The organism is Pseudomonas bharatica CSV86 (genome assembly GCF_000319305.2).
In the GTDB taxonomy this organism is placed as follows: domain Bacteria; phylum Pseudomonadota; class Gammaproteobacteria; order Pseudomonadales; family Pseudomonadaceae; genus Aquipseudomonas; species Aquipseudomonas bharatica.
In genome coordinates this window covers 2,266,837-2,728,209 of sequence record NZ_AMWJ02000001.1, presented here as the reverse complement: position 1 = coordinate 2,728,209, position 461,373 = coordinate 2,266,837, and the positions used below count along the sequence as shown (strand labels likewise).

Annotated in this window: 370 protein-coding genes and 50 pseudogenes (2 of these 420 cut by a window edge); 234 read left to right on the top strand and 186 right to left on the bottom strand. The window is 63.5% G+C overall.

Going from position 1 to position 461,373, the window contains the following annotated elements; all coding sequences use genetic code 11:
* From CSV86_RS12200 to CSV86_RS12185, 4 genes are all read left to right on the top strand, one after another.
* Positions 1 to 920, top strand: partial view of an MdtB/MuxB family multidrug efflux RND transporter permease subunit gene (locus CSV86_RS12200; protein ID WP_009400328.1) — the 3' end only. 2,179 nt of this gene lie to the left of the window's left edge; 920 of the gene's 3,099 nt are visible here — the last part of the coding sequence; its start codon lies beyond the left edge, outside the window; it ends in the stop codon at positions 918 to 920.
* Between the two features lie 31 nt (positions 921 to 951).
* Positions 952 to 4,065: an efflux RND transporter permease subunit gene (locus CSV86_RS12195; RefSeq protein ID WP_009400325.1), complete on the top strand. Its 3,114-nt coding sequence runs from the start codon at positions 952 to 954 to the stop codon at positions 4,063 to 4,065.
* On the top strand, positions 4,062 to 5,546 hold the full coding sequence (locus tag CSV86_RS12190) for an efflux transporter outer membrane subunit (RefSeq protein WP_009400324.1): 1,485 nt from the start codon (positions 4,062 to 4,064) through the stop codon (positions 5,544 to 5,546). The genes CSV86_RS12195 and CSV86_RS12190 overlap by 4 nt, the downstream gene beginning before the upstream one ends.
* A gap of 224 nt (positions 5,547 to 5,770) precedes the next feature.
* Entirely contained in the window at positions 5,771 to 7,855 is a 2,085-nt protein-coding gene (locus CSV86_RS12185) for a putative bifunctional diguanylate cyclase/phosphodiesterase (protein ID WP_009400323.1), read from the top strand.
* Between the two features lie 16 nt (positions 7,856 to 7,871).
* Here CSV86_RS12185 and CSV86_RS12180 read toward each other — a convergent pair whose 3' ends face one another.
* The 4 genes from CSV86_RS12180 to CSV86_RS12165 form a co-directional block, all read right to left on the bottom strand.
* Positions 7,872 to 8,132, bottom strand: a complete 261-nt coding sequence (locus tag CSV86_RS12180) for a DUF1652 domain-containing protein (protein ID WP_009400322.1) — start codon at positions 8,130 to 8,132, stop codon at positions 7,872 to 7,874.
* 280 nt (positions 8,133 to 8,412) lie between these two features.
* Positions 8,413 to 9,060, bottom strand: a complete 648-nt coding sequence (locus tag CSV86_RS12175; protein WP_009400321.1) for a DUF1345 domain-containing protein — start codon at positions 9,058 to 9,060, stop codon at positions 8,413 to 8,415.
* Between the two features lie 116 nt (positions 9,061 to 9,176).
* Complete coding sequence (locus tag CSV86_RS12170) at positions 9,177 to 10,433, bottom strand: carbohydrate porin (RefSeq protein WP_009400320.1); 1,257 nt, start codon at positions 10,431 to 10,433, stop codon at positions 9,177 to 9,179.
* Positions 10,434 to 10,489: 56 nt separating this feature from the next.
* The gene (locus CSV86_RS12165; protein ID WP_009400319.1) at positions 10,490 to 12,907 is read right to left on the bottom strand and encodes a glucose/quinate/shikimate family membrane-bound PQQ-dependent dehydrogenase; all 2,418 of its coding nucleotides are present in this window, start codon (positions 12,905 to 12,907) and stop codon (positions 10,490 to 10,492) included.
* Between the two features lie 485 nt (positions 12,908 to 13,392).
* Here CSV86_RS12165 and CSV86_RS12160 point away from each other — a divergent pair, with 485 nt between their 5' ends.
* The 5 genes and pseudogenes from CSV86_RS12160 (at position 13,393) to CSV86_RS12140 (ending at position 18,162) form a co-directional block, all read left to right on the top strand.
* Complete coding sequence (locus CSV86_RS12160) at positions 13,393 to 14,061, top strand: GntR family transcriptional regulator (RefSeq protein WP_009400318.1); 669 nt, start codon at positions 13,393 to 13,395, stop codon at positions 14,059 to 14,061.
* A 71-nt stretch (positions 14,062 to 14,132) separates the two neighbouring features.
* Complete coding sequence (locus tag CSV86_RS12155) at positions 14,133 to 14,939, top strand: ABC transporter substrate-binding protein (RefSeq protein WP_009400317.1); 807 nt, start codon at positions 14,133 to 14,135, stop codon at positions 14,937 to 14,939.
* A gap of 12 nt (positions 14,940 to 14,951) precedes the next feature.
* Complete coding sequence (locus CSV86_RS12150; protein WP_009400316.1) at positions 14,952 to 15,728, top strand: amino acid ABC transporter permease; 777 nt, start codon at positions 14,952 to 14,954, stop codon at positions 15,726 to 15,728.
* Positions 15,729 to 15,731: 3 nt separating this feature from the next.
* Entirely contained in the window at positions 15,732 to 16,511 is a 780-nt protein-coding gene (locus CSV86_RS12145) for an amino acid ABC transporter ATP-binding protein (RefSeq protein WP_009400315.1), read from the top strand.
* Positions 16,512 to 16,553: 42 nt separating this feature from the next.
* Positions 16,554 to 18,162, top strand: a pseudogene (locus CSV86_RS12140) (gamma-glutamyltransferase family protein).
* An 89-nt stretch (positions 18,163 to 18,251) separates the two neighbouring features.
* Here the strand turns inward: CSV86_RS12140 and CSV86_RS12135 are convergent.
* The 3 genes and pseudogenes from CSV86_RS12135 to CSV86_RS12125 form a co-directional block, all read right to left on the bottom strand.
* On the bottom strand, positions 18,252 to 19,346 hold the full coding sequence (locus tag CSV86_RS12135; RefSeq protein WP_170394618.1) for a pentapeptide repeat-containing protein: 1,095 nt from the start codon (positions 19,344 to 19,346) through the stop codon (positions 18,252 to 18,254).
* Between the two features lie 45 nt (positions 19,347 to 19,391).
* A pseudogene (locus CSV86_RS12130) lies at positions 19,392 to 19,948 on the bottom strand (GNAT family N-acetyltransferase).
* A gap of 305 nt (positions 19,949 to 20,253) precedes the next feature.
* A complete protein-coding gene (locus CSV86_RS12125) occupies positions 20,254 to 20,559 on the bottom strand; it encodes a hypothetical protein (protein ID WP_009400311.1) in 306 nt (101 codons plus the stop codon).
* 416 nt (positions 20,560 to 20,975) lie between these two features.
* On the opposite strand from CSV86_RS12125, the gene CSV86_RS12120 reads away from it, so the two are divergent.
* Entirely contained in the window at positions 20,976 to 21,251 is a 276-nt protein-coding gene (locus CSV86_RS12120; protein ID WP_170394616.1) for a hypothetical protein, read from the top strand.
* On the opposite strand, the gene CSV86_RS12115 is transcribed toward CSV86_RS12120, so the two are convergent.
* Positions 21,244 to 21,444 (bottom strand): hypothetical protein, encoded by a 201-nt coding sequence (locus CSV86_RS12115; RefSeq protein ID WP_009400310.1) that lies wholly within the window; start codon positions 21,442 to 21,444, stop codon positions 21,244 to 21,246. The genes CSV86_RS12120 and CSV86_RS12115 overlap by 8 nt on opposite strands.
* Complete coding sequence (locus tag CSV86_RS12110) at positions 21,444 to 21,884, bottom strand: hypothetical protein (protein ID WP_009400309.1); 441 nt, start codon at positions 21,882 to 21,884, stop codon at positions 21,444 to 21,446. The genes CSV86_RS12115 and CSV86_RS12110 overlap by 1 nt, the downstream gene beginning before the upstream one ends.
* A gap of 125 nt (positions 21,885 to 22,009) precedes the next feature.
* Here CSV86_RS12110 and CSV86_RS12105 point away from each other — a divergent pair.
* From CSV86_RS12105 to CSV86_RS12085, 5 genes and pseudogenes are all read left to right on the top strand, one after another.
* Positions 22,010 to 22,648 (top strand): annotated as a pseudogene (locus CSV86_RS12105) (CobW family GTP-binding protein); the annotation flags it as partial.
* Positions 22,649 to 22,774: 126 nt separating this feature from the next.
* On the top strand, positions 22,775 to 23,668 hold the full coding sequence (locus tag CSV86_RS12100) for a LysR substrate-binding domain-containing protein (RefSeq protein ID WP_037060551.1): 894 nt from the start codon (positions 22,775 to 22,777) through the stop codon (positions 23,666 to 23,668).
* 100 nt (positions 23,669 to 23,768) lie between these two features.
* Positions 23,769 to 24,473, top strand: a complete 705-nt coding sequence (locus CSV86_RS12095) for an SDR family oxidoreductase (RefSeq protein WP_009400306.1) — start codon at positions 23,769 to 23,771, stop codon at positions 24,471 to 24,473.
* 177 nt (positions 24,474 to 24,650) lie between these two features.
* Complete coding sequence (locus CSV86_RS12090) at positions 24,651 to 24,983, top strand: hypothetical protein (RefSeq protein ID WP_009400305.1); 333 nt, start codon at positions 24,651 to 24,653, stop codon at positions 24,981 to 24,983.
* Positions 24,980 to 25,270, top strand: coding sequence for a hypothetical protein (locus CSV86_RS12085; RefSeq protein WP_009400304.1), 291 nt, complete (start codon positions 24,980 to 24,982; stop codon positions 25,268 to 25,270). The genes CSV86_RS12090 and CSV86_RS12085 overlap by 4 nt, the downstream gene beginning before the upstream one ends.
* Before the next feature lie 233 nt (positions 25,271 to 25,503).
* Here the strand turns inward: CSV86_RS12085 and cadR (CSV86_RS12080) are convergent.
* A pseudogene (gene cadR, locus CSV86_RS12080) lies at positions 25,504 to 25,912 on the bottom strand (Cd(II)/Pb(II)-responsive transcriptional regulator).
* A gap of 95 nt (positions 25,913 to 26,007) precedes the next feature.
* On the opposite strand from cadR (CSV86_RS12080), the gene CSV86_RS12075 reads away from it, so the two are divergent.
* Genes CSV86_RS12075 through CSV86_RS12065 form a run of 3 tightly spaced genes read left to right on the top strand, consistent with a single transcriptional unit; the run spans position 26,008 to position 28,731 of the window.
* Positions 26,008 to 26,904, top strand: coding sequence for a cation efflux transmembrane domain-containing protein (locus CSV86_RS12075; protein ID WP_004364974.1), 897 nt, complete (start codon positions 26,008 to 26,010; stop codon positions 26,902 to 26,904).
* Between the two features lie 3 nt (positions 26,905 to 26,907).
* A complete protein-coding gene (gene lspA / locus CSV86_RS12070; RefSeq protein ID WP_003821921.1) occupies positions 26,908 to 27,420 on the top strand; it encodes a signal peptidase II in 513 nt (170 codons plus the stop codon).
* Positions 27,421 to 27,441: 21 nt separating this feature from the next.
* Positions 27,442 to 28,731 carry an ISL3-like element ISPpu12 family transposase gene (locus CSV86_RS12065; protein WP_004574636.1) on the top strand — a complete coding sequence of 430 codons (1,290 nt, stop codon included), beginning with the start codon at positions 27,442 to 27,444 and terminating at the stop codon, positions 28,729 to 28,731.
* On the opposite strand, the gene CSV86_RS31390 is transcribed toward CSV86_RS12065, so the two are convergent.
* The gene (locus CSV86_RS31390) at positions 28,700 to 30,685 is read right to left on the bottom strand and encodes an HNH endonuclease family protein (RefSeq protein WP_205346239.1); all 1,986 of its coding nucleotides are present in this window, start codon (positions 30,683 to 30,685) and stop codon (positions 28,700 to 28,702) included. The genes CSV86_RS12065 and CSV86_RS31390 overlap by 32 nt on opposite strands.
* A 73-nt stretch (positions 30,686 to 30,758) precedes the next feature.
* Here CSV86_RS31390 and CSV86_RS12055 point away from each other — a divergent pair, with 73 nt between their 5' ends.
* The 3 genes and pseudogenes from CSV86_RS12055 (at position 30,759) to gudD (ending at position 33,968) form a co-directional block, all read left to right on the top strand.
* Complete coding sequence (locus CSV86_RS12055) at positions 30,759 to 31,385, top strand: peptidoglycan-binding domain-containing protein (protein ID WP_009400302.1); 627 nt, start codon at positions 30,759 to 30,761, stop codon at positions 31,383 to 31,385.
* A gap of 47 nt (positions 31,386 to 31,432) precedes the next feature.
* Positions 31,433 to 32,463, top strand: a pseudogene (locus CSV86_RS12050) (LacI family DNA-binding transcriptional regulator).
* 155 nt (positions 32,464 to 32,618) lie between these two features.
* Positions 32,619 to 33,968, top strand: a complete 1,350-nt coding sequence (gudD, locus tag CSV86_RS12045) for a glucarate dehydratase (protein ID WP_009400300.1) — start codon at positions 32,619 to 32,621, stop codon at positions 33,966 to 33,968.
* Between the two features lie 193 nt (positions 33,969 to 34,161).
* Here gudD and CSV86_RS31920 read toward each other — a convergent pair whose 3' ends face one another.
* Positions 34,162 to 34,299, bottom strand: coding sequence for a hypothetical protein (locus CSV86_RS31920; protein WP_009400299.1), 138 nt, complete (start codon positions 34,297 to 34,299; stop codon positions 34,162 to 34,164).
* Between the two features lie 9 nt (positions 34,300 to 34,308).
* A complete protein-coding gene (locus tag CSV86_RS31915) occupies positions 34,309 to 34,542 on the bottom strand; it encodes a hypothetical protein (protein WP_009400298.1) in 234 nt (77 codons plus the stop codon).
* Positions 34,543 to 34,772: 230 nt separating this feature from the next.
* On the opposite strand from CSV86_RS31915, the gene CSV86_RS12035 reads away from it, so the two are divergent.
* The 7 genes from CSV86_RS12035 to CSV86_RS12005 all read left to right on the top strand — a co-directional run bounded on the left by CSV86_RS12035 (position 34,773) and on the right by CSV86_RS12005 (position 42,085).
* Complete coding sequence (locus tag CSV86_RS12035; protein ID WP_009400297.1) at positions 34,773 to 36,779, top strand: hybrid sensor histidine kinase/response regulator; 2,007 nt, start codon at positions 34,773 to 34,775, stop codon at positions 36,777 to 36,779.
* A 112-nt stretch (positions 36,780 to 36,891) separates the two neighbouring features.
* Positions 36,892 to 37,917, top strand: coding sequence for a phosphate ABC transporter substrate-binding protein PstS (gene pstS / locus CSV86_RS12030; RefSeq protein WP_009400296.1), 1,026 nt, complete (start codon positions 36,892 to 36,894; stop codon positions 37,915 to 37,917).
* Between the two features lie 65 nt (positions 37,918 to 37,982).
* Entirely contained in the window at positions 37,983 to 38,948 is a 966-nt protein-coding gene (gene pstC, locus CSV86_RS12025) for a phosphate ABC transporter permease subunit PstC (protein WP_009400295.1), read from the top strand.
* Positions 38,948 to 39,841: a phosphate ABC transporter permease PstA gene (gene pstA, locus CSV86_RS12020; RefSeq protein WP_009400294.1), complete on the top strand. Its 894-nt coding sequence runs from the start codon at positions 38,948 to 38,950 to the stop codon at positions 39,839 to 39,841. Before pstC ends, pstA begins: the two co-directional genes overlap by 1 nt.
* A 75-nt stretch (positions 39,842 to 39,916) precedes the next feature.
* Positions 39,917 to 40,678: a phosphate ABC transporter ATP-binding protein PstB gene (pstB, locus tag CSV86_RS12015; RefSeq protein ID WP_051032704.1), complete on the top strand. Its 762-nt coding sequence runs from the start codon at positions 39,917 to 39,919 to the stop codon at positions 40,676 to 40,678.
* A 97-nt stretch (positions 40,679 to 40,775) separates the two neighbouring features.
* Positions 40,776 to 41,474, top strand: a complete 699-nt coding sequence (locus CSV86_RS12010; protein WP_009400292.1) for a hypothetical protein — start codon at positions 40,776 to 40,778, stop codon at positions 41,472 to 41,474.
* Positions 41,474 to 42,085 (top strand): hypothetical protein, encoded by a 612-nt coding sequence (locus CSV86_RS12005; protein ID WP_009400291.1) that lies wholly within the window; start codon positions 41,474 to 41,476, stop codon positions 42,083 to 42,085. Before CSV86_RS12010 ends, CSV86_RS12005 begins: the two co-directional genes overlap by 1 nt.
* 22 nt (positions 42,086 to 42,107) lie before the next feature.
* Here the strand turns inward: CSV86_RS12005 and CSV86_RS12000 are convergent, their stop codons facing one another.
* Genes CSV86_RS12000 through CSV86_RS11990 form a run of 3 tightly spaced genes read right to left on the bottom strand, consistent with a single transcriptional unit; the run spans position 42,108 to position 45,709 of the window.
* Entirely contained in the window at positions 42,108 to 43,412 is a 1,305-nt protein-coding gene (locus CSV86_RS12000) for an arsenic transporter (protein WP_170394615.1), read from the bottom strand.
* Between the two features lie 2 nt (positions 43,413 to 43,414).
* Positions 43,415 to 44,692, bottom strand: coding sequence for an ISL3 family transposase (locus tag CSV86_RS11995; protein WP_000610830.1), 1,278 nt, complete (start codon positions 44,690 to 44,692; stop codon positions 43,415 to 43,417).
* A gap of 12 nt (positions 44,693 to 44,704) precedes the next feature.
* Positions 44,705 to 45,709, bottom strand: coding sequence for a permease (locus CSV86_RS11990; protein ID WP_040363373.1), 1,005 nt, complete (start codon positions 45,707 to 45,709; stop codon positions 44,705 to 44,707).
* Positions 45,710 to 45,850: 141 nt separating this feature from the next.
* On the opposite strand from CSV86_RS11990, the gene CSV86_RS11985 reads away from it, so the two are divergent.
* The 5 genes from CSV86_RS11985 to CSV86_RS31910 all read left to right on the top strand — a co-directional run bounded on the left by CSV86_RS11985 (position 45,851) and on the right by CSV86_RS31910 (position 55,181).
* Entirely contained in the window at positions 45,851 to 46,165 is a 315-nt protein-coding gene (locus tag CSV86_RS11985; RefSeq protein ID WP_000349485.1) for an ArsR/SmtB family transcription factor, read from the top strand.
* Between the two features lie 277 nt (positions 46,166 to 46,442).
* Positions 46,443 to 47,795, top strand: coding sequence for an RHS repeat-associated core domain-containing protein (locus CSV86_RS11980; protein ID WP_170394612.1), 1,353 nt, complete (start codon positions 46,443 to 46,445; stop codon positions 47,793 to 47,795).
* 389 nt (positions 47,796 to 48,184) lie between these two features.
* A complete protein-coding gene (locus tag CSV86_RS11975) occupies positions 48,185 to 52,060 on the top strand; it encodes a hypothetical protein (protein WP_170394609.1) in 3,876 nt (1,291 codons plus the stop codon).
* On the top strand, positions 52,033 to 54,273 hold the full coding sequence (locus CSV86_RS11970) for a hypothetical protein (protein WP_170394606.1): 2,241 nt from the start codon (positions 52,033 to 52,035) through the stop codon (positions 54,271 to 54,273). Before CSV86_RS11975 ends, CSV86_RS11970 begins: the two co-directional genes overlap by 28 nt.
* Positions 54,165 to 55,181 (top strand): RHS repeat-associated core domain-containing protein, encoded by a 1,017-nt coding sequence (locus tag CSV86_RS31910; protein ID WP_311985828.1) that lies wholly within the window; start codon positions 54,165 to 54,167, stop codon positions 55,179 to 55,181. The genes CSV86_RS11970 and CSV86_RS31910 overlap by 109 nt, the downstream gene beginning before the upstream one ends.
* A gap of 50 nt (positions 55,182 to 55,231) precedes the next feature.
* Here the strand turns inward: CSV86_RS31910 and CSV86_RS11965 are convergent, their stop codons facing one another.
* On the bottom strand, positions 55,232 to 56,218 hold the full coding sequence (locus tag CSV86_RS11965) for a ribonuclease T2 family protein (protein ID WP_009407993.1): 987 nt from the start codon (positions 56,216 to 56,218) through the stop codon (positions 55,232 to 55,234).
* A 277-nt stretch (positions 56,219 to 56,495) separates the two neighbouring features.
* Between CSV86_RS11965 and CSV86_RS11960 the strand changes: the two genes are divergently transcribed.
* On the top strand, positions 56,496 to 58,436 hold the full coding sequence (locus tag CSV86_RS11960) for a M66 family metalloprotease (RefSeq protein ID WP_009407994.1): 1,941 nt from the start codon (positions 56,496 to 56,498) through the stop codon (positions 58,434 to 58,436).
* Positions 58,437 to 58,506: 70 nt separating this feature from the next.
* Positions 58,507 to 60,465: a M66 family metalloprotease gene (locus CSV86_RS11955; RefSeq protein WP_009407995.1), complete on the top strand. Its 1,959-nt coding sequence runs from the start codon at positions 58,507 to 58,509 to the stop codon at positions 60,463 to 60,465.
* Between the two features lie 98 nt (positions 60,466 to 60,563).
* Here the strand turns inward: CSV86_RS11955 and CSV86_RS11950 are convergent.
* Both CSV86_RS11950 and CSV86_RS11945 read right to left on the bottom strand, forming a co-directional pair.
* A pseudogene (locus CSV86_RS11950) lies at positions 60,564 to 61,714 on the bottom strand (acyl-CoA dehydrogenase family protein).
* Between the two features lie 16 nt (positions 61,715 to 61,730).
* A complete protein-coding gene (locus tag CSV86_RS11945; protein ID WP_009407997.1) occupies positions 61,731 to 62,816 on the bottom strand; it encodes an enoyl-CoA hydratase/isomerase family protein in 1,086 nt (361 codons plus the stop codon).
* Positions 62,817 to 63,156: 340 nt separating this feature from the next.
* Here CSV86_RS11945 and CSV86_RS11940 point away from each other — a divergent pair, with 340 nt between their 5' ends.
* From CSV86_RS11940 to nahK, 3 genes are all read left to right on the top strand, one after another.
* Complete coding sequence (locus CSV86_RS11940; RefSeq protein WP_009407998.1) at positions 63,157 to 64,338, top strand: porin; 1,182 nt, start codon at positions 63,157 to 63,159, stop codon at positions 64,336 to 64,338.
* Between the two features lie 294 nt (positions 64,339 to 64,632).
* Positions 64,633 to 65,796 (top strand): nitric oxide-sensing protein NosP, encoded by a 1,164-nt coding sequence (gene nosP, locus CSV86_RS11935; protein ID WP_009407999.1) that lies wholly within the window; start codon positions 64,633 to 64,635, stop codon positions 65,794 to 65,796.
* Complete coding sequence (nahK, locus tag CSV86_RS11930) at positions 65,726 to 68,365, top strand: hybrid sensor histidine kinase/response regulator NahK/ErcS' (RefSeq protein ID WP_051032753.1); 2,640 nt, start codon at positions 65,726 to 65,728, stop codon at positions 68,363 to 68,365. Before nosP ends, nahK begins: the two co-directional genes overlap by 71 nt.
* Here the strand turns inward: nahK and CSV86_RS11925 are convergent.
* Together CSV86_RS11925 and CSV86_RS11920 are read right to left on the bottom strand one after the other, a co-directional pair.
* Complete coding sequence (locus tag CSV86_RS11925) at positions 68,343 to 69,350, bottom strand: aldo/keto reductase (protein ID WP_009408001.1); 1,008 nt, start codon at positions 69,348 to 69,350, stop codon at positions 68,343 to 68,345. The two genes, nahK and CSV86_RS11925, sit on opposite strands and share 23 nt — an antisense overlap.
* 145 nt (positions 69,351 to 69,495) lie before the next feature.
* The gene (locus CSV86_RS11920) at positions 69,496 to 70,800 is read right to left on the bottom strand and encodes an MFS transporter (RefSeq protein ID WP_009408002.1); all 1,305 of its coding nucleotides are present in this window, start codon (positions 70,798 to 70,800) and stop codon (positions 69,496 to 69,498) included.
* Between the two features lie 161 nt (positions 70,801 to 70,961).
* Here CSV86_RS11920 and CSV86_RS11915 point away from each other — a divergent pair, with 161 nt between their 5' ends.
* Positions 70,962 to 72,059 (top strand): sugar diacid recognition domain-containing protein, encoded by a 1,098-nt coding sequence (locus CSV86_RS11915; protein ID WP_009408003.1) that lies wholly within the window; start codon positions 70,962 to 70,964, stop codon positions 72,057 to 72,059.
* A 159-nt stretch (positions 72,060 to 72,218) separates the two neighbouring features.
* A pseudogene (locus CSV86_RS11910) lies at positions 72,219 to 73,357 on the top strand (glycerate kinase).
* A gap of 101 nt (positions 73,358 to 73,458) precedes the next feature.
* Here the strand turns inward: CSV86_RS11910 and CSV86_RS11905 are convergent.
* The 6 genes from CSV86_RS11905 to CSV86_RS11880 form a co-directional block, all read right to left on the bottom strand.
* A complete protein-coding gene (locus CSV86_RS11905) occupies positions 73,459 to 74,406 on the bottom strand; it encodes a site-specific integrase (protein WP_009408005.1) in 948 nt (315 codons plus the stop codon).
* Entirely contained in the window at positions 74,403 to 75,884 is a 1,482-nt protein-coding gene (locus tag CSV86_RS11900) for an alpha/beta hydrolase family protein (protein WP_170394604.1), read from the bottom strand. Before CSV86_RS11900 ends, CSV86_RS11905 begins: the two co-directional genes overlap by 4 nt.
* Positions 75,885 to 76,079: 195 nt before the next feature.
* Positions 76,080 to 78,239 (bottom strand): TonB-dependent receptor, encoded by a 2,160-nt coding sequence (locus tag CSV86_RS11895; RefSeq protein WP_009408007.1) that lies wholly within the window; start codon positions 78,237 to 78,239, stop codon positions 76,080 to 76,082.
* A gap of 55 nt (positions 78,240 to 78,294) precedes the next feature.
* Positions 78,295 to 78,714 (bottom strand): DUF2946 family protein, encoded by a 420-nt coding sequence (locus tag CSV86_RS11890; RefSeq protein ID WP_009408008.1) that lies wholly within the window; start codon positions 78,712 to 78,714, stop codon positions 78,295 to 78,297.
* 139 nt (positions 78,715 to 78,853) lie between these two features.
* Positions 78,854 to 80,212: a sensor histidine kinase gene (locus tag CSV86_RS11885; RefSeq protein ID WP_009408070.1), complete on the bottom strand. Its 1,359-nt coding sequence runs from the start codon at positions 80,210 to 80,212 to the stop codon at positions 78,854 to 78,856.
* The gene (locus CSV86_RS11880) at positions 80,209 to 80,934 is read right to left on the bottom strand and encodes a response regulator (RefSeq protein WP_009408072.1); all 726 of its coding nucleotides are present in this window, start codon (positions 80,932 to 80,934) and stop codon (positions 80,209 to 80,211) included. Before CSV86_RS11880 ends, CSV86_RS11885 begins: the two co-directional genes overlap by 4 nt.
* A gap of 179 nt (positions 80,935 to 81,113) precedes the next feature.
* On the opposite strand from CSV86_RS11880, the gene CSV86_RS11875 reads away from it, so the two are divergent.
* From CSV86_RS11875 to CSV86_RS11815, 13 genes are all read left to right on the top strand, one after another.
* Entirely contained in the window at positions 81,114 to 83,450 is a 2,337-nt protein-coding gene (locus tag CSV86_RS11875; protein ID WP_009408073.1) for a TonB-dependent receptor, read from the top strand.
* Positions 83,450 to 84,130: a Fe2+-dependent dioxygenase gene (locus CSV86_RS11870; protein ID WP_009408075.1), complete on the top strand. Its 681-nt coding sequence runs from the start codon at positions 83,450 to 83,452 to the stop codon at positions 84,128 to 84,130. The genes CSV86_RS11875 and CSV86_RS11870 overlap by 1 nt, the downstream gene beginning before the upstream one ends.
* A 237-nt stretch (positions 84,131 to 84,367) precedes the next feature.
* Positions 84,368 to 85,453, top strand: coding sequence for an ABC transporter substrate-binding protein (locus CSV86_RS11865; protein WP_009408077.1), 1,086 nt, complete (start codon positions 84,368 to 84,370; stop codon positions 85,451 to 85,453).
* Positions 85,450 to 86,511 carry a FecCD family ABC transporter permease gene (locus tag CSV86_RS11860; protein WP_009408078.1) on the top strand — a complete coding sequence of 354 codons (1,062 nt, stop codon included), beginning with the start codon at positions 85,450 to 85,452 and terminating at the stop codon, positions 86,509 to 86,511. Before CSV86_RS11865 ends, CSV86_RS11860 begins: the two co-directional genes overlap by 4 nt.
* Positions 86,508 to 87,275 carry an ABC transporter ATP-binding protein gene (locus CSV86_RS11855; protein ID WP_009408079.1) on the top strand — a complete coding sequence of 256 codons (768 nt, stop codon included), beginning with the start codon at positions 86,508 to 86,510 and terminating at the stop codon, positions 87,273 to 87,275. The genes CSV86_RS11860 and CSV86_RS11855 overlap by 4 nt, the downstream gene beginning before the upstream one ends.
* Before the next feature lie 93 nt (positions 87,276 to 87,368).
* Positions 87,369 to 87,914, top strand: a complete 546-nt coding sequence (locus tag CSV86_RS31905) for a helix-turn-helix domain-containing protein (RefSeq protein WP_311985815.1) — start codon at positions 87,369 to 87,371, stop codon at positions 87,912 to 87,914.
* Positions 87,915 to 88,187: 273 nt separating this feature from the next.
* A complete protein-coding gene (locus CSV86_RS11845) occupies positions 88,188 to 88,844 on the top strand; it encodes a zinc-ribbon domain-containing protein (RefSeq protein WP_240160418.1) in 657 nt (218 codons plus the stop codon).
* Positions 88,845 to 88,873: 29 nt separating this feature from the next.
* Complete coding sequence (locus CSV86_RS11840; RefSeq protein ID WP_009408082.1) at positions 88,874 to 89,017, top strand: hypothetical protein; 144 nt, start codon at positions 88,874 to 88,876, stop codon at positions 89,015 to 89,017.
* 28 nt (positions 89,018 to 89,045) lie between these two features.
* Positions 89,046 to 90,275 carry a coiled-coil domain-containing protein gene (locus tag CSV86_RS11835; RefSeq protein WP_009408083.1) on the top strand — a complete coding sequence of 410 codons (1,230 nt, stop codon included), beginning with the start codon at positions 89,046 to 89,048 and terminating at the stop codon, positions 90,273 to 90,275.
* A gap of 53 nt (positions 90,276 to 90,328) precedes the next feature.
* On the top strand, positions 90,329 to 91,357 hold the full coding sequence (locus CSV86_RS11830; protein ID WP_009408084.1) for a radical SAM family protein: 1,029 nt from the start codon (positions 90,329 to 90,331) through the stop codon (positions 91,355 to 91,357).
* Positions 91,354 to 92,208 carry a histidinol-phosphatase gene (locus CSV86_RS11825; protein WP_009408085.1) on the top strand — a complete coding sequence of 285 codons (855 nt, stop codon included), beginning with the start codon at positions 91,354 to 91,356 and terminating at the stop codon, positions 92,206 to 92,208. Before CSV86_RS11830 ends, CSV86_RS11825 begins: the two co-directional genes overlap by 4 nt.
* A complete protein-coding gene (locus tag CSV86_RS11820; protein ID WP_009408087.1) occupies positions 92,205 to 93,320 on the top strand; it encodes a hypothetical protein in 1,116 nt (371 codons plus the stop codon). The genes CSV86_RS11825 and CSV86_RS11820 overlap by 4 nt, the downstream gene beginning before the upstream one ends.
* Positions 93,311 to 94,081 carry a glycosyltransferase gene (locus CSV86_RS11815; RefSeq protein WP_037062436.1) on the top strand — a complete coding sequence of 257 codons (771 nt, stop codon included), beginning with the start codon at positions 93,311 to 93,313 and terminating at the stop codon, positions 94,079 to 94,081. The genes CSV86_RS11820 and CSV86_RS11815 overlap by 10 nt, the downstream gene beginning before the upstream one ends.
* A gap of 148 nt (positions 94,082 to 94,229) precedes the next feature.
* Here the strand turns inward: CSV86_RS11815 and CSV86_RS11810 are convergent.
* The 9 genes and pseudogenes from CSV86_RS11810 to CSV86_RS11770 form a co-directional block, all read right to left on the bottom strand.
* Positions 94,230 to 95,054, bottom strand: a pseudogene (locus CSV86_RS11810) (glycosyltransferase family 9 protein); the annotation flags it as partial.
* Positions 95,055 to 95,189: 135 nt separating this feature from the next.
* Positions 95,190 to 96,638: an amidase gene (locus CSV86_RS11805; protein ID WP_009408089.1), complete on the bottom strand. Its 1,449-nt coding sequence runs from the start codon at positions 96,636 to 96,638 to the stop codon at positions 95,190 to 95,192.
* A 13-nt stretch (positions 96,639 to 96,651) separates the two neighbouring features.
* Positions 96,652 to 97,833: an MFS transporter gene (locus CSV86_RS11800; protein WP_009408090.1), complete on the bottom strand. Its 1,182-nt coding sequence runs from the start codon at positions 97,831 to 97,833 to the stop codon at positions 96,652 to 96,654.
* A gap of 10 nt (positions 97,834 to 97,843) precedes the next feature.
* Positions 97,844 to 98,752 (bottom strand): SphA family protein, encoded by a 909-nt coding sequence (locus CSV86_RS11795; RefSeq protein ID WP_009408091.1) that lies wholly within the window; start codon positions 98,750 to 98,752, stop codon positions 97,844 to 97,846.
* A 61-nt stretch (positions 98,753 to 98,813) separates the two neighbouring features.
* A complete protein-coding gene (locus CSV86_RS11790) occupies positions 98,814 to 99,770 on the bottom strand; it encodes a helix-turn-helix domain-containing protein (protein ID WP_009408092.1) in 957 nt (318 codons plus the stop codon).
* Between the two features lie 212 nt (positions 99,771 to 99,982).
* A complete protein-coding gene (locus CSV86_RS11785; protein ID WP_376699754.1) occupies positions 99,983 to 101,593 on the bottom strand; it encodes a methyl-accepting chemotaxis protein in 1,611 nt (536 codons plus the stop codon).
* 243 nt (positions 101,594 to 101,836) lie between these two features.
* Positions 101,837 to 103,132 carry an NAD(P)/FAD-dependent oxidoreductase gene (locus CSV86_RS11780; protein ID WP_009408094.1) on the bottom strand — a complete coding sequence of 432 codons (1,296 nt, stop codon included), beginning with the start codon at positions 103,130 to 103,132 and terminating at the stop codon, positions 101,837 to 101,839.
* A 22-nt stretch (positions 103,133 to 103,154) separates the two neighbouring features.
* Entirely contained in the window at positions 103,155 to 103,577 is a 423-nt protein-coding gene (locus CSV86_RS11775; RefSeq protein WP_009408095.1) for a RidA family protein, read from the bottom strand.
* A gap of 30 nt (positions 103,578 to 103,607) precedes the next feature.
* Positions 103,608 to 104,741 (bottom strand): ornithine cyclodeaminase family protein, encoded by a 1,134-nt coding sequence (locus CSV86_RS11770; protein WP_009408097.1) that lies wholly within the window; start codon positions 104,739 to 104,741, stop codon positions 103,608 to 103,610.
* Positions 104,742 to 105,027: 286 nt separating this feature from the next.
* Between CSV86_RS11770 and CSV86_RS11765 the strand changes: the two genes are divergently transcribed.
* Entirely contained in the window at positions 105,028 to 105,702 is a 675-nt protein-coding gene (locus tag CSV86_RS11765; RefSeq protein ID WP_009408099.1) for a helix-turn-helix domain-containing protein, read from the top strand.
* Here CSV86_RS11765 and CSV86_RS11760 read toward each other — a convergent pair.
* Positions 105,679 to 106,578 carry a sterol desaturase family protein gene (locus tag CSV86_RS11760; protein ID WP_009408101.1) on the bottom strand — a complete coding sequence of 300 codons (900 nt, stop codon included), beginning with the start codon at positions 106,576 to 106,578 and terminating at the stop codon, positions 105,679 to 105,681. The two genes, CSV86_RS11765 and CSV86_RS11760, sit on opposite strands and share 24 nt — an antisense overlap.
* A 264-nt stretch (positions 106,579 to 106,842) precedes the next feature.
* Here CSV86_RS11760 and CSV86_RS11755 point away from each other — a divergent pair, with 264 nt between their 5' ends.
* A complete protein-coding gene (locus tag CSV86_RS11755; RefSeq protein ID WP_009408103.1) occupies positions 106,843 to 107,811 on the top strand; it encodes a DNA-binding protein in 969 nt (322 codons plus the stop codon).
* A 3-nt stretch (positions 107,812 to 107,814) separates the two neighbouring features.
* On the opposite strand, the gene CSV86_RS11750 is transcribed toward CSV86_RS11755, so the two are convergent.
* The 3 genes and pseudogenes from CSV86_RS11750 to CSV86_RS11740 all read right to left on the bottom strand — a co-directional run bounded on the left by CSV86_RS11750 (position 107,815) and on the right by CSV86_RS11740 (position 109,888).
* Positions 107,815 to 108,318: a GNAT family N-acetyltransferase gene (locus tag CSV86_RS11750; protein ID WP_009408106.1), complete on the bottom strand. Its 504-nt coding sequence runs from the start codon at positions 108,316 to 108,318 to the stop codon at positions 107,815 to 107,817.
* Positions 108,318 to 108,965, bottom strand: coding sequence for a DNA oxidative demethylase AlkB (gene alkB / locus CSV86_RS11745; RefSeq protein ID WP_009408108.1), 648 nt, complete (start codon positions 108,963 to 108,965; stop codon positions 108,318 to 108,320). Before alkB ends, CSV86_RS11750 begins: the two co-directional genes overlap by 1 nt.
* 9 nt (positions 108,966 to 108,974) lie before the next feature.
* Positions 108,975 to 109,888 (bottom strand): annotated as a pseudogene (locus CSV86_RS11740) (LysR substrate-binding domain-containing protein).
* A gap of 110 nt (positions 109,889 to 109,998) precedes the next feature.
* Here CSV86_RS11740 and CSV86_RS11735 point away from each other — a divergent pair.
* A complete protein-coding gene (locus tag CSV86_RS11735; protein ID WP_009408112.1) occupies positions 109,999 to 110,607 on the top strand; it encodes a LysE family translocator in 609 nt (202 codons plus the stop codon).
* A gap of 2 nt (positions 110,608 to 110,609) precedes the next feature.
* Here CSV86_RS11735 and CSV86_RS11730 read toward each other — a convergent pair whose 3' ends face one another.
* Both CSV86_RS11730 and CSV86_RS11725 read right to left on the bottom strand, forming a co-directional pair.
* The gene (locus tag CSV86_RS11730) at positions 110,610 to 111,062 is read right to left on the bottom strand and encodes an SgcJ/EcaC family oxidoreductase (RefSeq protein WP_009408114.1); all 453 of its coding nucleotides are present in this window, start codon (positions 111,060 to 111,062) and stop codon (positions 110,610 to 110,612) included.
* Between the two features lie 106 nt (positions 111,063 to 111,168).
* Entirely contained in the window at positions 111,169 to 111,336 is a 168-nt protein-coding gene (locus CSV86_RS11725; RefSeq protein WP_009408116.1) for a DUF6026 family protein, read from the bottom strand.
* 153 nt (positions 111,337 to 111,489) lie between these two features.
* Here CSV86_RS11725 and gnd point away from each other — a divergent pair.
* The 3 genes and pseudogenes from gnd to CSV86_RS11710 all read left to right on the top strand — a co-directional run.
* Positions 111,490 to 112,503: pseudogene (gene gnd / locus CSV86_RS11720) on the top strand (phosphogluconate dehydrogenase (NAD(+)-dependent, decarboxylating)); the annotation flags it as partial.
* Entirely contained in the window at positions 112,500 to 114,002 is a 1,503-nt protein-coding gene (zwf, locus tag CSV86_RS11715) for a glucose-6-phosphate dehydrogenase (RefSeq protein WP_009408120.1), read from the top strand. The pseudogene gnd and the gene zwf, both read left to right, overlap by 4 nt.
* A gap of 586 nt (positions 114,003 to 114,588) precedes the next feature.
* The gene (locus CSV86_RS11710; protein ID WP_009408122.1) at positions 114,589 to 115,017 is read left to right on the top strand and encodes a MarR family winged helix-turn-helix transcriptional regulator; all 429 of its coding nucleotides are present in this window, start codon (positions 114,589 to 114,591) and stop codon (positions 115,015 to 115,017) included.
* On the opposite strand, the gene mobA is transcribed toward CSV86_RS11710, so the two are convergent.
* From mobA to CSV86_RS11685, 5 genes and pseudogenes are all read right to left on the bottom strand, one after another.
* Positions 115,003 to 115,593, bottom strand: coding sequence for a molybdenum cofactor guanylyltransferase MobA (gene mobA / locus CSV86_RS11705; RefSeq protein ID WP_009408124.1), 591 nt, complete (start codon positions 115,591 to 115,593; stop codon positions 115,003 to 115,005). The two genes, CSV86_RS11710 and mobA, sit on opposite strands and share 15 nt — an antisense overlap.
* A gap of 141 nt (positions 115,594 to 115,734) precedes the next feature.
* Positions 115,735 to 118,866, bottom strand: a complete 3,132-nt coding sequence (locus CSV86_RS11700; RefSeq protein ID WP_009408126.1) for a multidrug efflux RND transporter permease subunit — start codon at positions 118,864 to 118,866, stop codon at positions 115,735 to 115,737.
* A gap of 11 nt (positions 118,867 to 118,877) precedes the next feature.
* Positions 118,878 to 120,085: pseudogene (locus CSV86_RS11695) on the bottom strand (efflux RND transporter periplasmic adaptor subunit).
* A 27-nt stretch (positions 120,086 to 120,112) separates the two neighbouring features.
* A complete protein-coding gene (locus CSV86_RS11690) occupies positions 120,113 to 121,390 on the bottom strand; it encodes an ISL3 family transposase (RefSeq protein WP_000610830.1) in 1,278 nt (425 codons plus the stop codon).
* Between the two features lie 12 nt (positions 121,391 to 121,402).
* Positions 121,403 to 122,407 (bottom strand): permease, encoded by a 1,005-nt coding sequence (locus tag CSV86_RS11685; RefSeq protein WP_040363373.1) that lies wholly within the window; start codon positions 122,405 to 122,407, stop codon positions 121,403 to 121,405.
* Between the two features lie 141 nt (positions 122,408 to 122,548).
* On the opposite strand from CSV86_RS11685, the gene CSV86_RS11680 reads away from it, so the two are divergent.
* From CSV86_RS11680 to CSV86_RS11600, 18 genes and pseudogenes are all read left to right on the top strand, one after another.
* Positions 122,549 to 122,863: an ArsR/SmtB family transcription factor gene (locus tag CSV86_RS11680; protein WP_000349485.1), complete on the top strand. Its 315-nt coding sequence runs from the start codon at positions 122,549 to 122,551 to the stop codon at positions 122,861 to 122,863.
* Between the two features lie 344 nt (positions 122,864 to 123,207).
* Positions 123,208 to 123,909, top strand: coding sequence for a response regulator (locus CSV86_RS11675; protein ID WP_009402221.1), 702 nt, complete (start codon positions 123,208 to 123,210; stop codon positions 123,907 to 123,909).
* Positions 123,910 to 123,918: 9 nt separating this feature from the next.
* The gene (locus CSV86_RS11670; RefSeq protein ID WP_009402220.1) at positions 123,919 to 125,214 is read left to right on the top strand and encodes an ATP-binding protein; all 1,296 of its coding nucleotides are present in this window, start codon (positions 123,919 to 123,921) and stop codon (positions 125,212 to 125,214) included.
* Positions 125,215 to 125,369: 155 nt separating this feature from the next.
* On the top strand, positions 125,370 to 125,852 hold the full coding sequence (locus tag CSV86_RS11665) for a CS1 type fimbrial major subunit (protein ID WP_009402219.1): 483 nt from the start codon (positions 125,370 to 125,372) through the stop codon (positions 125,850 to 125,852).
* Between the two features lie 101 nt (positions 125,853 to 125,953).
* Complete coding sequence (locus CSV86_RS33015) at positions 125,954 to 126,367, top strand: hypothetical protein (protein WP_311985814.1); 414 nt, start codon at positions 125,954 to 125,956, stop codon at positions 126,365 to 126,367.
* Positions 126,295 to 128,499 (top strand): TcfC E-set like domain-containing protein, encoded by a 2,205-nt coding sequence (locus CSV86_RS11660; protein WP_311985813.1) that lies wholly within the window; start codon positions 126,295 to 126,297, stop codon positions 128,497 to 128,499. Before CSV86_RS33015 ends, CSV86_RS11660 begins: the two co-directional genes overlap by 73 nt.
* The gene (locus tag CSV86_RS11655; RefSeq protein ID WP_009402217.1) at positions 128,499 to 129,695 is read left to right on the top strand and encodes a hypothetical protein; all 1,197 of its coding nucleotides are present in this window, start codon (positions 128,499 to 128,501) and stop codon (positions 129,693 to 129,695) included. Before CSV86_RS11660 ends, CSV86_RS11655 begins: the two co-directional genes overlap by 1 nt.
* 19 nt (positions 129,696 to 129,714) lie before the next feature.
* Positions 129,715 to 130,446: a hypothetical protein gene (locus CSV86_RS11650; RefSeq protein ID WP_009402215.1), complete on the top strand. Its 732-nt coding sequence runs from the start codon at positions 129,715 to 129,717 to the stop codon at positions 130,444 to 130,446.
* 172 nt (positions 130,447 to 130,618) lie between these two features.
* Positions 130,619 to 131,245, top strand: coding sequence for a response regulator transcription factor (locus CSV86_RS11645; RefSeq protein WP_009402213.1), 627 nt, complete (start codon positions 130,619 to 130,621; stop codon positions 131,243 to 131,245).
* 40 nt (positions 131,246 to 131,285) lie between these two features.
* The gene (locus tag CSV86_RS11640) at positions 131,286 to 133,967 is read left to right on the top strand and encodes a transporter substrate-binding domain-containing protein (protein ID WP_170394601.1); all 2,682 of its coding nucleotides are present in this window, start codon (positions 131,286 to 131,288) and stop codon (positions 133,965 to 133,967) included.
* A gap of 38 nt (positions 133,968 to 134,005) precedes the next feature.
* On the top strand, positions 134,006 to 134,875 hold the full coding sequence (locus CSV86_RS11635) for a response regulator (RefSeq protein WP_170394598.1): 870 nt from the start codon (positions 134,006 to 134,008) through the stop codon (positions 134,873 to 134,875).
* A 126-nt stretch (positions 134,876 to 135,001) separates the two neighbouring features.
* Complete coding sequence (locus CSV86_RS11630) at positions 135,002 to 136,174, top strand: EAL domain-containing response regulator (RefSeq protein ID WP_051032715.1); 1,173 nt, start codon at positions 135,002 to 135,004, stop codon at positions 136,172 to 136,174.
* 116 nt (positions 136,175 to 136,290) lie between these two features.
* The gene (locus CSV86_RS11625; RefSeq protein WP_009402208.1) at positions 136,291 to 136,755 is read left to right on the top strand and encodes a YbjN domain-containing protein; all 465 of its coding nucleotides are present in this window, start codon (positions 136,291 to 136,293) and stop codon (positions 136,753 to 136,755) included.
* A pseudogene (locus CSV86_RS11620) lies at positions 136,752 to 137,692 on the top strand (peptidylprolyl isomerase). The gene CSV86_RS11625 and the pseudogene CSV86_RS11620 overlap by 4 nt, the downstream one beginning before the upstream one ends.
* A gap of 273 nt (positions 137,693 to 137,965) precedes the next feature.
* On the top strand, positions 137,966 to 138,637 hold the full coding sequence (locus tag CSV86_RS11615) for a helix-turn-helix transcriptional regulator (protein ID WP_009402205.1): 672 nt from the start codon (positions 137,966 to 137,968) through the stop codon (positions 138,635 to 138,637).
* Positions 138,638 to 138,645: 8 nt separating this feature from the next.
* Positions 138,646 to 139,443: a PhzF family protein gene (locus tag CSV86_RS11610; RefSeq protein ID WP_009402203.1), complete on the top strand. Its 798-nt coding sequence runs from the start codon at positions 138,646 to 138,648 to the stop codon at positions 139,441 to 139,443.
* Positions 139,440 to 140,360 (top strand): pyridoxal-phosphate dependent enzyme, encoded by a 921-nt coding sequence (locus tag CSV86_RS11605; RefSeq protein ID WP_009402201.1) that lies wholly within the window; start codon positions 139,440 to 139,442, stop codon positions 140,358 to 140,360. The genes CSV86_RS11610 and CSV86_RS11605 overlap by 4 nt, the downstream gene beginning before the upstream one ends.
* A 100-nt stretch (positions 140,361 to 140,460) precedes the next feature.
* Positions 140,461 to 141,365: pseudogene (locus CSV86_RS11600) on the top strand (SDR family oxidoreductase).
* 45 nt (positions 141,366 to 141,410) lie between these two features.
* Here the strand turns inward: CSV86_RS11600 and CSV86_RS31900 are convergent.
* The 3 genes from CSV86_RS31900 to CSV86_RS11590 form a co-directional block, all read right to left on the bottom strand.
* Entirely contained in the window at positions 141,411 to 141,557 is a 147-nt protein-coding gene (locus CSV86_RS31900; protein ID WP_240160416.1) for a hypothetical protein, read from the bottom strand.
* Complete coding sequence (locus CSV86_RS11595; RefSeq protein ID WP_240160415.1) at positions 141,554 to 142,528, bottom strand: aminotransferase class I/II-fold pyridoxal phosphate-dependent enzyme; 975 nt, start codon at positions 142,526 to 142,528, stop codon at positions 141,554 to 141,556. Before CSV86_RS11595 ends, CSV86_RS31900 begins: the two co-directional genes overlap by 4 nt.
* A 194-nt stretch (positions 142,529 to 142,722) precedes the next feature.
* On the bottom strand, positions 142,723 to 143,349 hold the full coding sequence (locus CSV86_RS11590; RefSeq protein WP_009402194.1) for a helix-turn-helix transcriptional regulator: 627 nt from the start codon (positions 143,347 to 143,349) through the stop codon (positions 142,723 to 142,725).
* Positions 143,350 to 143,497: 148 nt separating this feature from the next.
* Between CSV86_RS11590 and CSV86_RS11585 the strand changes: the two are divergent.
* Together CSV86_RS11585 and CSV86_RS11580 are read left to right on the top strand one after the other, a co-directional pair.
* Positions 143,498 to 144,001 (top strand): annotated as a pseudogene (locus tag CSV86_RS11585) (DUF4142 domain-containing protein); the annotation flags it as partial.
* A gap of 150 nt (positions 144,002 to 144,151) precedes the next feature.
* On the top strand, positions 144,152 to 144,319 hold the full coding sequence (locus tag CSV86_RS11580; RefSeq protein ID WP_009402190.1) for a hypothetical protein: 168 nt from the start codon (positions 144,152 to 144,154) through the stop codon (positions 144,317 to 144,319).
* A gap of 4 nt (positions 144,320 to 144,323) precedes the next feature.
* Here the strand turns inward: CSV86_RS11580 and CSV86_RS11575 are convergent.
* Positions 144,324 to 148,444, bottom strand: a pseudogene (locus CSV86_RS11575) (CheR family methyltransferase).
* Between the two features lie 112 nt (positions 148,445 to 148,556).
* On the bottom strand, positions 148,557 to 148,772 hold the full coding sequence (locus tag CSV86_RS11570; RefSeq protein WP_009402186.1) for a hypothetical protein: 216 nt from the start codon (positions 148,770 to 148,772) through the stop codon (positions 148,557 to 148,559).
* A 213-nt stretch (positions 148,773 to 148,985) separates the two neighbouring features.
* On the opposite strand from CSV86_RS11570, the gene hflK (CSV86_RS11565) reads away from it, so the two are divergent.
* From hflK (CSV86_RS11565) to CSV86_RS11550, 4 genes are read left to right on the top strand one after another with little or no spacing between them, the layout of a single operon-like run.
* A complete protein-coding gene (gene hflK, locus CSV86_RS11565) occupies positions 148,986 to 150,974 on the top strand; it encodes a protease modulator HflK (protein WP_009402184.1) in 1,989 nt (662 codons plus the stop codon).
* A complete protein-coding gene (gene hflC, locus CSV86_RS11560) occupies positions 150,971 to 151,969 on the top strand; it encodes a protease modulator HflC (RefSeq protein ID WP_009402182.1) in 999 nt (332 codons plus the stop codon). Before hflK (CSV86_RS11565) ends, hflC begins: the two co-directional genes overlap by 4 nt.
* Positions 151,966 to 152,994, top strand: a complete 1,029-nt coding sequence (gene hflK, locus CSV86_RS11555; protein ID WP_009402180.1) for a protease modulator HflK — start codon at positions 151,966 to 151,968, stop codon at positions 152,992 to 152,994. The genes hflC and hflK (CSV86_RS11555) overlap by 4 nt, the downstream gene beginning before the upstream one ends.
* Before the next feature lie 13 nt (positions 152,995 to 153,007).
* On the top strand, positions 153,008 to 154,957 hold the full coding sequence (locus tag CSV86_RS11550; protein WP_009402175.1) for a heavy metal translocating P-type ATPase: 1,950 nt from the start codon (positions 153,008 to 153,010) through the stop codon (positions 154,955 to 154,957).
* A 62-nt stretch (positions 154,958 to 155,019) separates the two neighbouring features.
* On the opposite strand, the gene CSV86_RS11545 is transcribed toward CSV86_RS11550, so the two are convergent.
* The gene (locus CSV86_RS11545) at positions 155,020 to 155,634 is read right to left on the bottom strand and encodes a class I SAM-dependent DNA methyltransferase (protein ID WP_009402173.1); all 615 of its coding nucleotides are present in this window, start codon (positions 155,632 to 155,634) and stop codon (positions 155,020 to 155,022) included.
* A gap of 207 nt (positions 155,635 to 155,841) precedes the next feature.
* Complete coding sequence (locus CSV86_RS11540; RefSeq protein ID WP_000349485.1) at positions 155,842 to 156,156, bottom strand: ArsR/SmtB family transcription factor; 315 nt, start codon at positions 156,154 to 156,156, stop codon at positions 155,842 to 155,844.
* Positions 156,157 to 156,297: 141 nt separating this feature from the next.
* Here CSV86_RS11540 and CSV86_RS11535 point away from each other — a divergent pair, with 141 nt between their 5' ends.
* The 3 genes from CSV86_RS11535 to CSV86_RS11525 all read left to right on the top strand — a co-directional run bounded on the left by CSV86_RS11535 (position 156,298) and on the right by CSV86_RS11525 (position 159,533).
* Positions 156,298 to 157,302, top strand: coding sequence for a permease (locus CSV86_RS11535; RefSeq protein WP_040363373.1), 1,005 nt, complete (start codon positions 156,298 to 156,300; stop codon positions 157,300 to 157,302).
* A 12-nt stretch (positions 157,303 to 157,314) separates the two neighbouring features.
* Entirely contained in the window at positions 157,315 to 158,592 is a 1,278-nt protein-coding gene (locus CSV86_RS11530; protein ID WP_000610830.1) for an ISL3 family transposase, read from the top strand.
* A 440-nt stretch (positions 158,593 to 159,032) separates the two neighbouring features.
* Positions 159,033 to 159,533 (top strand): hypothetical protein, encoded by a 501-nt coding sequence (locus CSV86_RS11525; protein WP_158487689.1) that lies wholly within the window; start codon positions 159,033 to 159,035, stop codon positions 159,531 to 159,533.
* Positions 159,534 to 159,626: 93 nt separating this feature from the next.
* On the opposite strand, the gene qatD is transcribed toward CSV86_RS11525, so the two are convergent.
* The 7 genes from qatD to CSV86_RS11495 all read right to left on the bottom strand — a co-directional run bounded on the left by qatD (position 159,627) and on the right by CSV86_RS11495 (position 166,712).
* On the bottom strand, positions 159,627 to 160,361 hold the full coding sequence (gene qatD / locus CSV86_RS11520; protein WP_009394398.1) for a Qat anti-phage system TatD family nuclease QatD: 735 nt from the start codon (positions 160,359 to 160,361) through the stop codon (positions 159,627 to 159,629).
* Positions 160,361 to 161,626, bottom strand: coding sequence for a Qat anti-phage system QueC-like protein QatC (gene qatC, locus CSV86_RS11515; protein WP_009394400.1), 1,266 nt, complete (start codon positions 161,624 to 161,626; stop codon positions 160,361 to 160,363). Before qatC ends, qatD begins: the two co-directional genes overlap by 1 nt.
* The gene (qatB, locus tag CSV86_RS11510; protein ID WP_170394593.1) at positions 161,623 to 162,462 is read right to left on the bottom strand and encodes a Qat anti-phage system associated protein QatB; all 840 of its coding nucleotides are present in this window, start codon (positions 162,460 to 162,462) and stop codon (positions 161,623 to 161,625) included. The genes qatC and qatB overlap by 4 nt, the downstream gene beginning before the upstream one ends.
* Entirely contained in the window at positions 162,462 to 164,411 is a 1,950-nt protein-coding gene (locus CSV86_RS11505; protein WP_009405398.1) for a KAP family P-loop NTPase fold protein, read from the bottom strand. Before CSV86_RS11505 ends, qatB begins: the two co-directional genes overlap by 1 nt.
* 647 nt (positions 164,412 to 165,058) lie before the next feature.
* Positions 165,059 to 165,577, bottom strand: a complete 519-nt coding sequence (locus CSV86_RS11500) for a hypothetical protein (RefSeq protein ID WP_158487738.1) — start codon at positions 165,575 to 165,577, stop codon at positions 165,059 to 165,061.
* A 227-nt stretch (positions 165,578 to 165,804) separates the two neighbouring features.
* On the bottom strand, positions 165,805 to 166,017 hold the full coding sequence (locus CSV86_RS32715; protein WP_283811582.1) for a LysR substrate-binding domain-containing protein: 213 nt from the start codon (positions 166,015 to 166,017) through the stop codon (positions 165,805 to 165,807).
* Entirely contained in the window at positions 166,014 to 166,712 is a 699-nt protein-coding gene (locus tag CSV86_RS11495) for a LysR substrate-binding domain-containing protein (RefSeq protein ID WP_283811564.1), read from the bottom strand. Before CSV86_RS11495 ends, CSV86_RS32715 begins: the two co-directional genes overlap by 4 nt.
* A gap of 163 nt (positions 166,713 to 166,875) precedes the next feature.
* Here CSV86_RS11495 and CSV86_RS11490 point away from each other — a divergent pair, with 163 nt between their 5' ends.
* On the top strand, positions 166,876 to 167,364 hold the full coding sequence (locus CSV86_RS11490) for a DoxX family protein (RefSeq protein ID WP_009405396.1): 489 nt from the start codon (positions 166,876 to 166,878) through the stop codon (positions 167,362 to 167,364).
* A 27-nt stretch (positions 167,365 to 167,391) separates the two neighbouring features.
* Here CSV86_RS11490 and CSV86_RS11485 read toward each other — a convergent pair whose 3' ends face one another.
* From CSV86_RS11485 to glnH, 5 genes are read right to left on the bottom strand one after another with little or no spacing between them, the layout of a single operon-like run.
* The gene (locus tag CSV86_RS11485) at positions 167,392 to 168,297 is read right to left on the bottom strand and encodes a MurR/RpiR family transcriptional regulator (RefSeq protein WP_009405395.1); all 906 of its coding nucleotides are present in this window, start codon (positions 168,295 to 168,297) and stop codon (positions 167,392 to 167,394) included.
* Positions 168,298 to 168,309: 12 nt separating this feature from the next.
* Entirely contained in the window at positions 168,310 to 169,350 is a 1,041-nt protein-coding gene (locus CSV86_RS11480) for an acyl-CoA--6-aminopenicillanic acid acyltransferase (RefSeq protein ID WP_009405394.1), read from the bottom strand.
* Positions 169,351 to 169,361: 11 nt separating this feature from the next.
* Positions 169,362 to 170,084: a glutamine ABC transporter ATP-binding protein GlnQ gene (gene glnQ, locus CSV86_RS11475; protein ID WP_009405393.1), complete on the bottom strand. Its 723-nt coding sequence runs from the start codon at positions 170,082 to 170,084 to the stop codon at positions 169,362 to 169,364.
* Entirely contained in the window at positions 170,081 to 170,737 is a 657-nt protein-coding gene (gene glnP, locus CSV86_RS11470) for a glutamine ABC transporter permease GlnP (protein ID WP_009405392.1), read from the bottom strand. The genes glnQ and glnP overlap by 4 nt, the downstream gene beginning before the upstream one ends.
* Positions 170,738 to 170,768: 31 nt before the next feature.
* A complete protein-coding gene (glnH, locus tag CSV86_RS11465; protein ID WP_037061913.1) occupies positions 170,769 to 171,512 on the bottom strand; it encodes a glutamine ABC transporter substrate-binding protein GlnH in 744 nt (247 codons plus the stop codon).
* Between the two features lie 224 nt (positions 171,513 to 171,736).
* Between glnH and CSV86_RS11460 the strand changes: the two genes are divergently transcribed.
* Together CSV86_RS11460 and CSV86_RS11455 are read left to right on the top strand one after the other, a co-directional pair.
* On the top strand, positions 171,737 to 173,065 hold the full coding sequence (locus CSV86_RS11460; RefSeq protein ID WP_009405390.1) for an aspartate aminotransferase family protein: 1,329 nt from the start codon (positions 171,737 to 171,739) through the stop codon (positions 173,063 to 173,065).
* Between the two features lie 10 nt (positions 173,066 to 173,075).
* Entirely contained in the window at positions 173,076 to 173,639 is a 564-nt protein-coding gene (locus tag CSV86_RS11455) for a carboxymuconolactone decarboxylase family protein (RefSeq protein ID WP_009405389.1), read from the top strand.
* Between the two features lie 93 nt (positions 173,640 to 173,732).
* Here the strand turns inward: CSV86_RS11455 and CSV86_RS11450 are convergent.
* Positions 173,733 to 174,553, bottom strand: a pseudogene (locus tag CSV86_RS11450) (NADPH-dependent oxidoreductase).
* Between the two features lie 750 nt (positions 174,554 to 175,303).
* Here CSV86_RS11450 and dapA point away from each other — a divergent pair.
* On the top strand, positions 175,304 to 176,167 hold the full coding sequence (gene dapA / locus CSV86_RS11445) for a 4-hydroxy-tetrahydrodipicolinate synthase (protein ID WP_009405385.1): 864 nt from the start codon (positions 175,304 to 175,306) through the stop codon (positions 176,165 to 176,167).
* Here dapA and CSV86_RS11440 read toward each other — a convergent pair.
* Complete coding sequence (locus CSV86_RS11440) at positions 176,164 to 176,808, bottom strand: dTMP kinase (RefSeq protein WP_051032732.1); 645 nt, start codon at positions 176,806 to 176,808, stop codon at positions 176,164 to 176,166. The two genes, dapA and CSV86_RS11440, sit on opposite strands and share 4 nt — an antisense overlap.
* Positions 176,809 to 176,949: 141 nt before the next feature.
* Here CSV86_RS11440 and CSV86_RS11435 point away from each other — a divergent pair, with 141 nt between their 5' ends.
* A complete protein-coding gene (locus CSV86_RS11435; RefSeq protein ID WP_009405383.1) occupies positions 176,950 to 178,152 on the top strand; it encodes a zinc-dependent alcohol dehydrogenase in 1,203 nt (400 codons plus the stop codon).
* 14 nt (positions 178,153 to 178,166) lie between these two features.
* Positions 178,167 to 178,449 (top strand): annotated as a pseudogene (locus tag CSV86_RS11430) (short chain dehydrogenase); the annotation flags it as partial.
* Positions 178,450 to 178,635: 186 nt separating this feature from the next.
* Here the strand turns inward: CSV86_RS11430 and CSV86_RS11425 are convergent.
* Positions 178,636 to 179,160: a hypothetical protein gene (locus CSV86_RS11425; protein ID WP_009405381.1), complete on the bottom strand. Its 525-nt coding sequence runs from the start codon at positions 179,158 to 179,160 to the stop codon at positions 178,636 to 178,638.
* 171 nt (positions 179,161 to 179,331) lie between these two features.
* Here CSV86_RS11425 and CSV86_RS11420 point away from each other — a divergent pair, with 171 nt between their 5' ends.
* Positions 179,332 to 180,189: an SDR family oxidoreductase gene (locus CSV86_RS11420; RefSeq protein ID WP_009405380.1), complete on the top strand. Its 858-nt coding sequence runs from the start codon at positions 179,332 to 179,334 to the stop codon at positions 180,187 to 180,189.
* Here CSV86_RS11420 and CSV86_RS11415 read toward each other — a convergent pair whose 3' ends face one another.
* Entirely contained in the window at positions 180,190 to 181,245 is a 1,056-nt protein-coding gene (locus CSV86_RS11415; RefSeq protein WP_037061907.1) for a M28 family peptidase, read from the bottom strand.
* A 197-nt stretch (positions 181,246 to 181,442) separates the two neighbouring features.
* Between CSV86_RS11415 and CSV86_RS11410 the strand changes: the two genes are divergently transcribed.
* Complete coding sequence (locus CSV86_RS11410) at positions 181,443 to 183,197, top strand: glycoside hydrolase family 15 protein (RefSeq protein ID WP_037061923.1); 1,755 nt, start codon at positions 181,443 to 181,445, stop codon at positions 183,195 to 183,197.
* 96 nt (positions 183,198 to 183,293) lie between these two features.
* Positions 183,294 to 183,758 carry a PA2171 family ribosome-binding persister protein gene (locus tag CSV86_RS11405; RefSeq protein WP_009405377.1) on the top strand — a complete coding sequence of 155 codons (465 nt, stop codon included), beginning with the start codon at positions 183,294 to 183,296 and terminating at the stop codon, positions 183,756 to 183,758.
* Between the two features lie 42 nt (positions 183,759 to 183,800).
* Here the strand turns inward: CSV86_RS11405 and CSV86_RS11400 are convergent, their stop codons facing one another.
* Entirely contained in the window at positions 183,801 to 184,907 is a 1,107-nt protein-coding gene (locus tag CSV86_RS11400) for a Gfo/Idh/MocA family protein (protein ID WP_009405376.1), read from the bottom strand.
* A gap of 134 nt (positions 184,908 to 185,041) precedes the next feature.
* On the opposite strand from CSV86_RS11400, the gene CSV86_RS11395 reads away from it, so the two are divergent.
* The 16 genes and pseudogenes from CSV86_RS11395 (at position 185,042) to CSV86_RS11320 (ending at position 204,954) form a co-directional block, all read left to right on the top strand.
* Complete coding sequence (locus CSV86_RS11395) at positions 185,042 to 185,314, top strand: hypothetical protein (protein WP_009405375.1); 273 nt, start codon at positions 185,042 to 185,044, stop codon at positions 185,312 to 185,314.
* A 186-nt stretch (positions 185,315 to 185,500) separates the two neighbouring features.
* A pseudogene (locus tag CSV86_RS11390) lies at positions 185,501 to 187,373 on the top strand (3-dehydroquinate synthase).
* On the top strand, positions 187,370 to 188,257 hold the full coding sequence (locus CSV86_RS11385; protein WP_009405372.1) for a UbiA family prenyltransferase: 888 nt from the start codon (positions 187,370 to 187,372) through the stop codon (positions 188,255 to 188,257). Before CSV86_RS11390 ends, CSV86_RS11385 begins: the two are co-directional and overlap by 4 nt.
* Positions 188,254 to 189,035, top strand: a pseudogene (locus tag CSV86_RS11380) (EboA domain-containing protein). Before CSV86_RS11385 ends, CSV86_RS11380 begins: the two are co-directional and overlap by 4 nt.
* A 13-nt stretch (positions 189,036 to 189,048) precedes the next feature.
* A pseudogene (locus CSV86_RS11375) lies at positions 189,049 to 189,932 on the top strand (TatD family hydrolase).
* Entirely contained in the window at positions 189,929 to 191,164 is a 1,236-nt protein-coding gene (eboE, locus tag CSV86_RS11370; RefSeq protein ID WP_009405368.1) for a metabolite traffic protein EboE, read from the top strand. The pseudogene CSV86_RS11375 and the gene eboE overlap by 4 nt, the downstream one beginning before the upstream one ends.
* Positions 191,151 to 192,587, top strand: coding sequence for an alkaline phosphatase family protein (locus CSV86_RS11365; RefSeq protein WP_009405367.1), 1,437 nt, complete (start codon positions 191,151 to 191,153; stop codon positions 192,585 to 192,587). Before eboE ends, CSV86_RS11365 begins: the two co-directional genes overlap by 14 nt.
* On the top strand, positions 192,566 to 193,720 hold the full coding sequence (locus tag CSV86_RS11360; RefSeq protein ID WP_009405366.1) for a hypothetical protein: 1,155 nt from the start codon (positions 192,566 to 192,568) through the stop codon (positions 193,718 to 193,720). The genes CSV86_RS11365 and CSV86_RS11360 overlap by 22 nt, the downstream gene beginning before the upstream one ends.
* A 10-nt stretch (positions 193,721 to 193,730) precedes the next feature.
* Positions 193,731 to 196,130 (top strand): hypothetical protein, encoded by a 2,400-nt coding sequence (locus tag CSV86_RS11355; RefSeq protein ID WP_009405365.1) that lies wholly within the window; start codon positions 193,731 to 193,733, stop codon positions 196,128 to 196,130.
* A 72-nt stretch (positions 196,131 to 196,202) separates the two neighbouring features.
* Positions 196,203 to 197,257 (top strand): annotated as a pseudogene (locus CSV86_RS11350) (hypothetical protein).
* 138 nt (positions 197,258 to 197,395) lie between these two features.
* Complete coding sequence (locus CSV86_RS11345; RefSeq protein ID WP_009405363.1) at positions 197,396 to 198,490, top strand: NAD(P)-dependent alcohol dehydrogenase; 1,095 nt, start codon at positions 197,396 to 197,398, stop codon at positions 198,488 to 198,490.
* A 284-nt stretch (positions 198,491 to 198,774) separates the two neighbouring features.
* Positions 198,775 to 200,001, top strand: coding sequence for a glycosyltransferase family protein (locus CSV86_RS11340; protein ID WP_240160414.1), 1,227 nt, complete (start codon positions 198,775 to 198,777; stop codon positions 199,999 to 200,001).
* A 30-nt stretch (positions 200,002 to 200,031) separates the two neighbouring features.
* Positions 200,032 to 200,781 (top strand): glycosyltransferase family 32 protein, encoded by a 750-nt coding sequence (locus CSV86_RS11335; RefSeq protein ID WP_009405361.1) that lies wholly within the window; start codon positions 200,032 to 200,034, stop codon positions 200,779 to 200,781.
* Positions 200,781 to 201,752, top strand: coding sequence for a polysaccharide pyruvyl transferase family protein (locus CSV86_RS11330; RefSeq protein WP_170394590.1), 972 nt, complete (start codon positions 200,781 to 200,783; stop codon positions 201,750 to 201,752). Before CSV86_RS11335 ends, CSV86_RS11330 begins: the two co-directional genes overlap by 1 nt.
* Before the next feature lie 94 nt (positions 201,753 to 201,846).
* Positions 201,847 to 203,598 carry a phosphoethanolamine transferase CptA gene (locus CSV86_RS11325; RefSeq protein ID WP_080604801.1) on the top strand — a complete coding sequence of 584 codons (1,752 nt, stop codon included), beginning with the start codon at positions 201,847 to 201,849 and terminating at the stop codon, positions 203,596 to 203,598.
* Between the two features lie 123 nt (positions 203,599 to 203,721).
* Positions 203,722 to 204,954, top strand: a complete 1,233-nt coding sequence (locus CSV86_RS11320; protein ID WP_009405358.1) for a hypothetical protein — start codon at positions 203,722 to 203,724, stop codon at positions 204,952 to 204,954.
* A 39-nt stretch (positions 204,955 to 204,993) separates the two neighbouring features.
* On the opposite strand, the gene CSV86_RS11315 is transcribed toward CSV86_RS11320, so the two are convergent.
* The gene (locus tag CSV86_RS11315) at positions 204,994 to 205,218 is read right to left on the bottom strand and encodes a hypothetical protein (protein WP_009405357.1); all 225 of its coding nucleotides are present in this window, start codon (positions 205,216 to 205,218) and stop codon (positions 204,994 to 204,996) included.
* Positions 205,219 to 205,455: 237 nt separating this feature from the next.
* Between CSV86_RS11315 and CSV86_RS11310 the strand changes: the two genes are divergently transcribed.
* Complete coding sequence (locus tag CSV86_RS11310) at positions 205,456 to 206,055, top strand: hypothetical protein (RefSeq protein WP_009405356.1); 600 nt, start codon at positions 205,456 to 205,458, stop codon at positions 206,053 to 206,055.
* Positions 206,056 to 206,083: 28 nt separating this feature from the next.
* On the opposite strand, the gene dksA is transcribed toward CSV86_RS11310, so the two are convergent.
* Positions 206,084 to 206,491 (bottom strand): RNA polymerase-binding protein DksA, encoded by a 408-nt coding sequence (gene dksA, locus CSV86_RS11305; protein ID WP_009405355.1) that lies wholly within the window; start codon positions 206,489 to 206,491, stop codon positions 206,084 to 206,086.
* Between the two features lie 2 nt (positions 206,492 to 206,493).
* A complete protein-coding gene (locus CSV86_RS11300; RefSeq protein ID WP_009405354.1) occupies positions 206,494 to 207,831 on the bottom strand; it encodes a dihydroorotase in 1,338 nt (445 codons plus the stop codon).
* A 172-nt stretch (positions 207,832 to 208,003) separates the two neighbouring features.
* Between CSV86_RS11300 and CSV86_RS11295 the strand changes: the two are divergent.
* Positions 208,004 to 208,792 (top strand): annotated as a pseudogene (locus CSV86_RS11295) (SbmA/BacA-like family transporter); the annotation flags it as partial.
* 44 nt (positions 208,793 to 208,836) lie between these two features.
* Here the strand turns inward: CSV86_RS11295 and cadR (CSV86_RS11290) are convergent.
* Positions 208,837 to 209,245, bottom strand: a pseudogene (gene cadR / locus CSV86_RS11290) (Cd(II)/Pb(II)-responsive transcriptional regulator).
* A 95-nt stretch (positions 209,246 to 209,340) separates the two neighbouring features.
* Between cadR (CSV86_RS11290) and CSV86_RS11285 the strand changes: the two are divergent.
* From CSV86_RS11285 to CSV86_RS11270, 4 genes and pseudogenes are all read left to right on the top strand, one after another.
* Entirely contained in the window at positions 209,341 to 210,237 is an 897-nt protein-coding gene (locus tag CSV86_RS11285; protein WP_004364974.1) for a cation efflux transmembrane domain-containing protein, read from the top strand.
* Between the two features lie 3 nt (positions 210,238 to 210,240).
* Entirely contained in the window at positions 210,241 to 210,753 is a 513-nt protein-coding gene (gene lspA, locus CSV86_RS11280) for a signal peptidase II (protein ID WP_003821921.1), read from the top strand.
* A 21-nt stretch (positions 210,754 to 210,774) separates the two neighbouring features.
* Entirely contained in the window at positions 210,775 to 212,064 is a 1,290-nt protein-coding gene (locus CSV86_RS11275; protein ID WP_004574636.1) for an ISL3-like element ISPpu12 family transposase, read from the top strand.
* 58 nt (positions 212,065 to 212,122) lie between these two features.
* Positions 212,123 to 213,178: pseudogene (locus CSV86_RS11270) on the top strand (ABC transporter ATP-binding protein/permease); the annotation flags it as partial.
* Between the two features lie 45 nt (positions 213,179 to 213,223).
* On the opposite strand, the gene CSV86_RS11265 reads toward CSV86_RS11270, so the two are convergent.
* A complete protein-coding gene (locus CSV86_RS11265) occupies positions 213,224 to 214,204 on the bottom strand; it encodes an alpha/beta hydrolase family protein (RefSeq protein WP_170394584.1) in 981 nt (326 codons plus the stop codon).
* A gap of 232 nt (positions 214,205 to 214,436) precedes the next feature.
* Positions 214,437 to 214,751 carry an ArsR/SmtB family transcription factor gene (locus CSV86_RS11260; RefSeq protein ID WP_000349485.1) on the bottom strand — a complete coding sequence of 105 codons (315 nt, stop codon included), beginning with the start codon at positions 214,749 to 214,751 and terminating at the stop codon, positions 214,437 to 214,439.
* Between the two features lie 141 nt (positions 214,752 to 214,892).
* Here CSV86_RS11260 and CSV86_RS11255 point away from each other — a divergent pair, with 141 nt between their 5' ends.
* From CSV86_RS11255 to CSV86_RS11225, 7 genes are all read left to right on the top strand, one after another.
* Complete coding sequence (locus CSV86_RS11255) at positions 214,893 to 215,897, top strand: permease (RefSeq protein WP_040363373.1); 1,005 nt, start codon at positions 214,893 to 214,895, stop codon at positions 215,895 to 215,897.
* A gap of 12 nt (positions 215,898 to 215,909) precedes the next feature.
* Positions 215,910 to 217,187 carry an ISL3 family transposase gene (locus tag CSV86_RS11250; RefSeq protein ID WP_000610830.1) on the top strand — a complete coding sequence of 426 codons (1,278 nt, stop codon included), beginning with the start codon at positions 215,910 to 215,912 and terminating at the stop codon, positions 217,185 to 217,187.
* A 359-nt stretch (positions 217,188 to 217,546) separates the two neighbouring features.
* Positions 217,547 to 218,683, top strand: a complete 1,137-nt coding sequence (gene cprA / locus CSV86_RS11245; protein ID WP_009398479.1) for a cationic peptide resistance protein CprA — start codon at positions 217,547 to 217,549, stop codon at positions 218,681 to 218,683.
* A gap of 93 nt (positions 218,684 to 218,776) precedes the next feature.
* On the top strand, positions 218,777 to 219,091 hold the full coding sequence (locus CSV86_RS11240; protein ID WP_037059993.1) for a DUF7693 family protein: 315 nt from the start codon (positions 218,777 to 218,779) through the stop codon (positions 219,089 to 219,091).
* Between the two features lie 151 nt (positions 219,092 to 219,242).
* Complete coding sequence (gene pmrG, locus CSV86_RS11235; RefSeq protein ID WP_037059992.1) at positions 219,243 to 219,932, top strand: lipopolysaccharide core heptose(II)-phosphate phosphatase PmrG; 690 nt, start codon at positions 219,243 to 219,245, stop codon at positions 219,930 to 219,932.
* A 2-nt stretch (positions 219,933 to 219,934) separates the two neighbouring features.
* Positions 219,935 to 220,861 carry a phosphatase PAP2 family protein gene (locus CSV86_RS11230; RefSeq protein ID WP_009398476.1) on the top strand — a complete coding sequence of 309 codons (927 nt, stop codon included), beginning with the start codon at positions 219,935 to 219,937 and terminating at the stop codon, positions 220,859 to 220,861.
* Complete coding sequence (locus CSV86_RS11225) at positions 220,776 to 221,495, top strand: TorF family putative porin (RefSeq protein ID WP_009398475.1); 720 nt, start codon at positions 220,776 to 220,778, stop codon at positions 221,493 to 221,495. Before CSV86_RS11230 ends, CSV86_RS11225 begins: the two co-directional genes overlap by 86 nt.
* A gap of 1 nt (position 221,496) precedes the next feature.
* On the opposite strand, the gene CSV86_RS11220 is transcribed toward CSV86_RS11225, so the two are convergent.
* Together CSV86_RS11220 and CSV86_RS11215 are read right to left on the bottom strand one after the other, a co-directional pair.
* Positions 221,497 to 222,837, bottom strand: coding sequence for a diguanylate cyclase (locus tag CSV86_RS11220; protein ID WP_009398474.1), 1,341 nt, complete (start codon positions 222,835 to 222,837; stop codon positions 221,497 to 221,499).
* 177 nt (positions 222,838 to 223,014) lie between these two features.
* Positions 223,015 to 224,079 (bottom strand): MBL fold metallo-hydrolase, encoded by a 1,065-nt coding sequence (locus CSV86_RS11215; protein WP_009398473.1) that lies wholly within the window; start codon positions 224,077 to 224,079, stop codon positions 223,015 to 223,017.
* Between the two features lie 296 nt (positions 224,080 to 224,375).
* Between CSV86_RS11215 and CSV86_RS11210 the strand changes: the two are divergent.
* A pseudogene (locus CSV86_RS11210) lies at positions 224,376 to 226,024 on the top strand (MFS transporter).
* A pseudogene (locus CSV86_RS11205) lies at positions 226,021 to 227,147 on the top strand (HlyD family secretion protein). Before CSV86_RS11210 ends, CSV86_RS11205 begins: the two co-directional pseudogenes overlap by 4 nt.
* 8 nt (positions 227,148 to 227,155) lie before the next feature.
* On the opposite strand, the gene CSV86_RS11200 reads toward CSV86_RS11205, so the two are convergent.
* The gene (locus CSV86_RS11200; RefSeq protein ID WP_009398466.1) at positions 227,156 to 228,082 is read right to left on the bottom strand and encodes a carbon-nitrogen hydrolase family protein; all 927 of its coding nucleotides are present in this window, start codon (positions 228,080 to 228,082) and stop codon (positions 227,156 to 227,158) included.
* A gap of 85 nt (positions 228,083 to 228,167) precedes the next feature.
* Here CSV86_RS11200 and CSV86_RS11195 point away from each other — a divergent pair, with 85 nt between their 5' ends.
* Positions 228,168 to 229,067: a LysR family transcriptional regulator gene (locus tag CSV86_RS11195; RefSeq protein WP_009398464.1), complete on the top strand. Its 900-nt coding sequence runs from the start codon at positions 228,168 to 228,170 to the stop codon at positions 229,065 to 229,067.
* A gap of 180 nt (positions 229,068 to 229,247) precedes the next feature.
* Here CSV86_RS11195 and CSV86_RS11190 read toward each other — a convergent pair.
* From CSV86_RS11190 to pedF, 3 genes and pseudogenes are all read right to left on the bottom strand, one after another.
* Positions 229,248 to 230,173 (bottom strand): annotated as a pseudogene (locus CSV86_RS11190) (quinoprotein relay system zinc metallohydrolase 1).
* A gap of 8 nt (positions 230,174 to 230,181) precedes the next feature.
* Complete coding sequence (locus tag CSV86_RS11185) at positions 230,182 to 230,937, bottom strand: quinoprotein dehydrogenase-associated SoxYZ-like carrier (protein WP_009398459.1); 756 nt, start codon at positions 230,935 to 230,937, stop codon at positions 230,182 to 230,184.
* Positions 230,938 to 230,941: 4 nt separating this feature from the next.
* Positions 230,942 to 231,379, bottom strand: a complete 438-nt coding sequence (gene pedF / locus CSV86_RS11180) for a cytochrome c-550 PedF (RefSeq protein ID WP_037059986.1) — start codon at positions 231,377 to 231,379, stop codon at positions 230,942 to 230,944.
* Between the two features lie 369 nt (positions 231,380 to 231,748).
* Between pedF and exaA the strand changes: the two genes are divergently transcribed.
* Both exaA and CSV86_RS11170 read left to right on the top strand, forming a co-directional pair.
* A complete protein-coding gene (exaA, locus tag CSV86_RS11175) occupies positions 231,749 to 233,536 on the top strand; it encodes a quinoprotein ethanol dehydrogenase (RefSeq protein WP_240160484.1) in 1,788 nt (595 codons plus the stop codon).
* 182 nt (positions 233,537 to 233,718) lie between these two features.
* Positions 233,719 to 234,372, top strand: a complete 654-nt coding sequence (locus tag CSV86_RS11170) for a pentapeptide repeat-containing protein (protein ID WP_009398450.1) — start codon at positions 233,719 to 233,721, stop codon at positions 234,370 to 234,372.
* A gap of 92 nt (positions 234,373 to 234,464) precedes the next feature.
* On the opposite strand, the gene CSV86_RS11165 is transcribed toward CSV86_RS11170, so the two are convergent.
* On the bottom strand, positions 234,465 to 235,097 hold the full coding sequence (locus CSV86_RS11165) for a response regulator (protein WP_009398448.1): 633 nt from the start codon (positions 235,095 to 235,097) through the stop codon (positions 234,465 to 234,467).
* Positions 235,098 to 235,266: 169 nt separating this feature from the next.
* Here CSV86_RS11165 and CSV86_RS11160 point away from each other — a divergent pair, with 169 nt between their 5' ends.
* The 3 genes from CSV86_RS11160 (at position 235,267) to CSV86_RS11150 (ending at position 238,131) form a co-directional block, all read left to right on the top strand.
* On the top strand, positions 235,267 to 235,815 hold the full coding sequence (locus CSV86_RS11160; protein WP_009398446.1) for a PQQ-dependent catabolism-associated CXXCW motif protein: 549 nt from the start codon (positions 235,267 to 235,269) through the stop codon (positions 235,813 to 235,815).
* A gap of 48 nt (positions 235,816 to 235,863) precedes the next feature.
* Entirely contained in the window at positions 235,864 to 236,529 is a 666-nt protein-coding gene (locus CSV86_RS11155) for a response regulator (protein ID WP_009398444.1), read from the top strand.
* A 537-nt stretch (positions 236,530 to 237,066) separates the two neighbouring features.
* Positions 237,067 to 238,131, top strand: coding sequence for a 3-deoxy-7-phosphoheptulonate synthase (locus CSV86_RS11150; protein WP_009398442.1), 1,065 nt, complete (start codon positions 237,067 to 237,069; stop codon positions 238,129 to 238,131).
* Positions 238,132 to 238,191: 60 nt separating this feature from the next.
* On the opposite strand, the gene CSV86_RS11145 is transcribed toward CSV86_RS11150, so the two are convergent.
* Together CSV86_RS11145 and CSV86_RS11140 are read right to left on the bottom strand one after the other, a co-directional pair.
* On the bottom strand, positions 238,192 to 238,785 hold the full coding sequence (locus CSV86_RS11145; RefSeq protein ID WP_009398436.1) for a 2-hydroxychromene-2-carboxylate isomerase: 594 nt from the start codon (positions 238,783 to 238,785) through the stop codon (positions 238,192 to 238,194).
* A 27-nt stretch (positions 238,786 to 238,812) separates the two neighbouring features.
* Positions 238,813 to 239,544, bottom strand: a complete 732-nt coding sequence (locus tag CSV86_RS11140; RefSeq protein WP_009398418.1) for an SDR family oxidoreductase — start codon at positions 239,542 to 239,544, stop codon at positions 238,813 to 238,815.
* 92 nt (positions 239,545 to 239,636) lie between these two features.
* On the opposite strand from CSV86_RS11140, the gene CSV86_RS11135 reads away from it, so the two are divergent.
* Positions 239,637 to 240,194, top strand: coding sequence for a TetR/AcrR family transcriptional regulator (locus tag CSV86_RS11135; RefSeq protein ID WP_009398416.1), 558 nt, complete (start codon positions 239,637 to 239,639; stop codon positions 240,192 to 240,194).
* A gap of 31 nt (positions 240,195 to 240,225) precedes the next feature.
* On the opposite strand, the gene CSV86_RS11130 is transcribed toward CSV86_RS11135, so the two are convergent.
* A complete protein-coding gene (locus CSV86_RS11130; protein WP_240160413.1) occupies positions 240,226 to 240,825 on the bottom strand; it encodes a LysE family translocator in 600 nt (199 codons plus the stop codon).
* A gap of 145 nt (positions 240,826 to 240,970) precedes the next feature.
* Here CSV86_RS11130 and CSV86_RS11125 point away from each other — a divergent pair, with 145 nt between their 5' ends.
* The 3 genes from CSV86_RS11125 to CSV86_RS11115 all read left to right on the top strand — a co-directional run bounded on the left by CSV86_RS11125 (position 240,971) and on the right by CSV86_RS11115 (position 245,687).
* Positions 240,971 to 241,540 (top strand): eCIS core domain-containing protein, encoded by a 570-nt coding sequence (locus CSV86_RS11125; RefSeq protein WP_009398412.1) that lies wholly within the window; start codon positions 240,971 to 240,973, stop codon positions 241,538 to 241,540.
* Positions 241,541 to 241,825: 285 nt separating this feature from the next.
* Positions 241,826 to 242,440, top strand: a complete 615-nt coding sequence (locus CSV86_RS11120; protein ID WP_009398407.1) for a response regulator transcription factor — start codon at positions 241,826 to 241,828, stop codon at positions 242,438 to 242,440.
* Between the two features lie 7 nt (positions 242,441 to 242,447).
* The gene (locus tag CSV86_RS11115; protein WP_009398406.1) at positions 242,448 to 245,687 is read left to right on the top strand and encodes a transporter substrate-binding domain-containing protein; all 3,240 of its coding nucleotides are present in this window, start codon (positions 242,448 to 242,450) and stop codon (positions 245,685 to 245,687) included.
* A gap of 30 nt (positions 245,688 to 245,717) precedes the next feature.
* Here the strand turns inward: CSV86_RS11115 and CSV86_RS11110 are convergent, their stop codons facing one another.
* Both CSV86_RS11110 and CSV86_RS11105 read right to left on the bottom strand, forming a co-directional pair.
* Positions 245,718 to 246,458 (bottom strand): PDC sensor domain-containing protein, encoded by a 741-nt coding sequence (locus CSV86_RS11110; protein WP_009398405.1) that lies wholly within the window; start codon positions 246,456 to 246,458, stop codon positions 245,718 to 245,720.
* Positions 246,459 to 246,512: 54 nt separating this feature from the next.
* Complete coding sequence (locus tag CSV86_RS11105) at positions 246,513 to 247,262, bottom strand: FadR/GntR family transcriptional regulator (protein WP_009398404.1); 750 nt, start codon at positions 247,260 to 247,262, stop codon at positions 246,513 to 246,515.
* A 228-nt stretch (positions 247,263 to 247,490) separates the two neighbouring features.
* Between CSV86_RS11105 and CSV86_RS11100 the strand changes: the two genes are divergently transcribed.
* The 5 genes from CSV86_RS11100 to CSV86_RS11080 all read left to right on the top strand — a co-directional run bounded on the left by CSV86_RS11100 (position 247,491) and on the right by CSV86_RS11080 (position 252,906).
* Positions 247,491 to 248,915, top strand: a complete 1,425-nt coding sequence (locus CSV86_RS11100) for a gamma-aminobutyraldehyde dehydrogenase (protein WP_009398403.1) — start codon at positions 247,491 to 247,493, stop codon at positions 248,913 to 248,915.
* Positions 248,916 to 248,994: 79 nt separating this feature from the next.
* Positions 248,995 to 249,600, top strand: a complete 606-nt coding sequence (locus tag CSV86_RS11095; RefSeq protein WP_009398401.1) for a dimethylamine monooxygenase subunit DmmA family protein — start codon at positions 248,995 to 248,997, stop codon at positions 249,598 to 249,600.
* Complete coding sequence (locus CSV86_RS11090) at positions 249,597 to 250,565, top strand: PDR/VanB family oxidoreductase (RefSeq protein ID WP_009398399.1); 969 nt, start codon at positions 249,597 to 249,599, stop codon at positions 250,563 to 250,565. The genes CSV86_RS11095 and CSV86_RS11090 overlap by 4 nt, the downstream gene beginning before the upstream one ends.
* Positions 250,566 to 250,580: 15 nt before the next feature.
* Positions 250,581 to 251,630, top strand: coding sequence for a heme-dependent oxidative N-demethylase family protein (locus tag CSV86_RS11085; protein ID WP_009398397.1), 1,050 nt, complete (start codon positions 250,581 to 250,583; stop codon positions 251,628 to 251,630).
* Between the two features lie 61 nt (positions 251,631 to 251,691).
* Entirely contained in the window at positions 251,692 to 252,906 is a 1,215-nt protein-coding gene (locus CSV86_RS11080; protein WP_240160412.1) for an MFS transporter, read from the top strand.
* A gap of 76 nt (positions 252,907 to 252,982) precedes the next feature.
* On the opposite strand, the pseudogene CSV86_RS33320 reads toward CSV86_RS11080, so the two are convergent.
* From CSV86_RS33320 to ilvA, 5 genes and pseudogenes are all read right to left on the bottom strand, one after another.
* A pseudogene (locus tag CSV86_RS33320) lies at positions 252,983 to 253,408 on the bottom strand (methyl-accepting chemotaxis protein); the annotation flags it as partial.
* Positions 253,409 to 253,519: 111 nt separating this feature from the next.
* Positions 253,520 to 254,302: pseudogene (locus CSV86_RS33315) on the bottom strand (PAS domain-containing protein); the annotation flags it as partial.
* Between the two features lie 92 nt (positions 254,303 to 254,394).
* Positions 254,395 to 255,414 carry an HTH-type transcriptional regulator GntR gene (gene gntR, locus CSV86_RS11070; protein WP_009398393.1) on the bottom strand — a complete coding sequence of 340 codons (1,020 nt, stop codon included), beginning with the start codon at positions 255,412 to 255,414 and terminating at the stop codon, positions 254,395 to 254,397.
* Positions 255,415 to 255,594: 180 nt separating this feature from the next.
* Complete coding sequence (yiaY, locus tag CSV86_RS11065; protein WP_009398390.1) at positions 255,595 to 256,743, bottom strand: L-threonine dehydrogenase; 1,149 nt, start codon at positions 256,741 to 256,743, stop codon at positions 255,595 to 255,597.
* A gap of 79 nt (positions 256,744 to 256,822) precedes the next feature.
* Positions 256,823 to 258,382 carry a threonine ammonia-lyase, biosynthetic gene (gene ilvA, locus CSV86_RS11060; RefSeq protein ID WP_009398389.1) on the bottom strand — a complete coding sequence of 520 codons (1,560 nt, stop codon included), beginning with the start codon at positions 258,380 to 258,382 and terminating at the stop codon, positions 256,823 to 256,825.
* A gap of 319 nt (positions 258,383 to 258,701) precedes the next feature.
* Between ilvA and wecB the strand changes: the two genes are divergently transcribed.
* From wecB to CSV86_RS11035, 5 genes and pseudogenes are all read left to right on the top strand, one after another.
* The gene (gene wecB, locus CSV86_RS11055) at positions 258,702 to 259,868 is read left to right on the top strand and encodes a non-hydrolyzing UDP-N-acetylglucosamine 2-epimerase (protein ID WP_009398388.1); all 1,167 of its coding nucleotides are present in this window, start codon (positions 258,702 to 258,704) and stop codon (positions 259,866 to 259,868) included.
* Positions 259,865 to 262,039, top strand: coding sequence for a cyclic di-3',5'-guanylate-activated glycosyltransferase NfrB (gene nfrB, locus CSV86_RS11050; RefSeq protein WP_009398387.1), 2,175 nt, complete (start codon positions 259,865 to 259,867; stop codon positions 262,037 to 262,039). The genes wecB and nfrB overlap by 4 nt, the downstream gene beginning before the upstream one ends.
* A pseudogene (locus CSV86_RS11045) lies at positions 262,036 to 265,172 on the top strand (NfrA family protein). The gene nfrB and the pseudogene CSV86_RS11045 overlap by 4 nt, the downstream one beginning before the upstream one ends.
* Positions 265,172 to 266,005: a DUF4434 domain-containing protein gene (locus CSV86_RS11040; RefSeq protein ID WP_009398385.1), complete on the top strand. Its 834-nt coding sequence runs from the start codon at positions 265,172 to 265,174 to the stop codon at positions 266,003 to 266,005. Before CSV86_RS11045 ends, CSV86_RS11040 begins: the two are co-directional and overlap by 1 nt.
* A gap of 125 nt (positions 266,006 to 266,130) precedes the next feature.
* Positions 266,131 to 267,222 carry a GGDEF domain-containing protein gene (locus tag CSV86_RS11035; protein WP_009398384.1) on the top strand — a complete coding sequence of 364 codons (1,092 nt, stop codon included), beginning with the start codon at positions 266,131 to 266,133 and terminating at the stop codon, positions 267,220 to 267,222.
* Positions 267,223 to 267,234: 12 nt separating this feature from the next.
* Here the strand turns inward: CSV86_RS11035 and paaX are convergent, their stop codons facing one another.
* Together paaX and paaY are read right to left on the bottom strand one after the other, a co-directional pair.
* Positions 267,235 to 268,158, bottom strand: a complete 924-nt coding sequence (gene paaX, locus CSV86_RS11030) for a phenylacetic acid degradation operon negative regulatory protein PaaX (protein ID WP_009398383.1) — start codon at positions 268,156 to 268,158, stop codon at positions 267,235 to 267,237.
* 76 nt (positions 268,159 to 268,234) lie between these two features.
* On the bottom strand, positions 268,235 to 268,834 hold the full coding sequence (paaY, locus tag CSV86_RS11025) for a phenylacetic acid degradation protein PaaY (RefSeq protein ID WP_009398382.1): 600 nt from the start codon (positions 268,832 to 268,834) through the stop codon (positions 268,235 to 268,237).
* A gap of 238 nt (positions 268,835 to 269,072) precedes the next feature.
* Here paaY and paaF point away from each other — a divergent pair, with 238 nt between their 5' ends.
* From paaF to paaK, 6 genes are all read left to right on the top strand, one after another.
* The gene (paaF, locus tag CSV86_RS11020; RefSeq protein WP_009398380.1) at positions 269,073 to 269,843 is read left to right on the top strand and encodes a 2,3-dehydroadipyl-CoA hydratase PaaF; all 771 of its coding nucleotides are present in this window, start codon (positions 269,073 to 269,075) and stop codon (positions 269,841 to 269,843) included.
* Between the two features lie 27 nt (positions 269,844 to 269,870).
* Positions 269,871 to 270,662: a 2-(1,2-epoxy-1,2-dihydrophenyl)acetyl-CoA isomerase PaaG gene (gene paaG, locus CSV86_RS11015; protein WP_009398378.1), complete on the top strand. Its 792-nt coding sequence runs from the start codon at positions 269,871 to 269,873 to the stop codon at positions 270,660 to 270,662.
* 4 nt (positions 270,663 to 270,666) lie between these two features.
* Entirely contained in the window at positions 270,667 to 272,184 is a 1,518-nt protein-coding gene (paaH, locus tag CSV86_RS11010; protein ID WP_009398377.1) for a 3-hydroxyacyl-CoA dehydrogenase PaaH, read from the top strand.
* On the top strand, positions 272,177 to 272,617 hold the full coding sequence (gene paaI / locus CSV86_RS11005) for a hydroxyphenylacetyl-CoA thioesterase PaaI (RefSeq protein ID WP_009398376.1): 441 nt from the start codon (positions 272,177 to 272,179) through the stop codon (positions 272,615 to 272,617). Before paaH ends, paaI begins: the two co-directional genes overlap by 8 nt.
* Positions 272,614 to 273,825 carry a 3-oxoadipyl-CoA thiolase gene (gene pcaF / locus CSV86_RS11000; RefSeq protein WP_009398375.1) on the top strand — a complete coding sequence of 404 codons (1,212 nt, stop codon included), beginning with the start codon at positions 272,614 to 272,616 and terminating at the stop codon, positions 273,823 to 273,825. Before paaI ends, pcaF begins: the two co-directional genes overlap by 4 nt.
* A gap of 73 nt (positions 273,826 to 273,898) precedes the next feature.
* On the top strand, positions 273,899 to 275,218 hold the full coding sequence (paaK, locus tag CSV86_RS10995; RefSeq protein ID WP_009398374.1) for a phenylacetate--CoA ligase PaaK: 1,320 nt from the start codon (positions 273,899 to 273,901) through the stop codon (positions 275,216 to 275,218).
* A gap of 101 nt (positions 275,219 to 275,319) precedes the next feature.
* Here the strand turns inward: paaK and CSV86_RS10990 are convergent, their stop codons facing one another.
* Positions 275,320 to 275,895 (bottom strand): TetR/AcrR family transcriptional regulator, encoded by a 576-nt coding sequence (locus tag CSV86_RS10990; RefSeq protein ID WP_009398373.1) that lies wholly within the window; start codon positions 275,893 to 275,895, stop codon positions 275,320 to 275,322.
* A gap of 3 nt (positions 275,896 to 275,898) precedes the next feature.
* A complete protein-coding gene (locus CSV86_RS10985; protein WP_009398371.1) occupies positions 275,899 to 276,474 on the bottom strand; it encodes an NAD(P)H-dependent oxidoreductase in 576 nt (191 codons plus the stop codon).
* 201 nt (positions 276,475 to 276,675) lie between these two features.
* On the opposite strand from CSV86_RS10985, the gene paaA reads away from it, so the two are divergent.
* From paaA to paaZ, 9 genes and pseudogenes are all read left to right on the top strand, one after another.
* Positions 276,676 to 277,665 carry a 1,2-phenylacetyl-CoA epoxidase subunit PaaA gene (gene paaA, locus CSV86_RS10980; RefSeq protein WP_009398369.1) on the top strand — a complete coding sequence of 330 codons (990 nt, stop codon included), beginning with the start codon at positions 276,676 to 276,678 and terminating at the stop codon, positions 277,663 to 277,665.
* A 23-nt stretch (positions 277,666 to 277,688) separates the two neighbouring features.
* Positions 277,689 to 277,970, top strand: a complete 282-nt coding sequence (gene paaB / locus CSV86_RS10975; RefSeq protein WP_009398366.1) for a 1,2-phenylacetyl-CoA epoxidase subunit PaaB — start codon at positions 277,689 to 277,691, stop codon at positions 277,968 to 277,970.
* An 11-nt stretch (positions 277,971 to 277,981) separates the two neighbouring features.
* Positions 277,982 to 278,737 (top strand): 1,2-phenylacetyl-CoA epoxidase subunit PaaC, encoded by a 756-nt coding sequence (gene paaC, locus CSV86_RS10970; protein ID WP_009398364.1) that lies wholly within the window; start codon positions 277,982 to 277,984, stop codon positions 278,735 to 278,737.
* Positions 278,724 to 279,257, top strand: coding sequence for a 1,2-phenylacetyl-CoA epoxidase subunit PaaD (gene paaD, locus CSV86_RS10965; protein ID WP_009398362.1), 534 nt, complete (start codon positions 278,724 to 278,726; stop codon positions 279,255 to 279,257). The genes paaC and paaD overlap by 14 nt, the downstream gene beginning before the upstream one ends.
* Before the next feature lie 20 nt (positions 279,258 to 279,277).
* The gene (gene paaE, locus CSV86_RS10960) at positions 279,278 to 280,354 is read left to right on the top strand and encodes a 1,2-phenylacetyl-CoA epoxidase subunit PaaE (protein ID WP_009398360.1); all 1,077 of its coding nucleotides are present in this window, start codon (positions 279,278 to 279,280) and stop codon (positions 280,352 to 280,354) included.
* Between the two features lie 154 nt (positions 280,355 to 280,508).
* A complete protein-coding gene (locus CSV86_RS10955; RefSeq protein WP_009398359.1) occupies positions 280,509 to 280,817 on the top strand; it encodes a DUF485 domain-containing protein in 309 nt (102 codons plus the stop codon).
* A pseudogene (locus CSV86_RS10950) lies at positions 280,808 to 282,376 on the top strand (cation acetate symporter); the annotation flags it as partial. The gene CSV86_RS10955 and the pseudogene CSV86_RS10950, both read left to right, overlap by 10 nt.
* Positions 282,377 to 282,407: 31 nt before the next feature.
* Complete coding sequence (locus tag CSV86_RS10945) at positions 282,408 to 283,634, top strand: OprD family porin (protein ID WP_009398357.1); 1,227 nt, start codon at positions 282,408 to 282,410, stop codon at positions 283,632 to 283,634.
* Between the two features lie 33 nt (positions 283,635 to 283,667).
* Positions 283,668 to 285,721, top strand: a pseudogene (gene paaZ / locus CSV86_RS10940) (phenylacetic acid degradation bifunctional protein PaaZ).
* A 78-nt stretch (positions 285,722 to 285,799) separates the two neighbouring features.
* Here paaZ and CSV86_RS10935 read toward each other — a convergent pair.
* Entirely contained in the window at positions 285,800 to 286,042 is a 243-nt protein-coding gene (locus CSV86_RS10935) for a hypothetical protein (protein WP_158487713.1), read from the bottom strand.
* Between the two features lie 322 nt (positions 286,043 to 286,364).
* On the opposite strand from CSV86_RS10935, the gene CSV86_RS10930 reads away from it, so the two are divergent.
* Positions 286,365 to 288,608 carry a TonB-dependent receptor gene (locus CSV86_RS10930; protein WP_009398354.1) on the top strand — a complete coding sequence of 748 codons (2,244 nt, stop codon included), beginning with the start codon at positions 286,365 to 286,367 and terminating at the stop codon, positions 288,606 to 288,608.
* A 64-nt stretch (positions 288,609 to 288,672) separates the two neighbouring features.
* A pseudogene (locus tag CSV86_RS10925) lies at positions 288,673 to 291,143 on the top strand (TonB-dependent receptor plug domain-containing protein).
* A gap of 147 nt (positions 291,144 to 291,290) precedes the next feature.
* On the opposite strand, the pseudogene nfuA reads toward CSV86_RS10925, so the two are convergent.
* Positions 291,291 to 291,874 (bottom strand): annotated as a pseudogene (gene nfuA, locus CSV86_RS10920) (Fe-S biogenesis protein NfuA).
* A 95-nt stretch (positions 291,875 to 291,969) separates the two neighbouring features.
* Entirely contained in the window at positions 291,970 to 294,270 is a 2,301-nt protein-coding gene (locus CSV86_RS10915; protein ID WP_009407014.1) for a fatty acid cis/trans isomerase, read from the bottom strand.
* A gap of 159 nt (positions 294,271 to 294,429) precedes the next feature.
* Between CSV86_RS10915 and metH the strand changes: the two genes are divergently transcribed.
* The 4 genes from metH (at position 294,430) to CSV86_RS10895 (ending at position 301,137) form a co-directional block, all read left to right on the top strand.
* Entirely contained in the window at positions 294,430 to 298,137 is a 3,708-nt protein-coding gene (metH, locus tag CSV86_RS10910) for a methionine synthase (RefSeq protein WP_009407012.1), read from the top strand.
* A gap of 178 nt (positions 298,138 to 298,315) precedes the next feature.
* Complete coding sequence (locus tag CSV86_RS10905) at positions 298,316 to 298,531, top strand: DUF2970 domain-containing protein (protein ID WP_009407010.1); 216 nt, start codon at positions 298,316 to 298,318, stop codon at positions 298,529 to 298,531.
* Positions 298,532 to 299,000: 469 nt separating this feature from the next.
* The gene (locus CSV86_RS10900) at positions 299,001 to 300,659 is read left to right on the top strand and encodes a nitrite/sulfite reductase (protein ID WP_009407006.1); all 1,659 of its coding nucleotides are present in this window, start codon (positions 299,001 to 299,003) and stop codon (positions 300,657 to 300,659) included.
* Positions 300,643 to 301,137, top strand: coding sequence for a DUF934 domain-containing protein (locus CSV86_RS10895; protein ID WP_009407004.1), 495 nt, complete (start codon positions 300,643 to 300,645; stop codon positions 301,135 to 301,137). The genes CSV86_RS10900 and CSV86_RS10895 overlap by 17 nt, the downstream gene beginning before the upstream one ends.
* A 165-nt stretch (positions 301,138 to 301,302) precedes the next feature.
* Here the strand turns inward: CSV86_RS10895 and sohB are convergent, their stop codons facing one another.
* On the bottom strand, positions 301,303 to 302,322 hold the full coding sequence (gene sohB / locus CSV86_RS10890; RefSeq protein WP_009407003.1) for a protease SohB: 1,020 nt from the start codon (positions 302,320 to 302,322) through the stop codon (positions 301,303 to 301,305).
* 197 nt (positions 302,323 to 302,519) lie between these two features.
* Here sohB and CSV86_RS10885 point away from each other — a divergent pair, with 197 nt between their 5' ends.
* The 5 genes from CSV86_RS10885 to CSV86_RS10865 all read left to right on the top strand — a co-directional run bounded on the left by CSV86_RS10885 (position 302,520) and on the right by CSV86_RS10865 (position 306,618).
* Positions 302,520 to 303,230: a histidine phosphatase family protein gene (locus CSV86_RS10885; RefSeq protein ID WP_009407001.1), complete on the top strand. Its 711-nt coding sequence runs from the start codon at positions 302,520 to 302,522 to the stop codon at positions 303,228 to 303,230.
* Positions 303,231 to 303,283: 53 nt separating this feature from the next.
* Positions 303,284 to 303,601: an SCP2 sterol-binding domain-containing protein gene (locus tag CSV86_RS10880; RefSeq protein ID WP_009406999.1), complete on the top strand. Its 318-nt coding sequence runs from the start codon at positions 303,284 to 303,286 to the stop codon at positions 303,599 to 303,601.
* A gap of 186 nt (positions 303,602 to 303,787) precedes the next feature.
* Complete coding sequence (locus tag CSV86_RS10875) at positions 303,788 to 304,855, top strand: phosphotransferase family protein (protein WP_009406997.1); 1,068 nt, start codon at positions 303,788 to 303,790, stop codon at positions 304,853 to 304,855.
* 23 nt (positions 304,856 to 304,878) lie between these two features.
* A complete protein-coding gene (locus CSV86_RS10870; protein ID WP_009406994.1) occupies positions 304,879 to 305,646 on the top strand; it encodes an SDR family oxidoreductase in 768 nt (255 codons plus the stop codon).
* 192 nt (positions 305,647 to 305,838) lie between these two features.
* A complete protein-coding gene (locus CSV86_RS10865; RefSeq protein ID WP_009406992.1) occupies positions 305,839 to 306,618 on the top strand; it encodes a TSUP family transporter in 780 nt (259 codons plus the stop codon).
* Here the strand turns inward: CSV86_RS10865 and nudC are convergent.
* Positions 306,586 to 307,416: an NAD(+) diphosphatase gene (gene nudC, locus CSV86_RS10860; RefSeq protein ID WP_009406990.1), complete on the bottom strand. Its 831-nt coding sequence runs from the start codon at positions 307,414 to 307,416 to the stop codon at positions 306,586 to 306,588. The genes CSV86_RS10865 and nudC overlap by 33 nt on opposite strands.
* 27 nt (positions 307,417 to 307,443) lie before the next feature.
* The gene (locus CSV86_RS10855) at positions 307,444 to 308,256 is read right to left on the bottom strand and encodes a crotonase/enoyl-CoA hydratase family protein (protein ID WP_009406988.1); all 813 of its coding nucleotides are present in this window, start codon (positions 308,254 to 308,256) and stop codon (positions 307,444 to 307,446) included.
* 151 nt (positions 308,257 to 308,407) lie between these two features.
* Here CSV86_RS10855 and nhaB point away from each other — a divergent pair, with 151 nt between their 5' ends.
* Positions 308,408 to 309,910 (top strand): sodium/proton antiporter NhaB, encoded by a 1,503-nt coding sequence (gene nhaB, locus CSV86_RS10850; RefSeq protein WP_009406986.1) that lies wholly within the window; start codon positions 308,408 to 308,410, stop codon positions 309,908 to 309,910.
* Between the two features lie 73 nt (positions 309,911 to 309,983).
* Here the strand turns inward: nhaB and CSV86_RS10845 are convergent, their stop codons facing one another.
* The 3 genes from CSV86_RS10845 to CSV86_RS10840 all read right to left on the bottom strand — a co-directional run bounded on the left by CSV86_RS10845 (position 309,984) and on the right by CSV86_RS10840 (position 313,640).
* Entirely contained in the window at positions 309,984 to 312,449 is a 2,466-nt protein-coding gene (locus CSV86_RS10845; RefSeq protein ID WP_009406984.1) for a UvrD-helicase domain-containing protein, read from the bottom strand.
* A gap of 121 nt (positions 312,450 to 312,570) precedes the next feature.
* On the bottom strand, positions 312,571 to 312,693 hold the full coding sequence (locus CSV86_RS31880; RefSeq protein ID WP_311985808.1) for a helix-turn-helix domain-containing protein: 123 nt from the start codon (positions 312,691 to 312,693) through the stop codon (positions 312,571 to 312,573).
* A 2-nt stretch (positions 312,694 to 312,695) separates the two neighbouring features.
* Positions 312,696 to 313,640, bottom strand: a complete 945-nt coding sequence (locus CSV86_RS10840) for a sigma-54 interaction domain-containing protein (RefSeq protein ID WP_240160411.1) — start codon at positions 313,638 to 313,640, stop codon at positions 312,696 to 312,698.
* 296 nt (positions 313,641 to 313,936) lie between these two features.
* Between CSV86_RS10840 and CSV86_RS31875 the strand changes: the two genes are divergently transcribed.
* Genes CSV86_RS31875 through CSV86_RS10830 form a run of 3 tightly spaced genes read left to right on the top strand, consistent with a single transcriptional unit; the run spans position 313,937 to position 317,778 of the window.
* Positions 313,937 to 314,818, top strand: coding sequence for a TonB-dependent receptor (locus tag CSV86_RS31875; protein WP_240160410.1), 882 nt, complete (start codon positions 313,937 to 313,939; stop codon positions 314,816 to 314,818).
* Positions 314,809 to 316,194, top strand: a complete 1,386-nt coding sequence (locus CSV86_RS31870; RefSeq protein WP_311985827.1) for a TonB-dependent receptor — start codon at positions 314,809 to 314,811, stop codon at positions 316,192 to 316,194. The genes CSV86_RS31875 and CSV86_RS31870 overlap by 10 nt, the downstream gene beginning before the upstream one ends.
* A gap of 9 nt (positions 316,195 to 316,203) precedes the next feature.
* Positions 316,204 to 317,778 carry an alkaline phosphatase D family protein gene (locus CSV86_RS10830; RefSeq protein ID WP_009406977.1) on the top strand — a complete coding sequence of 525 codons (1,575 nt, stop codon included), beginning with the start codon at positions 316,204 to 316,206 and terminating at the stop codon, positions 317,776 to 317,778.
* Positions 317,779 to 317,962: 184 nt separating this feature from the next.
* Here CSV86_RS10830 and CSV86_RS10825 read toward each other — a convergent pair whose 3' ends face one another.
* The 8 genes from CSV86_RS10825 to CSV86_RS10790 form a co-directional block, all read right to left on the bottom strand.
* Entirely contained in the window at positions 317,963 to 318,811 is an 849-nt protein-coding gene (locus CSV86_RS10825) for an alpha/beta fold hydrolase (protein WP_009406974.1), read from the bottom strand.
* Entirely contained in the window at positions 318,804 to 320,015 is a 1,212-nt protein-coding gene (locus CSV86_RS10820; RefSeq protein ID WP_009406972.1) for an LLM class flavin-dependent oxidoreductase, read from the bottom strand. The genes CSV86_RS10825 and CSV86_RS10820 overlap by 8 nt, the downstream gene beginning before the upstream one ends.
* Positions 320,009 to 321,628, bottom strand: a complete 1,620-nt coding sequence (locus tag CSV86_RS10815; RefSeq protein WP_009406971.1) for a dipeptide ABC transporter ATP-binding protein — start codon at positions 321,626 to 321,628, stop codon at positions 320,009 to 320,011. Before CSV86_RS10815 ends, CSV86_RS10820 begins: the two co-directional genes overlap by 7 nt.
* Positions 321,625 to 322,473, bottom strand: a complete 849-nt coding sequence (locus CSV86_RS10810; protein WP_009406969.1) for an ABC transporter permease — start codon at positions 322,471 to 322,473, stop codon at positions 321,625 to 321,627. The genes CSV86_RS10815 and CSV86_RS10810 overlap by 4 nt, the downstream gene beginning before the upstream one ends.
* Positions 322,470 to 323,462 (bottom strand): ABC transporter permease, encoded by a 993-nt coding sequence (locus CSV86_RS10805; protein WP_009406963.1) that lies wholly within the window; start codon positions 323,460 to 323,462, stop codon positions 322,470 to 322,472. Before CSV86_RS10805 ends, CSV86_RS10810 begins: the two co-directional genes overlap by 4 nt.
* The gene (locus tag CSV86_RS10800) at positions 323,459 to 324,988 is read right to left on the bottom strand and encodes an ABC transporter substrate-binding protein (protein WP_051032739.1); all 1,530 of its coding nucleotides are present in this window, start codon (positions 324,986 to 324,988) and stop codon (positions 323,459 to 323,461) included. The genes CSV86_RS10805 and CSV86_RS10800 overlap by 4 nt, the downstream gene beginning before the upstream one ends.
* Before the next feature lie 354 nt (positions 324,989 to 325,342).
* A complete protein-coding gene (locus CSV86_RS31860) occupies positions 325,343 to 326,479 on the bottom strand; it encodes a hypothetical protein (protein WP_170394578.1) in 1,137 nt (378 codons plus the stop codon).
* Positions 326,480 to 326,521: 42 nt separating this feature from the next.
* Entirely contained in the window at positions 326,522 to 327,676 is a 1,155-nt protein-coding gene (locus CSV86_RS10790) for a P1 family peptidase (RefSeq protein ID WP_170394575.1), read from the bottom strand.
* A gap of 348 nt (positions 327,677 to 328,024) precedes the next feature.
* Between CSV86_RS10790 and CSV86_RS10785 the strand changes: the two genes are divergently transcribed.
* From CSV86_RS10785 to CSV86_RS10755, 7 genes are all read left to right on the top strand, one after another.
* Positions 328,025 to 330,436 (top strand): TonB-dependent receptor plug domain-containing protein, encoded by a 2,412-nt coding sequence (locus tag CSV86_RS10785; protein ID WP_009406959.1) that lies wholly within the window; start codon positions 328,025 to 328,027, stop codon positions 330,434 to 330,436.
* A 62-nt stretch (positions 330,437 to 330,498) separates the two neighbouring features.
* On the top strand, positions 330,499 to 331,842 hold the full coding sequence (locus CSV86_RS10780) for an LLM class flavin-dependent oxidoreductase (protein ID WP_009406958.1): 1,344 nt from the start codon (positions 330,499 to 330,501) through the stop codon (positions 331,840 to 331,842).
* Positions 331,839 to 332,780, top strand: coding sequence for a 5'/3'-nucleotidase SurE (locus CSV86_RS10775; protein ID WP_009406957.1), 942 nt, complete (start codon positions 331,839 to 331,841; stop codon positions 332,778 to 332,780). Before CSV86_RS10780 ends, CSV86_RS10775 begins: the two co-directional genes overlap by 4 nt.
* The gene (locus CSV86_RS10770; protein WP_009406956.1) at positions 332,777 to 333,781 is read left to right on the top strand and encodes an LLM class flavin-dependent oxidoreductase; all 1,005 of its coding nucleotides are present in this window, start codon (positions 332,777 to 332,779) and stop codon (positions 333,779 to 333,781) included. The genes CSV86_RS10775 and CSV86_RS10770 overlap by 4 nt, the downstream gene beginning before the upstream one ends.
* Positions 333,778 to 334,809, top strand: coding sequence for an LLM class flavin-dependent oxidoreductase (locus CSV86_RS10765; protein ID WP_009406955.1), 1,032 nt, complete (start codon positions 333,778 to 333,780; stop codon positions 334,807 to 334,809). The genes CSV86_RS10770 and CSV86_RS10765 overlap by 4 nt, the downstream gene beginning before the upstream one ends.
* Positions 334,810 to 334,848: 39 nt before the next feature.
* Positions 334,849 to 335,820 (top strand): LLM class flavin-dependent oxidoreductase, encoded by a 972-nt coding sequence (locus CSV86_RS10760; RefSeq protein ID WP_009406954.1) that lies wholly within the window; start codon positions 334,849 to 334,851, stop codon positions 335,818 to 335,820.
* Positions 335,810 to 336,958, top strand: a complete 1,149-nt coding sequence (locus CSV86_RS10755) for an LLM class flavin-dependent oxidoreductase (RefSeq protein ID WP_009406953.1) — start codon at positions 335,810 to 335,812, stop codon at positions 336,956 to 336,958. Before CSV86_RS10760 ends, CSV86_RS10755 begins: the two co-directional genes overlap by 11 nt.
* 92 nt (positions 336,959 to 337,050) lie before the next feature.
* On the opposite strand, the gene pgm is transcribed toward CSV86_RS10755, so the two are convergent.
* From pgm to CSV86_RS10740, 3 genes and pseudogenes are all read right to left on the bottom strand, one after another.
* Positions 337,051 to 338,688 (bottom strand): phosphoglucomutase (alpha-D-glucose-1,6-bisphosphate-dependent), encoded by a 1,638-nt coding sequence (pgm, locus tag CSV86_RS10750; protein ID WP_009406952.1) that lies wholly within the window; start codon positions 338,686 to 338,688, stop codon positions 337,051 to 337,053.
* 94 nt (positions 338,689 to 338,782) lie between these two features.
* A pseudogene (locus CSV86_RS10745) lies at positions 338,783 to 341,040 on the bottom strand (ATP-dependent DNA helicase).
* Positions 341,037 to 342,683, bottom strand: coding sequence for a VRR-NUC domain-containing protein (locus tag CSV86_RS10740; protein ID WP_009406949.1), 1,647 nt, complete (start codon positions 342,681 to 342,683; stop codon positions 341,037 to 341,039). The pseudogene CSV86_RS10745 and the gene CSV86_RS10740 overlap by 4 nt, the downstream one beginning before the upstream one ends.
* A 280-nt stretch (positions 342,684 to 342,963) precedes the next feature.
* Between CSV86_RS10740 and CSV86_RS10735 the strand changes: the two genes are divergently transcribed.
* The 4 genes from CSV86_RS10735 to CSV86_RS10720 are packed head-to-tail and all read left to right on the top strand — an operon-like array spanning position 342,964 to position 346,495.
* Positions 342,964 to 343,962, top strand: a complete 999-nt coding sequence (locus CSV86_RS10735) for an NAD-dependent epimerase/dehydratase family protein (protein WP_009406947.1) — start codon at positions 342,964 to 342,966, stop codon at positions 343,960 to 343,962.
* A gap of 5 nt (positions 343,963 to 343,967) precedes the next feature.
* The gene (locus tag CSV86_RS10730) at positions 343,968 to 344,690 is read left to right on the top strand and encodes a glycosyltransferase family 2 protein (RefSeq protein ID WP_009406945.1); all 723 of its coding nucleotides are present in this window, start codon (positions 343,968 to 343,970) and stop codon (positions 344,688 to 344,690) included.
* Positions 344,687 to 344,959, top strand: coding sequence for a lipid-A-disaccharide synthase N-terminal domain-containing protein (locus CSV86_RS10725; RefSeq protein ID WP_009406942.1), 273 nt, complete (start codon positions 344,687 to 344,689; stop codon positions 344,957 to 344,959). The genes CSV86_RS10730 and CSV86_RS10725 overlap by 4 nt, the downstream gene beginning before the upstream one ends.
* Before the next feature lie 3 nt (positions 344,960 to 344,962).
* Positions 344,963 to 346,495, top strand: a complete 1,533-nt coding sequence (locus CSV86_RS10720; RefSeq protein ID WP_009406941.1) for an ArnT family glycosyltransferase — start codon at positions 344,963 to 344,965, stop codon at positions 346,493 to 346,495.
* Positions 346,496 to 346,510: 15 nt separating this feature from the next.
* On the opposite strand, the gene CSV86_RS10715 is transcribed toward CSV86_RS10720, so the two are convergent.
* The gene (locus CSV86_RS10715) at positions 346,511 to 347,893 is read right to left on the bottom strand and encodes a hypothetical protein (protein ID WP_009406940.1); all 1,383 of its coding nucleotides are present in this window, start codon (positions 347,891 to 347,893) and stop codon (positions 346,511 to 346,513) included.
* A gap of 498 nt (positions 347,894 to 348,391) precedes the next feature.
* Positions 348,392 to 349,414 carry a zinc-dependent alcohol dehydrogenase family protein gene (locus CSV86_RS10710; RefSeq protein ID WP_009406939.1) on the bottom strand — a complete coding sequence of 341 codons (1,023 nt, stop codon included), beginning with the start codon at positions 349,412 to 349,414 and terminating at the stop codon, positions 348,392 to 348,394.
* 218 nt (positions 349,415 to 349,632) lie between these two features.
* On the opposite strand from CSV86_RS10710, the pseudogene CSV86_RS10705 reads away from it, so the two are divergent.
* The 3 genes and pseudogenes from CSV86_RS10705 (at position 349,633) to CSV86_RS10695 (ending at position 351,484) form a co-directional block, all read left to right on the top strand.
* Positions 349,633 to 350,546 (top strand): annotated as a pseudogene (locus CSV86_RS10705) (LysR family transcriptional regulator).
* Between the two features lie 159 nt (positions 350,547 to 350,705).
* Positions 350,706 to 351,023, top strand: coding sequence for a type II toxin-antitoxin system PrlF family antitoxin (locus CSV86_RS10700; protein WP_009406937.1), 318 nt, complete (start codon positions 350,706 to 350,708; stop codon positions 351,021 to 351,023).
* Positions 351,023 to 351,484: a type II toxin-antitoxin system YhaV family toxin gene (locus tag CSV86_RS10695; protein WP_009406935.1), complete on the top strand. Its 462-nt coding sequence runs from the start codon at positions 351,023 to 351,025 to the stop codon at positions 351,482 to 351,484. Before CSV86_RS10700 ends, CSV86_RS10695 begins: the two co-directional genes overlap by 1 nt.
* Before the next feature lie 252 nt (positions 351,485 to 351,736).
* Here the strand turns inward: CSV86_RS10695 and choX are convergent, their stop codons facing one another.
* From choX to CSV86_RS10640, 11 genes and pseudogenes are all read right to left on the bottom strand, one after another.
* Complete coding sequence (choX, locus tag CSV86_RS10690; protein ID WP_009405332.1) at positions 351,737 to 352,684, bottom strand: choline ABC transporter substrate-binding protein; 948 nt, start codon at positions 352,682 to 352,684, stop codon at positions 351,737 to 351,739.
* A gap of 97 nt (positions 352,685 to 352,781) precedes the next feature.
* Positions 352,782 to 353,255, bottom strand: coding sequence for a thioesterase family protein (locus tag CSV86_RS10685; protein ID WP_009405331.1), 474 nt, complete (start codon positions 353,253 to 353,255; stop codon positions 352,782 to 352,784).
* Positions 353,256 to 353,287: 32 nt separating this feature from the next.
* Positions 353,288 to 354,241 carry a PDR/VanB family oxidoreductase gene (locus tag CSV86_RS10680; RefSeq protein WP_009405330.1) on the bottom strand — a complete coding sequence of 318 codons (954 nt, stop codon included), beginning with the start codon at positions 354,239 to 354,241 and terminating at the stop codon, positions 353,288 to 353,290.
* A 57-nt stretch (positions 354,242 to 354,298) separates the two neighbouring features.
* A complete protein-coding gene (locus CSV86_RS10675; RefSeq protein ID WP_009405329.1) occupies positions 354,299 to 355,231 on the bottom strand; it encodes a 3-hydroxyacyl-CoA dehydrogenase NAD-binding domain-containing protein in 933 nt (310 codons plus the stop codon).
* Positions 355,231 to 355,980, bottom strand: a complete 750-nt coding sequence (locus tag CSV86_RS10670) for an SDR family NAD(P)-dependent oxidoreductase (protein ID WP_037061859.1) — start codon at positions 355,978 to 355,980, stop codon at positions 355,231 to 355,233. Before CSV86_RS10670 ends, CSV86_RS10675 begins: the two co-directional genes overlap by 1 nt.
* Before the next feature lie 5 nt (positions 355,981 to 355,985).
* On the bottom strand, positions 355,986 to 357,407 hold the full coding sequence (locus tag CSV86_RS10665; protein ID WP_037061868.1) for an aminobutyraldehyde dehydrogenase: 1,422 nt from the start codon (positions 357,405 to 357,407) through the stop codon (positions 355,986 to 355,988).
* A 20-nt stretch (positions 357,408 to 357,427) separates the two neighbouring features.
* Positions 357,428 to 358,357 (bottom strand): 3,5-dioxohexanoate:acetyl-CoA acetone transferase, encoded by a 930-nt coding sequence (gene kce, locus CSV86_RS10660; protein WP_037061857.1) that lies wholly within the window; start codon positions 358,355 to 358,357, stop codon positions 357,428 to 357,430.
* 8 nt (positions 358,358 to 358,365) lie between these two features.
* Complete coding sequence (locus CSV86_RS10655) at positions 358,366 to 359,124, bottom strand: SDR family NAD(P)-dependent oxidoreductase (RefSeq protein WP_009405325.1); 759 nt, start codon at positions 359,122 to 359,124, stop codon at positions 358,366 to 358,368.
* Complete coding sequence (locus tag CSV86_RS10650; protein ID WP_009405324.1) at positions 359,121 to 360,263, bottom strand: aromatic ring-hydroxylating oxygenase subunit alpha; 1,143 nt, start codon at positions 360,261 to 360,263, stop codon at positions 359,121 to 359,123. The genes CSV86_RS10655 and CSV86_RS10650 overlap by 4 nt, the downstream gene beginning before the upstream one ends.
* A 160-nt stretch (positions 360,264 to 360,423) precedes the next feature.
* Positions 360,424 to 361,464, bottom strand: coding sequence for a GlxA family transcriptional regulator (locus tag CSV86_RS10645; protein ID WP_009405323.1), 1,041 nt, complete (start codon positions 361,462 to 361,464; stop codon positions 360,424 to 360,426).
* A 168-nt stretch (positions 361,465 to 361,632) separates the two neighbouring features.
* Positions 361,633 to 362,573 (bottom strand): annotated as a pseudogene (locus CSV86_RS10640) (GlxA family transcriptional regulator).
* 107 nt (positions 362,574 to 362,680) lie between these two features.
* Here CSV86_RS10640 and CSV86_RS10635 point away from each other — a divergent pair.
* Both CSV86_RS10635 and CSV86_RS10630 read left to right on the top strand, forming a co-directional pair.
* Positions 362,681 to 363,478 (top strand): SDR family NAD(P)-dependent oxidoreductase, encoded by a 798-nt coding sequence (locus CSV86_RS10635; RefSeq protein WP_009405320.1) that lies wholly within the window; start codon positions 362,681 to 362,683, stop codon positions 363,476 to 363,478.
* Between the two features lie 193 nt (positions 363,479 to 363,671).
* Positions 363,672 to 364,202 carry an AAA family ATPase gene (locus CSV86_RS10630; protein WP_009405317.1) on the top strand — a complete coding sequence of 177 codons (531 nt, stop codon included), beginning with the start codon at positions 363,672 to 363,674 and terminating at the stop codon, positions 364,200 to 364,202.
* 467 nt (positions 364,203 to 364,669) lie between these two features.
* Here the strand turns inward: CSV86_RS10630 and aroE are convergent, their stop codons facing one another.
* The 5 genes from aroE to CSV86_RS10605 are packed head-to-tail and all read right to left on the bottom strand — an operon-like array spanning position 364,670 to position 368,508.
* Entirely contained in the window at positions 364,670 to 365,488 is an 819-nt protein-coding gene (gene aroE, locus CSV86_RS10625) for a shikimate dehydrogenase (RefSeq protein WP_009398906.1), read from the bottom strand.
* On the bottom strand, positions 365,485 to 366,717 hold the full coding sequence (locus CSV86_RS10620; RefSeq protein WP_009398907.1) for a CaiB/BaiF CoA transferase family protein: 1,233 nt from the start codon (positions 366,715 to 366,717) through the stop codon (positions 365,485 to 365,487). The genes aroE and CSV86_RS10620 overlap by 4 nt, the downstream gene beginning before the upstream one ends.
* A complete protein-coding gene (locus CSV86_RS10615) occupies positions 366,714 to 367,169 on the bottom strand; it encodes a MaoC family dehydratase (protein WP_009398908.1) in 456 nt (151 codons plus the stop codon). Before CSV86_RS10615 ends, CSV86_RS10620 begins: the two co-directional genes overlap by 4 nt.
* A complete protein-coding gene (locus tag CSV86_RS10610; RefSeq protein WP_009398909.1) occupies positions 367,166 to 367,564 on the bottom strand; it encodes a VOC family protein in 399 nt (132 codons plus the stop codon). Before CSV86_RS10610 ends, CSV86_RS10615 begins: the two co-directional genes overlap by 4 nt.
* Positions 367,561 to 368,508: a ketopantoate reductase family protein gene (locus tag CSV86_RS10605; RefSeq protein ID WP_009398910.1), complete on the bottom strand. Its 948-nt coding sequence runs from the start codon at positions 368,506 to 368,508 to the stop codon at positions 367,561 to 367,563. The genes CSV86_RS10610 and CSV86_RS10605 overlap by 4 nt, the downstream gene beginning before the upstream one ends.
* A 93-nt stretch (positions 368,509 to 368,601) precedes the next feature.
* Between CSV86_RS10605 and CSV86_RS10600 the strand changes: the two genes are divergently transcribed.
* Complete coding sequence (locus CSV86_RS10600) at positions 368,602 to 369,504, top strand: LysR family transcriptional regulator (RefSeq protein ID WP_009398911.1); 903 nt, start codon at positions 368,602 to 368,604, stop codon at positions 369,502 to 369,504.
* Between the two features lie 68 nt (positions 369,505 to 369,572).
* Here CSV86_RS10600 and CSV86_RS10595 read toward each other — a convergent pair whose 3' ends face one another.
* Entirely contained in the window at positions 369,573 to 369,932 is a 360-nt protein-coding gene (locus CSV86_RS10595) for a cupin domain-containing protein (RefSeq protein WP_170394738.1), read from the bottom strand.
* A 3-nt stretch (positions 369,933 to 369,935) separates the two neighbouring features.
* Positions 369,936 to 370,535: pseudogene (locus CSV86_RS10590) on the bottom strand (GNAT family N-acetyltransferase); the annotation flags it as partial.
* Positions 370,536 to 370,735: 200 nt separating this feature from the next.
* Between CSV86_RS10590 and CSV86_RS10585 the strand changes: the two are divergent.
* Positions 370,736 to 371,866: a sensor histidine kinase gene (locus tag CSV86_RS10585; RefSeq protein WP_037060070.1), complete on the top strand. Its 1,131-nt coding sequence runs from the start codon at positions 370,736 to 370,738 to the stop codon at positions 371,864 to 371,866.
* A 68-nt stretch (positions 371,867 to 371,934) separates the two neighbouring features.
* On the opposite strand, the gene CSV86_RS10580 is transcribed toward CSV86_RS10585, so the two are convergent.
* The 3 genes from CSV86_RS10580 to CSV86_RS10570 all read right to left on the bottom strand — a co-directional run bounded on the left by CSV86_RS10580 (position 371,935) and on the right by CSV86_RS10570 (position 375,105).
* The gene (locus tag CSV86_RS10580) at positions 371,935 to 372,360 is read right to left on the bottom strand and encodes an anti-virulence regulator CigR family protein (protein ID WP_037060063.1); all 426 of its coding nucleotides are present in this window, start codon (positions 372,358 to 372,360) and stop codon (positions 371,935 to 371,937) included.
* Between the two features lie 68 nt (positions 372,361 to 372,428).
* Positions 372,429 to 373,592: an FAD-binding oxidoreductase gene (locus CSV86_RS10575; protein ID WP_170394572.1), complete on the bottom strand. Its 1,164-nt coding sequence runs from the start codon at positions 373,590 to 373,592 to the stop codon at positions 372,429 to 372,431.
* Positions 373,585 to 375,105, bottom strand: a complete 1,521-nt coding sequence (locus CSV86_RS10570; protein ID WP_009405288.1) for a phytoene desaturase family protein — start codon at positions 375,103 to 375,105, stop codon at positions 373,585 to 373,587. Before CSV86_RS10570 ends, CSV86_RS10575 begins: the two co-directional genes overlap by 8 nt.
* A 190-nt stretch (positions 375,106 to 375,295) precedes the next feature.
* Here CSV86_RS10570 and CSV86_RS10565 point away from each other — a divergent pair, with 190 nt between their 5' ends.
* The gene (locus CSV86_RS10565) at positions 375,296 to 375,925 is read left to right on the top strand and encodes a TetR/AcrR family transcriptional regulator (protein WP_009405290.1); all 630 of its coding nucleotides are present in this window, start codon (positions 375,296 to 375,298) and stop codon (positions 375,923 to 375,925) included.
* 38 nt (positions 375,926 to 375,963) lie between these two features.
* Here the strand turns inward: CSV86_RS10565 and CSV86_RS10560 are convergent.
* The 4 genes and pseudogenes from CSV86_RS10560 to CSV86_RS10545 all read right to left on the bottom strand — a co-directional run bounded on the left by CSV86_RS10560 (position 375,964) and on the right by CSV86_RS10545 (position 382,105).
* Positions 375,964 to 377,189, bottom strand: a pseudogene (locus tag CSV86_RS10560) (multidrug effflux MFS transporter).
* The gene (locus CSV86_RS10555) at positions 377,186 to 380,308 is read right to left on the bottom strand and encodes an efflux RND transporter permease subunit (RefSeq protein WP_009405294.1); all 3,123 of its coding nucleotides are present in this window, start codon (positions 380,306 to 380,308) and stop codon (positions 377,186 to 377,188) included. Before CSV86_RS10555 ends, CSV86_RS10560 begins: the two are co-directional and overlap by 4 nt.
* On the bottom strand, positions 380,305 to 381,411 hold the full coding sequence (locus CSV86_RS10550; RefSeq protein ID WP_009405296.1) for an efflux RND transporter periplasmic adaptor subunit: 1,107 nt from the start codon (positions 381,409 to 381,411) through the stop codon (positions 380,305 to 380,307). Before CSV86_RS10550 ends, CSV86_RS10555 begins: the two co-directional genes overlap by 4 nt.
* A 79-nt stretch (positions 381,412 to 381,490) precedes the next feature.
* Complete coding sequence (locus CSV86_RS10545) at positions 381,491 to 382,105, bottom strand: TetR/AcrR family transcriptional regulator (RefSeq protein WP_009405297.1); 615 nt, start codon at positions 382,103 to 382,105, stop codon at positions 381,491 to 381,493.
* 91 nt (positions 382,106 to 382,196) lie between these two features.
* On the opposite strand from CSV86_RS10545, the gene CSV86_RS10540 reads away from it, so the two are divergent.
* On the top strand, positions 382,197 to 383,675 hold the full coding sequence (locus CSV86_RS10540; RefSeq protein WP_170394569.1) for an efflux transporter outer membrane subunit: 1,479 nt from the start codon (positions 382,197 to 382,199) through the stop codon (positions 383,673 to 383,675).
* A 413-nt stretch (positions 383,676 to 384,088) separates the two neighbouring features.
* Here CSV86_RS10540 and CSV86_RS10535 read toward each other — a convergent pair.
* Together CSV86_RS10535 and cadR (CSV86_RS10530) are read right to left on the bottom strand one after the other, a co-directional pair.
* Positions 384,089 to 385,806, bottom strand: a pseudogene (locus CSV86_RS10535) (DUF1302 domain-containing protein).
* Positions 385,807 to 385,936: 130 nt separating this feature from the next.
* Positions 385,937 to 386,344 carry a Cd(II)/Pb(II)-responsive transcriptional regulator gene (cadR, locus tag CSV86_RS10530; protein ID WP_009403731.1) on the bottom strand — a complete coding sequence of 136 codons (408 nt, stop codon included), beginning with the start codon at positions 386,342 to 386,344 and terminating at the stop codon, positions 385,937 to 385,939.
* 95 nt (positions 386,345 to 386,439) lie between these two features.
* Here cadR (CSV86_RS10530) and CSV86_RS10525 point away from each other — a divergent pair, with 95 nt between their 5' ends.
* From CSV86_RS10525 to CSV86_RS10515, 3 genes are read left to right on the top strand one after another with little or no spacing between them, the layout of a single operon-like run.
* A complete protein-coding gene (locus tag CSV86_RS10525) occupies positions 386,440 to 387,336 on the top strand; it encodes a cation efflux transmembrane domain-containing protein (RefSeq protein ID WP_004364974.1) in 897 nt (298 codons plus the stop codon).
* Between the two features lie 3 nt (positions 387,337 to 387,339).
* Complete coding sequence (lspA, locus tag CSV86_RS10520; protein WP_003821921.1) at positions 387,340 to 387,852, top strand: signal peptidase II; 513 nt, start codon at positions 387,340 to 387,342, stop codon at positions 387,850 to 387,852.
* A 21-nt stretch (positions 387,853 to 387,873) separates the two neighbouring features.
* Complete coding sequence (locus tag CSV86_RS10515) at positions 387,874 to 389,163, top strand: ISL3-like element ISPpu12 family transposase (protein ID WP_004574636.1); 1,290 nt, start codon at positions 387,874 to 387,876, stop codon at positions 389,161 to 389,163.
* Positions 389,164 to 389,500: 337 nt separating this feature from the next.
* Here CSV86_RS10515 and CSV86_RS10510 read toward each other — a convergent pair whose 3' ends face one another.
* The 5 genes from CSV86_RS10510 to CSV86_RS10490 are packed head-to-tail and all read right to left on the bottom strand — an operon-like array spanning position 389,501 to position 395,372.
* Positions 389,501 to 390,685, bottom strand: coding sequence for an acetyl-CoA C-acyltransferase (locus CSV86_RS10510; protein ID WP_009402850.1), 1,185 nt, complete (start codon positions 390,683 to 390,685; stop codon positions 389,501 to 389,503).
* A 21-nt stretch (positions 390,686 to 390,706) separates the two neighbouring features.
* Positions 390,707 to 391,141 carry an acyl-CoA thioesterase gene (locus tag CSV86_RS10505; RefSeq protein WP_009402849.1) on the bottom strand — a complete coding sequence of 145 codons (435 nt, stop codon included), beginning with the start codon at positions 391,139 to 391,141 and terminating at the stop codon, positions 390,707 to 390,709.
* A gap of 2 nt (positions 391,142 to 391,143) precedes the next feature.
* Complete coding sequence (locus CSV86_RS10500) at positions 391,144 to 392,307, bottom strand: iron-containing alcohol dehydrogenase (RefSeq protein ID WP_009402847.1); 1,164 nt, start codon at positions 392,305 to 392,307, stop codon at positions 391,144 to 391,146.
* 42 nt (positions 392,308 to 392,349) lie between these two features.
* Positions 392,350 to 394,137: an acyl-CoA dehydrogenase C-terminal domain-containing protein gene (locus CSV86_RS10495; RefSeq protein ID WP_009402846.1), complete on the bottom strand. Its 1,788-nt coding sequence runs from the start codon at positions 394,135 to 394,137 to the stop codon at positions 392,350 to 392,352.
* Positions 394,134 to 395,372, bottom strand: a complete 1,239-nt coding sequence (locus CSV86_RS10490; RefSeq protein ID WP_009402845.1) for a 3-hydroxyacyl-CoA dehydrogenase — start codon at positions 395,370 to 395,372, stop codon at positions 394,134 to 394,136. Before CSV86_RS10490 ends, CSV86_RS10495 begins: the two co-directional genes overlap by 4 nt.
* Positions 395,373 to 395,473: 101 nt before the next feature.
* On the opposite strand from CSV86_RS10490, the gene CSV86_RS10485 reads away from it, so the two are divergent.
* Complete coding sequence (locus CSV86_RS10485) at positions 395,474 to 396,379, top strand: LysR family transcriptional regulator (protein ID WP_009402843.1); 906 nt, start codon at positions 395,474 to 395,476, stop codon at positions 396,377 to 396,379.
* Between the two features lie 101 nt (positions 396,380 to 396,480).
* Positions 396,481 to 398,438: pseudogene (locus tag CSV86_RS10480) on the top strand (alkyl/aryl-sulfatase).
* An 18-nt stretch (positions 398,439 to 398,456) separates the two neighbouring features.
* Here CSV86_RS10480 and CSV86_RS10475 read toward each other — a convergent pair.
* The 3 genes and pseudogenes from CSV86_RS10475 to CSV86_RS10465 all read right to left on the bottom strand — a co-directional run bounded on the left by CSV86_RS10475 (position 398,457) and on the right by CSV86_RS10465 (position 400,485).
* Entirely contained in the window at positions 398,457 to 398,756 is a 300-nt protein-coding gene (locus CSV86_RS10475; RefSeq protein ID WP_009402841.1) for a DUF202 domain-containing protein, read from the bottom strand.
* Positions 398,749 to 399,135, bottom strand: coding sequence for a YidH family protein (locus tag CSV86_RS10470; protein WP_009402840.1), 387 nt, complete (start codon positions 399,133 to 399,135; stop codon positions 398,749 to 398,751). Before CSV86_RS10470 ends, CSV86_RS10475 begins: the two co-directional genes overlap by 8 nt.
* Positions 399,136 to 399,148: 13 nt before the next feature.
* Positions 399,149 to 400,485: pseudogene (locus CSV86_RS10465) on the bottom strand (DUF1329 domain-containing protein).
* A gap of 149 nt (positions 400,486 to 400,634) precedes the next feature.
* On the opposite strand from CSV86_RS10465, the gene CSV86_RS10460 reads away from it, so the two are divergent.
* Positions 400,635 to 401,597, top strand: a complete 963-nt coding sequence (locus CSV86_RS10460; protein WP_009402838.1) for a LysR family transcriptional regulator — start codon at positions 400,635 to 400,637, stop codon at positions 401,595 to 401,597.
* Here CSV86_RS10460 and CSV86_RS10455 read toward each other — a convergent pair.
* From CSV86_RS10455 to CSV86_RS10445, 3 genes are all read right to left on the bottom strand, one after another.
* Complete coding sequence (locus CSV86_RS10455) at positions 401,582 to 402,892, bottom strand: MFS transporter (RefSeq protein WP_009402836.1); 1,311 nt, start codon at positions 402,890 to 402,892, stop codon at positions 401,582 to 401,584. The genes CSV86_RS10460 and CSV86_RS10455 overlap by 16 nt on opposite strands.
* A gap of 66 nt (positions 402,893 to 402,958) precedes the next feature.
* A complete protein-coding gene (locus CSV86_RS10450) occupies positions 402,959 to 404,122 on the bottom strand; it encodes an acyl-CoA dehydrogenase family protein (protein WP_009402834.1) in 1,164 nt (387 codons plus the stop codon).
* Between the two features lie 15 nt (positions 404,123 to 404,137).
* Entirely contained in the window at positions 404,138 to 405,703 is a 1,566-nt protein-coding gene (locus CSV86_RS10445; protein WP_037061256.1) for an AMP-binding protein, read from the bottom strand.
* A gap of 599 nt (positions 405,704 to 406,302) precedes the next feature.
* Here CSV86_RS10445 and CSV86_RS10440 point away from each other — a divergent pair.
* The 3 genes from CSV86_RS10440 (at position 406,303) to CSV86_RS10430 (ending at position 410,064) form a co-directional block, all read left to right on the top strand.
* The gene (locus CSV86_RS10440; protein ID WP_037061253.1) at positions 406,303 to 407,097 is read left to right on the top strand and encodes a substrate-binding domain-containing protein; all 795 of its coding nucleotides are present in this window, start codon (positions 406,303 to 406,305) and stop codon (positions 407,095 to 407,097) included.
* 163 nt (positions 407,098 to 407,260) lie between these two features.
* Positions 407,261 to 408,760 carry a sensor domain-containing diguanylate cyclase gene (locus CSV86_RS10435; protein WP_009402829.1) on the top strand — a complete coding sequence of 500 codons (1,500 nt, stop codon included), beginning with the start codon at positions 407,261 to 407,263 and terminating at the stop codon, positions 408,758 to 408,760.
* A 59-nt stretch (positions 408,761 to 408,819) separates the two neighbouring features.
* On the top strand, positions 408,820 to 410,064 hold the full coding sequence (locus CSV86_RS10430; protein WP_037061250.1) for an MFS transporter: 1,245 nt from the start codon (positions 408,820 to 408,822) through the stop codon (positions 410,062 to 410,064).
* Positions 410,065 to 410,171: 107 nt separating this feature from the next.
* On the opposite strand, the pseudogene cadR (CSV86_RS10425) reads toward CSV86_RS10430, so the two are convergent.
* Positions 410,172 to 410,580, bottom strand: a pseudogene (gene cadR, locus CSV86_RS10425) (Cd(II)/Pb(II)-responsive transcriptional regulator).
* Positions 410,581 to 410,675: 95 nt separating this feature from the next.
* On the opposite strand from cadR (CSV86_RS10425), the pseudogene CSV86_RS10420 reads away from it, so the two are divergent.
* The 8 genes and pseudogenes from CSV86_RS10420 to CSV86_RS10385 all read left to right on the top strand — a co-directional run bounded on the left by CSV86_RS10420 (position 410,676) and on the right by CSV86_RS10385 (position 417,940).
* Positions 410,676 to 411,571, top strand: a pseudogene (locus CSV86_RS10420) (cation efflux transmembrane domain-containing protein).
* A gap of 3 nt (positions 411,572 to 411,574) precedes the next feature.
* Positions 411,575 to 412,087 carry a signal peptidase II gene (gene lspA / locus CSV86_RS10415; protein WP_003821921.1) on the top strand — a complete coding sequence of 171 codons (513 nt, stop codon included), beginning with the start codon at positions 411,575 to 411,577 and terminating at the stop codon, positions 412,085 to 412,087.
* A gap of 21 nt (positions 412,088 to 412,108) precedes the next feature.
* Positions 412,109 to 413,398, top strand: a complete 1,290-nt coding sequence (locus tag CSV86_RS10410) for an ISL3-like element ISPpu12 family transposase (RefSeq protein WP_004574636.1) — start codon at positions 412,109 to 412,111, stop codon at positions 413,396 to 413,398.
* 56 nt (positions 413,399 to 413,454) lie between these two features.
* Positions 413,455 to 415,007: pseudogene (locus CSV86_RS10405) on the top strand (NADP-dependent glyceraldehyde-3-phosphate dehydrogenase); the annotation flags it as partial.
* 146 nt (positions 415,008 to 415,153) lie between these two features.
* On the top strand, positions 415,154 to 415,615 hold the full coding sequence (locus CSV86_RS10400) for a VOC family protein (protein ID WP_009397019.1): 462 nt from the start codon (positions 415,154 to 415,156) through the stop codon (positions 415,613 to 415,615).
* A gap of 182 nt (positions 415,616 to 415,797) precedes the next feature.
* A complete protein-coding gene (locus CSV86_RS10395) occupies positions 415,798 to 416,994 on the top strand; it encodes a DUF8534 domain-containing protein (RefSeq protein ID WP_009397018.1) in 1,197 nt (398 codons plus the stop codon).
* 104 nt (positions 416,995 to 417,098) lie between these two features.
* Positions 417,099 to 417,509: a hypothetical protein gene (locus tag CSV86_RS10390; protein ID WP_009397017.1), complete on the top strand. Its 411-nt coding sequence runs from the start codon at positions 417,099 to 417,101 to the stop codon at positions 417,507 to 417,509.
* A 143-nt stretch (positions 417,510 to 417,652) separates the two neighbouring features.
* Positions 417,653 to 417,940, top strand: a complete 288-nt coding sequence (locus CSV86_RS10385) for a hypothetical protein (protein ID WP_009397016.1) — start codon at positions 417,653 to 417,655, stop codon at positions 417,938 to 417,940.
* 3 nt (positions 417,941 to 417,943) lie between these two features.
* On the opposite strand, the gene CSV86_RS10380 is transcribed toward CSV86_RS10385, so the two are convergent.
* The 4 genes and pseudogenes from CSV86_RS10380 to CSV86_RS10365 all read right to left on the bottom strand — a co-directional run bounded on the left by CSV86_RS10380 (position 417,944) and on the right by CSV86_RS10365 (position 420,918).
* Entirely contained in the window at positions 417,944 to 418,204 is a 261-nt protein-coding gene (locus CSV86_RS10380) for a DUF1652 domain-containing protein (RefSeq protein ID WP_085982838.1), read from the bottom strand.
* 204 nt (positions 418,205 to 418,408) lie between these two features.
* Positions 418,409 to 419,277: pseudogene (locus CSV86_RS10375) on the bottom strand (pirin family protein).
* A 96-nt stretch (positions 419,278 to 419,373) separates the two neighbouring features.
* The gene (locus CSV86_RS10370) at positions 419,374 to 420,276 is read right to left on the bottom strand and encodes an alpha/beta fold hydrolase (protein ID WP_009397011.1); all 903 of its coding nucleotides are present in this window, start codon (positions 420,274 to 420,276) and stop codon (positions 419,374 to 419,376) included.
* An 18-nt stretch (positions 420,277 to 420,294) separates the two neighbouring features.
* On the bottom strand, positions 420,295 to 420,918 hold the full coding sequence (locus CSV86_RS10365; RefSeq protein WP_009397010.1) for a LysE family translocator: 624 nt from the start codon (positions 420,916 to 420,918) through the stop codon (positions 420,295 to 420,297).
* A gap of 192 nt (positions 420,919 to 421,110) precedes the next feature.
* Here CSV86_RS10365 and CSV86_RS10360 point away from each other — a divergent pair, with 192 nt between their 5' ends.
* From CSV86_RS10360 to CSV86_RS10350, 3 genes are read left to right on the top strand one after another with little or no spacing between them, the layout of a single operon-like run.
* The gene (locus CSV86_RS10360) at positions 421,111 to 421,590 is read left to right on the top strand and encodes a GNAT family N-acetyltransferase (protein ID WP_009397008.1); all 480 of its coding nucleotides are present in this window, start codon (positions 421,111 to 421,113) and stop codon (positions 421,588 to 421,590) included.
* 38 nt (positions 421,591 to 421,628) lie between these two features.
* Positions 421,629 to 423,356, top strand: a complete 1,728-nt coding sequence (locus tag CSV86_RS10355; protein WP_009397006.1) for a gluzincin family metallopeptidase — start codon at positions 421,629 to 421,631, stop codon at positions 423,354 to 423,356.
* A complete protein-coding gene (locus CSV86_RS10350; protein WP_009397004.1) occupies positions 423,353 to 424,633 on the top strand; it encodes an MBL fold metallo-hydrolase in 1,281 nt (426 codons plus the stop codon). The genes CSV86_RS10355 and CSV86_RS10350 overlap by 4 nt, the downstream gene beginning before the upstream one ends.
* A gap of 3 nt (positions 424,634 to 424,636) precedes the next feature.
* Here CSV86_RS10350 and CSV86_RS10345 read toward each other — a convergent pair whose 3' ends face one another.
* Positions 424,637 to 425,599: a bile acid:sodium symporter family protein gene (locus tag CSV86_RS10345; RefSeq protein ID WP_009397002.1), complete on the bottom strand. Its 963-nt coding sequence runs from the start codon at positions 425,597 to 425,599 to the stop codon at positions 424,637 to 424,639.
* 92 nt (positions 425,600 to 425,691) lie between these two features.
* On the opposite strand from CSV86_RS10345, the gene CSV86_RS10340 reads away from it, so the two are divergent.
* Together CSV86_RS10340 and CSV86_RS10335 are read left to right on the top strand one after the other, a co-directional pair.
* Positions 425,692 to 426,480, top strand: coding sequence for an AraC family transcriptional regulator (locus CSV86_RS10340; protein ID WP_009397000.1), 789 nt, complete (start codon positions 425,692 to 425,694; stop codon positions 426,478 to 426,480).
* A 62-nt stretch (positions 426,481 to 426,542) separates the two neighbouring features.
* On the top strand, positions 426,543 to 427,013 hold the full coding sequence (locus CSV86_RS10335; RefSeq protein ID WP_009396999.1) for a hypothetical protein: 471 nt from the start codon (positions 426,543 to 426,545) through the stop codon (positions 427,011 to 427,013).
* Positions 427,014 to 427,016: 3 nt separating this feature from the next.
* Here CSV86_RS10335 and CSV86_RS10330 read toward each other — a convergent pair whose 3' ends face one another.
* From CSV86_RS10330 to CSV86_RS10320, 3 genes are all read right to left on the bottom strand, one after another.
* Entirely contained in the window at positions 427,017 to 428,219 is a 1,203-nt protein-coding gene (locus tag CSV86_RS10330) for an MFS transporter (RefSeq protein WP_009396997.1), read from the bottom strand.
* A gap of 84 nt (positions 428,220 to 428,303) precedes the next feature.
* Positions 428,304 to 428,894, bottom strand: a complete 591-nt coding sequence (locus CSV86_RS10325; protein WP_170394560.1) for an SRPBCC family protein — start codon at positions 428,892 to 428,894, stop codon at positions 428,304 to 428,306.
* Complete coding sequence (locus CSV86_RS10320; protein WP_009396993.1) at positions 428,839 to 429,156, bottom strand: DUF2388 domain-containing protein; 318 nt, start codon at positions 429,154 to 429,156, stop codon at positions 428,839 to 428,841. The genes CSV86_RS10325 and CSV86_RS10320 overlap by 56 nt, the downstream gene beginning before the upstream one ends.
* A gap of 129 nt (positions 429,157 to 429,285) precedes the next feature.
* Here CSV86_RS10320 and ampC point away from each other — a divergent pair, with 129 nt between their 5' ends.
* The 10 genes from ampC to CSV86_RS10270 all read left to right on the top strand — a co-directional run bounded on the left by ampC (position 429,286) and on the right by CSV86_RS10270 (position 441,012).
* On the top strand, positions 429,286 to 430,422 hold the full coding sequence (ampC, locus tag CSV86_RS10315) for a class C beta-lactamase (RefSeq protein WP_009396991.1): 1,137 nt from the start codon (positions 429,286 to 429,288) through the stop codon (positions 430,420 to 430,422).
* 94 nt (positions 430,423 to 430,516) lie between these two features.
* Positions 430,517 to 430,798: a peptidylprolyl isomerase gene (locus CSV86_RS10310; protein ID WP_009396989.1), complete on the top strand. Its 282-nt coding sequence runs from the start codon at positions 430,517 to 430,519 to the stop codon at positions 430,796 to 430,798.
* 54 nt (positions 430,799 to 430,852) lie between these two features.
* Positions 430,853 to 432,652, top strand: coding sequence for an extracellular solute-binding protein (locus CSV86_RS10305; RefSeq protein WP_080604734.1), 1,800 nt, complete (start codon positions 430,853 to 430,855; stop codon positions 432,650 to 432,652).
* Complete coding sequence (locus CSV86_RS10300) at positions 432,649 to 433,701, top strand: microcin C ABC transporter permease YejB (RefSeq protein ID WP_009396987.1); 1,053 nt, start codon at positions 432,649 to 432,651, stop codon at positions 433,699 to 433,701. The genes CSV86_RS10305 and CSV86_RS10300 overlap by 4 nt, the downstream gene beginning before the upstream one ends.
* On the top strand, positions 433,701 to 434,723 hold the full coding sequence (locus CSV86_RS10295) for an ABC transporter permease (protein ID WP_009396986.1): 1,023 nt from the start codon (positions 433,701 to 433,703) through the stop codon (positions 434,721 to 434,723). Before CSV86_RS10300 ends, CSV86_RS10295 begins: the two co-directional genes overlap by 1 nt.
* Positions 434,724 to 434,743: 20 nt before the next feature.
* On the top strand, positions 434,744 to 436,138 hold the full coding sequence (locus CSV86_RS10290; protein ID WP_009396985.1) for a sigma-54 interaction domain-containing protein: 1,395 nt from the start codon (positions 434,744 to 434,746) through the stop codon (positions 436,136 to 436,138).
* 260 nt (positions 436,139 to 436,398) lie between these two features.
* Positions 436,399 to 437,790: a GntP family permease gene (locus tag CSV86_RS10285; RefSeq protein WP_009396984.1), complete on the top strand. Its 1,392-nt coding sequence runs from the start codon at positions 436,399 to 436,401 to the stop codon at positions 437,788 to 437,790.
* Between the two features lie 13 nt (positions 437,791 to 437,803).
* Positions 437,804 to 438,574 (top strand): 3-hydroxybutyrate dehydrogenase, encoded by a 771-nt coding sequence (gene hbdH / locus CSV86_RS10280; RefSeq protein WP_009396982.1) that lies wholly within the window; start codon positions 437,804 to 437,806, stop codon positions 438,572 to 438,574.
* 162 nt (positions 438,575 to 438,736) lie between these two features.
* Positions 438,737 to 440,698 carry an acetoacetate--CoA ligase gene (locus tag CSV86_RS10275; protein WP_009396981.1) on the top strand — a complete coding sequence of 654 codons (1,962 nt, stop codon included), beginning with the start codon at positions 438,737 to 438,739 and terminating at the stop codon, positions 440,696 to 440,698.
* Between the two features lie 38 nt (positions 440,699 to 440,736).
* Positions 440,737 to 441,012, top strand: a complete 276-nt coding sequence (locus tag CSV86_RS10270; RefSeq protein ID WP_009396980.1) for a peptidylprolyl isomerase — start codon at positions 440,737 to 440,739, stop codon at positions 441,010 to 441,012.
* A gap of 102 nt (positions 441,013 to 441,114) precedes the next feature.
* Here CSV86_RS10270 and CSV86_RS10265 read toward each other — a convergent pair whose 3' ends face one another.
* From CSV86_RS10265 to CSV86_RS10230, 8 genes and pseudogenes are all read right to left on the bottom strand, one after another.
* Positions 441,115 to 441,399: a DUF1652 domain-containing protein gene (locus CSV86_RS10265; protein WP_240160409.1), complete on the bottom strand. Its 285-nt coding sequence runs from the start codon at positions 441,397 to 441,399 to the stop codon at positions 441,115 to 441,117.
* Between the two features lie 285 nt (positions 441,400 to 441,684).
* Positions 441,685 to 442,310, bottom strand: a pseudogene (locus tag CSV86_RS10260) (LysE family translocator).
* A gap of 133 nt (positions 442,311 to 442,443) precedes the next feature.
* A pseudogene (locus CSV86_RS10255) lies at positions 442,444 to 444,866 on the bottom strand (TonB-dependent receptor).
* Positions 444,867 to 444,944: 78 nt separating this feature from the next.
* Positions 444,945 to 445,775: a FecR family protein gene (locus CSV86_RS10250; RefSeq protein WP_009396976.1), complete on the bottom strand. Its 831-nt coding sequence runs from the start codon at positions 445,773 to 445,775 to the stop codon at positions 444,945 to 444,947.
* The gene (locus CSV86_RS10245) at positions 445,772 to 446,278 is read right to left on the bottom strand and encodes an RNA polymerase sigma factor (RefSeq protein ID WP_009396974.1); all 507 of its coding nucleotides are present in this window, start codon (positions 446,276 to 446,278) and stop codon (positions 445,772 to 445,774) included. The genes CSV86_RS10250 and CSV86_RS10245 overlap by 4 nt, the downstream gene beginning before the upstream one ends.
* A 228-nt stretch (positions 446,279 to 446,506) precedes the next feature.
* Positions 446,507 to 447,435, bottom strand: a pseudogene (locus CSV86_RS10240) (LysR family transcriptional regulator).
* On the bottom strand, positions 447,432 to 448,406 hold the full coding sequence (locus CSV86_RS10235) for a quinone oxidoreductase family protein (protein ID WP_009396970.1): 975 nt from the start codon (positions 448,404 to 448,406) through the stop codon (positions 447,432 to 447,434). Before CSV86_RS10235 ends, CSV86_RS10240 begins: the two are co-directional and overlap by 4 nt.
* 140 nt (positions 448,407 to 448,546) lie before the next feature.
* Complete coding sequence (locus tag CSV86_RS10230) at positions 448,547 to 449,227, bottom strand: metallophosphoesterase (protein ID WP_009396968.1); 681 nt, start codon at positions 449,225 to 449,227, stop codon at positions 448,547 to 448,549.
* Between the two features lie 59 nt (positions 449,228 to 449,286).
* Between CSV86_RS10230 and CSV86_RS10225 the strand changes: the two genes are divergently transcribed.
* Positions 449,287 to 449,514 carry a hypothetical protein gene (locus CSV86_RS10225; protein WP_009396966.1) on the top strand — a complete coding sequence of 76 codons (228 nt, stop codon included), beginning with the start codon at positions 449,287 to 449,289 and terminating at the stop codon, positions 449,512 to 449,514.
* A 15-nt stretch (positions 449,515 to 449,529) separates the two neighbouring features.
* On the opposite strand, the gene CSV86_RS10220 is transcribed toward CSV86_RS10225, so the two are convergent.
* Complete coding sequence (locus CSV86_RS10220; protein ID WP_009396964.1) at positions 449,530 to 449,709, bottom strand: hypothetical protein; 180 nt, start codon at positions 449,707 to 449,709, stop codon at positions 449,530 to 449,532.
* Positions 449,710 to 449,741: 32 nt separating this feature from the next.
* A complete protein-coding gene (locus CSV86_RS10215; protein ID WP_009396962.1) occupies positions 449,742 to 450,218 on the bottom strand; it encodes a GNAT family N-acetyltransferase in 477 nt (158 codons plus the stop codon).
* 146 nt (positions 450,219 to 450,364) lie between these two features.
* Here CSV86_RS10215 and CSV86_RS10210 point away from each other — a divergent pair, with 146 nt between their 5' ends.
* The 3 genes from CSV86_RS10210 (at position 450,365) to CSV86_RS10200 (ending at position 452,570) form a co-directional block, all read left to right on the top strand.
* Positions 450,365 to 450,649: a DUF6555 family protein gene (locus CSV86_RS10210; RefSeq protein ID WP_009396960.1), complete on the top strand. Its 285-nt coding sequence runs from the start codon at positions 450,365 to 450,367 to the stop codon at positions 450,647 to 450,649.
* Positions 450,650 to 451,188: 539 nt separating this feature from the next.
* Positions 451,189 to 451,920, top strand: a complete 732-nt coding sequence (locus CSV86_RS10205) for a hypothetical protein (RefSeq protein ID WP_158487705.1) — start codon at positions 451,189 to 451,191, stop codon at positions 451,918 to 451,920.
* The gene (locus CSV86_RS10200; RefSeq protein ID WP_009396958.1) at positions 451,905 to 452,570 is read left to right on the top strand and encodes an SOS response-associated peptidase; all 666 of its coding nucleotides are present in this window, start codon (positions 451,905 to 451,907) and stop codon (positions 452,568 to 452,570) included. The genes CSV86_RS10205 and CSV86_RS10200 overlap by 16 nt, the downstream gene beginning before the upstream one ends.
* Here the strand turns inward: CSV86_RS10200 and CSV86_RS10195 are convergent.
* Positions 452,554 to 452,739, bottom strand: coding sequence for a hypothetical protein (locus CSV86_RS10195; RefSeq protein WP_009396957.1), 186 nt, complete (start codon positions 452,737 to 452,739; stop codon positions 452,554 to 452,556). The two genes, CSV86_RS10200 and CSV86_RS10195, sit on opposite strands and share 17 nt — an antisense overlap.
* A gap of 673 nt (positions 452,740 to 453,412) precedes the next feature.
* Between CSV86_RS10195 and CSV86_RS10190 the strand changes: the two genes are divergently transcribed.
* Positions 453,413 to 454,171, top strand: a complete 759-nt coding sequence (locus CSV86_RS10190) for a hypothetical protein (protein WP_170394557.1) — start codon at positions 453,413 to 453,415, stop codon at positions 454,169 to 454,171.
* The gene (locus tag CSV86_RS10185; RefSeq protein ID WP_009396954.1) at positions 454,164 to 454,877 is read left to right on the top strand and encodes a hypothetical protein; all 714 of its coding nucleotides are present in this window, start codon (positions 454,164 to 454,166) and stop codon (positions 454,875 to 454,877) included. Before CSV86_RS10190 ends, CSV86_RS10185 begins: the two co-directional genes overlap by 8 nt.
* 144 nt (positions 454,878 to 455,021) lie before the next feature.
* On the opposite strand, the gene CSV86_RS10180 is transcribed toward CSV86_RS10185, so the two are convergent.
* The 8 genes and pseudogenes from CSV86_RS10180 to CSV86_RS10145 all read right to left on the bottom strand — a co-directional run.
* Complete coding sequence (locus CSV86_RS10180) at positions 455,022 to 455,282, bottom strand: hypothetical protein (RefSeq protein ID WP_009396953.1); 261 nt, start codon at positions 455,280 to 455,282, stop codon at positions 455,022 to 455,024.
* The gene (locus CSV86_RS10175) at positions 455,279 to 455,641 is read right to left on the bottom strand and encodes a hypothetical protein (RefSeq protein WP_009396952.1); all 363 of its coding nucleotides are present in this window, start codon (positions 455,639 to 455,641) and stop codon (positions 455,279 to 455,281) included. The genes CSV86_RS10180 and CSV86_RS10175 overlap by 4 nt, the downstream gene beginning before the upstream one ends.
* A pseudogene (locus tag CSV86_RS33310) lies at positions 455,638 to 456,068 on the bottom strand (lysozyme). Before CSV86_RS33310 ends, CSV86_RS10175 begins: the two are co-directional and overlap by 4 nt.
* Before the next feature lie 57 nt (positions 456,069 to 456,125).
* A complete protein-coding gene (locus tag CSV86_RS32705; protein WP_283811562.1) occupies positions 456,126 to 456,722 on the bottom strand; it encodes a tail fiber assembly protein in 597 nt (198 codons plus the stop codon).
* Positions 456,722 to 457,495, bottom strand: coding sequence for a hypothetical protein (locus tag CSV86_RS10160; RefSeq protein WP_037059042.1), 774 nt, complete (start codon positions 457,493 to 457,495; stop codon positions 456,722 to 456,724). The genes CSV86_RS32705 and CSV86_RS10160 overlap by 1 nt, the downstream gene beginning before the upstream one ends.
* 9 nt (positions 457,496 to 457,504) lie before the next feature.
* Positions 457,505 to 458,356: a hypothetical protein gene (locus tag CSV86_RS10155; RefSeq protein WP_009395965.1), complete on the bottom strand. Its 852-nt coding sequence runs from the start codon at positions 458,354 to 458,356 to the stop codon at positions 457,505 to 457,507.
* Positions 458,356 to 458,661, bottom strand: coding sequence for a hypothetical protein (locus CSV86_RS10150; RefSeq protein WP_009395963.1), 306 nt, complete (start codon positions 458,659 to 458,661; stop codon positions 458,356 to 458,358). Before CSV86_RS10150 ends, CSV86_RS10155 begins: the two co-directional genes overlap by 1 nt.
* Positions 458,658 to 461,373, bottom strand: partial view of a TipJ family phage tail tip protein gene (locus CSV86_RS10145; RefSeq protein ID WP_009395961.1) — the 3' portion only. 1,130 nt of this gene lie beyond the right edge of the window; only the last 2,716 of its 3,846 coding nucleotides appear in the window; the start codon falls outside the window, past its right edge — the gene reads right to left on this strand; the stop codon is at positions 458,658 to 458,660. Before CSV86_RS10145 ends, CSV86_RS10150 begins: the two co-directional genes overlap by 4 nt.

Below are 461,373 nucleotides of genomic sequence, written 5' to 3'. Positions count from 1 at the left end.
CGGAAATCACCAACGCGCTGTACGACGCCTTCGGCCAGCGCCAGATCTCCACCATCTACACCCAGGCCAGCCAGTACCGCGTGGTGCTCCAGGCCGAAGCCGCGGCCACCCTCGGGCCGAAGGCGCTGGACGGCATCTATGTCAAGACCACCGCCGGCAGCCAGGTGCGCCTGTCGGCCCTGGCCCATGTCGAGGAACGCCAGGCGCAACTGGCGATTTCCCATATCGGCCAGTTCCCGGCGGTGACCCTGTCGTTCAACCTGGCCGAGGGCGTGTCCCTGGGCGAGGGCGTGCAACTGATCGAGCAGGTGCAGAAGGACATCGGCATGCCGCTGGGCGTGCAGACTCGCTTCGAGGGCGCGGCGCAAGCCTTCCAGGCCTCGCTGTCAAGCACATTGCTGCTGATCCTCGCTGCCGTGGTAACCATGTACATCGTGCTTGGCGTGCTCTACGAGAGCTACATCCATCCGGTCACCATCCTCTCGACCCTGCCTTCGGCGGCGGTGGGGGCCTTGCTCGCGCTGATCCTCAGCGGCAACGACCTGGGCATGATCGCCATCATCGGCATCATCCTGCTGATCGGCATCGTCAAGAAGAACGCGATCATGATGATCGACTTCGCCCTGGAGGCCGAGCGCAACCAGGGCATGGAGCCGCAGAAGGCCATCTACCAGGCGGCGCTGCTGCGCTTCCGGCCGATCCTGATGACCACCCTGGCGGCGCTGTTCGGTGCGGTGCCATTGATGCTCGCCAGCGGTTCCGGTGCCGAGCTGCGCCAGCCGCTGGGCCTGGTGATGGTGGGTGGCCTGGCCCTGAGCCAGGTCCTGACCCTGTTCACCACGCCGGTGATCTACCTGTACTTCGATCGCCTGTCGCGGCGCTTCAAGCCGCAGCCGGCGGCCAGCGGGGAGCAGGCATGAGCGCCATGGCCGTGATGAGCGGGAGCCTGTCGTGAACCTCTCCGCGCCTTTCATCCGTCGCCCGGTGGCGACCATGCTCCTGAGCCTGGCGATCATGCTCCTCGGTGCGGTGAGCTTCGGCCTGCTGCCGGTGGCGCCGTTGCCGAAGATGGACTTTCCGGTGATCGTGGTCTCGGCCAGCCTGCCGGGCGCCAGCCCCGAGGTGATGGCCGCTACCGTGGCCACGCCGCTGGAGCGCAAGCTGGGCACCATCGCCGGGGTCACCACCCTGACCAGCAGCTCCAGCCAGGGCTCGACCCGGGTCATTCTCGGCTTCGACCTGGACCGCGATATCGACGGCGCCGCGCGGGAAGTGCAGGCGGCCATCAATGCCGCGCGCAACCTGCTGCCCAGCGGCATGAAAAGCATGCCCACCTACAAGAAGATCAACCCGTCGCAAGCACCGATCATGGTGCTGTCGCTGACGTCCGACGTGCTGCAGAAGGGCCAGCTCTACGACCTGGCCTCGACCATCCTGTCGCAGAGCCTGTCGCAGGTGGCCGGGGTAGGGGAGGTGCAGATCGGCGGCAGCTCGCTGCCGGCAGTGCGCATCGAGCTGCAGCCGAAGATGCTTGCCCAGTACGGCCTGGCCCTGGAAGACGTGCGCGAGACCGTGGCCGCGGCCAACCAGCGCCGGCCCATGGGCTTTATCGAGGACGCCGGGCGCAATTGGCAGGTGCGGGCCAACGACCAGCTGGAAAAGGCCAAGGACTACGAACCGCTGGTGATCCGTTACCAGGACGGCTCGGTGCTGCGCCTGAGCGATGTGGCCAAGGTCAGCGACGGCGTGGAGAACCGCTACAACAGCGGCTTCTTCAACGACCAGGAAGCGGTGCTGCTGGTGATCAACCGGCAGACCAATGCCAACATCATCGAGACCGTGGCGCAGATCAAGGAGCAGTTGCCGGCCCTGCAATCGCTGCTGCCGTCCAGCGTTACCCTGAACATCGCCATGGACCGCTCGCCGGTGATCAAGGCGACCCTCAAGGAAGCCGAGCACACCCTGCTGATCGCCGTGGTCCTGGTGGTGCTGGTGGTGTATCTGTTCCTCGGCAATTTCCGCGCCTCGCTGATCCCGACCCTGGCGGTGCCGGTGTCGCTGGTGGGCACCTTCGCGGTCATGTACCTGTGCGGTTTTTCCTTGAACAACCTGTCGCTGATGGCGCTGATCCTTGCCACGGGCCTGGTGGTGGACGATGCCATCGTGGTCCTGGAGAACATTTCGCGGCATATCGAGGACGGCCAGCCGCCCCTGCGCGCGGCCTATCTCGGGACCAGCGAGGTAGGCTTCACCCTGCTGTCGATGAACGTCTCGCTGGTGGCGGTGTTCGTCTCCATCCTGTTCATGGGCGGCATCGTCAACGCGCTGTTCCGCGAGTTCTCCATCACCCTGGCGGCGGCGATCATCGTCTCCCTGGTGGTGTCCCTGACCCTGACCCCAATGCTCTGCTCGCGCTGGCTCAAGCCCCACGATCCGGCGGCGGGGCAGACCCGCCTGCAACGCTGGAGCGAGCGGGTCAACCAGCGCATGGTCGCCGGTTACGACCGCAGCCTCGGCTGGGCCCTGCGTCATCGGCGCTTGACCCTGCTCAGCCTGTTCGTCGCCATCGGGGTAAATATCGCCCTGTACGTGGTGGTGCCCAAGACCCTGATGCCCCAGCAGGACACCGGCCAGTTGATGGGTTTCGTGCGCGGTGACGACGGTCTGTCGTTCAGCGTGATGCAGCCGAAGATGGAGATCTACCGGCGTGCCTTGCTCGCCGATCCGGCGGTGCAGAGCGTGGCCGGTTTCATTGGCGGCAACAGCGGCACCAACAACGCCATGGTCCTGGTGCGCCTGAAGCCGATCAAGGAACGCAAGCTGTCGGCCCAGCAGGTGATCGAGCGCCTGCGCAAGGAAATGCCCCTGGTGCCCGGCGGACGCCTGTTCCTCCAGGCCGACCAGGACCTGCAACTGGGCGGGGGCGGTCGCGACCAGACCACCTCGCAGTACCTCTACACCCTGCAAAGCGGCGACCTGGGGGCATTGCGCAACTGGTACCCGAAGGTGGTCGCGGCCCTGCGTTCGCTGCCCGAACTGACCGCCATCGACGCCCGCGACGGCGGCGGCACCCAGCAGGTGACCCTGGTGGTCGACCGCGACCAGGCCAAGCGCCTGGGCATCGACATGAACATGGTCACCGCCGTGCTCAACAACGCCTACAGCCAGCGGCAGATCTCGACCATCTACGACAGCCTGAACCAGTACCAGGTGGTGATGGAGATCAATCCGAAGTACGCCCAGGACCCGAGCACCCTGGAGCAGGTCCAGGTGATCACTGCCGACGGCGCACGGGTGCCCTTGTCCACCTTCGCCCGTTACGAGAACACCCTGGCCGATGACCGGGTCAGCCACGAAGGGCAGTTCGCCGCAGAGGACATCTCCTTCGATATCGCCGAGGGCTACACCCCGGACGTAGCCCTGGCGGCGGTGGAGCGCGCGGTGGCCGCGGTCGGTTTGCCCGAAGACGTCATCGCCAAGCTCGGCGGCAATGCCAACGCCTTCGTCAAGACCCAGCAGGGCCAGCCGCTGATGATCCTCGGCGCACTGGTGCTGGTGTACCTGGTGCTGGGCATTCTCTATGAAAGCTACATTCACCCGTTGACCATCCTCTCGACCCTGCCGTCGGCGGGCGTCGGCGCCTTGCTGACCCTGTACGTCACCGGTGGCGAGTTCAGCCTGATCTCGTTGCTGGGGCTGTTCCTGCTGATTGGTGTAGTGAAGAAAAACGCCATCCTGATGATCGACCTGGCCTTGCAACTCGAGCGCCACGAGGGCCTGGACCCCGAACAATCGATTCGCCGCGCCTGCCTGCTGCGCCTGCGGCCGATCCTGATGACCACCCTGGCGGCGATCCTCGGTGCCCTGCCGTTGCTGCTGGGCAATGCCGAGGGTTCGGAAATGCGCCAGCCATTGGGCCTGACCATCATCGGCGGCCTGGTCTTCAGCCAGGTCCTCACGCTCTACACCACCCCGGTGGTCTACCTCTACCTGGACCGCGCCCGCCACCGCTTCAACCGCTGGCGCGGCGTGCGCACCGATGCCGCTTTGGAAACCCCGCTATGAGCCAACGCCTGCTTCTTTCCGATTCTTCGCTGATGCGCCTGCTCGGGGCCCGTGGCTCGCGCCTGCTGGCGGCCAGCCTGTGCGTGGCGATGCTCAGCGCCTGCACCCTGAGCCCGGATTACCATCGCCCGGCCATGCACACCGACGTGCCGTTCAAGCATGCCGAGGGCTGGACCCAGGCTACGCCGTCCGACACCCTGGCCCGTGGAGCCTGGTGGGAGCTGTATGGCGATGCGCAACTCAACGCGCTGGTCGCCGAACTCAATGCCAACAACCAGACCGTGCGCCAGTACGAGGCCCAGTACCGCCAGGCCCAGGCCCTGGTGCGCAGCTCGCGGGCCTCGCTGTTCCCCAGCCTCGATCTCAGCGCCGGCAAGACCCGTTCCAGCCAGGGCACCGGGAGTTCGAGCTCCAGCCTGAGCAACAACAGCAGCGGGATCCGCGACACCTACAGCGCGCAACTGGGGGTGAGCTGGGAAATCGACCTGTGGGGCAAGCTGCGCGAGGGGCTCAACGCCAACGAAGCCAGCGCGGAGGCAAGCTTTGCCGAGATGGCCTCGATCCGCCTGAGCCAGCAGTCGGAACTGGTGCAGAACTACCTGCAACTGCGGGTGATCGACCAGCAGAAGCGCCTGCTCGAAGCGACCCTGGCGGCGTACCAGCGTTCGCTGAAGATGACCCAGAACCAGTACCAGGCCGGGGTGTCCGGCAAGGACGCGGTCGCCCAGGCGCAAACCCAGCTCAAGACCACCGAGGCGGACCTGGTGGATCTGGTCTGGCAGCGTGCGCAGTACGAGAACGCCATCGCCGTGTTGCTGGGCAAGGTGCCGGCGGAGTTTTCCCTGGCCGCCACCGATACTATCCCGGCCCTGCCGCAGATTCCGCTGTCGCTGCCGTCGCAGTTGCTGGAGCGCCGTCCCGATATCGCCGCCGCCGAGCGCAACGTGATGGCCGCCAACGCCAATATCGGCGTGGCCCGGGCCGCTTATTTCCCGGACTTGAGCCTGAGCATGAACGGCGGCTACAGCAGTAGCACTTTCAGCAACTGGATCAGCCTGCCCAACCGCTTCTGGTCGGTAGGGCCGAGCCTGGCCATGACCCTGTTCGACGCCGGCAAGCGCTCGGCCGAGGTAGACCGTACCGAAGCGGTGTACGACCAGACCGTGGCGCAGTACCGCCAGACCGTGCTGGATGGTTTCCGCGAGGTGGAAAACTACCTGGTGCAGCTCAAGGTGTATGGCGATGAGGCGGTGGTGCGCCAGGAGGCGCTGGAATCGGCGCGCGAATCCCTGCGCCTGACCGAGAACCAGTACAAGGCCGGGCTGATCGGCTACCTGGACGTGGTGAATGTGCAGACCACGGCGCTGAGCAACGAGCGCAGCGTACTCAACCTGCTGCAGGGCCGGCTGGTGGCCAGTGTCCAGCTGATTGCCGCGCTGGGCGGTGGGTGGGATGGGCAGATGACCGCGGCGCAGGAATAAATCCCGGTTGTTCTTCCGGGCCTCATCGCTGGCAAGCCAGCTCCCACAGGTTCAGCGGTGCACACATTCCCTGTGGGAGCTGGCTTGCCAGCGATGAGGCCATCAGCCTCTCCATACATCAGTAGCCAGGTAAAACTCCGTGCGTTTCCCAAAAGCTTGAGTACAATCATCGGATTTTTGCGCTGGCACATTGCCCGCGCTTTTTTTCCGTCCTGGATTGCTCGATGCTGAACGGCAGTTATTCCCCCTCCCTGGTTGTCATTTCCCTGTGCGTGGCGATCCTGGCGTCCTATACCGCCCTGGATCTGACCGGACGCCTGGCTACCGCCAAGGGCCGTTCGGTTTACCTGTGGATGGCTGGTGGTGCCATGGCCATGGGGATGGGCGTCTGGTCGATGCACTTCATCGGCATGCTCGCCTTCAGCCTGCCGATCCAGCTGGGCTACGACGTCACCCTGACCTTGCTGTCGCTGGTCATCGCCGTCCTGTCCTCGGGCTTCGCCCTGTGGCTGGTCAGCCAGCGCAGCCTGCCGCTGCACATGCTTCTGCTGGGCGCCTTGATCATGGGCGCCGGTATCGCCTGCATGCACTACACCGGCATGGCGGCGATGCGCATGCAGCCGGGCATCCAGTACGACCCGCTGCTGTTCGGCCTGTCCCTGCTGATTGCGGTTGGCGCATCGATGGCGGCGCTGTGGATCGCCTTCCGCCTGCGCCGCAACACCCCGTACGTGCGTCAGGTACGTGGCGGCGCGGCGGTAGTGATGGGAATTGCCATCGTCGGCATGCACTACACCGGCATGGCCGCGGCCAATTTCCCCGAAGGCAGTTTCTGCGGCGCCTTCGAAACCGGCTTCAATGGCGACGGGCTGGACTACCTGGTGCTGATCACCACCCTTGCCGTGCTGTCGGTGGCGCTGCTCACCTCGGTGCTCGACGCGCGCCTGGAAGCCCGCACCGCGGAGCTTGCGCGCTCCCTGACCCTGGCCAACCAGGAACTGACCCAACTGGCCCTGCACGATACCCTCACCGGATTGCCCAACCGCACCTTGCTGGCCGACCGCATCGACCAGGCCATGAAGAAGGTCGTCGAGCATGGGGGCCAGTTCGCCCTGATGTTCATCGACCTGGACGGCTTCAAGCCGGTCAACGACGCCTTTGGCCATCACACCGGCGACCAGTTGCTCAAGGAAGTGGCCGTGCGCTTGCGTGGCCACCTGCACAGCCAGGACACCCTGGCGCGGATCGGCGGTGACGAGTTCGTCCTGCTGGTGGAACTGGACGACCCGGACGACGCCGTCAACGTGGCCGCCAAGCAGGTCAACCTGGTGTCCCGGGCGTTCCGCGTGGCCGAGCAGAACCTGCAGATCTCGGCGAGCATCGGCATCGTCCTGTATCCCGGCAACGGCGCCGACCAGCACGAATTGCTGCGCAACGCCGACGCGGCCATGTACCACGCCAAGAGCGCCGGGAAGAATGGCTACAGCTTCTTCGACGTGTCGATGAACAGCAACGCGCGCCTGCAACTGCAGTTGCTTCAGGACCTGCGCACGGCGGTGGAGGAAAAGCAGTTCCGCCTGTTCTACCAGCCCAAGTACGACGCCATCGGCCGCCACCCGGTCGGCGCCGAGGCCCTGGTGCGCTGGGAGCATCCGCTGCACGGCCTGCTGTTGCCGGACCGCTTCATCACCCTGGCGGAAAAGACCGGCCTGATCATTCCCATCGGCGAGTGGGTGCTGGAGGAAGCGTGCCGGCAGATGCGCGAGTGGATCGACCAGGGCTTCACCGACTGGCGCATCGCGGTCAACCTGTCGGCCATCCAGTTCTGCCACGCCGGGCTGGTGGACAGCGTTGCCGCTGCGCTGCAGCGCAATGAACTGGCGCCCAACAGCCTGACCCTGGAAATCACCGAAACCACCGCCATGCACGATGCCGATGCCAGCCTGCATGTGCTGCAACGCCTGTCGGACATGGGGGTGGATCTGTCCATCGACGACTTCGGCACCGGCTATTCGAGCCTGATGTACCTCAAGCGCCTGCCGGCCAACGAACTGAAGATCGACCGCGGCTTCGTCCGCGACCTGGAGCAGGACAGCGACGACGCGGCGATCGTTTCGGCGATCGTCGCCCTGGGCCAGGCACTGGGCCTGCGCATCGTTGCCGAAGGGGTGGAAACCGACCGCCAGCAGGATTTCCTCACCCGCCTGGGCTGCGATTCGCTGCAGGGTTACCTGCTCGGCCAGCCGATGCCGGCCGAGGCTTTTCTCAAGAACATAGAGAAGATGCGGGTGGCCCGGGCAGGGGCCTGAGGCCTGATGCGGGGAATCAGGCCGAGCGCTTGAGGGCGCAGGACGGCTGGAAGGCTTCCAGTTCGTCTTCCACCGCTTCGATGATCCGCTCGACATCGTGAGCGGCCATGACGGTGGAGCAGGGGATGCCGGCGATGGCCAGCAGGGTTTCACCGGTGGCCCGGTCGAACAACCGCGCGACCATGCTGCGCGGCGCATCCATGCTCGCTTCGAAGCCCAGCGGGTGAAAATGCCAGCGCATCATCTGGCACGCGCCGGGGAAGGTTAACTTGTTCATGCAGGCCTCCTTGTATCGCGCGACGATAACCCTGAATGAATTCGACCAAAGTTGTAGGCCTTTTCCGGCCAGAGGCTAACCATAGCAGTATTGCTTTGGGTGAAAAGCAATAATTCCCGATGCTTTTTACCGTTCCATGACGGTGGTCACATTCCCTGGTCGCCCCGGGGATTTGCGCAAACGTTTTTTTCGCCACTCGCGGCGCGGTTTGCCGGGTTGCGCGACGTAATGTCGACGCACAGTGGATCCATGTTTTCCGACCGGCGGCAAGCGCCGGGCTTCAGCTCAACAGGCCGGCGGCGATGTTCACGGTGAAACCGAGGATCGCCGTGTTGAACAGGAAGCCGATCAGCGAGTGCAGGAGCACCACCCGGCGCATGCGCTTGCCGCCAATGCCCACGTCGGAGGTCTGCACGGCCACGCTGATGGTGAACGAGAAGTAGTGGAAATCCCAGAAGTCGGGCCGCAGCTCGCCGTCGGGAAAGCGCAGCAGCGGCTCCTTGCCGGCGCCGGTATAGAACAGCCGCGCGTAATGCAGGCTGAAGATTGTACCGATCAACAGCCAGGAGCCGGCCACGGTCAAGCCGGTCCAGGCGTAGTGCAGCAGCCGCGCCTGGCCTTGCAGGTCCTTGCTGCCGGCCAGTTGCAGGGTTACCGCGGCCAAGCTGGCAACGGCGGCGATGCTGACCACGAAGAGCACCAGCGCGGCGTTCTCGTCCTCTTCCTCGGCGATGCGTCGGACCTTGTCGGCGCCGGCCTTGAAGGTCAGTTGCAGGATCAGGGCAAGGTAGATCCATACGGCGATGTTCCATCCGGCGAGGATGTGCTGGATCGTGTCGCCGGCAGGAAGGAGCAGGCCGCCGAGCACACCGAGGACGGCAGCGGCGGAAAGGCGCGGATGGGTTCGGGCCAGTTTGTGGATTGCCATGAGGGCTCGCGGGGCGTGGGCTTCAGGCAACTGTAGACGATCGGGCCGGGCAGGCGGCTCGGTGCGGCGAGGATGCTGCCGATGGCCTCATCGCGGGCCATCGGCAAGATCACGGGTTATAGGGCTGCCTTCACCTGCAAGCCCACCACCAGCGCGTTATCGATATCAGCGCCGGAGAACGCCCCCGGCTCCATGATGTATTGCACATCCGGGCGCAAGGTCAGCCAGGGCGTCGCCTGGTAGCCATAGCTCAGCTCGATCAGGCGCTCGGCATTGCCCAGGTTCGGGAAGTCTTCACCATTGGCCAGCGCATTCTGCTCCTGAACCTCGCGGCTGCGCGGGTTCGGCACGGCCCGGCCGAAGCCAAGCGCCAGGGTATCGTTCGGCCGGCTGGCGAACGGCTGCTTGAGCACCACGCCGGTGCTGTACCACTTGCTGAACGGCGACGCCGCCGAGCTGGCTGCGGCGGCCTGGCCGAACACATGCAGGGTCTGGCCCTTGAGGTCGGATGCCTGCCATACCGCCTGGTCCAGCAGCACGTAGTGCCCGCCACGCCCGGCGACTTCCTCGTTGCTGCCGATACGCTTGGCATCGGAGCTGTCGTAGTACCAGCCGACCTTGTACTCGCCCGGCAGGCCGTCGAGCTTCTTGTACACCAGCTCCACCGGCACCACGGTGCCGGTCTTGTGCTTGGGCGTGATGTTCCAGGCGCGGCTGGAGTTGCCGTTGCTTTCCGGGTCTACGGCAAAGGCCGCGACGCGCAGTTGCCAGGCCGGATCGAAGCTGTACTTCACCCGCACGCCAAGGCGCGCATTGGGGTAGTTGGTCCAGCCGCTGCCGCCGGACATGTTAAGCGGATGCCCGCAGAAGCCGGCGTTCATGAAGTTGCACAGGATGCCGCTGTCGAGCCCGCCGAGGTCATTGCCCATGGCCATGTAGCCGAGCTTGACGTCCAGGTCCGGGGTGAACAGGGTGCGTTCGTAGCTCAGTTCGGTCAGGCGGGTGTACAGGCCACCGTAGTTTTCCTGCAGCGGCAGGCGGTTGCCGACCAGGTCGCCGGAGCCGTCGTTGCCGCGGCGATCGTTGATGGTCAGTTGCACCACGCCGGCATTGTCGGCCTGGAGCAGCTTGTCCAGGTCGAAACGCACGCCGAGCTTGAGGTTCTGCGAGTAGCGCGCCGAACGCTTGAGGCCGCCGTGGGTGTTGTAGACGCTCTCGCCGCTGTAGTCGCCGGTAAAGCGGATGCCGTCGGCGTCCATCTGGCTGCGCAGGCCGCCCCAGTCGCCGGTCAGGGTCGAATCGGCGAAGGCGAACGAGGGCAGCAGGCAAGCGCCCAGCAGAGCGACGGGAAGGTAACGCGGGGAAGAAGACATATCGGTAGTTCCGGGATAACGCGAGCGCCCGCCGCGAGGGCGGGCGCTGGAGAGGGTCAAGGCAGGGCGTAGGCGATCACGTAGTCGCCGCGGTCGGTGGACTGGCGTGCGCCGCCAGCGGTGATGACCACGTACTGCTTGCCGGTTTTCGGCGACACATAGGTCATCGGGCCACCCTGGCTGCCGACGGGCAGGCGGGCTTTCCAGATTTCCTTGCCGTTGCCGCTATCGAAGGCGCGCAGGTAGAAGTCCTGGGTGCCGGCGATGAACACCAGGCCGCCCTGGGTCGACAGGGTGCCGCCAAGGGTCGGCAGGCCGATCGGCAGTGGCAGGTGCATGCGGATACCCAGCGGGCCAGTGTCCTCGACGGTGCCGACCGGTACTTGCCAGGCAACCTGGCGAGTCTTCATGTCGATGGCGGTCAGGGTGCCGTAGGGCGGGGCCTGGCACGGAATGCCGGCAACCGACAGGAAGCGGTTCTTGTTCACCGCATAGGGCGTGCCTTTCAGCGGTACCGCGCCCATGCCGGTGTTCAACGCTTCACCGCCGCCCGCCGCCTGGCCCTTGTTGGCCGACGGGATCATCTGGATCCACAGGCCCAGGCGCATGTCGTTGACGAAGATCAAGCCATTGACCGGGTCGGTCGACAGGCTGCCCCAGTTCATGCCGCCCAGCGAGCCCGGGAAGCTCAGCGACAGGTCGGTACCCGGCGCGGTGTACAGGCCGTCGTAGCGCATCTTCTTGAAGTCGATGCGGCACAGCAGTTGGTCATACGGGGTGGCGCCCCACATGTCCGACTCGGTCAGGGTCTGCGCGCCGATTTGCGGCATGCCCACGGAGCGCGGTTGGGTTTTCGAGTACTGCTCGCCAGGAATGTCGGCGGTTTTCACCGGGACTTCCTCGACCTTGGTCAGCGGCTGGCCAGTGGCGCGGTCGAGCACGTAGATCTGCCCGGCCTTGGTGCCGATGACCACGGCCGGAACCTGGCTGCCGTCGTCCTTGGTGAAGTCGATCAGGCTCGGCTGCATCGGCAGGTCGAAGTCCCAGAGGTCGTTGTGCACGGTCTGGTAGACCCACTTCTCGGCACCGGTGCTGGCGTCGAGGGCGACCACGGAGGCGCCGTACTTGTGGTTCAACTGGGTGCGTTCGGCACCATAGAGGTCGGTGGACGAGCTGCCCATCGGCAGGAACACGGTGTTCATCGCCGCGTCGTAGGACATCGGTGCCCAGCTGTTGGGCGTGCTGCGCACGTACGTCTTGCCGTCGGCCGGGGCCTGCTTGTCCTCCGGGTTGCCCGGGTCGAAGGCCCAGCGCATGGCGCCGGTGATCACGTCGAAGCCGCGGATCACGCCGCCGGGCATGTCGGTCTGCACGTTATCCGCGACACGTCCGCCGACCACCACGGTGGTCCCGGCCATCAGCGGTGCCGAGGACAGCTGGTAGTAGGAGTCCGGGACATCGCCCAGGCCGGCCTTCAGATCGACCTGGCCGTTGTTGCCGAAGCCTTCGCAGAAGGCGCCGGTATCGGCGTCCACCGCGATCAGGCGGCCGTCGATGGTGTTGGTCAGCAGGCGACGTTCGCAGGCGGCACCTGCCGGCACGCTGGCCGCGATCACCGGGATGCTGTTCGGCTGGGTCGGCTGCACGATCGGCTGGCTTGCATCGAAGTAGGCCAGGCCACGGCAACGCTGCCAGACCTTGGACTGGGCGTTGATATCGTTGCGCCACAGCTCCTTGCCGCTATCGGCATCGAGAGCGATCAGGTTGTTGTGCGGGGTGCAGATGAACACCTTGTTGCCGATCTGCAACGGGGTCAGTTGGTCCTCGGCACCATTGCCGTCGCTGATGGCGATATCGCCGGTGCGGTAGGTCCAGGCCACCTTGAGCTTGTCAATGTTGCCGCGGTTGATCTGGTCCAGCGCGGCGAAGCGGCTGCCACCCTCGGTGTTGCCATAGTGCGCCCAGTCCTTCTGCGCCTTGGCCGGATCCACCGGGGTCAGTGCCGGGCCATCGCCCTTGGCTGCTACGGTCGGGTGGGCAACGAACATGTTAGCCACGGCCCATACCACGCCAATGGCCAGTACGCCGGCGACAGCGTAGGCACCGCGACCGCCGCTCGAACCGCTGGCGCGCTTGAGCATCGGGTACACCAGCGCGACCACCAGGCCGATGACGCTGAACATGAACAGGCGGGAGAACATCGGCCAGAAGCTGCGGTCGGTATCGACCAGCGCCCAGATCGCCGTGGCCACCAGGAACGCGCCGAACAGCCAGGCACCGGCCGGCTTGCGCAGGGCAATGAGGATGCCGGCCACGGCCATGGCCGCACCGCCGATCAGGAAGTACCAACTGCCACCCAGGGTAGTCAGGCGAACACCGCCCGCCGCCAGGGCCAGGCCGAGCAGGGCGATGATCACGCCCAGCCCGATCAGGATGAATTTGCTTAGGCCGGAGGCCTGAGGTTGAGGGGTCATGCCGGGTATCTCGCTGTGTGAATGCGGTGGCGATTATACGCTTAGCTAGCTAATTAACCAGATAGTTCATTGGTCGAATGTGAAAAACCGGGTTGAATGCCGGGTATTGGCTGAGTTGAGCGTAGCCCTTGTGGGGCAGGTGTATCGGGTAGTCAGGCAAGGATTTTTGTTGTTTGCGGGGGCATCATCGCTGGCAAGCCAGCTCCCACAGGTTCAGCGGTGCACGCGATCCCTGTGGGAGCTGGCTTGCCAGCGATGGCCTCAAGGGCACCGCTGAAGTGAGTTTGTTACCGGGCTACCGGAATGCACGATTCCGGGGCACATACTGAGCTATTAGGTAGCACTGTTCCCCGACCCGCATGTCCCCTTGATGTCTGCCATCCCCATCCAAATCAACCCCTTACCCCTCATTCGAACAACCTGGCACACATCCTGCTTTTTCGTATCCATAGATAATTGGATACAAAAATACAAAGGTGAGCCCCATGCAATTCGCCCCTGCCTACGTTGACCGTCAGCCGCAGACCGCCGAGGAAGAGGCCTACAACTTCCTCCTCGAAGCCATCTGCTGCGGCCGCTACCGCAAGGGTCACCGCCTGATCGCCGAAGACATCGCCAGCGAGATCGGCATGAGCCGCATGCCGGTGCGCGAGGCCTTCCGCCGCCTTGACGCCCAGGGCCTGGTGACCCTGCGCCCCAACCGCGGCGCCGTGGTCAGCGGCCTGGATATCGAGGAACTGCACGAAGTCTTCGAAATGCGCAGCGCCCTTGAAGGCCTGGCCGTGCGCGTGGCCGTGGCCCATATCGGCGAACGCCAGTTGGCGGCCCTGGAGCGCATGCTCGACGAGATGGACGACTACCGCGACGAAAGCGCCCAGTGGGTCCGCCGGCACCGCGCCTTCCACGAGTACCTGTGCAGCTTCAGCGGCCGGCCGCGCCTGATGAAACAGATTTCCGCGCTGTACTCGCTGGTCGAGGCGCCCATGCGCCTGTGGCTGCAGCACGGCGAAAAGCCCCTCAGCGCCCGCGAGGAGCACGCGGTGATCCTCGATGCCATTCGCGCTGGCGATGCCGACAAGGCCGAAGCCGTGGTCCGCGAGCATATCGAGGGTACCGTTCCGGCGCTGATCCAGTTCCTGCAATCGGAAAAATAGAGGCGGGCCCGAACCCGTCCGTGTGTTGACTTTGAATCCTGCCGTTTTCCAACGAAGTGGAGTGTCTGGTCATGCATCTACGCCGCGCCTTGCTGGTGGCTGTTTCCCTCGGTCTGAGCACGCAATGGGCCGCCGCCGCGCCCCAGGTGCCGGAGCGCCTGAAGACGGTCGAAAAACTCACCTATTGCTCGGGGATGGATTCGCCGCCCCTGGTGTCCTTCGACGCCGCGCAAAAGCCCCGCGGGCTGACCGTCGACCTCGGCCTGGAAATCGCCAAGCGCCTCGGCAACAAGGACGTGCAATGGCGGGTGATTCCGTTCTCCGGTCTGGTCCCGGCGCTGCTGGCCGGGCAGTGCGACATGATCGTCGACCAACTGTTCGACAAGCCCGAACGGCGCCAGGTGATCGATATCGTCAACTACATGTATTCCAGCCAGGCGGTGGTGGTGCCCAAGGGCAATCCCAAGGGGCTGAAGACCCTCGACGACCTCTCCGGGCACAAGGTCGCCGTGCTCAACGGCTCCACCATCAAGACCCTGCTCGACGCCCATAACGACACCCTGGCCAAGGCCGGCAAGGCGCCGATGAAAGTGGTGGTGTACAACACCGATACCGACGCCTTCCAGGCCCTGCGCATCCGCCAGGTCGACGCCTACGGCACCACGGTGGAAACCGCCGGCTACTACGCCGCCATGGCCCCGGACCTGTTCGAAGAAGGCGTACCTGCGTTCAGCCGCATCCTTACCGGCCTGGGCATGCGCAAGGACGACCCGCAACTCACCGCAGCGGTACAGCAGATCATCGACGACATGCGCGCCGACGGCAGCTACGCGAAATTGCTGGGCGCCTGGCACGTCAGCAGCGACACACTCGACTGAGGAACAGCGGGCATGAACTTCAATTGGGATGTGTTCTGGCAATACCTGCTGCAGCCCAGTGGGGTGTACCTCACCGGGCTGTGGCTGACCTGCCTGATCGCCGTGCTGGCCATGGCCCTGGGTTGCGCCCTGGGGCTGGCCGCAGCGTTGATGCGCCTGTCGAGCAACCCGCTGCTGCAATGGCCGGTGCGCTTCTATGTGTGGCTGATGCGCGGTACGCCGCTGCTGGTGCAGATCGTCTTTCTCTACACCGCGCTGGCGGCGGGCGGGATCTTCCGCTTCGAGGACATCGCGCTGTTCGGCCTGGTCGTCCCCGGCAATATCCAGGCGGCGATCATCGCCCTGGGCCTCAACGAAGGCGCCTACATGGCCGAGATCATCCGCGCCGGCATCGGCGCCGTGGACAAGGGGCAATATGAAGCCGGGCGTTCCCTGGGCATGACCTTCGGCAAGCTGATGCGTCGCATCGTGCTGCCCCAGGCCTTCCGCGTGATCGTTCCGCCGATCGGCAACGAATTCAACGTGATGCTCAAGAACACCACCCTGGTCAGCGTGATCGGCGTGCAGGAGCTGCTGCTCAGCACGCAGATGGTCACCTCGGCGACCTTCCGCGTGTTCGAGCTGTACCTGGTGGTCGCCATCTACTTCCTGTTGCTCACCACCCTGTGGGGCTTCTTCCAGCGCTGGCTGGAAAACCGCTTCGGCCAGTCCGACCGGCCCAGCGCGCCGCCCCCGGCCGCCAGCCGCATGTTCGGCCGCGGCACCCTGAAACTGCTGAGAGGACGCTGAGCCATGGCGCAGAAAAGCGAAGAACTGGTGATCGAGGCGCTGGACATCCATAAGTCCTTCGGTGCCTTGCAGATCCTCAAGGGCGTATCCCTGCAAGTGAAGCGCGGCGAAGTGGTGGTGCTGATTGGCGCTTCGGGCTCGGGCAAGACCACCTTCATCCGCTGCATCAACCTGTTGGAAGACATCCAGGGCGGGCGCATCCGCGTCAACGGCCACGCCATGGGCTACCGCGAGCGCCCGGATGGCAGCCTTGTACGCGACTCCGAACGCAATATCGCCCGCCAGCGCCGGGATATTGGCATGGTCTTCCAGCGCTTCAACCTGTTCCCGCACATGACCGCGCTGGAAAACATCATCGAAGCGCCGGTGCAGGTGCTCGGTGTGTCCAAGGCCGAAGCGCTGGAACAGGCGAAGAAACTCCTCGCCCGGGTCGGCCTCGCGGACAAGGGCGGGCACTACCCGTCGATGCTCTCCGGCGGCCAGCAACAACGGGTCGCCATCGCCCGCGCCCTGGCCATGAAGCCGCAGGCCATGCTGTTCGACGAACCCACCAGCGCCCTCGATCCGGAGATCGTTGGCGAGGTGCTGCAAGTAATGAAGGAACTGGCCGAGGAGGGCATGACCATGGTGGTGGTCACCCATGAAATGGGCTTCGCCAAGGAGGTCGCCGACCGCGTGGTGGTGCTCGACCAGGGCGAACTGATCGAACAGGGCCCGCCGGAACAGATCTTCAACCACCCGAGCCACCCGCGTACCCGGGCCTTTCTCAGCCGTGTGCTCTGAGTCTGTGGCCCACCCGTTCCTGAATATGAAGAGAGCCAAGCCATGTTGAAACTGTCTGCCCACGAATATCCCTATCCGTCCCAGCGCCAGAGCGTATTCGCCCGGCGTGGGATGGTCGCCGCCTCCCAGCCGCTGGCCGCGCAGGCCGGGATCGAGATCATGCAAAAGGGTGGCAACGCCATCGATGCCGCCATTGCCACGGCGGCGGCGCTGACGGTGGTGGAGCCCACCGGGTGCGGCATTGGCGGGGATGCGTTCGCGCTGGTGTGGGTCAAGGGGCAATTGCATGGGCTCAATGGCAACGGGCAGGCGCCGGCGGCGTTGTCGGTGGAGGCGGTCAAGGCGGCCGGGCATTCGGCAATGCCGTTGTATGGCTGGACGCCAGTGACGGTACCCGGCTGTCCCTCGGCCTGGGCCGTACTGTCGGAACGCTTCGGACGGCTGCCCTTCGCCGACCTGCTGCAACCGGCGATCAGCCTGGCGCGGGAGGGCTTTCCGGTCTCGCCGGTGGTGGCGCATCAGTGGGCGATTGCATCGAAGGAGTTCTCGCCGCATCGGGATGGGGTGTTGCAGGCCTGGTTCGATACATTCCTGATTGACGGGCGGGCGCCCAGGGCGGGGGAGATGTTCACCAACCCGACGCAGGCCGAGACCTTGGAAGAGCTGGCCGCGACCCGGTGCGAGAGTTTCTACCGAGGTGCTATTGCCGAGCGGCTGGATGCGCACTCACGGGCTACTGGCGGGTACCTGCGGGCCCGTGATCTGGAAGGGTATCGGGCGCAATGGGTCGATCCGATCTCGATCAACTACCGCGGGGTGGACGTCTGGGAAATCCCGCCTAGCGGGCAAGGGCTGGTGGCCTTGATGGCACTGAAGATCCTGGAAGGCTTCGACTTCGACCACCGCGACAGCCAACTGACCTGGCACCGCCAGCTGGAAGCGATGAAGCTGGCCTACAGCGACGGGCTGCACTACATCACCGACCCGCAGCATATGCGGGTGGCGGTAGCGGACTTGCTCAGTGACCAATACGCGACGCGGCGCCGGGCGCAGATCGGCGAACAGGCGCAACCGCCGCTGCATGGCGACCCGCTGGCCAGCGGCACGGTGTACCTGGCCACGGCGGACGGCGAAGGAAACATGGTCTCGTTCATCCAGAGCAACTACCACGGCTTCGGCTCGGGGGTGGTGCTGCCGCACAGCGGCATCGCGCTGCAGAACCGGGGGCAGGAGTTCAGTCTGGATCCGTCGCATGCCAACTGTCTTCTTCCGGGAAGAAAACCTTCCACACGATCATTCCGGGGTTCCTGACCAAGAACGGGGAAGCGCTCGGACCGTTTGGCGTGATGGGTGGGTATATGCAGCCGCAAGGGCATGTGCAGATGGTGATGAATATGGTGGATTTCGGGCTGAATCCCCAGGCTGCGCTGGATGCGCCGAGGTGGCAGTGGTTGGGGGGATGAAGGTTGGGGTGGAGCAGGGGGCTTCTCGGGATTTGATCAACTCGCTGATCAGACGGGGGCATGAGGTGGTGGTGGTTAGTGATTCTACGGAGTATGGGCGGGGGCAGATTATTTTGCGGGATGGGGGGAGTGGGGTGTTGTGGGGTGGGGCGGAGCCAAGGGCGGATTCGGTGGTGGGGGGGTGGTGAGGGTGCAACGCTTCCTCCCAAAACTGCGCTCACAGGAGTAGCTGTGGAGGTTGCATGAACCTATAGCTACTCCTGTGGAAGCGTTTAGCTCAAATCCTGAGGCTTGAAATGCGCCACCATCGAGCCCACGGAGCGGGGGTGGCTGACCAGTCCTTGGGGGGGCCGTCAGAATAGAAAAGTTCGGAAAGCATAGTGATCAGTGAGCCAAGCAGGAAATAACCAAATAGAACCTGAGTGATGACGAGCAGTTGCGCGATCCAGTGATTCTGCGCACTCATATCTCCGAATCCCAAGGTCGTCATTGTAACGACCGAAAAATATAAGCTGTCCATCAGGCTGTGTGGCTCCATGCCTTTGATTAGATTGGGAAAAAGCATGTAGACATATGCAAAGGCCAGCGTTGATAACACGAAGGACGCCAGCACGCGACTGGGCGAAAATCCATAGTTTGATAGAGACCAAAAGAACTTTGTCAGCGTTCTTAGTAGTCGGCTTTTGCCCTCATACCAATCGCTCCAGTTATGGCGTCGGTTGCAGTAGCGTAATGTGTGACGAAGCCCTTGAGAATAGTTTGCGGACTCGAAACTGATAGTGCGGAAGTCGGTCTCTGTAGAAACGTTGTAATTTTCGAAAATGGTGGAACTGTTAAAGTGTGCTTGAGTTAGCTTTGCCCCGCATAGGCTGCTGTTTTTGAGAAATCCAGTAGGTAGTGGTGGGCTCCCGTCAAATCGTGTACCCCTGAGGTTGGCACGATACAAAATTGTCTCGTGCATGTTTACTGTTTGAATTATTGCGTCTTCAAGTGTGGATTGCTGCAGGTTGGCATGATTGAAGTCAGTCATCAGGATTTTTGCTCCATGAAATGAAACTTTAATCAATTCTGCACTTGTGAAGGACGATAGCTCAACTGTGGAGTGGGTGAAGTTCGCGCCATACATTCTGGCGTTTCTGAAGTTTGCCCCTTGAATGGAAGCTCCTTCGAAGTTGGCGTTGTGCAAGTCCATATAGTCCCCGTTGGGCGTATAGAAGCTTGCACCGATCAGCGTCCATGAAGAAAAGTCTCCGTTGCGGAGCCTGACGATGCTATTGGTGGTCTCAACAAATTCGTTCCAGCGTGTGAAGTCATTTTTCTCGGCGCAGCTCTTCAGTAGGCTGTAATGTTCTGGATTGGTTTCTATGGGCATGTATCACGCGTGCTCGGGGCTTAGGTTCGTTGATGTGAAATTTGATCATTCAAGTGTTCGAGGATGTAGGGCCCAGTCATCTCTGGTCATCTGCCATATTTCCTTAAGCGTCGAGCCAGATACAAATTGTCCTTCCTGGATCGCCACCAGTCGCATGCCTTCATGAAGCGAAACACGTCGTGAAGCATCATTCTCCACAGCCTTTGGCACCTGCATCACCGGTCTGCCCAAAGTTTCAAACCAATAAGCATTGATCACCTCACAAGCCTCCCGCATATACCCCTGACCCTGCCATCGCGGCGATAGCCAGAAGCCCCGGTTGTTTCCAGGCTCGTCGTAGAGGGAGATGCTGCCGATCTTCTGTTGTGGATCCGAAGCAAGGCAGATCATCCAGTGCCATTCACGCCCAGCGGCAATCGCGGGAAGGGCGATATCGCGCACGTAGGTCAGCGCGCCATCGTCGGGGTAGGGCCAAGGCACTCGGCTGTCGAGGTAACGGACGACCTCCCAATGGGGAACAGCTCCTGGATGGCAGGGGCGTCGCTCAGTTGGAGCGGGGTGAGCAGCAGGCGGGCTGTCTTGAGGACGGGAGTGCTTTCCATGACGCAGTTCCTTTGCGAGGGCATGACTGAAGCAGGCCGTAGTGTCGCAGTGCGGGAACCATGATGTCGAGAGGCCATATGCTTGTTAGTTTCGCCTCGGCGAAATTCATTCTTTCACCGGATCAGCAGCGACCAACCTGTATCTCTCCAGTAGGTACGGCGGGGAAGGAGGGTGGCAACTGCACGCGGGTTGACGGACCGGTCCACAGAGAAACCCCGGCGCGCCTTAAGGCGCCCTCACGCGCAGTTGCCATCGAGCATGGACTTGTAGGGCCGCATGGGCGGCCCGTCGAGCGATGAGTCTCTTAGCTTTCGACTTGCGGACCGGCCACTCCTTGGCGCAACGCCTCGGTCAGTGCCTGGCAGATTTCCAGCGATTGCCAGGTAGCCCATGCCTTGTCCGCCAATGGGCGGGAGAGCATTTCGCAGAGTTGGGCGTTGGATTCGAAAGCGGAGGTGATTGCAGCCGAGAGGTGGGCCAGGGCGTCTTCTATGTCAGCATCCGGGCATACGGCGAATATATGGGGATGGGCGCCGGCGCAGGTGCCGAAGTGGATGCTGGCGGTTTTGCGGCGAGGTGGGGCGGGTGGGTCTGGAACGATCTTTTTCATTGCGTAGTGTTCCTGAAGAGAAAGGGAACCGACACGCAATCGCTACCAAACGATTGGGTGGCGACCGTACGCAGGTTGGTAGACCGGACTTCAGGCTCCCCGGCGCGCCCGAAGGCGCCCAGCGTACAGCCGCCATAACAAAACCAGCCGGGTTGGGCCGACTGGGTTGATGGGACGTGCACGCCTGAAGTCAGAAGTCAGGCTACCAAACCTGAGCCGCCAAACAGCAGCGACCGGCGAAGACTAGGTAACCATTTCCAGATGTGCAACGGCTGAAGAGGCGGAAAAGTATGCTTGGGAAATTGCCTACATGAAAGCCGGAAGCGGGAGAGGTTTTGTAGGAAAGAATGGCAGTTTTAGCTGGATATTTGAGATAGGGCTGTGGGGTGTGTCTTCACGGATGGATGGAATCGGTCATGGATATTCAGCGGGGTGGCAGCTCGGCAGGCAATCCGAGCGAGGCGGAGCTGTTGCAGGCGGATGCTGATGGTTCTGTAGTGATTGTTGTGGTGGATTCACTGGCGCAATCGCTGGCAAGCCAGCTCCCACAGGTGGCGTGTTGTGCTTGGGATCGGTGGCTGGCAGAGGTCGCGGAACTGTTGGGGAATATGAGGTTGCAGGTGGGCTTAGACACAGGGGGGGCTTCGCGGGCAAGCCTCGCTCCTACCTTGATTTGCAGTGTGCTTATTTGAGGGTGAAGAGCTGGGAGATCAGTTGCAGGGCTTGCTGACCCTTGGCTTCGTACAGCTCGTGGAGAGGGCTCTGGTCTGTAAGCTTGTGCAGTCGGAAATGGTTGTAGAACGCCTGACCCAGCCGCTGCTGATCGAAGCTGTCCGAATGCCAGAGGCGCAGGAATTCCTCGTAGGCTGCTTGTTCGATTTCCATCAGTTCGGCTTTCTTCCCAGAATGATATTTCGGCAATCCAGTGTCAGTTCGTCCAGATGCGGTGCCAGTGCCTTCGCGCCGAGTAGGTCCAGCGCGTGGGCTGCTGCGTCCCGCAGTGGCTGCCATTCCTCATGGATGAACATGTGCTGGTTTCCACAGTGAAAGGCGGCTTCGGACAGGTCGTTGCTTAGCTGCCAGACCTTTTCCAGCGCCGCTCGCACGTCCATCGGCAGGGCCTTGCCTGCGACCTCCAGCACCTCATTGACCGGCAACATCTTCTCCGACCAGGTCTCACAGGCCGGGCAGGAGGGGATCGAGTAGCGTTGCACCTCTGCCGTGGCTGCCAGGAAGTCGAGCGCCGGGATGGCGAGGCACACGGCAAGTATCCGCTTGTATTCATCTTGCCCGTACCATTCCCAGAGTCTGTCGGGGAAGTCCATTGTCCACTCCGTTTGTGATGAGGCACTTCAATTGGAGGGGATTATCCGGGGCTTGTGATGTTCTGGCGAGGGGCTGGTTTCAGCTGTGTTGCTGAGGGCCTCATCGCTGGCAAGCCAGCTCCCACAGGGTCCTGCCGATGGTCGCCGGCAACGTAGCGCTGTCGAGCATTCTTGGCACCGGGCTGTTCGATCTGCCCAGCCTTGCTGCAGCGCCCGGCTGGATGAAACGGATGGACGCGCACGACACACCGGCTGCCGAGTCGGACACCTATGGCGTGGTGTCGTGGGTGTATCGCGAACGCGCCCCGTTCCATCCGCAACGCTTGCTCGCGTTTCTTGCCCGTCCCTGGCGCAACGGTCGGTTGCTGCGCAGCAAAGGCTATTTCTGGCTCGCCAGCCGCCACCGCGAAACCGCGTTGCTGGTGCACAGCGGCAAGCAATTCCAGTGGGATTACGTGGGGCATTGGTGGCGCTTCATCGACCCGTCGCAATGGCCGCAAGACCATTATCGCCTGCAGGGCATCACGGCCAAGTGGGACAGCATCGTCGGCGATTGCCGCCAGGAACTGGTGTTCATCGGCCAGGACCTGGACACCCAGGCGCTGCAACGCGAGCTCGACCACTGTCTGCTGAGCCCGGACGAAATCGCCAGCGGCCCGTCGGCCTGGCCAGCGTTGCCGGGGGCGGCCGACTTCGACAGCCAGGCCGTGTCGGCCCGGCAGGCGCAGGCCACCCAGCAAGCGGCGCAGATAATCGACAGCTGATCAGGCAGGACAGGGCATAGCGCAGGCGGGCGAGGGCTGAAGAGGTCGAGCGACTTTCTGCCGACCTTTACGCCAAGCTGCCCTGGTACCAGAATCTCCCTCCCAGCCAATAGAAATCCCATTGCCATGCCCCCAGGCTTTCCCGCCTTGCCGTCACTCAACGCCCTGCGCATGTTCGAAGTGGTGGCGCGGCATCTGAATTTCCGCCTTGCCGCCGAGGAACTGGGCCTGACCCAGGCCGCCGTGGCCCAGCAGATCCGTGGCCTGGAGGCGAGCCTCGGGGTTCGCCTGTTCGAGCGCCTGCCCAGGGGCCTTGGCCTGACCGACGCCGGTCGCGGCTACAGCGTCAGCATCCGCAGCGCCCTGGCGATGATCGACGAGGCGACCCGCCTGCTGCGTCCGCAGTCCGAACAATTGACCATCAGCGTGACCCCGTCGTTTGCCTCCCGCTGGTTGATGCCGCGCTTGGGCGATTTCGCCGAGCACTATCCGCAGATCGACCTGCGCTTGCTGGCCACCGATCGCCTGTCGCATTTCCACACCGAGGGCGTCGATATTGCCGTGCGCTACGGACAGCCGCCCTTCGGTGGCGGCCTGAACACCGAGTTGCTGATGGAGCAACGGGTAGTGGCCGTGGCGAGTCCAGCGTTACTGGCGCAGAAGGGCACCCCGCAGACCTTCGAGGCGCTGCAGGGCTTTGTCGCACTGCATGACGCCCACCATTACTGGCCGCTGTTCGTCGCCGCGCTGTTCCCCGGCCATCCTTCGCCGAGCGCCAGAAACCTGCGCTTCAACCAGACGTCCCTGGCCATCGAGGCGGCCATCGGCGGGCAGGGCATCGCGCTGGCCAGCCATGCCTTCGTCAAGGAGGATATCGCCGCTGGCCGCCTGGCCCAGGTGTTCACCCAGGAGCTGCGCCTGGACAAGGCGTTCTACCTGGTCTGGCCGCGCAAGGCCCGGCAGTCGCCGCTGTTGCAGGTGGTCAAGGAGTGGCTCAAGGAACAGGCAGCCGATAGCTGAGCTACTGGCTTGGCATGCTCTTCCTGTCTCCCTGGTCCTCGCATCGGCTGCTAGGGTGTAGGGACTCGAAACATCAAGAGTCCGAACCCCAGGAGGCAACATGGCAGTCGAAAAAACCGCGATCATCACCGCCGCCGGCAGCGGCATGGGCGCAGCCACGGCGCGGCGGCTGGCTGCCGACGGGTACAAGGTCGGGATCCTCTCGTCGTCCGGCAAGGGCGAGGCGCTGGCCCGGGAACTGGGCGGTGTCGGGGTGACCGGCAGCAACCAGTCGGTGGCAGACCTGCAACGCCTGGTGGATGCAGTGATGGAGAAATGGGGCCGGATCGATGTGCTGGTCAACAGCGCCGGCCATGGCCCGCGGGCGCCGATCCTCGAGATCAGCGACGAAGACTGGCACAAGGGCATGGACACCTACCTGCTCAACGTGATCCGCCCGACCCGGCTGGTAGCGCCGATCATGCAGCGCCAGCAGGGCGGGGTGGTGATCAACATTTCCACGGCCTGGGCGTTCGAACCGGTGGACCTGTTCCCGACCTCGGCGGTGTTTCGCGCCGGGCTCGCGGCCTTTACCAAGATCTTTGCCGATACCTATGCCGGCGATAACCTGCGCATGAACAACGTATTGCCCGGATGGATCGACAGCCTGCCGGCCACCGACCAGCGCCGCGACAGCGTGCCGCTCAAGCGCTATGGAACCAGCGAGGAGATCGCGGCGACCATTGCCTTCCTGGCCAGTGATGGCGCCGCTTACATCACCGGGCAGAATCTCAAGGTGGATGGTGGGGTGACCCGCAGTATCTGAGGGTGTTGCTGTTGGCCCTATCGCTGGCAAGCCAGCTCCCACAGGTTTGGCGACGCACGCGGTCCTTGTGGGAGCTGGCTTGCCAGCGATGAGGCCGCGCAGCCCGGTCATGATCAAGCGCTTTTGTGCCCGGGCGGCTAATCAAGTAGTTTGTTCCGGCGCTGAGGAGCCTTGCATATGCTGACCATTGCCGAACACCAGATGGCCTCGTTGCGTGCCGCCCTGGCCGAGGACTTTGCGCTGCGCCTGGAGCGGCATTTGCGCGACTGCGGCCACACCGGACCCGTGCGTGACGCGATCGCCTGCTCACGTAGCCTGGCCGCCGATTTCGGGCTGCAAGCCGAACGCGATGTGGCGCGGCTTGCGGAGTTGCTGCTGCAATACGCCGCCGGGGTTTCAGGCGACGTCTGTCTGCCTCCCCAGGCGCTGAGCATCCTCAGCCGGCATGGCGCCGACCCTGGTGCCAGGCTGGAGAGCCTGTCCCGCTGGATCGGGGAGGGCAGGGCATGACGCAATTCAGCGAGCACCCCTACGACCAGACTGTCATGCCCTGTACAAATAGCATTGAGACTGAAACGCCGCTGCACTGGATCGAGATCGAGTTGCTCGGCGAGGACGACGCGCCGATTCCCTGGGAGGAATACCTGATCGAGCTGCCCTCGGGGCGTCGCCTGCGCGGGTATCTGGATGAACAAGGCATCGGTCGCGCGGAACGCCTGACGGAGTCTGGAACCTGCCGTGTATGTTTTCCTCGCCTCGACCAGGATGCCTGGAGCGAGTTGTCCACCTCAGGTTAACCCTTTGGGGTAGGTCTTCTTCTTCGGATAGGCCTTTTTCCACCATGCCTTTACCGCGGCTTTGTCGAGAAACGCGGGTTTGTGCTTGGAGCCCTGGGCCTTCGCCAGGGCCGCGTAAGCTTTTTCCAGTTCCCGATCGGTATTTTGGGTAAGCGGATTAAATGGTTGATCTTACCTTTGCATGAGAGTGAGACAGACCGGCATCTCATCGGATTATCTGGTTGATGCTTCACCTACTGCTGGTGCATGTTTCCTTCGCTAATTCCCAGCAAGAACCCCACACGCCTCAACTTCCCGGTCATCGTTGCAACTCGCTCTCAGTGAAACGAGTTGTTTCTCAAGCGCTTGCAGAGCGGTTATCTGCGACCGCACATGAGAGATGTGATCATCGAGCAAGGCGTTGACGGCGGTACAAGGCTGATGAGGGTCGTCCTCATAGCTCTGTAGTTCGTGAATCTCAGCCAGTGACAGGCCCAGGATTCTGCAGCGACGGATGAAGGCCAGCCCCTCACCATGCTTCTCGGTATAGACACGGTAACCGTTGTCCTGCCGATCAGGCGGCGGCAACAAGCCCTGCTGTTCATAGAAGCGGATCGTCTGTGTTTCGACCCCTACCAACTGCGCCAACTGACCAATGCGCATCAGCCTCCTCCCCAACGGATTCTTTACTCTATTGACCTTATAGTAGCTTTATAGTTTTAAATGGTACCACAACATTGTTCAAGTGGAGTCGTATCATGAGCAAATCCTGTGGTGGCGCCTGTGGCGGTGATGCAACGTCCGCAGCGGATACCGATATACAGGCCTCCTCCGAGGCGCCAGGGAGATGGGTCAGTGTTTATGCCGTGCCGAAGATGGACTGTCCATCAGAAGAACGAATGATTCGCCTAGCCCTGAACGGCTTTGAGGAGATTCGGGCGCTGTCCTTCGACTTGTCGAACCGCCGGCTGAAGGTCGTGCATGACGGCGAGGTCGAGCCCGTCACCTCGAAACTGAAGACCTTGGGGCTAGGCGCCTCGCTTCAGGAAACCGTCGCTGCAAATCCGGAGACCATCAAGGCCGCCGAGTTTTCGGCAGCTTCTGCTAAGCAAGAATCCGGGACCCTGCGCTGGTTGCTCGGCATCAATGCACTTCTGTTCGTGGTGGAAATGACTGCCGGTCTGATCGCCCGGTCCACCGGCCTGATTGGAGAATCCCTGGACAATTTTGCCGATGCGGCGGTGTACGGGCTTGCCCTTTATGCGGTTGGACATAGCGTGAAAATGCAGGTACGTGCCGCGCATCTTGCTGGTGTACTGCAACTGATCTTGGCTGTGGGCGTGCTCGTAGAGGTGGTGAGACGCTTTGTATTCGGTAGTGAGCCTGAATCGCTGGTGATGATGGCTATCGCATTCGTCGCATTGATTGCCAATACCAGTTGTCTGCTGCTCATATCCAAACATCGGGAAGGCGGGGCGCACATGAAGGCAAGCTGGATATTCTCGGCCAACGACGTGGTGATCAACCTGGGGGTCATCACCGCCGGCGCCCTGGTCGCGTGGACCGGTTCCAATTATCCGGATCTGATTATCGGCACCATCGCGGGGGGCATTGTACTTAACGGTGCCAGACGCATTTTGGCGTTGAAGGGTTAAATAATGCTCATTATTGGCAAAAAGCTCTCGCCGTATGCCCTATTGTCCATATCGGGCCTGCTGGCAGCGTCTGATCAGGCTGTAAAGTGGCTGGTGCAGCAATCAATGGCCTATGGCGAGTATGTTTCGGTGACCCCGTTCTTTAACTGGGTGCACCTATGGAACACCGGTGCCGCATTCAGTCTTTTTGCGAATGGTGGAGGCTGGCAGCGCTACTTTTTTATCGGAATCGCGGTAGTGGTCTCGATTTTTCTGATCAAGCTGATCCTTGAAAATCGTCATAAAGGAGAAGCCATCGCTTACAGTCTTATCCTCGGTGGCGCCATGGGCAACCTGATTGACCGGGTCTTTCGCGGCTATGTTGTGGATTCCTTTGATTTCTATTGGCGAGACTGGCATTGGCCGGCCTTCAACCTGGCTGATATTGCAATTGTCCTCGGTGCCTTACTTTTCGTTTCCAGCAGCTTGTTGGGTAAAAAAGCAAACACCAATGCCGAGTCGGATGGATCTGACTGACACCTACGCCTATACAACACCATGACCGAACTTCCCGACAACATCCTTCACCTGCCGCAATACCAAGTACTGGGCTGCAAATCAACCGACGACGAAATGCACTTCCAGGTGGACGTGCCCGATCCCATCGCCTGCGAGGAATGCGGCGTGCAGGGTGAGTTCGTACGGTTCGGCAAGCGTGACGTTCCCTATCGTGATCTGCCCATCCACGGCAAGCGGGTCACTCTCTGGGTGGTCCGCCGCCGATACACCTGCCGGGCCTGCAAGACAACATTCAGGCCCCAGCTACCGGAGATGGTGGACGGATTCCGTATGACACTGCGGCTGCATGAGTACGTGGAGAAGGAATCCTTCAACCACCCCTACACCTTTGTGGCGGCACAGACCGGCCTGGACGAGAAGACGGTGCGCGACATCTTCAACGCCCGCGCCGAGTTCCTGGGGCGCTGGCACCGCTTCGAGACGCCCCGCATCCTGGGCATTGACGAGCTATACCTGAACAAGCGCTACCGCTGCATTCTGACCAACATTGAGGAGCGAACCCTGCTCGACCTGCTGGCCACCCGCCGCCAGGACGTGGTGACCAACTACCTGATGAAGCTGAAAGACCGGCAGAAGGTCGAGATCGTCAGCATGGACATGTGGAACCCCTACCGGGCAGCGGTCAAGGCTGTGCTGCCCCAGGCCCGTATCGTGGTCGATAAGTTCCATGTGGTGCGCATGGCCAACGATGCCCTAGAGAGAGTGCGCAAGGGCCTCAGAAAGGAGCTGAAACCGTCCCAGAGCCGGACTCTCAAGGGAGACCGGAAAATCCTGCTGAAACGCGCTCACGAAGTCTCAGACCGGGAGCGCCTCATCATGGAGACCTGGACAGGCGCGTTCCCGCAACTGCTGGCCGCCTACGAGCACAAGGAGCGCTTCTACGGCATCTGGGACGCCACCACACGGCTCCAGGCAGAAGCCGCCCTGGACGAGTGGATAGCCACCATCCCGAAGGGCCAAAAGGAAGTCTGGAGCGATCTGGTCAGGGCAGTGGGAAACTGGCGCGAAGAGACCATGACCTACTTCGAGACGGACATGCCCGTCACCAACGCTTACACGGAGTCCATCAACCGACTGGCCAAGGACAAGAACCGTGAAGGGCGCGGTTACTCCTTCGAGGTGATGCGGGCACGAATGCTCTACACCACGAAGCACAAGAAGAAGGCACCGACTGCGAAGGTCTCTCCTTTCTACAAGAAAACCATCGGTTACGGACTGCCGGACTTCGCAGAGGAACTCAACTACGGAGTCGATCTATCAACCATCTGAGGGTGGTATCAGATTGATGGGGTGAAGGTGCCCCATCAACCATTAAATCCGTATACCCGGTATTTTTCGCCTGCTTGTCCACATACGCCCAGTATCCCTTGGCATTGGTGCCGGCCCAGGCAGGGATATAGGACTTCTCCACGATATCCTCCGGCGTTGCGTGGTACGCCAGCAGGCGGCGCACTTCCTCGGCGAAGAGCAGCTCCGTTTCCTCATCGGGCTTGCTGGAATTCTTCAGAACGGTTGCGGACAGGATGTCCCCCTCAGGCACGGACAGGCCGAAACGGGAACGCAGCAGCGCGAGGCGTACGCCGAATCGCTGCAAGGCGCAAAAGTAGCCGCAATCGGCCGGAGTCAGTTTTTGGGTGGAGGGGTCCGGGTCGGAGGTATCCAGTGTGTTGTCGCTGTCATCGGACTGGTCCTCGTCGTCTTCCGTGTCAGGCTGCAAGGGCTGGATGGCGAGGCGGTAGTAACGTGCCAGCCATGGCTCGGAGGGGGCGCCCTGGGTGGTGAGGATATTGTGCGGAGTCGGACGCGCCAGCGGCAGTTCCACTCTCCAGGCCAACAGGGCATCCAGGGTCGCGGAGGCAAACTGGCCGGCCCTGGACACGGCATGGCCCAGCGCTGTCATTGCCGCGTCCAGTTCGTCCGGTGCATCGGACACCTGATCGACTGGATCCTTGGCGAAGCACTGGTTCAGCATCGCCTCTAGCTCGTGTTGAGTCAGCCCGTTGTTTTTCAGGAACAAAAACAGGGCACGGATCTTCATCAGGTGCTCGGCCCGGGCGCGGATCAGCTCGGTGCGGTTCAATCCGAGGTGGATGATGCAATAGACTGCACGGCTGGTCTGGCCGTCGGTCGCGAGCAATTGGTCTACGGGCGAGAGAACCAGGCTTTTCTGGCAACTCTCGACGTACTGGCGGGCGGCGAGAGCGTGCTGGTCCGATAACTTGAGACTCGAGGCCAGCACATTGGTCAGTATGACGAAGTGCTGCGAGTTCGGATCAACCTCGAACAACCAGGCAAGTACGAAGTATCTGGCCATGGCCTGTGGGCCGCGCTCGATGATGCCCTGGCCGGCCTGGGCATAATTCTGATAAGGCTGATCACGGATCGGATTGTCCCAGGTGAATTCGCCTTTGCGCTGCTCGGCGTAGGTCGCGCGCAGCGAAAGATCCTGCAGTAAATAGCGCGGGTCCTGCTTGTTCACGGCTACGCATACTTCCCGAGCGGCATTCCACAGGATGCTGCAGATTGCCTGGGCAGTGTCCTGCTGGGACTGCAATTGCGATTTGCTCAATTGGGCCAGTACCGGTACCGGCCGTGGTACCAGCGGATCGTTCTCGCCCTTGCGTCGTATGTATTCATCCCAGAGCTTGCTGGGTACCGCCTTGGCGGTGTAAGGGTCGAAACGCAGGACAAGGCGTGGATCCTCCGCGCCCGGGTCGACGAAGGCCGGCTGTTCCTGAGCCGGTTTGCCGTAGGTCGCCCGGGGTGATCCGGGCATCAGGTCGAACTTGTTCTTCTTGTACACCTCGTTGCAGATGCGGCACGCCGCGTAATAGTTGCCGGCGTTGTAGGCCAGCCAGAAATAGCCCGAGCGGACAATCCCGCGTGCGCCAAGCATGGCTGACTCCACGCCGCCGGTGGCAGGATCGTAGCCGGCCTTGGGGCGGAAGTGTTCGACGTCGGCCTGGCTGGTGGCAGCCATCTTGGCCTCGCAATACGCGCATTTTCCATGCTGCATCTCCACCAGCTTCTTGTTGATCTTGCTCCACAGCCCCTTGAATCTCGCACTTTCGAAGCCGGGAAGGTAAAGCGGGATATCGGTGTCGCTGTCCTTGACCGTGACGGTATTGCCGTCCTCCCATTCCTCGATCAAGGCATTGGTGGCTTTAGCGAAGCCCAAGGGTTTGATGTAGTCGTCCAGTCCAGCTGTACTGATCCGAATCATGATGGCCTTTTGAGCGCAGTTTGAGATTGATGCAGAATAGAGCAACCCGCCCCCGGATAGTCAAAGACCTCCCATGTGGATCACCATCGGCCTCAAGGACACCGCTGAAAGCCTGGGATTCGCCCATGGCCTGATATGGGAAACCGTCTGGGCGGCTCCCGAAAACGCCGATTTGCGCAACAGCAAGCGTGAAGGACTGGTGCTCCACCCGGGCGACCGCCTGTTCATTCCCGAGCGCCGCCAGCAGTGGAAGCCCGCCCCGCTGGATCAGCGCAGCACCTTTCGCCGCCGTGGCGTGCCATCGAAGATTCGTTTGAAACTGGAACTCAACGACCTTCCCGAACAGGGTGTGCCCTACGTCCTGGAAATCGACCAGCAACGCATCGAGTCCTGGGTCCCTGCCAATGGCATCATCGAGCACTGGGTACGCCCGGACCAGGATGACGCAGTGCTCTGGGTCGGCCAGGGCGCGACGCGCCGCCGGTTGTTGCTCAAGCTCCGCGAGTTGCGCCCGCTGGACACCCTGGAAGGCGTGCAGAACCGGCTTGCCAACCTGGGTTATCCGGTTAGCGGGAGTGGCGAGCTGGATGAGCCGACTCGCGACATGTTGCGCCTGTTCCAGCAGCGCAACGAACTGCCGGTGACCGGGGAGGTCGACGAAGCGACCCTGGCGCGGCTGAAGGCGCGGCACGGGCCTTGATTTGTTAATCTCCAGGCCGCCGAACCATCCGTGTTGGAAGATCATTCGTGGCAAGAAAATCCAGAAGAGAACTGGCCCTCACCGAACAAGGCGCGATCCCGGTCACAGTGATCGACGTGGCCCGGGTCGCGGGCGTGTCGCCAATCACTGTTTCGCGAGCCCTGCACCGCCCGAACGGGTCAGCGAAGCCACCCGCGAACGGGTGCTGGAAGTGGTCCGCGAGATGGGCTACGTGCCGAATCTGCTGGCCGGCAGCCTGGCCAGCAGCAAGAGCCGCCTGGTGGCGATCCTCCTGCCAACCCTGGCCAATTCGATCTTCGCCACCCTGGTCCAGTCCGTCATGGAGCGCCTGACCGAGGCGGGCTATCACTCGTTGCTCGGCCCGACCGGCTATTCACCGGAAAAGGAAGAGGCGCTGCTGGAGGCGATCCTTGGGCGTCGTCCGGATGCCATCGTACTGACCGGTACCCTGCACACCGACGGCAGCCGGGCGCGCCTGGCTTCGGCGGGGATCCCGGTGGTCGAGGCCTGGGATCTTGGCGAGCACGCCCTGGATATGCAGGTCGGTTTTTCTCATGAAGAGGTAGGACAACTGGTTGCCGAGCATTTCCATGGCAAGGGCTACCAGCGTTTCTCCGTGATCACGGTGGATGACCCCCGTGGCATCCGCCGCTGCGAAGGGCTGACCCGGCGTCTGGCGCAGCTCGGCATCGAGGATGTGCCGGTCGAAGTACTGCCGCTGCCCTCCACCTGGTCGGTCGGCAGGGAAGGGCTGCGTCGCCTGCTGCAGCGCGACCCACGCCCGCAACTGGTGTTCTGCAGCTCCGACAGCGTGGCCCTCGGCGCCCTTGCAGAGGCCACCGCACAAGGGCTGCGCGTTCCCGAGGAGATCGCCGTGCTCGGCTTCGGCGACACCGTCGACAGCCAGTATGCGCACCCGGCGTTGTCCACCATCAGTGTCAACTCCGCCGTCATGGGCCGCACGGTCGCCGAGGCGCTGTTGCGCCGTCTGGCCGGTGGCAAGGCAGTCGAACGGCACGATACAGGGTTCCATCTCATCGAACGCGCCAGCACCTGAACTCCCCCTTGCCCGACAAAAAGTCCTTGCGGCTACTTGAATGATAACGTTATCCACTCCATGATGATCGCCAGGTTGTACGATGACTTGCATCCTCGCTGGATCATCCGAGGCCCGTTCAATTCCGCCTAGAACAAAAGCACAAGGAAATCTCGATGAATGCATTGAACCATGCCACCCAAGCCACACCGCTGATCACCGAGTTGCAGGTGGTGCCGGTGGCCGGCCACGACAGCATGCTGCTCAACCTCAGCGGTGCCCATGGCCCGTACTTCACCCGCAATGTGCTGATTCTCAAGGACAATGCCGGGCGTACCGGTGTCGGCGAGGTGCCGGGTGGCGAAGCGATTCGCAAGACCCTCGAAGACGCTCGCGACCTGCTGGTCGGCCAGTCCATCGGCAACTACCAGGGCCTGCTGAACAAGGTGCGCCATGCCTTTGCCGATCGCGATTCAGGTGGGCGGGGTCTGCAGACCTTCGACCTGCGCATCACCGTGCACGCCGTTACCGCACTGGAGTCGGCCTTGCTCGACCTGCTTGGCCAGCACCTTGAAGTGCCGGTAGCGGCGTTGTTGGGGGAAGGGCAGCAGCGCGATGCCGTCGAGATGCTCGGCTACCTGTTCTATGTCGGCGACCGCCAGCGCACCGACCTGCCGTACCGCAGCGAAGACGATGCCGATGACGCCTGGTTCCGCGTGCGCAACGAAGAAGCCCTGACCCCGGAGCGGGTGGTACGCCTGGCCGAGGCCGCTTACCAGCGCTACGGCTTCAAGGACTTCAAGCTCAAGGGCGGCGTGCTGCGCGGCGGCGAGGAGATCGAAGCGGTAACGGCCCTGGCCGAGCGCTTTCCCGAGGCGCGCATCACCCTTGACCCGAATGGTGCCTGGTCGCTGAAGGAAGCCATCGCCCTGTGTCGCGACCAACATCATGTGCTGGCCTATGCCGAAGACCCTTGTGGTGCCGAGAATGGCTATAGCGGTCGCGAGGTGATGGCCGAGTTCCGCCGCGCCACGGGGCTGCGTACCGCCACCAACATGATCGCCACCGACTGGCGACAAATGGGCCATGCGATCCAGTTGCAGTCGGTGGACATCCCCCTGGCCGACCCGCATTTCTGGACCATGCAGGGTTCGGTGCGGGTGGCGCAGATGTGCAATGACTGGGGGCTGACCTGGGGCTCGCACTCCAACAACCACTTCGATATCTCGCTGGCGATGTTCACCCATGTCGCGGCGGCGGCGCCGGGCAACGTCACGGCCATCGACACCCATTGGATCTGGCAGGACGGCCAGCGCCTGACCCGCGAGCCGCTGAAGATCGAGGGTGGCCTGGTGCAGGTGCCGACGAAGCCGGGGCTGGGAGTCGAGCTGGATTGGGATGCCTTGATGCAGGCCCATGAGACCTATCGCAATATGGGCCTTGGCGCCCGGGATGACGCGGTGGCGATGCAGTACCTGGTGTCGGGATGGACCTTCGATAACAAGCGGCCTTGCCTGGTGCGCTGAGCACCTTCGAGCGCTTGACACCGACCCTGTGGGAGCTGGCTTGCCAGCGATTTGGCCCGACCTGGCAACCTCTTTGCCTTTGCCGGCCTCATCGCTGGCAAGCCAGCTCCCACAGGTGCTGCGCAATGCTCAGGATCTGCGCTGACCTTGTAGGAGCTGGCTTGCCTGCTCCACAGGGCACCTTTGGTGCCGCTCAGTCCGGCTCAGGATGTTCGCTGGACACCGAGTTATTGGCATCCACATCGGGCATCGCTTCCTCGAGCGATGTCTTTTCGGCCTCGGATTGCACATCCGGAGCCTGTTCCTCATCGGGTCGATTTTCGTCTGCCATGTGCACCTCTCATTCCTGATCGATCAGGCTGTCGGTCCTTGCCGTGCCATTGTCGCGCTCCAGTTGTGCATCCTGGTCCGAGCCGGGATTGCCAGGGGGCGGGTTCCAGTCTTCCGGGCGTTCGTCGTTTTCCTGCCTGGGCTCGGAGGGGCTTTGCTCGAGCCCGGAGCCATGCCCGTGGTTTTCCGGCGCTTCGTCGGGGCCCGGGTAAGGCGCATCCGGGCCGTTGTGGTCGATTGGCATGCGTGTTCTCCTGTTCCAGGCGCGGACATCGCGCCCCTACGGTTGGGAGGGCCGGGGGCGGGCGGAAGTGTCTGTGGTTCGACGAATGACATTCACCTGGCGCAGCGAAATTTCATGTCGTGGGGAATTTATCCTGGCGTACGACTGTCTTTCCCTGCGTAATGGCAATCGGATATCGTTTCCGTGCAAAGTTTCCGTGCAAAGTTCGACACGTCGCCGCGAGGTCAGGCATGAATTCAGAACCCACCGCGTCCGATGCCGGCGACGCCCGCGAGCGCCTGCAATTGGCCCTGGACGCCGGCGCCATCACCGGCATTTGGGTCTGGGACATCCCCAACAACAGCGTTACTGCCGACCAGCGCTTTTCCCGGGCGTTCGGCCTGCCCCTGGACAAATGCCGGGCCGGGATGCCGATCGAGGAAGCCTTTACCTCGATCCATCCGCAGGATGTCGAGCGGGTCGCCGCCGATATCCAGCGCACCATGCAACAGGGCGGGGCGTTCCGCTGCGAGTACCGGGTTCGCCAGGAAGACGGCTGCTACCGCTGGATCGAAGCCAGCGGGCACTGTGAGCTGGATAGCCAGGGCCAGGCCGTGCGCTTCCCCGGCGTGCTGATCGATATCGAGTCGCGGCGGGCGGCGGAAGCCGAGCGAGACCGGGTCTCGGCGCTGCTGCGCACCTTCGCCGCCGCGGTGCCCGGGGTCGTCTACGCCAAGGACCTGGACGGGCGGATGCTGGTCGCCAATCACGGCACCACCGAACTGATCGGCAAGCCTCCGTCGTTCTATATCGGCAAGACCGACCTGGAGTTCCTCGAAGACAAGGACCAGGCCCGGCAGGTCATGGAAACCGACCGGCGCATCATGCAGGGCGGCAAGGCCGAGCAGATCGAGGAACGTGTCGATATGGCCGACGGCACCGCCGCCATCTGGCTATCGATGAAGGCGCCATTGCGCGACGACACGGGGGCGGTGATCGGGCTGATCGGCTCTTCCATCGACGTCACGGCCAAGAAGGCTGCCGAACAGGCCCTGCTGGACCTCAACCGGACCCTGGAAACCCGGATCAGCGAAGCCGTCGCCGAAAACGAGGCGGCCCAGGCAGCCTTGCGCCAGGCGCAGAAGATGGAGGCCGTCGGCCAGCTCACCGGTGGCATCGCCCACGACTTCAATAACCTGCTGGCGGGCATCACCGGCAGCCTTGACCTGATCAAGCTGCGCCTGAACCAGGGGCGCACCGCCGACCTCGAGCGTTATGTCGCGGTGGCCCAGGGCGCGGCACAACGGGCGGCGGCCTTGACCCATCGCTTGCTGGCCTTTTCCCGGCAACAGACGCTGCAGCCGGTGCCGACCGATATCAACGCCCTGGTCAGCGGCATGGAGGAACTGATCCAGCGCACCGTCGGCCCGACCATCGAGGTCTCGGTGCAGCTCGAGTCGGTGCTCAAGACCTGCCTGGTCGATCCGGCCCAGGTCGAGAATGCCCTGCTGAACCTGTGCATCAATGCCCGCGATGCCTTGCGCGGAGGGGGCGACCTGCGCATCCGCACCTTCGACCAGCGCGGTGGCGAACAGGACCTGCCGCCTGGCGACTACCTGACCATCGCCGTCGAGGACAACGGTTGCGGGATGAGCCCGGAAGTCCTGGCCAAGGTCTTCGAACCCTTCTTTACCACCAAGTCGGTTGGTGCCGGCTCCGGGCTGGGGCTGCCGATGATCTATGGCTTCGCCCGGCAGTCCGGCGGTCAGGTGCGGATCGAGTCCGAGGAGGGCGGCGGAACGCGGGTGTTCCTGTCGTTGCCGGCCCGGGCGTTGCCGGTCGCCGCGCCGGCCATGGCCGGGGCCGGTGAAGAGATCCCCGGTGCAGCCCGCGGAGCCACGGTACTGGTGGTGGAAGATGAAGCCTCGGTGCGTGCCTTCGTCAGCGAAACCCTCGCCGGGCAGGGCTATGCGGTGATCGAGGCAGCGGACAGCAAGGCCGGGCTGCGCCTGCTGCGTTCGGATATCTGCATCGATGCGCTGGTGACCGACATCGGCCTGCCTGGCGGCATGGACGGGCATCGCATGGTAGTCGAGAGCCGCGCGGCCAGGCCCGGGCTGCCGGTGCTGTTCATGACCGGCTATGCCCGGCCGGAGGTGCTGGAGAACTCGCCACTGGAGCCGGCAGGGCTGGTACTGACCAAGCCGTTCGCGCTGGAGGCGTTGCTCCGGGGTGTCGAAGCGCTGCTCAAGCGCTGAGGGCCGTCAGCATTGATAGCTGATTGATATCGGTCGGTCGCCACCTAATATTCACATTACTGTCATAAAGTTTCGGCAAAGTGCCTCGGCCATCACACGGAGCACTTTCTAGATGAAACGCCTGATGAAGTCCGCTGCACTCGCCGTTTCGGTTTCCCTGTTCGCCACCACGGCTTTCGCCGAAAACATCCGCCTGACCGGTTCCGGTGCCAGTTTCCCTGCGCCGATCTACCTGACCTGGTTCAAGGATTTCAGCAAGAACACCGCTGGCGTAACGGTTGATTACCAATCCAAGGGCAGTGGTGCCGGTGTGCAGGATTTCCTGAACAAGACCGTCGATTTCGCCGCCAGTGACTCGGCCATGAAAGACGAGGAAATCGCCAAGGTCGGCGAGGGTGTGCAACTGCTGCCGATGACCGCCGGCGAAATCGTCCTGGCCTACAACCTGCCGGGCAACCCGAAGGGCCTGAAGCTGCCACGCGATGTGTATTCCGACATCTTCCTGGGCAAGATCACCCAGTGGAACGATCCAAAGATCGTCGCCGCCAACCCGGACCTGAAGTTGCCGGCCACCCCGATCACCGTGGTCGTGCGCGCTGACTCCAGCGGTACCACCGCCGTATTCACCAAGCACCTGTCGGCCATCAACCCTGCATTCAAGGAAGCGCTGGGCGAGGGCAACACGGTGAACTGGCCGGCGACCGACAAGTTCATCAAGTCGCCGAAGAACGACGGTATCACCGCCACCGTGCGCCAGACCCCGGGCGCCATCGGCTACATCGAGTACGGCTTCGCCAAGCTGGCCAAGGTCGATTTCGCCGCGCTGCAGAACAAGGCCGGCCAGTACGTGGTGCCTAACGCCGAAAGCGGTGCCGAAGCGCTGGCCGCAGTGAAAATGCCGGAAAACCTGGTGGCCTGGCTGCCGGATCCGGACGGTGCCAAGTCCTACCCGATCACGTCCTACACCTGGATGATCTTCCGCAAGGACAACGGTAACCCGGCCAAGGCCAAGGCCATGCGCGACATGATCGAGTACAGCCTCACCGAAGGCCAGAAAATCGCCGACTCCATGGGCTACATCCCGCTGCCGCCATCGGTTGTCGAGCAGGTACGCAAAGCGTCCGCCAACATCCAGTAAGACTGCCAGCACGCTCCCGGCGCCTGTTGCCCCGGGAGCGTTTGCCCTTGTACCGGAAGCAATCGATGAACACCCCATTTGACATACCGGATAACCCCGACTCCGCCTGCCGGCCACCCTCGGCGAAGGACTTCCTGGTCGATCGCATCTTCCGCGGCCTGGCCCGCATCGGTGTGGCGCTGATCCTGGCGCTGGTGCTCGCGCTGATCTTCGAGATCGGGCGCAAGGCCCTGCCAGGTATGGAGAAGCACGGCCTGGATGTGCTGTTCGGCACGGTCTGGGACGTCAACCAAGGCAAATACGGAATTCTGCCAGCCATTTGGGGCACGCTGTACAGCGCCTTCATCGCACTGCTCATCGCCGGTTTCTTCGGCGTCAGCATGGCGATCTTCCTGACCCAGGATTTCCTCCCGGCGAAACTCGCCGCCGTATTCCGCACCATCGTCGAACTGCTCGCCGCCATCCCCAGCGTGGTCTACGGCCTGTGGGGCATCTATGTAGTGATCCCGGCGATCCGCCCGCTGACCGCCTGGCTGAACAGCGAGCTGGGCTGGATTCCGTTCTTCGGTACCTCCCTGAGCGGCCCCGGCCTGCTGCCGGCGGCGCTGGTGCTGGCGATCATGATCCTGCCGACCGTTGCCGCTGTTTCCCAGGACGCCCTGGCCAGCGTGCCGATGAAAACCAAGCAGGCCGCCTATGGCCTGGGCACCACCCACTGGGAAGCGATCCTCAAGGTCATGGTTCCTTCTGCCGCCACCGGCATCTTCGGCTCCCTGGTGCTCGGCCTGGGCCGGGCACTGGGTGAAACCATGGCCCTGGCCATGCTGGTAGGCAATGCCAACACCCTCTCGGTGTCGCTGTTCGCCCCGGCCAACACCCTGGCCGCCTTGCTCGCCCTGAACTTCCCGGAGGCCGGCCCGAACGAGGTCGAGGTGCTGATGTATGCAGCACTGGTGCTGATGTTCATCACCCTGCTGGTGAACGTGCTTGGATCGCTGCTCATGCTCTACGCCCAGCGGGGGAACAAATAATGACCGACCTGTCGCAACCGGTAACCGCGCTGCCCAGCCTGCAGCGCCGCTTCGAAGGCCGTGCCCTGCGCAGCCTGGTCCTGACCAGCCTGGCGTGGATCATCGCGATCGTGGCCAGCGTGCCGCTGATTTCCGTGCTGTACATGCTGATCACCAAGGGCGGTGCGCGCCTGAGCCTGGAGGTCTTCACCGAACTGCCACCCACCGGCTTCGAAATGGGTGGGGGCTTCGGCAACGCCATGGCCGGCACCTTCGTCATGGTCGGCATCGCCGCGGCCATCGCCGTGCCGGTCGGCATCCTGGCGGCGGTGTTCCTCGCCGAACTGGGCCCTGACAGCAAGCTGGCCAACGCCGCGCGCTTCGCCGCGAAGATGCTCACCGGCCTGCCGTCGATCCTGGCGGGCGTATTCGCCTACGCCCTGGTGGTGATGACCACCGGCACCTATTCGGCACCGGCCGGTGGCGTGGCCCTGGCCGTGCTCATGCTGCCGATCGTCGTGCTGACCGCCGAGGAAGCCATGAAGATGGTGCCCAAGATCATGAAGGACGCCGCCTACGGCATGGGCTGCACCCGCGCCCAGGTGATCATGAAGATCATCCTGCCGACCGGCCTGCCGGCGATCCTCACCGGGGTGATGCTGGCCGTGGCCCGTGCCGCCGGCGAAACCGCTCCGCTGCTGTTCACCGCGCTGTTCAGCAACTACTGGATCTACCACGAAGGCAGCCTGGCGGTGATGAACCCCACGGCCTCGCTGGCGGTACTGATCTACAACTTCTCCGGCATGCCGTTCGACAACCAGCTCGAACTCGCATGGGCGGCCTCGCTGGTCCTGGTGATCATCGTGCTGCTGGTCAATATCGTCAGCCGTATCTTCGGCAAGCCCAAGTATTAAGAAAGGGAGCATCCGAACTTGAACGTATCCGCCGCGCAACAGGCCGCTCCCGTGGCCAGCCAGGCTCCAGTGGTCATGGACTGCAAGCTGGACAAGATCTTCTACGGCAACTTCATGGCGGTCCGCGACAGCCACGTGCCGATCGAAAAGAACAAGATCACCGGCTTCATCGGTCCTTCCGGTTGCGGCAAGAGTACCGTGCTGCGTAGCCTGAACCGCATGAACGACCTGGTGAAGGGCTTCCGCTTCGAAGGCCATGTGCACTTCCTTGGCCAGGACGTCTATGGCAAGGGCGTCGATCCGGTGGTGGTGCGCCGCTACATCGGCATGGTGTTCCAGCAGCCGAACCCGTTCTCCATGAGCATCTTCGACAACGTCGCCTTCGGCCTGCGCCTGAACCGCTACAAGGGCGATATCGGCGACCGCGTCAAGCACGCCCTGCAAGGCGCGGCGCTGTGGGATGAAGTCAAGGACAAGCTCAAGGTCAGCGGCCTGTCCCTCTCCGGCGGCCAGCAGCAGCGCCTGTGCATTGCCCGGGCCATCGCCACCGAGCCGGAAGTGCTGTTGCTCGATGAGCCCTGCTCGGCACTCGACCCGATCGCCACCCGCCGCGTCGAGGAACTGATGGTCGAACTGAAGAAGGACTACACCATCGCCCTGGTGACCCACAACATGCAGCAGGCGATTCGCGTGGCCGACACCACGGCGTTCTTCTCGGTGGACATTTCGCAAGGCAGCCGTACCGGTTACCTGGTGGAAATGGGCCCGACCACGCAGATCTTCCAGAACCCGCGCGAACAACTGACGGACGACTACATCAGCGGCAAGTTCAGCTGAGTCATACCGTCTCCAACAGGCGACCTGGCGTCGCAGACCCAAGGGCCTGCCGCGCCAGGTCGCCTAATCGTCTGTCCAGCCTTCAGCGGAAATGTCCATGGGTGTGACGCATCGTCTCAATCTTTCAGCGGTAGAACAGGCCTTGCGCGAAGTGCAGGGGCACTTCGCCGAGCTCAGCCGGCATTTCGTCGAGCCCCGCGACCCGTTCACCGACGAGGTCCTGGAAAATGTGCTTGAAGGCTATGCGCTGATTGATGACTATGTTGCCCGGGGCGTCGACCTGTTCGAGTTGCGTCAGCTCAACCTGATGCTCGAGATCAATGCCACCGTGTTGTGCGGCAGCGATCCTGTACGCCGTCGGGAGTTTGCCCAGCACCTCGCGGCCACCGAAGAGCACTTCTTCAACAACGTCGAAGGCGGCATCAAGGACCTCTACAACTGGTACTGTGCCTACCGCAGCGACTCGGTGTGGAAACGGGCGGCCGGGGTGTACGTACGGATCCTCAGCAAGCCGCAGCTGTTCATCGAGGGCAACAACCGCACCGGCTCGCTGATCGTCAGCTACCTGTTGATGCGCGCCGGGCTGCCGCCCTTCGTGTTGTCGCTGGATAACGCCGAGGGCTACTTCAACCCGTCCTCGGTCATCCGCAACTCTGCCAAGCATGGCGTCAAGGCGTTGTACGAGTTGCCCAAGATCAAGAAGAAGTACGCGGCTTTCCTGGAGTCCAGGGCGCCGGCCCCGGGGAAATTCTTTCTGAGTGCACCGCGCATGCCGATTTATCAGGAGAACCAATGATGGCCAGGTACCGAATGCTCGAACGAACGCAGGCCAGCGGAAGAAGGGCATGGCAGGCCATCGGCCATGCCCTGGACCGCCCGCGCATCCGCGTGTCGTTCGACATCGACGACACGCTGGCCTGCCTGCCGCATCACAGTCCTGCCGAAGACAGCCGACTGCCTGACTTCATCCACCGCTGGCTGGGCGAACCGCTGCGCAGCGGTACCCGCTCGTTGATCCGCGACCTGCGCCGCCAGGGTTGCAGCATCTGGATCTACACCTCTTCCGGGCGTACCCCTTCCTATATCCGTCGCTGGCTGATGCTGTATGGCATCCGCGTCGACGGCGTGGTCAACAGCGACCGGCATCACCATGTGGTGACTGCACGCGGCTTCGAGAAGATGCCGTCGAAATTCCCGCCGGCCTTCGATATCGACCTGCATGTGGACGACTCCGAAGGCGTGCGGATCGAAGGCGACGATCACGGTTTCCGTGTGGTGGTGGTCTGCCCGAAGGACAAGGCCTGGACGCAGAAGGTGCTGGAGGCGGCGGTCGAGGTGCAGGCGAAGCTTGTGCCACAGCGCGTGGCAAGGCCGGTGGTGGCTCGTGCAGAGGCCGTGACGTCCTGACGGGGCGCCTCCAGCATTGTATTCAGATCGACAACGCCAGCAACGCCGCCGCCAACGCCGGCGGCATCACCAGCATACCCAGGCACAGGAAGCGCCAGGCGCTGACATGTTCGCCCTCGCGGCGGATCGCCACCAGCCAAAGCAAGGTCGCCAACGAGCCGGTGATCGACAGGTTCGGCCCCAGGTCCACGCCGATCAACAGGGCGGCGGTGGTCTGTTGCGGCAGCGCGACCAACGAGCCCATGGAGCCGGCGATCAGTCCGGTCGGCAGGTTGTTCATCAGGTTGCTGGCGATGGCCACGCCCACGCCGCCCAGCCAGCTGGCCTGGGTTGGCGATTCCGCCGCCAGGCTGGCCAGGCCCTGGGCAAGGCGCGCGATCAGGCCGGTCTGGGCGACGGCTTCGACCAGTACGAACAAACCCGCCACCAGCGGCAGCACGCCCCATGCCACATGGCGCAGCACCGGCATCGGGCTGCGCCGTTGGCGCAGGTGGATCAGCACGGTGGTCGCCACGCCGGCGCAGAAGGTCGGCAGGCCCAGCGCCCGGTCCAGCGCTGAGGCGCCCAGCAGCAGGGCGGCGGTGAAGGCGATGCCCAGGGCACACAGGCGGGCACCGGCAGACAGCGGCTGGGACTCCACGCTCAGGGCCAGTGGTTGACGGATCTGCCGGCGCTGGGTCAGGCGCAATACCAGGTAGGTCAGGACGATCGCGGCCAGCGACGGCAGGCTGAATTGCCTCAGCCAGTCCAGCAGCGGCGGCATCTGGCTGCCGAAGACCACCAGGTTGGCCGGGTTGGAAATGGGCAGCACGAAACTGGCGGCATTGGCGATGAAGGCGCAGATGAACAGGTAGGGCAGGGGTTCGGCCCGGGCGGCCTTGCACGCGGCATAGACCGCCGGGGTCAGCACCACTGCGGTAGCGTCATTGGACAGGAACACGGTGACCAGCGTGCCCACCAGGAACACCAGGTCGAACAGCCGTTGTCCCGAACCCTTGGCGTGTTGCACGGCATAGCGGGCCAGCCAGTCGAACAGGCCCTCCTGGCGGGCCAGTTCGGCCAGCACCATCATGCCGATCAGGAACAGGTAAACGTCGCCGCCTTCGGCGACGGCCGCCAGGGCACGCTGCGGTGTGATCAGGCCCAGGCCGGCCAGCAGCAGCGCGCCGCCCATGGCCCAGACATATTCCGGGATCCGCCATGGACGCAGGATGACGCCGCAGGTGGCGAGGGCGGCTATCGCCCAGATGATCGAAGCATTTTCACTAAAGGGGTATACGGATTTAATGGTTGATGGGGCACCTTTACCCCACCAACCTGATACCATTATCAGATGGTTGATAGATCGACTCCGTAGTTGAGTTCCTCTGCGAAGTCCGGCAGTCCGTAACCGATGGTTTTCTTGTAGAAAGGAGAGACCTTCGCAGTCGGTGCCTTCTTCTTGTGCTTCGTGGTGTAGAGCATTCGTGCCCGCATCACCTCGAAGGAGTAACCGCGCCCTTCACGGTTCTTGTCCTTGGCCAGTCGGTTGATGGACTCCGTGTAAGCGTTGGTGACGGGCATGTCCGTCTCGAAGTAGGTCATGGTCTCTTCGCGCCAGTTTCCCACTGCCCTGACCAGATCGCTCCAGACTTCCTTTTGGCCCTTCGGGATGGTGGCTATCCACTCGTCCAGGGCGGCTTCTGCCTGGAGCCGTGTGGTGGCGTCCCAGATGCCGTAGAAGCGCTCCTTGTGCTCGTAGGCGGCCAGCAGTTGCGGGAACGCGCCTGTCCAGGTCTCCATGATGAGGCGCTCCCGGTCTGAGACTTCGTGAGCGCGTTTCAGCAGGATTTTCCGGTCTCCCTTGAGAGTCCGGCTCTGGGACGGTTTCAGCTCCTTTCTGAGGCCCTTGCGCACTCTCTCTAGGGCATCGTTGGCCATGCGCACCACATGGAACTTATCGACCACGATACGGGCCTGGGGCAGCACAGCCTTGACCGCTGCCCGGTAGGGGTTCCACATGTCCATGCTGACGATCTCGACCTTCTGCCGGTCTTTCAGCTTCATCAGGTAGTTGGTCACCACGTCCTGGCGGCGGGTGGCCAGCAGGTCGAGCAGGGTTCGCTCCTCAATGTTGGTCAGAATGCAGCGGTAGCGCTTGTTCAGGTATAGCTCGTCAATGCCCAGGATGCGGGGCGTCTCGAAGCGGTGCCAGCGCCCCAGGAACTCGGCGCGGGCGTTGAAGATGTCGCGCACCGTCTTCTCGTCCAGGCCGGTCTGTGCCGCCACAAAGGTGTAGGGGTGGTTGAAGGATTCCTTCTCCACGTACTCATGCAGCCGCAGTGTCATACGGAATCCGTCCACCATCTCCGGTAGCTGGGGCCTGAATGTTGTCTTGCAGGCCCGGCAGGTGTATCGGCGGCGGACCACCCAGAGAGTGACCCGCTTGCCGTGGATGGGCAGATCACGATAGGGAACGTCACGCTTGCCGAACCGCACGAACTCACCCTGCACGCCGCACCCCTCGCAGGCTACTGGTGTAGGTGCTTCAAGCCGAAAATGTATGTCTTCATTCTGCTCATCAGAATCCACCAACTGGTACCCAGGAAGGCTTAACGAATTAATCATCTCCCGCCTTGATCAGAAAAACAGGTAGGTGGCGTAACCGGCAATCATCGCCATAGCAAAAATGACTGCTAAAAACGCCGCTAAAAGCTTCAGCGTGAACAAAGAGCGCAACAGAATGAGCTCAGTCAGGCTGGCTCCGGCACTGCCGATGATCAACGCTAGCACCGTCCCGGCACCCACGCCTTTGGCCATCAGAGCCGCTGCCAGAGGTATGACGGCTTCAGCGCGAATATACAACGGCACGCCGATGACAGCGGCAACTGGAATGGCAAAGGGATTATCTGGGCCTGCATACTGCTCCAATAAGTCAGTGGGCATGAAACCATAGATCACGCTGCCAATCGCAATACCGATGAGCAGGTAAGGCAACACATCGATAAAGTCCGACCAAGCTTCCCGCCACACACCACTGTACTTCCCTTCTTTCTTAACCGTGACAGTGGGTTGACTGTCACAGCATTCGCTAGACGTAGAGACTGTTGTCTTCCTATCAGCCCCGCAAGAAGCCGTCTTCGGAGTGGTGTCGCAGCTGTTGGTGCCGCAACTCGATGCGGTCGATGTAGCACTGCACGGGCTTGCTGATGAACTACATCCACTGCTCTCTTGTGTCGCCGTCCGGCGCACATAACGCTCGAAGCCAAGCGTGTGAAGCAGCCATCCGGCACCTACCGCGACCACCAAAGCGGCGAGCACATAGATAGCAGTAAGTGTCCATCCAAACGTGGCAACCAGCAGGCCGACGACGATAGGATTCAGCAACGGAGATGAGAAAAGAAACACCATCATCGGCCCAAAACCGGCCCGTGCCCGAATCAACCCTTTCAACATGGGGATAGTCGAGCAACTACAGAAGGGCGTTATAGCTCCTAAACCAGCAGCAAGAAAATAGCCTCGCTTCCCACTGGAAGTCAGTAACGCTTCCACCTTGGATGGTGGGATGTGACGTTGAAGAACTCCGACCAGCAAGCTAATGCCAATGAATAAAACCGATAGCTCGATAGCGAGAAAGGCGAACATGCCTAGAGCGTCTTGGAGTTGAGATGACATTCAATATTACTCCTATATTTCTAGTATTGTCGAAATGATGTACGCAGCCTACTTGCGTTTATCCGACCTGTCAACTATAATTCTAGAAACATCGAATTATTGGGGCGTGCTATGGATCACGAAAAGGTTGCAGCCAGCTTAGCTGAGCTAGGGAATAGTCACCGACTGTCCGTGTTCCGCTTTCTGGTCAAAGCTGGCCATGATGGGGCTTCGGTCGGAGATATCCAGAAGGGGCTGGGTATTCCTGCTTCGACGCTATCACATCACCTTGCGCGCATGGCCAAGGTAGGGCTGATCCGGCAGGAGAAACATAGCCGCACGATTGTCTGTATACCCGAGTATGGGCACCTAGAGAATTTGATCGGTTTCTTACAAGAGGAATGTTGTGCAGGTGTCCGGATTGCGCATGAACCAGAACCGCTTTGACGCTTGCCCAGCTCTCGCTGTCCTCCCTAGTCAGCATCGCTATGAAGACTCAGGCGAAGGTGGAAACAGAAAATTGGCAGTAGAGTAGGCTGAAGAGGATCAATCAGATAATCCGCTGAGAAAGATTTTCTTCTTTACATCTTTGGCATTTTATCAACCAGAAATTCCGGATACCCCAAAAAAGGAACAATTGATAAACAACCGCCGCTTCTTTCTGAAGCTGCCTGATCCAGGCAACCATGGTCCCGGCTCGTGGGAGTATGACGATGCCGGCCGCATGACCATGAACTCAGAACATAGCTACAGCTATCATGACAACGGACAGATCGACACAATTTCGGAACACTTCACCTTCACCTATGACAAGGAAGGGCGGGTGCGTGGTGGCGTGTTAGACTCCTTCACCTACACCTACCATTACTGCGGCGACAGGGTATATGCCTTTGTCGTAAGCAACTCCGCCACAAACGCCAGCCCCAGGCAGCGTCGCCATGTCCTGCGCAATGAAAGCCCCTCTTGCCTGATGCAGGACAGCGACAGGGACGGGACAGCCAGCCGGTCCTTCGAATTGCGCGATGCCAGCGGCACGGTTTTCGCCAGTGTCGACCTGGCGACCAAGGCCATCACCTATTTCCGCTACGGCCCTTATGGCGAGCGTCACGAAGGTGAGCATGAAAACAACTGGCTTGGCTTCAAGGGAGAGCCATTCACCGTGCTTGGCCTGTACCACCTTGGCAATGGCTACCGCTTGTATGACCCCAAGCTCGGCCGTTTCCTGACCCGGGACAGCAAAGCCCCGTTCAGTATCGGTGGCGCCGCTGGCTACGTGTTCTGCAACGGCGATCCGGTGAACTACAAAGACCCTAGTGGGCACGAAGTGGTCGCCGAGTACTCCCGCTGGGGAACGGTGCCGGCAATCCAGAGCACAGCGTTCCGTATCGTGATCGGCGCTGTCGGCGTGCTGCTGGCGCCATTCACGGCGGGTACATCGATGCTGCTGGCGGTGGCCACCACGGCGCTGGCGGCGATTTCCTTCGCTTTCGACGTGGCCTCGATCATCGTTTCGCAAAGCGACCCGGAACTGGCCAAGACCCTGGAGGCCTGGGGCCAGGCCTTCGGCATCGCCGGGGCCGCCGCCGGCGTCGCCATGACCGTTCACGGCTGGAAGAGCATACCGCGCAACTGGTTCCGCCCGCGTGGCGGACCATCGTCACGGGTTCCGGTGAGACCGCTGGGTTCGGCGTCCCGCCAACTGAGCGCCGGAATGCAGCGCGATATCAAGATAGTGACCGAAATGATAGTGCAGGATCTCAAGGCAGCAGGCAAAACCCGTCTGCTCAATGCCGTTTACATGGATGCCGAGCCGAGCATGCTGGGTGCCGGCGTGGCTCCGGGTCTGAGTCTCAATACGCGCTTTCATAAGCGCGTGGGCAATGCTAGCAGGAACCTGTACAAGGGGACCGTCGGCAAGTTCGACGACGCGTTGCTCGATTTCCCGGGGCATATCCTGGACCTGTATACCGGCCCTAATGTGATCGTGCAGAAGTTCGTCCCGCCGATGGTCAGCGAAACCGAGATCAGGTCGCTGGTAGCGTTGCCGTTGCCGGGGCTGGAGGAGCTGTTCAAATAGTCGGTGTTCTTGCTGAAGGGGGCCGCTTTGCGGCCCTTGGCAGCGCGGGCGGGATATAACTCCTTCCTGCGCGTACCTGTGGGGGCACCGGGATTACGGTGGTGTAGCCACTCCAATAATCGCGGGTGAACCCGCTCCCACAAGGTCGTTGCAAATCTTGGAGTTATGTTCCGTTCCATAGGAGCAGGTCCGCGGCGCGCTTCATTACCGCGATAAGCCCTGCCCGCGACCATTACTGGATAACCACCCACCTGATATTTCTGTCAGTTGTGAGCCTGTCCGGCCCGCTCTAGCGTTAAGCGCATCTCTCCCTTTCTTGTGGTTTCCGCGTCGGCCCGACGCTGCATCCCGCAGCTGCCCTCCGATGCTTTTCCGAGGAGCATGCGCAAATGCCATCACGTAACTGGACCGACCTGGGCAAAGTGTATTCAGGCAGCGACCTCGCCGAGGGCGAGCGGGTCACGGTCAGTGTGTTCGACAGGACCCTGAAGACCCTGCTGGAACAGACCACCTTCGTGCCACTGCGCGGGCACACCGGTAAGTTGCTCTGGATGATGGACCTGTGCCGGCATGTCAACGGCAACCTGGCGTTGATCCGCGCGGGCATGGAAACCGCCACCTTCGACTGGAAGATCGACGACAGCGGCGATGGCAACAAATTCTGGGGTGTCACCTCCCGCGCCCTGAAGGTGGTGACCACGGTGGTCAGCAAGAACAACTGGAGCACCACCAAGCGCCTGGCCCTGCAGCCGACCTATGACCTCACTACCAGCTCCCGGGTACGGATGAACGTGCGCAACGGCGTCGGCGATCTTCTGGAAACGGTGATCTTCGCCCCGACCGCCGGCCGCCTGACCCCGGGTTTCTGGAGCAAGGATTTCGCTGCGCAGATCAATCGCACCAGCCTTTACGTACGAGCCGGCAAACAGGACGGTGAACTGATCACACCCATTGCCGACAAAACCCTGAACTGGATCTGGACCCCGGAGAGCTCCGACCTCAGCGTGACCTGGCTGGTCGATGAAGTGAAGGAAGCCTGCAAGATCCCGGCTGACCGCGATGCCGCCGAGGGCGAGGAGATCTCCTTGTTTGTCTTCGATGACAAGTCCGACAAGTTGCTCGATCGCATTACCCTGAAAGCCGCCAAGGCCAGGAACAGCCTGACCAAGGCCCAATGGCCGGCGGAGCTGGCCAAGCAGATCAATGCCTCGTCCGCTCACGCGACGGCGACCAGCACTGCCATCAACCAGAAGTTTGGCGAGCTACGGATGTTCACTACCGCGCTGCACGTGGATAACTGGGAGCAGGGCAGTACCATCGCCGCCACCGCCAACCTGACCGCGGCCGACCGGATCGTGGTCACCGTATCCACGGCAGGCAAGGGCAATTTCTGCGAGGTCGTGACCTTCACGCCGGATCCTGCGCGGCTCACGGCAGTGCAATGGGCCAAGGACCTGGCGAAACATATCAACGGCCACAGCCGATTCCTCAAGGCCGGGGTCAAGCATGCCACCAACAAGACCATCGACCCGACCGAGAATGCCAGCACCAACGTGATCTGGCTGCCCAAGGGCTCGAAGCTGAAGGTGGGCTGGGAAAAGACCCAGATGAAGGAGCTGGGTTATATCTCGTCGGAGCGTGACCAGGGCGTGACCGAGTCCTGCCGCGCCTATGTGATGGACGACACCACCGACGCCATCCTGCGCGAGTTCACCTTCACCCCCGGCAACAACCGCAATGGCAAGTGTTCGGTAGCGATCGACCTGGCCAGGCTGATCAACCAGAAGACCGAGCTGGTCATGGCGGGAGACCGGTCGAGCAACAAGGACGGTGCGCCGGTACCGGCGTCGAGTACCTATACGAACAAAATCTGGTCATGTGCGAACAATGTCCGTTGTTTCACCACCCTTGTCAGCCTGAAGAACTTCGACAAGGGGGCGTGCATTGGTAACCGGGCCCTGGTCGAGAACGAACAGGTGGTGCTGGTCGTCAAGGGTAAAAAAACCGGGCGAATCCTGGAATCCATGGCCTTTATCCCGGAAGACGGCCGGCTCAGCCACGCACTGTGGGCCAAGGACTTCGCCAGCAGGATCAATAAACGCAGCAGGTTCATCAGGGCCGGGCGGGAGAATGCCACGAAGGGTGAGATGGAGCCTTGGCACGAAAACAACGTGAACTTCTTCTGGGTGCCCAAGGCGTCCGGGTTGGAAGTGGAGATGCAGATCATCTCGGGGATTTCCTGGCCGTTGCCGGGGATGAGCAGTGAGACGAAGGAGTTGTTCGAACAGTGTATTGAGTCAAAAAAACATATAACCGTTGATACAAATACCGGCAACGGAACATTGATGATCCCTGTGGTTGATCTGTTTCCCGATGATGGTTTCAAGGATCCCCTGAAAGTCAGAATTTCCTATCAGGAGAACGTTGGTGTCTATGTAAAGCTGGGCGATTCGAGCAGCTACGTCCCGATCAAACGGTCGGTTGCGGATACTGAACTCTCCCTTGTCCTCAGGGATGGGCGAACTGTGCGTATCCGTTCGGGATCGATGTCGCTGAACGGCGGGGATTTCAGGATTGAGCCTGTGTTTACGGCGATGTCTCCAGGAACTTTATCAAATGTCCAAGGCATCTCCGGGTATGAAGTGACTTATAAGGATGGAAGTGCTGAAACATTCGAACTGGACAAGGAAGACGAAAAAACAATGAATGTCGACCTTGTAAGGTACAAGTTACCCTCCGGATTGAGCTTGGAGTTGGAATACTCCCTGGGGAAACTACTGAAGATAAAAAGAGGCGCGGAAACGGTCGTGCAGGTCAAGTGGTTTATCGCGCCTGGCTTGAAGACTGACGGCACTTATGCCGACATTCCCGAATCAATAATTGTATCCCCGGCAAACCCCGCTGAAAAAAGAACATTCACGTTCACAAAGAAGAAAACCAGCGATCTGGAGACAAAGCTGGAGGTAGATGGATATGGTGTTTCCGGAAAAACCCAATACACCGTAAAGCAGAATAGTGCGGGCAAGCTGGCTGGACTAAATATTGAGTACCGGCACCCCTTTGCCGGCGTGGATAGTTGTGAAAGGTGCTGTGAGTCCTTGAGTTATACCGGTGATAATAAAGTTCGTCGCCATACCATTTCGCCTGGCAGCGGAATGGATACATTGGTACACGATTACACCTACGGGAGTAATACCACAACGTTGGTGGGTTATTACCAGGCGGCCATACCCCGTACGGAATTCGTTCGTATCTTCAATTTCGTCAATGGGCTGTCGTCTATCGAGAATCACGGCACTGCAACGGCACCTGCTTGCAAGCAAAGCAGCCATCGGCTGGATGCCGCGACCAAGACCGTGATTTCGGAAACCAGTATCTGGGATGGAGAGGTCTCTGTCGACCAGCGCAGCCTGACGATTGATGCCGTTGGCAATCCCGTTCGTCGTGTCGATAACGGCGAAATAACAGACTTGACCTATTACAACAACTATCAGGAATTCAGGGTTACGGAAACCGAAACCAAAGTCCAGGACTGGAGCCTTTTCGGTTGTCTTTTCAAAGGGCTGGATTATGCAAACGTTGTTGGAGCCGTCTTCGCAGTAGGCGGCTCCGGCGGCATGACATGGGGTACGCGCATCGATACGACCGTCCACATGACGCCAGCCGTCAACAATTATGCGAAAAAGGCTTTCAGCCTGCCTGTGGATATAAGCCACTGTGGTAGTGACAAGCCATTTTCCAGCGAGGTTGAGTCGGAACTGGTCTCTCGTAAAGTAGGTGATAAAGAAGAACCGCAACGCCTGACCTTTTTTGGTTATGACAAGGTTGACGGTCGGGTCAGGGCCAAACATAAGTTGACCATACTCCAGCCCGATTGCAGCAGAGTCAATGTGGAGGCAGAGCAACTGGCCGTGGCCACCGAAGCAGCCAAGGCCTTCACCAAAAGCCTGGAGGACCAGATCAAGGCCGCGAGCGACAAGGAAAAACCGGCCTACCAGAAAACCCTCGACGATCTGACTGCCAGCCTCAAGGCGCAAAGCAAAGCCAACAACGAAGGCTTCAAGCTGAATTCGAAGAAAGGTGCCTCCATGGCCCTGGAAACCTTTGAGTATCACACCGAGAAAGACAAACCAGGCTATGGCATGGTCAGTTCGAGCTCGGTCGCGCAGATAGTTCTCTCCGCCGGAGTCTGGGGGTATACGAAGCATCACGGGTCACTACCAAATACACCTATAAAGTGGACACCGCCGATACCAACAAGCTGACCATCACCACCACCATTTCCCAGACCGGACAGTCGGACATCACCTCCAGCCAGACCCGCTCGCGCCTGAGCGGTCGCCTGCTGGAGAGCACGGACAGCGAAGGCTACAAGACCGTGCGAACCTACGACCCGCAAGGCAACCTGAAGAGCGAGACGCTGAGCAAGGGCGGCAGCGACCTGCGCAAGACTACCTGCACCCTGGCCAGCGGCCTGGTCTGGCAATACGAGATGGTCGAGGACGGAGCCACTACGCGCATCGACCGCGACATCCTCGGCCGCAGGAAGTCCCAGCATCTCAAGCCCAATGGCGCCACCAGCTTCCTGGAAACCCACAGCTGGACCTACGACACCCAAGGCCGGATCACCAGCACCGTGGAAACCGACTATGGCACCGGCAACGCCAGGATCAGCCAGCGAGAAAGCAAGCGCGTCTATGACGTCAGCGGCAAGATCACTACCACCAACCTCCTGAAGGACAAGGATGGCAAGGAACTGGGCAAGGTGATCCAGGAGCGGACCCCGGGCGTGCGTGGCGAACGTTTCACCCAGGGCAAGTTCAGCATCGACCGTCAGTTCAATGCCAACAAGAGCACCCTCACCGAGCTCTACAGCCAGTCCGGCAGCGAAGGCTGCAAGATCGAGAAAATCATGTCCGCCGACGGGCAGGTCAAGTCGGTCCGTTACCTCAAGGTCGAGAGCGGCAACAAGGAAACCGAACAGGACAAGATCGAGTACGGTTATGACAAGTACGGTCAGCTCATCAGTGTTACGCCGAAGATCGGTGGTGCCATCAGCTACAGATACGATTGCGCAGGGCGGCTGCTGAAGACCACCCGCGAAGGCATTGTCCTGGAAAACAGCTACGACCCTGCCACGCTGGCTCCGATCGCAGGGGAGGCGTATGTCAAGAACGGTGCGGCGAGTGCGGTCAAGCTGGGCAGGCAGAGCGTCGATATGCTCGGGCGTGCTTCCAGCCAGACGATCAATGACCACACCATCGAGTTCAGCTACAACGGCGCTTCGACCACCGCGACGCGCAAGATCGCAGTGACCGGCCCTACTGCTCTGAGCGACTACTCCGGTGATCCCGACAAGGCAAAGCGGATCCACTCGCAGAAACTGGGCACCGAGACGTCCACCCTGGAGTTCAGCACCGGCGGGCGGGTACTGAAATTCACTGACCTGACCGGCGCGGTGACGACCTACGAGTACGATTTCTTCGACCGCCTGACCAGGTCGAAGAGCGACCACTGCATCTGCACCTGGACCTATGCCGACAACGGACTGCTGACCAGCGAAACCATCACTGCCGTGAAGTCCGCCAACCTGGTGATGACAGTGGCCTACACCTATGACGGGCTAGGGCAGGAAACCAAGCGCACCTTTACCTGCCCAGGGGTCGATACCCTGACCCTGGACCGCACCTTGCTCGGGGACGGGCGCCTGAGCAAAAGCACGTTGAAATCGGCGAAGACCGATGCAAAACAGGTCGTCACGGTCACCGAGCAGGAGGTCAACAGCTACGAGTACGACAAGACCCTGCGCTTGACCAAGTGGATCGGCCCGTCCTCCAGGACCGATACCTGGACCTACGATGCACTGGGCAACGCACTCAGCCACGCCAACTCATCCAGCGGCAACAGTGACCTGTTCTATCTCGATGACTACAAGCCCGGTGTGCTGAACAATGTCGTCATCCAGAAGACCAGTCTCGCAGTGCCGGCCACGGCCCTCGGCACCGCGTTTACCCACGACAACACCGGGCGGCTGACTATCGAGGGCACCCGCAGGCTTGGCTACCACGGCAACGGCCAGGTCAACACCTATTCCACCGACGGCGACAAGACCAAGTACACCTTCAGCTATGACAAGGAGGGCCGGGTACGCGGCGGCAGTATCGGCAACAAGACGGACACCTACCACTATCGGGTGATTGCGTGTATGCGCTGGTGCAGACGGATAGCACGACAGGTGCCAGTTTCAAGAAGCGCTCGCTCATCGTACGTAACGAAAGCCGTGCCTGCCTGCTGCAGGACGCCATCACCGACAGCAGCGAAAGCCGTTCCTTCGAACTGCGCGATGCCAACGGTACGGTGTTCGCCAGCATCGATCTGGCGACCAAGGCCATTACCTATTTCCGCTACGAACCTTATGGCAAGCGTTATTCCGGCACGAAAGCGACCAACTGGCTGGGTTTCAAGGGCGAACCGTTGAACAGTCTGGGGCTATATCACCTGGGCAATGGCTATCGCCTGTACGACCCGGCCCTGTGCCGGTTCCTCTCTCGCGACAGCAACAGCCCGTTCGGTATCGGCGGTGCCGGAGGCTATGTGTTCGGCAATGCCGATCCGGTCAATAACGCAGACCCCAGTGGCCGGGCGGTGGTCGCCCAGTATTCGCGCTGGAGCAATGCGCCAGGCATCCAGAGCATGGCGTTCCGTATCGTGGCAGGTGCGGTGGGAGTGCTGCTGGCGCCATTCACTGCGGGCACCTCGATGCTACTGGCGGTCGCGACCACGGCCCTGGCTGCGATTTCCTTCGCCTTCGATGTGGCCTCGATCATCATTGCGGAAAGTGATCCCCAACTCTCCAGGACGCTGGAAGCCTGGGGACAGGCCTTCGGTATCGCCAGCGCGGCAGCCGGGATCTCCATGGGCCTCCACGGTATAAAGGGGCTTCCGCGCAACTGGTTCCGCGCTCGGGGCGGGTCGCTGTCCAAGGTTCCGGTGAAGTGGCCCACGGTGCCCAGTGAACTGCGGCTTGCCCAGCAGGCACGGGCCAAGGCCCTGACCCAGTTGATCCAGAACATGGACGAGGCGAAGGCTGCCGGTAAGTTCGATGCGTTCAAGGCAGCCTACCTGAACAACGGTACGGAGGCTGCGGGAGGATTGTTCTTGAGCGGTGGTTTCAAGCAACAGATCAGTTCCACCACCCGCAACCTGTACAAGGGCACGGTTCGCCAGTTCGATGACTCGTTGTTCGATTTGCTGGGATACACCCTGGATTTCTACACGGGCCCCAATGTGTTGGTTCAGAAGTTCATTCCACCGAAGGTCAGCGAAACGGAAATAAGGTCGTTGGTCGGCATGGACATGCCGGGGCGAGAGGACCTGTTCAAATAAGCGGATTGCCCGCCACGAAGGGGCCAAGTGCCCCTTTCGTCGGCACCTCATTACCCCGCCATCCCACTGGCCTCGATCCGGATCCGCTCGCCACGACACTCGCTGCGGTCGCTCCTGCGCTCGGCGAGGAAATCCTGGCCGAGCACGCCCTTCAAGCTGCGTTCGCCCTTGAAGTCCCTGGGCAGCGCGACCCGGACCTCTTTCAGGTAATCCCCTGTGCAGATCAGCTGGAAGTTGTTGGCGGCGGCCTTGTTGCCATGCTCGTCCGCCAGCTTTTCATAGAACTGCGTCCTCGACACCGAGCCGCCGGCATTTTCGCGGATGTAGGCGCCGGCGGGCGAGTCGTTGAAGGATTTCACCAGGTCCACCGCGAGCCTGAAGTATTGGTCATCGTCCATGGCGGTCTGGCAGACGCCGTGTTTCTTCCATTCGTGGTTGCCGAACCGGGTGTCGTAGTGGAAGTTGGGCATCCACGGCTTGATGTAGTCCACCGTAGCCTGGTCCAGTTCCAGCGCCGGGCCGGCGCAACTGCCGTAGTCGATGCCGCAGGCCTGCTTGTTCGGCCACAGGCCGTGCAGGGTGAAGTGATCGACCTTCAGCTCGCCTTTGCCCATGGCCTGGCATTCCGGCTTGCCCGGCCCGTTGCGGTCGTGCTCGCAGAACCCCGGCTGCCAGGTTAGCGCCAGCACGTGGCTGTCGTACTGGTCGGCAACGCTGCAGGCACGCGCGCCTGGCTGGGCAATTTGCAGCCCCTCGACCCGGCCGCACTCGGCGGCGACCCAGCGCAGGTCCTTCCTGCCGCCGCCGACATCGATCCGGACCCACTGGTAGGCTTCGCGGTTGACCTCGGCAATGGCGTACGAGCGTCCCGGTTGCACGGACACCCCTCCGGGATTGGTCTGGTTCTTGAAGGACTGGAAGGCTTCGCAGCGCTGGGTGACGGTGAAGCTGCCTGCACTGGCATCCACGGCCAGGGCCGGTTGGGTGGGGATGAGGGCGAGTGCGCTTGCAAAAGCGAGTACGGCCAGGCGAGCCATGGTGGAGTCCTTTGTCGGGGGCGTGAGGCCCGCAGTGTCGAGTGGCGTCCGGCGGGCTGGAACCGGGACGCCGTTCATGGCGGGGCCTTTGTTCATTGGCGCGGGATATTACCAGTCGGGCCGGCGTTGAACAGGCTGACCATGCGCAGGATCCCGGGCAAAGAAAGCAGGTATCTCGAGCCCGGGTACCTGATATTTCTGCCAGTTGTTGGCTTTTCCCACCGGTGTTCGAATGGGCCTCGTACAGCCATGTCTTTCCTCCACGAGGCCCGTCACCATGTCCAGCAGCCAATCCCCGTTGTTTTTCAACGACCGCGACCTGGGCAACGACCTGGTCGGCGAGCTCAAAGGCAGTGTCCTGTTCGCTCAGGTCTCGGTGCTGCCGTCGCGCAGCTCGCCGATTGCCGGCGATGTGCAGCCGCGCCTGACCGGCCTGCGCGATACCCTGGTGATGTTCAAACCCATCAGCGCCATTGTTGCTGCCGAGGGTATCCAGTTGAGTGTCGGTGATTTCACCCTGGCCATGGCGCCGCCGGAGCAATTGCCGCCGATCGCCGAGCGCGACAGCGATGCGGAATATGGCCGCATCGTCTACGGCGAGAACTTCTGGAGCGCGGTCCTGCCCTGGCAGCAGGTGGTAGCCGGCATGGACCTGGTGTTCAGGGCCGGGGCCAGCTCGGGGACCTTCGCCGACGCCGATGTCGGTGCGCCAGGCGAGATGCTGGTCAACACCATCGATATCGGCATGCTCACCCCGAACCGGCGCAAGTTTACCGACGAGTTCATCACCCAACTGCATCGCGAGTACTTCCAGACCCTTCCGTGCAGCCGCCTGATCGTCAACCAGTACGAGCCGATGCACTTCCAGTTCATCGAGATGGCCGACGGCACCTTGTACCTGGAGCGCTCGCAGGATGAAGGCACCTGGCACGCTGGTGACCTGCGCCAGCGCATCGGCAAGGAACTGGTGTGCCTGGGCATCAACAATGCCAGCCAGGGCATTCATTCCTCGCCCGGCAGCGGCGAGAGCGGCCTGAACAAGCACATGGTGATCGCCTTGGTGACGGCGCACACATCGGTCGGCAACTACCGCAACGGCGTGGTGATGCATGGCGGCTCGGGCGGCGGCGGGATGGTGACGCTGGGATACATCGCCAGCAACGAACTGAGCCATGAATTCGGCCATCACTATGGCCTGTCCCATCATCCCGGCGGCTTCGCCGGTTCGGTGCATCGCGCAGCCCGGGGCACCAACTCGGCCTGGGGCTGGGACAGCGACAAGAACGTGTTCGTGCCCAATTTCCTCAAGAGCCGCAGCGGTGAAGATACCTGCCAGAGTGGCACCTGCGAGCCGCCATTCCATGGCCATCCGTTCGGTCGCGATTCCATGTCCAGTGGCTATGCCCACTATCCCTCGGTCAATCGCTACACCCAGTTCACCCCCTGGAGCCTGAAGACCATCCAGAACTATCTGGAGAACAATGCAATCTTCAGTACCACTTCGACCACCGGCCATTTGAAATGGAACGAACAGCAAAAGGCCATGTTGCAGTGGGGCGAACTGCACCGCGCCGGGGTGGATGAACTGGACCTGGCCTCGATGACCGAGCTGCTCAAGCGGTTCAAACGGATCGAGGTAGACCTGGGCGAGGGGCACTGGGCCGCCGACATCCACCTGCCCGCGACGACCGACAGGCTGCGGGGCGTACGCATCCTGAGCACGGCGGCGGCCGACAGCGTGCTGCATGTCAATGGCACCCGCGTAACGGTGAAAAAGGGCGATTTCCTGAACTACGAAATGGACGGCACCTGGACCCGGGTCGAGGACTTCTCCGTGAACGTCGCCGGCCAGCCGGAGCAGGTGGGGGTTCCGGTCACCACTGTGCTCGGCTACTACGATCCGGAGCTGGGGCGCGCCGGCATTATCTACCCGGCGTTGCATTGTGCCTGGGGCATGACCTATCCCGGCGTTCCCGAGGAGATCTCCCTGAAGTTGCACGCCTATGCCATGGTGACCAATGCGCAAGACGAGCGGTTGTACTTCCCGTTGCGCAACAGCCGGGTCAATCCGGGCGAACTCAACCGCCTGCACCTGAACATTCCGCAGGCGTTCAAGGCCACCTACATCGCGGTCTACTGCGCCGACACCCAGAACGCCTCGCGGGGGATCGACCCGCCCGAGGGGATTGCGCGAGTGACGTTCACTGGCCGGGACTGATCCAGCCGGGAGGTTTTTTGACTGTGATTGACCACGTTCGACGTCCCATCCGCCCAGGAGGCGTATCAACATGTCTACCGTCAAGACCCCGCTGTATTTCAACCAGGCCGTAGCGCGAAACAACCTGACCGGAGGCAACCTCGAGGGGGCGGTGGTCTTCGCCCAGGCTTCGACGCTGCCCCAGCCCAACGAGCCGATTCCCGACGAATTCAAACCCCGGCTTGTGGCGAACCGCCATACCTTGGTGTTGTTCAAACCGACGAACCTCGATGGCCTCTATGTTGACCGCGTGCAAGTGTGGGTCGGTGATCAGGAACTCCAGATGGGGAAGCCCGAATATGTGCCACCCGTCACCGAGCGCTCCAGCGATGACGAGTATGCCAGGATCGTCTATAGCAGTTGGTACTGGTCCGTCTTCCTGCCTGATCGCTTCGTGATGCCGGGTCTAAGGCTCGATTTCAAGGCACTGGGACGTGAAGGCAGCTATTCCCCGGATGTCGGCGCCGCTGGCGAGCTGCTGCTCAACACCATCGATATCGGCATGGTCACTCCCAACCAACGCGTGTTCATCGATGATTTCACCGATGAGCTGCAACGCCAGTACTACCAGACCATTCCGTGCTCTCGCCTGATCGTCAACCAGTACGAGCCGGTGCACTGCGAGGTCATTGAAATGGCCGACGGCACCCACTACACCGACCACTCCGCGGAAAAGGGCGATGTGCATGGCGGTGATCTGCGCCAACGCATCGGCAAGGAGCTGATCTCCCTGGGAATCAATAACGCGGCCGTTGGCGTGCACAGCTCACCCGGCAGTGGCGAGGACGGGCTCAACCGACATTGGGTAGTGGCGCAGCTGACGGCGCACAGCTCGGTGGGCAACTACAGCAATGGCCGTGTAGTGCACGGTCTTTCCGGTGGAGGCAGCATCGTGACGCTGTATGGTTGCGATGGGAACGAGTTCAGCCATGAGCTAGGGCATAACTTCGGAATCAATCACTACCCCGGCGGCTTCGATGGGTCCATCCACCGCGCCGCCTTTTCACCGAATTCGACTTGGGGCTGGGACAGCGACAGGAACGTCTTCCTGCCCAATTTCGAAAAAGCCATAACCGGCGTGCCGACGTGCCAGAGTGGCCGATGTGAACAGCCCTTCCATGGCCATTCCTTCGGCAAGGACACCATGGCGGACGGTTACCCGCTGTACCCTGACACCAACCGCTACACCATGCTCACCCCGTACAGCATGAAGATCGCGCAGGGCTTCATCGAGGGCAAGGCGGTGTTCAGCAAGACATCCTCGACCGGCTATATGAAGTGGGATGAAGGCCGCAAAAACATGGTCGAGTGGGGCGAGTTGTATCGTGCCGCCCCCGAAGAGGCGGGTCAGGGCGGGCTTATGCCATTGCTGAGAAGTTTCCAGCGGGTGGAAGTGGATATTTTCGACGGGCATTGGGCTGCAGAGATCTTCCTGCCCATTCCGGAAACCGCCAATCGAGGGAAAGGCGTGCGCATCATTCACCAGGCAACCTACGAGACCACGCTTCATTTAAACGGCACCACCCTGCAACTGAAAAAGGGCGATGTGCTGAATTTCGTCTCGGATGGCAGGGCCTGGGAGCCGTATGACGACTTTCCCGAGCATGTCGCTGGCCACCCGCAGCAGATCGGTGTGCCAGCCACTACGCTGGTTGGCTTCTACGATCCCGACCTGCAGCGGGCCGGAATCGCTTACCCAGCCCTGCATTGCGCCTACGGGGTTGTTCATCCGGCTGCCAGCGCTGCGGAGGTTGACGCCGCTCGATGCTATGCGTGGATCAGTAATGCCAAGAACGAACGTTTGCACTTCGTTCTTTACGGCACTCGTTTGAACACTAATGAATTAAACCGCTTCCACTTCAACGTACCGCAGTCCTTCCAGGCGACCCATGTGCGGGTCATCTGCCACGGTACCCAGAACGTTTACGGTGTCATCGCCCCGCCAAAGGGAACCGCGCGGGTGACGTTCACTGGCCGCGATGCTGACTGAGCGGTGCACGACCAGGAAGGTGGGGTAGCTGGAGGCCTCATCGCTGGCAAGCCAGCTCCCACAGGGTTCGCAGCGACCTGAACCTGTGGGAGCCGCACTTACAACGGATAGTTCCTCAATTCCCGGGCAATCAACATGCGCTGGATCTCGCTGGAGCCCTCGTAGATCTGCGTGATCCGCGCATCCCGGTAATACTTCTCCACCGGGTAATCCTCCAGATACCCGTACCCGCCATGCACCTGGATCGCCATGGAGCACACCCGCTCGGCCATTTCCGAGGCGAACAGCTTGGCTTGCGAGGCTTCGCTCAGGCACGGTTTTCCGGCCGTGCGCAGGCGTGCGGCGTGGAGGATCAGCAGGCGTGCGGCATTGATCTGCACCTGCATGTCCGCCAGCAAGTTGGCGATGCTCTGGTGTTCGTTGATCGGCTTGCCGAACTGGATGCGCTCGCGGGAGTACACCAGCGCCGCTTCGAAGGCCGCGCGGGCGATGCCCAGGGCCTGGGCGGCGATACCGATGCGTCCGCCCTCGAGGTTGGACAGGGCGATGGCCAGGCCCTTGCCGCGCTCGCCCAGCAGGTTGGCCTCGGGGATCCGGCAGCCACTCAGGGTAACGGCACAGGTGTCGGACGCCTTGATGCCCATCTTGTGCTCGCTGCGATCGACCACGAAGCCGGGGTTATCAGTGGGTACCAGGAACGCCGACAGGCCTTTCTTGCCCAGTTCCGGATCGGTCACAGCGAAGACTATCGCCAGGCCGGCGCGGCGGGCGTTGCTGACGAACTGCTTGGCACCATTGATCACCCAGTGGCCGTCCTGCAGTTCGGCACGGGTGCGCAGGTTGTGCGCTTCGGAGCCGGCCTGCGGTTCGGTGAGGCAGAAGCAACCGATCACTTCGCCGCTGGCCAGGCGCGGCAGCCAGGCCTGTTGCTGTTCAGCGTTGCCGTAGGCCAGCAGCGGGCCACAGCCCACCGAGTTGTGAATGCTCATCATCGCCCGGTGGCACCGTCACCGGCGGCGATTTCTTCCACGGCCAGGGCATAGGCCACGTAGTCGGTGTAGCTGCCGCCCCATTCTTCCGGCGCGACCATGCCGAGCAGGCCGAGCTCGCCCATCTTGCGCACCACCTCGTTGTCGATCCAGCCGGCCTTTTCCCAGGCCTGGGCATGGGGCGCGATTTCGTTGCGGGCGAAGTCGCGGGCCATGTCGCGGATCATGGTCTGTTCTTCAGTCAGTTCCAGGTCTTGCATAGCGGTGCTCCGGCTCTCAAAGGCCTTCGAAGAATTGGTCGACGCGCTGGCGGTCCAGGCCGGCAATGGTCGGTGGGTTCCAGCGCGGCTGTTTGTCCTTGTCGATGAGCAGGGCGCGCACGCCCTCCATCAGGTCGCCATGCTCGAACCACTGCTGGTCCAGGTGCAGCTCCATCCTGAAGCAGTCCTCCAGCGACAGGCCGCGCCCGCGGCGCAGCAGCTCAAGGGTGACCGCCATGCCCAGCGGCGAGCGGCTTTCCATCAGGTCGGCGGTTTTCAGCGCCCATTCATGGCTGTCGGCGACGTTCACCGTGCGTAATTGCTCGAGAATGCCGGCGATGTCCGGCAGGGCGAAGAAGTGGTCGATAGCCGGGCGCAGCTCGGCCAGTGGCGGGTTGGCCAGGGTCTGGCTGCCGAGGCGGGCGAGGGCGCCTTGCAGGTCCTTCAGTGGGTATTCACCCCAGCTCAACCGATCGAGAGTCCGGTCCAGCTCGACCAGCCTGTCGCTCTCCAGGTACCAGTCGGCCATCCCGCAATACAGCGCGTCGGCGGCCTGGATCTGCACGCCGGTCACGCCCAGGTAGGTGCCCAGCTCACCCGGCACCCGCGAGAGGAAGTAGCTGCCGCCGACATCCGGGAAGTAACCGATGCCCACTTCCGGCATGGCCAGGCGGCTGCGCTCGGTGACCACGCGCAGTTCGGCGCCCTGGGCCAGGCCCATGCCGCCACCCAGGGTAAAACCGTCCATCAGGCAGACGATGGGCTTGCGGTAGTGATGAATGAACAGGTCGAGGTCGTACTCCTCGACGAAGAAATCATGGTGCAGGGTGGCACCGCTCTTGTAGCTGTCGTACAGCGAGCGGATATCGCCGCCGGCGCAGAAGCCCTTCGGGCCTTCGCCGCGCAAGACCACGGCATGGATATCGGCATCCGCCGCCCAGGCCTCCAGGTGCCGGCGCAGGTCGCGGACCATCTGCAGGGTAAGGGCGTTGAGGCCGGCGGGGCGGTTGAGGGTCAAGTGGCCGATATGGTTGCGGACTTCGGAAAGGACCTGAGCGGTTTGCGCTTGGGAATTGTCGGTAGTCGAAACTGGCGCAGTCATCGCTGTCTCCCTGCTTTGTTATTGATTTTCCACATGAATTATCGAGGCGTGGAATGTTGGCCAAGGATCGCCCGGATCGTAGCAGTGCAAATTTGCCAAGCTCAATCGACAAAACTGCAAGGCCAATCTGCAAATTTGCATGGGCAACCCCGACCTTGGGCCCCGCACTCGACACTTTAGCCTTGTGACCCGCCCGCACAGGGGCTTAGTTCCCTCGACCGCCCGGCCCATGGCCGCGGCCAAAGCACCGCGAATCCGCGTCCAAGGCAGCGTAGGGCAGGGCGCCGGGGCTTTCGATAATCGGCTCCGACAACCGTCCCCACCGTTCGCGGAGAGCGTCATGCACAACAATAAGAATGCCAATGCCCGTTTCCTGCCGCTGTTGGCCGGCCTCGCCAGTGTCGGGCTCGCCCCGCTGGCCCAGGCGGAAATCATGCTGTACGACAAGGATGAAACGACTTTCTCCACCGATGGCTACGTCAACGCCTTCTACGTCAACAGCGATATCGACCGCGCCGGCGAGCAGTACGACCGCCGTCAATCGCGGATCAAGATGGGCTTCCTGCCCAACACCCTCGGCTTCAACATGACCAAGCAGATGGGCGACCTCAAGCTCGGCGGCCGCGCCTCGTTCTGGGTCACCATCAACGATAGCGAGCAGAACGGCACCGACACCGCCATTGACGTGCGCCAGTTCTACGGCACCGTAGCCAACCCCGAGTGGGGCGAGGTGCTGATCGGCAAGGACTTCGGCCTGTTCGCCCGCTCCAACATCCTGCTCGACGAGCTGCTGGCCGGCTATGGGCAGGTCAGCGATACCCTGGGCCTGGTGGATGGCGGCGGGGTGTCGTTCGGCAACATCGGCAGCGGTTATCCGTACCCGTTCCCGTCGGCGCAGATCACCTACCGCACCCCGGTGATGGACGGCCTGCGCATCGCCGTAGGCGTCCTCGACCCGGTGGACACCAACGACGACAGCGCGGTGGGCAAGGCCTACCAGAAGAACCCGCGTACCGAGAGCGAGATCACCTACCAGTTCGACCTTGGCGGCGCGCAGATCTATAGCTGGATCAACGGCAGCTACCAGACCTCCGACAACACCGACCACAACGTCGACAGCGTCACCTCCAAGGGCTTGGGCTATGGCGTGCAGGCCAAGATGGGCGCCTTCTCCCTGACCGGCTCGGGTTTCACCGCCAAGGGCATCAACCCGTTCTTCACCAACAATGCTGGCGAAGCGACCCTGCGCGAGGTGGACAGCAAGGGCTACCTGGTGCAGGGCTCGTACAAGTTCGGCAAGAACCGCCTGGCGCTGTCGTATGGCAAGACCAAGGACGACGGCAACGGCGCGGTGAACACCGGCGCGGACTATGAAACCCGCGGCATCGCGTTGTTCCACGACATCAACGACAACCTCAAGCTGGTGGCCGAGTACAACCAGTTCGAGATCGACGGCCATCACGGCGACGCGCAGAACGAGGACACCGACACCCTGGCCCTGGGTGCCGTGCTCACCTGGTGAACCCCACCACTGCGGGACGGGGCCTTTCGGTCGGCAAGGCGCATCCTGCCGACTCAAGGGCCCTGCCTTGCGGTGGCCTTTCGGGCCCTATCGCTGGCAAGCCAGCTCCCACAGTGACCGCGTGCACCGCTGGACCTGTGGGAGCTGGCTTGCCAGCGATAGGGCCATCAGCAACACCACGAATCCCCGATCTACAACCAATGCCACCACCACCCACTACCCAAGTAGCATTCGAGCCCCTCCCGCCGCCCCCTAGAATTGCGCCATACATCCATTAAAACGCTGGAGGCTGCCATGCCGCAGTCCAACGCCGAAGGCGTTCTCAGTGCCGTGTCCCGCGCCGTGGTCGCCGAAGAGGCCGCCCAGGACCTCGCCCGGCAACTGATGCACCCGCACCTGGGCTTCGTGCTGTTCTTCTGCTCCGCCGAGTACGACCTTCCAGCCCTGGCCGAGGCCCTGCAGCAAAGCCTCGGCGGGATCCGCCTGGCCGGTTGCACCAGCGCCGGGGAAATCACCCCGGAAGGCTATGGTCGCGGGTGCATCACTGCCCTGGGTTTCGATCACCGGCATTTCTCCATCGCCGCCGAGCTGATCGCGCCGATCCACGATTTCACCCTGATCGACGCCCAGCGCTGCGTCGAGCGCCTGGTCAACGAATGCCGCGGCAACACCCTGGCGCCGATCAAGGGCCACAGCTTCGCCCTGACCCTGCTCGATGGCCTGTCGAGCCGCGAGGAAATGCTGCTTGCCGCCCTTAACGCGGCCCTTGGCGATATTCCCCATTTCGGCGGCTCGGCCGGCGACGACAACTACCTGGACCATACCCACGTCTACTACGACGGCGCCTTCCACAGCGGTGCGGCGGTGGTGCTGCTGGTCAACACCTGGCTGGACTTCGAGGTGTTCACCACCCATCACATCCAGCCCCGCGAGGAAAAGCTCGTGGTAACCCGCGCCGACCGCGCCCTGCGCCGGGTCTACGAACTCAATGCCGAGCCCGCCGCCCTGGCCTATGCACAGTTGCTCGGCGTGCCAGTGGCGCAGATCGACCAGCGCACCTTCGCTGCCCATCCGCTGGCGGTGCGCATCAACGAGCGCTACTACGTGCGGGCAATCCAGCAAGTCCACGACGACCTGAGCCTGAGTTTCTATTGCGCCGTGGAAAACGGCATCGTCCTTACCGCCATGCATCCAGGGCCGCTGGTGCCCAATTTGAACGCGGTGTTCGACGGCCTTTGCGAGCGGCTTGGCACGCTGGTCCTGACCATCGGCTGCGACTGTTTCCTGCGCCGCCTGGAACTGGAAGGCCAGGCGGAAAAGGCCCAGGTCGAAGCGATCCTGCGCCGGCATGCGGTGGTGGGGTTCAACACCTACGGGGAACAGTTCAATGGCATGCACATCAACCAGACCTTCACCGGCGTTGCCATCGGACGTTCCCGTGCCCGCCGATTCGACTGAAGCCCAGGCGCTGATCGCGCAACTACGCCATGAAAACCAAAAGCTCGGCCGGATCAACGCAGCGCTGATCGAGCGCCTGGAATCCGGTGCAGCGCGCCCTGACGATTCCTACGCGGCGTTCCAGCACTCGGTGGTACTGGCCGAGCAGGTGCGCGAGCGCACCGACGCGCTGAACCAGGCCATGGCCGAGTTGAAGGCGAGCAATCACCTGCTCAGCGACGCCCGCCACCGCGCGGAAACCGCTCATCAATACCTGGTGGATGCGATCGAGAGCATCTCGGATGCCTTCGTGCTGTTCGACGCCGACCTGCGCATCGTCTTGTTCAACCAGCGTTTCAAGGCGCTCTGGGCCAATAGCCGGATCCGTATCATCAGCGGCATGCACCTTTCGGAGGTGCGCCGGTTGATGCTGCGTACCGGCTTGTTTACCGAGGAGCCGCGCAGCATCAACGACGAAAACCTGCTTTACCGGTTGCGTGACGGCCGCTGGCTGCAGGTTTCCGAACGCCCGACCCAAGGCGGCGGGCGCGTGGTGTTGCTGACCGATATCACCGAGGTCAAGCACAGCGAAACCCAGCGCCGCGAGCAGGCCGTGGCGCAGAAGTCGCACTTGCTGCAACGTGCCGTGGACAACCTGTCCCAGGGCGTTGCCATGGTCAATGCCGATGGCGTGCTTGAGCTGTGGAACCGGCGTTTTCTCGAACTCAGCGGCCTGGCGCCGGTTGCCGCACACCGGCAGTTCGCCGATGTCATCGGCGATAGCGAGCTGGAACTGCTGACCCCCGCCAGCCGCGATGCCAACGGCCGGCCGCTGCGCGAGCTGGAGCAACGCCTGTATGACGGGCGCATGCTGGAGATCCGTACGCACCCGCTGCCCACTGGTGGCTTCGTCAATACCTTCACCGACATCACCGAGCGCTACCAGCATGCCGAAGCGCTGAGCGAGAGCGAGCGCTGGATACGCCTGATCACCGACCAGGTGCCGGCGCTGATCGCCTACCTGAACGCCGACCTGGTCTACGAGTTCACCAACAAGGTCTACGAACAATGGTATTGCTGGCCCCACGAGGCGATGCTCGGCCAGCGCCTGCGCGACGTGCACAGCGCCGAGCATTACCAGCGCCTGGAAAGCTATATCGCCCAGGCCCTGGCCGGCGAGGCCGTGACCTTCGAGTTCGCCGAAACCAATGCCCATGGCCAGGAACGCTACATGCTGCGCTCCTATGTGCCCAATCGCCTGCCCAGTGGCGAGGTGGTGGGGATCTTCGTGATGATCCGCGATATCACCGAGCGCCGGCGGACCGCCGAGGCGCTGCACCAGGCCTACCAGCACCTGGAGCTGCGGGTACGCGAGCGCACCGCCGAGCTGACCCAGCTCAACCAGCAGTTGCTGCGCGAGATCGAGGAGCGCCGCCGTGCCGAGTCGCGGCTGCGCGATGCCAAGCAGGAAGCCGAGCAGGCCAACCTGTCGAAAACCAAGTTCCTTGCCGCCGTCAGCCATGACCTGCTGCAGCCGCTGAACGCCGCACGCCTGTTCACCAGCGCCTTGCAGGAGCAGAGCGACAGCCCGGCGCTGGTGCGCAACGTCAGCAATGCGCTCGACGATGTAGAAAGCCTGCTCGGCACCCTGGTGGATATTTCCAAGCTGGACGCCGGGGTGATCAAGGCCGATATCGCCACCTTCGCCGTCTGCGACCTGCTCGACAACCTCGCTGCTGAATATTCCGCCACCGCCGCCAGCGAGGGCCTGCGCCTGGACTATGTGCCGACCCGCCTGCGGGTGCGCAGCGATATGCAACTGTTGGCGCGGATCCTGCGCAACCTGCTGAGCAATGCCATTCGCTACACGCCGAGCGGGCGCCTGCTGCTGGGCTGCCGGCGCCGGGCGGGGCGCCTGTGGATCGAAGTCTGGGACACCGGCATCGGCATCGCCCCGGACAAGCGCGAGGAAATCTTCCAGGAATTCAAGCGCGGCGACTCCCAGCGCCCCGATCAGGACCGGGGCCTGGGGCTGGGCCTGGCCATCGTCGAGAAGATCGCCGGGATTCTCGGCCATCGCATCCAGTTGCGCTCGACGCCGGGCAAGGGCTCGGTGTTCGCTATCGAGGTGCCGCTCAGCCGCCAGCCGCCCCAGGCCCTGGTCACGGTGCCGGAGCCGATGCCGTCGCTGGAGCGTCTGGAAGGGGCGCGGATCTGGGTGCTGGATAACGATGCGGCGATCTGCGCCGGCATGCGGACCTTGCTGGAGCAGTGGGGCTGCCGGGTCAATACCGCGCTGAACGAAGAGGAACTGGCCGGACAGTTGCCCGCGCAGGAAACCGGGTTGCTGATCGTCGACTATCACCTGGACAATGATCGCAATGGCCTGGATGCCGTGGCGGCGATCAACGCGCGGCGGGGCTCACCCCTGCCGGCACTGATGATCACCGCCAACTACAGCAACGAATTGAAGCAACAGGTGCGCGAGATGGGCCATACCCTGATGCACAAGCCGGTGCGGCCGATGAAGCTAAAGGCCGCCATCAGCCACCTGCTCGGTAACGAACTCAGCGTGCTGCACGCCCGCTGACGAAGTGGGCGACATCGTTGAAGCCCGGGGTCGAGGCATGGCCCGGGGTGACCAGGGAATCGATGAAGGCTTCGTCCTCGGCGCTGATCTTCACCTGCAACGCGCCGCCGTAGGTGTCCCACTGCGCCTCGGTGCGCGGGCCGACGATGGCCGAGCTGACCGACTGGTTGTTCAGCACCCAGGCGATGGCGAACTCGACCATGCCCACGCCCTTGGCTTCGGTATAGGCGTGGATCTTCTGGGCGATGGCCAGGGACTCGGCGCGCCATTCCACCTCGAGGATGCGCTTGTCCTGGCGCGCTGCGCGGCTGCCGGCCTCGGGTTCGACGTTGGGTGCGTACTTGCCGCTGAGTACCCCGCGGGCCAAGGGGCTGAAGGGCACCACGCCGAGGCCGTGGTACGCCGCAGCCGTCAATTGTTCCGGTTCGGCCTGGCGGTTGACGATGTTGTACAGCGGCTGGCTGACCACCGGCTTCGGCACGCCCAGGCGTTCGGCCAGGTTGCAGATTTCGGCGATGCGCCAGCCGCGGAAGTTGGACACGCCCCAATGACGGATCTTGCCTTGGCGCAGCAGCTCGCCGATGGCCGAGACCGTGACGTCCAGCGGGGTAGCGTGGTCTTCGCGGTGCAGGTAATAGATGTCGACGTAGTCAGTACCCAGGCGGGTCAGGCTGGCTTCGATGGCATTGAAGATGTGCTTGCGCGACAGACCACTGCGGTTCGGCACCCCGTCCGCCGGGCCGTAGCCGACCTTGGTCGCGAGGATCCAGTCATGACGGTGGGCGGCGATGCCTTCGCCGACGATCTCTTCCGAGCGCCCGCCGTTGTAGACGTCGGCGGTATCGATGAAGTTGATGCCCTGGTCCCAGGCCTTGTCGATGATGCGCAGCGATTCTTCGGTGCTGGTCTGCTCGCCGAACATCATGCTGCCCAGGGTCAGGGCGGAGACTTGCAGGCCGCTGCGGCCCAGTGGACGGTAGATCATGGTCGGAAATCCCTTCGCGTCAGGTGGAAGGGACTTTTGTACAGGTGGGAAAGGCTGACTGCAAATTTGTGGTGTCACCGCTGAACCCTGTGGGAGCTGGCTTGCCAGCGATGAGGCCCGCCCAGCCCCCAACAGGCTTGATGACTCAACGCTGCCGCGAAACCCGCAACGCCACCAGGCTACCAAACACGATCAACCCCGCCAGCGAATACAGCGCGGCATCGGTCGAGCCGGTCTGGTCCTTGATGAAGCCCACCAGGTAGGGGCTGAGGAAGCCGGCCATCTGCCCGACCGAGTTGATGATCGCCAGGCCAGCCACCGCGGTTCCGGCAGTCAGCAGCGCGGTCGGCATCGGCCAGAACATCGGCAGTCCGGTCAGTGCGCCCATGGTCGCGATGCTCAGGCCGAGAATGGCGATCACCGGGCTATGGGCGAAGTTCACCGCGATCAGCAGGCCGAGGGCGCCCATCAGCATCGGTACCACCAAGTGCCAGCGCCGTTCGTTGCGCAGGTCTGCCGAGCGGCCCACCAGCAGCATGAACACGCCCGCCAGCAGGTAAGGAATGGCGCTCAGCCAGCCGATCAGCAGGGCGTCGCTGAAACCGAGGTTCTTGATGATCGAGGGCAGCCAGAAGTTGATGGCGTAGACGCCGCTCTGGATGCAGAAATACACGAAACCGAAGGTCCAGATCAGCGGGTTGGTCAGCACCGAAAGCAAGCTGTCGCTGACGGTCTTCGGCTTGCCGGCGGCATCGGCGGCAAGGTCATCGGCCACCGCCTGGCGCTCGGCTGCGCTGAGCCAGCCGGCCTTGGCAAAGCTGTCGCTGAGCAGGAACACGGCCAGGCAGCCCAGCACCACCGTCGGCAAGCCCTGGATCAGGAACATCCACTGCCAGCCGGCCAGGCCGCCTTGCCCGGCCGCGAAGTGGTTGAGGATCCAGCCGGAGAAGGGCCCGCCAAGCAACCCCGACACCGGGATCGCCGACATGAACAGCGCCATGATCCGCCCGCGCCGCTGGCCGGGGAACCACTGCGAGAGATACAGCACGATTCCTGGGAAGAAGCCGGCCTCGGCGGCACCGGTGAACAGGCGCAGCACGTAGAACTGGGTCGGCGTGGTGACGAACAGCAGGCAGGTGGAGAGCGTGCCCCAGGTGATCATCATCAGCGCGATCCAGCGCCGCGGGCCGAATTTGTTCAGCGCCAGGTTGCTGGGCAGGCCGCAGAGCACGTAGCCGATGAAGAAGATGCCGGCGCCGAGGCCGTAGATGGTCTCGCTGAAGTTCAGCGCGTCGAGCATCTGCAGCTTGGCGAAGCCGACGTTGACCCGGTCGAGGTAGTTGAACAGGTAGCAGACGAAAATGAACGGGATCAACCGCAGGGTGATGCGCCGGTACAGCGCGTCGCGGTCGATGCCGTGGCCTTGGTCAGGGGCAGGGCTGGATGACATGATTCTCTCTCTGTTGTTATGGTTGTGCGGCATCCCGCGTCGAGGCGGGCGCTGGTGAAAAGTCTCGACGAGCGCGGGATGCCTGTCTTTGTGCTTTTGCACAGCATTCGCGGCGCCTGGCTGTGCCGCCGACCAACCTGTGGACCTGCAAGGAACCCCCAATGTTCGAACTGGACCATGACCTGGCGCAGGATATCGTCGACCGGGCGATGGCCATCCTTCCCTGGAATGTCAACGTCATGGACAGCCAGGGCTTGATTCTAGGCAGCGGCGAGGCCCAGCGCATCAATACCCGCCACGAAGGCGCGCAACTGGTGCTGGCCAACGAGCGCATCGTCGAGATCGACAGTGAGGCCGCCAAGTGCCTTAAGGGCGTGCAGCCCGGCGTCAACCTGCCGTTGATGCTCGATGGCCGGCTGATCGGCGTGCTCGGCATCACCGGGGAGCCTGCGCAACTGCGCACCTATGCCGAACTGGTACGGATGACCGCGGAAATGCTCCTGGCCCAGCGTCACCTCCAAGTGGAGCAGCAATGGCGGCGGCAGCGCTGCGACGATCTGCTGGCCCTGCTGCTGGGCGGCAGTGGCGATGCCCCGCGCCTGGTGGATGAAGCCCGGCAATTGGGCCTCAAGCCGCAACTGCCGCGGGTGCCGTGCCTGTTCGAGCTGGATGAAGGGCAGGGCGCGGAAGCCCTGGCGGTGTGGTTGATGCAGCGCTACCCGGACAGCTGGTGCGTCAGCCCGGCGCGTCATTCGCTGCTCTGGTGTCGTCCTGCCGGACTGGCGCTGGACGAAGCCAGGCTGCTGGAGCGCTTGCACGGCCAGGGCTGGCAGGTGCAGCGCCTGGCGCTGGGTGGGGTTGCGGACAGCGTGGAAAAACTGCGGCGGGGCTACCGTCGGGTGCGCGACGTGCTGGCCTACGGACGAGAGGTGCTGCCCGGTGAACGCTTGCTCAGCCTGAGCCGCTATCGCCTGCCGGCCCTGCTCTGGCGTCATCGCCAGGATGACGCCCTGGACGAGTTGCTCGAACCCTTGCAGCGCATTCGTGCCAAGGATGTCAGCGGGCAACTGCTGGCCACCCTGCGCGCCTGGTGCAGCCATGACGGACAGAGCCAGGCGTGTGCCGAGGCGCTGGGCATCCATCGCAACAGCCTGAGGTACCGGCTGGAACGGATCGGTGAGTTGAGCGGGGTGGATCCGTTGAGGCTGGAGGGGATGTTGAGTCTGTACCTGGGGTTGCAGTTGTTGCCTGCCGAATAGTTGTCGCTCTTCAGGGCCTCATCGCTGGCAAGCCAGCTCCCACAGGTCCCGCTGCATTGTCCAACTGACCAAACAACCCACACCCCGACTTGTGCAGGCGACAGAAGCGAGCCAGCCTGACAACTGGCAACATGCAGGCATCTGCAACAGGAGCCCCACATGAAGATCGTCATCGCCCCCGACTCGTTCAAGGACAGCCTCAGCGCCGAGGGGGTTGCCGCGGCCATTGCCCAGGGCATTGCCGGGGTATTGCCGCAGGCCGAGGTGGTCTGCTGCCCCATGGCCGACGGCGGTGAGGGCACCATGGAAGCCATCGTCGCGGCCTGCCACGGTGAGCAACGCCGTCTGAACGTGCGCGGTCCGCTGGGCCGGGAAGTCGCTGCCCACTGGGGCTGGCTCGCCGAGTCCCGTACCGCGATCATCGAGATGGCCCAGGCCAGCGGTCTGCAACTGCTCGAACCGAGCACGCGCGATGCCTGCCGCACGAGCACCTACGGCACCGGTCAATTGATCGGCGCAGCGCTGGACGCCGGTGCCGAGCGGATCATCCTGGCCATTGGCGGCAGCGCTACAAACGATGCTGGCAGCGGCATGCTACGTGCCCTTGGCTTGCGCACCTACGACGCCCAGGGTGCGGAACTGGAAGAAGGCGGCCTGGCGCTGTGCAATGTCGGCCGTATCGATGCCAGCCAGCTCGATCCGCGCCTGGCCGGGGTACGCCTGGAGGTCGCCGCCGATGTCGACAACCCGCTGTGCGGCAGCAACGGCGCCTCGGCGATCTTTGGCCCGCAAAAGGGCGCCAGCCCCGAGCAGGTGCAACTGCTGGACCACGCGCTGGGGCATTTCGCCGATCACTGCGCACAATTGCTGGGCCGTGATGTGCGTGACTTCCCGGGTGCGGTGCTGCAGGCGGCATGGGTTTCGCGGCCAAGGCGTTTTTCGATGCGCAGTTCCGTCCGGGAATCGAAGTAGTGGCCGAACTGGCCGGTCTGGAGGCGGCGGTGCAGGGCGCTGACCTGGTGATTACCGGCGAAGGCCGGTTCGATGCCCAGACCCTGCGCGGAAAGACGCCGTTCGGCGTCGCGCGGATCGCCAAGCGCCATGGTGTGCCGGTGGTGGTGCTGGCCGGAACGCTGGGTGAGGGTTACCAAGCGTTGTACGGCCATGGCATCGATGCCGCCTTCGCCATCGCCAACGGGCCGATGACCTTGCAGCAGGCGTGTGGCAATGCCGCGCAATTACTGGCGGAACGGGCCGGCGATATCGTGCGTTTGTGGCAGGTCGCTGGCCCCCGCTGAACCTGTGGGTGCCTTCATCGCCGGCAAGCCGGCTCCCACAGGGTTCGGCGGTGCACGCGGTCCCTGTGGGAGCTGGCTTGCCAGCGATGAGGCCGGCAGGCTCAATTGATCTGTTTTGGCTCAGAGGGTACCGGCAAGGCCAGCTCCCCGAACGAAGCGCTGGCATCCACATAGCGCAGCGCCGACTTCACATCCCGCCAGCCCACATGGCTCATCAGCGCCTTGGTATCCCAGCCGTTGCTGCTGGCCCAGGTGGCAAAGCCGCGTCGCAGCGAGTGGGCGCTGTAGGTTTCGGCCGGCAATCCGGCGCCGGCGAAGATCCGGCGCAGCAGGGCAATCAGGCTTCCGCTGTTCAGCGCCTCCTCACCAAGATTGCCCCAGCGGTCCAGCTTGCGGAACACCGGCCCACGGGCGATCCCGGCTACCGTGATCCACTCCAGATACGCCTGTACCGGGCATAGGCTCTTCAATGCCGGCATCCGATGGGTAACGCCGCGCCCCTGGCGATCGCCCTTGCTCTGTGGCAGGTACAGCTGCATGCCGCCACCGGCCAGGGCCTGGATATGCTCGACCCGCAGCCGCGCCAGCTCGTCGCCACGGAATCCGCGCCAGAAACCGATCAGCAGCAGCGCTGCATCACGCCGCGCGCGCAGCAGGTCGGGCAGGCAGTGCTCACGCTGGGCAAACAGCGCCTGCTGTTCAAGATGGCTGATGGTGCGCTGCAGATGCTCCAGGGTCAGTGCCGTGGCCTGGCGCTCCTGCACCGGGTGCATGGCACGTATACCCTTGAGCATCTGTCGTACCAGCGGCGCCTTGGTCGGGTCGGGAAAACCCTGGCTGACATGCCATTGCCCCAGCGCCGCCAGGCGTTGGCGCAGGGTGTTGAGCGAATGCTCCGCGGCGAAATCAGCCAGGTAGCGGGCGATGCTGTCTGCCGTGGCCGGCAGGAAGCCGCCCCAGGTCACCTCGAAATGCTCGACGGCGGCGCGGTAGCTGCGCCGCGTGTTGTCGCGCACGGCGGCCTGGAGGTAGTGGTCGATCTTGTTCATGGCGCCAGAGCGTACTCCTCCACGAGCCGCCATAACAGCCTGCCCATGGGCAAGCGGTAGATATCGCTGTGCGCGCCACCGCCGGAGCCGGGCGAGTTGAACTGGGTAATCCCGTTCGAGGCGTCGATATAGCTGACCTTGCCCTGGCTGACCGGCGTCGTGCTGCAGCGGTCGTCGCCGGCCTTGCAAAGGCTGAAGCCACCTCCGGGCGATGCCGAGGTATCGCTGGCGGTAAGGCAGTCGAAGGTCGCGGCCATCTGGGCATCGCGGCCGTCGCAGGCCAGGTGCCAGGACTTGATCGAGCCGGACGGGTCGTACCAGAACACCCGGCCTCCGGCAGCGCCGTCATATTGCGACGCGGTCAGGGCAATATGGGTCTTGCCGAGTTTTGCGAAGTCGCGGTACGGCGCGCCCTCGATACCTTTTCCCGGCATGAAGCGATTGATGCTGACGGCGCCTTGCAGACCGATCGCCAGGTCGACACGGCTTTTGGGGCCATCCGAACCCGGATCCAGTGCGGGCGAGCTGAACAAGGCCCGGGTCATGGCCCGGGCACCGAAGCTGTGGCCGATGGCGACGACCCGGGCCTGGCTCCCGGACGCGTCGAGGGCGTTGGGTACGGTCTGGTTGATCAACTTATTGAGCCAGGACAGCCCGATTTCGTCGGCGTCGTTCGCCTTGTTTCCGTAGCTGAAGAAATTGGTAAACGAATTGGTCCAGAACGAAGGCCAGGTCACCCCGATCACCAGTGGCCGGAAACGGCTCTTGGAAACTTTCTCGGGCTTCGGGCTGGTGGCCAGGTCGTTGATTTGCGCGCCGCGGGCTTCTTCGGCTGCGGCCATCAGGTTGCCGGTGATGTCGTTGATATTGCGGATCGCCTCATCCTGGGCAGTGTTCCAACCCATTACCACGATCAGTACGTGGGTATAACGGTCACCACGCAGATCCTGTATCAGGTTCAGTTGCAGGGCATCGAGGGCAGGCCTGCCGTATTCGTAGAGTTGATTGAGCCTGACCGGATGCTCCTCCAGATTCATTGATGTTTTACAGGCGTTCCAATCGCTGATTTTGCGCAAATCATGGTCGGTGCTCGTGCCGGCCAAGCGCCGTGCCGCGTAGGCGTTGTAGACGAAACAATGACTCTTGGCGAAGTAACTGACGCTGGTGTCCTGGTAAATATCGTTCTTCAGGATGTGTGACACGAACATGGCCTTCCAGTCCGAGCCCTGGAAACGTTCGATATGTTCGCGGGTAGTGTTGTAGCTGCCATCTTCGCCCTTGAAGTACGAGGCATTGGCATCGAGAAATGAAGCTCGTGGATTGAATTTTGGGCCCCCGATGATGGCCTGCGGACTTTTCTCCAGTGCCACCACATAGCCCGGGTAGTGCAACGCTGTTCCAGAAGGGAAATACAGCATGCTATGAAAATTCACCGCGTTCGGACTATCGACGGCCAGTTCTTCTTCATAGGGCGTCATGACCCGTTCCGTGGAAGTGCAGCCTATAAGGGCCGCACCCAGGGTGATCAAGGCCATCAGATGCTTTGCGTGCATGGTTCCTCCGTGAATCCGTAGGACGACTGAGTGATATCAAAATGACTGTAGCCAGCTTTTTCACCTTTGTCGGTCCTGACACATCCCCGGAAAACCGTCCCGCGTTCTGAATCCCTCTGCTCAGAACCGCCAGTCCACCGCCACCTCAAGACTTCTCGGCTCACCCAGGTAGTACTGGGTATTGCTCTGGTGGATAAACCGCGCGTACACCTGGTCGGTCAGGTTGCGCAGGCGTGCACTGACCTTGGTGTGCCGGTCCAGGTCGTGGCTCATGGACAACCCGTACAGGGTGTAGGACGGCACCCACATGCTGTTCGCCGTGTCGGCATACACTGACGCCACATAGCGCGCGTCGGCCCCTACCTGCCAGCCCGGGGCGAAATCCCAGGTCAGCCACAGGTTGGCGGTGCGCTCGGGGATGTTCACCGGCGTCTTGCCTTCCCGTGAATACACCACGCCAGCCACGCTCTCGTTGAACTCGTTGTACTCCGCCCGCACCCAGGCGAAGTTGCCCGCCGCCAGCAGTTGCGGGGTGATCTTGAACGAGGCCGCCAGTTCGACCCCGGTGGAGGTCTGTTGCCCGGCCTGCTCAGTGACGTTGGCCAGGGTCGAGGAGGGCACCGAGATATTCTTGCGCACGATGCGATACACCGCCGCCGTGGCGCTGCCGCGGCCGTCGAGGAAGTCGAACTTGCTGCCCGCCTCGATCTGCCGGCCGCTGCTCAGGTCCATATCACGGACCTGGGCGATGGAGGCGCTGGTCAGGGTGCCGCCCGGTGGTTCGGCCGAGGTGCTGAACTGGCTGTAAAGGCTGAGGCTTTCGCTCAGGTCATAGACCAGGCCGAGGCGGCCGGTCAGGGCATCCCAGCGCCGCTCCAGGCCAGTGCCGACGACATGGTCGCGCACTTCGAAGTCCAGGTGGTCGTAGCGCAGGGCGCTGACCAAGGCCAGGCGTTCGCTAAGGCGGGTACGGTTTTCGACGAAGGCCGAACGGGTGTCGGTCCAGGTGCTGCGGCCCTTGCGCCGGGGCGCAGCCATGCCGGGTATATCGAGGAAATGTCCGGGCTGGTAGTTGCCCGGCGTCACCGTGTCGAAGGTGCCACCGATGGACAGCGGGTAGTTGGTCTGCTGGTTGCGGTTGTAGTCCAGGCCGAAAGCCCAGTCGCTGGGCAAGCCGAATAGCTGGTCCTGACGGGTCAGTTCCAGGCGGTTGCCATTGACCTCCTGGTCGTGCCGCTGGCGATAGCCTCCGGAACGCAGCACCGCGCTGTTATCGGCGGTGTAGCGGTAGACCTCGAGGTTGCGGTAATCGCGCTGGCCGTTGTAGTGGTAGAAGGTGTTGCGCAGCCGGGTCGCGTCATCGAAGCGGTACTCGGTGATGGAACGCAGCCAGCGGGTACGCTGCTCGTAGCGGCCGTCCTCGACGTTGTAGTTGGCGAAGCGATCGTGCCGGTCGATATGCAGCTCGCCGCTCAGCGGGCGCAGCACCGGCGAGCCCCAGTAGGGGCTGTCTTCCTGTTCTTCCAGGTACTCGATGGCCAGGGTGTGGGACAGCCGCTCGTTGAAGTCGCTGAGCAGGGAGAAGGCCAGGTTGCCCGCGTTGTTTTCCTGGCGGTCGATGTAGCCGTTGCTGCCCGTGCGGCTGTAGTCGAGGCGGGCATAGTGGCGCGGGCCGTCGCCTTCGTTGAGCGCCTGGTTGATGCCAAAGGCGGTTTCTAGGGTGTCGTAGCGACCGTAGCTGATACGGCCTTCGACGCGGTCTTCGCTCCGGTCGGCCAGCCGGGTCACCATGTTCAGGCTGCCGCCCACCGCGCCGCTGCCGTTAAGGAAGGACGAAGGGCCGCCGAGCAGTTCGACGCGGTCATAGATCCACGCGCCTACGGGGCGTGCGGCGGCGCCATATTGCAGATTGATGCCGTTGAACAACTGGGCGATCTGCGCACCGTTGAGGCCGCGATAGGACACATAGCCGCCCCAGCCGGGCGGTGCCGAAGCATTTACCCCCGGCAGGGCATTGGCCGCGTCCTGGAAGGTGCGCGCCCCGATGCGCTCCATGGTGGCGCGATCGGCGACGGCGACCGAGGCAGGATTTTCCCGTGGCGTCAGGTTCAGGCGCGAACCGGCTTCAGCGGGCTTGTCGAGGTCGAGGCGGGTACCTTCGGCGGGCACCTCGCTCTCGGCGGAAATGGTGCTGGCGGGCAGGGTCAGGCTGGCGTCCTGGGCAAGGGCGCAGGTCGAGGCGCTGCCGATCAGCAGCGCCAGGGAGGTCAGGCGAAACATGCAAAAGCTTCCTGTACGGATTCGAGAGGCACGCGCCGTCCGGGCGCGGGCGATGTCAGATCACGGCAAGGAAAGCGGGGGAGGCGCGGGGGTTGAGTCTTGGCCATTGCTCCCGGGGCAAGGGCAACGGAGGGTTCTGGCCGAGCAGCAGGCTTTCAGGCCAGTAGCGCGGGAACAGATGCCTGAAATAGTCGCCCGGCAAGGCGGACTGGCCGGCATGGCCGCAGCAGCAATCACCGCTTTGCACTTTGCCGGACGATTGCTCGCCGAGGTCGGGCAATTGGGCCTTGAGCTCGGCCAGCAGGGAGTTGGGCAGGCTCTGCACGCCGTGGAGGGTGCAGAAGCTGCCGAGGATCAGCGACTCATCGATCGGGCTGGCACGGCGCAGGGCACGGTCGAGCGGCATGGCCAGCAGGTTGAACAGCACTGCGAAGCCTGCGAGCAGGAGGATGTGGATGCGCCAGCTGGAAAGCATGGGTGTGCCCGGGTGAGGAGGTGGGCATTAAGCCGGATCCTGCGGTGTTTTCCAAGGCCTCATCGCTGGCAAGCCAGCTCCCACTCAGGCGCACAGAGAACCTGTGGGAGCTGGCTTGCCAGCGATGAGGCCCGGAAAATCAGCGCGGCAATTCCAGTATTACCCAAAGCCCACCACCCTGCCGCTCCGCCATTTCCAGCGACCCGCCATGTCCACGGGCGATATTCGCCGCAATGCTCAACCCCAGTCCGTGACCGCCACTGCTGCGCGACGGATCCACCTGGTAGAAATGCTCGAACACCCGCCGGCGATGTTCCGCCCCGATCCCCGGCCCACGATCGCCGACCTTGATCAACAACCGCTGCGCCTCATCGACCACCTCGATATCCACCGGCCCCGGCGCATGCCTGCGGGCGTTGTCCAGCAGGTTCTGCAAACAGCGCCTCAGTCCTCCCGGGTGGGCCAGCAACGGCCGGGCGCTGCCATGAATTCGCAGTTCCCCGCCCAGATCCTCGAAATCCGCCTGCAACCCCTGCAATAACGCATCGATCGCCACCGGCTCCCGCGCAGGCTCCAGCTCGGCATTGCGCAGGAAATCGAGACTGGCCGTGACCATCTCCTGCATATGCCCCAGGTCATCGCGAAAACGCTGGCGCAGGTGCTCTTCCGGCAGCATCTCCGCCCGCAGGCGCATGCGGGTGATCGGCGTGCGCAGATCATGGGACACAGCGGCAAAGAACCGCGTGCGCTCGGCGATGCTGTCGATCAGCCGGCGCTGCATGGCATTGAAGGCCTGCGCCGCCTGCCGCACTTCCTGCGGTCCATCCAGGCTCAGCGGCGGGCGATGGATATCCCGCCCCAGTGCCTCGGCCGCAGCGGCCATCTGCTTGAGCGGACGCAGGGCCAGGCGCACGGCGAGCAGGGCCACCAGCACTACCGCGAGAACCCGCACCAGGTAGATGCGCAGGATGTAGTCGAACACCAGCGAACTGATCGAGCCGCTACTCCAGCCCTGGCTTTCCGTGGCCTGGAAATACAGGGTGCGGCCGTCCGGGATATGCATGGAGAAGCGCAGGCGCACCCGGGCCTGCTCGCCGTCGAACAGGGTCGATGGGCCTGCCGGGGTGTCATTGGCTGCCAGCAACTCCAGGCCCAGCACATGGATCGATGCCGGCTGGCCCAGGCGTTCGGCGACCAGCCGGCGCAGCAGGGTTTCATACAGGGGGTCGATATCGGCCTGGTCCGGTACTTCTTCCAGGCGCTGCCAGCGCGAAGATTCGAAACCGTCGAGTACCGCCTCCAGTTGCTGCGGATGCTGCCGCGCCACCTGCAACACATCGGCGATACGCCCGGCCGCAAGGCGCAGGGGGATTTCCAGGACCTGGGTCTGGCGCACCTCGTGCCAGATGCTGCTGGTCAGCAACTGCGAGACCAGCATGCCGCCCACCAGGATCAGCACCAGGCGACCTTGCAGCGAACGCGGCCATAACTGCCTCATTCGCTGACAACCTTGTCCACGCTCAGCATGTAGCCCTCGTTGCGTACCGTGCGGATCAGCGCGCCGCCCTGGCGGGCGTCGTCGTTGAAGTGCTGGCGCAGGCGGCTGATGCACACGTCGATGCTGCGGTCGTAGGGCGTGCGTTCGCGATCGAACACATGGTTGAGCAGGAAATCACGGCTCAGCGGTCGGTTCGGGTGCTGCAACAGCAGGCGCAACAGGCGGAAATCCGAGCTGCCAAGGCTGATCACCAGGCCCTGCGGCGAGCGCAACTGGCGGTTGCTGGTATCCAACTGCCAGCCGGCAAAGGCCAGGTAACGAACATCGTCCATCCGCGCCCGCTGCGGAAACGCATTGGTACGGCGCAACACCACCTTGATCCTGGCCAGTAGTTCACGGGGATCGAAAGGTTTGCCGAGGTAGTCGTCGGCGCCCATTTCCAGGCCCACGATGCGGTCCACCAGGGTGCCCCGGGCGGTGAGCATGATCACCGGTATGTTGCTGCGCACCCGCAGGTCGCGGCACAGGCTCAGGCCATCCTCGCCAGGAAGCATAAGGTCGAGCACCACCAGGTCGATCAACTGGTCATCGAGACGTCGGCGCATTTCCCGACCATCGGCCGCTATCGAAGTGCGAAACCCGGCTTCCTCCAGATAGGTGGAGAGCAACTGGCGGATCTCGGCGTCGTCATCGACGATCAGGATATGCTCGGGAACAGACATCGGAATGCTTCTCAAGTGGAATTGGCGGACTTTACACCGGGCGGACCAGGCAAATGTAATGGAATGTGTTGGAAGCGACGAAAAGGGTGAAGCATTACATTTGCGCAAGGAGTGCCGTCAGACGCATGGATAGAATCCGCCGATACAAATGCGACTGATTCAGTTTAAGGAAATCCCCGATGTCCTTCGCTCTCTCCCAGCGCTTGCCCGCTACCCTGGCGCCTGCTGTCGGCCTGGTGTTCAGCACCTGCCTGCCAGCGGCGCACGCCGATGACCTGGCACTCGAACTGCCGGCCACCAACGTCACCGGCAAGCAATCGGCCTACAAGGTCGATGAAGTCACCTCCAGCAAGATCACCACGCCGCTGCTGGATGCGCCACAAAGCATCACCGTGGTGCCCAAGGCTGTCCTGGAAGAGCAGAACGCCCAGAGCCTGCAGGATGTCCTGCGCAATGTGCCGGGCATCACCTTCATGTCCGGTGAGGGCAACCTTGGCTGGGGGGATCTGTTTTCCATCCGCGGTTTCGCCGCCGAGCAGAGCTTGACCGTCGACGGTGTGCGTGACGCCGGCATGTCCAGCCGCAACGACACCTTCAACCTGGAGCAGGCGGAAGTGTTCAAGGGCACCGGTTCCGTGGAGTCCGGCGTGTCGGCGGTGGGCGGCAGCGTCAATCTGGTGAGCAAGCGCGCCCACCTCGGTGATTCCGGCCAGCTCTCCGCTGGCATTGGCTCCGACGAGTACAAGCGCCTGACCGCCGACGTCAATCGGCAACTCAACGAGACCACGGCGGTGCGGGTCAACCTGATGAAGCACTACAACGGCGTGTCCGAACGCGACGAGGTGGACTACGACCGCTGGGGCTTCGCCACGTCCGTGGGCTTCGGCCTGGGTACCGACACCCGGGTCTGGCTGGATGCCTTCTACCAGAAGGACAAGAACACCCCGGACGGCGGCGTGCCGATCCAGCGCGGCACCGATGGCAAGCGCATGCCTGGCGTGTCCCGCGACGCCTGGTACGGCGATTCCGACCTATACACCCAGCGCACCGAAACCCGCTCCCTGACCGGCCTGGTCGAACACGACTTCAACGATGACGTGACCCTGCGCAACCAGTTGCGCTGGCAGCAGACCGACAACTGGGCGGTGCTGTCGCCGGCCCGCTTCGTCTCTGCCAATGCCGACGGCAGCCGCACCTGCACCGGCAGCCGTTGCGCCAGCCTTGGTTATGTCGGCCTCGGCCCGTTGAGCCCGGTCAATGGCATCAACGCCTACACCCAATACGCCAACAGCAACGGCACCGGCTACGGCATCCTGCGCGGCAGCGACTTCGGCCTGTCCAAGCGCTACGAGATCTTCGACAACCAGACCGACCTGCGTTTCAAGCTGGATACCGGCGGCATCCATCACGATGCGGTAACCGGCCTCGAGCTGTACCGCGAGTCCTACGGCGGCTTGCACAAGACCATGGAAGTGCCGGATGGCTCGATGTTCTTCGACCTGTCCGATCCAGCTCATCACTTTGCCTCGACCTACACCGACAAGGGTTATGGCGATCCGCGCAGCGTGGTGAAGAACGCCGCGATCTACGCATCCGACACCCTGACCCTGGATCCGCAATGGCAACTGCTGCTGGCCCTGCGTTACGACCGTTGGGAAGCCGAGAGTACTCGCGCCACCGGTAACAGCAGCAGCCGCGACGACGCCATCGGCGGGCGTGCCGGCGTGGTCTACAAGCCGCAGCCCAACGGCAGCCTCTATGTGTCCTACAGCGAGGCAGCGCAGCCTTCGGCGATTGGCGCTACCACCAACAACCAGATCTACGGCGCGGCCAGCGTCGAGGACTACAAGCCGGCCAGGTCCAGGACCTACGAGATCGGGACCAAGTGGGAGCTGTTCGATGACAGCCTGAACCTGACTGCCGCGATCTTCCGTACCGAGCTGGAAGACAGTTGGGAATACAGCGAAGGCGAAACCTCGCCAGTGCGGGCGCTGCCGGCCAAGCGCGTCGATGGCGTGGAGCTGGGTCTGCAAGGCGATATCACCGCGCGCTGGTCGGCCTACGCCGGCTTCTCGGCGCTGAAGAGCCGCCAGACCAAGGGTGCCAACAAGGGCGAGGAAGCCAAGAACGTTCCCGACCTGACCGCCAACCTGTGGACCAGCTACCAGCTCACCGACAGGCTCGGTGTCAGCTACGGCGCAGACTATGTGGGCCGGCGCCGCTACAGCGACAACAAGTATGTCGGTGGCCTGAACAACAACAGCAGCTACGCCAATGGCCCGTCCGGGGTGTACACCCTTTACACCCGGGACCACGAGAAGGCCCCGTCCTACTGGCTGCACAGTGTGGCCGCGCGCTACAAGGTGGACAGCCAGACCACGGTCAACCTCAACGTCAGTAACCTGTTCAACAAGTTCTACTACAGCCGCGTCGGCGCCTCGCTCGACGGCTTCCAGCTGTACGGCGTACCGGGTGCCGGCCGGACCCTGACCGCCAGCGTGGACTACAGCTTCTGATGCTGATCGAAATCGACCGGCTGTTCAGCGCCGCCGAGCTGGACGACCTGCGGCAACAACTGTTGGCGCAACCCTGGATCGACGGCAAGGCCACCGCTGGCGTGCAGTCGGCCCAGGCCAAGCGCAATCGCCAGCTCGACGAGGACAACCCGGTTGCCCGGCAACTGGGGGACCTGATCCTGCGGCGCCTCTCGGACAACCCGCTGTTCATGTCGGCGGCGTTGCCCAAGCGCATCTATCCGCCCTTGTTCAACCGTTATGGCGGCGGCGAAGGCTTCGGCTTCCACGTCGACAACGCCATTCGCGGCATCAAGGGCGTGCGCGAACGGGTGCGTACCGACCTCTCGGCGATCCTGTTCCTGGCCGAGCCGGACAGCTACGACGGCGGCGAGTTGGTGATCCGCGACACCTTTGGCGAGCGCAGCGTAAAGCTGCCGGCCGGGCACCTGGTGCTGTACCCGGGCAGCAGCCTGCACCGGGTCGAGCCGGTGACCCGTGGCGAGCGCATCGCTGCGTTCTTTTGGATCGAAAGCCTGGTGCGCGAGGACAGCCTGCGCAGCCTGCTACTGGACATGGACGTGGCGATCCAGCGCCTGAGCGGGCAGGGCGCCGACCAGGGCTCGCTGCTCGAATTGACCGGCGTCTACCACAACCTGCTGCGCCGCTGGGGCGATACCTGAAAGCGCCGCACCCGCCTGTAGGAGCTGGCTTGCTTGCGATGGAACGCGAAGCGGTCCCACAACCATCCAGCACGGATCGACGCCTTGTTCGATTACGGATTCGGCGCCTGCCAGACCGCAGTTATCCAGATATACGGCGTGGCAGGTTTTGGGACCGCTGACGCGCTCCATCGCAGGCAGCTCCTACAGGGGCGGCGTGAGCCTGGCGAATTTTGTTTTTAACTGAGGAGGCTTTACGTGATCCGACTTCTATCCTGCTTGCTCCTGCTTCTCGGCCTGTGCCAAAGCGCCAGCGCCGTCGAAGTCACCGACGTGCTCGGACGCAAGGTCCAGGTCGAGCATGCGCCGCAACGCATTGTCCTCGGCGAGGGCCGGCTGTTCTTCGCCCTGGCCTTGCTTGACCGCGATAACCCGTTCCAGCGCGTAGTCGGCTGGCAGAACGATATGCGCCTGCTCGACCCGCACACCTACGAGGTCTACGCCAAGCTGTACCCGCAGATCACCAAGCTGCCTTTGATTGGCCAGGCCTCTGAACAGAGCGTCAGCGCCGAGCAGATCCTGGCCCTGAAACCCGACCTGGCGATCTTCAGCATCGCCGGCGAAGGCCCGACCCAGCACAGCCCGGTGGCCGACCTGCTGGAAAAGGCCGGGATCCCGGTGCTGTTCATCGATTTCCGCGTGCACCCGATCCGCAATACCCGGGTCAGCCTGGAAGCGCTGGGTACCTTGCTCGGCCGCGAAGCCCAGGCCCGGCAATACCTGAGCCTTTATGATCGCCATCTGGCGAAGATCACCGAGCGCGTGGCGGCCTTCAATGACATGCAACGGCCCAGGGTCTTCCTGGAACTGCTGCCGGGTGTCTGGCAGGCACCGGGGCATACCACCGGCAAGAGTGGCCTGGGCAGCGTGGTCGAGGCCGTCGGCGGACATAACATTGGTGCCGCCGTGGTTCCCGGCGCGCTGGGGGATGTCAGCGTCGAGTACGTGCTCAAGGCCGACCCGGACGTGTATATCGCCACCGGCAACCGCGCCCCCGGCGTGCTGCTGGGCGCAGGTGTGAGCGAGCAGACCGCCCGCGACAGCCTTGCGAAGATCACCGCACGTCCCGAGTTCGCGCCGTTGCGCCCGATCCAGGCCGGCCAGGCCCATGGCCTGTGGCATGACTTCTATAACTCGCCGTTCAATATCCTCGCGGTGGAAGCCCTGGCACGCTGGATCCACCCGCAGCAGTTCGCCGACCTGGACCCCCGGGCGACCATGGCCGAAATCAATGGACTGCTGAAGGTCGGCCTGGATGGTCAGTACTGGATCGACGCCCAATGACCGCCATGGCACAGGCGGGGGTGGCCCTGGCCACCCAGCGCTACCGTCGTCTGCTGTGGCGGCGGGCCGGGTTGGTGATCGGTCTGGCCCTGTTGCTCGGCCTGTCGGTCCTTGGTGACCTGGCCAGCGGCGCCTCGGGCATGGGCCTGGGGCGCTTGCTCGAGGGGATCTTCACCCCGTCGATGCTCAGCGCCACCGACCGGGTGATCATCTGGAACGTACGCCTGCCATATTCGCTGATGGCAGTGCTGGTGGGCGCCGCGCTGGCCCTGGCCGGTGCCGAGATGCAGGCGATCCTCGATAATCCGCTGGCCAGTCCCTTTACCCTCGGGGTGTCTTCGTCCGCAGCGCTGGGCGCGTCGCTGGCGATCGCCTATCCGCTGGGTGTTGCCTGGATCGAGCCGAGCGTGCAGATCACGGTCATGGCCTTCGTCTTTGCCTGCCTTTCGGTGCTGCTGTTGCAGGCCATGGCCCGTTTGCGCGGGGCAGGGGTGGAGAGCCTGGTGCTGTTCGGTATTGCCCTGGTGTTCAGTTGCAATGCGCTGGTCTCGCTGCTGCAACTGCTGGCTACCGAGGACGTGCTGCAACAACTGGTGTTCTGGACCCTCGGCAGCCTGGCACGGGCCGATTGGCAAAAACTGGGCATCCTGGCCGTGGTACTGGCCGTGCTCCTGCCGTTTTCCCTGCGCGCCGCACCGGCCCTGACCCTGTTGCGCCTGGGCGAGGACCGGGCGCGCAGTTTCGGCGTCGATACCAGGCGTCTGCGTCTCGCCTCGCTGTTGCGTATCAGCCTGCTCTCGGCCACGGCCGTGGCCTTCGTCGGCACCATCGGTTTCATCGGTCTGGTCGGGCCCCACATCGCCCGCCTGCTGGTGGGTGAAGACCAGCGTTTCCTGCTGCCGGCCAGTGCCCTTGTCGGTGCCTTGCTGCTATCGCTGTCGTCCATTGCCAGCAAGCTGATCCTGCCCGGCGTCATCGTGCCGGTGGGCATTGTCACGGCATTGGTCGGCGTACCGGTATTCGTGGTGTTGGTGTTCCGTCGGGGGAGAAAACCGTGAGCTTGTCGATCGACACACTGTCCGTCGCCTATGGCGCCCGTTCGGTCATCCGCGACCTGAGCCTGCCGGACCTGCCCGCCGGCAGCCTGGTCGCGCTGATCGGGCCCAATGGCGCGGGGAAATCCACTTTGCTGCGGGCCCTCGCCGGACTGGAGCGGATGAAGGGGCGGGTCAGCCTGGAGGGCGAGGACGTCTCGCGACTGAGCTTCGCCGAGCGGTCCCGGCGCCTGGCCTACATGCCACAACAACTGCCGCCGGGGATCGCCCTGGGAGTGCTGGAGAGCATCGTCGCCGCATTGCGCGTCAGTGGCAGCGAGGACCTGCTCGGCACTGCCTACGAGGCGTTGCGGCGACTGGGCATCGAGCACCTGGCGGAGTATCCCCTGGACAGTCTTTCCGGCGGGCAGCGTCAGTTGGTCGCCCTGGCCCAATTGCTGGCGCGCAACCCTCGGGTATTGCTGCTGGACGAGCCGACCAGTGCATTGGACCTGCATTACCAATTGCGGGTGATGGATGCCGTGCGCGAGCGGGTCCTGGAGCGTCGGTTGCTGGCAGTGGCCGTACTGCACGACATCAACCTGGCAGCGAGTCATGCCGACTGGCTGGTGGTGCTGCATCAGGGACAGGTGGTCGCCTGTGGAACACCCCAGGAGATACTGGAGCCGGGAATACTGGCCCGTGTCTACGGGGTCGAGGCACGGGTCGAGCGCTGCTCCCGGAACAGGCTGCATGTGCTGGTGGATCGGGCTCTGGCCGTTGACTGAACTATAGGGTGGATCGTGCGAGCTCCAGTCAATTAATAGCATGGAGTGCATGCGATCCATTTTGTTTATCGAATAGGGCCGCTCGCGGTTAAAGTGCCACCATCTAATGGCGAGATGATGGCGATGAACACCGGCAACTCAAAACTCCCACCTGATTCCCTGGGCCAATACTTCGGTCGCAACCTGTCCGCCGTGCTCGCCGTGGCCGGCGCGCAGCGCGAGACCGAGCGTGACCCCGATGCTCCCGGTCCGTTTTCCTCGGTACAGATGCAACGCGATACCGGAATCGCCCGCAGCACGCTCCGCGCCCTGAAAACCCCTGCGGCCAACCCGGACCTCGATACCCTCGACCGGCTCGCCGAGGCCCTGGGCGTACCGCCGGCTTTTCTGCTGATGCGTCCCCAGGACTGGTCGCTTCTGGCCAATGCCGTGAGCAACAGCGAGTACTACCTGGCTGCGGCCCACAAGCTCGAGGAAGAAGAGCGTTTGCAGGCGAGCAATCCGGTGGTCAAGGTCCTGCGCGAGTGCAAGGTCCATCCTGACCAGCGCCCCTGGGCCTTGGCGCCTCACCGGAAGTTGCCCGTCTTTTGGCCCGCGACGAGTGGCGCCGACGCGCCAGCCACACGCTCGATGCCCTGATGCTGCGCGAAATATCGAATCCCGCTACACGCAAGGTCCTGGCCGCCATCGCCGGTGCGTTGGTCGGCCAGAACACTCCGCACGACCCTTCCTGCACCCCGCAATCCTGAGGAACCCGACAATGCCGATCATCCACGATCCCGATCTTGCCGATGTCTTGATGAGTGCCAGCAGCGACGATGTCGGCCTGCTGATCGATGTAATCACCGATAGCGGCAAGGGCCGGATTTCCCTGTCCTCGTCGGTGTGTCGACAACTGACCGCCGCCAAGGAATGCGGTGCCGACGAAACCGCTCGGGGATCCTGGCCGAGGAGCTTACCCGCTTTGGCGGCAACTCGCTGGTCAACCTGTTCCGCGGCGGCAGTGGCGTGGCCTACCGCGAACTGCTGTCCGACGTGGCCGGCCACGTGGGGGCCGAGGCCAAGGCGAAAACCTCCTGCGCGGAAATGGAGATGGCGGTCATTACCAAGGTTTTCGCACAGTCCCTGGAAAAAATGAGCGAGCAGGACCGCAGCACCCTGTTCGAGTCCCTCGGTGGCATGAGCTACCGCCCCGGCATGGGGCCAGCAGCCCTGGCAGCCGGACTCGCGTCGCTGGGCAGCTCGGGCGTGGCCTCCTACAACCTGGCGGCGGTGGTGGCCAGCGCGACCATGACCAGCCTCCTCGGACGCGGCGTGATGCTGGCCGGCTCCAGTACCCTGGGGCGCGGTCTGGCGGTACTGGCCGGCCCGCTCGGCTGGGCCATCACCGGCATCTGGACCGCCTTCGACCTGGCCAGCCCGGCCTACCGGGTCACCGTGCCCTGCGTGATCCAGATCGGCCATATGCGCCAGAAGATGATGCTCAAGTCCACCTGTCCCGGCTGCCACGCGGAGGTCGCGACCGATGCCAATTTCTGCGGCAAATGCGGTATGCGCCTGGGCGCCTGATACCGCGATCAACAGCAAGGAGCCTGACTATGAATCCGGTGATTTCCCCGCTTGAGTTTCTCCTGACCAATGTCATCTGCTTCGCCGCCGGCGCAGCGACGGTGGTCGCCCTGAACCTGGCGGCCAAGGCCGTGCATGCCTCGGGCAAGCGCGCCGCGCAGCCCGCGTCCTGAGCCAACGGATCGAACAGGAGTGACGATCATGTACAAAAACCATCATGCCCAGCGCCTGGCTTCCCTCAAGCGCGAGGCCGAGCAGAAAGCCTCGAATATCCAGCACCTGCAGGCCGAGATCGACTGGTTCGACAGCTTCGACCAGGAAACCAATCATTCCCGCCTGGCCAAGGTGCAGCGCGACGGACAGGTGCTGCGCGAGCAACTCGCCCAGGTCGAGGCCGGCCTGAGCGCCGCCCGCAGTGAGCTGACCCAGGCCCGCGGTACCGCAGAGGCGGGCTGGTCGCCGCTGCACTGGTTCTCCAGCGAGCGTAGCGTTGCCAAGCGCCAGGTCGACACGGTGGAGGTTCGCCTGCGCCAGCTGGAGCAGCGACGCAAAGGCCTGGCCAGCGGCCTGGACGACAGCGAGCGCCTGGAGCTGCGCTTGCTGGCCGATCTGCAGCGCTACCGTGCATTCGATTCGCTGCAGGCCAGATCCACGATCGTCCTGATGAGCGAGGAACTGCATCGCCTGCAGGGTGTTAGCGAAGAGGTCCGTCAGGCCAGCGAACGCTGGGAAGCGGCGGCGGGCGAAGTGTTCCGCTACTGGAAAACCGCCCATGACCAGTTGCAGGCCCTGGAAACCGATATCGTCGATGCCGAGTGCTATATCGATGCGCTGGCCAATGCGGCAACAGGGCGCGAGCGGGCCATTATTCATGCCCGCTGCGAGGAGCGCTTCGGCAATGGTCAGGGCAGCCCGGACCGGGTCCTCAGGGATCGCCAGGGCCAGCAGCGAAAGCTGTTGCGCGACGAAGAAAAGCTCAAGCGCCGCCTGCGCGATATCGTCCGTCTGCTGGACAACGAAATCCGCAACCTGGTGGTGGATGGCAACAACCTTTGCTACTTCAACGAAGAGGGCGGCAAGCAGCGTTTCATCGGGCTGGATGCGCTGCGCGCGCTGATTCCCCGACTGGCCTTGAACTACGGTGTCACCCTGGTGTTCGACCCGGGCATCCGTAGCCAGCTCGGCCTTACTGACAGCGCGTTGCAGTCGGCTTTTCCTCAGGCTCGGGTGCTGGTCATGCCACGCACGGTCGGTGCGGACCATCCGGTCCTGGCAGCGGCCGAGTTCGATGCCGAGACCTACGTCATCAGCAACGACCACTTCGGCGAGTTTCCCGACATGGCGGTCGTCCGCGAGCAGCGGGTGCTGCATGCACTGCTGCACCGTGACTCGGTGCAGGTCCCGCAGCTCCAGGTGCTGGTGCCTTGCTGAATTCCCTCATCATCCCGCCTGCGCCAGCCGCAGGCCCTAACGAGTCAGACAAGATGGATCTGCAAGGACACCTGCTGTACATCGATATCACCCAGATTTGCGGGATTGGCTGCGCTTTCTGCATGTATGCCGACAAGCACAGATCGGGCATGAGCATGGAGTTGTCGACCCTGGCCCGGAGCAACCTTGCGGCGTTGATCAATGCGCCCGAGGTCAAGCGCATCTCCATCAGCGGCGAGGGCGAGCCATTGAACAACGCCCGGGTCTTCCACGAGATCCTCGAACTTTCCGAGGGCGGCAAAGCCTTCGAATTCATCACCAGCGGCTTCTTCCCCCACGACAGGATGGCGGCGTTCTACGACACTACCAATCGCATCGTGGTCGGCAACGGCGACACTTGCAATATCCGCCTCAGCTCGGACAGCCACCACATCGCCCAGGTCAAATGGCGGGCCCATGGTTTCAGCCTCGATTACCTGCGCAAGCAGCAGCCGGCCGGACTGAGCTTTTCGTTCCGCTCGATCGACACCGATCGCCGCTTCACCCGCGACTTCCTGGTGGACGAGCTGGCCCGCTGGGGGCTCGAGGCAACCGTGGTTTCGCGCAACGAGCTGGAGGATGTGCTGCAGGTTGGCGAGCTGCGTTTCGGCATCGACTACAAGAACCTGGTCCATCCAGCGGCGGACACGCCGCCCGGTTACCTGGACCTGCACGGCTACATCGAGGCCATCGAGGCCAAGGTCAACAAGCGCTTCACCCTCGGCAGCCTCAATCCGCCGCCCCAGGCCAACGGCATGGACCTGACGGTGAAGCCCAACGGCGATGTGTACCTGTATGGCATCGAGCACCAGCGCCTGGGCAATATCCATTTCGACCGGATCCGCTGGGAGCACCTGGCCACCCATATCCGCGAAACGCCATTGGTCCGGGCGCTGTACAGCCAGCCGCTGAAGGAACTGCTGGCGCGGCTCGACGGTCTGGAACCGGTACACGCCATCCTGCGCAAGGCGAACAACCCGTACTGGCTGGTGAGGGAGCTGGCCCACTACGATGGCCTTCTGGAACGCATGGTGCCCGCATGATCGACTCCCATAGCCACACGTTCTACTCCAAGCACGCCGTGGGCACCGTGGATGAACTGGTGCGCGCCTCCATTGCTGCCGGGGTGAAGATCCTTACCATCACCGACCATGCGCCGTTCACGGTTGACCGCGACAACCGCTTGCTGGAGTCCGAACTGGACCGCTATTTCGCCGATATCGAGCGGGCGCGCCAGGCTTACCAGGGGCAGATCCGCATCCTGCGCGGCCTGGAGTTCGACCATATGCCGGGTGCGCAGGCCTATAACCGCGGCCTGCTGGATCGCTACGACCTGGACTTCGCCATCGGCTCGATCCACTACGTCGAGTTGCCCGGAGAGCCTTTGGCCAAGGTCTGGGAATTGCCACGGCTGGCCGGCAAGGCCTTTCTCGACCGCTATTTCGCGCACTTGCACGAGCTGCTGGAATGCGGGCTATTCGATGCCGTGGGGCATGCCGACACGCTTCTGCGTGCAGTGCCCGAGGACGAGGTGCAGCGCCGCATGGAGCCGTTGCTGCCGCTGTTCGCCAGGCATGGCGTGGCCTATGAGCTGAATGCCTCGGGCCTGCGCAAGTCCAGCCTGGCGCCGGGTTCGAGCACGGAGGTGCAGGGTGTGTGGAACTACCCGTCACGTGGGATCCTACCGCAACTGATTGCCAGCGGCGCAGCCTTCACCATTGGCTCCGATGCCCATGATCCGGCAGACGCCGGGGCTGGTATCCGCCCATTGCTGGATGAACTGCGGCCCCTGGGGCTGGAGCGCGTCTGTTATTTCGAAGGGCGGCGACGCATCGACCTGCCCCTGGATTTTTTCAACCCGGCGCCTGCCACCGGAACAAGGACTGTCCTGTGACTCATCCCGTAAACGACTGGAAAACCTTCGCAGCCGCGCCAGCCCGCGAAAAACTGGCGCGTTACGAAGAAGCCCTGGTCTGGCCCAGCCCGCATGATGTCAATGGCGGCTTGCGGGCCTTCGCCAGCGACTTGCTGGAGCAGGGCCTGATCGATATGGACGGCTATGTCGCGGTGTTCGGCGGCCATGCCCTGAACTACCTGGGTCCTGATAGCGCGGGTGGCTTCCGGCACATGGCCAGCGGCGAGGATGCGGCGCCGCTGGCGGCCATCTACAGCCGTGCCAAGTACGGCAGCCTGGCCGATATCCGCCACTTGGCCGACCTGCTGATCGACTACCTGACGCAGCAGCTTGACGACCCTGGCTCGCATTGGTCACGGCTGTTCCACCAGGCACGGGCCGAGGATGAAAACGTGGTGTTGATGACCACCGGCTGGCGCAATGTGCCGTCCACGGCCAACGTGCTCTACGACCTGGTGGTGGAGGAGATCAACCTGCAGTTGGCGCACCGGGACTTGCCCACCGTGATCAACGTCAAGTTGCCGCGCATCGCGCCGCCCTGCGAGAACTACGCGAGCCTGAGCACCGAGGAGCGCGAGCGGGTCAACCTGGTGCAGGACCATGTGATCCCGGCGGAGAATTTCTACCGCTGGAGCGGGGTGCATGTGATCTTCGGCGACGATGTACTGGTGACGGGCTCGACCGCCGACAAGGTCCTGCGCGAATCCCTGCTGGCCGGCGCCCGCTCTTTCCAGGCGCTGTACCCGGTGGCCATCGACCCGCGTGTCGCCCTGCGCGACGCCACCGTCGAGGAGCGCCTGAACATGCAGGTCATCAGCCGTTGCCTGGATGACAACCTGGCCCGCCTGCTGGGCAACCCGGACTACCAGCCGATCCTGCGCACCCTGCGCTTGCTGTTCTCGGCCAGCAACTACCCGCAGTTGCCGGCGTTCCTGCCAAGGGTGCCGGTTGGCGCCTGGCTGCGCCTGTACAAGTCCGCGCTGGGCAACGAGTTCCTGCGCCAGGCCGAGTGCCGGCCATCGTTGCTGTTGCTGCGGCACTATCTCACCGAAGCGGGCGCGTTGGACGCCAACGGCATGTCATGTCGTTGAACTACGTCAGCTATTGGGAAACAGCCGTCGGGCAGTGCATGCCGCCGTGGATCGCGCTGGCCCTGGTGTCCCTTCGACGCGCGTTGGGCGAGCGCTTCACCTTGCTGAACCCGGACAGCGTTCAGCAACGGGTCGACCCGGCGATCCTGTCTCGCACCTGGAGCTTCGAGCCGCTGGCCTTCAGCATGGACAAGGGCATCGAGGCCATCGTGGCGAAAAGCGACTTCATCCGCATGGCTTATGTGCATGAACACGGTGGTGTGTGGATCGATGCCGACAGCCTGCTGTTGCGCGATCCCACCCCGGTTTTGTTCCCTCGCGGCCTGGGCAGGCGCCTGCACTGGCACAGCGAATGCCTGTTCGCTGCGCGACCGGGCAATCCGCTGCTGGCCGAGGCGCTGGGTGCCGGGCTGGCGCGGCAGGTCCACGCCTGGGGCAATCCGGGCGGGATCAAGGACATCGTTGCCCGGCATCCGCAGGCGCTGGTGCCGATTCCTGCAAGCCTGTTCGATCCGGGATACCGGCCGCTGTACAACTTCGCCGGGTGCGAAGTAATGCGGCGCACGGACATCGCCGTGGAAGACTTCCTGCGCCGGGATGTGAGTGCGCTCAAGCTTTACAACACCTGGTTCAAGCGCACGGCGGTGAAGGAGCAGTCAGTGGAGGAGTTTCTCGATGGCGGGACCCTGCTGGCCCGGTTGTTCCTGCATATCGAGAAGGACCGTGGTTATTGGTTGGGAGAGAGCGAGGGGCTGGGGTAATGGTCACCTGGGGCATTATCGCAGCTAGGCTGCCGAGTACCTCGGCATCGCTGAACGCATTCATGTCCTTGCGTCCGCTACGCTGGTAATGTCCGGGGTCCTGGCGGCTGAAGACCACCCGGACCAAAGGCGACCCGGGTGGCAACCACGGATTGAAGGCATCTCCCGTCAACGGATAGATCGCCACCAGCGGCACCTGCAGGCCCACCGCAATGTGCACGATCGCAGTATCGACGCTCACGACTGCGAGCGCCTGCTGGATCGCGCCGGCGACAAGCTGCGGGGTATCGAGTTCGATCATTGCCCGTACCCTGCAGCACGCGACGGCATCAGCCAACCGCGCCGCCTCGGTACGGGTTTGCGGACTGCACAGGATGCCGATGGCAACGTCCGGCCAGGCGTCGGCCAGGGCTCGTGCCAGCGCCAGCGCCCTGTCGAAGCCGAGGCTCTTGTCTGCACGGCTGGCATAGGGATTGAACAACACCCGCACACTACCGTCATCAACCGGCCGCTTTGGCAGCGGCACGACGTAGCGCCGGTCGATCCCGCAAGCACCCAGGTCGGCCAGGACCCGGGCGAAACGCTCGGCTACCGGCAACTGCGCAGTGGCGCTACCCAGCTTGCGGTTGACGCAACGCAGCGGGTCATCCAGCGAGTAGACCCGGACCGGTTGCAGCAGGCGGATGAACAGCAGCTCCGCCGGCTGGATACGTTCGACCAGGTGCACAAGGGCATCCACGGGGCCGAGTTCCCGCGCCAGGGCCACAAGTCGCCTGAGCGAGGGCTTTGCCTCTATCGTGATGACTCGCTCGACGCCGAGATCGATGCGGTGCAGATCCACCAGTTCCGCCACCGTCAGCACCGTGACACGTGCCCCCAGCTTGCGTGCCTCGCGGAAGAAGAACGACGAGACGATGGCATCGCCCAGCTTGGCATCCCAGCGCGGAACCACGATGTGCAAGGGCTGGCGCATCTCGCGCCGGGGCAGGCTGCGGTCGGCGACAACGCGCAGCAGCCAGCGGGCAAGGTTCTTGCGGGTGCTTGAGGTGAAGTGCATGGATGCGGACTCAAGGAACAGGCCCGCGATGGTAGTGATTGCCCATCCTCGTTACCAGCCTGCAATCTCCCGGGCGTTGACCAGCGGTACCCTGTCACGCCACGGCTGTACACGCTCCAGCTGCGCCGCCAGCCCCAGCAATGTCCCTTCCTCGGCAAAGCGCCCGGCAAAATGCGCCCCGATCGGCAATCCTTCCGGCGTCCAGTACAGCGGCACCGACATCGCCGGCTGGCCGCTGGCATTGAACAGCGCGGTGAACGGCGAATAGCTGTGGAAGTCATCGATCAAGATGGCGAGATCGAGGCTGTCGTCGAAGCGGTCGAGACTGCCGATCAGCGGCGGCTCGCGGGTCAAGGTCGGCGTCAGGATCAGGTCGTAGTCCTGCAGAAAGCCGGCAAGCTGCCGCCCCAGCGCATGAATCCCTGCCACCGCCGCCGAATACTGCGCACCACTGATCCCGCCTTTTTCCCGCAGGATGATCCGCGTTCGCGGCTCCAGTTCTTCCAGCGCCACGGGCCGGCCGCGCAGCTCACCCAGCAGGTCGACATAGCTGCGGGTACTGGCCCCGATCACATCGAACACCTGGTCGAGAAACGCCAGGGGCTGCACCGGCAACTGCGCCGGTTCGACCCTATGGCCGAGTGATTCGCACAAGCGCGCGGCATGCCGTACCGCCGCCAGGGCTTGCGGGCTGCTGGTCCAGGGTGCCAGGTGCTCCACCAGGGCGATGCGCAACGGCCGCAGCGGCTGGTGCAGGGTGTCGACGAAGGGCATGTCCTGCCAGGGCGCGGCATAAGGCGCGCCGAGATCCGCGCCGGCGGTGATATCCAGCAAGGCGGCGCTGTCGCGCACCGACAGGGTGATCGCATGGGGTGTGCCCATCCCGGCCCAGCCTTCACCCACCAGCGGACCGCTGGGCATGCGCCCGCGACTGGGCTTGAGCCCGAACACGCCGCAGCAGGAGGCCGGCACGCGCAACGAGCCGCCGCCATCGTTGCCATGGGCGAAGGGCACCACCCGCGCCGCGACCAGCGCTGCCGCACCGCCACTGGAGCCGCCGGCGCTGCGCCGGGTATCCCACGGATTGCGGGTGGCGCCGAAACGGGTCGATTCGGTGGTGTAGGACGTGCCGAACTCTGGCGAGGTGCTGGTCCCGATAAACTGGCAACCGGCCTCGCGCAGGCGGCCGACCAGCGCATCGTCGAGACCCGGGCGCGCTTCGCCCAGCGCCAGGGAGCCGTTGCTCATCCGCGCCTCGCGCAGGGGCGAGAACAGGTCCTTGACCAGGGTCGGCACGCCAGAGAACGCTCCGTCCACGGGGGCTGCGCAGCGGGCGCTGTCATAGAGCCTTTCGGCGACAGCGTTGAGTTGCGGTTCGACCTGTTCGAGGCGGGCTATGGCAGCCTCCAGCAGTTCCTCGCGGCTGATCTCTCGATCATGGATCAGACCGGCCAGGCCGGTGGCGTCGTGTTGGTCCATCAGGGCTTGAATGTCGTGCATGGTGATGTCCGGATCATTGGGCAGTTGAGGAAGCGTCGGAGCGGGTCAGGGTTGCGCCAAGGCCCCAGGCCAGGGCGCCGGCAAGACTGGCGAAGGCCAGCCAGTGAAGGGCGCCGCGCAGATCGGCACCGAGGGCCATGACCAGCAGCGGACTGGCGAACTGGCCCAGATAAAGGCAGGCGGTGAAGCCGCCAAGGCCGCGGCCCCGGGCTCGGGCGCTGAGGGCGTTCATTACCGGCGCCATGGCATTGGGCACCAGCAGGCCAGCACCGACCCCGTGGATCAGCACGGCCCAGAGCACGTCGGCGTAACTGCGTGCAGCGCCCAGCCACCACAGGCCGGCGGCCAGCAGGACGAGTAGCAGGGCATTGCCGCCGCGAATGCCCAGGTAGCTGCGCACCAGCGGCCACAGCAGCGAACCGGCCAGGCTGGCCAGCAGCCCCAGCCCGGCAGCCAGGCCGATCAGGGTGCTGGAGTTGACGCCGATGCTCACCAGCAAGGCTGGTGCCTGCACCGGTACGATGAAGTTCAGCGCCATGCCGAAAAAGATCAGCAGGTAGCCCAGGGCTATGCTGGGGATGGCGCTGCGCGCCGGATCGTCCGGCCCGGCGTGCGCCTGTCGCTGCGGCTCCCACAACCAGCGCAGCATCGCCGGGACCAGCAGCAGCGGCAGCAGGTAGAGATAGAAGGGCGTGCGCCAGCCATGCTCGCCCGCCGCGCCGCCGATCACGAAGAACAGCGCGCCGACCAGGCCGATGCTGACCACCTGGTAGTTGATCACGCGCAGGCGCTGTTCACCCTTCCAGTAATCGGCGATCAAGGCGGCGCAGCAGGTCATGATCGCCGCCTCGGCACACCCGAACAGCAGGCGGCTGGCGACGATGGAAGGCAGGTCGTCAAGCAGCGCCGGCAAGACGCCGAACAATGCATAGAGCACGGTGGCGACGATCAACAGGGCTTTGCGCCCGACCCGGTCGGCAATCCAGCCGGCCAAAGGCGCGCACAGGGCGATGGCCAGCGCCGGGCCGGTGATTGCCAGCGGAACCAGGGCTTCGGCATGGGCCGTGACCGGCCCGAATTCGGCCGCCAGCCGTGGCAGGATCGGCGCGACCATCACCGCGCCCATGATCGTCAGGCTGCTGCCAAGTACCAGTACGGTGCCTTCGCGGCCCACCCGGGGGATGTGTGCATGCATGGTCGGATCCTCAGAAACTGTGGGCGAAGCGCAGGGCGACGGTGTACCCCTCGGCGCGGTTGACCGCGTCGAATTCCTTGTAGGCATGCAGCCAGACCGGCGGCATCCCCGGCTTGAACCACCCGATTGCCGGCCCCACGGCCAGCACCCGGGCGCGGTTGCCACCGGTGAGATTTGGCGCCTCGTCGTCGCTCAACTGGCGGTAGTAGTAGCCGCCGATGCCCAGGGTCCAGGGGCCGACGTGCTGACCGACAGCGAACTCATGACGGTACTCGACGCCGTTGCGGTAGTCGGTCGCGTGGTTGCGGGTGTTGATGTCCACCTCGAAGCTCGACGACAGCTCCAGGCCGGTCGGGCTGATCCAGGTGGCATTGAGGATCGGCGAGAAGGTCCAGTGGTTAAGGCCCGGGGAGACCAAGCGATCCTTGTCGTAGTCGCCCGTCGGCGCCTGGATCTGCAGTTGCGCGTTGATGCCCAGGTTCGGCGCCGGGGTCCATTGCAGGATCAGCGGAATCAACTGGGCGTCGGCCTGGCGGAATACCCGTGCGTCCCGGGACAAGGTGCCGAAAGGCGTCGGTACGTCCAGCGAGGCGCTCATGCTGAAGAACGGCATTACGGCGGCGAAGCCGTAGCGGGCGCCGAACAGTTCATGCTCGGTCATGCGTCCGTAGAAGGCCCCGATCGACAGCACGTCGATGGAGAAGTCCACGGGTGCCTTGTGGCCGTCGCCATCCTTCAGGCGATTGGCGGAGTAGAAGGCGGTACGCAGGCCGAAGGTGCCTGTCGGAGTGGGTGGTGGCGTGAAGCCGGCGCCGAAGTCGTAGACACCATTGGGTGTGGTGGGCGAACCGTTTTCCACGGCCATGGCGCTGCTGCTAAGGCACAGCGCGAGCAGCGCTGTGGTCGGTCTGGTGAACATGATGATCCCCGGTCGTTGGCGTTGTTGTGCCTCGATGCTGGGGCCGGGGACCGCTGGCGGGTTATCCGGAATCGGCACAACCGCGGTTGCGCCGGCGGGTTTCCGAAGGCAGCTCGCCGAACAACTGGCGATAGTCGCTGGCGAAGCGGCTCAGGTGCCAGAAACCCCAATGGGCAGCGACGTCCTGTACCGGTGCAGGGTGGTCTTCGAGCAGGGCGCGGTGCACGGCATTGAGGCGCAGGGTGCGCAGGTAGGCGAGGGGGTTGATGCCGAGGGTTTCCTGGAAGCAATACTGCAGCTTGCGCCGGCTGGCGCCGATACGGTTGCACAGTTCAACGATGGAGGGTGGATTGTCCGGCGTGGCCAGCAGCACCTCGCGGGCGCGGTCGACCATGCGCTTGCGGGCGCTCGGCGGCAGGGGCTGGACAGCGTCCTGGTCGACGAGGTCGAGCAGGTGCATCAGCACAGTATCGCGGATGCCGTCGCGGATGGCCTGGTGCCCCAGCAATGACGCCTGCAGGGCGTTTTCGGCGAACAGCCCTTGGAACAGCTCGATAAGGCCCGTCTGGCTGCCACCTTCCTGCAGGCGGTAGCAGCGTGGCAGGGCATCCAGGTCGAAGCCGTGCCGTTGCTGGTGCAGCGTCTGTTCAAGCAGCGTTTCGTCGATGCTGACGCTGAGCAGGTCGAGCCCGGCCGGGGCACGCAGTTCGGGCAGGTTCTGGCCGCGCGCCACCAGCAGGTTCTGGCCGCTGATGGCATGGCCGGCGCAGTGGAAATCTCCGGAGTGGGCATCGAGGGGCATGCTGAAACTGACCGCTCCGGGCCAGGTCGCGCCGTTCTTGACCATGGCCTGGTTGGCCCGGTCGCGGACCAGTTGCATACGGTCCAGGCGCAGCTCGCTCAGTTGGCCGGCGAAACGCCCGGGGGTGAGCTGGTCATAGCGCAACTGCCAACCGGCCAGACGCTTGGCGTGCTCCTCGATATCCAGGGTCTGGTGGTGCAGAACGCTGCTGGGCATTTCGGTAACCGTTTTGCGGGAAAGTGCTGATGAAGCAAGTTTTGCTCCGTCGCCGGTTACCGGAAGCAGGGTTTGCCGAAATCGGATAGTGAATGCACCGAGGAACCTTGTGGGAGCTGGCTTGCCAGCGATTTGGCCGGCATTGACCAGTATGTTGTCAGGTCTGGCCTCATCGCTGGCAAGCCAGCTCCCACAGGGTTGGACGTCAACCTTCAGACCTTGAACTGCGCCACCATCGCGTTCAGCTCCACCGCCAGGCGCGACAGGTCCTGTGCTGCGGCGCTGGTCTGGTTGGCCCCGGCCGAGGTTTGCATCGACAGGTCGCGGATATTGACCAGGTTGCGGTCCACTTCCCGGGCCACCTGGGCCTGTTCCTCGGACGCGCTGGCGATCACCAGGTTGCGCTGGTTGATCGAGGCGATGGCCTCGGCGATCAGTTCCAGCGCCTCGCCGGCGGCCTGGGCGATGTCCAGGGTGCCACTGGCTCGTCCCTGGCTGCTGCGCATGGCACCGACCGCACGCTCGGTGCCGCTTTGGATGTCGGCGATCATCTGTTCGATCTCGCCGGTGGACTCCTGGGTGCGGTGCGCCAGCGCCCGTACCTCGTCCGCGACCACGGCAAAGCCGCGGCCTGCTTCGCCGGCGCGGGCAGCCTCGATGGCGGCGTTGAGGGCGAGCAGATTGGTTTGCCCGGCAATGGAGCCGATCACATCCAGCACCCGGCTGATTTCATTGGCGCTGGCGGCCAGTTGTTCGATGTCGCCCGCCGTGCTGGTCACTTCGCCGACCAATGCGCGGATCGATTGCAAGGCCTGGTTGACCTGGTCACGCCCGTCGCGGGTGGTCTGGTCGGCGCCCTTGGACGCGTCGGCGGTGCTCACCGCATTGTTTGCCACTTCCTCCACGGCGGCGGTCATCTGGTTGACCGCAGTGGCGGCCTGTTCGATTTCCGCGCTCTGTTGATGCAGGCCACGGCTGGTGTCCTCGGTGACCGAATGCAGCTCTTCCGAGGCCGAAGCCAACTGGTCGGATGAGGCGCTGATGCGTGCCAGGGTCGAGCGCAGGCTGGTCTGCATACGGCCCAGGGCACCCAGAAGCAGCGCCGGCTCGTCTTTGCCCACGACCTGGATGTCCTTGGTCAGGTCGCCGGTCGCGACCCGTTCGGCCACGGCCACGGCGTCGGCCAGGGGCACGACGATGCTGCGCGTCAGCAAGGTGGCAATGGCCGCCAGCGCCAGCATGATCAGCACCAGGACCAGGGTGATCAGCAGGAAGGATTCCTCGGCCGCATCGGCGCTGCGTTGTGCTGCCTGATCGGCACCGTCGACGTTGTATTTGACCAGTTCGCGCAGGCTGCCCTGCATGGCGTCGGTGGCGTCGGCCAAGGGGCCGTTGATCAATTGCCGGGCATTGTCCATGCGGTTGTTGATCACCGCATCGGTCACGCTGGCCTGGATGCCGTTGTAGCGCTCGCGGGCGCTCATGAAGGTATCGAACAGCGTGCGATCCCTGGCTTCGAAAATGGTCTTTTCATAGTCGTCCAGCGGCTTTTGCAAGGCCTGGTTGAGCTGCTCGGCGCGCTGGAGGGTTGCCGCGCGGATCTCGGGCTGGTCTTCGAGCAGGCTGCGCATGGTGATGGCGCGGATACGGTTCAGGTCGGTGCCGACCTGGCCCATGGCGACCACCGAGGGCAGCCAGGTTTCGCGGATCTCCGAAGAGGCCTTGTCCATCTGCCGGGTCTCGTACAACGACACCAGGCCGAGGGCCAGAACCAACAGGCCGAGCAGGGTGAACATGCTGGCGGCCCGTTTGCCGATTTTCATTTGCCTGAACTGCATGGGTACTCCTTGGGAAAAAGCTGGCAGTCACCGGGCGACCGCCCGGTCACGCAGCGTCGGACCTTGTCGTGACGGACCGATGCGCTGGCGCCTTTCTTCGATGATGTCAGTTAGACATCGTTCCCCAAGGTTACCCCTTATTGATGAATGAATGTTTCAAATGAGTGATTCGATTCAGCCCCTTACGCCAGGGCCCTAGCGCTATTCCCTAGGGCACGGCGTGAACACTCAGGCCAGGCGCTCGAAGCGGTAGGGCGCCGGATCGATGATCGGGGTATTTCCGGACACCAGGTCGGCCGCGAGATGGCCCGCAGCGGGCGAAGTACCGAAACCATGACCTGAGAAACCGCTGGCCAGGGTCAGGCCGGGAATGGCCGTGACCGGGCTGATCACCGGATTCGAATCCGGGGTGACATCGATGGTGCCGGCCCAGCTCTGGGCGACCCGCGCCTGTTCGAACACCGGCCAGGCGGCGCGCAGGTTGCGCAGGGCATCGCCATTGAGCGTTTCGTTGGCCGCCGGATCCTGCACCCGGACCTTTTCGAAAGGACTGACCTCGCCAGCGTTCCAGCGTCGGGCCAGCTTCAGGTCATCGAGGAAGTACTTGCCCAGGGAAATCTTCAGGAAATCGCGCTGGGCCTTGAGCTGTGGCAGGTAGCGCCGGCCCAGCAGCAGGTGATCGAGGGTGAGGAAGGCGTCCAGCTTGCCGCGTTGGGTGATGATGAACCCGCCGTCCTTGTGCTTGCGGAAGGAGAAGTCCGGGGCGCCGACGGCGATCCCGGTGGGGCCTTCCATGGGTTCGGTACGCAGCACCGAGCAGGTCAACGGCAAGGTCGGCAGGTCTACGCCATGGTTGCCGAGAAAACGCCGCGACCATAGGCCACCGGCCAGCAATACCTGGTCGCAACGGATTTCGCCGCGCTCGGTCAGCACACCGCTGACCCTACCGGCCGAGGTGACCAGGCTGCGTACCGCACAGTGCTCGACGATGACCGTACCCTTGGCCATCGCCGCCCTGGCGATGGCGCTGGAGGCCAGGGTCGGTTCGGCGCGGGCGTCGGACGCGGTGAAGATCCCGCCGGCCCAGTTGCCCTTGCCGCCAGGCACCATCTCGGCGATTTCCCGACTGCCGAGCAGGCGGCTGTCGAGATCCAGGTGCGCGACGGTCTTCAGCCAATTGGCATGCATGGCCATCTGCGCCTCGTTGCGCGCGATGAACATGATGCCGGCCTGGCGGTAGCCGACGTCGGCACCGACCCGTTCCGGCATCCGTGCCCACAGGCGGTCTGCGGCCAGGGCCAGCGGGATGTCATCGGCATGGCGGCTGGTCTTGCGCACCCAGCCAAGGTTGCGCGACGACTGCTCGCCGGCGATCCGGCCTTTTTCCACGACCACAACCGGGATCCCGCGCTCGGCGAGGGTCAGGGCGGCGGTCAGGCCGATGATGCCGGCACCGATGATCACCACGCCGGTGGCGGCGGGCAGTTGCTGGCTGGTTTGTACGGGGTCGATGCTGGGCGACATGGGCGAGGCTCTATAAAGGACGTTACTGGCCGAGATTGATCTGCACGACTTCGGCTTGCGAGGCGCCGCGATAGGCGGTGACCTCCAGCTCCACCTTGTAGACCGTGGAGCCCAACGGTGGGCAGGTCGCGGTGCAGGCCGGATCGATACCGCGGAACCGGGTACCGATGTAGTCCATGACCCTGGGCACGTCGGCCGGGTCCTGGATGAACACGCGCGAGCAGACCACGTCGGCAAGGGTCGCATCGACTGCGGCCAGGGCCCGCTCGATGTTGTCGAAGACCTGTTCGGCCTGCTCGATCACGTCTTCCGCAATCAGCTTGGTGTCCGGGTTGCGCCCGGCGGTATTGGACACATGGATCCAGTTATCGACGGCAACCAGCCGCGAGTAGCTGGCCTTTTCCTCGAAGATGGAGCCGCTTTTGACTTTGATGATGCGGGTCATGGGGAAATCCTCGTTATCAGGGAAGGGGTATCAGCGCAGGACCGGTTCGTCCCACAGGTTGAGCTTCACGCCAATGCCAAGCTCCACGGCCTTGCGGTACACCACGGTGCCCCAGGCCAGGTCCTCGACCGGCATGCCGCCAACCGACATCAGGATGATTTCCTCGTCATTCAGGCGGCCCGGGGCGTCGCCGGCGACGATCTTTCCGATGTCTTCCACTTGCCCGGCCTGCAGCGAGCCCTCGGCGATCATGTCCATGAAGCGCACGCCCACCAGCGGCACATGGTTGTGTGCAGGCTTGGGCAGTTCCTCGAACCAGGCCTCGTACAGGCCGGTGTTGTCCACCACCTTGCGGATGTCGTCCTGCTCCATGCCGGCATCGATGCTGCACGGCGCCGGCATCGCCAGGAAGGCGCCGGGCTTGACCCACTCGCGGCGGACCAGCGGGTAGGTGCTCGGGTCGCCGACTTCGCCGGTGCTGCAGTAGGTGACCAGGTCGGAATCGCGCACCACCTCTTCCAGGCTGTCGACGATGCGAATGGTGGTGATCTGCGGGTAGGTCTGCTCGACCCAGGTGATGAAGCTGTCAAGGCTGCGCTGGCCGCGGCCCTTGATCTTGATGGTGTCCACCTGCGGGCAGGCGGCCATGAACGCGGCGACGGTGGTCTTGCCCATCACGCCGGGGCCGAGCAGGCCGATGACCCTGGAATCCTTGCGCGCCAGGTGGCGTGCGCCGACGCCCGGGATCGCCCCGGTGCGGTAGGCCGAGAGCAGGTTGGCCGACATGTAGGCCAGCGGCGCGCCGCTGTCGGCATCGTTGAGGGTGAACATCAGGATCGAACGGGGCAGGCCCTTTTCGCGGTTGGCGATGTTCGAGCCATACCATTTGCAGCCGGAGGTGCGGAAGTTGCCGCCGAGGTAGGCGGGCATGGCCATCATGCGCCGGTCGGCGGTGGGCTTGGGCATGTCCGGGAAGGGCGAATGCTCCGGGAAGGTGATCATCGCCCCGTGGGAATCGTTGTTCGGCCCGGCCATACGGTAATCGCCCCGATACAGCAGCCCGAACATTTCCTCCATGGTGTCGACGCAGGCCGGCATATCGGTAACGCCGGCGCGGATCATGTCCTGCTCGGAAAGGTAGATGAAGTCGATTTTCGTAGTCATGGCACGATCTCGTGTACGGCGGGTGTTGTTCTGGTTGTCGGCGAGGACAGGTGAAGGGCTCTGCGCCGCCGGTAGGGCGTGCGGAGCAATGGAGGGAAGTGTTGCTAACGATCGGTAGGCAAGTCTTGAGCCTGCGTGTCAGCGGGCTTGACTGTGCGTGACATGGGGGAGGTGTGGCGGCGCAGCTCAGTACACTGTGGGAGCTGGCTTGCCAGCGATGAGGTCCTGAAAGCCAATGCACGATCTCCAGTGCTACTCTGCCCACCAAGCCACCCATGGAGCCCCCATGCCCAAACCCTGGCAAGGCCAGCTCTGGCTGGCCACCGACTACTGCCTGATCGCCGGCAGCGCAGGCGAGACCGGCGTCCATGCCCACTACCCGCACCAACTGCTGATCGCCCGCAGCTGCGAAGTCGAGGCCCTGATTGACGGTGTCCCTGCGCGCGGCCCGGTGCTGTCCATCACCTCGGGCCAGCCCCATGCAATCATTGCGACCGGCCAGCCCACCCTGACCCTCTACGCCGAGCCACTGGCCTTCGACCTGCCCGAATTGCGTCAGCTCTGTAGGCAAACCGGGCCGGACGCCGAACGTTTGATCGCAGCACTAGCCACCTTGCCACGCCGCCCCTTGCAGCCGCGCCTGGCCAAGGCCCTGCTGCGCATTCGCCAACTTGATGCCGATGCGTTGCCAGCCGCCGAGATCGCCCGGGAAGCGGCGCTGTCCCTCAGCCAGCTGGAACGCCTGTTCACCGGCGAACTGGGTTTGTCGGTACGTCGCCTGGTGCTCTGGCAACGCCTGCGCTTCGCCCTGCAACTCGCGCTGTCGGGCTACAGCCTGACCGATGCCGGGGCTACCGCCGGTTTCGCCGACTCCGCCCATCTTTCCCGCAGCATTCGCCAGCACTTCGGTATCCGCGCTGATCGCAACCTGCGTCACTTAACGCTCCGCGTAATCGGCTAGCGCATCGCGCAGGCCCGCCGGCAACACGGCCGGCGGATGGCTGGCCTGGGTAGCGCTGAACGGCTGACGCAACTGTGCAGCGTAGCCCGACGGGTAATCCGGCTGATCTCCGATGCCCAGGTCGTCGTCCGCCAGCTCATAGTCCGGCAGGTAGAGTGCCGTCCCCAGCAGCCGATCCCAGAACGCAAAGAACAGGGCGAAATTCACATCGCCATGATGGCCGTATTTCAGATGATGCAGGCGATGCAGCGGCGCCCAGGCGAATACATGACGCAACACGCCCAGGCGCATGTCCACGTTGCTGTGCTGCAACAGCAACTGGATGGCAATGCTGAACGCCAGCAGTGCCGTGACGTCCTGGGGCATGCCGCAGAGCAGCAGGGGCAGGGTGCCGCCCAGGGCCTCCAGCAACTGGTGCAGCGGATGTTTCATCAAGCCATTGAAGCCGTACATGCGGGCGACGCTGTGATGCACTGCATGCAGCCGCCATAACAGCGCCGAACGATGGCTGGCGTAATGGACCAGGGTGATGCCGAGATCGGCAATCGGGATCGCCAGCAGCAATTGCAGGCCCAGCGGCCAATGCGTGGGCCAGATGCCGAGATCGGGGAGCCAGGGAGCGATCAGCGGAATCGCCGCGATGCTGAGGACATTCAAGGATTCATTGACGCTGGCATGGAGCACGTCGCGCAGGCGGTCGCCATGGTCGCGGTTCCATCGGTCGCGGTAAGGCCAGCGCCATTCGCAGAAGGCGCTGATGCCGATCGCCACCAGCAGCAGCGGTAGCAGCCAGACGAAGCCGCCGCTCATGGTGACGATGATCACGGCGACGCAGATAAACACGAAGAAAAACAGCGGGGCGTAGATAAAGCGCATTTCGCGGCTCCAGAGCAGTGGGAGCCGCGAGTGTTGTGCAGCGATGAGCGTGGACGCTTGTAAAAACAGCGCATCTCGCCGGACGGCCTGCAGGACACGCAGGTACACCCTTTGCGCGCTTCGGCACGACCAAAAACACCCTGACATCTGATAAGTCGTGATTATTTGATCTTTAATTTGAAAAATTCACAATTTACAAATTGACTAAATTAGTATGTAAGTACACCATACGTACCACATTATGAAATCGCAGGAAAATGCAATATGGCGCGTGGTGGTATCAACAAGGCGGTAGTGCACAAGGCTCGCCAGGCGATCCTTGCCCGGGGAGAGCACCCGAGCATCGATGCGGTGCGCATTGAACTGGGAAATACCGGTTCGAAAACCACCATTCATCGGTACCTGAAGGAACTGGACATCCAGAAGCCGCCCGCCACCACCAGCGTGCCGGACCTGAGCGAGTCCATCAGCGGGCTGGTGCGCCAACTGGCCGAGCAACTCAAAGAAGAAAGCGATGCGAAGATCGATGAGGCGCAGAAATCTTTCGATGTAGAAACCACAGCGCTCAAGGCGCAGTTGCAGGAAAGCCAGCAGGCACTGGCTGCGGCGCAGCAGCAGTTGCAGATCCAGGGCGCGGCGCTGGCGGCCGAGTCCGCCGAACTGGCGACCACGCGCAGCACCTTGCAGAGCGAGCACACGCGCAATGCCACGCTGAGCCAGGCGGTGGGCGAGTTGAACGTGCGCCTGGCCGACAAGGACGAGCAGATCGCTTCGCTGGAAGACAAGCATCAGCATGCGCGTGATGCCCTTGAACATTACCGCAGCGCCAGTCGCGAACAACGCGAGCAGGATCAGCGCCGCCACGAAGCCCAGGTGCAGCAGTTGCAGGTCGAGCTGCGCCAGTTGCAGCAGACCCTGATCGTCAAGCAGGACGAAACCACCCGGCTCAATCGTGACAACGAACGCTTGCTGGTGGAGGCGCGCCATATCCAGCGCGAAATCCAGCAGCTCAAGGACCAGTGTGAACAGCAGGTGCTCGAAACCCGCACCCTGAGCGCCAACCTGGCCCAGTCCCAGGGCGCCCGGGACGAGTTGCAGCGGCAGATGCAGGATCAGGCGGTGCAACTGGTACAGGTCGACGCCGAACGGCTGCAATTGGCCAGCCAGGTGAAGGACCTGCAAGCCGGCATCGAAGCACTGCGTGCGACGCAGCAGCAATCTACCCAGGCGTAACGGCTACAGGCGCTTGACCATGGCGCAACGCCCCGGCAGCCCGAGCGCGCGCTCATGCTGCAACTGCCGGCGAAGAAAGTCGCTCGCTTGATGCTCATCCATGCACTCGAAGCCCAACCGGGCATAGAACGGTGCATTCCAAGGCACGTCGGCAAAGGTGGTCAGGGTCAAGGCCCTGAAGCCTGCGGCGGCGGCCTTGTCCTGGACGTGCATGATCAGCTCACGCCCCAAGCCTCGTCCCTGGCTACTTCGGGCAACCGACAGTTCCTCGATATGAAGCGCGTGCCCCTGCGCGCTCGCACACAGGAAGCCCTCGGGGCGATCCTCATCATCCACCGCCACCCAGTGCAGGCCATTGGCGATAAAGGCCAGGTGCTGCTCGACGCCAAGGACCTCATGCCTGGCCAGCCAGGCGAGGTGGGTGATCGCAGCGAACGACTGTGCCGCCGAGCGTTCTATGGCGGGAAGCACCACGGCATCGTCGGGACGGGCAGGGCGAATGGTCATCAACCGGCCTTGCGCAGGGTGAAGTTGATCCGGCGCGCCCCCAGCACCGGGTGAGAGCCGTCCTTGAGCGGCAGGATTCCATGGAAGCGCAAGCGGTCTTCACCGCCCCAGACCAGCACATCGCCGTGTTGCAGGCCGACTTTCTGGGTGCGGTCGGCCCGTTCATGGCCGCCGAGGAGAAAGGTAGCGGGCAGGCCGAGGGATACCGAAACGATTGGCTGGCTGAAGTCACGTTCGTTGCGGTCCTGGTGCAGGGTCAGGCGATTGCCTGGCAGGTAGCTGTTGATCAGGCAGGCGTCCGGGATGAAATCGGCAAAGCCGGCTGCCTGCGCAGCGGCCTGGGCCAGGTCGCTGAATACGGGTGGCAACGCTGGCCACGGCTGGCCGCTGAGCGGGTCTACGGGGCTGTAGCGGTAGCCCCGCTGATCGCTGATCCAGCCCAGTTCGCCGCAGTTGGTTACGCGCACGGCGATGGTCCGGCCGCCCGGCGTGATCATGTTGCGAAATGGGGCGGCAAGGACGATCTGGCGCAAGGCAGGCAGCAGGAGCTCGACCCGGTCAAGGGCGAAACCCGGCAACAGGGCGACCTGCTGGCCGAGCCATTGCGGTGCGCTTGCTGGCGCTGCGGTGAAGAGATCGATTTGCATGAGGGCATGTTACCCGGGTTCTTGTACCGATGCCGACTCCGGGCGGTGTTCCAGCAGAAAGTCCCCCAGCCTCTGCACTGCGGGCTCCCAGGCGCTGCCTTGCGGCCACACCAGGTAATAGCCGTCCCCGGTTGCCACCGCCTGCTTGAACGGCAGCGCCAGGCGCCCGTCGCGTACATGCCGGCCAACCAGCGCCAGGTCCCCGATCGATACGCCGTGCCCGGCCATCGCCGCCCCCATGCCCTGGTCCAGGGTATCGAAGCAGATACCGCGGTCCAACTGCACCTGCGCACCCAGGCCGGCTCCCTGCAGCCAGCGTTGCCAGTCACGTCGATCTGCCGAGGGATGCACCAGCGGCGACTCTCCAAGATGCGCGGCGTCCCACGCCCGCCCCCCAGTAGAGTGGGTGAACAGATGGGAATCAACCACTCCTCGAACAGCAAGCGGCATTTCACCCGTTCGCCGAAATGACCGTCTCCCAGCAATACCGCGCAATCGTAGGGCTCGCCGGAAAAGTCCACGCTGTCCTGATCCATCCACACACTGGCGAGCTGCACACTGATCGGCTCCGGCTCCTGGCGAAAAAGCGCCAGGCAGTCCAGCAACCAGTGCATGGTCAGTGTCGAGGGAGCTTTGAGGCGCAGTTGCCGGGCGCCGTCGCGAAACGGCTGGCAGGCTTGCTCGATCAGGCCGAAACCGGCATTGAGCTGCCTTGCCAGGCTTTGCCCGACATCGGTCAGGCGCAAGCGTGGCCCTTGGCGTTCGAACAGACGACAGCCGAGATGGCTTTCCAGGCTGCGGATATGCCGGCTGATCGCGCTCTGGGTCAGGGCCAGTTCGTCGGCGGCACGGGTAAAGGAGCAGGAGCGTGCCGCGACTTCGAAGGCGCGCAGGGCGTAGAGGGGAGGCAGGCGATCGGCCACTGAACAGAGTCCATCATGAGCTGGAGTCATAGTAGGCCTGCGCATTTTGCGTTTTTCAAGGGACCTTCGACTAACCAGAATGCACGCGACCAAAGGATCCGGGATATGAGATGAACACCACCTTGCTGATTGCTTATCTGGGCACCATTGTCCTGTTGATCGCGACACCCGGGCCGGTCGTGCTGCTGGTCGTGGATGCGGCCAGTCGTAGCGGGACCGCCAGTGCAATTCGTACGGCGCTCGGCGCCAATGCGGCGTCGCTGGTGCTGGTGGCGGCGGCGGCGGGCGTACTGGCGGGGGCCCTGGCGTTGAGCCCGCAGTTGTTGCAGTGGGGCGCCCTGGCGGGATGCCTGTTCATCGGCTGGCTGGGCTTCAGTGGTCTGCGCGATTGCGGGGCGGGGGAGTCAAGCCCTGCCCGGAAGGCCAATGGATGGTGCCAGGGGTTTCTGATCGGGATCTCCAACCCCAAGGACATCCTGTTCTTCGTTGCCCTGTTTCCCCAGTTCATTCCGGTGACCGGGTCCTTCGGCACCAGCATCGGCCTCCTGGCCTTGCTGTGGCTGCTTGTCGACCTGGGGATACTGGCCCTGTACATCGGCCTGATGCGTCACGCCCTGGCGCAACGCTACAGGGCGTGGGTTTCGCGCGTGTCAGCGTGGATGCTGTTGTTGCTGGCGACAGCAGGTGCGGCGTACTGGGGCCGCGTGCTGCTGGCCTGATTTCAACTGGCTGGCAGGGCCGAGGAGTGGTGGGCGCTGATCAGCCAGCGCTCACCGGTCCAGGTGTAGGCGAAGGAATAGCGCGCAGCGACCTGGGCACCGGTGCGGGCAAAGTCGAAAGTGTAGAGGCCACTGAGCAAGGCGCTGTCGCAAGCGATCCGGACATGCCGAGTATCGAGTCGGCCCTTGGGCTGGTCATTGAGAAAGTGCTCGAAGTAATCGATGCGCGCCGCACTATCGAGGCGCGGCACCGCCGATACGGTGGGCAACAGCACGGCATCGGGCGCATAGAGCGCATCGACCTGGCGTGGGTCGCCACTTTGCAGGCTGTCGTTCCATTGGTTGAACAGGGCCAGGATCTCGGCCTCGCTGGTACTCGCGCACATCGGAGCATCGGCGTGAACCTGGGTGGCGAACAAGGCGAGAAGGGGAAGGGCAAGTACGGCGCGTTTCATCGAGGGGCCTCGGCATGTGGCTGACACCCTGTGTGTCAGCACCGGCGCGCAGTCTGGCGGCGCACCGGGCCCCTGGAAATCGGAAAAATGTTTGGAATATTTGCGCCTAGCGCGTGGCCGCGGCGCTGTGGGTGTTGGCCTGTTGTAACAGAAGATTCAGTTGCGCGACCTGTTCCTGGAGGGCGTCGCGCTCCTGCTTCAGGCGCTGCAGTTCGTCACGGCGGATCGAGACGTAGAGCGTCTGGGGCGGGGCTGCCGAGATCAGGGTTTGCATAGGGCACCTCACTAATGGCTTGTCACACAACTGAAGCGTAGACGCTTGACGGGGCGGGATTCTGAATTCTTTTTTCCGCCAAGGGAACTTTTTTATTGGCCGCTGTCTCGCCGTTCGTCGTGAAACCATCGCCGCCCATGCTGGACTAACCTTGAGGACTTCTGCCTCGGACTGGAGCATCGGCACATGCAACTGGGAATCGTGGGACTGGGCCGCATGGGCGGCAACATTGCAAGGCGGCTGATGCGCAACGGTCACCAGGTGGTGGTGAACGACCGCAACCCGACGGCGATCGACGCGCTGGCGGTCGAGGGCGCACAGGGCGCGAATGATCTTCCAGCCCTGGTCGGCCATCTGGCCAGGCCCAGGGCGATCTGGGTAATGCTGCCCGCCGGCGAGCCGACCGAGCAGACCCTGGCGCAACTGGCCGACCTGCTGGACGCCGGCGATGTGCTGATCGATGGTGGCAACAGCTTCTACAAGGACGATATACGCCGCGCCAGCGAGCTGAAAAAACGTCATCTGCACTACATCGACGTGGGCACCTCGGGTGGCGTGTGGGGCCTGGAGCGCGGCTATTGCATGATGATCGGCGGCGAGCAGGCAGTGGTCGAACGCCTCGATCCGCTGTTCGCCAGCCTGGCCCCGGGAATCGGCAGCATTCCTCGCACCCGCGGTCGCAGCGGCGAACCGGGGCGCGCCGAGCAGGGCTATATCCATGCCGGCCCGGCCGGTTCCGGGCACTTCGTCAAGATGATCCACAATGGCATCGAGTACGGCTTGATGCAGGCCTACGCCGAAGGTTTCGACATCCTGCGGAGCAAGGCCAGCGAGGAATTACCGCCAGACCAGCGCTACGAGCTGGACCTGGCGCAGATCGCCGAAGTCTGGCGGCGTGGCAGCGTGGTCACCTCATGGCTGCTGGACCTGACCGCCGACGCATTGGCGGCCGACCCGCACCTGGAGCATTACAGCGGCGCCGTGGCCGACAGTGGCGAGGGCCGCTGGACCATCGATGCAGCCGTCGAACAGGCGGTGCCGGTGCCGGTGCTGAGCAGTGCACTGTTTGCCCGTTTCCGCTCGCGCCAGCAGCAAGGTACCTATGGCGACAAGCTGTTGTCGGCCATGCGCTTCGGTTTCGGCGGCCATGTCGAGCGTCCTGAATGAACCAGTACAACGTCGAAACCGCGCCACCCTGCACCCTGTTCCTGTTCGGCGCCAGCGGCGACCTGGTCAAGCGCCTGTTGATGCCGGCCTTGTACAACCTGAGTCGCGACGGCCTGCTGGACAACAACCTGCGCATCGTCGGGGTCGATCACAACCCGGCCAGCGCCAGCGAATTCGTCCAGCGCCTGGAGGGCTTCATGCGCGAGCGCGACAAGGGCTCCGGCGAAGGCGCGCAATGCTTCGACCCGAAGCGCTGGGCGCGCCTGGCCAAGCGCATCGACTACCTGACCGGAGATTTTCTCGAGGCGGCCACCTACCAGGCCATCGGCAAGCAGATCGGCAAGTCGCGCAACGGCAATGCGATCTTCTACCTGGCCACGGCGCCGCGGTTTTTCACCGATGTGGTTCAACGTCTCGGCGACGCCGGCTTGCTCAGCGAAACCGAGGGTTTTCGCCGAGTGGTGATCGAAAAGCCGTTCGGCTCCGACCTCGCCAGCGCCGAGATGCTCAACGCCAGCCTGCTGCGCGTGATGAGCGAAAAGCAGATCTACCGGATCGATCACTACCTGGGCAAGGAGACGGTGCAGAACATCCTGGTCAGCCGTTTTTCCAACGGTCTGTTCGAGGCATTCTGGAACAACCATTACATCGATCACGTGCAGATCACTGCGGCGGAAACCGTCGGTGTCGAAGAACGCGGCGCCTTCTACGACCACACCGGAGCCTTGCGCGACATGGTGCCCAATCACCTGTTCCAGTTGCTGGCGATGGTGGCCATGGAGCCGCCGGCCGCCTTCGGCGCCGATGCGGTGCGCAGCGAAAAGGCCAAGGTCATTGGCGCAATTCGTCCCTGGTCCAAAGCCATGGCCTTGAAGAACTCGGTACGCGGTCAATACACCGAGGGCAAGCAAGGGCGCAGGAAGCTCAAGGGATATAGACAGGAGCCGCGGGTCGCGACGGACAGCCAGACCGAAACCTACGTGGCGCTGAAAGTGATGATCGACAACTGGCGCTGGGTAGGCGTGCCGTTCTACTTGCGTACCGGCAAGCGCATGAGCGTTCGCGACACCGAGATCGCCATCTGTTTCAAGCCGGCACCGTACGCGCAATTTCGCGACAGCGATGCCGAACGGCCCAAGCCCAACTACCTGAAAATCCAGATCCAGCCCAACGAAGGCATGTGGTTCGACCTGCAAGCCAAGCGTCCTGGGCCTGCCCTGGAAATGGAAACCATCGCCCTGGGTTTCGCCTACAAGGACTTCTTCAGGATGCAGCCGGCCACCGGTTACGAAACCCTGATCTACGACTGCCTGACCGGCGACCAGACCCTGTTCCAGCGTGCCGACAATATCGAGAACGGCTGGCGCGCGGTGCAACCCTTCCTCGACGCCTGGAAAGACGCTGGCGAGGTGCACAGTTACGCTGCCGGAGAAGATGGCCCGGCGGCAGCGGACGATCTGCTAGCCAAGGACAAGCGCAGTTGGCATAGCCTGGGCTGAACGCACCGAGTCATTCCCTATGACCCCGAAAGCCCGTCCCAGACGGGCTTTCGCCGTTTCTTGACGTCATTTATTCGCCGCAATGGCAACTGGCTATATTCGTTCGGATGGGGCAATCTTGGGAAAAATCGGATCCAGTTCACATTTCAAGACATTTCCGACCAACTGCGTCTTTACTTTTTACACAAACCAATGAGGCGACCCATGAAGGGTGTTTCGGTAATGGACTCGTTGCGCATTAATCTGGCCCGCGAAGTCACTGACAAGGCCCCGGGCCGCCTGCCATTGTCCGCGCCATCGAAGGACAGCATCGCGCGGCATCGTATGCACCCCCGCATCCCGGGTCGCATCGCCACCGGACATCAAGGATGAACAGCCCGTACCCCCACTTCCCGACCACGACCCTGCACCGCCTGTTTCCGGGCGAGTGCCGCGCCTGCCCGAGGCTGGCGCGCGGGAAGCGGGCAACACTCACCACAACCATGCCCGGCACGGGTCGCAGGCCAGTGGATCTGGTTCTGCTGCGGAACCGGGCACGCTACGAGCAAGCCGCGGTGGCTGCATGAACACCGCACGAGAGACGCCTATGGAAGAACCTACCTTCGATTTCGACAGAATGCTGTGCTTCACCCTGTACTCCACGGCCAATGCCATGGTTCGCGATTATGGCGAGCCGCTGCGCCGACATGGCGTGACCTACCCGCAATTGCTGGTGCTGATCGGGCTGTGGGGCGAGGACGACATGTCCATCAGTTCCCTGAGTGCCGTGACCCTGTTCGACCTTGGTACCCTGACGCCGATCATTCGTCGCTTGAGCGACGCCGGCTTCATCACGGTCTACCTGGACCCCGGCGACCGCCGTCGACGCAAGGTACTGCTGACCGAAAAGGGCAGGGCGCTCAAGCTAGAAGCCGCGCAACTGCTCGATTGCATGAACGGCAAGCTTGGCCTGGAGCCCGGCAACATGCAGCAGATGCTCGACACCTGCCGACAGATCCGCTCACGATTGCGCTGAAGCGGCGTCGTCCAGGCAATCCGGCGTATTGAAGTTGGCCAGTCGGGGATCGTCCCCGGCACAGTCCAGGGCCAGCAAAGGCCCGCCGCGCAACACCCACGACAGACTGCGTTCGCCACTTTCCCAGGCGGTTGAAAGTGTGGGTGCGAGTGCGCGCGGGAGCAGGCTGAACATGGGTTGCCAATGGCCGTCCTGGCGGACCATTACCGGCGTATGCGCATCGGTTGCCAGCTTCAGCAGCGACTCCAGCAAGGGCCGATCGACCTTCGGTGCATCACAGGCCAGCACCAGCAACCAGTCATGCCGTGCCACCGCGAGGCCAGCCAGGACACCGGCGAAGGGGCCGGGGAAATCGCCTTCGGCATCCTGCACCAGGGTATCGGCGTAGGGGCGGTAGCGGTCGAGATTGCGGTTGCAGGAGATGATCAGGTCGTCGGTCAGCGGGCGCAGGGTGCGATGCAGATGGGCGACCATCGGCTCGCCGCGCCACTCCAGCAACCCCTTGTCCCGCCCGCCCATGCGCTGGCCGCGGCCGCCGGCGAGGATGAGGATGGAGCAGGGAGGGACGAGGGTCATGAGCGGGATTTCCGGCTGGACGAGGGTGGCACCATCCCATGGGCGGCAGGCAGGTTTCAACTGTGTTGTTCTTGAGGGCCTAATCGCTGGCAAGCCAGCTCCCACAGGGTACGCGGCGCCTGTGGGAGCTGGCCAACATCTTCAACAGTTCACTTCGCCCGCAGGCCCCTCAGTCCCGGCTTTCTTCTTCTGATACCCCGTCACCCGCATCACCACGACGAAGAACACCGGCACGAACACCACCGCCAGGGTCGCGCTGAGCATGCCGCCGACCACCCCGGTGCCGATCGCCTGCTGGCTGGCCGAACTGGCTCCGGTCGCGAGGGCCAGCGGCACCACCCCGAGGATGAACGCCAGCGAGGTCATCACGATCGGTCGCAGGCGCAGGCGTGCCGCCTGGACCGTCGCGTCCACCAGGTCATGCCCTTCATCCACCAGGCTCTTGGCGAATTCGATGATCAGGATGGCGTTCTTCGCCGACAGACCGATCAGGGTGATCAGGCCGACCTTGAAAAACACGTCGTTGGGCAAGCCGCGCAGGGTCACGGCCAGCACCGCGCCGAGGATTCCCAGCGGTACCACCAGCAGCACCGAGGTCGGGATCGACCAGCTTTCATAGAGGGCTGCCAGGCAGAGGAACACCACCAGCAGCGACAGGGCCATCAACAATGGCGCCTGGCTACCCGACAAGCGTTCCTGCAAGGACAATCCGGTCCACTCCAGGCCGAAGCCCAGCGGCAGCCCACCCACCAGTCCCTCGATCTCGGCCATGGCCTGGCCCGAACTGTAGCCCGGTGCCGGTTCGCCACTCACGGCAATCGCCGGATAGCCGTTGTAGCGGGTCAGTTGCACCGGCCCGGATACCCAGCTTGCCTTGGCGAAGGCTGCCAGCGGGACCATCTTGCCGTTGCTGTTGCGTACATGGATCTGCAGCAGGTCCTCGACCTGGCTGCGGCTGTCGCCCTCGGCTTGCACCACCACGCGCTGCATGCGGCCCTGGTTGGGGAAGTCGTTGACGTAGCTGGAACCCACCGCAGTGTTCAGCACCGTGCCGATATCGGCGAAGGACACACCCAGCGCATTGGCCTGCTTGCGGTCGATCTCCAGCTGTACCTGCGGGCTTTCCGCGAGGGCGCTCTCGCGCACGTTGACCAACACCGGGCTTTTTTCCGCAGCGGCCAGCAACTGGTCGCGCGCCGCCATCAGCCGGGCATAGCCCAGGCCACCGCGGTCCTGCAGGCGAAATTCGAAACCGGTCGAGGTGCCCAGGCCATCCACCGGCGGCGGCAGCACCGAGTAGGCGATGGCATTCTTGAACTGGCTGAAGGCCATGGTGGCGCGCTCGGCGATGGCCGCTGCAGCGTCACCGGCTGCCCGTTCCGACCAGTCTTTCAACGTGGTGAACACCAGCGCCGCATTCTGCCCGTTGCCGGAAAAGCTGAAACCGAGAATCACCGTGGTATCGCCCACTCCGGGTTCGGCAGCGTTGTGCTCCTCGATCTGCGCGGCCACCTGCTCGGTCCGCTCGCGGCTGGCGCCCGGCGGCAACTGCACGTCGGTGATGGTGTAGCCCTGGTCCTCGGTCGGCAGGAACGATGACGGCAACTGCCCGAAGCTGAACACCAGCGCGGCGAACAGCAGGGCGTAGACCAGCAGGTAGCGGCCGCTACGGGCGATGGCCTGCACCACCCAGCGCTGGTATCCGTCGCTCATGGCTTCGAAACGCCGGTTGAACCAGCCATACAGGCCGCGGCGCGCATGCTGTTCGCCCTTGGCCACTGGCTTTAACAAGGTGGCGCAGAGGGCCGGGGTAAGGCTCAGGGCGAGGAAGGCCGAGAACAGGATCGACACCGCCATGGACATGGAGAACTGCTGGTAGATCACGCCCACCGAGCCGCTCATGAAGGCCATTGGCAGGAACACAGCCACCAGCACCACGGTAATGCCGATGATGGCACCGCTGATCTGGCCCATCGCCTTGCGCGTTGCCTCCTTCGGCGGCAGGCCTTCCTCCATCATGATCCGCTCGACGTTTTCCACCACCACGATGGCATCGTCCACCAGGATGCCGATGGCCAGGACCATGCCGAACAGGGTCAGCACGTTGATCGAGAACCCCAGGACCAGCATGGCCGCGAAGGTGCCCATCAATGCCACCGGCACCACCAGGGTCGGGATCAGCGTGTAGCGGATGTTCTGCAGGAACAGCAGCATCACCAGGAACACCAGGACCATGGCTTCACCCAGGGTATGGATCACCTGGGTAATGGAGACCTTGACGAAGGGCGAGGTGTCGTAGGGTATGTCGTATTTCGCACCTGGCGGGAAGTAGCGCGACAGCTCGTCCATCTTCTCGCGCACCAGGGTCGCGGTCTGCATGGCGTTGGCCCCAGGCGCCAATTGCACGCTGAACGCAGTGGCCGCCTTGCCGTTGAGGCGGGTGCCGAACTGGTATTCCTGGGCACCGATCTCGACCCGGGCGACATCGCCGACGGTCACGCTGGAGCCGTCCGGATTGGCGCGCAGGACGATGGCGGCGAACTCCTCGGGGCTCGACAACTGCCCCTTGACCAGCACGTTGGCGGTGATTTCCTGGCCTGGCCGGCCGGGCAGGTCGCCGATGCTGCCCGGCGCCACCTGGGCGTTCTGCGCGGCAACCGCAGCGTTGACGTCCTCGGGCGTAAGATTGAAGGCGATCAGCTTGCGCGGGTCGATCCAGATGCGCATGGCCCGCTCGGAGCCATACAGCTGCGCCTTGCCCACACCGGGCAGGCGGCGGATCTCGTTCATCACGTTGCGCGCGAGAAAGTCGCTCAGGGCCGTCTCGTCGAGCCGCGCATCCTCTGAACTGAGGGTCACCAGCAGGAGAAAACCGGTGGACACCTTTTCCACCTGCAGGCCTTGTTGGGTCACGGCCCGGGGCAGGCGCGACTCGACGATCTTCAGGCGGTTCTGTACGTCCACCTGGGCCAGTTCCGGGTTGGTCCCGGGCTCGAAAGTGGCGGTGATGGTAGCGCTGCCCAGGCTGCTCTGGGACTGGAAATACAGCAGATGATCGGCGCCGTTGAGCTCCTGCTCGATCAGGCTGACCACGCTGTCGTCCATGGTTTGTGCCGATGCGCCGGGATACACCGCATAGATCTCCACCTGCGGCGGCGCGACGTTGGGGTACTGGGCCACCGGCAGCTTGGGCAGGGCCAGGGCGCCGGCGAGAAGGATGAACAGGGCGACCACCCAGGCGAATACCGGGCGTTCGATGAAAAACCGTGGCATGGATCAGGCCCTCACTGGCCGGAATTCTGGACGATGGGCTGGTGGACGGAAGCGGCAGGGTGACCTGCACCTGGTCACCGGCCTTGACGTGCTGCAGGCCTTCGGTGACCACCCGTTCGCCCGGGCTCAGGCCGTCACTGACAATCCAGCGATTGTTCTGCGCAGCCCCCAGGACCACCGCACGCTCGACGATGCGCTGTTCGTCGTCGACCACCAGCACCCGTGGCTGGCCGGCGCTGTCGCGCAGGATCGCCTGTTGTGGCACGCTGATGCCCTGGGGCTGCACGGCCTGCTCGACGCGCACGCGGACAAAGCTGCCCGGCAGCAGGTCGAGATAGGGGTTGGGGAATTCACTGCGCAGCGTGATCTGCCCGGTCCCCGGGTCCACGGCGATATCCGAGAACAGCAGCTTGCCGGGCAGCGGGTAGGGCGTGCCATCGTCCTGGATCAGGGTGACCTTGGCCTCCTCCTGGCCGACCTGCTGCAATTGGCCGGCCCGCAGCGAGCGGCGCAGGGCATTGATTTCGCGGGTCGACTGGGTGACGTCGGCATGGATCGGGTCGAGTTGCTGGATGGTCGCCAGCGCGGTGCTTTCGTTCTGGCCCACTAGCGCGCCCTCGGTTACCAGCGCGCGCCCAATGCGCCCGGAAATCGGCGCGGTGACCGTTGCATAACCGAGGTTCAGCCTGGCCCGTTCCACCGCCGCCCTGGCCGCGGCCACGTCGGCCTCCGCCTGCATCGCCGCAGCGCGGGCGTTGTCGCGGTCCTGGCGGCTGATCGCGTCGATTGCGATCAGCTCCGCGTAGCGCTGGTCCTGCAACCTGGCCTGGTAGCGATTGGCCTCGGCCCTGGCGAGGGTCGCGCGGGCACTGTCGTAGTCGGCCTGGAAGGGGGCCGGGTCGATACGGAACAGCACATCGCCCTGCTTCACATCGCTGCCCTCGCGGTATTCACGCTTGAGCACCACACCGGCCACCCGTGCCCGCACTTCGGCAATGCGTGGCGCCTGGATACGACCGGACAGTTCGCTGCTGATGGCCAGCGCCTGGACCTGCACGGTTTCCACCGAAACGTTGGGGGCGGGCATCTGCGCATCCTCGGCGGCCTTTTCGGCGCCACAGGCAGCAAGCAGGAGAACGGCACCAGCCAGGGGGAGAAGGCGCAGACGGGCGGGGCTTGAAGGAAACAGGGTATACGGATTTAATGGTTGATGGGGCACCTTTACCCCACCAACCTGATACCATTATCAGATGGTTGATAGATCGACTCCGTAGTTGAGTTCCTCTGCGAAGTCCGGCAGTCCGTAACCGATGGTTTTCTTGTAGAAAGGAGAGACCTTCGCAGTCGGTGCCTTCTTCTTGTGCTTCGTGGTGTAGAGCATTCGTGCCCGCATCACCTCGAAGGAGTAACCGCGCCCTTCACGGTTCTTGTCCTTGGCCAGTCGGTTGATGGACTCCGTGTAAGCGTTGGTGACGGGCATGTCCGTCTCGAAGTAGGTCATGGTCTCTTCGCGCCAGTTTCCCACTGCCCTGACCAGATCGCTCCAGACTTCCTTTTGGCCCTTCGGGATGGTGGCTATCCACTCGTCCAGGGCGGCTTCTGCCTGGAGCCGTGTGGTGGCGTCCCAGATGCCGTAGAAGCGCTCCTTGTGCTCGTAGGCGGCCAGCAGTTGCGGGAACGCGCCTGTCCAGGTCTCCATGATGAGGCGCTCCCGGTCTGAGACTTCGTGAGCGCGTTTCAGCAGGATTTTCCGGTCTCCCTTGAGAGTCCGGCTCTGGGACGGTTTCAGCTCCTTTCTGAGGCCCTTGCGCACTCTCTCTAGGGCATCGTTGGCCATGCGCACCACATGGAACTTATCGACCACGATACGGGCCTGGGGCAGCACAGCCTTGACCGCTGCCCGGTAGGGGTTCCACATGTCCATGCTGACGATCTCGACCTTCTGCCGGTCTTTCAGCTTCATCAGGTAGTTGGTCACCACGTCCTGGCGGCGGGTGGCCAGCAGGTCGAGCAGGGTTCGCTCCTCAATGTTGGTCAGAATGCAGCGGTAGCGCTTGTTCAGGTATAGCTCGTCAATGCCCAGGATGCGGGGCGTCTCGAAGCGGTGCCAGCGCCCCAGGAACTCGGCGCGGGCGTTGAAGATGTCGCGCACCGTCTTCTCGTCCAGGCCGGTCTGTGCCGCCACAAAGGTGTAGGGGTGGTTGAAGGATTCCTTCTCCACGTACTCATGCAGCCGCAGTGTCATACGGAATCCGTCCACCATCTCCGGTAGCTGGGGCCTGAATGTTGTCTTGCAGGCCCGGCAGGTGTATCGGCGGCGGACCACCCAGAGAGTGACCCGCTTGCCGTGGATGGGCAGATCACGATAGGGAACGTCACGCTTGCCGAACCGCACGAACTCACCCTGCACGCCGCACCCCTCGCAGGCTACTGGTGTAGGTGCTTCAAGCCGAAAATGTATGTCTTCATTCTGCTCATCAGAATCCACCAACTGGTACCCAGGAAGGCTTAACGAATTAATCATCTCCCGCCTTGATCAGAAAAACAGGTAGGTGGCGTAACCGGCAATCATCGCCATAGCAAAAATGACTGCTAAAAACGCCGCTAAAAGCTTCAGCGTGAACAAAGAGCGCAACAGAATGAGCTCAGTCAGGCTGGCTCCGGCACTGCCGATGATCAACGCTAGCACCGTCCCGGCACCCACGCCTTTGGCCATCAGAGCCGCTGCCAGAGGTATGACGGCTTCAGCGCGAATATACAACGGCACGCCGATGACAGCGGCAACTGGAATGGCAAAGGGATTATCTGGGCCTGCATACTGCTCCAATAAGTCAGTGGGCATGAAACCATAGATCACGCTGCCAATCGCAATACCGATGAGCAGGTAAGGCAACACATCGATAAAGTCCGACCAAGCTTCCCGCCACACACCACTGTACTTCCCTTCTTTCTTAACCGTGACAGTGGGTTGACTGTCACAGCATTCGCTAGACGTAGAGACTGTTGTCTTCCTATCAGCCCCGCAAGAAGCCGTCTTCGGAGTGGTGTCGCAGCTGTTGGTGCCGCAACTCGATGCGGTCGATGTAGCACTGCACGGGCTTGCTGATGAACTACATCCACTGCTCTCTTGTGTCGCCGTCCGGCGCACATAACGCTCGAAGCCAAGCGTGTGAAGCAGCCATCCGGCACCTACCGCGACCACCAAAGCGGCGAGCACATAGATAGCAGTAAGTGTCCATCCAAACGTGGCAACCAGCAGGCCGACGACGATAGGATTCAGCAACGGAGATGAGAAAAGAAACACCATCATCGGCCCAAAACCGGCCCGTGCCCGAATCAACCCTTTCAACATGGGGATAGTCGAGCAACTACAGAAGGGCGTTATAGCTCCTAAACCAGCAGCAAGAAAATAGCCTCGCTTCCCACTGGAAGTCAGTAACGCTTCCACCTTGGATGGTGGGATGTGACGTTGAAGAACTCCGACCAGCAAGCTAATGCCAATGAATAAAACCGATAGCTCGATAGCGAGAAAGGCGAACATGCCTAGAGCGTCTTGGAGTTGAGATGACATTCAATATTACTCCTATATTTCTAGTATTGTCGAAATGATGTACGCAGCCTACTTGCGTTTATCCGACCTGTCAACTATAATTCTAGAAACATCGAATTATTGGGGCGTGCTATGGATCACGAAAAGGTTGCAGCCAGCTTAGCTGAGCTAGGGAATAGTCACCGACTGTCCGTGTTCCGCTTTCTGGTCAAAGCTGGCCATGATGGGGCTTCGGTCGGAGATATCCAGAAGGGGCTGGGTATTCCTGCTTCGACGCTATCACATCACCTTGCGCGCATGGCCAAGGTAGGGCTGATCCGGCAGGAGAAACATAGCCGCACGATTGTCTGTATACCCGAGTATGGGCACCTAGAGAATTTGATCGGTTTCTTACAAGAGGAATGTTGTGCAGGTGTCCGGATTGCGCATGAACCAGAACCGCTTTGACGCTTGCCCAGCTCTCGCTGTCCTCCCTAGTCAGCATCGCTATGAAGACTCAGGCGAAGGTGGAAACAGAAAATTGGCAGTAGAGTAGGCTGAAGAGGATCAATCAGATAATCCGCTGAGAAAGATTTTCTTCTTTACATCTTTGGCATTTTATCAACCAGAAATTCCGGATACCCAGGAAACATAGGGATCTTCCATAAATGACCGTCGCATGGTACGCAGGCACGCGGCCCCGGGCTGTGAAGCTCTGTAGAACGTCTGTTAAAAAGTGTGAAGAAATAACTTCTTACCTTTGCCGCTTCTATATCCTGCCGACTTTCCACGCCCACCGAACAAGCCGAACCATGCCCACTATCCTACTGGTCGAAGACGACTGCGCCCTGTCCGAACTGATCGCCAGCTACCTGCAACGCAATGCGTTCACCGTGAGCGTCATCGCCCGCGGTGACCTGGTGCTGGAGCAGGTGCGCCGGGACAAGCCCGACCTGGTGATTCTCGACCTGATGCTCCCGGGCCTCGATGGCCTGCAGGTGTGCAGGCTGTTGCGCGGCGAGTCGCAGACCTTGCCGATCCTCATGCTGACCGCCCGCGACGACAGCCACGACCAGGTCCTGGGCCTGGAGATGGGCGCCGACGATTATGTGACCAAGCCCTGCGAACCGCGGGTGCTATTGGCCCGGGTGCGTACCCTGCTGCGCCGCAGCAGCATTGCCGAGCCTCATCTGGAAAGCGATCGCATCCTGGTCGGCGCCTTGTGCATCGACCTGGCCGAACGCACCGTGACCTGGCGCGGCCTGCCGGTGGAGCTGTCCAGTGGCGAGTTCAACCTGCTGGTGGTGCTGGCCCGCAATGCCGGAACGGTACTCAGCCGCGACCACATCCTCCAGCACCTGCGAGGGATCGAGTTCAACGGTACCGACCGTTCGGTGGACGTGGCGATCTCCAAGCTGCGGCGCAAGTTCGATGACAACGCCGGCGAAGCGCGCAAGATCAAGACGGTGTGGGGCAAGGGGTACCTGTTCAGCCGTGTGGAATGGGAAGTCTGAGGCCCGGCCATGTTCAAGATCCTGATTCGCCTGTACCTGTTGACCATCGTTGCCTACGCCGGCGGCATTTTCCTGATCCCCGACGCCATCCTGCACCTGTTCAACGAGCGTTACGTCGCCTACAACCTCGACCAGGCCCGGGGCGTGCAGAGCCTGATCGTCAAGCAGTTTCGCCAGGTCCCGGAAAACCAATGGCCCCGGGTGGCGCAAGCGCTGGCGGCGGATTTCGCACCGCTGGCGATCGAACTGCGCACACGCGAACAAATGGGCCTGAGCGAGGCGGAACGCGAGCGTCTCGATGCCGGCGACAACGTAGTGCGCCTGGGCGACTGGGGCTACTACGAGACCGCCATCGCCCCACTTGGCGGCGAATGGCTGGTGGCCCTGCGCAATCCGCCGGACCCGTTGGACATCAACCTGCTGTCCTGGGGCATCACCGTGCTGATCGGCGCCGCGCTGCTTGGCTGCCTGCTGCTTTGGCTATGGCCGCACTGGCGCGACCTGCAGCGGCTCAAGGCCACGGCGCAGTTGCTTGGCCAGGGCCAGCTCTCCGAACGTACGCTGATTTCGCCGCGCTCGAATATCGGCGCGTTGGCCGCAGTGTTCGACACCATGGCCCATGATCTTGAGCAATTGCTCACCCAGCAGCGCGAGCTGCTCAACGCAGTGTCCCACGAGCTGCGCACGCCGCTGACCCGCCTGGATTTCGGCCTGGTGCTGCTATACGACGAACTGCCGGCGGCCAGCCGCAAGCGCCTCATGCAACTGGTCGGGCACGTCCGCGAACTCGATGAACTGGTGCTCGAACTGCTGTCCTATAGCCGCCTGCAAACGCCCGGGCAGAGCGTCGAGCGGGTGGAAGTGTCGCTGCTTGAGTTCGTCGACAGCGTGCTCGGCAGCTTTGCCGAAGAGTTGGACAGCCGGGATATCTGCTGGGAAGTACGCGGCGGCGACCAGCGTTTCGCCCTCGACCCGCGGATGACCGCACGGGCGGTGCAAAACCTGATCCGCAATGCCATGCGCTACTGCCACCGGCGCCTGTTGCTGGATCTGGGCCTGGACGGGCAGGGTAACTGCCTGATCAGCGTTGAAGATGACGGCATCGGCATTCCCGAGCAGGAGCGAGAGCGAATCTTCCAGCCGTTCTATCGCCTGGACCGTAGCCGGGACCGGGCCACTGGCGGCTTTGGCCTGGGCCTGGCGATCAGCAGGCGGGTGATCGAGAGCCAGGGCGGACTGTTGACTGTAGGGCAGTCGGCACTGGGCGGGGCGCGGTTTAGCATCTTCCTGCCAACCCGGGGGTAGTCCCTCATCGCCGTCCAACGGAGGACGGTGGGAAATTTCCTGCTCTCGCTGGGATACGTCTGATGTAAGCCATTTCCCTGGTGGCAAATAATTCGCCCCGTCCGGCGCTCTCGCCGGGCGATCGGAAAATTTGCCACCCAACAAGGAAATTGGTCATGAAATACAGCGTTCTCGCACTCCCACTGGCATTGATGATGGCGGCTGGTACCGCCGTGGCCGCCGACCCGATCGAGAAACAGGTCACCGTGACCGCGAGCATCCCGACCGAAAGCTTCTACGTCGAGCCGGTAGGCGGCAACTGGATGAACGAGCCGCAGGACATGGCCTGGAACTCCTTCCAGCAAACCCTGCAACCGATTCGCAAGCAGCTCCAGGTACGCAGCACCACCGGACCGATCTCGGCCTACCTGACCAACCCGGCGACCATCACCAGCGGCGCCGACACCATCGGCCTGGACGTCAGTGTCGCCGGCAAGTCCCTGACCCTCACCTCCGCCGAGGTGATCAGCGAGGAACTGGCCGCTCCCGGCGCCATCGTCGGCTTCGAGGTGGCTGCCAAGGCCGCAGGTACCGGAGGCTACGTCCCGGGCAACTACCTGGGCGTGGTGAACATGATGTTCGAGACCACTGCCGAGTAAACCCGGGCCAGTCCCTCCCTTTCCGATCGTCCCCGGTCCGGCGCTCCCCATGTCGGGCCGGGGTGATCGGTCATGCTTTCATCCGCGACGAGCAATCACACATGTCTCTTGCGACATCCATACGAATGGCGGTGGGCTGCTGCGTGGCCGCCGTCTGGCTGACCGACGTCAGCGCCAGGGAAGAGACGGGGAATACCAGTCAGCTTGGCATCCTGCGACAGGCCGAAGGATTGCCGAAGGAATTCGACGAACACTTTTTCGATGTACCCCTTGCCGTGCGCATCGACCTTGACGGTCGCCTGCTCGGCGAAGCCATGGTGGTACTGAGCCGTGACGAACGGGTTCAACTGCTGGAATTCACCGAAACCCACGAAAGCCGCGAACCGGAAACCGTGCGCCAGCGCTGGGGTGAGGTACTGCAGGCCGGGCAGGCGTTGGGCAATTGCATCAAGGCCTGCCCCAGGACCTGGTGGCAGTGCACTACAGCCTGGTCAATTCGCAGCTGTCGATCCTGACCCGCAATGCCGAACGCGACCAGCAGGCGGCGTGGCACGCCTTGCCCGAACAAGGCAGCCAGGGCGTGATCATGCGCAACCAGCTCAACCTCAGCCGCGACGGCCAGGAAACCGTCGGCCGCTACGCCCTGCGCGGGCAGGGTAGCGTCGGCAACTGGACCACCGTGGCCGAGGCCCAGGTCGACCGCAGCAACGAAGACCGGCCGCAAACCCGGCACCGGGTCGACGAACTGTTCGCCGAACGCGTGCACCAGGACAACTTCTTCCGGCTGGGCTATTTCACCCCCGGCGCCCAGGCCATGAGTCGCCAACCGCGCTTGCTCGGCAACAGTCCGGACACCACTCTGGGCCTGATGTACGGCAGCAGCGACAGCCTGGCGATCGACAACGGCAAGGCCAGCGCCACGCCCATCTATGTCACCCCCAACCGTCCCGGCATCGTCGAGATCTACCGCAATGGCCAGTTGATCAACAGCCAGCCGGTGCAGCCCGGGTTGCAGGCCATCGATACGCGCGTGCTGCCGGGGGGCATCTACGAGGTAGAAGTGCGCCTGGTCGAGGATGGTCAGGTCACTTCGCGCAACGAGGAATTCATCTACAAGCCCAATAACTGGAGCAACAACGCCTCGCCCTGGCGCTACAACCTGTACTTGGGCAAGCAGAGCGAACTGCTCAGCAACTGGGACGACGAGGACTACGGCGGCCTGGCCGCCGGTGTCATCACCAACTACCTGCTGCACCCGCGCCTGGTGGCCGGGGCCTCGGCCCAGCGCATCGATGGACAGATGCAGTACGGCACCTCGCTGGACTGGGATGCGCTTGACCGCCTCAAGGTGTTCGGCAATGTGTTCCATACCGAACAGCGCGGCAATGGCTATGACCTGCAAGGTGTGTGGCACCACGCGTCGGGCAGTGTGGTCCTCAGCCACAACCGCTCCTGGATCGAATACCCGCGACAGCGCCGCCTGGATGGCTATGAGAACAGCGAGGAGTATTGGCGCGACCCCGACCAGTCCGGCAGTCGCGAGATGCGCCAGTCATCCCTGTCGGTAAGCCAGCGCGTTACCCGCCAGAGTACGGCGACCGTGCGCCTGAGCCACAGCGACGGAGGCTACGGCAACAGCGGCGTGGCCCTTGACCTGGGCTGGTCGCATCATGGCCAGGTGATGGGCTCGGATGCCAACTGGCGGGTGGCGCTGTTCGACCGCCCGGGCAACTCCAGCAGCGGCAACCAACGCAACCGTGGCGTCAATTTCAGCCTGAGCATGAGCCTGGGCGGCCCCGGCCGGCGCATTTCCGGCAGTGTCGGCACCCGCACTTCGCGCGATGGCGGGCGTGACCTGAACACGTCGCTGACCTACCAGCAGGACATCGAAGGCAGCACCCTGCGCAGCGTCGGCGGGACCCTCAACGGCGACCGCTACGGTGTCGGTCTGGCTGCCAACGCGCAGTTCGAGAATCGCGCGCTGCATGGCGACGCCTATGTGCAGAACTCCTCCTACAACAACCAGGTGAGCGGCGGGCTCAACCTGGAAAGCACCCTGGCCATCGGTGGCGGCAAGGCGGCGCTGAGCGGCCAGTACCTGCCTTACGAAGCGGGGCTGATCGTCGACGTGGAATCGGACTATCCGGAGCTGAAGTTGCGGGTCGACGACATGGACGGCCACACCAGCCTTCTGAGGCCGGGGCGCAACGTCGTTCCGGTGAGTGCCTACAAGTCCGGGAGCGTGCAACTGGACTTCGAGGGTGAAGGCGCACCGACGGCGGTGATCCAGCCGTCATCGCTGAGCTATCACCTCAACCGTGGCGGTGTCGACTACCGCACGCTGCGGGTAATGCGCACGGTGACCGTGCTGGGGCGGCTGCTCGACCACCATGGCCAGCCGCTGCGCGGTGCCATGGTCATCAACCATGCCAGCCGCAGTGTCAGCGAAGCCGACGGCTTCTTCGCCGTCGAAATGAGCGAATCGACGCCGACCCTGGAGGTCCGCCAGGGCGGCCAGCGTCTGTGCCTGCTGCGCCTCGACACCGGTGCCCAGCGCCAGGACGACGTCGTGCTGGCCGGCGACCAGGTCTGCTCGCCCGACAGCCTCGCTGCCCGTGACCCACGCGCCCAGGGAGGTGACGCCTGATGCCTTGCAACCAATCCACCATGACCCGAAACCTGTTGATCAGCCTCGCTCTGCTGGTGCTGCTGCTCGCATTGCCCGCACCGGCCACGGCCGAGGAAGTGACCATCACGGCCGAGTACCGCGGTGGCGGCAACGAGTTCATCAATACAACGCCACAGGCCGCGTTCTGCGGGCGCTGGCCGCATTACTGCAATGGCGTGGAAACCGTTGGGATCCCGCTCACCTATGACAAGAAGACCACTCACAGTGCACCGGACCATCGCGACCTGTTCTACATCAAGGTTCCCGGGCGCCGCACGGTGACGGTGACCCATGAGCTGACGGGGGAGGCGTACCAGTTGACGTTCGAAATCTTCGCCATCAGCCAGTACGTTGCAACGACCAGCAACAGCCCGGTGTACACGCTTTATGTACGGGGCGGCTGCAACTACCTGTACACCTTGGGGACGGGAGCCTGGGCATCTTACCTGTGGAGTGTGAAAAACCCCGGGAATCCGGACTATTGCTATCCCGTCGGTAGCCCCGGAAACCCTGGTATGGAGCGGAACGTGGCGGTCCGGGACTTCGGCGTGGCCTATCGCCTGGTGACCCCGTCGCCACTGCGCATGAAACAGGGCATGTACCGCGGCCAGGTCACCTACCAGGTGGGCCCGGGCGCCGATTTCGACTTCGGCAACGACGTCAGCAACCTCAATAGCAATACCCTGACCATCAACTTCGAACTGGACGTGGTCCACGCCTTCGTCATCGATTTCCCGGCCGGTTCCGAGCGGGTGGTGCTGGAGCCACCCGGCGGCTGGACCCAGTGGCTGAACAACAAACGCCTGCCCGAGCGCCTGTACCGCGACCTGCCGCTGCGCATCTGGTCGTCGGGGCCGTTCACCGTGCACACCCGCTGCGAGTACCCGTTGGGCGGCCAGTGCGCCATCCGCAACGACGCCAACGACCACCAGGTGCCGGTGCAGGTCGCGCTGACCCTGCCCAGCGTCATCCTGCATAACGGCCAGCCGGTCAATCGCCTGCCGTTGCCGGTAGGGGAGGCCACGGCAATCCAGATGGACGCCACGCAACCGGCAATCAACCGCGGTGGCAGCCTGCATTTCCAGGTGGACAAGAGCGCGGTCAGCGAGATGACCCGCTATCCCGGCGCCCGCTACGAGGGCGATGTCACGGTGGTGTTCGATGCCGATTTCTAGGTTTTGCTCAGGAGCGCTCATGAAAAACCTGCTGTTCACTCTGGCCCTGGCCTTGCTGGCGGGCACGGTACAGGCCGGCCCGCAGATCAATGTCGGCGGTCTCTACGACTACCTCGACGGTGGTACCAGCACCTTGCTCAAGCGCGTGCGCAACCTGGGCGACACCACCGCCTTCGTCAAGGTCAGCGTGGTCGAGGTCATCCATGACGGGCAGGGGCCCGCCCGGGAAATCTCCCATGAACACCTGCCCGTGGCCGAGCGCCCATTGATCGCCAGCCCGGCCCGGCTGATCGTTCCGGCCGGAGGCATGCAGGCCGTGCGCCTGCTCTACCGCGGCGCACGCGAGCAGGAGCGCTACTTCCGCCTGCGCTTCGTACCGGTGCTGCCCGAGCACGGCGATGGCTTCGCCATCAGCGATGAAGAGGCCGAGCGCTACGAGCAGGAACTCAAGGCCGGGGTCAACATCCTGGCCGGCTACGGGTCGCTGCTGTTCATCCGTCCCCAGCAAACCCGCTACGACACGGATATCGCCGAGCTGGACTCGCAGTTCCGGGTCAGCAACCAGGGCAACGCCACCGTGGTGCTCGATCACTTCAATGACTGCGATCGCAGCGGCAAGCAATGTGCCGTAGCCACCAAGCACCATATCCGGCCCGGCGTATCCCGGCTGTTCGCGCGGGCGCCGGGCCGGGTGTACCGCTTCGAATTGATCGAGGGAGGAGAGCGGCGACGCATCGAAATCAAGGGTTGAGGCGCGCTATCGGAAATTTCCCGCAATCAGCTGGGAATTGTCCGATGCACATGTACCTGTCCGGCAACCGATACTGCGCGCCACAGAGTGGTGGCACTTTGACGCTATTGCGACTTGTTGCCATTCAGTATTACCCGCCGACAGGTACGTCACGCCAGAAAGTGAGGGATTCATGTACAGAGCCATGATCGTGGACGATCACCCGTTCATTCGCGCCAGCGTCAGGATGCTGCTGCGCCAGGAGAACATCACCATCGTTGCCGAGGCCGATAACGGCGTCGATGCCTTGCGCATGATCCGTGAGCACGAACCGGATATCGCCATTCTCGATATTTCCATTCCACGCATGGACGGGCTGGAAATCATCACCCGGGTCAAGGCGGCGAACATGTCCATGAAGATGCTGGTATTGACCTCCCAGGTTCCCGGTTACTTCTCCCTGCGCTGCATGCGCCTGGGGGCCTCGGGCTTCGTCTCGAAGAATGACGACCTGACCGAGTTGCGCAAGGCGGTGATGGCGGTGATGTCCGGCTACACCTACTTTCCCGAGGTATCCCTGAGCTCGGTTAACCGCTACGACTGCCAGGCCACCGAGTCGCAACGCATCGAACGCCTGACCGATCGCGAGTTGCTGATTCTCCAGCAACTGGCCCGTGGCCTGAGCAACAAGGCGATCGGTGAAGCCATGCTGCTCAGCAACAAGACGATCAGCACCTACAAGACCCGCCTGCTGGAGAAGCTGCGGGTCGATTCCCAGGTCGACCTGGCCGATCTGGCCAGGCGTCATGACCTTATCTGACGGGTGCAGGCCGATAAAACGCATCCTCAGGTGGCTGCTCGTGCTCGGTCCCTGCCTGTGGCTTGGCGCAGCCCTGGCCTGGGGTGAAACGCCGAGCCTGCTGGCCCGCTCCAGCCTCGGTGACGGCCTGCACTTGCAGCTAGAGGAAGATGATCGACAGTGGCTATGGGCACGACGCACCCTGTGGCTGGGCGTCAGCCGTCCGGACTGGGTGCCGTTCGATATCACCACCACCGGACGCGATTACGAGGGCCTGACCGCCGACTATGCCGGCCTGCTGGGAGAACTGCTCGGCGTGGAGATACGTGTACGCCGCTATGCCAGCCGAAGCGCCGCCCTGGATGCGCTAAACCGCGGCGAAATCGACCTGCTCGGCACCGCCAATGCCGACGAGGCAGCGCGCAGCGGTCTGTTGCTGTCACGCCCTTATGCGGAGAACCGGCCCATGCTGGCCAGTCGCAGCGATAGCGACGCTGCCCCGGACCTGCGCAAACCCGGCGTGCGCCTGGCCCTGCGCGAAGGCTATCTGTCCGAGGCGCATGTGCGCGAGCTGTTCCCCCAGGCGTTGCCAACCTTCTACCCATCGATGCTCAACGCCCTGGGCGCCGTGGCCTTCGGTCAGGCCGACGTGTTTCTGGGCGACGCCCTGGGCACCCGCTACCTGCTGCACAAGAGCTACCTGAACCAGTTGCAGCTTACGCCGGCCGACCCCTTTCAGGATGGCCATTACGGTTTTGCCCTGAACCCCGCGAACCGGCGCCTGAAGGATCTGGTCAACCAGGCGCTGGCCCAGATTCCCGAACTGACCCGCCTGGACATCCTGCAACGCTGGAACGCCGGCACCAGCGAGTTCATCGAGCGCGAGCAACTGGACCTGACCCTCGCCGAGCAGGACTGGCTGCGCCGCAATCCGCGGGTCAGGGTGGCCATCGACGACCAGTTCCTGCCAATCAGCTACCGCGACGACAACGGTACGTTTCGCGGTATCACGGCCGACCTGCTGGACCTCATCGCCCAGCGCAGCGGACTGGCCTTCGATATCGTCGATAACGGTGGTTTCTATGACATGGCCCGGCGCCTGGAGGCGAACGAGATCGATCTGCTGGCGGCGCTGCCATTCAGCCAGCGCCGCCAGCAGCAGGTGGGTTTCACCCGCTCCTGGCTGAGCAACAGCCTGGTCCTGGTAACCCGTGACGGAACCCGCCTGGACAGCCTCGACCAATTGGAGGGCAAACGCCTGGCCCTGGTCGAGGGTAGCGTGCTGGAGGACTACCTGCGCGAGCAGCACCCGGGTATTCGCCCGCTGTGGAACGACGGCCCGCTGCAGGCCCTGGAGCGGGTCGCCAGCGGTGAAGCCCATGGGGCGGTAGTGAGCCTGATAGGCGCGCGCTACAGCATCGCGCGCTTTTACCGCGGACAGTTGCAGATCAGTGCCGCGCTGCCGGTGCCGGCGTTGCATTTCGCCTTCGCCGGCCGGCGCGATGCCCACCAGCTGCTGTCGATCCTGAACAAGGCACTGCTGAGCATCAGCCCACAGGAAATGGACGAGCTGACCAATCGCTGGCGCAACGAGGTGATCGTCGCCGACACCTATTGGCGCAAGTACCGCGGCATGATCCTGCAGACGTTCCTGATGGCCGCGGCCCTGTTGTTTCTCGCGGTGTACTGGATCCGCGGCCTGCGCCGCCAGGTGCGCAGGCGCCAGGCGGCGGAGAAGGCGCTGAACGAGCAGGTGGAATTCATGCGGGTCATGATCGACGGCACGCCCAACCCGATCTACGTGCGCGACCGCAAGGGCCATCTGATCACCTGCAACGTCAGCTACCTCGACGCCCTTGGCGTTTCCTTCGAGGCGGTAATCGATCAGGCACTGCCGGAATGGCTGATCGGCGCTGCCCAGGCCAGGCATTGTCGCGAGGCCTACCGTCAGGTCATTGCCCTCGGCGAGGCGGTGGTCGAGGATCGCGAGCTGGTGCTGGGCGGCCGGCGCATCACCATCTACCACTGGATGCTGCCGTATCGCGGCAGCGACGGCGAGGTCAACGGATTGATCGGTGGCTGGATCGATATCTCCGAGCGCCAGCAACTTTACGATGCACTGCAAGTGGCCAAGGACGAGGCGGAGGCGGCCAACCGGGCCAAGACCAACTTCCTGGCGACCATGAGCCACGAAATCCGCAATCCGCTCAATGCCTTGCTGGGCATGCTGGAGCTGGCGCTGCGCAAGTCCGACGAGGGCGTTCTCGACCGCCTGGCCCTGGAGGTCGCTTCCGGCGCGGCACGTGGGTTGCGTGACCTGGTCGGTGACATTCTCGACATCACGCGGATCGAGTCGGGCCATCTGACCCTGTCACCGCAGCAGGTCGACCTGTATCGCGAAGTGGAAAGCACGGTACGCCTGTTCGAGGGCCAGGCCCGGCAAAAACGCCTGCAATTGAAGCTGGACATGGACGGCCAGGGGCCGGTGCAGGTATTGCTCGATCCGCTGCGTTTCAAGCAGATACTCTCAAACCTGATCAGCAATGCGATCAAGTTCACCGACGAGGGCCAGGTCTGCGTAAGCCTGGCCCTGGACATCGGCGGCGAACGGGTTGGCCTGCACCTTTCGGTGGAAGATACCGGGGTCGGCATTCCGGCCGACGAACTGGAGCAACTGGGGCGTCCGTTCCGCCAGGCCAGCAACAACCAGCAGGGCGCGCGCAGCGGATCGGGCTGGGCCTGAGCATCAGCCATGCGCTGTGCGCCATGATGGGCGGCGAGATGCAGCTGTGCAGCACCCTTGGCGTCGGCACGCAGGCGCGCTTGCATCTCGACCTGCCGCGCCTGAAGCCTTGCCCGGCGGTGCTGGCCAGCCTGCCGCAGCCCGAGGCCGGGGAAATGGCCGCGCTGGATATTCTGGTGGTGGACGACTACCCACCCAACCGCCTGTTGCTGCAACAGCAATTGAGCTACCTCGGTCACCGCGTGGCCACCGCAGCCGACGGCCACGAAGGCTTGCGCACCTGGTTGCGCCAGCACTTCGATGTGCTGATCACCGACTGCAACATGCCTGGCATGAACGGCTACGCCCTGGTCAGGGCGATTCGCCAGGACCAGCGGCGCAAGGCCAGGCCGGCCGCGCTGCTGCTGGGCTGTACCGCCAACGCACAGGCGGAGGAACGTCTGCGCTGCCGGCAGGCGGGGATGGACGATTGCCTGTTCAAACCACTCGATCTCACGGAACTGGCCGCCAGGCTGGCACCTTGTGCCAGGGGCCGGCGGACCGTCGAACCCGGTGCCGAAGGCGGACTGGGAGCAGGCCACGACCTGTCGGGCCTGCGCCAGCTTACGGGCGGTGACGACCAGGCGATCAGGGACCTGCTGCGCGATCTGCTGGTCAGCAACCGTGACGACCTTGCCCGCCTGGTCCAGCTGCACCCTGACGACCTCGGCGGGCTGGCCGACCTGGTGCACCGGGTCAAGGGCGGCGCACGGATCATCAAGGCCCGCCGTCTGCTGCGCGCCTGCGAGAACATCGAGCAGGCGGTCAACGGCCAGCGCCCGGTCCAGCCCATCGATCCGTTGGTGGACGACCTGCGCCTGGCCATGACCAGCCTTGGCCAGCGCCTGGAACAGGTGTGCCAGGCGTAAGCGCACGCAGGAAATTTCCGGCTGCTGCCGGGAAGCCGCCTGATTCAAACGCAGCGAAGCGGTAGCACCATGAGGCCTGGGACCTTTGTGAGGAAAGTGGATGTGCCTGCCAAGTCATTGAGTGTCTTGATTCTAGAAAACCAGTCGTTCCAACGCGCCATTGCAGTGAAGATCCTTGGCCAGCTGGGGTGCCGGGAGATCTTCGAAGCCTGCGGCGGTGGCGAGGCCCTGGCCTTGCTCGAGCGCATCGGACGGGTCGACCTGGTGGTCTGCGATGTGCGCATGGAGGGCATGGACGGCCTCGAATTCATCCATCGCGCAGCGCAGGCGGCGCTGATCGGCGGGGTGATCGTCAGCAGCGGCCTGCACCCGGAAGTACGTCGGGCCATGGCACAACTGGTCAACGGCCTGGGCCTGGCCTTTCTTGGCGATGTCGGCAAGCCGCTGCAACTGGGCAGCATGCGCCAGGCCCTGGACCTCGGCCGCCAGCCCGTCGTGCTTTCCCTGCCTGCGCCGCAGCGGGCAGCGCGCATCAGCGAGGCGGATATTCGCCGCGGCCTGTCGTACAACGAGTTCGTCGCCTGCTACCTGCCGCGCTGTGATCTGGGCAACGGCGAGATTCGCGGCGTCGACGTGATTGCCCAGTGGCAGCACCCGAACCTCGGCACACTGGCGCAAAACCGCTTCCTGCCGATGGTCGAGCACTGCGGCCTGCTCGACGACCTGCTGGTGGTGTTGCTTGAACAAGGCCTGGAACTGCAACGGGCCTTGATGTCGCGCGGCCAGGTACTGCGCATGTGCTTCGCCCTGCACCTGAAGCAACTGGGCAATCGCAGCCTGACCCGCAGGATCAAGTCGCTGATGCAGTTCCAGCGCTCGATGGGGCAGGGTATCGGTTTCGAACTGGTGTTCGATGGCCCGGCGGAGCCCTCGATGATTCACGTCGAAGGCCTGGTTCGCTTGCGCCTGCTCGGTTGCGCACTGGTGCTGGGCGAGTTCGGTACCCGCGCCGGCTCGCTGCAGCGCCTGTGCCAATTGCCGTTCAACGAGATCAGGACCTCAGCCTGGTTCATGCACGAATTGGAAAACCACCCGCGCCATCGTGCTGTCCTCAGGGCCTCTTTGAATATGGCCGGCAGGCTGGGCCTGGGAATCACCGTGACCGGCGTGGAGAGCGCCGAACAGCATCTGCTACTGATGGAAATGGGCTGCCTTCAGGGCCAGGGGCGCTATTTCGCGCCGTTGCTGACCGAGGACGGATTGCTCAGGCGCTTGGGCGATGGCCCACGAAATGGATGAACGGCAGCCTGGATCGGCGCAGGGAAGGTTTGCGTACGCGCTATACCGACTACTATCAATGTGCTACAAATTTTGCCTTGCAGTTCAAACCATTAACCGCACAAGGAAGTTGATTCATGACTGAAACCACCCTGATCCAGTTCGTAACCGCCGATTCCCTGACCACCTTGCTGCAGGACGCGGGGTGCCGGGTCAATCGCATCGAACAGAACCAGGTCGTGCAGTTGCAGACCGCAAGCCAGGGCATCGGTTACTCGGTGCGCTTCGGCAACCAGGGCAAGGAAACGGGCGAGTTCCTCGACTTCACCTTCAGCTGCGCCTTGCGCGTACAAGGCGAACTGCCGGAAAACCTGGCCAACCAATGGAACTATTCCCGTCGCTTCTCGCGCCTGTCGGTCCAGGGTGAGTTCCTGGTCCTGGAGCAGGACGTGGTGGTCGCCGACGGCGTGAGTGCGCAGCATCTGGCGGGCTCGTTGCTGCTGTGGGACCGCGTACTGCAGGAGTTCGTCACCTACCTGCGTGACTTCAGCCGCAACGCTGCTGCCACCCAGGCCGCCGCCGAAACGGCCAGCGCGTCGTGAGCCGCAAGCTCTGGGCCGGAGTCGGGGCCCTGGCCGTCCTGGCACTGGCAGTGGGGCTGGCGCTGCGCCCGGTACCGACCCGGTCGCGGCCAGTCGCGCGGTACCTGAAGCAGGGCAGGGCGGCACCGAGCTGGCCAGTCTAGGTGAACAGAAGATCGACGCCGAGGAGCTCAAGGCATTGTTCGCACAATTGCCGGTACAAGCGCGTCAGCAACTGAGCAACGACCGGCCGGCCCTGGAAACCTGGATTCGCGCCCGGCTCGCGGAAAAGGCCCTGTACCAGCAGGCCGAAGCCAAAGGCTGGTCCAAGCGTCCGGAAGTGCAAGCCCAGACCCGCGCCGCGACCGAGCAGATCGTGCTGCGTAGCTACCTCAACAGCGTGACCGCGGTGCCACAGGACTATCCCAGCGACGAGGAGCTGAAACAGGCCTACGAAAACGGCAAGGCGGGCTTCCAGGTGCCGGCGCTGTACCGCGTCAGCCAGATCTTCCTTGCCGTGCCGGATGAAAACGCCCTGGAATCGGTGCGCAAGCAGGCCCTGTCCCTGGCCAAGCGGGCCCAGGCCGGCGATGCCGACTTCGCCGAACTGGCGCGGTCCTACTCGCAGGACGCCGGTAGCAACACCCGCGGTGGTGATACCGGCCTGCAACCTTTGAACCAGTTGTTGCCGGAAGTGCGCGGCACGGTGGCGAAAATGAAGGTGGGCAGTGTCAGCGAGCCGCTGCAAAGCTCGTTGGGCCTGCATATCATCAAGCTCACCGAGCAAATGCCGGCGCGTACCGCCACCTTCGACGAGATGCGCGCGCAACTGCGCGATGCCCTGCGTGCCCAGCGCCAGGAGCAGGCGGCAAAGGACTACGTCGCAGGCATGTTCAACACTGCGTCGCTGACCATCGACGGCAAGGTGCTGAACCAGGTGGTCGAGGCAGAGAAGTAGGCCTCACAGTCCCCCACAGGGGGCGGTAGTGCATGCGCAGCAGGCGTTGCCGGCGATGACGGCCGCCAACGCCTGTTTTTGTATTCGAGGGCCTCATCGCTGGCAAGCCAGCTCCCACAGGTCCAGCAGCGCACGCAAGACCCTGTGGGAGCTGGCTTGCCAGCGATGAGGCCGGTCCAGGCAAAACAAATGCAGATGAAAAACTGGCCTTTTGTTGAAATATCAACTCCGTGTTGATATTTTCCCTGTCCGCCTGCAACGGACACCTTCCTCATGCCCTCAGAACGCCAACTGGTCCTCAACGTCCTCCATGCCACGGTGCGCATGCTTGGCACCGTACTGGGCCGTAACACCGAGGTGGTCCTGCACGACCTGACGCGCCCTGAACACTCGGTGCTGGCCATCGTCAATGGTCATCTCAGCGGCCGTCAGGTGGGCAGTCCGATCCTGGCCGGACCTCGCCATGACCGCGGTTTCGACGCCGTGCTCCACGCCGCCCTGGAAAAGGGCAGCCAGGCCCCGGTGGTGATCGGCAATTACCCGACCCTGGGCCACGACGGCAAAGCCTTTCGCAGCGCCACCGTGGTTTTCCGTGATGCTGCCGGCGAGCCCTTCGCCAGCCTGTGCGTCAACACCGATCTGAGCGGCATCGCCGCTGCTCAGGCCTGCCTGGAGCAATTGCTGGCTACCGCCGAGGAACCTGCCCAGCCCCCAGCACAAACCCCTGACCTGGAACAGCTGATGACCCGCATCATCGACGGCGCCCTGCAGGACGCCCGCGCCCGCGGCGTACGTTTTGGAAAGGCGCAGAAGCTCGAAGCGGTGCGCCAGATGCACGACGGCGGCCTGTTCATCGTCAAGGGTGCGGTGGAGAAGGCCGCCGCAGCCCTCGGGGTGAGCCGCTATACGGTCTACAACTATCTCGAAGAAATCCGCAACGGATGAGGAATCCCATGCAACTTCCGATCTATCAGGTCGATGCCTTCAGCGACGGCATCTTTGGCGGCAACCCGGCAGCGGTGTGCCCGCTCCAGCACTGGCTGGACGACGCGACCCTGCAGCGCATCGCCGAGGAAAACAACCTCTCGGAGACCGCCTACCTCGTCGCCGAGGGCGAGGGCTACCGGCTGCGATGGTTCACCCCGGGTACGGAAGTGGACCTGTGCGGCCATGCCACGCTGGCCTCGGCCTGGGTGCTCTTCAACGAACTCGGCGCCACCGAGCAGACCCTGCGCTTCTTCACGCGCAGCGGCGAATTGCGCGTCAGCCGTGACGGCGAGCGCCTGGCGCTGGACTTCCCGCTCAAGCATCCGCAACCGGCGCCACTGCCGGAGGGGCTGGCCGAGGCCCTGGGCTGCGAGATTCTGGAACTGCACCGCAGCGACGACTACATCGCCGTGGTGGCCAGCGCCGAGGTGGTCGAAGGACTGCAACCGGACTTCGCGGCGCTGAGCCGTCATGACGTACGGGGTGTAGCCGTGACCGCGCCGGGGGTGGGCGAATTCGATTTCGTCTCGCGCTGGTTCGGGCCGCAGGTCGGGGTCAACGAAGACCCGGTAACCGGCTCGGCCCATACCTCGCTGGCGACCTACTGGTCGCAGCGCCTGGGCAAGACCCGCCTGAACGCCCGCCAGGGCGGGGCACGCCAGGGGCAGTTGCACTGCGAGTTGCCGGGCAACGGTCGGATCATCATCAGTGGACGGGGCGCGCTGTACATGCGCGGCACCTTGTACCTGGGAGCGACCGAATGAGCTTGCATATCGATACGCCGTTGCTGGAATCGCGGTCATTGAGCCTGGCGAACGGGCAGCAGATCTGGTTGAAAATGGACGCCTTGCAGCCTTGCGGGTCGTTCAAGCTGCGCGGCATCGGCCTGGCCTGCGAGCATTTTGCCCGCCAGGGCAAGCGCCGCTTCGTCTCCTCATCGGGCGGCAATGCCGGGATCGCCGTGGCCTACGCCGGGCGCTGCCTGGGTTTGCCGGTCACCGTGGTCGTACCGCAAACCACCACCGAACGTGCGCGCCGGTTGATCCGCCAGGAAAACGCCGAGGTGATCGTCCACGGCAAGCTGTGGCAGGAGGCCAATGAACTGGCCCTGTCGCTGGTGGGCGCCGATGATGCCTTCATCCATCCGTTCGACGACCCGCTGCTCTGGCAGGGGCATGCCAGCCTGGTGGATGAAGTGGCGAAGGCCGGGGTGAAGCCCGATGCCGTGGTCGTGGCGGTCGGCGGCGGCGGCCTGCTGTCGGGCGTCGGTGAAGGATTGCGGCGCAATGGCTGGTCCGATGTGCCGGTTTTCGCGGTGGAAACCCGCGGCGCTGCATCCCTTGCTGCGGCCATGGACAAGGGCGAACTGGTCAGCATCGACTGCGTCACGTCCGTAGCCACCAGCCTTGGTGCCAAGCGGGTGTGCGACGAGGCGTTCCGGATCAGCCAGCAGATGAACGTGATCAGCCACGTGGTCAGCGACGTTCAGGCGCTGGATGCCTGCGAGCGCTTCCTCTCCGATCATCGCGTGCTGGTCGAACCGGCCTGTGGCGCCGCCCTGGCCCTGGCCTATGCCCCAAGCGAAGCGCTACGCCGGTATCGGCGCGTGCTGGTGGTGGTCTGCGGCGGCGTCACGGCATCCATCGAGCAGATCCGCGAATGGCGCAAAACCGCGGACTGACCGCCTGTCGGTACTGATCCCGGCCCGGACAAACCTTCCCCGGCCGCATTCGCTCTCACCTCCACGAGCCTGACGTTTTCCGTTCCGTGGAGGTGTTCCGATGTCGACGAAAAAACACGATCAGTTCAGCATGCAAAACCCGCTGACCCAATACCCGCAGCCGCCGTTTCCGGCCCAGGGGCAGCCGGCGCCGGGGCTGGATGCGAAGATGAATCCCGAACCGGACCACGGCGAGGCGACCTACAAGGGCTTCGGCCGCCTGGCCGGGCGCAGGGCGCTGATCACCGGTGCCGACTCGGGCATCGGGCGCGCGGTGGCCATTGCCTTTGCCCGCGAGGGTGCGGATATCGCGCTCAATTACCTGCCGGTCGAACAGGCCGACGCGAGGGAAGTGGTCAAGCTGATCGAAGCGGAAGGCCGTCGCGCCGTCGCCATTCCCGGCGACCTCAAGGACGAGCAGTTCTGCAAGAGCCTGGTGGACCAGGCCCATGAGCAACTGGGCGGCCTGGACATCCTGGTCAACGTGGCAGGCAAGCAGGTGGCGCGCAAGGACGTAGGGCAGGTCAGCAGCGAGCAGTTCGACGCGACCATGAAGACCAATGTCTACGCACTGTTCTGGCTTTGCCAGGCGGCCGTGCCCTTGATGCCGGCGGGGGCGACCATCATCAACACTGCGTCGATCCAGTCCTACCAGCCTTCGGCGACGCTGCTGGACTACGCGACGACCAAGGCGGCCATCGTCGCCTTCACCAAGGCCCTGGCCAAGCAGGTGGTCGAGCGCGGTATCCGGGTCAATGCGGTAGCGCCTGGGCCGATCTGGACGGTGCTGCAGCCCAGCGGCGGCCAGCCTGCGGAAAAGATCCCGCATTTCGGCGAGCAGGTGCCGATGAAACGGCCCGGCCAGCCGGCCGAATGCGCCCCCTTGTACGTGCTGCTGGCGTCGCAGGAGTCGAGCTATATCACCGGGGAGGTGTTCGGGTGACCGGGGGCAATCCGTTGCCGTGAGGCGGACGGTTCCAGGGCCGCCTGGCGGTCCTGGAACCCGATGGCTCAGATTTCCCGGAGGAACTCCGATACCAGCGCCAGCCCTTGCTCCATCACCTGTCGATCATTGGCAAAGCCAATGCGCACATACCCCTCGATATCCAGGGCACTGCCCGGTGTGAACATCACCCCCTTGGTCTCCAGCAGCTTCACGCAGAACGCTCGTGACGGCATGTCCACGTCGATCTTGAGCAGGGCAGTGGTGCCGGCACTGGGCTTGACCCAGGACACCCGCGGCTCTTTCTCCACCCAGGCTTCCAGCAGCGCCAGGTTCTCCCGGGTAATGGCGTGGGCGCGATCGAGAATGTGCCGGCGGTTTTTCCAGGGCGATGCAGGCGAAGTGATCGTCGAGCATGCCGACGCTGATCGTGTTGTAGTCGCGATGGATCGACACGGCATGGATCAGCGCCTGCGGCGCGACGATCCAGCCCAGGCGCAGCCCCGCCAGGGAGTAGGTCTTGGACATGCTCGGTACTGATGCCTTTCTCGTACAGGTCGGCGATCGATACGGTGAAACCAGCGCCATGCTGATCGGTACCGCGATAGACCTCGTCGCACAGGAGCCAGGCGTCCACCGAGCGGGCGATCTCGACGACCTCTTCGAGCAGCGCCCGGCCCATCAGCGAACCGGTCGGGTTGTTCGGATTGTTCAGGGCGATGACCTTGGTATTGGCCCTGACCATACCGCGCAACTCGTCGGGATCCGGAAGGAAAGCGTTTTCTTCGCGCAGGCGCAGGATCGACACCTCGGCACCGTAGCTCTGCGGAATCGAATAGTGCTGCTGGTAGGTGGGTGCGACCGACACCACATGGTCGCCAGGCTCCACCAGGGTTTCATAGACCAGTGCGTTGGCGCCGATGGCGCCGTGGGTGACGATCACGTTGTGCCGTTGCTGATTGTCGTAGAGCGAAGCGATCAGGTCGCGCAGGCGCTCCGAGCCTTCGATGGCGCCGTAGGTCATTTTCATCGGCAGCAATTCGCCGAGGATGGTCCCGGTCTTGCCGCCGAACTCCAGCAACTGGCCGATGGTTATGGAGTCGACGCAGGTCTCCGCCAGGTTGTAGCGGCACTGGGTCTCATAGGCGTTCATCCAGATCTCGACGCCAAATTCCTTGATCTTCATAAGGTTGTCTCGCTTTCTTGAAGCAGATTGGTAGGACCCGGGCAAAGCTATTTATAGCCTTAAAGTCTACCGTAGACAGCAAGTCTCTTCGAAAGAACAACGCGTATCCTGTGGGAGCGGGTTCACCCGCGATTGCGATCGTGAATTCACCACAGCAATCGCGGGTGAACCCGCTCCCACAGGGCCCCTGCAAATCAACGAGTTATAGGAACCTGCTCACGCAGAAGCTTGACCCATTTGAACACCGTCGCCCGACCCAGGCCCAGAACGCTGGCCACGTAGTCGGCAGCGCTGCGCCCCTCGAAAGCCCCTTCGGCATATAGGGCTTCGACCAGCGCGCGCTTGTCCTTCATCCCCAGGAGGCTCAGCGATAGCTGGCGCTCGGCGAGCCAGGCGTGGAGAAAGGTGTTGATGCGCTCCTGCCAGTCGTCGCGGAACAGCGCTTCCGGCTGGGGCAGCAGGCGACTGACCTGGAAAAAGGCGTTCAGCGCCTCGCGGGCCTGGTCCAGCACCGAGAAATTCAGGTTGATGCACAACAAGGCCTCGGCCTTGCCCGCCTCATCGCGCAGCACACTGGTGATGGAGCGGATTTTCTGGCCGTTCCAGTTGAGCTTTTCATAGGGGCCGAGACTGGACGCCTGGTCAAAGTCACCGGGCAGTTCGTCCAGCGCCGAATCGTCGCCAAGCTGGCGCTTGGAGAAGTTGTTGGCGATATGCACCACCGTCTGGCTGGCCAGGTCGTGAACGATCACCTCTGCGTGGGGGAACAGCAGGGTGGCGATGCAGTCGGCGATGGTCTTGTAGTTGTCCAGTTTCTTCATGGGGGGACGGTGGCGTGTGCAAAAAGGGCAACCATCATAGCCCCCGGGCAAAAAAGATGAACCTCGGGCCAAGCCTTCGGCTCAGAACAGTTAGCGACACCTAAACAGGTTGCAACACCAGAACCGGAACTGAAGCGAGGATTCAACGATGAATACACTGTTGCGTAGCGCGGGCTTTGCCCTGGCCTTCACCCTGGCGGGCGCGGTGCATGCCGCCCAGGATGCCGATGACTTCGTCGAGGACGCCTCGGCCAAGGGCGTCGCCGAGGTGGAAGCGGCCAAGCTGGCCCAGGAAAAAGGCACCGCAGCGGATGTGAAGTCCTTTGCGGCGATGATGCTTAAGGACCACGGCGCGGCCAACGAGAAGCTGAAATCCCTGGCAGCGAGCAAGAAGCTTGAAGTGTCGAGCGACGCTGACCTGATCGACAAGGCCAAGGCCATGATCCTGGAACTGCGCGGCGCCAAGTCGTTCGACCAGGCCTATGCCAACAACCAGGTCAACGCCCATGAAGCGACCATCAAGCTGTTCGATGACTACGCGAAGGATGGCAAGGACGCGGAACTGAAGGCATTCGCCGCCGAGACCCTGCCAACCCTGAAAGCCCACCTGGAAAAAGCCCGCCAGCTGGCCGCCGCCCATGGCGGCAGCTCGGTAGGCTCGGGGGCGACCACCCGCGATGCGACCGATCCGGTGGTGCCTGGCCCAGGCGGCGTTCCGACCACCCCTAAAGACCACTCGGAAACGACCAAGCCTTAAGCTACCAAGGGCCGCTTTGCGGCCCTTTTTTTCAGGAGAACCCGCATGCCCGATCACGACATGCCACCCGGCCAGTTGGAACCGTCGAGACCGCAGGTCGAGATTCCCGACGAGCACGACAAGGCACCGGATCCGGACGCCGACCCCTCGCTTGGCGACGAGCAGGACGAACCCAGGGGCGTGCCGGCCAGTGACCCCGAGTCCGGAGCCTAGCGCCCTAGCGCCCCAGCACCGCCCGCACCGTCTCCTGCAACACCTCGAACGCCACCGGCTTGTCGACGTGGGCATTGAACCCTGCCGTCAGCGCCTCGGCCTTGTCCTGGCTGGCGCCGAAGCCGGTCAGCGCAACCACAGGCAGCGCGTTGAAGCGTGAGTCGGCGCGTATCCGGCCTATCAGCTCCAGCCCGTTCATCACCGGCATGCCGAGGTCGGACAACACCAAGTCGAAGACGCTATCGCCGTCCAGCCGCTCCAGCGCCTCGAGCCCGTTGCTTGCCAGGGTCACCTCGGCGCCTTCCAGCTCCATCAGCGCCTTCATGATTTCGAGGATGTCCTCGGAGTCATCGACGATCAGTACCTTGAGCCCGCTGAAATCGCCCGGTGTCAGGTCGAGCTCGCCGACCATTGGCTGTTCGTCGCGGCTGTAGTGCGGCAGCCAGACGCTGAAGGTCGCACCCAGTCCCAGCCCGGCAGACCTGGCCTCGACCCGGCCGTGATGAGCCTCCACCAGCTCGCGCACCAGCGCCAGGCCGATGCCCAGGCCGCCACGGTTCTGCCCGTGGCGGTGCTCCGGCACCTGGCCGAAGAGGTCGAAGATCAGCGGCAACGATTCGGCGGCGATACCCTGGCCGGTGTCCTGCACGTCGAATCGCACATGGCTGCCTTCATCTACCAGGCGCAGGCAGATGCGACCGCCGGCATCGGTGAATTTCAGGGCGTTGTTCAGCAGGTTCCAGATGATCTGTTCGATACGCACCGGGTCGGCGTCGATCACCAGGGTTCCTGGGCATCTTCGGGCAATTGCAGTTCGATAAGGATACGTTCCTCGGCCGCGTCGTCCTTGGCCACCGCGGCGATATCGCTGAGCAATTGCTGGAGCAGCACCGGCCCGCGGTTGAGCTTGAGCTTGCCGGTATTGATCCGGGACAGGTCGAGCAGGTCATCGATGATCCGCGCCTGGCTGCGTACCGCGCCCAGGATGGTATCCAGTGCCCGCCCGGCCACGGCATTGCCGCGCACCAGGGGCAGGCGGGTCATCAGTTCGCCGTTGAGCTGGATCAGGTTGAGCGGGTGCTTGAGCTCATGGGACATGACCGCGAAAAACTCGTCCTTGAGCTTGCTGGTGTTACGGCTCTGCTGCAGTTGCCAGACCTGCTCGGACTCCTGGCGCTTCTTGTCGGTGACATCCCGACCGATCTTGGCGAAGCCGTGCTGGCCGTTGTGCAGGGCGGTGGTCACGCCGCTGCAGAAGAAGCGACTGCCGTCCTTGCGCTGCAACCAGCGCTCGTCGTCGGCACGGCCATCCCTGCGGGCCAGGCGCAGTTCTTCCTGGAGCACGCCGTTTTCCCGGTCTTCGGGCAGGAAGATCAATTCGGCGCTGCGGCCCAGTACGTCTTCCTCGCTGTAGCCGAAGGTGCGTTCGGCGCCGCGGTTCCAGGTGGTGATCAGGCCCTGGGCATCCATGGTCAGGATGATGAAGTCCTGGGTGCTTTCGGCCGCCAGTCGCAGGCGCTCCTCGCCTTCGCGCACGCGCTCCTCCGCCTGGCGCCGCTCGGTGATATCGATGAAGGTCAGTACGGCGCCGTCGATCAGGTCCTCGGTGGTGCGGTAGGGCAGCAGCCGGGCGATATACCAGCGACCATCGGTGCTTGGCACCTCGCATTCGATGATGCGCAGCGACTCGAAGGCGGCCACCGCGTCATCGGCCATGCCCGGGTAGTCGAGGCGATGGGTGATGTCGAGCAGCGAGCGGCCGGTGTCCGAGGGAATGATGCTGAAGATCTCGGTGGCCCGCGGCGTGTAGGACTTGATGCGCATGCGCCGATCGACGAACACCGTGGCGATATCGGTGGAGGCGATCAGGTTCTGCAGGTCGTCGTTGATCTTGCCGGTTTCCTCGACCTTGCTCTTGAGTTCCTGGTTGACCGTGATCAGCTCTTCGTTGATCGACTGCAGCTCTTCCTTGCTGGTTTCCAGCTCCTCGGTGGTGGAGCGCAGTTCCTCGTTGATGGCCTGGAGTTCTTCATTGGAAGCCTTCAGCTCTTCGGTGGAGGTCTCGGATTGCTCCACGGTGGCCTGCAATTGCTCCTTGGTCCGGTGCAGTTCGCCTTCAAGCTGGGAGAGCACGCTGTCCTTGCCGTCGTCGCGGATACTCTTGACTTCGGCACTCATGGTTTCCTCGACCTCGTCGAACAATACCAGGACGAAGTCGGCATCCAGGTCGCGGAATGGCCGGGCCACCATGTTCACGTAGTAACTGCGCCCCTCGCGCTCGAGCTGTACGCGCCGCGCCTCGATACTCTTGCCGGTCTGGAAGGCCTGGAACAGCGCAGTACGCAACTCCAGGCGCAGTTCAGGCAGCACCTGCACCAGAAGATTGTGCGACGGCTCGCCGCCGACATAGCGCAGGAAGCGCCCGGCGCGATCGGACATGTGCACGATGTCCGAGTCCTGGTTGACCACCACGCTGGGCGGGCCGTACTGCTCCAGCACCCGCTGGTGGACCTCGGCGAAGGACACCTTGCGCCGCTCCAGGTTGCGCTCGACATTGGGCAAGGAAAACCCGGTGAAGGCGTTGAGGGGCAGGGCAGGGGTCGGCCTCCCCAGGCTGGAACTGGCCTTGGCCCGGTAGATCCGGTTCTTCTTGTCCACGGGGGTGAACAGATCGAGGCAGACGTCTGCCGATTCCGAACTGCCGAGGAACAGGTAGCCACCCGGGGCCAGGGCGAAGTGGAACATCTGCAGTATGTCCGCCTGGACCTGCCGGTCGAGGTAGATGAGCAGGTTGCGGCAACTGATCAGGTGCAGCTTGGAGAAAGGTGGGTCGCGCAGCAGGTTGTGCAGGGCGAACAGCACGCGCTCGCGGATTTCCTTCTTGACCCTGAAGTGGGTCTGCTCCTTGGCGAAATGCTGGCGCAGGCGTGCCGGCGGTATATCGGTGACCACCGCCTCGGGATAGACCCCGGCCCGGCCGACGCCGATGGCATGTTCATCGATATCGGTGGCGAACACCTGGAACTTGTGGCTGGCATGGCTGAAGTCGAGATGATCGGCCAGCAGCATGGCGATCGAGTAGGCCTCCTCGCCGGAAGAACAGCCTGCCGACCAGGCCCGCACCGTGGGGTCGGTTTCGCCGGTGAGCTCGAACAGGCGCGGAATGATTTCACGCTCCAGCGCTTCGAAAGCCTCGCGGTCGCGGAAGAAGTTGGTCACGCCGATCAGCATGTCGTCGAGCAGGGCGCGGGCTTCCTCGGTATTGACGTTGAGGAAGTCGCGATAGGCCGGCAGGTCGCTCAGGCGGTTGACCTGCATGCGCCGCTCGATCCGGCGCAGTACGGTGGCCCGCTTGTAATGCTTGAAGTCATGGCCGGTGCGGGCGCGCAGGATGATGATGATGTCGCGCAGGGCGGCATCGGCGGCGCGCTCGTCCTCGGCGGTTTCGGGATTGTGCAGCGGCGCCTCGATCTCTTCGCCCAGCGGCAACTCGATGCTGCGCATGTTTTCCCACAGTTCCACCAGCTTTTGCGGCATGTCCACCACCGGCAGGACGAAGTCCACCTGGCCAGTGGCGATGGCGTTGTGCGGCATGCTTTCGTATTCGGCATCGTCCAGGGACTGGGCCAGGGTCACCCCACCCTGTTCCTTGACCCTCACCAGCCCGGCGCTGCCGTCGTTGCCGGCACCGGACAGGACGATGCCGATGCTGCGATGACGATGGGCGTCGGCCATGGTGCGGAAGAACACATCGATGGCGATATGTCGCGGCTGGCCACTGGGCCGCTCGGTAACGCGCAGGTAGCCGTCGAGCATTTCCAGCTGCATGGCAGGGGAGATCAGGTAGACGTGGTTGGGCTCGATCGGGGTGGGCTTGGTCACCTGCTGCACGGGCATGCGCGTGACCTTCTGCAGGATGCGGTCGGCGCTGCTCTCGTGTTCAGCCGAAAGGTGCATCACCACCACGAAGGCCATGCCGCTTTCATTGGGCATTTCTTCGAAGAAATGCAGCAGCGCGGCCAGCCCGCCTGCGGAAGCCCCCAGGCCAACGATGGGGAATGGCAGGAAACTGGGCAGGGAAGTGTAGGGCGTCTCGGCCTGTAGCGTCTCGTCGGGTTTGTTCATTCCTAATGCTCTGCTGACGCGTGATGACCTGCCATTGAAGGATTGGACAGCCACGGTGCTGCCGTCCTGGCGCAAGCGCCGAACTTTACCGCATAAAACCTGCGCGCAGGGCTCAAGTGCGGGGTGTTTCGCCAAGCTGCGCACGCACCTGTTCGAGATCGTTCTCGATCGTGCTCAGTTGCATGTCCACTTGTTCTGCTGCCCTGGCCATATAACTGACCTGGGCTTGCAGGCGCTTGAGGCCTTCAAGGTGGGCAGCGATTGCGTCGCCCAATCGTGCGCCTTGCAGTAATTGCCTTGTCCGTAGGGGTTCGTTGGGCAAACTCATCGGAGATTTCCTTGGCAGATTTAGGTTCGGTTTATTTTTTGACCCTTGGCATGGGCGGATGGTTGCTTGCCGTTTGCAATCTCTGAACTGAAGATGAAACTTGAATCATTTAGTTACATTAACACGACTTTTTCACAAGCTCCGCTATAACATAACCCGCACACCCAACCCCAAGAACCGGTCGATAAGCCTTCCCGGAGTTCCCGTATTCACATGAGCGCCAAACCAGCCAGCACGGACGGGCAGTTCGAGGAAACACCGCGCTTTCAACAAGCTTCCTTGCATACGCTTCGCCTGGCCCGCCTGATCCAGGGCTCGACATTGACTGCGGCGCTGCTGTGGCTCGGCGCACTGTTTATAGGCGTGTTCGATCCGGCAAGCCAATGGGTAGTGGTACTGGCCATGAATGCGGCGGCCCTGGTGCTGTTGGCAGCAGCAGGACGTTCAGCCTGGGCCGTGGCCAGATGGCGCGCCGAAGCCATCGGTCACCAGGCCGTGCGCCTGGCCCTGTGGAGCGCTTCGGACAATCCCGACGATCCGCCCCTCAGTGCACTGGAACGTGGCCTGTTGCGCATTGGCCTTGCAGGTCGGCGCCAGTTGCAGCGCCTGGGCAGCGAAGCGCTGTGGCTTGCAGGCTTGGCGGTACTGGCGCTGGTAATGGTCGCCAGCGCCTGGCGCCTCGACCTGCCGGCACCGGCAGCGGCGGGGCAACTGCACTGGCTCGCGGGCGGTGTGCTGGCCCTGGCGGCGTTTGCCTTGGTGGTGGCGGAGCGTCATCTGGCCAGCGAGAACCCGGTCGTGTGGCCGGAAGCCGCGGACCTGGCAGCACAGATCCGCTGGTTGGTGGCCGTGCAGGTGCTATCGATCGCCTGCCTGCTGTTTACAGGCGGCGAGCGGCTGTGGCCGGTACGCCTGGCGGTGCTGACCGGCCTGTTGCCGGCCACCCTGGCCATGGAACTGATCCTGCGCGCGCTGTTTTCCGTGTTCAGCCCCAGGCGCGCCGGGCAGGAACCACGCCTGCTGGCCCGCAGCCTGGTCTGCGGCCTGTTGCAATGGCCGCCACGCCCGCTGGCGTTCCTGCGTCATGAGCTGCACCAGCGTTTCGGCATCGACCTGCGTCAGGTCTGGGCCTTCGACTTCATGCGCCGTGCCGCGTTGCCGGTGCTGGCCCTGGTTGCCATGGTGGGCTGGCTGTTGACCGGAGTGACGCAGATCGCGATGGACAATCGCGGCATCTACGAGCGCTTCGGCAACCCGGTCGAGGTGTGGCAACCCGGGCTGCACCTCGGATTGCCCTGGCCGCTGGGCAGGGTCCTGGTGGTCGACAATGGCCAAGTCCACGAACTGGCGACCAGCGGCGACGCTGCCCTGGCCGACCCGCTGGCCGATGCGGAAGGCCCGGCGCCCGCCGCGGCGAACCGCCTGTGGGATGCCAGCCATATCAGCGAAAATGCCCAGGTCATCGCGGGCGACGGGGGCGGCCGGCAGAACTTCCAGATCGTCAATATGGACGTGCGCTTCATCTATCGCATCGGCCTGGACGACCGCGCCGCACTGGCCGCGACCTATCACAGCACCGACGTCGCCATGCTCCTGCGCACCATCGCCAACCGTGTGCTGGTTCGCGATTTTGCCAGCCGGAGCCTCGATGGCGTGCTCGGCGCCGAGCGGCAAGCGCTTGGCCAGGACATAGGCGCGGCCGTCCAGGCGGATCTGGATCGCCTGGACAGCGGCGTGCAGGTCCTCGTCACCTCGGTGGAGGCGATCCATCCGCCGGCAGGCGCGGCCAATGCCTACCACGGCGTCCAGGCCGCACAGATCACCGCGCAGGCCCTGATCGCCCGTGACCGTGGCAAAGCCGCCGAACAAAACAGCCAGGCATGGACCAAGGCTACCGGCCTTGACCACCAGGCCATCTCCAGCGCCCATGAAACCGAAGCCAGGGCGCGAATCGCCGAGCTGCGCTTCAGCGCCGAACGCAGCGCCTGGCAGCAGGCGGGACAGGCCTTTGTCCTCGAACAGTACCTGGACCATCTGGCCAAGGGCCTGGGCAAGGCCAGCAGCCTGATCATCGACCACCGCCTCGGAGCTGCGCAGGCCCCGACCCTGGACCTGCGCAGCTATGCATTCCCCCTGGACCCCGCTGCGGGCCCGGGCACAGGCAAACCCGCAACCCGACCTGACCAGGAGCGTGCCCATTGAGTCACGATCATGCCGATCACTCCCATGCTCATGGCTGCCGCCAGGATCATGCCCATGACCACGAGCATGAACAAGCCGCCACCGGGCCGACCTGGCGCCGCCTGCTGGTGGCAGCGGCGCTGGCCCTGGTCATGCTCGCCGCCGCTTGCCTGGTGCAGGTACGCACCGGCGAGGCCACGGTAGTGACTCGTTTCGGCAACCCCGCACGCGTTCTGCTCGAGCCCGGCCTGGCCTGGCGCTGGCCGCTGCCGTTGGAGAACACCGTGCCGGTGGACCTGCGCCTGCGTACCACCTCAAGCGGCTTGCAGGACGTCGGCACCCGGGACGGCCTGCGCATCATTGTCCAGGCCTATATCGCCTGGCAGGTGGAGGCCACGCCGCAAAGCATCAAGCGCTTCATGCGTGCGGTGCAGAACCAGCCCGACGAAGCCGCGCGGCAGATCCGCACCCTGGTCGGCTCGGCCCTGGAAACCAGCGCCAGCGGCTTCGAACTGGCCGACCTGGTCAACGTCGATGCGAGCAAGGTGCGCCTCGACGCCTTCGAGCATCGCCTGGGCGAACAGATCACTGGCCAGTTGCGCGAAACCTATGGGGTCAAGGTGGTGCAGGTGGGCATCGAGCGCCTGACCCTGCCCAAGGTCACGCTGGAAGCGACGGTTGACCGGATGCGTGCCGAGCGCGAAACCATCGCCACCGAACGCACCGCCGTAGGCAAGCGCAAGGCCGCCGAGATCCGCTCCGCCGCTGAACGCGATGCGCGCATCATCGAAGCTGACGCCAGCGTCAAGGCTGCGGACATCCAGGCCCGCGCCCAGGTCCAGGCCGCACAGGTCTATGGCAAGGCCTACGCCGGTGCGCCCGAGCTGTACAACCTGCTGCGCTCGCTGGATACCCTGGACAACCTGGTCAATCCGGGCACGCGCGTGGTCCTGCGCACCGACGCCGCGCCGTTCCGCGTGCTGGTGGACGGCCCGCCAACAGGGGCGAAGCCATGAGCAAGCGAGGGCAGGGCAGCGCCGCGCCCTGGCTGCAGGCTGGACGCATCGGTTTCGTCGCGGTGTACGGGGTCACCTTGCTGGCGGCGCTGGGCTGGCTGTTTGGCAATGTCCGCGAGATCGGCCCGGAAAGCCGTGCGGTGGTCCTGCGTCTGGGCGCCGAGCAACGCATCCAGAATGCCGGGCTGCTGCTAGCCTGGCCGCGGCCGTTCGAGCAGGTACTGATGCTGCCATCGGCTGGACGCGTCACCGAGCGCCGAGTCGAATTGCTGCTGCGCTCGGAAGCGGCGGTCAAGGCCGATCACGATGTGAAACTGGCCGGCGATGCCACGGCCGGCTCCGGCTATCTGCTGACCGGTGACGCCGGCATCGTGCAACTGGATGTGCGGGTGTTCTATCAGGTCAACGAACCCTATGCCTTTACCCGGCAGGGCACTCATGTCGAGACGGCCCTTGATCGCCTGGTGGAGCGCAACGCCGTGCAGATCTGCGCCTCGCGAGACATGGACACCATCCTGGTCGCCCGCCCCGAACTGGTCGGCACCGACAGCCAGCTTGCCGAACGCCGCGAGCGCTTGCGTGGCGACCTGCAGCACGGCATCAACCGCAGCCTGGCGGCGCTCAAGGCCGCCGGCACCGACCTGGGCATCGAGGTGGTCCGGGTCGATGTGCAATCGGCCTTGCCCCAGCCAGCCGTCAATGCCTTCAACTCGGTACTGACGGCCAGCCAGTTGGCCGAGCAGGAAGTGGCCGGCGCCCGCACCGACGCCGCCCGGCGCCTGCAGGAGGCCACGCAGAACGCCGACCGCACCGTGCAGGTGGCCGAAGCCGAAGCGCGGGAACGCCTGTCCCGCGCACAGGCCGGCACTGCGACCATCGTCGGCCTCGGTCAGCAGGACGACCCGGGCCTGATGCTGCGCCTCTATCGCGAGCGGGTTCCGGCGATCCTCTCCCGAGCAGGCTCGGTGACCCTGGTCGATCCGCAGGATAGCGGTCGCCTGATCCTCGACGGTCCCAAACCTTGATCAAAGGACTCCAATGAGCGCCCATCACCACCATCACGGCCACGACCATCACCACCATGGCCATCTGCATCTGGGCACCGGCCTGCTGTCCGGGGACGAGCGCCGCCAGGCCGCGCGGCAACTGAGCCTGGCTATGATCGCCCTGGGCCTGCTTGGCCTGGGCCTGCTCTGGCGCTGGCTGGCTCCGGGGCAGGACAGCGTGGCCGATGTATTGCTCGGCATAGCCTCGCTGCTGGTGGCGGTGCCGGTGTTGCGCTCGGCCTGGCATAGCCTGCTGCACCCGAGCCTGCACGGGATCACCGACCAACTGATCGCCCTGGCCATGCTCGGCGCCTGGGCCACCGGTGACCTGGCCACTGCGGCGCTGTTGCCGATCATCATGATCCTCGGCCACGTGCTCGAAGAGCGCAGCATGCTGGGCTCGCAGGAGGCCATCGAAGCCCTGGGGCGCCTGACACGCAGCCAGGCGCGCCTGCTCGATGCCAGTGGCCAGGTGCGCGAAGTCGACAACGCCAGCCTGGTACCGGGAGACTTGGTGGAAGTACGCGCCGGTGACCGGGTGCCTGCCGACGGTCAGGTACTGGAAGGCCAGGCCAGCCTCGATAACTCGCCGATCACCGGTGAGGCACTGCCCCAGGAAGTCGGGCCAGGAACGGACATCCACGGTGGCGCGATCAACCTCGACGGGTTCCTCAAAGTGCGCATCAGCCGGGTCGGCAGCGACTCGACCCTAGGCAAGGTGATCGCCCTGATGCAGCGCGCCGAGCAGGCCAAGCCGCCGATCACCCGGTTGCTTGAGCGATATGCCGGTCGCTACCTGCTCCTGGTATTGCTGATCGCCGCGGCTACCTGGTTTATCACCAGCGATGCCCAGGCCATGCTGGCGGTGCTGGTAGCGGCCTGTCCCTGCGCGCTGGTGCTGTCGGCTCCGGCCACGGCGATTGCCGGCATCGCCGTGGCGGCACGGCACGGCATCCTGATTCGCGGCTCGGCGTTCCTCGAAGAACTGGCGGACCTTTCGTCCCTGGTGATCGACAAGACCGGCACCCTGACCCATGGCTCGCTGCACCTGCAGCGGATCATCCCGGCGGGCAGCGAATACCCGGACAGTGAAATCATCGAACTGGCCGCCGGCCTCGGGGCAGCGAGCAGTCATCCGGTGAGCCGCGCATTGGCGCGCCTGGTGCCTCACCAGCAATTGCCAACCCTGAGCGACGTGCATGAACGCCAAGGCTTCGGCGTGGTCGCCGGGACGAAGCGGGGAGAGGCCGCACTGGGTCGCCCTGAACTGTTTGCGCAAATGGGCATAGCCATCCCGCCAATTCCCGAACACGACGGCCCGATCGCCGGCCTCGCCCTGGAGCGCCGCTTCATCGCCTGGCTGCTGCTCTCCGACAGGCTGCGACAGGAGGCCCCGCAAGCACTGGCGCAACTGCGTGAGCTGGGCCTGCACCGGCAACTGCTGCTGACCGGCGACCGGCAAAGCGTTGCCGAAGCGGTTGCGCAGCAGGCCGGTATCACCCAGGTAGTCGCCCAGGCGCTGCCCGAGGACAAGCTGCATCACGTCAACCGCGAATTGCAGGCCGGCTTCCGGCCCATGGTGGTGGGTGATGGCATCAACGACTCGCTGGCACTGAAGGCTGGTGCAGTGGGCGTGGCAATGGGGGCGGGCGGGGCGGATATTGCCCTGGCAGCGGCGGACATAGTGCTGATCAACGGCGATCTGCGCCGGCTGGGCACCTGCGTGCGCTTGAGCAGGGAATACCGGCGCACATTGCAGTGGAACGTGGTGATCGGACTTGGCTGGACCCTGGCGATAGTGGTGGCTGCAGCCTTCGGGCTGCTCGGCGCAGCAGGCGCGATGATCGCGGCGTTGCTGCACAACCTGAGTACCTTGCTGGTGCTGGGGAATGCCGGGCGGTTGTTGCGGTATGACGAAACAGGCGGGGAAGGCGGCGCTTGATAGCCTGCCAATTTATAACTCAATTAAATATTCATTTAGTTTAGTTATAAACAAAATGAATATCAGGTCAAAAGGGCACGAACCAGCCAGACGGTCAGGCCGCCGCTTTCCGGATCCTCTGCAACATGATCCAGCTCCACGAAACCATGGGTTTTCAACAATGCCCGGTACTCCTGCGGATCAAGGCTGGCGTGATACAGCGTCTCGCCCTCGAGTTCGCCAAGGGCCTCGCCATGGCTGGGGCCACTGGTGAACATCAGCAATGCACCGGGCGCCGCGTGGCGTTTGAACACCTCAAACATCCGGCGCTGATCCTCGTGCGCCAGATGAAAAAAGCTGTTCCAGGCCAGGATGCCGGCAAACTGGCGATTCAAAGCCACGCTGCGCATATCCGCGTGAATCCATCGATGCCCGGCAAAACGCTCGCTGCACAAGGCGATCATTTGCCTCGAAGAATCCACGCCGGTCAACCCATGGCCGGCTTCGATCAGAAAGCGCGCCACGGGCTGGCCGGAACCGCAGCCAAGGTCGAGGATGGCCGAGCACGGAGGCAGCAGTGAATGAAAACGTTCGATCCATTTGCGTTCGATCAATCGATCGCCACGCAGGCGACTCCAGGTTCGGGCATGGCGCTCGTAAAGATCGATGACGCGCTCGGCGGATGGGTGGTGCGGCATGGATGACGTTCTGCATCGATTTAGGGTTTTGGGGTATCCGGAATTTCTGGTTGATAAAATGCCAAAGATGTAAAGAAGAAAATCTTTCTCAGCGGATTATCTGATTGATCCTCTTCAGCCTACTCTACTGCCAATTTTCTGTTTCCACCTTCGCCTGAGTCTTCATAGCGATGCTGACTAGGGAGGACAGCGAGAGCTGGGCAAGCGTCAAAGCGGTTCTGGTTCATGCGCAATCCGGACACCTGCACAACATTCCTCTTGTAAGAAACCGATCAAATTCTCTAGGTGCCCATACTCGGGTATACAGACAATCGTGCGGCTATGTTTCTCCTGCCGGATCAGCCCTACCTTGGCCATGCGCGCAAGGTGATGTGATAGCGTCGAAGCAGGAATACCCAGCCCCTTCTGGATATCTCCGACCGAAGCCCCATCATGGCCAGCTTTGACCAGAAAGCGGAACACGGACAGTCGGTGACTATTCCCTAGCTCAGCTAAGCTGGCTGCAACCTTTTCGTGATCCATAGCACGCCCCAATAATTCGATGTTTCTAGAATTATAGTTGACAGGTCGGATAAACGCAAGTAGGCTGCGTACATCATTTCGACAATACTAGAAATATAGGAGTAATATTGAATGTCATCTCAACTCCAAGACGCTCTAGGCATGTTCGCCTTTCTCGCTATCGAGCTATCGGTTTTATTCATTGGCATTAGCTTGCTGGTCGGAGTTCTTCAACGTCACATCCCACCATCCAAGGTGGAAGCGTTACTGACTTCCAGTGGGAAGCGAGGCTATTTTCTTGCTGCTGGTTTAGGAGCTATAACGCCCTTCTGTAGTTGCTCGACTATCCCCATGTTGAAAGGGTTGATTCGGGCACGGGCCGGTTTTGGGCCGATGATGGTGTTTCTTTTCTCATCTCCGTTGCTGAATCCTATCGTCGTCGGCCTGCTGGTTGCCACGTTTGGATGGACACTTACTGCTATCTATGTGCTCGCCGCTTTGGTGGTCGCGGTAGGTGCCGGATGGCTGCTTCACACGCTTGGCTTCGAGCGTTATGTGCGCCGGACGGCGACACAAGAGAGCAGTGGATGTAGTTCATCAGCAAGCCCGTGCAGTGCTACATCGACCGCATCGAGTTGCGGCACCAACAGCTGCGACACCACTCCGAAGACGGCTTCTTGCGGGGCTGATAGGAAGACAACAGTCTCTACGTCTAGCGAATGCTGTGACAGTCAACCCACTGTCACGGTTAAGAAAGAAGGGAAGTACAGTGGTGTGTGGCGGGAAGCTTGGTCGGACTTTATCGATGTGTTGCCTTACCTGCTCATCGGTATTGCGATTGGCAGCGTGATCTATGGTTTCATGCCCACTGACTTATTGGAGCAGTATGCAGGCCCAGATAATCCCTTTGCCATTCCAGTTGCCGCTGTCATCGGCGTGCCGTTGTATATTCGCGCTGAAGCCGTCATACCTCTGGCAGCGGCTCTGATGGCCAAAGGCGTGGGTGCCGGGACGGTGCTAGCGTTGATCATCGGCAGTGCCGGAGCCAGCCTGACTGAGCTCATTCTGTTGCGCTCTTTGTTCACGCTGAAGCTTTTAGCGGCGTTTTTAGCAGTCATTTTTGCTATGGCGATGATTGCCGGTTACGCCACCTACCTGTTTTTCTGATCAAGGCGGGAGATGATTAATTCGTTAAGCCTTCCTGGGTACCAGTTGGTGGATTCTGATGAGCAGAATGAAGACATACATTTTCGGCTTGAAGCACCTACACCAGTAGCCTGCGAGGGGTGCGGCGTGCAGGGTGAGTTCGTGCGGTTCGGCAAGCGTGACGTTCCCTATCGTGATCTGCCCATCCACGGCAAGCGGGTCACTCTCTGGGTGGTCCGCCGCCGATACACCTGCCGGGCCTGCAAGACAACATTCAGGCCCCAGCTACCGGAGATGGTGGACGGATTCCGTATGACACTGCGGCTGCATGAGTACGTGGAGAAGGAATCCTTCAACCACCCCTACACCTTTGTGGCGGCACAGACCGGCCTGGACGAGAAGACGGTGCGCGACATCTTCAACGCCCGCGCCGAGTTCCTGGGGCGCTGGCACCGCTTCGAGACGCCCCGCATCCTGGGCATTGACGAGCTATACCTGAACAAGCGCTACCGCTGCATTCTGACCAACATTGAGGAGCGAACCCTGCTCGACCTGCTGGCCACCCGCCGCCAGGACGTGGTGACCAACTACCTGATGAAGCTGAAAGACCGGCAGAAGGTCGAGATCGTCAGCATGGACATGTGGAACCCCTACCGGGCAGCGGTCAAGGCTGTGCTGCCCCAGGCCCGTATCGTGGTCGATAAGTTCCATGTGGTGCGCATGGCCAACGATGCCCTAGAGAGAGTGCGCAAGGGCCTCAGAAAGGAGCTGAAACCGTCCCAGAGCCGGACTCTCAAGGGAGACCGGAAAATCCTGCTGAAACGCGCTCACGAAGTCTCAGACCGGGAGCGCCTCATCATGGAGACCTGGACAGGCGCGTTCCCGCAACTGCTGGCCGCCTACGAGCACAAGGAGCGCTTCTACGGCATCTGGGACGCCACCACACGGCTCCAGGCAGAAGCCGCCCTGGACGAGTGGATAGCCACCATCCCGAAGGGCCAAAAGGAAGTCTGGAGCGATCTGGTCAGGGCAGTGGGAAACTGGCGCGAAGAGACCATGACCTACTTCGAGACGGACATGCCCGTCACCAACGCTTACACGGAGTCCATCAACCGACTGGCCAAGGACAAGAACCGTGAAGGGCGCGGTTACTCCTTCGAGGTGATGCGGGCACGAATGCTCTACACCACGAAGCACAAGAAGAAGGCACCGACTGCGAAGGTCTCTCCTTTCTACAAGAAAACCATCGGTTACGGACTGCCGGACTTCGCAGAGGAACTCAACTACGGAGTCGATCTATCAACCATCTGATAATGGTATCAGGTTGGTGGGGTAAAGGTGCCCCATCAACCATTAAATCCGTATACCCGGGTTTTGGAATGTAGTGCAGGTGTGGGCTGATTGGAAAGCATATAGATTCGCATAATGTATATTATGTTAAATTAACTGCCATGCAATGAATGCTCATCAGAGCCTTAAGTAGTTCTCCCAAGTAAAAATTCCAAATTTCGTGCCCTACAGATTCCAAATGGAAAACGGTACTCCAATTGGAACCTCTACCCACGCGAACGATGACGTCACAGCCTAGTCTCGCTTGCCGAGACTCTGAGCCGGCCCGCCCAGCCTGAGGAATGACTCGCTGCTTCGGATCTACAGGCCACCACCACGCGGAGAAAAATTCTTTGCCTTCTACGATTCAGTCTCGCTCATGCTCCTCTACGACAGGTCGCCTATTTCTTTGCCGGTTATCTGTGACCGCTCAAGAAGCCAGTCGCCGTGTCTATCGCCTTTGTGCTTACGGATGGCTACGCCTCTTCGCTAATGCTCAGCCCATTCATCAGCTGCTATTTGCGCTGGTGGACAGGAAAGACCCTAATGATCTGGCCACCGGCTCTGACGACACTTTCCGGCACACCATTTCTTCAGTGTTTACACTGTGCGCCTCGCTACTCGATGAGCACACCCCCGATCTCTATCCCGTAGAGTGGCAAATGATCGCTGACGCTCAGATGCCTTCACATGGAAGATATCGGTTGCCGAGCTCTCTTCCAGAAATGAAAAGCAAAATTATCGTAGGGGTCGAGGATCTCACTGGACGCGACGGCGACATCAATAGTGTGCTGTTGGCAAACAAGCTGGCGGGGTTCTCCTCCGCGCAGCTTTGCGCGATAGCGTTTCATGTGCAGCTTTATCATGTTGCTCGTAAACGCGGTAGTGAATTTCAATTCCCAACTATCCGATTCAAGGGTTAGGTATTTTAGTAATCTCGCGCCCAAAATTATTAACTGGAAAAGTTCTCGGCGTAATAGTCAAATGGAATCAGTGTAGGCCGCTTCGTATCGGCTTTAGGCTCGCATGAGCTCAAGGAGCCGTCGGGAGTTCGACTCCAGGATATGCATGGCCTCAGTGCGCGTAACGTCCCATGCGTCCCCTAACAACTGAGCAGTTTGGTCTGCACTCCATGGCATGACACTGGCGCCGTTTACCTGCGCAAATGGGCCGTCGCTTTCTGGAACGACCCGATCATGCGGAAGCTTCTTGGCCAAGGCCTGGCCCGCTGCCGAGTTGAAGGCAGCTGGGCCAATACTGAACCAGCAGCCTTGTGCTACCGCAGCCTTGAGCTCCGAGGCGGATCCTGTAAACCAGTGCAGTACTGCCGTGCCGTAGCCAGGGTGATCGTTCAGTACTGCCAGTACATCCTTTACGGCCTGGCGCGAGTGGATGCTCAACACGCGACCACCTAAGGCCGCGCACTGCGTCACGACGGCAGCGAACACTTTGCGCTGTACTTCGTAGCTGGCCATGAAGCGCTTGGAACCATCCAGGCCGACCTCGCCAACTGCCCTCACCTGCTTGATCTGCTCGAGCAGCATGTCTAGCTCAGCGTGGCGGGCGCCGACAATCTCCGGATGCAATCCGGGGGTGATCAGCACCTTGTCGCTGCCACCCAGCACTTTACTCGTGGCGGTAAATGCACGTGGACTGGTGGTGACAAGCCACGTGAACTCGTTCTTGCCCAGTACCTGCGCATAAACGTCGCGGGCATTTGGATAGAGGTCGAGGTGGCAGTGAAAATCCATCAAAGTACGCCGTCTCCAATTAACAATGCTTCAAGCTCTTGAATACCATTCGAAAGCACTGAGCGATACTGCGCACGCTCACCTACAGGGGCAAACGCGAGCGAAGCGCCCAGGAATCTGTCGATTCCCTTCGACCTTGTAGTCAAAATGGCCAATGCAACTGCCATTGGATCATCAGGGCCGCTGGACTTGTCGCTTCCCACCAGGCTTCTGTAGACATAATCGGTGGTGTCATTCCCTCCCCTCCAAGCCGTGAATGCAGCGCGACGAATCATGCAGGGCACACAGCGCCCGCAGTGCCTGCGATTGTAGGTTCGGAAGCGCCCACAACTGGTCGTTTGCCAAGCTAGCTGCTGTAGACGCACCGGGTCACGGCAGTCATTCATCATCTCTCCCTTGGTCTTGAACCGGTAGGGTAATTCCAGTTGTACGTGTATGCCGACACCGTCCAGCACCTGTTGCAGCTTGCTGATGAACAAGGGGTGCGTCGTACGGGTGCTCAAGCTCGATACACGCCCGGGAACAAGCGGCGGATTCACGCAGATGAACCCGTTCTCAGGAATGAACAAGGTGGGCCGAGGATCTGCCAATTGCGATGCCGCCAGTACGGCAAACGCATAGAACGCCAACGACCGGGCGCGCGTCGAAGGCTCTTTGGGGCCCTTGAAGCTGATGCCGTGGCTCCACTGATAGTGAGCCCCGTCGCCTCCCATTAGTTGGGCGTAGTCGCGCTGGCGCTGCGAGTCCTCGTGAGCCAGCTGCGAGACAAACAGAGGGCGACGCCCTTGTGCGACCAGGTCGAGCCCTCCGATCAAGCTGTCCAGGCCTCCCGATAGCAACGACACGCAGTCCTGAGGCTTGGCAACGAAGTTCCCCTCAGGTGGTGGCATGCCCGCGCCGGTGAAGATCAGCGTCCAGTAATCCCCGGTCAGCACCTTGAGCAGCTGTTCCAGCTCGGCTTTGTAGGGTTCCCATCGCAGTGGTTCATGAAGGCCGACACTGAGCTCAATCGTCCGCGTCCAGCCATCTGCGCTGGTCTTGCGCATGCCGCACAGATCAGTTGCACACACCGCAAGGCAGAACTGAACGAAGTCCCAAGTCGCTGGGCTAGGTCGGAAACCCTTGTGTTTGAGGGCGCCATGCCAGCCCTTAGCAATGGTGCCAACGCCTTCACGCCTGGCGGACTTGAAGTACGAAAAGGCACGTTCACCCGGTTGGAGGTTTACGGGTATCTGGTCTGCGCGGGCACAAATTACTTTGATCATTCTGCAAAGACCTCCAGGGCGCTCTGGAGAACGGTTTGCGCCAGCGTCTGGCAATCCAATTGCTGTCCTGCTAGTCCTTCCATGATCCGTTCTACCTCACCATGCACCCATTCCTGAACATCGTTCCGAAGCTCTTGCACCTGAACCGGCGAATACTTCAGTTTTTCGTACGTCTGGCCCAACTGCTCATCGAGCCGGTTGCAGACGGCGTTACCGATCGTGAAGCCGATGACCGAGTTGATTTGCTCATCGGTCAGGGTGAAGACGTCGACATCTGGATCTTTCTGGTACAACAGGGCCATCGCGTCCGACCCAGCGTTGCGCAGCGACTCATCATCAATGCTCCCGGAGTCAGGCATGACTTCCTTGATGAGCTCAAGTACCAAGTCTTCAGCCGAGAGATTCTGCCCGCGTACCCGCTGCAGCCAGTCAATGGCTTGCTGTGTACTGCCATCCCGAACCGCGCCGAGGAACTCGCCCAAGCGGCCAGCCCCCTGTGCGGCCCCGCGCATTGTCCGCGCCGCTCGAGCCGAACCGCCCATCCCCTTGTTGATCATGCTGCTGGCGGCGCCACGGAGTGCATCCCTACCGCCACCAGCGAGGTACTTGCCAAGCTTGGCCCGAGCCGGCATGAACCGACGATCGGGAGCTACATCGCATTCCTGGCCAGTCTCGGCATTACCGTCTTGTCCATCAGGCGTACCGTCGGTGCCATCGGCATCGGTTGCACCGTCACCAGTGCCTGCTCCCGCTGCGCCGCCCTCCCCTTGATCCAGCCATTCTGGATCGAAGGGTGAGCCTGCTTTACCACCACTGCTCGAGGTTGAGGTGCCCATCAGCTAGCTTTCCTTAGCGCCAGTTCAATTGCTTTCTTGGTGTTGTTCGCGATATCCGAGTTGTCCTTCCAGGACTTGAGAACCTCTGTTGCCCAAGGTTGGTTGGCAAGCGGCGGAATAATCCCCGGCCCCACCAACATCGCTGGCGCTTGGGCGAGTAAAACAGCGGCGCGCTTACCCAAGGATGGATGCACCTTGCAGGGTTCAATCAGCATCACTGTCTCGGTCTTGCCTTTCCAGGTGCGAGAGGTGGCGGTGCCCTGCCACGCCTTGACCATTGCGAGCTCAGCCTGGTTGGAATCCAAGGCACGGATGGCCTTGGTCAGAGGATCGTTACCGCCCGAGGCTTTTTTCAGCATGTCCCGAAGCTGTCGCGAGGCAGGTGTCATGCTGTCATCGCCGAAGTCTCGGGTTGCTGAGTCGCGACTGAGATGAAGCAATGGGCGCAAGTCTCTGTCTCCCAACGCCGGGGCTAACTGCAGCCACTCCCTGACAAAAAAATCATCCGGGAAGTTTTCGGGCAGTTCTCCATCGATGGCAGCAAGTGATTCAGCTTCCAGGAGAATGGCGACTTCGCCGTCTTTGTCCGAAGTCACCAGGGAGGACAGCGTTTTGGCAAGGTCTTCATTGCAGCGCTCAAGCAGATGCCACTTGGCCAACGCGGGGACATCCAACGTGATCCCTTGGGGTGCTGCCAGTGACTGACGCAGGAACACCGTGTTCAGAAAGCGTTTCATCAGTCGAGGATTGGCGCTGATGGCGGTGGAATTGAACATCAGCGGCGCCAGCCCTTCGGCAAGCTGCATGAGCTCCTGAAGCTTGAGATCACCATCGACAAGCTCGAACAAGAACTCGGTGGTGATCGTCTCCCCCTGCCAGCTTTGACTCAGCCTTTTGGGAATGAGCTGTTTGGCATCCTCAAACTTGGCGTGCGCAAACGTGCCTGCCCTGGCCTCGCGCTCAAGTAGGAGCAACACCAGGTAGGCTTTGGCTTCGTTCACGCCCAGACGAGGGACGTGCAGGGGTACCTGAATGAGCTTGTCAAAGTAGTTGGTCGCGATATCGTCATTGATATCGGTTCCCTCGAAGTGCTTCTTGACTGCCCCGCGAATGAAGTCGTTGTCGGCAGCGATCACGAATGCCGTACGCTTGAGGAACAGCAAAAGCCGGATCGACTCCAGGGTGGAGATGGCCGTTTCAGGCAGGCATCTGTCCAGGTCATCGACGAACACCACCAAGGTCACTCCAAGCTCACCGAGCAGTTGCTCCAGCGAATCGCGAAACGCCTGAATCTCGTTCGGAAGAGACATGGGATTGGCCGGATTCAAGATGCCGAGTGATTTGAGACCAAAGTAATCTGCAGTTCCTTCGTCATCGCCACTCTCACCGTTAGCATCCTTTGCGCCAGCGGTCTCGTCATCTCCAGCGTTCGCTGTTGCGGATTTGAAAAAGCCCATGGCCTTCACAACCGCCTTACCCACTGAGCCTATGGGCAACCCGGTTTTGATCGTCAGCGCGGCCTCAGAGCTGACCTGTACCAGCTTGAGCAAATTGATCCTGCGCATCAGGTCGACAGCTTTGCTCCACAGGGTCTGATCACCTTTGGCTAGCTTGAGTACTTCATCGCCGACGATTTGCAGCAAGGCGCTGCGAGCGCTCTCAAAATCTTGGTAAAGCCAAGGGTTGAACGTGATAACAACGTAGCGGGTGTTCGGAGGGGTATCAACAGCTCCCGCTTGGCCAGCACTAGTGTGAGTTGGGCTAGCGTCAGGCAGGTCGGCCAAGCGTGAGGCGATCATCTTGACTAGAGAGGATTTGCCAGCCCCCCAGCCGCCTGACACACCAATCGAGATGGGCTCGCCCGCACTCTGTTTCAAAAGACTCGCGCACGCATCTGCGACCACCCCAAAATTCAGGTAGTCCGTCGTGGTTTCGTTATCGTGCCACATGAGCTAAATCCATTTTTCCGAGGCGATCGAACCGTCGACTACGCGGATCCATTGCGATGAGAGGCAAGTCTGGGATTGTAGGCAAGGCGATAGCGATATGCCATCCTCCTGAAGCGTCCAGCAAGGTCTTGCAACTGGGTTGAGGGTGGTTGAGCCAATTTCTCCCAGCGATCGATAACGCGAAACACCGGATCGTGGGTCGAGCCATTGCTGGTACGCCTCGACTGGACAGAAGCGTTTCAACGCCGGCATCGTCAGGGCCCCACGATTCGCCCGATCATTCTTGCTGCTGGACAAAACACCTCCAAACCTTCCTCAGGCCTGAGCTCCACGACTCTCCAGCATTCATTGCTATTTATAGCCCAGTGACGTGCTGGTGAAATGCAAGCTTGCTGATCGCTGGCCCAACACCTTGGCGTCAATTGCCGTCATTCGACGAACCTGCATCTAGTATCTCTCTTAGTGCGCCACCCGGTACATCCCATGCGCTAGTCAGAGCTCTACCACCCAGGCAAATATGAGGTGGCATTCGCACATATCGACAATGTCATTGAGTTGCGATGGGAGTCAGATGAGATCCCGACTTGGGCTGTAAGGTCAGCTTCTATCAGCCTCACAGGCGACAAGATCAAATCAGTGAACACCATTTACCTGATCAAGAAAAAAACCGGCTTGTATTTAGGGCCATATATGAATGCGCTCTTATTGATCTCTCTGTATATGCGTACGGTTTCACCCAAACGATCTAACGAAAAAAACGGTGCCCTTGATAAACGTATCAATATATCCTGCTCTGACAACAAAGCCCCTGAAACATCATCACAATCAACTCTATTTAGATACTCACCCAGGGAGCCATGCGCTATATCCAGCCAAGATATTTTCGGGCAGGCAGACAGGCCCCATATTGTCCTTACCATCGGACAGCCAGCGATTGTAATTACCCCGACACCCCTCATAAATGCTTCAAAGTCATGAAGCTCTTGACTTATCGTTACATAAATCCCCGAGTGATCATGATTTGTTATTTTTGGGCGGCGAGGGAAAAGCGCCAATACGCGAAAGCTAGCATTTTGATGCTCATATGATTTCTTACTAAACTCCCTCATCATTGCAGGGAAAATTGGTGTCACATCTTGGTAGTCCTGTTTCAAGATGGTGAGCATTCGAGGAACCAAGCAGTACTCGACACTATGCTCGCTCATTAAGCTTGTAGCTAAGCTCTTTCTTCTATTGCTCACATTACCTCCAGATAGATAGTCAGCTACGCAGTGGAATTCCTCACCAGAAGACTGGTTAAATAGTGGTGACTTTGTCCCTCTAGACCAAACGGCTCAACAACTTCTCGTGGCCCACCCTCTCCCACTCATCTATAAGCAATCGACCCGCCCCCTCAACCCAGCGGCCCAAAACGCTCGACATAGAGCGCCGACACCCACTCCACAAACACCTTCACCCGCGGCGACAACTGTCGGTGATAGGGATAAAGCACCGAAACGGGCAGCCCAGGGCTTGGCCAGTCCGCCAATACTTTCACCAGTTGTCCGGAGGCCAGGTATTCCTCGACGCGGAAGCGCGACACTTGAATCAGCCCGCAGCCATTCAGGGCGCAGGTGCGGTAGAGCTCCGCGTCGTTGACGGAGATCCAGCCCCCGGTTGGTAGTCCTGCACCTGTCCGTCAACCAGGAAACTGAACGGATAGCGGATGTCGTGGTTGCTGGCGAAAAAACCTACCGCCTGATGTTCCGTGATCGCTTCAGGAGAAACAGGTATGCCATGGCGCTCCAGATAGGACGGGCTGGCGCAGACAACCTCCGGCATCAAGGCCAGGCGCTTGACCACCAGCGAGGAGTCGCGCGGATTACCGGCACGTACCACGCAGTCGATCCCTTCACTCACCAGGTCTACCAGTCGATCCCCGCAGCTGATCGCCAGCTTGATCTGCGGGTAACGCCGGTGGAAATCCTGGATATGCGGCAGGATGATCTGCGACGCATGGGCGCCGTGCAGGTCCAGACGCAGCATCCCTCGCGGGTTGGCCGCCGATGTGCTGAGCGCAGATTCAGCGTCTTCCAGATCGCCCAGGATGCGCTTGCACCGGTCGTAGAAGGCCTGGCCGTCGAGTGTGGGGCGAACTTGCCGGGTGGTGCGTTCGAGCAGCCGGGCATCCAGGCGCGCTTCCAGTTCCTTGATCGCCAGGGTTGCCGTGGCGCGGGGTATGTTCAGGGCGTTGGCGGCTCGGGTGAAACTGCCCTGTTCGATGATGCGGATGAACAGGTGCAAGGTGTCCAGCTTGTCCATGGCAGTGTCAATTGTTTTGAATGACTGAACAGTCTTACCAGATTGACAGGATTTATCCAGCCCAGACGACCAAACAGAATGGCTTCCCCGGCACTTCAGGCCATCTGGCCAGCGGGACCACCCAATCACCCCAGCTAAGACCACTCGCCAAGGAACCGCCCCCATGAACCCCTTCGTCCGCAACGTCGATGCCTCGCCCAAATTGCTGTTACCCGCTCTGGCCGGGTTCTATCAGCGTGGCGAACCACTGGCCTATGCGTCGCTTCGCGCCTGCCTGGGCATTGTCATGCTGAGCCATGGTTTACCCAAGCTGCTGCGCACGTCCCATGGTTCCATGGCCGACCCCATGGCCGCCTCCATCCGGCTGATCGAGACGGTGCTGCACCTGCCGTTTCCTGAGGTCTTCGCCCTGTTGGTAGCGCTGCTCGAAGGCGTCGGTGGTGTACTGCTGGCCCTGGGCCTCGGCACCCGCGCACTGGCGGCGGCCATGGCGGTTCAAATGGCCGCCATCGCCTACATTCTCGGCCCCAACTGGCCCTGGATCGATCGTGGCATCGAGTATCCGGTCTTGATGCTGGTTCTCTTCCTCTACATCGTCTTTCGCGGCGGCGGTCGTTATTCCCTGGACCGCCTCTTCGAACGTGAACGCTGAGGAGGACGCACTACTACGCCTCAAGCTCTACAGCGAAGCATTCAACTCGGAGATCAGCTCTTCACGATACTTGAGCGCTGCGACCGCGGCCTCGCCCAGGGAGCCGGCGACCGCACTGAGCAGTCCCTGCGCCAGGAGCATGAACGCGCACATGCTGTTGCTGTAGAACAGGCTGTGGTTGGGGACGTAGAAGCTGTGCAGCGCGGTCTTGGCCAAGGGCGAACTGGCGGAGTCCGTCAAGGCCACCACCTTTATCCCGTGCCGTGTGGCCACCTCGGCGGTCGCCAGCACGCTCGGGGTGTACGGGAAGCAGCTGGCGACGACCAGCATGTCGCCGGCATCCAGCTGGGCAAGCGCATCGGCAACGCCTTGTCGACTGGAGTCCAGTGCGCTGACATCAGGCCGAAGCATCCCAAGCCCGTAGGACATGAACAGCGCCAGCGAGTTGAATTGCCTCATGCCATGGATGCGCACGCGCCTGGCGCTGCAAAGCAGGCCCACGACCTCGTCGAACGCGGCCGGGTCGATCTGCTCGACCATACTGGCGATGTTGGCGCTTTCCTGGCGGCCCAGTCGCGCCAGCTGGCTAATCGCCCCAGCGCCTTCGGTATTGACCACCAGGCGTGACGCCTGGTCGCTGTAGAAGCTCTTGCCCTCTGTCAGCTCCCGGCGGAAGACGTCCTGCAGTTTGCTGAACCCCGAATACCCAAGACGCCTGGCGAGCCTGGATAGCGTCGAGGCGTTGACGCCGAACTGCGCGGCCAGCTCCGTGATAGAAGACACCGCCGCGTGTTGCGGCGATTCGATCATCTGGGTCAGCACCCGCGTCGAGCTGCCGCCTAGAGCGATATCCACTTCCTGCCTATCGATGGCAGCCAGCAGCTGCTTCAGCTCAGCCACTGTTTCTGGGAGGGATTCATTGAACTGCGTCATCGGCGCTATCCGCTATTGGACTAACACAACGTCGCCTTGGGCGTCAGGGTGATCTGTCGCTCGGCGCGCATAAACCCGCCATTCTACAGCGCTGGACGTCAGCGTGAAGATCGCCGTGGCCAGGGTGTTTTCGTCATCGGGATCATCTTGCGCACAGCGGTAGACTGGCAACGTTGTGCCCTCCTCCTCGTCGCGCAGGATCCGCAGGGCGAGCGTCGGATCGAGCTTGGGCCTGGAGCCGGCCAGCAGGTGATCGACGCGCAGCTGGCGCGCTCCGGAACTACCGGTCACGATCTGCTTGAAATCGGCAAACGACGAATCAACCAGATGGTTCGAGTGCCCAGCCGCTGCTCCGACCTCACGAACGGCAACGCCATCCGAGGTGGCTTCGACGCTGACGACACGAGCGCTGCCCGCCTGCCCGAAGGCGTGGTGGAACGCCCCGGCGCGAGGCGTTTGGGACACCGCCGCGATTGCCTCATCCAGCGTTCGGGCATCCAGCGATGCGCGGCCCAGAATCATCCGCGGCACGCCGGCCGGGATTTCCGTTGGACGGATGTTATTGACCGTTGCAACGACGCCGAACTCGTTGACCGCAAAGGTATGGCCCGGGATCGAGCCGGGATAGACGAAGCTGACGAAGGCCGCACCTTCCTCCGGCCTGGCGTGGACAATCGCGCAATCGCCGCGCAATTGCGGCAACCCGTCTTCGTTGTGGGCGATCAGCGTCCCCTGCTCTGCCTGACCGAACACCGTGGTGCAGCCATCCACACTGCCCAGCCCTGGAAAATCACCCCGGCAGTTCCACATGAAGACTTCGTCGACGGGCAACTCGAGCCCGGCGGCGAGGCCTTCGATCTCCTGCCAGTAACGTGGATACCGTTCACGCACCAGCGTTTTCATTTGCTGCGCCTTGGCCGTGTCGGCCAGTGATGCGAGGTGCTGCCAGAGCGGCAATGTGCGCAGTTTTTCGTGTACCGATCGACGACCGAATTCGCCCAGGCGCCGTCCTGTTTCGAACGCGTTTGCGGCGATGTGAAGTTGAGCGAGCATCGCGTTGCCCCTTATGAAACGTGCTGGAGAAATTCGCGCAAGCGCGGGCTGGGTGGATTGGCGATCAGCTCTTGTGGCTTGCCATCTTCGGCGATGCGCCCCTTGTCGATGAAGATCAGGCGGCTGGCGACCTTGCGTGCGAAGTCCACTTCGTGGGTGACGATGACCATGGTCATGCCCTCCTCCGCCAGCGCCTTCATCACGGTCAGCACTTCATGACGCAGTTCCGGATCCAGCGCAGAAGTAGGTTCGTCGAACAGCATCATCTTGGGCTTGACCGCCAGCGCCCGGGCGATGGCGACCCGTTGTTGCTGGCCACCGGACAGTTGCGACGGATAATGCTCGGCGCGTTCGGCCAGGCCGACCTTGGCCAGCAGTTCACGACCGAGTGCATGGGCTTCGGCCTTGCTTGCCCCGCGCACCCGGATCGGCCCGAAGGCCACGTTTTCCAGGGCCGTCATCTGCGGGAACAGATGAAACTGCTGGAACACCATGCCGGCTTCCTGGCGAATGAGGCGCTCGTCGACCTTGGGGTCATTGACCTTCAAGCCGTCGACGATCAGCTCGCCTTCGGTGACTTCTTCCAGCTTGTTGATGCAGCGCAGCAAGGTGGATTTGCCGGAGCCCGAGGGCCCGATGATGACCACGACCTCACCGGCGGCAATGCTCAGGTCGATGTTGTGCAGCACCTGGGTGCTGCCGAAGTGCTTGGAAACGTTCTTGAATTCGATCACAGGATTTTCAACCTCGCTTCCATACGGCGCAGGATGTAGCTGAGCACCAGGGTAATGATCAGGTAGATCACGGCCACGGCAGACCAGACCTCCATCGCACGGAAATTGCCGGCGATCACTTCCTGGCCCTGGCGGGTCAGTTCGGCCACGCCGATGACGATGAACAACGACGTATCCTTGATACTGACGATCCACTGGTTGCCCAGCGCCGGAATCATCCGGCGAAACGCCAGGGGCGTGATCACATAGCGCAGGGTGTCGCGGCGCGAGAGTCCCAGCGCCAGCCCGGCTTCACGGAAGCCGTTGTTGATCGACAGTACGGCTCCCCGGGTGATCTCGCCGATGTAGGCGCCCGAGTTGATCATGATGGTGAACACGGCGGCCCCGAACGGATCGATGCGCACCGGAATCATCAGGGGCAAGGCGAAGTAGATGAACATCACCTGCACCATGATGGGCGTGCCACGAATCAGCTCGATGAATACCAGCGCTACCCGGCTGCTGAAGAAACCGCCGTAAGCGCGGGCAAAGCCCGCGATCACGCCGATGATTGCGCCGCCGATCAGGCCCAGGATCGAGATCCAGAGCGTGAGTTTGGCGCCGTCCAGCAGAACCGGGAGCGCATCCCAGATAGCGCTCCATTGAAATTGCATAACGGTGAACTCTTAGAAAACTGGGGAGGGTTTACTGTGGCTGAGTGCCAAACCACTTCTCATAGATCTTGGCGTAGGTGCCATCCTCCCGAAGCTTCTTCAGGGCCGCGTTGACCGGCTCACGCAATTCGCTGCCTTTGGGGAAGCCGATACCGTATTGCTGGGCCATCATCTGTGCGCCCACGGCCTTGACCTGGCCTTCGCCGGCGGTCTTGATGTAATACAGCACGTTCGGCGTGTCGTGCATGGCGGCATCGACGCGCCCGGTGCGCAGCTCCAGGTAGGCGTTATCGATGTTGGGGAACTGGCGCAGATCCTTGGCCTTGAGGTTTGCCTTGGCATAGTCGGCTGCCGACGTGCCGCTTTTCACCGCCAGGCTTTTACCGGCAATGTCTGCCTCACCCTTGATGCTGTCGTTGTCGCTCTTGACCATCAGCAGGAAGCCGCTGTCGTAGTAGCCGTCGGAGAAATCGATGGCCTGCTTGCGCTCTTCCTTGATCGTGATACCCGCTAGCGCCGCGTCCACGTTATGGGTTTGCAGCGCAGGAATGATGCCGTTGAAGTCCATCGGCTTGAGCTTGTAGGTCACCCCCAGCTCCTTGGCGATTGCCGCCCACAGATCGATATCGAAGCCCACATACTCATTGCCCTGCTTGAACTCGAAAGGCACGAACGCCGTGTCTGTTGCGATCAGCAGCTCTTTTCCGGCGGCCATGGAAGTGCCTGAAATGGCAAGAGCAACAGCTGCAAGCGATACCTTAAGAAATTTTTTCATCGTCTTTCCTCTTTAGGGGTGAGGCTCGGTTGCCGTTGTCGGCCCGAGGGAAAGCGGCAGTAGCAAGATTTGGGGCAGGCCCCTGATTGTTATTGGCGGCAGTTCCATGCCGGTTGTGCGCGCCAAACCGCGCGGTGCGAGCGGCGCTTCCGATGGCGTGATGCAAATATCCGTTGCTTATTATTTATATGCAAGTAATATTTGCACAAACCCCGGAGGTGATCATGAGCCACGTGTTGCATCGAAGCTTCAACCATACCTACCCCACAGCCGTAGCAGGCGACGGGCCCTATCTGATCGACAGCACCGGGAAAAGCTATCTGGATGCCAGTGGCGGCGCAGCGGTGTCCTGCCTTGGCCACAGCGACCCCGAGGTCATCGAGGCGGTACGTCGGCAGGTTGGCCAACTGGCCTACGCCCACAGCTCCTTCTTCACCACCGAGGTCATGGAAGAGCTGGCGGATTTTCTCGTCGCCCGCGCCCCGAAAGGCCTGGAGTCGGTCTATTTCGTGTCGGGCGGTTCGGAAGCGGTGGAAACTGCGCTCAAGTTGGCCAGGCAGTACTTCGTTGAAATTGGCCAGCCCGGTCGCAAGCATGTCATTGCGCGCCGCCAGAGCTACCACGGCAACACGCTGGGCGCCCTGGCGGCGGGTGGTAACGAATGGCGACGCCGGCAGTTCGAGCCACTGCTGATCGACGTCAGCCACGTCAGCCCGAGCTATGCCTACCGTGACCAGGCCTCCGGCGAGACCGTCGAGCAGTATGTCCAGCGACTGGGCGAGGAGCTGGAAGCGGAAATCCACCGCCTGGGCCCGGAAAACGTCATGGCGTTCATCGCCGAGCCTGTGGTCGGCGCGACCCTGGGTGCCGTTCCGGCTGCAGCGGGCTATTTCAAACGGGTCCGTGACATCTGCGATCGCCACGGCGTGCTGCTGATTCTCGACGAAGTCATGTGTGGCATGGGCCGCACCGGCTCGCTGTTCGCGGCCGAACAGGAAGGCATCACGGCCGACCTGATCACCATCGCCAAAGGGCTGGGCGCCGGCTACCAGCCGATTGGTGCCACCCTGGTCAGCGCGAAGATCCGTGACGCTATCGCCAACGGTTCAGGCTTCTTCCAGCACGGCCACACCTACATAGGCCACGCCACCGCCTGTGCCGCTGCCCTGGCGGTGCAGAAAACCATCGAGAAACGCGGGCTTCTGAACCAGGTCGTCACGCTGGGGGACACCCTGCAAGCCCGCCTGGCCGAGCGCTTCAGCGAGCATCCTCATGTGGGTGACGTGCGAGGACGCGGGCTATTTCGCGGTATTGAACTGGTCAATGAGCGCACCACGAAAACGCCTTTCGATCCCTCGATCAAACTGCATGCGCGGGTAAAGAAAGCCGCCATGGCACAGGGCCTGATGTGCTACCCCATGGGCGGAACCATAGATGGACAACGAGGGGATCACATTCTGCTGGCACCGCCCTACATCATCGATTCACGTCATATCGACGAAATCGTGGATAAGCTCGCACTGGCTATAGACAGCGCAATCGCAGGAGTTTGAGAAAGCGCTTATGAACATTCAATCCCGATTGACCTCACTCCATGAAGACGAGATGAGCCCGGATCAGCGCAAGGTGCTAAGTGAGATCCTCCAGGGGCCACGGGGAAACCTGGATGGTCCCTTCCTCGCCTGGATCCATAGCCCAGCACTGGCTGATCATGCACAACGCCTTGGGGCCTTCTGCAGGTACCACACCCGGCTGGACCTGCGTTTGAGCGAGCTGGCGATTCTGCTCACCGCAGCGTGGTGGCAGTCCCAGGCCGAGTGGCAGATTCATGAGCCCATTGCGCGCGGCAGCGGGCTGAGCGACGACGTCATCGATGCCCTGCGAGCACAGCGTACGCCGGCTTTCGTCCAGAAAGACGAGGCCATCGTCTACCACCTGGGCGAAGAGCTCTACCGTACGCGTCGCGTCAGTGATGAACGCTACCAGGAAGCGGTGAATGCGTTCGGCGAGCCCGCGGTAGTCGAGCTGGTGGCGATTTTCGGGTACTACGCCCTGGTGGCCATGACCCTTAACGTGTTCGCCGTGCGGCGCCCTACGACCGCACCTTTGCCGTTCCCCGAACCCTGAGGGTGATGACCGTTTTCAGATATGCCTCCGACGCGGTTGCCCGGCAAATACCATGAAAGCCGGGCAGCCGCCGATAATCCCAACACGTTCTCGCTAGCGCAGCCCGAACCCCATCCGCGCCAGCTCACCCAGAAGCGCTTCACGCCCGTGCAGGCTCGAAACATTGCGCAGCCTGCTGACCACCTGCTCCGACCAGCCCGACGCCTTCATGCCCTCGCGTTGATAGAAGGCCCCAGGCGCGCATCGTATTCCGAGAGCACCTGTTCCTCGCCGGCGGTCGTATAGGTTTCGTGATGCAGCACCGCCTGCTGTGGCAAGCGCGGCTTTACCTTGGCCGGGCGCTCAGTGGAGGGATAGCCCACGCAAAGGCCGAACACCGGATAAACCTGGGCAGGCAGCCCCAGCTCCCTGGCGACGCCTTCGATGTCATTGCGGATGCCGCCGATATAGACGCTTCCGAGCCCAAGCGACTCCAGGGCCACGACGGCGTTCTGCGCAGCCAGCGCTGCGTCGATGGTGCCCAACAGCAGGCTTTCCAGGTACGGCAATGCCTCCAGTTCTACCCCTTGCTGGTCCGCGATACGCGATACACGGGACAGGTCTGCAAGCCAGACCAGGAACAGCGGCGCCTGGTGAATATAGGCCTGGTTGCCGGCGAGTTCTGACAGACGCTTTTTGCGGCCGGCATCCTGCACCGCCACAACGCTCCAGACCTGGAGGTTGGATGACGTGGAGGCGGACTGCGCCGCGGCGACCAATGTCTCGATGGTGCCTTCAGGCAGAGGTTGATCAGTGAAGGAGCGGACACTGCGGTGATCAAGCAACTGGTCGAGGGTTTCGTTCCAGGCATCGAGCGGGGCGATGTCGTGCGCGCCGTAGCGTGCTGCGAGCTTTGACTGGGCGTTGGTTGTCATGGGAATCCTCCGAAATGATAGGAGGCTATCAAATATTTGCGCGCAGGACACGGGCTGGGCTGGAATGTTTCATCTGAGGACGTGATCAGGAGCGTGGCTTGCCTGCGATGGACCGCGTTATGGCCACTGAGCGCATGCCGGGAGATCTTCAGCGTTCTCCAGACCGAGCGCCGCCCGCGCGGCGCATCGCTGGCAAGCCAGCTCCCACATTTGTTGCAACGCACCATGGCCTGTGAGATCTCCGTTGCCAGCCTTTGGATGTTCGGCGATGTACCGCGTGGATGCAGTTGGGCTCGGCGCGGTATCGCGTCGTACGAACAAGGCGGTCAACCATGGCCTGACAGACATAGGCACGTTGCAACAAGTGTGGGAGCTGCGGTTCGGCGGTCCGACTTGCCAGCGATGCGCCGCGCGGGCGGCGCTCGATCTCAAGGGCGCTGAACATCTCCCGGCATGCGCCTGCGCTCGGGTGTTGACTAAGCGCCCGGACCTTGCGCATCATCCGGATACATTTCCTTAAGCACAAAACCACCATGATCTTGAGCAACGACTACATGCCAACTGCCCCGGGCCTTCACGCCCCGGCCAGCGCATGCCTGTCCGTTGCCAAGAAATCCAAGAAACAGCCGCTCATTTGACCGGGGCGCTGTCCCGTCAGATGAGCTGACAGGACAGATAGCGCAAGGTCTCCCCCGCTTGATTCCCCTTCTCTCCTCTGGCGCCCAGTTCGGTCTACCCGAGGAGTAATGCATGTCTGATTTGCGCGGTATCTGGGTTGCACTGGCCACACCCTTTCGTTCCGGCGAGGTCGATTTCGAGGCGCTTCAAGGCCTGGCGAAGAAGCTGCTCGCCGAAGGCACACGGGGCCTGGTGGTGTGCGGCACCACTGGCGAAGCCGCCGCCCTGGACAAGGGCGAACAGCTTGCGGTGCTGGATGCAGTGCTGCAGGTCGCCCAGCCGCATCAGGTGATCATGGGCCTGTCGGGCTACAACCTGCAGGAGGTCCTGGCCTTCCAGCAGAAAATCCAGCAGCGCGAGATCGCCGGGCTGCTGGTCCCGGCGCCGTGCTATATCCGGCCGTCGCAGCAGGGTATCGAGTCGTTCTTCCAGACCGTGGCCGATGCCGCGTCCGTTGCCCTGGTGGTCTATGACATTCCCTACCGTACCGGCGTGCGCATCGAGCGGGAGACGCTGCGCCGGATCGTGCGTCACCCGAATATCGTGGCGGTGAAGGATTGTGGTGGCGACATCGAAACCACCCTGGCCCTGATCAGCGATGGCCATGCCCAGGTGCTGGCCGGCGAAGACCTGCAGATCTTCACCCATCTCGCCTTGGGCGGTGCCGGCGCCATCTCCGCTTCGGCGCATGTCCGGGCAGACCTCTACGTGCAGATGATGCGGCATATGGACGAAGGTGATATCAGCGCGGCCCGGGCAGTGTTCTATCGCCTGTTGCCGTGGATCCAGACCGCCTTCTGCGAAGCCAATCCCGCCGTGGTCAAGGCTGCGCTCAGCGTGCAGGGTCTGATCGCCAACGAGCTGCGCGAACCCATGCAGCCCAGCGGTGCCCAAACCCTCGGACGCCTGCAAACGGTGCTTGCGGCGCTGCTCTAATCAGGGTGGTCTTGCAGCCTTGGCGGTGGTGCTATCCGGCGTATCGCAGCCACCACCGCCAGGGTCGCTTCCTCCACCGTCCCTTCGTTGCGGCACAGGAACCACCCCTGCTGCAGCGCCGCCTGCTCGAAGGCCCGGGTAGCGGCGACATGCTCCTCCAACCTGAGGATGACGGTGCTCCCCAGCCCTCGTGTGCGTGACGCCGCCCTTGCCCAGGACACCTGCGGATCGGTCAGCACGCCCACCGCCAGGTCCGGCACCTGTACGCCGCGCTCCAGGTTGATCCGCAACACCTCGGCAAACGGCACCCTGCGCCGGAATGCCGCCTCGGACGGGTACCAGCGGTCCATCAGGATGATGCTGCCTGCGGGTTGCCCGGGCAGGACCTGCCGGGAAATCCAGGCACGGCTGTCTGCAAGGCGTTCGCATACCTCCAGCTCCAGGTCCGCGTCGGGGTGCCGGGCGAGCCGATTGACCAGCGCCATGGTTTCGGCCCGGTGGGGATCGTTGTTTCGCTCGCTAAGGCGGATCACCTTTCGGCCGTCGCACCTCAGCACCCGGGTGACGGCTTCCAGTAGCGTGGTCTTGCCAGTTCCCTTGGGGCCATCCAGGGACACCAGCATTGGACGAATAAAGGACATGCTGAATCTCGCAGCGTACAGACGCTGGATTCTACAGGCAGCGGCCCGCTGCGGCGCACCTCCGATCAATCCGTGTGAACTTTGCCCCGCCTGCCGGCTTCCCCTGAATAGACCGTACCACCACCAAGGGAGTGACAGCGCATGAGAGCATTGACCTATCACGGCGCCAACGACGTCAGAGTGGATACCGTGCCGGACCCGCAACTACACGAGCCCGACGACATTATCCTGCGGGTTACCGCCACCGCCATCTGCGGCTCGGACCTGCACCTTTACCACGGCAAAATCCCCGAAACCGAGCATGGCGACATCTTCGGCCATGAGTTCATGGGCATCGTCGAGGACACCGGCAGCGCGGTGACCAACCTGCAGGTCGGCGACCGGGTGGTGATCCCGTTCGTGATCGCCTGCGGCAGTTGCTTCTTCTGCAACCAGGACCTGTTCGCGGCCTGCGAGACCACGAACACCGGGCGTGGCGCCATCATCAACAAGAAAGCCATTCCACCAGGGGCAGCGCTGTTCGGCTACAGCCACCTGTATGGCGGGGTTCCAGGCGGGCAGGCCGATTACGTGCGGGTGCCCAAGGCCAACGTCGGGCCGTTCAAGGTGCCGACCAGCCTGGCCGACGACAAGGTCCTGTTCCTCTCCGATATCCTGCCCACCGCGTGGCAGGCCGTGATCAACGGCGGGGTCGGCCAGGGTTCGTCGGTGGCCATCTATGGTGCAGGCCCGGTTGGCCTGCTCAGCGCAGCCTGCGCACGCATGCTCGGCGCCCAGACCATTTTCATCGTCGACGACAACGACTATCGCCTGGCCTACGCCCGTGAAGCCTACGGGGCGATCCCGATCAACTTCGAGCAGGACGACGACCCGGCCGACAGCATCATTCGCCAGACCCCGGGCATGCGCGGGGTGGACGCGGTGATCGATGCGGTCGGTTTCGAAGCCAAGGGCAGCACCACCGAAACGGTGCTCACCGCGCTGAAGATCGAAACCAGCAGCGGCAAGGCGCTGCGCCAGTGCATCGCTGCGGTGCGCCGCGGCGGCGTGGTCAGCGTGCCCGGGGTCTACTCGGGCTTTATCCACGGCTTCATGTTCGGTGACGCGTTCGACAAGGGCCTGACCTTCAAGATGGGCCAGACCCACGTGCAAAAGTACCTGCCGGAGCTGCTCGAACATATCGAGGCCGGGCGGCTGCAACCGGAAATGATCGTCACCCACCGCCTGGCCCTGGAAGAAGCGGCGCTGGGCTACAAGATGTTCGACCAGAAGGAGGATGACTGCCGCAAGGTCATCCTGGTGCCGGGTGCGGCGGCCGGAACCCTGGGCACGGATTACGTATGAAGGAGAACGCAACCATGATCGATCCAGCAACAGGCATGAAGGCCGGCGAGCGCTACCAGGTGGAAAGCATCGAGCGCGCCCACCAGTTCCCGGGGTTTTTCCTCGATGGCAAGTACTACCTCGGCCCTGAACTGCACACGGCAGTGGGCTGGCTGGAGGGCACCCGCTTCATCTACGACAGCCTCGATCCCGAGGGTGAGCCGGTGTTTCCGGACCGGGTCGCCGGGGAGATCCGCGACCTTGCCCTGACCCTGGTAGACGGTGCCGTGCTGCCGGTGACGCTGGTGGAGGCTTCGGCCTTCGTCGAACCGGAGGACGGCTGGGAGCCCGTCGAACAGGCTTCACCGAAGTTGCACAAGGCGCCGGGCCTGCTGCTGGCCGGGGCGATGGTGCTGCTGGGCGGCTTTGCCCTGGCAACGCTGAGGCGTCGCAGGTACTGAAGCCGCATCGATCGATACGGGGCCGGCAAGGCCCCGTATTCCTTCAGGCCATCTGGATATACACCGAGTAGCTGCCCAGCACGATCCAGAACACCAGGAAGATCCACGGCGTGCGCAGGGAAAACAGCAGCGACTTGCGATGCCCGACCCGCGAGGTTTCCGCCTCGCTGAACAGCGGCGACTCGTCATAGGCCAGGCCCATCATCGGCTCGCTGCGCAGCAGATGACTTTGCTTGAGCTGCCAATGCTCGATGATCTTGAACGCCGCATGGATGCCCGGCCAGGCATTGAGCGAACTCAACACCCCGAGCAATGCCAGGAACGGCGCGACCATGAGCGTGAAGCTCGGGCCCCAGCCGGGATTCAGGTTGCCCATGCACGACACGAAGGCGATCACCAGGAACGACTGTGCGGTGAGGTAGGCGTCGGTGCGGTTGGCCAGGATGCTGGTTTCGTACTGAATCTCGCGGCGGTAGAAATCCAGGCGTTCCTTGGGCGAACCGAACATCCTGGCATTGCGTTCGTTGATCTCGTGTTCGGGGGTGGACGGGGTGATGATGCGCGGCACTCGATGCTCCCGGTTGCGTTTGAACGTCTGCGGTAGAACCAGGCACGGCATAAAGATTCAGTGGAATCGCGGCACAGGACCGCTCGTCGCACCGACCCGGGATCCACCTCAACCCTGCACGGCCCTGTCTTTCGAATTCATATCAGCCTCATCGAACGAAGGAGAATCGCCATGCACGACTACCCTACCCCGCCTTTCCCCACCCAACCCCAGGACGTCCCCGGCTCGCAGCGCAAGATGGAGCCATACCCCGACTGCGGCGAACAAAGCTATACCGGCAGCGGTCGCCTGCAGGACAAGATCGCCCTGATCACCGGCGGCGACAGCGGCATTGGCCGCGCCGTGGCGATCGCTTACGCACGCGAAGGTGCGGATGTGGCCATCGCCTATCTTGATGAGCATGAAGACGCCCAGGAAACCGCACGCTGGGTAGAGGCTGCCGGGCGCCAGTGCCTGTTGCTGCCTGGCGACCTGGCGAGCAAGGCGCACTGCCAGGATATCGTCGAGAAGACCGTGGGCCGGTTCGGCCGCATCGACATCCTGGTCAACAATGCTGCGTTCCAGATGACCCGGGAAAGCCTGGACGACATCGACGACGAGGAATGGGTGCGCACCTTCGATGTGAACATCACCGCCATGTTCCGCATCTGCAAGGCCGCGTTGCCGTCCATGCCTGCCGGCAGCTCGATCATCAATACCAGCTCGGTCAATTCCGACGACCCGACCCCGACCCTGCTGGCCTACGCCACCACCAAGGGCGCCATCGCCAACTTCACCGCAGGCCTTGCGCAGTTGCTCGGCAGCAAGGGCATCCGCGTCAACAGCGTCGCGCCGGGCCCGATCTGGACGCCGCTGATCCCGGCCACCATGCCTGAAGACGCGGTGAAGAACTTCGGCTCGCAAACACCGCTTGGCCGTCCGGGCCAGCCCGTCGAGGTGGCGCCGATCTATGTGCTGCTCGGCTCGGACGAAGGCAGCTATATCTCGGGCTCGCGCTATGCGGTGACGGGCGGCAAGCCGATTCTCTGATCAACCGGCCTGCGGCCGGATCAGGTATTCCACCAGACTGGCCGCACAGGCTGTTATGCCGTCCATCACGACCATCTCGAAACCGTGGGTATTTTCCGTAGGAATGGCGATGCAGCCCGCGCGGGCATCAATGCCGCTGCTCAGCACCGCGCTGGCATCCGAGGCAAAATCCACCAGTAGCGCCGCCTGTGGGTCATACCCTGCCCGCGCGCAGGCCGCGAGCAAGCCCTGCACGACGCTGCGGCTGTAATAGCCCTTTTGGTCACCCGTATTAATGATCGGGTCGGCGCACAGGCGCGTGCCGTACTCGTCGAGTACAGGCCCGACCTCGACGGCGAGGGTAGTGTTGCCCGGCAGCCATGAAGCGGCGTACATGGCACCGGCATTGGATTCCTCCTCCATCGTGGTCAACACGAACCAGACATCCTGCTGCAGTTGCTCGCGCCGCTCGACCAGGCGCCTGGCGCATTCGATGACCGCGACCAACGGCGCGCGGTCATCGAGAAAGTGCGCTGCAATACAGTCCCCTACGCGGAAAGGCTTGCGCCAGTGCTGGCTGAAAACCACACGGGTGCCAGGGCGAACCCCGGCGCTCTCGAGTTGCGCCCTGGTCTGGCGGGTGACGACATGCACATCCTTCCACTGCACCGCACCCTCGAGCACGTCACGCCCGTTGGCGCTGTTTCCGCTGTTATGCATGGACCCGTAGGACAGCACTCCGGGACACACCAGGCGGTCGCCAAGGATATCCACCGGGCAGACCCCGAAGCTGATCGGCTGCGCGCCGCCCAGCGCCAGCACTTGCAGGGTGCCGTCGGGCATGACGTTCTTGACGATCATGGCGATCTCGTCCAGATGCGCCATGACCCTGATCGATGAGGCAGGGTCGGCGTCGCCCCCGGCACGGATCACTGCGACCAGGTTGCCGGCCTCGTCGAGGCGGGTTTCATCGCAAAGCGGCTCCAGCATCCGCTGACAGATCGCGCGCACCTCGTCCTCCTGGCCACCCGGCCCACGAGCGGCCAGCAGTTCTTCCAATAGCGTTGCGATATCCACCCTTGCAGCTCCCTTGTGCGTCGATGCTGCGGTTGACCGCCGCGCCCGGCAGCGCGTTCAGCCTGATTCCGGACGAACTCCCGGCTTCGCCGGCCTGTCCCAGAAACAGACCCCACCGTTCAAGAGGCCGCACCGTGACCATAGACTCGACCCCTGACACCCAACACGGCGAACCTCGACGCGACCAGGGCGGCTGGCTGCTGCTGGAGGAATATGCATCGCTGGGCGATGGCCGCTCGGTGGCGCTGATCGGACTGGATGGTTCCATCGACTGGTGGTGCGTGCCGCACATGGACTCGCCGCCCTTGTTCGACCGCCTGCTGTCGCCCAGGACTGGCGGCTATTTCGCAATCACCCCCTGCGAGGCCTTTCGCACCGAGCGGCGCTACCTGCCCGACAGCAACGTGCTGGAAACCCTGTTCATCACCGCCAGCGGCCGCGCGCGCCTGGTCGAATCCTTGAACAGCGGCCCGGCCGGGCGCCTGCCCTGGGCCGAACTGGCGCGGCGCATCGAAGGCCTGGAAGGCAGCCTCGAGTTCGATGTCGCCATCGATTTCGGCACCCAGGCCGACACCGTCAGCCCCTACCTGGCGTCGAACGATAATGGCTGCGTGTTCTATGCCGGCGACATTCTCGGGCTGTTCCTGCATGACGAGCGGCTGGCCATCCAGCGCAAGGACGATCTCGGCGTCAGGGCCCGCGCCCGGGTCTCGAAGGGCGAGAAAACCGTGCTCGCGCTGATCGCCGGGCACAACGAGCCGTTGGTGGTACCGGCATTGGAATTGATCGACCAGCGTATCGACGGCTCCGACCGCGAATGGCGGCAATGGGCAACGACCCTGCACTACGACGGACCGTACAGGTCCACGGTGGTACGCAATGCCCTGGCGTTGAAACTGCTGCTGTCCTCGCCCAGCGGTTCGATCATGGCGGCGGCGACCACCTCGTTGCCCGAGCGCATCGGTGGCCTGAAGAACTACGACTACCGCTTCGCCTGGATCAGGGACGCCAGCTACACCATCGAGGCCTTCATCGGCATCGGCGCGCAACCGGAGGCCAAGGCGGCCTTCACCTGGTTGTTGCGCCGCCTCGGCGAGCACGGGCCGCGGGTGTTCTACACACTCGATGGTGCCTTGGGCGAGTGCGTGCGGCCCGTTGACCTGCCCGGCTACAAGAACTCCCCGCCAGTGGTCGGCAACGACGCGCGCGACCAGCTCCAGCACGGGGTATACGGCGATATCTTCGAGACCGCGCGCTGCTTCATCGATAGCGGCAACATCCTCGACACCTCCAGCGCCACGATCCTCTCGCGCCTGGCCGACCAATGCGCGGACCGCTGGCGTCAGCCGGACGCCGGGATCTGGGAGCTGCAGCAAAGCCGCCACTACACCACCTCGAAGATCAGTTGCTGGCAGGCCCTGAGCCGGGCCATCGAACTGGCTGATGGCGGGCACCTGCCGACCACCTGCCGCGAACGCTGGCAGCGCGAACGCGAGCGGGTCCGGGAGTGGATCGAGAAGCACTGCTGGAGCGAGGCGCGCCAGGCGTATCTGTTCTACCCGGACAGTGATCGTCTGGATGCATCCGTGGCCCTGGCCGTGCGCTTCGGCTACCCGTCGGTCGAGCGCTTGCGCAGCACCCTGGACGCGGTCCATGAAGAGCTCGGCGCCGGGGCTTTCCACTATCGCTACAGCCAGGCCGCGCAGGAGGAAGGGTGCTTCCTGGCCTGCACCTTCTGGCTGATCGAGGCCTGGGCCCTGCTCGGCCAGGACGAGCGCGCCCGGGCTGCCTACGGCGACGCGCTGGCTGGCCTTGCCCACGGCGTGGGCATCTACTCGGAAATGATCGATCCCGTGCAAGGCCATTTCCTCGGCAACCTGCCCCAGGGCCTGACCCACCTGGCCGCCTTGCGCGCCGCCTTGGCCATCGGCGGCCAGGGGCCGCAACGTTGATCGTGCCGGCCATCATCGGCATTGAACCCTTTCGCTTGAACCCGGCTCCATCCCTGTGCAAGACCGTGTTTATCCAGCCCATGAAGAGGTGAATCCATGAACGCTATCGAGCTGCTGACCAAGGACCATGAACTGGTGAAAAAACTGCTGGAGGAGCTGTCCTCCACTACCGAGCGCGCCGTCAAGAAACGCGCCGAGCTGCTGCACCGCATCGAGCAGGAACTGCAGATCCACACCCAGCTGGAGGAAGAAATCCTCTATCCGGCCATCAAGCAGGCCGGCGGCAAGGAAGAGGCGAAGATGTACTACGAAGCCAAGGAAGAACACCGTACCGTCGATTCCCTGGTGATTCCCGACCTGCTGGAAACCGAGCCGGGAACGGTGGAGTTCGCCGGGCGGGTCAAGGTGATGAAGGAGTTGCTCGAGCACCATATCGAGGAAGAGGAAAGCGAGCTGTTCCCGACCGCGAAGAAGTTGCTGGGCAAGGCGAAGCTCGATGAACTGGGCCAGGCCATGGAGATGCAAAAGAAGCTGCTCAAGGGCGAACAGCGCGCGGCCTGATGCAACCGGCCTGCGCGCCCGCAAGGCGCGCAGGCTTAGTTCTTACTGCGTAGGCGATTCGGTATCGATGAAGGGCGGAACCTGCGCCAGCGGGAATTCCCGACGCTGCTCACGCTGCGCAGTGCGCCTCGACTCCAGCGGTTCCAGGCGCTGCGGCTGCCCGCTTTGCAATGCCCTCTCGATCGCCATCACCACCCGCACGTCCCGCCATCCTTCCTCGCCATCGGGCTCCGGCTGCCGGTCCTGCAGGATGCAATCGGAGAAATACGCGGTTTCGCCGGCGAATTGATCGACCACCGGGTGCACCTGCTCTCGGGTCTCGCCATCCACGGTGGCACGGTAACTGATCGCTACACCCTCCCCATAACCGAAGCAAGGCGACCCTTCGATCTCACCCTTGGTGCCGAGCAACTGGAAACGCTCGCTGTCGGGCAGACAGTAACTCAGGGTGAACTGCGCCAGGCGCTCCCCCGGAAACCGCAGGCTGACCGTGACCGTATCCCAGGTGTCCACGGCGCTGCCGGGTGAATGGACACCAATGGCCGACACTTCGATCGGCTCGGCGTTGAACAACTGGCGAACCATGTTCAACGGATAGGGGCCCATGTCCGGCACCGGGCCGGCGCCGAAGCCGCTGTGCGCCCGGTGATTGGTGGGCTTGACCGTCTGGGTGAAGGTCGAGGTGAACAGTCGCGGGTCGCCGAAATCACCGGCGCGGACCCGACCGATGATGTCCAGGGTGCCCGGCTCGCAATGCAAGCGATAGGCAATCATCAACTTCGCCCCGGAGCGTTTGGCGGCGGCGATCATCGCCTGGCAGTCCTCTTCGCTGGTAGCCATCGGCTTTTCCAGCAGTACGTGGATCCCCGCCTCCAGGGCCGGTACCACGAATTCGCGATGGCGGAAGTTCGGGGTGGCGATGTACAGCGCATCGACCTCGCCTGAGGCCAGCAACGCGGCGTAGTCCTCGTAGGCGTACGCCTTGAGGCCGTATCGGTCGGCCAGCTTCGTGGCCTTCTGTGGATCGCCGGTCACCAGCGCAGTCATTACCGAGTTGTCGGTCTGCCCGACGCCGGGCATGAACGCACCCTGGGAAATCGAGCCGCCCGCCACCACGCCATATCGAATCTTGCCTTCTGCATTGGGCATGTTGCCCTCCTTGTAGTCTTTGACACGCAGAAGTGTTGGCAAGGCGCCGCCCAGAGCGGTTCCATAAATTTGCTTGAACCGCGCTCCGGGCCATTCAGTCACACATCGAAAGGTACCGCAGAGGGGTTTATCTGATGGAACACTGGATCGGATTGCTGGACTGGCCGGCCATGGCACTGACCGTACTGGCTGCCTGGTGCATCGGCTCGCGCCGCCCGGGACGCCGCAAGATCGGCTTTTGCTGCTTTATCGCCAGCAACCTGCTGTGGGCCATATGGGGCTGGCAGGCACAGGCCTGGGCGTTGATTGCGCTACAGGTGTGCCTGTGCGCCATGAACCTGCGCGGCTGGAAGAAAAACACCCTTATGGATGCCGAGGCAACCATTGGGAAAGCCACCGACACCTAAGTCGGCAATTCGTTCAGCCGGCGCCTTGCAAAAGCGCGGCGACCGTCTAAGTTTGTGACAACCGTCAAATTAGCCATCAAAACAACATCACCCGCCCCCGGAGACCTTTTTTCTTCCGAGCACTGACGCTCAGCCTCAAAACACTGAAACGGACATCAGTTACAACACTATCAAGAGGGATGCTTGATGAAGCGCGCTCCTTGGCGTCGTGCACCCGCAAAACGGGTGTATGCCGACCCCTTCTGGGTCTCGGTGATTTGCTTTTCGGGGCTGGTGATCGCCAGCTTCCTGTCGTTCGAACAGCAGATCCTGGATTTCCTCACCCACCTCGAGACGTACCTCCCCGAGACGCCCGCGCAAAAAGCCAACCTGGCCCTGCTGCTGGTCGCCCTGCTGGCGCTCGACGTGGTGCTGCCGGTGCCGTCGAGCGTGGTGGCGTTGCTGGCCGTGGCCGCACTGGGCGGAGCCGGCGGTTACCTGGTGATTTTCCTCGGTCTGTGTCTCGGCGCCTGGCTGGGGTATGCGCTCGGCGCCGGGTATTTCCGCATGCTCGCTGGTCGCCTGGGGCTGCATCGTCGTCAGCCGGGGCAGCTTGGCCGCACGCTCGGCACCCTGTCGTTGATCTGCCTGCGCGGCGTCCCCGTCCTGGCGAAACCTCGGTAGTGGCTGCCGGCATGCAGCGCTACCCGCTGCGCCGCTTCGTCCTGGTCACCACCCTGGCCAATGCCGGCCTGGCCCTGGGGTACAGCGCTGTGGGCAGCTTCCTGGCAGAGCAAAATGCGTTGCTGGTCACCCTGTGCGCAGGCATGGTCCTGCCCGGGCTGTTCATGGCCGGTCATGGCCTGGCAAAGAAACTGCGCGGGCAAGCCCAAGGGCACGCGCTGCGCGGGCGCTTCACCGTCAGCTACGACTACCCGGTGCTGTTCACCGATCACCTGTTCGCCCCGGGCAATGACTGCCTGCGCCAGCAGCTGACCGCCGGGCAGCATGGCCGGGTGACCGTGCTGATCTTTGCCGACCAACGACTGCTGCAATGCAACCCGCAGCTTGCGGGGCAGGTCTCGAGCTGGTTCAGCGCCCGCAGCGCCGATCTGCACCTGAAGGCCGCGCCGATCAGCGTGGCCGCCGGGGAGCTGAGCAAGACCGACGAGGTATTGCAACAGCTGTACGCCGACATGCTGCACCACGGCCTGGACCGCCATTGCTATGTGCTCGCCATGGGCGGTGGCGCCCTGCTGGATTCGGTGGGTTATGCCTGTGCGACCTTCCACCGCGGCGTTCGCCTGATCCGCATCCCGACCACGGTACTGGCGCAGAACGACGCCGGTATCGGGGTAAAGAACGGCATCAATGCCTTCGGCCAGAAAAACCTGCTGGGCGCCTTCTACCCGGCCAATGCGGTGATCAACGACTTCCAGTTGCTCACCAGCCTCGGCCGCCGCGACCAGCTCGCCGGCCTGGCCGAAGCGGTAAAGGTGGCGTTGATCAAGGACGGGACGTTTTTCCAGTGGATGGAGCAACAGGTAGACGAGCTCGCCCGCTTCGAGCCTGCCGCCAGCCGCCACGCCATTCGCCGCTGCGCCGAACTGCACCTGGCGCATATCACTGGCGCCGGCGATCCCTTCGAACGTGGCAATGGCCGCCCGCTCGACTACGGCCACTGGGCCGCGCACAAACTGGAAAAACTCGGCCAGCACCGCCTGCGCCATGGCGAAGCGGTAGCCGTGGGCATGGCCCTCGATGCGCTGTACGCCAATGCCCTTGGCCTGCTCGGCGATGCCGATAGCGAACGGATCATCAACCTGTTGCAACGGCTGGGTTTCGACCTGTGCCCGCCGGAGCTGGGCTTGAAGGATGCGCAGGGGCGCTCCCTGGTGCTGCTGGGGCTGGAAGAGTTCCGCCAGCATCTGGGGGGCGCCTGTCGATCCCCATGCTCGACCGCATCGGTGGCTGCATCGACCTGCATGAAATCGACGACCGCATCATGGAGCAGGCCTTGCTTCGGCTATCCGCCCTTGGTGCATCGCCCTTCCACCTGCACGAGGGCTATGCGCGATGAGCCAGGCACCGAACCTCAAGGCCTGGATGACCCTCGGCAGGGTCTCCAACCTGCCCACGGTGTGGACCAATTGCCTGGCCGCTGCGCTCCTGGCCAGCAGCGCCGGCGCCCTGGCGCCGCCATCGGCGCTGGTGTGGATCCTGCTACTGGTGACCCTGTCGCTGTTGTACCTGGCCGGCATGCTATTGAACGACCTGCTGGATGCCGATTGGGATCGACAGCACAACAACCCGCGGCCGATCACCCTTGGCCTGGTCAGCCGCCAGCAGGTGCGTGTTGCCTCGTGGCTGCTGCTGGCCCTGGCCGGCACCTCGGCACTGGGCCTGAGCCGGTTGATCGAACAGCCTGGCTGGTTGCTGGGCAGCGTCACCCTGCTGGTCGGCTGCATCCTCGGCTACAACCTATTGCACAAGAAATATGTGCATAGCGTCTGGCTGATGGGTGCCTGCCGCTCGGCACTGTACCTGTGCGCCGCAGCCAGCCTGGCGGTACCGCCCGAGCCTATCTGGCTCTGCGCGATCCTGCTTGGCGTCTACATCAGCGGACTCACCTACCTGGCCAGCCAGGAGCACCGCAACCGCTTGGTCAGCCGCCTGCCCCTGTTGCTGATGCTCAGCCCGCTGGCCCTGGCAGTGTATGCCGAAACCCTGTGGTTCTGGCCCGTGTTGCTGCTCTGGCTCGGCTGGCTGGGCCGGCATTACTGGCTGCACCTGGCCAACCCTCGGCACCTCAAGATCCGCGCCTTCATCGGCGCTGGCCTGGCAGCGCTGCCGCTGTTCGATGCGCTGGTGATGGCGGTGGCCAACCAGCCCGTGGGCAGCCTGCTATGCGTGCTGGTGTTCTTCCTGCTTCCTCGCCTGCAACGCTGGATCAAACCGACATGAGCATGGACGTGACCCTGCGCGACACCGGCCTGGCCGAATGGAACCAGGCCCTGACAGCGCTGCTCGACAGCAGTGAGCAGCAGTGGTGGCTGCAAGCGCGCAACCGCCTCGGGCAAACCGCGGACGCCAATGGTGCGGCGATGCTGAGCAGCCAGTGCAAGCGGCATCTGCGCCCCCAGGCAGTGCCCGGCGTCGAGGGCCGGGACTCGATCGAGCTGGCTCGTGCGCTGCTGCTGGCCCAGGTCAGCGGGGCCCATCCCGAGCACGCCCGGCCAGCCTTGCTGCAGCAGTTGTTCCTGTGGGGCGACGACGAGGAAAAGATCGCCCTGCTCAAGGCCCTGGACTGGCTTGATAGCCAGGGCGCCTGCGTGGACCTGGCCCTGCTGGCCGGACGCACCAGCAATTCGCGGGTATTCGCGGCTCTCGCCCTCGACAACCCCTACCCGTCCCGCCATTACCCGAGCGCGCGTTCCAGCAGTTGCTGCTCAAGGCCCTGGGCATGGGACTCGACGCTGGCCGGGTGATCGGCATCGAGCAACGCCGCAACGCCGAACTCAACCAGCTCGCCCTCGACCTGATGGACGAGCAACTGGCCGCCAACCGTGCCGTGCCGGCCAGCCTGCCGCGGCTGATTGCCTTCCAATTGCTTGAACCGGCCCAGCGCCAGCGCCTGGCGGACCTGCACCGGCAAGGCCGCTTGCCGGCGGAGTGGCAGGCGCACTGCGCCGGCCCTGAACAGCATTCACGCCATCGAACACCCGATCATTCCCCGCAGTAGATGAGGATTCAGCATGCCCAAGTATTTCGATCCACACATCCACATGGTCAGCCGTACCACCGACGACTACCAGAACATGGCGGCCGCCGGCATCACCGGAGTGATCGAGCCGGCCTTCTGGCAGGGCCAGGCCCGGACCAGCGTCGGAAGCTTCGCCGACTACTTCGATACCCTGGTGGGCTGGGAGCGCTTCCGCGCCAGCATGTTCGGCATCCACCACTTCTGCACCATCGGCATCAACCCCAAGGAAGCCAACAACCTGCAGCTGGCCCAGGAGGTGGTGAACATCCTGCCGCGCTACCTGGTGAAGGACGGCGTAGTGGCGGTTGGCGAGATCGGCTACGACGACATCACCCCGAGGAAGACCGTTTCCTCGCCCTCCAGCTGGACCTGGCCAGGCAGTTCAAGCTGCCGGTGCTGGTGCATACCCCGCACCGCGACAAGATCGGCGGCACCAAGCGCACCCTGGCGGTGATCCGCGAAGTGGGCATCCCGGAGCACCTGGTGGTGATCGACCACCTCAACGAACTGACCCTGCCCCTGGTGCTGGACAGCGACTGCTGGCGTGGCCATTCGGTCTACCCCAACACCAAGATGTCCGAACAGCGCATGGTCGCGCTGCTCCAGCAATACGGGACCGACAAGATGATCGTCAACAGCGCCGCCGACTGGGGCGTGAGCGATCCGCTAAAGGTGCCGAAAACCGGCCAGGCCATGCGCGAAGCGGGCTTCAGCGAGGCCCAGGTGGAACAGGTGCTGTTCCATAACCCGGTGGATTTCTTCGCCCAGAGCGGCCAGCTGGACAAGACGCTGGTCAGCACGCCGCTGCCCATCGACCAGCGCAAGACCTGGCAGGACAACTCCGCCCTGCGCGGCCAGGACCCGGTGGTCAAATGAGCGCCGCCACGGGCTGGACGCCCAGCCAGGTCGGCTATTGCAGCAACGTGCACGCGACCAGGGACCTGGCCGGGCTGCGCGCTTCCATCGACCGGCACTTCCAGGCGGTACGCCGCCTGCGCGGACTGGGCCATCAGGACAGCGGCCTGTGGATCTGCGCCCACGCCGCCGACCAGTTGCAGGAACTGGCGGCACGCCGCCAGTTCCTCGACCTGCTGGAGGAAACGGGCCTGCGCCTGACCTCGCTCAATGGCTTTCCCTACGGTGAATTCCATGAAGGCGCGGTAAAGGCCGCCGTCTACCTTCCCGACTGGTCCATGCCCGAGCGCCTCACCTACAGCCTGGACCTGGCGCGCATCCTGGTGCACGCCCTGCCGGCCGGGTGTACCGAGGGGGTGATTTCCACCGTTCCCCTGGGCTACGCCGCCGGCTGGAGCCCGGCGTTGCAGCAACGGGCCGAAAACCAGCTGCGCCAGCTCACCGCCGCCCTGGCCCGCTTGCATGGGGAAACGGGCAAAAAGGTGGTGTTCTGCCTGGAAATGGAACCTGACTGCGTGCTGGAGAACACTGACCAGGCCATCGCATTCTTCCGCCACTTGCAGTCCAGCGACCCGCACCATGGCTATCTGGCGCTGTGCTTCGACGTCTGTCACCAGGCAGTGATGTACGAAGACTGCTACCGCTCGTTGCAACGGCTGCAAGCGGCCGGTGTGCCGATCGGCAAGATCCAGCTGTCCAGCGCGATGATCTGCCGCCTGCCGGGCCAGGACGCCCCGCGCTTCAGGCAGGTGCTCGACGTCCTTGCCGGGTTTTCCGAGGCCACCTACCTGCATCAGGTCAAGGCCCGCGGCCACGACGGCCGGCTGGTGGCCTGGACGGACCTGCCCGCCGCGCTAGACGAGTGCGCCAGCCACCCAGGGCGCTATCGGGAATTGCGCATTCACTTTCACGTCCCGCTGTTCAGCGAGCAGTTGCTGCTGCCCGAGCTTCGCGGCAGCCAGCACGCTCTGGGGCAGACCTTCGACTACCTGGCGGCCCACCCCGGCCTGCGTCCGGTACTCGAAGTGGAAACCTACAGCTGGGGTGTCCTGCCCGCACAACTGCGGCCCACGGACGAACAGGCCCAACTGCGCGGTATCGGCGCCGAGCTGGACTGGGTTCAAGCCCAACTGCACCAGCGCCGCCTGCTGCAACAACCGCTGCATGAAGGACTTGCCGATGCCTGCCCGTAAACCCCTGCTACTGATCAATGTGGTCGGTCTGACGCCCTCGCTGCTAGGGGCCAACACGCCGCATATCAACGCCCTGCTGAAAACCGCACGGATGGCCAGCCTGCAACCCTCGTTCCCGGCGGTGACCTCCACCGTGCAGGCCTCGATCCTGACCGGCGCAGCGCCGTCACAGCACGGCATCGTCGGCAACGGCTGGTATTTTCGCGAGCAGGCCGAGGTGCGCTTCTGGCTGCAGCCCAATGCGCTGATCCAGGGCGAGAAAGTCTGGGAAACCCTCAGGCGCGAGCTGCCCGGGTTCCGCTGCAGCCAGTTGTTCTGGTGGTACAACATGTACGCCGATGTCGATGCCTCGATCACTCCGCGTCCGCACTACCCGGCCGACGGGCGCAAGATCTTCGGCCTGTACTCGTCGCCGGCGGGGCTGCACGAACGCATCGAAGCGCAGATCGGCGAGTTCCCTTTCCCCGGTTTCTGGGGCCCGGCCGCGGGCATTGCATCGAGTCGCTGGATCGTCGATTGCGCCCTGCTGGAGTTCCAGCTCAACCGGCCCGACCTGCAACTGATCTACCTGCCACACCTCGACTACAGCCTGCAGAAACTCGGCCCCGAGCACCCGTCGATCGGCGCCGAAGTGCGGGCCATTGATCATGAAGTCGGGCGCTTGCTGGAATTCGCCCGCGACCAGGGCGCGGCGGTGATGCTGTTGTCCGAGTACGGCATCGAAGCGGTCGAGCGGTCGGTATCGATCAACCGCGTACTGCGCGAGGAAGGCCTGCTGCAGGTGCGCCAGTCGCTGACCTGGGAATTGCTTGATCCGGGCGCCAGCGCCGCCTTTGCCGTGGCCGATCACCAGATCGCCCATGTGTATGTCAGGCGGGCTGCGGACATTGCCCGGGTCAAGGCCCGGCTGGAGCGCCAACCCGGCATCGAGCAGGTGCTGGACAAACATGAGCAGCGCACCTGGCAACTGGATCACCCGCGCAGCGGCGAATTGGTGGCCATCGCGGCGCCGGGGTTCTGGTTCGATTACTACTACTGGTTCGACGACGCCCGGGCGCCGGACTTCGCCCGCACCGTGGATATCCACCGCAAGCCCGGCTACGACCCGGTGGAGCTATTCGTCGACCCGGCAATCCGCTTCCCCGGATTGAAAGTGGCGCGCCGCCTGCTGCAGAAAAAGCTCGGCTTTCGCTACTACATGGACCTGATCCCGCTGGACACCGGACTGGTCCGCGGCAGTCATGGCCGTCCACCTGCCAGCGAGCAGGCCGGGCCGCTGCTCATCACCGATTGCGACGTGCCATTGCCGCGGAGTATGGCGGCAACGGCGGTCAAACCTCTGCTCCTTCGGCATTTCCTGGGGCAGAACCTTAACGACCTGGCCAATGCCAAGGAGCACATATGCGGCGAGCCATTTCACTAACCGTTCTCAGTACACTGGCCGGACTGGCCCAGGCTGATAACACCAACCCCTTCGATTGCAGCAATTTCCTCACCTTCAACGGCAATCAGGCCCAGGCCCTGGCACAGCTCAATGCGAGCAAGGAAACCCTCAGCTGGAACTGGTTCAATTGCCTGAACCAGCCTGCCGCCAATGGCCTGGACCGGGTCTGGGAAACCCTCAAGCCGTCGGACCAGGTGTACCTGGCCAATGGCGCCAATCCTGGTGCCTACACGCTTGCGCCGCCGCCCCAGGCAGTGACGCAAGCGGCCGCCGGGATCCCGGGGATGAACACCCAGCGAGCCTTCCACAACCTCAATGCCATCCTTCAGGTCGATGGCCTGCCCCTGGAAATGGATGGCAAGACCGTGCCGGCGGCGCAACGCGGCAAACCGGTGCGCTTCCAGTTGCTGATGAGCGAATCCACCTTCGACTACATCGTGCAGAAAGGCGTCTACAACACCAACGGCCAGAGTGCCCTGACCGCCAACCTGGACTTCCCGGCCACGTCCTGGGAGGCAAAAGCGGGCTGGTTATGGATCGGCACCGATACCACCTACCAGAAGCAGCTGGAGGACGATGGCTACTACATCGCCCAGGCCTATTACCAGAACGACGACGGCAGCTACACGGTCGGCTATGCCGCGCTCAGCGCCCTGCACGTGATCAACAAGCTGGTTCCCCAGTGGGTCTGGACCACCTTCGAGAACGTCAACAACAGCAAATACACGGTCACCAATGCCATTCCGCCGAAGCCGATGACCAACAGCACCGGGCCGACCGCCGAGGCAGTGCCTGTCAACGCTCAATTCCAGCAGTGGTACGGCAACCTGTCGCGCTACGAACTGATCGGCACCCAGATCGATAGCAACCCGAAACTGCTGGCCAACTCGCAGTTGGAATCGGCGTTCCAGAGCCAGTCCTCGTGCTCCGCCTGCCACGGCACGGCGGCCTATTCCAAGGACGACGGCTACTTCAACTTCACGCTCAGCGGCCAGGATGGCAAGGACGGCATCGTCTACCCCACGGCGCCTTTGCCGGAGACGGCGTTCAAGGGCTACAACAAACTCGATTACGTCTGGTCGCTCAAGCGCGCCCAGTGGCAGCGTCCTTAAGGAGCACGACATGAGCGTATTGAACTTCCCCCGCATCTACTTCAAGGGCCACATGTTCTGGAGCCCACCCACGGGCAATAACAACGACGTGCTGCCGCTGTACGACGCCGTGAACATGAAGATGAACTGGGACTTCCTCAGCCAGTACCAGATCACCCCGGAAAACGCCGCAGAGAAGCTGATTCCCTGGATGATCCAGTATCAGCAGTTGTCCAGCGCACCGAAGGCGGTCATCCAGGCGCCGCCGAATGCCGGTGGGGACGGAATCGTGCCCGCCGAGTGGAACTTCTTCGGCGACAACGCCTGCGGCACGGTGTCGTACAAGGACACCGTCTCCACCATCATCGGTGGCGAAGGCCCCGGCGGCGGCTATATCGACAACGACCCGCTGATAAACCAGCCCTACAACCTGTACGGCAACCCATTCGGCAGCGACACCCCGACACCAGCCCGCTTCGTCGATGTCAGCCCCTGGCAGAACACCTTCACCGCGCTGTACTTCGACCGCCTGGAACTGGGCAACGCTGCCTGCGGCCTGACCGCCACCCGGCAGTACCGCATGCTCGATCGCTTCCTCAATTTCAACTGGGCCGCCTTCAAAGGGTTGCTCACGGTTACCGCCACCTGGCAAACCTGCTTCCCGAAAGCCAACCTGCAATGGCGGCTCGGCGACTCGGTACTGCTGAAGAACCTCCATGACCAGTTGGACCAGCCAGGCGTGCAAGGCCTTATGTTCCGCTTCTGCAGCTACCTGACCGCTTACGACTACAACGGCGTGTTCAACGACCAGCCACCGGTGAGCGCGTCAAAAGACCCGGCGAAGCTGCAACGGATGTACCAGGCGGCGCTCGACAACCCCATCGATATTTTCTTCAACCCGGCCTATGGCTGCACTTCGGGGGTGCTGGGGCTGTGGCACGACGGCGAGTACCCCACGGCTCCCGACGGCCAGCGCCTGGTGGCGAAGACCGCGGTGGCGGTTCCGTCCTCCTACAACCAGAAGCCCAAGGCGGTAGAGCTGGGCGTGATCTCGGCGCTGGTCCATGACAACCTGCTGTCGCTGGACCTGATGAACAGCTTCCCGTTCATCCAGGGCCCCGCCAAGCCGGGCATCGACCCGCTGATTCCGCAACCGCTGAAACTGAACCTGGGCGCGTTCGATATCGGTACCACCCAGGGCGACACCTTCGTTCCGCTCGTGCCGCCGCTTTCGTTCGACTACACGAAGTATCAACAGGACGCGTTCGATCACCAGTCCGGCCTGCTCGACCTGCCCCTCACGCCAGCCCAGGTGACCCAGCTGACCGGGGACAATCCGCTGGCACTGCGCAAACAGGGCGACCAGTTGCCGACGTCGGTCCAGCAGCCCTGGACCGCCGAAGTGATCGAAAGCGGCAGTTTCCTTGACGTCGGCCAGACCAAGGAGCTGAAGATCATGGTGCAGAAGAACGGCAAGCCCGCAGCGAACCTCGACCTGCTGGTGGCGCAATACAACAACCTCTACCTGCTGGGGACCTCCAGCTACTACCTGGGTACCCGCAACAATCCGAATTTCGTCCTGTTCTACGACCATACGGACGACGGCTCGCAAGAGCAGAACAAGGAGAACCTTCCGCAGTTCACCGACTCGGCCGAGGTCACCACCCAGGCAACCGAAGGCGCGGGGCGCAGGCTGGTGGCATTCGTCACCGAAGAGCCGGACACGCCTGGGACGCCCGTCTTCTATCAGGACTATCGCAAGACCTGTGTCGGGGTAAACGTGGGCGCCTGCCTGCGCTTCGAGAACCGCGAGCCATCGGCGATCCGCTATCTCAAGCCCGAAGCCGGGCTCAAGCCCGACAGCCAACTGGTGGAGTACGACTACAAGCGCATCACCACCGATGCCAACGGCATCGCCACCGTGACCGTCACCGGGGTGAACCCGGGGTTCCCCACCTTGCGTTTCTACCCCGACGAGGACGGCACGGCCGACATCCTCTTCAGCTTCGACTACCTGAGCGCCTATGTGGACTTCCTCGCGCCGATACGGGTCCTGCCCAGCGAGGACGACCTCAAGCAGCGCTTCGTCGACAAGTGGAACGAGGTCTACCAGCAACAGGATGCGGCCCAGGTGATCTGGGACAGCTTTATCTACCCGGAGATCTTCCAGATCTACTACTACCTGTACCCGATCATGAACAAATACATGCCGCTCAATAACCTGAAGCGGATCGAGGGCGCGATTGGCCAGCTGATACGCCTGATCAGCAAGCCGTACCAGGAAGAAAGCACCCTGGCCATGCCCATCACCCGCGACATGCCGCAAGGCCGCCGCTCGGTGCTGGAGCTCTGGGCGCAGAAGCTGGTGCAGCGCAACTACCCGCCGGTCAAGCTGAGCATGGCCGACTACGACACACTCAACGTCAACTGACAGGCTGCGCCGGGTGACAGTGGTGTCGCCCGGCGTTTTCCTCGATGAGGCTCCGCATTGCAGGGATGACCCATGCCATTGCCCATTCATATAGCGCAACACCTGCGCGAAACCCTTCGCCCGTCCACCCTTGTCGCCAGCGGCCTGCTTAACCCCCGCGGCGTCCATCTCGCCGAAGATGGCAGCCTGCTGCTTATCGAAGCCGGCAGCGGCCAGCCGGGCGACCCCTTCACCGGGCGGATCAGCCGCCTGCCAGCCGAGGCCGGCAAACCAGGCGCCTGGCTGCCGCCCCGGCCCCTGGCCGAGGGCTTCCGCGCCATGAACATGCAGGCGCGCATGCTGCGCGACGAAATCATGGGGCTGTCCGATATCGCCTGCGGCGAGGGCCGCTGCCTGGTCAGCCAGACCGACTACGTGGCCGGTTCCAGATTGCTCGACCTGCAGTACAGCCCCCGGAGCCGGTGTGTCACAGCCAGGGCAACCTCAATGCCCTGTGCTACCACCCGACCCTGCGCAGTTGGCTGGCGGTCAAGCCCGATACCAACGAGCTGGTGGCGTTCCGGCCGGGAGAGCAAGAGCAGGTGCTGGTGCATCTTCCGGACCTTGCCCAGGGCCAGGAAGCCGTGCCGGTCACCCTGGTTCGCGAGCCGGCGACCGACGCCGTGCTGATCAGCCTGTTCTCCGGTGAGCTGCATTCCACCCCCGAACGCAAGGGCGTGGACTTCGCCGACAGGGCCGGCCAGGTGATCCGGGTATGGCCGGACAGCGGCAGGATCGAGGTGCTGATCGACGGCCTGCAACTGCCCACCGGGCTGGCCCTGGACCCGCAAGGCAACGTGCTGGTGCTGGAACTCTGCGAGAGCCTGCAGCAACCCCTGACCGCCGCCTGGAACGGCGAGCCGCTGCATGGCGGCTTTACCCGGTTCAGCGGGCGGCTGCTGCACTGCGACCTGGGCAGCGGTGAGGTCAGCGTGCTGGCCCGCGGCCTGGATACGCCGTCCAACCTGTGCCTGGTGCCGGGCGGGGTGGTCATCAGCGAAGGCATGGGCCTGCAGGACCGGCCATTGCCTACGCCCGACGGCGCCGTGGTCGCGCTGGAAGGCCGCTTGCGCCTGGTACAGCTCTGAACCAGGCGGATCCTGTGGCAGCCGCCAAGGAACGCCGATTCCTTGACCTGCCACAACCCTTCGGCAGATAGGCCACGCCCGGCCTTGCCATCTGCGCTGTCCTGGACTTTTCTCAATCCCTCAACCAGGAGGTGACCCATGGCAACCATGAAAGCAGCCGTTTTCGTAGAGCCCGGCCGGATCGAGCTGACGGACAAACCCATACCGCAGGTCGGCCCTACCGATGCGCTGATCCGCATCACCACCACGACCATCTGCGGCACCGACGTGCATATCCTCAAGGGCGAATACCCCATTGCCCGCGGCCTGACCGTGGGTCATGAACCGGTCGGGGTGATCGAGAAACTGGGCAGCGCGGTCAAGGGTTACCAGGAGGGCCAGCGGGTGATCGCCGGGGCGATCTGTCCGAACTTCAACTCCTACGCCGCCCAGGATGGCGTGGCCTCCCAGGACGGCAGCTACCTGCAGGAGTCCGGGCGCTGCGAATGCCATGGCTACAAGGCCACCGCCGGCTGGCGCTTCGGCAACCTTATCGACGGCACCCAGGCCGAGTATGTGTTGGTGCCGGACGCCGAGGGCAACCTGGCGCCCATCCCCGACGGGCTGAGCGACGAACAGGTGCTGATGTGCCCGGACATCATGTCCACCGGCTTCAAGGGCGCGGAGAATGCCAACATCCGCATCGGCGATACCGTGGTGATCTTCGCCCAAGGCCCCATCGGCCTGTGTGCCACCGCCGGCGCACGCCTGCTCGGGGCCTCGACCATCATCGCGGTGGACGGCAACGACCACCGCCTGGGCATTTCCCGCAACATGGGCGCCGATATCACCCTGAACTTCAACCAGTGCGATGTGATCGACGAGGTGATGAAGCTGACCCGCGGCCGTGGCGCCGACTCGTCCATCGAGTGCCTGGGCCTGCCGGGCACCTTCGAACAGGCCATGAAGGTGCTCAAGCCCGGCGGTACGCTGTCCAGCCTGGGCGTGTATTCCAGCGACGTGAAGATTCCCCTGGGCGCGTTCGCCGCCGGCCTGGGGGATCATCGCATCAACACCGCGCTCTGCCCGGGCGGCAAGGAGCGCATGCGTCGGCTGATGAGCGTGATCGCCTCCAATCGCGCGGATTTCGGGGCACTGGTCACCCATCACTACGCACTGGGCGATATTGTCGAAGCCTACGACCTGTTCGCCCATCAGCGCGATGGCGTACTGAAGGTCGCCATCAAGCCCTGAGAGACATGCTCGGGATCTCTACCCGAGCATTCCCTTGCCCATCAGCAGCCCGGGCGCCGGTGCCCCCTCCACCTGGCGCTCGACCACAGCCACAGCCCCCTTGTGCCCGGATGCCGCCCAGCCCCGGCCTTCGCCTCCCTGCTCGCGCGTCTTTACCTAATCCTTACCCAAGCCTGACAAAGCCAGCGCCCGGGTACTGATAATCTTTCCCAACTAATTGCTTAGCCAAGCATCTAATTTCCATCACACTCTTCCTGCCGATGACCACCGAAGACCAAGACTTCTTGAACTCCCGAACCCGCCAACTCGATGCCTATCGCTGGGCCTTGCTGCGGGAAAAGCACGGCCTGCTCGGCTCGCTGCTGCGTACCCTGCGCGACACCGCGGCGGACCTGGCCCTGGGCATTGGCGCCCGGGCCCTGGCCGGCGAGGCGAGTACCGAGGGCGCCGAACGCATTCTGGTCTTGCACGGGTCACCCAAGCTGCTGGCGCAACGGCGCAAGAACGGTTTGATCAAAGCCTTGCGCCAGCGCGGCCACGAGGTCGTCGAGGATGCCATCGAGCCGCTGGGCACTGCCGTGCGGCACAAACGCCTGTACCGCCCGGCCTTGCGCGTGCCCCTGCGCTACTACGCCCATGCTGCCTATGCCGAATGGCTGGCACGCCATCACAACCCGGGGCTGGTCCTCAACGAACGCCACGGCAGCCTGGTGATTCCGTTCCTGCGCCTGTCGCTGAACCATCAGGGCCGCCACCTGGCCCAGTTGTCCCATGCCACTTCGGTCGATCATTCCCGACGGCTGAGCATGACCGACTACGACTACTACCTGCTGTTCGGCCAGAGCTCGCTGCAAGCCCTGCAACGCCGCAACCTGCGCTTTGGCAGCACCCGGGCGATCCTCACCGGGTCGTACCTGATCGATCAGCGATACGACATGCCGGCGCCCCGCAGCGAGCTGCGAGTACTGGTCCTGGGCGTCGGTCCGGACAAGGAAGCACGCCCCGGCTACGAGCGCACCTACGAACTGATTTGCCAGTGGGCAGCCCGTCATCCTCAAGTCCCGGTGACTTTCAAGGCGCACCCGCGCAGCCGCATGACGTTCTGGAAAGCCGCCGCCGCCCGTGTTGACAATATCCACCTGGCTGCGCCCCATACCTCCCTGGCCGAAGCGCTGGAACAAAGTTCGGTGGTACTCAACATCATGTCCAATGCCGCCCTGGAGGCTTGCCTGGCCAATCGTGCGGTGGTCTATGTCAATGCCAGCGGAGATGCCGATGTGCTTGAACAGGCGCGCTTTTTCGGCAACTGCGTGACTGATCTGGAAAGCCTGGAGGAACGCCTGGACTGGCTGTCCGCTCACTACCAGCAGGCCCTGAGCGGCGCCCGGGCCTTCGCCGAGTATCACCTGGCCCATGGTCTCCAGGGGCAGAACAAGACAGCCGAAGTGATCGACTGCCTGATCCAGCGGCAAACGCTGCCCGGCACTGAATTGAACGAAACCTTCGGCTGAACCGTCACCTCGCCACCTTTGCGGAACCCCATGATCGCCAAGAAAATTCACTACTGCTGGTTCGGCGGCAAGCCGCTGCCATTGCTGGCCCGCCGCTGCCTGGCGTCCTGGGCCCGGCATCTGCCGGACTACGAAATCATTCGCTGGGACGAGTCGAATGTCGATGTGCATGCCCACAGGTTCACAGCGGCGGCCCATAACGCCGGACGCTATGCCTTCGTCGCCGACTACGTACGCATGCAGGTGCTGGCCCGGGAAGGCGGTATCTACCTGGACACCGATGTCGAGGTGCTGACGCCCTTCGCACCGATGCTCGACAACCAGTTCTTCATTGGCCTGGAATGGGACGCACGCTTCGGCACCGCGGTGATCGGCGCCGTACCTGGGCACTGGCTGCCCAAGGCCATGCTGGCCTGGTATGACCGGGTGCGCTTCGACACGGCACGCTTGGCAGAGCTGGTAAATGTAAATGAAGTCAGCCGCCTGCTGGTGCTCAAGGGCTTTTCAGCCAGCTATCAGGAACAGGTGATCGGCTGGGATCGGGTGTACCCGGTCGGCGTGTTCGCCGATCCCCATCGACAGGCAGCCGACGGTGTCAGGCCGACGACACGGCACCTGTATGCCGGCAGTTGGCGCAATCGCCAGCATAAAGGCCTGCTGAGCCGCACCTGGCGCAACCTGCGCAAAATGCCGCACAACCTCGGCCACGCTACGCAACTCTGTCGTTACCTGGCTGCAACCTGGGTCAGGCAGGCACTGAAGGACAAGGGGAACAACTGATGAAGACGGTGTTTGCAAGCGGCAGCGATAACGTCGGCGATGAGCTCAACGAATGGATCTGGCCAGCGCTGCTCGGCGATATCCAGCGCGAAGGGGTGGCCCTGCTGGGTATCGGCACCCTGCTGAACGAGGCGTTCTGCCGTCGTCTCGACTCGGCCGAACGCATCCTGGTGCTTGGCAGCGGCGCAGGCTATGGCAAGCCGCCGACGCTCGACCGACGCTGGCGCTTCCATGCCGTCCGTGGCTTGCGCACGGCCCGCGCCCTGGGCCTGGACGACGATCGCGCGGTAGCCGACCCGGCCTACCTGCTGGCCAGCCTCGACTGGCGCAGCGCTCGCGCTCACGGCGACGTGGTAGTGGTCCCGCACCATCGCTCCCTGCGCTACCTGGACTGGCAACGGGTGTGTGCCGCTGCCGGAGTGCGCTTCGTCTCCCCCTTGCTGCCCGCTGCGCAATTCATGCAGGCCATCGCCGGCGCCCGGCTGGTCCTGAGCGAAGCCATGCACGGCGCGATCCTTGCCGATGTGGCGCGTGTCCCCTGGCAAGGCTTCGGCTTCGGCGGCCAGTTCAACCAGGACAAGTGGCTGGACTGGGCGCAGATGTTGGACCTGGACCTGTGCATCCGCCATTTGCCCGGTTTCTATGATCCGGCCCGCTTCAGCCAAGACCGCCCGCTGCGCTATCACCTCGGCAAAGTGTTCAAGTCCAGCATGAGCCGGGCCGGCCTTGGTCGAGAGAAATGGCAGCGCATGACCCTGCCCTCGTTCCAGCCCGCCCGGGCCGAGACCGCACTGGCCCGGCAGCTGGGCGAACTTGCCGGACTGCCGGGCACACTCAGCAGCACCGCCCGTCTGCATGGCCGCGTGGAACAGTTGTACCAGCGCGTCGACGAACTGCGCGCAGAGTTGCAGGCCCCCCGGCCAAGCGCCTGCAAGGCGATGGCCTGGCATTTCTCGCCACGACCTGAATGAAAAATCCACCTTGTTGACGGAATTTTCACTGTCGTCCGCATAGCGTGAGCCACCCGCTCATTCCGGCGACAGCCAAAGGTTCAACGAGGTACCCGTGTCCGCTACTCCTGCCCCTGCTTCCAAAGCGCCACTGAAATGGTCCGGCCTGCTCTGGCCCTTGCTGTTTTTCTGGTATTTCTCGGGAGTCACCCAGGCCTTGCTGTTTGCCAGCGGCACCACCGGTTTCGCCGGTTTGCGCGATGCCTTCTTCCTCAGCAGCCTGTGGCTGGTACCGCTGCTGCTGGCGCCGCGCCTGGCCCGCGGCACCAGCGCGGTGATCGGCGTGGTGCTGTGGGCCGCGTCGCTGGTCGGGCTGACCTACTACGGGATCTACCGCCAGGAATTCTCGCAGAGCGTGATCTTCGTCATGTTCGAATCGAACACGGCGGAGGCCGGCGAATACTTCAGCCAGTACTTCACCATCTGGCTGGCGTTCGCCCTGCTGCTCTATACTCTGGTGGCGGTATGGCTGTGGAAACGCATCCGTCCGTTCAGCCTGCCGCTCGGCAGCCGGCTGCCGCTGGTCGTGCTGTTGCTGGCGGGCAACCTGGTCTACCCGTTCTACAAGCAGATGGTCACCCAGCAGCGCAACTTCGCCGATGCCCTGGAGAAGGTCGAGCAGCGCATGGAGCCGGCCGTGCCCTGGCAATTGCTGGTCGGCTACCGGCAGTACCGCCAGCAGCTGGACAACATGCAGGCGCTGCTGGAACAGAACGCCGCGTTGCCGCCGGTACAGGGGCTGCTGGACAGCAGTGGCGATAAACCCCGCACCCTGGTGCTGGTGCTCGGCGAGTCCACCACTCGCCAGCATATGCACCTGTATGGCTACAACCGCGACACCACGCCGAACCTGGACGCCCTGGCGGCCAGCGACAAGGGCCTGACGGTGTTCCGCAACGTGGTGTCGCCGCGGCCCTACACCATCGAGGTGATGCAGCAGATCCTGACCTTCGGCGACGAGCAGAACCCGGATCGCTTCCTTACCGACCCCTCGTTGATCAACCTGATGAAACAGGCGGGCTACAAGACCTTCTGGATCACCAACCAGCAGACCATGAGCAAGCGCAACACCATGCTCACCACCTTCTCCCAGCAGACCGACGAGCCGGTGTACCTGAACAACCAGCGCAACCAGAACGCCGCGCAGTACGACGATGTGGTCTTCGCCCCGTTCGAAAAGGCTCTGCAGGACCCGGCGCCGAACAAGTTCATCATCGTCCACCTGCTGGGCACCCATATGGATTACGAGTACCGCTATCCGCCCGAGTACCGCAAGTTCAACGATCGCCAGGGCGTGCCGGCCCAGTTGTCCAGCAGCCAGGTGGACACCTACAACGAGTATGACAATGCGGTGCTGTACAACGACTTCGTGGTGTCCGACCTGATCAAGCGCTACTCGGCCAGCACGCCCAACGGTTTCCTGCTGTACCTCTCCGACCATGGCGAGGATGTCTACAGCTCGGGCGACCATGACCGGCTCGGGCGCAACGAAGCGGCCCCGACCAGGCCGATGTACACCATTCCGTTCATCCTCTGGACCTCGCCAAGCTGGCAGGCAGCCCATCCCCGCGATCTCCAGGCAATGGCCAACAACGCCTACAGCAGCTCACACCTGATCCACACCCTGTCGGACCTGGCCGGACTGAGCTACGACCGCTTCGAACCGGCCAAGAGCGTGGTCAGCACGCAGTTCGTCAGGGCGCCGCGCTGGATTGGCGACCCCTATCACAAGGGTGGTCTGCACGAGTTCGATCTCTTGCCGACGGACGGGATGGGCGAGGTCCAGGAAACTGCTGGCAATCCCTGAGGCGATAAAGCTTCGCGCACAAGCCAGTTTTGCCCACCGCCCCTACACAGGCTTCACGTATTCGAGTAATAGTATCTAGCCATACCCCGGCCCCCGCTGCTCAACCACGGAAGACCAGAGCCCATGCCTATCGATTCGGACTACGCCCATCGGGTGATCGCCGCCTATGCCGCCAGCCCGGCAAGGATGGGCGCGTTTCCACTGCCGGACCTCGACACCGTGTATGCCGCAGAGACGCTCAAGGATCACCTGGTCGGCAGCCCTTACAGCCATGCCGTGGAAGTCGCCCGGATCAATAACGGGATCCGCGACCTGTATGTGTTCGCCAACTCCGGTGCGCCCGGGGTGCTGAACGTCGATGTGGAAGGCGCCACCAGCCAGTTGCGCCGGGTACTCGGGCCCTTGGCATCCTTTGCCCAGATCCGCCGTGACTACTCCTTCTACGAACCCCAGCATCGCGATGTCGCGGCCCTGCTGGGCACGGTCCGCGCCGGCTTCAATACCCAGGTACACCCCGCCTTGCTCGTGCGCCTGGCCGATGTACAAGGGGCTATCGCCAATTTCACGACACTGGTCAACGAACTGGGCCATGGCCCCGGAGCGCTGCCCCCGCGGCCGGACCCGACTGTCCCGGGACTGAATCCGCGGGCCCAGGCCTCGATCCAGGCATCCCAGGACCGCATCGTCAACCGCGGGCTGGCATCCACGGGAAACAACGGCGATATCCTGCGTGCACAATTTCTCGACCACGCACAAATCGCCAGCCTCGCGGCACGGGCCGCCACTGCACGAAGCAGCGGCCAGGCCACAGGGGCGCAAAAGGACTGCTTGAAGGTAATGTTGGCCGCGGCCTTGGCCCTGCGCCTGCGCTTGATCGAACCGGGTGACGTCGCCGCCGTGTCCCAGGCCTTCGATAACTTCATCCCGACCCTGAGAAGGCTGCCGATGTATCCCTTCCTGGGGCGGATCGCCGACCTGGTTGCGGCCCTGATCGTGCCTGCCACGCCCTTGCCGGCCGCCGCACTGGACCATGCAGCGTTCCAGGCCACTGCCGCCGAGGTCCTGCGGGTTGCAGGTCAATCGCGCTTCTGTGCCGAGCCACGGGTGTTCAGCGCGGTCGGCAGCCAGGCGGAGTTCAACGGCTCGCTGGTCAGCCAGATCTGCTTCTGGTATGGCGGGGCGGGCAATGTGGCGAATCCGGTGGAATATCAGGTCATCGGCCCGCAAGCCACGCCAGCCAACGCCGCCGCATCCGGCAGCTACATGTGGGCCTGCTCGTCCTGCTGCAACCGTTCGGCGCAGATGGTCGGGCCGCTGCAGCGGCTGGCGATGCCGCGACGAGCGCGGGAGGTCTGAGGCCGACGCCATGGAGTACAACTGTACTCCAGGGCGATTTCACGACCGTCCGCGCTTCTCGACTTCGGTCAGTCGATCCTCGATTTCCCGCGCCTCATCCTGCTTTTCCTTGATTGAAACCGGGGTAATGATTTTGTCCACCGCTTCGGTACGCGGGTCCGGCTGCTGCAGCACCGGGCCAGGCGACGTTGCACCTTTTTGTGCGTTTTCCGAAGACAGCGGTTGCGGGGTTTTGTCGGACTGCCTGGAATCGTCGTGGGTCATGACCATCTCCTGATCAACGGGGTGTGTTTCAGAAGAGTCGCCCGTGAGCGAAAAAGTTTGATTGCATGACCGCCGGGGCGTTGAACGAAGACCCTCGACCGATAGCCCCCGTGACCTGGCGCGAGTGCAAAGGGCCGGAAAACCGGCCCTTTGTTTGATATCGGTGGTTGAGGAGATTGCTATCTATTTGCCATCATTCAACGATCCATCACTTCATGCTTTCCAGCGGATTTCAGGATGAATCGATCGCTTCGCTACACCCTCATTGCTAGCACCACTCTGATGCTGAATGCATGCGCCGGTATCGCTCATGACACGCCCGAAGCCCGGCAGCAGATCCAGCAGGATCTTAAATTGCAGAACATCGTAGCAACTTCCATCATGAGCTATTGCCAGATCCCACTGGGCGGCGAAGCCTGGTGCAGGGCAACACCAGGAATTGGGGTGATAACAGCAGATCGCCTGATCATGGTCGATTACGTCAACGGCCATTACCGGCAGGATGACGTACTGACCTCGAAGGACATCCGCTGCATCGCGGAAAGCGACGGCCATCGATTCCAGGCTTTTACCACGAACAGATCCGTCACGGTGTTTCCCTATAAGGAAGGCACGGATGCAAACTCCGTGTTCAGAGAGCAAGCAATCGCACTGCTGCTTGCCGATGGGCAACCCTACCTTACCGGCACCGCCGGGCATTTCGTGCGCGAGACCGATCGGGAGAGAACCAACGTCACCAGTGTGAATTACAACGGCACGACTATGTACCTTCCCTACTCAACGAAGATCATGGAGATCTACAGCCCCTGCTTACCTGAAAGCAATCGAGCCGATTAATCTGGCGACGCGCGTGAGGGTGCTGGATTCACCGCACCTTCTGCGTATGCCGCTCCTTCATCTCCTGCCGTTCCTTGGCCTCCACCGACAACGACGCCGTCGGGCGCAGCAGCAGGCGTTTCAAGCCGATCGGCTCACCTGTTTCCGCGCACCAGCCATATTCGCCACGAGCCAGGCGCTCCAGCGCTTCGTCGATCTTGTCCAGCAGCTTCTTTTCCCGTTCCAGCACCCGCAACTGCCAGTGCCGGGCTTCCTCGGTGCTGCCGATATCGGCCGGGTCGGAGTTGATTTCGTGGTTCTTCAGGGATTCGAACTGCTCGGAGATCCGCTCCTGCAAGCCCTGCCGTTCGTTGAGCAGCAGAGTGTGGAAGTACGCCAACTGGCTGGCGTTCATATAGGCCTCTTCAGGCTGTTGCAGCAGTTCTTCTTCGGTCATGTTCATTTCCTGAAACTCAGCGGTAGTCCTTGGCAGCCCTCGACCAGCCGCCCCTGGTGCCAGGCCAGTTGCCCGGAAACCAGGGTGGTGCTGATGCGATGGCGGAATACGTGGTTCTGGAACGGTGTCCATTGGCAGTGGGACAGCAGCGGATCGAGCAATACCGGCCTGGCGTGCGCCAGCGCCTCTACCAGCACCAGGTCGGCCCAGTAACCCTCGCGGACATAGCCGCGGTCCTGGATGCCGAACAACCCGGCCACCGCATGGCTGGTCTTCTGCACCAGCCGGGTCAGCGGCAATATGCCGTCGGCGACCAGTTCCAGCAGCGCCGGCAAGGCGTGCTGGACCAGAGGCAGGCCGGAAGGTGCCTGGGCATAGGGGCGGGATTTTTCTTCGAGGGTGTGCGGCGCATGGTCGGTGCCGATAACGTCGAGGCGATCGCACAACAGCGCCTGGCGCAGGGCATCACGGTCGGTGCGGGCCTTGATCGCCGGGTTGCATTTGATCAGGTTGCCGAGGCTTGCGTAGTCACGCTCGTCGAACAGCAGATGGTGCGCGCAGACCTCGGCGGTGATGCGCTTGCCCGCCAGCGGACCGGGCTCGAACAGCGCCAGTTCGCGCGCGGAGGTAAGGTGCAGGACGTGCAGACGAGTGTCGAAACGCCTGGCCAGTTCCACCGCCAGCGACGAGGAGCGGTAGCAGGCTTCGGCGTCACGGATCACCGGGTGAAACTGTGGGCCGATGGCTTCGCCGTGCAATTCGCGCAACCTGGCCTCGTTGGCAAGAATCGATGGGGTGTGTTCGCAATGGGCCAGGAGAATGGTGGGTACGCAGCCGAATAGACGCTCGAGCACGTTCGGATCATCCACCAGCATGTCGCCGGTGGACGCCCCCATGAACACCTTGACCCCGGCCACCTCGCGCGGATCGAGGGCGGCGACCACATCGAGGTTGTCCTTGCTGACGCCGAAGTGGAAGGCAAAATTGGCCACCGAACTGCGCGCCGCACGCCGTTTCTTGTCCGCCAGGGCGTCCAGGGACAACGTCGCCGGATGGGTATTGGGCATATCCATGAAGCTGGTGATGCCCCCGGCCACCGCCGCCCGCGACTCGCTGTGAATACTGCCCTTGTGCGGCGCGCCGGGTTCACGGAAATGCACCTGGTCATCGATCATCCCGGGCAACAGCCATTGGCCCCGGGCATCGATTTCCACTGCGGCGCACTGCTGGTCGATGATTCCGGCGATCCTTTCGATACGGCCATGGGCGACCAGGATGTCGGCGCAGAATGTGCTGCCTTCGTTCACGACGTTGGCATTGCGGATCAGGATTCGGCTCATGATGCAGGTCGGGCCTCGGCGAAAACGTTACGTTATAACACTACATATCATGCAACGTCGAGGCGCGCCGGCAAACCACAAAGCCGCCGGAAAAAACCATTAAAGATTCCTTCACCCAGACGGCCGCATTCCTCATCTACGCTCACCTCATTTCTCGCCCGGAAATCCGCCCATGGATATGGACTGGCATCAAGCCCTGCAAGAGAGCCTGCGCTGGCTCGCCCTCACCTCCCTGATCACCCTGCTCAGCCTGGCCATCTGCGCGCGGCTGGCCGTGCGCTTTACCCGCTGGGGCCAGCAGTTCTGGCAGATCGCCGGCCCCTGGCTGAGCCCGAAGCACAGTTGGCGACCGTTGCTCGCGTTTGCCCTGCTGCTGTTGCTGACCCTGTTCGCGGTTCGCCTGAATGTGCTGTTTTCCTTCTGGTACAACGGTTTCTACAGTGCCCTCCAGGGCCTGGACCAGGCGGCGTTCTGGTACCTGCTCGGGGTGTTTGCGGTGCTGGCGACCATCCATGTACTGCGCGCCCTGTTCACCTACTACGTGACCCAGGCCTTCAGCATCCGCTGGCGCACCTGGCTGACCGAACGCTTGACCAGCGATTGGATGGCCGACGATGCCTATTACCGCGGACAGTTCCTGGAAAACCCGGTCGACAACCCGGACCAGCGTATCGAACTGGACGTGAATGCCTTCGTCACCGGCTCCGTGACCCTGTGCCTTGGCGCAGTCAGTGCGCTGGTGTCGCTGGTGGCCTTCACCGCGATTCTCTGGGGGCTGTCGGCCCCACTGACGGTGGCCGGGGTGGAGATTCCCAGGGCCATGGTCTTCGCCGTATACATCTACGTGCTGATCGCCACCTGGATCGCCTTCCGGCTGGGCAAGCCGCTGATCCGCCTGAACTTCCTCAACGAAAAACTGGGTAAGCGGATTAAATGGTTGATCTTACCTTTGCATGAGAGTGAGACAGACCGGCATCTCATCGGATTATCTGGTTGATGCTTCACCTACTGCTGGTGCATGTTTCCTTCGCTAATTCCCAGCAAGAACCCCACACGCCTCAACTTCCCGGTCATCGTTGCAACTCGCTCTCAGTGAAACGAGTTGTTTCTCAAGCGCTTGCAGAGCGGTTATCTGCGACCGCACATGAGAGATGTGATCATCGAGCAAGGCGTTGACGGCGGTACAAGGCTGATGAGGGTCGTCCTCATAGCTCTGTAGTTCGTGAATCTCAGCCAGTGACAGGCCCAGGATTCTGCAGCGACGGATGAAGGCCAGCCCCTCACCATGCTTCTCGGTATAGACACGGTAACCGTTGTCCTGCCGATCAGGCGGCGGCAACAAGCCCTGCTGTTCATAGAAGCGGATCGTCTGTGTTTCGACCCCTACCAACTGCGCCAACTGACCAATGCGCATCAGCCTCCTCCCCAACGGATTCTTTACTCTATTGACCTTATAGTAGCTTTATAGTTTTAAATGGTACCACAACATTGTTCAAGTGGAGTCGTATCATGAGCAAATCCTGTGGTGGCGCCTGTGGCGGTGATGCAACGTCCGCAGCGGATACCGATATACAGGCCTCCTCCGAGGCGCCAGGGAGATGGGTCAGTGTTTATGCCGTGCCGAAGATGGACTGTCCATCAGAAGAACGAATGATTCGCCTAGCCCTGAACGGCTTTGAGGAGATTCGGGCGCTGTCCTTCGACTTGTCGAACCGCCGGCTGAAGGTCGTGCATGACGGCGAGGTCGAGCCCGTCACCTCGAAACTGAAGACCTTGGGGCTAGGCGCCTCGCTTCAGGAAACCGTCGCTGCAAATCCGGAGACCATCAAGGCCGCCGAGTTTTCGGCAGCTTCTGCTAAGCAAGAATCCGGGACCCTGCGCTGGTTGCTCGGCATCAATGCACTTCTGTTCGTGGTGGAAATGACTGCCGGTCTGATCGCCCGGTCCACCGGCCTGATTGGAGAATCCCTGGACAATTTTGCCGATGCGGCGGTGTACGGGCTTGCCCTTTATGCGGTTGGACATAGCGTGAAAATGCAGGTACGTGCCGCGCATCTTGCTGGTGTACTGCAACTGATCTTGGCTGTGGGCGTGCTCGTAGAGGTGGTGAGACGCTTTGTATTCGGTAGTGAGCCTGAATCGCTGGTGATGATGGCTATCGCATTCGTCGCATTGATTGCCAATACCAGTTGTCTGCTGCTCATATCCAAACATCGGGAAGGCGGGGCGCACATGAAGGCAAGCTGGATATTCTCGGCCAACGACGTGGTGATCAACCTGGGGGTCATCACCGCCGGCGCCCTGGTCGCGTGGACCGGTTCCAATTATCCGGATCTGATTATCGGCACCATCGCGGGGGGCATTGTACTTAACGGTGCCAGACGCATTTTGGCGTTGAAGGGTTAAATAATGCTCATTATTGGCAAAAAGCTCTCGCCGTATGCCCTATTGTCCATATCGGGCCTGCTGGCAGCGTCTGATCAGGCTGTAAAGTGGCTGGTGCAGCAATCAATGGCCTATGGCGAGTATGTTTCGGTGACCCCGTTCTTTAACTGGGTGCACCTATGGAACACCGGTGCCGCATTCAGTCTTTTTGCGAATGGTGGAGGCTGGCAGCGCTACTTTTTTATCGGAATCGCGGTAGTGGTCTCGATTTTTCTGATCAAGCTGATCCTTGAAAATCGTCATAAAGGAGAAGCCATCGCTTACAGTCTTATCCTCGGTGGCGCCATGGGCAACCTGATTGACCGGGTCTTTCGCGGCTATGTTGTGGATTCCTTTGATTTCTATTGGCGAGACTGGCATTGGCCGGCCTTCAACCTGGCTGATATTGCAATTGTCCTCGGTGCCTTACTTTTCGTTTCCAGCAGCTTGTTGGGTAAAAAAGCAAACACCAATGCCGAGTCGGATGGATCTGACTGACACCTACGCCTATACAACACCATGACCGAACTTCCCGACAACATCCTTCACCTGCCGCAATACCAAGTACTGGGCTGCAAATCAACCGACGACGAAATGCACTTCCAGGTGGACGTGCCCGATCCCATCGCCTGCGAGGAATGCGGCGTGCAGGGTGAGTTCGTACGGTTCGGCAAGCGTGACGTTCCCTATCGTGATCTGCCCATCCACGGCAAGCGGGTCACTCTCTGGGTGGTCCGCCGCCGATACACCTGCCGGGCCTGCAAGACAACATTCAGGCCCCAGCTACCGGAGATGGTGGACGGATTCCGTATGACACTGCGGCTGCATGAGTACGTGGAGAAGGAATCCTTCAACCACCCCTACACCTTTGTGGCGGCACAGACCGGCCTGGACGAGAAGACGGTGCGCGACATCTTCAACGCCCGCGCCGAGTTCCTGGGGCGCTGGCACCGCTTCGAGACGCCCCGCATCCTGGGCATTGACGAGCTATACCTGAACAAGCGCTACCGCTGCATTCTGACCAACATTGAGGAGCGAACCCTGCTCGACCTGCTGGCCACCCGCCGCCAGGACGTGGTGACCAACTACCTGATGAAGCTGAAAGACCGGCAGAAGGTCGAGATCGTCAGCATGGACATGTGGAACCCCTACCGGGCAGCGGTCAAGGCTGTGCTGCCCCAGGCCCGTATCGTGGTCGATAAGTTCCATGTGGTGCGCATGGCCAACGATGCCCTAGAGAGAGTGCGCAAGGGCCTCAGAAAGGAGCTGAAACCGTCCCAGAGCCGGACTCTCAAGGGAGACCGGAAAATCCTGCTGAAACGCGCTCACGAAGTCTCAGACCGGGAGCGCCTCATCATGGAGACCTGGACAGGCGCGTTCCCGCAACTGCTGGCCGCCTACGAGCACAAGGAGCGCTTCTACGGCATCTGGGACGCCACCACACGGCTCCAGGCAGAAGCCGCCCTGGACGAGTGGATAGCCACCATCCCGAAGGGCCAAAAGGAAGTCTGGAGCGATCTGGTCAGGGCAGTGGGAAACTGGCGCGAAGAGACCATGACCTACTTCGAGACGGACATGCCCGTCACCAACGCTTACACGGAGTCCATCAACCGACTGGCCAAGGACAAGAACCGTGAAGGGCGCGGTTACTCCTTCGAGGTGATGCGGGCACGAATGCTCTACACCACGAAGCACAAGAAGAAGGCACCGACTGCGAAGGTCTCTCCTTTCTACAAGAAAACCATCGGTTACGGACTGCCGGACTTCGCAGAGGAACTCAACTACGGAGTCGATCTATCAACCATCTGAGGGTGGTATCAGATTGATGGGGTGAAGGTGCCCCATCAACCATTAAATCCGTATACCCGAAAAACTCACCGCGAACTTCCGCTATGCGCTGATGCGCCTGCGTGAGTACGCGGAGAACGTGGCCTTTTACCAGGGCTGGCGAATCGAACGGGACACCTTGCTCGGGCGTTTCTCGGCCTTGATCCTCAACGTCTGGGCGCTGGTGTACCGGAGCCTGAAATTCGACGGTTTCAACCTGGCAGTGAGCCAGGTCGCGGTGGTATTTCCCTTCATTCTCCAGGCGCCACGCTTCTTCAGCGGTGCGATCAAGCTGGGGGATGTGATGCAGACCTCCCAGGCCTTCGGCCAGGTGCAGGATTCGCTGTCGTTCTTCCGTTCTTCCTACGACACCTTCGCCCAGTACCGCGCGACCCTCGATCGCCTGACCGGCTTCATGGATGCCAACCAGCAGGCCCGGGAATTGCCGCGGGTCGAGCGCATCGCGGATGCGCAGGTGCTGGATATCCGTGGCATGCAAGTGTCACGACCGGATGGACAGACGTTGCTGGGCGATTTCAACCTGAGCCTGACGCCCGGACAATCGCTGCTGATCAAGGGGCCGTCGGGTTGCGGCAAGACCACCCTGCTGCGCGCCATTGCCGGACTGTGGCCCTATGCCGAGGGCGAGGTACGTTGCCCGGGTGGCGAGTCGGCGCTGTTCCTGTCGCAGCGGCCATACCTGCCGCTGGGGATGCTGCGCACGGCGGTGGCCTATCCGGCGCCGGGCCTGCCGGGCGATGACGAGCGTCTGGTCCAGGCCCTGCGCGAGGTCAATCTCGGGCACCTGACGGACAAGCTGGACGTCAGCAGTGACTGGGGGCGGATCCTGTCGATCGGCGAGCAACAGCGCCTGGCCTTTGCCCGGGTACTGGTGAACCAACCGAAGATCGTGTTCCTCGACGAGTCCACCTCGGCGATGGACGAGGGGCTGGAACATGGGCTGTACGAACTGATGCGCGAGCGGATGAAGGACAGCATCCTGGTCAGCGTGGGGCACCGGGCGACCTTGGCGGTGTTCCATAGCCATCATCTGCTGCTGGACGGGAAAGGTGGGTGGAACCTTGTTGAACGCTAAGGAGTACATTCGTACTCCACGGCGCGCGCCCGAGCATTCGCCAGGTCAATCGAACAACAGGGAGCGCCCCTCGGCCGACGGCAGGACACACTCGACCCGGTGTCCACAACCCGGCACTACCAGCATCCGGCGCTGGACCTTCAGCACTGCCTGCTCGTAGGCCAGAAAACCCAGGCCCCGTTGCAACCTGAAGGGCCCCTGGAGCATCGCAGCACAGGATTTGTCCAGCACCGGATAGAACGCGCCCTGCCCCGCGCTATTGTCCAGGCCGCCTTCCAGGTAATCCACCCGCGCTGCGGCATAGCGCATCCTGGCCTGCCCGGCATCGGCGGGCAGCCAGGCGGGCAAGGCATCGGTACCATATTTCCAGGCGTTGTAGCCGTCACACGCCTGCGCCGGCAGTTCCATGACAAACCCGCTGCCCTGCGCCACTGGCCGCACCGGATCGAAGTACAGCCAGCTCCCCGGGTCGGCGATCACGTAGCGCAATCCGACCCCGACCGGGGGCTCGGCAGCAAAGGCGACACTGTGCTGCAGCATCTGTGCCCCGGCGGAGAACCCGGCCAGGGTGACGCTGCGCAAGCCGGGATATTGCCGGACCAACTCGACGACCAAGGCATCCAGCGCAGCGAAGGCGCTGATCGGATGCGTTCCCAGCGATGGCTCTCCGGCCAGCCAACTGCCACAGGTCCAGCGTGCATCGCCGGGCTGCGCCGACGGCTCGCCCGGCGAGCTGCAATGGCGCGCATCCTCCACCTGGTACAAGGGCGCTACCACCAGGGTGTCCGCCAGCCGCCCGGCCATCCGTGCCGCCTGCAGTCCGGCGGCGAAACTGCGGCTGGCGTCCCGCGGATGCCCATGGATCACCACCAGCGCCGCCTGGACACTGCGCTCACCGACGGGTCGCGAAGCATAGTAATGCAGCGCCCCTGCCTCATCGGGCAGGTCGAATCTGCGCAGGTCAGCGGCGCCCGCCACATGGGCAACTGTCAACAGGACAGCGAACAGGTAAACACAACGCTTCATGCGGAATCTCTTATTGTCATTCAGTGACGATCTGCAACATGAGATTAATTTAATAAGGGTATCCGGAATTTCTGGTTGATAAAATGCCAAAGATGTAAAGAAGAAAATCTTTCTCAGCGGATTATCTGATTGATCCTCTTCAGCCTACTCTACTGCCAATTTTCTGTTTCCACCTTCGCCTGAGTCTTCATAGCGATGCTGACTAGGGAGGACAGCGAGAGCTGGGCAAGCGTCAAAGCGGTTCTGGTTCATGCGCAATCCGGACACCTGCACAACATTCCTCTTGTAAGAAACCGATCAAATTCTCTAGGTGCCCATACTCGGGTATACAGACAATCGTGCGGCTATGTTTCTCCTGCCGGATCAGCCCTACCTTGGCCATGCGCGCAAGGTGATGTGATAGCGTCGAAGCAGGAATACCCAGCCCCTTCTGGATATCTCCGACCGAAGCCCCATCATGGCCAGCTTTGACCAGAAAGCGGAACACGGACAGTCGGTGACTATTCCCTAGCTCAGCTAAGCTGGCTGCAACCTTTTCGTGATCCATAGCACGCCCCAATAATTCGATGTTTCTAGAATTATAGTTGACAGGTCGGATAAACGCAAGTAGGCTGCGTACATCATTTCGACAATACTAGAAATATAGGAGTAATATTGAATGTCATCTCAACTCCAAGACGCTCTAGGCATGTTCGCCTTTCTCGCTATCGAGCTATCGGTTTTATTCATTGGCATTAGCTTGCTGGTCGGAGTTCTTCAACGTCACATCCCACCATCCAAGGTGGAAGCGTTACTGACTTCCAGTGGGAAGCGAGGCTATTTTCTTGCTGCTGGTTTAGGAGCTATAACGCCCTTCTGTAGTTGCTCGACTATCCCCATGTTGAAAGGGTTGATTCGGGCACGGGCCGGTTTTGGGCCGATGATGGTGTTTCTTTTCTCATCTCCGTTGCTGAATCCTATCGTCGTCGGCCTGCTGGTTGCCACGTTTGGATGGACACTTACTGCTATCTATGTGCTCGCCGCTTTGGTGGTCGCGGTAGGTGCCGGATGGCTGCTTCACACGCTTGGCTTCGAGCGTTATGTGCGCCGGACGGCGACACAAGAGAGCAGTGGATGTAGTTCATCAGCAAGCCCGTGCAGTGCTACATCGACCGCATCGAGTTGCGGCACCAACAGCTGCGACACCACTCCGAAGACGGCTTCTTGCGGGGCTGATAGGAAGACAACAGTCTCTACGTCTAGCGAATGCTGTGACAGTCAACCCACTGTCACGGTTAAGAAAGAAGGGAAGTACAGTGGTGTGTGGCGGGAAGCTTGGTCGGACTTTATCGATGTGTTGCCTTACCTGCTCATCGGTATTGCGATTGGCAGCGTGATCTATGGTTTCATGCCCACTGACTTATTGGAGCAGTATGCAGGCCCAGATAATCCCTTTGCCATTCCAGTTGCCGCTGTCATCGGCGTGCCGTTGTATATTCGCGCTGAAGCCGTCATACCTCTGGCAGCGGCTCTGATGGCCAAAGGCGTGGGTGCCGGGACGGTGCTAGCGTTGATCATCGGCAGTGCCGGAGCCAGCCTGACTGAGCTCATTCTGTTGCGCTCTTTGTTCACGCTGAAGCTTTTAGCGGCGTTTTTAGCAGTCATTTTTGCTATGGCGATGATTGCCGGTTACGCCACCTACCTGTTTTTCTGATCAAGGCGGGAGATGATTAATTCGTTAAGCCTTCCTGGGTACCAGTTGGTGGATTCTGATGAGCAGAATGAAGACATACATTTTCGGCTTGAAGCACCTACACCAGTAGCCTGCGAGGGGTGCGGCGTGCAGGGTGAGTTCGTGCGGTTCGGCAAGCGTGACGTTCCCTATCGTGATCTGCCCATCCACGGCAAGCGGGTCACTCTCTGGGTGGTCCGCCGCCGATACACCTGCCGGGCCTGCAAGACAACATTCAGGCCCCAGCTACCGGAGATGGTGGACGGATTCCGTATGACACTGCGGCTGCATGAGTACGTGGAGAAGGAATCCTTCAACCACCCCTACACCTTTGTGGCGGCACAGACCGGCCTGGACGAGAAGACGGTGCGCGACATCTTCAACGCCCGCGCCGAGTTCCTGGGGCGCTGGCACCGCTTCGAGACGCCCCGCATCCTGGGCATTGACGAGCTATACCTGAACAAGCGCTACCGCTGCATTCTGACCAACATTGAGGAGCGAACCCTGCTCGACCTGCTGGCCACCCGCCGCCAGGACGTGGTGACCAACTACCTGATGAAGCTGAAAGACCGGCAGAAGGTCGAGATCGTCAGCATGGACATGTGGAACCCCTACCGGGCAGCGGTCAAGGCTGTGCTGCCCCAGGCCCGTATCGTGGTCGATAAGTTCCATGTGGTGCGCATGGCCAACGATGCCCTAGAGAGAGTGCGCAAGGGCCTCAGAAAGGAGCTGAAACCGTCCCAGAGCCGGACTCTCAAGGGAGACCGGAAAATCCTGCTGAAACGCGCTCACGAAGTCTCAGACCGGGAGCGCCTCATCATGGAGACCTGGACAGGCGCGTTCCCGCAACTGCTGGCCGCCTACGAGCACAAGGAGCGCTTCTACGGCATCTGGGACGCCACCACACGGCTCCAGGCAGAAGCCGCCCTGGACGAGTGGATAGCCACCATCCCGAAGGGCCAAAAGGAAGTCTGGAGCGATCTGGTCAGGGCAGTGGGAAACTGGCGCGAAGAGACCATGACCTACTTCGAGACGGACATGCCCGTCACCAACGCTTACACGGAGTCCATCAACCGACTGGCCAAGGACAAGAACCGTGAAGGGCGCGGTTACTCCTTCGAGGTGATGCGGGCACGAATGCTCTACACCACGAAGCACAAGAAGAAGGCACCGACTGCGAAGGTCTCTCCTTTCTACAAGAAAACCATCGGTTACGGACTGCCGGACTTCGCAGAGGAACTCAACTACGGAGTCGATCTATCAACCATCTGATAATGGTATCAGGTTGGTGGGGTAAAGGTGCCCCATCAACCATTAAATCCGTATACCCTTTAATAATTCCCGCCGCGTACAACTTTGCCCTGGCCTGATTAACTTTATTTCACTCGCTTTGCCCTTCTGTTTAATTGCCAACTTCGATGTCCCCGGAGATCATGGCACAGCCTTGCCATCGAGCTGCAAGGCCTATACCGCAAGGCATACAGCCCGAGTCCGCGCGCATGAGATCCGCGCGGACAGCGACCGCGTGCCGCCTGAAAATGTATAGACACCGACAACCCAGGTTAATCCAGAAGTTCCGGCATGAGGCCTTGAAACATGGGTAACCCACTCTTTGCAGGACACCTGAGACCATGCAAGCCGCTCCTATCGCTATCGAAGAACGCATTCTCCTGACCGGCGCCACCGGTTTTCTCGGCGGTGCGGTGACCGCGCAATTGCTCGCCGAAGGCCATGGCGCCAACCTGTCGTTCCTGGTGCGTGCCGACACCCGCGACCAAGGCCTTGAACGCCTGCGCGACAATCTGCGCCAGCATGGTGTAGGCGAATGTGCCCTGCAGTTCCTGCACGCCGAGCAGATCATCTGCGGCGACTTTCTCGACACTGCCTGGCTGCCCCGGGAAACCCCGCGTCTGATGCAGATCGAGCGGGTCATCAACTGCGCTGCCGTGGCCTCCTTCTCGAAGAACCCGAGCATCTGGCCGGTCAATGTCGAGGGCACCTTCGCCTTTGCCGAAGTGATGAGCCGCTCCAAGCGCCTCAAGCGCTTCCTGCATGTCGGTACCGCCATGTGCTGCGGCCCGCAGCAGGCTTCGCCCATCAGCGAATCGTGGAGTTTTCCCGACGGTGCCGAGCAATTGGTGGACTACACCGCCTCCAAGGCCGAGATCGAAAGGCGCATGAGCGTGGAGCTGCCAGGCCTGCCATTGGTAGTGGCACGGCCATCCATCGTGGTTGGCCACCGCACCCTCGGCTGCCAGGCATCGGGCAGTATCTTCTGGGTGTTCCGCATGGGCTTCGCCCTCGAGAGCTTTACCTGCGGGCTGGATGAGCAGATCGACGTGATTCCGGTGGACTACTGTGCCGAAGCCCTGATCGGCCTGGCCCTGAAGCCGCAACTGCGGCATAACCTCTACCACGTTTCCGCCGGTCATCATGCTGCCTGCAGCTTCGCCGAGATCGACGAAGCCTTTGCCTCGGCCAATGGCGCCAGCCCCGTGGGCGCGCGCTATCGCAAGATCGGCGTGGACGACCTCAAGGAACTGGCCGGCGACTTCGCAGCCCGCATCGGTCCGGCCAACCCGCGCCTGGTCCTGCGCGCGCTGCGCCTGTACAGCGGCTTCGCCGACCTCAACTACCTGTTCGACAACAGCCGCCTGCTCGAAGAAGGCATTGCCCTGCCCCCGCGGTTCATCGACTACCTGGATGTCTGCGTGCGCTCCTCCAGCGGGGTCAGCATTGCCACGCAGATGCAGTGGGATTTCAAATAGTTAGCCTTTCGGCTGATTCGTGCGGCTGGCGGATGAATTCCGCCGGCCGCTGCTGTACCCTCACCCGCGAATTCCGCCAGATACCCGCCAATCTTGAATACCCCAGCACTGACACCCCGTGAGGCCTACCAGATTCTCCGCGACATCGCCCAGGGCATCCGCCCCATGCGGCGAATCGGCGAACAGGGCTGGAGCGAAGTCCGCAATGGACTGCTGACGGTCGAAGTGGATGGCTGGGTCTTCACCCTTTACAACGATGGCGATGCCCTGGGGCATTGCGAGCGCTGCTACAACCCTGAAGGCGCCGCCTATATCTTCGATGCCGGACATCCCTACGGGACCAACCCCGTGGAGTTCATGAGCCAGTGGGAACGGCAGCGGGTCGAGGGGATGCTGCAGGTTCTGTAGGGCGCTGCCGCCACATATCACCGGCTCCTGCAGCACAGGCAATCGAAAACCTTTGGTTACAACTCTTTTTTGACATCTCCTTCACCCGCCCCGAACACGCCGTTGCCTAAATTGCCGTCATTCCCGTAGTGCTTGTCCCGGAGTGACAGTCATGCTGCAAGGCGTTTTCGATAATCCCGCTTTTCCTTCCCGTCCCAAGCGACGTCTCCCGATTTCGAAAAAACTGCTGGTCCCGGGCCTGTGCGCCCTTCTGCTTCTGGCCGCGTCAGCCACGTGGCTTTTCTCGAGGACACATGTCATGAGCCTGGGTAGTGAGCAGCAGATGCTCGATAGCGGGGTTTATGCCGAATGGGCCAAGGGCAAGGTGATCGTGCTGATCCGTCATGCCGAACGCTGCGACCGTTCCGACAACCCCTGCCTGAGCGACCCCACCGGCATCACCGTAGAAGGCAGCCAGGCGGCGATCGAAGTGGGCAACGGCTTGCAACGCCTTGGCCTGGGCGACGCCGAAGTGCTGAGCAGCCCCGAGTACCGCACCCGGCAGACGGCTCACTTCATCTTCGGCAAGGAGGTCGCCAGCCGTGACTGGATCGGTGAATGCGATCGCGATTTCACCCATGCGGCCCTGCAAAGCAAACGGCCCGGCGTGAACCTGGTGCTGGTCACCCACAGTGGCTGCATCGACCACGTCGAGCGCCAGCTCAAGGTGCCCGGTGGCGAGCGCTCCAGCGAATACGCCAGCGCCCTGTTCGTGTCGATGAACAATGACGGCAAGGCGCGGATCCTCGGCCAGATGAATGCCAACGAATGGCGCAAAGTCGTCGCCAGCGCGGGGAAATAAGCATGCGGACTGCTTCGCGAAAGGATTTCTACCTGGTCAACCTGGGCGTGCCGCTGCTGCTGGCGGCCGCGACCTTCCTGCTGTTCGACCTGACCCGCCTGGACCGCCTGATCAACGACCTGTTCTATGACCCGGCCACCCAACAGTACATCCTGCAGCACAGCCAACTGTTCGAGAAGCTCACGCACAAGTGGCCGCGGATCCTTCCGGACTGGACCGGCGAGGCGGCTATCGTCGGCACCTTGCTGTCTTTCTCATGGCCCCTGCTGGCCAGGCATCAACGCGCAGTCAGTCTGCTGGACAAAGCGCGGATCGCTCCACTGCTGCGGTTTACCGCGCAGTATCGGCGCGACCTGCTGTACGTGGTTACGGCCTTCGCCCTGAGCACCACGCTCATCCATTACCTGAAAAGCCATACGGGCGTGTATTGCCCGGTGGAAACCACCCTGTATGGCGGCGATCAACCGCACCTGGAGTGGTTCAGCAACTTCTCGTTATTCGACAAGGCCGGCCCCGGCCGCTGCTGGCCGGGCGGCCATGCCTCAAGCGGCTTCACGCTGCTGGCGCTGTACTTCGTCGCCCTGCGCCATCGCTGGCCCCATGCGCGCAAGCTGTTGGTGGCGATCCTGCTGATCGGCACGCTCTACGGCACCACCCGGGTACTGCAGGGCTGGCACTATATGTCGCATACCTTCTGGGCGGGGATCGTGGTCTGGCTGGCGAGCTGGGCGAGCGCACTGCTGTTCTACGGGAGGCTGGCATTGCAAGGCCAGCAGGGTTTAAACCCGCGCCCGCTGGCGGTAAGCTCTGGGGCTCTAGTACAAGCTTTCCAGGGCAGTGACCATGACCAGGCCGCTTTTACTCCTACTGGCCGCCACGGCCTTCAGCCAGATCGCACAGGCCCAGCAGATCCAGCGCCAGCTGGGTGATTTCGACTTTCGCCTGGGAACCACCAGTTCCCGCAGCATGGCCCAGGGGCTGATATCGCCCGGTCCCCTGGGCGCCTTCCATGGCGGACTGGACGTCAGCCACGCCAGCGGCTGGTACTTCGGCCAGTACGCGCCGAGCATGGGCCTGTCGGAAAACACCACCTTGCGCCTGGACAGCTACCTGGGCACCCGGCAGCGCTTCAACGACAGCCTTGGCTACGAGGTGGGGCTGATCCACTACAGCCTGCCCAACGTCTCCGGCAACGACAGCTACGCGCTGTATGGCGGCCTGTCGATCTTCGGCAGTCGCCTCGGTGGCGCGCTGCGCAACAACCCCGACAACCGCACCGGCACCCTGTTCGCCGATCTCGGCAGGGTGCCGCTGCTGGATGCCGGAATCACCCTCAAGCTCGCCCATCATCAGTTGGGCACACCCTTCACCATCGGCGATGGCAGCCAGGTGCAGAGTTTCAGCGACTGGTCGCTGCAGCTTTCAAGGCCCTGGCTGGGCATGGACCTTGACCTGATCTACAGCAATTCGGACCTCAGCGGTGGTGGCTGCGAGGCCTACTCGGGCATCAACACCTATTGCGACAGCACGATCACCTTCAAGGCACAGCGCAGTTTCTTCTGAATCAGCCGTCCAGGGTGTCGTAGGACACCACCCGGTCCCGCCCGCCCTGCTTGGCCTGGTACATGGCCTGGTCGGCCTGGCGCAACAGATGCTGGTAATCCGGGTGCCCACTGTAGGTCGCCACGCCAATGCTCACGGTGAGCCGGTGCTTGCGGCCCTCGGTCAGGTTGAAGGTTTCCGCGCCGATCTTGTGCCGCAGCTTTTCCGCGACCTTCAGCGCGTTGGCGTTGTTGATGTCGACCAGGATCATCAGGAATTCCTCGCCGCCCATGCGGAACACGTAGTCCCCGGCGCGGCTGTGGCTGCTGAGGATCTCCGCGGCCTGCTGCAGGACCAGGTCGCCGGCGTCGTGGCCGAAGCGGTCGTTGATCGACTTGAAGTGATCGATATCCACCGACAGCACCGAAAAACGCTGGCCGGTCTTTTGCGCGATGGCGATTTCGTTGCCGATCACCACCGGGAGGAACTTGCGGTTGAGCATGCGGGTGAGCACGTCGCGGCCACTTTCCAGCTCGTTGGCACTGTTGAACAGGCTATCGAGGTTGAACATCAGGCTCTTGGTCCGGTCACGGATCTCCCGCAGCAGGCTCATGCGCGCTGCTTCGTCGCCCGCAGCGGCAAGGAAGCGCGGGAGCAGCTCGTCGTCCACATGACGGATGATCGCCAGGATCTGCTCGCTTTCCCGGGTGTTCTGGAACGCATAGGCGCCCTTGTGGCGGAACCACAGACCGAAATCCGCAGCGGCCAGGCGCGGCAGGTTGGCCCCGCTGGCCCCCATCGCCAGGTCGAACATCAGGCTGTTTTCCCAGTCGAGCAAGGCGCCGCGCTGGCGCTCGCGCTCGGTGGTGATGTTCTGCAATACCGAGAACAGCCGGTAGCCTTCCTCGTTGCGCGAGTTGCGGTCATGGGAGCGGCTGTAGGCGTGGCTCATGATTTCCATGGCCAGGTCCATGGTCTCGCTGGCCAGGCGCAGGATTTGCGCATGCTCCTGCGCGGCCCAGCCTTGCTCGGCAATCAGTTGGTACAGCTGCTTTTTCAGATAGCGCGCACCGCCAAGCACCAGGTGCAGCGGCACGTCGATTCGTGCATGCACCTCGCCCACCTGCTTCTGCAGGGCCACCAGCGGCAGGAAGTCATCACCGGCGCGGGCCGAATAGACCTTCACCAACCAGGCCTGCATCGAGCTGCCCAGGCGGCTCTTGACGTCTTCATGGGAGAGGATCAGCGAGGCGTTGGGATCGGCCAGCATCTGTTCGTAGAAACGTGCGGCGAGGGTGGCCTTGTGGGTCTCGACCAGCCCTTTCAAGGCGTGTGTCAGCGCGTCGGGGAACTGCGCGACCATGGAATGCCATTCCCTGGCTTGTACTTCTGGAGAAACGCTTGGCATGTCTGGCCTATTTTCAGTTCAGCAGAAAGCGTGACGCCCCTTCGGACCTGAAGGGGCGTTCAATCGCTGGCGGGCGTCATGTGCTCGCCAGGCGCGCATTCTATTGCACGTTGAACGTGAAAGTCTTGGCAGTCAGCGCTCCCCGTGCAGGCAGCAACGCCGCGGGCCCGCCCCGGCTTCGGCGCGTTTTTCCTCGGCAACCGCTTCGCGCCACCAGCGCTTGCCGGCCTGCGGCGCGCGAAGGTCGAAGCGCTCGCCCATGCCCGGCGTCGCAACGCTGACGCCCTGCTGCGCCGCGTGCTCCAGCACGGTTTCGAAAGGCTCGTACCAGGCGTGCATGGCGAGGTCGAAGGTGCCGTTATGGATCGGCAGCAGCCAGCGACCGCCCAGGTCGACATGGGCCTGTACCGTCTGCCGAGGGTGCATGTGCACGTAGGGCCAATGTTCGTTCCAAGCGCCGGTTTCCATCAGGGTCAGGTCGAACGGGCCGAAACGTCGGCCGATCTCGCTGAAGCCGTCGAAGTAGCCAGTGTCGCCGCTGAAAAACAGCTTGAACCCGGGCGCTTCGATCACCCAGGAACACCACAGGGTGCGGTTGCCATCACGCAGGCCGCGACCGGAAAAATGCTGCGCCGGCGTGGCGGTCAGGCGCAGGCCGCCGGCGTCGATACCTTGCCACCAGTCGAACTGGCGCACCTTGTGCGCCGACACGCCCCAGGCCAGCAGACGGTCGCCAACGCCCAACGGCGTGACGAACACCTCCACCTTGGGTGCAAGGACCTTGATGGTGGCGCGGTCGAGATGGTCGTAGTGATCGTGGGAGAGGATCACCCCACGGATCGGCGGCAGCTCGGCGAGGCTGATCGGCGGTTCGTGAAAGCGCTTGGGTCCGGCGAAGGCGAACGGCGAAGCCCGCCGGGAAAACACCGGATCGGTCAGCCACCAGTTGCCTTCGAGCCTGAACAGCAGGGTCGAATGCCCCAAGCGGTACAGGCTGCCGTCGGCGGCCTGTTCCAGGTCCTGCCGGGTCAGGCGCTGCACGGGCAATGCCACCCGCGGCACGGTGAAGCGCGGTTTGTTGAACAGCAGGTTCCACAGCACCCTGGCGTCCGGCGCCGGCGCGTCGGCCGGTCGTGGCGTCAGGTTGTGAAAGCGTCCCTGCCGGGCCTGGGGCGAATGGGCATGCTCGGGTTTCAAGGGCGGAATCCTCCGGGGGCGAGGTTTCCAATCTACTCGGGATGCCCGGGGATTCAAGTGAAGGAAGATTAACCGGCGGGGATCGGGCAATGAGCCTGGAGGAATATGCAAGCAGGAAGCTCCGTGGGGACTCGCAGGCCCTCATCGCCGGCAACGCCGGCTCCCACAGGGATGGCGAACACCGCAGAACCTTGTGGGAGCCGGCGTTGCCGGCGATGAGGCCAGTAGGGTCCCTGATGATTCTCTTCCCATTGCACCTCGCGTAAAGTTGTCCTAAATGCTCATGGCCCTGCTTAATGGACAAATACGCCCCCGCCAGTGGCTCCCCCACGAAAAACCCGCATTGCCCGGCTCGCCGTCGACGCCGTTGCATGCCCCGGCCAAGCGCATGGCCTTTGCTGCGGTGGGCCTGCTGGTGGCGATCACCGGCGGCCTGGGCAACGCACTGGTCACCGCCAACCTGCCGTTTCTCCAGGGCGCATTGGGCGCGACCAGTGCCGAGATGGCCTGGCTGCCCGCTGCGTTCGTGATGACCAACGTGTCGATGAACCTGCTGCTGGTCAAGTTCCGCCAGGAATTCGGCTTGCGCGCCTTTACCGAAGTGTTCCTGGTGCTCTATGCCCTGGTCACCTTCGCCCATCTGTTCGTCAACGACCTCAACTCGGCCATCGCCGTGCGCGCCGCCCATGGCATGGTCGGCGCGGCCCTCAGCTCGCTGGGCCTGTACTACATGATCCAGGCGTTCCCGGCGCAGTGGCGCCTGAAGGCCATGGTGCTCGGGCTGGGCGCCTCGCAACTGGCCGTACCGCTGGCCCGGGTGTTTTCCGAAGACCTGCTGCAGATCGCCGAATGGCGCGGCCTGTACCTGTTCGAACTGGGGCTGGCCCTGGCCGCACTGGGTTGCGTGCTGATGCTCAAGCTCCCTCCCGGCGACCGCTTCAAGACCTTCGAGCCCCTGGACTTCCTGACCTTTTCGCTGATGGCCAGCGGCACCGCGCTGCTCTGCGCAGTACTCTCCCTCGGCCGCATCGACTGGTGGCTGGACGCGCCCTGGATCGGCGTGGCCCTGGCCGCGTCCATCGCCCTGGTGTGCAGCGGCCTCGCCATCGAGCACAACCGCAGCAACCCGCTGCTGATGACCCGCTGGCTGGGCAGCGGCGCCATCGTGCGCCTGGCCCTGTGCGTGGTGCTGATCCGCATGGTGACCTCGGAGCAGTCCACCGGGGCGGTGGGCTTCCTGCAAGCGCTGAACATGGGCAGCGAGCAGATGCGCCAGTTGTACTGGATCATGCTGCTCGGCGCGGCGACGGGGCTGGCCACCAGCGCCTTGACCATCACCCCGCAGCACCTGGTGCTACCACTGTTCGTCTCCCTTGCGGCGATGGCAACCGGTGCCTTCATGGACAGCTCGTCGAGCAACCTGACCCGCCCGGCACAGATGTACTTCAGCCAGTTCCTGCTGGCCTTCGGCAGCACCTTCTTCCTCGGCCCGAGCATGGCCCTGGGCATCGGCCATGTACGCGCCAACCCGCGCAACCTGGTGAGCTTTTCGGTGATGTTCGGTATCTGCAACAACCTCGGCGGCCTGCTCGGCTCGGCGCTGCTCGGTACCTTCCAGACGGTGCGGGAGAAATTCCACTCCAGTCACCTGGTGGAAAACCTCGGTTACCTGGAACCCCTGGTCAACGCCAGGATCCAGAGTGGTGGCGCCGGCTATGCGGGCGTGATTGCCGATCCGGCCCTGCGCAACGAGGCCGGCGTGCGCCTGCTGGCCAGCGCCGCAACCCGCGAGGCCAATATCCTGGCCTATAACGATGTATTCATGCTGATCGGCACGATCGCCGTGCTGACCATGATCTGGATCTTCATCCGCAGCCTGCGCTTGCGCTATCTCGCGCGCCAGGCAGCGGTCCCCACCCCCTCAAGCGACGCACCGAGCCGATGACCCAGGAAACGCCCTCGACCACCACCACCGCCATCGCCGAAACCCCGGAAGGCCTCGCTCCGCCCAGCGAACCGGGCAGCCCGCAGCGCTCGCGCAGGGTACGCCTGCTCTCGACCTTGAGTTTCGCCGCCGTGGCCATCGTCGGGATTCTCGTCGTGCTGTATGCCTGGCGCCTGCCGCCCTTCGGCAGCACCATCGAGAGCACGGAAAACGCCCTGGTGAGAGGCCAGGTGACCATCATCGGTCCACAACTGGCGGGTTACGTCGTCGAAGTACCGGTGCACGACTTCCAGTTCGTCAAGGCTGGCGAGCTGCTGGTACGTCTCGACGACCGCATCTACACCCAGCGCCTGGCCCAGGCCAGGGCCCAGTTGCAACAGCAGCAGGCGGCGCTGGCCAACAACCTGCAGCAACGCAACAGCGCCGAAGCGGTGATCGCCCAGCGCCAGGCGGCCATCGACGACGCTGCGGCCCAGGCCGCACGCAACCAGGCCGACCTGCGCCGCAACGAAGAACTGGCCCGCGACGGCTCGGTGTCGCGCCGCGAGCTGGACCTCAGCCGCGCCAGCCATGCCGCCGCCGTCGCCAGCCTGGCCCAGGCCCGGGCCGCCCTGGAAATCGCCCGCCAGGACCGCGAGACGGTGATCGTCAACCGCGCAGCCCTGGAAGCAGCCGTGGCAAACGCCAAGGCTGCGCTGGAACTGGCGCGCATCGATCTGGACAACACCCGGGTCACCGCGCCCCGCGACGGCCAGCTCGGGCAGATCGGCACCCGCCTCGGCGCCTACGTCAACTCCGGCGCACAGTTGATAGCGCTGGTGCCAGAGGTCAAATGGGTCATCGCCAACCTCAAGGAAACCCAGATGGCCAACGTGCGCATCGGCCAGCCGGCAAGCTTCACCGTCGATGCCCTGAACCACCTCAAGCTGCACGGCCATGTGCAGCAGATCGCCCCGGCCACCGGCTCGGAATTCGCCCTGCTGCAGGCCGATAATGCGACCGGCAACTTCGTCAAGATCGCCCAGCGTATTCCGGTGCGGATCACCGTGGATGAGGATCAGCCGGAAGCACAACATCTGCGTCGGGGATGTCGGTGGTGGTCAGTATCGATACGCGGCAATGAGCCAGGCGTCACTGGCGCCGGAACTCCACCGTGGTCTTGACCCGCTCATCCACCACCAGCGAAAACACATCCGGCCGCGAGTAATGCCCGACCACATCGAAGTCATAACGTGCCCGCACCAGCTCCTCCAGGTCGATCCGTGCGGTCAACAGTCCTTCCTCGTCACGTAGCGGCCCTGCCAGCACGTCGCCCAGCGGCCCGACGATCACGCTGTTGCCCTGGATCAACGGGCGATCACCGTCCCAATGCGGCACCTCGATACCCAAAGTATTCGGCGACGGCTGGACCTGGCAGGCACTGACCACGAACAGGCGACCCTCGTGGGCAATGTGACGCATCGACGCCTGCCAGACATCGCGCTCATCCACGGTCGGTGCGCACCAGACCTGCACGCCCTTGGCGTACATCGCCGTGCGCAGCAGCGGCATATGGTTTTCCCAGCAGATCGCCGCGCCAACCTTGCCCACCGGCGTATCCAGCACCGGCAGGGTCGAACCGTCGCCCTGGCCCCAGATCAGGCGTTCGGTACCGGTCGGCATCAGTTTGCGATGCTTGCTGACCAGTCCGCCCTCCGGAGAGAAGAACAGCGCAGTGCAGAACAGCGTGTTGCCGGATCGCTCGATCACACCGATCACCAGGTGTGCACCGGTGCGCTGGGCCAGGCCGGCCAGCTCGTCGGTTTCGGCGCCGGGGACGTCGATGGCGTTTTCGTAGTAGCGCTGGAAAGCCTCGCGACCTTCGGGCAGGCGATAGCCCAGGTAGGTGCCGAAGATCTCGCCTTTCGGATAGCCGCCCAGCAGCGCCTCCGGCATGACCACGAGGCCGGCACCGGACGCCTTGATGCGCTCCTCGTAGGCCAGGATCGCCTCCAGGGTGGCGGTCTTGCCCTCGGGGCGCGAGCCGATCTGCAAAGCGGCAACGATGGAAGTTGGCATGGGTCTGTCTCGCTTGTGGTGGGTAGATTGAGGCATAGTCGCCAGCACCTCGTTATCAATCAATTCAGTACACACGCCATCTGATATGAACCAAATCAATATCTGCTCGCTGGACCTCAACCTGCTGAAAGTCTTCGAAGCCCTGTACGAGGAAGGCGGCGCAGGCCGCGCATCTATTCGCCTGGGCATCACCCAGTCGGCCGTGAGTGCCGCCCTCGCCCGCTTGCGCCTGGTGTATGGCGATCACCTGTTCGAGCGCACCGGACGCGGGTTGCGGCCCACTGCGAAAAGCGAGGAACTGCGTCCGATCATCGGCGCAGCGCTGGAGAAATGCCGGCAGAGCCTGTTGCTGGTCAGCGGTGCCGGGGCCGCCTTCCATGGCCGTACCGTGGCCCTGGGGCTATCGGACGACCATGAACTGGCCATCGGCCGGGCGCTGATCGACCTGGCGAAGCAGCGGGCGCCTGGCTTGCGCCTGCTGTTCAAGCAAACCCACAGCATGCTCGCCGCGGATGCGTTGATGGGGCGGCAGATCGACCTGGCGCTGACCGCCGGGGCCATCGCTTCACGGGTGCTGGGACGGCAGGTGCTGGGCAGCGGTGGCTACAGCTGCCTCAGTGCACTGCCGGGTGAGCTGGGGCTGGAGGACTTTCTTCGGCGCGGGCATGTGCTGGTGTCGTCCGGCGGCTATGTCGGGGTGGTGGACGAGGCGCTGGCGGCACTTGGGCAGAACCGGCGAGTCGAGGCGTCGACCACGCATTTCGCGGCATTGCCGGCCTTGTTGCACGACAGCGATTGCATTGCCACGCTGCCGACCCACGCGGCGCAGGCCCTTGCGCGGTTGTCCGGGTTGATCTGCCTGCCCTGCCCGATCGATTTGCCGCGTTACTCCGTGGAACTGGGCTGGCGGGCGGACAGTGCGCGGGATCCGGTGATCCAGGTGGTCATGGAGATGATCAGCGCGGTGGTCGAACGGTTGGAATGATCCAGATTTTCCTTTGCCCTCCTGGGCCTCATCGCTGGCAAGCCAGCACCCACAGGTATCGCATGCACCGCTGAACCTGTGATTTGCCTGTTTCATTTCCCACAGGTATGGAGCAAATCCCGGGAGCGCCGCGGACACTGTGGGAGCTGGCTTGCCAGCGATGAGGCCGGTAAGAACAGCCTACTGCTCGACCCTGGCCATGGCCGCCTGCTCATAGCGCGGATACAGATGGCTCACGCTTCGGATCAACTCATACTTGCTCATTTTCACCGCCGCGAACCGTTCGGGAATCGGCGTGGCGATCACCTCGTTCATCTCCAGGCCGTTGGCCGCACTGTCGCGCAGCAGGTCGTCCAGCCAACCGAGGTAATCCATCATCTGCTCGAACGGCCGGCGATCCTGGCTGACCGGGCCATGTCCCGGTACCAGCAGCGTCCAGGGCAGCCCCTGCAACTGCTGGAGATCCTCCATCCACTGCAGCAGCCCCGGGCTGTGCGGCGTGGTCAGCGCACGCTGGTAGAACACAAGATCGCCGGTAAACAGTACCCCGGTCTTCTCATCCAGCACCGCCAGATCGGCACCGCTATGGCCGGTAAATGCCAGCAAGCGCAGTGGGTGGGAACCAAAGCGTTTTACCCCCGGCTCCAGCGTCTGTTCCGGCACCCGCACCTGGGTCCCGCGCATCCAGTCGCCGACCATGCGGTACATGTTCTCCGTAAGGCCGTCGCCCTCCTTCGCCAACTGCGCGTTGGTGCCCGGCAGGGCGGCGATGGGCGCATCGGCGAAGGCCTGGTTGCCCAGGGCGTGGTCAGGGTGGTGATGGGTGATCAGCACCTGCACCACCGGCTTGTCGGTGACCTTGCCGATGGCCGAGCGCAGGGCCTGGCCGTAGCGCAGCGAAGGGCCGCTGTCGATCACCACCACCCGGCCTCGCTGACGATGAACCCGGTATTGACGATATTGCCGCCATTGTCGCGGGAAAAATTCTCGGTGCTGCCCTCCAGCACCCAGGTGTCGTCAGCGATCCGACGCGGTTCGAGACGGTAATCCAGGTCGGCCAGGCTCGGCAGGCTGACAAGGCTCAACAGGCACAGCAAGGCTCGCATCCAGGACCTCATTCGATGGCGGCGTCGAAGGCATTGCCGTTGTTGTCGCGCAGGCTCAGGCGTACCGGGCCCGGGCGGCGCAGGTCGAACGACAGGCTGGGGTTTTCGCTCACGGCCGGCCACAGCTCGAGGGTCGCCAGGGACCGGCCAGCGGCATCGAACAGTTCGGCGTGCTCGATGAAGAATTCCGGGATCCCGGCCATCAGGCCGTTATCCATGGGGTGCGCAACCGACAGGCGCAGGCGGCTGAAGTCTTCGCGCGGATAGCGCCCACCGAGCACCTGGCCGAGCCGTTCTTCCCAGCCCGGCTGGCTGCGTACGACGCTGGGCGCGGTGCAGCCGCCACCGGCAGCGTCGATCAGGGTCGAGCCGACGTGCCAGACGCCATCCTCGGTCTGCACGGCGGCACGCAGCGGCGTGGCCTGCTCGATGCGGATCCGCACCGCCAGCCAGGGCAGCACGTCCGGGCCCGGAGCAAAATCGACGATCCTGGGCAGCGGGTTAAGCTCGGCCCAGACCAGCATGCGCCTGACCCGGCCTGGCACGTCCCGGGCATCCACTTGCAGCGGTACCTGCCGGGCGTCCTCGGCGAACGGCGGTGCGACGACCTTGACCCGCTGATCGAAGCGGTAGGGCTCGTCGCCAATCCATTGCTTGCGGTAGAACTCCCACATCACCGAGGGCACCGGGTCGGGCCCCGGATCCAGGGCATGGGCCGGGGCACCCAGGCATAACGCCAGCAGCAGCAACGGCACCCGGGTCATGGCATCACTCCGTGACGTGCACGCTGTCCAGGTAGGTGCGGACTGCCCAGAGCGCTTCCTGGCTCAGGTAGTCGGCCATCTTCGGCATGTAGACGCGGCCGTCGCGTACCGAACCGTTGCGCACCCGCTCGACGAACCACTCGTCCCCGGCGGCGCCTTCGTCGAGCATGCGCAGGTCGGGGGCGATGCCGCCGGACTTGGCTTCCAGGCCGTGGCAGGCCGCACAGTTCTGGTTGTAGGCCGAGGCACCGATGGCGACCGCCTCGTCATGCTGCGGGCTGTTACGGTAAGGGTTCTCGGTACGCCACTCTTCGCCGAGCTTTTCCAGGTTGCCGGTATTGACCGCCGTCGGCACTACGTTGCCGTGGGCCATGACCGCCCCTGCACTCACCAGGCCGGCCAGGAACATGGCACTCAGGCAGGCGTTCTTAACTGTTGTCATTGTTTTGCCCTCGACTACTTCAGGTTGCACGATTTGCACGCGAAAACCTCTCTGGCGAAAGGTTCTGCCAGCCATCTTAGGAAGCGTCCGCAGGCGTCCCCATGCTGCTTTGGTGGTCGCGTTCTAGTCCGTTGGTAGTAGGGCTTGTGGGGCAATGCCAAGTCATGTCCGGACCGGGAAGTTTTCCCGGCAAGGGCGGGAGTTTTTCCGTATCCGGGGTGGCCCTGGCGTTCCAGTCTATGCAGGCCAAAACCTCCATTGGGAAACACCAAGATGACAATAAGATCGTTACCCGCCGCACACTCTCGCCTCTCGCTGGCCCCCTTGTCCCTCGCTGTGCAGGCCGTGCTGCTGGTCGGCACCCTGGCCATGGCGCCTGCCCATGCCAAGCCGGTGACCTGGGAAGACATCGCCGACGACCACAAGACCACCAACAACGTGCTGCAATACGGCATGGGCACCAACGCCCAGCGCTGGAGCCCGCTGGCAGCGGTCAACGACAAGAACGTGTTCAAGCTGACCCCGGCCTGGTCGTTCTCCTTCGGCGACGAGAAGCAGCGTGGACAGGAGTCGCAAGCGATCGTCAACGACGGCGTGGTCTACGTCACCGGATCCTACTCGCGGGTGTTCGCCCTCGACGCCAAGACCGGCAAGCGCCTGTGGACCTACAACCACCGCCTGCCGGACAACATTCGCCCGTGCTGCGACGTGGTCAACCGCGGTGCGGCGATCTTCGGCGACAAGATCTTCTTCGGCACCCTCGACGCCCGGGTCATCGCCCTGAACAAGGACACCGGCAAGGTGGTGTGGAACAAGAAGTTCGGCGATCACTCCGCCGGCTACACCATGACCGGCGCCCCGACCCTGATCAAGGACCAGAAGACCGGCAAGGTGCTGCTGATCCACGGCAGCTCCGGCGACGAATTCGGCGTGGTCGGCCAGCTCTACGCCCGCGACCCGGAAACGGGCGAAGAGGTGTGGATGCGTCCGTTCGTGGAAGGCCACATGGGCCGCCTGAACGGCAAGGACAGCACGCCGACCGGCGACGTCAAGGCGCCGTCCTGGCCGGATGATCCAACCACCGAGACCGGCAAGGTCGAAGCCTGGAGCCACGGCGGCGGCGCCCCATGGCAAAGCGCGAGCTTCGATGCCGAAACCAACACCATCATCGTCGGTGCCGGTAACCCGGGCCCATGGAACACCTGGGCGCGCACCTCGAAAGACGGCAACCCGCACGACTACGACAGCCTCTACACATCCGGCCAGGTCGGCGTCGATCCGAGCACCGGCGAGGTCAAGTGGTTCTACCAGCACACCCCGAACGATGCCTGGGACTTCTCCGGCAACAACGAACTGGTGCTGTTCGACTACAAGGACAAGGACGGCAAGCAGTACAAGGCCACCGCCCACGCCGACCGCAACGGTTTCTTCTATGTGGTGGACCGCACCAACGGCAAGCTGAAGAACGCCTTCCCGTTCGCCGACAACATCACCTGGGCCAGCCATATCGACCTCAAGACCGGGCGTCCGGTGGAGAACGAAGGCCAGCGTCCGCCCAAGCCTGCACCGGGCGAAACCAAGGGCAAGCCGGTGGAAGTCTCGCCGCCGTTCCTGGGTGGCAAGAACTGGAACCCGATGGCCTACAGCCAGGACACCGGCCTGTTCTACGTGCCGTCCAACCAGTGGAAAGAGGAATACTGGACCGAGGAAGTCAACTACAAGAAAGGCTCCGCCTACCTGGGCATGGGCTTCCGCATCAAACGCATGTACGAAGACCACGTAGGCTCGCTGCGGGCCATGGACCCGACCACCGGCAAGATGGTCTGGGAACACAAGGAGCGCCTGCCGCTGTGGGCCGGTGTGCTGGCGACCAAGGGCAACCTGGTGTTCACCGGTACCGGTGACGGCTACTTCAAAGCCTTCAACGCCAAGACCGGCGAGGAACTGTGGAAATTCCAGACCGGCAGCGGCATCGTCTCCCCGCCCATCACCTGGGAACAGGATGGCGAGCAGTACATCGGCGTAACCGTCGGCTACGGCGGCGCGGTGCCCCTGTGGGGCGGCGACATGGCCGAGCTGACCAAGCCGGTGGCACAGGGCGGTTCGTTCTGGGTATTCAAGATCCCAAGCTGGGATACCAAGACTGCGCAGCGTTGATCTGAGCCGGACAGCGGAGGCCCGATAGCCCCGCTGTCATCTTGAAGGCGACCTCGTCCCCTGTGGGAGCGGGTTCACCCGCGATGACGCCAGTGAATTCACCATCGCAATCGCGGCGGTTCGGCGGTCCGATGAACCCGCTCCCACAGGGTACGCGTTACCGTTTCCCGAAGGAGCTATCCATGAAATACCTCCCGCTACTCCTGACCCTCGCCATTACCCCAGCCTTTGCCGTGATCGCCGATGATGGCGACGACCAGCCGCTGGTGATCAATGGCTGCGTGATCCAGCCGGAAAGCCAGTGCCCGAATGCCGATCTCGCCGGTGCCGACCTGAACAACCAGGACATGAGCAAGATGAACCTGGCCGGCGCCAACCTGAAGGGCGCCGACCTGCGCCATGCCAGGCTCGACCTGGCCAATCTGGAAAAGGCCCAGTTGCAGGGCGCCAACCTCAACCGTGCCAGCCTGCAGCAGGCCAACCTGCGTATCGCTGACCTCACCGGCGCCAGCCTGATCGCCACCCAGGCCTGGGGCCTGTTCGCCCAAGGGGCCAAATTCAATGACGCCAACCTGAGCGGCGCCTACCTGGAGTTCGCTCGTCTTTCCGGGGCAAAGCTGCACAACAGCAATCTGCAGGCCGCCGACCTGGAAATGACCTGGCTGAGCCGCGCCGACCTGCTCGGGGCGAACCTGTCCGACGCCAACCTGCAGGAGGCCAAGTTCGGTGAAAGCAATCTGGAAAAGGCCGACCTGCGGGGCACCCGCAAGCATTATGCGAACTTCCAGGATGCCAACATGGAAGGTTGCGAAGGCTGTCCCAAGACCTGGGATTGATGGTGTTTTCACTGGCCTGATCGCTGGCAAGCCAGCTCCCACAGGGATCAGTAACCTGTGGGAGCTGGCTTGCCAGCGATCAGGCCCTCAAGTCAGGCCGCGATCCTGAGCAACCCCGTCTCGATCGCCAGGTGCACCAGCTCCGCATGCGAACTCACCTGCAACTTGCTCTTCAACAGCGTCAGGTAGTTCGACACGGTCTTTGCGCTCAGGCACAGGTGCTCGGCAATCATCCGCATCGACGTGCCCTTGGCCAGCATCAGGAATATCTCGGTTTCGCGCTGGGTCAGGCCGCTCAGGCGGGCGTCCTTTTGCTCGACCCGGTGCGGCTGGGTCGCCAGCTGGGTTGCCAGGGCCTGCTCGATATAGGCATGCCCGGCCAGCACCCGGCGTACGGCTTCGAGCAGGGTTGCCGCCGGCACCGACTTGGACAGGAAGCCACAGGCCCCGGCATCCAGCGCCTGGCGCACCAGACCAAGCTCGGTATGTTCGCTGAAAAACAGCACGCGCAGTTGCGGCAGCCTTTGGCGCAAGCGCCGGGTGGTCTCCAGCCCGCTGATACCGGGTAGATCGAAATCCATCAGGACCAGGCCCGGCACCTGCTCCTGCACACGCAACAAGGCTTCTTCACCGGAGGCGGCCTCGCGCACCGGCAGTTCTTCGGCAAGCACGGCACTCAGGCCCAAGCGCAGCATCGGATGGTCGTCGACCAGCAGGATGTCCATCGGCGTGTTCTCTGTTGTTATCGCTATGTTATCGCCACGGTCCCATGCTAGAGCCCTGCCCAAGCCCTTCGCCTACTACTTTGGTAGCGCTTTTGCTGTCGATGGTCGCATTCACAAAGCCTCGGCACTGACCTGTAATACCGGCATAACAAAAACGAGACTGACGACCATGCCGCCCCGTGTCCTGTCCGCCCTGTCCTGCCTGGCCTTGTCCTGCCTTTTCGCCAGCACTGCCCTGGCCGATGGCGCGCTGTTCTCCGCCGACGGCTACCGCAGCGGTCTTTATCGCAGCCCGACGCCCGCCACCGCCGAATCCGCCATCACCGTCGACACCGCCCGGGTCCAGACACTGCTGGAGCAACAACCGCCAGCCCTGCTGATCGACGTGTACAAGCGCCCGTTCCTCAACGGCCAATTCATCGCCAGCGAAGCCCATGCCAACCTGCCCGGCAGCCACTGGCTGGCCAATACCGGCGACGGCGAGCTGGATGCCCAATGGAGCCGGTACTTCAGCCGCCACCTCGAGCGCTTGAGCAATGGTGATCGCCAGCGCGCCATCGTCTTCTACTGCCGCTCGGACTGCTGGCTGAGCTGGAATGCGGTCAAGCGCGCCGCCGCGCTGGGCTACTCGCGGTTGTACTGGTACCGTGATGGCCTCGATGCCTGGGAAAACGCCGGCCTGCCCGTGGTCAGCGCCACGCCCGAAGCGTTTCCCTGAATCACGTTTTCCTTGCGGTCGAAACCAAAACAATAAGGTGCAAACGCCATGTACAAGATTCTGATCGCCGACGACCATCCGCTGTTTCGCGAGGCCATTCATAACGTCATCAGCGATGGCTTCCCCGGCAGCGAGGTAATGGAAACCGCCGACCTGGACAGCGCCCTGGCGCTAACCGGCGAGCACGACGATCTCGACCTCATCCTGCTCGACCTGAACATGCCCGGCATGCACGGTCTGGGCGGGCTGATCAACCTGCGCAACGAGGCGCCGACCATTCCGGTGGTGATCGTCTCTGCCGAACAGGACAAGCAGATCGTCCTGCAGGCCATCACCTATGGCGCAGTGGGCTTTATCACCAAGTCCTCGCCACGTTCGCAGATGACCGAGGCCATCGAGCAGATCCTCAACGGCAACGTGTACCTGCCGCCGGACATCATTCGCACCCAGAAAAGCGGCAGCCGCCGCAGCCAGAGCGAATCCCAGGGTTTCGCTCCGGAACTGCTCCAGGCCCTGACCCGCAAGCAACTGCTGGTGCTGGAACGCATGACCAAGGGCGAATCGAACAAGCAGATCGCCTACAACCTGGATATCGCCGAAACCACGGTCAAGGCCCACGTTTCCGCGATCCTGCGCAAGCTCAACGTACACAACCGGGTGCAAGCGATCCTCAGCGCGGGGGATATCGACTTCACGGCTTACCTGCGTCGCTGAACGAATTAATCGTTACGATCGGAATTAATCATTGATACACGCGGTTGCGCTGAAGTAAGCTCGGTCGCATTCAACTGGAGCAGCACATGAACCACGCCACCCACATCCACGCACAACACACCGGTCGCCCAGCGCGTTCCGTTGCGTCCGTGGCTGCCTGTGGCTCCATTGCTCCAACCGCGTTTTATTTCGGGTATTGGTTTAGCCACAGGCGCCGCTGATACCCACACCGGCGCCCACGAACAGGGCCGCCGAACACGAGAACTCTCGAACCCCCGGACGGCCCAGCCCTCCGGGGGTTTTGTTTTTCGGCCCGTCAACACCAGACACCACTGAGGAATCGACACATGAACTACACCACCTGCTACCGCTACCAAAGCTCTGCCTGGCGATTTAGCCACTGCCGTTCGGGCCAGCCAGCCGCCTCCGACCGGTCCGTTTCGGGTGGCATCAACACACATACACGTATCTGTCGAACACAACGATAGGGCCGAAGGCGCGGGACCGAACCCGCCTTCCGCCCAGGGAATACCGAACATGCAAGCGACTACCCAGGCACTGCCACTGAACACCCCCGCCGCAGCCAACACCTCCGTGAGCCTGCGTCTGCCCAGCCCCGTGCAACTCAAGCAACAGCTGCCGCTGTCCGCCGCCCTTGCGGCCCAGGTCCAGCAGCACCGCCACGCAGTCAAACAGATACTCGACGGCCATGACCCGCGCCTGCTCGTGGTGCTCGGCCCCTGTTCCCTGCACGATCCCCGCTCCGCCCTCGAATACGCCGACCGCCTGGCTGCGCTGGCCCGCCAGCTGGATGACAAACTGCTCCTGGTGATGCGTGCCTACGTGGAAAAACCCCGCACCACCGTGGGCTGGAAAGGCCTGGCCTACGACCCGCAGCTGGACGGCAGCGACGATATGCACGGCGGCCTGCGCCTGTCCCGCGAATTGATGCTGGGCATGCTCGAGCGCGGGCTGCCAGTGGCCACCGAACTGTTGCAACCGATGGCCGCCGGCTACTTCGACGATGTGCTGAGCTGGGCCGCGATCGGCGCCCGCACCACCGAATCGCAGATCCACCGCGAGATGGTCAGCGGCCTTGGCCTGCCGGTGGGCTTCAAGAACGGCACCGACGGCGGTGTCGGCATCGCCTGCGACGCCATCCGCAGCGCGGCCCACCCGCACCGTCATTTCGGCCTGGACGCCCAGGGCCACCCGGCCATCGTCGAAACCCTAGGCAACCCGGATACCCACCTGGTCCTGCGCGGCGGGCACAAGGGGCCCAACCATGATGCTGCGAGTGTCGCCATGGCGCGCCAGGGGCTGGCCAAGGCCGGAGTCGAAGCCCGGATCATGGTCGATTGCAGCCATGCCAACAGCGGCAAGGATCCCCTCAGGCAACCGGCGGTGCTGCGCGATGTGATCGACCAGCGTGTCGCGGGTGATCGCTCGCTGGTCGGGGTGATGATCGAAAGCCATCTGTTCGAGGGCTGCCAGGCACTGGGCAAGGCGCCGCTGAAGTACGGCGTGTCGATTACCGATGGCTGCCTGGGTTGGGACGCCACCGAGGCAATGTTGCGCGAGGCGGCTGCCCGTTTGTCGTAGGTTCCTGAAGATTGGCTTGCCAGCGATACCCACGCCATCGCTGGCAAGCGCGCGGAAAACTTACGCTTTCAACGCCTCCACCACGAACTCCAGCCGATCCTGGCCAAAGAACAGCTCCTCCCCTACAAAGCAGCTCGGCGCGCCGAACACCCCGCGACCCACGGCCTCTTCAGTAACGGCCTTCAACGCCGCCTTGACCTCGGGATCGCTTGTCAGCGCCTCGAACCCGGACGACTCGAAACCCGCTTCTTCCAGCACCTGCGTGATCACGGCCGGATCCCCAAGGTTGCGCCCGTCGGCCCACATTGCCCGATACATCGCGGCCAGCCATTGCTCGAAACGCTGCGGCTGACGCAACTGTATGCCAACCGCCGCACGCATCAGGCCCAGGGTGTTGATCGGGAAGTGCTCGTTGAACTTCAACGGCACACCGTAGCGCCGGGCATACCGATGCAGGTCCTTGAAAAAATAACGCCCCTTGGCCGGGATCGTCGCCGGCGAACTGTTGCCGGTGGCCTGGAACACGCCACCCAGCAACATCGGCCGCAACACCAGTTGCGCCCCGTGCTCGGCGCAGATCCCTGGCAGTTGGGTCCAGGCCAGGTAACTGGCCGGGCTGCCCAGATCGAAAAAGAATTCGACGGTCTTGTTCATGCTTCGGATCCTTGTCAAAGGTGGCGATTACCAGCGTTCCATCCACGGACGCAGGTCGAGTTCGAAGGTCCAGGCATCCCGTGGCTGGGCATGCAGGTGCCAGTAGTTGTCGGCGATATGCCCGGGGTCCAGGATGCCGTCCTGGTCCTTCAGCGCGTAGCGCTCGGGGAAGCTGTCGCGGATGAAGGCAGTGTCGATGGCACCGTCTACCACCACATGAGCGACATGGATGTTCCGCGGCCCCAGTTCCCGCGCCATGCTCTGGGCCAGGGCGCGAATGCCGTGCTTGGCTCCGGCGAAAGCGGCGAAGCCGGCAGCGCCGCGCAATCCCGCCGTGGCACCGGTGAACAGGATGGTGCCACGCTCGCGCACCACCATGCGGCGCGCCACCGCCTGGGCCGTGAGGAAGCCGGCGAAGCAGGCCATTTCCCAGATCTTGAAGTACTTGCGCGGCGTCTCTTCAAGAATGCTGCAAGGCACGTTGGCGCCGATGTTGAAGACGAAAGCCTCGATCGGGCCGATGCTGCTTTCGATCTGCTCGACCAGCGCGGCCACCTCTTCTTCCTTGCGGGCATCGGAGCCGAACCCGTGGGCCTGGCCACCCTCGGCACGGATTTCGTCCAGCAAGGGTTGCAGCTTGTCAGCGCTGCGCCGAGTCACACAGGCGATATAGCCTTCCCGGGCAAAGCGCCTGGCAATCGCGCCACCGGTGGCGTCGCCGGCACCGATCACCAGTACGACCTTGTTGTTGTCCTTCATGAGCTTTGCCTCATTGATGAATGATCGTTTAGTAAACGAACGCTATGCTATGATCCGGACTTTCGTCAAGCCACCAATTCGAGGATGCCCAGGTGCGCTATTCCACCGAACACAAGGAACAGACCCGGCAGAAGCTGGTGCAGAGCAGCGGCGCCATCGCCAAGCAAGGCGGCTTCGCCACTACTGGCGTGGCCGGGCTGATGAAGGCCATCGGCCTGACCGGTGGAGCGTTCTACAACCACTTTCCTTCGAAGGACGACCTGTTCAGCGAAATCGTGCGCCAGGAGCTATCCGGCAGCAGGATCAACCTGCGTGCACAAGGCGGCGAGTTGACGCCGGACCTGCTCAAGCGCTGCCTCGACCAATACCTGAGCATGGCCCATGTGCACAATCCGCAAAGCGGCTGCCCGATCCCGACCCTGGGCGCAGAGATCGCCCGCGCCGATAGCGCGGTGCGTGAAGAGGCGGAACACTGGCTGGTCACACTGCACCAGGCCTGGGCCGTGACCTTGAACGACGAAGCGCTGGCCTGGGCCATGCTCAGTCAATGCGTAGGAGCGCTGGTGATAGCGCGGATGCTGGCGGGGGAACAGACCCAGCGGGCCGTGTTGACGGCCAGCCGGGACTTCCTGCAGGCGGCGATGGAATAGATTTAATGCAGATCGTTGCGCCGGTACAGGCTCAAACCCACGGCCAGCACCGCCAGCATCCCGGCACACCCCGGTTGATCCATTGCATGACCCGCGCCGAGAAAGCCCGTACCGCATGCCGGCCGCCCAGGGCGTAGACCACCATCATCAGGCAATCGAGGGATGCGGTGATCACCGCCAGGACCAGGTACTGCTGCAGCACCGGCTGCTCCGGACGGATGAATTGCGGCAGGAACGCGGAAAAGAACAGCAGGCCCTTGGGATTGGACAGGCCGACGATCAGCGCACGGACGAAGGTCGACCGGCCACTGACCGCCGCCGCCCCGCCACTGACCCCGAGCGCCCGCACCGGCGCCCGCCAGAGCACCACCGCCAGGTACAGCAGGTACGCCGCGCCTACCCACTTGACCAGGCTGAACAACTGTTCCGACGCCTGCAACAAGGCGCCAAGGCCACACCCCACGGCGGCGATCAGGATCAGGTCGGAGAGCATCGCCCCGGCCATGCCGAAGCCGGCCACGCGCATGCCATGGCTGGCGCCGTTGTTCAAGGCCAGGAGCATGGCCGGGCCGGGCGTGATCATCACCGCGCTGGCGGCGATGACGTAAAGCAGAAGGGTCGAGGCGTCCATGATGGCTCCTGGCAGGTCGAAGGGCGCAGGATGCCTGCCTCGCCGCGCGCCCTCAAGCCCTCGAGGATTTTTTCCGCACGGCTCAACCAACGTGGCGAATCCCGGTCAAACTGCTCACCCCGAGCGTAACGGCAGGAGTCCTGTCTTGAAGTTTCCGCTGCACCGTCCACTGCTGTTGTGTCTTGCCCTCGGCGCAGTCGCCCCGGCCCCCGCCGCCACGGCCCCGCAGGGCACGACCGACGACCTGTTCAGCCTGTTCGATAATGTCGCGCGCATGGCCTCCTCGGGCCTGGCCAACTGGCTCAGGTTGTCGCGCGAGACGGCGGTGGCGGCCGGGGTCGAACCCATTCCGCTGGACATCCGCGCGCAACTCGAACCCTGGTATGACTTCCAGGTGCTCGACGCGGTGCGCTATCAGGTCGGCAATCCCGAACAACTGGACGCCGCCAGCGCCTTTCTGCAGAACCCGGATGTCGCCGCCGTCACCCTGGTGGACGTGATCGTCTTTCGCAACGCCGCGGACGCCCGCGACAACGTTGCCCTCTGGGCCCACGAACTCAAGCATGTGCAGCAATACCAGCAATGGGGCGTGGATGATTTCGCCGCGCGTTACACCCGTGACTACGAAGCCGTGGAAGCACCGGCCTACAAGATCCAGGCCGAAGTGAGCAACACCCTGCGCCTGATGCCCGGTAGCCGGCTGGCCGGGCATTGACGGGGCGTTTTCCTACGCTGGATGTGGCACGTCCTTCAGCCTGATTGCCCTGCACAGTCAGGCAAAATCCTATGCCTCGCCCTACGTGGGCCGTTTCCTACTGAAGGACCCTTCGCGCTTTTTGTAGGAATTTTCATCTAGGCAGGCTGAATTCTTCCACGCTTCTATACTCCTCGTACTCATCGAACCTGATTCGACGTATCGTGAGCGGCCCGCCTGAACCGGCGGTTTCCCTCCTGAGTGACTCGGGAAAAAACCATTCCTGATGCAGGAGTTTCCTACACGATGCACAAGATCCTGATCGTCGACGATCATCCCACCATCCGTTTTGCCGCCCGCCTGTTGCTGGAGCGCGAAGGCTACGAAGTGATCGGCGAAGCCCACGACGGGGTCAGTGCGGTCAGCCTGAGCCAGGAACTTGCCCCCGACGTCGTCGTGCTCGACCTCGGCCTGCCCCGCCTGGACGGCCTCAGCGTACTGGAACGCCTGCGCGCCCTGGATCCGGCGCCGCGGATCATGGTCTTCACCGGTCGGCCGCCGCGGCTGTTCGCCAAACGCTGCATCGAAGCCGGCGCCTCGGCGTTCGTGCGCAAGGACGAAGACCTGTCCATCCTCCTCGGCGCGCTCAAGGCCGTGCTCAGCGGTTATTCCTATCTGCCGGATGCGCTGAGCCTGGGCCCACGCTCGCAAACCGAGGACGACCGCCTGGACCGCCTCTCCAACCGCGAATTCGAAGTGATGCGGCAACTGGCCAAGGGCGCGACCAACAACGAGATCGCCGCCGCCATGATCCTGAGCTCGAAGACCATCAGCACCTACAAGACCCGCATCATGGACAAGCTCCAGGTGCGTTCCCTGGCCGAGCTGCTCGACCTGGCGAACCGCCGCGGGATGATCTGAACGACCGATGAACATCCTGCCACTGCTGGTCCTGACCCTGGGCCTGGTGCTGCCGCCGCCGCTGCTGGCGCAGGAGGCAGTGCCGCGGGACCTGCTCGGACGCTCCCTGAGCAGCAGTGCCCCGCCAACGCTCGGCGTTGCCGAGCGGCAATGGCTGGAGCAGAGGAAGCGGTTACGCCTTGGTACCTCGGCACCGGACTATCCGCCCTTCGATATCAATGTCAGCCAGCACGACTACGAAGGCCTGACCGCCGACTACGCCGGCCTGCTCGGCGAGCAGTTGAAGGTTGACGTCGAGGTCCTGCACTACCCCAGCCGCAGTGCCGCGATCCGCGCCCTGGAGCGCGGCGAGATCGACCTGCTCGGCAGCGCCAACGGCTTCGAGGAAGCCAACAGCGAACTGCTGCTCAGCCAGCCCTACGCCGACGACCAGGCCATCGTCGCCACGCCGCTGGGCAAGCCGCGCAACCCCGCCGACAAGCTGGCCGGCGCGCGCCTGGCAATGGTCGATCATTACCTGCCGGTAGAGCGCATCCGCCAGGTCTATCCCGATGCCAGGCTGCAACTCTACGCCTCGAGCATGGCGGCATTGGCTGCCCTGACCCAGGGCGATGCCGACGCCTTCATCGGCGACGCCATCAGTTCCGACTACCTGATCGGCAACCACTATCGCGACAGCGTGCAGATCGCCTGGTACGTCAAGCCCCTGCGCTCGTCGTTCAGGTTTGCCCTGGAACACGACAACGTTACCCTGCTGCGGCTCATCAACCAGGCCCTGGCCAGTCTGTCGGAGAGCGACCGGATCAACGTCGCGCGGCGCTGGAGCAGCGGCCTCAACAGCCCGCTGCTCAACCGCGGGGTGCTGCAACTGCAGCCTGGGGAACAGGACTGGATCCGCCGGCATCCGGACCTCAAGGTGGTGATCAACAAGTACTTCGCGCCCTTGACCTTCCTCGACGACAAGCAGCAGTTCCGCGGGATCACCGCCGATCTCCTGGAGCAGATCAGCCTGCGCACCGGGCTGCGCTTCCACACCATCGAGGCCGCCAGCGTGGCGCAGATGATCCAGTTGGTGGAGAGCGGCCAGGCCGACCTGATCGGCGCCCTGCCCTATGGCGGCGAGCGTGCCCGCGGCCTGCAGTTCACCCGGCCGTACCTGACCACGCCGCGGGTCCTGGTGACCTCCATCCGCGCCGATGCCCCGAACACCGCCGAGGCATTGCAGGGCAAGCGCCTGGCGCTGATCCGCGGCACGCCGTTCGCCGAAACCCTGCGCCGCGAGCATCCCGCCATCGAACTGGTCGAAGTCGACGACCCGCTGACCCTGATGGAATACGTGGCCCAGGGTCGCGCTGACGCGGCCATCAGCTCGCAGATCAACGCCGCCTATTTCATCAGCCGCCTGTTCAAGGATCGCCTGCGCATTGCCGCACTGCTGGACGACAGCCCGGCCACCGCGGCCTTCGCCACCGCCCGGGGCGACAATGAACTGCATGCCATCCTGGAAAAGACCCTGCTGAGCATCGAGCCGGACGAAATGACCCTGCTCGCCAACCGCTGGCGCACCAATGCGCTGGTCAGCGACAACCCTTGGCGCAATTATCGCGGGCTGGTCCTGCAGATTCTCCTGGCGGCCAGCCTGGCGATCGCCGCCGTGGTCCTGTGGAACCGCTACCTGCGGCGCCTGGTCGCCCAGCGCACTGCTGCCGAAGAAGCCTTGCAGCGCCAGTTGAAGATCAGCGAGGGCTTGCTTGTCGAACTGCGCCAGGCCAAGGAGCAGGCCGACAGCGCCAACCATGCCAAGAGCACCTTCCTCGCCACCATGAGCCATGAAATCCGCACGCCGATGAATGCGGTGATCGGCCTGCTCGAGCTGGCCCTGAAGGACGCCGGGCAAGGGCGCATCGACCAGCCGTCGCTGCAGGTGGCCTTCGATTCGGCCAGTGCCCTGCTGGAGCTTATCGGCGATGTGCTGGATATCGCCCGCATCGAATCCGGGCACATGACCCTCGCCCCGGAGCCGACCGACCTGTGCGCACTGGTTCGTGCCACCGCGCGGGTGTTCGAGAGCAGTGCCCGGCTCAAGGGCCTGGAGCTGCGCCTCGACCTGCCGCCGGCAACGCGGCCGCTGGCGGTGGATCCGCTGCGCCTGCGCCAGGTCCTGGCGAACCTGCTGAGCAATGCGCTGAAGTTCACCGAACGCGGCGAAGTGCGCGTCGGCCTGGAGCTGGAGCCGCAGGCAAATGAAGCACGGGTCCGCCTGGTCGTGGAAGACAGCGGCATCGGCATCAGCGCGGCGGACCAGGCCCGTCTGTTCAGCCCTTTCGTCCAGGCGGGCGGGCAGCCTGCGGGCCAGGGCAGCGGCCTGGGCCTGGTGATCAGCCGTACCCTGTGCGAATTGATGGGCGGCGCCCTGCGCCTTTCCAGCGAGCCGGGGCACGGGACCCGGGCCGAGGTCTCGCTGCTGCTGCCGTGGGCCAGTGAGCGGGCAGTCGCGGCGCCGAAGACCACGCAAAGCCCGGCCAGCACCCTGTCGCTGAATATCCTGGTAGTGGATGACTACCCGGCCAACCTGATGCTGCTGGGCAAGCAACTGGACGTGCTCGGCCACCGGGTCAGCCAGGCGGACAACGGCGCCCAGGCCTTGCAGATGTGGCGGGAAGGCAACTTCGACGTACTGATTACCGACTGCAACATGCCGGGGATGGATGGACATCAACTGGCCCGCGCGGTGCGGACAGAAGAAAGCCCGGGGCAGCGCTGCCTGATCCTGGGCCTGACGGCAAATGCCCAGGCCGAAGAGCGGGACCGCTGCCTGGCTTCGGGGATGGATGATTGCCTGTTCAAGCCGATCGGGCTGGGCGCGTTGCGCAGCCATCTGAGTGGCCTGGAGTCGGCGACGGCCGAGGATGACAGCGGCTTCGACCTGGACGAACTGCGACATCTGACCCAGAACGACCCACAGATGATCCGCCGGCTGGTGGAACAGCTGGCGAAAAGCACCGAGCAGGATCTGGCTTCGCTGCGGGCCTTGGGGCCGCAGGCTCCGCTTGCCCAGGTGAAGGCCCTGGCGCACCGGATTCGCGGCGGCATGAAAATGCTCAAGGCACGAGGGCTGGTGGAGCGCTGCGATGCACTGGAGCGCGGATGTGCCGAGGAAGTCGACGACGCGCGCCTGCAGGACTTGAAGCAAGCCCTGGAAGGGAGCCTGGAGCGGTTGCTGACACGGCTCGAACGAAACACCTGACGCTGCGCCCCATCGCTACACTGGAAGAATTCAGCGCAACCCGGGCAAGCGCACCAGCGACCAGCCAGTCTCCGATTCCGACAAGGTCAGGCGGATCTGCCCCAGTTGCATGTCGTTGAGCAGAGTCGATACCAGGTCCCCGACCATCCAGTTCGCTGTATTCGAGGCGATCACCCGCCCCTCGGCGGATATCAGTACCGCCTCGTGATCCAGGCGCATAAGGCTTTTCACCAGGAGCCGCTCGACGTTATGCAGCGAAAGGTCGAGCCCCGCCACGCCAATGAAGCGACCCTCGACATAAATCGGCATGGTGAAGGTCAGTACGTACATGTTGGTGCCGTAGAGGTCCACGTAGGGCCCTTCCACCACGCTGCGCCCGGTGTCGCGCGGCTTGCTGTACCACGGCATGGCGTTGTAGTCGTAGTAATTCTCGCGGCGGCGGTCGAAGTTGGGACGCAATGGCAGGGTCTTGCCACCATCGGCCAGGTACCACCACTCCAGGTGCATCTCGCGGTCGGCCAGGCCATTGGGGGCCACGATCACGCCACCGCCACAGCCAAAGGCCCCGGTGGCGAACAATTGCTTGTCGATGGCCGGGCGCAGTGACGCCAGGTCCCGCGCCACGGGCTGGCGACCTTCGGCCAGGACCCGCTGCCACAGGGTACGGGTTTCTTCCGCCAGTTCGCGCACCTGGCCGAAAATGGTGCCCAGGGTACTGTCCAGCTGCTGGGCGCAGGCCGAGAAGGACGCGTTATCGCTCGGGGCAAACATGGCATTACCTCACACAGGGTCCGGCAGTTCTGGTCATGGGGTGGGAAGAAGGAGTCAGTCCGGATCAGCCGCCAACAGTTCCAGGCGCAGGCTTATCAAACGCTTGATGCCCCGGGTGACGTGGGCTTCGGCCAGGGCACCGGCCAGCACCGGGTCACCCGCGACCAAGGCCTGGAGAATCGCCTGGTGCTCCTGTTCCACCAGGGTGATATCGCCGCCGCCAGCCGCCTCCATCCACAACAGTTCGCCGATTTCCGACTGCAGGCGCATTTCCGCGTGGGTCAAGCGCAGCGATTGGGCAGCCGCCGCTACCTCGATATGAAAGCGTGCGTCGGCACGGTGCCGAGCCAGACGCGAGCCGGCCTGGCGCAGGGTTTCTATATGCTGGCCGATGCGCGCCTGCTGCTCTGGCGAACTGCGCCTTGCCGCCAGGCGCGCGGCAGTGCCGGAGATCGCCGTCTGCTCGTCGCCGAGGTCGCGCAGGTCGGGCCCGCTCATTTCACGCAGCCTTTGCAGAAGCAGCGCCTCGGGCAGTTCCACCGGGGCGCAGACGAAGCTGCCGCCATTGCGACCACGACGGGTTTCGATCAGGCCACGCTGGCGCAGCACCACCAGAGCCTCGCGCAGGGTCACCGTGGCCACGCCCAGCTGCAGGGCCAGTTCCGACTCGCTGGGCAATTGCTGGCCCTCGGCGAACAGGCCAAGTTCGATGGCCTCGACCAGACGCCGCGCCACTTCATCGGTGCGCCCCTCCTGGCGCAGACGGATGAACGCGGTGTTGCGGGCACTATTCAGGGCAGTCATTGCCTCTCCCTTTTCGAGCACCACGAAGGCACCCGGTTAAAAATTCGGTTTCGCATCTTATAGCGAAGCACAGCTCAGGTGTTAGCGCCTTATTTCCTTGTGGCAAAGCAAAAAAGCACGGCGAGGCTAGGCAGCAAATTTAAGATATGGTTTTATATGTTTAAGCCTTGCACAGGCCACTGTCCCTGTGCGCCTGTATTCACCAATAACTCCAAACAGGAATACGCAATGCAGACCCGACTCCTGATCAACGGCCAACTGGTCGATGGCCAAGGTGATCCCTACGCCGTGTACAACCCGTCCGAAGGTGCCGTGCTGGCGAACATTCCAGAGGCCAGCAGCACCCAGGTGGACGCCGCCGTGCAAGCCGCCGATCAGGCGTTCGACGGTTGGGCGCAGACCCCGCCGAAAGACCGCGCCCACCTCCTCCTCAAGCTGGCGGACCTGATCGAGGCCAATGCCGAACACCTGGCCCGGCTGGAGTCGCTGAACTGTGGCAAACCCTACCAGGCTGCGCTGAACGACGAGATCCCGGCCATCGCCGACGTGTTCCGCTATTTCGCCGGCGCCAGCCGTTGCCTGTCGGGCTCGGCCGGTGGCGAGTACCTGCCGGGTCATACCTCGATGATCCGCCGCGATCCGCTGGGCGTCATCGCTTCCATCGCACCGTGGAACTACCCGCTGATGATGGTCGCCTGGAAGCTGGCACCCGCCCTCGCCGCCGGCAATACCGTGGTGCTCAAGCCTTCCGAGCAGACCCCGCTGACCGCCCTGGCCCTGGCCGAGCTGATCGCCGGGCTGTTCCCGGCCGGCGTGGTCAATATTCTTTTCGGTCGCGGCCCTAGCGTAGGCGAACCGCTGGTCAATCATTCCAAGGTGCGCATGGTGTCCCTCACCGGCTCGGTCGCCACCGGAGCGCGGATCATCGCCAGCACCGCCGGCAGCGTCAAACGTACCCATATGGAACTGGGCGGCAAGGCCCCGGTGCTGATCTTCGACGACGCCGATATCGATGCGGCGGTCGAGGGCATCCGCGCCTTCGCGTTCTACAACGCCGGCCAGGACTGCACCGCAGCCTGCCGCCTGTATGTACAGCGCGGCGTCTACGAGCGCTTCGTCAACCAGCTGGGCGAGGCCGTCGCCAGCCTGCGCATGGGCCTGCAGGACGATCCGGAAACCGAACTCGGCCCACTTATCACCCGTGATCACCTGCAGCGCGTAGAGGGCTTCGTCACGCGGGCCAAGGCCCAGCCGCATATCCGCGTAATCACCGGTGGCAACCGGGTCGATGGCCCGGGCTACTTCTTCGAACCGACCGTGCTGGCAGATGCCCGGCAGGACGACGAGATCGTCCAGCGCGAGGTGTTCGGCCCGGTCGTCAGCATTACCCCGTTCGACGACGAAGCACAGGCCCTGGCCTGGGCCAACGACTCCGACTACGGCCTGGCCTCGTCGGTGTGGACCCGGGACATCGGTCGGGCTACCCGCCTTTCGGCGCGCCTGCAATATGGCTGCACCTGGATCAACACCCATTTCATGCTGGTCAGCGAAATGCCCCATGGCGGCATGAAGCAGTCCGGCTATGGCAAGGACATGTCCATGTATGGCCTGGAGGACTACACCTGCGTGCGCCACGTCATGTTCAAGCACTGATTACCGATGAAAACGCCGATTGTGGCGGCCGAAACAAAACATATAAAACCATAGGCAATATGGCATACGAGGACTCTCCATGCTAATCACCGGCATCAAAAGCCGTCCGGTCTACGACCGGCTGCACCCCATGGCAGGAGGCCTGCGTCATCTGATTGCGGGCCAGGGCAGCGGCGGCGCGGCCATGCTGCGCCTGATCGGCGACATGTCCAACGAACAGCGCGGCAACAGCACCCTGCTCTATTCCGTCGAATCCTTCTCCGGCCATAACCATCTGCAGGCCTTGCAGCAGGCCGAGGTCGCCGGGCTGGAGGTGTTCGCCAGCAACCAGGAACTGATCGATGCCCTGCGCGAGCGGCTCGGCGATGCACGCATGGGCACGCGCCTGTACCTCAGCGGCTCAGAAAGCTTCATCGGCACGGCCATGCAGGCGGCCAACGCCGTGGACCTTAATCGCGACGAAGTGCTGCGCGAACACAGCGGCACCCTGGTCCGCCGGGTCTGGTGCGCGCATTGCGACACCTACACCGAGAACGTCACCCAGCGCGTCTTCGTCTGCCCGGGCTGCCAGTTGCACCTGGTGGTGCGCGATCACTATTCCCGTCGTCTGGCCGCCTTCCAGGGCATCAAGGCCGACGGCGAAGTCCCGGGCGAATTGCCCGCCGCCGAGGAGCTCGATACATGAACACCCATAACGGCACCCTGAGCGTGCGCGTCGCCCGCATCGAGGCGATGACCCCGGAAATCACCCGCTTCACCCTGGTCGACCCGGATGGCAAGCACCTACCGGCCTTCTCCGGCGGCAGCCATGTGGTGGTGATCCTCGAGGACGGCGACAAGACCCACCGCAACGCCTACTCGTTGATGAGCTCGCCCTACGACTCCAGCGCCTACCAGATTGCCGTACGCCGCGTCGCCGATGGCCGTGGTGGCTCGCGCTACCTGCACGAGCGGGTCGCTGAAGGCGATCTGCTGCAGATCCTGCAACCGGCCAACCTGTTCCCACTGGCCAAGCACGGCCGCCAGCACCTGTTCATCGCAGGCGGCGTAGGCATCACCCCGGTCTACTCGCAACTGGAAGAGCTGGAATTGAAAAAGGCCAGCTTCGAATTGCACCTGGCCGTGCGCGGCCCCGGGCACATCGCCCTTGGGCGCGAGTTGCAGGAGCGCTACGGCGCCCGCGTGCACCTCTATGTACAGGGCGAGGATGAACGCATGGACATCTCGCGCATTCTCTTTGGCCGTCCCCTTGGCAGCCATGTGTACGTGTGCGGCCCGGACAGCATGATCGACGACACCATCGAAGGTGCCCGCGCCCTTGGCTGGACCGACAGCCATATCCACTACGAGCGCTTCGTCGAGCAAGGCTCCAGTGGCCGGCCGTTCAGCGTCACCCTGGCGCGCCAGGGCGTGACCCTCGAGGTGCCGGCCGAACAATCGCTGCTCGAAGCGGCCGAGCAGGCCGGCTACAAGGTGCCCTACCTGTGCCGCGGCGGCGCCTGTGGCTACTGCGAAACCGAAGTGCTGGAAGTGGACGGTGAACTGGACCACCGCGATGACTGGCTCAGCGAGGAAGACAAGCTGGGCAAGCGCAAATTCATGCCATGCGTATCCCGCGCCAATTGCACACGCCTGGTCGTGGACCTCTGAGACAGGACAACAACAATGACCGTATTCAAGCCGATCGAAAGCTACGCCGACCTCGACGCCAAGGGCTTCACCTACCGCAATAGCCGCGAAGCGGTGCTGCGCCTGCCCTTCCCCTATCCGGAAGACCAGTACATGTACTCGATGAACGTCGAGCCCCATGTACCCTTCGGCGAAGGCGCGCTGCGCGCCCAATTCGATATCGACGAACACTACATCTCCGAGTGCCATCACCGCGCGCAGATCCTTGAAAGCCAGCCGGGTGTGCACTACGCCGCCCTGCCGCACATGATGGAAGCCCAGTGGGACCTGCTCGAACTGCTGATGGAATCGTATTCCCGCGATTATCCAGAGCATTTCAGCCTGGAAAAGAAAGGCAGCCAGTGGCGCTGGATCAACCGCCCGCTGGGCCTGGACGACAGCTTCACCTTCGGCGATGCCAGCACCCTGCCAATGGAGCCGATGGAATACATCACCCGCCAGGCACAGGGCGAGTTCATTCTTCTCGAAGAGCGCGACGACACCCTGGTGATGGGCGCCGGCATGGCCACCCAGCGCGCCGACTACTCGCTGCGCTTCAACCTCGGCATGAGCTTCATGGAGTTCCATGGCCCGGTGCCGAAGCTGCATGAAATGGGCATCCTCCAGCGTGCGCTGAAATTCCTCCTGCGCCTGCGTCCGGGGCACCCGGTGCGGCGCACCAACTGGTCCATCACGGTCAACCCGCGCCTGGAAACCTCTGCCGAAACCCTGCCCGACTGGGCACCGGACCGCACCACGGTGACTGCACAAAACGCCGGCGAGCTGGTCAACCTTCGCATCGAACTGCAACCGCTGCACCGTTTGCCGCGCAGCAACGCCGTGCTGTTCCCGGTACGCACCTACCTGGTCAGCCTGCAACAGCTGGCCGACTTCGCCCCGCAATGGGCCAAGCGCATGCACCGGGTAATCCGCGACCTGGACCAGGAACTGGTGGACTACAAGGGCTTTACCCGCTACCGGGATGCCATGGTGACCTGGCTGTCGCAATACGATGACGGCACGCCAGTCGACGAAAGTCAGCAATGAAAAAAACCCAAGCGCGCCGATAATGGCGCGCTTTTTTGCGTGCAAATCCGGGAAAACCACAATGAAAACAATACGCAACTTCCTGCCCGAGAGCTGGAGCCTGGTGTTCTCCGCCGCCGCGTCGGCCTACGGTGTCGGCCTGCTCGGCCTGTGGGCCCTGCCGTTCCTGATCAGCGCGATCATCCACGACCTGCAACTCAACGAGGCCCAGGCGGGGCTGCTGATGTCGGCGGAGTTCGGCTTCACCATGCTGGCCTCCTTGCTGGTAGCACCGTTCATGGGCCGCGCCCCCCGGCGTACCCTGGCGATCGCCGGCACCCTGCTGGCAATCGTGGCCAACCTGGTCAGCGCCCATATTGTCGACCTCTACACCCTGGCAGCGGTGCGCTGCGTTGCCGGAGTCGGCGCCGGCCTGGCCCTGGCCTGCGGCAACGCGGCGGTATCCAGCGCGAAACAGCCGGATCGCATCGCCGGGCACATGAACGTGTTGTCGGTGCTGCTGATGATCGTGGTGATGCTCGGCTACGCCAAGGTCATGGCGGCGTTCGGCCTGCCCGGGCTGTACTACGCGATGGCCGCGACCATGGCGGTGATGCTGCTGGCGATCCCGTTCATGGCGCAGCGTGCAACCCTGGCCGAAACCGTGGTGGTCAGCCGCGCAGGCAAGGGCAACGTGCTGCTCAGCCTGCCGGCGGTGTGCATGATGCTGGCGATGTTCGTATTCCAGGCACGGGACACCATGGGCTGGGCGTTCGTCGAGCGCATCGGCACCATGGTCGGCTACAGCGGTGACGAACTGGGCGTGCTGCTTTCGGTGCAATCGGTGGTCGGCCTGGTCGGCCCCCTGCTGGCCGCGATGATCGGCAAGCGCTTCGGCATGAGCACGCCGGTGATCCTCGCCGTGTTGCTGACGGGTGCGACCAGCCTCAGCTACGTTCTGGGCGAGCATTCGAAAACGATGTATACCACCGGTGTCATGACCATCTGCATCACCTACTTCTATGCCCTGAGCTACCTCACCGGGCTGGCGGCGGAGCTGGATCGCGAAGGCCGGGTAGTGGCGGCGGCGGGAAGCTTCCTGAGCCTGGGCCTGGCGGTAGGGCCGGCGATTTCCGGCGGGTTGATTTCACTGGGGGCTTTACCCTGGCGGCCTGGGGATCGCCGTGACGGTGGTGCTGACCCTGGCACTGGTCAGCGTACCCCTGGCGCGGATTCGCAAGGAGCATGTGGTGGCGCAACTGGCGGCTGCGGTCTGAAAAACCTGTTGTGGGGCTGAGGGCCCCATCGCTGGCAAGCCAGCTCCCACAGCCCCCCCTGTGGGAGCTGGCTTGCCAGCGATGAGGCCCTGGAGCCTAGTGCAGTTGCAGCGTCGAATTGATCTGGCTGATGGCATCCACCACATGCCGCGACCCTTGCTGGATCTCCAGGATCACCTCGCCTGCTTCATTCGCAAGGTCCACCCCCTGCCCCGTTCGACTCAGGCTGGACTGCATGCTTGCCACTGCCTTGAGCGACAGGTCGTGGTTCTGCCGCACCACCTCGACGATCTCTACCGTGGCCTTGCTGGTGCGCGCCGCAAGGTTGCGCACTTCCTCGGCCACCACGGCAAACCCGCGTCCGTGTTCGCCGGCCCGCGCCGCTTCGATGGCCGCGTTCAGCGCCAGCAGGTTGGTCTGGTCGGCGATCCCGCGGATGGTAAGAACGATCTGCCCGATCAGTTCCGACTGGCGGTTCACCGCATCGATGCTGCGCGCTGCTTCATTGAGGTCATGGGAAATCTCCTCGATCACATGCACGGTCTGCTGCACAACCTCCGATCCCTTGCGCGCGCAGGCGTCGTTCTGCACCGAGGTTGCGTGGGCCGCCTCCGCAGCCGATTGCTGGGTGCAGACCTGATGGGTGATATCGCTGGCGAACTTGACCACCTTGTACAACCGCCCCTTGGTATCGAAGATCGGGTTGTACGAAGCTTCCAGGTAGACCATCTGCCCCAGCTTGTTGACCCGCTCGAAGCGATGCGAGTGGTACTCGCCACGATTGAGCGAAGCCCAGAAGGCCTTGTACTGGGCCGACTCGCTTTCGCTTTTGTGGCAGAACAGGCTGTGGTGCTGGCCAACGATCTCGTCGAGACGGTAGTGCATGGTGCGCAGGAAGTTGTCGTTGGCCGTGATCACCCGGCCTTCCGGGGTGAACTCGATCACCGCCATCGAGCGGCCAATGGCCTCAAGCAGGCAGTCCGCCTCGTGCTCGTGCACCACACGCTCGGTAATATCACTGGCCACCTTGATGATGCTGGTGACCACGCCGTTGCTGCCGAACACCGGCATATAGCTTGCCTCCAGCCATAGCTCCTGGCGCTTGCGATCGAGCCGCAGGAAAGTACCGCTACGTGCCTGGCCCTGGGCCAGGTCGCGCCACAGCTGGCGGTACTCTTCGGTCTTGGTGTAGGCCTCCTCGCAGAAGATCCGGTGATGCTGGCCGCAGATTTCCTCGAGGCTGTAACCCATGGCGTTGCAAAAATGCTCGTTTGCGTCGAGTACTACTCCATCGGGGCTGAACTCGATCATGGCCATGGAACGGCTGATCGCTGCCAGTTTTGCGTTGGCTTCGGCCAACGCCCGATTACACCGCTCGATTTCTGCCAGATCCGATTTGCGATGGGAGTCGAACATGTCACGCACACTCCATTGGCGGAATTGTGCTCAGCATAGATGGGCGAGAGCGCCCTGCAAGCGCTTGGCCATCACCATCTATCGGCTGTTTTTCAGCTGCTTTCGCGGATCATCAAGGCAAAACCCAGGTCCTGAACCGGATTTTTCCCGGTCTTGCCGTCGAGCAGATCGAGCAAGGCCTGGGCCGCGTGCCGGCCGACAGCGGCCAGCGGCGTGCGGATCGACGTCAGGCGCGGGACCATATGGGCCGAGGCCGGCAGGTCGTTGAACCCGACCATCGCCACCTGTTCCGGGACGCGGATGCCCTGGCGCTGGGCCTGGAAGATCGCACCGTGGGCGAGGTCGTCGTTGCAGAAGAAGATCCCGTCGATATCGCCATGGCGGGCCAGCAACTGGCCGAACAGCTCGCCGCCCAGGCCGATGGACGATGGCTGCGGGACCAGGAGTTCCAGTGCCGGGTCGTACAGCCCGGCTTCGCCCAGGGCCTGGCGGAAGCCTTCGGCGCGTTGCAGGACCCGGGCATCCAGTTGCGCAGCGATAAAACCGAGACGGCGGCGCCCGCGTTCGAGCAGGTGACGCGCGACGGCGCGCCCGGCTTCATGCTGGGAAAAGCCTACCGAGACCACATCCTCTTCGTCCCCCAGTTCCATCATGTGCACGCAAGGTACGCGGCTGGCGGCGAGCATGCGCCGCGCCGCCTCGCTACGCTCGAAGCCGGTCAACAGCAGGCCGCGGGGTTGGTGGGCAAGGTAGTTGCGCAGCAGGTTCTCCTCCACGGCGGCGTCGTAGTGGAAGTTGCCGATCATCACTTCCAGCCCGCGTGGGCGCAGGACATCGTGGATAGCGTCGAGGGTCTCGACGAACAACTGGTTGGACAACGACGGGATCAGCACCGCCACCGACTGGCTCTGCGCCGAGGCCAGGGCGCGGGCGGCAGGGTTGGCGACATAGCCGAGCTGGGCAGCGGCGGCGCGGACCTTCTCCACCAGCTCCGGCGCTACCGTGGCCACCCCGCGCAGGGCCCGGGACACGGTGATCGGCGACACCCCGCAAAGCCGGGCGACTTCGGCCAGGGTGGGACGACCTGTGGTGCGGGAGGTGCTGCGGGACATGACGGCTCGGCGAAATAGCGGGGAAAGCCGGCAAGGTTAGTGGTGCAGCCTGTGGCTGGCAAGGCAATGTACCTGGGGTGTTGCTGAGGGCCTCATCGCTGGCAAGCCAGCTCCCACGCTGAACCCTGTGGGAGCTGGCTTGCCAGCGATGAGGCCCTGAAGGTCAGAGCCGGTCCAGGATCAGAACGCCGCCTTGAATACCGCCTCGATCTCCGCCTGGCTCGCCGGCCGCGGATTGGTCAGGCCGCAGGCATCCTTCAAGGCATTGCCGGCCAGGATCGGCACATCCTCGACCTTGGCCCCGAGTACCGCCAGTCCCGGCGGAATATCGATGTCCCGGCTCAGTTGCTCGATCGCCTCGATGGCTGCCGCCGCGCCCTGCTCCGCATTCAGTTCAGCGACCTCCACGCCCAGCGCCGCGGCCACGTCCCGCAAGCGCGCCGCCGAAACCTTGGCATTGAAGCGCTGCACATGGGGCAGCAACACCGCATTGCACACGCCATGGGGCAAGTCGTAGAAGCCGCCCAACTGGTGCGCCATGGCGTGCACATAGCCGAGCGAGGCATTGTTGAAGGCCATGCCCGCAAGAAACTGGGCGTAGGCCATGGCTTCCCGTGCCAGCAGGTCCTGGCCGTTGGCCACCGCCTGGCGCAGGTTGCCGCTGATCAGCTCGATGGCTTTCAACGCGCAGGCATCGGTGATGGGCGTGGCGGCGGTCGAGACATAGGCTTCCACTGCGTGGGTCAGGGCGTCCATGCCCGTCGCGGCCGTCAGGGCCTTGGGCATGGCGACCATCAACGCCGGGTCATTGACCGAGAGGATCGGCGTGACATTGCGGTCGACGATGGCCATTTTCACGTGCCGCGCTTCGTCCGTGATGATGCAGAAGCGGGTCATCTCGCTGGCCGTCCCGGCCGTGGTGTTGATCGCCACCAACGGCAGTTGCGGTTTGGTCGAGCGATCGACGCCCTCGTAGTCGGCGATCCTGCCGCCATTGGTGGCGCACAGGGCGATGCCCTTGGCGCAATCATGGGGCGAACCACCGCCCAGGGAGATGACGAAATCGCATTTTTCCCGTTGCAGCAGTGCCAGGCCCTGCTCCACGTTGGCGATGCTCGGGTTGGGCTTGGCGTCGTCGAACACCCGCGAATCGATATCGCGCACCGCCAGTTGCTCGGCGATCCGCTGCGCGACACCGGCCTTGGCCAGGCCGCCGTCAGTCACGATCAGCGCCTTGCGAAAGCCGTAGCCGACGATTGCCGTCATGGCCTCGTCAAGGCAGCCGATGCCCATGATATTCACGGCCGGAATGAAAAACGTGCTGCTCATGGCTAATCCCTCAGTGGCTCTATCTCGATGCTTTCAGCATCCTCCTGGAATAAGCGGCAGGTGTTGATCCAGGACAACCTCAGCCAAGGAACAGGCGATAAGCCGGATTATCGGTCTCGTCCCAGTAGCGATAACCCATGGCATCGAGCAGGCCCGGCAGGTCGGCACGCTCGTCAGCCGGCACTTCGAGGGCGGCGAACACCCGGGCATCGGCGGCGCCATGGTTGCGGTAGTGGAACAGGCTGATGTTCCAGCGCTTGCCAAGGCTCTCCAGGAAGCCCAGCAGCGCCCCCGGCCGTTCGGGGAACTCGAAGCGCAGCACGCGCTCTTCGGCGCCCGGCCCGGCATGGCCGCCGACGGTATGGCGAATATGCAGCTTGGCCAGTTCGTTGTCGGTCAGGTCGAGCACCTCGTAACCCTGCTCGCGCAGGCTGGCAACCAAGGCCTCGCGCGGGTCGGTCAGCGGGTGGGTCTGGACCCCGACAAACAGCCGCGCCTCCTTGCCCGGGTGATAGCGGTAGTTGAACTCGGTGATCTGGCGCCGCCCCAGGGCCTGGCAGAAGGCGCGGAAGCTGCCCGGGCGCTCGGGGATGGTCACCGCGATCACCGCCTCGCGCTGCTCGCCCAGTTCGGCGCGCTCGGCGACATGGCGCAGGCGGTCGAAATTGACATTGGCACCGGAATCGATCGCCACCAGGGTCTGGCCCTGCACCCCCCGGGCGGCCACGTACTTCTTGATCCCGGCCACGGCGAGCGCTCCCGACGGCTCGGTGATGGAGCGGGTGTCGTCGTAGATATCCTTGATCGCTGCACAGAGTTCGTCACTGCTGACGGTGATCACCTCGTCCACGTAATGCCGGCAGATATCGAAACAGTGGGCGCCGATCTGCGCCACCGCCACGCCATCGGCGAAGGTCCCGACCTGGGCCAGCACCACTCGCTCGCCGGCCGCCAGGGCGGCTTGCAGACAATTGGAATCCTGCGGTTCGACACCGATCACCTTGACCTCGGGGCGCAGGTATTTGACGTAGGCGGCGATCCCCGAGATCAGCCCGCCGCCGCCCACCGGTACGAAGATGGCATCCAGCGCGCCGGGTTGCTGGCGAAGGATCTCCATGGCGACGGTGCCCTGCCCGGCGATCACATCCTGATCGTCGAAGGGCGGGACGAAGGTCGCGCCATCGCGCTGGGCCAGGTGCAAGGCATGGGCCAGCGCGCGCGGAAAGGCATCGCCATGCAGCACCACATGGCCGCCACGGGAACGCACGCCTTCGACCTTCAGCGCTGGGGTGGTCTCGGGCATGACGATGGTCGCCACGATACCCAGCTCGCGGGCGGCCAGGGCCACGCCTTGGGCATGGTTGCCGGCGGACGCGGTGATCACGCCGCGGGCTCGCTGCTCGGGGGTCAGGCGGCTGAGACGGGTGTAGGCACCGCGGATCTTGAAGGAAAAGGTCGGCTGCAGGTCCTCGCGCTTGAGCAGGACCTGGTTGTCCAGGTGCGCGGACAGGGCCCGGGCCGGCTGCAACGGGGTTTCGATGGCCAGGTCGTACACCGGGGCGGACAGGATGCGACGCACATAGTCCGACAGCAGGTTCGGTGCGCCGAGGCTAGGGGGGCTTACGGTGAGACTGGTCATCGATGACTCCTGGTCTTTTGCAAGGGCCCGGGAGTCGAGAAAGAAAAAACCCGCCTCCAGGGCGGGTTAGGTGCAGCTGCCAGCTAGCCCGCCAATCGGATAATGGCGGTAATAATGCTGTGGGCTGGCAGGTGCTGGAATGTGTTCATGCCAGCGAAGCTAGCGAAAGCGTCCTGCCAAGTCAACGACTGATTCGAAAGATTGCCAACGGCCCGCAATATCCCTCTTGCCGAATTGGACAACCCACAAGTCCCCTGCTTGTATCAAATCATGCACCCATGCACGCCCGTATGACTCGAAACCTCAGAGGGACCGGACCATGAGCGAAGGAAAGCCGTACAAAGTCATGATGGTGTTCGGCACCCGCCCGGAAGCGATCAAGATGGCGCCGCTGGCCGGGGTCCTGCGTGAGTGGCCGGATATCGACCTGAGCATCTGCTCCACCGGCCAGCACCGCGAAATGCTCCAGCAGGTGCTCAACGACTTCGGCCTGCACGTCGACGAAGACCTGCAGGTGATGACCCAGAACCAGACCCTGAACAGCCTGTCCCAGCAGCTGCTGGCGCATATCGATGCCGCCTACGAGCGGATCCGGCCGCGCATCGTGCTGGTCCACGGCGACACCACCACCAGCTTCATTGCCGCCTTGGCCGCCTTCAACCGGCAGATCCCCATTGCCCATGTCGAGGCCGGCCTGCGCACCGGCAACCTGCGCCAGCCCTGGCCGGAGGAGGCCAACCGGCGCCTTACCGGGGTGATCGCCGACCTGCACTTCCCGCCCACCAAGGACGCGCGTGACAACCTGCTGCGCGAGGGCGTGCCCCTTGAACATCTTGAAGTTACCGGCAACACCGTGATCGACGCCCTGCTGTGGATGCGCGATCACCTCAAGCACAGCCAATGGCACCCGGCCCCGGACTCGCCGCTGAGCAAGCTGCGCGACGACCAGCGCCTGGTCCTGATCACCGGCCACCGCCGGGAAAACTTCGGCCCCGGCTTCGAGCGCATCTGCCTGGCCCTGGCCGAGCTTGCCCTGCGTTATCCGGACGTGCAGTTCGTCTACCCGGTGCACCTCAACCCGCAGGTCCAGAAGGCGGTGTACTCGGTGCTGTCGAACCAGCCGAATATCCACCTCGTCGCCCCACAGGACTACCAGCACTTCGTCTGGCTGATGGACCGCGCCTACCTGATCCTCACCGACTCCGGCGGCGTCCAGGAGGAGGCCCCGGCGCTGGGCAAGCCGGTGCTGGTGCTGCGCAAGGTCACCGAGCGCCCGGCCGTGCTCGAAGCGGGCACGGTGATCCTGGTCGGCACCCAGACCGAACGCATCGTCAAGGAAACCCGGCAATTGCTCGATGACCCGGACACCTACCAACGCATGAGCAAAGTGTTCTTCCCCGTTGGCGACGGCCGTGCCAGCGAGCGCATCGCCGAACGACTGAGCCGCTGGCTCGAGGAAAACGCCAACGGGCGCGACGACTCGTGAGCCTGTTCTGGGTCGATGTCCTCACCTATGTCCTCTACGGCCTGAAATGGCTGGCGATCATCCTCGCCACGCTGATGTTCATCCTCGGCCTGGATGACCTGTTCATCGATATCGTCTATTGGGTACGCAAGCTGGTGCGCAGCTTCAGGGTCTACGGCAAGCACGAGCATGCCGACGAGAAGCGCCTGTTCGAGGTGCAGGAAAAACCCCTGGCGATCATGGTTCCGGCCTGGAACGAGGTTGGCGTGGTCGGCGAAATGGCCCGCCTGGCGGCCTCGACCCTGGACTACGAGAACTACCAGATCTTCGTCGGCACCTACCCCAACGACCCGCAGACCCAGGCCGACGTCGATGCCGTGTGCCTGCACTACCCCAACGTGCACAAAGTGGTCTGCGCTCGCCCCGGCCCGACCAGCAAGGCCGACTGCCTGAACAACGTGATCGACGCCATCCTGCGCTTCGAACGGGATGCGCGCATCGAATTCGCCGGTTTCATCCTGCATGACGCCGAAGACGTGATCTCACCCATGGAACTGCGCCTGTTCAACTACCTGTTGCCGGCCAAGGACATGATCCAGATCCCGGTCTATCCCTTCGCCCCGGAGTGGCGCGGCTTCACCGCCGGGCACTATGTCGACGAGTTCGCCGAGAACCACGGCAAGGATGTGATCGTGCGCGAGGCCCTGACCGGCCAGGTGCCCAGCGCCGGAGTCGGCACCTGCTTCAGCCGCCGCGCCATCGGCGCACTGCTCGAAGACGGCGATGGCATCGCCTTTGACGTGCAGAGCCTCACCGAGGACTACGACATCGGCTTCCGCCTCAAGCAGAAAGGCATGAAGTGCATTTTCGCCCGCTATTCCATCAGCGATCCGGAACTGGCCCTGGAGCGGGTCTGGGCGCCCGGCATGAGCAAGGCGTTCGCCCAGGTGATCTGCGTGCGCGAGCACTTCCCGCGGGACTGGCAACATGCGATCCGGCAAAAATCGCGCTGGATCGTCGGCATCGTCTTCCAGGGCACCAGCAACCTCGGCTGGAGCCGCAAGGGCGCGCTCAACTACTTCCTCTGGCGCGACCGCCGTGGCCTGTTCGCCTACCTGCTGAGTTTCCTGGTCAACCTGCTGCTCCTGGTGCTGCTGAGCATGTGGCTGACCACCTGGTTCTTCCCCGAAGCCTGGCGCTTTCCGTCGATCCTCGAAGGCAGCGAGTTGCTGACCACCCTGCTCTGGCTCAACGGTTTCCTCCTGCTCAACCGCCTGTTCCAGCGCGGCTGGTTCGTCACCCGCTATTACGGCATCTTCGAGGGCCTGCTGTCGGCACCACGGATGATGTGGAGCAACTTCGTGAATTTCTTCGCCAATATCCGCGCCCTGCGCCAAGTCCTGGAGATGGGCGACTCGCGGCGGGTGGCCTGGGACAAGACCACCCATGAATTCCCTGCCCTCGCGGCGCCCGCGCGTACTCCGCTGGGCCGGCGCCTGATCGACAAAGGGCTGATCACCGAGGACCAACTGCAAGCTGCGATCACTACCCCGGAGCGTCGCCGCCTTGGCCGCGAACTGCTGGTGCGTGGGCTGATCAGCAGCGAACAGCTGGTGGAAACCCTGGCCGAACAGCTGGACCTGCCCTGGGCCCCGCTGGACCCGTTCAATATCGATCCGCACCTGATCGCCCAACTGCCGCGCAAGATCGCCATGCACTACGGCGTGCTGCCCGTCGAGGAACACGGCCATACCCTGGTCCTGGCCAGTGAAAGCCCGGTCAGCCAGGTATCCCTGGGCGCCATCGCCCGCCACCTGAAGCGCCCGGTGAGCTGCCGCCTGGCGCCTCAGGGACGGGTCACCCTGGGCCTGCGCTATCACTACCCCAGCCCCTGGCAGAAGGAGGAAACCCGGCAGATGCTCCAGGTCCTGGAACGGCACAAGGACGATGCCGCGCTGATCGAACGGGTCAGCCGCCACCAGGTGCTGCTCGGCACGCTCCTGCAAACCCGCGGCATGGTGCCGACCACCCTGTTCAACCAGGTGATGATCGACTTCGACCCGGAGCAAGTGAGCCTGGGCGACTACCTGATCGAACGGGGCATCATCACCGAACAGGTGCTCAAGGAAGCCCTGGCCGAACAGGCGACGGAGCAGCAAGCGGCGTACAGCATCGTCCGGGAGGTGGCATGAAGCAGCCCGTGCCCTTGCTCCTGACCTGCCTGCTGGCTTGCAGCGCCAGCGTCGCCGCACCGATGAGCGATTTCGAGCGTTTCCGCAGCTTCCCCTACATGGACCGCAGCTACCGCGAAGCGAAGAACCAGAACTGGGCGGAGGTGGAGCGCCTTACCCACTACCTACTGGACAAGGTGCCGAACAACGACGAGGCACGCAGCCTGCTGATCCAGGCCCTGGCCCACCAGAAACGCTATGACGAGGCCGAGCGGATGGCCGCCGCCCAAGGCAAGGACAGCCAGCAGTTGCTGGAGCTGCGCCTGATCCGGATCGAGGAAAACCCGCCCGAAGCCTCGGTGGTCGAAGGCTGGATGAACGACAGCCAGATCAGCCCGCGCATCCGCCTGCGCCAGGCCTACAGCCTGAGCCTGGGCAGGCACTACGGCCCGCAGAAGGCCCTCGACTGGCTGAACCAGCTGCGCCCGGCCGGCGACGACAATATCCTGCGCCAGTCCCGGGCCAACTGGGCCGAGCAGGTCGGCGACTGGAACGAGACCGTAGAGCAACTGGCGCCGTTGGCAGCGAAGGGGCAACTGCAGGCCGATGACTGGCAGCGCCTGGCCAACGCCTACGTGCAGCGTCTCGACGAAGCGCCCTTGCAGCAGTTGCTGGACAAGGCGCCCTCGGCGGAGGCCGCGCACAGGACCCGCCTGGCCATGGTCGATCGCGCCTTCGCCGAGGGCCATGAACAACAGGCCCGGCGCTGGTTGCAAACGCTGCCGCAGGCCGACCGCGAGCGGCCGCAATACCGCCAGCAACTGCTGGAGTTGGCCCGACAAAGCGAAGATGGCGCGCTAGTCCGGGAGCTTAGCAACGACCTCGACAAGCCCTGCCTGGAAACTGCCGAATGGCTGTCGCGCAACGATCCGCCGCACGCCCTCGATCAGTTGCGCCAATGCCGCGCCGAGGATGACCCGAAGACCTGGCTGATCCTAGCCCAGCGCCTGCATGCCGATGATCTGTTGCAAAGCCGGCGCCTGCCCCAGCCGTGGGACAGCCAGCGCCAGCAACGCCTGCTGGAAGTCTGGCGCGAGCAAGGCAAGACCCGGCAGATCATGGAGTGGCTGGCCGCCCAGCCACAGACCCCGGCGATTCTCCAGCAACGCGCGCAACTGCTGGAAGGCAGCGGCAAGGGCCGTGATGCCAGCGCCGCATGGGAAAGCCTCTATCGCCAGACCGGCAGTCTCGACGCGCTGAACCAGGCCACCTTTCTGATGCTGAATGCCGGGCGCAAGCATGAAGCCCTGTCGCTGCTGGAACAGGCGTGGGACCGCCACCAGGGACGCCTGTCCGCCCCGCTGCTGCAACGTCTGGCCGGGCTCTACAGCCAGGCCGATGTACCGCTGGACAGCCGTCGTGCCGTCGCCCTGATCCCACGGGTCGATGCCGCCAGCCGTGGCCTGGTGCTGGCTCGCCTTGCCGAGAGCGGCCAGTGCGGCGCGGTGCGCGCGGCCATTCCTGCCGACCCCAAGGAACCGGGCCAACTGCGGGCGCTGGGGCGTTGCGCCATGCCTGACCATCCTGGCGAAGCGGTGGTCTACTACCAGGCCGCCGAGCGCCTGGGCGATCGCAGCAGCCGCCTGCCCCTGGCCTATGCCCTCGAAGCAGGCGGTGATGCAGCCGGCGCCCAGCGCATCTTCGACAGCCTGGTGCCTGCCGAATGGACCGACAACGCTCGCCTGACCGCCGCGCAAAGCGCCCTGAACGCCGGCAATCCCGAACGGGCCGAACAGCACTGGCGCCGTGCCGCGCACCCCGCCGCCGATGACTGGGCCCTGGGGGCGACCATTGCTGAACGCCGCGGCGACCTGCCCCTGTCCCTGGAGCGGCGCCGCCAGGCCCTGCAGCACCAGCCCCGTGCCGAGCACTACTACGACGCCTCGATCACCGCGCAGAAAGTCGGCGATATGGCCCAGAGCAGCGCCTGGCTGGCCGAAGCCGTGCGCCTGGCCCGGACCAGCCGCGCTACCGCGCCGACTACGGCATGCGCCTGGCCGGCAGCGACGACAAGGCCGTGCGCCGTCAGTCCATTCCCTACCTGGAACAGGCCACCCGCAGCTTCCCCGAGGACTACCGTATCGGCGAAACCCTGGCCTGGCGCTACGACGAGGTGGAAAACAGCGCCGCCGCACGCCAGGAACTGCGCCGGGTGCTGGATGTGGAACAGGACCTGGTCGACGGCGACGACGAATATGGCAGCCTGGAAGCACGCAAATTCCGTCAGCGCCGCGCCCACGAAACCCTGTCGCGGCGCGACACCGTGACCTTGGCCAGCACCTGGTCGCCGGCCGGCGCCTCGACCAACGACAACTTCCGTGCAAGCGACAATCCCCAGCGCCGCGCGCAATCGCAGAACGTACAAGTAGCCATGTGGGATCACGCCCTGGGCGACGAACCGAGCCGCAACGGCAGCACCCTTTCGGTCTATGGCCGGGTCCTGTTCGGCGGCAGCGGGCGCAGTGACTACGCTCAGAGCATGGGTACCGGCGTCGGCCTGCGCTGGAAGCCGCTGGGCGATGCCAACCTCAACCTGTACAGCGAGCTGTACCACCAGCGCGAGATCGACGACAGCCACTACGACGGCCTCAGCCTCGGCCAACTGTTCAGCCCGGCGAAGGTCGGGCGCAACTGGCGCGACCTGCGCAGCCATGCCTCGAGCAGCAACGACCTGCTGCTGCGCGCCACCGCCTCGTTCTTCGACCAAGGCGACTACCGCGCCGACTGGCGGGTCGACGAGGATGACTGGAACGAACGCTTCCTGTACCTCGATGCCGCCTGGTGGACCCGGGCCGGCGATCACCAGTGGCTATCGCGCTACCAACAGGGCCACACCTGGAAACTCGACACCCGTTCGCCGCAAACCCTCATGCCCTACGGCTTCCTCGAATTCGGCAGCCAGGACCCGGACAACGACTGGCGCCAGGACCTGCGCGCCGGTATCGGTCTGCGCTGGCAATGGTGGTTCGATGACGACAGATACAACGCCTACCGCGGCTCGCTGAAGGTACGCACCGAGTACCAGCAGGGCCTGGGCGGCAATCTGTACGAACGCGCCAATGGCGTGCTGCTTGGCGTGGAGCTGACCTTCTGATGCGCCGGATCCTGTTCTTCCTGCTGCTGGTCTGCCTGCCGGTCGCTGCCGACCAGCGGGTGATCTATCAACCCCAGAGCCGCGACGCCGTGCTCAGTGCCGGGCAATGGCGCCAGCTATGGCACGACACCGTGGGCAATGGCGGCAAGACCCTGATCGTGCAATGGACCCGCTATGGCGACGAACGCTTCGGGGGTGCCGAGGGCTGGCTTGCGGCGAGCTTGAAGGAGGCGCACGCCCAGGGGCTGGAACTGGTGGTCGGGTTGTATCTGGACAGCGCTTATTACACCCGGATCAACGAACTGGATGCCGGCGGCCTGGCGGCCTACTGGAAGTCGCAACTGGGTGACTCCCTCGCCCAGCAGCGTGAGGTGCGCCGGTGGGGCCTGTCGGTGGCCGGCTGGTACCTGCCGATGGAACTGGATGACCTGCATTTCCAGGCCGCCGATCGGCGGGAGGCGCTCTTCGTTCAGTTGCAGGCCTTCAACCGCAAGCTCGATGCCCCGCTGCACCTCAGCGCATTCACTACCGGCAAGCTGGCGCCCGGGGTGCAGGCCGAATGGTTCGCACGCTTGACGGGGCTGAACCTGAAGCTTTGGTGGCAGGACGGCAACGGCACCCGACGCCTGCCGCCGCTGGTACGGGACAGCTATGCCAGGGCGCTGCCCTGCACGGTAGGGATCATTCGCGAAGCGTTTCGCCAGGTCAGTGCCGAGGGGCAGCCGTTTCGTGCAGTGCCGCAGCAGCCGGCGCTGCAGGACGGCTGTCATGAGCAGGCGGTGTTTGCCTTGAATTACCGGTCGTGGGCGAAGGTATTGCCGAGTGCACGTTGATTTCCTTGTTGTTTTTCAGGGCCCTATCGCTGGCAAGCCAGCTCCCACAGGTATCCAACCGCAGAACCTGTGGGAGCTGGCTTGCCAGCGATGAGGCCCTGAAGACCGCCACAAAAAGCCAAACCATGTACAAAACCATAGAAAACCAGGTCCGCCATCGCTCCGCATCACCCTCGGTACGCGCCGAATTCCGCCAGCACGACTTCGAGCGCCTGCGGCATTTCTGCATCCTGGTGTTCTGCCTGAGCATCGGCATCTGGATCCTCTTTGACCTGCTGGTGAGCTTTATCGGCCACCAGGGTTTTTCGTGGCGCTCGATGGTGCTGATCTGCGCCATGGCCGTCCTCGCGGTGATCCTGCTGTTCGTGCGCCAGGCCGAGCATTTCAACTGGCTCAACCTGTTCTTCGTCAGCCTCATGGCCTTCGCCGTACGCATGGTGGTCGACGGCACGCCCGAAGCCCACCAGCCCGCCTGGCTGATCATGGCGGCTTCGAGCATCCTCTACTCGACGTCCGTGCTGCCGGTACGGCGTTGGTCGTTCTTTTGCTCGGCATTGATCACCTGGCTGCTGCTCAATCCGTTCCAGGCCGAAGGCAACGAGGTTTTCGACCTGCATGGCCTGATGATCATCAGCTACGCCGCCTTCATCACCGGCCTGACCTTCTACAGCTACATCGTCCAGCGCCAGGCCAAATTGCAGAACTTCCACATGTCGCGCCTGCTGCTGGACCAGGCCTATATCGATGTACTCACCGAAATCCCCAACCGCCGCTCGTTCGTGGCCCAGGCCGAGCGGCATATGCACGACGACAATCCGGGTGCGGGGCGCTATCTGGCGATGATCGACGTGGACAACTTCAAGAAGGTCAACGACCAGTTCGGCCACGACAGCGGCGATGTGGTACTCAAGCGCATCGCCGGCATCATCAGGGCGAGCATGGGCGAGTTCGTTTATGCGCGCCTGGGTGGCGAGGAGTTCGTGGTCTACCTGTGGGGTCTGGACCAGACCGCCACCGAGGCGCGGTTGGCGGCGCTGTGCTCATTGGTCCGGGAAACGCCAGGGGAACATCCGGTGACAGTGAGCATCGGCCTGACCCGCATGGACGCCGGGGACAGCCTGGGCCAAGCCTTGGGGCGGGCGGACGCAGCGCTGTATGAAGCCAAGCGGACAGGGAAGGATCGGTATGTGCTTTGGAGGCCGGCACAATCCCTGTAGCGTCGTGGCAACTTAGCCAAGACCACCAAAGCGCTTGTAGAACCCCTCGCTGACCGCAGGCAACGGCCCGTCCGCCGTCTCCATCGCCGCCTCCAGCCACTGTTCCGCCGGACCCTGGATCAACCGATAGAGGTTGCGGCACAGCTGGCGTGCCGCGCGGCCCTCCCAGTCACCCGGCAACAACTCGTCCGGCAATTGCGGGTCGCGCAGGAGCAGCTTGCGGTATTCGTGGATCAGCAGCACCCGGGCCAGGAAACAGGCCTTGGGATCAAGGCTGTCCTGGTCCTTCAGCACCTGCCACAACGGCCGGAACAGCTGGATGAACTCGCTGTAGTGACTGGCCAGTTCGTCGATCTTCCAGCTTTCCCGTACCTGTGCACGCAAGGCCTTGGACGCCAGCACATCCTGGGCGGTGGTTTCGAAGAGAATGGTTTCTTCCTGGGCGCCGAGGTCCTGCAGGGTGGCGTTGATATCGGCACGGTCGCAGCGCGGGCAGCCGAGCACGCCCGGGGAGATGGCACCGAAACCCTGCCATTCGAGTTCCTCGCGAACCTGCTTGCGCTTGTCCTGGGGCAACTGGGTCAGTACCGCCAGGCACCAGGAGCCGTCCCAGGCCGGGGGATTGGCGGCATAGACGCGCTTGAAGGCTTTCTCGAAACGCCGCCGGCCGGTGCCGGTGAGGCTGTAGTAGCTACGCCGGCCGACCTTTTCCGCGGTCAGCCAGTTTTCCTTGGTCAGGCGGAAGATCGAGGTGCGTATCAGGCGTTCGTTGATGCCCATGGGCTCCAGCAACTGGATCAGGCTGCCGAGCCACACCGTACCGCCCCGCGGTTCGATGGCGTCGCCGTAAAGGGTGATGATCAGGGAACTGGCGCGAATCGGGGTTTGTTGCTGGAAACGCTCGATAAGGTGGTCCAGGGGTGTGAGCGACGACATAGGCGATCCGCTTGAAAAAGAAAGGAATATACCCCCGCGCCCTCGGCATGACCATGCTCCGGGCGCGCGGATACGCTCAAGCACCGCCGGGCAGTTTCGGCCGCACCGCGTCGTCACGATAGCGTCCGCGCCCGGCCTCGACCTCGGTCAGCGGCGCGCATTCGTGCAGGGTTTCCAGGCAGCGCCGGGTCAGTTGCTGGTAGGCACGGGTACCGGTCTGCTTCCAGGCCACCTCCTCATCACTGAGGCGACGGGTGACCTTGGCCGGCGAGCCGAGCACCAGGGACTGCTCTTCGCACTGGAAGCCCGCCTTGACCAGGGCACCGGCCGATACGATACAGCGCGGCGCGATTCGCGCATTGTCGAGAATCACCGCGTTCATGCCGATCAACGCATCTTCTCCGACCACGCAGCCATGCAGCACCGCGCCGTGGCCGACATGGCCGTTGCGCTCGACCACCGTGTCGCTGGCGGGGAAGCCGTGCATCACACAGGTGTCCTGCAGGTTGGCGCCCTCCTCCAGGACGATCCGTCCAAAGTCACCGCGCAAGGCCGCCAAGGGCCCGACATAGCACTGCGGGCCAATGATCACATCGCCAATCAGCACTGCCGAGGGATGCACATAAGCCGTGGGGTGAACCACCGGGGTCAGGCCATCGATACTGTAACAAGCCATGAGAAATCTCCTCGAAAACGATACGCATCAGGCACGCTTGGAGAAACCCTTGTTAGCAGTTTCACCCAGCAATAACGGTGCACCATCAAAAAAGCAGCCAATTATTAGACACGTATTTTATTATTGATGTTGTTTTTCTGTATCGCATTATGCCTATACTCTGGCGAAAGGGCCAAGCAGCCCGTCCAATAAAAAACGCCGGCCCCGAGGCCAGGCGAGCCTTGCGAGGAACGACGTCATGCCGCACACCCTTGAGGTGCAGGCGCATCAGGCGGTAACCCTGATCACCCTGCATCGTCCGCAAGCACTGAACGCCCTGACCACCGAACTACTGGGTGAGCTGGCGGCAGAACTGCAGCGTTGCGCCGAGGACCCAGCCGTGCGCGCCGTGGTCATCACCGGCAGCCGCAAGGCCTTCGCCGCAGGCGCCGACCTCAACGAAATGGCCGAGCGCGACCTGGTCGGCATGCTCGACGACCCGCGCCAGCAGCACTGGCAGCAGATCACCCGCTTCGCCAAACCACTGATCGCCGCCGTCAACGGCTACGCCCTCGGCGGCGGCTGCGAGCTGGCCATGCACGCCGACATCCTTATCGCCGGCAGCGACGCCCGCTTCGGCCAGCCGGAGATCAACCTGGGGATCATGCCCGGCGCCGGCGGCACCCAGCGCCTGCTGCACGCGGTGGGCAAGTCGCTGGCGATGCAGATGGTCCTCACCGGTGAGGCCATCAGCGCCCGGCGCGCCCTCGAGGCCGGCCTCGTCAGCGAAATCACCCAACCGGAACTGACCGTCGAACGCGCCCTGCAGATTGCCCGGCACATCGCCGACAAGGCACCCCTGGCGGTACGCCTGGCCAAGGAAGCCGTGCTCAAGGCCCAGGACCTCGACCTGGCCAGCGGCCTGCGCTTCGAACGTCACGCTTTCACCCTGCTGGCCGGCACCGCCGACCGCAACGAAGGCATCCGTGCCTTCCAGGAAAAACGCCGCGCCGACTTCCACGGCCGCTAAGCCCCTTTCGCCACCGAGGACAGCCTCATGAGCTTCCAGCACATCCTGTTTTCCATCGAGGCCGGGGTCGCCACCCTGTGCCTCAACCGTCCGGAGCAACTGAACAGCTTCAACACCCTGATGCACCAGGAAGTGCGCGAGGCGCTGAAGGTCGTGCAGAGCGATGCCGGGGTTCGGGTACTCCTGCTGACCGGTGAAGGCCGTGGCTTCTGTGCCGGCCAGGACCTGAGCGAGCGCAATGTTGCCCCCGGCGCCGAGGCGCCCGACCTGGGCCTGTCCATCGAGCGTTTCTACAATCCGCTGATCCGCACCCTGCGCGAGCTGCCGATCCCGGTGATCTGCGCGGTCAACGGCGTGGCGGCCGGAGCCGGGGCGAATATCCCGCTGGCCTGCGACCTGGTCATCGCCGCGCGTTCGGCCAGCTTTATCCAGGCCTTTTGCAAGATCGGCCTGATCCCGGATTCCGCCGGCACCTGGGCCTTGCCGCGGCTGGTCGGCATGGCCCGGGCCAAGGCCCTGACCTTGCTGGGCGAACGCTTGTCGGCCGAGCAGGCGCTGGAATGGGGCCTTATCTACAAGGTGGTGGACGACACCGACCTTCGCGATCAGGCCATCGCCCTCGCCCGCCAGCTGGCGACCCAGCCCACCTATGGCCTGGGCCTGATCAAGCGCAGCCTGCACGCCAGCCTGGACAACAGCTTCGAGGAGCAACTGATGCTGGAGCGCGACCTGCAGCGCCTGGCCGGGCGCAGCGAGGACTATCGCGAAGGCGTGGCCGCCTTCGTGGAAAAACGCACGCCGGCGTTCAAGGGGTATTGAGGCGATGAGTGCACTGAACAAGAACAGCGTCGTGGCGGTGATCGGCGCCGGGGCCATGGGCGCGGGGATCGCTCAGGTTGCCGCGAGTGCCGGGCACCGGGTCTGGCTGCATGACAATCGCCCGGGTGCTGCCGCCCAGGCCATCGAAGGCATCGGCAAACAACTGGACAAACGCGTCGCCAACGGCAAGCTGAGCGTGGAGGCCCGGGATGCCTGCCTGGCCGCCCTTTATCCGGCCGACAGCCTGGAGCAACTGGCGGACGCCGGACTGGTGATCGAGGCCATCGTCGAGAACCTGGAGATCAAGCAAGCGCTGCTGGCCCGGCTGGAAGCGCTGTGCACTGCGGACTGCATCCTTGCCAGCAACACCTCGTCGATCTCCATCACCCGCCTCGGCGCCGGCATGCAGCGGCCGCAGCGGCTGGTGGGCATGCACTTTTTCAACCCGGCACCGGTGATGCAACTGGTGGAAGTGATCCAGGGGCTCGCCAGCGATGCCGATGTCGTCGCCACTGTGTTCGCCACTGCCCAGGCCTGGGGCAAGAAGCCGGTGCTGGCGCGCTCGACCCCTGGTTTTATCGTCAATCGCGTGGCCCGGCCTTTCTATGCCGAGAGCCTTCGCCTGCTGCAGGAGGGCGTTGCCGACTGCGCCAGCCTCGACGCCGTGCTGCGCGAGGCGGGTGGCTTCGCCATGGGCGCCTTCGAGCTGACCGACCTGATCGGGCACGACGTCAACTATGCGGTGACCAACTCGGTGTTCGATGCCTATTACCAGGACATGCGCTTCCAGCCTTCGCTCATCCAGAAGGAACTGGTGGACGCCGGGCATTTCGGGCGCAAGAGCGGACGTGGTTTCTATGATTACCGCGAAGGTGCGCGGCGACCGCAGCCGGCCAGCCTGAACAGTACGGCCGCCGTGCCGGAGGTGATCGTCGAAGGTGATGCGGGTCTATTGCAGCCATTGCTGGAGCGCCTGGCCGAACACCAGGTGAAGATCCACCGGCGCGCCGGGCGTGGCCTGCTGCGCATTGGTGACGCCATGGTCGCCTTGAGCGACGGTCGCCTCGCCAGCCAGCGCAGTATCGACGAAGGCCTGGAGCAACTGGTGCTGCTGGACCTGGCGCTGGATTACCGCAGTTGTACCCGTCTCGCGCTCGGTTGCTCGGCAGATACCTCGCGCGAAGCGCTGGACCAGGTGGTGGCGCTTCTGCAAAAAGCCGGCATCGCCGCCACCCCGCTGCGAGACAGCCCGGCCCTGTGCGTACTGCGCACCGTCGCCATGCTCGCCAACGAAGCCGCCGACGCCCTGCTGCAAGGCGTGGCCTCGGCGGCGGATATCGACCTGGCGATGCGCGCCGGGGTCAATTACCCGCAGGGGCCGCTGGCCTGGGCCGACCAGCTGGGGGCCGCCACCCTGGTCCGGGTCCTTGACCATCTGCAGGCCGCCTATGGCGAAGAACGCTACCGCCCCTCCCTGCAACTGCGTCGGCAACTGGCCGAAGGAGTGCCCTTTCATGAATGACCGTCTGGATCTGGCCAGCCGCTGCGCCCAGGCCCTGTATGACCGCGATGCCGCCAGCCAGGGCCTGGGCATGCGCCTGCTGGCCAGCGGGCCGGGCAGCGCCACCCTGGGCATGAGCGTGCGCGCCGACATGCTCCAGGGCCATGGCACCTGTCATGGCGGCTTCCTGTTCGCCCTGGCCGACTCGGCCTTCGCCTTTGCCTGCAACAGCCACAACGACGCCACCGTGGCCCAGGGTTGCAGTATCGACTACGTCGCCCCGGCCGTTGCCGGCGACACCCTGACCGCCACCTGCACCGAACTGAGCCGGGGCAAGCGCACCGGGGTCTACGACGTGCGCATCGAAAACCAGCACGGCAAGCTGATCGCCGTGTTTCGTGGCAAGTCCTACCAGATACGCGGCACCGTGCTGCCAGAGGAAACCCTGAAATGAACGACGCCCTGATCATCGATGCCGTACGTACGCCTATCGGCCGTTATGCCGGCGCCCTGAGCACCGTGCGTGCCGACGACCTCGGCGCCATTCCCCTGCGCGCCCTGATGGAACGCCATCCCCAGGTGGATTGGAGCCAGGTCGATGAAGTGTTCTATGGCTGCGCCAACCAGGCGGGCGAGGACAACCGCAATGTGGCGCGCATGGCCTCACTGCTGGCCGGGCTGCCGGTCAGCGTGCCCGGTGTCACGCTCAACCGCCTCTGCGCGTCCGGGCTGGAAGCGGTCGGCGCGGCAGCGCGGGCGATCCGTTGTGGCGAAGCCGGGCTGGTGCTGGCCGGCGGCGTCGAATCGATGTCCCGCGCGCCGCTGGTGATGGGCAAGGCCGACACCGCCTTTTCCCGCCAGGCCGAGCTGTTCGACACCACCATCGGCTGGCGCTTCGTCAACCCGCTGATGCAACGCCAGTACGGCATCGACAGCATGCCGGAGACCGCCGAGAACGTTGCCGAGCAGTTCGCTATCAGTCGCGCCGACCAGGACGCCTTCGCCCTGCGCAGCCAGCAGCGCGCCGCGGCGGCCCAGGCCAGCGGGCGCCTGGCCGAGGAAATCGTTGCGGTGCGGATTGCCCAGCGCAAGGGGCCGGACAAGCTGGTCGAGCACGACGAGCATCCGCGCGGCGACACCACGCTGGAGCAACTGCAGCGCTTGGCCGCGCCGTTCCGCGAAGGCGGCAGCATCACCGCCGGGAATGCCTCGGGGGTCAACGACGGTGCCTGCGCCCTGCTCCTCGCCAGTCCTGAAATCGCCAGGCGTTATGGCCTTACGGCCCGCGGCCGGGTGATCGGCATGGCCAGTGCCGGGGTCGAGCCGCGGATCATGGGCATCGGCCCGGTGCCGGCGACGCGCAAGGTACTGGAACTCACCGGCCTGGCCCTGGCCGACATGGACGTGATCGAACTCAACGAAGCCTTCGCCGCCCAGGGCCTGGCCGTGCTGCGGGAGCTGGGGGTGGCCGACGATGATCCGCGGGTCAACCCCAATGGCGGCGCCATCGCCCTCGGTCACCCGCTGGGCATGAGCGGCGCGCGCCTGGTCACCACGGCGCTGCACGAGCTGGAGCGGCGCCAGGGGCGTTATGCCCTGTGCACCCTGTGCATCGGCGTTGGCCAGGGCCTGGCGCTGATCATCGAACGACTCGACCACTGAATACAGAACGCTCACCGGCGCCGGGTTATGCTGGGCGCCATGCACTCACAAGAACAACATGCAGAGTGAACCCATGAACATGCAGCTTGCCCCCGCCTCCGTGCTCGACCCGATGGAAACCGCCAGCATCGACCAACTCCGTGCCCACCAGCTGGAGCGTTTGCGCTGGAGCCTGGACCACGCCTACCAGAACGTGCCGATGTACCGCCAGCGCTTCGACGAGCTGGGCGTGCATCCGTCCGACCTGAAGGATTTCGCCGACCTGGCCAGGTTCCCCTTCACGGTGAAGAACGACCTGCGCGACAACTACCCCTTCGGCATGTTCGCCGTGCCCCAGCACGACATCGTCCGCCTGCATGCCTCCAGCGGCACCACCGGCAAGCCGACGGTGGTCGGCTACACACAGAAGGACATCGACACCTGGGCCGACCTGGTAGCGCGCTCGATCCGCGCCGCCGGCGGGCGCAAGGGTGACAAGGTGCATGTGTCCTATGGCTACGGTCTGTTCACCGGCGGCCTGGGCGCGCACTACGGCGCCGAGCGCCTGGGCTGCACGGTGATTCCGATGTCCGGCGGCCAGACCGAGAAGCAGGTGCAACTGATCCGCGACTTCCAGCCGGACATCATCATGGTCACGCCGTCGTACATGCTCAACCTGGCCGACGAGATCGAACGCCAGGGCATCGACCCGCACACGTTGGCCCTGCGCCTGGGCATCTTCGGCGCCGAACCGTGGACCCCGGAGCTGCGCGCCTCGATCGAAGCGCGCCTGGGCATCAGCGCCCTGGATATCTACGGGCTTTCGGAAATCATGGGGCCGGGCGTGGCCATGGAATGCGCGGAAAGCCGCGACGGGCCGACAGTCTGGGAGGATCATTTCTACCCGGAAATCATCGACCCGGTGACCGGCGAGGTGCTGCCCGACGGGCAACTGGGCGAACTGGTATTCACCACCCTGAGCAAGGAAGCGCTGCCGATGGTGCGCTACCGCACCCGCGACCTCACCCGCCTGCTGCCGGGCACCGCACGGCCGATGCGGCGTATCGACAAGATCACCGGGCGCAGCGACGACATGCTGATCATTCGCGGGGTCAACGTGTTCCCGACCCAGGTCGAGGAGCAGGTGCTCAAGGTCAAGCAACTGGCCGAATGCTACGAGATCCACCTGTACCGTACCGGCAACCTGGACAGCATCGACATCCATGTCGAACTGCGTGGCGAGCACCAGCAACTGGGCGAGGCGCAGCAGAAGGCGGTGTGTTCGGAGCTGAGCCGGCATATCAAGACCCACATCGGCATCAGCTCGCGGATCGTGTTGCAGCCGGCTTACTCGATCAAAAGGTCGGAGGGCAAGGCTTGTCATGTGTATGACAAGCGCAAGCAGGCTGTTTGAAGACTGGGCCCGATCTTTCGGGCCTCATCGCTGGCAAGCCAGCTCCCACAACCTGTGGGAGCTGGCTTGCCAGCGATTGGACCTCATTGGCGATAAAATTTTCAGCTCCTGTTGACCAAGCTGACAATCACCTCGAACAACTCCCCCCGCGCCTGCTCATGCCCGATCTCCCCGGCCACCGCCGCCCCGGACAGGGCGTCGGCAGCCCCGAGCATGCCCCATAACCCTGCGCTCGACAGCGCCCCGGCAAAGGGCCCGAGCACCGTGCGGCATTTGCCCAGGAAGTCTTGCTGGCATTCGCGCTTCAAGCGCGCCAATTCCGGCGAGCCCTCCAGCGCCGCCAGCACCCCGGGGATTTCCCGGCCTTCGGCCAGCACGCAGTCGACATAACTGTCGGCAATCGCTCGCGCCTTGCCTTCCAGCGTGGCCTCGCCGGCTGCCATGGCCGCGTCGATCAGCAGGTTCTGGCGTGTCTCGAAATCCCGGTACAGCGCCGTCAGCAGCCCTTCCCGGGTGCCGAAGTGGTCATACACCGTCGGCTTGGTGATCCCCGCCGCTTCCGCCAGGCGTCCCAGGCTCAGGGCGTCGCTGCCCTCTTCGGCAATCACCTGCCGGGCCACCTCCAGCAACTGTTCCAGACGCTGCTCGCGGGTCAGCCGCTTGCGGGTATCGCTCATGCCTCAGGTCCTCTTGTCGAACAACTCGCGACCCAGGCGCCGTGCGGTGTCGAAATGCCCCTGGGGGAAATCTTCATCGGCCTGGGTCAAAAGCACCGAGGATGCCACCCGCGCACCGCAATAGCCAAAGATCCCGTGTTCGATCTGGGTATGCATGGCCACCGAATAGCCGTGCTTGTCGTAGGTCTGCGGTCCGGCGCCGGCGATCGCCACAAGGTGGACCGGCAGGCGCTGCAGCAGCCCCTGCTCGGCCTGGTCATAGGCCCAGCCGCCACTGAACACCCGGTCGATCCAGCCCTTGAGCAGCCCCGGGAACGACCACCAATACACCGGGAACACCAGCACCAGCGCATCAGCGCGGTCGATACGTGCCTGCTCGGCAAGCACATCCGCCGGAACCGGAGACTGATTGCGGAACAGCGCCAGGTCGTGCGCATTGAAGCGCGGATCGAACCCTTCGGCATGCAGGTCGGCGATCTCGAAGCCGTGGGGCGCGGGGATATTTGCCGCCAGCTCGGCGGCGACGCGATGGGTCAGGGACTGCGTGTCCGGATGGGCAACCACGATGAGGGCATGCATGGAACGTACTCCTGCGAGGGCTGAATTGATGTACCAAAGGTATATACGATTGGTACATATGGCAACCCCCAACCCGCCATTGCGCAATGCGATACAAAAACAAGTTACGACACGAGTTTTTGTGTTTGATATTTGGTTTTGTATCACTTATAACTGTGCTCACGCCCAAAGCCCCCCACGACAAAAAGGCGGGAGACACACATGTACGCACAATTGGTCGAAACCGGCGTCAAGCGCCTGAAGACCCTCGACGAGATGTCCGAACAGGAGCGCGCCTTCCAGGAGCGCATCGATGCCGAGATCAAGATCGAGGCGAAGAACTGGATGCCGGACGCCTACCGGCAAACGCTGATCCGGCAGATTTCCCAACACGCCCACTCCGAGATCGTCGGCATGCTGCCGGAGGGCAACTGGGTCACTCGCGCTCCATCGCTCAAGCGCAAGCTGCAGTTGATGGCGAAGATCCAGGACGAAGCCGGCCACGGCCTGTACCTGTACAGCGCCATGGAAACCCTCGGCGCCGATCGTGATACGGAAATTGAAAGGCTGCATAGCGGAAAGGCAAAATATTCCAGCATTTTCAACTACCCGACCCTGAGCTGGGCCGACATCGGTGCGGTAGGCTGGCTGGTGGATGGCGCGGCGATCGTCAATCAGGTGGTGCTCCAGCGCACCAGCTACGGCCCCTATTCCCGGGCGATGATCCGCATCTGCAAGGAAGAGAGCTTCCACCAGCGCCAGGGCTACGAAATCCTCCTGACCATGATGCGCGAGGGCAACCAGGCCCAGAAGGACATGGTCCAGGACGCGATCAACCGCCTGTGGTGGCCGTCGCTGATGATGTTCGGCCCGAGCGACGAGCACTCGCCCAACAGCGCCCAGTCCATGGCATGGAAGATCAAGCGCCAGAGCAATGATGAGCTGCGCCAGCGCTTCATCGACCAGACCGTGCCGCAACTGGAATTGCTCGGCTGCACGGCGCCAGATCCCGAGCTGAAGTGGAACGCCGAGCGCGGTCATTACGACTTCGGCCAGATCCAGTGGGACGAATTCTACGAAGTGCTCAAGGGCAACGGCCCGTGCAACCAGGAGCGGGTCGCCACCCGCCGCCAGGCCATCGAGGACGGTGCCTGGGTACGGGCTGCCGCTGTCGCCCACGCCAAGAAAAAAGCCAATAAAAACGCCGCCTGAGCGCCGCCCGAGGAGAAATCGCCATGTCCGAATGGACCCTGTTCGAAGTGTTCGTGCGCAGCAAGCACGGCCTCAACCACAAGCATGTCGGTAGCGTCCATGCCGCCGATGCCGCCATGGCCATCGAGAATGCCCGCGAGCTGTACACCCGCCGCAACGAGGGGGTAAGCCTGTGGGTGGTGCCCTCGGCGCTGATCACGGCCTCGTCGCCCGACGAGAAGGATCCGCTGTTCGCCCCTGCCGAAGACAAGATCTACCGCCACGCCAGCTTCTACGAGCTGCCGCCTGAAGTGGGGCATATGTAATGACGGCGCCCATGACAGACGATCTGATCCAGTATTTGCTGCGCCTGGGCGACAGCGCCATGGTCCAGGCCCAGCGCCTGTGCCAGTGGTGCGGCCGCGCCCCGGCGCTGGAAGAAGAGCTGGCGCTGATGAACGTCGGCCTCGACCTGGTCGGCCAGGCGCGCAACTGGCTGGAATATGCCGCCGAGCTGAGCGCTGACGGCCGCGATGCCGACCACCTGGTGTTCCGTCGCGACGAGCGCGCCTATCGCAACCTGCTGCTGGTGGAGCAACCCAACGGCGACTATGCGCTGACCATCCTCAAGCAATTCTTCTACGACGCCTGGCATTTCGCCGTGCTGCAAGGCCTGGCCCATTCCAGCGACGAGCGTATCCAGGCCATCGCCAGCAAGGCGTTGAAGGAAGTCACCTATCACCTGCGCCGCTCCGGCGAGTGGGTCGAGCGCCTGGGCGACGGCACCGAGGAGAGCCGCCAGCGCATGCTCGCCGCCCTGCCCCAGGTCTGGCGCTATACCGTCGAGCTGGTGGAGGCCGATGCGCTGGAGCAGCGCCTGTTCCACAGCGGTGTGATCGGCAACCCGGAGCAGGTCGCGCTGGACTGGCAGACGCAGGTCGAAGCCATCTTCGAGCGCGCCACCCTACCGGTGCCGCCAGCGGCCAGTCACTTCTACCTCAGCGGTCGCCAGGGCGTACACAGCGAGCACCTGGGCCTGCTGCTGGCGGAAATGCAATTCCTGCCGCGAGCCTACCCCGATGCGACCTGGTGAGCTGATCGCCAGCGACCGCGGCGCCCGCGCCTCGCGGCCCGATGACCTGCACCAGGCCTGGACGGTGCTGGAGCAGGTCATGGACCCGGAAGTGCCGGTGGTCAGCGTGGTCGACCTGGGCATCGTGCGCGCTCTGGACTGGGCCAACGGCCACCTGCAGGTGACCGTGACCCCGACCTATTCCGGCTGCCCGGCCACCGAGGTGATCGAGCAGGACATCCGCGCCGCGCTGGAACAGGCCGGCTTCGCCGAGCCCGCGCTGAAGCGTCAGCTCAGCCCGGCCTGGACCACCGACTGGATCAGCGCCAGCGGCCGTGAACGCCTGCGCGCCTATGGCATCGCCGCGCCACTGGGCAGTTCGAACAAACGCAGCCTGCTCGGCGAACCGCAGGTGATCGCCTGCCCGCAGTGCGGCAGCAGCCACACCGAGGTACTCAGCGAGTTCGGCTCCACCGCGTGCAAGGCCCTGTACCGCTGCTGCGACTGCCGCGAGCCCTTCGATTATTTCAAGTGCATTTGAGCGCTTGCTGGAGATTCCCCATGAACCAGTTCCACAGCCTGACCGTCAAGCAAGTGCGCAGCGAAACACGCGACGCCGTGTCGATCCTGTTCGATGTACCGCGTGAACTGGGCGAGACCTTCCGGTTCACCCAGGGCCAGTACCTGGTGCTGCGCACCCGCCTGGATGATGAAGAAGTGCGCCGCTCCTACTCGATCTGTACCGGCGTCAACGACGGTGAACTGCGGGTGGCGGTGAAAAAGGTGGTCGGCGGGCGTTTTTCCGCCTTCGCCAACGAGGTGCTGGCGGCCGGTGACGTGATCGACGTGATGCCGCCGTCCGGCAGCTTCCACACCGCGCTGGATCCGGCGCGCCACGCTCACTACCTGGCGGTGGCGGCCGGCAGCGGCATCACCCCGATCCTGTCCATCGTCAAGACCACCCTTGAAGCCGAACCGAACAGCCACTTCACCCTGCTCTACGGCAACCGCGCCAGTGGTTCGGCGCTGTTCCGCGAGCAGCTGGAAGACCTGAAGAACCGCTACCTGCAACGCCTCAACCTGATCTTCGTGTTCAGCCGCGAGCAGCAGGACATCGACCTTTATAACGGCCGCATCGACGCCGACAAATGCGCGCAACTGTTCGGCCGCTGGCTCGACGTGCCGCAACTGGAAGCGGCGTTCGTTTGCGGCCCGCAGGCAATGACCGAGACCGTGCGCGACGCCCTGAAGGCGCGAGGCATGGCCGCGGACAGGATTCACTTCGAGCTGTTCGCCGCAGCCGGCAGCGACGAGCGGCGCCAGGCCCGGGAAGCGGCGCGGCAGGTGGATTCGGCGATGAGCCAGGTCACCGTGATCAGCGACGGCCGTGCGCTGTCCTTCGAGCTGCCGCGCAATAGCCAAAGCGTGCTGGATGCCGGCAATGCCATTGGCGCCGAACTGCCCTACTCGTGCAAGGCCGGGGTCTGCTCGACCTGTAAGTGCAAGGTGATCGAGGGCCAGGTGGAGATGGACAGCAACCATGCCCTGGAAGACTACGAGGTGGCGGCCGGGTATGTGCTGTCGTGCCAGAGCTATCCGCTGAGTGAGCGGGTGGTGCTGGATTTCGATCAGCTTTAAAGGTTTTCGCCTGTACCGGCCTCATCGCTGGCAAGCCAGCTCCCACAGGGATCCCTGTGGGAGCTGGCTTGCCAGCGATGAGGCCCGAAAGAACAAAGCAATACCCCAAGCGTGAACGACACAACAACTACAACAAGATCAAGAGAGCGCACCCATGACCCCCAGTGATATCGAATCCATCAGCAACCACCCCGATTTCCGGCAACTGGTGCGGCGCAAGCGCCGCCTCAACGGCAGCCTCACCGCCGCCATGCTGGTGATCTACTACGGCTTCGTCCTGCTCGTGGCCTTTTCCCCCAGCACCCTCGGCCAGTCCCTCAGCGGCGGGGTGACGAGCGTCGGCATGCTGGTGGGCGTGCTGATCGTGCTGCTGTCCTTCGCCCTCACCGGTATCTACGTGTACCGCGCCAACAATGTCCTCGATCCGCTCAACGACAAGGTCAAGCAGGAGTGCGCGCAATGAACTGGACCGCCATCGGCATGTTCCTGCTGTTCGTCGTCTTCACCCTCGGGGTAACCCGCTGGGCCGCCCTGCGCACCCGTTCGGCCAGCGATTTCTATACCGCCGGCGGCGGCCTGAGCGGGATGCAGAACGGCCTGGCAATCGCCGGCGACATGATCAGCGCCGCGTCCTTCCTCGGTATCTCGGCGATGATGTTCCTCAACGGCTACGACGGCCTGCTCTACGCCCTGGGCGTGCTGGCCGGCTGGCCGATCATCCTGTTCCTGATCGCCGAGCGCCTGCGCAACCTGGGCAAGTACACCTTCGCCGACGTGGTCTCCTACCGCCTGGCACAGACCCCGGTACGCCTGACCTCGGCCTTCGGTACCCTGACCGTGGCGCTACTGTACCTGGTGGCGCAGATGGTCGGCGCCGGCAAGCTGATCGAGCTGCTGTTCGGCATCAGCTACCTGTACGCGGTGATCCTGGTCGGCGTGCTGATGGTGTTCTACGTCACCTTCGGCGGCATGCTCGCTACCACATGGGTGCAGATCATCAAGGCCGTCATGCTGCTTTCCGGCACCACCTTCATGGCCTTCATGGTGCTCAAGCACTTCGGTTTCAGCACCGAGGCGATGTTCGCCAGCGCCGCGGCGGTACATGCCAAGGGCACGGCGATCATGGCCCCGGGCGGGCTGCTGTCGAACCCGGTGGATGCGATTTCCCTCGGCCTCGGCATGATGTTCGGCACCGCCGGCCTGCCGCATATCCTGATGCGCTTCTTCACGGTCAGCGATGCCAAGGAAGCTCGTAAATCGGTGTTCTATGCCACCGGCTTCATCGGCTACTTCTACCTGCTGCTGATCGTCATCGGCTTCGGCGCCATCGTCATGGTCGGCACTGAACCTGCCTACCGTGACGCCAGCGGCGCGATCATCGGCGGCGGCAACATGATCGCCGTGCACCTGGCCCAGGCCGTGGGCGGCAACCTGTTCCTCGGCTTCATCTCGGCCGTGGCCTTCGCCACCATCCTTGCGGTAGTCGCCGGCCTGGCGCTGTCCGGCGCCTCGGCGGTGTCCCATGACCTCTACGCCTGCGTGGTCCGCAAGGGCAAGGCGAGCGAACAGGATGAGATCCGCGTCTCCCGCGTCGCCACCCTGGTGATCGGCGTGCTGGCGATCATCCTCGGCCTGATGTTCGAGTCGCAGAACATCGCGTTCCTGTCCGGGCTGGTGCTGGCCATCGCGGCCTCGGTCAATTTCCCGGTGCTGTTCCTGTCCATGTTCTGGAAGGGCCTGACCACCCGCGGCGCCGTGGCCGGCAGCCTGGCCGGCCTGGTTTCGGCGGTGATCCTGCTGGTGCTGAGCCCTGTGGTGTGGGTCAACGTACTGCATCACGACAAGGCGCTGTTCCCCTACTCCAACCCGGCGCTGTTCTCCATGAGCGCGGCCTTCCTTGCCGCCTGGGCCTTCTCGGTGTCCGACCGCTCGGCCCGGGCCAGCGAGGAACGCGGCCGCTATCTGGCCCAGTTCATCCGCTCCATGACCGGTATCGGCGCCGCCAGCGCCAGCAAACACTAATCACGCAAACGACGACTCGGGAATAACAACAATGAACCCCATTCGCCTTCTGGCCGGATTCACCCTGCCCCTCGCCTGTACTCCGGCCCTGGCCGGCTTCATCGAGGACAGCCACGCGAAGATCGAACTGCGCAACCACTACATAAACCGCGACTTCCGCCAGGACAACGCGCCGCAGTCCAAGGCTGAGGAATGGGCGCAGGGCTTTACCGCCAAACTGGAGTCCGGCTTTACCGATGGCACCCTTGGTTTCGGTGTGGATGCCATGGGCCAACTGGGCATCAAGCTGGACTCCAGCCGCGACCGCCGTGGCACCGGCCTGCTGCCCTATGGCCGCGACAGCCTGGAACCGGTGGACGACTACAGCGAGCTGGGCGTGACCGCCAAGGTGCGCCTGTCGAAAAGCGTGCTGCGCCTGGGCACCCTGCAACCGCTGTTGCCGGTGGTCACCTACAACGACACCCGCCTGCTGGCCTCGACCTTCAAGGGCGGCCTGCTGACCAGCCAGGACATCGACGGCCTGACCCTCAATGGCGGACGCCTGACCAAGGCCAACCTGCGCGATTCCTCGAGCAACGACGATATCGGCTACGGCGCAGCCAGCAGCGATCACTTCGATTTCGGTGGCGGCAGCTACGCCTTCAGCCCGCAGCTGGCGGTGAGTTACTACTACGCCAAGCTCGAAGACATCTATCGCCAGCAGTATGTCGGCCTGGTCCATACCCTGCCGCTGGCCGAGGGCATGAGCCTGCGCAGTGACCTGCGCTGGTTCGACAGCCGCGGCGACGGCGCCGAACGCGCCGGACGCATCGATAACCGCAACTTCAACGGCATGTTCACCCTGGCGGTCGGCGCGCACAAATTCAGCGGCACCTTCCAGCAGATGTCCGGCGACAGTGCCTTCCCCTTCCTCAACGGCGGCGACCCGTACACCGTCAACCTGGTCACCTACAACACCTTCACCCGCGCCGGGCTGGACTCCTGGCAGGCGCGCTACGACTACGACTTCGCCGCCCTGGGCATTCCCGGCCTGAGCTTCATGACCCGCTATACCGACGGCCGCCACGCCAAGGCGGCGGGTATCGACAACGGCCGCGAGCGCGAACGCGACACCGATATCGCCTACGTGATCCAGAGCGGCCCGCTGAAAAACGTCAGCCTGCGTTGGCGCAACGTCACCTTCCGTTCCGGCAACGGCCTGACCAATGCCCTGGACGAAAACCGCCTGATCGTCGGCTACACCCTGGCGCTGTGGTAACAGCGCTTCCTGAAAGAATTGGAGGACACACCGATGTCTGCTGCCCCTACCTTGCAAAGCTTCATCGCCGGTCGCTGGATCGGCCAGCACGGCGCCCAGCCCCTGCGCAGCGCCATCGACGGCCACGTGCTGGGCTACAGCCATGAAGAACGCCCGGACTTCGCCGAGGCCCTCGCCTGGGGGCGCCAGCAGGGCCGCAACGGCCTGATGGCCCTGGATTTCCAGCAGCGTGCGGCGCGGCTCAAGGCCCTGGCGCTGTACCTGGCCGAGCGCAAGGAGCAGCTCTACGCCCTGTCACACCACAGCGGCGCGACCCGTGCCGACAGTTGGATCGATATCGAGGGCGGCAATGCCACACTGTTCTCCTATGCCGGCATCGGTGCCCGCGAGTTGCCGTCGGGCAACCTGGTCCATGAAGGGCCGGCGATCCCGCTGGGCAAGCAGGGCCGGTTCGCCGGCAGTCACATCCTGGTGCCACGGGCCGGGGTCGCGGTGCATATCAATGCCTTCAACTTCCCGATCTGGGGGATGCTGGAAAAATTTGCCCCGACCTTCCTGGCCGGCATGCCCTGCATCGTCAAGCCCGCCACAGCCACCAGCTACCTGACCGAAGCCGTGGTGCGCCTGATCGATGAGTCCGGCCTGCTCCCGGCCGGCGCCCTGCAACTGGTGATCGGCAGCACCGGCGACCTGCTGGAGCGCCTGGACGGCCAGGACCTGGTGACCTTCACCGGCTCGGCGGACACTGCGGCGAAACTGCGGGTCACACCCAACCTGATCCGCAACTCGGTGCCCTTCACCGCCGAGGCCGACTCACTGAACTGCTCGATCCTCGGCCCGGACGTGAGCCCGGACAGCGAAGAGTTCGAGCTGTATATCAAGGAAGTCGCCCGGGAAATGACCACCAAGGCCGGGCAGAAATGCACGGCGATTCGCCGGGCCATCGTGCCGGCGAAGCATCTGGACGCGGTGGCGACCCGCCTGCGGGATCGCCTGGGCAAGGTGGTGGTGGGCGATCCTTCGGTGGAAGGCGTGCGCATGGGGCCCTGGCGTCCCATGCGCAGCAGGCGGATGTCGGCGAGCGGGTCGAACAATTGCTGCAAAGCTGCGACCTGCTGTTCGGTGCCCGTGATGGTTTCGAGCCGCGTGGCGAAGGCGTCGCCAACGGCGCCTTCTTCGCCCCCACCCTGCTGCTGGCGCGGGACGCCCATGCCGAGGGCGGCGCCCACGATATCGAAGCGTTCGGGCCGGTCAGCACCCTGATGACCTATGAAGACCTGGATGAAGCGCTGGACCTGGCTGCCCGCGGCAAAGGCAGCCTGGTGGCGAGCCTGGTCACCGCTGACCGCGCAGTGGCGGCCAGGGCCGTGCCGGTGGCGGCGGCCTGGCATGGCCGCCTGCTGGTGCTGGATGCCGAAGCCGCTGCCGAATCCACCGGCCATGGTTCTCCGCTGCCGCAGCTCAAGCACGGCGGTCCGGGTCGGGCTGGGGGTGGCGAGGAACTGGGCGGGCTGCGCGCCGTGAAGCACTACCTGCAACGGGCCGCGGTACAGGGCTCGCCGAGCATGCTGATGGCGGTGACCGGCGAGTACGTGCGTGGCGCCGAGGTGATCGAAACCGAAGTACATCCGTTCCGCCGCTATTTCGAGGACCTGCGCATCGGCGAGTCGTTGCTGACCCATCGGCGGACGGTGACCGAGGCAGACCTGGTGAACTTCGGCTGTCTTTCGGGGGATCACTTCTACATGCATTTCGACGAGATCGCCGCACGGGAATCGCAGTTCGGCAAGCGTATCGCCCACGGCTACTTCGTGCTGTCGGCGGCGGCCGGCTTGTTCGTCAGCCCGGCTCCCGGGCCGGTCCTGGCCAACTATGGACTGGATAACCTGCGCTTCATCAATCCGGTGGGCATCGGCGACACGATCCAGGCCAGGCTCACCTGCAAGCGCAAGATCGACCAGGGCAAGAAGAGCCCGCAGGGTATCCCGCAAGGGGTGGTGGCGTGGGACGTGGAGGTGACCAACCAGCTTGGGGAGCTGGTGGCGAGTTATGACATCCTGACCCTGGTGGTGAAGCGGGAGGGATAGACTGTGGATGCGGCGCGGTATCGACAAGGTCCGCGTCGCGTTTCGAGGCGCACCGGTAGGTTGGCACGACCAGCGTTTTCAATGCGCCAGCAGGCGCAGCCCATACAGATAGCTCCAGATAATCAACGGAAGTGCCAGCACGCGGCTCCAGAACCAGGGTGAATCCGGTTGCGTATCGCCGCTCCAGAACAGCACCACCAGAGCGAAACCCGTGGCCAGGCATAGCAGTACAACCAATGGCCAGCGAACCCTGCCCAGGAAATCCGGGGAGCCGCACCCGGACGCGCCATGTGCACCATGGCTACCGTCGATTTTTCTCATACCCTCGCCCCGAGAAATATTCCAGGCACGCACAGTAAAACATCTGACTTATCAATTTCGAGCCTCAAACAAGCGAAGGGAAGTTTCCAGGAAAGCTTGAGAAACTTCCGAGCCAGGTGGTTATCCAGCGAGCCGTTGGAAGTGCGCCATGGGCCAGGTTCGCAACCATTGCTGCTGTAGCAACATAGATTCACCAGTGCCCTGCTGCCTGCCTAGCAGCGACGCCGCAAAAATCCTGATTTATCCAATTGAATCAACGAGTTGAAAACATGGCATAAACCCTGCTCTACCCCTGCATCTGCAACGCTCGGGGAGAAGCAGCATGTTCCAGATCAATCCCATCACCAAGGGAATCAGCCTTAGCCTTCTGTTGGCGGGCCAATACCCGTTGGCCTATGCCGACGATGAAACCAGCACCACGCCGGCGCTGAAAACCGTAACCGTCACCGCACAGCACCGGGAAGAAACCCTGCAAGAGGTTCCGGTGGCGGTCTCGGCGGTCCAGGGCACCAGCCTGGCGGCCGACGGCGTGCGCGCCATGGGCGATATCACCACGTTCGTACCCAACGCTTCGGCGAAGAATCCGGACGGCGACGGGCGCCCACGCTGGTACATCCGTGGCCTGGGCACCGGTGATACCGGTGCGGCCACGGTCTACCCGGTGGGCATCTATGCCGACGACGTGTACCTCAATGCCCCGGTGGCCGGCGGCGGGCCGCTGTTCGACCTGGAACGCATCGAGATCCTGCGTGGCCCGCAAGGCACCCTGTACGGCAAGAACACCACCGCCGGCGCGGTCAATGTGATTTCCAAGAAGCCGACCTTCGATACCGACGGCTACGGCACCATCGGCTTCGGCAGCAAGAACGAACGAATCCTCAACGGCGCCATCGGCGGTTCGCTGGTGGACGACCGCCTGGCCGGCCGGGTCTCGCTGTATTCCGAGGAGCGCGACGGTTTCACCCATAACCTGACCAACGACCAGACCTACGGTGACGTCAACAAGAAAGCCGTGCGCGTGCAGTTCCTGGCCAAGGTCAACGAGGACCTCGAAGCCCTGCTGAAGATTCATGGCCGCGAATTCAAGGGCGACGGCAGCAGCGGCTCGCTGCCCCTGGGGCGCTACTACAATGTCGGCTACCAGCGCCCTCATGGGCGCAAGATCGAGCTCAACACCAACGAAGACTACAAGCTCGACCACAGCGGCACGTCGCTGACCCTGAACTGGAACCTCGGCGATTACAACCTGACCTCGATCACCGCCTACGACCATATCCGCAACCAGTCGCTGACCGACGCCGACTACACCCCCTACGAGGTCAACGGTGCCACCGACAGCGATGCGACCTACGACCAGTACTCCCAGGAGTTCCGCCTCGCCTCTTCGCCGCAGGAAACCCTGCGCTGGATGCTCGGTACCCACTACTTCCACGAGACCCTCGACAACAGCGCGGTGCGCAGCATCATTCCGGGCCCGACACCGAACGGCACCGGCTCCAACCAGACCGGCGGCACCGTGGATTACCGCAACCTCGACTACACCCACCGCACCGACAGCTATGCGCTGTTCGGCAACCTGGCCTATGACTTCACAGACAATCTGACCGTCACCGGCGGCCTGCGCTGGACCACCGAGAAAAAGGACATCGATCTCGACCTGACCCAGCTGACCCGGGCTACCGCCACTGGTCCGCTGATCCCGTTGACCGCCGCCGGCAGCAACGGCAATCGCGAGGAAAGCAAGCGCTGGGACGCCTGGACCTACGACCTGACCCCGGAATACCGGATCAACGACAACCTGCGGGTGTTCTTCCGCTACGCCCACGGCTTCCGCTCGGGTGGCTTCAACACCGGCCTCTCAACCAGCCTGGCGCAGTTGACCACGGTCGATCCGGAAGAACTGGATGCCTATGAACTGGGCTTGAAGTCGGAGTGGTTCGACCATCGCCTGACGGTCAACGCCAACGTCTTCTATTACGACTACCAGGACATCCAGGTGAACCTGCTGACGGTCAACAGCGGCATCCTGACCACCGCACTCACCAACGGCGCCAAGGGCAAGGTCAAAGGCGCCGAACTGGAGATCGAGGGCCAGCCCACCGACCGCCTGCATCTGCGCGGCGCGCTGTCGTTCCTGGATACCGAGTACACCGACTTCAAGAACACCAACCCCAATACCGGCGCGGTCACCGGCGACTACAGCGGCAACAGCTTCGTGCGGTCGCCGCGCTACGTGGTGTCCCTCGGGGCCGACTACACCCTGCCGCTGGACATTCCCGGCAGGCTGGTAGCCGGGGGCGATGTCAGCTTCCGTGACAAGGAATACTTCCTCGCCGACCGCCAGAGCAGTGCCGACGCGCCGCTCAACCAGCCCCACTACACCCTGGCCAACAGTCGCCTGACCTGGTTCAGCGCGGACGAGAAGCTCAGCGTCACCGGCTTCGTCAACAACCTCACCGACCGCCGTTACCAGGTCCATGGCCGACCCAACGGTACTGCCGGGCAATACGTGATCACCTACGGCGACCCGCGCACCGTCGGCCTGAGCGTTACCAGCCGTTTCTGACCCTTCGCTGACCGGCGATCCCGGGAGGGTCGCCGGCCCCCTTGCGTGCAACAGGAGTAGTCCCATGTTCCGTCTCGACCCCTTGGCCGGCGCCATCGCGCTGGTCATCGGCAGCCTTGCCGTGCCCATCGTCCAGGCCCAGGAGCCCGCCAGTGGCAGCGCCGCCAAAGACGACAAACTCGATACCGTGGTAGTGGTCGGCACCCGCCGCAGCGACGTCACCGCCCTCGAAAGCGCGGCACCGGTCGATGTGCTCAGCGCCGAAAAACTCGAAGAAACCGGGGCCAAGGACCTGTCCGGCGCCCTGACCGCGCTGTCGCCCTCCTTCAGCTTCCCGCAATCGCCACAGGGCGCTTTCGCCGGGTCCATCGCCCAAGGCGCTTCGCTGCGCGGCCTGGCCTCGGACCAGGTGCTGGTACTGGTCAACGGCAAGCGCCGCCACAGCAGCGCCAACGTTACCCGCCAGAGCCTGGCCAACGGCCGTGGCGCCGCGGCGGTGGACCTGAGCCTGATACCGCTGAGCGCGGTGTCGCGGGTCGAGATCCTGCGTGACGGCGCCGCCGCCCAGTACGGCTCCGATGCCATCGCCGGGGTGATCAACATCGTGCTCAAGGAAAACGACGATGGCGGCAACATCGGCTACCGCTTCGGCGGCTACGACAAGGGTGACGGCCTGCAGCGCAAGCTCAGTGGCTGGAAAGGCTTCGCCCTGCCCAACGATGGTTTCCTCACCCTGTCGTTCGATGCCGGCAACCAGGACCCGGCCAGCGATACCCGTCCGGACAACCGCATCTTCTATCCCGGCGACACCAGCGTTAATACGCCCCGCGAGCAGAACAACCGCTACCGCACCTGGAACTGGGGCTCGGGCGGGGTCAGCGACCAGTACAACCTCGTCGCCAACAGCGAGATCGGCGTTGGTGACGGCCTGACCGCCTATGGCTTCGCCACGTACTCGCACAAGAACACCGATGCCGAAGGCTTCTTCGACCCGCCCACCACCCTGCGCAGCAACTACGGCAGTGTCGCGCTGTCGCGCTACCCGGACGGGCGCCTGCCGATCACCCGCTATGCCCTGGAGGACTACGCGGTCACCGGCGGCCTGCGCTACGAGGACGACCTGCTGGGCAAGTTCGACCTGGCGGCCAACTACGGCAACGACACGCTCAAGTCCACCGATCGCGACGCGATCAACCCTAGCTGGGGCGCCAACAGCCCGTACAACATCTACACCGGGGAGCGCGAGAACAAGCAGACCAACCTGACCCTCGACTGGGTCCGCGACTTCCCCACCGATCTGCTGGCCAAGCCGCTGACCGTGTCCGCGGGCCTGGCCTGGCGCAAGGAAAACTACACCCTGAGCGCCGGCGAGGCGGCGGGCTGGCAGAACGGCGCGCTGTTCAACACCCTGGATCCGGTCACCGGGCGGCGGATTCCCGGCTACTACTCGGGGATCACCAACGTCGACGCCGCCTCGCTGGAGCGCAAGGTATTCGGCGCCTACCTCGACCTCGAAGGGCAGATCACCGACAAGTTCCAGGCCGGCCTGGCGGTGCGCTCGGAGCACTATTCGGACTTTGGCGACACCACCAACGGCAAGCTTTCCCTGCGCTACGACTTCACCCCGCAGATCGCCGCACGCGGCAGTATCAGCAGCGGTTATCGCGCACCGTCGCTGGTGCAGAGCGGTTTATCGTCGTTCAGCGTACAGGTGGTGGAGCAGCCGCCGGGCAGCGGCAACTGGGTCGAGGTGCAACAGCGCACCCTGCGCGCCGACAGCCCGGAAGCGGCATTGCTCGGTGGCCGGGCGCTGAAGCCGGAGGAGTCGACCAACTACTCCCTGGGCCTGGTCTGGCGGCCATTGAGCAATGCTTCGCTGAGCATCGACGCCTACCGTATCGATATCGACAACCGCATCACCCTCTCCGACCAGTTGCCGGCCAGCGTGGTCGGGCCGATCTTCGCCGGTACGCCCTACGCCAACATCCAGAGCGCGGCGTTCTACACCAACATCGCCGACACCCGCACCGACGGCGTCGAGCTAAGCGGCCAATACCAACTGGACCTGGCAGCCTATGGCCGGCTCGACCTGAACGCCGGCTTCGCCAAGACCCGCACGCGGATCACCGACCTGCGTGATGTCGGCGGCATCAGCGGTGAGCAGATCGTCGGACGGGCCACCCAAGGGCTGATCGAGCACGGCACGCCGGACAACAAGCTGACCTTCAGCGCCAACTGGCTGTACGAAAACTGGGGCTGACCGTCACCCAGCGGCGTTATGGCGAATGGAAAAGCCTGAACGCCAGCAACCCGGCGCTGGACCAGACCTTCAGCCCGCAATGGGTGACGGATCTGGACCTGAGCTATCGCTTCGACCTGGGCCTGAAAGTCTCGGTAGGTGCGATCAACCTGTTCGACAGCCATCCGGAGAAATTGAAAGGTGCGCAGTTGTACGGGGTGCCGAAGTATTCGATCACCTCGCCTGAGGGAGCGCAGGGGGCGTTCTACTACACCAGTGTGAGTTATGACTTTTAAACGGGCCCAATAGCAAAAACGACGCGGACCCTGTGGGAGCTGGCTTGCCAGCGATGAGGCCAGACCTGACAACATGGTTGTCAATGCCGGCCTCATCGCTGGCAAGCCAGCTCCCACAGAGTCCGCGTCGTTTTCTCGCCTGCCTGCTTAGTAGTAGGCGTTTTCTTTCTGCGAGTGGTCAGTCACGTCGCGTACGCCCTTCAACTCCGGAATGCGTTCGAGCAAGGTGCGCTCGATGCCGTCCTTGAGGGTCACGTCGGCCTGGCCGCAGCCCTGGCAGCCGCCGCCGAACTGCAGCACGGCGATCCCATCCTCGACCACCTCGATCAGGCTGACCTGGCCGCCGTGGCTGGCCAGCCCCGGGTTGATCTCGGTTTGCAGGTAGTAGTTGATGCGCTCGTTGATCGGACTGTCGTCGTTGACCATCGGCACCTTGGCATTCGGGGCCTTGATGGTCAGCTGGCCGCCCATGCGGTCGGTGGCGTAGTCGACGACGGCATCATCGAGAAAAGGCTCGCTGACCGCGTCGATGTAGGCGGTAAAGCTCTTCAGGCCCAGCGCGGTATCTTCCGGCTTTTCTTCGCCTGGCTTGCAATAGGCAATGCAGGTTTCGGCATATTGGGTGCCGGGTTGGGTAATGAAGATGCGGATACCGATCCCGGGGTGTTCTGCTTGGACAGCAGATCGGCCAGGTAATCGTGCGCGGCGTCGGTAATGGTTATGGCGCTCATGGAATTTCCTCACAGACTTGTCGGCAGTTTACGCCATGCGCGGCGACGAACAAAGTCCTAGCAATTAAGTCGGGATAAAAGAAGCCGTTAAGCATCTAGAGGTTCTCGTAGCGGTTCATGTCCAGCACCCCCGCCTCCACCGGCTCGGTTTCCTTGATATAGCTGTTCAGGTCATGGAAGTACTGCCAGAACTGCGGATGGCTGCGGCGCACGCCCCAGCGCATGACGATACGCTCGAAGCGGTCGTGGTCATCGCGTGCAGCCTCCATGTCCTCGACGAACTCGGGCACGTCGCTGGCCGGGATGTTGAACATGAAGTTGGGGTAGCTGCTCATCACTCCCGGGTACAGGGTCAGGGTGTCCAGCCCCGGCTGGTAGCGGTAGGCCTCGCCCAGCATGAAGGCGACGTTACTGTGCGCCCGGTTGCGCAGCATGCTGTAGACCTGGCGATTGCCGCCCTGGCCTTCGATCCTGAGCATGGTCGCCTCGGGCAATTGCTCGATGACCTTGAGTCCGGCCGCAGGCCGTGAAGCCAGGCGGCTCAGCGATTGCTCGACATCACGGAACTCCTCGCTCATCTGCGGACGCGAACAATAAGCGCCAGTGCAGCGGTTGATCGGGTCGGGCGCGGCATTCAGGCTGCCGCTGCGCTCGATCAGCTTGAGGCCGAAATCCCGCACCGGGTGATGCGGATCGAGTTTCAGGGCGCTTGGGGTATCGGTGTCGATGTCCTCGTAGTCCATCCACATCTTCACCTTGCCGCTGTTCTGGTACCAACTGCCGAGGATGTCGCCACGCTTGCCGGCCGGCATCAGGCGCAGGAAGTTGACCTCGGCACCATTGCGGATCAGGTCGAAGTACAGGCGGGTCTGGGCCTGGTGCGAAACGTTGCCATAGACGTCGAAGTTGACCGCCAGCTGGTAATAGGTGCGCTCCAGCAACGGGTAGTCGAACAGCCACATGGTCAGCGGCACGTCGCCGATCAGGCCCTTGGTCACCGAGGCGCTGTCGAAGTGGCGGAAGATGCTCAGCAGCGCGTTGTCGTTGCCGGCCCACAGGGTCGACCAACTCGGCGGCGGCATCTCGGCATAGGTATCCCGGCGCAGGCTTTCGTAGTCGTTGCGCTTGTCGCGATAGGCATGCCACAGGCTCAGGATGCTGCCGACATCGTCGATCTGCCCGGGCATGGCCAGCAGCGGCGTGGCTTCAGCGCGATACTTGGCGTCGGTGATATAGCGGTCGTGGGCCGGTTCCTGGAACAGCGCCCAGAAGTTGTCACGGATCACGTCGGTAGCAATCTGGCCCCGGCACACCGGGCCGCGGATGAAGGTGCGGACGAAATACTCGGCGTTATCCAGCATGAACTGGTAACGCGCCACCGCCGGGATCGCCTCGAAGGTCTCGAACGGGTTGGAACGATGCCGCGGGCCGTAGCCGGGCAGCGAGTCGGTGTGCCAGTTGCCGCTGTAGAACAGCTGCTTGACCCGCTTGAGCTTGTTGGGGCCCATCGGGTACGTGATGTGGGTCTTGTGCACGATCACGCCCTGCACCGGCAGCAGGCGGTAATAGAAGTCGGTGCCCGGCGGGTCGTTGGGGCGCCGGGTGACGATCAAGTCGATGGGCTGCCCGCTCGGCGTGCGCGAACGCACCCATTGGAAGAAGTGCCCCGGCTCGCCGCCGACGAAGTGCACATGAGCGAGGAACAGGTGCTCGTAGAGCCAGCGTCCTACCAGCGCTTCGCTGGCACCAGGGCGGTTCAGCAACTCTTCCCATTCCTGGATCTGCGCCGCTTCGCTTGCGCTGGGGCGGATCGCTGCGCTTTCCACCGGCGCGCCTTGGGCCAGCCAGCGTTGCAGGGTGTTGTACTGGGCATCGCTGAGGCCGGTCACCGCCAGCGGCATGCCTTCCCGGGGATGGGCCTTGGCATAGGCATCGAACTCACCGGGCAGCGGGCACATGTTCTCCCGGTTCAGGCCCAGGACGATGTTGTCGGGGATCTTCTCGTTGGGCACCAGCGGCTTGGCATGCCCCAGCTCCAGCATGCGCGCCATCAGCGCCGCCTGGTCCTGCTGGCGATCGATCACCGAGTTGAAGCCCAGGTGCCGCCAGCCCTGGTCGGTCTGGGCATCGAAGAATAGCCGGGTCGGGGTCACCGCCTGGCTGCGGTCGCCCTGGTAGACGGGGATTTTCGAGGCGCCGCGGCTGGCCCCCTCGGCGCTGCCGAGGTTGAGCTGGCAGGCGGCGTCGTTACAGGCGTGGCAGGCGACGCATTTCTCGGTGAAGATCGGCTGGATATCCCGGGTATAGGAGATCGCTGCAGTGTTCTGGGGTCCCTGCCCCAACGCCGCGCCACTGATGAGCAGTGCGAAGGCGGCGGCAATCAAGCGATGCACCATGTGCGGTATGTCCTGGATTGAAAAGGCTTTTCACGATTCTACCGGTGGGCCGCGGCGCCAACATGAATGAAATTCATGCAAATGTGCCACGCGTCAAAAAAGCGCGCAGCTTTGTTATCATCCCGCAACTTTCGTCCTTGTCCGACCCAGGTAGTTCCAATGTCCGACCGCAGCGCTCGTTTCCAAGCACTTCAGCAAGCACTCAAGGAGCGCATCCTCATTCTAGATGGCGGCATGGGTACTATGATCCAAAGCTACCGTCTTGAGGAAGGCGACTATCGTGGCACGCGCTTCGCCGACTGGCCGAGCGACGTCAAGGGCAACAACGACCTGCTGCTGCTCAGCCGCCCGGACGTGATTGCCGCCATCGAAAAGGCCTACCTGGACGCCGGCGCCGATATCCTCGAAACCAACACCTTCAACGCCACCCGCATCTCCCAGGCCGACTACGACATGCAGGAGCTGGTGTACGAGCTCAACGTCGAAGGCGCACGCATTGCCCGCCAGGTGGCCGATGCCAAGACCCTGGAAACCCCGGACAAGCCGCGCTTCGTGGCCGGCGTGCTGGGCCCGACCAGCCGCACCTGCTCGATCTCCCCGGACGTCAACGACCCGGGCTACCGCAACGTCACCTTCGACGAACTGGTGGAAAACTACATCGAGGCGACCCGCGGCCTGATCGAAGGCGGCGCCGACCTGATCCTGATCGAAACCATCTTCGACACCCTCAACGCCAAGGCGGCGATTTTCGCGGTACAGCAGGTGTTCGAGGACGACGGCGTCGAACTGCCGATCATGATCTCCGGGACCATCACCGACGCCTCCGGCCGCACCCTGTCGGGACAGACCACCGAGGCCTTCTGGAACTCGGTACGGCATGCCAACCCGATCTCCGTCGGCCTGAACTGCGCCCTGGGCGCCAAGGACCTGCGTCCGTACCTGGAAGAACTGTCGAACAAGGCCGGCACCCATGTGTCGGCCCACCCCAACGCCGGCCTGCCCAACGCCTTCGGTGAATACGACGAGACCCCGGCGGAGATGGCCGTGGTGGTCGAGGAATTCGCCGCCAGCGGCTTCCTCAACATCATCGGCGGCTGCTGCGGCACCACCCCGGGGCATATCCAGGCAATCGCCGAGGCAGTGGCCAAGTACAAGCCACGGGCCATTCCGGATATCCCGAAAGCCTGCCGCCTGTCCGGCCTCGAGCCGTTCACCATCGACCGCCAATCGTTGTTCGTCAACGTCGGCGAGCGTACCAACATCACCGGCTCGGCCAGGTTCGCCCGGCTGATCCGCGAGGAAAACTACACCGAGGCCCTGGAAGTCGCCCTGCAGCAGGTCGAGGCCGGTGCCCAGGTGATCGACATCAACATGGACGAAGGGATGCTCGATTCCCAGGCAGCCATGGTCCGTTTCCTCAACCTGATCGCCGGCGAGCCCGACATTTCCCGGGTGCCGATCATGATCGACTCCTCAAAATGGGAAGTGATCGAGGCCGGCCTGAAGTGCATCCAGGGCAAGGGCATCGTCAACTCGATCTCGATGAAGGAAGGCGTCGAAGCCTTCAAGCATCACGCCCGGCTGTGCAAGCGCTACGGCGCCGCCGTGGTGGTGATGGCCTTCGACGAGGTCGGCCAGGCCGACACCGCCGCGCGCAAGAAGGAAATCTGCCAGCGCAGCTACGACATCCTGGTCAATGAAGTGGGCTTCCCGCCGGAAGACATCATTTTCGACCCGAACATCTTCGCCGTCGCCACCGGCATCGAAGAACACAACAACTATGCCGTGGACTTCATCGAAGCCTGCGCTTATATCCGCGACCACCTGCCGTACGCGCTGTCCTCGGGCGGGGTGTCCAACGTGTCGTTCTCGTTCCGCGGCAACAACCCGGTGCGCGAGGCGATCCACTCGGTGTTCCTGTATCACGCCATCCAGAACGGCCTGACCATGGGTATTGTCAACGCCGGCCAGCTGGAGATCTATGACGAGATCCCGGCGGCGCTGCGCGAGAAGGTCGAGGACGTGGTGCTCAACCGCACTCCGGAAGGTACCGACGCCCTCCTCGCCATCGCCGACGACTACAAGGGTGGCGGTGCTGCCAAGGAAGTGGAGAACGAAGAGTGGCGCTCGCTGCCGGTGGAAAAACGCCTGGAGCACGCGCTGGTCAAGGGCATCACCGCCTATATCGTCGAAGACACCGAGCTGTGCCGCCAGCAGTGCGCGCGGCCGATCGAGGTCATCGAAGGCCCGCTGATGAGCGGCATGAACGTGGTCGGCGACCTGTTCGGCGCGGGCAAGATGTTCCTCCCGCAAGTGGTCAAATCGGCTCGAGTGATGAAGCAGGCGGTGGCCCACCTGATTCCTTTCATCGAGGAAGAAAAAGGCGACAAGCCGGAAGCCAAGGGCAAGATCCTCATGGCCACGGTCAAGGGCGACGTGCACGACATCGGCAAGAACATCGTCGGCGTGGTCCTGGGCTGCAACGGCTATGACATCGTCGACCTCGGCGTGATGGTGCCGGCGGAGAAGATCCTCCAGGTCGCGCGCGAAGAAAAATGCGACATCATCGGCCTATCCGGGCTGATCACCCCGTCGCTGGACGAGATGGTCCATGTCGCCCGCGAAATGCAGCGCCAGGACTTCCACCTGCCGCTGATGATCGGTGGCGCCACGACCTCCAAGGCGCACACAGCGGTGAAGATCGAGCCGCGCTACAGCAACGACGCGGTGGTCTACGTGACCGACGCCTCGCGGGCGGTGGGCGTGGCCACGCAGTTGCTGTCCAAGGAGCTGAAACCGGGCTTCGTCGAGAAGACCCGTGCCGACTACGTCGAGGTGCGCGAGCGCACCGCCAACCGCAGCGCCCGCACCGAGCGCCTGAGCTACGCCCAGGCCATCGCCGCCAAGCCGAAATACGACTGGGCCAACTACCAGGCTGCGGTGCCAAGCTTCACCGGCGTCAAGGTGCTGGAAAACATCGACCTGAAGGTGCTGGCCGAGTACATCGACTGGACGCCGTTCTTCATTTCCTGGGACCTGGCCGGCAAGTTCCCGCGCATCCTCACCGACGAAGTCGTGGGTGAAGCGGCGACCGCGCTGTACAAGGACGCCCGGGAAATGCTCGCCAGGCTGATCGACGAGAAGCTGATCAGCGCCCGTGCGGTGTTCGGCTTCTGGCCTGCCAACCAGGTGGACGACGACGATATCGAGGTCTACGGCGAGGACGGCCAGCCCCTGGCGCGCCTGCATCACCTGCGCCAGCAGACCATCAAGCCGGACGACAAGCCGAACCTCTCCCTGGCCGACTTCGTCGCACCGAAGGACAGCGGTGTCACCGACTATGTCGGCGGCTTCATCACCACCGCCGGCATCGGCGCCGAGGAGGTGGCCAAGGCTTACCAGGACAAGGGCGACGACTACAGCTCGATCATGGTCAAGGCGCTCGCCGACCGCCTGGCCGAAGCCTGCGCCGAATGGCTGCACGAGCGGGTGCGCAAGGACTATTGGGGCTACGCCAGGGACGAGCAGCTCGACAACGAGGCGCTGATCAAGGAGCAGTACGCTGGCATCCGCCCTGCCCCGGGTTATCCGGCGTGCCCGGACCACACCGAGAAGGCCACCCTGTTCCGTCTGCTCGATGGCACCGAGATCGGCCAGACCGGCCCGAGCGGCGTGTTCCTGACCGAACACTTCGCCATGTTCCCGGCGGCAGCGGTCAGTGGCTGGTACTTCGCCCATCCGCAGGCGCAGTACTTTGCCGTGGGCAAGGTGGAAAAGGACCAGATCGAGCGCTACAGCGCGCGCAAGCAGCAGGATGTGGCGGTGAGCGAGCGCTGGCTGGCGCCTAACCTCGGGTACGAGAGCTGAGATCTGCCTGGCGGCTGATGGCCTCATCGCTGGCAAGCCAGCTCCCACAGGGTCACTGCATATCTTGAGTCATGTGCAATACCTGTGGGAGCTGGCTTGCCAGCGATGAGGCCAGTGCAGGCAACCTCATATCCACCGGCTAGACTCTGGGACACAACCACACCGGAGAGCCCAGCCCATGGAAGATCCTCAAGGCAAGCCCCCAACCTTCTGGCAGCTCCTGCACAGCGTCCTCGCCGCCGCCTTCGGCGTGCAGTCCGGCAAGAACCGCGCCCGCGACTTCACCCACGGCAAGCCTGTGCATTTCATTGCCATGGGCACCGCGTTCACCCTGGTGTTCATCCTGATCCTCTACGGCCTGGTGCAACTGGCCATGCACCTCACCGCGCGCTGAAAACAAAACCGCCCGCGGGGTCCATGCCGCGGGCGGTTTCGTTGATTGCTGATCACGGTATTTTCAGCCAATGCGCTCCGTCACTGATGGCTGACCCAGTACACGGCTGTCACGACCACGAGCACGATCAGGCACAGGATTGCCCACGCGTCGACACTGCTGTCGGTCTTGCCGGTTTTGGTCGGGTTTCCCATTGCATCGCCTCTTTTTGTAGTGGTTATGGGAATGCACACCCCCAGCAGTTAAGCCCAGCAATCCCCATTGCTCAAGCAGGGACTTTTACCACTCGGCGGAGAGTGGAATGGCGCTACAAACGCTAGCCAGTCTCACTTAGTCCAAATCGTTCTTTTCATATGCAAAAACATCACTTTTTCACATAAATACAACCTGCTATCGTTCCCCGGCTCCGCATCCGGAGTGCGCGGCCGTGCGCGCGATTAGCTGCAAGCAGCTTGAGAACAGGACCCCTATGTACGTATACGACGAGTACGATCAGCGGATCATCGAGGACCGCGTCAAGCAGTTCCGGGATCAGACGCGCCGCTACCTGGCCGGCGAGCTGAGCGAAGAAGAATTCCGCCCTCTGCGCCTGCAGAACGGCCTCTACATCCAACGTTTTGCCCCGATGCTGCGTGTCGCCGTGCCGTATGGCCAGCTGACCTCGCGCCAGACCCGCATGCTGGCGAAGATCGCGCGCGACTACGACAAGGGCTATGCGCACATCAGCACCCGGCAGAACGTGCAATACAACTGGCCAGCCCTGGAAGATGTCCCGGACATCCTCGCCGAGCTGGCCACCGTGCAGATGCACGCGATCCAGACCAGCGGCAACTGCCTGCGCAACGTCACCACCGACCAGTTCGCCGGCGTTGCCGCCGATGAGCTGATCGATCCGCGCCCGTGGTGCGAGATCGTCCGCCAGTGGACCACCTTCCACCCCGAATTCGCCTACCTGCCGCGCAAGTTCAAGATCGCCATCAATGGCTCGAAGAGCGACCGTGCAGCCATTGAAGTGCACGATATCGGCCTGGAGCCGGTGCACAACGCTGCCGGCGAGCTGGGCTTCCGCGTGCTGGTCGGTGGCGGCCTGGGCCGTACCCCGGTGGTCGGTGCCTTCATCAACGAGTTCCTGCCATGGCGGGACCTGCTCAGCTACCTGGACGCCATCCTGCGCGTGTACAACCGTTACGGCCGCCGTGACAACAAGTACAAGGCGCGGATCAAGATCCTGGTCAAGGCCCTGACCCCGGAAGTCTTCGCCGAGAAGGTCGAGGCCGAGATGGTCCACCTGCGCGGCGGCCAGACCACCCTGACCGAGGCCGAAGTGCAGCGCGTCGCCAAGCACTTCGTCGACCCGGACTACAAGGCCCTGGACAACCTCGATGCGCAACTGGCCGAACTCGACCAGCAGCATCCGGGCTTCGCCCGCTGGCGCGCCCGCAACACCCTGGCGCACAAGAAGCCGGGCTACGTTGCCGTGACCCTGTCGCTCAAGCCGACCGGCGTCGCCCCCGGCGACCTGACCGACAAGCAACTGGACAAGGTCGCCGACCTCGCCGAGCGCTACAGCTTCGGCCAGTTGCGCACCTCCCACGAGCAGAACATCATCCTCGCCGACGTCGAGCAGAGCCAGTTGCATGCGCTCTGGCTGGAACTGCGCGAGCATGGCTTCGCCACCCCGAACATCGGCCTGCTGACCGACATCATCTGCTGCCCTGGCGGTGATTTCTGCTCCCTGGCCAACGCCAAGTCGATCCCGATCGCCGAATCCATCCAGCGCCGCTTCGACGACCTGGACTACCTGTTCGACATCGGCGAACTGGACCTGAACATCTCGGGCTGCATGAACGCCTGCGGCCACCACCACGTCGGCCATATCGGCATTCTCGGCGTGGACAAGAAAGGTGAAGAGTTCTACCAGGTGTCCCTGGGTGGCAGCGCCAGCCGCGACGCCAGCCTCGGCAAGATCCTCGGCCCGTCCTTCGCCCAGGACGACATGCCGGACGTGATCGAGAAGCTGATCTCGGTGTACGTGGAAAAACGTACCGAAGACGAGCGTTTCATCGACACCTACCAGCGTATCGGCATCGACCCCTTCAAGGAGCGCGTCTATGCAGCGAATCATTAAGAACAACCAGATCGTCGACGAAACCTGGCACCTGCTGCCCAAGGACGTCACCCTGGACGAACTGACCAACTGCGACGACTACATCGTGCCACTGCAACTCTGGCGCGAACACGCCCATGCCCTGAAAGCCCGTGACGGCGGCCTGGGCGTGTGGCTGGACAGCGACGAAGAAGCCGAGGAAATCGGCGAAGACGTCGGTCACTTCCAGGTCATCGCCCTGAACTTCCCGGCCTTCACCGACGGGCGCAGCTACTCCAACGCGCGCCTGCTGCGTGATCGCTACAAGTTCACCGGTGAGCTGCGCGCCATTGGCGACGTCCTGCGTGACCAGCTGTTCTACATGGCCCGTTGCGGTTTCGATGCCTTCGCCATCCGCCCCGACAAGAACCCGGAAGACGCGCTGCAAAGCCTGAAGGACTTCTCGGTGACCTACCAGGCGGCTACCGATGAGCCGCTGCCGTTGTTCCGTCGGCGTTGATCGATCGACCGCTGAAATGAAAAAGCCCCGTCAGTCTGACGGGGCTTTTTCGTTCTTGAGGGCCCTATCGCTGGCAAGCCAGCTCCCACAGGGACCGCGTGCACCGCCGGACCTGTGGGAGCTCGCTTGTCGGACCGCCGCACCGCAGCGATGAAGCCCGAAAGGTCACCGCCAGCGACTGATCCGGCTCCAGATCCCCAGCACGGTACTCTCCACCGCCCCGCTGGCCGCCAGCCCCACCCGCTCCTGCAGGCTCTTGCGCTCGGCGAAATGCAGGTGGTACAGGTTCGACTCCCGGGCCCGTTCGCTCAGGTATTCATCGCTGGTCTTCAGTTCATCCACCAGCTGCTTGTTCAGCGCCGCCACACCCAGCCAGACCTCACCCGTGGCCACTTCATCGATATGCAACTGCGGCCGGTAGCGCGAAACGAAGTCCTTGAACAGTTGGTGAGTGACGTCCAGGTCTTCCTGGAATTTCTCCCGGCCCTTCTCGGTGTTTTCGCCAAACACGGTCAGGGTGCGCTTGTACTCGCCTGCGGTCAGCACCTCGAAGTCGATATCGTGCTTTTTCAGCAGTCGGTTGACGTTGGGCAACTGCGCCACCACGCCGATCGAACCAAGAATGGCAAAGGGCGCGCTGACGATGCGCTCGCCAATGCAGGCCATCATGTAACCACCGCTGGCCGCGACCTTGTCGATGCACACGGTCAGCGGTATGCCGGCCTGGCGGATACGCGCCAGTTGCGAAGCGGCCAGGCCATAGCTGTGGACCATGCCGCCGCCGCTTTCCAGACGCAGGACCACCTCGTCCCGCGACGTGGCCAGGCTCAGCAAGGCGGTGATTTCATTCCGCAGGCTCTCGGTGGCCGATGCCTTGATATCGCCGTCGAAGTCCAGCACGAAGACCCGGGTTTTTTCCTCCGCCGGCGCCTTCTTCAGTTTTTTCTGCTCCTTGGCCTGCTGCTTGCGCAAGGCCTTGAGCTGGTGCTTTTCCAGCAGCCCGGACTCCAGGCGCTCGCGCAGGTCCTTGTAGAACTCATTGAGCCGGGTGACCTGCAATTGCCCGCCGGCCTTGCGTCGGCCCTTGCCGCGCATGCCGGCGATAGCCGACAGCACGACCAGCAGGGCGATGACCAGGGTTGCGGTCTTGGCGAGAAAGCTTGCGTACTCTGCAAGAAACTCCACGATTTCTCCTTGTTGAACTGCGCACCGGGGCGCGAAAAACGATAGTGAAGCATACCGGCGTCAATCTGCCGTCGCTAGCGTAGGAAATGTCTGGCACCACAGTTCAAACGCCCTTTTCAAACGCTTGTATGTTTTTTCGTTGACACCGCAGGAATGGCAACCTAACCTCGCCAGATCCAACTTCCCGGGCAGACGACGTGGGCAGCATCTACCTGATACGACATGGCCAGGCCTCCTTCGGTTGCGACGACTACGACGTTCTTTCGTCGGTCGGCATGCGCCAGAGCGAAGCCCTCGGCGCCCACCTGGTCCAGCTCGGGCTCAAGCTCGACCGCTGCATCGCCGGCGACCTGCGCCGCCAGCAGGACACTGCGCTGCTTGCGCTCGGTGCCATGCAGGCGAGCGGTGTGAAGGTTCCCGACGTGGAAACCGACGCCGCCTTCAACGAATTCGATGCCGACGCGGTTATCCGCGCCCTGCTTCCCGCGCTGCTTCCCGAAGAACCCGAAGCCCTGAACGTGTTGCGCAATGCCCGCGAGCATCGTGCCGAATTCCAGCGCCTGTTCGCCCTGATCGTGCAGCGCTGGCATGGCGGCCAGCACGACCGCGACGGGATCGAGAGCTGGGCGGCCTTCGTGCAACGCACGGGCGAAGGCCTGCAGCGCGTCCTGGAACAGGCCGCCGGCGGCGACAACATCGCCATCTTCACCTCGGGCGGAACCATCGCCGCCCTGCTCCACCGCATCACCGGCATCAGTGCCAGCCAGGCCTTCGAGCTGAACTGGCAGATCATCAACACTTCGCTCAGCCAGCTGAAATTCCGCGGCAGCGAGGTGACCCTGGCCTCCTTCAACAGCCAAGCCCATGTACGGCTGCTGAGGGTGCCGGAACTCGTCACCTGGCGATGAATCCGGCGCATAACGACCCTGCGTAACCGAAACCACTCAATAAGGAAAACACCATGAGCGAAGTCGCCAAAGCCGTTGAAGCCATGAAAGCCAAGTTCAACCCAAGCGCCGCCGCCGGCCTGGACCTGATCTTCGGTTTCAACATCACCGACGAAAACAAGCACTACGCGCTGATCGTCAAGGACGGCACCTGCGACCTGCAGGAAGGTGAAAACGCCGACGCCAACTGCACCCTGGTCATGGACAGCGAAACCCTGAAGGGCATCGTCAGCGGCGAGACCGACGGCATGCAGGCCTTCATGGGCGGCAAGCTGCGCGTCGAAGGCGACATGATGCTGTCGATGAAGCTCAGCGAGCTTTTCCCGGCGTAACGACCACGCCCGTGACGAAGAAACCGAAGCCCTCCAGCGCTTCGGTTTTTTTTCGCCCGCAGCAGGCATCAGGAGCGTTGATCGACCGGCAACACCCGCGCCAATAAGGCATGGCAGCGCTTGGCAGGTCCGCACGCGATCATTAGATTAGCCAATGTTCCATGGCTACCAAAATAAGGAAAAGGCATGTCGCTCACCGATCAGTCCACCCAGGTCCGCCCCGGCGAGGAACTCGATTCCGCCCTGATCGACCCGTACCTCAAGGCGCATATCGCCGGCCTCGAAGGCACGCCGCTGATCAGCCAGTTCCCTGGCGGCGCCTCGAACCTGACCTACCTGGTCAGCTACCCGCAGCGCGAGTTCGTCCTGCGCCGCCCACCTTTCGGCAGCAAGGCCAAGTCCGCCCATGACATGGGCCGCGAGTTCCGTATCCTCAACCAGCTCAACGCCGGCTTTCCCTACTGCCCCAAGGCCTACGTGCACTGCACCGACGAGTCGCTGATCGGTGGCGAGTTCTACGTGATGGAGCGGGTCAAGGGCATCATCCTGCGCTCCGACCTGCCGCCGGAACTAGGCTTCGACGCCGCCCGCACCGAAGCGCTGTGCAAGAGTTTCATCGACCGCCTGGTGGAACTGCACCAGGTCGATTACCACGCCGTGGGCCTGGCCGACCTGGGCAAGCCGGATGGCTACGTACAACGGCAGATCGAAGGCTGGGCCGGGCGCTACGAGAAAGCCCTGACCCCGGACGCCCCGCGCTGGGAAGCGGTGATCGCCTGGCTGCGCGAGAAAATGCCGGCGGACCACCCGCGCCCGGGCATCATCCATAACGACTACCGCTTCGACAATGTGATCCTCGACGCCGACAACCCGATGCGCATCATCGGCGTGCTGGACTGGGAAATGACCACCCTCGGCGACCCGCTGATGGACCTGGGCAACACCCTGGCCTACTGGATCGAAGCCGCCGACCCGGCGCCGGTGCAACTGATGCGCCGCCAGCCTTCCAATGCCCCGGGCATGCTGACCCGTCGCCAGTTCGTCGATTACTACGCCGAGCGTGCCGGAATCGAAATCGCCAACTTCGACTTCTACTACACCTACGGCCTGTTCCGCCTGGCGGGGATCGTCCAGCAGATCTACTACCGTTTCTTCCACGGCCAGACCCAGGACAAGCGTTTCGCCCAGTTCATCCATATGAACAAGCTGCTGGAGCAGATGAGCCTCAAGGTCATCGACGCCTCCAGTCTCTGAACGACTACAACAAGGAACCTGCCATGTCCAAGACCCACCTGTTCGACCTCGACGGCAAGATCGCCTTCGTTTCCGGGGCCAGCCGCGGTATCGGCGAAGCCATCGCCCACCTGCTGGCCCAGCAGGGTGCCCATGTGATCGTCTCCAGTCGCAAGCTCGATGGCTGCCAGCAAGTGGCCGACAGCATCGTCGCGGCCGGCGGCAAGGCCACTGCGATTGCCTGCCACATTGGTGAAATGGAGCAGATCAGCGCAGTGTTCGCGCAAATCCGCGAAACGTTCGGGCGCCTGGACATCCTGGTCAACAACGCCGCGACCAACCCGCAATTCTGCAATGTGCTGGACACCGACCTGGGCGCCTTCCAGAAGACCGTGGACGTGAATATCCGCGGCTATTTCTTCATGTCGGTGGAAGCCGGCAAGCTGATGCGCGAACACGGTGGCGGCAGCATCATCAACGTCGCTTCGATCAACGGCGTATCGCCGGGCGTGTTCCAGGGCATCTACTCGGTAACCAAGGCGGCGGTGATCAACATGACCAAGGTCTTCGCCAAGGAGTGCGCGGCGTTCGGGATTCGCTGCAACGCGTTGCTGCCCGGCCTGACCGATACCAAGTTCGCCTCGGCGCTGGTGAAGAACGATGCGATCCTCAATACCGCGCTGCAGCAGATTCCGCTCAAGCGAGTGGCGGATCCGAAGGAAATGGCCGGCGCCGTGCTGTACCTGGCCAGTGATGCGTCCAGCTATACCACCGGGGTGGCGCTGAATGTGGACGGGGGGTTCCTGTCCTGATTCTCTGGTGAACTCGAGGGCCTCTTCGCTGGCAAGCCAGCTCCCACAGGTCCGGCGGTGCACGCGCCCCCTGTGGGAGCTGGCTTGCCAGCGATAGGGCCCTCAAGAGCCACACAAAAGCCGACGACAGGCGTACCATACCCGCTTCCGGCGAGCCCTTCTCGCCAGCCCCTGTCGCACAAGAAATCCCCCATGCCCTTCGAACTCAGCGTTGATCTCACCACCCTCGCCATCCTCGCCGCAGTCGCCTTCGTTGCCGGTTTCATCGATGCCATCGCCGGCGGTGGCGGCCTGCTCACCACGCCCGCCCTGTTGACCGCCGGGATGCCACCGCACCTGGTACTGGGCACCAACAAGCTCAGCTCCACCTTCGGCTCGGCCACCGCCGGCTTCACCTACTACCGACGCAAGCTGTTCCACCCGGCACAGTGGAAACATGCGCTGCTGGGCACCCTGGTCGGCGCCCTGATCGGTGCGGTGGTCGCCCATTACCTGCCGGCAGAATGGCTGAACAAGATGCTCCCGGTGATCGTCTTCGCCTGTGGCGTGTACCTGCTGTTCGGCGGCACGCCCAAGGCGCCGCTGGATGCCGACGTGCCGATCAAGAAGAAATGGCAGTTCCCCCAAGGCTTCACCCTGGGCTTCTATGATGGCGTGGCCGGCCCTGGTACCGGCGCTTTCTGGACCGTCAGCACGCTGCTGATCTACCCCATCGACCTGGTCAAGGCCAGCGGTGTGGCGCGCAGCATGAACTTTGTCAGCAACGCGGCGGCGCTGTCGGTGTTCATCTTCTCGGGCCAGGTGGATTGGCTGGTAGGGCTGTCGATGGGCTCGGCGCTGATGGTCGGCGCCTTCTTCGGCGCCCGAACCGCCATCAGCGGCGGTTCGAAGTTCATTCGCCCGGTGTTCATCACCGTGGTCCTGGCGCTGACCGTGCGCCTAGCGTGGCAGCACTGGTTCGGGCAGGCCTAGGCGACGCGCCACGTAGAGGTCGATCAGGTAGCGGGCAATGGAGCGCCCGGCGGGCAGCGGCGGCAAGGCGTCGACACGGAACCACCGGGCATCCTCGATCTCGTCCGGCTGCATGACGATCTCTCCGCCCGCGTACTCGGCATGGAAGCCGAGCATCATCGAATGCGGGAATGGCCAGCACTGGCTGCCGACGTACTGGATGTTCTGCACTTCCAGCGCCACTTCCTCGCGCACTTCCCGCACCAGGCAATCCTCCGCCGACTCCCCCGGCTCGGCAAAGCCCGCCAGGGTGCTGTAGACGCCGGTGACGAAGCGTGGTGAGCGGGCAAGGAGGATTTCGTCGCCACGGGTCACCAGCACGATCATGCTCGGCGAGATGCGCGGGTAGCTGCGCAGGTCGCAAGGCTCGCAGTACATGGCGCGCTCCCGCGGGACCTGGGTCATCGCCTGGCCGCAACTGCCGCAGAAACGGTGCTCGCGGGCCCAGGTGGCGATCTGCGCGGCATAGCCGAGGATCTTGTAGGTGTCGAAATCCCCTTCCAGCATGAACTGGCGCAGCCCGCGCCAACTGCAGCCGGGCAGCGCCTGGGCGCCGTGCAGCTCGGCCAGGTACACCGGCTGCCCGTCGTAGTGGCCGATGCCGTGCTCGAAGCGGATGTCCGGCTCCTGGCGCTTGAACCAGTCGCGCGGGAACAGCGCGCCATTGGCGTCCACCATGAATCCTTCGGCGCTGCGCACGACCACCAGGCCGCCGCTGACATTCGTATCCAGTACCGCAGTGGTCCAACGCGCTGACATCATCGATTCCTTAGCGAAGCCCGCCGGTCAATCGGCGAACTCCGGCTTCTGTTTGCTCATATGGGCGGCCACGGCCACCCGCAGATCGGTGGATTGCAGCATGGCGGCGTTCCAGGTGGCGATGTACTCGAGCCCGTCGTCGATCCGGTGATCGCGCATATAGCTGAGCATCTCCTTGGTGCCGGCCACGGCGATCGGGGATTTTCCCGCAATTTCGGCTGCGATGGCAAAGACTCCGTCAAGCAGCGCACCATGATCATCATAGGTACGGTTGACCAGGCCGATGCGCTGCGCCTCTTCGGCGCCGATGGTGCGTCCGGTGTAGGCCAGCTCGCGCAGCACGCCGTCGCCGATGATACGCGGCAGACGTTGCAGTGTGCCGACATCGGCGGCCATGCCCATGTCGATTTCCTTGATGGAGAACTGCGCATCACTGGCCGCATAGCGCATGTCGCAGGCGGAGACCAGGTCGATGGCGCCACCGATGCAGTAGCCCTGGATCGCCGCCAGCACCGGCTTGCGGCAGTTGTCCACGGCGTTGAACGAGGCCTGCATCTCGAGGATCTTGCGCCGCAGCAGGCGCGCGTTGCGACCAACATCCTTGCCCAGCTCGTTGGCCAGCGAGGCCAGCATCATCAGGTCGATTCCCGAGGAGAAATGCTTGCCGGCACCACTGATTACCACCACCCGCGCCTCGTCGGTCTCGTCGATCCACTGGAAGATCTCGACGATCTCGCGCCAGAAGGCGGCGTTCATGGCGTTGATCTTTTCCGGACGGTTGATCTGGACGTGGACGATATGGTTCGACAGCTCGACCTTGAACGCGGTGTAGTCGGTCATGGCGGCACTCCTTGAGCGGCGGATGTAGGAAGCTTTGGACTATATCCCACCCGACACACCGCGCTTGTGCCAAAAGCGGGACTGGAGCTGTTGATATTGCCCGGTACTTGCGGCACCGTGCGCAGGTCTTTGAATCATCAGGAAACATTTCATGCCACGCTCCCTGACCAGCGCCCTGGCCCACAACTTCCTTGGCCAGTCGCCGCGCTGGTACAAGGCCACGGTCGGCCTGTTCCTCGTGCTCAATCCGCTGTTGCTGGCGACCCTTGGCCCGGTGGCTACCGGCTGGGTGCTGGTGGTGCAGTTCATTTTCTTCCTCGCCATGGCCCTCAAGTGCTACCCGCTGATGCCGGGCGGTCTGTTGCTGGTCGAAGCGCTGCTGCTGGGGCTGACAACGCCCGAGGCGCTGTACGAAGAATTGCAGCACAACTTTCCGGTGATCCTGCTGCTGATGTTCATGGTGGCAGGTATCTATTTCATGAAGGACCTGCTGCTGTTTTCGTTCTCACGTATTTTGTTAGGTATCCGATCCAAAGCACTGTTATCACTGGCTTTTTGTTTCCTTTCCGCATTTCTTTCAGCCTTTCTAGATGCCCTCACCGTCACGGCGGTAATCATCAGTGCGGCGGTAGGTTTCTACGGCGTCTACCACCGGGTCGCCTCTGGCAACGACCCGCGCAGCGAGACACAGATCGACATCGACCACCAGCTTCCCGAACTGGCACGGGAAGACCTGAACCAGTTCCGCGCCTTCCTGCGCAGCCTGCTCATGCATGGCGCCGTGGGCACCGCGCTGGGTGGCGTCTGCACCCTGGTCGGTGAGCCGCAGAACCTGCTGATCGGCCACGAGATGGGCTGGCACTTCCAGGATTTCTTCTTCAAGGTCGCCCCGGTTTCGCTGCCGGTACTGGTAGCGGGCCTGGTCACCTGCGTACTGCTGGAGAAGCTGCGCTGGTTCGGCTATGGCGCCCGGTTGCCGGACAACGTGCGCCAGGTGCTGGCTGCCTACAGCGCCGAAGACGATGCCCAGCGCACGCCGCAGCAGCGCGCGGCCCTGCTGGTACAAGGCATCGCCGCGCTGATATTGATCGTCTGCCTGGGGCTGCATGTGGCCGAGGTCGGGCTGATCGGATTGCTGGTGATCGTGCTGATCACCGCCTTTACCGGGATCACCGACGAGCATCGCCTGGGCCGGGCGTTCCAGGATGCCATGCCGTTCACCTCGCTGCTGGTGGTGTTCTTCGCCGTGGTCGCGGTGATCCACCAGCAGCAGTTGTTTACCCCGCTGATCCAGTGGGTGCTGGCGCTGCCGGCGGAACAGCAACCGGGGATGCTGTTCATCGCCAACGGCCTGCTGTCGGCGATCAGCGATAACGTGTTCGTCGCCACCATCTACATCACCGAGGTGAAGCAGGCGTTCCTCGATGGCAGCATGAGCCGCGAGCATTTCGAGACCCTGGCGGTGGCGATCAACACCGGGACTAACCTGCCAAGCGTGGCGACGCCCAATGGGCAGGCAGCGTTCCTGTTCCTGCTGACCTCGGCGATTGCGCCGCTGGTGCGGCTGTCCTATGGGCGGATGGTGTGGATGGCGTTGCCTTACACCGTGGTCATGGGTGGATTGGGGTGGTGGGCAGTGACCTACTGGCTGTGAAACCCTGAGGACCTCATCGCTGGCAAGCCAGCTCCCACATGTGGGAGCTGGCTTGCCAGCGATGAGGCCCTTACTAACCCCGCAAATCCTCGAAGAACACCTTCTTCCCATCCACCTGCAGCGAAGCCCGCGGCTGCCCGGCCTGATCCGCGCCGGGCTTCTCCACGTGCCAGTAGCAGTAGCGCACCGCCCGGGTAATCGCCACATAGGCCAGGCGCAGGATCTCCTCTTTCTGCGCCGTATCGAACGCTTCCGGGTCGCCGCTCTTGCCCAGCCCGGCCAGGCGATACACCTGGTTCTTGTACGGCGAACGGGTCACATACTGGCAATCACCAAGCATGAACACCGCATCCGCCTGCAGGCCCTTGGCACTGTGGTAGGTCAGTTGCTTCAGTCGGCGCTGCCCATGAGGCAAGCTAGAATCCACATTAATTACAGACTGAATATGATTTGAAATCAGCAACTTATCCGCACTTTTTCGAAACAGTATCATGACCGACTCACCCCGGTTGTAATGCTCGATCACCTGCTCGGCCAAGGCTGCCTCATCGCGCTCCTGCACCTGTACCGGGCAGCATTCTCCAGCCGCCGGCCCCATGGCCCTGGCCTTCTTCCCGGCAATCGACGGCGCCGAGCGGACGACATGCTCCGCCGCATCGATGATGTACTGATGGCTGCGATAGTTGTCGGTGAGCATCACCCGGGTCGTCGATGGCGAGACGAAGGCCTTGGCGAATTCCATGAAGTATTTCGGCGAGCTGCCCCGCCAGCCGTAGATCGACTGCCAGTCATCCCCCACGCAGAGCAGCGAGGAATGCTGCGCCGCACGGCCGGCATGCATGTCCGGGCCGCGACGACGGATCTCCCGCAGGCTGGCGCGGATCCACGAGACGATCTGCGGCGAGACATCCTGGAACTCGTCGATCATCAGGTGCGCCATCGGCCGCAGCAGCGGGTCCGGGAGCAGGCGCAGGTTCTCCGGGTTGTTTTCGCCGAACAGGGCGAACATGCGGTTGTAGGTCATCACCGGCGGCGACTGGTCCAGCAGGTGCTCCTCCAGGGCTTTCCAGTACAGGCTCAGGGCTTCGAAGAACAGTGCGTCGGTATCGCCCTGCGGGAAGCTCATGCCTTTCACCGCGACGCTGACGTCCAGCCCGAGGTTCTCGATAAACCCCGCCGCCCCGACAAAGGCATCCAGCAAGGGTACGGCGGCCAGTTCGCCCTTCACCTTGTAGTCAAAGCCCGGGCCGGCCACCGCGTCGCCAGCCAGGGAAGCGGTGAGCCGCCTGGCTTCGGCATAATTTCCCAGCCAAATCACAGGCTTATCGCAGAAAGCTTGAAACAGGGTGCGCTTGATCACCCACTCCGCCCACACCGGCAGCTTGGCGCCGGGGCGCTTGTAGTTCTGGTTCTCGCCCGGGTCGAAGCCTAGCACCACCCAGGCATCCAACTCGGCGATATGGCCATGGAAATGGAAACGGCTGCCATTGATCTCCACGGTCTCGCGGCTCGGCTCGATGCCCTTGATCGGCCAGGCGCCAGCCCTGAACCAGAGATCCTCAATGGTGTCGCACAATTCCTCGTCGCGGCTGGCAGAAAGCTGGGTCACGGCGACACGCTTCTGCACATCGGGATGATCCTTCTCCAGCGCCTTGAGCTGGATCGCTTCGCGGCGCAGCCCGGCGATCAGTTCGGCGAAGCGCGGGCTGGCACGCAGCAGGTCGCGATAGCAGAGGTTGAGCTGCTGGCGCTGGGCATCGTTGATGCGCAGGTCGAAGGGGTTGCTCTCGGCATCGGCTTCAGCGCCTGTGGGCAGTTCGCTGCCGAGGGTCTCGAAGGCCCGTACCTGGCTGAAGCCCGGCAGGCTGCGCACCAGCGGCAGGATCCGCGAATGGAAGGTGCGTACCAGCTCCCGCGCCTGTACCGGGCTCAACGGCACCTGCCACTGGCTGAAGACCTGCAACAAGCGACTGATGAAGTCCTTGCGCGACTCGCGGGTAAAGGTCACCACGGTCATGGCGTCCAGCTCGTAGCCCAGGTACTGGCGCAGCAGCAGGATGCGCAATACCAGCGAGGTCGACTTGCCCGCTCCTGCACCGGCGATCACGCAGGTAGACGGGGTGTCGCTGAAGATCATCTTCCACTGCGCCGCGCTCGGCTGCGCATGGGCCGGCAGACGCGCGGCAACATCCGCCTTGAAGCGCTTCTTCAGCTCCGCTGTCAGCGGCAGGCGCCAGTCGTCGAACAGGGCGTCGTCGAGACCCGGTACGCCATGTTCCTCGGCACGGGTATCACGGATCACCAGGACCTGGCGGCCGGCCTCGTAACCGACCGCATGGCCCTCATCGAAGCCTTCGCGCAGGCCTTCGGCGTGACCGGTGCGCTGGCCGGTGGCATGGCCGAGGAACCAGGAATCGCGATGCTGCGCCCGCAGGCGGTTCAGGCCGCGACCGAGCAGACGCGCGGTCAGCCGCCTGAGCCACGGCAGCTGGGCTGGCGGGGTGAGATCCTGGGGTTGCGGGGGAAGCTTTTCTGACACACCGACTCCGGCTGAACGAACACACAAGCCGGACGTTGTACCCCATTCGAGCCTGATGGGACAGGGCTGATTGTCTGTTGAATCAGGGGATTAGCGCACAGAACGGAGAAAACCTGGCAGATCAGGCGCGCCCCTTGAGCAGGCCGTGGTTGACCAGCAGGGTACGCACGGCATTGCGCGTGATACCGAGCAGTTCAGCGGTGCGCAACTGGTTGAAGCCACAGTGGGCGAAGGCCTCGCGCACGATCAGGTCCTCGATATCGTTGAGCAGCGAATCGCCGGGGTGTCGAACAGCCTGAGCAGTTGTTCGCGGATCACCTCCTGCGGCAGTTTGCTCACTCCGCCCGAGGCAGCGGACAAGGCGCTGAGTCCGGCAGAGAACTTCAAGTGCTCCGGCCGTATCGGCTTGTCCCCGGCCACCAGCAGGGCCAGGTGCACGACGTTCTCCAGCTCGCGGATGTTCCCTGGCCATGGATAGTCCAGCAGTGCCTGGGCGGCAGACTCGGAAAGTATCGGTTCGGCGATCTTCAGGCGGGCGCTGTACAGCGCGCGGAAGTGCTCCACCAACGGCAGGATGTCCAGTGGCCGCTCACGCAGGGGAAGCACCGCGACCTGGGCGACATTGATGCGGTAGAACAGGTCAAGGCGGAAATTCCCTGCCTCCACCGCCTGTTCCAGGTTGACGTTGGTTGCGGTCACCAGGCGGATATCGATCTTCACCGGTTTACGTGAGCCGACCCGCACCACCTCCTGCTCCTGCAACACCCGCAGCAGCTTGACCTGCAGGGGCAAGGGCAGGTCGCCGATCTCGTCGAGGAACAGGGTGCCGCCGTCCGCCTCCTCGAACCAGCCAGCGCGGCGGCCCGTTGCACCGGAGAAGGACCCGGCCTCGTGACCGAAGAATTCGCTTTCGGCGAGGGTTTCGCTGATGGCGCCGCAGTTCACCGCGACGAACGCACCGCTGCGCCCGCTGGCGGCATGGATATAGCGTGCGACCAGTTCCTTGCCGGTACCCGTCTCGCCATTGATCAGCACCGGCGCCTCGCTAGGCCCGACCCGCTGCAGGTACTCCAGCAACTGCCGCGAGCGCGGGTCGGCGAAGACCAGCGCCTTGGCGCGGATCGACAGCGGGTCCTTGGCGCCACTGGGCAAGGTCAGAATCGGGTTCGGCTGTCCCTGAAAACCGCTCATGGCAAATACGTCCCGGTGTCGAAATAGGAAAGTGGTCACTCTACCGCCCGCTCGCTTATAGCCAGAAATATTAAAAAGGCATTAGAAAATAACCTTTTACCCAGGTTGCTGGTTCTGCAACAAACTGCTCCGGCGGTTGCTGGATATCCACCGCGACGCGCCTCCAGCTTGTGCTGACTGTCATGAAAACGTAATGAAACCGGGCGATTCGACTGATGGCACAACGCTTGCTATCGCCCTGCCTGCTTACTCTTCACAGAGCGGCCCTTATTTGCATTTCTCAAGGGACACCCGCCATGCGCACAACACTTCGCAACAGCCTTCCATTCGGTCGTCACGCCTTGTTCGCCAGCGCCTCGCTGCTGGCCGGCGCCGTCGCCCAGGCCGCCGAGCAACCGACCACGGCCCTGGCCTCGGTCACCGTCACCGCCCAGCGCCACGAGGAATCGGCCCAGGACATCGGTCTTGCGGTCACCGCCCTTAGCGGCGAGGCCCTGCAGGAAAAAGGCGTGACCAACGTCAACCAGCTGCAGAACTACGTGCCCAACCTGGATATCGCCCCGCAGTACGGCAGCGGCAACCCGCTGTTCCGCATCCGAGGCGTGGGCCTCAAGGACTACGGCAGCAACAACACCTCCACCGTCGGTGTGTACCTCGACCAGGTGGCGCTGCCCTACCCGATCCAGACCCAGGGCCAACTCTTCGACCTGGAGCGGGTCGAGGTGCTGCGCGGCCCGCAAGGTACCCTGTACGGGCGCAACAGCACCGCCGGGGCGATCAACTTCATCACCAACAAGCCGACCCGCGAGCTGCACGGCGGCCTCACCAGCAACTACGGTTCCTATAACGCCAGCAGCGTCGAGGGCTTCATTTCCGGCCCCGTCAGCGACACCCTGCGCGCACGCCTGGCCTTCATCACCGAGCAAGGCGGCGCCTGGCAGGACAATCGCGATACCGGGCAGAGCCTCGGCGACAAGGACACCACCTCGCTGCGCGGCCAGCTGGACTGGGACGCCAGCGACGCGATCAACTTCAACCTCAGCGTGCATGGTGGCAAGGACCAGTCCGACAGCCGCGGCTCGTACCTCTACCAGGGGCTCAAGCCCAACGCTACCTATGGCTCGCGCTACAGCACCATCGCCCCGGAGAGCAACGGCAAGAAGACCGGCTGGGCCTGACCCCGGGCTTCGCCAACCTCACCGGCCTGTCGGTCAAGGACAAGCCGCACCGCGACAACGACAACACCGGCTTCGCCCTCACCGGCACCTTCGACCTGGACGACCACCTGAGCATCACCAGCATCACCTCCTCGGACCACTTCCGCCGTCGCGAGTACATCGACTGGGACGCCTCGGTGATCCCGCAGTCCGACGAGTACTTCGACTCCCAGGTCGAGGTGTTCTCCCAGGAGCTGCGCCTGGCCTCCCACGACAACGAGCGTTTCAACTGGCAGACCGACCTGTATTTCGCCAAGGACCGCCTCGACGAGGAGTTCTACTCCGACTTCAGCGCCAACCTCGGCTACGGCACCTACACCTCCTACCAGCAGCGCTCGCAGACCTGGGGCCTGTTCGCCCAGGGCGACTACCGCCTGACCGACGACCTCAAGCTGATCGTCGGCCTGCGCCAGGAACAGGAAAAGCGCGAGCTGGATGACTTCAGCACCCGTCGCATCCTGGTCAACAACGGCGCCTACAGCCTTGGCGCCAGCACCTTCCCCGCTGCCGACAGCGACCTGGACAGCAATTCCACCTCCTGGAAACTGGGCCTCGAGTACCAGTTGACCCCGTCGACCCTGCTCTACTCGACGGTCAGCCGCGGTATCAAGTCAGGTGGCTTCACCGCCTACAACTCCAGCTATGTCGAGCAGATCGCCCCGGTCAAGCCGGAGAAACTGCTGGCCTACGAAGTGGGCTTCAAGAGCGACCTGAGCGACACCCTGCGCCTCAATGCGGCGGCCTTCTACTACGACTACCGCGACCAGCAATACCAGTCCCAGGTATGGATCAGCCAGCAGGTTGGCAACGTCGGACGCCTGGTCAACATTCCCAAATCGAAGATCTACGGTTATGAGCTGGAACTGCAATGGCAGCCGCTTGCCGGCCTGACCATCGGCCAGTACTTCGGCACCAAGAAAGGCAAGTACATCGACTACCAGGGCTTGAACAGCACGGCCACCCGCGCGGTGGGCTTCGCCTATCCGGTGTACACCGACTTTTCCGGCTCCAGCCTGACCAACTTCCCCGAGACCAGCTACGGCGGCCAGGTCGAATATGCCTGGGAGATTCCCGGCTTCGTCCTCAGTGCGCAGAGCGACTACTCCTACCACGACAGCATCGCCGGCAGTAACGGCACCACCACCGAAGCCTACTGGCTGGCCAACGCCCGCCTCGGCCTGACCCCGGTGAATGGCAACTGGTCGGTGGCGCTGTGGGCACGCAACCTGTTCGACAAGAAATACGACCTGTACCACGGCTCGTTCCTCTCCAACGCCCAGATGGCCACGCCCGGCGACCCGCGTACCGTGGGCGTCCAGGCCAGCTATAAATTCTGAGGAGCGCCCATGACCTCCGACTTCAACCGCCGCCAGGCCCTGCGCCTGCTGGCGGGGGCAGCCGCGGCGCCCCTGCTGCTGCGTTATGGCCGCGCCCTGGGCGGGATCGCCTCGCCTTTCCTGCTCGGGGTCGCCAGCGGCGATCCCTGGCCCGACGGCTTTGTCATCTGGACCCGGCTCAGTGCCGGCCTGCCTTACCCGGGCAATGAACTGGAACTGCCAGCCAGCGTGCCGGTGGATTGGGAAGTCGGCCTCGACCCGGACTTTCGGCGTATCGCCCAGCGCGGCCGCACCCAGGCCCTGGCCGTCAATGGCCATGCCGTGCACGTGGCGTTGCGGGGCCTGGCGCCTGGCCGCGATTACTGGTACCGCTTTATCGCCTTGGGCGAACGCAGCGAAGCCGGACGCAGCCTGACCCTCCCGGCGCTTGACGCCCGCCCGGAACGCCTGCGCCTTGGCGTGGCGTCCTGCGCCAACTACGAACGCGGGCTGTTCAGTGCCTACCGGCATATGGCGGACGAGCATCCGGACCTGGTGCTGTTTCTTGGCGACTACATTTACGAATACAGCAACGCCCCGGATACCCCCGGGCTGGCCCGCGCCTACAACGCCCCGGAGGCCACCGACCTGGCCGGTTACCGCTATCGCTATGCGCTGCACCGCACCGACCCGGACCTGCGCCGCCTGCATGCCGCCGCCCCGTGGATCGCCACCTGGGACGACCATGAGGTGCAGGACGACTATTCCCAGGTCTACTCCAAGGACCCGAAGATCAGCGTCGAGCGCTTCCGCCTGCGCCGGGCGGCGGCCTACCAGGCGTTCCTGGAAAACATGCCGCTGCGCCGCCCGTCCCTGGGCAGCAACGGCGGGCCACGAATCTACCGGCGATTCCGCTACGGCGACCTCGCCGCGCTACCGGTGCTGGACGGTCGTCAATACCGCTCCAGACAGCCCTGCTACCAGGCGCCGGCGTTCGGCAAGGGGCATATGGAAGGAGAAAGCTGCCTCGACCTGCGTGATCCACAGCGCACCCTGCTCGGTTTCGAGCAGGAGCGCTGGCTCTACGACGGGCTGCGCCGTGGTGACAGCCGCTGGAACCTGATAGCCCAGGACCTGCTGGTCGCGCCGTTGCGGGCGCAACGGCCCGGCGACGACGAGGCCCGCTACTGGACCGACACCTGGGACGGCTACCAGGCGGCCCGCGGGCGCCTGCTGGAGAACCTGCGCGACAGCCGGGTGGCCAATCCGGTGGTGCTCAGTGGCGACTACCATTCCTTCTGGGCCAATCACCTGCACGAGCGGCCGGAGGACCCGGACTCACGGGTGGTGGCGGCGGAGTTCGTCGGGACGTCCATCACCTCCAACGGCCCGAGCTATGAAGCGGTGCAGTCGATCCTGCCGGACAACCCGCAGATACGCTTCTATGACAGTCGCCCGCGCGGGTACCTGGCACTGGACCTGCACAGGGACCGGCTGGAAGTGCGGATGCAGGCGATCTCAGACCGGATGGACCCGGCGGCCAGCGTTTCGACCTTGAAGCGCTTGGTGGTGGAGAGTGGGAGCTCGCGGATCCTGGAAGCCTGAGGTCCTCGCGGCACGGGTATCTACACATCTTTTGAGGTAAGAATGTGGGAGCTGGCTTGCCAGCGATGCGCCGCGCGGGCGGCGCTCGATCTCAAGGACGCTGAAGATCTGTCGGATTGCGCCTGGTGGCCATAACACGGTTCTCTGACGGGCACCTCGCAGCCGCCACAGGAGCCAGTGTCACCTAGATCACCGACGCTGGCTCAACCGTCCCCAACCCCGCCACCAGCGCCTCGAACGCCGCCAGCACCTCCTCCGGTTTCTCCAGCATCAGCTGATGCCCGCACCGCTCCAGCACCTGGAACTGCGCCCGGGGCAACTGCCGGGCCAGTTCCTCGCCGCCGCTTGCCGGAGTCAGGCCGTCGCGGTTGCCGGCCAGCACCGAGATCGGTACCTCCAATCGTGCCAGCGCCCCGGCGTTCGGCCATTGCGCATGGGCAACCAGGGCCTTGAACACGTGCAACGAGTTGCCCTGGGCCAACCTGTCTTCATAGTCCACCAGCGCCGGGTCTGCCTCGGGATGCCAGGCCGCCTCGCGGAAGCCCCGGGCCAGGCGCGGCCTCAACCATTCCAGGATCCATACCGGCAGGTTCAGCAGGCCCTTGCGCTTCAACGGCCGGTGCAACTGGCTGCCCAGCAGGAGGGCGGCATCGATGCTTACCGCAGGCCTCGCCAACAGTGCGCTCAGGGCCAGCCCGGTGCCGAATGAATGGGCAACGATGACATTGCGCGCCCCGCCAAATCGCCGCAGGATTTCCAGTTCATCCGCCACCAGCTCGTCCCAGGCGTAGGCCCGGGCAGCGCCGGGCCGGTCACTGGCGCCATGCCCCAGCAGGTCCCAGGCCACCAGGCTGTAGCCCCGCGCGCCCAGGGCCTGCCACAGTTCGCGCCATTGATCCTTGTTGCCACCGCCGCCATGCCCGAAGAACACTACGGTATCGCCGCCGGCCTGGCGGGCCACGCTCAGATAGCGGCCCGGCCGGATCTCCAGGCGTTCACCGCGCACCCGCGGCAATTGGGAAAAGTCAGCCATGGGCCGTCAGTACCTCGTTTGATTGCGAAGGAACGGGGCGGGAAAGCCCCAGGTGATCACGCAGGGTCCGCCCCTGGTAACTGCGGCGGAACAATCCACGGCGCTGCAACTCGGGAACCACTCGCTCGACGAAGGCGTCCAGCCCGCCAGGCAGGTACGGCGGCATGACATTGAAGCCATCCGCTGCCCCCTCGACGTACCACTGCTCAAGGCAGTCGGCGATTCGCTGCGCATCGCCAATCACCACCAGATGCCCGCGCGCGGCTGCCATGCGCAGGTACAGCTGGCGGATGCTCAGGCCTTCCCGGCGGGCCACGGCGATCAGCAGGTCGCGCCGGCTGACCCCGGAATTGGTCCCCGGCAGCTCCGGCAGCGGACCGTCGAGCGCATACCCGGACAGATCGGTACCGCCCGCGATATCCGCCAGCAACGACAACCCCACCTCGGGCTGCACCAGCGCCTGCAGTTGTTCGAACTGGGCCTCGGCCTCGGCGTTGCTGTCGGCCACGATGGGCAACACACCCGGCATGATCTTCAGTTGATCCGGGTGACGCCCGTAGCGCGGCAACAGGCTTTTCAGCTCGCGATAGAACGCCTTGGCCCCGGCCAGCTCGGGCTGGGCGGTAAAGACCATTTCCGCATGGGCCGCCGCCAGCTCGCAGCCGGCCTTCGAGGCGCCAGCCAGGACCTGCACCGGCGCCACACCGCTGGCCGCCCAGCGCGCCCTGACCCGTTCAAGGAAACCCCGCGCCAGTACATAGCGCCGGGCATGTTCGAAATGGGTTTCCCGGCCGAAATTGAAGGCCTCCCCGGCATTGCTCGAGGTCACCAGGTTCCAGCCCGTGCGCCCGCCACTCAGGCGCTCCAGCGAAGTGAAGGCGCGGGCCACGCTGTCGACACTGTTGTAGGACGTGGTCGCGGTGGCCACCAGGCCGATCCGCTCGGTGACCGCTGCCAGCCCGGCCAGCAAGGTCAGCGGTTCGAAATGCTCGGTGCGCGACATCCGGCCCAGGGCCTCGAGCCTGCCGGGCAGCATGGCCAGGGTGTCGGACAGGAAGATCGCATCGAAACAACCGCGCTCGGCGGTCTGCGCCAGTTGCCGGTAATGCTGGAAATCCAGGCCGCCATCGGCCTGGGCATCGGGATGACGCCAGCCGGCCACATGATGACCGGTGGCCATGAGGAAGGCATTGAGGCTCAGCATGCTGCCACCTCCGCCAGCGACGCCGGGCTGCGCTTGAAGCCGCCAAGCAGGCTGCGGGTGTAGGGATGCTGCGGCCGCTCCAGCACCTGCGCCGTCTCGCCGGCCTCCACCACCTGGCCGCCTTTCATCACGGCGATGCGGTCACACAACCGCGCGGCCACCCGCAGGTCGTGGGTGATGAACACGATGCTCAGCTTCAGACGCCGCTGCAGCGACTCCAGCAATTCCAGGATCTGCACCTGGATCAACGCGTCCAGGGCCGAAACGCATTCATCGGCGATCAGGATCCTTGGCTGCACCGCGAGGGCCCGGGCAATACCGATGCGCTGGCGCTGGCCTCCGGAAAATTCATGGGGGAAACGCTGCAGGGCCGTGGCCGGCAAGCCCACCAGTTCCAGCACCTCCCGCGCCCGCCGTGCTGCCTCCTCGCGCTCGACGCCCTGGGCCAGCGGCCCGGTCATAAGCTGGGTCTCGATGCGCTGGCGTGGATTCAACGAGGCGAACGGATCCTGGAAGATCATCTGCACCGCGCCGCGCAAACCGCGCAGGCGAGACTCGGACAAACCGGCCACCTCGCGCCCCTGCCAGCGGATGCTGCCGCTATCCACCGCAAGCAAGCGCACCAGGGCCTGGCCCAGGGTGGACTTGCCCGACCCCGACTCACCGACGATCCCCAGGGTCTCGCCTTCGGCCAGGCGCAGGTCGACCTGGTCCAGTGCTCGCGTACTGCGCCGTCCCCACCAGCCGCTGCGGCGGTTGTAGCTTTTGGCTAACTGGCGCGCCTCCAGCACCGCCTCGCGCCCGTCCAGCGTCGGGCGCGGATGCAGGGCGCTGGCGCTGGCCGCCGCGAGCAATTGCCGGGTGTAATCCTGCTGTGGCTGCTGCAATACCTGCTGTACCGTGCCCTGCTCCACCAAATGGCCCTTTTCCAGGACCAGCACACGGTCGGCAATGGCCTCGACCACCGCGAAATCATGGGTGATGAACAGCATGGCCATGCCCTTTTCCCGCTGGATCCGCCGCAGCAGCGCGAGGATTTGCGCCTGGGTAGTGACATCCAGCGCCGAGGTCGGCTCATCGGCGATCAACAGCAGCGGATCGAAGGCCAGGGCCATGGCGATCACCACCCGCTGGCGCTGGCCGCCGGACAGTTCGAACGGCAGTGCATGTTGCAGGCGCCCCGGATCGGGCAGGCCGACATAGCCGAGCAGATCGAGAATCCGCTGGCGCCGTTGGCCCCTGTTCCTGACACCATGGGCCTGCAGCGTTTCCTCGATCTGCCGGCCGACGCTGAGCAGCGGATTGAGCGCACTCATCGGTTCCTGGAAAACCATGCTGACCGTTCGGCCGCGCAACTGGCGCATGGCCTCTTCACCCAGCCCGGCCAGGTCTTCGCCACGAAAGCGGATATGCCCGGCCTCGACCTGCGGGCCAGCCGGCAGCAGGCGCAGCAGGGCCTTGGCCAGCATGGACTTGCCCGAACCGGACTCGCCCACAACGCACAGGCATTGCCCGGCCTCCAGGGTCAGGGACAGGTCATGCAGCGCATGGCTGCGGTCGGCACCGGCCGGCAAGGCGATGCGCAGGTGTTCGATGTTCAATAACGCGCTCATAGGGAATCTCCTGGCCGGCGAGCCGCATCGAAGGCGACCCGCAGGCCTTCGCCGACGCGGTTGACCGCCAGCACGCAAAACAGGATCGCCAGGCCCGGCAGCAGGCTCATCCACCACGCCTCGCGCAGCAGGCCACGGGACGCATTGATCATGTAGCCCCAGCTCATCGCCTCCGGATCGCCGAGGCCGAGGAAGGCAAGCGCCGCCTCGGTGAGGATCGCCGTGGCCATGACAAAGGTCAGGGTCACCAGCAACGGAGCCAGGGCATTGGGCAGGATCTGCCGGAAGACAATGGCCAGCGGCGATTGCCCAAGCACCCGGGCGGCCTGGACGAACTCGCGCTGGCGCAGGCTGAGGAACTCGGCGCGCACCAGGCGCGCCACCGCCGGCCAGGCCACCAGGGCGATGGCGAGGACAATGGAGTACAGCGACGGCTCGAGGATCGCCACCAGGATCACCGCCAGCACCAGTTGCGGAATGATCTGGAAGAACTCGGCAATGCGCATCAGCAACCCGTCCAGCCAACCGCCGAAATAACCAGCGACGGCACCGATCAGCAGGCCGGCAAGGAGGGTCGCCAGGCTGGCGAGCAGCGCCACCGCCAGGGATACCCGGGCGCCATACAGCAGGCCGGCGCCGAGGTCGCGGCCGAGCAGGTCGGTGCCCAGCCAGTGGTTGCCATCCTGCAGGGGCCCAAGCAGCGGTTGCGCGGCCATTTCCCAGGGGTCGCCCTGGCTGAGCCACGGCGCCGCCAGGGCCAGCAACCCCAGGAGCAGCAACCAGATCAGCCCGAGCAACGCCGAGCGCTGGGCGAGAAAACGTCGCCATGGAGACGCAACATTCATGTGCCCTGCCCTCCAGCACCGATTCGCGGGTCCAGCCAGCGGCACAGAAGATCGGTGAGCAGGTTGAAGCCCACCACCAATAGCGAGATCAGCAGGAAGCCGCCCATCAGCACGCCGTAGTCCCGTTGCGCCAGGGCGTCGTACATCAGCCGGCCGATACCGGGCCAGGAATACACCACCTCCACCAGCAAGGCACCGCTGGCCAACTGGCCCAGTTGCAGCCCGGCGAAGGTCACCACCGGCAGCAAGGCATTGCGCAGCACATGGCCGAACAGGATGCGCCGCGGGCGCAGGCCCTTGGCCCGGGCGGTATGGACATACTCCTGCTGCAGGGCTTCGAGGGTCGCGGCGCGGGTCAGGTGGATATACAAGGCCAGGAACAGGAAGCTCAGGGACAGGCACGGCAGCAGCAGATGCTTCAGGCGGTCGCCCAGCCAGGCCGCGCCGTGCAGGTCGCGGGCGACGCTTTCCATGCCAAAGGCCGGCAGCCAGTCAAGGTGCACCGAGAACAGCAGGATCAGCAGCATCGCCAGCCAGAAGGTCGGCACGGCGTAGAGCAGCAGCGCACCCTGGGAAATCACCCCGTCCAGCCAGTGCCGGCGCTGCCGCGCACGGGCGGCGATCACCCCGAGCGTGACGCCCAGGAGTGACGAGAGCACAAAGGCCGAGCCCATCAGGCTCAGGGTCGCCGGCAGTCGCTCGGCCAGCAGCGACCAGACACTGGTCTGGTTGCGGTAGGAGTAGCCCAGGTCCAGGTGCGCCACCTGGCCGAGGTAGAGCAGCAACTGCTGGAGCAGCGGCTGGTCAAGGCCCATCTGCTGGCGCAGGTTGGCGATAAAGACCGGATCATCGACCCCGGCCTCACCGGCCATCAGCAGCGCCGGATCACCCGGTGCCAGGCGGATCAACAGGAAGCTCAGGACCAGCACGCCGAACACCATCAGGCCGGCACGCCCCAGGCGCGTACCGAGGGACACCAGGCCATTCATGGCGTCGGTGCGTCGAGGTAGACGCTCTCGTAGTCTTCGTTAAGGCTGGTGGCGGTGCGCAACAGGTTGTGCACCTGCTTGTGGTACAGGGTCGGATAGCGCATCTCGAAGATCGGTGCGATCGGCAGGTCCTGGTTCAGCAGGTTTTCCAGTTCGCTGTAGAGTTTCTGCCGCTGCGGACCTTCGGCGGTGTCGACGACCTGGTTCCACAGGCGATCGGCCTCGGGATTGTTGTAGCCGCTGACATTGGCGAAGGGCGACGTCTTGAGGATGTAGTCGGAGCGGTAGAGGTAGGCGTTGGTCAGGTACGGATCGCCGATCTGGAAGATGAAGTTGTAGGTCAGGTCGAAGTCCCAGTCGCTGACCCGCTGGAACCAGGTGGCGGCGTCCGAGGTAACCACCTGGACCTTGAAGCCCAATGGCTGCAAGGCCTGCTTGGTGTATTCGGCCAGGCGCTCCCAGGCGCCGCCCTTCTCGCCGTTGAGCAGGCGGATGCGCACTGCGCCGACGTCCACCCCGGACTCGGCGATCAGCGCCTTGGCCTTCTTCAGGTCGTAGGCATACTGCGGCAGTTGCGGGTCGTGATACGGCGTGCTGGACACGAACGGCCCCTGGGACACCCGTCCGGCACCGAAGAAAATGTTGTCGACGATGAACTGGCGGTTCAGCGCCGTGAGGATGGCCTGACGCACCTTCGGGTTATCCAGGGGTGGCTTGCGCGTATTGATCTGCAGGAAGGCCAGCCCGGCATACAGTTCGTAGCCCTGCTCCGAGGCCACCACGTCAGGCAACGCGCCGAGGCGCTTGAGATCGGAGTAGTCGGCATCGCCGGCGCGCAGCACCTGCACGTCGTTGCGCTCGAAGGCGGCGGAGCGGGACGAACCGTCGGGAATCACATGGAAGACCACCCCGTCCAGGTGCGGCAGGCCCTGTTTCCAGTAGTGCGGGTTCTTCGCCAGCTTGATGTAGGCGCCGCGTTTCCACTCCTGGAAGACGAAGGGCCCGGTGCCGACCGGCTTGAGGTTGTAGGGGTTGGCGCGCAGATCACTGCCCTCGTACAGGTGCTTCGGCACGACCGGCCGCAGCCCGCTGCCCAGGGACGAGAGCAGCGGCGCGAAGGGTTTCTTCAGGTGGAAGCTGACCTGCAGCGGCTTGCTCGAATCGATGGCGGCGACGAACTGTTCGAAGATCGAGCCGAAGCGCTTGTCCACCTCCGGATAGAAAGTGTTGAAGCTGAACAGCACGTCCTGCTCGGTGAATGGCTTGCCGTCGTGCCAGGTCACGCCTGGTTGCAGGTCGAACGTGTAGGTCAGGCCGTCAGGCGACACGCTCCAGCTTTTTGCCAGGACCGGTTGCGGCTTGAGGTCGGTATCGAAAGTCAGCAGCCCTTGCAGGACCTTGCCGCTGACGTACTGGGTGGACACATGGGTGACCACCCCGTGCATCAGGGAGGGCGGCTCGGGCTGGGCGATCAGGTTGAGGATGCCGCCATCCTGCGGCGCGGCCTGGACGGTGCTGCCGAACATTGCGACGCAGGTGAGCACGGCGAGTCCCAGCCTTTTCAGAGCGTGACGCGGGGGGTGTTGGGGCGCAGGCATGGTGACTCCTTGGCAAATGGTCTGCCGGGGATTTTGCAAGCGCTATGCCATGGCCCTGGCGCACCGTGGATACGGGGGCCAAGCACAGGAACAAAGGCCCTGGCTGGTGAAAAAGCCGCAGACCGCTGACGGGAATGTGGAAAAAGCAGCAGCGCGATCGAGGCCATGGCCCGGTTTCAGGGGCCGCACGACGCTGGCACAGGGTTTGCCCTGCATTGGTCAACGCCACGCCCCTGTGCTCATTCGACCTTTTAGCGGACTGCTCCCATGCCCCACGACTACCTAGGCAACCCCCTCGACACCGACGACCAGCATGCTCGCCAGGGACTGGACGACTTCATCGGCGGTTTCATCGGCTACCATCCTCGCGCCGAAGCCATCCTGCCCACCGCCGATCGCCATCCGCAATCTGCACTGAGCAACGCCCTGGCCGGGATCCTGCTGATGTTCAGCGAATCTCCCGAAGGCCCGCTGCTGGCCGGGAAATACCGGCAGCGCGCCGCTGCGGTCGCCACGCCCCACCCCCGGGCCGCGCTCTACCTGGCTTTGCTGGACGCCTGGATCGACGATGACCTGGACCGGGTCCTGGGCCTGGGCAAGCAGCTTCTCGACACCTATCCCCGCGACCTGTTCGCCGCCAAGCTGACCCAGTACATCGAATTCAACCGCGGCAACTGGCCGGCCTTGCTGCGCATCGCCCTCAAGGCCGTCGCCGCGGCCCCGGAGATTGCCCAGAGCCACGCCATGCTGGCCTTCGCCTACGAGCAATGCCACCTGCTGGAAGAGGCCGAAGCCAGCGCGCGCCAAGCCCTGGCGATCCAGGCCGACGAGCCCTGGGCCCAGCACGCCCTGGCCCACGTGATGCTCACCGCAGGCCGGATCGAGGAAGGCATCGCCTTCCTGCAGGAGGTCAGCGGGCACTGGGAAGGCCTGAACTCCTTCATGTACACCCACAACTGGTGGCACCTGGCGCTGTTCCACCTGGCCCGCGGCGACGAGGCGCGGGTGCTGGAGATCTACGACCGGCACGTGTGGGGGATCCTGCCAGAGTATTCCCAGGACCAGGTCGGTGCGGTCTCGCTGCTGGCCCGCCTGGAGATCGCCGGAATCGACGTCGGAGCGCGCTGGCAGGCGCTGGCGCCCTATCTGCAACTGCGCCGGGGCGACACCGTGCAGCCGTTCCTCAGCCTGCAATACCTGTACGGCCTGGCGCGTGCCGACAAGCTCGAAGCGGACCTGCTGTTCGCCGCCCTGGTCGAACGCAGCCGCCAGGCCCCGGACTTCAGTCGCGCCGTCTGGGCCGAGGTCACCCTGCCACTGGCCGAAGGCCTGCTGGCCCATGCCCGCGGCGATCACGCGCGCGCTGCACGCCTGCTTGCCGGCAGCCTGCCGCGCCTGAACGAGATCGGCGGCAGCCACGCCCAGCGCGACCTGTTCGCCCAGATCGAACTGGATGCGCGGCTACGCAGCGGGGATTGGGCGGTCGCCCAGCAGTTGCTGGAACTGCGCCGTCGCTATGATGGCCTGGACGTGCCGAGCAACCGCCATCTGCAACGGGTGTATGCCGAGCTGAGCCTGCCGGTGCTGGCACAGCAGGCCCGGCAGCGGGTCGAACAGGTGCTGCTCAACCGCGCGCAGCGTGCACACCCGGGCGATAGCCCGGGCCACGCAATCGGCGGCAGCGGAACCGATGCTGCCGATGCTGACCTGGCGCCGGGCGCCACTACCCAGTTCCACGGCCCCGGTGGCCAAGGCGAACACCGTATCGCCATCGAAGGGCAGATGCGCCGGCCGCACCGCCCGGGCAATGCCGTCCTGGGCCATGATCGCCACGCGCTTGCACTCGGCGGTGCTCAATTGTGCGGTGCTCGCAACCACTACCAGGGTGGTATTGGCACCGGCCTGCAAGCGCCCCATCGAGTCCAGGCGCGACAGCTCGGGGATCGGGTCGCTGCAATCCTGGTCGCCGGCCGGCCGCACCCCACCGAATTCCCCGGCAATCTCCCAAGGCCAGGCCCAGAACGTGCGGCCATCGGGCATGTACACCGAGCCAATGGGATTGGCCACTACCAGCGCGGCGACCAGCAGGCCGTCGCCAAGGTCCAGCGAGGCCGTGCCCAGCCCGCCCTTGAGCACCCCGGCCATGGCCCCGCGTCCGGCACCGACCGCGCCCTGGGTGATTTCCGTGCCGGCATTGGCCAGGGCCTCGAAGCCCAGGCGCCGGTACGGCGGCTCCAGGCCCCATTGCTTATCGCCACCGTTGGCCAGGTCATGCAGCACGGCCGAGGGCACGATGGGGATCGCCGGGGCACCGGCCTTCAGGTGCAAGCCGACGCCCTCGGCGGACAGGGCCGCCGCCACCGCATCGGCAGCGCCCAGGCCGAATACCGAACCACCGGCAAAGACCAGGGCATGCAACTGGCCGACCATGTTCTCCGGCTCCAGCGCCGACGACTCGCGCCCACCGGGCCCGCCGCCGCGGATATCGACGCTGGCGGTGCAAACGCGGGCGGCGCGGATCACCGTGACGCCAGTATCGACCCGAGGATCGGTGGCATGGCCGACAGTCAGGCCGGGAATATCGGTAAGGGCGTTGCGGGGACCGGGGAGCGGCATGCGGGTAATCCTGATAGGTCGTGGTACGGGGTGGTCAGCAAGTGATGTGCCAGGCCGACGATTGATGTTGGTTTTCAGGGCTTTATCGCTGGCAAGCCAGCTCCCACAGGGTCCGCAGCGTTGACTTGCCAGCGATTGGAGCGGCAGGGCCACCGCCGTCCCGACTGTAGAAAAACCAGCAGCCTGCCCCCGGTATCGCTGAAAAAACACCAGCCAACTGCACCACCAATCTCCAACCCACTGTTTTAAAAGACTTTTCACGCCTGGCACAGGCCTTGCTCAGCCCCCTCCACCAGAGCTTGCCCCAACAAGCCGACCTTCTACCGACCTTTCCGGAGTAAGCTCCCTATGCGTTCCTCGATCCGCACGGCCTTGCGGCCCCCTCGCAAAGCCTTCGCCTACAGCCTGCTGTTCCTCGCCCTGGCCGAAGCGCTACCGGTGCTGGCCGCCGACAACCCGCTGGACACCGTGGTGGTCATCGGCAACCGCGGCCAAGCCAGGACCCTGGCGGAAAGCCCGGCGCCAGTCGATGTGATCTCGTCGAAACAACTGCTCGCTACCGGCCAGGGCGACCTGACCCGGGCCCTGAGTCGCGTGCTGCCCTCCCTCAACCAGCCGGCCTCGTCCGGCTTCGGCTCGACCTCGGTGGTTCGCCCCATCAGCCTGCGCGGCCTCAACGGCGACCAGGTGCTGGTGCTGGTCAATGGCAAGCGTCGGCACAACAGCGCCCTGCTCAACAACGGCACCTACCTCAACTCCGGCTCGCAGCCGGTAGACCTGGACATGATCCCCACCGCCCTGGTGGACCATGTCGAAGTCCTGCGCGACGGCGCCTCGGCCCAGTACGGCTCCGACGCCATCGGTGGCGTGGTGAACATCGTGCTCAAGCAGACCGACCACGGCGGCAGTGTCTCCACCACCTACGGGCAGAACTACGAAAACGGTGACGGCGAGACCAACCGCCAAACCGGCAACGTCGGCCTGGCCCTGCCCAACGACGGGTTCATCAACCTGGCCCTGGACGTCAAGCAGCAGAAGGTCTCCGACCGCTCCGACAAGGCGCCCTACACCGACAGCGCCGGCAACACCAGCCTGCAGCACACCTACTACGGCACCGGCCTTCCGGAAGCACGCAACTTCAGCCTCGGCTACAACGCCGAACTGCCGGTCAACGACAGCCTGAGCCTGTATTCCTTCTCCACCTACACCCGGCGCAATTCCGAAAAACCCCTGGCCTTCCACCAGCCGGCCAGCTTCGACGGCATCGCCACGCCCTTCCCGGAAGGCGTGGAAGACACCCTGCGCTTTATCGAAAACGACTTCCAGGTCGCCTTCGGTGGCAAGGGTACGGCGCTGGGCTGGGACTACGACCTCTCTACCACCTACGGCCAGGATCACGCCGAGGCGACCCTGCGCCACACCTACAACCTCAGCTATGGCGCCAGCTCGCCCACCTCGGTGGACACCGGGGTGAAGACCTTCAGCCAGTGGACCAACAACCTCGACCTGACCCGCGCCTTCGACCTTGGCCTGGCCAGGCCTACCCAGGTTTCCTGGGGCCTGGAGCAGCGCTACGAGAACTACAAGATCGGCAAGGGCGATTATGCCTCCTATGCCAGCGGCCCCTTCACTACCGGGGCCAGTGGCAACCCGATCGCCCCGGGGACCATTTCCGGCGCCGGCACCACACCGGCCGATGCCGCGGAAAAAGGCCGCACCAGCCTCGGCGCCTACGCGGAAATCGGCCAGGACCTCACCGAGAAGTGGCATGTGGACCTGGCCGGGCGCTACGAGGACTACAACGATGGCTCCGGTACCACCAGCAACGGCAAGTTCTCGACCCGCTACCAGCTGACCCCGATCCTCGCCGTGCGCGGGACCTTCAGCACCGGCTTCCGCGCGCCGTCCCTCGCCCAGCAGATCTATAGCTCGACGTCCCAGAGCAACGTCAACGGCAACCTGATCGACTACCGCAACGTCGCGGTGGATTCAGCCGTGGCCAAGGCCCTTGGCGCCACCACGCTGAAGCCGGAGAAATCCACCAACGTCAGCCTCGGCCTGACCCTGCAACCGAGCGACAACACTTCGATCACCCTCGACGCGTACCAGATCAAGATCAAGGACCGCATCGCCCAAACCGGCTACCTCGGCGGCACCCCGCAGATCGATGCGATCCTCGCTGCCGCTGGCCTGGCCACCAACCAGTCGGTGACCTACTTCACCAACGCCCTGGACACCACCACCCGCGGCATCGACCTGGTCGGCGACTATCGCCAGGACCTCGGCGCCTGGGGCGGCGTGCGCTACAACCTGGGCTTCAACTGGAACACCACCGAGATCGACGATATCCACGCCTCCTCCGTGGCCCGGCAAGCCCTCGGCCCGACCGGCGGCTACGACCGCCAGCGCCAAGGCAACCTCAAGCACGGCCTGCCGGAATCCAAGCTGCTGCTCGGTGCTACCTGGTCGTTCCAGCAACTTGAGCTGAGCCTGAACCTGACCCGCTACGGCGAGTACACCCAGTACGGCACCCTGGAGACCTACGACCGCACCTTCTCCCCGGCCTGGATCACCGACCTCAACCTGGACTACCACTTGACCAAGGACCTGACCCTCACCGCCGGGGCCAACAACCTGTTCAACAAGTACCCGGAACGCACCCACCTGGCGAGCAGCTCGGGCGGCTTTCCTTATGGCAACTTCTCGCCCTACGGCACCACCGGCGGCTACTGGTACACCGGCTTGAGCTACAACTTCTGACCCGCGGCCCTGCCAGCCGCGTGGCTGGCAGGGCTTTCGCCTGACCTACGGGAGCCCTTTCCATGACCCGTCGCACCGATCAACTCAAGCTGGGGGCGTTTCTCGCCAACAGCGGTCACCATGTCGCCGCCTGGCGCCACCCCCTGGCCCAGGCCGATGCCAGCCTGGACTTCGAGCACTTCAAGGCCATAGCCCGCAGTGCCGAGCGCGGTCGCTTCGACGCGCTGTTCGTCGCCGATGTGGTCGCCCTCTGGGGCCATCACCTCGACGCCCTGAGCCGTACCGCCCGCGGCGAGCATTTCGAGCCGCTGACCCTGATGGCCGCGCTGGCGGCGGTCACCGAGCACATCGGCCTGATCGCCACCGCCACCACCAGCTATAACGAGCCGTACCATATCGCCCGCAAGTTCGCTTCCCTCGATCACCTGTCCAAGGGCCGTGCGGCATGGAACCTGGTGACCTCGGTGGTTTCCGACGAAGCCTGGAACTTCGGTCGCGAAAGCCATATCGAGCACGCCGACCGCTACCAGCGCGCCGAGGAGTTCCACGATGTGGTCAAGGGCCTGTGGGACAGCTGGGACGACGATGCCTTCCCGCGGGACAAGGCCAGCGGCCAGTACTTCGACCCGGACAAGCTGCATACCCTGAACCACCGCGGCAAGCACTTCGCCGTGCGCGGCCCGCTGAACGTGGCCCGACCGCCCCAGGGCCATCCGGTGCTGGTCCAGGCCGGTGCCTCGGAGCCGGGCAAGGCCCTGGCGGCACGGGTCGCCGAAGTGATCTTCGCCTCGCACCACGAACTGCCGGCGGCACAGGCCTTCTACCAGGACATCAAGCAGCGCGCCGCCGCCCTCGGTCGCGACCCGGACCATATCAAGATCCTCCCCGGCGTTACCCCCTTCATCGGCGAGACCCGCGAGCAGGCCCAGGCCCTGTTCGACGAATTCCAGGCGCTGATCGACCCGGTATTGGGCCTGCGTCTGCTGGCCGACACCCTGGGCGAGGATATCGACCTGTCCGGCCACGACCTCGACGGCCCGTTGCCGGACACCCCGGTGGGACAGCGTGGCAGCCGTCGCGACCAGGTGCTGGAAGTGGCCCGACGCGACAACCTGAGTATCCGCCAGCTGTACCTGCGCCTGGCCGGGGGCAATCCGGTGATCGGTACGCCGGAGGACATCGCCGACACCTTCGAGGCCTGGTTCCAGGGACGTGCCTGCGACGGGTTCAATGTGTTCTTCCCGTATTTCCCCGGTTCCATCGACACCTTCGTCGACCGGGTGATCCCCCTGCTGCAGGCGCGTGGGCTGTTCCGCCACGAGTACGAGGGCCGCACCCTGCGCGAGAACCTCGGCCTGCCGCGTCCGGCCAACCGCTTCAGCGCCAGGCAGGAGGCCCGCGCATGAAGACATTGCCCGGCCTGCTCCTGACCCTGGGCTGCCTGGCCGCAGCCCCGGCGTTTGCCCTGAATATCCTGCTGAGCAACGACGACGGCTACCAGCATCCGAACATCCGCGCGCTCTACACCACCCTTAAGGCAGCCGGGCACGAGGTGAGGATCGCCGCGCCACAAAGCGAACAGAGTGCGCGGGGCGGCGCCTTCCTCTACGGCCGCGAAGTCCGGGTGGGACGGGACAGCGATCCGGCCTACCCCGACAGCTACTACATCAGCACCCATGAAAGCGGCGTGTGCAGCAGCCCGGCCTGCGCCGGCCAGGCGGTGCAGATCGAGATCAGCGGTACACCAGTCATGGCGCTGTTGATGGGCCTCAAGAAGATCCAGCCGAACCCGGACCTGGTGATCGTAGGGCCCAACCCCGGCAACAACGTCGGCGCCATCAACAGCGCATCGGGCACCTTCAATGCCGCCGGCTTCGCCGTGCGCGCCGGCTATCCGACCCTGGCGGTGAGTACCGACCTCAAGGACAAGGACCCGCAACGCATCGCCCGTCAGGTGCTGACGCTGGTGGAAGCCCTCGACCGGCATCGCCAGCCCGATGGCAGGCTGTTGCCGGCCGGCCTCGGCCTGAACATCAACTTCCCAGCCGACAACACCGCGCTCAAGGGCGTGCGCCTGACCCGCATCGGCAGCTACGTCGGCTTCGACACCCTGTACACCGACGACCTCGGTCCGCTGTTCCCGGCCCAGGCCGGCAAGCCGGGCATCAGCTTCCAGCGCAGCGCCCCGGCGACCCCGGCGCAGCAGGACGACGAAGCGGTGTGGCTGGCCAGGGGTTACCTGACCATCAGCCCGTTCAACGGCCAGTTGCAATCCAGCGACCAGGCCGGCGCCGCCCGTGCCCTGGCCGCCCTGCCCCTGATCAGCGAGGACACACGACCATGAGTGGCGGATTCTCCCTCGGCTTTCTCAGCCGGGTGTACCGGACCGAGTACAACCCCCGGGTCTACCGGGAAACCCTGGAACTGTTCGAAGCCGCCGAGGCACTGGGCTTCGACAGCGGCTGGGTGGCCCAGCACCACTTCGCCAGCGAGCAGGGCCGCCTGCCTTCGCCGCTGGTATTGCTCTCGGCGATTGCCCAGCGTACCCGGCGCATCGGCCTGGGCACCGGGATCATCGTCCTGCCCCAGGAGCCGGCCCTGCGTCTGGCGGAAGACGCCGCGGTGCTCGACCTGCTGAGCAACGGGCGCCTGGAACTGGGGCTGGGGGCGGGTTTCGACCCGGACACCTTCAACGCCTTCGGCCTTGCCCACGAACAGCGCCATCGCGACTACGAGAACAACCTGCAACGGCTGCAGACCGCCCTTGGCAACGGCCCCCTGAATCATGACGGGCTGCGTCTGCAACCACAGGTCCCGGGCCTGGGCGGGCGCCTCTGGGAAGCCACCTCGCGGGTGGAGCTGGTGGCGGCCCGCGGCAACGGCCTGATCATGGCCCCCAACCCGCACCTGCCGGCCCAGGCCGGCGTCGAGCTGGTCCAGCGCTACCGCGACGCCTGGACCGGCGACAACGGCACCCCGGCGCGCATCGCCCGGGTCCAGGGCGTGTTTCCGCTGGCCCACACCCCGGGCTTGCGCGAAGACATCCAGCGCTACCTCGCACGGCAGAAAAGCATCGGTGTCTACCAGGGGCCGCTGGACGGCGACTTCGACGACATCCTGCAACGCCTCGGCGTGCTTCACGGCGCGCCCGCAGCGATCGTCGAGGGCCTGGGCAGCGGCCCGCAGCTGGGCCGCCACGATCACCTGATCGTCCAGGTGCAGAGCGCCAGCACGCCGCTGGGCGACGCCATCCGCGCGCTGCAGATCATCGCCGAAGAGGTGGCCCCGGCCCTGGGCTGGCGCCCCGCCGTGGCCAGAACCGCCAAGGAGTTTTCCCTGTCATGAGCACTACCACGTCCCGCCCGCCGTTCAAGCTGGGCTTTCTCACCCATGCCTTCGGCGAAGATGCGCAACAGACCTACCGTGACCTGCTGGAGCAGTTCGAAGTCGCCGAAACCCTGGGCTTCGATGGCGGCTGGATTGCCCAGCACCACCTGAGCAACGGCTTCGGCCGCCTGCCCTCGCCGTTGCTGGCCCTGGCCGCCGTGGCCGAGCGCACCCGGCATATCGAGCTGGGTACGGCGGTGACCGTGCTGCCCTTCGAGGACCCGGTACGCCTGGCCGAGGATGCCAGCGTGCTCGACCAGCTCAGCGGCGGCCGGGTGCAACTGGGCCTGGGCAGCGGCGGTGCCAACCTGGACGGTTTTTCAGCGTTCGCACGGGACGCCGGGCAACGCCAGCAACGCTTCATCGAGGACCAGCAACGCCTGCAGGGGCTGCTCAACGGTGACGCGCTGTTCCCCGGCAGCGCTCTGACCCTGCAACCGCCCGCCCCCGGCCTGGCCCGTCGGCTCTGGCATTCCCACGGCAGCCTGGACGGCGCGCGCTATACCGCCAGCCAGGGCAACGGATTTCTCCTCGGCACCGCGACCCATGATCCACTGACGGTGCAGAAGCCCCTGGCCGAGGCCTATCTCAAGGCCTGGGACCACCCGACGGAGCCCCCGCGGATCGGCGTGGTTCGCGCGGTCTTCCCCGCCGCCGACCGCGCCAGCGCCCAGGCCGAGCTGGCGGTGGATATCGAGCGCCATGTACCGCGGCTGCAGCGGGAGGGCCTGATCGAACAGGCTATCGACCTGGAAGAACACCTGCGCCTGCTCAATGTTCATCACGGCCATCCCGACGAGGTGATCCGTGGCCTGCGCGAGGATCCCTCGGTGCTACCCTACGCAGACTATCTGATCGTGGTGGTCCAGGCCGAGAGCTCCAGCCAGGAGCAGGTCCTGCGCCGCCTGCGCATCGTCGCCGAGACCATCGCCCCGGCCCTCGGCTGGCAGCCGCGGCCTGTCCAGCCGGGGGCAGCGGTGAGATGATGGCACTTCCCCTGTTCTCTCTTGCTGCGGAGCCTGTGCATGGCCCTTGAATTCAGCTGGCAACTGCCGCTGTGCACCCCGACACCCACGCCGGGCCAGTGGATCCAGTTGGCCCAGGCAGTGGAATACGCCGGACTCGATGGCCTGTGGATCCCCGGCGGCGCACCTTGTGCCGACAGCCTCGGAGTGGCTGCCGCACTGTGTGCCCACACCCGCCACCTGCACCTGAATGTCAGCGTACCGCCAGAGGTGGTGCTGCCCGCCGCACTGGCCAGCACCCTGCAAAGCCTGCAATCGATCAGTGCCAACCGCGTCCGCCTGCACCTGCCCGATGGCGACCGTGACAGCCTGCGCCAGGCGTTCGGCGAATGGCTCAACCGCGACCAGCGCAACGAGCGTATCGGCGAGTACCTGGAGATCCTCCAGCGCCTGCTTCGGGGCGGGGACAGTGGCTTCAACTTCAGCGGCCGCTACTTCCAACTGGAAAACGCCGGCTTCGCCCGCCGCCCCCTGCCCGCCCCGCCCCTGATCCTCGACGACAGCCATGATGCCCGCCTGATCGCCAGCCACGCCGACCTGTGCCTGCTACGGTCGGCGCCACCGGCCTGGCTGGAGCAGGAAATCCTCCGCCTGCAAGGGCGAACGGGCTTCGTTTGCAGTTTCGGCCTGATTCTCGGCGCCACCGAGGAACTGGCCTGGGAAGTTGCCGCACAGCGCTTCCCGGCCCCTGCCGAGCCCCCGGCCAGCGCAGCGGTGCGGCGCCTGGCCCGTGACCGCCAGTTGGAGGTGCATCCCAACCTGTTGCAACCCGGCCCCGGCCAGCCACTGTACCTTGTGGGCAACGCCCAGCAGATCGCCACGCGCCTCGGCGAGCTGCACGGCCTGGGCATCGAACATATCGTCATCCAGGACCAGCCGGCGGTGGCCGAAGTCCTGCGTTTCGGCGAACGGATATTGCCCCTGCTCCGGGAGCAGGGCCTGCGCAAGGAGCGCCAGCGTCATGAGCGGTGAACGTCGCAAACCCCTGGAACTGAACTGGTTCCTGCCCACCAATGGCGACGGCCATCACCTGACCAGCAGCGGCCTGCCCAAGGTCGGCCTGTTCCAGCAAGGCGAGCGCGAGCCGAACCTCGACTACCTGCGGCAGATCGTGCGGGCCGCCGAACTGTCGGGTTTCGACGGCATCATGGTGCCCACAGCCAGCGGCTTCGAGGACCCTTGGCTGATCACCGCGGTGCTGGCCCAGGAAGTCCGGCGCCTGCGTTTTCTCCTCACCTTGCGTCCCGGCCTCGAACTGCCGGCCTGGAGCGCCCATCGCGCGGCGACCTTGCAACTGCTCAGCGACAACCGCCTGGACCTCCACGTGGTCAGCGGCTCCAGCCGTTTCGAACAGCGCTCGCTAGGGGACTACCTGGAGCATGACGAACGCTACGCGCGCACCGGGGAATTTCTCCAGGCCTTCCAGGCGGTCTGGTCGGGGCGGCGCCAGCCTCATCATGGGCGCTACTACCGCTGCGCAGGGGAAACGCCGATCGACCCGCGGGCGCAGATGCCGGCGATCTACTTCGGCGGGGCCTCCAGCGCCGCCGAGCAGGTCGGTGCGGCCCATGCCCAGACCTGCCTGATGTGGTGCGAACCACCGGTGATGATCGCCGAGCGGATCCAGCGCATGCGCGAACTGGCGGCGGTTCACGGGCGGACCTTGCGCTTCGGTTTGCGCGTGCATGTGTTCGCCGCCGCCACCGATGATGCGGCCTGGAGCCATGTACAGCGGTTGCTGGACGAAATTCCCAAGGACGCCATCGAACGTGCGCAATCGCAACTGGCCAGTTATGAGTCGGTGGGGCAATCGCGGCAGAGCGGGCTGGTCAAGGGGCGTGGGCGTCAGGCGCGGGAGCTGGAGGTATCGGCCAATCTCTGGGCCGGGGTCGGCCTGGTGCGCGGTGGTGCCGGGACGGCACTGGTGGGGAGCTATCAGCAGGTAGTGGAGCGGATCGAGGAGTATTACCAGTTGGGGATCGACTGCTTCATTCTTTCCGGGTTTCCCCATCTGGAGGAAGCGATTCATCTGGGTGCGGAGTTGTTGCCGCAATTGCGCCGGCTGGCAAGCATCGACCCGGGGCAGTCCCAGGATACATATCGTTCCTGAGGGCCTCATCGCTGGCAAGCTGCTCCCACAAGGACCGCGTGCACCGCGGACCCTGTGGGAGCTGGCTTGCCAGCGATAGGGGACTCAAGCCATCAGGCGATGGCCTTGTCCACCAGTTCCTGCGCCTCGCCCACCAGACGCTGCAGATGCGCATCGTCGATAAAGCTCTCGGCGTAGATCTTGTAGATGTCCTCGGTGCCCGACGGCCGTGCGGCGAACCAGCCGTTGGCGGTCATGACCTTCAGGCCACCGATGGCCTGGTCGTTACCCGGGGCATGGCTGAGGATCTGCTGGATCGGCTCGCCGGCCAGTTCGGTGGATTTCACCTGCTCCGGCGCCAGCTTGCTCAGCAGCGCCTTCTGCTGCGGATTGGCCTTGGCCTCGACGCGGGTGGCGAACGGCTCGCCCAGTTCGGCGGTCAGCGCGGCATAGGCCTGGGCCGGGTTGCGACCGGTGCGGGCGGTCATTTCGGCCGCCAGCAGGGCCGGGATCAGGCCGTCCTTGTCGGTGGCCCAGACGCTGCCATCCAGGCGCAGGAAGGACGCGCCGGCGCTCTCCTCGCCACCAAAGCCGAGGGAACCGTCGAACAGGCCGTCGGCGAAGAACTTGAAGCCTACCGGTACTTCATACAGGCGACGGCCCAGACGCGCGGTGACGCGGTCGATCAGGCCGCTGCTGACCACGGTCTTGCCCACTGCCGCGTCGGCACGCCACTGCGGACGGTTCTGGAACAGGTAGTCGATGGCCACCGCCAGGTAGTTGTTCGGTGCCAGCAGTCCGGACGGGGTGACGATGCCGTGGCGGTCATGGTCCGGGTCACAGGCGAAGGCCACGTCGAAGCGCTCGCGCAGGCCGATCAGGCCTTGCATGGCATAGGGCGACGATGGGTCCATGCGGATCTGCCCGTCCCAGTCCACGGACATGAAGCGGAAGGTCGGATCGACCTCGCGGTTGACCACTTCCAGGTTCAGCTTGTAGTGCTCGGCAATCGCCGACCAGTAGCGCACCCCGGCGCCGCCCAGCGGGTCCACGCCAAGGCGCAGGTTGGCGCCACGGATGGCGTCGAAGTCGATGACGTTGACCAGGTCGGCGACATAGGTGCCGACGTAGTCGTGCCGATGGGTGGTGGAAGCCTTCAGCGCCTGCTCGTACGGCATGCGCTTGACGCCCTTGAGGCCCTCGGCCAGCAGTTCGTTGGCCTTGGCCTCGATCCACTTGGTCACGTGGCTGTCGGCCGGGCCGCCATTGGGCGGGTTGTACTTGAAGCCACCGCTTTGCGGTGGGTTGTGCGAAGGCGTGATGACGATGCCGTCGGCCAGGCCCGAGGTGCGGCCACGGTTGTAGCAGAGAATGGCGTGGGACACCGCCGGGGTCGGGGTGTATTCGTCGTCCTTCGACAGCATCACCTCGACGCCGTTGGCCGCCAGCACTTCCAGAGCGCTGGCCAGCGCCGGGGTCGACAGGGCGTGGGTGTCGGCGCCGATGAACAGCGGCCCGTCGATGCCCTGGGCCCGGCGGTACAGGCAGATGGCCTGACTAATGGCAAGGACATGATGCTCGTTGAAACTCAGGTCCAGGGAACTGCCGCGATGGCCGGAGGTACCGAAGGCGACACGCTGGGTGGCCACGGCGGCGTCGGGCTGGCCGGTGTAGTAGGCGGTCAGCAGGCGCGGAATATCGACCAGGATGGAGGCCGGGGCCGGTTTGCCCGCCAGAGGACTGAGCTTCATGCAAAACCTCAAGAATGGAAATCAGGGTGGTGAAAAAACGGGAGTTTACTGGCACTTCGACTGTCTGGCGATGGCGAAGATTCCCACGCCCCGGCTAATTGTCCTGCGGTGCCCACCAGGTCGGGAACATGCGGCGTATACGCGCTTCGGCGAAGCGGTCGTCGATCAGCATGACCATGCCGCGGTCCTCGGTGCCGCGGATCACCCGGCCCGCTGCCTGGATCACCTTGCGCACCCCCGGGTAGAGGTAGGTGTAGTCGAACCCGGAACTGAACAGTGCGCCCATGCGCTGCTTGAGCTGTTCGTTGACCGGGTTGACCTGGGGCAGGCCCAGGGTGGCGATGAAGGCGCCGATCAGGCGCGTACCGGGCAGGTCCACGCCTTCGGCGAAGGCGCCGCCCAGCACGGCAAAACCGACGCCCTGCCCGTTTTCGACGAAGCGCTCGAGAAAGCCCTGGCGTTGCGCTTCGTCCATCCCCGAAGACTGTGCCCATTGCACGATGCCCGGGTGACGCTCGGCCAGCAGGCCGGACACCTGTTGCAGATAATCGAAGCTGCTGAAGAACGCCAGGTAATTGCCCGGCTGCTCGCGGTATTGCCCGGCGATCAATTCGACGATGGGCGCCAGCGAGGCCTGGCGGTGCTGGTAGCGGGTCGACACCTGGCTGACGATGCGCACCTGCAACTGCTCGGCCACGAACGGTGACTGCACCTCCAGCCAGGCGGTGTCGGCGGGCATGCCCAGCAGGTCGGCGTAGAAATGCCGGGGGTTGAGGGTCGCGGAGAACAGCGTGACGCTGCGGGCCGCCCCCATCCGCGGGCCGACCAGCGGGGCCGGGACCACGTTGCGCAGGCACAGGGTCGCCAGGCGCTTGCGCCCTGCCCCGCGCACGCTGATATCGAACAGGAAATGCTGGTCGAACACCTCGCTCAGGCGCACGAACTGCAAGGCCTGGAAAAAGAACTGCAACAGCGCCGGGTCCACCGCCTGCGGGGTGCGGTTCATCAGTTCCTGGACCAGCCCGACCACGCGCAACAGCGCCTTGATAAAGGCAGCCGGCAATTGCTCGCCGGCCTGGTAGGGGGCGACCTGGTCCTTGTACAGGCGGTTCCACTCGCGGTTCAGCCCCTGCAAGGCACTCCCCAGGCCCGCCGGTGGATCGCGGCGCAGGGCCTGCAAGTGAAACTGGTCGAGACTGGCGCTGTACATCTGCCGGGCCCGCTCCACCAGGTTGTGCGCCTCGTCCACAGCGACGGCCACACGCCATTGATCGGTCTGCGCCAGGCCGTAGAGCAAGGCATTCTGGTCGAAGTAGTAGTTGTAGTCGGCCACCAGCACATCGACCCAGCGCGCCAGTTCCTGGGCCAGGTAATAGGGGCAGACCTGATGGGCCAGGGCCAGTTCGCGGACCTGCGCCTTGTCCAGCAGCGGCACCTGCATCGCGGCGGCCCGGGCCGCCGGCAGGCGATCATAGAAGCCCCTGGCCAGCGGGCAGGCCTCGCCATGGCAGGCGGTGCCGGGATATTCGCAGGCCTTGTCCCGTGCCACCAGTTCCAGGCTGCGCAGGGCCAGTTCCGGGCTGGCCGCCATGACCTGGCGCAGGGCATCGAGCGCCAGGCCACGCCGGGGGTCTTGGCGGTAAGGAAGAAGATCTTGTCCAGTGGCTGCCTGGCCATGGCCTTGAGCAGCGGAAACAGGGTGCCGAGGGTCTTGCCGATGCCGGTGGTGGCCTGGGCCATCAGGCAGCGGCCGGTGCTGACCGCCTTGTACACGGTTTCCGCCAGTTCGCGCTGGCCCTTGCGAAAGGACGGCCAGGGAAAACCCAGGGCGCCCAGGCCGGCATCGCGCAGCAGCAGGCGCTGCGATTGCGCCTCGGCCCATTGCATGAAGCGGCCGCACTGCTCGTCGAAGAACGCGCGCAGTTCGGAGGCGTTGGCACTGGTCTCGAAACGGGTTTCCTGGTCGCTGTCCACGTCCAGGTAGACCAGCGCCAGGTTTATCGATTCCAGCCCACGCTGCCGGCACATCAGCCAGCCGTAGATCTTCGCCTGCGCCCAGTGCAGTTGCCGGTGGTTGTCCGGCTGGCTGGCGAGGTCGCCGCGATGGGTCTTGATCTCTTCCAGGCAGTTGCGCGCCGGGATGTAGCCGTCGGCACGTCCGCGTACCTCCAGTTCGCCGAAAACGCCCTCCAGTGCCACTTCCGCCTCGTAGCCCTCGCCCCGCCTCGAGACCACCCGCCTGTGCCCGGCAATGCCCTCCTGGGCCGTGGGCGACGGGGTGAAACGCAGGTCGAGATCACCGACCTTGGCCGTGAATTCGCAAAGCGTGCGCACCGCGACCTTGTAGGTCATGCCGCGGCCCATTGCACATGGCAGACATCCACGGGCAGGCCGTGAAGGGTGCAGAACTCGATCCAGCGCAACTGGTTGTCCTGCAGGCGGTCGCCGGGGCCCTTGACTTCGATCATCCGGTAGCGTTTTTGCGCAGGCCAGAACTGGATCAGGTCGGGCATGCCGGCGCGGTTGGCCTGGATGTCTTCCAGCAGGCGCAGGAAGCATTGCTTCAGGTGCTCCGGCGGCAGGCAGTCGATTGCCAGGTCGAGCAATTGCGGGCTTAGCAGTTCCCAATGGACGAAGGGCGATTGCAGGCCGTGCTTGGCGGCGTAGGTGTCACGCAGGGCCTGGCGGTAGCGGCCGTCGTCCAGTTGCGCCAGGCAGTCGGCGAACAACCCGGCGCGGCGCTGGTGGAAGCCGGCGTCGTGCAGGTCCTGCGGGCCGCTCTGGAACGGGTGGAAGAAGGCGCCCGGCAGCGGCGCGAAGATGGCCGGCCAGCACAACAGGCCGAACAGGCTGTTGAACAGGGTGTTTTCGACGTAATGCACCGGAGCGTCGGCTGTTTCGAAATGCACCAGCACCGCCTGTTCGACGCCGAGGGCGGACCACTCGGGTGGCAGGATCAGGTCGAGCCGGCTGATGGCCTGGGCCCTGCGCCGGGACTGCGGCGGGCCACCGAGCTTGCGTTTCAGGCGCGGCAGGATGCGCCCCAGGGCCTGGGCTTCGGCGGCGTTGCCGGGACGCTCGGCAGCCTGGGTCGCCAGGTCGAAGGCCGATTGGTACTCGCCGCGGTTTTCCAGCACGCGGATATGCCGCTCGCGGGCCTGGGGATGGGCGCACCCGGAATAGATCGAAAGCGCCCGCTCCAGATGGCCGGCGCGCTCGCACAGGTAGGCGAGCTGGTAATGCAGCTTGGCCCGACGCCGTTGCAGCCAGGGGTTTTCGGTGTTCATGCCGTCGAGGCGGGCGAGCAGCGCATCGACGTCCACCTCGCCTTCCAGTTGCTCGGCGCAGGCATGCAGGGCCAGGCACAGCTCGATATCGTCACGGCCGCGCAAGGCCCGGCAGTCGGAACTGAAGGGAACCTGCTCGTAGCGCAGCACGCCGAGGTCGGCGAGAACGAACTCCGACCAGTCCTGGTATAGGTTGCCGAAGAACAGCAAGCGCAGGCGGTCGCATACCGCCTGCTGGCGCAGGGCATAGACCGGATCGGGAGCTTCGGGCCACCACTCACGCAGGGGCCGGGGCTCGGCGAAGCCTTCGCGCAGTTGCTCGAACAGCTCGTGCTTGGCAGCGTTCGGGCGGCTCAGATGGGCAGCGAAACAACGGGCGATCTCGTCCTTGAGCAGGAGCTGGAACAGCTCCTCCAGGGCCAGCGGGGCCTCGCTATCGACCCAGCCCAGCTCCAGCAACGGCGCCATGGCCTGCGCCGTGGAGCCGATCTCCCCATAACTCAGGCGCCGTTCGCGAAACAGCAGGCCCTTGCGCATCACCATACGTACCAGCAGCGCCTGGCTGGCCTTGGGCAACAGGCGAAACCCGTCGATGAAGCCACGCTCCTCGGCATCCAGCACATCGGCATAGCGCAGGTGCAGCCAGTCCAGCACCTGGCGGAAGTTGTGCAGGTAGTAGAAGGGGTCGTTGCGGGAATCGGCGATCACGGGCGAGCAGTACCTGGGAAATCAGGCACTGGTTATACATACAGATAGTAGCTGCTGACAATCACCGTGGATCGGATCGAGGCCAACCCGCAGCCACTCGGTGCCCTTTCAGCTACCACAGGGTTAGCGGCGCACACAGGACCTGTGGGAGCTGGCTTGCCAGCGATGAGGCCAGCAGGCGCAATGAAAAACGCCACATCCATTACAGCTTCGTTAACAAAGCTTAAACAAATAGCTGCCATTTTCCTTCAGCCAGCCCTCCAAGGATCCGTCCCACACCATGCCCGTCCTCGTCACCGGCGCCGCCGGCTTCATCGGTTTCCATCTGGCCCGGCGCTTGTGCGAGGCAGGCCTGGAGGTGGTCGGCATCGACAACCTCAATGCGTACTACAGCGTCGAGCTCAAGCACGCCCGCCTGCAGCAGCTGGCGCAATGGCCGAACTTCCGTTTCCGGCTGGTGGAGATCGCCAACCAGGCCGAGCTGCTGGCGTTATTCGCCACCTTCGACTTCAGCGAGGTCTTTCATCTGGCAGCCCAGGCCGGCGTGCGCTACTCGCTGGACAACCCAGGGATCTACGCCCAGGCCAACCTGGTGGGCTTTCTCAACATCCTCGAAGCCTGCCGCCAGCACCCGCCGCGTCATCTGGTCTACGCCAGCAGCAGTTCGGTGTACGGTGCCAACGCCAAGCTACCGTTCGCAGTCGAGGACCCGGTGGAGCAACCGGTGTCCCTGTATGCCGCGAGCAAACGCGCCAACGAGCTGATGGCCCACAGCTATGCCCATCTGTACGGCCTGCCCATGACCGGCCTGCGCTTCTTCACCGTCTACGGCCCCTGGGGGCGCCCGGACATGGCGCTGTTCAAGTTCACCGAGGCGATGCTCGCCGGCCGCCCCATCGATATTTACAACCACGGCCTGATGGGCCGCGATTTCACCTATATCGACGATATCGTCGAAAGCCTGCTGCGCCTGCGCCTCAAGCCGCCATTGGCCACCAGCGGCAGCCCGCCCTGCCAGTTGTTCAATATCGGCCGTGGAGAGCCGGTGCGCCTGCTGGCGTTCGTCGACTGCCTGGAGAAAGCCCTGGGCCTCCAGGCGCGGCGCAATTACCTGCCGCTGCAGCCCGGCGACGTACTGGAAACCTGGGCCGACGTATCGTCCCTGGCGCGCTGGATCGATTTCTCACCCGGCATATCCCTCGAACACGGCGTCGGCCGGTTCGTGGGTTGGTACCGCGATTTCTACCGCGTCCAGCCTTCCCTCCAAGCCTTCAGGTAACCCCGATGATCGACGTTTCGGTATTGATTCCGGCGAAAAACGAAGCCGAAAACCTGCCGCCCTTGCTTGCCGAGATCCGCAGCGCCCTGGGTCACGAGCGCTATGAGGTGCTGGTGGTCGATGACGGCAGCGAGGATCAGACCCTGGCGGTGCTGCAACGTCTCAAGGCCCAGGGTTTCGAGCAACTGCGCATTCTCCACCATGATCGATCGCTCGGTCAGAGCACCTCGCTGTGGCACGCCGCCCAGGCCGCACGAGGCGCATGGCTGGCGACCCTGGACGGCGACGGCCAGAACGACCCGGCGGATATTCCCGGCATGCTCGAACTGGCCCGTAGAACGCCTGGCCTGCAATTGGTGGCCGGGCATCGGGTCAACCGTCGAGACACCGCGAGCAAGCGCTGGGCCTCGCGCCTGGCCAACGGCCTGCGCCGGCGCCTGCTCAAGGACGCCACCCCGGACACCGGTTGCGGCCTTAAGCTGATCGAGCGCGCCGCCTTCCTGCGCCTGCCCTACTTCGACCATATGCACCGCTACATCCCGGCGCTGGTCCTGCGCCATAACGGACGCATGCAGGTGCATCCGGTCAACCACCGGCACCGTCGGGCCGGCACCTCCAAATACGGCAATATCGACCGCGCCCTGGTCGGCATCCTCGACCTGGTGGGGGTCTGGTGGCTGATCCGCCGCACGCGCCTCGATGCCCAGGCGCAGGAGCTCGCAGAATGACCCGGGAAACCCTTTGGCTGATCGTCGGCTTCGCCGGCCAGACCGTGTTCACCGGCCGCTTCGTCCTGCAATGGCTGTACAGCGAGTTCAAGCGGCGCAGCGTGATTCCGGTGGGTTTCTGGTACCTGAGCATGCTTGGCAGCGCCCTGCTGCTGAGCTATGCCATTTACCGCGAAGACCCGGTGTTCATCATCGGCCAGTCCGTCGGTTTCCTGGTCTACCTGCGCAACCTGCAACTGATCGCGCGCGACAAGCCGCAGGAGCCCTAGCCGATGTCCAGGTTCGCAACCGCCAGGGACGAAGGCCTGGCCCTGGTCATCCTTGCCGTGCTGCTGATTAGCGCCGGGATCGGCTGGCGCCAGCCGATGAACGTGGATGAAGAACGCTTCCTGGGCGTCGCCCTGGAAATGCTGCAGAACGGCGACTGGTTCATCCCTCATCGTGCCGGGGAGATCTATGGCGACAAGCCGCCCCTGTTCATGTGGACGGTGGCGTTGTTCACGGTGCTGAGCGGGCTGCCCAAGGTCGCTCTGTACCTGCCGGGGCTGTTGTCGGCGGCGACTATCACCGCAGTGCTCTACGACCTTGGCCGGCGCCTGTGGAACCGCCGCGTCGGACGCATCGCCGCGCTGCTGTTCCTCGCCACCTACCAGAGCTACAGCATCCTGCGCACCGGGCAAATCGACAGTTTTCTCTGCCTGTGGGTGGCCCTGGGCTTTTACGGGCTGATCCGCCATCTGTTGCTGGGGCCGGCCTGGGGCTGGTTCCATGCGGGCTGCGTGGCGATGGGCCTGGGCATCATCAGCAAGGGCGTTGGCTTCCTTCCGGCGTTGATGCTGCTGCCCTATGCCTGGGCTGTGCATCGGCGCTGGTCCGGTGTGGCGCTCATGCCCGGCCAGGGCTGGCGCTGGGTACTGGGGCTGGTCTGCGTGCTGGGTGGCTGCGCGTTCTGGCTGCTGCCCTTGCTGGCATCGATCGCCCATGGTGGGGGTGCGGCGGAACTGGCCTACCTCAATGAGATCCTTCTGCGCCAGACCGCTGCCCGCTACACCAATGCCTGGGACCATCGCGAGCCGTTCTGGTACTTCTTCAGCAGCGTGATTCCCAAGTATTGGCTACCGCTGCTCCTGGTCCTGCCGTGGACGATACCGGCGTGGCGCCGGCAACTGCGCAAGCACGACGGGCGCTTCCTGGTACTGCTTGGCTGGGTCGCGCTGGTGTTGCTGTTCTTCAGCCTGAGCAGTGGCAAGCGCAAGTTGTACATCTTCCCCGCCCTGCCCGGCCTGGTGCTGGCGATTGCGCCGTTGTTGCCGTGGTTGCTGGGGCGCTGGTTCCGGGGCCACGCGACGTGGCGCAAGATGTTCATCATCCTGACCGTGGTGTGGTTCAGCCTGTGGTTCCTGCGCGGCGTAGTGGAACCCTTCAAGGAAGGGCGCAATCCCCATGAGACCCTTATGGCCGAAGCCGCCGAGGTTACCGGCGGCGCCGAACTGGCGCTGGTGCAGTGGCGCGAGGGGCACTGGCTGTTCGCCCGGCAGCCGATCGTGCATTTCGGTTTTGCCCGCTCCACCACCGAGAACGCGCTGTTCTGGATGCGCCAGCATCCGGGTACCTTCGCCCTGCTGCCGGAGACCGGGCTGCAGCGCTGCTTCGATGTCGGCAAGGCACGCAAGCTGGGCGATACCTCGCGGGCACGCTGGTATGTGGTGGGCGGCGATGCGGATAACCGCAAGTGCGAGGCGGCGGCGCCGGATCAGGTGTACCGGTTCGCCTGGAGCCATGGCTTGGGCCGAACGTCACGCTAACCCGCGTCGCGTGTTCTATCTTGCCGGACCCACCAGGGGCGACCTGCGATACAGCGCCCGCAATGTCTCCATCGGCAACCCGGTGGTTCCCGTCAGCCACTGCATCACCGGATCGGTGGCCGGCTGCCCTTGCAGGGCCTTGTGCAGGTACGGCAGCGCAACCAGCATGCCGGGGTGGCAGCGACGCAGGAAATCCTCCAGGCGCCGGCCTTGCTCGACGATCGGCGCAAACAGAAGGCATACCCATTGCGCCTCGCTGACACCCCAGGCCTGTGAGGCGAAGTCCCCGGCCAGACGGCGCACCTGCTGCAGGTCTTCAGCCTCTCGCCAGGGTCCGAGCAGATCCTCGCGCAGGACCGCTGGCACCCCCTGGTCCTGCATTCCCGCCTCGCTGCGCTGCAGGTACAGGTCCAGGCTGTCCTGGTAACTGCCGTCCTCGATGAACTCCCTGCGCAACCCCGCCAGGTGCACCCGCAGCAGGGGATTGCCGACTTCGCAACGGGGGAAACCGAAAGCCCATGGGTCATGCTCGAAGCGCAACAGTTCGGCGAGCAGGCGGCCATGGCCGCAGGCCGGGTCGTAGGTCAGGTCGTCGATGGCAATGAAGCGCGGCATGCGCTGGCGCGTGTCGAACCCCTTGGCCTCGGCCGTACTGTCCTGGGGCCGGGGCATGCGGTACTCGTCGCGGATCCCCGCGACCACCTCGAACAACGCTCGGGGAAAGGCTTCGACCGGCCGCACCCGCGGCACCCCGACCGCACGCATCATGCGCAGGGCAGTGGCCATGAAGCGCTTGCGCTCGCGGCCCGGCGCGCCGCTGATCAGCACATCCACCCCACCGTTCCAGGCGGCGCCGAGACGATGCAGGTCGGCCAGGTCCAGGTAATGGCGGTGGCCCAAGGCCATGCGCCCATCACCACCGGTGAGGTGCCCGGCCATCAGCACCGCGTGCCGGTCGGCCTGCTGTTGGCTGCGACAGATCGGCTGGCGCGCATCGAAGGCACGAACCTGGCCATCCTCCAGCATCAGCAGTTCGATCCGTGGATCGTCATGCACCACCAGCGCGGCGAAGGCGCGTTCGATATTACTCAGCACCACCGTTGGCATATCACTGTGCCGCGCGGTGGCGATACGCAGGGTGAAGGTACCTGGCGAGCGCGCCGCCAGGGTCAGTTGCGCTGCGCGTAGAAAGGCCAGGCTCTGGGTGCTGTCCTGGCTGCCGGTGTGCACCAGCATCACCTTGAGCCCGCCGATGCACTCCAGGCCGCCGGCAATTACCAGCAAGCGCTGGATCAGCAGCTGCAAAGAGGCACGCTGCCCCTGGGTCATGCGTTCCAGCACCCGCTGCAACACTTGCTGATAGACATACTGCATGGCCTGGTCGTGAATCGCGCCCATATTCATTTCCCTGATAATTTTCGCAACCATTAAAAACTTGATGGCCAACCGAAAAAGTACATACGCGAAGTTCAACGTAAGTATTACCGGACGGCACAGCAACTCGATTGAAGGAAACTTCCTACGCTCCTACAAAATCAATGTGCAAGTTGTAGGGCGTCGCGATGCAACCTTCCTGCGGCCGATAGCGGGCAACGCTGCCAGGGCTGCGGCCCGGCCGGCAAATTCAACGGGCATATCTCGCTCCTTGAGACAAAAGGCAGAACAACTTCTGGTAGCGAAGAAGTACGTGTCACGTTGTGTACGGTGATTTGCGCACAACCAAAGGTAATTCTACGGACACTGCCGTACTTGCATTCCGACAGGAACAACATAGCCCAAGCCATGTCCTTAGTCCCTATAAGACTGATAGGAAATTTCTGAAATTTAAGAAAGCGATATTCACAAAAAGCCCGAGCAGATGCTCGGGCACGACAGGGAGGGTGACAACAGCAGGTATCAGGCGTCCGGCAATTGCAACACGACACGTCCGCCGCAAGGGCATTCGTCCATGTGCCGGTGGGCTTCCACGACCTGCTCGAACGGATAGACCTGGATGATCTGCGGTAGCAACTGGCGGTCTGCGGTGAACTGGTTGATATCCCGCAGCGCGCGGTGCAGGGCGACCTGGTCCTGGGTGATGCCCAGCTCCGGCTTGCCGGTGAAGTTGCTGATGCAGTGGACGAAGAACTGGATGTTCTTCTGGAACGCGGCGCAGGCCGGGAATGGCGTCTGGTTGCCACCCTGCAGGCCGTACAGCACCAGGCTGCCGCGCGGCGCCAGGACATCGCCGAGCAGCGACATCTGCGGCCCGCCGAGACCGTCGAGGACCATATCGACACCGCGGTTGTCGGTGTACTTGTTGATCTGCATGAGCAGGTCCTGCTCCTCGGTGACGATCACCTTGTCGGCACCCAGCTTGAGCAGGGGCTCGCGCTCGTCGGCCTCGCGGGTGGCGGCGATCACCTTCAGGCCCAAGGCCTTGCCCAGTTGCACGAACGACGGCCCGGCGCAGTGGCTGGCGTCGGTGATCAGCGCGGTCTGCCCGGCCCTGGCGCGAGCCAGGTCGACATAGGCGAAGTACGCCATGAGCAACGGCGTGTAGTGCACACTGGCCTCGATCGGGCTGAGGATGTCCGGGTAGCGGGTCAGTGCCGTGCGCGGCAGCACGATGATCTCGCCGTAGACCGGATGCTCGTTGGGGCTGGTGGCCGGAAAACTGGCGACCTTGTCGCCCACGGCCAGGTCGTCGACGCCCTCGCCCACCGCCGTCACCACACCGGCCATTTCATGGCCGATACCGACCGGCAGGCGCGCCTGGGACGGTGCCAGGTTCTGCCGCCAGAGCACGTCGTACCAACTGACGCCAATCGCCTGGACGCGAATCTGCACCTCCCCGGCAGCCGGCGCAGGCACGGGCAGCTCCTCGATCTTGAGCACCTCGGCCTGACCGAACTTGTGGAAACGGATCATGCGGGACATCGCAAACCTCGCCTAGTGAACCTCTAATGCCCTGAACTCTATCGGGGCTTTCACGGTTAGACCATCAGTGGTCATTAATAGTCGACATGCTTGTCATCGATTGGGCTCATGCTACGGTGCTTGCCGTAGACTGGCACGCAGCCATAATCTGTGCCGCAGGGTAACAGCCTTTACCCGCAGGAAGCACCCCCGCCCTACCCGCCACTGAAGCGAAGCCGATGAACCGAAACGACCTGCGCCGCGTCGATCTCAATCTATTGATCGTCTTCGAGACCCTGATGCATGAACGCAGCGTCACCCGCGCGGCGGAGAAACTGTTTCTCGGACAACCGGCGATCAGTGCAGCGCTGTCGCGCCTGCGCACCCTGTTCGACGACCCGCTGTTCGTCAGGACCGGGCGCAGCATGGAGCCTTCGGCGCGGGCACAGGAAATCTTCGCCCTGCTCTCCCCGGCGCTGGACTCCATTTCAACCGCCGTCAGCCGCGCCGCCGATTTCGACCCGGCCACCAGCACCTCGGTGTTCCGCATCGGCCTGTCCGACGACGCCGAATTCGCCCTGCTGCCGTCGCTGCTCAAGCGCATACGCGCCGAAGCGCCGGGGGTGGTGCTGGTGGTACGGCGGGTCAACTACCTGCTTATGCCAGGGCTGCTCGCATCCGGGGAAATTTCGGTGGGGGTCAGCTACACCGACGACCTGCCGGCCAATGCCAAGCGCAAGGTACTGCGCCGCAGCAAGCCCAAGTTGCTGCGGGCCGATAGCGTACCGGGCTCGTTGAGCCTGGATGACTTCTGCAAACGGCCGCATGCCCTGGTGTCGTTCGCCGGAGACCTGAGCGGCTTCATCGACGAGGAACTGGCCAAGCTGGGGCGCCAGCGCCATGTGGTGCTGGCGGTACCGCAGTTCAACGGCCTCGGCAGTCTGCTGACCGGGACGGACATCGTCGCCACGGTGCCGGACTACACCGCCGACATCCTCACCGCCGCCGGCGGCCTGCGCGCCGAGGAATTGCCGCTGGAAACACGTACTTTCGAACTGCACATGGCCTGGCGGGGGCGCAGGATAACGATCCGGGGGAGAAATGGCTGAGGTCGAGGATTCAGATGTTCTTTGGGGATCCTGACAGTCTTTAGTTCTCGTCGGGCAGGCTATTGGTGTCTCTGGAAGTGGTGTAACTCATCTTGCGGCGTTTTTGAGCGTCCTCCCCGCCTATGCTTGATCAGCAGAAAACCAAGATTGACCACGTAAGGACTATTCCTTACCATTCAATCAATACATCCGGGAGAACGCACATGCCTGCCATCCACGAAATCGCCACGTTGACCTCGAAAGGGCAGATCACGCTGCCCAAATCCGTTCGCCAGCTTCTGGGCATTGACACCGGTGGCAAGATCGCATTCGACGTACGCGGCGGTGAAATCGTGGTCAGCCGCGTAGAAACCACCCACGAAGACCCTGCCATCGGTGCGTTCCTGGGTTTGCTGGAGGCTGATATCCGAGGCGGTCGCAACCTCACCACTCTGCCGGAAGACTTGGCGCAAACCATGCTCGCCAACGCAAAGCACTCCGTAAACCTGGACGAAGATATCGATGGTGAGGTCGCGATCTGATGCTGCGACATGGCTGGACACTGTTGTTCCATGAAGGTGTGACTCTACAGCTACGCAAATTGCAAGAAGCCGCCGCCCGGGCCGAGCAGAACGACCCGCAAGGTTTTGAGAGCAACGCCAACGTCAAGCTGTTCCGGGCATTGAGCCATCTGATCATGGAGGCTGTGCCTGCCGATCCGGGCCGTGATGAGTTCCGCCAAGGCAATACGCTGGGCACCGCCTACCGACATTGGCGCCGTGCAAAAATCGGCAGGCGCTTTCGGCTGTTCTTTCGCTATGACTCAAGATCCAAAGTCATCGTCTATGCATGGGTCAACGACGAAAACACCCTACAGTCCGCAGGCAGCAAATCCGATCCCTACGCTGTCTTCGAGAAGATGCTGGGCCGCGGCAACCCTCCTGATGACTGGAATGCGCTGACTGCTGCGACGCGTAGCGACTGGGACGAGCCCAAAGTATAAATTGCGCGAGTGGGTGAGGGATTGCACCTTTGAAACCGATCCCTCCTTGTTGCGTCCACTGCAATCCACTCGTAGCTGCTGTTGAAAGGGGTACATCTGCGGGTACAAATCCAATTGCCCATTCATAACCATTTGATTTATATGAACGTCCAAATGTTCTTCGGGGATCCTGACAGTTTGTGAGTGAGCGTGCTGAATCCAGTAAATCCTGGAAAATCAACCAGACTTCCGGATTGCCTTGGATAGCGGTCATCACTGCGTCACCTCCGCTTTGACTTTGTCCAGGCCAGGCTGCCCATCCCATGTGGTCACCCCTGCCAACCAGCCATCGAGCACCTGAGGGTTCTGCTTCAACCAGGCCCTGGCAGCCGCCTCGGGCCCCATCTTGTCGTAGAGGATGGAACCCATGATGTGGTTCTCCATATCAAGGGTGAAGCTCAGGTTCTTAAGCAACTGTCCCACGTTCGGACACTCTTCGACGTAACCTTTGCGTGTGCTCGTATAGACCGTGGCATCGCCGAAATCAGGGCCAAAGTAGTCGTCGCCACCGGTGAGGAATTTCATCTTGAAACGAGTGTTCATCGGATGCGGCTCCCACCCAAGATACAGGATCGCCTGGTTCCGCCGCTGCGCGCGCTCAACCTGGGCCAGCATGCCCGACTCACTGGAAGCGACTACCGAGAAACCGGCGTCCTTAAGCCCGAATGCGTTATCGTCGATGGCCTTGAGTACCGCGTTGTTGCCGCCGTCGCCGGGCTCAAGGCCATAGATTTTGCCATCCAGCTCATTCTTGAATTTCGCAATGTCGGCAAAGTCCTTAAGCCCCTGATCCCACAAGGTCTGAGGAACCGCCAGCGTGTACTTGGCATGCTGCAGGTTGACCCGAACAATATCGATCGCACCGGCATCACGGTGCGGTTTGAGATCTGGTTCCATGGTTGGCAGCCAGGTACCCAGGAACACATCCATGCTCTTGCCGTCGGCCAGAGCCTTGAATGTCAGCGGTACGCCGACCAGGGTGGATTTTGTTTGATAGCCGAGACTTTTCAGTAGTGTGGTAGCGATGGCGGTAGTGGTCTGAATGTCAGTCCAGCCAGGATCGGACATCCGTACCAAACGGCACTGGGATGGCTCGGTTGCATAGGTATTCACGGACAGTGTCAAGGCAGAGCAGAACATAACGCGCAATGCATTTTTCATAACGCAAATCCTCTCTATGGCAACTATGGGAAGCGGCAGTTCGTTGTTATTCAGAGGTAACGCAGTCTTGTTGTCCCAGGGGTGCAGCAACAGCTACTCAGCGACGAATGCCAATCACACGACCGCAATAACCCGAACGCGGCAGTGATCGATGAGACTCGAGGATCGCGCTGATTTTCGTTTCTACAGCCGAGGCGAATTTCGCCGCGCGCCCAGCTTCGCTAGCGATGTTCATCAGCATCTGCTCACTGGCAGCCAAGAGTTCTCCGTCCTTGGGGCGATACAAATGATGAACAATGTGCAGCCGCTTGGCGTCATGGTCGATCACTTGGGTAAACACTTGCACTTCCTCCCCTAGTCGGGTTTCGCTCAAGTAGTTGATGTGGGCTTCCAGCGTGTACAGCGTATGCCCATGGATAGCTCGACCATCCGCGTCAAGACCGATGTGATCCATCAGCGCATCCGTCGCATGACTGAAGAGCAGGAAGTAGAAGGCATCACGCAAATGCCCGTTGTAATCGATCCAGTCTTCAACGATGGTTGCCTGGTGAATCAGCAGCAGGTTGTTCACGAGTAACTCCTTCCAGAAGTCATGGGCGCATTTCAGAGATCGAGAACGAGACTTTCTGAAAGCGACCGGGAAACGCAGATCATCATCACGTCGTTCTTCTTGCGTTCGGCTGCTGTCAGCACGCTGTCGCGATGGTCGGGGATACCATCCAGGACGCAAACTTCGCATGAGGCGCATGTCCCCTCCCGGCAAGAGCTCTCGACGCGAAGGCCGTTCGCCTCCAGTACCTGAAGAATGCTGTTGTCTGCGGGCACTTCGAACGACTTGCCGCTCCTGGCCAGCTGAACAGTGAAGGCTTTATCTGCACCCGAGCTTTTCGGCTGCTTCGGCGTAAACCATTCGAAATGCACCTGCTCATCGGGAAAGCCGCTCGCTGCCGCTTCCACAGCAAGCATCAAAGGGGTAGGCCCGCAGGTGTAGAAGTGAACGTTGGACGGCTGCTGACCGATCGCGCCAGCGATATCGAACAATCCACCCGCCTCATCGTCAGCATGCAAGGTGACCCGATTGCCAAAAGCACGAAGCTCCTCAAGAAAGGCTGCACGCTGACGATTACGCACCAGATAGAAGAGGTGCCAAGGACGCCTGTTGGCTTCGCACCACTGGATCATCGACCACACCGGTGTGATGCCGATGCCGCCGGCAAAAAACACGAAACCTGGCGCGTCTTCCTCTAATGGGAAATGGTTGCGTGGTGAGCTGATCCTCAACGCGTCTCCCACGCGAAGCGATTGATGCACATGCCGGGAACCGCCACGACTGACGGGCGAAAGGCCAACCCCAACGCAATAGCGGTGGTTCTCTCGTGAGTCGTTACACAGGGAATACTGGCGCACGATATCGCCGGGCAAATGCAGTTCGATATGGGCGCCGGGTTTGAAGGACGGCAGCGCGTCACCCGAAGGAGCGCGCAGCTCGATGACCATCACGCCTTTGGCTTCGGCGATCAGGTCGGTTATCTGTAGGGTCAATACGTCATCAGGCATGGCAAACCTCACGCAACGGCAAACTGGCCCGGGACGGGATCCGTCCCGGGCCCAAACTCAACGGCGCCGCAGTGGCGCGGTTGCCTTCAACATGCGAGTGATCAGTTCATCCCGATTTGTCGCGAGAGAAGCCCAGCTGTTGGCCCCGGCTTCATGATTAACGCCCTCCACAAGCATGGTGGCCGTTTCTGCATCAAGACGCGGATCACCCAGGTCATCCCACCAGCCGTTGAAGCTGTCGGTGTATTTCTGGCAGAAGGAACTCAGGCCTTCCGATCCACCGCCCAGGTGGAACAGCATGGTTGGCCCCATTGCAGCCCAACGCAGACCTGGGCCCGCCCATACAGCCTTATCGACGTCTTCAACACTGGCGACACCGCTCTTGACCAGATGAATGGCCTCTCGCCACAGCGCGGCCTGCAGGCGGTTGGCGACATGCCCCTTCACCTCACGGTTGACCCGGATGGTCACCTTGCCGACCAGGCCGTAGAAGCGCTCAGCCTTCTCGACCACACCGGCAGCGGTCTTGTCGTTACCCATGACTTCCACCAGCGGAATGAGGTGCGGCGGGTTGAAGGGATGGCCGAGAATGAAGTGCGACGGATTCTTCCAACCCGCCTGCATCTCACCCAGGCGCAGGCCGGACGCGGACGAAGCGACGATGGCACCTGGCTTGAGGGATGCTTCCAGTCTGGCGAAGAGATCGTGCTTGATCGCAATACGCTCCGGCACGCTTTCTTGCACGAAGTCGGCATGCTCCACTGCACTCGCGACATCGCCATGGAAACTCAACTGGCCCGGCTCGGCATTGGCCAGGCCCAGTTCACGCAGTGTCGGCCAAGCATTGTCGATGTAGCTACGAACATCAGCTTCCATGGTTGGCGACGGATCATAGACGGCAACGTTACGCCCGGACGCCAGGAACAGTGCGGCCCAGCTAGCACCGATAACACCGGCGCCAATCACCGCGATATTTTGAAATTCACTCATCAGAAAAACCTCGGTTGCAAGGAAGAAGCACTGGTCAGGCCGCCATCAACGACAAAGCACTGTCCGGTAATGAAACGCGCCGCATCGGATGCCAACCACACCACCGTTTCGGCGATATCGTCAGGTTGTCCGAACCGGCCTGCTGGGTGACGAGCCAAAGCATCGGCTTTGGCCTTTTCCGGGTTTTCCGCCATAGCGAAGGCATCTTCGGCCATTGCGGTCATGATCCAGCCGGGACATACGGCGTTACAGCGAACGCCTGGCCCGTGATCCACCGCAATCGAGCGGGTCAGCCCATGCACGAACGCTTTGGATGCGTTGTAGATCGCCATGGACGGGTCAGCCGTTTGCCCTGAAATAGAGCCCAGGTTGATGATCGAACCGCCGCTCTGAACCATCCCTGGCAGAACCGCGCGGCAGAGGTTGAACGTCCCGCGAGCATTGATGCCCATCACTTCATCCCAATCGGCATCAGTGCTTTCCAGAACCGTTTTTTCGATCTGCACACCGGCGTTGTTGACCAGGATGCCCACTCGACCAAAGCGCTGCTCAGCACGCTCTACGATGTAGCGAGCGTCTTCAGGTCTGGACACGTCTGCCTGCACCCACTCGACCGATGCATCAAGGTGTCCTGGCCTTACCCCACGGCCACACGTCACGACCTGTCGTCCTTGCGCAACAAATTTTTCTACGATGGCGAAGCCGATGCCTCTACTACCACCCGTCACGATTACCGAGGATCCGTCCATGCTGGTCACCCGTGTGCAAGCATGACGTGACGGACACTGGTGTAGGCATCCAGCGCAAACACCGACATGTCGCAACCGTGACCCGAACCCTTCATGGCCGCCCAAGGCATTTCAGGTGTTGCCACACCATGGGTGTTGACCCACGTAAAGCCATAACGCAGGCGGCTACTGGCTTCCATTGCACGACCACTGTCACGCGTCCACAGGGACGAGGCCAGGCCATAACGGGTCGCGTTGGCGATCGCAACCGGGTCTTGATCCGGGGTGAACCGGGATACGGATATCACCGGCCCGAACATTTCCTGTGTTGCGATTTCAGCATGATGGTCGACATCAGCAACCACGGTCGGGCTGTAGAAGAAGCCACCGCCAGGTTCGACCGTTCCTCCTGTTACTACCTCAGCGTAAGCCCGAGCGCGGTCTACGAACCCAGCTACTCGTTGACGGTGCACTTCGGTCACGAGCGGCCCCATCTCTGTTCCGTGGGCCCTTGGTGCCCCCACTTTGATCGTCGTCGCAGCTTCGGCAAGGGCACTGACGACGCGCTCATAGATCTTGCTGGCTACCAACAGTCTGCAAGGCTGCGCGCAATCCTGACCCGCATTGAAAAACGCCGTCGCACGCAGGGTCGCGACCAGCTTATCGATGTCGGCATCCTCATAAACGATTACGGGTGCCTTGCCGCCGAGTTCGACATGAACCTGGCGCATCTGCCGGGCTGCCGCTCCCATGGCCGCACTACCGGTTGCCGGTGAGCCGGTGATGCTCACGGCCTCGATACCTTCGGCATTGATCAGCCTGGCGCCGGTCGAAGTACCAATCCCGTGCACAATATTGATGACCCCTTTGGGCACCACATCCGCCAGAAACTGCCCCAGGCGCAGAGTCGATAAAGGCGTTACCTCCGAGGGCTTCAGTACCACGCTGCAGCCTGCTGCCAACGGTGCCGCCAACTTCCAAGCCGCCATCATCAGCGGATAGTTCCACGGTGCAATGGCTGCAACTGGGCCGATCGGATCGCGGCGAATCAGGCTTGTATGACCTGGTACGTATTCTCCGGCAGCCACACCAGCCATGGTGCGTGCGGCTCCTGCGAAGAAACGAAAGGTATCGAGGGTCAACGGCATTTCATCGTCGAGTGCCGATGGCCATGGTTTGCCGACGTTCTGACTCTCCAGGGAGGCCAGTTCTTCAGCGTTCTGCTCGATCACCCCGGCAATGTCCTGCAAGAGAGCAGCACGCTGCGCCGGGGTAGTTTTCGAATAGGACTCGAACGCTTCGTGAGCGCTACGCACAGCCCTATCCAACTGAGCATCATCCGCCTGGCGAACACTGACGATCTCCTCGCCCGTGGCCGGATCGATGACAGCCAGGGGCGCATCGGCGCCTTCAACGAGCTCGCCGTTGATCAACATTTTGGTATGCATGGCGTATCCCCAATCACGAATCACAAGGTGATCTTGTCGCGACCTTTCAACCCAAGACGCGCTCGAGCTTCTTCAGGCGTGGCCACCTTGAGCCCGAGGTTTTCGACGATCGAACGAATCCTCAGCACTTGCTCGGCATTGCTTTTGGCCTTCTCACCCGCACCGATGAAGAGGCTATCTTCCAGACCTACCCGAACGTTACCGCCGAGCATTGCAGCCTGGGTGGCAAAGCTCATCTGGTTCTTACCAGCTGCCAACACCGACCATTCGTAATCCTTTCCGAACAGCTTCTGCGCCACCGTGTGCATGTGCATCAGGTTGTCCAAGTCGGCTCCAACGCCACCGAGCACACCGAACACAATCTGAATGAGGAACGGTGGCTTGACCCAGCCCTGATCGATCACCCACGCCAGGTTATACAGGTGGCCCAGGTCGTAACATTCAAACTCGAACCGGGTGCCGTGGCCCTCGCCCAGCTCTTTGACGATGTATTCGATGTCGGCGAAGGTGTTGCGGAAGATAAAATCGCGGGTACTGTCGAGGAAGGCCGGCTCCCAGTCATGCTTCCAGTTGGAATACTTGGCCTTCATTGGGAAGATGCCGAAGTTCATCGAGCCCACGTTCAACGAAGCCATCTCCGGGCTGACGGCCAGGGCCGCCCGCAGGCGTTCTTCGCGGGTCATGCCCAATCCACCACCTGTGGATACGTTCAGCACTGCATCGCTCTGACGGTGAATCTGCCCCATGAAGTCTTGGAACAGCTCAGGGCGAGGATCCGGCTTGCCGTTTTCAGGGTTGCGGGCATGCAGGTGGATAATCGAGGCGCCAGCGTTAGCGGCTTCAATGGACGAATCGGCAATTTCCTGCGGGGTAATTGGCAGGTATTCCGACATGGTCGGGGTGTGTACGCCACCGGTAGTAGCGCAGGTAATGATCACGGATTTTGGCATGGTAAGGCTCACAATTTCATTTGTTGTACTTGGGCGGTCAGGCCACCATCGAGAATCCACAACTGGCCGCTGGCATAGCGAGCCTCATCACTGGCCAACCAGTAAACGAGGTTGGCGACATCGGCTGGCGTGCCGTAGCGCCGGGTTGGGTGTATATCGCGCACCGCGCTTTCCAGGCTGGCGATATCGCCGTGATCCTGGAAAAAGCTGCGGAGCATCGGCGTATCGATGTAGCCGGGGCATACCGCATTGACCCGGATACCCTCGGGGCCATGGTCGCAAGCCATAGCGCGAGTCAACGCATGTACTGCTCCCTTGCTCGCGCAGTAGGCCGCCAGACCAGGGTCGGCGATGAACCCGTCGTAAGAACCAAAGTTGATAACGCTCGCTGCGCTGCTTTCGCGTAACAGTGGTAATGCGTATTTGCTGACCAGGAACGTGCCGGTGACATTCACCGCGAATACGCGGTTCCAGACTTCCAGGGTGGTGTGCTCGATGGTGTGTTCCACCTCTATACCGGCAGCGTTCACCAGCACATCAAGCCGCCCTTGTTCCTGAGTCACTTGCTGCATGACTGCCTGCACTTGAGTTTCATCACCGACGTCCAGTTGCACTGGCATCGCACCTGGCACTGGCTGCCGTTGCGACAGGTCGGCGGCGTAGACCACAGCCCCCTCCTTCAGCAAGCGCTCACACACAGCCCTGCCAATGCCGCCTGTACCACCGGTGACCAAGGCGACCTTTCCCTTCAGGCCGCCGCTGCTCATGGCTTCACGCTACGTGCGTATGCATCCAGTACCAGACCGTGGAAGTGATGCAAGGCATGCTCGGATTTGCCGGAGCCGTTCGGATCAGTGACGATTCGCCCCTGATCGAATGCCGGGGTTTGCATGCCGCGCTGGACGTTCTCGACCAGCGAGATGTCTTCCACCTGGAGCACCTCATCGAGGTAACGAATGGCTTCCTTCTCCATGTCGTCCGGTTCAGGTGTTTCCAGGAAGAAGTCGTAGGTTTCGAACGTGCGATCAGGGCCCATGGGCACGATGTTCAGGACGATCATCGAGCTACGACCCGGGTAGCGCATCAAGCAGGTGTTAGGCCACAGCCACCAGACCGCGTGGGTGCGGACGCTAGCCTTGGATACGTCGTAGGCCGAGTTCTGCCCCTTGCCGGCTTCCGCCATGTGGCTGGAGTAGATACCGTGGGTTTCCACCTTGTAGGTATCCATGTCGACCAGTGTGCAGAAGTCCTTGTGAGCTGTCGGGCAGTGGTAGCACTCGAGGAAGTTGTCGACCACGTTCTTCCAGTTCGACTTGATCTCGTAGGTCAATCGACGAGCGAAGGTGAGCTTCTCGATGTCTGGCGCCCACTTCAAAACTTCCTTCGCGAGGTCGCCAGACTGCTGATGAAGCGGAGCGGCCTGCGGGTCGAGATTAACGTAGACGAAGCCACAGAATTCTTCGACCTGGACTGGGGTGAGATGAATGTCTTCTTTGTTGAAGTCTTTCAACCCGCCAACATGCGGGGCAGCGACCAGGCTGCCGTTCAGGCCGTAGCACCAGGAGTGGTACGGGCAAACGATGCGGCGCGTCTTGCCTTCCCCTTGCAGCACCGGATGAGCGCGGTGTTTGCAAACGTTGTAGAAGGCACGGAGGCTACCGTCCTGGTCGCGAACTACAGCGATTGGATGACCGGCGATATCTACGGTGGTGTAGCTACCAGGCTCCCGAACCTTTTCAACGTGGCAAACCCACTGCCAGCTTTTCGCGATGATGGCCTGCTGATCAAGGTGGAACCATTCGGGCTCAACATAGGCCTCAGCCCGCAGAGAGTGGGAGATCAACGGATCCGGATCGTAGCCCTGTTTGATCGATTCGAATTGACGAGGATGCAGCAACTCAGACATATCAACGGCCCTTTTATTATCACGAGCATGGGGTTTGGCTCGTTCTGTGGGGTCGATAGTGGGCTGGCTGCAAGGCGAAGAATTTTCATATTTCGCCGATCTATTTGTTTATTTCGTCGGCGTCGTTTTTAGATAAGTGATTGCAATGAGCGACACGCAATCATCGCTGCTTGCCAGGCTGGTGCATTGGCCAGGCGCGGTAGTTGAACGGTACACGCCCGTCCTGTCGATCCTGGCTGGGCGTCAAACCAAAGCGCTCGCGATAGACTTTGCAAAAATGGGATTGGTTAGGAAAGCCAGAAGCCACGCCTACCTTGGTCAGCGCCATGCTGGTCTGGGTGACCAACCCACGCGCTCGATCCAGTCGGATATCACGGTAGTAAAGTGCGGGCGTTTTATGGGTCACGTCACGGAACAAACGGTCGAGTTGGCGTTGTGAGATTCCCACCCGCTCGCTGATTTCCGGAATGCTGATGACCTCCTCCAGATGAGTTTCCATCAGCTTGATTGCATGCATTACTGCAGGCGGTACGGTGTGTCCCAGCGGTTGATGGTCTTGAGGGTTCTGCTGCGTGCTGCCTGGCCGGAATTGTTGATGAAACACATAACGGGCTGCCTCGTTGGAGACCGTTTCTCCGTGCATATTGCGAATCAGCTGCAGGGCAGTATCCGTTGCGGCTGCTCCACCACAACACGTGAAACGATTTTCATCGAAGACATATAAATCCTCGACAATAGTGACGTCGGGATACAGCTCGATGAGCGCATCAATATGTTCGTAATGTCCTGTCGCACGGCGACCTGAGAGCAAACCTGCCTCAGCGAGCAGAAAGGTCCCTGTGTCGATCGCTCCGAGCATGCAGCCCTTGTTTGCCCACCCTCTGAGTAGGCTCTGCAAGCGGGGACTGTGGAACTTCTCAGGCGTCCAACTGCAGGACACCACCACCAGATCCCAGCTTTCATTTCGCACTCTAGCAAGGGACTGCGTGAACACGTCCATGCCATTCGAGGCCCGGGTGCCACCGCCATCGATCGAGGCGAACTCCCAGTAGAAATGCGTCTCTCCGCTGAGGTAATTGGCTGCCCGGAATGGATCGACAAATGCTGAGGTCGCAGCAGCATTGAAATAAGGAAATACGATGACTAGAAACCTGAACACGCTAACCTCGGACCCTGCTGCTGATTTTTTGGAGCGCTGCATGGCGTTGCGCCACAGCACATTAACGTTCTTCAGCGGGCCGGACCAGATGGTATAACCAAGGCAGCCTGGGGCGTGGACAGCTGATGGAGGATGTGAGCTTCCAATTTGGTGGTTCGCGAAAGCACCTGACGGCGATGTCGCCATGCCCACGCCCCCAGTGCTCGGCCATCACACCCGCCGGGCATCCCTGCGCACCGCCTGCGGGGGCACGCCGTAACCACGAATGAAGACCTCGCGCAGATGCCGCCGGTCCCTGAAGCCGGCTTCCTTCGCCACCACGTCCAGGCTGTGCCGGCTCTGCTCGATCATCACCCGGGCCGCTTCAAGACGCAGCCTTTCCACGGCCTTGGCGGGTGATTGGCCGGTCTCGGCGGTGAATACCCGGGTAAATTGCCGGGGGCTCAAGTGCACGGCTTCGGCGAGTTCCTCGACACTCAAGGGCCGCCCCAGATTCCGCCGCGCGTAATCCAGTGCGGCCTGGATCCGGTCTGATTTCGGCGACAGCGTCAGCAGCTCGGAATGCTGGGATTGCCCCCGGAGCGGCGCTGATGCATGACCAGCTGGCGTGCCACCGACCTGGCCACCTCGTTTCCCAGATCCTTCTCCACCATGCCAAGTGCCATGTCCAGGGCGGCGCTCATGCCGGCGGATGTCCAGACCTGGCCATCCACGATGAAGATCCGGTCTTCCTCGACTTCGATTTTCGGATGCAGCTCACGCAGCTGTTTCGCATAGGCCCAGTGTGTGGTGGCCCTGCGGTGATCCAGGACACCTGCCTGGGCCAGGATGAAACCACCGGTACACAGGCCGGCGGTGCGGCGAGCGCCCTCGACGAAACCTCGCACGCTTTCCAGCACTTTCTCGCTCGGCGGCGTCAGCGGAGTCAGTGTTCCGGTGATCATCCAGGTGTCGGCCAAACCGGGAGCAGCCAACGGCAGCGTGTCCATATACATCCCGAGGGAGGAGCGCACCGTACCGCCATCGACGGAGAAATTCTGGATCCTGTAGATCGCTTCGCCAGCAACGATATTGGCGAACTCGAATACAGCCTGGGTCGCCAGTGACATGACCTGGAAACCATCGGTGAGCAGATAGCCGACACGGTGCATGACGGAACTCCACGGTGTTGATGTCCTGAAAACGTAGCATATGCGTCGTTTAAGACAAAGGCGATCCTCTGCATCATGGCGTCACACCCAGCCAACGGAGCACGACCATGACCCAGCAATCCAAAGGCACCGCCCTCATCACCGGTGCATCCACCGGCATCGGTTCCATCTACGCGCAACGCCTCGCACACCGGGGTTACGACCTGGTGCTGGTGGCCCGTAACCACGAGCGCCTGAACACACTTGCCAATCGCATCACCACGCAAACCCAACGCAACGTCGAGGTATTTCCGGCAGACCTGGCCAACCTGGATGACCTGGCCAGGGTAGAAGGCAAGCTGCGCGAGGACGCCAGCATCACCCTGCTGGTGAACAACGCCGGCATCGGCACTCACACCAGCCTGCTGAAGAGCAACGTCGAGCGCATGGCCGAAATGATCACCCTCAACATCACCGCCCTGACCCGCCTCACCTATGCAGCCATTCCGGGGTTCGTGGCGCGCAAGCAAGGCGCCGTCATCAACATCTCCTCCATCGTCAGCCTGGCACCGGAGCTGCTCAACGGCGTCTACGGCGGCAGCAAGGCCTATGTCACCGCCTTTACCCGATCCTTGCACAAGGAACTGGCGGACCAGGGCATCAGGATCCAGGCCGTATTGCCGGGAGCCACCGCGACCGACTTCTGGCAGATCGGCGGCCTGCCCGTCGAGAACCTCGACCCGGGCATCGTGATGTCGGCCGAGGACCTGGTAGACGGCGCGCTGCAGGACTTCGACGACGAGGTATTGATCTCCATTCCCTTGCTGCACGACCTGCAGCCGTTCGAACGCTATGAGGCCAGCCGGCAGGCGCTGTTCGATCAGTTGTCCAGCAACCGGCTTGCTCCGCGCTATACCGCCAGGTGATCGTCACGAAGATGCATATTGCCACTGGTGATTTCAGGTGAGCTGTCGTTCGCCGAACTTGTGTACGTATTTACCAACCCTCGTGCAGCGCAGCGTAGCGACAAATACTGAAATGACATGATTGGACCGACCCGTTCATTGCCGTACAATCGCGCCCCCAAAAAACCAGCAGGCACGGCGAGAGGGAACTTCAATGCAACGGGTGATGATCATTGGTCAGCCGGGGTCGGGGAAAAGTACCCTGGCGCGCGCGCTGGGCGAACGCACGGGTTTGCCGGTCGTGCATATCGATACGATTCACTGGCAGCCTGGGTGGGTCGAACGCAGCCATGACCAGAAGACCCGTCTTTGCCATGAGGTCGAGGCCGGTGAGCGCTGGATCTTCGAAGGTGGGCATTCGGCAACCTGGAACAACAGGCTGGCCCGCGCGGACCTGCTGATCTGGATCGACCGGCCCGCACCGCTTCGATTCTGGCGCGTAGTGCTCAGGACGCTGCTTAACCACGGTCGCTCCCGGCCGGACTTGCCGGACGACTGCCCGGAACGGCTGGCCAGCCTGCCGGAGTTCTTCGGGTTCATGTGGCGGACGAGGATCTCGGCACGGCAAAAGATGAAGCAACTCGCGGCGACGGCTCCGTCGACGTGCCAGGTGGTCTGCCTGCGCTCCAATCGGGATGCCAGGATATTCCTCGATAGTTTGCAGGCACAGCCGCTTCGCCGCTGAGCCTTGGGTATCTACACATCTTTTCTGAATAGTGGTGGCTGCGAGGTGCTCGTCTGAGGGCCGCGTTATGGCCACTAGGCGCATGCCGGGAGATCTTCAGCGCCCTTGAGATCGAGCGCCGCCCGCGCGGCGCATCGCTGGCAAGCCAGCTCCCACATTTGTTGCAACGTACCATGGCCTGTGAGATCTCCGTTGGCAGCCTTTGGATGTTCGGCGATCTACTGCGGGGAGGCTGTTGGACTCGACGCGGTATCGCGTCGTCCGAACAAGGCGATCAGACATGGCCTGACAGGCATAGGCACGTTGCAACAAAATGTGGGAGCTGGCTTGCCAGCGATGCGCCGCGCGGGCGGCGCTCGATCTCAAGGACGCCGGAAAAGTCATGACAAGCACCTGCCAGCCCTGATGCGATCTACTGACGGAACCTTCTTACCTCAAAAGGTGTGTAGATACCCATGCCCCTGAGCCTACTCCAGCGGGATGGTCAGTCGATCGATAACGACACGGGTATCGGGCCGCACCCCGCGCCACCAGGCAAAGGCCTCCGCCGCCTGCTCGACGAGCATGCCCACGCCGTCCGCCAGGCGGGCGCCCCCTTCCTCACGGGCCTGGCGCAGGAACGGGGTAAGCCCCTTGCCATAAGCCAGCTCGTACGCCAACCGTGCCTCCCCGAGCACACCCCCAGGCAACGGCGGCAATTCACCGACCAGGCTCGCGGACGTGGCGTTGACCACAATATCGAAGGTTTGCCCCTGCAACGCTTCATAGCGACTGATGCGCAGCAGTGGGTGGTCGAGCTCGTTGCGCAGCGCCAGGGCCTTGGTCATGTCGCGGTTGGCCAGCACCAACTCGCCCGGGCCAGCCTGCAGGAAGGGCAACAACGCACCACGCACTGCGCCACCGGCGCCCAGTACCAGCACGCGTCGGTTGCGCAGCGGCTCACCAAGGTTTTCCTCGATATCGCGCAGCAGGCCGATGCCATCGAAGTTCTCGGCGACGACAAGGCCATCCTCGAACTTCAAGGCATTGGCCGCACGGGCCAGTTGCGCACGCTCGCTGCGCCGCGCGGCCAGCTCGAAGGCCCGCAGCTTGAACGGCGCGGTGATGTTCATCCCCCGCCCGCCCTCGTTGCGAAACTGCTGCACCTGGGCCTCGAAGCCCTCCAGCGATCCCTCGATCGCCCCGTATTCCAGCACCTGGCCGCTGGCCTGGGCGAACAGGCCATGAATCAGCGGTGACTTGGTGTGGTTGATCGGTCGGCCGATCACTGCGTAGCGGTCGCTCATCGTGCATCTCCGTGGGTGAACAGGACACCGTCTGCCTGCATGGCGGTGATTTCTTCAGGGCTGAAGCCGAGCGCGGCAGCCACCTCGGCGTTGTGCTGGCCAAGGTCCGGGGCGACCCGGTGGACCGTGGTGTCGCAGTCGGAAAAGCGGAACGGCAGGTTAGGCAGGCGCAACGTGCCGAAGCGCGGGTGCTGCTGCTCGATGACCATGTTGCGCGCCTGGATCTGCGGGTCGGCCAGCACCTCGTCGATGCGCTGGACCTTGGCGCCGGGCACGTCGATGGCATCGAGCAGTGCCAGGATCCCGGCCACGGAGCGTGCGCCCACCCAGTCGCGCACCACCGCCAGAATCGCCTGGCGGTGAGCATTGCGGCCGCTCAGGCTGTGGTAACGACGGTCACTGGCGAAGCCTGCCGGGCCGCCGTTGGCTTCGAGCATCGCGGCAAAACGCTGCCAGGCATCATCGACCTGGGCCGCGATCACCAGGTCGCCGTCGGCAGCGCGGAACACGCCATACAAGGTGGAAGTTGGCATGTCATGCCCGGTCTGCTCGGGCAGCACGGTGCCGTCCGACAAGGTGAAGCACTGCACGGCGTATTCATGCATCGACACCAGCGTGTCGTACAGGGCCATGTCGATGTGCTGGCCGCGGCCACTGCTCACCCTCCCCAACAACGCCGCGTTGATTGCCGCGACCGCGTGGATGCCGGTGTACATGTCGCCCAGCGAAATCCGCAGCAACGGCGGTGCTTCCCCCGGCACGCCGACCATCTGCATGATCCCGCTCTTGGCTTCGGCAATCAGCCCGAAGCCGGCGCGATGGGCATCCGGCCCGGTGTGGCCGTAGGCGGAAATCGAGCAGTACACCAGGCGCGGGTTGCGCGCCGACAGTTCGGCGTAGCCCAGCCCAAGCTTGTCCAGGGCACCGGGGCGATAGTTCTCGATGAACACGTCGGCCGAATCGGTCAGGCGCTGCATGAAGGCCTTGCCGCGTGGGTCCTTCATGTTCACGCTGACGCCCTGCTTGCCCATGTTCAGTTGCAGGAAGTAGCCACTCTGCTGGTCGTCCAGGGTGAAGGCGTGCTGGCGACCGGCGTCGCCGCTCCCCGGCCGTTCGACCTTGATCACCTCGGCACCCAGCGCCGCCAGGCAGCGCCCGACATAGGGACCGGCGAGGAAGTGGCTGTAGTCGATAACGCGGATACCCGCCAAAGGCAGTGCCTGGCTCATGCCTGCGCCCTCCTTGGCACCATCAGCCGGTGCTCGCCGCGCTGCACGACTTCGCCGTGCTGATTGACCAGTTCCGAGGGCAACACCACGATGCCCCACCCCGGCCGACTGTTGCTCGGGCGCATCGCGCCCACGCGCATGCGCACGTGCAGCACATCGTTGACCTTGATCGGCAGGACGAAGTCCCAGGTCCAGCCCAGCGACATGCCCGGCACGAAGCGGTACTCGCATTGGGTTTTCAGGCCGTCGGCAATCGACAGGCCGAACAGCCCGTGGGCGACCAGGCAGCCAAAGTGGCTGGCGTTGGCGTAGGCCTCATCGACATGCACCGGGGTGTGGTCGCCGGTCAGGTCGGCGTAGGCCATGATGCGCTCGCGGGTCACGGTGTAGGTGGGGCTGATGCATTCGTCGCCTTCGCGGGCATCGTCCCAGTATTTTTCCACCACCTTCATGCCTCTACCTCCGCACGCGGGTCGATGGCCAGTGCCTGGGCCACGCACCTGGCCGGCCGCGCCTGGATGAATTCCACCGCCAGGCCGTCAGGCAGGCGCAGCCAGTTGCGGCCCTGGGGCATTTCGCTGACAGCGAAGCGTCGAGCCGCCGCCAGTGCGGCCTCAAGGTCCTCGCACATGATGCCCAGGTGCGCCATGCGCCCTTCCGGCCCGGCAAAGTCCGGCTGGTGAATGAACTGAAGGCCTCCAAGGGTCCAGTACTGCGCCGGCTGCTCGGGATCACCCTGCACTTCACGCATGGTCATGCCGCACACCTCGCTGAAAAAGCGGATGTGCCAGTGGATGTCACGCACCCAGAAGGCGACGTGTTCGAGGTAGGCTTTCGGCTGGCTCATGAATTGCCCTCTTTCTGGTGATCGGCCATTGCGCGTTCGATGCCCTTGATGCAGGCCACCAAGGTGGCGTTGACCGGGGTGGCGATGCCATGACGCTCGCCCCAGCGCACGACGGCGCCATTGATGAAGTCGATTTCGGTGACCGAGCCTTTTTCCAGGCTCTGCAACATCGAGGTACGGAAGCTTGCCGGCAGACCTTCGGCCGCCAGTTGCCAGGCGGCGTCGGGGCTGTTCAGGCTCAGGCGGACACCGGCACGTTCGGCCACGGCGATGGCTTCGGCCACCGCCGCCCTGGCGGTGTGCGCCAGCAACGGCTCGGCGTACAACTGGCCGTAATTGAGCATGGTGATGCCGCTGAGTGCGCCGGTGGCGACATTCACCAGCAGCTTGTCCCACATGGTGCCGAGGATGTTGTCGCTGACCGTGGTGGCCAGTCCGGCACCGTTGAAGGCCTCGGCGATCGCTTGCACGCGCGGGGTCGATTGCCCGTCGAGTTCCCCGATATAGGTGTGCTTGCCCGCCACCCCGGCACGAACGCAACCCGGCGCCAGCAAGACACCACCGACATAGGTCTTGCCGGCCAGCACCCGCTCCCGGCCCACCGCTTCGGCCAGGATGTCCTCGTGCCCCAGGCCGTTCTGCAGCGACAGCACCAGCGTCCGGGGCCCCAGCAAGGCCGTGGCCCCGGCGATCGCCTCGGCGGTGTGGAACGACTTCACCAGTACCACGACCAGGTCGGCTACACCGACGTCGTTGGCGTCGATGGTCGCATTGACCCGTACCTGGCGCTCACCGCGCTCGTCATGCACCTGCAGCCCGTTCGCGTTCATGGCGTCGACATGCGCGCGGCTACGGTTGATCAGCCAGGTATCGTGCCCGGCCTCGCTCAGCGCTGCGCCGATGGCACAGCCCAGGGCACCGGCACCCAGAATGCAGATTTTCAAATCGCAGACCTCCTGTGGTTTGCGACTACCTTATGCAGCGATGGTTATTTGAGCTATACAATGGCGCCAATACCGCTATTGGGATTTTCAATAATGACAACACTGGCGCCCCTGCCGGACCCCAAGCTGCTGCAGTTGTTCGAAGTGCTGTACCAATGCCGCAGCGTGACCCGCGCTGCCGAGCAGCTCGGGCAGAGCCAGCCGACCATCAGCATCTGGCTGGCACGCCTGCGCGAGCAGTTGAACGACCCGTTGTTCGTGCGTACTCCGGGTGGCATGGCCCCTACCCCACGGGCCGACCAGTTGATCGGGCCGTGCCGCGAAGTGCTCGAATCCATGCGCCGGCTGACCACCTGGGAGCCGCAGTTCATTCCGGCCAGCGCGCAGCGGCGCTTTCGCCTGTGTGTCAGTGACGCCAGCCACATCACCCTGCTGCCAAGTCTCCTCAACCACCTGCGCAGCCATGCGCCGGGCATCCGCCTGGAGGCGGCGCGGATCGACGGCAACACCGAAAGCGCGCTGGAATCCGGCGAGGCGGACCTGGCCATCGGCTTCGTGCCTTCGCTGGGTGGAGGGATGTACCAGCAGGTGCTGTTCGAGCAGGACTGGGTGTGCCTGAGCAATCCGCAACACCCACGCCTGCGCAAGGGCATGAGCCTGGCGCGCTACCGCGCCGAGGGGCATGTGCAGGTCAGTTCCGGCACCGGGCAGAAGCTGCTGGAGGCAGGGCTGGCACGGGCTGGCATCGAGCGGCGGATCATGCTCGAGCTACCGGGGTTTCTCGGGCTGGGGATGATCATCGGGACGGCCGACCTGCTGGCCACCTTGCCGCGGCATATCGGGCAGACCCTGGCCGACATGCATGGGCTGCGGGTGCATGACTGCCCGTTCGAAGTGGAGGGGTTCACGGTCAAGCAGCACTGGCACGCCCGCTACCACCAGGACACCGGGAACCGCTGGCTGAGAGAGGTCGTTCGTGGGTTGTTCCAGGCATGAAGCCTGCGCAAGAGCATCGAGCGCTGCTATCGGGCAAGCAGGCAAAGCGCTCCTGCTCAGCGCTCGATCTAGTTCGCGGGCAAGAGGATCACGAAATTCTTTTTCATGTCTTCCAGCACGGTCCATTTGCCCTTGGCGCCCGGTTCGATAATGAAGGTGTCGCCGGCGGCCAGTGTGACGGGGGCACAACCCTCGAGTTCGATGACACAGCATCCACTCAGGACATGGCAGAACTCCCAGACCTTATAGTCGATGCGCCACGCTCCGGTACTGGCTTGCCATTCTCCGGAAATGCGACCGTGCTGTTCATCGTGATAGTACTTGGACGTCAATGTATGAGGGGTGCCTTCAACGACCTCTTCAAAAAAGGGAAGGTCGCGCACCGGTTGGATTTCCAGATCGCGGAACACGGTTAGTGTTTTGTCCATGGTTTTTCCTCGAGCTTCGTGGTTAGGGCGATACATCAAATAGGCTTCACCGGTTACGCCCAGCATCGGGTGCGGAACGATCTGGCAGGTTTTGACAATCCGGAACCCGTGACGCTCGTAGAAGCGGCGCGCACCGTGGTTTTCTGCATAATCGATCAGGCATAGCCCATCCAGGCCAGCGTCCTCGGCGCGTTGCTGGGCGTGGCGAAGAAACTGGACGCCCAGCCCCTGGCTGCGCCAGGCCTCATCCAGGGCCAGGCTGGATATATACAAGGTGCCGGGTATTTCCATGTCGGAATAAGGGGCGAGGACCGGGTCTGTCTCGACCGACCTGTCTGGGATCTCGCGCAAGGCATAGCTATGCATCATGCCGATGACACGCCCTTCGAAAGTGGCCATCAGGCAGTTCTTGTAGGAAAAGTCGCCCTGCTCCCTGGCATAGCGAGACGCACCGACATCCAGCAAGGCTTCTCCAGGCGCGGCAAGCTTGCTCCATATGTAATCGGCCATGCCTTCCGATGTCAGTTGAAAGAAGCGCGCAATGTCGTGCGCGTCCGAGGCTTGAGCGGGTCTGAAGTCGACGCGCATGTACGGTGCTCCCATGGGATCGGGTGGTTGGTTTTCAAGGATTACGCCTTGCCGGGGTGGCAGGGTAGGCGGTTTGAAGGATGACCATCATGCTCCGGGCGAACACTGTCGGCACCGTGTGCGACGTTGCCCGATGCTCAAACGGGCGTGGTGATCCAATGACATGTGGGCTAGGCTTTTCGGGCGCCTTTCTCAAGAACAGGGGTCGCCCTTCCATGAGATTGTTTGATTTCATCGAAAACGACATGGAGATGATTCTCCAGGCGTGGGAGAACTACGCTCGCTCGGTTGAAACAGAGCTGCCGAAGCTGGACTCGATCGGCTTGCGAGATCATGCCGAAATGATGCTGCACACGGTGGTCGCCGATATGCGAACCGCACAAACCAGGCACCAGCAAGCCGAGAAGGCCCAGGGAAGAGGCCCTACGAGTTCAAGCGATACCGCCGCGCAGACCCACGCAGTCGCGCGCTTGATAGCCGGGTTTTCCATGGATCAGCTGGTGTCCGAATACAGGGCGTTGCGCGCAAGCGTATTGGCGCTCTGGCTGGAGCAGGAGACGTTCGCAGACCCGCATCGGGTCCAGGACATGATCAGGTTCAACGAGGCAATCGACCAGGCGCTGGCAGAGTCGATCGCGGCCTATGGAGCGGCCGTCGAATCAACCCGGAAAACGGTGCTGGCAGTGCTAGGCCATGATCTGCGCTCCCCGTTGGGCGCGATCCTCATGGCTGGCGAGTTGATCCAGCGGCAACAGGGGCTGGATGAGAAAGGCATGGATCTGGCGGCGCAGGTCTGTGTCAGCGCGCGCCGCGCAGACGCCTTGATCAGGGACCTGCTGGATCTGGCTCGCTGCAACCTGGGTAGCGGTATTCCAGTGGACCTGCAGAGCGCAGAGTTGAACCCGATCTGCCGCGCTGCGATTGCCGAGCTACGCACCGGATCTCCGCATGCCAGCATCGTTCTCGATGAGCAGGCCCATATAACCGGCCGGTTCGATCCGGAGCGCCTCTCCCAGGTGTTCACCAACCTGATTGGCAACGCCCTTCGGCATGGCGACTCCACCGCCCCGATCAAGGTCACCATAGCCGAGGCACAGGGCGTTGCGCGGGTCAGCATTCATAACGAGGGAGAGCCTATTGCACCCGAGGTGATGCCCTATATCTTCAAACCGGAAGGTCGATATTCAAGCTATTCGGCCGGTGAGCGGGGCTCTGCGGCGGGGCTCGGCCTGGGGCTGTTCATCGCGGCGGAGATCGTCGCAGGGCACGGCGGCAGGATCGAAGTGGAATCGACCGAACAGGACGGCACCCTTTTCGCGGTGATTTTGCCTTCTCCCGCCAAGTGATCGCACCTCGTCACCCGCTGCAGCCTGGGCGACGGGTGCGCCACTTTTCCCCGGCAGAGCTGGCGACCTCAATCCAGCACGTTATGCAGCACCTCGTAGATGACACCCGAGGCGATGGCCACCAGCAACAGGTCGGTGCCAGCCTGCTGCCACTCATAGCCCTCATAGTGAGGAAGTCGCCCCACCAGCCTGCCGTCCAGCTTCCTGGCGATGCCGGGCGGGAGCGGCTTGCCGCGTGCCAGGTTTTTCTGGATCCCTGGCGGTAGCGCGGAGCCCGGGTTCCAGTAGGCACGATTGTCGTTAAGTATGACCCGCACTCCGCCCAGGTCGATGGCAGGCCCTCCGTGCCAGTCGCTGCCGTTGCCTTGATGCCCCTGGTTGCCGTGTTGACCACCCTTGTCGTGACCTTTTCCTTTTCCGGGGTCTGCCAGCAGCATCGGGTTTATCCCCATTACCAGCGACAGCGCTACGGCGAGATTCAATCTGGTTCCCATGCGTGCATCCTCCAATCGGGTATCCAGACAGAGCCTAGCCAATCGGGCTGCCAGCGCAACGCGGCGACTCACAACAGCACTTCGATATCGCCCGTGGGAAAGGCCACGCAGGAATAAATCCAGCCGAAATCGCGGTCGGACGTGCGCAGGCGCGCCTCCTGGGGATTGAACACGCTGCCCGCCACCAGCTTGACCCGGCACAGGCTGCACTCGCCGGAGCGGCAAGCGTTCTCGGCAAAGTAGCCATTGCGCTCCAGGGCGTTGAGCAGCGGCTCGCCGACCTTGCTGCGGAACCTGCCCCTGCCCTGCACGGTGATCTGCACCTCGTCGTCCAGGCTCACGCCTTCCGGCCAGCCATGCTGCTCGTCCGGCGCCTTGGGCGCACCGTTGGCCTCGACGCGAATGCGCCTGCGGGCCACGCCCAGCTCGCCCAGCAGGCTGATGCAACTGTCGTTGAACGAGGTCGGGCCGCAGATGTAGAACATCCGGTTGCCGATCTCGCCCAGCAGTTCCTGGAGCATGCTCCGGTTCAGACGGCCGCTGCGGCCGGCGTAGCCGGCGGGAGGCCGCGAGATTACTTCGCTGAGGGTGAAATGCTCGTGACGCCGGGCCAGCTCGCGTAGCTCATCGGCGAAGATCACGTCATCCACATGGCTGTTCAGGTAGATCATGTGCAGGCGCTGCGGCAGCCCGCGATCGAAAATATTCAGGAGGATGCTGCGCGCCGGCGCCGCGCCGGAGCCACCGGCCAGGAACACCAGGTCGTCGCCATGAAACAGTGGATTGTGATGAAAAGTGCCCATCGGCCCGGAACTGCTGAAGCCCTGCCCCACCTCCACGTGATCGAGCAGGTAGTGGGAAACGAAGCCGCCCCGGGCGCGCTTGACGGTCAGGTCGTAGTGCATGCGCTGCACCGGCGACGAGGATATGGCGTAGGGCCGGGCCGTGTGCACACCGTCGATTTCGACGAACAGGTTGATGTACTGGCCGGCCTGGAAGGGCGGCAGCGCCTGGCCATCGGCCGCCACCAGACGCAGGGTCCTGGTGCTTGGCGTATCCTCGATGATCGTGGCGACCCGTAGCGCCAGGCGCTTGGGATGCAGTTGCACCACGGTGCTGCCGACCTCGCCGCGCACCTCCTGGAAATCGCTGCCGTTCTGCTCCAGCGCCAGCTTGGCCGCGGCCGCCTCCGGGTAACCGGCGATCAGGTTCAACGCATTCTGTTCAGACATGTTCGGACTTCCTGGCCTTGAGTTGCTTGAGTACGGCGCGGGCGGTCGATTCGCCGGCCATGTAGGTTGGCTGGAAGCCACCCATGGTGGTCCAGGCGCCGGCCATGTACAGGCCCGGCACCGCATCCAGCCGTTCGCGCAGCAGCGCCGAGTCCTGGGCACTCTGCTGGAAACCATAGATGGCCCCGCCCGGCGTGTTGAGGTAGCGCATCATGGTCAGCGGCGTAGCCACTTCTACCTCCTCGATGTACTGGCGCACCTTGGGGTAGACCTTCTCGATCACCGCGATCAGCTTTTCGGCGAACTCATACTTGGTTTGCGCGTAGCGATCCGGGGATACCGACTTCCATACCTCGCCGTACTGCAGGCAAACCAGTACCACCTGGCTTTTGCCCGCAGGTGCGGCGCTGGGGTCTTCCAGGTTGTAGCAGGTGAGCATGCCGCCCAGCGGCGGCTCCAGGCTGCCCATGCGCGCGTGGATCTGCTCCTCGTCGAGGGTCTCGTAGATAAAGCTGGAGGCGCTGGTCACCCCCAGCTCCCCGGGCGTGCAGTCCAGGCCCAGGTAGATGACGAAGGCCGAGGTGCCCATGCGTCGCGACTTGAAGTCCTGGCGGATCTTCGCCGGCGGGCGCTCCAGGTCGAGCAGTTCATTGAAGGTGATCAACGGGCTGGCGTTGGAGACCACCGCATCGCAGGCGATCCGTTCGCCGCCTTCCAGGCTTACGCCACGGATGCGCCCGTCCGCGGTATGGATCTGCTCCACGCCGCAGTTGAAGCGAACCTCGCCGCCCGCTTCGAGGAAGGACTCCACCAACGCGCTGGACATGGCCTGGGAGCCGCCCTTGATATGCCAGGGTTTGAACACCGCGTAGGCGTAAAGCATGGTGGCCAGGTCGGCGAACGGCAGCATGCTCGGCGCCACGCCGAGGTAGAGCCAGTAGGTGGCGAGGATATTCTTCAGCCTGGCGTCGGCGAAGAACTCGTCCAGCACCTCGCGGGCCGGACGGAAGCCATATTGCAGGTAGTACGGGCACATCGACCTGAGCATCGCCTCGCTGTTGGCGCGCGAAGCCTGCGGCAGGGTCATGAAGCTTTCCAGGGTGACCTTTTCGCACACCAGCATGAAGCGCTCGATGGCCTCGCTTTCGGCCGGGTACATCGACTGCAGCAGGCGCCGGATGCCCGACCAACTGGCCGGCAGGGTGACGTCCAGCTCTCCCGGCACCACCAGGCGATACAACGCGTGCTCCTGGATGAACTCGACCTTGTCCATCACCCCCAATTGCTCGAAAAACCTGCGCATCACGAACGGCTTTTCCTCGGTGCCCAGGCCGCTCAACTGATGCAGCGCCACCTCGAACTCGAAGTTCCCACGCACGAAGGACGTGGCGCAGCCACCCGGAATATTATGCCGCTCCACCAGCAGCGTGCGGCTGCCGCCGCGCTGCAGCGCAGTCGCGGCGGTCAGCCCGGCGTTGCCGGCGCCAATCACCACGGCGTCGTAGTGCTTCATGCTTCACCTCGAACTTATCAGCGCTTAGTTTAATTGCAAAAAAAGGCTCCGGACGGTGGCAGCGTGAAGGCATGGGCGTACCACGGGAGCAATGTTAACGATGCTAAGATCTGATCTTAGCATCGTCAAGATACTTTCGAGTGCTAAGATCACGGCGCTTCGAAACCCACAGGATCAAGGCCTCCTCCACATGACCAAGTCTCCCCAGCGAGCCCGCGACACCTACCACGTAGGCAACCTCGCGCCGCAGCTTCTCGACGCCGCGCGACAAATGCTCGAAGAAGTGGGACCGACCAAACTGTCGCTTCGCGCGGTATCGGAGCGGGTTGGCGTGAGCTCGACGGCCGCCTATTACCACTACGCCAACCGCGCCGAACTGATTGCCCATCTGGCAGCCCAGGGGTTTCGCGAGCTGGGAATGGCGCTGCGCAAGGGCGATCAGGGCCAGGCTGGCCTGCAGAAACTGCGTGAGGCCAGCCTGGCCTATTTCAGCTTCGCCCGCGCCAACCCGGCGCTCTATCAGTTGATGTTCGGGCCGGAGCTGGGCGGCGACGCAATGCCGGTGCAATACCGTGAAGCCCGGGACGAAGCCTTCGGCGAACTCAAGCGCATCATTGCCGAAATCCTCTCCCAGGACATCGACAGCGCCGACGTTCGCCGCGCCGCCCTGGCAGGCTGGTCGTACACCCACGGGCTGGCTTCGCTGGTGATCCACGGCGTGTTGCAATTCCCCGCCGACATCACTGACGCGCGCTTCGTTGACAGCACCCTGCTGGGCTTCGAACACCTGTTCAGGTCCGGGGACGCAGGCCGTGCCTGACCGGGCCTTTTGCCCCCTTTGACCTCGGCGTTGCGAGGTTAACCGCGTCTACTCGAAAAGAACGTCACCAGTGCCACCGCGCACACCGTCGCCTGGATAGCCCCCAGGGTCAGCACCGGCGGGTATTCGAGTACCGATCCCAGCCAGGTGGTGATCGCCGCGGCGCCCATGGTCAAGAAGCCGAGCAACGCGGACGCCAGGCCCGCTTCCTTGCCGAACGGGCTCATGGTGATGGCGGTGCCCAATGGGTTTGCTAGGCCCATGCCCCAGAGAAAAATCACCATCGAGAGCGAGTACCAGCCCAGGCCGGGGTTCTTCGGCCCGATAAGCAACAGGGCCCCGGCCAGCAGCGCCGTGGCGAGCCCCAGGGTGGTGATCGTTCGGCTGCCAAAACGATGGGCCAGTCGCGGGGCCGCCAGGCCGGCAGCGAAGACGACGAAAACGGTGGCGGCGAAGTAGAGACCCGCTTGCAACGAAGACAGGCCCATCCCGCTCATCAAGATGGCCGGCGCGGCGGCGAACGAGGCAAACAGACCGCTCATCAACAAGCTCACCGAGGCGGCGGGAAGGATGAACCTGCCATCACGGAGCAGCCTGCCATAGGCGGACACCACGCTCGCTGCCGATAGCGCCGTGCGGCGCCCAGGTGGCAAGGTTTCGCCAAGGCCGCGGGCGTAGAACCCGGCGATCAGGACGGCGGCTGCCCCGACCATCACGAAGATCGCCCGCCATCCCAAGGCGGTGGTCAACAGGCTGCCAAGCAACGGTGAAAACCGGGGGCCGCGGCAGTCGCGATCATCGTCAGCGACAACGCACGCCCCAGGGTTTCGCCGTCGAACAGATCGCGGGCAATGGCCCGCGCCAGCACGGCTGCGGCGCACACCCCCAACGCCTGTATGACACGCCCGGCAATCAGCACATCCAGGGTGCCGGCAAAGCCTGCGACCATTGTGCCGATCACGAACAGGGCCAGCCCTCCCAACACGAATCCCTTGCGCCCGTAGTGGTCCGCCAGCGGCCCCACCAGCAATTGCGCGAACGCGAAGGTGATGAAGAAACTGGAGAGGGTCAGCCCCAATTCACGGGAAGAAACGCCTAGCTCCTGGCCGATTTCCGGGAACGCAGGAAGGATGATGTTGGTAGACAGCACGCTGATCGCCGACAGACACGCCAGCAAGGCGACGAGCCTGCCCGTCAGTATGGGGCTGCCCCTGGGAGGCGCCAGCCCATCCAGCGCTACGGACTGGTTCTGCAGATCGGTCATTGCACACTCCTCGTTTCACTGTACGTGCGTCGTTCGGCTTCGGGCTTGCGCTTCGGCGGCGTGATGTCGCGGCCGATCCTGAACCAGATGGAGTACATCGCGGGCAGGAACACCAGGGTCATGATGGTGCCGACGAATGTCCCGCCGATCAGGGTGTAGGCCAGCGTGCCCCAGAACACCGAATGGGTTAGCGGAATGAACGCGAGGATGGCCGCCAGCGCGGTCAGCAGGACGGGCCTGGCCCGCTGTACCGTAGCCTCCACCACGGCATTGAACGGGTCGAGCCCGTCGCGTTGGTTGTGGTGGATCTGCCCGATCAGGATCAGCGTGTTGCGCATCAGAATGCCCGACAGCGCGATCAGGCCCACCAGGGCATTGATGCCGAACGGTTGCTGGAACAGCAGCAGAACGGGCACCACCCCGATCAACCCCAGCGGCGAGGTAAGGAACACCATGACCATGGCCGAGATCGAGCGTACCTGCACGATAATGATCAGCAGCGTCAGGGCGATCATGATCGGCAGCAGCGGCAGGATCGCCCGGCTGGCCTTGCCCGACTCCTCGATGGAGCCGGCCATTTCGATACGGTAGCCGGCCGGCAAGGTCGCGATGATCGGTTGCAACGTCGTCCAGATCGCCGCAGACACGTCTGGCGGCTGCAACCCTTCGGCAATATCGCCCCGTACGGTGATGGCAGGCGTGCGGTCACGGCGGCGCAGGATGGGATCTTCCATGCGCACATCGACTTCGCCGACCTGCGAGAGCGGTATGCGCTGGCCAGCCGAGCCGACCAGGGTGAAGCCTTCGATCCTCGCGGGATCAAGGCGAATCGCCCCGGCCGCGCGACCGACCACCTGCACCGAGCGGATGTCCTCGCGCACCGAGGTGATCGGCACGCCGCTGAGCAGGAATTGCAACTGTTGCGCGACCGCACTGGAAGTCAGGCCCACTGCCTGCAGGCGATCCTGGTCCAGCGAAAAATGCAGCGTCGGTACCAGCGGGCCCCAGTCGGCGTTCACCGTGCGCATCATCGGGCTGGCCTGCAGAACCTCTTCCACGCGCGCAGCGATCTGGCGCAACTGCACAGGGTCGGGCCCCATCACCCGATACGCCACCGGGTAAGGCGAATACGGGCCGAACACCAGTTGCGTGACGCGCACCCTGGCCTCGGGCGCCAGGCCTTGCGCGGCGGCTTCGCGCAGGCGCAATTTGAGGGCTTCTCGGGCCTCGGGGTTGCCGGTCAGCACCACGATCTTGGCAAACGACGGATCGGGCAGTTCAGGTGCCATGGCCAGGAAAAAGCGCGGCGGGCCCTGGCCGATGTACGAGGTGACGATCCTGGCTTCTTCTTGCTCGCGCAGCCAGGACTCGACCTTGATCGCGGTGGCGGTGGTCTGTTCGATGGAGGTGCCGTAGGGCATCTGCAACTCGACCAGCACCTCGGAGCGGTCGGAGGTCGGAAACAACTGCTTCTTCACCAGCCCCATGCCAAGCACGGCCATGACAAACAGGCCGATGACCGCAGCCGCCACCAGCCATTTATGGGCGATGACCTGCGCCAGCAGGGTGCGAAAACGGTTGTAGTGGCGGGTGTTGTAGATAGCCCCATGGCCGCCTTCGACCCGTTTGATGTTCGGCAACAGCTTCACGCCCAGGTACGGGGTAAACGCCACCGCCACTATCCAGGAGGCGATCAGGGCAATGCCGACGATCCAGAACATGTTGCTGGTGTATTCACCCGCCGTGGACTGCGCGAATCCGTTGGGCATGAAGCCGATGGCGGTGACCAGGGTCCCGGAAAGCATCGGCGCGGCGGTGTGGCTCCAAGCGTAGGCCGACGCCTTGAAGCGGTCGTAGCCCTCCTCCATTTTCACCACCATCATTTCGATGGCGATGATGGCATCGTCTACCAACAGGCCCAGGGCAAGAATCAGTGAACCCAGGGTGATGCGGTCAAAATTCTTGTCGGTGGCCGCCATCACCACGAACACGACGGCCAGCGTCAAGGGCACGGCCGCGGCAACCACCACACCCACGCGCCAGCCCATGCTGAGGAAGCACACCAGCATCACCACCAGCAGCGCGACGAAGAACTTGACCATGAACTCATCGACCGATGAGGTGATGTTGACGGCCTGATCCGTGACCTTGGCCAGGGTCATACCCAGGGGCATGGCCTCGTTGATACTCGCCGTCTCGGCGTCCAGCGCTGCGCCGAGATCGAGGCCGTTCCAGCCCTCGCGCATCACCACGCCCAGCAGCAATGCCGGTTCGCCGCCGTTGCGAACCAGGAAGGTGGCCGGGTCTTCATAACCGCGCTCCACGCTTGCCACATCGGAAAGCTTCAGCGTACGCCCCTGCACGGCAACCGGGGTTTCCCGGATCTTCGCCAGTTCGTCGAAGGCGCCATCCAGGCGCACCACCACCTGCGGCCCGCTGGTTTCGACAGCACCGGCCGGGGTCAGCGCGTTCTGGCTGTTGAGGGCAGCGAAGATGTCCTGCGGCGTCACCCCCAGCGTTGCCAGGCGATCATGGGAGAAGGAGACGAAAATCCGCTCGGCCTGCTCGCCGATGATGCTGACCTTCTTGACCCCCGGCACGTGCAACAAGCGCTGGCGCAGCGACTCGGCGTCACGCACCAGTTGCCGCTGCGGTTCGCCCTTGGCCTTGAGCGCATAAAGCGCGAAGGTCACATCCGAGAACTCATCGTTGATCATCGGCCCGATCACTCCCGCCGGCAGCGCCCTGGCTTCATCGCCGAGCTTCTTGCGCGCCTGGTAGAACTCCTCCTGGACTGCCGACGGCGGCGTTCTGTCGAGCAGCGACACCAGGGTGATCGCCAGCCCCGCACGGGTGAAGGTTTCACTGCGGTCATACCAGCGCAGCTCCTGCATGCGCTTTTCCAGCGGTTCGGCGACCTGATCCTGCATCTCCCGGGCGGTAGCGCCTGGCCAGGCGGTGATGATGGTCATCTGCTTGACGGTAAAGGGCGGGTCTTCCGCCCGGCCGAGCTTGAAGAACGCCAGCGTCCCGGCCGCTGCGATCAACAGGATCAGGAACAGCGTGATGGAACCCTCGCGCACGGCAAGGGCCGACAGGTTGAAACGCTGCTGGCTCATGGCTGGACCCCGGCGACCGATGCGCTAGCCATCTGCGCCAACAGCACCTCTTCGCCTTCACGCAGCAGGTGCGCGCCCAGCGCCACCACCTGTTCGCCTGCGTCGAGGTTGCCGGTGACACGCGCCGCATCATCACTGATGCCCAACACCCGCACAGGCCGCCAGGAGACCTTCGCCGGCTCTCCGGCGATCACCCAGACGCCGGTGCCGTTACCCGGGTCATAAAGCGCGGCGATGGGCACTTGCAGTACCTGGTCCGCGTTTTTTTCCTTGGCGATGTTCAGGGTAATGGTCGAACCGAGTGGCGCGTTCGCCAGCGCACCGTCGAGCACATACCTGGCTTCGAACGTGCGGGTGGTGCCGTCAGCGGCCTCGGAGAGCAAACGCAGCCTGGCGGTAACCGCGGGGCCGCTGTTGCCATACAGGATCGCCTGGGCAGTGGAGCCCGGCACCGGGCGCAAGGTTTCGGGAAGGTGCACGACGGCTTCGCGCTGCCCGGCGCGCGCCAGTTGCACCACCGGTTGCCCGGCACTGACCACCTGGCCGGGCTCGGCCAGGGTGTCCATCACCACGCCGTCGGCATCGGCCAACAGTACCGCGTAGCCGGTGGCATTACGCGCCACATCCGCCTGGGCTTGCGCCGCGCTGAGCTGGGCCTTCGCCGCGTCGGCGGCGGCCTTGATCCGATCGTAGGTCGATGCCGATACGGCACCTTCTGCAACCAGACCGCGATAACGGGCCTCGTCATCGGCCGTCTGGCTGGCTCTCGCCCGGGCGGCCACCACGGCCTCCTGCTGCGCGCGCGCCTGCAGTTGCAGGTCGACAGGATCGAGGCGCATCAGCGGCTGGCCGCGCCTGACCGTCTCTCCGGTGTCGACCAGGCGCTCGAGCACCTTGCCCGAAACGCGAAAACCCAGATCGCTCTGGGTCCGTGCGACAACCACGCCGGTGAACGAACGGGGCGCATCGACTGCTCGCTCGACCGCCGCCGTCCTGACCACGGGCGGCTTTGTACGGGCGTCTTTGCTGACGGAGGGGTCGCCGCACGCCACCAGGACGAAAGGCAGTACGCAAACGGCGAAAGCAGCTGGCTTGAGGCGCATGGGGTTCCGGGCTCATGGACTATGCAAGAACCCCATTCTTTTTCTAGTGACCAATATTGTCAATAGTCACTAGCGATACCTATGGCGCCAGGCTGCGCAATATCAGTGCCGGTAAATGCGCCGCAGCCTCCGAAACGGTGTCGAGGTTGTACTGCAATTGAGCGGCGTTCACGTAGGGGCGCAGGATCAGGAAGATCGCGTTGGCAGCCTCGTCCAGCGGTGTCTTGCGCTCGAATTCACCCGCCTCGCGGCCATCGACCAGGATCTGCTGGATGATCGCGCGGATCCGCAGCTCGTGTGCCTGCACCGACGGCCATTGATCACGGGAGGCAACCGCCGCGATGTCATAGAGCTTGCGGTCATGGAAGAACAGATCGCTGCCGGCCTCGGAAATCGAGCGGAACAGACGCCTCAGCTTTTCGGAAGCCGTCGGTGCCTGGTCGATCGCGGCGTTGACGATTTCCATGATCATGGCCAGCCGGTTCGAGCAGATCACCTCGCCAATGGCCTGCTTGGAGTCGAAGAACTTGTAGATGTAGGCCTTGGAAAAGCCGATCGCCTTGGCCAGGTCGGAGACGGTGGTCTTCTCGTAACCGTAGTGCCCGAAATGCCGGGTGGCCGCCTCGATGACCTGGTCGCGGACATCATGCTCCTGGGGGCCACGCGTGGAGGGTGTAGTGATGTTTTCATTCATTCTTGCAGCTTAGCTCCTCGGTGAGCCGATTGACATCAAGTGACCAATCTATAATATGGTCACACCTTATATCTCGCTTGAGAGTAACGCCATGCCTCCCTTCCGTATTCTTACTCTCGTGGTGAGCACCAGCGTGGTTGCGGGTTGCGCGGTCGGTCCGGACTATCAGCCAGCGGACCCTCCCCTGCCCGGCAGGTATCTCGGCCAGCCCGCCGTTGAGCAACGCTCAGCAACTGGACACGCCGATTCTGCTCGATGGTGGGACGGTTTTGGCGACCCCTTGCTAAGCAGCCTGGTCACCCAGGCTCTGGAGCAAAGCCTTGATATAGCACAGGCTCAGGCCCGCCTTTCCCAGGCTCGTGCCGGCCTCGGCGCAGCCAACGCCGCGCTGCTGCCCTCCGGCACTGTCCAGGGACAAGCCGCACGCGCCTACCAGTCGGTGGAAACCCCACTGGGCAGGGTGCTCGATTCAACACCGGGCTACGACCGCTATGGTAATAGCTATGAGGCCAACCTCGAAGCGAGCTGGGAGCTGGATGTGTTCGGCGGCCTGCGCCGTGACCGGGAGGCAGCCCGGGCCGAATACCAGGCATCCGAGGCTGGCGTGAGCGCCACCCGGCTGGCCATCGCCGCACAAACTGCGGACATCTACACCACCATTCGCGGCTTGCAGGCCCGCCTCGACATCGCCGAGCGGCAGGTCAAGACCCAGGAGGACTTGCTGGCCAAGGTTCGCCTGCTGCACAGCAGAGGCCTCGCCGCCGAGTACCAGATCCATCAGACCGAGGGCGAGCTGTCGCAGGTTCAGGCAAGCGTACCGGTGCTGCAGTCCAGGCTGGATGCTGCCATGAACGCGCTCGATGTGATACTCGGCACGCCGGCGGGTACGCATCGTGAGGCGTTGTCGGCAGCCGGGGCGATTCCACGCGCGCCCCAGGTTTCGGACATCGGCTCGCCGGCCGATCTGCTGCGCCGACGCCCCGACCTCATCGCGGCCGAACGGCGGCTCAAGGCCGCCAATGCGCGGATCGGCGTTGCAGTCAGCGAGTACTACCCCAGGTTTTCCCTGGGTGCGCTGATCGGCAGCGCAACCACCTCCGGCGGCCATCTGTTCGGCGGCGGCGCCAGCCAGTCGGCGGGGCTGCTGGGACTGCGCTGGAGGCTGTTCGACTTCGGCCGGATAAATGCCGAGATCGACCAGGCCAAGGGACAGCAGGCGCAAGCGCTCGCAGCCTATGCACAATCGGTGCTGCGAGCCGGTGAAGATGTCGAGAACGCGTTCTCGGCACTGGTCAATCGGGAAGCCCAGGCAGCAACGCTGGCCGCTGGTGAAACCTCGCTGGACAGCGCCAGGCGGTCAGCATTCATCGCCTACCAGAACGGTACTGCCAGCCTGATCGAAGTGCTCAATGCCGACCAGACCCTGCTGCGAGCATCTGACGCGCGGGCTCAGGCGCAAGCGGCGTCGGCACGGGCTGCCATCGCCGTCTTTCGTGCATTGGGCGGTGGCTGGAGCCCGGAGCATCTGGTGGCCGCTAGGCGCATGCCGGAAGATCTTCAGCGCCCTTGAGATCGAGCGCCGCCCGCGCGGCGCATCGCTGGCAAGCCAGCTCCCACATTTGTTGCAACGTGCCTATGCCTGTCAGGCCATGGTTGACCGCCTTGTTCGGACGACGCGATACCACGTCGAGCCCAACAGCCTCCCCGCAGTAGATCGCCGAACATCCAAAGGCTGGCAACGGAGATCTCACAGGCCATGGCACGTTGCGACAAATGTGGGAGCTGGCTTGCCAGCGATGCGCCGCGCGGGCGGCGCTCGATCTCAAGGACGCCGGAAAAGCCATGACGAGCACCTGCCAGCCCTGATGCGATCTACTGACGGGCCTTCTTACCTCAAAATATGTGCAGATCCCCATGCCCATCGCTGGCAAGCCAGCTCCCACAAGATCGCGCCCACCCTTGAACCTGCGCTGCTGAGTTGCACTAGAAATTGGCCCCCACGCTGAACGCGACATAATCACGGTCACCGCGGGTGCCGTAATCGCCGTCGAGGTAATCGGTGTAGACAAGGCTCGCCCAGTACTGGCCGGCCAACGAGACGTCGATACCCAGGCTGATCGAGCGCGAACCTTCGTTGAACGCCGAGCTGTCGGCAGGGGCGTAGCCTTTCACGTCGTGGGCCCAGGCGAGGCTGGGGCGGATATCCAGGCCCGGCACCAGGCCCGGGTAGCTCCAGGTAGCGCGCAGCCGATAGCCCCAGGAAAACGGCGTGACAAAGCCTTCGCCGTTGCAATCGCCAGGGCTTTTCGAGATCGCCAGGCACAGGTCGTTGTCGGCCAGTTCGCCATTGCCGTAGGCGCCGGAGCGGCCGTAGCGCGGCCCGAAACGCCCCTCCAGCCCGCCGACCCAGGTGGCCCCCACTTCGCCCATCAGCACCAGTTGGTTGGCACCCATGACCTGGCCGAGCGCCTGTACCGCCGAAACCTGGGCCTGGGTCACCTCCTTGCGCCGGTAACCGTCGAACGGCGTAGTGTCGGTCGGCGGGCGCAGGCCGTCGGCGTTCAGCGGGCTGCGCCCGGGGGCGTTGAGCAAGGATTGCAACACGTCGTTGCCATTGAGCTGGACCGGCACATTCGGCCGGTAGCTGAGCTCCCCTTGAACGGCGACGCCACTGCGCAGGGTGGTGGCAAAGGTCAGGCCGTACAGGCGGATATCCTCGGGGTATTGCGCCCGGTATTGCGCGGTGCCCATGCGCAAGGCGCCGACCAGGGTCTGCCCGCTACCAGACGCCAGGAACGCGCCGCAGTTGGCCAACGCCACACCGACATTGGCGCAGAGCTCGCCGGCAAAACCGCCGTTGGCGTAGTAACGGCTGCTGACCGTGCCCAGGTAGGGAGTACGGCTGTGGTAGTTGGCGGCGAACAGGCCAAGTTCGGTGTCCAGGTGCTCGACGTACCAGTGCAGCGACAGTCCCCATTGGCCGCCGTCGCGAGCATTCTCGTCGCTGCCGCGGGGCACGCGCACGCCCTCCTCCGTCAGCGTCACGCCGAAGGCTGCCAGGGCCTGCGAAACCATCGGGTTGGTCACCATCTGCCCGCCGACATCCAGGCCCTGGCAACCCTCGGGCATGAAGTCGTTGCCGGAGAAGAAGGTGGCGCAGTTGTCCAGCCGGGACTGGTCCCAGTCAAGCTGGTAGAAGGCGTCCAGCGATAGCGCCTGGTTAAGGTTCTGGGTGACGTACACCAGGTTGACCGGGACCAGGGCGTCTTTCACCTCGGCACCGGGGCGGCGCAGTGCAGCCTGGTTGAACGGGTTGATCACGTTCAGTCCGCCCTGGATGAACAGGCTCTCCCCCCAGTTGACCACCTGCCTGCCCAGGCGCAGCGAGCCGGGCTCGCCATGGATGTCGTAGAGGCCATAGGCAAAGGCATCGAGCAGTTCCGCGCCTGCGGTTTTCGCCGAGACCTGGCGATTGCGGTCGTCGATGTCCACCGCCCGCTGGCTGTGGTCACGCTGCGCGGTGTCATACCAGTAGGTGCCGCGCAGGAACACACCGAGGTTGTCCCGGCTAAGTTCCAGGTCATGGGTGCCTTTGAAAATGACGGAGAACACGTCGCCGGCGCGGTAATTGCGCCGCCCGTCATTGCCATTGGCAGCCTGCAACTGCTGTCGGGGTTGGCGGTGCTGACGGCGGCGCCCATGGAGAGCGCCGAATCGAAGTGCCCCTGCAGGGTAGCGAATTCGGGGTAAGCGGATTAAATGGTTGATCTTACCTTTGCATGAGAGTGAGACAGACCGGCATCTCATCGGATTATCTGGTTGATGCTTCACCTACTGCTGGTGCATGTTTCCTTCGCTAATTCCAGCAAGAACCCCACACGCCTCAACTTCCCGGTCATCGTTGCAACTCGCTCTCAGTGAAACGAGTTGTTTCTCAAGCGCTTGCAGAGCGGTTATCTGCGACCGCACATGAGAGATGTGATCATCGAGCAAGGCGTTGACGGCGGTACAAGGCTGATGAGGGTCGTCCTCATAGCTCTGTAGTTCGTGAATCTCAGCCAGTGACAGGCCCAGGATTCTGCAGCGACGGATGAAGGCCAGCCCCTCACCATGCTTCTCGGTATAGACACGGTAACCGTTGTCCTGCCGATCAGGCGGCGGCAACAAGCCCTGCTGTTCATAGAAGCGGATCGTCTGTGTTTCGACCCCTACCAACTGCGCCAACTGACCAATGCGCATCAGCCTCCTCCCCAACGGATTCTTTACTCTATTGACCTTATAGTAGCTTTATAGTTTTAAATGGTACCACAACATTGTTCAAGTGGAGTCGTATCATGAGCAAATCCTGTGGTGGCGCCTGTGGCGGTGATGCAACGTCCGCAGCGGATACCGATATACAGGCCTCCTCCGAGGCGCCAGGGAGATGGGTCAGTGTTTATGCCGTGCCGAAGATGGACTGTCCATCAGAAGAACGAATGATTCGCCTAGCCCTGAACGGCTTTGAGGAGATTCGGGCGCTGTCCTTCGACTTGTCGAACCGCCGGCTGAAGGTCGTGCATGACGGCGAGGTCGAGCCCGTCACCTCGAAACTGAAGACCTTGGGGCTAGGCGCCTCGCTTCAGGAAACCGTCGCTGCAAATCCGGAGACCATCAAGGCCGCCGAGTTTTCGGCAGCTTCTGCTAAGCAAGAATCCGGGACCCTGCGCTGGTTGCTCGGCATCAATGCACTTCTGTTCGTGGTGGAAATGACTGCCGGTCTGATCGCCCGGTCCACCGGCCTGATTGGAGAATCCCTGGACAATTTTGCCGATGCGGCGGTGTACGGGCTTGCCCTTTATGCGGTTGGACATAGCGTGAAAATGCAGGTACGTGCCGCGCATCTTGCTGGTGTACTGCAACTGATCTTGGCTGTGGGCGTGCTCGTAGAGGTGGTGAGACGCTTTGTATTCGGTAGTGAGCCTGAATCGCTGGTGATGATGGCTATCGCATTCGTCGCATTGATTGCCAATACCAGTTGTCTGCTGCTCATATCCAAACATCGGGAAGGCGGGGCGCACATGAAGGCAAGCTGGATATTCTCGGCCAACGACGTGGTGATCAACCTGGGGGTCATCACCGCCGGCGCCCTGGTCGCGTGGACCGGTTCCAATTATCCGGATCTGATTATCGGCACCATCGCGGGGGGCATTGTACTTAACGGTGCCAGACGCATTTTGGCGTTGAAGGGTTAAATAATGCTCATTATTGGCAAAAAGCTCTCGCCGTATGCCCTATTGTCCATATCGGGCCTGCTGGCAGCGTCTGATCAGGCTGTAAAGTGGCTGGTGCAGCAATCAATGGCCTATGGCGAGTATGTTTCGGTGACCCCGTTCTTTAACTGGGTGCACCTATGGAACACCGGTGCCGCATTCAGTCTTTTTGCGAATGGTGGAGGCTGGCAGCGCTACTTTTTTATCGGAATCGCGGTAGTGGTCTCGATTTTTCTGATCAAGCTGATCCTTGAAAATCGTCATAAAGGAGAAGCCATCGCTTACAGTCTTATCCTCGGTGGCGCCATGGGCAACCTGATTGACCGGGTCTTTCGCGGCTATGTTGTGGATTCCTTTGATTTCTATTGGCGAGACTGGCATTGGCCGGCCTTCAACCTGGCTGATATTGCAATTGTCCTCGGTGCCTTACTTTTCGTTTCCAGCAGCTTGTTGGGTAAAAAAGCAAACACCAATGCCGAGTCGGATGGATCTGACTGACACCTACGCCTATACAACACCATGACCGAACTTCCCGACAACATCCTTCACCTGCCGCAATACCAAGTACTGGGCTGCAAATCAACCGACGACGAAATGCACTTCCAGGTGGACGTGCCCGATCCCATCGCCTGCGAGGAATGCGGCGTGCAGGGTGAGTTCGTACGGTTCGGCAAGCGTGACGTTCCCTATCGTGATCTGCCCATCCACGGCAAGCGGGTCACTCTCTGGGTGGTCCGCCGCCGATACACCTGCCGGGCCTGCAAGACAACATTCAGGCCCCAGCTACCGGAGATGGTGGACGGATTCCGTATGACACTGCGGCTGCATGAGTACGTGGAGAAGGAATCCTTCAACCACCCCTACACCTTTGTGGCGGCACAGACCGGCCTGGACGAGAAGACGGTGCGCGACATCTTCAACGCCCGCGCCGAGTTCCTGGGGCGCTGGCACCGCTTCGAGACGCCCCGCATCCTGGGCATTGACGAGCTATACCTGAACAAGCGCTACCGCTGCATTCTGACCAACATTGAGGAGCGAACCCTGCTCGACCTGCTGGCCACCCGCCGCCAGGACGTGGTGACCAACTACCTGATGAAGCTGAAAGACCGGCAGAAGGTCGAGATCGTCAGCATGGACATGTGGAACCCCTACCGGGCAGCGGTCAAGGCTGTGCTGCCCCAGGCCCGTATCGTGGTCGATAAGTTCCATGTGGTGCGCATGGCCAACGATGCCCTAGAGAGAGTGCGCAAGGGCCTCAGAAAGGAGCTGAAACCGTCCCAGAGCCGGACTCTCAAGGGAGACCGGAAAATCCTGCTGAAACGCGCTCACGAAGTCTCAGACCGGGAGCGCCTCATCATGGAGACCTGGACAGGCGCGTTCCCGCAACTGCTGGCCGCCTACGAGCACAAGGAGCGCTTCTACGGCATCTGGGACGCCACCACACGGCTCCAGGCAGAAGCCGCCCTGGACGAGTGGATAGCCACCATCCCGAAGGGCCAAAAGGAAGTCTGGAGCGATCTGGTCAGGGCAGTGGGAAACTGGCGCGAAGAGACCATGACCTACTTCGAGACGGACATGCCCGTCACCAACGCTTACACGGAGTCCATCAACCGACTGGCCAAGGACAAGAACCGTGAAGGGCGCGGTTACTCCTTCGAGGTGATGCGGGCACGAATGCTCTACACCACGAAGCACAAGAAGAAGGCACCGACTGCGAAGGTCTCTCCTTTCTACAAGAAAACCATCGGTTACGGACTGCCGGACTTCGCAGAGGAACTCAACTACGGAGTCGATCTATCAACCATCTGAGGGTGGTATCAGATTGATGGGTGAAGGTGCCCCATCAACCATTAAATCCGTATACCCCGAATTCGAACTGCGCCCCGGTGACCGGGGTAGCAAGCAGGCAGCACAGGGCCGCCAGCGGCGCACGGCGCCGGCAGAAAACAAGGATTGCGCTCACACTTGACCTCTTATTGTTTTATTAGAGAGGAAAATGATGGGTTCAGCGCGGACGCGCCGGCCGCCCAGGCCGGCGGTGTCGGTGAGGAGGAGTATCAGGGAGGTGCAACGGCGCTCACAAATAGCGTCTTCGGATCAATGCCATGCCGATTCGTTATGGCTCGGCACAGGCTCAAAGCTGCGCTCAAAGCACCTCGAACAACGCGGCAGCGCCCATGCCGCCGCCGACGCACATGCTCACTACCACATAGCGCACCTTGCGCCGGCGGCCTTCGAGCAAGGCATGCCCGACCATGCGCGCTCCGCTCATGCCGTAGGGGTGCCCGATCGCGATGGCCCCGCCATTGACGTTGAGGCGGGCCGGATCGATACCCAGGTGTTGTGCGCAATACAGCACCTGGCAGGCGAAGGCTTCGTTGATCTCCCACAGGCCGATGTCCTCGACCCGCAGCCCATGCCGCGCCAGCAGGCGCGGTATCGCCAGCACCGGGCCGATGCCCATTTCCTCCGGCGCCAGGCCGACGACCGCCATGCCCCGGTAGAGCCCCAGCGGCTGGCACCCTGCGCGGGCCGCCCGGGCGCCACTCATCAGCACGCAGGCACTGGCACCGTCGGATAACTGGCTGGCGTTGCCGGCGGTCACGCATCCGCCTTCTATCACCGGTTGCAGCGCCTCGAGATCTTCCAGGCGGGTCTGCGGACGGTTGCCCTCGTCCCGGGCCAGATGCACGCTTTCGCGGGTTTCGCGGCCGCTGGCCTTATCGACGACCTTGCGCTGTGCCGTGACCGGCACGATCTCGTCGGCGAACAGCCCGGCGGCCTGCGCGGCGGCCGTACGTTGCTGCGATAGCAAGGCGTAACGGTCCTGTTCCTGGCGATCGATACCGTAGCGCCTGGCAACATGCTCGGCGGTTTGCAGCATGGGCATATAGGCGTGCTCGCACAGGCGCCGGACCGTAGCGTCCTGAGCGGCGTTGGCGGCCTGCATGTGCGCCTGTTGCACCAGGCTGATCTGCTCCTGGCCGGCGCCGACCACCACCTGCATGCCCTCCCCGCGGATCTGCTGGGCGCCAATGGTGATGGCCATCAAGCCCGAGGCGCACTGCCGGTCGATGGTCTGCCCTGCCACCGACAGCGGCAGGCCTGCCGCCAGGGCGGACAGGCGCGCCGGGTTGATCGCTGCGGTACCGCTTTGCATGGCGGTGCCCAGTACCAGGTCTTCGATTTCCGCGGGTTCGATGCCCGCGCGCTCGACCGCAGCGCGGATGGCAATGGCACTCATGCTCGGTGTGGTGAGGTCGTTGAAGGCGCCGCGCCAGGCCTTGGCGATTGGCGTACGCGCGGTGGATACGATGACGGCGTCTTGCATGGAACGCTTCTCCTTGGACAGTCAGGCCGGCAACAGGCGCTCGTAGGCGCTGCGCAGCCGGGCGGGAATGGCGACCGGGCGGTTGTCGCGCCGATCGACGAAAACATGGGTGAACCGGCCGGCCGCGCAGGCTTGCACTGCGCCCTCGGCGAACACCGCCAGGGCGTACTGCACCGAGCTATGGCCCAGGCGCTCGACGGCGATGCCGACCTCGATGCGCTGCGGAAAGGCCACGGCGGCGAAATAGTCGCAGGCAGACCCGGCCACGTAGGCCACCACCGGGTCGCGATGGATATCCAGGCCAGCCTGCTCGATCAGCCAGGTGTTCACGGCCGTGTCGAAAAAGCCGTAATAAACGACGTTGTTCACATGCCCATACAGGTCGTTGTCGTGCCAGCGCGTGGTGATCGGCTGGAAATAACGGTAGGCGCCGCGCAGCGGGCGTTCCCTGGCCATGTTCAGAACGCCGCCTGGTAGAGCGCCAGGGCATCGGCGAGGGCCACCTTGCGCGGGTTGTTGACCAGCAAGCGTTGCTGTTGCAGCGCATCCTCGGCCAGCAGCGCCAGGCTGTGTCGCGGCACGCCGACATCACGCAACCGGCTGGGCAGCCCGCAGCGGGGTACCAGTTGTTCCAGCTCGTCGATGAACTGATTGCACAGCTCGTGCGGGTCGCCGGGCACCAAGCGCTCGCCCAGCAATGCCGGGGCCAGCGCAGCGTAATCGGCGAATGCCTCGCGGCGGTTGAAGCGCAGCACATGGGGCAGCATCAGTGCGTTGGCCAGGCCATGGGGCACGTGGTAACGCGCGCCCAACGGATACGCCAGCGCATGCACCGCCGCCACAGGGGCATTGGCGAACGCCTGACCGGCCAGGCAGGCGCCCAGCAACATGGCCTGGCGCGCCTCCAGGTTGCCACCGTTGTGCACCGCCTGATGGATGTTGCCCGCCAACAGCGCCAGGGCTTCACGGGCCAGCAGGCTGGACAGCGGATTGCGTTTGAACTGGCTGGTGGTGGCTTCGATGGCATGGACCATGGCGTCGATCCCCGTCGCGGCGGTGCTGGCCGGGGGCAGGCCCAGCGTACGCTCGGCATCGAGCAGGGCCAGGTCGGGCAGCAACAGCGGTGAAATCACCGCCATCTTGGCTGCCTCGCCGGTGGTGATCACGGCGATGGGCGTCACCTCCGAACCGGTCCCGGCCGTGGTCGGTACCTGGATCAGCGGCAGGCGCTGGCCCTTGGCCTGATTGATGCCGTACACCCCGTCCAGGGTCTGGTCGCAGTCGGGATGGGCCAGCAGCGCTACCAGCTTGGCCACATCCATGGAGCTGCCACCGCCGAAACCGACGATCAGTTCCGCGCCGATATGCCGGGCACGGGCCACGGCGGCCAGCACGCAGGCATGGCCGGGGTCGGCGTTGACCTCGCTGAAGATCGCCACGCTCAGGCGCGCCTGGGTGAACCCCGGCAACAGATCATCGAGCATGCCCAGGCTGACGATTCCCGGGTCGGTCACGATCAGTACGCGGCGCACGCCGCGCTGCTGGCACAGCTGCGCCAGGCGCCCGGCGGCGCCGGGCTCGCACAGCAGATGGGCGGTGGTGCTGAAGCTGAAAGGCTGCATGTTCGGGTTCCTCTTGTTCTTGTAGGTGAACCGCCGTAAGGGTCAGAAAGCGAAGTGCGCCTCATCCAGGCTCATCAGGCTCCGGGCGCCGCCGCGCAAAGCCTCGCCGTGGGCACCGGCGCGCGGCAGCAGGCGTCGCCAGTAGAAGTCGGCGGCGTGCAGCTTGGCCTGGTAGAAGGCGCGCTCTTCACTGCCTGCCGCCAGTGCCGTGGCGGCCGTTTCGGCAGCACGCAGCCACAGCGAGGCGAGCAGCACGTAGCCCGAGCAGGCGAGAAAATCCACCGACACCGCGCCGATTTCCTGCGGGTCGCAGCGGCAGGCGTCGAGCACCTCCGCGCTCAGGTTGCGCCACTCCTCAAGGCGCTCGATAACGGCCCGGGCCATGCCGGCAAGCGACTCGGTGCGGCAGCCATGAGCCCATTCGAGCAACTCATCGATCAACAACCTCAATTGTTCGCCACCGTCGCCGAGTACCTTGCGGCGCACCAGGTCGAGCGCCTGGATGCCGTTGGTGCCCTCGTACAACTGAGTGATCCGGCTGTCGCGCATCAGTTGCTCCATGCCCCATTCGCGGATGTAGCCGTGCCCGCCATACAGTTGCACGCCGAGGCTGGCGACCTCCTGGCCGACGTCGGTGAGGAAGGCCTTAACGATGGGGATCAGCAAGGCCGCGCGGCGCCCGGCGGCCGCCTGCACTTCAGGCTGCGCGGCGCCGTGTTCCAGGTCCAGCGCCTGCGCCGCGAAGGCCGCCAGCATGCGGCAGCCCTCGCTGAGGGTCTTCTGGGTCAACAGCATGCGCCGCACATCAGGGTGGACGATGATCGGGTCGGCATTGCGATCGGGCGCAGCCGGCCCGGCCAGACTGCGGCACTGCAGGCGCTCGCGGGCGTAGGCAAGCCCGCCCTGGAACGCTGCCTCGGCGATGCCCAGCCCCTGCAGCCCCACCTGGAAGCGCGCATCGTTCATCATGGTGAACATGCAGGCCAGGCCCTGGTTGGCCTCACCCACCAGCCAGCCACGGGCCCCATCGAAGTTCAGCACGCAGGTCGCCGCGCCCTTGATGCCCATCTTGTGTTCGAGCGCGCCGCATTCGACGGCGTTGCGCGCACCCAGGCCGCCACCCTCGGTGCTTTCGAACTTGGGCACCAGGAACAGGCTGATGCCACGCACGCCGGCCGGTGCATCCGGCAGGCGGGCCAGTACCAGATGGACGATGTTGTCGGTCAGGTCCTGGTCGCCGCCGCTGATGAAGATCTTGCTGCCGCTGATGCGGTAGCTGCCATCGCCCTGGGGTTCGGCGCGGGTGCGCAGCAGCGCGAGGTCGGTACCGGCCTGCGGCTCGGTCAGGCACATGGTGCCGGCCCACTCGCCGCTGACCAGGCGCCCCAGGTAATCGCGCTTGAGCGCGGCGCTGCCGTGCCGGTGCAGGGCCAGCACCGCGCCCTCGGTCAGGCCCGAATAGATCCGGAACGACAACGAGGCGCCCATCAGCATTTCATGGAAGCAGGCGGAGACCATTTGCGGCAGGCCCTGGCCGCCGTATTCCAGCGGCCCGGTCATGCCGGCCCAGCCCTGCGTCACATACTGTTGATAAGCCTGGCGGAAGCCGTCGGGGGTGCGCACCGTGCCGTGCTCCAGCCGGCAGCCTTGCTCATCGCCCTGGCGGTTCAGCGGCGCGACAACCTCGCCGGCAAAGCGCGCGCCTTGTTCGAGGATGCCATCGAGGGTTTCACGGTCCAGCTCATTGCCCAGGCGGGCACAATGGGTGCTGGCGTCGAACACTTCATGCAGGACGAACTGCATGTCACGCAGAGGGGCACGGTAGTTCATGCGCGACCCTCGCGGACATCGGCCAGCTGTTTGCCCTCGGCCACCAGGCGCATCAGCAGCCCGGCCGGGCGCCAGTGCTCGCCGAACAGGCCCTGCAAGCGTTCCAGCCGCGCCAGCAGCAGGCTCAAGCCTTGTTGGTCAGCCCAGTGCATCGGCCCGCCGAGCGCCGCCGGGAAACCATAGCCATGCAGGTACACCCGATCGATGTCGGCACTGCAATCGGCCACCGACTCCTCGAGTATCTTCGCCCCTTCGTTGACCAGCGCCAGCAGGCAGCGCTCGCGGATTTCCTCGTCATCGATCGTGCGCCGGTGCATGCCGAGGCCCTGGGCCACCTTGAACACCAGGGCATCGACCTCGGGGTCATGCTCGGCTTCGCGGCTGCCGGGTGCGTAACGGTAGTAGCCCTGGCCGCTTTTCTGCCCGAAACGCCCCTGCTCGCACAGGGCGTTGTCGACCTGCACCAAGGGCGCCTCCATGCCTGTGCCGGCCAGCTGGCGGGCACGCCATTCCAGGTCGATGCCGACGACGTCATACATGCGGAACGGGCCCATGGCCATGCCGAATGCCTGGAGCGCCTCGTCCACCTGGCGGGGCGTGGCGCCTTCGAGCAACAGCTTGCGCGCTTCGGCGACATAGGTGGCAAGCATGCGGTTGCCAATGAAGCCCGGGCAGTTGCCGGCCACAACCACTTCCTTGCCGATGCGTTGCCCGAGGGCCCGGGCGGCGTCGATGACGGCGGGCGAGGTGCGTGCACCGCGCACCACTTCCAGCAGCTTCATTACATGGGCGGGGCTGAAGAAATGCAGCCCCAGCACCTGTTCGGGCCGACCGGTGACGGCAGCGATGGCGTCGATGTCCAGGGCCGAGGTGTTGCTGGCAAGAATGGCCTGGGCGTTGAGCGTGCGATCCAGGGTGCGGAAGATGTCCTGCTTGAGCGCCAGGTTCTCGTACACCGCTTCGATCACCAGGTCGACGTCGGCCAGATCGGCATAGGCGCCAGCCGCGCATACCCGCGCAAGACACGCATCGGCCTCGGCCTGGTCGATGCGGCCCTTGGTCACCTGCTGCGCCCAGGTCTGCGCGAGCATCGCCAGGCCGGCTTCGGTGGCGCTGGGGTCGTTATCCAGCCACAGCACCGGAAGGCCTGCGCGGGCCAGGCTGATAACGATGCCGCGGCCCATGGTGCCGGCGCCGATCACCGCCGCCTGCCGTACGTTGAAGGGAGTACTCACGGATAAGGCTCCTGATTGTTGTTGTAAAGGGCATTGCCCCCACCCTAGTCAGGCGCCTACTATTTTTGAAATTCTAATTTTCCATCCCATGTATTTTTCACATGAATATCTCAAACTTCGATCTCAACCTGCTGCGCGTGCTGGACATGCTGTTGCGCGAACAGAACGTGTCCCGTGCTGCCGAGCGCCTGGCCCTGACCCAGCCGACCGTGAGCAACGCCCTGGCGCGTCTGCGCGACCTGCTCGGCGATCCGCTGCTGGTACGGGTGGGCCGGAGCATGCGCCCCACGCCGCGTGCCCTGGCCCTGGAAGGCCCGATCCGCGCAGCGCTGCAGCAGATAGAGCAAACCCTCGGTGGCGCTGACAGCTTCGATCCGCAGCTCAGCCACCGGCAATTGCGCATCGCCCTCACCGACTTCGCCGAACAGCTGTGCATGCCGCGCTTGCTGGTGACCCTGCAGACCCAGGCGCCGCATCTGCGCGTGGACGTGCAGCACCTGATGCCCAGCCTTCCCGCCGAAGCGCTCGATCGTGGCGAACTCGACCTGGTACTGGGGCGCTTCGATGAATTGCCGGCGCGCTATGAGCGGCGCCACTGGCGCAGCGAGACCTTGCGCGTGGCGCTGCGCCAGGGCCACCCGGACGTCGAGGGTGCGCTCGACCTGCAAACCTTCCTCGACCTGCGCCACCTGTGGGTGCATGGCGGCCAGACCCGTGGCATGGTCGACCAATGGCTGGCGGAACAGGGCCTGGCCCGGCGCATCGTCTACACCACGCCCAACTACCTGCAGGCAGCGCACCTGGCCGCCAGCTCCGACCTGTGCGTGGTGCTGCCCACCGCGCTGGCGGTGCATTTCGCCCGGCTGCTGCCACTGCAACTGTTCGACCTGCCGTTCGCCCTGGAGCCCTTCCAACTGGAGCTGGTACACCTTGCCCATCGCCAGCACGATCCGGCCCTGGCCTGGCTGGTGGAACGCATCATGGAGATCGGAGCCAGGCCCGCCTGAGCCATCGCATTGCGGCATGGGCTGCCATGCAAGAGTGGTATTGGTTCGGCGAGGAACTCTGTCCTTAGAGTGTTCGCCCCCAGAACAACAAGGATCATCCCATGCGCCTACGCTCACTGCCCTGCCTGCTGGCCCTGGCCCTGCCCTTCGCGGCGTTGGCCGATGTGCCTGCCAAGGACGCCACCGACCTCACCCGCCAGGGCAACCAGCAATGGTTGCAGCGCCTGCCCTTCGCCGACCGCAGCGACTTCGACAATGCCCGTCGCGGCCTGGTCGAAGCGGTGGACCAGGCGGTGCTCAATGCCGACGGCAAACCCGTGTGGGACCTGCAGCGCTACGCTTTCCTCGCGGGCGAGGCCCCGGCCACGGTCAACCCGAGCCTGTGGCGTATCGCCCAGCTCAATACCATCGCCGGGCTGTTCAAGGTCACCGACGGCATCTACCAGGTGCGCGGCCTGGACCTGGCCAACATGACCCTGATCGAAGGCAAGCATGGCCTGATCGTCATGGACCCGCTGCTCTCGGTGGAAACCGCCCGGGCCGGGCTGGCCATGTACTTCCGTCATCGCCCGCAACGGCCGGTGGTGGCGGTGATCTATACGCACCCGCACGTCGATCATTTCGGCGGGGTGCGCGGGTGATCGACGAGGCCGACGTCAAGGCCGGCAAGGTGCAAGTGATCGCCCCCCAGGGCTTCTTCGAGCATGCGGTCAGCGAGAACGTGCTGGCCGGGCCGGCCATGAAACGCCGGGCCCAGTACATGTATGGTGCGCCGCTGCCCCGTGGCCCCCGCGGCCAGGTGGATGCCGGCCTGGGCAAAGGCGTGCCGGCCAATGCCACCGTCAGCCTGATCGCCCCCACGCGGCTGATCGAGCAACCCATCGAGAACCTGACCATCGACGGTGTCGATATCGAGTTCCAGCTGACCCCAGGCACCGAGGCGCCTGCCGAGATGAACCTGTGGTTCCCCGGTTTCAAGGCCCTGTGCATGGCCGAGAACGCCTCCCATGTGCAACACAACATCCTGACCCTGCGCGGTGCCCAGGTGCGCGATGCCAAGCTCTGGGCGCACTACCTGGACCAGTCGCTGCTGCGCTATGGCGACCAGGCCGATGTGGTATTCGCCCAGCATCACTGGCCGACCTGGGGCGGTGCCGCCATCCGCGACTACCTGGCCGACCAGCGCGACATGTACGCGTTCATCGACAGCCAGACCCTGCGCCTGATCAACCGCGGCCTGGGCCCCACCGAGATCGCCGCCGAACTGACCAGCCTGCCGCCGCGGCTGGCCGGCAAATGGTACAGCCGTGATTACTACGGCTCGCTCAGCCACAACGTGCGGGCGGTGTATCAACGCTACATGGGCTTCTACGATGGCAACCCGGCGACCCTCGACCCGTTGCCGCCGAGCGCGGCCGGGGAACGCTACGTCAAGGCCCTGGGCGGCGCCGAGCGGGTGCTGGCCCTGGGCCGGGAAGCCTTTGAGAAGGGTGACTATCGCTGGGTCGCCGAGCTGACCCGCCACCTGGTGTTCGCGCAACCGGACAATACCGCGGCCCGCGAACTGCAGGCCGATGCCCTCGAGCAAATGGGCTACCAAAGCGAGAACGCCACCTGGCGCAACGCGTACCTGACCGGCGCACAGGAACTGCGCAACGGCCTGGCGCCGGCCACCAGCCGGGGCGGCAGCGCCGACGACCTGGTGCGCGCGCTGACGCCGTCGCTGTTCTTCGATTACCTTGGCGTGCGGGTGGACGCGGCCAAGGCCGCCGCGCAGGACCTGACCATCAACTGGCGCTTCACCGATCTGAACGAAGACCACGCCCTGACCCTGCGCAACGGCGTGCTCACCCACCGCGACCATAGCCGGCACGCCCGAGCGGATGTCGAGGTGAACATGAGCAAGGCCACCCTGGACCGCATCGCACTGAAGCAGACCGGTTTTCTCAAGGAAGCGAGCGGCGGCGGGATCGAGATCACTGGCGAGCGCGTGAAGTTCATGCAGTTCATGGCGGGGCTGGACGAAGCGGACGGGCGCTTCAATATCGTCACCCCCTGACCCCGCAACCGCGCCGCTCTACAGTGAGCGGCGCAACCCTGCCCCCAGCACCAGCAGCGCCATGCCCAGGGCGCACAGCGGCACGCTGCAGACCGCGGGAAGCCCTTGCTCGCGGCGCAGCATGCCCAGGCCTCGGCGGTAGACCTCGCGCTCCCGCGCCCGACCGAGCAGCGCCAACAACGCCGCCATGCCGGCGACCAGCAGCAGCTCGCCGCGCCAGGCCAGGCAGGCCACCAGCCACAAGGATACCTGGGTGCGCCGCCAGGCCAGCACCGTACGCTCGGCCTGCAACCCGGCGTCGGCGGAATCTTCAGGCATGCCAACGGCCCCACGACACCGCGACCACCGCCACCCCGGCGAGCGCGCATGCGATGCTCAGCAACGGGACCAGGCGCGGCAGGGGCAGCGGGGCCTGGCGGCGCAACGCGCGCTCCACCATTAGCCAGCGCCAGCCGGCGCCCAGGCTGACCATCAGGCTCGCCAGCAGCAACACCAGCTCCATCGCCACGCGCCCGGCCGTGGGCCAGGCATGGGCGGCGAAGGTCTCGATAGCGATAGCGCCCCCGAGCAAGGCCAGGGCAGTACGGATCCAGGCAAGAAAGGTGCGTTCATTGGCCAGGGTGAAGCGCGGATCGGGCGCCTTGCCCTGCCCCAGCAACCAGCGCGCCCAGGCGCTGTCACGGTGTTCGGAAGCCATCGGTAGTCCTGTGTCAGCGCAGCCCCTGGCTGCGCAATGCGCCGGGCGAAAAATAGGAAGCGCTGGTGCGCACATCGAAGGCATAGGGCCTGGACTGCTCGTTGGTCAGGCCCGACAGCTGGTAGCGACCGCTGCGCAGGTCGTAGATCGCTTCCATGGCATTGACCAGTGTTTGCCCAGTGACGTGGTAGTAGCTGTGGGCCTGCGCCGTGCGCCACAAGCGCCCCTGGTGATCGAAGAAATCCGCCTCGACGATGGCCCAGCTGTCCTCGTCGAGGTAATAGCGGCGGCTGGCATAGATGTGCTTCGCTCCAGGCTTGAGGGTCCCCACCACCTCCCACACCCGATGCAATTCATAGCGGGTGGGCTGCGGATTGACGTGCCCCGTGCCGATCAGCGCGGCGTAGCCGAGCAGCGGCGAGGCCAGGCGGTAGCTGTTGTAGGGTACGTGCAGTTCTTTCTTGCCCACCAGGGTCCACTGGTACAGGTCGGGGGCGCCATTGAACATGTCGCGACTGTCGGCGGTGCGCAGGCTGGCAGTCCCCGGGGTGATGTCGTCGTAGACCAGTGCCGGGATGCGCCGCACCCGCCGCTGGCTGCTGCTGTACAGCCACGACAGCCTTGGCTGCGCCACCTGGTCGAGGGTTTCGTGCAGCACCACGGCGTCGCCCGCCTGGCGCGACGGCGCGGTCAGGCGGTAGCTCAGGTAATACAGCACAGCATCGGCCTGGCCATCATCCAACGCGTCGGGTCGGGCGAACGCCTGTTGCAGGCTGATCGTGGAAAAGCGCCCGTCGCCCCTTGGGGTAATGCTGTCCGAGGCCAGGACATAGCTGCCGTTGCGTGGCCGGGTGAGGTGGTTCCACAGCACCTGCAGGCCGTTGCCGGGCGTGGGAATGCCACCGCTCCGATGAAGCCCTGCACACCGTTGCCATCATTGACCAGGCGGGCAGTGGCAGCATTGTGCCGGACCCACTCGGCAATCTGGGGCGGCACCGCCACACTGCGGTGCGACGGATACACCGGCAGGCGAAACGACTCGGGATAGCGCTGGATCAAGGCCACCTGCCCCGCCGTGAGCTGTTCCCGGTAATGCCGGTAGTTGCCGGCGCTGATCACGTACAGCGGCTGTTCATCGGCGTAGGGATCCAGCGGCGTACCGTTGGCCGCCAGCGGCACCTGCCCGGCCTGCAGACCACCGTTCCAGGCCGGAATGCGGCCGTCGCCGCTGGCCGCCAGCTCGGCCCCCACCGGGGTCAGGCCGGGGGGCAGCGGCGTCGCCCCAAGATGCATGGCCAGCAAGCTGGCGCAGACCAACAGACAGCTGCGCAGCAGCGTGACAGGTTTCATCGGGATTGCCTCTTGTCGTTGTGTTGTCCCGGTCAGGGTTGCCTTGGCCCGCCCTTTCGGGGTGATACTAGGAGCCGCGCTTCGAACCCCACAAATAACGTGTTCGGATACGTGCCATATCAGTTCGGCATAGCCTTGGAACCGCTCCGATGACCCTGAAACAGCTCCGTTACCTGATCGCCATCGTCGAAGCAGGCAGCTTCTCGTCGGCCTCGCGCCGCGCCTATATCGCCCAGCCCGCGCTGAGCAGGCAGATCGGCCTGCTGGAAAGCGAACTGGAAATGCAACTGCTCGACCGCCAGCACGATGGCATCGCCCTGACCGACGCCGGGCGCCAGCTTTACGAGGTCGCGCGCCAGGTGGTGCAGAAACTCGACTCGGTGAAGGACGAGCTGAAATCCAGCCGCGGCGATCCCAAGGGCCACGTGGCCATCTCCATTCCAGCCACCGCAGCCGACCTGCTGCTGCCGGAAATCGTCAGGCGTGCCGAGCAACGCTTCCCCGGCGTGACCCTGACGGTGTGGGATGGCCTCAGCCGCGAAGGCGGCCAGGCCATCGAGCTGGGCAAGGTGGATTTCGGCGTGGTGCCCAATGCCGAAGAACTCGAGAACGTCGAGGCCGACCCGATCTTCATCGAGTCACTGTATTGGGTCGGAGCCTCGGCGCCCGGCGCGCCGGATACCATCACCCTGGCCGAAGCCGCCGCCACCCGGCTGGTGCTGCCGCCGCGGGCGCTGCATCTGCGTCGGCGCGTCGAGCAGGCCGCCATGGAAGCCGGCGTGCCCCTGGCCGCCGCCTATGAACAGCAATCGGCGCCCGGCATCGCCAGCCTGGTGCGCGCCGGCCTGGCGGCGACCATCAGCAACTGGCCGCCGCTAAGCGAACTGCTCGAACCCACGGCGGCACGACGCATCGTCGAGCCGCGCATTAGCCGCACCATCGCCCTGGCGCACTCGCAGCACAAACCCCTGTCGTTCGCCGCCGGTTGCCTGCGCGACCTGGTGCGCAGCGTGCTGGTCGACCTGGTCAACAGCGGGCGCTGGCGCGGCGAACTGATCGGCAAGGAGGCCGAACCGCTCGAGTCCGTGCTGGGTGTTCAGTTGGCCGTCTGAGCCCGCGCCGGCCTGCCTGCGCCAGCCGACTCGCGCAGGCGCTGCAAGGTGCGCTGCGGGTTGAGCGTGGCCAGGCCGACCAGGCCGGCCACCACCAGCACCGCGCCACAGACCAGGAACCCCTGGGCATAGCCCGCCGGGTGCTCGGCACCGGCGCCCTGTACCAGCACGCCGGTGACCACCGGTGCCGCCAGGCCGGCCAGCGAGGCGATGCCATTGCCCATGGCGAGGATGCCACCGCGCTGGGCCGCCGGGGTGAACTCGGCGAGCATCGCCGGCCCTACTGAATACATGACCAGCGCGAGGCCGCCGCTGAAGGTCAGCGCGGCGACCCGCACCGCGGTGCTCAGCCCGGGCAGGATCAGCGACGCCGACAACAGCCCGCCGAGGATCAAGCACACTGAAACGAACACGCCCCGTGCAACCCGCGAAGGCAGGCCGCGGCGCATCAGGCGCTGGGACAACCAGGCCAGCAGCAAGCTCAGCGGCGTGGTCACGACCACGAACATGATGAAGATGCGCCCGGTCTGCAGCGGATCGATACCCAGCCCTGTCTGCAGGTAGCTGGGCACCCAGGTCAGGGTCAGGGCCAGCGACCAGTTGGCGGCGAAGTGGCACAGGTAGTTGCCCAGCACGCTGGGGTCGCCCAGCAGCCGGCGATAGGGAATGGCGGGCTCATCGCTCTTGAGCTGGCTGGCACGCAGGCGTTCCAGGGTGCCCTCCTGGCCCAGCCGCCACCACAGCAGGCACCAGGCCAGGCCGATCAGCGCCAGGATGATGAAATTGGTGCGCCAACCGTAGTGCAGGCTGACCCAGGGGATCATCGCGCCGGCCACCAGCAGTCCCATGGCGCTGCCGGCATGCAGCAGGGCCACCGGAAGGTTGCGCCGGTCATTGGGAAACCACTTGTACAAGGCATGGGTGGCGACCGGTGATGCCGGCCCCTCGCCGATGCCCAGCAGCACCCGGCAGGCGACGATGGCCCACAGCGAGGTGGCGAACAGCATCGGCAACTGGATCAGCGCCCAGAACAGCCCCATGCCCAGCAACAGGGTGCGGGTCGGGCGGCGGTTGGCCATGAAGCCGCCGACCACGGCGGAGATCGCGAAGAACCAATGCAAGGCACCGCCGATCAGGCCGAACTCGGTGGCCGTCAGTCCCAGTTCGGCGCTCATGGGCACCGCCACCAGGCCGATCACCACCTTGTCGAGAAAGTTGACCAGCATCAGCAGGGCCAGCAGCACCGCTACCAGCCAGGCAGTACGGGGGTTGGGCAATGAAGAATCCGCAGTCATGGCGAGTACTCTTGTTATTGTTGTCAGGGTGTTGCCAAGGGGTCGCCATCGACGGCGACCCGTCGGTCAGGCAGGCATCAAGACGCCTTTGGCGATGGTGTTGCGCTGGATTTCGCTGGTGCCGGTGAGGATACGCATCATCCGCGTGGCGCGGAAAATCCACTCCACCGGGTGGCCCTGCATCAACCCGGCCCCACCGTGCACCTGCACTGCCTTGTCGGCGATGCGGAAGGCGGCTTCAGAGACGAACAGCTTGCACATCGGCGCCTGGGTGCGGATATCGCCGCCGGCGTCGTTCACCTGGGCGGTGGCGTAGACCATGCTGCGCGCGGCGTGCAGCTCGGTGGCCATGTCGGCGATCATGTGATTGACCGCCTGGAACATGGCGATCGGCTGGCCGAACTGCTTGCGGCTGCGGGCATGCTCGATGGACAGGTTCAGGGCCAGGCCGGCCAGCCCCAGCAGGGTCGGGCAATGCAGCAGGCGGTTGAGGGTAATGCGCCCCATGGCCAGCTTGAAGCCCTGCCCTTCATCGCCGATCAGGTTGGCCGCCGGCACCCGCACCTGGTCGAGCACGATGTCTCCATGGGCGCCGCCCCCGGACATCACCGAATAGTCACTCTCGATGCGCACACCCGGGGCGGAAAGGTCGACGAAGAACGCCGAAATGCCCTGGGCGCCCTGCCCCGGGCCGGTCACCGCCAGCAGCACGGCGAGGTCGGCGTAGGTGGCACCGGAGATGTAGCGCTTGCTGCCGCTGAGTACATAGTGGTCACCGTCGCGGCGTGCCTGGGTACGAATGGCCGTCGCATCCGAGCCAGCCTCGGCTTCGGTCAGGGCGAAGCACACGGCTTTTTCGGCGCGGCATACCGGTTTCAAGAACGTCTCGACCTGGTAGGGGCTGGCAACCTTGAACAGATGACCGACCCGCGGCGGCCCCGAGAGCTCGCCCAGCACATGGGGCGCGAGCATGGAGCCGGTGAGCACGGTGGCCTCCTTCACCGCGCACAGGTCGGCCACGTTCAGGCCGGCCCCACCCATGCTTTCGGGGAGCATGACGGTGTACAGGCCTTGCTCGCTGGAGCGTTTCCATACCTGCCGCAGCACCGCCTGTGGATGCGGACGCGCCCAGTCCAGCCGGGCCTCCCGCTCCAGCGGAAGAACCTGGTCGCGGACGAAACCCTCGATCGCTTCGATGATCTGCGCAGCCTTTGCACTTGGTTGATACATGGTGATGCTCCCTGGTCAGATACGACGTTCGCTGTGTTGCCAGTAGGTGTCCCGGACCAGGCGGCGCACCACCTTGCCGTTGGGGTTTTTCGGCAGTTCGCTGACAAAGTCGACGCCGCGCGGTTTCTTGAAACCGGCCAGCGCCCTGCCGCAGCGCTCGATCAGCTCGGCTGCGTCCAGTTGCGCGCCGGGCTTGAGCACCACCACCGCACGTACCGCTTCGCCCCACTGCGCATCGGGCACGCCGACCACCGCCACCTCGAACACCTCGGGGAAGGCGTAGATCACCTGTTCCACTTCGCTGGGGTACACGTTGAAGCCACCGGAAATGATCATTTCCTTCTTGCGATCGACGATGAACACATAACCCTGGGCATCGACCGTCGCCAGGTCGCCGGTGAGGTAGTAACCGTCGCGCATGACCTCGGCAGTGAGCGCCGGCGCACGCCAGTAGCCCTGCATGACATCCGGCCCCTTGACCACGATCTCGCCGACCTCGCCGGGTGCGACGTCCTCGAACGCCTCGTTGACCACCCGCAGGTCGGTCTCGAAATAGCACCGGCCGCAGGAGGCCAGGCGCCGGTAGTCGCCGTCCTCCACCAGGTGGTCCTGTTCGGTCAGCACCGTCACCAGCGAGCAGGTTTCACCGGCGCCGTAACCTTGCGCGAGGATCGGCCCGAACAGTTCGATGGCTTTCTTCACCAGCGCCGGTGCCATGGGCGCGGCGCCATACATGACCAGCTTCAGGCTGGACAGGTCGAAACGCTCGACGTTGGGGTAGTTCACCAGGCGGTTGATCATCGCCGGCACCAGGAACAGCCGGGTTACCCGCTCGCGCTCGATGGTCTCGAGCAGAAGGCGGTCGTCGTAGCGGTCGAGCAACAGGTTGCAGGCCCCGACCGCCAGCAGCGGCATGATCTGCATGCCGCTGGCATGGGTGATGGGCCCGACATGGGCCATGACGTCGCCCGGCCCGGAGCGCCGCGTGGGGCTGGCGATGCTCTTGCGCACCAGCGCCTTGCGGTTGCCGAAGGACAGCATGGCGGCCTTGAGCACACCCGAACTGCCGGATGTGTAGTGCAGCACCGCCAGCTCATCGTCGGCCGGGTCCAGGCCGAGGGGGGCTTCGCTGCCGCGCTCGAGCAACGCGGCATAACCCACGTTGCTCTCCTCTCCCGTCTCGCCCGCCTCGCCCTCCAGCACGATCACCTGGCGCAGCAGCGGCAACTCGGCGCGCCGTGTTGCCAATGCCTGGGCAAAGCCGGCATCGGTGATCAGCGCAACGCTGCAGGAATCCTCCAGCACCCGCACCACTTCATCCAGCGACAGCCGCGCATTGATCGGCACCTTGACCATCGCTGCCTTGTACAGCGCCACTTCCGCTTCCACCAGCTCCACACGGTTGGCAGCGAGGATCGCCACATGCTCGCCGGCCGCTACGCCCAGCGTACCCAATGCCGAAGCCAGGCGGTTGGCGCGGCGCTCCAGCTGGGCGTAGGTCAAGCGCGTGCGGCTGTCCGCCACGGCAACCTGCTCAGGCCAGTAGCGGCTGCTTCGGGTAATGATCGTTCCAAGATTCACGTTATTGTTCTCGTCGACAGGAAGACATCGACGATGCTAATCAGCCGTGCAATGCGGGATGAAATACCAGATTCGGATGCCAGCCATAACGTTATTGGCTGGGTCAGCCAACTCGCCGGCATGAGCCCGCTGACTTATCGGACTTCCGCGGATCCAGCATTTTGGTTGATGCTGATGGCCTCATCGCTGGCAAGCCAGCTCCCACAGGTTCAACGGTGCACGCGGTCCCTGTGGGCTGGCTTGCCAGCGATGAAGCCCTCAAGCCAGCCCAAAAACCCTCGGTACACGCGGTCCCTGTGGGAGCTGGCTTGCCAGCGATAAGGCCCTCAAGCCAGCCCACAAACCCTCGGTACACACGGTCCCTGTGGGAGCTGGCTTGCCAGCGATGAAGCCTTCAAGCCAGCCCACAAACCCTCGGTACACACGGTCCCTGTGGGAGCTGGCTTGCCAGCGATGAAGCCTTCAAGCCAGCCCACAAACCCTCGGTACACACAGCCGGCCTTGATCCGCAATATGAAACATTCTTAACCCGCGCTTAATCCCGCCACACCGCGTGCTCCCTTACAGTGGCCGGCCTTGAGTTCGTGGAGACTGTTCCAATGCTTCGAATGCTGTCCTGCACCGCCCTGTTGATGACCACGCTCGCCTGCTCGGCGGCCGACGCCGCGCAGGCCGATGAACACACCCTGACCGTGCTCAGTTCCGGCGGGATCATGGGAGCCATTCGGGAGGCGGCACCGGCCTACGAGAAGAAATTCGGCGTCAGGCTCAACGTCCTGGCCGCACCTTCGATGGGCGAGACTCCACAGGCGGTGCCCAATCGATTGGCCCGGGGCGAGCCGGCCGACGTGGTGCTGATGGTCGGCTCGGCACTCGACGACCTGATCGCCCACGGCCAGGCGGAACAGGCCAGCCGTGTCGACCTCGGCAAATCCTTCATTGCCATGGCGGTGCGCAAAGGCGCGCCGAAGCCGGATATCAGCACCCTGCAAGGCCTGCGCTCGGTGCTGCTGCAAAGCAGTTCGGTGGCCTATTCCGACAGCGCGAGCGGTGTATACCTGTCCCGCACGCTGTTCCCGCGCATGCAACTGGGCGCCGGGTTCCAGGCCAAGGCCCACATGATTCCTGCCGAACCGGTTGGCGCGGTGGTTGCCCGCGGCCAGGCCCAGGTCGGCTTTCAACAGCTGAGCGAGCTCAAGCCGGTCGAGGGTATAGACATCGTTGGCCTGATCCCGGAGCAAGCGCAGAAGATGACCCTGTACTCGGGCGCCATCGTCAGCAAGACCCAACATCATGCCGAGGCCAAGGCACTGCTCGACTACCTGGCGTCACCCGAGGCCGACGCCGCGATCGAAGACAGCGGCCTGAAACCCCTGCCCCACCACACCAGTTGATCGTCAGCCCGCCGAACATCGCGATACCCGAGTGAAAGCAGCGTATTTACTGTACTTCAAGGTGACTCCCTATATCATTGCACAACGCCAGGAATGGCGATGTGCTATGGCCTTCAGCGATTGATCGCAAGCGTCGGAATTCGGATTTCCACCAGGTACCACCGTGAAACGTGACATTCACCTCGTTGTTCTGCTGCTGTCGATCATCGGTTGCTCGCTCGCTTCGTTGGCACTGTGGAAAGTGATGGCTTCCCGTGAACGCGCCCTCGAAGAAATCAACATCCACGGCCTTAACCTCTCCCAGGCCCTCTCCACCTACTCCGAAGGCATCGTGCGGCAAAGCTCGATGATCCTGCTCGGGCTGGTGGAGCGCCTGGAAACCGAAGGCAGCGGGCCGCGGCAGATCGAGCGGCTCAGCCAGCTGGTCAGCCGCCAGCAGCCACTGATGCCGCAAATGAGCGGCATCACCGTATACGACAAGGACGGGCGCTGGCTGATGTCGTCCAACCGGCCGATCCCGGTCGGTGCCAACAGCAGTGACCGGGCGTATTTCATCCATCACCGCGACGACCCTTCCCGCGAGCCCTTCATCGGCCTGCCCATCCGCAGTCGCTCGAACCAGGAATGGGTGATCACCATCAGCCGCCGCTTCGACGACGCGCAAGGACAATTCGCAGGGGTGGTTGCCGTGACCCTGGGCGTGGAGAATTTCCTGCGCCTGTTCGGCCAGATCGATCTTGGCCATGACGGTGCCATCGGGCTGTCCTATACCGACGGTGCGCTGCTGGTGCGCTACCCGTTCCGCGAGCAGGACATGGGCCGCAACTTTTCCAGTTCACCGATCTACGTCAAGTACCTGGTCGACAAGTCGGTGGGCACCGCATCGTTCACCTCCAGCCTGGATGGTGTCGAGCGCCTGTATGCGTTTCGCAAGAGCGACACCCTGCCCCTGGTCACCACCGTGGCGCTGGGCAAGAGCGAGGCACTGGCGGCCTGGAGGCTGGAGGCGCAGTGGTCGGCGCTGGTGGTCTGCGGGCTGCTGCTCCTGACCGGTGGTATCGGCTGGATGCTGATAGGCACCATGTGCCGTCGCAGCCAGGCGGAAGCCGAATTGCTGGTGGCCCAGCAGCAACTGCTGGAAAGCAACCAGCAACTCGCGCGCCTGGCGATGCACGATGCGCTGACCGGGCTGGCCAATCGGCGTTGCTTCGACGATGCCCTGGCCCGGGAAATCGGCAGGGCCAGGCGCAGCGGCAACCCGCTGGCCCTGCTGATGGTGGATATCGATCACTTCAAGCGTTACAACGACAGCCACGGCCACCTGGCCGGCGACGGCTGCCTGCAGGAGGTGGCCAGGCGGCTGGCGGCCTGCGTGCGCCGCCCGCCCGACCTGCTGGCACGCTACGGTGGCGAGGAACTGGCGGCGATCCTGCCCGATACCGATGCTGCCGGTGCCGCCAGTGTGGCCCGGGCCATGCTCGAAGCCCTGGGCCAGGAACCTATCGCCCACCACGACAGTCCCTTTGCTCAGGTCACCGTGAGCATCGGTGTCGCCTGTATCAACGGCAATGACCTGGACAACGGCCAGGCGCTGATCGCACGTGCCGACCAGGCGCTATACGTCGCCAAGGAAGCGGGCCGCAACCGCCTGCATATCGGCTGAAACCGGCGCGGTCGGCAACCGCTGATCGCGCTCCCCATGGCTTTTTCGAGACTTCATCCTTGCAACACTCAAGGCCCCCCGCGTCACACCAGCGTGCCCTGGACTGGCTGAACTTCTTCCTCGCCGACGTGCGCGACGGCCTGGGACCGTACCTGGCCATCTACCTGCTGGCGGTGCACCACTGGCAACCGGCGAGCATCGGCCTGGTGATGAGCCTGGCCGGCATTGCCGCGCTGCTGGCGCAGACCCCGGCCGGGGCGCTGATCGACCGCACCCCGGCCAAGCGCGCGGTGGTGGTGATTGCCGCCGTGCTGGTGACCGGCAGTTGCCTGCTGCTACCACTGCTCTCGTCGTTCGGCGCCGTGGCCCTGACCCAGACGGTCAGCGCCCTGGCCGGCTCGGTGTTCGCGCCGGCGATTGCCGCGATCTCGCTGGGCATCACCGGGCCCAAGGCCTTCACCGCCCGGGTCGGCCGCAACGAAACCTTCAACCATGCCGGCAACGCCTGCTCGGCCATGCTGGCAGGCGGCCTGGCCTACCTGTTCGGCCCGGTGGTGGTGTTCTACCTGATGGCGGTCATGACCGTGGCCAGTGTGCTGGCCACGGCACGTGTACCGGCGGCGGCCATCGATCACCAACTGGCGCGCGGACTGGTCCATGGCCCCGGCGCTGTCGACCAGCCTGCCGGCTTCAAGCTGCTCCTGCACAACCGCACCTTGCTGCTGTTCGCGGTGTGCTGCGCGCTGTTCCACCTGGCCAATGCGGCGATGCTGCCGCTGGTGAGCCAGAAGCTGTCGCAGATCGACCTGAACCTTGCCACGCCGCTTACCTCTGCGTGCATCGTCGCGGCGCAACTGGTCATGGTGCCGATGGCGCTGCTGGTCGGGGCCAAGGCCGAGCACTGGGGCCGCAAGCCGTTCCTGCTGGCCGGGTTTCTCATCCTGCCGCTGCGCGGCGCGTTGTACGTGGTGTCCGATAACCCGTTCTGGCTGGTGGGCGTGCAACTGCTCGACGGCATAGGCGCCGGCATCTTCGGTGCGCTGTTCCCGATCGTGGTCAAGGACCTGACCGAAGGCACCGGGCGCTTCAACGTCAGCCTCGGCGCCCTGACCGCCGTGTTCGGACTGGGCGCCGCGCTGAGCCCTGGCATCGCCGGCCTGGTGGTGCAGGCGGCCGGCTACGATGCAGCCTTCCTGACCCTGGCCGCGATTGCCGGGGCCGCCTTCATGCTGGTATTGCTGGCACTGCCCGAAACCCACCCGCGCACCTCGCCATCGTCCCTGCCTTCTCCTGCCGGAACCTGAACGCCCCATGTCCTTTAGTGGGGTAAGCGGATTAAATGGTTGATCTTACCTTTGCATGAGAGTGAGACAGACCGGCATCTCATCGGATTATCTGGTTGATGCTTCACCTACTGCTGGTGCATGTTTCCTTCGCTAATTCCCAGCAAGAACCCCACACGCCTCAACTTCCCGGTCATCGTTGCAACTCGCTCTCAGTGAAACGAGTTGTTTCTCAAGCGCTTGCAGAGCGGTTATCTGCGACCGCACATGAGAGATGTGATCATCGAGCAAGGCGTTGACGGCGGTACAAGGCTGATGAGGGTCGTCCTCATAGCTCTGTAGTTCGTGAATCTCAGCCAGTGACAGGCCCAGGATTCTGCAGCGACGGATGAAGGCCAGCCCCTCACCATGCTTCTCGGTATAGACACGGTAACCGTTGTCCTGCCGATCAGGCGGCGGCAACAAGCCCTGCTGTTCATAGAAGCGGATCGTCTGTGTTTCGACCCCTACCAACTGCGCCAACTGACCAATGCGCATCAGCCTCCTCCCCAACGGATTCTTTACTCTATTGACCTTATAGTAGCTTTATAGTTTTAAATGGTACCACAACATTGTTCAAGTGGAGTCGTATCATGAGCAAATCCTGTGGTGGCGCCTGTGGCGGTGATGCAACGTCCGCAGCGGATACCGATATACAGGCCTCCTCCGAGGCGCCAGGGAGATGGGTCAGTGTTTATGCCGTGCCGAAGATGGACTGTCCATCAGAAGAACGAATGATTCGCCTAGCCCTGAACGGCTTTGAGGAGATTCGGGCGCTGTCCTTCGACTTGTCGAACCGCCGGCTGAAGGTCGTGCATGACGGCGAGGTCGAGCCCGTCACCTCGAAACTGAAGACCTTGGGGCTAGGCGCCTCGCTTCAGGAAACCGTCGCTGCAAATCCGGAGACCATCAAGGCCGCCGAGTTTTCGGCAGCTTCTGCTAAGCAAGAATCCGGGACCCTGCGCTGGTTGCTCGGCATCAATGCACTTCTGTTCGTGGTGGAAATGACTGCCGGTCTGATCGCCCGGTCCACCGGCCTGATTGGAGAATCCCTGGACAATTTTGCCGATGCGGCGGTGTACGGGCTTGCCCTTTATGCGGTTGGACATAGCGTGAAAATGCAGGTACGTGCCGCGCATCTTGCTGGTGTACTGCAACTGATCTTGGCTGTGGGCGTGCTCGTAGAGGTGGTGAGACGCTTTGTATTCGGTAGTGAGCCTGAATCGCTGGTGATGATGGCTATCGCATTCGTCGCATTGATTGCCAATACCAGTTGTCTGCTGCTCATATCCAAACATCGGGAAGGCGGGGCGCACATGAAGGCAAGCTGGATATTCTCGGCCAACGACGTGGTGATCAACCTGGGGGTCATCACCGCCGGCGCCCTGGTCGCGTGGACCGGTTCCAATTATCCGGATCTGATTATCGGCACCATCGCGGGGGCATTGTACTTAACGGTGCCAGACGCATTTTGGCGTTGAAGGGTTAAATAATGCTCATTATTGGCAAAAAGCTCTCGCCGTATGCCCTATTGTCCATATCGGGCCTGCTGGCAGCGTCTGATCAGGCTGTAAAGTGGCTGGTGCAGCAATCAATGGCCTATGGCGAGTATGTTTCGGTGACCCCGTTCTTTAACTGGGTGCACCTATGGAACACCGGTGCCGCATTCAGTCTTTTTGCGAATGGTGGAGGCTGGCAGCGCTACTTTTTTATCGGAATCGCGGTAGTGGTCTCGATTTTTCTGATCAAGCTGATCCTTGAAAATCGTCATAAAGGAGAAGCCATCGCTTACAGTCTTATCCTCGGTGGCGCCATGGGCAACCTGATTGACCGGGTCTTTCGCGGCTATGTTGTGGATTCCTTTGATTTCTATTGGCGAGACTGGCATTGGCCGGCCTTCAACCTGGCTGATATTGCAATTGTCCTCGGTGCCTTACTTTTCGTTTCCAGCAGCTTGTTGGGTAAAAAAGCAAACACCAATGCCGAGTCGGATGGATCTGACTGACACCTACGCCTATACAACACCATGACCGAACTTCCCGACAACATCCTTCACCTGCCGCAATACCAAGTACTGGGCTGCAAATCAACCGACGACGAAATGCACTTCCAGGTGGACGTGCCCGATCCCATCGCCTGCGAGGAATGCGGCGTGCAGGGTGAGTTCGTACGGTTCGGCAAGCGTGACGTTCCCTATCGTGATCTGCCCATCCACGGCAAGCGGGTCACTCTCTGGGTGGTCCGCCGCCGATACACCTGCCGGGCCTGCAAGACAACATTCAGGCCCCAGCTACCGGAGATGGTGGACGGATTCCGTATGACACTGCGGCTGCATGAGTACGTGGAGAAGGAATCCTTCAACCACCCCTACACCTTTGTGGCGGCACAGACCGGCCTGGACGAGAAGACGGTGCGCGACATCTTCAACGCCCGCGCCGAGTTCCTGGGGCGCTGGCACCGCTTCGAGACGCCCCGCATCCTGGGCATTGACGAGCTATACCTGAACAAGCGCTACCGCTGCATTCTGACCAACATTGAGGAGCGAACCCTGCTCGACCTGCTGGCCACCCGCCGCCAGGACGTGGTGACCAACTACCTGATGAAGCTGAAAGACCGGCAGAAGGTCGAGATCGTCAGCATGGACATGTGGAACCCCTACCGGGCAGCGGTCAAGGCTGTGCTGCCCCAGGCCCGTATCGTGGTCGATAAGTTCCATGTGGTGCGCATGGCCAACGATGCCCTAGAGAGAGTGCGCAAGGGCCTCAGAAAGGAGCTGAAACCGTCCCAGAGCCGGACTCTCAAGGGAGACCGGAAAATCCTGCTGAAACGCGCTCACGAAGTCTCAGACCGGGAGCGCCTCATCATGGAGACCTGGACAGGCGCGTTCCCGCAACTGCTGGCCGCCTACGAGCACAAGGAGCGCTTCTACGGCATCTGGGACGCCACCACACGGCTCCAGGCAGAAGCCGCCCTGGACGAGTGGATAGCCACCATCCCGAAGGGCCAAAAGGAAGTCTGGAGCGATCTGGTCAGGGCAGTGGGAAACTGGCGCGAAGAGACCATGACCTACTTCGAGACGGACATGCCCGTCACCAACGCTTACACGGAGTCCATCAACCGACTGGCCAAGGACAAGAACCGTGAAGGGCGCGGTTACTCCTTCGAGGTGATGCGGGCACGAATGCTCTACACCACGAAGCACAAGAAGAAGGCACCGACTGCGAAGGTCTCTCCTTTCTACAAGAAAACCATCGGTTACGGACTGCCGGACTTCGCAGAGGAACTCAACTACGGAGTCGATCTATCAACCATCTGAGGGTGGTATCAGATTGATGGGGTGAAGGTGCCCCATCAACCATTAAATCCGTATACCCCCTGGAACAACGCGACTACCTGGTGGAAGGCGAACTGCGCCGCTGGGAAGGCCCGCTGGCCACGGTGCGCAGCCCGGTGTGGCTGAAACAGGACGATGGCAGCGAGCAGCAGGTGATCCTCGGCAGCGCCCCGTTGCTGGATGCCGACACTGCCCTCACCGCGCTGGATGCCGCCGTGCATGCCTACGACAAGGGGCGGGGGCCTGGCCGACGATGCGGGTGGCCGAGCGCATCCGCCATGTCGAGGGTTTTCTCGGGCGCATGCGCCAGCAACGCGAGGCGGTGGTGAAGCTGCTGATGTGGGAAATCGGCAAGAACCTCAAGGACGCCGAGAAGGAATTCGACCGCACCTGCGATTACATCGTCGATACCATCGGCGCCCTCAAGGAACTGGACCGCCGCTCAAGCCGTTTCGAACTGGAACAGGACACCCTCGGCCAGATCCGTCGCGCACCGCTTGGCGTGGCATTGTGCATGGGCCCCTACAATTACCCGCTCAACGAGACCTTCACCACCCTGATCCCGGCGCTGATCATGGGCAACACCGTGGTGTTCAAGCCGGCCAAGTTCGGCGTGCTGCTGATCCGCCCGTTGCTCGAAGCCTTCCGCGACAGCTTCCCGGCCGGGGTGATCAACGTGATCTACGGCCGTGGCCGCGAAACCGTCAGCGCCCTGATGGCCAGCGGCAAGGTGGACGTGTTCGCCTTCATCGGCACCAACAAGGCCGCCAGCGACCTGAAGAAACTCCACCCTCGCCCGCACCGCCTGCGCGCGGCGCTGGGCCTGGATGCGAAGAACCCCGGCATCGTCCTGCCCGAGGTCGACCTGGACAACGCGGTCAACGAAGCCTTGACCGGCGCCCTGTCGTTCAACGGCCAGCGCTGCACGGCGCTGAAGATCCTGTTCGTCCACGAGCAAGTGGTGCAGGCCTTCCTCGAGAAATTCCAGGCCCGGCTCGCAGCGCTCAAGGCCGGCATGCCATGGACCCCGGGCGTGGGCCTGACCCCGCTGCCCGAACCCGGCAAGATCGACTACCTCAACGGCCTGGTTGCCGATGCCCTGGAGCATGGCGCCAGGGTGCTCAACCCAGGTGGCGGGCAGAGCCGCGGTTCGTTCTTCTACCCCGCGCTGCTGTACCCGGTGAGCCCGGCGATGCGCGTCTACCACGAGGAACAGTTCGGCCCGCTGGTGCCGGTGGTGCCCTACCGCGAACTGCACACGGTGATCGACTATGTGCTGGACTCCGATTTCGGCCAGCAGCTCAGCCTGTTCGGCACCAACTCCAAGGATATCGGCATGCTGGTGGACACCTTCGCCAACCAGGTCGGCCGGATCAATATCAACGCCCAGTGCCAGCGCGGCCCCGACACGTTCCCGTTCAACGGCCGCAAGAACTCCGCCGAAGGCACCCTGTCGGTGCACGACGCGCTGCGGGTATTCTCCATCCGCACCTTGGTGGCCACGCGGTTCCAGGAAGCCAACAAGCAACTGATCAGCGACATCATCCGCAACCGCGAATCGAGCTTCCTGACCACCGACTACATCTTCTGAGCACCGTCCGGCGGGCTTCATGCCCGCCTGTCCTGTGGTCGCACCAACGGATTTGCACTTTTGCCGATCCTGTACAAACATACAGCTCTACGCCCGAATATCGTTTTCGGAACGAGTCCATCGTTTTTGTACAGGAGGAACAGGCAATGGCAGCAAAACCCATCCCCGAGGGGGCGCACAGCATCACCCCCTACCTGGGCATCAAGAATGCCCACCAGGCCATCGATTTCTACAAGGCCGCCTTCGGCGCCGTCGAGATGTTCCGTCTCGAAGGCCCGGACGGCCGCATCGGCCACGCCGAACTGAAGATCGGCGACTCCTCGATCATGCTCGCCGAGCCCTGCGACCAGGCCTCGCTGGTCAGCAGCCAGTCGCAGCCGGGGGTTTCCGTCGGGCTGCATCTGTACGTGGAGGACGTCGACGCGCGTTATGCCCGGGCGATCGAGGCAGGAGCCACTCCGGTCAGCCCGGTGCAAGACCAGTTCTACGGTGATCGCAGCGGCACGCTGAAGGATCCGTTCGGCAACCTGTGGTTCGTTTCGACGCACAAGGAGGACCTCAGCCCGGAAGAGATCCGTGCGCGTGCGGCGAAGTTGTTTGGTGGTTAATTTCCTGTTGATTTGATTTATCGTGCGGGACCGCGATGCCCCAATCGCTTGCAAGCCAGCTCCCACAGGGTTTTGGGTTGATCACCCGATAGTGGAACAACCCGGGCCCTGTGGAAGCTGGCTTGCCAGCGATTGGGCCATCAGCATCAGCAAGAATGTGCTGCCTGCCGAAAAGGACCTCCATGCGAATCATCGATAAAAACGCCGCCCTGATCCGCAGCCTCACCCCCGCCGAGGACGACCTGCTGCGCGGTTTCAACCGCGGCACCCTGGAAGGGCCGTGCCTGCTCCAGGCCAACCAGTTGCTGATGAAGATCCGTGGCGCGGGCCACTGGCTGGCCTGCGACTGCAATGCCAGGGCGATGCCGGTGCTCAACGTCACGCTGAACAGCCACACCGGCACGCTGTTCCTCAAGAACAACCCCGGCACCGCCGAACATGCCGCCGATTGCCCGTTCATCAAGGATGAGCGCGAAGCCGGCGACAGCGACACCCAGGACACTCCGCCCGCCGCCTGGCTGGCTCCGGATGCGCCACTGCGCCTGCTCGGCGATTTCCGCCGCGCCGCCACCACGGACGCTGATCCCGGCGTGGCCGGCAGCGGCGACAAGCGTGACCAGCACCGCCTGCTGTCCCTGCTGCTGACCTGGATCGAAGCCAGTGGCCTGAACGTCTATGCCACACATCTGAAGAAGGACCTGACTGCCCAGTTCGCCGAACTGCGCGGGGTCGCCGCGCGCTACCCGCTGATCGAGCGGGTCCCGGCCAGCAATTACCTGGAAACCCGCCTGGACATGAAGCACATGATGATGCTCAAGGCGCGCCTGCGGGATTCCACGGTATTCGGCAACCATCGTCGCCATGGATTGCTGCTCGATTGCGTCAACCAGATCAAGGCGCGCAAGGTCTACAACGAACGCAGCGAAGACGGCTTCGACTTCCAGGGCCATCATCTGCTCTGGGGAGGCAGCCGCACTCCGGGGCCCTTGCTGGCCCTGGTCCTGTATTCACCGACGAGTGCCGGCAGCCATTTCTACGAACTGATCCATATCGCCAGTGTGCCGGTACTGTCCCGCGGACACCTGTTTCCGGTGTACCGCGACGAAGAGCGCGAACCGCTGAAGATGCTGGTATCGCTGATCGACTGGATGGCCAGCAAGGGCGTGCGGGTGACCATGCGCCGGCCGGTGATCGGTGGCCAGGTGATGGACGAACTGGTACTCAGTTCCGACCAGGACCGGGTGCTGTCCATTTCCCTGACCGAAAAACCCATGGGCCCGGAGCCAGAAGTTGAGCATTTCCGGCGCTACGCCGATTTCAAAGGGCTGGATACCTTCCGCAAATACGTGGCGGGGTTCTTCATGCGCGGGCGGGAATAACCCTATAGCCAACGCCACTGGTCGCCGCGCCCGGCTGCGTGATCGCACAAATCTCCCCGGGCATCCCCCAATGAAGGGTATCCATGAAAAAAGGGAGTTCGATCATGAAACGTACAGCGTTCGCCGCCCTGCTCTTCACTGCCATGCTTGGCGGGCATGCCATGGCCGATACCGGGCCGACCAACCCCACTTCGCCGGGAGTGGGCTCCGGCGTTCCACCGGAAATGCCGGCGCCAGGCAGCACCGACCCACGCATCCAGGGCAGTGATCCAGGACGCCAGGGCGGTGCTCCTACCGACGGCACGGATCGCACCCGTCCGCCAACCATCGATGATCGCGGGACCGAGCGCGGCAACGAGCGCAACGGCACGGGAAGCGGTTCCGGTATGGGTGGCTCCGGTACTGGCATGGGTGGCTCGGGGTCAGGTAGCGGTACCGGCATGGGCGGGTCCGGTACAGGTACGGGCACCGGCTCCAGTACCGGCAGCGGTACCGGTTCCGGTGGTGGTCAATAACCTGTCTGTCGATGGTTCATCGCCGGTAGCCGTATCGCCGGCGATGGCCCCTTGGCATGCTGAAATATTCTGAGAAAATCTTTCTTCGGTATGGTCTAACCTCCATCAGCCAGCATCCGCCCGCTCAAAGGAGGTGACTACCCATGGCCGCGGCTATCGCCCCCCGTCCACAAACACTGGAAATCGCTTATCTCAGGGATACTTTCCTGGGCGTACTGACCCGTAGCGAAGAATGCCAGGTGCAACTCGAAGCCCTGAATATCGGCGGTAAGCCCGGCGTTCAGCTGCAGATCACACCGCCGGTGCCTGACCGCCTGGAACGGGCCCACACCCTGGTCTTTACCTGGCGCGGCCATCAGTGCCGGGGCATCGTACAGTCGACACGACAATGCCAGGACGGCAGCCTGCAACTGCGACTGGAACTCCAATAAGGCTCACCGGCCGGTCAGCAGACGGGACACGCTTGCATGCTCGCGCTGCAGGCGAACCCGGCTGACCAATTCGGCCAGCGCCCTGCCATTGGGCAACTCGCTTAACTGGACATCACGCACGGTCAGCGCCGGACGCCCGGCATCGGCGGGAAAATGCAAGGTCAGCGACATCCCGTCGCTACAGCTCACTTGGCAATGATCAGGCAGGAACGCCCCTTCGATCAGTTGGCGCAATTCCAGATCGCACACTCCATGCATAGGCATGATAAGAATCCTCCTCAGACCAGGATGGCCGTCCAAGTCAGAACCTGCCGTGCGTCGGCGTCCAATGGAAAAAAGCCATGTGCAAGCGCTTGCGCCATTGATGCCGGGCATCACCTCATGCGGTCGGATCTTGTACGTCCTGTGCGTGGGAGAGGCCCGCGACGACGTCGGTTCAATGGCGTGTCGCGGGCAGCGGACGAAAGGTCAGGCCCGGCTCATCTGGCCAAAGCGGCCGGCGTGGAAGTCCTCGAAGGCCTGGACGATTTCCGCCTCGCTGTTCATCACGAACGGGCCGTAGCCGACGATGGGCTCATCCAGCGGCTCGCCGCTCAACCAGAGCAGCATGGCATCGCTTTCGGCCTCGATGAGCACCTGGTCGCCGTCGCGTTCGAACAGCACCAGCTCTGCGGCGCCGACGCTTTTTTCGGCATTGACCCGGACCGTTCCGCGCAGCACGACCAGGGCAGCATTGCGCCCTAGCGCGCCTGACAAGCGCAGCGATTTGCCTGCCTTCAGTTGCACGTCCAGGACGTCCATTGGCGTGAAGGTCCGCGCCGGGCCTTCATGGCCAAGGTACTTGCCGGCAATGACCCGCAGGCTGCCCGCCTCGTCCGCCAGGGCAACCCGTGGGATGTCCGCATCCAGCAGCGTTTGGTAGCCCGCCGGTGCCGATTTGTCACGGGCCGGCAGGTTGACCCAGAGCTGGACCATTTCCAGCATGCCGCCGCTCCTGGCGAACGATGGCGCATGGAACTCCTCGTGGATGATGCCCCGGCGGCGGTCATCCATTGCACGTCACCCGGGCCGATGAAGCCGCCGGCACCGCTGGAGTCGCGATGCTCGAGTTCACCCTGGTAGACGATGGTCACCGTCTCGAAACCGCGATGGGGATGCTCGCCCACGCCACGCCGGGCGCTGGTCGGTGAGAAATGCTGCGGCCCGGCATAATCCAGCAGCAGGAACGGGCTGATATGCCGCGCCAGGTTGTCGTAGCTGAACAGACTGCGCACCGGAAAACCGTCACCGACCCAATGGGCGGGCGGGGCCTGGTACGCACCTTGGATCTTTTTCATGAGAAACCTCCTCGTTGCATGGACAACACCATACCCATGCAAACAAAGAGGCGGTAGAGGGCAAAAAGCGCTTTCACTGTTCCACTGATGGAACGATCAAGCCGTTTTGAACTGCGGCTCCGCAGCGGCCTGCAACAGCCAGGCTTCGACGCGGTGGGCGCTTTCGTGAGGGTCCTCCTGCATGAAGCAGTGCCCGCCAGCGACCTTGTGCGGCACCACGTTCGGGTTGAGTCGGGCCCAGCGCGCCAGGGACAGAGGGACGAAGGGATAGGTCTGCTCGCCGTAAAGCACCAGGGTCGGCGTCTGCACACGAGACAGCGACGCCCACATGCGTTTCGGAAAGGAACTGAAGATTTCCACTTCGCGACTCGGTCGGCAACGCAGCACCACGCCCGCACCGCACTCGCCGATGGCATGGGTGACGTACGCCTGCAAAGCCGCTTCGCTCCAGCCTTTGAAGATACCGCGGCCCTGCAACGAGTCATGAGCCGCCTGGCGATCGGGCCAGTAGCTGCGGCGGGTCGCGGCCTTGCGTGCCAGGCCATGCCGGCGGTGCATGCCGAACCAGCTTGCCACGCCCATCACCCCGATCATCGAGCGGCTGAACACCACCGGATCGAGCAGCACGGCACGCTGGAACAGCCGCGGTTGCAGCTCCAGCATGAGCCCGGTGAGCACCCCGCCAAAGCTATGGCCAACGGCAAAATACGGCACGTCCCCATACTCCCCGCGCCCGGCATCGAAGGCCTCCAGCGCCAGTTCGGCGCTGCGGTTCCAGCCCACGAAGGGCCCGCCGTGATCGCTGTCGCCATGGCCCTGCACATCGCTCAGCCACAGGTCGAAATGCACCGCCAGCAACTCCAGCAGCGGCTGGTAGGCCAGGCAGCAGAAGCCGTTGCCATGGATGAAATGCAGCAGCGGCTTGCCGCTGGCCGGCGAACGCCAGCCGCGCAGGGTGAAGCGTTCGGCGCAATCATGCGCCCAGGGGATCAGTTCCATCGGGGCTCGCAGCGGGATTCAGGAAAAACCCGATTCTACAAACACCAGTGGATACAGCGAAAGCACCAGCAGCGTCGCCATCAGCAGGTTAAACAGCCGAAGCCGGCGGGGATCCTGCAAGAACCGCCGCAAGGCGCTGCCGAACATGACCCAGACGCACACCGACGGCAGGTTGACCAGGCAGAACACCAGGGCAATGACGATGACATTGACGAGGTAACCCTGGGCCGGCGTATAGGTGGTGATCGCTCCGACCGCCATCACCCAGGCCTTGGGGTTGACCCACTGGAACGCGGCCGCACCGAAGAAGCCCAGGGGCTTGCGGCTTTGCGGCGAGGCCGCCGACATCGGACCGGACGTGGCAATCTTCCAGGCCAGGTACAGCAAGTAGGCGGCCCCGACATAACGCAGCACTGTATAGATCACCGGATAGACCTTGAACACCTCGCCCAGGCCCAGCCCCACCGCCATCACCATGACCATGAAACCGATGCTCACACCCAGCGCGTGCGGGACGCTGCGACGCACGCCGAAGTTCACCCCGGAAGCCATCAGCATGGTGTTGTTCGGACCGGGTGTGATGGACGAAACGAAAGCGAACAGCACGAAGGCTGACAGCAGGTTCAGGGAGGTGAGCAGCATGGCGGTCGATCCTGGTTGTTGTGGGATCCACCCTACAGTGCATGGGCGAACGCAGACCGGTACAGCCAGGGAGAATTAATCAGGTACACCACAGTGTTAAGCGCCAGCATGGATTTCCGGGCTGCGGGCAGCCTCTACAACGCGGTTGTTCTGGACTACGATGTCGCCACCCTTTTCCTACGGGACTTCTCCATGCCTCTGAATATCCGCCCTGCCCGCCCCGAAGACGCTGCCCAGATCCTCGCCTTCATCACCGAACTTGCCGACTACGAACGCGCCCGCCATGAGGTGGTCGCCACCGTCGAGCACATCCAGCGCAGCCTGTTCGCCGCCGACAGCAGCGCCAGGGCGCTGATCTGCGAACGCGACGGCCAGGCGATCGGCTTCGCCGTGTATTTCTTCAGCTACTCGACCTGGCTGGGGCAAAACGGCCTGTACCTGGAAGACCTCTATGTCACGCCGGAGGCCCGCGGCACGGGTGCAGGCAAATTGCTCCTGCGGTACCTGGCGCGACTGGCCTGCGACAATGACTGCGGCCGCTTCGAGTGGAGCGTGCTGGACTGGAACCAACCCGCCATCGACTTCTACAAATCCATCGGCGCCGAGCCCCAGGATGAATGGGTGCGCTACCGCATGGACGGCGAAACCCTGCGCGCCTTCGCCAGGGGCTGATGGCGCGACCACAAGGGACTGCACCGGGATAACCACACATGGCCGTGAAAGCCAACACCCAGACCTTTACCATCCTCGCCCAGGACCCGGCGGTGCAGCGTGCGCCCGGGCAGCCGCTGTTCGCCCGGGTTTCCGTGCCCCTGGAACGGCTGGCCGACGGGCCCACCGGCTACCGGGTCAAGGTGGTCGATTTCGATGCCGAAGCCGATCGCCTGTACCTACCGCATCACTACCAACAAGCACCGGACGACAAGGCGATCGATCCCTTCGACCCGCCGGATGCCAGCCTGCTCGGGCGTCCGGATTTCCATTGCCAGCAGGTCTATGCGGTGATCATGCGCACCCTGGCGCGCTTCGAGCTGGCGCTGGGGCGACGCGTAGCCTGGGGCTTCGACGGCCATCAGCTGCATGTGGTGCCCCATGCCTTCATCGAGGCCAACGCCTTCTATTCCCGTGAAGACCGCGCCCTGTTCTTCGGTTACTTCCAGGATGACCAGCAGGACTGGGTGTTCACCTGCCTGTCCCACGACATCGTCGCCCACGAGACCACCCACGCCATACTCGATGGCCTGCGCGCCGGCTTCATGCGTGCCTCGGGCCCGGACCAGGCGGCTTTCCACGAGGGCTTCGCCGATGTGATCGCGCTGCTTTCGGTGTTCTCCCTGCGCGAGGTGGTCGAGTTCGCCCTGACCTGCCATCGCGGCTTGCCGATCCAGCGGCAAGGCAGTGTCCGCCTGGTCGACGGCGCTTCGCTGCAGATCGATGCGCTGGCCGATACCCTGCTGTTCGGCCTTGGCGAGCAGTTCGGCCAGGCCATCAGCGGCCTGCGCGCCAACCCCCTGCGCCGCTCGGTGCAACTACGTCCTTCCACCGCCTGGCTGGAGAGCGCCGAGTACGACGAGCCTCACGCCCGCGGCGAAATCTTTTCCGCCGCCATGCTGCGCTGCATGCTGGAACTGTGGGTGGCGCGCTGCCAGGACCTCGGCACCTTCGGCGATAACCTGTACAACCTCGACGCGGTCATCGACGAGGGCGCCAAGGCCGCAGACCAGTTGCTGACCATCGCCATTCGCGCCCTCGACTATTCACCGCCACTGGACCTGGAGTTCGGCGACTACCTCGCCGCGCTGCTGACGGTCGACACGCAAGTGGCACCGGACGATTCACGCTTTAGCTATCGACAGATCATCCGCGACACCTTCGCTGCCCATGGCATCCAGCCTCCGGCCGGACGCACCGACGCGGATGGCTGCTGGCTGACGTTCGCCGACAACGACAAGGTGCGCTATCAGAACAGCCATTTCGACTCGATGCTGCGCGACTCCGAGGAAGTGTTTCGGTTTCTCTGGGAAAACCGCGAAGTGCTACAGATCGACGAGCGCGCCTACACCGAAGTGGTCTCGGTGCGCCCCAGCCTGCGCTTCGGACCGGATGGCTTCATCCTGCGCGAGACCGTTTGCGAATTCACCAGCCGGGTCAACCTGTTCGGCGCCGAGTTCACCTCGGTGTTCAAGGAGCCGCGACCCGAGTGGCTGAAATCCACCACGCCATTCACCGTGTATGGCGCCGGCACCTTGATCTTCGACCAGTACGGACGGATCAAGTACTGCATCCAGCGTCCGCTGACCGACGCCCGCTGGCAGGTACGTCGCCTGGAATGGCTGTACGGACCGGGCAGCGATGCCGTGGAGCCCGGCTCCGCCGCCGACCTCACCCGCATCCACCGCGCCCGGGCCATGCAAGTGCCCTCGGAGACCCGTCCATGAGCCCGATCCGCCTGCACCTGTTCGCCTACCAGGTCGGTTTCGGCGACTGCTTCCTGCTGCGCTTCGTCTACCCGGACGGCACTCGCCGTCATCTGTTGATCGACTTCGGCACCGTCGGCATGCCCGCCGGTGTCGACAAGGCCGCGCAAATGCTGCGTATCGCCAACGATATCGCGGACAAGTGCGCCGGCAAGCTCGACGCCCTGGTCGCCACCCACCGGCATGCCGACCATATCAGCGGGTTCGACCCGCTCAAGAAGGGCAACGGCCCCGGCAGCATCATTGCCCGGTTGAACCCCGATGTGGTGCTGCAACCCTGGACGGAACAGCCGGACCTGGCCGAGAACGCCACTGCCCCGCTGGCCGCCGGCCAGGCCCAGGCCCTGGCCGGAATGAACGAGGTGGCGCGCCAGTTGAAAGCGCGGCTGGATACCGGGCCCAAGGGACTGGCGCCGGAGCTGAACCGGCGCCTGGGCTTTCTTGGCGAGAACAACATCGCCAACAAGGGCGCGGTGAACAACCTGATCGCCATGGGCACCCGCCCGGGCGCCCGGGCGGTCTACGCCCATTTCGGCAGTGACGACCCGCTGAGCGATGTGTTGCCGGGAATTCGCACCCGGGTACTCGGCCCGCCCACCGTGGAGCAAAGCGCCGAGGTCCGCCGGGAACGACGCAGCGATCCGGAGTACTGGCTGCGCGCACCCTTGCTGTTCGCCCGCAAGAGCAGCGCTGGCAGCACGGCCTCGCCCTTCCCCGACGCCCCGGGGATACGCGGTAGCAAATTGCCGCAGAGTGCCCGCTGGATTGCCGGAAGGGTGCGTGAGGCCAGGGGTGCGCAGTGGTTGTCCATCGTAACCGCGCTGGACAAGGCGATGAACAACACCAGCCTGATCCTGCTGTTCGAGGCCGGCGGCAAGAAACTGCTGTTTCCCGGCGACGCGCAGATCGAGAACTGGCGCTATGCCCTCAACCAGCCGGAGATCGCTGAACTGCTGAAGTCGGTCGACCTGTACAAGGTCGGCCACCATGGCAGCCTCAATGCTACGCCGAAGACGCTGTGGAACGGCTTCAGCAAAAAAGGTGAAGCGCAAACTGCCGGGCGCCTGACCAGCGTGCTGTCCACCCTGCCCGGCCAATACGGCGGCAAAAGCGCAGACGCCAACACCGAAGTGCCACGGGTGCCGTTGCTCAACGAACTGGCCAAGGATTCCGACCTGCATGACACCCACAGGCTGGCAGCGGATGCGCTATATGACGAAGTGGTCCTCGAACTCTGAGTGTCACTCTCGCACCGCATAGCGCTGCGCCAGTACCGCGCACACCATCAGCTGGATCTGGTGGAACAGCATCAGCGGCAGGATCAGCGTCCCCACTGCGCCACCGGCGAACAGCAGCTGCGCCATCGGTACGCCGGTGGCCATGCTTTTCTTCGAGCCGGCGAACAGGATGGTGATGCGATCTTCCAGGCTGAACCCCAGCCAGCGCCCCAGGCTGCGGGTAGACAAAAGCACCAGGGCGAGCAGCAGACAGCACACCAGGGCCAGGCCAAGCAGCTTCGAGGGAGGCACCGATCGCCACAGCCCGCTGACCACCGCATCGCTGAAGGCGGTATAGACCACCAGCAAGATCGAACCCTGGTCCACCGACTTCAGCCAGCCGCTATTGCGCGCCACCCAGGCACCGAGCCACGGGCGGGCCAGTTGCCCTGCCACGAAGGGCACCAGCAGTTGCAGGATGATCGCCCACACCGCCTGCAGGTTAGAGCCGCTATCGCCCTCCACACCCATCAGCAGCATCACCAGCAGGGGCGTCAGCACGATGCCCAGCAGGCTCGAGGCCGCCGCACTGCAGATCGCCGCCGGCACATTGCCCCGGGCCAGCGAAGTAAAGGCGATCGCCGACTGCACCGTGGCCGGCAATGCGCACAGATACAGCACGCCGAGGTACAGGGCATCGCCCACCAACGGCAGGATCAGCGGCTTCAACAACAGCCCGAACAACGGGAACATGACGAAGGTGCAGGCGAACACCAGCAGGTGCAGGCGCCAATGTCCCGCCCCGGCGAGCACCGCCTCGCGCGAGAGCTTGGCGCCGTGCAGGAAGAACAGCAGGCCGATGGCAAGGTGGGTCAGGGTTTCGAAGACTGCCGCTGCGTTACCGGAGGCCGGCAGCCAGGTAGCGATGGCGATCACAGCGAGCAAGGCCAGGGTGAAGTTGTCGAAGAGCAACCGCAGGTGTTTCATCGGGTGTTGTCCACGGGTTGTTGTGAGGTGCGCAAGACGATAGGGTGTTCGCCACTTTCCGGCTAACGCCAGAAACCCGGTAATGTCGTCGAATGGACAACATCGTGCACTTGAATGAACTCGCCAGCCTGCCCCGCCCGCTCTACGGGCAGCGCGACAGCTTGCCGAACATCGCCCTGGACTACCGACATCTGCATGCCTGGGGCCAGCTTTCCCATGCCCTGCACGGCGTATTGCTGGTGCATACCGATAACGCCCGGCTGGTGGTGCCGCCGCACCGCGCGGTGTGGATTCCGCCCGGTTCGATGCACCGGGTCGAAAGCACGCCGGATGCCTGTATCCGCAGCCTCTATATCGATGCTGCGCAGTCGCCGTGGCCGGGCCAGGAGTGCCGGGTGATCGCCGTCGATCCGTTGCTGCGCGAGCTGATCCGCGCATTCGGCGAGTTGCCGGTCGAGTACGACCTCGAGGCCGCCGACGGACGCCTGGCGCAGGTCCTGCTGGACCGCCTGTGCCTGGCCGAACAGCTTGACCTGGTCCTGCCCCAGCCACGCGACCCGCGCTTGCGCGCCCTGTGCCGCCAGGCCACGGCACGGCCCTGGGCGGATATCCGGCTGGGCGAGGCCAGCCGCAAGGCCGGCGTCAGCGAAAAGACCTTCAGCCGACTGTTTCTCAAGGAAACCGGGATGACCTTCCGGACCTGGCGCCAGCGCATGCGCCTGGTCAGCGCGCTGCCGGCACTGGAGCGCGGCGAACGGGTCACCGATGTGGCGCTGGCCTGCGGCTATGAATCGCTGTCGGCATTCAGTGCGGCATTCGCCAGGCTGTTCGGCTTGTCGCCGGGCGAACTGGCCCGGGGCGGCAGCATGACGCAGGCCTGAATGAGAAGCGCTTGCTATGCTGGCGGAGCGATTTTCCCGTCACTACAACAAGGAATCGACCTTTGAAAGCTGCCTGCGTACTGCTTCTGGGCCTTTTGCCCCTCATGGCCAACGCCGCGCAAGTCGGCGAGCGCCTTGCGCCCTTCACCCTGAACGACCAGCATGACCAGGCGTTCACCCTCGACGCCAGCACCCGGGTGTTGCTGGCCGCCAGCGACATGGACGGCGCGAAGCTGGTCAAGGCCGCGCTGGCCGACCGGCCCAAGGGCTGGCTGGAAGCGCGCCACACGGTGTTCGTCGCCGATATCCAGGGCATGCCAGCGCTGATCGGCAAGCTTTTCGCCATACCGAAGATGCGCGACTACAGCTACCGCGTGGTGCTCGATCGCGAAGGCCAGGTGGTTCCGCAGTACGGAGTGCCCGCGGGCCAGGTGCAATGGCTGCAACTGGAAGACGGCAAGCTGGTGTCGAAGCGTTCGTTCAGCGATGCCGAGGCCCTGGGCAAGGCCCTTGCCGAGCTGCCGCAAGGCTGAGCTTCACGCCTCCAGACCGCGGTCTACGAACCAGGTCAGCGGCAAGGTCAACATCAGGGTCGCCGCCAGTACCATCAAGGCCAGCGGCATCCCGCCAAGATCCCCCAGGCGCCCGAAAACGATGGGCGCCAGTGCCCCGCCACCGATGGTCCCGGTATAGAACAGGGCAAAAGCCTGCTCGCGCTGCTCCGGCGCAGCCAGTTCCGGAACCACACCGTAGAGCACCGACGAGGTGCCGTTAAGGACCAACCCCAACAGCGGCAGCAGGGTCATCAAGGCATTCAACGGCAGGTACACCGCAGCGACGATCAGTGCAGCGGTCAACGACTCGCTGAACCACACGGTTTTCAACAGCCCGACCCGTGCACCCAGGTAGCCGCAGATCAACTTGCCGAAAGCGCCGCCGATAAACAGCAGCGTCAGGGCCAGGCCGATACCGGCGGTACCGGCGCCCTTGTCGCTGAGCAGGAATGGCAAGAAGGTGAGAAAGCCCATGCGCACCGCACTGTCGAGAAACCCGGTCGCCAGCAGGGCGCGAAGGCCGCCCGGCGAGCCCTTGCCCTCCCCGATCCCGGCCTTGCCGGCAGTGGTGGCGGACGGGTCGATATGACGGGGTATCAGCAGGTACATGCCCAGCGCAGCCAACAGGCCCAGCACGCCGGCCAGGGTCACGCTGAGGCGCCAGCTCATCACTGTCAGCGACACACCGACCAGTGCCGGAACCAGGGTCTTGCCGATATCACCGGCGAAGTTGTAATGCGATAGCGCCTGCTTCACCTGGCGCCCCGGCGCATGGGTATCGGCAACCAGCGAAGAGGCCAGCGGATGCTGGGTGCTGGCACCCAGGCCACCCAGCACCAGCGCCGCCAGCAAGGCTGCCAGCCCGCCAGCCTGGCCGGCCAGCAGATAGGCCATGCCCACCAGGGCAGTGCCGCCGATGAGCAGGGCCCGCCGTCCGAAGCGCCTGGCTGCGCGGCTGGCGAGTAATTGAAATCCGGCCATGGTTGAGGAGTACGCGCCGCGCATCAGGCCGATCTGCGCGTAGCTGAGCCCGAACTGGGTTTGCCAGATCGGCAACAGGACGTAGATCAGGTCGGTCAGGCCGTCGTTGACGGCATGGGCACCGCACGCCGCCAGCAGTGCCCGGCGGCGCGGGGAAGCGGTTTGGGTCTGGCCTGAAACAGTGGCCGGGCAGGCGTCGGACATGACTTGAGATCCACTGCTAACTGGATCCAATCATTAAAACAGTAACAAAAAGTTAACGCGACCCTGTTTTTCGGACCGCTTTAATCAACCCGGAATTTCCGGCTCGACCAGATTGGCCAACTGGTTCAGAGATTCCTGCCAGCCCAAGTAGCAGCTTTCCAGAGGGATGAGGTCAGGCAAGCCTGCCTGGACGATATTCACCTCGGTGCCACAAGAGACGCTGTTGAACGTGATGGTGACGGTGATTTCCCCTGGCAGGCCGGGATCGTCGAAGCGATCGGTATAGCGGATGCGTTCGTTCACCAACAATTCCTGGTATTCACCACCGAAGGCGTGGCGCTGGCCGCTGGAAAAATTGCTGAACGACATCCTGTAGGTGCCGCCGACCCGTGCATCGAGATGATCGACCTTGCAGGTAAAGCCATGGGGCGGTAGCCACTTGGCCATGGCGTCGGCATCGAGGAAAGCACGGTAGACCCGCTCGACGGGGCCTTGAAGACACGGTGCAGGCGCACGGCATTGTTGCTCATGGACGCTATCCTTGTGGTTTATCCGGGCAAGGCTATCAGTGAAGCCCAGCCCCGCGACAACGTCCAGCCGTGCACCTGCCCCGGGCCAGTCAGCGCTCGCTTTCGAAGCGGTCGCTGACCAGGATCGCCTGCGCCAGCTCTTCATCGCTGGCCTGCAGGCCAGGGTTTTCCTGGCGTACACGCTGCAACACGGCTTCCAGGTAGGCGCCGCGGATCGCGCCGCCGCTGGCTACGAAGCTGGACGCCTCGTCCCGGGCCGGGATGATGCGCTTGTCGTCCTTGAAGGTGGAATACAGCGAGGCCGAGACGCCGGCCGAGGTGGCGACATCACCTGCGTCCACGCGGGCCAGCGCCGAACCAACAGGCAGGCAAAGCAACAATGAAGAGACGAGCAAAATACGCCGCATGACGAAGTCCTCCGGTCTACCTGAACGGAATTGTCAGGTATTACCCAGTCTAGGATTCATTTCCCCGGGTCGGAGTTCCCTAGCGGGTTCTGCTAGGGTGGCGGTTTTTCCGCCTCGGACCCTTCGTCAATGCGCTTCCCCACCCTCCTCCTGCTATGTACCTGCCCGCTGCTTGCCGTGGCAGACCCGGCCTTCGACAGCCAGGTGCGCAGTGCCGCCGAACGCGTCATGCGCGACAACGGCGTTGCCGGCCTGGCGATCGCCATCAGCGACCATGGAAAACAGTACTTCTACGAGTTCGGCGTGGCCGACAAGGCCACGGGGCAAGCGGTCAGCCGCGACACCCTGTTCGAGCTGGGCTCGATCAGCAAGACCTTCACCGACACCCTCGCCGCCCGAGCGCAGATCGACAAGCGCCTGTCGCTGCACGCCAACGCCGCCGAATACCTGCCGGAGCTGGCGGGCACTGCGTTCGGCAGGCTGAGCCTGATCAACCTGGCAACCCACAGCAACGGCGGCATGCCCCTGCAACTACCGGACGGAATCTCCAACCAGGCGCAGTTGTTCGACTGGCTCAGGCACTGGCAACCCGAGCATGCAGCGGATGGCTGGCGTGCCTATGCCAACCCGGGGATCGGCATGCTCGGGGTGATCACCGCACGGCAACTGGGCACCTCGTTCGTCAGCGCCATGCAGGAGCAACTGCTGCCGGAGCTCGGCCTCGAACACACCTACTTGCAGGTCCCGGCCAGTCAGCAGGCGCTCTATGCCCGCGGCTATGACAAGAATGACGCTCCCGTGCGGGTCAACCCCGGGGTGCTGGCCGACGAAGCCTACGGCGTTAAAAGCAGTAGCCGCGACATGCTGCGCTACGTCGAGGCCCATCTGGGCCGGGTGCAACTGGCCGCACCGCTGAAGCAGGCGCTGGACGACACCCGCCGCGGCTACTACAAACGCGGCGCGATGACCCAGGACCTGATCTGGGAACACTACGATTACCCCCTCGCGTTGCAGACCTTGCTCGATGGCAATGACAACCGCTATGCGCTGGCCGGCAGCCCCGTAAACGCGATCAATCCACCGTTGGCACCACAGTCGAAAGCCTGGGTGAACAAGACCGGGGCCACCAACGGTTTTGGCGCCTATGTGGCGTTCGTGCCGGAGCAGCAACGCGCAGTGGTGTTGCTGGCCAACCGCAATTATCCGAACGGGGAGCGGGTGAAACTGGCCTGGCGGTTGTTCGAGTTGCTGGATGAGCAGCGGTAGACCTAAGGGCTTGCGCCTTGGCTTGCAGATTTGCAGGAGAATTCGCACAGCAATTCCGGTAGGCTCTGGCTTTTCTCAACAGGAGTACTTCCCCATGGCCCGAGCCACTGCCCGCCACATCCTCGTCAGCAGCGAAGACAAGTGCAACGAACTGAAGGCGCAGATCGAAGCCGGCGCGGACTTCGCAGAAGTCGCCAAAGCCAACTCCACCTGCCCGTCCAGCCGCCAGGGCGGCGACCTGAGCTCCTTCGGTCCGGGCCAGATGGTCAAGGAATTCGATACCGTGGTGTTCAGCGCGCCGATCAACGTGGTGCAGGGTCCGGTGAAAACCCAGTTCGGCTACCACCTGCTGGAAGTGACCAGCCGCCAGGACTGATCGGTCTTGATTGGCAAGGCCTCCCTGGCCTTCGGGGGCTGCCTCGCAGCCCTTCTGGGGTTCAACGCCCAGGCCGCCCCCACCCACGCCCTTACCGTCTACGGCGAGGCGCCGCGCTATCCGCAGCACTTCAACCATTTCCAGTACACCAACCCGGACGCTCCGAAGGGCGGCAGCCTGCGCCGCTCGGCCATCGAGATCGGCCAGTTCGACCATATCCTTCCGTATATCGACAAGGGCATCGGCGTCAGCGAGATCGACGGCTGGCTGTACTCGCCCCTGGCCGTACGCTCGCTGGACGAGCCCTACACCGTCTACGGCCTGGTCGCCCGGCGCATGGAGCGGGCCGACGATGGCCTGTGGCTGCGCTTCTACCTTGATCCGAAGGCCCGTTTCGCCGATGGCAAGCCCATCCGTGCCGAAGACGTGCGCTTCACCTACGACCTGCTGCTGCGCGACGGCAACCTGAAATACCGCACCCAGTTCGCCGATGTCGCCGATGTGGTGGTCGAGTCGCCGACCCAGGTGCGCTTCGACTTCAAGACCAGCCAGAACCGCACCCTGCCCCTGGACCTGGCATCGCTGCCGGTGCTGCCGGAACACTGGTGGCGCGGTCGCGATTTCGCCAACGGCGGCGGCTTCGAGGCCCCGCTGGGAAGCGGCCCGTACAAGGTCGGGCGGATCGACAATGGCCGCAGCATCACCTTCGAGCGCGACCGCGACTGGTGGGGCAAGGATTTGCCGGTCAACCGCGGGCGCTACAACTTCGACCAGTTGCGCATCGAATACTTCGGCGACACCGACGTGGCGCGGCAAGTCCTGCGCGGTGGCGGCTACGACTACAACCGCGAGTTTTCCGCCACCGGCTACACCATCGGCTACGCCGGTCCGGCCCTGGACGATGGACGCCTGCAACGCGCCCACCTGGCCAGGGAAGCGCCGCAGAACGCCCAGGGCTATGTGTTCAACCTGCAACGCCCGATGTTCCAGGACCGTCGCGTACGCCAGGCCATTGCCCTGCTCTGGGACTTCGAATGGAGCAACCGGCGGATGATGCGCGACCTGTACATCCGCCAGCAAAGCTACTTCGCCAACAGCCCGCTGGCCGCCCGCGAACTGCCGGATGCCGAGGAACTGAAGATCCTCGAACCGCTGCGCGGGCAGGTTCCCGACGAGGTGTTCACCCGGGTCTTCGAGGCACCGCGTACCGACGGTTCGGGAATCATCCGCGACAAGCAACTGCAGGCCCTGGCGCTGCTGGGCGAAGCCGGCTGGCACCCGGACGGCGATCGCCTGGTGAATGCCGCTGGCGAGCCGCTGAGCTTTACCTTTCTCAACGGCCAGAACGGCATGGAGCGCCTGCTGCTGCCATGGAAGCGCACCCTGGCGCAGATCGGCATCGACATGCAGATCCGCCGCGTGGATTCAGCGCAGTACGTCAACCGCCTGATGGCGCGGGATTACGACATGATCGTCACCGGCTATCCGGTAAGTCCCTCGCCGGGGCTGGAGCTGTACAGCTATTTCGGCTCTGCCGCGGCCAAGGACCCGGGCTCCAACAATTTCATGGTCCTGCAAAGCCCGGTGGTGGACCAGCTGATCGACGGCCTGGTGCGTGCCGACACCCAGGCCGGCATGCAGCGCCATGCCCACGCGCTGGACCGGGTGCTGCAATGGAACTACTACTGGATCCCCAACTATTACCCGCCGGGTACCTCCAGCGTATGGTGGAACCGCTTCGGCCTGCCGAAGGTCGCGGCGGCCAATGACCCGGCGCTGGACACCTGGTGGGAAGTCAGCCCGACCGCGCTGACCAACGAGCAGATGGCGCAGCGCACGGGAGGCCAGCCATGACCGCGTATATTCTGCGGCGCCTGCTGCTGGTCATCCCGACGCTGCTGGTGATCCTGCTGGTCAACTTCGTCATCGTCCAGGCCGCTCCCGGCGGGCCGGTGGAACAGGCCGTGGCGCGGCTGCAGGGCATTGGCGCCGGCGCACCGGGCGGCGCCTCGGTGCAACTTGACTCACGCGCCAGCCGCGGCCTCGACCCGGCCTTGCTGGAGACCATCAAGAAGCAGTACGGCTTCGACAAGTCGGCGCCAGAACGCTTGTGGTTGATGCTTTGCAGCTACGCCCGGCTGGACTTTGGCAACAGCTTCTTCCGGGGCGCCAAGGTCACCGACCTGATCCTCGACAAGATGCCGGTGACCCTGTCCCTCGGTTTCTGGGCGACGCTTATCACCTACCTGGTATCGATCCCCCTCGGTATCCGCAAGGCCGTGCGCCATGGCAGCGCATTCGATGCCTGGAGCAGCAGCCTGATCGTGATCGGCTATGCCCTGCCCGCCTTCCTTTTCGCCCTGCTGCTGATCGTGCTGTTCGCCGGTGGCACTTCGCTGAACTGGTTCCCGGTGCGCGGGCTGGTTTCGGAGAACTTCGCCGAACTGAGCCTGGTGGGTAAGGTCGCCGACTATTTCTGGCACCTGGTGCTGCCGGTGGGTGCCCTGGTGATCGGCGGTTTCGCCACCCTGACCCTGCTGACCAAGAATGCCTTCCTCAACGAGATCACGCGCCAGTACGTGATCACCGCCAAGGCCAAGGGCCTCACCGAGCGCCGGGTGCTCTACGGCCATGTGTTCCGCAACGCCATCCTGCTGGTGGTGGCCGGGCTGCCGCAGGCGCTGATTACCGTATTCTTCGCAGGCTCGCTGATGATCGAGGTGATCTTTTCCCTCGACGGCCTGGGACGCATGAGCTATGACGCGGCGGTGAGCCGCGACTATCCGGTGGTGTTCGGCACCCTGTTCATCTTTACCCTGTTCGGCTTGCTGATCCGTCTGGTCGGTGACCTCTGCTACACCATGGTCGACCCGCGGATCGACTTCGCCACGAGGGCGCACTGATGTTCTGCCTTTCGCCCATCGCCCAGCGTCGCTGGCAGCGTTTTCGCAGGAACCGCCGCGGCTGGTTCTCGCTCTGGGCATTCGCCGCCCTGCTCACCCTGAGCCTGGGCGCCGAGTTGATCGCCAATGACAAGCCACTGCTGCTCAAGTACGAAGGCGGCCTGTATTTCCCGGCGTTCAAGCGCTACACCGAGCAGCAGTTCGGCGGCCAGTTGCCCTTCCAGCCGGACTATCGCAGCCAGTACGTGCGCCAGCTGATCGAGGACAACGACGGCTGGATGCTGTTCCCGCCGATCCCGTTCAGCGCCGATACGCCGAACTACGACCTGCAGGTGCCGGCCCCGAGCCCGCCCTCGGCCAGCAACTGGCTGGGCACCGACGACCAGGCGCGGGATGTGCTGGCCCGGGTGATCTATGGCACGCGCGTGTCGATCCTGTTCGCCGTGGCCCTGACCCTGATCTCCACGCTGATCGGCGTAACCGCCGGGGCACTGCAGGGCTACCACGGCGGTTGGGTCGACCTGCTCGGGCAGCGCCTGCTGGAGGTATGGTCCGGCTTGCCGGTGCTCTACCTGCTGATCATCCTCAGCGGCTTCGTCGAGCCGGATTTCTGGTGGCTGCTGGGAATCATGGCGCTGTTTTCCTGGCTGGCCCTGGTGGACGTGGTGCGCGCCGAGTTCCTGCGCGGGCGCAATCTCGAGTACGTCCAGGCCGCCCGCGCCATGGGCCTGCCGGACCGCCTGGTAATCATCCGGCATATCCTGCCCAACGCGATGAATGCCACCCTCACCTACCTGCCGTTCATCCTCACCGGCGCAATCTCGACCCTGACCGCCCTGGACTTCCTCGGCTTCGGCATGCCTGCTGGCAGTGCCTCGCTGGGTGAGCTGGTCAACCAGGGCAAGCAGAACCTGCAGGCGCCCTGGCTGGGCTTCACCGCATTCTTCGCCCTGGCCCTGATCCTGACCCTGCTGGTGTTCGTCGGCGACGCCTTGCGCGAAGCCTTCGACCCACGGGCCTGAGCACTATTCACGGAATGACCATGCACGACGAAAGCCTCAAGGACTACCAGCGGGTGCGCCGCCTGGCAATCAAATCGCTGTTCGAGATCATCGAGCAATCCAGCGAAGGCACGGTGATCGTCGATCGCGATGCCCGGATCGTCTGGATGAACGAGCGCTATGCCCGGCGTTTCGGCCTGGCCGACGCCAGTGCCGCGATCGGCCAGCCTTGCGAACAGGTCATTCCCGGCAGCCTGATGCGCGAGGTGGTGAACCAGGGGCGGCCTATCCTGCTGGACATGCTCGACACCCCGAAGGAGCCCCTGGTGGTGATGCGCTTGCCGATCCAGGACGCGAGTGGCGAAGTGATCGGCGCCATCGGCTTTGCCTTGTTCGACGAACTGCGCAGCCTGTCGCCGCTGCTCAAGCGCTACGCCAGCATGCAGCAGGAACTGGCCTCGACCCGCTCGTTGCTCAAGGCGCGCCAGGCCAAGTACAGCTTCGCCCAGTTCATCGGTACCAGTGCCGCCAGCCTTGAGGTCAAGCGCCGGGCACGACGTGCGGCGAGCAGCGATTCGCCGGTCCTGCTGCTGGGCGAGACCGGCACCGGCAAGGAACTGCTTGCCCACGCCATCCACGCTGCCTCGCCACGGGCACACAAGGCATTCGTCAGCATCAACAGCGCAGCGATCCCGGAAACCCTGCTCGAAGCCGAGTTCTTCGGTACCGCACCGGGTGCCTTTACCGGCGCCGAGCGCAAGGGCCGCGCCGGCAAGCTGCAACTGGCCGAGGGCGGCACGCTGTTCCTCGACGAGATCGGCGACATGCCTTTGCCCTTGCAGAGCAAGCTGCTGCGGGTGTTGCAGGAAAAGGAGTACGAGCCCGTGGGGTCGAACCAGATGCTGCAGAGCGATGTGCGGGTCATCGCCGCCACCTCCCGGGACCTGCAGGCGGCCATGGCGCGCGGCGAATTCCGCGCCGACCTGTATTACCGGCTGAACGTGCTGCCTATCGAGGTGCCGGCGCTGCGCGAGCGGATCGAAGACCTGCCGGCGCTGACCGAGGCGATCCTGGAAGACCTCGGTAGCCGGCACGAGTTGGAGGACGAGGCGCTGGCGCTGCTGGGACGGCATGCCTGGCCGGGGAATATCCGCGAGCTGCGGAATGTGCTGGAACGGGCGACCTTGCTGGCGGACCGGGCGCGGTTGGAGGTCGAGGACATTCGCGGGGCGTTGGGGACCTTGATGCCTCGGGCGGTCGAGGAGACGACGCCGGTGCCTGGGTATCGCGAGGCTTGCGAGGCGTTCGAGCGGCAACTGTTGCGCGATGCACTGCAGCGCTGTGCCGGCAATGTACCGGAAGCGGCGCGGCAGCTGGGCTTGGGGCGCTCGACCTTGTACAAGAAGCTGGTGGCTTTGGGGATTCAGTCTCAATAAAGAGACTCCTATCTCCAGATTGAGACTCTGTTCTTAACGGCCTCATCGCTGGCAAGCCAGCTCCCACGTGCCCCTGTGGGAGCTGGCTTGCCAGCGATGAGGCCCTTGAGCTCGCCAGAAGTCTCCAATCAGAGACAAAATCGGTCAGACAATACAGATAAACAGAATTTACCCTTGTAAATCAGTAACTTAAACACCTGGCACAGTCCCTGCTACCTCCTTGTTTCCAACAAAAACAAGATTCACCAAGGAGACACTCGATGAGTGTGATCATCGCCCTGGCAGCCCTGGCGCTGCTGATGCTGGCTGCCTACCGTGGTTACAGCGTCATTCTGTTTGCCCCCATCGCCGCCCTCGGTGCGGTACTGCTGACCGATCCGTCCGCCGTGGCACCCGCCTTTACCGGGGTGTTCATGGAAAAGATGGTCGGCTTCATCAAGCTCTATTTCCCGGTGTTCCTGCTCGGCGCAGTATTCGGCAAGCTTATCGAGCTGTCGGGCTTTTCCCGCTCCATCGTCGCCGCCGCCATTCGCCTGCTCGGCACCCGCCAGGCGATGCTGGTGATCGTGCTGGTCTGCGCCCTGCTGACCTACGGCGGCGTGTCGCTGTTCGTCGTGGTGTTCGCGGTTTATCCGTTCGCCGCCGAGATGTTCCGCCAGAGCAATATCCCCAAGCGCCTGATTCCCGCGACCATCGCCCTTGGCGCGTTCTCGTTCACCATGGACGCCCTGCCCGGCACCCCGCAGATCCAGAACATCATTCCCAGCACCTTCTTCAATACCAACGCGTGGGCCGCGCCCTGGCTGGGGCTGATCGGCACCCTGTTCGTCTTCTGCGCCGGCATGCTCTACCTGCAACGCCAGCGCAACAAGGCCCTGCGCGCCGGCGAGGGCTACGGCACCGAGCTGCGCAACGAGCCGGAAACCGCCGACGACCTGAAGCTGCCCAATCCGCTGCTGGCCCTGTCGCCGCTGCTGCTGGTAGGGATCATGAACCTGCTGTTCACCCACTGGATTCCCGAGTGGTACGGGAAAAGCCATACCCTGCAGTTGCCGGGCATGACCGCACCGGTACAGACCGATATCGCCAAGCTGACCGCCATCTGGGCCGTGGAAGCGGCGTTGCTGCTGGGCATCCTGCTGGTGCTGGTCAGTGGCTTCAAGGCCATCAAGACCCGCCTGGCCGATGGCACCAAGGCCGCCGTCGGCGGAGCCTTGCTGGCGGCGATGAACACCGCTTCGGAATACGGTTTCGGCGCAGTGATCGCGTCGCTTCCCGGCTTCCTGGTACTGGCCGACGCGCTGCGCGCCATCCCCAACCCGCTTGTCAACGAAGCGATCACCGTGACCCTGCTGGCGGGGATCACAGGCTCCGCATCGGGCGGCATGAGCATCGCCCTGGCCGCCATGTCCGATACCTTCATCAGCGCGGCACATGCGGCGAATATCCCGCTGGAGGTGCTGCACCGGGTGGCCGCCATGGCCAGCGGCGGCATGGACACCCTGCCGCACAACGGCGCGGTGATCACCCTGCTGGCGGTCACCGGCCTGACCCACCGCGAGGCCTACAAGGACATTTTCGGCATTACCCTGATCAAGACCCTGGCGGTGTTCGTCGTGATCGCCACCTTCTATGCCACCGGCATCGTTTGAGGAACCGACCTGTATGAAGCTTTCCGGAAAAACCGCACTGATCACCGGCTCCACCAGCGGCATCGGCCTGGGCATCGCCCGGGTCCTGGCGCAGGCCGGCGCCGATATCCTGCTCAACGGCTTTGGCGACCCGACGGCGGCCCTGGCGGACATCGGCCGCTTTGGCGGCAAGGTTGCCCATCATCCCGCCGACCTGGGTGACGTAGCCCAGCTCGACGCCTTGTTCGCCTATGCACAGGAGGAATTCGGCGGGATCGATATCCTCGTCAACAATGCCGGGATCCAGCACGTGGCACCGGTGGACGCGTTTCCCGTGGAACGCTGGGACGCGATCATTGCCCTGAACCTGTCGGCGGTATTCCATTGCACGCGCCTTGCCCTGCCGGACATGAAGCAGCGTGGCTGGGGGCGGATCATCAATATCGCCTCGGTGCATGGCCAGGTTGGCTCGGTGGGCAAGGCGGCCTATGTGGCGGCCAAGCACGGGGTCATCGGCCTGACCAAGGTGGTCGGGCTGGAGACGGCCACCAGCGGAGTGACCTGCAACGCCATCTGCCCGGGCTGGGTGCTGACGCCGCTGGTGCAGAAGCAGATCGATGCCCGCATCGCCGAAGGCACCGACCCGCAGCAGGCACAGCATGACTTGCTGGCGGAGAAACAACCGTCACTGGCGTTCGTCACCCCGGAGCACCTGGGCGAACTGGTGCTGTTCCTGTGCAGCGAGGCCGGCAGCCAGGTGCGCGGAGCGGCGTGGAACGTGGATGGGGGGTGGCTGGCGCAGTAGATTTGTTGGGTTGCTGATGGCCTCATCGCTGGCAAGCCAGCTCCCACAGTGTCCGCGGCGCTGCTGAACCTTGTGGGAGCTGGCTTGCCAGCGATGAGGCCATCAGCAGCACCATAAGGGCTAGACTCAGGACATTGACAGACCCACCAGGAAGAATCCCGCATGAACGATGAGCTCTGGCGCCCGGATGCGGCGCGTATTCAGGCCAGCCGGATGGAAGGTTTCCGGCATGCCATCAATCAGCGCTTCAACCTCGAACTGGCGGACTATGCCGACCTGCATCGATGGAGCATCGACCAGCGCCCGGCCTTCTGGCAGGCGCTGGCCGACGAGTTCCGGATACGCTGGCGCACCCCGCCCGCCAGCGTGCTCGAGGAAGGCCCGCGGATGCCGGATGCGCGCTGGTTCCCCGGCGCTACCCTGAACTTCGCCGAACATTTGCTGCGCCGCCGCGATGACGCTATCGCCCTGGTCTCGGTACGCGAGGACGGCCAGCGGGTGACCTTGAGCCATGCCGAACTGGCCGCCGAAGTCGCAGGCTTGCAACAGGCCTTCAAGGCTGCCGGTATCGGTGTCGGTGATCGGGTCGCCGCCTGCATGCCCAACACCTGGCAGACCGTGGTCGCCATGCTCGCCGCCAGCAGTCTTGGCGCCATCTGGTCCAGCTCGTCCCCGGAGTTCGGCACCCAGGGTATCGTCGAACGTTTCGGCCAGATCGAACCGAAGCTGCTACTAGTCTGCGCCGGCTATCAATATGCGGGCAAATCCCTGTCCCAGGTAGACAAGATCAATGAAGTCCTGGCCGCCTTGCCCGGCCTGGAGCACCTGCTGGTAGTGCCCTACAGCGCTACCGATATCCGCCTTGATGCGTTCGTCACCCGGGCGCGCACCCGCCTGTGGGACGACTTCTACCAACGCGGCGGCGAGCCTGAATTCGTCGCCCTGCCTTTCGATCATCCGCTGTACATCCTCTATTCCAGCGGTACCACCGGCGTGCCCAAGTGCATCGTCCACAGCGCCGGCGGCGTGCTGGTGCAACACCTCAAGGAACACGGCCTGCACAACGACCTGCAAGCCGACGACTGCCTGTTCTACTACACCACCTGCGGCTGGATGATGTGGAACTGGCTGGTCAGCGGCCTGGCCTTGGGCGCGACGCTGGTGCTGTATGACGGCTCGCCTTTCCATCCCGGCCCCGAACGCCTGCTGGACCTGATCGACGCCGAAGGCATCAGTGTCTTCGGCACCAGTGCCAAGTACCTGGCAGCACTGGAGCAGGCCGGCCTGCGGCCACGGCACAGCCATCGCCTGGAGCGCCTGCGCCTGTTGCTGTCCACCGGCTCGCCGCTGTCACCGCATAGCTACGACTACGTGTACCGCGAGGTGAAAAGCGAGCTGTGCCTGGCCTCGATGTCCGGCGGCACCGATATCGTTTCCTGCTTCGTCCTTGGCAACCCGACCCTGCCGGTACGTCGCGGCGTGATCCAGTGCAAGGGCCTGGGCATGGCTGTCGAGGTGTGGAACGACCAGGGCCGGCCGGTGCTCGACGAAAAAGGCGAACTGGTCTGTACCCGGCATTTCCCGGCGATACCCCTGGGTTTCTGGCACGACCCGGATGGCGAACGCTTCAAGGCGGCCTATTTCAGCCAGTTTCCCGGTGTCTGGTGCCAAGGCGACTATGCCGAAGAATTCGCCGACGGCGGCCTGGCGATCCACGGACGCTCGGATGCGGTGCTCAACCCCGGTGGCGTGCGCATCGGTACGGCGGAAATCTACCGCCAGGTAGAAAAGATCGAGCAGGTGCTGGACAGCGTCGCCATCGGCCAGCAATGGCAGCATGACGTGCGCGTGGTGCTGTTCGTGCGCCTGGCCGACGGCCTGAGCCTGGACGACACCTTGCAAGCGCGGATCCGCAAGGTTATCCGCGACAACACCAGTGCCCGCCACGTCCCGGCGGTAATCGCCCAGGTAGCGGACATTCCGCGCACCATCAGCGGCAAGATCGTCGAACTGGCGGTGCGCAACGTTGTGCACGGCTTGCCGGTGAAAAACACCGACGCCTTGGCCAATCCGCAGGCGCTGGAGCATTTTCGCGACCGCATCGAGCTGCGCGATCAGGCATAATCGCCGGTTTTTACCCGCAACCCCGAGGCACCCGCATCATGAAAGCACAGGCCCGTCACATCCTGGTCAAGACCGCCGAAGAGGCCGAGCAGCTCAAGCAGCGCATTGCCAAGGGCGAGGCCTTCGACGTACTGGCGAAGAAATACTCCACCTGCCCTTCAGGCAAGCGCGGTGGAGACCTGGGCGAAATCCGCCCGGGGCAGATGGTCGGGTCGATCGACCAGGTGATCTTCAAGAAACCGCTGCGCACGGTGCATGGGCCGATCAAGAGCAAGTTCGGCTATCACCTGGTGCAGACGTTCTATCGGGATTGATGAGTTGTGTCGTTGCTGAGGGCCTCATCGCTGGCAAGGGCAGCTCAGAACCCTGTGGGAGCTGGCTTGCCAGCGATGAGGCCCTCAAGAACACCCCATAATCTAGCCGGCATCGCGCAATGGCTGCTTGTCCAGCAACTGGCAACACAATTTGCTCACCAGGCTGGCGATCGCCCGGCTACCGTCGAGCTGCTCCGCCCGAATACCGGCGACCTGCAAATCAGGCTGCGGCGAGCCGCGATTGAATAACTGCACGGTCAGCGATTGATCCGCCGCCAGCGTGCAGCGGCAGCGAACCGGCAAGAAACTCTTCTCGATGATATCGCGCAGTTCCAGCGTAGATAGCATGTCCATGACTCCCGGGCAGTTGAGGGACCGCAGCTCCATGCTTGCGGCGCTTGTGAATCCTAGGCCAAGTACCCGGACACCGTCAGATCTTTTCCCGATAAGCCGTACGGTTTTTTAAGTCGACCTAGCATTTTTGCCAGTTGTCCGAACATGCAATGCCCTGTATCGCTATGACATCGTCCAGCGGGCGCTGGATCGAGGCAGTACTTAGCCGTTGATTTTCCATGGAGAAACAACGTATGCGTACAGCTCTGTTGCTGACCCTCAGTGCTCTTTCGGCAATTCTCTCCACCAGCCAGGCCAACGCAGCCTGAGCGTTCTTGCTCATGCCCGCCGTGCCGCCAGCAACCCCAGCCCCGCGCACCCCAGCAGCCCTGCACTCACCCGATTGAACAACCGCCGCGGCCCCGGCTGGTTGAACCAGCGCTGCAGATACGCCCCCAGCCAGCCGTAGATGGCGATGGCAAACCATTCCAGCAACAGGAACATCACGCCCAGCCAGAGAAACTGCTGGCTCACCGGGACAACGCTGTTCATCGACACGAACTGGGGCAGGAATGCAGTAAAGATCAGAATGGCTTTCGGATTGCCCGCCGCGACGAAAAACTCCTGCCGCGCCAGCTTCAGCACTCCGCCCTTGCGCTCGACGATCACCCCGCCCTCACCCACCGGCGCGCGCCAGAGCTGCCAGGCGATGTAGAACAGGTAGAACGCACCCAGCACCTTGATCGCCAGGAACAGGTATTCACTGGTGTGCAGTACCACCGCCAGCCCCAGGGCAGCGAGCAGGATCATGCCGGCGAAGGCGAACAAGCGGCCAATCCCGGCAACACAGGCGGTACGCAAGCCGTAGCGGCTGGCGTTGTTGAGGGACAACAGGTTGTTCGGCCCGGGGCCATGTTGAGGGCGAAGCAGGCAGGGATGAACAGTGCGAGGGTGGACAGGTCCATGGCGGGCTCCTTGGGCAAGGAGGCCAGAGTGAGTGGCGGTGGTGGATGGCGTCAAGCTGACGAGCCACACGATTCCGATTCGACGTGGGCCTTGTGGGAGCTGGCTTGCCAGCCCCACAGGTTTTGCGCTGCTTTACCAGTCGTGGCTATACCCCACCGTCAACACCGTCCCCGGCGCCGGAAGGTGGCTGGTGTTGGTGCTGCTGCGCATCAATTGGCTGTACTGCGGGTAATAGTCGCGGTTGAACAGGTTCTGGATACCCAGGCTGACCTTGTCGTTGGCCGTGACCCGGTACTGGCTGACCAGGTCTACCGTGGCATAGCCGTCCACCTTGCGCCGGCCAAAGCTGGCCACGCCATCCAGGCGATAGTCGTGGCCATCGAACCAGGTCAGTTGCGCGCGATGGCTCCAGTCTTCGTCCGGCTTGTATTGCAGGTAGCCGGTGACCTTGAGCGGCGGGATGCGGTAGCCGGTCATGTCCTGCCAGTCACCGTTGTCCGGTTTCTCACGGCCTTTCAGCCAGCTGACGGTGCCGCCTGCCCCCAGCGCTCGTCGTCGGTCAGCCAGTCGGCGCTGCCTTCAATGCCGTAGATGCGCTCCTGGGTACGGGTCAGGATCAGGCCGTTGTTGAAGCTCTGCACGTCGCCCAGCTTCGAGGTGGTGTAGAACACCGCCAGGCTGGCCAGGGTCTGCTCGCCGACGGCACCGCGCCAGCCCAGTTCATAGTTGTTGGTCTTGACCGGCTCCAGGTTCGACGAATCGATATCGAAACCGCGCCGGGCATTGCGCACCTGTACGCCGATATCCGGCAACTGGAAGCCCTGGCTGAAGGCCGCGTACAGCTCCTGCCCGCTGACGGGCGACCAGGTCAGGCTGATATTGGAAAGCACGGCGTCGTAGTTGATCTCGCCGCCGGCCACGGTCGCCGGCGACGCCGCGGTTGATTCGGACAGCGGCACGAAGTCGTCGTAGCGGGCCGTGGCGTATTCGTAGCGCACCCCGCCTTCCATCGACCACTGTTCGTTGAAGCGATGCTGCAACTGGGCAAAGCCGCCGAGGCTGCGGGTGGTCAGGTCAGGCATATAAGTGAGCCGGCCGATCTTGTCGTAGACCCGGCCGCCGCTGGCGTCGTACTGGCGCGGGTCGAAGATGTCGATCGGCATGTCGCTGCGCTCCTGGTTGAAATCCGCGCCCCAGAGCAGTTCGGTGGCGCCTGCCTGGCCCAGCGGGGTGCGCAGGGTGACACGGCTGCCGAAGACTTCGCTGTTCTGCATCACCTGGTCGACGTTACGCCCGCGGGTCGCCACACCCCGGGCATCGAACGGCGTGAAGCGGGTGAAATAGTCGCGGTAGTAGAGCTGCGCGTTGAGCGTGCCACCGAGCACGTCGGCATGGGCGTATTCGAGGTTGACCAGGGTGTTCCTGATCTGGTTCTGCTCGTCCAGCGACAGCCCCGACAGCGCCTGGGCCGGCACCGACCCAGGCGGCAGGCGGGCCACCCTGGGGTCGGAGGTGAAATCGCTGTCCTGGTCGGCGTTGTAGTGGCTGGCGGAGAGCTGGAGGCGCTGCTCGTCGTCGATGCGCAGGCCGAGCTTGCCGCCGATGTTCCAGGTGTTGGAGTCGAACAGGTCGCCCTGGCTCGGTTCAGGTGCGATGCGCTGGCCGTTGGCGTCATAGGAGGCGCCGATATGCCGGGCACCGAAGTCCAGCGCGTAATCCACCTGGCCCTCGGAACCGGAGACATGCTGCTGCAACTGGCCGCCAAGGCCGTCGCTGCCCAGGCGGCTCAGCGGCGACTCGGCCCGCAGGCTGGTTTGCGCGCGATTCTCGCCCCCCGCAGGACGGGTAGTGATGGAGATGATCCCGCCGGTGGCGCCGGCGCCGTAGATCGCGCTGCTGCCGCGGATCACTTCGACCCGCTCGATCAGCGCCGGATCGATATTGGCCAGGTTGCGCGAGGAGTCGCGGTTGGTGTTGAGGGGCACGCCGTCCACCAGCACCAGCATGGTCCGCCCGCGCAGGGTCTGGCCGTAGTCGGTGATGGTGCGGCTGGAATCGGCCATTCCCGGGACGCTTTTGGCCAGCACCGTGGCCAGGCTGTCGGAGCCTTCGCGCAACTGCTCGAGCTGCTCGCGCTCGATCACGCTGACCTGGCGCGCCTGCGGTACCAGGCTGCTGCTGGTGCGCGACGAGGTGATTTCCAGGCTGGAGAGCTCCATGACCGCGGATGCGGGGGCCGCAACGCTGGCCGCGCCGGGCACCACCACGAAGGTCCGCTCGCCCTGCGCCTGCACGCTCAATCCGCTACTGCCCAGCAGCCGCTCCAGGGCCTGTTCCAGGGTATAGCTGCCTTTCAGGGCCGGGGCCTGCTTGCCGCTGGTGACATCGCTGGCAAAAAGGATCTGCGCCCCGGCCTGGCGGGCCAGGGTGTTCAGGGATTGCTCCAGCGCTGCGGCAGGAACATCGAACGCCTGCGGCGCCGAGCCGGCCAGGGCGAACGAACTGGTCAACAGGCCGGCGGCCAGCAACGACAGGGACAACGGGGACTGACTCACGCAAGGCTCTCCATGAAGTGAAAAGGGTCATGGAGATAGCCGCCAGCCGCCGCACCCAACCCTACCTCGCGCTGAAAATTATTTTTTCCCGCGTGGACTGATCAGCACCGAGCCGTCGGCGCCCTTGCCCAGCTTTACCGGCAGGATGCTCGGCAGCAATGCCAGCAAGCGCTCGACATGGGCGCTGTCGAACACGCCGGACACCGGCAGCGTGGCGAGACGAGCGTCCTGCAGGCGCACAGGTTTGTCCTGGTAGCGGCCGATGATATCGAGCACTTCGCCCAGCGGGGTGCGCTGGAAAACCAGTTGCCCGCCTTGCCAGGCGCCAACCGCGTTGGCATCGACAGCGACCAGGGCACCGAGACCTGCGTTGCTTGCGCGCACCTGCTGACCCGGCAGCAGATCGCGTTCGGCGCCGCCTGCAGCGACCGCGACGCGGCCCTCGGCGACGCTGACACGTACTTCGCTTGCGTGGCGATCGACATTGAAGCGCGTCCCGACCACCCGGACGCTGGCCTGGCCAGCATCGACCAGCCAGGGCCGGTATACCCGTGGCGCCACCTCGAACAGCGCCTGGCCACGTTGCAGTTCACTACGCCGGCTGAACAGGTGCCAACTGACCGCAACTTCGCTGGCAGCGTCGAGGGTGACGACGGTGCCATCGGCCAGGTTCAGGGTCTGCCGTTCGCCGACCCGCGTCAGATAGTGCTCGCTGCGATAGGCCGGGTCCAGCCACGCCAGGGTGGCGAGCACCGCCAGCGACAACAGGCCGGCGCCGAGGATACGGGTGCGCTTGTTGCGCGGTTTGGGGTCGGGCATCGGGAAGCGCTGCTTGAGTTCTTCGCGCAGGCGGGCAATGACCTGGTCTTCCTCGGCAAACTTGTCGGGACGGCTGTTGCGTTCGCTCATGCCAGGTACTCACGGCACGCCGCCATGCCAAGGCGCAGGTGCTTTTCCACGGTTTTCAGGGAAATGCCCAGGCGCTCGGCGACTTCGGCCTGGGGCAGTTCGTGGAGCTTGTGCATGACGAAGACCATCTGGCAGCGCGGTGGCAGGCTTTCGATGGCCCGGACCAGGCGGTCGAGGGTCTGGCTGGCGTCGAGCTGGCGTTCCTGGCTGGGGATCTGCGCCTCCACCTCCGGCAATTCGGCAACGGTGACGAGCCAGCGCTGGCGGCGGCGCTCGCCACGGTAGCGGCCAACGGCATTGTCGTGGGCGATCTTGCGCAGCAGCGCAAGCGGGCTGCGCACGCCTTGCTTTTCCTGCTTTTCCAGCAGTTGCACGCAGACATCGTGGACCACCTCGCGGGCGAAACCGCGCTCGCCGAAGCGACGGCGGATGTGCTCCACCAGTTCGTCGTAATGACGGACCAGCGTGGACAACAGCGTGGGTTGCGGGGGATCGGCCTGCACGGTGCTCTGCCTGGGAAGGGATGCCGGGGCCGGAGTGTAAATGAGAATGCATTTTATTTGAAACAGGTTTTTCAGGGTGACCTCAAGGGCCTCATCGCCGGTATCGCGTGAGCACCGCCGAACCCTGTGGGAGTCCGCCCAGCCTTTTCAGGCTGCGCTGTCGCGTGAAGAACAGTTCCAAAGCACGACGCGTACCCTGTGGGAGCTGGCTTGCCAGCGATAGGGCCATCACGCCTTGAGCCAGGGCGCAACTGGCTCGAACCGCCCCTCGATCCACTGTTTGAACGCCAGCACCGTCGCCGCCGGAAAACGCGCCGAGGGCCGTACCAGGTAGACCCCGCCCGTCGGGTCCAGTTGCCATTGCGGCAACACCTGTACCAGCCGCCCCGCTGCCAGGTCACGGCTCATCAGCCATTCCCCGCGCCGAGGATCCCGGCACCGCTGCGGGCGGCAGCGAGCAGCGATTCGCTGTCGTTGGCGGTGAGGTTGCCCTTGGGCGTCACCGTGCATTGTTCGCTGCCCGCATACAGCCGCCATTGCGGAAAGGAAGCCAGGCCGCTGAAACGCAGGCAGTTGTGCTCGCCGAGGTCCTGCGGTCGCTGGGGTGTGCCGCGGCGCTGCAGGTACTCCGGCGACGCGCAGAGAATCCGCCGGTGATCGCAGAGTTTTCGGGCGATCAGGCGGTTGTCTTCCAGCTCACCGATGCGAATGGCGACGTCGAAGCCCTCCTCGATGATGTCCACCAGACGTTCGCTGTAGTCGGCGACGATGGACACCTGCGGCCAGGCCTCGAGAAACTCCGGCAGCATGGGCCCGATGCACAGGCGCCCCATGGCTGCCGGCAGGGCCAGGCGCAATACTCCGCGCACCTCGGCGGCACCGGAAATGGCCTGTTGCTCGGCTTCGGCGATCATGCCGAGGGCGGCGCGCAGGCGCTGTTCGAGTTTTTCGCCGGTCGGCGTGACCCGCACCTGGCGGGTCGAGCGCTCGATCAGGCGCACGCCGAGGCGCTTTTCCATCGCCGCCACGCGCTTGGAGATCAACGACGGATGGCGCTCCAGCAGGCGCCCGGCGCCAACGAAGGAACCTTGCGCAGCAACGGCAAGGAACGCGGCGATTTCATCGCTGTGCGGGTTGTCCAGCAAATCGACGTTCATGGCGTGAGAATGATCGCTCCCGAGGATCGGCCGGATTCCAGGTCGGCGTGGGCCTGGGCGGCATCGGCCAGCCGATGGCGGGCCCAGATGCGCGGGCTGATGATACCCGCCTCGAGAGCGGCCAGCACGTCGGCGGCGCGGGCCTGGTATTCCTCGGCCGTGGCGGTATGGGCGGCCAGCGACGGCCGGGTGATGAACAGCGAGCCCTTGCCGTTGAGGGTGGCCATTTCCAGCGGCGCCGGAGCACCGCTGGAAGCGCCGAAGGAGACCATCAGGCCGCGCGGGCGCAGGCTGTCGAGGGAGGCCTCGAAGGAGAGACGGCCTATCGGGTCGTAGACCACGTCCACCTTGCGTCCGTGGGTGATGCGCGCGACATCGCCTGCCAGGGTTTGCGGATCGAAAACCAGGACCTCATCGCAACCGAGGGCACGGGCCTTGTCGACGCTGGAAGAACGCGAAACCACGCCGATCACCCGGGCGCCCAGAGCCTTGGCCCAGGGCGCCATGAGCGAACCCAGCCCACCGGCGACGCCGTAGAGCAACAGCGTGGTTCCCGGCCCTACGGCGTAGGTGGACGTGAGCAGGTACTGGGCAGTGATGCCTTTGAACAGCACGGCTGCGGCATCATCGAAGCTGACCGAGTCCGGCAGTTTGACCAGGCGCTCGGCGGGAAACAGCCGGGCGCTGGCGTAACCGCCCAAGGGACCGGTGGCGTAGGCGACCCGATCGCCCACCGCGACGTTGTCCACCCCTGCCCCGACCCGCACGACCCGGCCCGCGCCTTCCAGCCCGAGCCCGCCTGGCAGCGGCACGGGTACCGCACCCTTGCGCTGGGTGACATCCAGATAGTTGACGCCGATGGCCTCCTGCTCCAGCCATACCTCGCCGGGACCTGGTGCCGACTCCGCCACTTCATGCAGTTCAAGAACATCCGGGGCACCAGGCTGGCTGAAACGTATTGCGTGAGGCATTGCGGTTCTCCTTGCCTGTCCAGGCAACTGTCGTCGATGGCCGGAGTATGAAAACTGCCTCACCGGGCAACAAGACCGTGAAACTGCACTTCATTCCTGCATAACTTGCAGCAATTTGCCGTGTGGAGGCGCCGTACAGGCTAGGCAGGCATCAGGGTCGCCAGGTCCAGCAAAGTGAAATGGCCCTTGGACCAGCCACCGGTATCGATATGCCAGACATTCCCCAGCACCTTGACGTCCGGCACCGGCGTATGCCCGACCAGCAGCGCGCGCAGATCATCGACGCCGCGGGTGTTCTCTTCCTTCAAGCGCAGCCGCGACCATTGGCAGACCTCGCGGATCTTCTCCGGAACCGCGGATTGCTCGAGCAAAGGCAGCAGATCACGCCAGCGCAGCTGCGGGCAATCGGCGTGCAATAAACCGACCGGGCCCAGCGCCGTCTCCACCTCAAGGGCCAGGGGCAGTTGTTCGAAGGCTTCGGCAAAGCGCAGTTGCTCGGCTTGCCCGAGATCGAGAAACCAGCCGCCACCCGCAGCGAGGTACAGGCGGTAGTCCAGCCACTCGCCACGTACGTGGGAAATCGCCAAGGCTTCGTGATTGCCCTGCACCGCGTAAAACCACGGCTGGGCCAGCCAGTCGAGGGCTTCTTCGCACTCCGGGCCGCGGTCCACCAGGTCGCCGACGCTCAACAGGCGGTCCCGTAGCGGGTCGAACGCAACCCGCTCCAGCGCCTCGCGCAAACGGGAAAAATGCCCATGGACATCGCCCACCGCCAGATCGCGGCCTTCAAGGTTGCGGCTTAGTCGAATCACCCTGCTCATATCACCACTCCGGTTCCATGGCGCTGCTACACTGAAATCGCTTACAGGAGGAACGAGTCATGTCCGACAAAGACATCCAAACCCTGCTCACCCTCATCAACCATCGCCAGGAGCGCCTGGCCAGCGCCTGCAAGGACATCGCCGACTGGATCGACAGCCAGGGCGACCTGCCCGCCGCGGGCAGGATCCGCGAGAGCCTGCGGGCGGTGGAAGCGGATGAAGTGCTGGTGAAACGTACCCTCACCACCCTCGCCCTCGACAGGCCGCTACCGCGCTTCCGCCATTAAGCCGGGCGCCGCGGATCAATCGTCCAGATGATCTTCGTGGTCCTCGTCGTCCAGCACATCCAGGCCATACTCCTCGTCGTCATCGACGTCATCGAACATCGGGTCGGCGTATGCCTCGCCTTCCTCGTGGTCGTGGAATTCGTGATCGAGCAGGTGGTCGTGTTCCGGCTCATGGAGTTCGTCTTCATCATGCATGGGGCTGTTTCCCGGGTGTTGGATCATGGCGATCAAAGCGCCTGGCGCATCTGCACCAGGGCGACACGGCGACCGTCCTGGTCCGGGCGCTCCTCGATGCCGAAGGGTACGAAGCCAAGCTTCGGGTATAGCAACAGGCCGGCAGTGTTGTGATTGAAGCACGACACTTTCATTTCACGGGCCTGATGACGGCTGCGCGCCACCTCCATCATCTGCCCGACCAGGTAGCGCGCCACGCCACGGCCCCGGGCAGCAGGCGCCACCAGTACATTGCCCAGCGAACAGGTACCGCCCTGCTCCCACTGGTAGAAGTTGGCGAACGCCAGTACCTCGTCCCCCTCGACCACCACGCTGGAATCGCTGCGCTGGGCGATCGCCGTGGACAATTGCTCGCAGGTCAGGGGCCAGGTGCATCTGGGGAAGAAGAAAAATGCCTCATCGGCAGACTGGGCAAAACCACAGATGATCGGGATGTCGCTGGCCTGGACAGGCCGGAAATGCAGGGGCACGGTCGTTTTTCTCGGCAGATCGGTTGTCCAGTTAACTACAGGGTGCCGGGACTGTAAACGATGCTGGCATTTTTCACCCTGAGCGCTCTATTCCGACTGCCACGAGGTTAAAGTAAGCCCTTGCGCGAAAGGCCCATGGAAGGGATATGCAGGACAAGTACGAAATCCACTATGTAAAGAACGGCCTGAAGAAAGTCGTGGTGACCAACCACAGCGGCATGAACTGGCTGGAAGCCTGGAAGACCGCCTTGCTGATCGACGGTACCTGCGCCGGGGCGACCGTGGGCTTGCGCTGCATCGACGAAGCGATGGCCACGGCCGGGGCAAGCGGGATCAGCAAGGTGCGCTGGAACAAGGCGAGCCATATCGTCTCGTGGAGCGAGCGGGCCCGGCTCGACGAAGGCCGGTTGCTGGTCAAGCAGATCGAATGACCGTCCTTGAAGCCGAGGCCAGCCGGCGATTGCGAACGGTCACGCAACACCGTCATGCAACTCCCCTGCAAGCTGTGCGACAATGCGCGCCAAAATCCGGCCCTACCCCCGCCTTCACCTCCTCGACAGCCCGGTCCTGACGTGCCTCCGGCGCACGGCGGACGAATGCGTCTGCCCGGGCTGCAAGGCGTCACCCCAGTTACTGATAGGTAAGCACTTTGATTTCAACAGCCAATATCACCATGCAGTTCTGATTGGGGCCTGCTCGGGTTTCATGAGTAGATAATGCTGGGCGAAACACCTGTCGACACCGCACGAAACCCCGCCAAAACACATGGTTTGGTCCGAGAACTGGTCCGGCACCATTAATTGCCTCCCCATGCCGACTGTGCATAGGGGGGCATGAACACCGCTCCCCTCCCCCGGCGTTCTGCCGAACAAATCCTCCCTCCCGATGCACACCTCGTCGCCCGGCGCTCGCTCCAGCGTCACCCAATCGGATACTGTATATCCATACATATAAATAATCCGATCCGGCAATGACAAACCACAATCCCAACAAAGACAGCATGCTCGCCGAATGGACCGCCGAGCTGCGCAACGAACACCTGCGCCTGAGCAATCCGGAAAACTATCTATTGCTGATGCAATGGCGCCTCGCCCAGATGGAAACGACTGGAGCGTTCGATCAACTGGAGATCCATGACCTTCGCGAGCTTGCCCAGGGCGCATACAGCGCCGCGCTTGAAGAGCAGTTCAGCCATGAGCTGTATTGCAAGGCCTCCAGCTATAACGTAGTGCCGGATGGATGCCGCCGACGGACCGCCCATATCATCCAGGGCAACTACTATGAAGAAATCAGGAGAGCCCACTTTCTCTACGACGGCCGTGTTGTAGAGGAGAACGGCAGGATATCGATCAAGACCTACGGAGGCGCAAGCGAGATTGGTGTCATTGAAGGGCTGCGCCTGAGCACACAGAGCGGCTGGTTTCAGTTGATCGAGACATCCAGAGCGACTGATTCAGGGTGGCTTGTAGGGGTCACAGATGCAGACGGTTATAGAGCGCTCGTGGACTTGGCTCAGGCCGAATTTGAAAACCAGAACTGGGGTCGGTACCGAATACTAAGGGATCGAGTGAGATATTCACCCTATGCCTGCTGCCCACTATGTGGAGACACATTTGCCCGGCGTGATGAGTGCGCTCAGTGCAATGGACTTGGCTTCATACCGCGCGACCTGGGAGATCCGAAAGAATGTGCGGAAGACTGACGCAATACCGTGGTGTCCACGACTTCGTCGATGCTCTGGGGTCGTCCAACCTCAAGGTCAACACAGTCGGCGATCAACAGCTGGGTCGCTACAACGTCGCGCCGACGACGCCGGTGGTTGTGCTTCGAGAAGAAGGAGGCGGGCTCCGGGCGGACCTGGTGAAGTGGGGATGGCGACCGCACTGGGCCGCTGATCGAGCCGCGCCGATCAATGCGCGCGTAGAGAAGGTAGGGCACGGAGCGTTCTTTCGCGCTATCTGGCCGCATCGAGCGGTGACACCGATCGATGGGTGGTATGAATGGGTCGATGAAGGAGGGCCGAAGAAGCAGCCCTACTACATCCGGAGGCGCGATGGCCAGCCGTCGCTGTGCGCCAGCATCGGGCAATTCGCCAGCAACGAGCACGACGGTTTCGTGATCATCACAGCCGACGCCAAAGGCGGAATGGTAGACGTGCATGATCGAAGGCCAGTTGTGTTGTCGCCCAGCCTGGCTCGCCAATGGGTTGACCCTGCACTTCCGAAGGAGCAAGCCGAGCAGCTTGCTCTTAGTCTCGGCGAAGGCCCGGCAGAGTTTGAGTGGTATCGCGTGAGCAGCGCTGTGGGCAACGTCCGCAACCAAGGCCAGGAGCTGATCAGGCCTTTGGAATGATCCGTTCCAGTGCATCCATCTGGAAGGCGCTGAGTTCCTTCATCATCGCTTCTGCTTCATCTTTAAGGCGCTCTACCTCCTCACGCGGAGCTGAATAGTCGCGTGCCTCATGGAACCGGCGAACCGCTTGGATTGCTCGCTCCAGCAAGCGTTCTTCGTCCTTAAACATACGAGAAGCCCCCATTACTGCGCAACCACGTAAGACGCCTGCACAGTATAGGCGCTTGGCGCCATTTACTCACTCTCACATTTATCGGGCGATTAAGACGGTTATTTGGGAGATGAAATCTTGGGTGGCGGAATGCGACAGGCCGCCGAGGCGCTCCAAATCCAATAGAGTTTTGATAAGAGAGTCGGCTGCCTCCGCACCGTAGTCACCGAACTTGTACAATTTTTCGAGCAGAATTGTTTGCGCGAGTTGGGGTTAAAGAACGCGTGCTCATCAACAGCTTCTGCAATATTGCCTGCAAGCATCCCCATCACAGGATATGCCTCTACCAGTTCATCCAGCCTTCTAAGCTGATTTTCGTCGTATCTAAGGGGCATTTGACGTATCCACCGCTTCCCTGAGGCGCACAACATAGCAAACAGAAATCAATGGGGGGCCACCATCTCCGCTTGGAGTGATGTCACCGCTTTACACGTTGGGGGCGAGGTACAAATCATGCATAGCTTAATCAAGAGTAAGCGTCCTGCAATCACACTTTGCTACGCAGCTCTAAGCATACGCTACGCACCGATTAGCAGGCGTGTGATGAGCCTCGATACGCTGGAGCCGGCGAAGTCACGGCCGTGTTCATCGTAAACGGTGCTTCAGCCCACGCTTACCGTGCAGGCGACGCTTGCTGCTACCCCACTCTATGCAGTTCCTAGCCAAACCATTTTCCACCGCGCCTAGTGGCGATCTGCCAAGTACTGCTAAAATGTTTCGAATCCCGCAGCGCTATCTGAACGATCATGAACAAGACCAATTTGCATGGCTTTATTTGCGCTTTTCTCCTTCTTATCCGTGGAGCCTCGGTCTGGCGGCAAGTTGCGGTGATGCCGACTGCGGTATGGAGGCTGATGGAAGGATGCCAGGAAACTCTACCAGCCAATACCAGAATGCCCTGGAAGCAGCCGGGTCGGCGCTGAAAGCCTTTGAAAGCGATAGGGCCGCGCGCCGAAGTGCTGAACAGGAGGAACTGCAACGTCAAGCCGAGGAAGCGAGGCGTGCATGGGAAGAAAGCCAAGCCAGGAAAAACGCTGAAGGCAAGGCGGCCTTCGACGGCCTTGATGCGAATTTCGATGAGTCCCAGAACTGGGAGGCACGCGCTGCGGCAGAGCGCAGCAACACTCCCGATAAGAGTTGCGATTGCCGAAAGATCGTCGGCAGGTGTCTTGCTCAAATAAAATTTCTGAAGAACCGCTCGGCGGGCGCAGATTATGAGGTGTGGTCGAACGCCGATACTTGCTCGAAAGTCAGTTACTACATCGACTCTACACCGCACTTCACCCTGTTCAATCATCAATCCAGAGTTATCGAGCACTCGGCCAGCCTTAAGAAACTGTCCCAAGACAATTTCATCGTGGACAAATGCGAGGTATGCGCCAATGAATAGTAAATTTATTCCCGTACTGTTGATCGGCGTCGCCACACTCGCCGACGCCTCGCCTCGTAACTGGCCCGTGGCCCAGCAGATCGCGATCGGTAGCGAACTGCAGCGGCAACTGGAAAATGATCCCGCTGTGGGCTTTCCCTCCCCGGCTCTCATTGCCGTCACGACGTCCTTTGACGCGAATGGCACGCGCTATACGGACCGGCAAACCGTGGAGCAAGGATTTTTGGTCCAGCGTCGGCTGAATGATCCTGCCAATATCGCAGTGATCATTTATCACGGAATGAGCGCTGTCACATCCAGCGCCAAGCTGCAGTCCATTTCCTACAGCGAAAAAGGTCACGACGCTACTTGGCCGCCCGCCCAGGTGGCGCTCAAAGAAATGGGGGAACTCACCGATTCTGCGGGGAACAGTTTCGGTTCCATGGCCAGCATCCGCTCTTGTACGCGGGGTGATTCGAAGCAGGCGAGCACATATTTTGCGGGGCTCCCCGGCAAGCTGACTCGTCTGGACTGCACGCAAGCATTTGTGAGCGACGCCAGTTCGCCAGTGATGAGATTTACCACATATTACTCCGATTATCTGGATGTCCAACTGACAACCGGCGTCACCACCTTGAAGAACTTCGAATACCGGATAGAATTCCGGGACACTGCCGGAAATACTAAGTCTCTAGTCATTCCGCAGTCTAACTCTCCCCTGTTTTAGGCCTCGGAAAAAACACACAGGTTCATCCATGCTGCGTCGAAACAAGCTCGAAAAGCTCATTCGCTCGAGCGAAGTCGGGCGCGATTTCCGTAGTTTCTCGCTATACCATGAGTTTGCTATTCCACCTCCGGCGCTACTAACTAGTCAACGACACGAGCCCACCGCAACCCTCAGTTGCTTTTCGTATCCCATTCGCTGCCGGCGCTCAGCCACCAGCGCCCTCACCTTCACCTCCAGGCTGTCGTTCTTGTGTAAACCGGCAGCCGCCCATACCGGCACCGCCACCTCTGGCGCCCGACACGGTACCTGTACCGGCACCTCGACGCGCAGGTATTGCACCTGCGGCTCGACCTGGCCTGCGCAGCCGGCGAGCGCCAGCCCGCCGAGGATCAACAGTCCTCTCATAGCCCAAGCTCCTGGTCGATGATCGACGTGGCCGCCGCGCACTGCTCGCCACCGGTGCGCTCCTGCTGCAGCCGATTCGCCGCGGCGTAGTCGAGTTCCGCACTGACCTTGGCTTCTCTCACTGCCTGCTCGGCGGCAGCCTGACGTTCGTTTGCGGCCAGGGCCAGGTCGCCCAGGGCCTTGCCCTGCTCCGCAGCCAGGCCGGCGAGGTTGTCCCGGGCAGATTTGCAAGTGGTCGCCTGCTCCTGCTCGGCGTCGAGCAGCGGGCGGAAGTGGCCGGTTGTGGCCCAGCTGCCGACGGCCATGCCGAGAAGGATCAGTAGGCCGGCGGCGGTCAGGCGCAGCGCCCAGGCACTCATGCCGCCCCCAGGAACAGATCGCGCTCCGCGGCGCGGCGACGTACCAGACCCGCGAGAACCTTGCCGCCAGCCTTGTTCCAACGCGGGAACTGATCGGCCGCGCCTGCATAGTCCCCGCGTTCAACAGGCGCCGGAGCGTCGAAGACTCCAGGTTTGCCGCACCCAGGTTGTAGGTGAAGCAGACCAGGGCATCCCACTGGTTCTGGTTCAGTTTTGCAGTGACCAGGCGCTGCACTTCCGGCTCGAAGCGCTGGACGTCGTTCAGCAGCATCCGCTCGGCCTGGTCCTTGGTGATCGTCATGCCGGGCTTCACGCCCCGGGTCGCGCCGTAGCCGATCGTCCAGACGCCGACCGAGTCTTGGTACGCTTGCAGGCGCAGGCCCTCGAATGACTTGATCAAGTTCAAGCCGCGTTGCGATGTACGCATGGTTTTCTCCAAGCAAAAAAATACCGCCTCATGGGCGGCTGGTGGGCACGGTGCGAATCAGGCCGGCGGCGCGGGCCAGTCGATGCTGTTCGGGTAGCCTGGCTGCTCGGGCAGACGGTTGAGCGCCACGCGGTAGCGCTTCCACTCTTTCAATAGCGCAGCTTCGGCCTCAGTGGCTTCGTCGAGATCAACAGCGTCCTGGAGCGGAGCAATCGAGCTGTCTGCCGCGGCGCGGCGCGATGCGGTATCGGCGACTACGGCGGCAAGGTGGCGCGCAGCGTCTGCCTCGGCCTTCATCTCGGCGGTAATCATCTGAGACCAATCGATGACACCTGGTACCGAAGATGCATAAACCTGAGCCGTGGTGCCGGGCAGCAGGATCGGGCCGTCGGCCGGGTTGACGATGTCGCGCGGGAAGCGAGCAGATTCGGGGGCGTCGGCGGCATGCGGAAGGAGTATCGTCACCTGCACGCCCTCAGCAGTTTTTTCGATGTCACCGAAGATCCAGGGGCAGTCGGCAGCGCCGGCGGGCAGCGTTGCACCGAGCGGCAGATTACCGAAGTCGAACTTCACTCCGTTGACGGTGAGCGCATCACCGCCTCGGGTCACGCTCAACTGATCATCGCGGCGCTGGGGACTGAACTTGATGCGCATTATTTCCACCTCCCTTGGGCCTTATAGCAGATATCGATTGTCGCTGCCGTCGATCGCGCGATTTGGCTTGCGATGTAAACGCCTGGCCAGCTCGACTGATTTGAGAGCCCGGCAGGTACGGTGAAGCACTCGAACTCGCCTGTTGCAGTGATGCTGACTGTGGGTGTCTCAGAGAACGGCGCTGGGTAGGCGACCGCCGCTTCGATAGCACTGAAGAACAATGCGCCGGAGGAGGCGTTCATCGTCTTCGGCACACGTCGCGTGCACCAGCATGTCAGCGATCCATCGAGGTACTTTGTGTAACTGCCGCTCGAATTCGAGCCGCGCTCGATAATCGCGCCGGCAGCGACTGTACCGACAACATCAGCCACGGCGGCACTCTTCAGGCCGAGGCCTGCCCGGCCTGCTGCTGCCGTTGCTCCGCCTGTGCCGCCCATGGCAACCGGGACGATGTCCTGGCTTGCAACATCTCCAAGGCCGGCAAGCGTCGCGCCCCATTGATCGACGATCTGGCGTAGCCGGTCTGCGGACTCTTTAACGTATCCCTCCATTGGGGCCAGCGCATAGCTTCCAGCCGTGACTGTCGCTCCCTGGTATGCCGGCAGAATCGAAAGCACCAAATCACTGGCAATATTCACAACCTCATACCAGCGGCCATCTGGCCCCAGGAACGCGTCGCCAACTCGGCTATTCGCGGAGAAGTTAGTATTAGTACCAGTTACGGTGGTTTGGCCAGAAGCAATTGCAACTGTGCCTGTTTTATACCAAGGCATAGAAGTTCCTTAGTTCAATGGAAAGGGAAGACCGGATGTCCTGATAACAAGTGCGCGAGGAAGGAGCGCAGGAACAGCGCGCCAATAGTTTATCGGTGAGCTACCGACCGATGTTCTTGTTGTTGCCGCCGCAACAGTGAAGATAAATCGGACCCCGCCTACGTAGCCGCCGGCACCCTCTTGGCACCCATACTCTAAGCCGCCGTACCCAGCTGCGGAGCCGTTGCATAAAGCAGACCTGGTGAATGTGATCGACGCCGCTAGCTCGCCACCAGTGACCGGCACATCTACGCACGACTTCATCTGGTTGTACGTTGCGCCACCGTTATTTCCGATCATCTGGTTGTAGCCGCCGGCATATGCCGTGTATCTGACATCGTTGGCAAATATCGCGCCGGGCGGAGGAGCCTCTACAGAGGCAATGATGTTCAACGGCGCCTGGGCGGAGTTGAACGTGAGCTCCCATGGGTTCTCCTTGAAGCACTTCAACCCATTGATTGGCCCGGCATCAGACATCAAGTCGAAGACATACGCTTTCGTTGAAGTTGAAGCCCCAACGAAAAGCAGTGTCTTTTGCCCATCAACCAGCATCTCCCCGCACGGACTGCCGTCCCCCACAAGGAACGCTATGGGTGAAGACCACTTGCTTAGCGAGATTCCATATATGGGCTCCCGAGGAGCAGTGTCATCCGCCCAATTGGCACCGTTATTTGGGTCAAGGTTTGCACTGCGTAGATACTTTTGCGGCCAATTACCGACGAACTGTAAGTACCCGCTCTTTCTCAGCCCATATGAAATCAGATCCGTATCAAACAGTAGCTGCTGGTCCTGCTGTCTATATGCAACAAACTTTCCAGGCATCAGTAGTACCCATAGTAGATGCGACAGTTAGCCGAAAAGTAGCCCCAGCCACTTGTGCTGTAGGAATACGCCCATGACATGGTGTTTCCCGAAATGCTTACGCCTGGCCGCTTGCCTTTCTCCCGATTCAGATCGACCAGCGGCACGACCATGTAGAACCGCTGCCGACCTGCCGGTACCGGCGGCAACGTGGCGCTTCCATTTGTCGCAGCGGTCACGATGCTTCCCTGCATCTGACTGATCAGGACCGTCATGTCGGTCACGACCTGACCGCTCTCCGAGAAAGCAAGAAAACCGGTACTCATATACCGATCCCCATCTTCGTTGCCGGATTACCGCTGTTGTAGTAGGTGTTGACTTGGCCATTGGTGATCAACGTCGAGCCGTTGGCATCCTGCCCCCGTATCACGACCCTGCCGGTTTTGAAGTTCAACTCAAGCAACGGCATTCCTTGCGAATCCTTCGACTCTGACACGATCGACATGCCGGCCACGATCTGCTGAATGACCGCTGTATTGATGATCGCTGTGTTGATGAAGACCTGGCCGCCCTGCACAACGAACGGCAACACCATCTGCCCACTGGATTCATCGACGATCGCGAAGCGCTGAGCGAAAGCCAGGATCTCAGACGTATCGCCATCGACGCCGACCGACAAGCCAGCCATCACCTTCCGACCGCCAACGATGGTTTGCGCCTTGATGGTTGTCTGCGCGCGCACCCGGCCATCCAAGCCGACCACGGCTTCACTGACCTGCTGCACTGACGATCGAGTGTCGCTGAGCGATGCTTCCAGGGTCTCGGACTTCCTCGCCAAGGCTTCGTCTGCACTGGCGAGCGTGCGCACCTCGGTCGCGAATTTGGCTTTTGTCTGCCAAGCGTCGAGTGCGCCGTTCAAGTCGCCCTCCCCGCTGTCATCGCGTCCAGCGGTGTACACCGCCTCGACTGATGTCGCGAGCGATGCAACAGCTTTGTCAGTGTTGGAAAGCGACTCGCTGACCTGCTGGATATGCGACGTGTTGCCATCAACCTCGGTTTTCAACTGATCGATACGGCTTGCACTCGCCTGCTCGTTCGTCGCAACAACTTGCTCGAGCGAGGTGATGCCAGCCTTGTTCCCGGCGACCTCGGCATCGAGCGACGTCAGGCGTGCAACAACAGCTTCGTTCTGCGACGCCCGCGTGCGGACTTCGTCTGCGAACCGAGCCTTGCTCTGCCAGCCGTCGAGTGCGTCGTTTAGGTCGCCCTCCCCGGTGTCATCACGCCATGCGGCCTGTAGAGCAGTCAACTGGCTGGCTGATGCGGTGACCCGACCGTCGAGCTCCTCGATAGCGGCGGTGTGGGTTTGAATCTGCAGCGCCATGGCGTCAACCGTCTCGGCGATAGAGCCAACATCCACCCAATAGGTAGGGTCCGGCGGTGCAGCGCCGGCAGGTACCGCCGCGCGGGCCTGGAACAGTCGCTGGCCCATGCGCACTACGTCGCCAATGGCGTAGGCCTTGGTCTCGTCATACGCCAGAGCATCTGTCAGCTCATTGATCCGTTCGTACAGCTCTTCCTTCGCTTCATCAAGCCGATCGTTGACAGAGCCAGGGCCCTCCCCGGAGATCTTTTCGATCTCTTCACGCAGGGACTGGTACAACGAGCTCTCGCGGATCTGCCCTTTGAAGTACTCCTCGTATTCAGCGGCGTTGCTGCTCGACTGCCCGTTGACGCCAACGCCCGCGGGATACCACGGGCCGATGTTGCCGGACCGGTCGATGAGGCGCGCCCAATAGAAAAACGACGCGCCTGGCACTAGGCCGTGCAGCTCATGCTCAGCTTGCGGATATGCGTAATCACCCAGCTTGATAGCGTCGTCACGACTGGTCGTCTGGCTCTGCCAGATCTCGGTGCGCTGTGCGTCTTCTGCGCCGGCGGGGAAGCCCCAGGCCAGGCGAGTGCCATAGACCAGAGGGGTGGTTTGCAGGAACGCCACTGCCGGCGGCAGGCCCTCCTTGCCTTTCAGCTCTGTCAGCGCCGAGTTGCGCCAGATCGATGTGATGTCGAAGCCGCTCACAGAACGTACGCGGGCCAGGTATGCGCCAGCGTAGATCCCAGTCACATCAACACTCGTGGTGCCGCTGCGCTGCAGGCGGACCCAGTTCCCATTGTCCTTGCGCCACTCAACGTCGTACGCGACGGCGCCCTCCACAGCAGGCCAGGCGATCGTCATGGTGCTGACAGCGATACCCTGGTCAACCGCGTAGCCGGACGACAGGCTCACACTCGCCGGTGGCGGTACCGTGGTCACCGGAATGACGCTGATCGGCCGCTCGTCAAGCTTCGCACCGGTGTCGATAGCAGCGAACTTGCTGGGGTTGAACTCCAGCGCAGTGAACTCGTACTCGCCTTCCGTGGTGCGGGTGCGCTTCAGCACCCGGAACAGCTGGACGGCCAGGTCCTCGTAGTCGATCGCCCATTGAAGCTGCGGCTCAGGCTGGAGCGCATAGGCGACAGTCACCGTCACGGCACGGCCCGCCACCGACTCAACGGTTCGGCCCTGGGCCGTGCCATTGGGAAGGTTCACAATCAGCCGATCGCCAGGCTTGATGGGCGTATCGCGGTCGAGCGTCACCGTGCGCCCGGCGACGGCCGAGATCCTGCCGCCGTTCGGCCTACCGGCGACGAGTTCGTCGGCAACCGGAATGACGTAGCCAGGCAGCACGTTGGCGCCCTCCATACCGGTCTTGAACGTGACGGTGCGGTCCTGGTTGTTACTCAGCAGCGCCCACTTACCGCGCCGCTGGGCCTCACTGGCCCGGGTGCAGCCGATCGCTGATAGCTCGATAGGCCGATCCCTGTACCGGCGCTGCAGCGCCAGGTCAGTGACCGGGATGACGTCGGTGTCGTAGTTGTTCGCCGGGTTGTCGTAGCTGACCAGGGCACGACTGTAGTGCGTGCCGCGCTCGGCTCCGCCGTACACGAAGTCGCCGTCGATGACGTTCGCACGCGTGAAGACATAGTCGATGTCCTGC

Bases quoted from the DNA above. Each gene is read 5' to 3' on its own strand.
- CSV86_RS11085 (WP_009398397.1), top strand. From the start codon at position 250,581: ATGACCGTATTCAAGCCGATCGAAAGCTACGCCGACCTCGACGCCAAG.
- CSV86_RS11095 (WP_009398401.1), top strand. From the start codon at position 248,995: ATGCTAATCACCGGCATCAAAAGCCGTCCGGTCTACGACCGGCTGCAC.
- nahK (WP_051032753.1), top strand. From the start codon at position 65,726: ATGGCATGCACATCAACCAGACCTTCACCGGCGTTGCCATCGGACGTT.
- CSV86_RS10695 (WP_009406935.1), top strand. From the start codon at position 351,023: ATGCTGCGACATGGCTGGACACTGTTGTTCCATGAAGGTGTGACTCTA.
- CSV86_RS10475 (WP_009402841.1), bottom strand. From the start codon at position 398,756: ATGCCTGAAGATTCCGCCGACGCCGGGTTGCAGGCCGAGCGTACGGTG.
- CSV86_RS11860 (WP_009408078.1), top strand. From the start codon at position 85,450: ATGACCGCCATGGCACAGGCGGGGGTGGCCCTGGCCACCCAGCGCTAC.
- CSV86_RS11760 (WP_009408101.1), bottom strand. From the start codon at position 106,578: ATGCGCTTTATCTACGCCCCGCTGTTTTTCTTCGTGTTTATCTGCGTC.
- CSV86_RS11635 (WP_170394598.1), top strand. From the start codon at position 134,006: ATGCAGCTGTGCAGCACCCTTGGCGTCGGCACGCAGGCGCGCTTGCAT.
- CSV86_RS10330 (WP_009396997.1), bottom strand. From the start codon at position 428,219: ATGTCCGACGCCTGCCCGGCCACTGTTTCAGGCCAGACCCAAACCGCT.
- CSV86_RS11965 (WP_009407993.1), bottom strand. From the start codon at position 56,218: ATGGCTCGCCTGGCCGTACTCGCTTTTGCAAGCGCACTCGCCCTCATC.
- CSV86_RS12110 (WP_009400309.1), bottom strand. From the start codon at position 21,884: ATGGACTTCCCCGACAGACTCTGGGAATGGTACGGGCAAGATGAATAC.
- CSV86_RS10270 (WP_009396980.1), top strand. From the start codon at position 440,737: ATGAAAGCACAGGCCCGTCACATCCTGGTCAAGACCGCCGAAGAGGCC.
- CSV86_RS11960 (WP_009407994.1), top strand. From the start codon at position 56,496: ATGTCCAGCAGCCAATCCCCGTTGTTTTTCAACGACCGCGACCTGGGC.
- choX (WP_009405332.1), bottom strand. From the start codon at position 352,684: ATGAAAAATGCATTGCGCGTTATGTTCTGCTCTGCCTTGACACTGTCC.
- CSV86_RS10755 (WP_009406953.1), top strand. From the start codon at position 335,810: ATGAGCGGTGAACGTCGCAAACCCCTGGAACTGAACTGGTTCCTGCCC.
- CSV86_RS11540 (WP_000349485.1), bottom strand. From the start codon at position 156,156: ATGGATCACGAAAAGGTTGCAGCCAGCTTAGCTGAGCTAGGGAATAGT.
- eboE (WP_009405368.1), top strand. From the start codon at position 189,929: ATGAGCGCCGCCACGGGCTGGACGCCCAGCCAGGTCGGCTATTGCAGC.
- glnP (WP_009405392.1), bottom strand. From the start codon at position 170,737: ATGCAATTTCAATGGAGCGCTATCTGGGATGCGCTCCCGGTTCTGCTG.
- CSV86_RS10610 (WP_009398909.1), bottom strand. From the start codon at position 367,564: ATGAGCCAGCCGAAAGCCTACCTCGAACACGTCGCCTTCTGGGTGCGT.
- CSV86_RS11915 (WP_009408003.1), top strand. From the start codon at position 70,962: ATGTTCGAACTGGACCATGACCTGGCGCAGGATATCGTCGACCGGGCG.
- hbdH (WP_009396982.1), top strand. From the start codon at position 437,804: ATGAAGCTTTCCGGAAAAACCGCACTGATCACCGGCTCCACCAGCGGC.
- CSV86_RS12160 (WP_009400318.1), top strand. From the start codon at position 13,393: ATGCAATTCGCCCCTGCCTACGTTGACCGTCAGCCGCAGACCGCCGAG.
- CSV86_RS11925 (WP_009408001.1), bottom strand. From the start codon at position 69,350: ATGATCTACCGTCCACTGGGCCGCAGCGGCCTGCAAGTCTCCGCCCTG.
- CSV86_RS11090 (WP_009398399.1), top strand. From the start codon at position 249,597: ATGAACACCCATAACGGCACCCTGAGCGTGCGCGTCGCCCGCATCGAG.
- CSV86_RS12005 (WP_009400291.1), top strand. From the start codon at position 41,474: ATGGCCAGGTACCGAATGCTCGAACGAACGCAGGCCAGCGGAAGAAGG.
- CSV86_RS12075 (WP_004364974.1), top strand. From the start codon at position 26,008: ATGAGCAAATCCTGTGGTGGCGCCTGTGGCGGTGATGCAACGTCCGCA.
- paaI (WP_009398376.1), top strand. From the start codon at position 272,177: ATGAATGACCGTCTGGATCTGGCCAGCCGCTGCGCCCAGGCCCTGTAT.
- CSV86_RS10410 (WP_004574636.1), top strand. From the start codon at position 412,109: ATGACCGAACTTCCCGACAACATCCTTCACCTGCCGCAATACCAAGTA.
- CSV86_RS11985 (WP_000349485.1), top strand. From the start codon at position 45,851: ATGGATCACGAAAAGGTTGCAGCCAGCTTAGCTGAGCTAGGGAATAGT.
- CSV86_RS11275 (WP_004574636.1), top strand. From the start codon at position 210,775: ATGACCGAACTTCCCGACAACATCCTTCACCTGCCGCAATACCAAGTA.
- CSV86_RS10155 (WP_009395965.1), bottom strand. From the start codon at position 458,356: ATGCCTGGAAAGTTTGTTGCATATAGACAGCAGGACCAGCAGCTACTG.
- CSV86_RS10900 (WP_009407006.1), top strand. From the start codon at position 299,001: ATGTACGTATACGACGAGTACGATCAGCGGATCATCGAGGACCGCGTC.
- CSV86_RS11285 (WP_004364974.1), top strand. From the start codon at position 209,341: ATGAGCAAATCCTGTGGTGGCGCCTGTGGCGGTGATGCAACGTCCGCA.
- CSV86_RS12095 (WP_009400306.1), top strand. From the start codon at position 23,769: ATGGCAGTCGAAAAAACCGCGATCATCACCGCCGCCGGCAGCGGCATG.
- CSV86_RS11955 (WP_009407995.1), top strand. From the start codon at position 58,507: ATGTCTACCGTCAAGACCCCGCTGTATTTCAACCAGGCCGTAGCGCGA.
- CSV86_RS10785 (WP_009406959.1), top strand. From the start codon at position 328,025: ATGCGTTCCTCGATCCGCACGGCCTTGCGGCCCCCTCGCAAAGCCTTC.
- CSV86_RS11480 (WP_009405394.1), bottom strand. From the start codon at position 169,350: ATGCTCGCTCAACTTCACATCGCCGCAAACGCGTTCGAAACAGGACGG.
- CSV86_RS10295 (WP_009396986.1), top strand. From the start codon at position 433,701: ATGTTCTGCCTTTCGCCCATCGCCCAGCGTCGCTGGCAGCGTTTTCGC.
- CSV86_RS10815 (WP_009406971.1), bottom strand. From the start codon at position 321,628: ATGAGCGCGTTATTGAACATCGAACACCTGCGCATCGCCTTGCCGGCC.
- CSV86_RS10365 (WP_009397010.1), bottom strand. From the start codon at position 420,918: ATGCTGCTCACCTCCCTGAACCTGCTGTCAGCCTTCGTGCTGTTCGCT.
- CSV86_RS11605 (WP_009402201.1), top strand. From the start codon at position 139,440: ATGAGCTTGCATATCGATACGCCGTTGCTGGAATCGCGGTCATTGAGC.
- CSV86_RS11615 (WP_009402205.1), top strand. From the start codon at position 137,966: ATGCCCTCAGAACGCCAACTGGTCCTCAACGTCCTCCATGCCACGGTG.
- CSV86_RS11530 (WP_000610830.1), top strand. From the start codon at position 157,315: ATGATTAATTCGTTAAGCCTTCCTGGGTACCAGTTGGTGGATTCTGAT.
- CSV86_RS10175 (WP_009396952.1), bottom strand. From the start codon at position 455,641: ATGAGTGCCTGGGCGCTGCGCCTGACCGCCGCCGGCCTACTGATCCTT.
- CSV86_RS11835 (WP_009408083.1), top strand. From the start codon at position 89,046: ATGTACAAAAACCATCATGCCCAGCGCCTGGCTTCCCTCAAGCGCGAG.
- CSV86_RS10205 (WP_158487705.1), top strand. From the start codon at position 451,189: ATGACAAACCACAATCCCAACAAAGACAGCATGCTCGCCGAATGGACC.
- CSV86_RS11345 (WP_009405363.1), top strand. From the start codon at position 197,396: ATGGCAACCATGAAAGCAGCCGTTTTCGTAGAGCCCGGCCGGATCGAG.
- CSV86_RS11355 (WP_009405365.1), top strand. From the start codon at position 193,731: ATGAGCGTATTGAACTTCCCCCGCATCTACTTCAAGGGCCACATGTTC.
- CSV86_RS11500 (WP_158487738.1), bottom strand. From the start codon at position 165,577: ATGCTCACCATCTTGAAACAGGACTACCAAGATGTGACACCAATTTTC.
- CSV86_RS10575 (WP_170394572.1), bottom strand. From the start codon at position 373,592: ATGTCTGAACAGAATGCGTTGAACCTGATCGCCGGTTACCCGGAGGCG.
- CSV86_RS11795 (WP_009408091.1), bottom strand. From the start codon at position 98,752: ATGTTCACCAGACCGACCACAGCGCTGCTCGCGCTGTGCCTTAGCAGC.
- CSV86_RS10770 (WP_009406956.1), top strand. From the start codon at position 332,777: ATGAGTGGCGGATTCTCCCTCGGCTTTCTCAGCCGGGTGTACCGGACC.
- CSV86_RS10455 (WP_009402836.1), bottom strand. From the start codon at position 402,892: ATGACTGCGGATTCTTCATTGCCCAACCCCCGTACTGCCTGGCTGGTA.
- CSV86_RS11145 (WP_009398436.1), bottom strand. From the start codon at position 238,785: ATGAACAAGACCGTCGAATTCTTTTTCGATCTGGGCAGCCCGGCCAGT.
- CSV86_RS10680 (WP_009405330.1), bottom strand. From the start codon at position 354,241: ATGCCTGATGACGTATTGACCCTACAGATAACCGACCTGATCGCCGAA.
- hflK (WP_009402184.1), top strand. From the start codon at position 148,986: ATGAGCGCCAAACCAGCCAGCACGGACGGGCAGTTCGAGGAAACACCG.
- CSV86_RS11360 (WP_009405366.1), top strand. From the start codon at position 192,566: ATGCGGCGAGCCATTTCACTAACCGTTCTCAGTACACTGGCCGGACTG.
- CSV86_RS10250 (WP_009396976.1), bottom strand. From the start codon at position 445,775: ATGAGCGAACGCAACAGCCGTCCCGACAAGTTTGCCGAGGAAGACCAG.
- CSV86_RS11990 (WP_040363373.1), bottom strand. From the start codon at position 45,709: ATGTTCGCCTTTCTCGCTATCGAGCTATCGGTTTTATTCATTGGCATT.
- CSV86_RS11780 (WP_009408094.1), bottom strand. From the start codon at position 103,132: ATGTCGCCCAGCATCGACCCCGTACAAACCAGCCAGCAACTGCCCGCC.
- CSV86_RS11610 (WP_009402203.1), top strand. From the start codon at position 138,646: ATGCAACTTCCGATCTATCAGGTCGATGCCTTCAGCGACGGCATCTTT.
- mobA (WP_009408124.1), bottom strand. From the start codon at position 115,593: ATGACCCTCGTCCCTCCCTGCTCCATCCTCATCCTCGCCGGCGGCCGC.
- CSV86_RS10540 (WP_170394569.1), top strand. From the start codon at position 382,197: ATGCCTCCCTTCCGTATTCTTACTCTCGTGGTGAGCACCAGCGTGGTT.
- CSV86_RS10615 (WP_009398908.1), bottom strand. From the start codon at position 367,169: ATGAAGGTGGTGGAAAAATACTGGGACGATGCCCGCGAAGGCGACGAA.
- CSV86_RS11170 (WP_009398450.1), top strand. From the start codon at position 233,719: ATGAAATACCTCCCGCTACTCCTGACCCTCGCCATTACCCCAGCCTTT.
- CSV86_RS10905 (WP_009407010.1), top strand. From the start codon at position 298,316: ATGGAAGATCCTCAAGGCAAGCCCCCAACCTTCTGGCAGCTCCTGCAC.
- CSV86_RS10725 (WP_009406942.1), top strand. From the start codon at position 344,687: ATGACCCGGGAAACCCTTTGGCTGATCGTCGGCTTCGCCGGCCAGACC.
- CSV86_RS10285 (WP_009396984.1), top strand. From the start codon at position 436,399: ATGAGTGTGATCATCGCCCTGGCAGCCCTGGCGCTGCTGATGCTGGCT.
- CSV86_RS11785 (WP_376699754.1), bottom strand. From the start codon at position 101,593: ATGAAAATCGGCAAACGGGCCGCCAGCATGTTCACCCTGCTCGGCCTG.
- CSV86_RS10510 (WP_009402850.1), bottom strand. From the start codon at position 390,685: ATGCAAGACGCCGTCATCGTATCCACCGCGCGTACGCCAATCGCCAAG.
- paaE (WP_009398360.1), top strand. From the start codon at position 279,278: ATGAACCAGTTCCACAGCCTGACCGTCAAGCAAGTGCGCAGCGAAACA.
- aroE (WP_009398906.1), bottom strand. From the start codon at position 365,488: ATGAGCGACCGCTACGCAGTGATCGGCCGACCGATCAACCACACCAAG.
- CSV86_RS11545 (WP_009402173.1), bottom strand. From the start codon at position 155,634: ATGCCGCACCACCCATCCGCCGAGCGCGTCATCGATCTTTACGAGCGC.
- CSV86_RS11870 (WP_009408075.1), top strand. From the start codon at position 83,450: ATGCTGATCGAAATCGACCGGCTGTTCAGCGCCGCCGAGCTGGACGAC.
- CSV86_RS10230 (WP_009396968.1), bottom strand. From the start codon at position 449,227: ATGAGCAGGGTGATTCGACTAAGCCGCAACCTTGAAGGCCGCGATCTG.
- CSV86_RS10585 (WP_037060070.1), top strand. From the start codon at position 370,736: ATGAGATTGTTTGATTTCATCGAAAACGACATGGAGATGATTCTCCAG.
- CSV86_RS11385 (WP_009405372.1), top strand. From the start codon at position 187,370: ATGAGCCAGGCACCGAACCTCAAGGCCTGGATGACCCTCGGCAGGGTC.
- CSV86_RS10665 (WP_037061868.1), bottom strand. From the start codon at position 357,407: ATGCATACCAAAATGTTGATCAACGGCGAGCTCGTTGAAGGCGCCGAT.
- CSV86_RS10820 (WP_009406972.1), bottom strand. From the start codon at position 320,015: ATGCTGAGCCTCAATGCCTTCCTCATGGCCACCGGTCATCATGTGGCC.
- CSV86_RS11730 (WP_009408114.1), bottom strand. From the start codon at position 111,062: ATGAAACGCGCCGTACTTGCCCTTCCCCTTCTCGCCTTGTTCGCCACC.
- CSV86_RS11255 (WP_040363373.1), top strand. From the start codon at position 214,893: ATGTTCGCCTTTCTCGCTATCGAGCTATCGGTTTTATTCATTGGCATT.
- CSV86_RS11685 (WP_040363373.1), bottom strand. From the start codon at position 122,407: ATGTTCGCCTTTCTCGCTATCGAGCTATCGGTTTTATTCATTGGCATT.
- CSV86_RS12000 (WP_170394615.1), bottom strand. From the start codon at position 43,412: ATGGTATCAGGTTGGTGGGGTAAAGGTGCCCCATCAACCATTAAATCC.
- CSV86_RS11890 (WP_009408008.1), bottom strand. From the start codon at position 78,714: ATGCTTTCCAGCTGGCGCATCCACATCCTCCTGCTCGCAGGCTTCGCA.
- CSV86_RS11875 (WP_009408073.1), top strand. From the start codon at position 81,114: ATGTCCTTCGCTCTCTCCCAGCGCTTGCCCGCTACCCTGGCGCCTGCT.
- cprA (WP_009398479.1), top strand. From the start codon at position 217,547: ATGCAAGCCGCTCCTATCGCTATCGAAGAACGCATTCTCCTGACCGGC.
- CSV86_RS11765 (WP_009408099.1), top strand. From the start codon at position 105,028: ATGCCCAAACCCTGGCAAGGCCAGCTCTGGCTGGCCACCGACTACTGC.
- pstA (WP_009400294.1), top strand. From the start codon at position 38,948: ATGACCGACCTGTCGCAACCGGTAACCGCGCTGCCCAGCCTGCAGCGC.
- CSV86_RS12055 (WP_009400302.1), top strand. From the start codon at position 30,759: ATGTGGATCACCATCGGCCTCAAGGACACCGCTGAAAGCCTGGGATTC.
- CSV86_RS11755 (WP_009408103.1), top strand. From the start codon at position 106,843: ATGGCGCGTGGTGGTATCAACAAGGCGGTAGTGCACAAGGCTCGCCAG.
- CSV86_RS11880 (WP_009408072.1), bottom strand. From the start codon at position 80,934: ATGTCTGTTCCCGAGCATATCCTGATCGTCGATGACGACGCCGAGATC.
- CSV86_RS10710 (WP_009406939.1), bottom strand. From the start codon at position 349,414: ATGTCCCGCATGATCCGTTTCCACAAGTTCGGTCAGGCCGAGGTGCTC.
- CSV86_RS31875 (WP_240160410.1), top strand. From the start codon at position 313,937: ATGCGCACAACACTTCGCAACAGCCTTCCATTCGGTCGTCACGCCTTG.
- CSV86_RS10635 (WP_009405320.1), top strand. From the start codon at position 362,681: ATGACCCAGCAATCCAAAGGCACCGCCCTCATCACCGGTGCATCCACC.
- CSV86_RS11535 (WP_040363373.1), top strand. From the start codon at position 156,298: ATGTTCGCCTTTCTCGCTATCGAGCTATCGGTTTTATTCATTGGCATT.
- CSV86_RS11315 (WP_009405357.1), bottom strand. From the start codon at position 205,218: ATGACCCACGACGATTCCAGGCAGTCCGACAAAACCCCGCAACCGCTG.
- CSV86_RS10990 (WP_009398373.1), bottom strand. From the start codon at position 275,895: ATGAGCGATACCCGCAAGCGGCTGACCCGCGAGCAGCGTCTGGAACAG.
- CSV86_RS10595 (WP_170394738.1), bottom strand. From the start codon at position 369,932: ATGGACAAAACACTAACCGTGTTCCGCGATCTGGAAATCCAACCGGTG.
- CSV86_RS10780 (WP_009406958.1), top strand. From the start codon at position 330,499: ATGACCCGTCGCACCGATCAACTCAAGCTGGGGGCGTTTCTCGCCAAC.
- CSV86_RS10550 (WP_009405296.1), bottom strand. From the start codon at position 381,411: ATGCGCCTCAAGCCAGCTGCTTTCGCCGTTTGCGTACTGCCTTTCGTC.
- CSV86_RS10345 (WP_009397002.1), bottom strand. From the start codon at position 425,599: ATGAAACACCTGCGGTTGCTCTTCGACAACTTCACCCTGGCCTTGCTC.
- CSV86_RS11975 (WP_170394609.1), top strand. From the start codon at position 48,185: ATGCCATCACGTAACTGGACCGACCTGGGCAAAGTGTATTCAGGCAGC.
- pstC (WP_009400295.1), top strand. From the start codon at position 37,983: ATGAACACCCCATTTGACATACCGGATAACCCCGACTCCGCCTGCCGG.
- CSV86_RS11675 (WP_009402221.1), top strand. From the start codon at position 123,208: ATGCCCACTATCCTACTGGTCGAAGACGACTGCGCCCTGTCCGAACTG.
- CSV86_RS12100 (WP_037060551.1), top strand. From the start codon at position 22,775: ATGCCCCCAGGCTTTCCCGCCTTGCCGTCACTCAACGCCCTGCGCATG.
- CSV86_RS11320 (WP_009405358.1), top strand. From the start codon at position 203,722: ATGCCTATCGATTCGGACTACGCCCATCGGGTGATCGCCGCCTATGCC.
- CSV86_RS10225 (WP_009396966.1), top strand. From the start codon at position 449,287: ATGTCCGACAAAGACATCCAAACCCTGCTCACCCTCATCAACCATCGC.
- CSV86_RS10220 (WP_009396964.1), bottom strand. From the start codon at position 449,709: ATGCATGATGAAGACGAACTCCATGAGCCGGAACACGACCACCTGCTC.
- CSV86_RS11100 (WP_009398403.1), top strand. From the start codon at position 247,491: ATGCAGACCCGACTCCTGATCAACGGCCAACTGGTCGATGGCCAAGGT.
- CSV86_RS11670 (WP_009402220.1), top strand. From the start codon at position 123,919: ATGTTCAAGATCCTGATTCGCCTGTACCTGTTGACCATCGTTGCCTAC.
- CSV86_RS10515 (WP_004574636.1), top strand. From the start codon at position 387,874: ATGACCGAACTTCCCGACAACATCCTTCACCTGCCGCAATACCAAGTA.
- CSV86_RS11185 (WP_009398459.1), bottom strand. From the start codon at position 230,937: ATGACCCGGGTGCCGTTGCTGCTGCTGGCGTTATGCCTGGGTGCCCCG.
- CSV86_RS11790 (WP_009408092.1), bottom strand. From the start codon at position 99,770: ATGCCCAGCAGCGTTCTGCACCACCAGACCCTGGATATCGAGGAGCAC.
- CSV86_RS10180 (WP_009396953.1), bottom strand. From the start codon at position 455,282: ATGAGAGGACTGTTGATCCTCGGCGGGCTGGCGCTCGCCGGCTGCGCA.
- CSV86_RS10715 (WP_009406940.1), bottom strand. From the start codon at position 347,893: ATGGGCGCGATTCACGACCAGGCCATGCAGTATGTCTATCAGCAAGTG.
- CSV86_RS12125 (WP_009400311.1), bottom strand. From the start codon at position 20,559: ATGAAAAAGATCGTTCCAGACCCACCCGCCCCACCTCGCCGCAAAACC.
- CSV86_RS10955 (WP_009398359.1), top strand. From the start codon at position 280,509: ATGACCCCCAGTGATATCGAATCCATCAGCAACCACCCCGATTTCCGG.
- CSV86_RS10200 (WP_009396958.1), top strand. From the start codon at position 451,905: ATGTGCGGAAGACTGACGCAATACCGTGGTGTCCACGACTTCGTCGAT.
- CSV86_RS10150 (WP_009395963.1), bottom strand. From the start codon at position 458,661: ATGAGTACCGGTTTTCTTGCTTTCTCGGAGAGCGGTCAGGTCGTGACC.
- CSV86_RS10700 (WP_009406937.1), top strand. From the start codon at position 350,706: ATGCCTGCCATCCACGAAATCGCCACGTTGACCTCGAAAGGGCAGATC.
- CSV86_RS11815 (WP_037062436.1), top strand. From the start codon at position 93,311: ATGTCGTTGAACTACGTCAGCTATTGGGAAACAGCCGTCGGGCAGTGC.
- CSV86_RS11690 (WP_000610830.1), bottom strand. From the start codon at position 121,390: ATGATTAATTCGTTAAGCCTTCCTGGGTACCAGTTGGTGGATTCTGAT.
- CSV86_RS11595 (WP_240160415.1), bottom strand. From the start codon at position 142,528: ATGAAGATCAAGGAATTTGGCGTCGAGATCTGGATGAACGCCTATGAG.
- nhaB (WP_009406986.1), top strand. From the start codon at position 308,408: ATGCCACGCTCCCTGACCAGCGCCCTGGCCCACAACTTCCTTGGCCAG.
- CSV86_RS10310 (WP_009396989.1), top strand. From the start codon at position 430,517: ATGGCCCGAGCCACTGCCCGCCACATCCTCGTCAGCAGCGAAGACAAG.
- CSV86_RS11330 (WP_170394590.1), top strand. From the start codon at position 200,781: ATGAAGACGGTGTTTGCAAGCGGCAGCGATAACGTCGGCGATGAGCTC.
- CSV86_RS11570 (WP_009402186.1), bottom strand. From the start codon at position 148,772: ATGAGTTTGCCCAACGAACCCCTACGGACAAGGCAATTACTGCAAGGC.
- paaY (WP_009398382.1), bottom strand. From the start codon at position 268,834: ATGGCTTGTTACAGTATCGATGGCCTGACCCCGGTGGTTCACCCCACG.
- CSV86_RS11310 (WP_009405356.1), top strand. From the start codon at position 205,456: ATGAATCGATCGCTTCGCTACACCCTCATTGCTAGCACCACTCTGATG.
- CSV86_RS11155 (WP_009398444.1), top strand. From the start codon at position 235,864: ATGTACAAGATTCTGATCGCCGACGACCATCCGCTGTTTCGCGAGGCC.
- CSV86_RS10600 (WP_009398911.1), top strand. From the start codon at position 368,602: ATGACAACACTGGCGCCCCTGCCGGACCCCAAGCTGCTGCAGTTGTTC.
- nudC (WP_009406990.1), bottom strand. From the start codon at position 307,416: ATGTCAGCGCGTTGGACCACTGCGGTACTGGATACGAATGTCAGCGGC.
- CSV86_RS10485 (WP_009402843.1), top strand. From the start codon at position 395,474: ATGAATATCTCAAACTTCGATCTCAACCTGCTGCGCGTGCTGGACATG.
- paaH (WP_009398377.1), top strand. From the start codon at position 270,667: ATGAGTGCACTGAACAAGAACAGCGTCGTGGCGGTGATCGGCGCCGGG.
- CSV86_RS11725 (WP_009408116.1), bottom strand. From the start codon at position 111,336: ATGCAAACCCTGATCTCGGCAGCCCCGCCCCAGACGCTCTACGTCTCG.
- paaB (WP_009398366.1), top strand. From the start codon at position 277,689: ATGTCCGAATGGACCCTGTTCGAAGTGTTCGTGCGCAGCAAGCACGGC.
- CSV86_RS10390 (WP_009397017.1), top strand. From the start codon at position 417,099: ATGAAACGTACAGCGTTCGCCGCCCTGCTCTTCACTGCCATGCTTGGC.
- CSV86_RS11490 (WP_009405396.1), top strand. From the start codon at position 166,876: ATGAACCCCTTCGTCCGCAACGTCGATGCCTCGCCCAAATTGCTGTTA.
- CSV86_RS10235 (WP_009396970.1), bottom strand. From the start codon at position 448,406: ATGCCTCACGCAATACGTTTCAGCCAGCCTGGTGCCCCGGATGTTCTT.
- CSV86_RS10825 (WP_009406974.1), bottom strand. From the start codon at position 318,811: ATGGCTGACTTTTCCCAATTGCCGCGGGTGCGCGGTGAACGCCTGGAG.
- CSV86_RS11420 (WP_009405380.1), top strand. From the start codon at position 179,332: ATGCACGACTACCCTACCCCGCCTTTCCCCACCCAACCCCAGGACGTC.
- CSV86_RS10735 (WP_009406947.1), top strand. From the start codon at position 342,964: ATGCCCGTCCTCGTCACCGGCGCCGCCGGCTTCATCGGTTTCCATCTG.
- CSV86_RS11710 (WP_009408122.1), top strand. From the start codon at position 114,589: ATGGAAGAACCTACCTTCGATTTCGACAGAATGCTGTGCTTCACCCTG.
- metH (WP_009407012.1), top strand. From the start codon at position 294,430: ATGTCCGACCGCAGCGCTCGTTTCCAAGCACTTCAGCAAGCACTCAAG.
- dksA (WP_009405355.1), bottom strand. From the start codon at position 206,491: ATGACCGAAGAAGAACTGCTGCAACAGCCTGAAGAGGCCTATATGAAC.
- CSV86_RS11680 (WP_000349485.1), top strand. From the start codon at position 122,549: ATGGATCACGAAAAGGTTGCAGCCAGCTTAGCTGAGCTAGGGAATAGT.
- CSV86_RS11750 (WP_009408106.1), bottom strand. From the start codon at position 108,318: ATGACCATTCGCCCTGCCCGTCCCGACGATGCCGTGGTGCTTCCCGCC.
- CSV86_RS10915 (WP_009407014.1), bottom strand. From the start codon at position 294,270: ATGGTGCATCGCTTGATTGCCGCCGCCTTCGCACTGCTCATCAGTGGC.
- CSV86_RS10775 (WP_009406957.1), top strand. From the start codon at position 331,839: ATGAAGACATTGCCCGGCCTGCTCCTGACCCTGGGCTGCCTGGCCGCA.
- CSV86_RS11805 (WP_009408089.1), bottom strand. From the start codon at position 96,638: ATGCACGACATTCAAGCCCTGATGGACCAACACGACGCCACCGGCCTG.
- alkB (WP_009408108.1), bottom strand. From the start codon at position 108,965: ATGCAAATCGATCTCTTCACCGCAGCGCCAGCAAGCGCACCGCAATGG.
- CSV86_RS10210 (WP_009396960.1), top strand. From the start codon at position 450,365: ATGCAGGACAAGTACGAAATCCACTATGTAAAGAACGGCCTGAAGAAA.
- lspA (WP_003821921.1), top strand. From the start codon at position 210,241: ATGCTCATTATTGGCAAAAAGCTCTCGCCGTATGCCCTATTGTCCATA.
- CSV86_RS10325 (WP_170394560.1), bottom strand. From the start codon at position 428,894: ATGAAGAGCTGGCGCAGGCGATCCTGGTCAGCGACCGCTTCGAAAGCG.
- glnH (WP_037061913.1), bottom strand. From the start codon at position 171,512: ATGAAAAAATTTCTTAAGGTATCGCTTGCAGCTGTTGCTCTTGCCATT.
- CSV86_RS10760 (WP_009406954.1), top strand. From the start codon at position 334,849: ATGGCCCTTGAATTCAGCTGGCAACTGCCGCTGTGCACCCCGACACCC.
- paaD (WP_009398362.1), top strand. From the start codon at position 278,724: ATGCGACCTGGTGAGCTGATCGCCAGCGACCGCGGCGCCCGCGCCTCG.
- CSV86_RS10870 (WP_009406994.1), top strand. From the start codon at position 304,879: ATGTCCAAGACCCACCTGTTCGACCTCGACGGCAAGATCGCCTTCGTT.
- CSV86_RS11200 (WP_009398466.1), bottom strand. From the start codon at position 228,082: ATGCCAACTTCCATCGTTGCCGCTTTGCAGATCGGCTCGCGCCCCGAG.
- CSV86_RS11115 (WP_009398406.1), top strand. From the start codon at position 242,448: ATGAACATCCTGCCACTGCTGGTCCTGACCCTGGGCCTGGTGCTGCCG.
- CSV86_RS10400 (WP_009397019.1), top strand. From the start codon at position 415,154: ATGGCAGCAAAACCCATCCCCGAGGGGGCGCACAGCATCACCCCCTAC.
- CSV86_RS10720 (WP_009406941.1), top strand. From the start codon at position 344,963: ATGTCCAGGTTCGCAACCGCCAGGGACGAAGGCCTGGCCCTGGTCATC.
- CSV86_RS11770 (WP_009408097.1), bottom strand. From the start codon at position 104,741: ATGACTACGAAAATCGACTTCATCTACCTTTCCGAGCAGGACATGATC.
- CSV86_RS31390 (WP_205346239.1), bottom strand. From the start codon at position 30,685: ATGATTCGGATCAGTACAGCTGGACTGGACGACTACATCAAACCCTTG.
- CSV86_RS11735 (WP_009408112.1), top strand. From the start codon at position 109,999: ATGAACACCACCTTGCTGATTGCTTATCTGGGCACCATTGTCCTGTTG.
- pcaF (WP_009398375.1), top strand. From the start codon at position 272,614: ATGAACGACGCCCTGATCATCGATGCCGTACGTACGCCTATCGGCCGT.
- CSV86_RS10865 (WP_009406992.1), top strand. From the start codon at position 305,839: ATGCCCTTCGAACTCAGCGTTGATCTCACCACCCTCGCCATCCTCGCC.
- CSV86_RS12150 (WP_009400316.1), top strand. From the start codon at position 14,952: ATGAACTTCAATTGGGATGTGTTCTGGCAATACCTGCTGCAGCCCAGT.
- CSV86_RS10495 (WP_009402846.1), bottom strand. From the start codon at position 394,137: ATGAACTACCGTGCCCCTCTGCGTGACATGCAGTTCGTCCTGCATGAA.
- CSV86_RS10570 (WP_009405288.1), bottom strand. From the start codon at position 375,105: ATGAAGCACTACGACGCCGTGGTGATTGGCGCCGGCAACGCCGGGCTG.
- CSV86_RS11825 (WP_009408085.1), top strand. From the start codon at position 91,354: ATGATCGACTCCCATAGCCACACGTTCTACTCCAAGCACGCCGTGGGC.
- CSV86_RS10350 (WP_009397004.1), top strand. From the start codon at position 423,353: ATGAGCCCGATCCGCCTGCACCTGTTCGCCTACCAGGTCGGTTTCGGC.
- CSV86_RS12035 (WP_009400297.1), top strand. From the start codon at position 34,773: ATGAATTCAGAACCCACCGCGTCCGATGCCGGCGACGCCCGCGAGCGC.
- ampC (WP_009396991.1), top strand. From the start codon at position 429,286: ATGCGCTTCCCCACCCTCCTCCTGCTATGTACCTGCCCGCTGCTTGCC.
- CSV86_RS10765 (WP_009406955.1), top strand. From the start codon at position 333,778: ATGAGCACTACCACGTCCCGCCCGCCGTTCAAGCTGGGCTTTCTCACC.
- CSV86_RS12155 (WP_009400317.1), top strand. From the start codon at position 14,133: ATGCATCTACGCCGCGCCTTGCTGGTGGCTGTTTCCCTCGGTCTGAGC.
- CSV86_RS10355 (WP_009397006.1), top strand. From the start codon at position 421,629: ATGGCCGTGAAAGCCAACACCCAGACCTTTACCATCCTCGCCCAGGAC.
- CSV86_RS11495 (WP_283811564.1), bottom strand. From the start codon at position 166,712: ATGGACAAGCTGGACACCTTGCACCTGTTCATCCGCATCATCGAACAG.
- CSV86_RS10840 (WP_240160411.1), bottom strand. From the start codon at position 313,640: ATGAGCGGTTTTCAGGGACAGCCGAACCCGATTCTGACCTTGCCCAGT.
- CSV86_RS11580 (WP_009402190.1), top strand. From the start codon at position 144,152: ATGCCCGATCACGACATGCCACCCGGCCAGTTGGAACCGTCGAGACCG.
- CSV86_RS10505 (WP_009402849.1), bottom strand. From the start codon at position 391,141: ATGGCCAGGGAACGCCCGCTGCGCGGCGCCTACCGTTATTTCCAGCCG.
- zwf (WP_009408120.1), top strand. From the start codon at position 112,500: ATGAACCAGTACAACGTCGAAACCGCGCCACCCTGCACCCTGTTCCTG.
- CSV86_RS10935 (WP_158487713.1), bottom strand. From the start codon at position 286,042: ATGAGAAAAATCGACGGTAGCCATGGTGCACATGGCGCGTCCGGGTGC.
- pmrG (WP_037059992.1), top strand. From the start codon at position 219,243: ATGCTGCAAGGCGTTTTCGATAATCCCGCTTTTCCTTCCCGTCCCAAG.
- gntR (WP_009398393.1), bottom strand. From the start codon at position 255,414: ATGTCCCGCAGCACCTCCCGCACCACAGGTCGTCCCACCCTGGCCGAA.
- CSV86_RS11905 (WP_009408005.1), bottom strand. From the start codon at position 74,406: ATGAACAAGATCGACCACTACCTCCAGGCCGCCGTGCGCGACAACACG.
- CSV86_RS11830 (WP_009408084.1), top strand. From the start codon at position 90,329: ATGGATCTGCAAGGACACCTGCTGTACATCGATATCACCCAGATTTGC.
- CSV86_RS10320 (WP_009396993.1), bottom strand. From the start codon at position 429,156: ATGCGGCGTATTTTGCTCGTCTCTTCATTGTTGCTTTGCCTGCCTGTT.
- CSV86_RS10380 (WP_085982838.1), bottom strand. From the start codon at position 418,204: ATGCCTATGCATGGAGTGTGCGATCTGGAATTGCGCCAACTGATCGAA.
- pgm (WP_009406952.1), bottom strand. From the start codon at position 338,688: ATGAAGCTCAGTCCTCTGGCGGGCAAACCGGCCCCGGCCTCCATCCTG.
- lspA (WP_003821921.1), top strand. From the start codon at position 387,340: ATGCTCATTATTGGCAAAAAGCTCTCGCCGTATGCCCTATTGTCCATA.
- CSV86_RS11840 (WP_009408082.1), top strand. From the start codon at position 88,874: ATGAATCCGGTGATTTCCCCGCTTGAGTTTCTCCTGACCAATGTCATC.
- CSV86_RS10620 (WP_009398907.1), bottom strand. From the start codon at position 366,717: ATGAGCCAGGCACTGCCTTTGGCGGGTATCCGCGTTATCGACTACAGC.
- CSV86_RS32705 (WP_283811562.1), bottom strand. From the start codon at position 456,722: ATGCGCATCAAGTTCAGTCCCCAGCGCCGCGATGATCAGTTGAGCGTG.
- CSV86_RS10855 (WP_009406988.1), bottom strand. From the start codon at position 308,256: ATGACCGACTACACCGCGTTCAAGGTCGAGCTGTCGAACCATATCGTC.
- CSV86_RS10500 (WP_009402847.1), bottom strand. From the start codon at position 392,307: ATGCAGCCTTTCAGCTTCAGCACCACCGCCCATCTGCTGTGCGAGCCC.
- wecB (WP_009398388.1), top strand. From the start codon at position 258,702: ATGAGCGAAGGAAAGCCGTACAAAGTCATGATGGTGTTCGGCACCCGC.
- CSV86_RS10160 (WP_037059042.1), bottom strand. From the start codon at position 457,495: ATGCCTTGGTATAAAACAGGCACAGTTGCAATTGCTTCTGGCCAAACC.
- CSV86_RS11650 (WP_009402215.1), top strand. From the start codon at position 129,715: ATGAAAAACCTGCTGTTCACTCTGGCCCTGGCCTTGCTGGCGGGCACG.
- CSV86_RS10450 (WP_009402834.1), bottom strand. From the start codon at position 404,122: ATGTATCAACCAAGTGCAAAGGCTGCGCAGATCATCGAAGCGATCGAG.
- CSV86_RS11130 (WP_240160413.1), bottom strand. From the start codon at position 240,825: ATGGACGCCTCGACCCTTCTGCTTTACGTCATCGCCGCCAGCGCGGTG.
- CSV86_RS11365 (WP_009405367.1), top strand. From the start codon at position 191,151: ATGCCTGCCCGTAAACCCCTGCTACTGATCAATGTGGTCGGTCTGACG.
- CSV86_RS10525 (WP_004364974.1), top strand. From the start codon at position 386,440: ATGAGCAAATCCTGTGGTGGCGCCTGTGGCGGTGATGCAACGTCCGCA.
- CSV86_RS11665 (WP_009402219.1), top strand. From the start codon at position 125,370: ATGAAATACAGCGTTCTCGCACTCCCACTGGCATTGATGATGGCGGCT.
- CSV86_RS10300 (WP_009396987.1), top strand. From the start codon at position 432,649: ATGACCGCGTATATTCTGCGGCGCCTGCTGCTGGTCATCCCGACGCTG.
- CSV86_RS12065 (WP_004574636.1), top strand. From the start codon at position 27,442: ATGACCGAACTTCCCGACAACATCCTTCACCTGCCGCAATACCAAGTA.
- paaC (WP_009398364.1), top strand. From the start codon at position 277,982: ATGACAGACGATCTGATCCAGTATTTGCTGCGCCTGGGCGACAGCGCC.
- CSV86_RS11150 (WP_009398442.1), top strand. From the start codon at position 237,067: ATGCAAGCGACTACCCAGGCACTGCCACTGAACACCCCCGCCGCAGCC.
- paaX (WP_009398383.1), bottom strand. From the start codon at position 268,158: ATGTCGTCGCTCACACCCCTGGACCACCTTATCGAGCGTTTCCAGCAA.
- paaK (WP_009398374.1), top strand. From the start codon at position 273,899: ATGAACATGCAGCTTGCCCCCGCCTCCGTGCTCGACCCGATGGAAACC.
- CSV86_RS11110 (WP_009398405.1), bottom strand. From the start codon at position 246,458: ATGTTTGCCCCGAGCGATAACGCGTCCTTCTCGGCCTGCGCCCAGCAG.
- CSV86_RS11160 (WP_009398446.1), top strand. From the start codon at position 235,267: ATGCCGCCCCGTGTCCTGTCCGCCCTGTCCTGCCTGGCCTTGTCCTGC.
- lspA (WP_003821921.1), top strand. From the start codon at position 411,575: ATGCTCATTATTGGCAAAAAGCTCTCGCCGTATGCCCTATTGTCCATA.
- CSV86_RS11920 (WP_009408002.1), bottom strand. From the start codon at position 70,800: ATGTCATCCAGCCCTGCCCCTGACCAAGGCCACGGCATCGACCGCGAC.
- CSV86_RS10800 (WP_051032739.1), bottom strand. From the start codon at position 324,988: ATGTTCGGCAGCACCGTCCAGGCCGCGCCGCAGGATGGCGGCATCCTC.
- CSV86_RS11485 (WP_009405395.1), bottom strand. From the start codon at position 168,297: ATGACGCAGTTCAATGAATCCCTCCCAGAAACAGTGGCTGAGCTGAAG.
- CSV86_RS11195 (WP_009398464.1), top strand. From the start codon at position 228,168: ATGAACCAAATCAATATCTGCTCGCTGGACCTCAACCTGCTGAAAGTC.
- CSV86_RS10810 (WP_009406969.1), bottom strand. From the start codon at position 322,473: ATGAATGTTGCGTCTCCATGGCGACGTTTTCTCGCCCAGCGCTCGGCG.
- CSV86_RS10440 (WP_037061253.1), top strand. From the start codon at position 406,303: ATGCTTCGAATGCTGTCCTGCACCGCCCTGTTGATGACCACGCTCGCC.
- paaA (WP_009398369.1), top strand. From the start codon at position 276,676: ATGTACGCACAATTGGTCGAAACCGGCGTCAAGCGCCTGAAGACCCTC.
- CSV86_RS10290 (WP_009396985.1), top strand. From the start codon at position 434,744: ATGCACGACGAAAGCCTCAAGGACTACCAGCGGGTGCGCCGCCTGGCA.
- paaF (WP_009398380.1), top strand. From the start codon at position 269,073: ATGCCGCACACCCTTGAGGTGCAGGCGCATCAGGCGGTAACCCTGATC.
- CSV86_RS11040 (WP_009398385.1), top strand. From the start codon at position 265,172: ATGCGCCGGATCCTGTTCTTCCTGCTGCTGGTCTGCCTGCCGGTCGCT.
- CSV86_RS10670 (WP_037061859.1), bottom strand. From the start codon at position 355,980: ATGGACGGATCCTCGGTAATCGTGACGGGTGGTAGTAGAGGCATCGGC.
- qatB (WP_170394593.1), bottom strand. From the start codon at position 162,462: ATGGGCACCTCAACCTCGAGCAGTGGTGGTAAAGCAGGCTCACCCTTC.
- CSV86_RS31920 (WP_009400299.1), bottom strand. From the start codon at position 34,299: ATGGCAGACGAAAATCGACCCGATGAGGAACAGGCTCCGGATGTGCAA.
- CSV86_RS12085 (WP_009400304.1), top strand. From the start codon at position 24,980: ATGACGCAATTCAGCGAGCACCCCTACGACCAGACTGTCATGCCCTGT.
- CSV86_RS11655 (WP_009402217.1), top strand. From the start codon at position 128,499: ATGCCTTGCAACCAATCCACCATGACCCGAAACCTGTTGATCAGCCTC.
- CSV86_RS33015 (WP_311985814.1), top strand. From the start codon at position 125,954: ATGTCTCTTGCGACATCCATACGAATGGCGGTGGGCTGCTGCGTGGCC.
- CSV86_RS11940 (WP_009407998.1), top strand. From the start codon at position 63,157: ATGCACAACAATAAGAATGCCAATGCCCGTTTCCTGCCGCTGTTGGCC.
- CSV86_RS12180 (WP_009400322.1), bottom strand. From the start codon at position 8,132: ATGAACAAGTTAACCTTCCCCGGCGCGTGCCAGATGATGCGCTGGCAT.
- CSV86_RS10645 (WP_009405323.1), bottom strand. From the start codon at position 361,464: ATGCAGCGCTCCAAAAAATCAGCAGCAGGGTCCGAGGTTAGCGTGTTC.
- CSV86_RS10360 (WP_009397008.1), top strand. From the start codon at position 421,111: ATGCCTCTGAATATCCGCCCTGCCCGCCCCGAAGACGCTGCCCAGATC.
- pedF (WP_037059986.1), bottom strand. From the start codon at position 231,379: ATGACAACAGTTAAGAACGCCTGCCTGAGTGCCATGTTCCTGGCCGGC.
- CSV86_RS11995 (WP_000610830.1), bottom strand. From the start codon at position 44,692: ATGATTAATTCGTTAAGCCTTCCTGGGTACCAGTTGGTGGATTCTGAT.
- CSV86_RS11035 (WP_009398384.1), top strand. From the start codon at position 266,131: ATGTACAAAACCATAGAAAACCAGGTCCGCCATCGCTCCGCATCACCC.
- CSV86_RS10370 (WP_009397011.1), bottom strand. From the start codon at position 420,276: ATGGAACTGATCCCCTGGGCGCATGATTGCGCCGAACGCTTCACCCTG.
- CSV86_RS10945 (WP_009398357.1), top strand. From the start codon at position 282,408: ATGAACCCCATTCGCCTTCTGGCCGGATTCACCCTGCCCCTCGCCTGT.
- CSV86_RS10385 (WP_009397016.1), top strand. From the start codon at position 417,653: ATGGCCGCGGCTATCGCCCCCCGTCCACAAACACTGGAAATCGCTTAT.
- CSV86_RS11105 (WP_009398404.1), bottom strand. From the start codon at position 247,262: ATGACTGCCCTGAATAGTGCCCGCAACACCGCGTTCATCCGTCTGCGC.
- dapA (WP_009405385.1), top strand. From the start codon at position 175,304: ATGTCTGATTTGCGCGGTATCTGGGTTGCACTGGCCACACCCTTTCGT.
- CSV86_RS11300 (WP_009405354.1), bottom strand. From the start codon at position 207,831: ATGAGCCGAATCCTGATCCGCAATGCCAACGTCGTGAACGAAGGCAGC.
- qatC (WP_009394400.1), bottom strand. From the start codon at position 161,626: ATGATCAAAGTAATTTGTGCCCGCGCAGACCAGATACCCGTAAACCTC.
- CSV86_RS12185 (WP_009400323.1), top strand. From the start codon at position 5,771: ATGCTGAACGGCAGTTATTCCCCCTCCCTGGTTGTCATTTCCCTGTGC.
- gudD (WP_009400300.1), top strand. From the start codon at position 32,619: ATGAATGCATTGAACCATGCCACCCAAGCCACACCGCTGATCACCGAG.
- CSV86_RS11845 (WP_240160418.1), top strand. From the start codon at position 88,188: ATGCGGTGCCGACGAAACCGCTCGGGGATCCTGGCCGAGGAGCTTACC.
- CSV86_RS10790 (WP_170394575.1), bottom strand. From the start codon at position 327,676: ATGCCGCTCCCCGGTCCCCGCAACGCCCTTACCGATATTCCCGGCCTG.
- lspA (WP_003821921.1), top strand. From the start codon at position 26,908: ATGCTCATTATTGGCAAAAAGCTCTCGCCGTATGCCCTATTGTCCATA.
- CSV86_RS11885 (WP_009408070.1), bottom strand. From the start codon at position 80,212: ATGAGGCAGTTATGGCCGCGTTCGCTGCAAGGTCGCCTGGTGCTGATC.
- CSV86_RS11700 (WP_009408126.1), bottom strand. From the start codon at position 118,866: ATGCCACGGTTTTTCATCGAACGCCCGGTATTCGCCTGGGTGGTCGCC.
- CSV86_RS11900 (WP_170394604.1), bottom strand. From the start codon at position 75,884: ATGACGCCCTATGAAGAAGAACTGGCCGTCGATAGTCCGAACGCGGTG.
- CSV86_RS11230 (WP_009398476.1), top strand. From the start codon at position 219,935: ATGCGGACTGCTTCGCGAAAGGATTTCTACCTGGTCAACCTGGGCGTG.
- CSV86_RS10470 (WP_009402840.1), bottom strand. From the start codon at position 399,135: ATGGCTTCCGAACACCGTGACAGCGCCTGGGCGCGCTGGTTGCTGGGG.
- paaG (WP_009398378.1), top strand. From the start codon at position 269,871: ATGAGCTTCCAGCACATCCTGTTTTCCATCGAGGCCGGGGTCGCCACC.
- CSV86_RS31915 (WP_009400298.1), bottom strand. From the start codon at position 34,542: ATGCCAATCGACCACAACGGCCCGGATGCGCCTTACCCGGGCCCCGAC.
- CSV86_RS10830 (WP_009406977.1), top strand. From the start codon at position 316,204: ATGACCTCCGACTTCAACCGCCGCCAGGCCCTGCGCCTGCTGGCGGGG.
- CSV86_RS11435 (WP_009405383.1), top strand. From the start codon at position 176,950: ATGAGAGCATTGACCTATCACGGCGCCAACGACGTCAGAGTGGATACC.
- qatD (WP_009394398.1), bottom strand. From the start codon at position 160,361: ATGGATTTTCACTGCCACCTCGACCTCTATCCAAATGCCCGCGACGTT.
- CSV86_RS10650 (WP_009405324.1), bottom strand. From the start codon at position 360,263: ATGTCTGAGTTGCTGCATCCTCGTCAATTCGAATCGATCAAACAGGGC.
- nosP (WP_009407999.1), top strand. From the start codon at position 64,633: ATGCCGCAGTCCAACGCCGAAGGCGTTCTCAGTGCCGTGTCCCGCGCC.
- CSV86_RS11980 (WP_170394612.1), top strand. From the start codon at position 46,443: ATGACCATGAACTCAGAACATAGCTACAGCTATCATGACAACGGACAG.
- CSV86_RS10195 (WP_009396957.1), bottom strand. From the start codon at position 452,739: ATGTTTAAGGACGAAGAACGCTTGCTGGAGCGAGCAATCCAAGCGGTT.
- CSV86_RS10185 (WP_009396954.1), top strand. From the start codon at position 454,164: ATGAATAGTAAATTTATTCCCGTACTGTTGATCGGCGTCGCCACACTC.
- pstS (WP_009400296.1), top strand. From the start codon at position 36,892: ATGAAACGCCTGATGAAGTCCGCTGCACTCGCCGTTTCGGTTTCCCTG.
- CSV86_RS12010 (WP_009400292.1), top strand. From the start codon at position 40,776: ATGGGTGTGACGCATCGTCTCAATCTTTCAGCGGTAGAACAGGCCTTG.
- CSV86_RS11265 (WP_170394584.1), bottom strand. From the start codon at position 214,204: ATGAAGCGTTGTGTTTACCTGTTCGCTGTCCTGTTGACAGTTGCCCAT.
- CSV86_RS10395 (WP_009397018.1), top strand. From the start codon at position 415,798: ATGCGAATCATCGATAAAAACGCCGCCCTGATCCGCAGCCTCACCCCC.
- CSV86_RS10555 (WP_009405294.1), bottom strand. From the start codon at position 380,308: ATGAGCCAGCAGCGTTTCAACCTGTCGGCCCTTGCCGTGCGCGAGGGT.
- CSV86_RS10805 (WP_009406963.1), bottom strand. From the start codon at position 323,462: ATGAATGGCCTGGTGTCCCTCGGTACGCGCCTGGGGCGTGCCGGCCTG.
- CSV86_RS11895 (WP_009408007.1), bottom strand. From the start codon at position 78,239: ATGTTTCGCCTGACCTCCCTGGCGCTGCTGATCGGCAGCGCCTCGACC.
- CSV86_RS10580 (WP_037060063.1), bottom strand. From the start codon at position 372,360: ATGGGAACCAGATTGAATCTCGCCGTAGCGCTGTCGCTGGTAATGGGG.
- CSV86_RS12145 (WP_009400315.1), top strand. From the start codon at position 15,732: ATGGCGCAGAAAAGCGAAGAACTGGTGATCGAGGCGCTGGACATCCAT.
- exaA (WP_240160484.1), top strand. From the start codon at position 231,749: ATGGCGCCTGCCCATGCCAAGCCGGTGACCTGGGAAGACATCGCCGAC.
- CSV86_RS10875 (WP_009406997.1), top strand. From the start codon at position 303,788: ATGTCGCTCACCGATCAGTCCACCCAGGTCCGCCCCGGCGAGGAACTC.
- CSV86_RS11945 (WP_009407997.1), bottom strand. From the start codon at position 62,816: ATGACTGCGCCAGTTTCGACTACCGACAATTCCCAAGCGCAAACCGCT.
- CSV86_RS12115 (WP_009400310.1), bottom strand. From the start codon at position 21,444: ATGGAAATCGAACAAGCAGCCTACGAGGAATTCCTGCGCCTCTGGCAT.
- CSV86_RS11140 (WP_009398418.1), bottom strand. From the start codon at position 239,544: ATGAAGGACAACAACAAGGTCGTACTGGTGATCGGTGCCGGCGACGCC.
- CSV86_RS10895 (WP_009407004.1), top strand. From the start codon at position 300,643: ATGCAGCGAATCATTAAGAACAACCAGATCGTCGACGAAACCTGGCAC.
- CSV86_RS12090 (WP_009400305.1), top strand. From the start codon at position 24,651: ATGCTGACCATTGCCGAACACCAGATGGCCTCGTTGCGTGCCGCCCTG.
- ilvA (WP_009398389.1), bottom strand. From the start codon at position 258,382: ATGACCAGTCTCACCGTAAGCCCCCCTAGCCTCGGCGCACCGAACCTG.
- CSV86_RS12190 (WP_009400324.1), top strand. From the start codon at position 4,062: ATGAGCCAACGCCTGCTTCTTTCCGATTCTTCGCTGATGCGCCTGCTC.
- CSV86_RS11260 (WP_000349485.1), bottom strand. From the start codon at position 214,751: ATGGATCACGAAAAGGTTGCAGCCAGCTTAGCTGAGCTAGGGAATAGT.
- CSV86_RS11220 (WP_009398474.1), bottom strand. From the start codon at position 222,837: ATGGTCGCGCAGTTCCCCGACGCGCTGACACACGCCTTGAAAGGGCTG.
- CSV86_RS11120 (WP_009398407.1), top strand. From the start codon at position 241,826: ATGCACAAGATCCTGATCGTCGACGATCATCCCACCATCCGTTTTGCC.
- CSV86_RS10630 (WP_009405317.1), top strand. From the start codon at position 363,672: ATGCAACGGGTGATGATCATTGGTCAGCCGGGGTCGGGGAAAAGTACC.
- kce (WP_037061857.1), bottom strand. From the start codon at position 358,357: ATGCCAAAATCCGTGATCATTACCTGCGCTACTACCGGTGGCGTACAC.
- CSV86_RS11405 (WP_009405377.1), top strand. From the start codon at position 183,294: ATGAACGCTATCGAGCTGCTGACCAAGGACCATGAACTGGTGAAAAAA.
- CSV86_RS11800 (WP_009408090.1), bottom strand. From the start codon at position 97,833: ATGCATGCACACATCCCCCGGGTGGGCCGCGAAGGCACCGTACTGGTA.
- CSV86_RS10930 (WP_009398354.1), top strand. From the start codon at position 286,365: ATGTTCCAGATCAATCCCATCACCAAGGGAATCAGCCTTAGCCTTCTG.
- CSV86_RS11775 (WP_009408095.1), bottom strand. From the start codon at position 103,577: ATGACCCGCATCATCAAAGTCAAAAGCGGCTCCATCTTCGAGGAAAAG.
- CSV86_RS11455 (WP_009405389.1), top strand. From the start codon at position 173,076: ATGAACATTCAATCCCGATTGACCTCACTCCATGAAGACGAGATGAGC.
- hflK (WP_009402180.1), top strand. From the start codon at position 151,966: ATGAGCAAGCGAGGGCAGGGCAGCGCCGCGCCCTGGCTGCAGGCTGGA.
- CSV86_RS10460 (WP_009402838.1), top strand. From the start codon at position 400,635: ATGACCCTGAAACAGCTCCGTTACCTGATCGCCATCGTCGAAGCAGGC.
- pstB (WP_051032704.1), top strand. From the start codon at position 39,917: ATGGACTGCAAGCTGGACAAGATCTTCTACGGCAACTTCATGGCGGTC.
- cadR (WP_009403731.1), bottom strand. From the start codon at position 386,344: ATGCGCATTGGTCAGTTGGCGCAGTTGGTAGGGGTCGAAACACAGACG.
- CSV86_RS10675 (WP_009405329.1), bottom strand. From the start codon at position 355,231: ATGAGTGAATTTCAAAATATCGCGGTGATTGGCGCCGGTGTTATCGGT.
- CSV86_RS12165 (WP_009400319.1), bottom strand. From the start codon at position 12,907: ATGACCCCTCAACCTCAGGCCTCCGGCCTAAGCAAATTCATCCTGATC.
- CSV86_RS12175 (WP_009400321.1), bottom strand. From the start codon at position 9,060: ATGGCAATCCACAAACTGGCCCGAACCCATCCGCGCCTTTCCGCCGCT.
- CSV86_RS11460 (WP_009405390.1), top strand. From the start codon at position 171,737: ATGAGCCACGTGTTGCATCGAAGCTTCAACCATACCTACCCCACAGCC.
- CSV86_RS10880 (WP_009406999.1), top strand. From the start codon at position 303,284: ATGAGCGAAGTCGCCAAAGCCGTTGAAGCCATGAAAGCCAAGTTCAAC.
- CSV86_RS11550 (WP_009402175.1), top strand. From the start codon at position 153,008: ATGAGCGCCCATCACCACCATCACGGCCACGACCATCACCACCATGGC.
- CSV86_RS12135 (WP_170394618.1), bottom strand. From the start codon at position 19,346: ATGCCCATAGAAACCAATCCAGAACATTACAGCCTACTGAAGAGCTGC.
- CSV86_RS11505 (WP_009405398.1), bottom strand. From the start codon at position 164,411: ATGTGGCACGATAACGAAACCACGACGGACTACCTGAATTTTGGGGTG.
- yiaY (WP_009398390.1), bottom strand. From the start codon at position 256,743: ATGAGCAGCACGTTTTTCATTCCGGCCGTGAATATCATGGGCATCGGC.
- CSV86_RS10985 (WP_009398371.1), bottom strand. From the start codon at position 276,474: ATGCATGCCCTCATCGTGGTTGCCCATCCGGACACGCAGTCCCTGACC.
- CSV86_RS10265 (WP_240160409.1), bottom strand. From the start codon at position 441,399: ATGGAGCTGCGGTCCCTCAACTGCCCGGGAGTCATGGACATGCTATCT.
- CSV86_RS11080 (WP_240160412.1), top strand. From the start codon at position 251,692: ATGAAAACAATACGCAACTTCCTGCCCGAGAGCTGGAGCCTGGTGTTC.
- CSV86_RS12120 (WP_170394616.1), top strand. From the start codon at position 20,976: ATGGATATTCAGCGGGGTGGCAGCTCGGCAGGCAATCCGAGCGAGGCG.
- CSV86_RS10340 (WP_009397000.1), top strand. From the start codon at position 425,692: ATGGACAACATCGTGCACTTGAATGAACTCGCCAGCCTGCCCCGCCCG.
- CSV86_RS11590 (WP_009402194.1), bottom strand. From the start codon at position 143,349: ATGAAGAAACTGGACAACTACAAGACCATCGCCGACTGCATCGCCACC.
- CSV86_RS11250 (WP_000610830.1), top strand. From the start codon at position 215,910: ATGATTAATTCGTTAAGCCTTCCTGGGTACCAGTTGGTGGATTCTGAT.
- CSV86_RS11645 (WP_009402213.1), top strand. From the start codon at position 130,619: ATGTACAGAGCCATGATCGTGGACGATCACCCGTTCATTCGCGCCAGC.
- CSV86_RS10730 (WP_009406945.1), top strand. From the start codon at position 343,968: ATGATCGACGTTTCGGTATTGATTCCGGCGAAAAACGAAGCCGAAAAC.
- CSV86_RS12170 (WP_009400320.1), bottom strand. From the start codon at position 10,433: ATGTCTTCTTCCCCGCGTTACCTTCCCGTCGCTCTGCTGGGCGCTTGC.
- CSV86_RS11225 (WP_009398475.1), top strand. From the start codon at position 220,776: ATGACCAGGCCGCTTTTACTCCTACTGGCCGCCACGGCCTTCAGCCAG.
- CSV86_RS11400 (WP_009405376.1), bottom strand. From the start codon at position 184,907: ATGCCCAATGCAGAAGGCAAGATTCGATATGGCGTGGTGGCGGGCGGC.
- CSV86_RS11165 (WP_009398448.1), bottom strand. From the start codon at position 235,097: ATGGACATCCTGCTGGTCGACGACCATCCGATGCTGCGCTTGGGCCTG.
- CSV86_RS11335 (WP_009405361.1), top strand. From the start codon at position 200,032: ATGATCGCCAAGAAAATTCACTACTGCTGGTTCGGCGGCAAGCCGCTG.
- CSV86_RS10275 (WP_009396981.1), top strand. From the start codon at position 438,737: ATGAACGATGAGCTCTGGCGCCCGGATGCGGCGCGTATTCAGGCCAGC.
- CSV86_RS10655 (WP_009405325.1), bottom strand. From the start codon at position 359,124: ATGAGCAGCGGCGGCCTGAAGGGAAAGGTCGCCTTGGTCACCGGTGGT.
- CSV86_RS10545 (WP_009405297.1), bottom strand. From the start codon at position 382,105: ATGAATGAAAACATCACTACACCCTCCACGCGTGGCCCCCAGGAGCAT.
- CSV86_RS10565 (WP_009405290.1), top strand. From the start codon at position 375,296: ATGACCAAGTCTCCCCAGCGAGCCCGCGACACCTACCACGTAGGCAAC.
- CSV86_RS11440 (WP_051032732.1), bottom strand. From the start codon at position 176,808: ATGTCCTTTATTCGTCCAATGCTGGTGTCCCTGGATGGCCCCAAGGGA.
- CSV86_RS11625 (WP_009402208.1), top strand. From the start codon at position 136,291: ATGACTGAAACCACCCTGATCCAGTTCGTAACCGCCGATTCCCTGACC.
- CSV86_RS11395 (WP_009405375.1), top strand. From the start codon at position 185,042: ATGGAACACTGGATCGGATTGCTGGACTGGCCGGCCATGGCACTGACC.